The organism is Streptosporangium sp. NPDC020072, from assembly GCF_040631445.1.
Classification (GTDB): Bacteria; Actinomycetota; Actinomycetes; order Streptosporangiales; family Streptosporangiaceae; genus Streptosporangium.
In genome coordinates, this window is sequence record NZ_JBEYAB010000005.1 from 1 (window position 1) to 457,000 (window position 457,000).

Annotated in this window: 406 protein-coding genes, 11 tRNA genes, 2 pseudogenes and 2 riboswitches (1 of these 421 cut by a window edge); of the genes and pseudogenes, 182 read left to right on the plus strand and 237 right to left on the minus strand. The window is 71.0% G+C overall.

What is annotated here, in order from left to right; all coding sequences use genetic code 11:
* Positions 1-561: 561 nt before the first annotated feature.
* The 10 genes from tyrS to argC form a co-directional block, all read right to left on the minus strand.
* Positions 562-1,830 carry a tyrosine--tRNA ligase gene (tyrS, locus tag ABZ470_RS12430; RefSeq protein ID WP_352011719.1) on the minus strand — a complete coding sequence of 423 codons (1,269 nt, stop codon included), beginning with the start codon at positions 1,828-1,830 and terminating at the stop codon, positions 562-564.
* A 116-nt stretch (positions 1,831-1,946) separates the two neighbouring features.
* On the minus strand, positions 1,947-2,603 hold the full coding sequence (locus ABZ470_RS12435) for a DNA-3-methyladenine glycosylase (protein ID WP_352011718.1): 657 nt from the start codon (positions 2,601-2,603) through the stop codon (positions 1,947-1,949).
* Positions 2,585-4,003, minus strand: a complete 1,419-nt coding sequence (argH, locus tag ABZ470_RS12440; protein ID WP_352011717.1) for an argininosuccinate lyase — start codon at positions 4,001-4,003, stop codon at positions 2,585-2,587. The genes ABZ470_RS12435 and argH overlap by 19 nt, the downstream gene beginning before the upstream one ends.
* A 40-nt stretch (positions 4,004-4,043) precedes the next feature.
* Positions 4,044-5,243: an argininosuccinate synthase gene (locus tag ABZ470_RS12445; protein ID WP_352011716.1), complete on the minus strand. Its 1,200-nt coding sequence runs from the start codon at positions 5,241-5,243 to the stop codon at positions 4,044-4,046.
* Between the two features lie 65 nt (positions 5,244-5,308).
* Positions 5,309-5,803 (minus strand): arginine repressor, encoded by a 495-nt coding sequence (locus ABZ470_RS12450; RefSeq protein ID WP_184716701.1) that lies wholly within the window; start codon positions 5,801-5,803, stop codon positions 5,309-5,311.
* 8 nt (positions 5,804-5,811) lie between these two features.
* Positions 5,812-6,780: an ornithine carbamoyltransferase gene (argF, locus tag ABZ470_RS12455; RefSeq protein ID WP_352011715.1), complete on the minus strand. Its 969-nt coding sequence runs from the start codon at positions 6,778-6,780 to the stop codon at positions 5,812-5,814.
* Complete coding sequence (locus ABZ470_RS12460; protein ID WP_362775910.1) at positions 6,773-7,921, minus strand: acetylornithine transaminase; 1,149 nt, start codon at positions 7,919-7,921, stop codon at positions 6,773-6,775. Before ABZ470_RS12460 ends, argF begins: the two co-directional genes overlap by 8 nt.
* A gap of 44 nt (positions 7,922-7,965) precedes the next feature.
* Positions 7,966-8,919 (minus strand): acetylglutamate kinase, encoded by a 954-nt coding sequence (argB, locus tag ABZ470_RS12465; RefSeq protein ID WP_352011714.1) that lies wholly within the window; start codon positions 8,917-8,919, stop codon positions 7,966-7,968.
* Complete coding sequence (argJ, locus tag ABZ470_RS12470; RefSeq protein WP_352011713.1) at positions 8,916-10,070, minus strand: bifunctional glutamate N-acetyltransferase/amino-acid acetyltransferase ArgJ; 1,155 nt, start codon at positions 10,068-10,070, stop codon at positions 8,916-8,918. The genes argB and argJ overlap by 4 nt, the downstream gene beginning before the upstream one ends.
* A complete protein-coding gene (argC, locus tag ABZ470_RS12475; RefSeq protein ID WP_362911408.1) occupies positions 10,067-11,089 on the minus strand; it encodes an N-acetyl-gamma-glutamyl-phosphate reductase in 1,023 nt (340 codons plus the stop codon). Before argC ends, argJ begins: the two co-directional genes overlap by 4 nt.
* A gap of 212 nt (positions 11,090-11,301) precedes the next feature.
* Here argC and ABZ470_RS12480 point away from each other — a divergent pair, with 212 nt between their 5' ends.
* Together ABZ470_RS12480 and ABZ470_RS12485 are read left to right on the plus strand one after the other, a co-directional pair.
* Positions 11,302-12,963, plus strand: coding sequence for a class I adenylate-forming enzyme family protein (locus ABZ470_RS12480; RefSeq protein WP_362911409.1), 1,662 nt, complete (start codon positions 11,302-11,304; stop codon positions 12,961-12,963).
* A 115-nt stretch (positions 12,964-13,078) separates the two neighbouring features.
* The gene (locus tag ABZ470_RS12485; protein WP_362911410.1) at positions 13,079-14,332 is read left to right on the plus strand and encodes an MFS transporter; all 1,254 of its coding nucleotides are present in this window, start codon (positions 13,079-13,081) and stop codon (positions 14,330-14,332) included.
* On the opposite strand, the gene ABZ470_RS12490 is transcribed toward ABZ470_RS12485, so the two are convergent.
* The 8 genes from ABZ470_RS12490 to infC form a co-directional block, all read right to left on the minus strand.
* Positions 14,329-14,577 carry a hypothetical protein gene (locus ABZ470_RS12490; protein ID WP_362911411.1) on the minus strand — a complete coding sequence of 83 codons (249 nt, stop codon included), beginning with the start codon at positions 14,575-14,577 and terminating at the stop codon, positions 14,329-14,331. The genes ABZ470_RS12485 and ABZ470_RS12490 overlap by 4 nt on opposite strands.
* 70 nt (positions 14,578-14,647) lie before the next feature.
* Positions 14,648-17,164, minus strand: a complete 2,517-nt coding sequence (gene pheT, locus ABZ470_RS12495; RefSeq protein ID WP_362911412.1) for a phenylalanine--tRNA ligase subunit beta — start codon at positions 17,162-17,164, stop codon at positions 14,648-14,650.
* The gene (gene pheS / locus ABZ470_RS12500) at positions 17,164-18,204 is read right to left on the minus strand and encodes a phenylalanine--tRNA ligase subunit alpha (protein ID WP_362911693.1); all 1,041 of its coding nucleotides are present in this window, start codon (positions 18,202-18,204) and stop codon (positions 17,164-17,166) included. Before pheS ends, pheT begins: the two co-directional genes overlap by 1 nt.
* A gap of 130 nt (positions 18,205-18,334) precedes the next feature.
* Positions 18,335-19,417: a PAS domain-containing sensor histidine kinase gene (locus tag ABZ470_RS12505; protein ID WP_352011707.1), complete on the minus strand. Its 1,083-nt coding sequence runs from the start codon at positions 19,415-19,417 to the stop codon at positions 18,335-18,337.
* Between the two features lie 77 nt (positions 19,418-19,494).
* Positions 19,495-20,310, minus strand: a complete 816-nt coding sequence (locus ABZ470_RS12510; RefSeq protein WP_352011706.1) for an RNA methyltransferase — start codon at positions 20,308-20,310, stop codon at positions 19,495-19,497.
* An 84-nt stretch (positions 20,311-20,394) separates the two neighbouring features.
* A complete protein-coding gene (rplT, locus tag ABZ470_RS12515; protein ID WP_012892552.1) occupies positions 20,395-20,778 on the minus strand; it encodes a 50S ribosomal protein L20 in 384 nt (127 codons plus the stop codon).
* Between the two features lie 24 nt (positions 20,779-20,802).
* Positions 20,803-20,997 (minus strand): 50S ribosomal protein L35, encoded by a 195-nt coding sequence (gene rpmI / locus ABZ470_RS12520; RefSeq protein ID WP_184716514.1) that lies wholly within the window; start codon positions 20,995-20,997, stop codon positions 20,803-20,805.
* A gap of 130 nt (positions 20,998-21,127) precedes the next feature.
* Positions 21,128-21,739: a translation initiation factor IF-3 gene (infC, locus tag ABZ470_RS12525; protein ID WP_352011734.1), complete on the minus strand. Its 612-nt coding sequence runs from the start codon at positions 21,737-21,739 to the stop codon at positions 21,128-21,130.
* 365 nt (positions 21,740-22,104) lie between these two features.
* On the opposite strand from infC, the gene ABZ470_RS12530 reads away from it, so the two are divergent.
* On the plus strand, positions 22,105-22,452 hold the full coding sequence (locus tag ABZ470_RS12530; protein WP_352011705.1) for a helix-turn-helix transcriptional regulator: 348 nt from the start codon (positions 22,105-22,107) through the stop codon (positions 22,450-22,452).
* Positions 22,449-23,381, plus strand: a complete 933-nt coding sequence (locus ABZ470_RS12535) for a hypothetical protein (RefSeq protein ID WP_362911413.1) — start codon at positions 22,449-22,451, stop codon at positions 23,379-23,381. The genes ABZ470_RS12530 and ABZ470_RS12535 overlap by 4 nt, the downstream gene beginning before the upstream one ends.
* On the opposite strand, the gene ABZ470_RS12540 is transcribed toward ABZ470_RS12535, so the two are convergent.
* The 9 genes and pseudogenes from ABZ470_RS12540 to ABZ470_RS12580 all read right to left on the minus strand — a co-directional run bounded on the left by ABZ470_RS12540 (position 23,356) and on the right by ABZ470_RS12580 (position 32,741).
* A complete protein-coding gene (locus ABZ470_RS12540) occupies positions 23,356-24,183 on the minus strand; it encodes a shikimate dehydrogenase (protein ID WP_362911414.1) in 828 nt (275 codons plus the stop codon). The genes ABZ470_RS12535 and ABZ470_RS12540 overlap by 26 nt on opposite strands.
* The gene (mltG, locus tag ABZ470_RS12545) at positions 24,180-25,316 is read right to left on the minus strand and encodes an endolytic transglycosylase MltG (protein WP_362911415.1); all 1,137 of its coding nucleotides are present in this window, start codon (positions 25,314-25,316) and stop codon (positions 24,180-24,182) included. The genes ABZ470_RS12540 and mltG (ABZ470_RS12545) overlap by 4 nt, the downstream gene beginning before the upstream one ends.
* Before the next feature lie 178 nt (positions 25,317-25,494).
* Positions 25,495-26,526: an endolytic transglycosylase MltG gene (gene mltG, locus ABZ470_RS12550; RefSeq protein WP_362911416.1), complete on the minus strand. Its 1,032-nt coding sequence runs from the start codon at positions 26,524-26,526 to the stop codon at positions 25,495-25,497.
* A 113-nt stretch (positions 26,527-26,639) separates the two neighbouring features.
* A pseudogene (ruvX, locus tag ABZ470_RS12555) lies at positions 26,640-27,074 on the minus strand (Holliday junction resolvase RuvX); the annotation flags it as partial.
* A gap of 53 nt (positions 27,075-27,127) precedes the next feature.
* Positions 27,128-29,800: an alanine--tRNA ligase gene (gene alaS, locus ABZ470_RS12560; protein WP_352011700.1), complete on the minus strand. Its 2,673-nt coding sequence runs from the start codon at positions 29,798-29,800 to the stop codon at positions 27,128-27,130.
* A 1-nt stretch (position 29,801) separates the two neighbouring features.
* Positions 29,802-30,056, minus strand: a complete 255-nt coding sequence (locus ABZ470_RS12565) for a hypothetical protein (RefSeq protein ID WP_362911417.1) — start codon at positions 30,054-30,056, stop codon at positions 29,802-29,804.
* A complete protein-coding gene (locus ABZ470_RS12570) occupies positions 30,053-30,445 on the minus strand; it encodes a DUF948 domain-containing protein (protein ID WP_352011698.1) in 393 nt (130 codons plus the stop codon). Before ABZ470_RS12570 ends, ABZ470_RS12565 begins: the two co-directional genes overlap by 4 nt.
* Positions 30,415-31,830: an isoprenylcysteine carboxylmethyltransferase family protein gene (locus tag ABZ470_RS12575; protein WP_362911418.1), complete on the minus strand. Its 1,416-nt coding sequence runs from the start codon at positions 31,828-31,830 to the stop codon at positions 30,415-30,417. The genes ABZ470_RS12570 and ABZ470_RS12575 overlap by 31 nt, the downstream gene beginning before the upstream one ends.
* Positions 31,827-32,741, minus strand: a complete 915-nt coding sequence (locus tag ABZ470_RS12580) for a hypothetical protein (protein ID WP_362911419.1) — start codon at positions 32,739-32,741, stop codon at positions 31,827-31,829. Before ABZ470_RS12580 ends, ABZ470_RS12575 begins: the two co-directional genes overlap by 4 nt.
* An 83-nt stretch (positions 32,742-32,824) precedes the next feature.
* Between ABZ470_RS12580 and ABZ470_RS12585 the strand changes: the two genes are divergently transcribed.
* Positions 32,825-33,472, plus strand: coding sequence for a TetR/AcrR family transcriptional regulator (locus ABZ470_RS12585; RefSeq protein ID WP_362911420.1), 648 nt, complete (start codon positions 32,825-32,827; stop codon positions 33,470-33,472).
* Between the two features lie 4 nt (positions 33,473-33,476).
* On the opposite strand, the gene ABZ470_RS12590 is transcribed toward ABZ470_RS12585, so the two are convergent.
* Complete coding sequence (locus ABZ470_RS12590) at positions 33,477-34,790, minus strand: replication-associated recombination protein A (protein ID WP_352011694.1); 1,314 nt, start codon at positions 34,788-34,790, stop codon at positions 33,477-33,479.
* Positions 34,791-34,828: 38 nt separating this feature from the next.
* On the minus strand, positions 34,829-35,302 hold the full coding sequence (locus tag ABZ470_RS12595) for a hypothetical protein (protein WP_362911421.1): 474 nt from the start codon (positions 35,300-35,302) through the stop codon (positions 34,829-34,831).
* A gap of 197 nt (positions 35,303-35,499) precedes the next feature.
* Here ABZ470_RS12595 and ABZ470_RS12600 point away from each other — a divergent pair, with 197 nt between their 5' ends.
* A complete protein-coding gene (locus ABZ470_RS12600; RefSeq protein ID WP_362775865.1) occupies positions 35,500-36,402 on the plus strand; it encodes a peptidylprolyl isomerase in 903 nt (300 codons plus the stop codon).
* Positions 36,403-36,569: 167 nt separating this feature from the next.
* Positions 36,570-37,766, plus strand: coding sequence for a cytochrome P450 (locus tag ABZ470_RS12605; protein WP_352011691.1), 1,197 nt, complete (start codon positions 36,570-36,572; stop codon positions 37,764-37,766).
* Positions 37,767-37,856: 90 nt separating this feature from the next.
* Here ABZ470_RS12605 and aspS read toward each other — a convergent pair whose 3' ends face one another.
* The 3 genes from aspS to ABZ470_RS12620 are packed head-to-tail and all read right to left on the minus strand — an operon-like array spanning position 37,857 to position 41,554.
* Positions 37,857-39,593 carry an aspartate--tRNA ligase gene (gene aspS / locus ABZ470_RS12610; RefSeq protein WP_352011690.1) on the minus strand — a complete coding sequence of 579 codons (1,737 nt, stop codon included), beginning with the start codon at positions 39,591-39,593 and terminating at the stop codon, positions 37,857-37,859.
* Entirely contained in the window at positions 39,590-40,855 is a 1,266-nt protein-coding gene (gene hisS / locus ABZ470_RS12615) for a histidine--tRNA ligase (protein ID WP_362911422.1), read from the minus strand. Before hisS ends, aspS begins: the two co-directional genes overlap by 4 nt.
* A gap of 3 nt (positions 40,856-40,858) precedes the next feature.
* Entirely contained in the window at positions 40,859-41,554 is a 696-nt protein-coding gene (locus tag ABZ470_RS12620) for an MBL fold metallo-hydrolase (RefSeq protein ID WP_352011688.1), read from the minus strand.
* A gap of 148 nt (positions 41,555-41,702) precedes the next feature.
* On the opposite strand from ABZ470_RS12620, the gene ABZ470_RS12625 reads away from it, so the two are divergent.
* On the plus strand, positions 41,703-42,566 hold the full coding sequence (locus ABZ470_RS12625) for a peptidylprolyl isomerase (protein ID WP_352011687.1): 864 nt from the start codon (positions 41,703-41,705) through the stop codon (positions 42,564-42,566).
* A gap of 60 nt (positions 42,567-42,626) precedes the next feature.
* The gene (locus ABZ470_RS12630) at positions 42,627-43,856 is read left to right on the plus strand and encodes a DUF349 domain-containing protein (RefSeq protein WP_352011686.1); all 1,230 of its coding nucleotides are present in this window, start codon (positions 42,627-42,629) and stop codon (positions 43,854-43,856) included.
* Between the two features lie 82 nt (positions 43,857-43,938).
* Here the strand turns inward: ABZ470_RS12630 and ABZ470_RS12635 are convergent, their stop codons facing one another.
* The 20 genes from ABZ470_RS12635 to pgsA form a co-directional block, all read right to left on the minus strand.
* Positions 43,939-46,131, minus strand: a complete 2,193-nt coding sequence (locus ABZ470_RS12635; protein ID WP_352011685.1) for a bifunctional (p)ppGpp synthetase/guanosine-3',5'-bis(diphosphate) 3'-pyrophosphohydrolase — start codon at positions 46,129-46,131, stop codon at positions 43,939-43,941.
* Positions 46,132-46,370: 239 nt separating this feature from the next.
* Positions 46,371-46,889: an adenine phosphoribosyltransferase gene (locus ABZ470_RS12640; RefSeq protein ID WP_352011684.1), complete on the minus strand. Its 519-nt coding sequence runs from the start codon at positions 46,887-46,889 to the stop codon at positions 46,371-46,373.
* Between the two features lie 64 nt (positions 46,890-46,953).
* Positions 46,954-48,009, minus strand: a complete 1,056-nt coding sequence (secF, locus tag ABZ470_RS12645) for a protein translocase subunit SecF (protein ID WP_362911423.1) — start codon at positions 48,007-48,009, stop codon at positions 46,954-46,956.
* A complete protein-coding gene (secD, locus tag ABZ470_RS12650; protein ID WP_362911424.1) occupies positions 48,006-49,772 on the minus strand; it encodes a protein translocase subunit SecD in 1,767 nt (588 codons plus the stop codon). Before secD ends, secF begins: the two co-directional genes overlap by 4 nt.
* Positions 49,773-49,903: 131 nt before the next feature.
* A complete protein-coding gene (yajC, locus tag ABZ470_RS12655) occupies positions 49,904-50,272 on the minus strand; it encodes a preprotein translocase subunit YajC (RefSeq protein WP_352011681.1) in 369 nt (122 codons plus the stop codon).
* Between the two features lie 226 nt (positions 50,273-50,498).
* On the minus strand, positions 50,499-51,545 hold the full coding sequence (gene ruvB / locus ABZ470_RS12660; RefSeq protein WP_352011733.1) for a Holliday junction branch migration DNA helicase RuvB: 1,047 nt from the start codon (positions 51,543-51,545) through the stop codon (positions 50,499-50,501).
* 61 nt (positions 51,546-51,606) lie between these two features.
* Positions 51,607-52,227, minus strand: coding sequence for a Holliday junction branch migration protein RuvA (gene ruvA, locus ABZ470_RS12665; RefSeq protein ID WP_352011680.1), 621 nt, complete (start codon positions 52,225-52,227; stop codon positions 51,607-51,609).
* Positions 52,224-52,808, minus strand: coding sequence for a crossover junction endodeoxyribonuclease RuvC (gene ruvC / locus ABZ470_RS12670; protein WP_352011732.1), 585 nt, complete (start codon positions 52,806-52,808; stop codon positions 52,224-52,226). Before ruvC ends, ruvA begins: the two co-directional genes overlap by 4 nt.
* Positions 52,809-52,911: 103 nt before the next feature.
* On the minus strand, positions 52,912-54,069 hold the full coding sequence (locus tag ABZ470_RS12675) for a GNAT family N-acetyltransferase (RefSeq protein WP_362911425.1): 1,158 nt from the start codon (positions 54,067-54,069) through the stop codon (positions 52,912-52,914).
* Positions 54,070-54,137: 68 nt separating this feature from the next.
* Positions 54,138-54,890, minus strand: a complete 753-nt coding sequence (locus ABZ470_RS12680; RefSeq protein ID WP_352011678.1) for a YebC/PmpR family DNA-binding transcriptional regulator — start codon at positions 54,888-54,890, stop codon at positions 54,138-54,140.
* A gap of 3 nt (positions 54,891-54,893) precedes the next feature.
* The gene (gene pdxT, locus ABZ470_RS12685) at positions 54,894-55,484 is read right to left on the minus strand and encodes a pyridoxal 5'-phosphate synthase glutaminase subunit PdxT (RefSeq protein WP_352011677.1); all 591 of its coding nucleotides are present in this window, start codon (positions 55,482-55,484) and stop codon (positions 54,894-54,896) included.
* Positions 55,485-55,554: 70 nt separating this feature from the next.
* On the minus strand, positions 55,555-56,775 hold the full coding sequence (locus tag ABZ470_RS12690) for an MFS transporter (RefSeq protein ID WP_362775853.1): 1,221 nt from the start codon (positions 56,773-56,775) through the stop codon (positions 55,555-55,557).
* Between the two features lie 42 nt (positions 56,776-56,817).
* A complete protein-coding gene (locus ABZ470_RS12695) occupies positions 56,818-57,234 on the minus strand; it encodes a MarR family transcriptional regulator (protein ID WP_362911426.1) in 417 nt (138 codons plus the stop codon).
* 83 nt (positions 57,235-57,317) lie between these two features.
* Positions 57,318-58,988, minus strand: coding sequence for an alkaline phosphatase D family protein (locus ABZ470_RS12700; protein ID WP_362911427.1), 1,671 nt, complete (start codon positions 58,986-58,988; stop codon positions 57,318-57,320).
* 170 nt (positions 58,989-59,158) lie between these two features.
* Positions 59,159-60,073 (minus strand): pyridoxal 5'-phosphate synthase lyase subunit PdxS, encoded by a 915-nt coding sequence (gene pdxS / locus ABZ470_RS12705; protein ID WP_362911428.1) that lies wholly within the window; start codon positions 60,071-60,073, stop codon positions 59,159-59,161.
* A gap of 162 nt (positions 60,074-60,235) precedes the next feature.
* Complete coding sequence (locus tag ABZ470_RS12710; protein ID WP_352011672.1) at positions 60,236-61,252, minus strand: DUF3048 domain-containing protein; 1,017 nt, start codon at positions 61,250-61,252, stop codon at positions 60,236-60,238.
* A gap of 81 nt (positions 61,253-61,333) precedes the next feature.
* A complete protein-coding gene (locus ABZ470_RS12715; RefSeq protein ID WP_362775848.1) occupies positions 61,334-61,873 on the minus strand; it encodes a hypothetical protein in 540 nt (179 codons plus the stop codon).
* Entirely contained in the window at positions 61,870-62,997 is a 1,128-nt protein-coding gene (locus ABZ470_RS12720) for a glycosyltransferase family 4 protein (protein ID WP_352011670.1), read from the minus strand. Before ABZ470_RS12720 ends, ABZ470_RS12715 begins: the two co-directional genes overlap by 4 nt.
* A gap of 49 nt (positions 62,998-63,046) precedes the next feature.
* On the minus strand, positions 63,047-63,961 hold the full coding sequence (locus ABZ470_RS12725; RefSeq protein ID WP_352011669.1) for a phosphatidylinositol mannoside acyltransferase: 915 nt from the start codon (positions 63,959-63,961) through the stop codon (positions 63,047-63,049).
* 12 nt (positions 63,962-63,973) lie between these two features.
* The gene (gene pgsA / locus ABZ470_RS12730; protein ID WP_362775845.1) at positions 63,974-64,591 is read right to left on the minus strand and encodes a phosphatidylinositol phosphate synthase; all 618 of its coding nucleotides are present in this window, start codon (positions 64,589-64,591) and stop codon (positions 63,974-63,976) included.
* Positions 64,592-64,790: 199 nt separating this feature from the next.
* Here pgsA and ABZ470_RS12735 point away from each other — a divergent pair, with 199 nt between their 5' ends.
* The 3 genes from ABZ470_RS12735 (at position 64,791) to ABZ470_RS12745 (ending at position 70,935) form a co-directional block, all read left to right on the plus strand.
* Positions 64,791-66,923, plus strand: a complete 2,133-nt coding sequence (locus ABZ470_RS12735; protein WP_362911429.1) for an elongation factor G-like protein EF-G2 — start codon at positions 64,791-64,793, stop codon at positions 66,921-66,923.
* Between the two features lie 125 nt (positions 66,924-67,048).
* Entirely contained in the window at positions 67,049-68,686 is a 1,638-nt protein-coding gene (locus tag ABZ470_RS12740) for a family 10 glycosylhydrolase (RefSeq protein ID WP_362911430.1), read from the plus strand.
* A gap of 104 nt (positions 68,687-68,790) precedes the next feature.
* Positions 68,791-70,935: a hypothetical protein gene (locus ABZ470_RS12745; protein ID WP_362911431.1), complete on the plus strand. Its 2,145-nt coding sequence runs from the start codon at positions 68,791-68,793 to the stop codon at positions 70,933-70,935.
* Here the strand turns inward: ABZ470_RS12745 and ABZ470_RS12750 are convergent.
* On the minus strand, positions 70,878-71,432 hold the full coding sequence (locus tag ABZ470_RS12750) for an HIT domain-containing protein (RefSeq protein WP_352011664.1): 555 nt from the start codon (positions 71,430-71,432) through the stop codon (positions 70,878-70,880). The genes ABZ470_RS12745 and ABZ470_RS12750 overlap by 58 nt on opposite strands.
* 125 nt (positions 71,433-71,557) lie before the next feature.
* On the opposite strand from ABZ470_RS12750, the gene ABZ470_RS12755 reads away from it, so the two are divergent.
* Complete coding sequence (locus ABZ470_RS12755) at positions 71,558-72,091, plus strand: Asp23/Gls24 family envelope stress response protein (protein WP_362911432.1); 534 nt, start codon at positions 71,558-71,560, stop codon at positions 72,089-72,091.
* 56 nt (positions 72,092-72,147) lie between these two features.
* Here ABZ470_RS12755 and thrS read toward each other — a convergent pair whose 3' ends face one another.
* Positions 72,148-74,115 (minus strand): threonine--tRNA ligase, encoded by a 1,968-nt coding sequence (gene thrS / locus ABZ470_RS12760; protein ID WP_362911433.1) that lies wholly within the window; start codon positions 74,113-74,115, stop codon positions 72,148-72,150.
* 58 nt (positions 74,116-74,173) lie between these two features.
* On the minus strand, positions 74,174-74,812 hold the full coding sequence (locus tag ABZ470_RS12765) for a GH25 family lysozyme (protein ID WP_362911434.1): 639 nt from the start codon (positions 74,810-74,812) through the stop codon (positions 74,174-74,176).
* A gap of 93 nt (positions 74,813-74,905) precedes the next feature.
* On the opposite strand from ABZ470_RS12765, the gene dapD reads away from it, so the two are divergent.
* Both dapD and ABZ470_RS12775 read left to right on the plus strand, forming a co-directional pair.
* Entirely contained in the window at positions 74,906-75,883 is a 978-nt protein-coding gene (gene dapD, locus ABZ470_RS12770) for a 2,3,4,5-tetrahydropyridine-2,6-dicarboxylate N-succinyltransferase (RefSeq protein WP_352011660.1), read from the plus strand.
* 118 nt (positions 75,884-76,001) lie between these two features.
* Positions 76,002-76,598, plus strand: a complete 597-nt coding sequence (locus ABZ470_RS12775; protein ID WP_352011659.1) for a hypothetical protein — start codon at positions 76,002-76,004, stop codon at positions 76,596-76,598.
* Positions 76,599-76,624: 26 nt separating this feature from the next.
* Here ABZ470_RS12775 and ABZ470_RS12780 read toward each other — a convergent pair whose 3' ends face one another.
* Positions 76,625-77,521 (minus strand): TIGR03564 family F420-dependent LLM class oxidoreductase, encoded by an 897-nt coding sequence (locus ABZ470_RS12780; RefSeq protein WP_362911435.1) that lies wholly within the window; start codon positions 77,519-77,521, stop codon positions 76,625-76,627.
* A 79-nt stretch (positions 77,522-77,600) separates the two neighbouring features.
* The gene (locus ABZ470_RS12785; RefSeq protein WP_362911436.1) at positions 77,601-78,224 is read right to left on the minus strand and encodes a DUF4232 domain-containing protein; all 624 of its coding nucleotides are present in this window, start codon (positions 78,222-78,224) and stop codon (positions 77,601-77,603) included.
* A gap of 61 nt (positions 78,225-78,285) precedes the next feature.
* Here ABZ470_RS12785 and ABZ470_RS12790 point away from each other — a divergent pair, with 61 nt between their 5' ends.
* On the plus strand, positions 78,286-78,624 hold the full coding sequence (locus ABZ470_RS12790) for a hypothetical protein (protein ID WP_362911437.1): 339 nt from the start codon (positions 78,286-78,288) through the stop codon (positions 78,622-78,624).
* Positions 78,625-78,656: 32 nt separating this feature from the next.
* Here the strand turns inward: ABZ470_RS12790 and ABZ470_RS12795 are convergent.
* Positions 78,657-78,728: transfer RNA gene (locus ABZ470_RS12795), tRNA-Val, on the minus strand.
* 461 nt (positions 78,729-79,189) lie between these two features.
* Here ABZ470_RS12795 and ABZ470_RS12800 point away from each other — a divergent pair.
* Positions 79,190-79,606, plus strand: coding sequence for an SsgA family sporulation/cell division regulator (locus tag ABZ470_RS12800; RefSeq protein ID WP_089210725.1), 417 nt, complete (start codon positions 79,190-79,192; stop codon positions 79,604-79,606).
* 72 nt (positions 79,607-79,678) lie between these two features.
* Here the strand turns inward: ABZ470_RS12800 and ABZ470_RS12805 are convergent, their stop codons facing one another.
* Together ABZ470_RS12805 and ABZ470_RS12810 are read right to left on the minus strand one after the other, a co-directional pair.
* Positions 79,679-80,509: an aminotransferase class IV gene (locus ABZ470_RS12805; protein WP_362911438.1), complete on the minus strand. Its 831-nt coding sequence runs from the start codon at positions 80,507-80,509 to the stop codon at positions 79,679-79,681.
* A gap of 70 nt (positions 80,510-80,579) precedes the next feature.
* On the minus strand, positions 80,580-81,524 hold the full coding sequence (locus tag ABZ470_RS12810; RefSeq protein WP_362911439.1) for a LysR family transcriptional regulator: 945 nt from the start codon (positions 81,522-81,524) through the stop codon (positions 80,580-80,582).
* Between the two features lie 73 nt (positions 81,525-81,597).
* Between ABZ470_RS12810 and ABZ470_RS12815 the strand changes: the two genes are divergently transcribed.
* The gene (locus ABZ470_RS12815) at positions 81,598-82,812 is read left to right on the plus strand and encodes an NAD(P)-binding domain-containing protein (protein ID WP_362911440.1); all 1,215 of its coding nucleotides are present in this window, start codon (positions 81,598-81,600) and stop codon (positions 82,810-82,812) included.
* On the opposite strand, the gene hutH is transcribed toward ABZ470_RS12815, so the two are convergent.
* Complete coding sequence (gene hutH / locus ABZ470_RS12820) at positions 82,793-84,340, minus strand: histidine ammonia-lyase (RefSeq protein ID WP_352011652.1); 1,548 nt, start codon at positions 84,338-84,340, stop codon at positions 82,793-82,795. The two genes, ABZ470_RS12815 and hutH, sit on opposite strands and share 20 nt — an antisense overlap.
* A gap of 28 nt (positions 84,341-84,368) precedes the next feature.
* Positions 84,369-85,100, minus strand: coding sequence for a winged helix-turn-helix domain-containing protein (locus tag ABZ470_RS12825; protein WP_352011651.1), 732 nt, complete (start codon positions 85,098-85,100; stop codon positions 84,369-84,371).
* Positions 85,101-85,247: 147 nt separating this feature from the next.
* On the opposite strand from ABZ470_RS12825, the gene ABZ470_RS12830 reads away from it, so the two are divergent.
* The 3 genes from ABZ470_RS12830 to ABZ470_RS12840 all read left to right on the plus strand — a co-directional run bounded on the left by ABZ470_RS12830 (position 85,248) and on the right by ABZ470_RS12840 (position 85,504).
* Positions 85,248-85,319 (plus strand) — tRNA-Gly (locus ABZ470_RS12830).
* 24 nt (positions 85,320-85,343) lie between these two features.
* Positions 85,344-85,414, plus strand: a tRNA-Cys gene (locus tag ABZ470_RS12835).
* 15 nt (positions 85,415-85,429) lie between these two features.
* Positions 85,430-85,504: transfer RNA gene (locus ABZ470_RS12840), tRNA-Val, on the plus strand.
* Between the two features lie 39 nt (positions 85,505-85,543).
* Here ABZ470_RS12840 and ABZ470_RS12845 read toward each other — a convergent pair.
* The gene (locus tag ABZ470_RS12845) at positions 85,544-86,722 is read right to left on the minus strand and encodes an alpha/beta hydrolase-fold protein (protein WP_362911441.1); all 1,179 of its coding nucleotides are present in this window, start codon (positions 86,720-86,722) and stop codon (positions 85,544-85,546) included.
* A gap of 134 nt (positions 86,723-86,856) precedes the next feature.
* On the opposite strand from ABZ470_RS12845, the gene ABZ470_RS12850 reads away from it, so the two are divergent.
* The 5 genes from ABZ470_RS12850 (at position 86,857) to ABZ470_RS12870 (ending at position 94,095) form a co-directional block, all read left to right on the plus strand.
* Positions 86,857-88,632 carry a phosphatidylglycerol lysyltransferase domain-containing protein gene (locus tag ABZ470_RS12850; RefSeq protein ID WP_362911442.1) on the plus strand — a complete coding sequence of 592 codons (1,776 nt, stop codon included), beginning with the start codon at positions 86,857-86,859 and terminating at the stop codon, positions 88,630-88,632.
* Positions 88,633-89,533: 901 nt separating this feature from the next.
* Positions 89,534-91,387 carry a tetratricopeptide repeat protein gene (locus ABZ470_RS12855; RefSeq protein WP_352011648.1) on the plus strand — a complete coding sequence of 618 codons (1,854 nt, stop codon included), beginning with the start codon at positions 89,534-89,536 and terminating at the stop codon, positions 91,385-91,387.
* Positions 91,388-91,429: 42 nt separating this feature from the next.
* The gene (locus ABZ470_RS12860) at positions 91,430-92,722 is read left to right on the plus strand and encodes an MFS transporter (RefSeq protein ID WP_362775816.1); all 1,293 of its coding nucleotides are present in this window, start codon (positions 91,430-91,432) and stop codon (positions 92,720-92,722) included.
* Between the two features lie 53 nt (positions 92,723-92,775).
* Positions 92,776-92,904, plus strand: a complete 129-nt coding sequence (locus ABZ470_RS12865; RefSeq protein ID WP_352011646.1) for a hypothetical protein — start codon at positions 92,776-92,778, stop codon at positions 92,902-92,904.
* Between the two features lie 90 nt (positions 92,905-92,994).
* Positions 92,995-94,095, plus strand: a complete 1,101-nt coding sequence (locus ABZ470_RS12870; protein WP_352011645.1) for a HesA/MoeB/ThiF family protein — start codon at positions 92,995-92,997, stop codon at positions 94,093-94,095.
* On the opposite strand, the gene ABZ470_RS12875 is transcribed toward ABZ470_RS12870, so the two are convergent.
* From ABZ470_RS12875 to ABZ470_RS12885, 3 genes are read right to left on the minus strand one after another with little or no spacing between them, the layout of a single operon-like run.
* The gene (locus ABZ470_RS12875; RefSeq protein ID WP_362911443.1) at positions 94,074-95,075 is read right to left on the minus strand and encodes a phosphotransferase; all 1,002 of its coding nucleotides are present in this window, start codon (positions 95,073-95,075) and stop codon (positions 94,074-94,076) included. The genes ABZ470_RS12870 and ABZ470_RS12875 overlap by 22 nt on opposite strands.
* Before the next feature lie 4 nt (positions 95,076-95,079).
* Positions 95,080-95,727, minus strand: a complete 648-nt coding sequence (locus ABZ470_RS12880; RefSeq protein ID WP_352011643.1) for a response regulator transcription factor — start codon at positions 95,725-95,727, stop codon at positions 95,080-95,082.
* Entirely contained in the window at positions 95,718-96,965 is a 1,248-nt protein-coding gene (locus ABZ470_RS12885; protein ID WP_352011642.1) for a sensor domain-containing protein, read from the minus strand. Before ABZ470_RS12885 ends, ABZ470_RS12880 begins: the two co-directional genes overlap by 10 nt.
* Positions 96,966-97,161: 196 nt before the next feature.
* Between ABZ470_RS12885 and ABZ470_RS12890 the strand changes: the two genes are divergently transcribed.
* Together ABZ470_RS12890 and ABZ470_RS12895 are read left to right on the plus strand one after the other, a co-directional pair.
* Positions 97,162-98,463 carry an acyltransferase family protein gene (locus ABZ470_RS12890; protein WP_362911444.1) on the plus strand — a complete coding sequence of 434 codons (1,302 nt, stop codon included), beginning with the start codon at positions 97,162-97,164 and terminating at the stop codon, positions 98,461-98,463.
* Between the two features lie 72 nt (positions 98,464-98,535).
* The gene (locus ABZ470_RS12895) at positions 98,536-101,028 is read left to right on the plus strand and encodes a DUF3516 domain-containing protein (RefSeq protein ID WP_352011640.1); all 2,493 of its coding nucleotides are present in this window, start codon (positions 98,536-98,538) and stop codon (positions 101,026-101,028) included.
* Positions 101,029-101,036: 8 nt separating this feature from the next.
* On the opposite strand, the gene ABZ470_RS12900 is transcribed toward ABZ470_RS12895, so the two are convergent.
* Positions 101,037-101,414: an MmcQ/YjbR family DNA-binding protein gene (locus ABZ470_RS12900; RefSeq protein WP_352011639.1), complete on the minus strand. Its 378-nt coding sequence runs from the start codon at positions 101,412-101,414 to the stop codon at positions 101,037-101,039.
* 54 nt (positions 101,415-101,468) lie between these two features.
* Here ABZ470_RS12900 and ABZ470_RS12905 point away from each other — a divergent pair, with 54 nt between their 5' ends.
* On the plus strand, positions 101,469-101,993 hold the full coding sequence (locus ABZ470_RS12905; RefSeq protein WP_352011638.1) for a DUF2087 domain-containing protein: 525 nt from the start codon (positions 101,469-101,471) through the stop codon (positions 101,991-101,993).
* A gap of 24 nt (positions 101,994-102,017) precedes the next feature.
* Here ABZ470_RS12905 and dusB read toward each other — a convergent pair whose 3' ends face one another.
* A complete protein-coding gene (gene dusB, locus ABZ470_RS12910) occupies positions 102,018-103,133 on the minus strand; it encodes a tRNA dihydrouridine synthase DusB (RefSeq protein ID WP_362911445.1) in 1,116 nt (371 codons plus the stop codon).
* Between the two features lie 237 nt (positions 103,134-103,370).
* Here dusB and ABZ470_RS12915 point away from each other — a divergent pair.
* The 7 genes from ABZ470_RS12915 to ABZ470_RS12945 all read left to right on the plus strand — a co-directional run bounded on the left by ABZ470_RS12915 (position 103,371) and on the right by ABZ470_RS12945 (position 106,907).
* Positions 103,371-103,442 (plus strand) — tRNA-Gly (locus tag ABZ470_RS12915).
* 25 nt (positions 103,443-103,467) lie between these two features.
* Positions 103,468-103,538, plus strand: a tRNA-Cys gene (locus ABZ470_RS12920).
* A gap of 15 nt (positions 103,539-103,553) precedes the next feature.
* Positions 103,554-103,628 (plus strand) — tRNA-Val (locus ABZ470_RS12925).
* A gap of 112 nt (positions 103,629-103,740) precedes the next feature.
* Positions 103,741-104,685 (plus strand): hypothetical protein, encoded by a 945-nt coding sequence (locus tag ABZ470_RS12930; protein WP_362911446.1) that lies wholly within the window; start codon positions 103,741-103,743, stop codon positions 104,683-104,685.
* Between the two features lie 129 nt (positions 104,686-104,814).
* The gene (locus ABZ470_RS12935) at positions 104,815-105,357 is read left to right on the plus strand and encodes an RNA 2'-phosphotransferase (RefSeq protein WP_352011635.1); all 543 of its coding nucleotides are present in this window, start codon (positions 104,815-104,817) and stop codon (positions 105,355-105,357) included.
* Positions 105,354-106,022 (plus strand): hypothetical protein, encoded by a 669-nt coding sequence (locus ABZ470_RS12940; RefSeq protein WP_362911447.1) that lies wholly within the window; start codon positions 105,354-105,356, stop codon positions 106,020-106,022. Before ABZ470_RS12935 ends, ABZ470_RS12940 begins: the two co-directional genes overlap by 4 nt.
* Positions 106,023-106,142: 120 nt before the next feature.
* On the plus strand, positions 106,143-106,907 hold the full coding sequence (locus ABZ470_RS12945) for a VOC family protein (RefSeq protein WP_362911448.1): 765 nt from the start codon (positions 106,143-106,145) through the stop codon (positions 106,905-106,907).
* Positions 106,908-107,051: 144 nt separating this feature from the next.
* Here the strand turns inward: ABZ470_RS12945 and ABZ470_RS12950 are convergent.
* Positions 107,052-107,652 (minus strand): annotated as a pseudogene (locus ABZ470_RS12950) (transposase family protein); the annotation flags it as partial.
* A gap of 926 nt (positions 107,653-108,578) precedes the next feature.
* Between ABZ470_RS12950 and ABZ470_RS12955 the strand changes: the two are divergent.
* The 7 genes from ABZ470_RS12955 to ABZ470_RS12985 all read left to right on the plus strand — a co-directional run bounded on the left by ABZ470_RS12955 (position 108,579) and on the right by ABZ470_RS12985 (position 118,984).
* Entirely contained in the window at positions 108,579-109,577 is a 999-nt protein-coding gene (locus ABZ470_RS12955) for an LLM class flavin-dependent oxidoreductase (RefSeq protein WP_352011632.1), read from the plus strand.
* Positions 109,567-110,718 carry an LLM class flavin-dependent oxidoreductase gene (locus ABZ470_RS12960; RefSeq protein ID WP_362911449.1) on the plus strand — a complete coding sequence of 384 codons (1,152 nt, stop codon included), beginning with the start codon at positions 109,567-109,569 and terminating at the stop codon, positions 110,716-110,718. The genes ABZ470_RS12955 and ABZ470_RS12960 overlap by 11 nt, the downstream gene beginning before the upstream one ends.
* Positions 110,719-111,243: 525 nt before the next feature.
* The gene (locus ABZ470_RS12965; RefSeq protein WP_362911450.1) at positions 111,244-115,071 is read left to right on the plus strand and encodes a Pls/PosA family non-ribosomal peptide synthetase; all 3,828 of its coding nucleotides are present in this window, start codon (positions 111,244-111,246) and stop codon (positions 115,069-115,071) included.
* Positions 115,072-115,107: 36 nt separating this feature from the next.
* Complete coding sequence (locus tag ABZ470_RS12970) at positions 115,108-116,403, plus strand: M1 family metallopeptidase (protein WP_362911451.1); 1,296 nt, start codon at positions 115,108-115,110, stop codon at positions 116,401-116,403.
* Positions 116,404-116,456: 53 nt separating this feature from the next.
* Positions 116,457-117,713, plus strand: coding sequence for a sigma-70 family RNA polymerase sigma factor (locus ABZ470_RS12975; protein ID WP_362911452.1), 1,257 nt, complete (start codon positions 116,457-116,459; stop codon positions 117,711-117,713).
* Between the two features lie 21 nt (positions 117,714-117,734).
* Positions 117,735-118,142: a DUF2809 domain-containing protein gene (locus tag ABZ470_RS12980; protein ID WP_362775794.1), complete on the plus strand. Its 408-nt coding sequence runs from the start codon at positions 117,735-117,737 to the stop codon at positions 118,140-118,142.
* Between the two features lie 32 nt (positions 118,143-118,174).
* Positions 118,175-118,984, plus strand: coding sequence for a DNA-formamidopyrimidine glycosylase family protein (locus ABZ470_RS12985; RefSeq protein ID WP_362775792.1), 810 nt, complete (start codon positions 118,175-118,177; stop codon positions 118,982-118,984).
* A 12-nt stretch (positions 118,985-118,996) separates the two neighbouring features.
* Here ABZ470_RS12985 and ABZ470_RS12990 read toward each other — a convergent pair whose 3' ends face one another.
* Positions 118,997-119,869 carry a 4-hydroxy-tetrahydrodipicolinate synthase gene (locus ABZ470_RS12990; RefSeq protein ID WP_362911453.1) on the minus strand — a complete coding sequence of 291 codons (873 nt, stop codon included), beginning with the start codon at positions 119,867-119,869 and terminating at the stop codon, positions 118,997-118,999.
* Positions 119,870-119,940: 71 nt separating this feature from the next.
* On the opposite strand from ABZ470_RS12990, the gene ABZ470_RS12995 reads away from it, so the two are divergent.
* From ABZ470_RS12995 to ABZ470_RS13015, 5 genes are all read left to right on the plus strand, one after another.
* On the plus strand, positions 119,941-120,846 hold the full coding sequence (locus ABZ470_RS12995; RefSeq protein ID WP_352011624.1) for a LysR family transcriptional regulator: 906 nt from the start codon (positions 119,941-119,943) through the stop codon (positions 120,844-120,846).
* A gap of 191 nt (positions 120,847-121,037) precedes the next feature.
* Positions 121,038-121,472, plus strand: coding sequence for an Lrp/AsnC family transcriptional regulator (locus ABZ470_RS13000; protein WP_352011623.1), 435 nt, complete (start codon positions 121,038-121,040; stop codon positions 121,470-121,472).
* A gap of 93 nt (positions 121,473-121,565) precedes the next feature.
* Entirely contained in the window at positions 121,566-122,123 is a 558-nt protein-coding gene (locus ABZ470_RS13005) for a GNAT family protein (RefSeq protein WP_352011622.1), read from the plus strand.
* A gap of 54 nt (positions 122,124-122,177) precedes the next feature.
* The gene (locus ABZ470_RS13010) at positions 122,178-125,474 is read left to right on the plus strand and encodes a BTAD domain-containing putative transcriptional regulator (RefSeq protein ID WP_362911454.1); all 3,297 of its coding nucleotides are present in this window, start codon (positions 122,178-122,180) and stop codon (positions 125,472-125,474) included.
* 58 nt (positions 125,475-125,532) lie between these two features.
* Positions 125,533-126,348 carry a hypothetical protein gene (locus ABZ470_RS13015; RefSeq protein WP_362911455.1) on the plus strand — a complete coding sequence of 272 codons (816 nt, stop codon included), beginning with the start codon at positions 125,533-125,535 and terminating at the stop codon, positions 126,346-126,348.
* Between the two features lie 23 nt (positions 126,349-126,371).
* Here the strand turns inward: ABZ470_RS13015 and pgeF are convergent, their stop codons facing one another.
* Positions 126,372-127,058 (minus strand): peptidoglycan editing factor PgeF, encoded by a 687-nt coding sequence (gene pgeF, locus ABZ470_RS13020; RefSeq protein ID WP_352011731.1) that lies wholly within the window; start codon positions 127,056-127,058, stop codon positions 126,372-126,374.
* Between the two features lie 97 nt (positions 127,059-127,155).
* Between pgeF and ABZ470_RS13025 the strand changes: the two genes are divergently transcribed.
* Positions 127,156-127,524: a PH domain-containing protein gene (locus ABZ470_RS13025; RefSeq protein WP_362911456.1), complete on the plus strand. Its 369-nt coding sequence runs from the start codon at positions 127,156-127,158 to the stop codon at positions 127,522-127,524.
* Between the two features lie 19 nt (positions 127,525-127,543).
* Here ABZ470_RS13025 and glgA read toward each other — a convergent pair whose 3' ends face one another.
* Positions 127,544-128,728 carry a glycogen synthase gene (gene glgA / locus ABZ470_RS13030; protein ID WP_352011618.1) on the minus strand — a complete coding sequence of 395 codons (1,185 nt, stop codon included), beginning with the start codon at positions 128,726-128,728 and terminating at the stop codon, positions 127,544-127,546.
* A gap of 25 nt (positions 128,729-128,753) precedes the next feature.
* Here glgA and glgC point away from each other — a divergent pair, with 25 nt between their 5' ends.
* Positions 128,754-130,004, plus strand: a complete 1,251-nt coding sequence (gene glgC / locus ABZ470_RS13035; RefSeq protein ID WP_352011617.1) for a glucose-1-phosphate adenylyltransferase — start codon at positions 128,754-128,756, stop codon at positions 130,002-130,004.
* Positions 130,005-130,045: 41 nt separating this feature from the next.
* Here glgC and ABZ470_RS13040 read toward each other — a convergent pair whose 3' ends face one another.
* Complete coding sequence (locus ABZ470_RS13040) at positions 130,046-130,621, minus strand: hypothetical protein (RefSeq protein ID WP_362911457.1); 576 nt, start codon at positions 130,619-130,621, stop codon at positions 130,046-130,048.
* A gap of 248 nt (positions 130,622-130,869) precedes the next feature.
* Here ABZ470_RS13040 and ABZ470_RS13045 point away from each other — a divergent pair, with 248 nt between their 5' ends.
* On the plus strand, positions 130,870-131,499 hold the full coding sequence (locus tag ABZ470_RS13045) for a TetR/AcrR family transcriptional regulator (RefSeq protein WP_362911458.1): 630 nt from the start codon (positions 130,870-130,872) through the stop codon (positions 131,497-131,499).
* Positions 131,500-131,518: 19 nt separating this feature from the next.
* Complete coding sequence (locus ABZ470_RS13050) at positions 131,519-131,893, plus strand: VOC family protein (RefSeq protein WP_362911459.1); 375 nt, start codon at positions 131,519-131,521, stop codon at positions 131,891-131,893.
* A 7-nt stretch (positions 131,894-131,900) separates the two neighbouring features.
* On the opposite strand, the gene ABZ470_RS13055 is transcribed toward ABZ470_RS13050, so the two are convergent.
* Positions 131,901-132,668, minus strand: coding sequence for an enoyl-CoA hydratase-related protein (locus ABZ470_RS13055; protein ID WP_362911460.1), 768 nt, complete (start codon positions 132,666-132,668; stop codon positions 131,901-131,903).
* A gap of 62 nt (positions 132,669-132,730) precedes the next feature.
* On the opposite strand from ABZ470_RS13055, the gene ABZ470_RS13060 reads away from it, so the two are divergent.
* Positions 132,731-134,302, plus strand: a complete 1,572-nt coding sequence (locus ABZ470_RS13060; protein WP_362911461.1) for a hypothetical protein — start codon at positions 132,731-132,733, stop codon at positions 134,300-134,302.
* Between the two features lie 25 nt (positions 134,303-134,327).
* Here the strand turns inward: ABZ470_RS13060 and ABZ470_RS13065 are convergent, their stop codons facing one another.
* From ABZ470_RS13065 to ABZ470_RS13090, 6 genes are all read right to left on the minus strand, one after another.
* On the minus strand, positions 134,328-135,347 hold the full coding sequence (locus ABZ470_RS13065) for a mechanosensitive ion channel domain-containing protein (protein WP_352011611.1): 1,020 nt from the start codon (positions 135,345-135,347) through the stop codon (positions 134,328-134,330).
* Positions 135,348-135,407: 60 nt separating this feature from the next.
* Positions 135,408-136,403 carry a ribonucleotide-diphosphate reductase subunit beta gene (locus ABZ470_RS13070; protein WP_352011610.1) on the minus strand — a complete coding sequence of 332 codons (996 nt, stop codon included), beginning with the start codon at positions 136,401-136,403 and terminating at the stop codon, positions 135,408-135,410.
* A 34-nt stretch (positions 136,404-136,437) separates the two neighbouring features.
* Positions 136,438-138,669, minus strand: coding sequence for a ribonucleoside-diphosphate reductase subunit alpha (locus tag ABZ470_RS13075; protein WP_362911462.1), 2,232 nt, complete (start codon positions 138,667-138,669; stop codon positions 136,438-136,440).
* 150 nt (positions 138,670-138,819) lie between these two features.
* Positions 138,820-139,020: riboswitch (cobalamin riboswitch) on the minus strand.
* 4 nt (positions 139,021-139,024) lie between these two features.
* Positions 139,025-140,044 carry a tripartite tricarboxylate transporter substrate-binding protein gene (locus ABZ470_RS13080; protein ID WP_362911463.1) on the minus strand — a complete coding sequence of 340 codons (1,020 nt, stop codon included), beginning with the start codon at positions 140,042-140,044 and terminating at the stop codon, positions 139,025-139,027.
* A gap of 91 nt (positions 140,045-140,135) precedes the next feature.
* Positions 140,136-141,956, minus strand: coding sequence for a glutamine--fructose-6-phosphate transaminase (isomerizing) (gene glmS / locus ABZ470_RS13085; RefSeq protein ID WP_352011607.1), 1,821 nt, complete (start codon positions 141,954-141,956; stop codon positions 140,136-140,138).
* Between the two features lie 11 nt (positions 141,957-141,967).
* Complete coding sequence (locus ABZ470_RS13090; protein WP_352011606.1) at positions 141,968-142,243, minus strand: hypothetical protein; 276 nt, start codon at positions 142,241-142,243, stop codon at positions 141,968-141,970.
* Positions 142,244-142,396: 153 nt separating this feature from the next.
* Here ABZ470_RS13090 and ABZ470_RS13095 point away from each other — a divergent pair, with 153 nt between their 5' ends.
* From ABZ470_RS13095 to pcp, 8 genes are all read left to right on the plus strand, one after another.
* Entirely contained in the window at positions 142,397-144,301 is a 1,905-nt protein-coding gene (locus ABZ470_RS13095) for an N-acetylmuramoyl-L-alanine amidase (RefSeq protein ID WP_362911464.1), read from the plus strand.
* 90 nt (positions 144,302-144,391) lie between these two features.
* Positions 144,392-144,463 (plus strand) — tRNA-Gly (locus tag ABZ470_RS13100).
* Between the two features lie 25 nt (positions 144,464-144,488).
* Positions 144,489-144,559 (plus strand) — tRNA-Cys (locus tag ABZ470_RS13105).
* A 77-nt stretch (positions 144,560-144,636) separates the two neighbouring features.
* Positions 144,637-144,708, plus strand: a tRNA-Gly gene (locus ABZ470_RS13110).
* Positions 144,709-144,722: 14 nt separating this feature from the next.
* Positions 144,723-144,797 (plus strand) — tRNA-Val (locus tag ABZ470_RS13115).
* Between the two features lie 320 nt (positions 144,798-145,117).
* Entirely contained in the window at positions 145,118-146,005 is an 888-nt protein-coding gene (locus ABZ470_RS13120; RefSeq protein WP_352011604.1) for a hypothetical protein, read from the plus strand.
* Positions 146,006-146,049: 44 nt separating this feature from the next.
* Positions 146,050-146,427 carry a DUF393 domain-containing protein gene (locus ABZ470_RS13125; protein WP_362911465.1) on the plus strand — a complete coding sequence of 126 codons (378 nt, stop codon included), beginning with the start codon at positions 146,050-146,052 and terminating at the stop codon, positions 146,425-146,427.
* The gene (gene pcp, locus ABZ470_RS13130; RefSeq protein ID WP_362911466.1) at positions 146,424-147,062 is read left to right on the plus strand and encodes a pyroglutamyl-peptidase I; all 639 of its coding nucleotides are present in this window, start codon (positions 146,424-146,426) and stop codon (positions 147,060-147,062) included. Before ABZ470_RS13125 ends, pcp begins: the two co-directional genes overlap by 4 nt.
* Before the next feature lie 20 nt (positions 147,063-147,082).
* Here the strand turns inward: pcp and ABZ470_RS13135 are convergent, their stop codons facing one another.
* The 4 genes from ABZ470_RS13135 to ABZ470_RS13150 form a co-directional block, all read right to left on the minus strand.
* Positions 147,083-148,126 carry a hypothetical protein gene (locus ABZ470_RS13135; protein WP_362775769.1) on the minus strand — a complete coding sequence of 348 codons (1,044 nt, stop codon included), beginning with the start codon at positions 148,124-148,126 and terminating at the stop codon, positions 147,083-147,085.
* Positions 148,127-148,228: 102 nt separating this feature from the next.
* The gene (locus ABZ470_RS13140; protein WP_362911467.1) at positions 148,229-149,659 is read right to left on the minus strand and encodes a glutamate--cysteine ligase; all 1,431 of its coding nucleotides are present in this window, start codon (positions 149,657-149,659) and stop codon (positions 148,229-148,231) included.
* Between the two features lie 114 nt (positions 149,660-149,773).
* Entirely contained in the window at positions 149,774-150,712 is a 939-nt protein-coding gene (locus tag ABZ470_RS13145) for an MBL fold metallo-hydrolase (RefSeq protein ID WP_362911468.1), read from the minus strand.
* 35 nt (positions 150,713-150,747) lie between these two features.
* Positions 150,748-151,425: an MOSC domain-containing protein gene (locus ABZ470_RS13150; protein ID WP_362911469.1), complete on the minus strand. Its 678-nt coding sequence runs from the start codon at positions 151,423-151,425 to the stop codon at positions 150,748-150,750.
* Between the two features lie 338 nt (positions 151,426-151,763).
* Between ABZ470_RS13150 and ABZ470_RS13155 the strand changes: the two genes are divergently transcribed.
* From ABZ470_RS13155 to ABZ470_RS13190, 8 genes are all read left to right on the plus strand, one after another.
* Positions 151,764-152,420, plus strand: coding sequence for a hypothetical protein (locus ABZ470_RS13155; protein WP_362911470.1), 657 nt, complete (start codon positions 151,764-151,766; stop codon positions 152,418-152,420).
* A gap of 1,129 nt (positions 152,421-153,549) precedes the next feature.
* Positions 153,550-153,996 (plus strand): aegerolysin family protein, encoded by a 447-nt coding sequence (locus tag ABZ470_RS13160; protein ID WP_362911471.1) that lies wholly within the window; start codon positions 153,550-153,552, stop codon positions 153,994-153,996.
* Between the two features lie 227 nt (positions 153,997-154,223).
* Positions 154,224-154,856, plus strand: coding sequence for a DUF4142 domain-containing protein (locus ABZ470_RS13165; RefSeq protein WP_362911472.1), 633 nt, complete (start codon positions 154,224-154,226; stop codon positions 154,854-154,856).
* 9 nt (positions 154,857-154,865) lie between these two features.
* Positions 154,866-155,309, plus strand: a complete 444-nt coding sequence (locus ABZ470_RS13170; RefSeq protein ID WP_362911473.1) for a pyridoxamine 5'-phosphate oxidase family protein — start codon at positions 154,866-154,868, stop codon at positions 155,307-155,309.
* Positions 155,310-155,538: 229 nt separating this feature from the next.
* Entirely contained in the window at positions 155,539-156,924 is a 1,386-nt protein-coding gene (locus tag ABZ470_RS13175) for a phenylacetate--CoA ligase family protein (protein WP_362911474.1), read from the plus strand.
* 255 nt (positions 156,925-157,179) lie between these two features.
* On the plus strand, positions 157,180-157,614 hold the full coding sequence (locus ABZ470_RS13180) for a hypothetical protein (protein WP_362911475.1): 435 nt from the start codon (positions 157,180-157,182) through the stop codon (positions 157,612-157,614).
* A 24-nt stretch (positions 157,615-157,638) separates the two neighbouring features.
* Positions 157,639-159,321 (plus strand): DNA polymerase/3'-5' exonuclease PolX, encoded by a 1,683-nt coding sequence (gene polX / locus ABZ470_RS13185; RefSeq protein WP_352011591.1) that lies wholly within the window; start codon positions 157,639-157,641, stop codon positions 159,319-159,321.
* 179 nt (positions 159,322-159,500) lie between these two features.
* Complete coding sequence (locus ABZ470_RS13190) at positions 159,501-161,021, plus strand: wax ester/triacylglycerol synthase family O-acyltransferase (protein WP_362911476.1); 1,521 nt, start codon at positions 159,501-159,503, stop codon at positions 161,019-161,021.
* A gap of 6 nt (positions 161,022-161,027) precedes the next feature.
* Here the strand turns inward: ABZ470_RS13190 and ABZ470_RS13195 are convergent, their stop codons facing one another.
* Positions 161,028-161,603, minus strand: a complete 576-nt coding sequence (locus ABZ470_RS13195; RefSeq protein ID WP_352011589.1) for a TetR/AcrR family transcriptional regulator — start codon at positions 161,601-161,603, stop codon at positions 161,028-161,030.
* Positions 161,604-161,790: 187 nt separating this feature from the next.
* Here ABZ470_RS13195 and ABZ470_RS13200 point away from each other — a divergent pair, with 187 nt between their 5' ends.
* Complete coding sequence (locus ABZ470_RS13200) at positions 161,791-162,714, plus strand: aldo/keto reductase (protein ID WP_362911477.1); 924 nt, start codon at positions 161,791-161,793, stop codon at positions 162,712-162,714.
* A gap of 59 nt (positions 162,715-162,773) precedes the next feature.
* Here the strand turns inward: ABZ470_RS13200 and ABZ470_RS13205 are convergent, their stop codons facing one another.
* The 9 genes from ABZ470_RS13205 to ABZ470_RS13245 all read right to left on the minus strand — a co-directional run bounded on the left by ABZ470_RS13205 (position 162,774) and on the right by ABZ470_RS13245 (position 170,903).
* The gene (locus tag ABZ470_RS13205; RefSeq protein WP_352011587.1) at positions 162,774-164,384 is read right to left on the minus strand and encodes a cation acetate symporter; all 1,611 of its coding nucleotides are present in this window, start codon (positions 164,382-164,384) and stop codon (positions 162,774-162,776) included.
* Complete coding sequence (locus tag ABZ470_RS13210; RefSeq protein ID WP_352011586.1) at positions 164,381-164,716, minus strand: DUF485 domain-containing protein; 336 nt, start codon at positions 164,714-164,716, stop codon at positions 164,381-164,383. Before ABZ470_RS13210 ends, ABZ470_RS13205 begins: the two co-directional genes overlap by 4 nt.
* 169 nt (positions 164,717-164,885) lie before the next feature.
* Entirely contained in the window at positions 164,886-166,148 is a 1,263-nt protein-coding gene (locus ABZ470_RS13215; RefSeq protein WP_362911478.1) for a YcaO-like family protein, read from the minus strand.
* 5 nt (positions 166,149-166,153) lie between these two features.
* Positions 166,154-166,294, minus strand: coding sequence for a hypothetical protein (locus ABZ470_RS13220; RefSeq protein ID WP_352011584.1), 141 nt, complete (start codon positions 166,292-166,294; stop codon positions 166,154-166,156).
* Positions 166,295-166,372: 78 nt separating this feature from the next.
* Positions 166,373-167,872, minus strand: coding sequence for a cation acetate symporter (locus tag ABZ470_RS13225; RefSeq protein WP_362911479.1), 1,500 nt, complete (start codon positions 167,870-167,872; stop codon positions 166,373-166,375).
* Positions 167,869-168,276 (minus strand): hypothetical protein, encoded by a 408-nt coding sequence (locus ABZ470_RS13230; protein WP_362911480.1) that lies wholly within the window; start codon positions 168,274-168,276, stop codon positions 167,869-167,871. The genes ABZ470_RS13225 and ABZ470_RS13230 overlap by 4 nt, the downstream gene beginning before the upstream one ends.
* Positions 168,273-169,034, minus strand: coding sequence for a LytTR family DNA-binding domain-containing protein (locus ABZ470_RS13235; RefSeq protein ID WP_352011581.1), 762 nt, complete (start codon positions 169,032-169,034; stop codon positions 168,273-168,275). Before ABZ470_RS13235 ends, ABZ470_RS13230 begins: the two co-directional genes overlap by 4 nt.
* A 99-nt stretch (positions 169,035-169,133) precedes the next feature.
* The gene (locus ABZ470_RS13240) at positions 169,134-170,330 is read right to left on the minus strand and encodes a histidine kinase (RefSeq protein ID WP_352011580.1); all 1,197 of its coding nucleotides are present in this window, start codon (positions 170,328-170,330) and stop codon (positions 169,134-169,136) included.
* 126 nt (positions 170,331-170,456) lie between these two features.
* The gene (locus ABZ470_RS13245; RefSeq protein WP_362911481.1) at positions 170,457-170,903 is read right to left on the minus strand and encodes an HIT family protein; all 447 of its coding nucleotides are present in this window, start codon (positions 170,901-170,903) and stop codon (positions 170,457-170,459) included.
* 68 nt (positions 170,904-170,971) lie between these two features.
* Here ABZ470_RS13245 and ABZ470_RS13250 point away from each other — a divergent pair, with 68 nt between their 5' ends.
* Positions 170,972-171,709 (plus strand): TenA family protein, encoded by a 738-nt coding sequence (locus ABZ470_RS13250; protein ID WP_362911482.1) that lies wholly within the window; start codon positions 170,972-170,974, stop codon positions 171,707-171,709.
* A gap of 44 nt (positions 171,710-171,753) precedes the next feature.
* Here ABZ470_RS13250 and ABZ470_RS13255 read toward each other — a convergent pair whose 3' ends face one another.
* The 3 genes from ABZ470_RS13255 to ABZ470_RS13265 form a co-directional block, all read right to left on the minus strand.
* Positions 171,754-172,344: a hypothetical protein gene (locus ABZ470_RS13255; RefSeq protein ID WP_362911483.1), complete on the minus strand. Its 591-nt coding sequence runs from the start codon at positions 172,342-172,344 to the stop codon at positions 171,754-171,756.
* Between the two features lie 304 nt (positions 172,345-172,648).
* Positions 172,649-173,341, minus strand: coding sequence for a DUF3618 domain-containing protein (locus ABZ470_RS13260; protein WP_362911484.1), 693 nt, complete (start codon positions 173,339-173,341; stop codon positions 172,649-172,651).
* Entirely contained in the window at positions 173,338-173,739 is a 402-nt protein-coding gene (locus tag ABZ470_RS13265; protein ID WP_352011575.1) for a phage holin family protein, read from the minus strand. Before ABZ470_RS13265 ends, ABZ470_RS13260 begins: the two co-directional genes overlap by 4 nt.
* A 475-nt stretch (positions 173,740-174,214) precedes the next feature.
* Here ABZ470_RS13265 and ABZ470_RS13270 point away from each other — a divergent pair, with 475 nt between their 5' ends.
* Together ABZ470_RS13270 and ABZ470_RS13275 are read left to right on the plus strand one after the other, a co-directional pair.
* A complete protein-coding gene (locus tag ABZ470_RS13270; RefSeq protein WP_352011574.1) occupies positions 174,215-175,411 on the plus strand; it encodes a sensor histidine kinase in 1,197 nt (398 codons plus the stop codon).
* Positions 175,408-176,076, plus strand: a complete 669-nt coding sequence (locus ABZ470_RS13275; protein WP_352011573.1) for a response regulator transcription factor — start codon at positions 175,408-175,410, stop codon at positions 176,074-176,076. The genes ABZ470_RS13270 and ABZ470_RS13275 overlap by 4 nt, the downstream gene beginning before the upstream one ends.
* 22 nt (positions 176,077-176,098) lie before the next feature.
* On the opposite strand, the gene ABZ470_RS13280 is transcribed toward ABZ470_RS13275, so the two are convergent.
* Complete coding sequence (locus ABZ470_RS13280) at positions 176,099-176,635, minus strand: GNAT family N-acetyltransferase (protein WP_362911694.1); 537 nt, start codon at positions 176,633-176,635, stop codon at positions 176,099-176,101.
* 113 nt (positions 176,636-176,748) lie between these two features.
* On the opposite strand from ABZ470_RS13280, the gene ABZ470_RS13285 reads away from it, so the two are divergent.
* The gene (locus ABZ470_RS13285) at positions 176,749-178,164 is read left to right on the plus strand and encodes an NERD domain-containing protein kinase family protein (protein WP_352011572.1); all 1,416 of its coding nucleotides are present in this window, start codon (positions 176,749-176,751) and stop codon (positions 178,162-178,164) included.
* A gap of 26 nt (positions 178,165-178,190) precedes the next feature.
* Here the strand turns inward: ABZ470_RS13285 and ABZ470_RS13290 are convergent, their stop codons facing one another.
* The 3 genes from ABZ470_RS13290 to ctaD all read right to left on the minus strand — a co-directional run bounded on the left by ABZ470_RS13290 (position 178,191) and on the right by ctaD (position 184,081).
* Positions 178,191-179,129 carry a diacylglycerol kinase family protein gene (locus ABZ470_RS13290; protein ID WP_352011571.1) on the minus strand — a complete coding sequence of 313 codons (939 nt, stop codon included), beginning with the start codon at positions 179,127-179,129 and terminating at the stop codon, positions 178,191-178,193.
* A 178-nt stretch (positions 179,130-179,307) separates the two neighbouring features.
* Positions 179,308-182,040 (minus strand): immune inhibitor A domain-containing protein, encoded by a 2,733-nt coding sequence (locus ABZ470_RS13295; RefSeq protein ID WP_362911485.1) that lies wholly within the window; start codon positions 182,038-182,040, stop codon positions 179,308-179,310.
* A gap of 367 nt (positions 182,041-182,407) precedes the next feature.
* On the minus strand, positions 182,408-184,081 hold the full coding sequence (ctaD, locus tag ABZ470_RS13300; RefSeq protein WP_362911486.1) for a cytochrome c oxidase subunit I: 1,674 nt from the start codon (positions 184,079-184,081) through the stop codon (positions 182,408-182,410).
* 163 nt (positions 184,082-184,244) lie between these two features.
* Here ctaD and ABZ470_RS13305 point away from each other — a divergent pair, with 163 nt between their 5' ends.
* The 5 genes from ABZ470_RS13305 to ABZ470_RS13325 all read left to right on the plus strand — a co-directional run bounded on the left by ABZ470_RS13305 (position 184,245) and on the right by ABZ470_RS13325 (position 189,902).
* Positions 184,245-185,606: an FAD-linked oxidase C-terminal domain-containing protein gene (locus ABZ470_RS13305; RefSeq protein ID WP_362911487.1), complete on the plus strand. Its 1,362-nt coding sequence runs from the start codon at positions 184,245-184,247 to the stop codon at positions 185,604-185,606.
* 92 nt (positions 185,607-185,698) lie between these two features.
* Positions 185,699-187,435 carry a protein kinase gene (locus ABZ470_RS13310; RefSeq protein WP_362911488.1) on the plus strand — a complete coding sequence of 579 codons (1,737 nt, stop codon included), beginning with the start codon at positions 185,699-185,701 and terminating at the stop codon, positions 187,433-187,435.
* Between the two features lie 92 nt (positions 187,436-187,527).
* Positions 187,528-188,334 (plus strand): enoyl-CoA hydratase family protein, encoded by an 807-nt coding sequence (locus ABZ470_RS13315; protein ID WP_352011566.1) that lies wholly within the window; start codon positions 187,528-187,530, stop codon positions 188,332-188,334.
* Positions 188,335-188,722: 388 nt separating this feature from the next.
* Complete coding sequence (locus ABZ470_RS13320; RefSeq protein ID WP_362911489.1) at positions 188,723-189,574, plus strand: helix-turn-helix transcriptional regulator; 852 nt, start codon at positions 188,723-188,725, stop codon at positions 189,572-189,574.
* A 67-nt stretch (positions 189,575-189,641) separates the two neighbouring features.
* A complete protein-coding gene (locus tag ABZ470_RS13325) occupies positions 189,642-189,902 on the plus strand; it encodes a hypothetical protein (RefSeq protein WP_352011564.1) in 261 nt (86 codons plus the stop codon).
* 36 nt (positions 189,903-189,938) lie between these two features.
* Here ABZ470_RS13325 and ABZ470_RS13330 read toward each other — a convergent pair whose 3' ends face one another.
* Positions 189,939-190,280, minus strand: coding sequence for a hypothetical protein (locus tag ABZ470_RS13330; protein ID WP_362911490.1), 342 nt, complete (start codon positions 190,278-190,280; stop codon positions 189,939-189,941).
* A gap of 209 nt (positions 190,281-190,489) precedes the next feature.
* Between ABZ470_RS13330 and ABZ470_RS13335 the strand changes: the two genes are divergently transcribed.
* Positions 190,490-191,833 carry an FAD-binding oxidoreductase gene (locus ABZ470_RS13335; RefSeq protein ID WP_362911491.1) on the plus strand — a complete coding sequence of 448 codons (1,344 nt, stop codon included), beginning with the start codon at positions 190,490-190,492 and terminating at the stop codon, positions 191,831-191,833.
* 35 nt (positions 191,834-191,868) lie between these two features.
* Here ABZ470_RS13335 and ABZ470_RS13340 read toward each other — a convergent pair whose 3' ends face one another.
* From ABZ470_RS13340 to ABZ470_RS13375, 8 genes are all read right to left on the minus strand, one after another.
* The gene (locus ABZ470_RS13340; RefSeq protein ID WP_352011561.1) at positions 191,869-192,525 is read right to left on the minus strand and encodes a TetR family transcriptional regulator C-terminal domain-containing protein; all 657 of its coding nucleotides are present in this window, start codon (positions 192,523-192,525) and stop codon (positions 191,869-191,871) included.
* A gap of 80 nt (positions 192,526-192,605) precedes the next feature.
* Positions 192,606-194,711, minus strand: a complete 2,106-nt coding sequence (locus tag ABZ470_RS13345) for a glycosyltransferase family 39 protein (RefSeq protein ID WP_362911492.1) — start codon at positions 194,709-194,711, stop codon at positions 192,606-192,608.
* A complete protein-coding gene (locus ABZ470_RS13350) occupies positions 194,708-195,895 on the minus strand; it encodes a glycosyltransferase (protein ID WP_362911695.1) in 1,188 nt (395 codons plus the stop codon). The genes ABZ470_RS13345 and ABZ470_RS13350 overlap by 4 nt, the downstream gene beginning before the upstream one ends.
* Positions 195,896-196,126: 231 nt before the next feature.
* Complete coding sequence (locus ABZ470_RS13355; RefSeq protein WP_362911493.1) at positions 196,127-197,485, minus strand: HAMP domain-containing sensor histidine kinase; 1,359 nt, start codon at positions 197,483-197,485, stop codon at positions 196,127-196,129.
* Between the two features lie 3 nt (positions 197,486-197,488).
* Positions 197,489-198,223: a response regulator transcription factor gene (locus ABZ470_RS13360; protein ID WP_362911494.1), complete on the minus strand. Its 735-nt coding sequence runs from the start codon at positions 198,221-198,223 to the stop codon at positions 197,489-197,491.
* A gap of 18 nt (positions 198,224-198,241) precedes the next feature.
* On the minus strand, positions 198,242-198,448 hold the full coding sequence (locus tag ABZ470_RS13365) for a ferredoxin (protein ID WP_362911495.1): 207 nt from the start codon (positions 198,446-198,448) through the stop codon (positions 198,242-198,244).
* Positions 198,445-199,662 (minus strand): cytochrome P450, encoded by a 1,218-nt coding sequence (locus tag ABZ470_RS13370; protein ID WP_352011556.1) that lies wholly within the window; start codon positions 199,660-199,662, stop codon positions 198,445-198,447. The genes ABZ470_RS13365 and ABZ470_RS13370 overlap by 4 nt, the downstream gene beginning before the upstream one ends.
* Before the next feature lie 254 nt (positions 199,663-199,916).
* Positions 199,917-200,813: a LysR family transcriptional regulator gene (locus ABZ470_RS13375; protein WP_362911496.1), complete on the minus strand. Its 897-nt coding sequence runs from the start codon at positions 200,811-200,813 to the stop codon at positions 199,917-199,919.
* Positions 200,814-200,883: 70 nt separating this feature from the next.
* On the opposite strand from ABZ470_RS13375, the gene ABZ470_RS13380 reads away from it, so the two are divergent.
* The 4 genes from ABZ470_RS13380 (at position 200,884) to ABZ470_RS13395 (ending at position 205,688) form a co-directional block, all read left to right on the plus strand.
* On the plus strand, positions 200,884-201,948 hold the full coding sequence (locus ABZ470_RS13380; protein ID WP_362911497.1) for a putative sulfate exporter family transporter: 1,065 nt from the start codon (positions 200,884-200,886) through the stop codon (positions 201,946-201,948).
* 117 nt (positions 201,949-202,065) lie between these two features.
* Positions 202,066-203,004: a pseudouridine-5'-phosphate glycosidase gene (locus ABZ470_RS13385; RefSeq protein ID WP_362911498.1), complete on the plus strand. Its 939-nt coding sequence runs from the start codon at positions 202,066-202,068 to the stop codon at positions 203,002-203,004.
* Positions 203,005-203,011: 7 nt separating this feature from the next.
* Positions 203,012-203,962: a sugar kinase gene (locus ABZ470_RS13390; RefSeq protein ID WP_362775715.1), complete on the plus strand. Its 951-nt coding sequence runs from the start codon at positions 203,012-203,014 to the stop codon at positions 203,960-203,962.
* A 64-nt stretch (positions 203,963-204,026) separates the two neighbouring features.
* Entirely contained in the window at positions 204,027-205,688 is a 1,662-nt protein-coding gene (locus ABZ470_RS13395) for a hypothetical protein (protein ID WP_352011551.1), read from the plus strand.
* A gap of 37 nt (positions 205,689-205,725) precedes the next feature.
* On the opposite strand, the gene ABZ470_RS13400 is transcribed toward ABZ470_RS13395, so the two are convergent.
* Positions 205,726-206,613, minus strand: coding sequence for an SIR2 family protein (locus ABZ470_RS13400; RefSeq protein WP_352011728.1), 888 nt, complete (start codon positions 206,611-206,613; stop codon positions 205,726-205,728).
* A 790-nt stretch (positions 206,614-207,403) separates the two neighbouring features.
* Here ABZ470_RS13400 and ABZ470_RS13405 point away from each other — a divergent pair.
* Positions 207,404-208,633, plus strand: a complete 1,230-nt coding sequence (locus ABZ470_RS13405) for an FxsB family cyclophane-forming radical SAM/SPASM peptide maturase (protein WP_362911499.1) — start codon at positions 207,404-207,406, stop codon at positions 208,631-208,633.
* The gene (locus ABZ470_RS13410) at positions 208,630-209,976 is read left to right on the plus strand and encodes an HEXXH motif domain-containing protein (protein WP_362911500.1); all 1,347 of its coding nucleotides are present in this window, start codon (positions 208,630-208,632) and stop codon (positions 209,974-209,976) included. Before ABZ470_RS13405 ends, ABZ470_RS13410 begins: the two co-directional genes overlap by 4 nt.
* 1 nt (position 209,977) lies before the next feature.
* Here the strand turns inward: ABZ470_RS13410 and fxsT are convergent, their stop codons facing one another.
* Entirely contained in the window at positions 209,978-212,515 is a 2,538-nt protein-coding gene (gene fxsT, locus ABZ470_RS13415) for an FxSxx-COOH system tetratricopeptide repeat protein (protein ID WP_352011548.1), read from the minus strand.
* Positions 212,516-212,775: 260 nt separating this feature from the next.
* Between fxsT and fxsA the strand changes: the two genes are divergently transcribed.
* Positions 212,776-212,940: an FxSxx-COOH cyclophane-containing RiPP peptide gene (gene fxsA / locus ABZ470_RS13420; protein WP_352011547.1), complete on the plus strand. Its 165-nt coding sequence runs from the start codon at positions 212,776-212,778 to the stop codon at positions 212,938-212,940.
* Between the two features lie 252 nt (positions 212,941-213,192).
* Positions 213,193-215,169, plus strand: coding sequence for a tetratricopeptide repeat protein (locus ABZ470_RS13425; RefSeq protein ID WP_362911501.1), 1,977 nt, complete (start codon positions 213,193-213,195; stop codon positions 215,167-215,169).
* Here ABZ470_RS13425 and ABZ470_RS13430 read toward each other — a convergent pair.
* Positions 215,156-215,992 carry a hypothetical protein gene (locus ABZ470_RS13430; protein WP_362911502.1) on the minus strand — a complete coding sequence of 279 codons (837 nt, stop codon included), beginning with the start codon at positions 215,990-215,992 and terminating at the stop codon, positions 215,156-215,158. The two genes, ABZ470_RS13425 and ABZ470_RS13430, sit on opposite strands and share 14 nt — an antisense overlap.
* A 106-nt stretch (positions 215,993-216,098) precedes the next feature.
* Positions 216,099-216,527 (minus strand): DoxX family protein, encoded by a 429-nt coding sequence (locus ABZ470_RS13435; protein ID WP_352011544.1) that lies wholly within the window; start codon positions 216,525-216,527, stop codon positions 216,099-216,101.
* 81 nt (positions 216,528-216,608) lie between these two features.
* Here ABZ470_RS13435 and ABZ470_RS13440 point away from each other — a divergent pair, with 81 nt between their 5' ends.
* A complete protein-coding gene (locus tag ABZ470_RS13440) occupies positions 216,609-217,169 on the plus strand; it encodes a MarR family transcriptional regulator (RefSeq protein ID WP_362911503.1) in 561 nt (186 codons plus the stop codon).
* A gap of 121 nt (positions 217,170-217,290) precedes the next feature.
* On the opposite strand, the gene ABZ470_RS13445 is transcribed toward ABZ470_RS13440, so the two are convergent.
* The 5 genes from ABZ470_RS13445 to ABZ470_RS13465 form a co-directional block, all read right to left on the minus strand.
* Positions 217,291-217,476, minus strand: a complete 186-nt coding sequence (locus ABZ470_RS13445; RefSeq protein ID WP_362911504.1) for a hypothetical protein — start codon at positions 217,474-217,476, stop codon at positions 217,291-217,293.
* Positions 217,477-217,577: 101 nt separating this feature from the next.
* Positions 217,578-218,741 carry an acyl-CoA dehydrogenase family protein gene (locus tag ABZ470_RS13450; RefSeq protein WP_362911505.1) on the minus strand — a complete coding sequence of 388 codons (1,164 nt, stop codon included), beginning with the start codon at positions 218,739-218,741 and terminating at the stop codon, positions 217,578-217,580.
* Positions 218,738-219,685: a hydroxymethylglutaryl-CoA lyase gene (locus ABZ470_RS13455; protein WP_352011540.1), complete on the minus strand. Its 948-nt coding sequence runs from the start codon at positions 219,683-219,685 to the stop codon at positions 218,738-218,740. The genes ABZ470_RS13450 and ABZ470_RS13455 overlap by 4 nt, the downstream gene beginning before the upstream one ends.
* On the minus strand, positions 219,682-221,721 hold the full coding sequence (locus ABZ470_RS13460) for a biotin carboxylase N-terminal domain-containing protein (RefSeq protein WP_362911506.1): 2,040 nt from the start codon (positions 221,719-221,721) through the stop codon (positions 219,682-219,684). The genes ABZ470_RS13455 and ABZ470_RS13460 overlap by 4 nt, the downstream gene beginning before the upstream one ends.
* A 7-nt stretch (positions 221,722-221,728) precedes the next feature.
* Entirely contained in the window at positions 221,729-223,297 is a 1,569-nt protein-coding gene (locus tag ABZ470_RS13465; protein WP_362911507.1) for a carboxyl transferase domain-containing protein, read from the minus strand.
* Positions 223,298-223,397: 100 nt separating this feature from the next.
* On the opposite strand from ABZ470_RS13465, the gene ABZ470_RS13470 reads away from it, so the two are divergent.
* From ABZ470_RS13470 to ABZ470_RS13480, 3 genes are all read left to right on the plus strand, one after another.
* A complete protein-coding gene (locus ABZ470_RS13470; protein ID WP_352011537.1) occupies positions 223,398-224,006 on the plus strand; it encodes a TetR/AcrR family transcriptional regulator in 609 nt (202 codons plus the stop codon).
* Positions 224,007-224,293: 287 nt separating this feature from the next.
* Positions 224,294-226,504, plus strand: coding sequence for a thiamine pyrophosphate-dependent enzyme (locus tag ABZ470_RS13475; protein ID WP_362911508.1), 2,211 nt, complete (start codon positions 224,294-224,296; stop codon positions 226,502-226,504).
* 113 nt (positions 226,505-226,617) lie between these two features.
* Positions 226,618-227,010, plus strand: a complete 393-nt coding sequence (locus tag ABZ470_RS13480) for a DUF2730 family protein (protein ID WP_362911509.1) — start codon at positions 226,618-226,620, stop codon at positions 227,008-227,010.
* Between the two features lie 189 nt (positions 227,011-227,199).
* Here ABZ470_RS13480 and ABZ470_RS13485 read toward each other — a convergent pair whose 3' ends face one another.
* Positions 227,200-228,339: a magnesium and cobalt transport protein CorA gene (locus ABZ470_RS13485; RefSeq protein ID WP_362775690.1), complete on the minus strand. Its 1,140-nt coding sequence runs from the start codon at positions 228,337-228,339 to the stop codon at positions 227,200-227,202.
* Between the two features lie 19 nt (positions 228,340-228,358).
* On the minus strand, positions 228,359-228,835 hold the full coding sequence (locus tag ABZ470_RS13490; protein WP_352011533.1) for a nuclear transport factor 2 family protein: 477 nt from the start codon (positions 228,833-228,835) through the stop codon (positions 228,359-228,361).
* 279 nt (positions 228,836-229,114) lie between these two features.
* On the opposite strand from ABZ470_RS13490, the gene ABZ470_RS13495 reads away from it, so the two are divergent.
* The 9 genes from ABZ470_RS13495 to ABZ470_RS13535 all read left to right on the plus strand — a co-directional run bounded on the left by ABZ470_RS13495 (position 229,115) and on the right by ABZ470_RS13535 (position 239,623).
* Positions 229,115-229,831: a M50 family metallopeptidase gene (locus ABZ470_RS13495; RefSeq protein ID WP_352011532.1), complete on the plus strand. Its 717-nt coding sequence runs from the start codon at positions 229,115-229,117 to the stop codon at positions 229,829-229,831.
* 152 nt (positions 229,832-229,983) lie between these two features.
* On the plus strand, positions 229,984-230,754 hold the full coding sequence (locus ABZ470_RS13500; RefSeq protein ID WP_362911510.1) for a histidine kinase: 771 nt from the start codon (positions 229,984-229,986) through the stop codon (positions 230,752-230,754).
* A 151-nt stretch (positions 230,755-230,905) separates the two neighbouring features.
* Positions 230,906-233,500, plus strand: coding sequence for a class III lanthionine synthetase LanKC (lanKC, locus tag ABZ470_RS13505; protein ID WP_362911511.1), 2,595 nt, complete (start codon positions 230,906-230,908; stop codon positions 233,498-233,500).
* A 55-nt stretch (positions 233,501-233,555) separates the two neighbouring features.
* A complete protein-coding gene (locus tag ABZ470_RS13510) occupies positions 233,556-233,687 on the plus strand; it encodes a SapB/AmfS family lanthipeptide (RefSeq protein ID WP_352011529.1) in 132 nt (43 codons plus the stop codon).
* 40 nt (positions 233,688-233,727) lie between these two features.
* Positions 233,728-233,859: a SapB/AmfS family lanthipeptide gene (locus ABZ470_RS13515; protein ID WP_352011528.1), complete on the plus strand. Its 132-nt coding sequence runs from the start codon at positions 233,728-233,730 to the stop codon at positions 233,857-233,859.
* 65 nt (positions 233,860-233,924) lie between these two features.
* Positions 233,925-234,053 (plus strand): SapB/AmfS family lanthipeptide, encoded by a 129-nt coding sequence (locus tag ABZ470_RS13520; protein ID WP_352011527.1) that lies wholly within the window; start codon positions 233,925-233,927, stop codon positions 234,051-234,053.
* A gap of 136 nt (positions 234,054-234,189) precedes the next feature.
* Positions 234,190-235,896: an ABC transporter ATP-binding protein gene (locus ABZ470_RS13525; protein ID WP_362911512.1), complete on the plus strand. Its 1,707-nt coding sequence runs from the start codon at positions 234,190-234,192 to the stop codon at positions 235,894-235,896.
* Positions 235,893-237,605, plus strand: a complete 1,713-nt coding sequence (locus tag ABZ470_RS13530) for an ABC transporter ATP-binding protein (RefSeq protein WP_362911513.1) — start codon at positions 235,893-235,895, stop codon at positions 237,603-237,605. The genes ABZ470_RS13525 and ABZ470_RS13530 overlap by 4 nt, the downstream gene beginning before the upstream one ends.
* Positions 237,602-239,623 carry a prolyl oligopeptidase family serine peptidase gene (locus ABZ470_RS13535; protein ID WP_362911514.1) on the plus strand — a complete coding sequence of 674 codons (2,022 nt, stop codon included), beginning with the start codon at positions 237,602-237,604 and terminating at the stop codon, positions 239,621-239,623. Before ABZ470_RS13530 ends, ABZ470_RS13535 begins: the two co-directional genes overlap by 4 nt.
* Here the strand turns inward: ABZ470_RS13535 and ABZ470_RS13540 are convergent.
* A complete protein-coding gene (locus ABZ470_RS13540; protein ID WP_352011523.1) occupies positions 239,612-240,268 on the minus strand; it encodes a response regulator transcription factor in 657 nt (218 codons plus the stop codon). The genes ABZ470_RS13535 and ABZ470_RS13540 overlap by 12 nt on opposite strands.
* Positions 240,269-240,787: 519 nt before the next feature.
* Between ABZ470_RS13540 and ABZ470_RS13545 the strand changes: the two genes are divergently transcribed.
* The 4 genes from ABZ470_RS13545 to ABZ470_RS13560 all read left to right on the plus strand — a co-directional run bounded on the left by ABZ470_RS13545 (position 240,788) and on the right by ABZ470_RS13560 (position 247,756).
* Positions 240,788-242,005 (plus strand): hypothetical protein, encoded by a 1,218-nt coding sequence (locus tag ABZ470_RS13545; protein WP_352011522.1) that lies wholly within the window; start codon positions 240,788-240,790, stop codon positions 242,003-242,005.
* Positions 241,995-243,212, plus strand: coding sequence for a hypothetical protein (locus tag ABZ470_RS13550; RefSeq protein WP_362911515.1), 1,218 nt, complete (start codon positions 241,995-241,997; stop codon positions 243,210-243,212). The genes ABZ470_RS13545 and ABZ470_RS13550 overlap by 11 nt, the downstream gene beginning before the upstream one ends.
* Before the next feature lie 23 nt (positions 243,213-243,235).
* Positions 243,236-246,337 carry a chromosome partitioning protein ParA gene (locus ABZ470_RS13555; RefSeq protein WP_362911516.1) on the plus strand — a complete coding sequence of 1,034 codons (3,102 nt, stop codon included), beginning with the start codon at positions 243,236-243,238 and terminating at the stop codon, positions 246,335-246,337.
* A 72-nt stretch (positions 246,338-246,409) separates the two neighbouring features.
* Positions 246,410-247,756: a threonine/serine exporter family protein gene (locus tag ABZ470_RS13560; protein ID WP_352011519.1), complete on the plus strand. Its 1,347-nt coding sequence runs from the start codon at positions 246,410-246,412 to the stop codon at positions 247,754-247,756.
* On the opposite strand, the gene ABZ470_RS13565 is transcribed toward ABZ470_RS13560, so the two are convergent.
* The 3 genes from ABZ470_RS13565 to ABZ470_RS13575 all read right to left on the minus strand — a co-directional run bounded on the left by ABZ470_RS13565 (position 247,750) and on the right by ABZ470_RS13575 (position 253,368).
* Positions 247,750-248,313 (minus strand): helix-turn-helix domain-containing protein, encoded by a 564-nt coding sequence (locus tag ABZ470_RS13565; RefSeq protein ID WP_352011518.1) that lies wholly within the window; start codon positions 248,311-248,313, stop codon positions 247,750-247,752. The two genes, ABZ470_RS13560 and ABZ470_RS13565, sit on opposite strands and share 7 nt — an antisense overlap.
* Before the next feature lie 105 nt (positions 248,314-248,418).
* A complete protein-coding gene (locus ABZ470_RS13570) occupies positions 248,419-252,222 on the minus strand; it encodes an AAA family ATPase (RefSeq protein WP_362911517.1) in 3,804 nt (1,267 codons plus the stop codon).
* Entirely contained in the window at positions 252,223-253,368 is a 1,146-nt protein-coding gene (locus ABZ470_RS13575) for an exonuclease SbcCD subunit D (protein ID WP_362911518.1), read from the minus strand.
* A gap of 147 nt (positions 253,369-253,515) precedes the next feature.
* On the opposite strand from ABZ470_RS13575, the gene ABZ470_RS13580 reads away from it, so the two are divergent.
* Positions 253,516-255,003: a prolyl oligopeptidase family serine peptidase gene (locus ABZ470_RS13580; RefSeq protein ID WP_362911519.1), complete on the plus strand. Its 1,488-nt coding sequence runs from the start codon at positions 253,516-253,518 to the stop codon at positions 255,001-255,003.
* A gap of 223 nt (positions 255,004-255,226) precedes the next feature.
* Entirely contained in the window at positions 255,227-256,828 is a 1,602-nt protein-coding gene (locus ABZ470_RS13585; protein WP_362911520.1) for an LCP family protein, read from the plus strand.
* Between the two features lie 404 nt (positions 256,829-257,232).
* On the opposite strand, the gene ABZ470_RS13590 is transcribed toward ABZ470_RS13585, so the two are convergent.
* The 3 genes from ABZ470_RS13590 to ABZ470_RS13600 are packed head-to-tail and all read right to left on the minus strand — an operon-like array spanning position 257,233 to position 258,484.
* Positions 257,233-257,433, minus strand: a complete 201-nt coding sequence (locus tag ABZ470_RS13590) for a DUF397 domain-containing protein (protein ID WP_362911521.1) — start codon at positions 257,431-257,433, stop codon at positions 257,233-257,235.
* Positions 257,434-257,465: 32 nt separating this feature from the next.
* Positions 257,466-257,666, minus strand: a complete 201-nt coding sequence (locus tag ABZ470_RS13595; protein ID WP_362911522.1) for a DUF397 domain-containing protein — start codon at positions 257,664-257,666, stop codon at positions 257,466-257,468.
* Positions 257,657-258,484 (minus strand): helix-turn-helix transcriptional regulator, encoded by an 828-nt coding sequence (locus tag ABZ470_RS13600; protein WP_362911523.1) that lies wholly within the window; start codon positions 258,482-258,484, stop codon positions 257,657-257,659. The genes ABZ470_RS13595 and ABZ470_RS13600 overlap by 10 nt, the downstream gene beginning before the upstream one ends.
* 290 nt (positions 258,485-258,774) lie before the next feature.
* On the opposite strand from ABZ470_RS13600, the gene ABZ470_RS13605 reads away from it, so the two are divergent.
* The 3 genes from ABZ470_RS13605 to ABZ470_RS13615 all read left to right on the plus strand — a co-directional run bounded on the left by ABZ470_RS13605 (position 258,775) and on the right by ABZ470_RS13615 (position 260,069).
* Positions 258,775-259,059, plus strand: a complete 285-nt coding sequence (locus ABZ470_RS13605) for a hypothetical protein (protein ID WP_362911524.1) — start codon at positions 258,775-258,777, stop codon at positions 259,057-259,059.
* The gene (locus tag ABZ470_RS13610) at positions 259,056-259,505 is read left to right on the plus strand and encodes an ATP-binding protein (RefSeq protein WP_362911525.1); all 450 of its coding nucleotides are present in this window, start codon (positions 259,056-259,058) and stop codon (positions 259,503-259,505) included. The genes ABZ470_RS13605 and ABZ470_RS13610 overlap by 4 nt, the downstream gene beginning before the upstream one ends.
* Before the next feature lie 90 nt (positions 259,506-259,595).
* Positions 259,596-260,069 (plus strand): hypothetical protein, encoded by a 474-nt coding sequence (locus ABZ470_RS13615; protein WP_362911526.1) that lies wholly within the window; start codon positions 259,596-259,598, stop codon positions 260,067-260,069.
* 10 nt (positions 260,070-260,079) lie between these two features.
* Here ABZ470_RS13615 and ABZ470_RS13620 read toward each other — a convergent pair whose 3' ends face one another.
* Entirely contained in the window at positions 260,080-262,101 is a 2,022-nt protein-coding gene (locus ABZ470_RS13620; RefSeq protein ID WP_362911527.1) for a hypothetical protein, read from the minus strand.
* Between the two features lie 34 nt (positions 262,102-262,135).
* Positions 262,136-262,444 (minus strand): hypothetical protein, encoded by a 309-nt coding sequence (locus tag ABZ470_RS13625; protein ID WP_362911528.1) that lies wholly within the window; start codon positions 262,442-262,444, stop codon positions 262,136-262,138.
* Positions 262,445-262,605: 161 nt separating this feature from the next.
* On the opposite strand from ABZ470_RS13625, the gene ABZ470_RS13630 reads away from it, so the two are divergent.
* Together ABZ470_RS13630 and ABZ470_RS13635 are read left to right on the plus strand one after the other, a co-directional pair.
* Positions 262,606-263,052, plus strand: a complete 447-nt coding sequence (locus ABZ470_RS13630; RefSeq protein ID WP_362911529.1) for a helix-turn-helix domain-containing protein — start codon at positions 262,606-262,608, stop codon at positions 263,050-263,052.
* A 102-nt stretch (positions 263,053-263,154) separates the two neighbouring features.
* A complete protein-coding gene (locus ABZ470_RS13635) occupies positions 263,155-263,454 on the plus strand; it encodes a hypothetical protein (RefSeq protein WP_362911530.1) in 300 nt (99 codons plus the stop codon).
* Between the two features lie 73 nt (positions 263,455-263,527).
* Here ABZ470_RS13635 and ABZ470_RS13640 read toward each other — a convergent pair whose 3' ends face one another.
* Positions 263,528-264,532, minus strand: a complete 1,005-nt coding sequence (locus tag ABZ470_RS13640; protein WP_352011504.1) for an enolase C-terminal domain-like protein — start codon at positions 264,530-264,532, stop codon at positions 263,528-263,530.
* 381 nt (positions 264,533-264,913) lie between these two features.
* Positions 264,914-266,269: an MFS transporter gene (locus tag ABZ470_RS13645; RefSeq protein WP_362911531.1), complete on the minus strand. Its 1,356-nt coding sequence runs from the start codon at positions 266,267-266,269 to the stop codon at positions 264,914-264,916.
* A gap of 166 nt (positions 266,270-266,435) precedes the next feature.
* Between ABZ470_RS13645 and ABZ470_RS13650 the strand changes: the two genes are divergently transcribed.
* Positions 266,436-267,065 (plus strand): helix-turn-helix domain-containing protein, encoded by a 630-nt coding sequence (locus ABZ470_RS13650; RefSeq protein WP_352011502.1) that lies wholly within the window; start codon positions 266,436-266,438, stop codon positions 267,063-267,065.
* A 1-nt stretch (position 267,066) separates the two neighbouring features.
* The gene (locus ABZ470_RS13655; RefSeq protein WP_362775643.1) at positions 267,067-267,507 is read left to right on the plus strand and encodes a thioesterase family protein; all 441 of its coding nucleotides are present in this window, start codon (positions 267,067-267,069) and stop codon (positions 267,505-267,507) included.
* Positions 267,508-267,565: 58 nt separating this feature from the next.
* On the opposite strand, the gene ABZ470_RS13660 is transcribed toward ABZ470_RS13655, so the two are convergent.
* The 5 genes from ABZ470_RS13660 to ABZ470_RS13680 all read right to left on the minus strand — a co-directional run bounded on the left by ABZ470_RS13660 (position 267,566) and on the right by ABZ470_RS13680 (position 275,062).
* Positions 267,566-268,729, minus strand: coding sequence for a VWA domain-containing protein (locus ABZ470_RS13660; RefSeq protein WP_352011500.1), 1,164 nt, complete (start codon positions 268,727-268,729; stop codon positions 267,566-267,568).
* Positions 268,726-271,014 carry a DUF5682 family protein gene (locus ABZ470_RS13665; RefSeq protein WP_362911532.1) on the minus strand — a complete coding sequence of 763 codons (2,289 nt, stop codon included), beginning with the start codon at positions 271,012-271,014 and terminating at the stop codon, positions 268,726-268,728. Before ABZ470_RS13665 ends, ABZ470_RS13660 begins: the two co-directional genes overlap by 4 nt.
* A gap of 159 nt (positions 271,015-271,173) precedes the next feature.
* Positions 271,174-272,241: an AAA family ATPase gene (locus ABZ470_RS13670; protein ID WP_352011498.1), complete on the minus strand. Its 1,068-nt coding sequence runs from the start codon at positions 272,239-272,241 to the stop codon at positions 271,174-271,176.
* Complete coding sequence (locus ABZ470_RS13675; RefSeq protein WP_362911533.1) at positions 272,238-273,647, minus strand: DUF5691 domain-containing protein; 1,410 nt, start codon at positions 273,645-273,647, stop codon at positions 272,238-272,240. The genes ABZ470_RS13670 and ABZ470_RS13675 overlap by 4 nt, the downstream gene beginning before the upstream one ends.
* Positions 273,644-275,062: an SWIM zinc finger family protein gene (locus ABZ470_RS13680; protein WP_362911534.1), complete on the minus strand. Its 1,419-nt coding sequence runs from the start codon at positions 275,060-275,062 to the stop codon at positions 273,644-273,646. The genes ABZ470_RS13675 and ABZ470_RS13680 overlap by 4 nt, the downstream gene beginning before the upstream one ends.
* 54 nt (positions 275,063-275,116) lie before the next feature.
* Here ABZ470_RS13680 and ABZ470_RS13685 point away from each other — a divergent pair, with 54 nt between their 5' ends.
* Both ABZ470_RS13685 and ABZ470_RS13690 read left to right on the plus strand, forming a co-directional pair.
* The gene (locus tag ABZ470_RS13685) at positions 275,117-275,545 is read left to right on the plus strand and encodes a cupin domain-containing protein (protein ID WP_352011495.1); all 429 of its coding nucleotides are present in this window, start codon (positions 275,117-275,119) and stop codon (positions 275,543-275,545) included.
* Between the two features lie 75 nt (positions 275,546-275,620).
* Positions 275,621-277,162 (plus strand): aldehyde dehydrogenase family protein, encoded by a 1,542-nt coding sequence (locus ABZ470_RS13690; protein WP_362775638.1) that lies wholly within the window; start codon positions 275,621-275,623, stop codon positions 277,160-277,162.
* A gap of 584 nt (positions 277,163-277,746) precedes the next feature.
* Here the strand turns inward: ABZ470_RS13690 and ABZ470_RS13695 are convergent.
* Positions 277,747-278,214: a hypothetical protein gene (locus ABZ470_RS13695; protein ID WP_362911535.1), complete on the minus strand. Its 468-nt coding sequence runs from the start codon at positions 278,212-278,214 to the stop codon at positions 277,747-277,749.
* A gap of 173 nt (positions 278,215-278,387) precedes the next feature.
* On the opposite strand from ABZ470_RS13695, the gene ABZ470_RS13700 reads away from it, so the two are divergent.
* Complete coding sequence (locus ABZ470_RS13700; RefSeq protein WP_362775634.1) at positions 278,388-279,197, plus strand: class I SAM-dependent methyltransferase; 810 nt, start codon at positions 278,388-278,390, stop codon at positions 279,195-279,197.
* 24 nt (positions 279,198-279,221) lie between these two features.
* Here the strand turns inward: ABZ470_RS13700 and ABZ470_RS13705 are convergent, their stop codons facing one another.
* On the minus strand, positions 279,222-280,505 hold the full coding sequence (locus tag ABZ470_RS13705; protein ID WP_362911536.1) for a M14 family metallopeptidase: 1,284 nt from the start codon (positions 280,503-280,505) through the stop codon (positions 279,222-279,224).
* Between the two features lie 84 nt (positions 280,506-280,589).
* A complete protein-coding gene (locus ABZ470_RS13710) occupies positions 280,590-280,997 on the minus strand; it encodes an ATP-binding protein (protein WP_362775630.1) in 408 nt (135 codons plus the stop codon).
* 191 nt (positions 280,998-281,188) lie between these two features.
* Here ABZ470_RS13710 and ABZ470_RS13715 point away from each other — a divergent pair, with 191 nt between their 5' ends.
* The 3 genes from ABZ470_RS13715 (at position 281,189) to ABZ470_RS13725 (ending at position 283,890) form a co-directional block, all read left to right on the plus strand.
* Entirely contained in the window at positions 281,189-282,013 is an 825-nt protein-coding gene (locus tag ABZ470_RS13715; protein ID WP_362911537.1) for a helix-turn-helix transcriptional regulator, read from the plus strand.
* A gap of 22 nt (positions 282,014-282,035) precedes the next feature.
* A complete protein-coding gene (locus tag ABZ470_RS13720) occupies positions 282,036-282,266 on the plus strand; it encodes a DUF397 domain-containing protein (RefSeq protein ID WP_352011488.1) in 231 nt (76 codons plus the stop codon).
* Between the two features lie 544 nt (positions 282,267-282,810).
* Complete coding sequence (locus tag ABZ470_RS13725) at positions 282,811-283,890, plus strand: MraY family glycosyltransferase (protein WP_362911538.1); 1,080 nt, start codon at positions 282,811-282,813, stop codon at positions 283,888-283,890.
* Here the strand turns inward: ABZ470_RS13725 and ABZ470_RS13730 are convergent.
* Together ABZ470_RS13730 and ABZ470_RS13735 are read right to left on the minus strand one after the other, a co-directional pair.
* Entirely contained in the window at positions 283,862-284,149 is a 288-nt protein-coding gene (locus tag ABZ470_RS13730) for a hypothetical protein (RefSeq protein WP_352011486.1), read from the minus strand. The genes ABZ470_RS13725 and ABZ470_RS13730 overlap by 29 nt on opposite strands.
* A gap of 151 nt (positions 284,150-284,300) precedes the next feature.
* Positions 284,301-285,440 carry a PQQ-dependent sugar dehydrogenase gene (locus ABZ470_RS13735; protein WP_362911539.1) on the minus strand — a complete coding sequence of 380 codons (1,140 nt, stop codon included), beginning with the start codon at positions 285,438-285,440 and terminating at the stop codon, positions 284,301-284,303.
* A gap of 60 nt (positions 285,441-285,500) precedes the next feature.
* Here ABZ470_RS13735 and ABZ470_RS13740 point away from each other — a divergent pair, with 60 nt between their 5' ends.
* Positions 285,501-286,253 (plus strand): SDR family oxidoreductase, encoded by a 753-nt coding sequence (locus ABZ470_RS13740; RefSeq protein WP_352011484.1) that lies wholly within the window; start codon positions 285,501-285,503, stop codon positions 286,251-286,253.
* A 92-nt stretch (positions 286,254-286,345) separates the two neighbouring features.
* Here the strand turns inward: ABZ470_RS13740 and ugpC are convergent, their stop codons facing one another.
* Positions 286,346-287,566, minus strand: a complete 1,221-nt coding sequence (ugpC, locus tag ABZ470_RS13745; RefSeq protein ID WP_352011483.1) for a sn-glycerol-3-phosphate ABC transporter ATP-binding protein UgpC — start codon at positions 287,564-287,566, stop codon at positions 286,346-286,348.
* 176 nt (positions 287,567-287,742) lie between these two features.
* Here ugpC and ABZ470_RS13750 point away from each other — a divergent pair, with 176 nt between their 5' ends.
* Positions 287,743-288,741, plus strand: coding sequence for a LacI family DNA-binding transcriptional regulator (locus ABZ470_RS13750; RefSeq protein ID WP_352011482.1), 999 nt, complete (start codon positions 287,743-287,745; stop codon positions 288,739-288,741).
* Here the strand turns inward: ABZ470_RS13750 and ABZ470_RS13755 are convergent.
* Positions 288,713-289,198, minus strand: coding sequence for a glutathione peroxidase (locus ABZ470_RS13755; RefSeq protein WP_352011481.1), 486 nt, complete (start codon positions 289,196-289,198; stop codon positions 288,713-288,715). The two genes, ABZ470_RS13750 and ABZ470_RS13755, sit on opposite strands and share 29 nt — an antisense overlap.
* A 221-nt stretch (positions 289,199-289,419) precedes the next feature.
* Here ABZ470_RS13755 and ABZ470_RS13760 point away from each other — a divergent pair, with 221 nt between their 5' ends.
* Positions 289,420-289,830 (plus strand): transglycosylase SLT domain-containing protein, encoded by a 411-nt coding sequence (locus ABZ470_RS13760; RefSeq protein ID WP_352011480.1) that lies wholly within the window; start codon positions 289,420-289,422, stop codon positions 289,828-289,830.
* A gap of 323 nt (positions 289,831-290,153) precedes the next feature.
* A complete protein-coding gene (locus ABZ470_RS13765) occupies positions 290,154-290,738 on the plus strand; it encodes a lytic transglycosylase domain-containing protein (protein WP_362911540.1) in 585 nt (194 codons plus the stop codon).
* Positions 290,739-290,867: 129 nt separating this feature from the next.
* Here the strand turns inward: ABZ470_RS13765 and ABZ470_RS13770 are convergent, their stop codons facing one another.
* The 4 genes from ABZ470_RS13770 to ABZ470_RS13785 all read right to left on the minus strand — a co-directional run bounded on the left by ABZ470_RS13770 (position 290,868) and on the right by ABZ470_RS13785 (position 292,833).
* Entirely contained in the window at positions 290,868-291,590 is a 723-nt protein-coding gene (locus tag ABZ470_RS13770) for a hypothetical protein (RefSeq protein WP_362911541.1), read from the minus strand.
* 91 nt (positions 291,591-291,681) lie between these two features.
* Positions 291,682-292,005 (minus strand): DUF202 domain-containing protein, encoded by a 324-nt coding sequence (locus tag ABZ470_RS13775; RefSeq protein ID WP_352011477.1) that lies wholly within the window; start codon positions 292,003-292,005, stop codon positions 291,682-291,684.
* Entirely contained in the window at positions 292,002-292,343 is a 342-nt protein-coding gene (locus ABZ470_RS13780; protein WP_352011476.1) for a DUF202 domain-containing protein, read from the minus strand. The genes ABZ470_RS13775 and ABZ470_RS13780 overlap by 4 nt, the downstream gene beginning before the upstream one ends.
* Positions 292,344-292,431: 88 nt before the next feature.
* Positions 292,432-292,833, minus strand: coding sequence for a hypothetical protein (locus ABZ470_RS13785; protein WP_362911542.1), 402 nt, complete (start codon positions 292,831-292,833; stop codon positions 292,432-292,434).
* A gap of 231 nt (positions 292,834-293,064) precedes the next feature.
* Between ABZ470_RS13785 and ABZ470_RS13790 the strand changes: the two genes are divergently transcribed.
* Positions 293,065-293,322: a UBP-type zinc finger domain-containing protein gene (locus tag ABZ470_RS13790; protein ID WP_362911543.1), complete on the plus strand. Its 258-nt coding sequence runs from the start codon at positions 293,065-293,067 to the stop codon at positions 293,320-293,322.
* A gap of 9 nt (positions 293,323-293,331) precedes the next feature.
* Here the strand turns inward: ABZ470_RS13790 and ABZ470_RS13795 are convergent, their stop codons facing one another.
* Complete coding sequence (locus ABZ470_RS13795; RefSeq protein WP_362911544.1) at positions 293,332-294,915, minus strand: Na+/H+ antiporter; 1,584 nt, start codon at positions 294,913-294,915, stop codon at positions 293,332-293,334.
* Positions 294,916-294,975: 60 nt separating this feature from the next.
* Positions 294,976-296,271 carry a hypothetical protein gene (locus ABZ470_RS13800; RefSeq protein WP_362911545.1) on the minus strand — a complete coding sequence of 432 codons (1,296 nt, stop codon included), beginning with the start codon at positions 296,269-296,271 and terminating at the stop codon, positions 294,976-294,978.
* Positions 296,272-296,536: 265 nt separating this feature from the next.
* On the opposite strand from ABZ470_RS13800, the gene ABZ470_RS13805 reads away from it, so the two are divergent.
* Entirely contained in the window at positions 296,537-298,576 is a 2,040-nt protein-coding gene (locus tag ABZ470_RS13805) for an ATP-dependent DNA helicase (RefSeq protein ID WP_352011395.1), read from the plus strand.
* A gap of 48 nt (positions 298,577-298,624) precedes the next feature.
* On the opposite strand, the gene ABZ470_RS13810 is transcribed toward ABZ470_RS13805, so the two are convergent.
* The 12 genes from ABZ470_RS13810 to ABZ470_RS13865 all read right to left on the minus strand — a co-directional run bounded on the left by ABZ470_RS13810 (position 298,625) and on the right by ABZ470_RS13865 (position 310,894).
* Positions 298,625-299,404: an SGNH/GDSL hydrolase family protein gene (locus tag ABZ470_RS13810; RefSeq protein ID WP_362911546.1), complete on the minus strand. Its 780-nt coding sequence runs from the start codon at positions 299,402-299,404 to the stop codon at positions 298,625-298,627.
* Entirely contained in the window at positions 299,404-299,835 is a 432-nt protein-coding gene (gene aroQ, locus ABZ470_RS13815) for a type II 3-dehydroquinate dehydratase (protein WP_352011393.1), read from the minus strand. The genes ABZ470_RS13810 and aroQ overlap by 1 nt, the downstream gene beginning before the upstream one ends.
* A 4-nt stretch (positions 299,836-299,839) precedes the next feature.
* On the minus strand, positions 299,840-300,916 hold the full coding sequence (aroB, locus tag ABZ470_RS13820) for a 3-dehydroquinate synthase (protein ID WP_362911547.1): 1,077 nt from the start codon (positions 300,914-300,916) through the stop codon (positions 299,840-299,842).
* Entirely contained in the window at positions 300,913-301,416 is a 504-nt protein-coding gene (locus ABZ470_RS13825) for a shikimate kinase (protein WP_352011391.1), read from the minus strand. The genes aroB and ABZ470_RS13825 overlap by 4 nt, the downstream gene beginning before the upstream one ends.
* Positions 301,417-301,438: 22 nt before the next feature.
* Entirely contained in the window at positions 301,439-302,617 is a 1,179-nt protein-coding gene (gene aroC / locus ABZ470_RS13830) for a chorismate synthase (protein WP_352011390.1), read from the minus strand.
* Positions 302,618-302,685: 68 nt separating this feature from the next.
* Positions 302,686-303,426 (minus strand): A24 family peptidase, encoded by a 741-nt coding sequence (locus tag ABZ470_RS13835; protein WP_362911548.1) that lies wholly within the window; start codon positions 303,424-303,426, stop codon positions 302,686-302,688.
* 59 nt (positions 303,427-303,485) lie between these two features.
* A complete protein-coding gene (locus tag ABZ470_RS13840; protein WP_362911549.1) occupies positions 303,486-304,082 on the minus strand; it encodes an SseB family protein in 597 nt (198 codons plus the stop codon).
* 50 nt (positions 304,083-304,132) lie between these two features.
* Entirely contained in the window at positions 304,133-304,705 is a 573-nt protein-coding gene (locus ABZ470_RS13845; protein ID WP_362911550.1) for an OmpA family protein, read from the minus strand.
* Positions 304,689-305,315, minus strand: a complete 627-nt coding sequence (locus ABZ470_RS13850; protein WP_352011386.1) for a hypothetical protein — start codon at positions 305,313-305,315, stop codon at positions 304,689-304,691. The genes ABZ470_RS13845 and ABZ470_RS13850 overlap by 17 nt, the downstream gene beginning before the upstream one ends.
* 79 nt (positions 305,316-305,394) lie before the next feature.
* Positions 305,395-308,220 carry a BTAD domain-containing putative transcriptional regulator gene (locus tag ABZ470_RS13855; RefSeq protein ID WP_362911551.1) on the minus strand — a complete coding sequence of 942 codons (2,826 nt, stop codon included), beginning with the start codon at positions 308,218-308,220 and terminating at the stop codon, positions 305,395-305,397.
* A 4-nt stretch (positions 308,221-308,224) separates the two neighbouring features.
* Positions 308,225-309,751: a serine/threonine-protein kinase gene (locus ABZ470_RS13860; RefSeq protein ID WP_352011384.1), complete on the minus strand. Its 1,527-nt coding sequence runs from the start codon at positions 309,749-309,751 to the stop codon at positions 308,225-308,227.
* Positions 309,752-309,802: 51 nt separating this feature from the next.
* Positions 309,803-310,894 carry a ring-opening amidohydrolase gene (locus ABZ470_RS13865; protein WP_362911552.1) on the minus strand — a complete coding sequence of 364 codons (1,092 nt, stop codon included), beginning with the start codon at positions 310,892-310,894 and terminating at the stop codon, positions 309,803-309,805.
* 693 nt (positions 310,895-311,587) lie between these two features.
* Between ABZ470_RS13865 and ABZ470_RS13870 the strand changes: the two genes are divergently transcribed.
* The 3 genes from ABZ470_RS13870 (at position 311,588) to ABZ470_RS13880 (ending at position 315,994) form a co-directional block, all read left to right on the plus strand.
* The gene (locus tag ABZ470_RS13870; protein WP_352011382.1) at positions 311,588-312,967 is read left to right on the plus strand and encodes a glycosyltransferase; all 1,380 of its coding nucleotides are present in this window, start codon (positions 311,588-311,590) and stop codon (positions 312,965-312,967) included.
* A 100-nt stretch (positions 312,968-313,067) separates the two neighbouring features.
* Complete coding sequence (locus tag ABZ470_RS13875) at positions 313,068-315,107, plus strand: acyltransferase family protein (RefSeq protein WP_362911553.1); 2,040 nt, start codon at positions 313,068-313,070, stop codon at positions 315,105-315,107.
* Positions 315,104-315,994, plus strand: a complete 891-nt coding sequence (locus ABZ470_RS13880) for a glycoside hydrolase family 16 protein (protein ID WP_352011380.1) — start codon at positions 315,104-315,106, stop codon at positions 315,992-315,994. Before ABZ470_RS13875 ends, ABZ470_RS13880 begins: the two co-directional genes overlap by 4 nt.
* A gap of 221 nt (positions 315,995-316,215) precedes the next feature.
* On the opposite strand, the gene ABZ470_RS13885 is transcribed toward ABZ470_RS13880, so the two are convergent.
* Positions 316,216-316,941 (minus strand): alpha/beta fold hydrolase, encoded by a 726-nt coding sequence (locus ABZ470_RS13885; RefSeq protein WP_352011379.1) that lies wholly within the window; start codon positions 316,939-316,941, stop codon positions 316,216-316,218.
* Between the two features lie 290 nt (positions 316,942-317,231).
* Here ABZ470_RS13885 and ABZ470_RS13890 point away from each other — a divergent pair, with 290 nt between their 5' ends.
* Entirely contained in the window at positions 317,232-318,167 is a 936-nt protein-coding gene (locus tag ABZ470_RS13890; RefSeq protein ID WP_362911555.1) for a cation diffusion facilitator family transporter, read from the plus strand.
* Here the strand turns inward: ABZ470_RS13890 and ABZ470_RS13895 are convergent.
* Positions 318,159-318,728 carry a TetR family transcriptional regulator gene (locus ABZ470_RS13895; protein ID WP_362911557.1) on the minus strand — a complete coding sequence of 190 codons (570 nt, stop codon included), beginning with the start codon at positions 318,726-318,728 and terminating at the stop codon, positions 318,159-318,161. The genes ABZ470_RS13890 and ABZ470_RS13895 overlap by 9 nt on opposite strands.
* 81 nt (positions 318,729-318,809) lie before the next feature.
* Here ABZ470_RS13895 and ABZ470_RS13900 point away from each other — a divergent pair, with 81 nt between their 5' ends.
* Entirely contained in the window at positions 318,810-320,381 is a 1,572-nt protein-coding gene (locus ABZ470_RS13900) for an MDR family MFS transporter (RefSeq protein ID WP_362911558.1), read from the plus strand.
* A gap of 66 nt (positions 320,382-320,447) precedes the next feature.
* Here the strand turns inward: ABZ470_RS13900 and ABZ470_RS13905 are convergent, their stop codons facing one another.
* Together ABZ470_RS13905 and ABZ470_RS13910 are read right to left on the minus strand one after the other, a co-directional pair.
* Positions 320,448-320,984, minus strand: a complete 537-nt coding sequence (locus tag ABZ470_RS13905) for a carboxymuconolactone decarboxylase family protein (RefSeq protein ID WP_362911559.1) — start codon at positions 320,982-320,984, stop codon at positions 320,448-320,450.
* Positions 320,984-321,538 carry a peroxiredoxin gene (locus tag ABZ470_RS13910; protein ID WP_352011374.1) on the minus strand — a complete coding sequence of 185 codons (555 nt, stop codon included), beginning with the start codon at positions 321,536-321,538 and terminating at the stop codon, positions 320,984-320,986. The genes ABZ470_RS13905 and ABZ470_RS13910 overlap by 1 nt, the downstream gene beginning before the upstream one ends.
* Positions 321,539-321,634: 96 nt before the next feature.
* Here ABZ470_RS13910 and ABZ470_RS13915 point away from each other — a divergent pair, with 96 nt between their 5' ends.
* The gene (locus ABZ470_RS13915; RefSeq protein ID WP_352011373.1) at positions 321,635-322,579 is read left to right on the plus strand and encodes a LysR substrate-binding domain-containing protein; all 945 of its coding nucleotides are present in this window, start codon (positions 321,635-321,637) and stop codon (positions 322,577-322,579) included.
* A 9-nt stretch (positions 322,580-322,588) separates the two neighbouring features.
* On the opposite strand, the gene ABZ470_RS13920 is transcribed toward ABZ470_RS13915, so the two are convergent.
* The gene (locus tag ABZ470_RS13920; RefSeq protein ID WP_362911560.1) at positions 322,589-323,758 is read right to left on the minus strand and encodes a pyridoxal phosphate-dependent aminotransferase; all 1,170 of its coding nucleotides are present in this window, start codon (positions 323,756-323,758) and stop codon (positions 322,589-322,591) included.
* 112 nt (positions 323,759-323,870) lie between these two features.
* Between ABZ470_RS13920 and ABZ470_RS13925 the strand changes: the two genes are divergently transcribed.
* From ABZ470_RS13925 to ABZ470_RS13940, 4 genes are read left to right on the plus strand one after another with little or no spacing between them, the layout of a single operon-like run.
* Positions 323,871-324,857, plus strand: coding sequence for a DUF418 domain-containing protein (locus ABZ470_RS13925; protein ID WP_362911561.1), 987 nt, complete (start codon positions 323,871-323,873; stop codon positions 324,855-324,857).
* The gene (locus tag ABZ470_RS13930; protein WP_362911562.1) at positions 324,854-325,657 is read left to right on the plus strand and encodes a carbon-nitrogen hydrolase family protein; all 804 of its coding nucleotides are present in this window, start codon (positions 324,854-324,856) and stop codon (positions 325,655-325,657) included. Before ABZ470_RS13925 ends, ABZ470_RS13930 begins: the two co-directional genes overlap by 4 nt.
* 9 nt (positions 325,658-325,666) lie before the next feature.
* A complete protein-coding gene (locus ABZ470_RS13935; protein WP_352011369.1) occupies positions 325,667-326,128 on the plus strand; it encodes a hypothetical protein in 462 nt (153 codons plus the stop codon).
* Positions 326,125-326,556 (plus strand): hypothetical protein, encoded by a 432-nt coding sequence (locus tag ABZ470_RS13940; RefSeq protein ID WP_352011368.1) that lies wholly within the window; start codon positions 326,125-326,127, stop codon positions 326,554-326,556. Before ABZ470_RS13935 ends, ABZ470_RS13940 begins: the two co-directional genes overlap by 4 nt.
* A 10-nt stretch (positions 326,557-326,566) precedes the next feature.
* Here ABZ470_RS13940 and ABZ470_RS13945 read toward each other — a convergent pair whose 3' ends face one another.
* Together ABZ470_RS13945 and ABZ470_RS13950 are read right to left on the minus strand one after the other, a co-directional pair.
* Positions 326,567-328,075 carry a carboxyl transferase domain-containing protein gene (locus ABZ470_RS13945; protein ID WP_362911696.1) on the minus strand — a complete coding sequence of 503 codons (1,509 nt, stop codon included), beginning with the start codon at positions 328,073-328,075 and terminating at the stop codon, positions 326,567-326,569.
* Between the two features lie 49 nt (positions 328,076-328,124).
* Positions 328,125-329,282, minus strand: coding sequence for a CoA transferase (locus tag ABZ470_RS13950; RefSeq protein WP_362911563.1), 1,158 nt, complete (start codon positions 329,280-329,282; stop codon positions 328,125-328,127).
* Positions 329,283-329,438: 156 nt separating this feature from the next.
* On the opposite strand from ABZ470_RS13950, the gene ABZ470_RS13955 reads away from it, so the two are divergent.
* Positions 329,439-330,041, plus strand: coding sequence for an AAA family ATPase (locus tag ABZ470_RS13955; RefSeq protein WP_362911564.1), 603 nt, complete (start codon positions 329,439-329,441; stop codon positions 330,039-330,041).
* On the opposite strand, the gene ABZ470_RS13960 is transcribed toward ABZ470_RS13955, so the two are convergent.
* Together ABZ470_RS13960 and ABZ470_RS13965 are read right to left on the minus strand one after the other, a co-directional pair.
* Positions 330,026-332,152, minus strand: coding sequence for a hypothetical protein (locus ABZ470_RS13960; protein WP_362911565.1), 2,127 nt, complete (start codon positions 332,150-332,152; stop codon positions 330,026-330,028). The two genes, ABZ470_RS13955 and ABZ470_RS13960, sit on opposite strands and share 16 nt — an antisense overlap.
* Positions 332,153-332,250: 98 nt before the next feature.
* Entirely contained in the window at positions 332,251-332,904 is a 654-nt protein-coding gene (locus ABZ470_RS13965) for a histidine phosphatase family protein (protein WP_352011364.1), read from the minus strand.
* Positions 332,905-332,964: 60 nt separating this feature from the next.
* Here ABZ470_RS13965 and ABZ470_RS13970 point away from each other — a divergent pair, with 60 nt between their 5' ends.
* Positions 332,965-333,357: a signal peptidase I gene (locus tag ABZ470_RS13970; protein ID WP_352011363.1), complete on the plus strand. Its 393-nt coding sequence runs from the start codon at positions 332,965-332,967 to the stop codon at positions 333,355-333,357.
* A 20-nt stretch (positions 333,358-333,377) separates the two neighbouring features.
* Here ABZ470_RS13970 and ABZ470_RS13975 read toward each other — a convergent pair whose 3' ends face one another.
* Positions 333,378-333,836: a hypothetical protein gene (locus ABZ470_RS13975; protein WP_352011362.1), complete on the minus strand. Its 459-nt coding sequence runs from the start codon at positions 333,834-333,836 to the stop codon at positions 333,378-333,380.
* Between the two features lie 147 nt (positions 333,837-333,983).
* On the opposite strand from ABZ470_RS13975, the gene ABZ470_RS13980 reads away from it, so the two are divergent.
* Positions 333,984-334,613, plus strand: a complete 630-nt coding sequence (locus ABZ470_RS13980) for a thymidine kinase (RefSeq protein WP_352011361.1) — start codon at positions 333,984-333,986, stop codon at positions 334,611-334,613.
* A gap of 43 nt (positions 334,614-334,656) precedes the next feature.
* Here the strand turns inward: ABZ470_RS13980 and ABZ470_RS13985 are convergent, their stop codons facing one another.
* The 10 genes from ABZ470_RS13985 to ABZ470_RS14030 form a co-directional block, all read right to left on the minus strand.
* Positions 334,657-335,334 (minus strand): DsbA family oxidoreductase, encoded by a 678-nt coding sequence (locus ABZ470_RS13985; RefSeq protein WP_362911566.1) that lies wholly within the window; start codon positions 335,332-335,334, stop codon positions 334,657-334,659.
* Between the two features lie 46 nt (positions 335,335-335,380).
* On the minus strand, positions 335,381-336,283 hold the full coding sequence (locus tag ABZ470_RS13990; RefSeq protein ID WP_362775590.1) for a hypothetical protein: 903 nt from the start codon (positions 336,281-336,283) through the stop codon (positions 335,381-335,383).
* 53 nt (positions 336,284-336,336) lie between these two features.
* Positions 336,337-336,678, minus strand: a complete 342-nt coding sequence (mnhG, locus tag ABZ470_RS13995) for a monovalent cation/H(+) antiporter subunit G (RefSeq protein WP_362911567.1) — start codon at positions 336,676-336,678, stop codon at positions 336,337-336,339.
* Positions 336,675-336,935 carry a monovalent cation/H+ antiporter complex subunit F gene (locus tag ABZ470_RS14000; protein WP_352011357.1) on the minus strand — a complete coding sequence of 87 codons (261 nt, stop codon included), beginning with the start codon at positions 336,933-336,935 and terminating at the stop codon, positions 336,675-336,677. The genes mnhG and ABZ470_RS14000 overlap by 4 nt, the downstream gene beginning before the upstream one ends.
* Positions 336,932-337,456 carry a Na+/H+ antiporter subunit E gene (locus ABZ470_RS14005; RefSeq protein WP_362911568.1) on the minus strand — a complete coding sequence of 175 codons (525 nt, stop codon included), beginning with the start codon at positions 337,454-337,456 and terminating at the stop codon, positions 336,932-336,934. The genes ABZ470_RS14000 and ABZ470_RS14005 overlap by 4 nt, the downstream gene beginning before the upstream one ends.
* A gap of 23 nt (positions 337,457-337,479) precedes the next feature.
* Entirely contained in the window at positions 337,480-339,093 is a 1,614-nt protein-coding gene (locus ABZ470_RS14010; RefSeq protein ID WP_362911569.1) for a Na+/H+ antiporter subunit D, read from the minus strand.
* Positions 339,093-339,788, minus strand: a complete 696-nt coding sequence (locus ABZ470_RS14015; protein WP_352011354.1) for a Na(+)/H(+) antiporter subunit C — start codon at positions 339,786-339,788, stop codon at positions 339,093-339,095. Before ABZ470_RS14015 ends, ABZ470_RS14010 begins: the two co-directional genes overlap by 1 nt.
* Positions 339,785-342,568, minus strand: a complete 2,784-nt coding sequence (locus tag ABZ470_RS14020; protein ID WP_362911570.1) for a Na+/H+ antiporter subunit A — start codon at positions 342,566-342,568, stop codon at positions 339,785-339,787. The genes ABZ470_RS14015 and ABZ470_RS14020 overlap by 4 nt, the downstream gene beginning before the upstream one ends.
* 161 nt (positions 342,569-342,729) lie before the next feature.
* The gene (locus ABZ470_RS14025; RefSeq protein WP_362911571.1) at positions 342,730-343,392 is read right to left on the minus strand and encodes a carbon monoxide dehydrogenase subunit G; all 663 of its coding nucleotides are present in this window, start codon (positions 343,390-343,392) and stop codon (positions 342,730-342,732) included.
* A 17-nt stretch (positions 343,393-343,409) separates the two neighbouring features.
* Complete coding sequence (locus tag ABZ470_RS14030; protein WP_362911697.1) at positions 343,410-344,357, minus strand: acyl-CoA desaturase; 948 nt, start codon at positions 344,355-344,357, stop codon at positions 343,410-343,412.
* Between the two features lie 282 nt (positions 344,358-344,639).
* On the opposite strand from ABZ470_RS14030, the gene ABZ470_RS14035 reads away from it, so the two are divergent.
* The 3 genes from ABZ470_RS14035 (at position 344,640) to cydB (ending at position 348,376) form a co-directional block, all read left to right on the plus strand.
* Positions 344,640-345,515: a polysaccharide deacetylase family protein gene (locus tag ABZ470_RS14035; protein ID WP_362911572.1), complete on the plus strand. Its 876-nt coding sequence runs from the start codon at positions 344,640-344,642 to the stop codon at positions 345,513-345,515.
* Positions 345,516-345,982: 467 nt separating this feature from the next.
* Entirely contained in the window at positions 345,983-347,422 is a 1,440-nt protein-coding gene (locus tag ABZ470_RS14040) for a cytochrome ubiquinol oxidase subunit I (protein ID WP_362911573.1), read from the plus strand.
* A gap of 12 nt (positions 347,423-347,434) precedes the next feature.
* Positions 347,435-348,376: a cytochrome d ubiquinol oxidase subunit II gene (gene cydB / locus ABZ470_RS14045; protein ID WP_362911574.1), complete on the plus strand. Its 942-nt coding sequence runs from the start codon at positions 347,435-347,437 to the stop codon at positions 348,374-348,376.
* Here the strand turns inward: cydB and cutA are convergent.
* From cutA to ABZ470_RS14065, 4 genes are read right to left on the minus strand one after another with little or no spacing between them, the layout of a single operon-like run.
* A complete protein-coding gene (gene cutA / locus ABZ470_RS14050) occupies positions 348,334-350,778 on the minus strand; it encodes an aerobic carbon-monoxide dehydrogenase large subunit (RefSeq protein ID WP_362911575.1) in 2,445 nt (814 codons plus the stop codon). The genes cydB and cutA overlap by 43 nt on opposite strands.
* On the minus strand, positions 350,775-351,248 hold the full coding sequence (locus ABZ470_RS14055) for a (2Fe-2S)-binding protein (RefSeq protein ID WP_352011723.1): 474 nt from the start codon (positions 351,246-351,248) through the stop codon (positions 350,775-350,777). The genes cutA and ABZ470_RS14055 overlap by 4 nt, the downstream gene beginning before the upstream one ends.
* A gap of 5 nt (positions 351,249-351,253) precedes the next feature.
* Positions 351,254-352,147 carry an FAD binding domain-containing protein gene (locus ABZ470_RS14060; RefSeq protein WP_362911576.1) on the minus strand — a complete coding sequence of 298 codons (894 nt, stop codon included), beginning with the start codon at positions 352,145-352,147 and terminating at the stop codon, positions 351,254-351,256.
* A complete protein-coding gene (locus ABZ470_RS14065) occupies positions 352,144-353,541 on the minus strand; it encodes a solute carrier family 23 protein (RefSeq protein WP_362911577.1) in 1,398 nt (465 codons plus the stop codon). Before ABZ470_RS14065 ends, ABZ470_RS14060 begins: the two co-directional genes overlap by 4 nt.
* Before the next feature lie 284 nt (positions 353,542-353,825).
* Between ABZ470_RS14065 and ABZ470_RS14070 the strand changes: the two genes are divergently transcribed.
* Positions 353,826-356,216: a germacradienol/geosmin synthase gene (locus ABZ470_RS14070; RefSeq protein WP_362911578.1), complete on the plus strand. Its 2,391-nt coding sequence runs from the start codon at positions 353,826-353,828 to the stop codon at positions 356,214-356,216.
* Positions 356,217-356,219: 3 nt separating this feature from the next.
* On the opposite strand, the gene ABZ470_RS14075 is transcribed toward ABZ470_RS14070, so the two are convergent.
* Together ABZ470_RS14075 and ABZ470_RS14080 are read right to left on the minus strand one after the other, a co-directional pair.
* Positions 356,220-356,441 (minus strand): RNA-binding S4 domain-containing protein, encoded by a 222-nt coding sequence (locus ABZ470_RS14075; RefSeq protein ID WP_352011344.1) that lies wholly within the window; start codon positions 356,439-356,441, stop codon positions 356,220-356,222.
* Between the two features lie 10 nt (positions 356,442-356,451).
* Positions 356,452-358,020: a PucR family transcriptional regulator ligand-binding domain-containing protein gene (locus ABZ470_RS14080; RefSeq protein WP_362911579.1), complete on the minus strand. Its 1,569-nt coding sequence runs from the start codon at positions 358,018-358,020 to the stop codon at positions 356,452-356,454.
* Between the two features lie 226 nt (positions 358,021-358,246).
* On the opposite strand from ABZ470_RS14080, the gene ABZ470_RS14085 reads away from it, so the two are divergent.
* The 5 genes from ABZ470_RS14085 (at position 358,247) to ABZ470_RS14105 (ending at position 365,476) form a co-directional block, all read left to right on the plus strand.
* Positions 358,247-359,149, plus strand: a complete 903-nt coding sequence (locus ABZ470_RS14085) for a DUF2877 domain-containing protein (protein WP_362911580.1) — start codon at positions 358,247-358,249, stop codon at positions 359,147-359,149.
* Positions 359,146-360,597: an FdrA family protein gene (locus ABZ470_RS14090; RefSeq protein WP_362911581.1), complete on the plus strand. Its 1,452-nt coding sequence runs from the start codon at positions 359,146-359,148 to the stop codon at positions 360,595-360,597. Before ABZ470_RS14085 ends, ABZ470_RS14090 begins: the two co-directional genes overlap by 4 nt.
* A complete protein-coding gene (locus tag ABZ470_RS14095; RefSeq protein ID WP_362911582.1) occupies positions 360,594-362,060 on the plus strand; it encodes a DUF1116 domain-containing protein in 1,467 nt (488 codons plus the stop codon). The genes ABZ470_RS14090 and ABZ470_RS14095 overlap by 4 nt, the downstream gene beginning before the upstream one ends.
* 88 nt (positions 362,061-362,148) lie before the next feature.
* A complete protein-coding gene (locus tag ABZ470_RS14100) occupies positions 362,149-364,122 on the plus strand; it encodes a serine/threonine-protein kinase (protein ID WP_362911583.1) in 1,974 nt (657 codons plus the stop codon).
* A 115-nt stretch (positions 364,123-364,237) separates the two neighbouring features.
* Complete coding sequence (locus ABZ470_RS14105; RefSeq protein WP_362911584.1) at positions 364,238-365,476, plus strand: MFS transporter; 1,239 nt, start codon at positions 364,238-364,240, stop codon at positions 365,474-365,476.
* Here the strand turns inward: ABZ470_RS14105 and ABZ470_RS14110 are convergent.
* From ABZ470_RS14110 to ABZ470_RS14120, 3 genes are all read right to left on the minus strand, one after another.
* The gene (locus tag ABZ470_RS14110; RefSeq protein WP_362911585.1) at positions 365,458-367,065 is read right to left on the minus strand and encodes a bifunctional 3'-5' exonuclease/DNA polymerase; all 1,608 of its coding nucleotides are present in this window, start codon (positions 367,063-367,065) and stop codon (positions 365,458-365,460) included. The genes ABZ470_RS14105 and ABZ470_RS14110 overlap by 19 nt on opposite strands.
* 49 nt (positions 367,066-367,114) lie before the next feature.
* On the minus strand, positions 367,115-368,632 hold the full coding sequence (locus tag ABZ470_RS14115; protein WP_352011337.1) for a metallophosphoesterase: 1,518 nt from the start codon (positions 368,630-368,632) through the stop codon (positions 367,115-367,117).
* An 88-nt stretch (positions 368,633-368,720) separates the two neighbouring features.
* A complete protein-coding gene (locus ABZ470_RS14120; protein ID WP_362911698.1) occupies positions 368,721-370,295 on the minus strand; it encodes an FAD-binding oxidoreductase in 1,575 nt (524 codons plus the stop codon).
* 46 nt (positions 370,296-370,341) lie between these two features.
* Between ABZ470_RS14120 and ABZ470_RS14125 the strand changes: the two genes are divergently transcribed.
* The 4 genes from ABZ470_RS14125 to ABZ470_RS14140 all read left to right on the plus strand — a co-directional run bounded on the left by ABZ470_RS14125 (position 370,342) and on the right by ABZ470_RS14140 (position 374,166).
* Positions 370,342-370,917: a TetR/AcrR family transcriptional regulator gene (locus ABZ470_RS14125; RefSeq protein WP_352011336.1), complete on the plus strand. Its 576-nt coding sequence runs from the start codon at positions 370,342-370,344 to the stop codon at positions 370,915-370,917.
* A complete protein-coding gene (locus ABZ470_RS14130) occupies positions 370,914-372,407 on the plus strand; it encodes a glycerol-3-phosphate dehydrogenase/oxidase (protein ID WP_362911586.1) in 1,494 nt (497 codons plus the stop codon). Before ABZ470_RS14125 ends, ABZ470_RS14130 begins: the two co-directional genes overlap by 4 nt.
* Before the next feature lie 426 nt (positions 372,408-372,833).
* Complete coding sequence (locus ABZ470_RS14135) at positions 372,834-373,748, plus strand: sucrase ferredoxin (RefSeq protein WP_362775555.1); 915 nt, start codon at positions 372,834-372,836, stop codon at positions 373,746-373,748.
* 103 nt (positions 373,749-373,851) lie between these two features.
* Positions 373,852-374,166, plus strand: coding sequence for a WhiB family transcriptional regulator (locus ABZ470_RS14140; protein ID WP_012893126.1), 315 nt, complete (start codon positions 373,852-373,854; stop codon positions 374,164-374,166).
* 97 nt (positions 374,167-374,263) lie between these two features.
* Here ABZ470_RS14140 and ABZ470_RS14145 read toward each other — a convergent pair whose 3' ends face one another.
* From ABZ470_RS14145 to ABZ470_RS14170, 6 genes are all read right to left on the minus strand, one after another.
* Complete coding sequence (locus ABZ470_RS14145) at positions 374,264-374,509, minus strand: hypothetical protein (RefSeq protein WP_352011333.1); 246 nt, start codon at positions 374,507-374,509, stop codon at positions 374,264-374,266.
* A 51-nt stretch (positions 374,510-374,560) separates the two neighbouring features.
* Positions 374,561-374,929 (minus strand): hypothetical protein, encoded by a 369-nt coding sequence (locus tag ABZ470_RS14150; RefSeq protein WP_352011332.1) that lies wholly within the window; start codon positions 374,927-374,929, stop codon positions 374,561-374,563.
* A 179-nt stretch (positions 374,930-375,108) separates the two neighbouring features.
* The gene (gene rsgA / locus ABZ470_RS14155; RefSeq protein WP_362911587.1) at positions 375,109-376,227 is read right to left on the minus strand and encodes a ribosome small subunit-dependent GTPase A; all 1,119 of its coding nucleotides are present in this window, start codon (positions 376,225-376,227) and stop codon (positions 375,109-375,111) included.
* Between the two features lie 301 nt (positions 376,228-376,528).
* Positions 376,529-377,785 (minus strand): serine hydroxymethyltransferase, encoded by a 1,257-nt coding sequence (gene glyA, locus ABZ470_RS14160; RefSeq protein WP_352011330.1) that lies wholly within the window; start codon positions 377,783-377,785, stop codon positions 376,529-376,531.
* 33 nt (positions 377,786-377,818) lie between these two features.
* Positions 377,819-377,899, minus strand: a riboswitch (ZMP/ZTP riboswitch).
* An 18-nt stretch (positions 377,900-377,917) separates the two neighbouring features.
* Positions 377,918-378,883, minus strand: a complete 966-nt coding sequence (locus ABZ470_RS14165; protein ID WP_352011329.1) for a YihY/virulence factor BrkB family protein — start codon at positions 378,881-378,883, stop codon at positions 377,918-377,920.
* Between the two features lie 79 nt (positions 378,884-378,962).
* Positions 378,963-379,361, minus strand: a complete 399-nt coding sequence (locus ABZ470_RS14170; RefSeq protein WP_352011328.1) for a YccF domain-containing protein — start codon at positions 379,359-379,361, stop codon at positions 378,963-378,965.
* Between the two features lie 129 nt (positions 379,362-379,490).
* Between ABZ470_RS14170 and ABZ470_RS14175 the strand changes: the two genes are divergently transcribed.
* From ABZ470_RS14175 to ABZ470_RS14195, 5 genes are all read left to right on the plus strand, one after another.
* Positions 379,491-379,637: a hypothetical protein gene (locus ABZ470_RS14175; protein WP_352011327.1), complete on the plus strand. Its 147-nt coding sequence runs from the start codon at positions 379,491-379,493 to the stop codon at positions 379,635-379,637.
* A gap of 363 nt (positions 379,638-380,000) precedes the next feature.
* Complete coding sequence (locus ABZ470_RS14180) at positions 380,001-381,683, plus strand: nitrite/sulfite reductase (protein ID WP_362911588.1); 1,683 nt, start codon at positions 380,001-380,003, stop codon at positions 381,681-381,683.
* 28 nt (positions 381,684-381,711) lie between these two features.
* Positions 381,712-381,855, plus strand: a complete 144-nt coding sequence (locus ABZ470_RS14185) for an Insertion element protein (RefSeq protein ID WP_184616917.1) — start codon at positions 381,712-381,714, stop codon at positions 381,853-381,855.
* The gene (locus tag ABZ470_RS14190; RefSeq protein WP_352011325.1) at positions 381,852-382,580 is read left to right on the plus strand and encodes a phosphoadenylyl-sulfate reductase; all 729 of its coding nucleotides are present in this window, start codon (positions 381,852-381,854) and stop codon (positions 382,578-382,580) included. The genes ABZ470_RS14185 and ABZ470_RS14190 overlap by 4 nt, the downstream gene beginning before the upstream one ends.
* Positions 382,577-383,347 carry a sirohydrochlorin chelatase gene (locus tag ABZ470_RS14195; RefSeq protein ID WP_352011324.1) on the plus strand — a complete coding sequence of 257 codons (771 nt, stop codon included), beginning with the start codon at positions 382,577-382,579 and terminating at the stop codon, positions 383,345-383,347. The genes ABZ470_RS14190 and ABZ470_RS14195 overlap by 4 nt, the downstream gene beginning before the upstream one ends.
* Here the strand turns inward: ABZ470_RS14195 and ABZ470_RS14200 are convergent.
* From ABZ470_RS14200 to ABZ470_RS14210, 3 genes are all read right to left on the minus strand, one after another.
* Complete coding sequence (locus ABZ470_RS14200) at positions 383,333-384,160, minus strand: hypothetical protein (RefSeq protein WP_362911589.1); 828 nt, start codon at positions 384,158-384,160, stop codon at positions 383,333-383,335. The two genes, ABZ470_RS14195 and ABZ470_RS14200, sit on opposite strands and share 15 nt — an antisense overlap.
* Positions 384,157-384,660, minus strand: a complete 504-nt coding sequence (locus tag ABZ470_RS14205; protein WP_362911590.1) for a SigE family RNA polymerase sigma factor — start codon at positions 384,658-384,660, stop codon at positions 384,157-384,159. The genes ABZ470_RS14200 and ABZ470_RS14205 overlap by 4 nt, the downstream gene beginning before the upstream one ends.
* A gap of 92 nt (positions 384,661-384,752) precedes the next feature.
* Positions 384,753-385,469 (minus strand): DUF1707 domain-containing protein, encoded by a 717-nt coding sequence (locus ABZ470_RS14210; RefSeq protein ID WP_362911591.1) that lies wholly within the window; start codon positions 385,467-385,469, stop codon positions 384,753-384,755.
* Positions 385,470-385,565: 96 nt separating this feature from the next.
* Between ABZ470_RS14210 and ABZ470_RS14215 the strand changes: the two genes are divergently transcribed.
* Positions 385,566-387,014 (plus strand): ankyrin repeat domain-containing protein, encoded by a 1,449-nt coding sequence (locus tag ABZ470_RS14215; protein ID WP_362911592.1) that lies wholly within the window; start codon positions 385,566-385,568, stop codon positions 387,012-387,014.
* A 4-nt stretch (positions 387,015-387,018) separates the two neighbouring features.
* Positions 387,019-388,647 carry an isovaleryl-CoA dehydrogenase gene (locus tag ABZ470_RS14220; RefSeq protein ID WP_362911593.1) on the plus strand — a complete coding sequence of 543 codons (1,629 nt, stop codon included), beginning with the start codon at positions 387,019-387,021 and terminating at the stop codon, positions 388,645-388,647.
* Here the strand turns inward: ABZ470_RS14220 and ABZ470_RS14225 are convergent.
* Complete coding sequence (locus ABZ470_RS14225) at positions 388,640-389,239, minus strand: hypothetical protein (RefSeq protein WP_352011318.1); 600 nt, start codon at positions 389,237-389,239, stop codon at positions 388,640-388,642. The two genes, ABZ470_RS14220 and ABZ470_RS14225, sit on opposite strands and share 8 nt — an antisense overlap.
* A gap of 197 nt (positions 389,240-389,436) precedes the next feature.
* On the opposite strand from ABZ470_RS14225, the gene ABZ470_RS14230 reads away from it, so the two are divergent.
* Entirely contained in the window at positions 389,437-389,988 is a 552-nt protein-coding gene (locus tag ABZ470_RS14230) for a hypothetical protein (protein ID WP_362911594.1), read from the plus strand.
* 57 nt (positions 389,989-390,045) lie between these two features.
* Here ABZ470_RS14230 and ABZ470_RS14235 read toward each other — a convergent pair whose 3' ends face one another.
* Together ABZ470_RS14235 and ABZ470_RS14240 are read right to left on the minus strand one after the other, a co-directional pair.
* Complete coding sequence (locus ABZ470_RS14235) at positions 390,046-391,164, minus strand: hypothetical protein (protein ID WP_362911595.1); 1,119 nt, start codon at positions 391,162-391,164, stop codon at positions 390,046-390,048.
* On the minus strand, positions 391,161-391,691 hold the full coding sequence (locus tag ABZ470_RS14240) for a sigma-70 family RNA polymerase sigma factor (protein WP_362775535.1): 531 nt from the start codon (positions 391,689-391,691) through the stop codon (positions 391,161-391,163). Before ABZ470_RS14240 ends, ABZ470_RS14235 begins: the two co-directional genes overlap by 4 nt.
* Before the next feature lie 199 nt (positions 391,692-391,890).
* On the opposite strand from ABZ470_RS14240, the gene ABZ470_RS14245 reads away from it, so the two are divergent.
* Both ABZ470_RS14245 and glgX read left to right on the plus strand, forming a co-directional pair.
* Entirely contained in the window at positions 391,891-392,319 is a 429-nt protein-coding gene (locus ABZ470_RS14245; RefSeq protein WP_352011314.1) for an OsmC family protein, read from the plus strand.
* A 331-nt stretch (positions 392,320-392,650) separates the two neighbouring features.
* Positions 392,651-394,768, plus strand: a complete 2,118-nt coding sequence (gene glgX, locus ABZ470_RS14250; RefSeq protein ID WP_362911596.1) for a glycogen debranching protein GlgX — start codon at positions 392,651-392,653, stop codon at positions 394,766-394,768.
* Between the two features lie 10 nt (positions 394,769-394,778).
* Here glgX and ABZ470_RS14255 read toward each other — a convergent pair whose 3' ends face one another.
* Positions 394,779-395,168: a hypothetical protein gene (locus ABZ470_RS14255; RefSeq protein WP_362911597.1), complete on the minus strand. Its 390-nt coding sequence runs from the start codon at positions 395,166-395,168 to the stop codon at positions 394,779-394,781.
* Positions 395,169-395,294: 126 nt separating this feature from the next.
* On the opposite strand from ABZ470_RS14255, the gene ABZ470_RS14260 reads away from it, so the two are divergent.
* Positions 395,295-396,017 carry a dihydrofolate reductase family protein gene (locus ABZ470_RS14260; protein WP_352011311.1) on the plus strand — a complete coding sequence of 241 codons (723 nt, stop codon included), beginning with the start codon at positions 395,295-395,297 and terminating at the stop codon, positions 396,015-396,017.
* A gap of 41 nt (positions 396,018-396,058) precedes the next feature.
* Positions 396,059-397,096: an ATP-dependent DNA ligase gene (locus ABZ470_RS14265; RefSeq protein ID WP_362911598.1), complete on the plus strand. Its 1,038-nt coding sequence runs from the start codon at positions 396,059-396,061 to the stop codon at positions 397,094-397,096.
* 12 nt (positions 397,097-397,108) lie between these two features.
* Here the strand turns inward: ABZ470_RS14265 and ligD are convergent, their stop codons facing one another.
* On the minus strand, positions 397,109-398,104 hold the full coding sequence (gene ligD, locus ABZ470_RS14270; protein WP_352011309.1) for a non-homologous end-joining DNA ligase: 996 nt from the start codon (positions 398,102-398,104) through the stop codon (positions 397,109-397,111).
* Between the two features lie 370 nt (positions 398,105-398,474).
* On the opposite strand from ligD, the gene msrB reads away from it, so the two are divergent.
* Entirely contained in the window at positions 398,475-398,876 is a 402-nt protein-coding gene (gene msrB, locus ABZ470_RS14275; protein WP_352011308.1) for a peptide-methionine (R)-S-oxide reductase MsrB, read from the plus strand.
* Between the two features lie 227 nt (positions 398,877-399,103).
* Here msrB and ABZ470_RS14280 read toward each other — a convergent pair whose 3' ends face one another.
* From ABZ470_RS14280 to hemG, 3 genes are all read right to left on the minus strand, one after another.
* Positions 399,104-399,727: a hypothetical protein gene (locus tag ABZ470_RS14280; RefSeq protein ID WP_352011307.1), complete on the minus strand. Its 624-nt coding sequence runs from the start codon at positions 399,725-399,727 to the stop codon at positions 399,104-399,106.
* A gap of 63 nt (positions 399,728-399,790) precedes the next feature.
* Positions 399,791-400,498 carry a hydrogen peroxide-dependent heme synthase gene (gene hemQ, locus ABZ470_RS14285; RefSeq protein ID WP_352011306.1) on the minus strand — a complete coding sequence of 236 codons (708 nt, stop codon included), beginning with the start codon at positions 400,496-400,498 and terminating at the stop codon, positions 399,791-399,793.
* Complete coding sequence (gene hemG / locus ABZ470_RS14290; RefSeq protein WP_362911599.1) at positions 400,495-401,934, minus strand: protoporphyrinogen oxidase; 1,440 nt, start codon at positions 401,932-401,934, stop codon at positions 400,495-400,497. The genes hemQ and hemG overlap by 4 nt, the downstream gene beginning before the upstream one ends.
* A gap of 132 nt (positions 401,935-402,066) precedes the next feature.
* Here hemG and ABZ470_RS14295 point away from each other — a divergent pair, with 132 nt between their 5' ends.
* Positions 402,067-403,020, plus strand: coding sequence for a DUF4349 domain-containing protein (locus ABZ470_RS14295; RefSeq protein ID WP_362911600.1), 954 nt, complete (start codon positions 402,067-402,069; stop codon positions 403,018-403,020).
* A 5-nt stretch (positions 403,021-403,025) separates the two neighbouring features.
* On the opposite strand, the gene hemE is transcribed toward ABZ470_RS14295, so the two are convergent.
* The gene (gene hemE / locus ABZ470_RS14300; protein ID WP_362911601.1) at positions 403,026-404,063 is read right to left on the minus strand and encodes a uroporphyrinogen decarboxylase; all 1,038 of its coding nucleotides are present in this window, start codon (positions 404,061-404,063) and stop codon (positions 403,026-403,028) included.
* Between the two features lie 626 nt (positions 404,064-404,689).
* Here hemE and ABZ470_RS14305 point away from each other — a divergent pair.
* Together ABZ470_RS14305 and ABZ470_RS14310 are read left to right on the plus strand one after the other, a co-directional pair.
* On the plus strand, positions 404,690-405,286 hold the full coding sequence (locus ABZ470_RS14305; RefSeq protein WP_352011302.1) for a DUF3000 domain-containing protein: 597 nt from the start codon (positions 404,690-404,692) through the stop codon (positions 405,284-405,286).
* A complete protein-coding gene (locus ABZ470_RS14310) occupies positions 405,283-406,509 on the plus strand; it encodes a ribonuclease D (protein WP_362911602.1) in 1,227 nt (408 codons plus the stop codon). The genes ABZ470_RS14305 and ABZ470_RS14310 overlap by 4 nt, the downstream gene beginning before the upstream one ends.
* 72 nt (positions 406,510-406,581) lie before the next feature.
* Here ABZ470_RS14310 and ABZ470_RS14315 read toward each other — a convergent pair whose 3' ends face one another.
* Together ABZ470_RS14315 and ABZ470_RS14320 are read right to left on the minus strand one after the other, a co-directional pair.
* The gene (locus ABZ470_RS14315; RefSeq protein ID WP_352011720.1) at positions 406,582-406,923 is read right to left on the minus strand and encodes a YciI family protein; all 342 of its coding nucleotides are present in this window, start codon (positions 406,921-406,923) and stop codon (positions 406,582-406,584) included.
* A gap of 195 nt (positions 406,924-407,118) precedes the next feature.
* On the minus strand, positions 407,119-407,751 hold the full coding sequence (locus tag ABZ470_RS14320) for a DUF1524 domain-containing protein (protein ID WP_362775521.1): 633 nt from the start codon (positions 407,749-407,751) through the stop codon (positions 407,119-407,121).
* Between the two features lie 413 nt (positions 407,752-408,164).
* Here ABZ470_RS14320 and ABZ470_RS14325 point away from each other — a divergent pair, with 413 nt between their 5' ends.
* The 3 genes from ABZ470_RS14325 (at position 408,165) to ABZ470_RS14335 (ending at position 411,943) form a co-directional block, all read left to right on the plus strand.
* Positions 408,165-409,364: a thiolase family protein gene (locus tag ABZ470_RS14325; protein ID WP_362775519.1), complete on the plus strand. Its 1,200-nt coding sequence runs from the start codon at positions 408,165-408,167 to the stop codon at positions 409,362-409,364.
* Positions 409,361-411,445, plus strand: coding sequence for a 3-hydroxyacyl-CoA dehydrogenase NAD-binding domain-containing protein (locus ABZ470_RS14330; RefSeq protein WP_362911603.1), 2,085 nt, complete (start codon positions 409,361-409,363; stop codon positions 411,443-411,445). The genes ABZ470_RS14325 and ABZ470_RS14330 overlap by 4 nt, the downstream gene beginning before the upstream one ends.
* A gap of 108 nt (positions 411,446-411,553) precedes the next feature.
* On the plus strand, positions 411,554-411,943 hold the full coding sequence (locus ABZ470_RS14335; protein WP_362775515.1) for an SSI family serine proteinase inhibitor: 390 nt from the start codon (positions 411,554-411,556) through the stop codon (positions 411,941-411,943).
* Between the two features lie 4 nt (positions 411,944-411,947).
* Here ABZ470_RS14335 and ABZ470_RS14340 read toward each other — a convergent pair whose 3' ends face one another.
* Positions 411,948-413,435 carry an amino acid permease gene (locus ABZ470_RS14340; RefSeq protein ID WP_362911604.1) on the minus strand — a complete coding sequence of 496 codons (1,488 nt, stop codon included), beginning with the start codon at positions 413,433-413,435 and terminating at the stop codon, positions 411,948-411,950.
* Between the two features lie 142 nt (positions 413,436-413,577).
* Between ABZ470_RS14340 and ABZ470_RS14345 the strand changes: the two genes are divergently transcribed.
* On the plus strand, positions 413,578-414,258 hold the full coding sequence (locus ABZ470_RS14345) for a VTT domain-containing protein (protein WP_362911605.1): 681 nt from the start codon (positions 413,578-413,580) through the stop codon (positions 414,256-414,258).
* On the opposite strand, the gene dxs is transcribed toward ABZ470_RS14345, so the two are convergent.
* Positions 414,203-416,137, minus strand: a complete 1,935-nt coding sequence (gene dxs / locus ABZ470_RS14350; RefSeq protein ID WP_362775511.1) for a 1-deoxy-D-xylulose-5-phosphate synthase — start codon at positions 416,135-416,137, stop codon at positions 414,203-414,205. The genes ABZ470_RS14345 and dxs overlap by 56 nt on opposite strands.
* A gap of 119 nt (positions 416,138-416,256) precedes the next feature.
* Between dxs and ABZ470_RS14355 the strand changes: the two genes are divergently transcribed.
* Positions 416,257-417,213, plus strand: coding sequence for a neutral zinc metallopeptidase (locus ABZ470_RS14355; protein WP_362911606.1), 957 nt, complete (start codon positions 416,257-416,259; stop codon positions 417,211-417,213).
* Between the two features lie 190 nt (positions 417,214-417,403).
* Complete coding sequence (locus ABZ470_RS14360; RefSeq protein WP_362911607.1) at positions 417,404-418,174, plus strand: neutral zinc metallopeptidase; 771 nt, start codon at positions 417,404-417,406, stop codon at positions 418,172-418,174.
* Positions 418,175-418,527: 353 nt separating this feature from the next.
* Here the strand turns inward: ABZ470_RS14360 and ABZ470_RS14365 are convergent, their stop codons facing one another.
* The 5 genes from ABZ470_RS14365 to ABZ470_RS14385 all read right to left on the minus strand — a co-directional run bounded on the left by ABZ470_RS14365 (position 418,528) and on the right by ABZ470_RS14385 (position 428,337).
* Positions 418,528-418,662 (minus strand): hypothetical protein, encoded by a 135-nt coding sequence (locus ABZ470_RS14365; RefSeq protein WP_352011291.1) that lies wholly within the window; start codon positions 418,660-418,662, stop codon positions 418,528-418,530.
* 421 nt (positions 418,663-419,083) lie between these two features.
* Positions 419,084-419,503, minus strand: coding sequence for a hypothetical protein (locus ABZ470_RS14370; RefSeq protein ID WP_362911608.1), 420 nt, complete (start codon positions 419,501-419,503; stop codon positions 419,084-419,086).
* Positions 419,504-419,963: 460 nt separating this feature from the next.
* On the minus strand, positions 419,964-420,425 hold the full coding sequence (locus ABZ470_RS14375) for a hypothetical protein (RefSeq protein WP_362911609.1): 462 nt from the start codon (positions 420,423-420,425) through the stop codon (positions 419,964-419,966).
* Between the two features lie 438 nt (positions 420,426-420,863).
* On the minus strand, positions 420,864-421,256 hold the full coding sequence (locus ABZ470_RS14380; protein ID WP_362775500.1) for a hypothetical protein: 393 nt from the start codon (positions 421,254-421,256) through the stop codon (positions 420,864-420,866).
* An 82-nt stretch (positions 421,257-421,338) separates the two neighbouring features.
* Positions 421,339-428,337 (minus strand): LamG-like jellyroll fold domain-containing protein, encoded by a 6,999-nt coding sequence (locus ABZ470_RS14385; RefSeq protein WP_362911610.1) that lies wholly within the window; start codon positions 428,335-428,337, stop codon positions 421,339-421,341.
* On the opposite strand from ABZ470_RS14385, the gene ABZ470_RS14390 reads away from it, so the two are divergent.
* Positions 428,327-428,473, plus strand: a complete 147-nt coding sequence (locus ABZ470_RS14390; RefSeq protein ID WP_352016147.1) for a hypothetical protein — start codon at positions 428,327-428,329, stop codon at positions 428,471-428,473. The genes ABZ470_RS14385 and ABZ470_RS14390 overlap by 11 nt on opposite strands.
* Before the next feature lie 501 nt (positions 428,474-428,974).
* Here the strand turns inward: ABZ470_RS14390 and ABZ470_RS14395 are convergent.
* The 5 genes from ABZ470_RS14395 to ABZ470_RS14415 all read right to left on the minus strand — a co-directional run bounded on the left by ABZ470_RS14395 (position 428,975) and on the right by ABZ470_RS14415 (position 436,266).
* On the minus strand, positions 428,975-429,751 hold the full coding sequence (locus ABZ470_RS14395; RefSeq protein ID WP_362911611.1) for a M48 family metalloprotease: 777 nt from the start codon (positions 429,749-429,751) through the stop codon (positions 428,975-428,977).
* Positions 429,752-430,182: 431 nt separating this feature from the next.
* Complete coding sequence (gene acnA, locus ABZ470_RS14400) at positions 430,183-432,951, minus strand: aconitate hydratase AcnA (protein WP_352016149.1); 2,769 nt, start codon at positions 432,949-432,951, stop codon at positions 430,183-430,185.
* Between the two features lie 196 nt (positions 432,952-433,147).
* Positions 433,148-433,876: a metal-dependent hydrolase gene (locus ABZ470_RS14405; RefSeq protein ID WP_362911612.1), complete on the minus strand. Its 729-nt coding sequence runs from the start codon at positions 433,874-433,876 to the stop codon at positions 433,148-433,150.
* A gap of 298 nt (positions 433,877-434,174) precedes the next feature.
* Positions 434,175-434,732, minus strand: a complete 558-nt coding sequence (locus tag ABZ470_RS14410) for a hypothetical protein (RefSeq protein WP_362911613.1) — start codon at positions 434,730-434,732, stop codon at positions 434,175-434,177.
* A gap of 271 nt (positions 434,733-435,003) precedes the next feature.
* Positions 435,004-436,266 (minus strand): MFS transporter, encoded by a 1,263-nt coding sequence (locus ABZ470_RS14415; protein WP_362911614.1) that lies wholly within the window; start codon positions 436,264-436,266, stop codon positions 435,004-435,006.
* 149 nt (positions 436,267-436,415) lie between these two features.
* On the opposite strand from ABZ470_RS14415, the gene ABZ470_RS14420 reads away from it, so the two are divergent.
* Positions 436,416-437,222 carry a PadR family transcriptional regulator gene (locus ABZ470_RS14420; protein ID WP_362911615.1) on the plus strand — a complete coding sequence of 269 codons (807 nt, stop codon included), beginning with the start codon at positions 436,416-436,418 and terminating at the stop codon, positions 437,220-437,222.
* Between the two features lie 7 nt (positions 437,223-437,229).
* Complete coding sequence (locus tag ABZ470_RS14425; RefSeq protein WP_362911616.1) at positions 437,230-437,868, plus strand: DUF1707 domain-containing protein; 639 nt, start codon at positions 437,230-437,232, stop codon at positions 437,866-437,868.
* A gap of 35 nt (positions 437,869-437,903) precedes the next feature.
* Here ABZ470_RS14425 and mug read toward each other — a convergent pair whose 3' ends face one another.
* From mug to ABZ470_RS14445, 4 genes are all read right to left on the minus strand, one after another.
* The gene (mug, locus tag ABZ470_RS14430) at positions 437,904-438,482 is read right to left on the minus strand and encodes a G/U mismatch-specific DNA glycosylase (protein ID WP_362911617.1); all 579 of its coding nucleotides are present in this window, start codon (positions 438,480-438,482) and stop codon (positions 437,904-437,906) included.
* A gap of 9 nt (positions 438,483-438,491) precedes the next feature.
* Positions 438,492-439,901: a sugar porter family MFS transporter gene (locus ABZ470_RS14435; RefSeq protein ID WP_362911618.1), complete on the minus strand. Its 1,410-nt coding sequence runs from the start codon at positions 439,899-439,901 to the stop codon at positions 438,492-438,494.
* Between the two features lie 169 nt (positions 439,902-440,070).
* A complete protein-coding gene (locus tag ABZ470_RS14440) occupies positions 440,071-441,243 on the minus strand; it encodes a VLRF1 family aeRF1-type release factor (RefSeq protein ID WP_352016157.1) in 1,173 nt (390 codons plus the stop codon).
* 136 nt (positions 441,244-441,379) lie between these two features.
* Positions 441,380-442,306, minus strand: coding sequence for an LLM class F420-dependent oxidoreductase (locus tag ABZ470_RS14445; RefSeq protein WP_352016158.1), 927 nt, complete (start codon positions 442,304-442,306; stop codon positions 441,380-441,382).
* 146 nt (positions 442,307-442,452) lie between these two features.
* On the opposite strand from ABZ470_RS14445, the gene ABZ470_RS14450 reads away from it, so the two are divergent.
* The 3 genes from ABZ470_RS14450 (at position 442,453) to ABZ470_RS14460 (ending at position 446,570) form a co-directional block, all read left to right on the plus strand.
* Entirely contained in the window at positions 442,453-443,562 is a 1,110-nt protein-coding gene (locus ABZ470_RS14450; protein ID WP_362911619.1) for a hypothetical protein, read from the plus strand.
* A 61-nt stretch (positions 443,563-443,623) separates the two neighbouring features.
* Positions 443,624-444,376: a Clp protease N-terminal domain-containing protein gene (locus ABZ470_RS14455; protein WP_362911620.1), complete on the plus strand. Its 753-nt coding sequence runs from the start codon at positions 443,624-443,626 to the stop codon at positions 444,374-444,376.
* 64 nt (positions 444,377-444,440) lie between these two features.
* Positions 444,441-446,570: a hypothetical protein gene (locus ABZ470_RS14460; RefSeq protein ID WP_362911621.1), complete on the plus strand. Its 2,130-nt coding sequence runs from the start codon at positions 444,441-444,443 to the stop codon at positions 446,568-446,570.
* Positions 446,571-446,750: 180 nt separating this feature from the next.
* Here the strand turns inward: ABZ470_RS14460 and ABZ470_RS14465 are convergent, their stop codons facing one another.
* From ABZ470_RS14465 to ABZ470_RS14475, 3 genes are all read right to left on the minus strand, one after another.
* Positions 446,751-447,026, minus strand: coding sequence for a carbohydrate-binding protein (locus ABZ470_RS14465; RefSeq protein WP_362911622.1), 276 nt, complete (start codon positions 447,024-447,026; stop codon positions 446,751-446,753).
* Positions 447,027-447,283: 257 nt separating this feature from the next.
* Entirely contained in the window at positions 447,284-448,531 is a 1,248-nt protein-coding gene (locus ABZ470_RS14470) for a class I SAM-dependent RNA methyltransferase (RefSeq protein ID WP_352016163.1), read from the minus strand.
* Between the two features lie 62 nt (positions 448,532-448,593).
* Positions 448,594-450,636 (minus strand): APC family permease, encoded by a 2,043-nt coding sequence (locus ABZ470_RS14475; protein WP_362775473.1) that lies wholly within the window; start codon positions 450,634-450,636, stop codon positions 448,594-448,596.
* Positions 450,637-450,751: 115 nt separating this feature from the next.
* On the opposite strand from ABZ470_RS14475, the gene ABZ470_RS14480 reads away from it, so the two are divergent.
* Together ABZ470_RS14480 and ABZ470_RS14485 are read left to right on the plus strand one after the other, a co-directional pair.
* Entirely contained in the window at positions 450,752-451,417 is a 666-nt protein-coding gene (locus tag ABZ470_RS14480) for a TrkA family potassium uptake protein (protein ID WP_352016165.1), read from the plus strand.
* Positions 451,417-452,085 carry a TrkA family potassium uptake protein gene (locus ABZ470_RS14485; protein ID WP_352016166.1) on the plus strand — a complete coding sequence of 223 codons (669 nt, stop codon included), beginning with the start codon at positions 451,417-451,419 and terminating at the stop codon, positions 452,083-452,085. The genes ABZ470_RS14480 and ABZ470_RS14485 overlap by 1 nt, the downstream gene beginning before the upstream one ends.
* Before the next feature lie 66 nt (positions 452,086-452,151).
* On the opposite strand, the gene ABZ470_RS14490 is transcribed toward ABZ470_RS14485, so the two are convergent.
* The 7 genes from ABZ470_RS14490 to valS form a co-directional block, all read right to left on the minus strand.
* Positions 452,152-452,814 carry a DUF3159 domain-containing protein gene (locus ABZ470_RS14490; RefSeq protein WP_352016209.1) on the minus strand — a complete coding sequence of 221 codons (663 nt, stop codon included), beginning with the start codon at positions 452,812-452,814 and terminating at the stop codon, positions 452,152-452,154.
* A gap of 32 nt (positions 452,815-452,846) precedes the next feature.
* Positions 452,847-453,239, minus strand: a complete 393-nt coding sequence (locus ABZ470_RS14495) for an OB-fold nucleic acid binding domain-containing protein (protein WP_352016167.1) — start codon at positions 453,237-453,239, stop codon at positions 452,847-452,849.
* 48 nt (positions 453,240-453,287) lie between these two features.
* Positions 453,288-453,989: a DUF3710 domain-containing protein gene (locus tag ABZ470_RS14500; RefSeq protein ID WP_352016168.1), complete on the minus strand. Its 702-nt coding sequence runs from the start codon at positions 453,987-453,989 to the stop codon at positions 453,288-453,290.
* 48 nt (positions 453,990-454,037) lie between these two features.
* The gene (dut, locus tag ABZ470_RS14505) at positions 454,038-454,481 is read right to left on the minus strand and encodes a dUTP diphosphatase (protein ID WP_352016169.1); all 444 of its coding nucleotides are present in this window, start codon (positions 454,479-454,481) and stop codon (positions 454,038-454,040) included.
* Positions 454,478-454,735 carry a hypothetical protein gene (locus tag ABZ470_RS14510; protein ID WP_362911623.1) on the minus strand — a complete coding sequence of 86 codons (258 nt, stop codon included), beginning with the start codon at positions 454,733-454,735 and terminating at the stop codon, positions 454,478-454,480. Before ABZ470_RS14510 ends, dut begins: the two co-directional genes overlap by 4 nt.
* A gap of 11 nt (positions 454,736-454,746) precedes the next feature.
* Entirely contained in the window at positions 454,747-455,949 is a 1,203-nt protein-coding gene (locus tag ABZ470_RS14515; RefSeq protein WP_352016171.1) for an AI-2E family transporter, read from the minus strand.
* A 274-nt stretch (positions 455,950-456,223) separates the two neighbouring features.
* Positions 456,224-457,000: the 3' portion of a valine--tRNA ligase gene (gene valS / locus ABZ470_RS14520; protein ID WP_362911624.1), read on the minus strand. Its footprint extends 1,725 nt past the window's final position; the window shows 777 of its 2,502 coding nt (coding positions 1,726-2,502); the start codon falls outside the window, past its right edge — the gene reads right to left on this strand; its stop codon occupies positions 456,224-456,226.

Consider the following 457,000-nt stretch of genomic DNA (forward strand, 5'->3'; position numbering starts at 1 on the left):
GCGTTAGGACGGGTTTGTGCTTCATGCACTGGCTTTTAGCACACTGTTGAGTTCTCAAGAAACGGACGCGTTCACCGTCCGCCGCCACACCACCCGGTGCGACCACTTCAGGGGCACAAACTTCCGTATTCCCATCCTATCATTTCCGGCCGGTCCGTGTCAATCCGCCGCCTTCGCGGCCGCTCGACACCAACCCGCCAGACCCGCTAGGATCTCGCTCACCCCGTCTCCGGAGCAACCCTCCAAACTTACCGTGACATTCAGACCGTGTCAAAGTCCCTGTTTTCCAGAGGCCAGCGCAAAGCCCGAACACCGAAGTTCGTTGAGAGGGGTTCACCCCTGGGGCCCGTCCGCGCTTTGAGGCGTCCGGCTCGCTCCCGGGGCATTGAGAACTTTAGGCGGGCCCTCAAGGCCCGTCAAATCAGGCCCATCCTGAGAAACCGCAGGTCACCGTAGATCCGTACGAGAACCCGTGACCTTCGCTACCCAAACGTTACCGTTCTAAACGGCCAAGGCCCCGGTTTCGTCACCGGGGCCTTGGCCGTACAGCGGAGGAAGAGGTCAGGCGCCGAGCAGTTCGACGCCTCCGATGGAGCGCTTGCCACGCCGCAGCACCAGGAACCGCCCATGCAGCAGGTCCTCGGCCGAGGGCACGTACGCCTCATCGGTGATCTTCACGTTGTTGAGGTAGGCTCCGCCCTCCTTGACCGCCCTGCGCGCGGCGGACTTCGACTCCACCAGCCCGCTCTGGGCCAGCAGGTCGACATAGGAGGCTCCCAGCTCGGAGATCTCGGCGCGCGGCACCTCCGCCAGTGCCTCCCCCAGCGTCCGCGCGGGCAGTTCCTCCAGCGAACCCTGTCCGAACAGGGCGGCCGAGGCCGCGATCACGGCGGCGCACTCGTCCGCGCCGTGCACCAGCGTGGTGAACTCGGTGGCGAGCGCGCGCTGGGCCTCCCGGGCCGCGGGCCGTTCAACCGCCGCCTTCTCCAGCTCCTCGATCTCCTCGCGGGACTTGAAGCTGTAGATCTTGAGGAACTTCACGACATCGCGGTCGTCGGCGTTCAGCCAGAACTGGTAGAAGGCGTACGGCGAGGTCATCTCCGGGTTGAGCCACACCGCGCCGCCGGCTGTCTTGCCGAACTTGGTCCCGTCGGCCTTCGTGATCAGCGGCACGGTCAGCGCGTGCACGTGGCCGCCGGTCACCCTGCGGATCAGGTCGGTTCCCGCGGTGATGTTGCCCCACTGGTCGCTGCCGCCGATCTGCAGCGTGCAGCCGTGGCGCCTGTTCAGCTCCAGGTAGTCGTTGGCCTGCAGGATCTGGTAGCTGAACTCGGTGTAGCTGAGCCCGTCGCCGCCCAGACGCGCCGAGACCGACTCGCGGGCCAGCATGCGGTTGATCGGGAAGTGCTTGCCGACGTCGCGCAGGAAGTCGATCGCGGACATGCCCTCGGTCCAGTCGAGGTTGCTGACCAGGGTGCCGCCGCCCTCCTCGGAGAAGTCGAGGAACTTCTCCAGCTGGACCCGGATCCGCGCGACCCACTCGGCGACGATCTCGGAGGAGTTGAGCGAGCGTTCGGTGCTGCGGCCGCTCGGATCTCCGATGAGACCCGTCGCGCCGCCGACCAGACCGATGATCCGGTGGCCGGCCCGCTGCAGGCGGGTGAGGGTCAGCAGCGGGACCAGGTTGCCGACGTGCAGGGAGGGCGCGGTCGGGTCGAAGCCGCAATAGACCGTGATCGGACCCTCGGCCATCGCAGCCCGCAGGGCGTCGATGTCGGTGGACTGCGCGATCAGGCCGCGCCAGGCGAGGTCATCCAGAATCTCGGTCACGATCTTTGCTTTCCAATGCTCGAACGGTCAGTACGGCTTCGCCTACAGCCTGCCCGATCTCCGCACCACTTCGCCACTTGATAGACGCACGTTCCCGGTCAGACCAGGGTGAATCCCTACCTACGCCGCGGAACGTGCGGCCGGTACGGGGAAACCGTGCGGTCGCCGTCGATCCAGAAACGCCAGGGGGTCTCCCGTCCCGTCGAGACACCGGTACGCGGTCCCGAACGGATCAGGCCGGGGTCGGCGGGCTTCCCCTCAAGGACCGTGATCGGTCCCGGCGGGCAGGCGTCGAGCCCGTTGTGCTCCCGGGTGAACCCGAGCGCGACCGCCAGGCGCGCGGGCCCGCGAGCGAGGTCGCGCCCGGAGACCGTACGGCTCGCACCCGCCGATCTTCGAGCCGCCGCGGTCTCGATCCCGGCGACCACCTCACCGGCACGCATCAGCACACCCGAGCCGACTCCCTCAGGCAGGCAGACCAGGTTGGCGCAGAAGTGCATGCCGTAGGTGAAGTAGACGTACAGATGCCCCGGAGGCCCGAACATCACCGCGTTGCGCGTCGTCCTGCCGCGGAAGGTGTGGGAGGCGGGGTCCTGACCCGGCACGCCGTACGCCTCGACCTCGGTGAGACGGACCGCGACCGGGCCGTATGTGATCACACGGCCCAGAAGGTCGGGGGCGACCTCGGGTCCCGGCCTGTCGAAGAAGTCGCGGGTCAGCGGGATGTCCCCGGCGAGCGGACGCTCGCCGGGTGTCAGTTGCCGCTCGCCCACGCCGCCTGGCCGTCGACGGTCTCCCGCAGGTCGAGGAGCTGGTCGCGCACCCTGTCGGGGGCCGTGCCGCCGTGGGCCTTGCGGGCCGCGAGCGCGCCCGGCACCGAGAGCACCTCCCGGGAGTCGGGCGTGAAGTGCTCGGAGACCTTGAGCAGTTCCTCGTCGGTGAGCTGGTCGAAGTCCTTGTCGTTGACCTGGCACCAGACGACCAGGTGGCCGACCGCCTCGTGCGCCTCCCTGAAGGGGACGCCCCTGCGCACCAGCAGCTCGGCCAGGTCCGTGGCCAGGGCGAACCCGTCGGGGGCCGAGGACTCCAGCTTGGCGGTGTTGACGCGCATGGTGGAGACCAGGCCGGCCATCGCGGGCAGGACCAGCAGCAGGGTGTCGACGGAGTCGAAGACCGGCTCCTTGTCCTCCTGCAGGTCACGGTTGTAGGTCAGCGGCAGACCCTTGAGCGTCGTCAGCAGCGACATGAGGTTGCCGACGAGACGGCCGCTCTTGCCCCTGGCGAGCTCGGCGACGTCGGGGTTCTTCTTCTGCGGCATGATCGACGAGCCGGTGGAGTAGGCGTCGTCCATCTCGATCCAGCGGAACTCCTGCGAGGCCCACAGGACGATCTCCTCGCCGAGCCGTGACAGGTGCACACCGATCATCGCCGCGTCGAACAGGAACTCCGCCGCGAAGTCCCGGTCGGCCACGGCGTCCATCGAGTTGGGCGCGGCCGAGTCGAAGCCCAGCTCCCTGGCCACCGCCTGCGGGTCGAGCGGCAGGGAGGAGCCCGCCAGCGCGCCCGAGCCGAGCGGGGAGACGGCCGCCCGCCTGTCCCAGTCGCGCAGCCGTTCGATGTCGCGGGTGAAGGCGTGGACGTGGGCCAGGAGCTGGTGGCCGAAGGAGACCGGCTGCGCGTGCTGCAGGTGGGTCATGCCGGGAGCGGCCGTCTCGGCGTGCTGCTCGGCCTGGCTCATCAGCGCGGTCTCCAGCTCGACCAGCCGGGACACGATGTGCCGGACGTGGTCGCGGAGGTAGAGGCGAAGATCGGTGGCGATCTGGTCGTTGCGGCTGCGGCCCGCGCGGAGCTTTCCGCCGAGTGTGCCGAGGCGCTCCAGCAGACCGCGTTCGAGCGCGGTGTGGACGTCCTCATCCGCCACGGTCGGCCGGAACTCTCCGGCCTGGCAGGCCCGCTCAAGGTCGTCCAGGGCGCCGATCATGCGTCCCAGCTCGTCCTCGGTGAGCAGGCCCGCCCTCTGCAGCACCCGGGCGTGCGCGCGCGAGGCCAGCAGGTCGTACGGTACGAGCCGCCAGTCGAAGTGCACGCTCACCGAGAGCCGGGTCAGCGCGTCGGCCGGCCCTCCCTCGAACCGGCCGCCCCACAGCCGCATCGGCTTACCACCATCAGTCACCGTTGTTCTCCTCCCCATTCAATCCGCGACCTTAGCCCAATCAGGCCAGCCGAGCGTCCCGCGCCGCCGCGATCTTGGAAGGAAGGCTCCACAGCTCGACGAAGCCCTTGGCCAGGGACTGGTCGAAGGTGTCGCCGGTGTCGTAGGTGGCGAGGTTGAAGTCGTACAGCGAGGCCTCGGAGCGCCTGCCGGTGACGGTGGCCCGGCCGCCGTGCAGGACCATCCGGATCTCGCCGGTGACGTGCTCCTGGGCCTCGGCGATGAAGACGTCCAGGGCCTTCTTCAGCGGGGAGAACCACAGACCGTCGTAGACGAGCTCGCCCCAGCGCTGGTCGACGGACCTCTTGAACCTGGCCAGGTCACGCTCGACGGTGACGTTCTCCAGCTCCATGTGCGCGGTGATCAGCGCGATGGCGCCCGGCGCCTCGTAGACCTCACGGGACTTGATGCCGACGAGCCGGTCCTCGACCATGTCGAGCCTGCCGACGCCCTGGGCGCCCGCGCGCTGGTTCAGCTCGGAGATGATCTGGAACGGGGTCAGGTGACGCCCGTCGAGCGCGACCGGGACGCCCTTGACGAAGCTGATGATGACCTCGTCGGCCTCACGCGGCTGGGCCGGGTCGGAGGTGTAGGAGTAGACGTCCTCGATGGGGCCGTTCCAGATGTCCTCCAGGAAGCCGGTCTCCACGGCCCTGCCCCAGATGTTCTGGTCGATCGAGTAGGGGTTCTTCTTGCTGGTCTCGATCGGGAGGTTCTTCTCCTCGGCGTAGGCGATCGCCTTGTCCCTGGTCCACGCGTAGTCACGGGCGGGGGCGATGACCTTGAGCTCGGGGAAGAGCGCGGCCAGGCCGGCCTCGAAGCGGACCTGGTCGTTGCCCTTGCCGGTGCAGCCGTGGGCGACGTGGGTGCCGCCGAACTGCTTGGCCGCGGTGGCCAGGTGCTTGACGATCAGCGGCCGGGACAGCGCGGAGACCAGCGGGTAGCGGTCCATGTAGAGCGCGTTGGCCTGCAGGGCGGGCACGCAGAAGTCGGCGGCGAACTCCTCTCGGGCGTCGACGACGACGGACTCGGCGGCGCCGCAGTCGATGGCCCGCTTGCGGATGATCTCCATGTCCTCGCCGCCCTGGCCGACGTCGATGGCCACGGCGATCACCTCGGCTCCGGTCTTCTCCGCGAGGAACGGGATGGCAACGGAGGTGTCGAGGCCGCCTGAGAAGGCGAGTACGACCCGGTCAGTCATGATCAGTTTCTCCAAAGTCTTGTGCAGGTGTTTCTGGTTGAGCTGGGATGGCCCGCCGAAGCGGGCTACATACGTCGGTCGGCGTGCCTCAGCAGGGCCTCGGCGACCGCTTCCCCACCCATCGGGTCGCGGCTGATGACGAGGATCGTGTCGTCTCCGGCCACCGTGCCGAGGATGGACTTCCAGCCCGCGTGGTCGATGGCGGAGGCGAGGAACTGCGCGGCACCCGGCGGGGTGCGCACGATCACCAGGTTGGCGGACGCGTCCGCCGAGACGAGGAGTTCCTCGGCGATCCGGCTCAGCCGGGCGGCCGGAGTCTCACCGCCGCCGAGCCTGGCCGGCGGGATTCTTCCGCCGCCCTCGCCCGGCAGGGCGTAGACCAGGGAGCCGTCCTCGGCCCGCAGCTTGAGCGCGCCGAGTTCGTCCAGGTCGCGGGAGAGAGTGGCCTGGGTGACCTCCACCCCGCTCTCCAGCAGAAGCTTAGCCAGGTCAGGCTGGGAGCGGACCGGCTGCCGCGCCAGGAGCTCGGCGATTCGCGCCTGGCGGGCCACCTTGGTCATGGGAATCGTCACGGTGTCCGCCCTCCCTTCCCGGACTGCGAGACCAGCCAGTGCAGCAGGGCCTTCTGGGCGTGCAGGCGGTTCTCCGCCTGGTCCCACACCAGGCTCTGCGGGCCGTCGAGGACGTCGGCGGAGATCTCAAGCCCCCGGTAGGCGGGCAGGCAGTGCAGAACGATCGCACCTCTGGCGGCCCGGTCCATCAGCTCGGCGTTGACCTGGAAGGGCGTCAGGTCGGCGATCCGCTGCTCCTTGCCGTCCTGGCCCATCGAGACCCAGGTGTCGGTCGTGACGACGTCGGCGTCCGCCACGGCCGTCCCGGCGTCCGGCAGCACGGCGACCGAGCCGCCGGTGCCCACGGCGATCTCGCCCGCCTTGCGCAGGACCGCCGGGTCGGGCCGGTACCCGGCCGGGGCGGCGATCCGCACGTGCATGCCCGCCAGCGCCCCGCCGAGCAGGTAGGAGTGGGCCATGTTGTTGGCGCCGTCCCCGAGGTAGGTCAGGGTGAGCCCGGCCGTGGAGCCGAAGTGTTCCCTGACGGTCTGCAGGTCGGCGAGGATCTGGCAGGGGTGGAACTCGTCGGTCAGCGCGTTGACCACCGGCACGGAGGAGGCCGCGGCCATGGCCTCGACCCGCTCCTGTCCCGAGGTGCGCCACACGATGGCGCTCGTCTGGCGTTCCAGGACCCGGGCGGTGTCCTCGATGGACTCGCCCCGGCCCATCTGCGAGGACCCGGCGTCGAGGATGAGGGGCAGGCCGCCCAGTTCCCCGACGCCCACGGCGAAGGAGATCCTGGTGCGGGTCGACGGCTTGTCGAAGAGCACCGCGACCGTCTGCGGGCCCTCGAAGGGGCGGTAGCCGTACCGGTCCTTCTTCATGGCCGTGGCCAGGTCGAGCACCTCCGCCTGCTCGGCGGGCGAGAGGTCGTCGTCACGCAGGAAGTGCCTGGTCCCTGAAACGGTGGTGCCTTGCTCAGTCACTGGATGCCTCGTCGAGAAGTGCCGGAAGCGCGGTCACGAAGGTGGTGACCTGTTCCGCGGTGATCACGAGCGGGGGTGCGAGCCGTACGGCGTCCGGCTGGACGGCGTTGACCAGGAAGCCGGCGCGCTGGGCGGCCTCCTGGAATCGGCCCGCGCGCTCGGCGGTCAGGACGACGGCCAGCCACAGGCCCCGGCCTCTGACCCCCTTGAGCAGGGGGTGCTCGACCGCGGCGATTCCCTCGGACAGCAGTGTCCCGACGGTCTTGACGTGTTCGAGCAGGCCCTGGCTCTCGATGGTCTCCAGTACGGCCAGCGCCGCGGCGGCCGAGACGGGGTTGCCGCCGAAGGTCGAGCCGTGGTCTCCCTTGGCGAAGAGCGTTCCTGCGGCGCCGAGGCCGACGCAGGCGCCGATCGGCATGCCTCCGCCGAGGCCCTTGGCCAGGGTCAGCACGTCGGGCAGTACGCCTTCGTGCTGGTGGGCGAACCAGCGTCCGGTACGGCCGATGGCCGACTGGATCTCGTCGGCGACCAGCAGCGCGCCGGTCGTGTCGCAGATCTCCCTGACGGCCCTGAGGTAGCCGTCGGGCGGCGGGACGACTCCGGCCTCGCCCTGGGTGGGTTCGAGGAAGACCGCGGCGCACTCGTCGGTGACGGCGTTCTTCAGCGCGTCGGCGTCGCCGTAGGGGACGAAGCGGACATCAGCCGGGAAGGGCCCGAACTGGTCGCGGATGGCGCGCTTGCCGGTCAGCGAGAGAGCGCCCAGGCTACGGCCGTGGAAGCCGTTCTCCGTGGCCACGACGTAGGGGCGGCCGTTGGCCTTGCCGTACTTGATGGCGAGTTTGAGGGCGGCCTCGTTCGCCTCGGTGCCCGAGTTGGTGAGGAACACCCGGGCGGGGGCGCCGAGCAGGCCGATCAGCCGTTCGGCGAGCAGCACCTCGGGCTCGTTCAGGAACAGGTTGCTGGTGTGGGCGAGCGTGGCGACCTGCCGGGTGACGGCCTCGACGAGCGCGGGGTGCGCGTGGCCGAGCGAGCTGACCGCGATGCCGCCGATCAGGTCGAGGTACTCGGTGCCGTCGACGTCCCAGACCCGTGAGCCCTCGCCGCGCGCCAGCACCACCGGGGGCACGCCGTAGTTGGGCATGAAGGCGGCCTCGAAACGCCTGCTGAGCGCTTCCGACTGGTTGCTCACGTGTCACTCCCGTTCAGCTCGTTGGTGGTGCTCGCCCGCCGCCCGGCCGTGTCCGGCAGGACCATGGTGCCGACGCCCTCGTCGGTGAAGATCTCCAGCAGCACCGAGTGGGGCACCCTGCCGTCGAGCACGTGTGCCTGGGGCACGCCGCCGCGGACCGCGCTCAGGCAGGCCTCCATCTTGGGCACCATGCCGCTGGACAGGCCGGGCAGGAGCCCGGCGAGTTCGGTGGCCTTCAGGCGCCTGATGACCTCGTTCTCCCCGGCGGCCGCGTCGGGGCGCCAGTCGCGGTAGAGGCCTTCGACGTCGGTGAGGACGATCAGCTTGGAGGCGCCGAGCGCCACGGCCAGGGCGGCCGCCGCGGTGTCGGCGTTGACGTTGTAGACGGTGCCGTCCTCGCTGCGCGCGACCGAGGAGACGACGGGGATGCGCCCGTCGTCGAGCAGCGCCCGCACCGCTCCGGCCTCGACGTCGACGATGTCGCCGACCTGGCCGATGTCGACCTTGACGCCGTCGACGACGGCGTGCTTGCGGACCGCGGTGAACAGGTGGGCGTCCTCGCCGGACATGCCGATCGCGAGCGGGCCGTGCCGGTTGATCAGGCCGACGACGTCACGGTTGACCTGGCCGACCAGGACCATCCTGACGACCTGCATGGCCTCGGGGGTGGTGACCCGCAGGCCCGCGGTGAAGGTCGACTCGATGCCGAGCCGGTCGAGCTGGGCGTTGATCTGGGGGCCGCCGCCGTGCACGATCACCGGCTTGAGACCGGCGTAGCGCAGGAAGACGACGTCGTCGGCGAACTTCTCCCTCAGGTGCTCCTCGGTCATCGCGTTACCGCCGTACTTGATGACGACGGTCGCGCCCTGGAAGCGGGCGAGCCAGGGCAACGCCTCGATGAGCGTGTGCGCCTTGGCCAGGGCCGCCTGGGTCCTTGTGGGGACGCTCATGACGAGTAGGCCGAGTTCTCGTGGACGTAGGCCACGGTGAGGTCGGTGGTGTGGATCGTCGCGGCGTGCGGGCCCGCCGACAGGTCGACGGTGATCGTCACGTCGCGGGGGCGCAGGTCCACCTTGGAGCGGTCGTCCCCCGCGGCTCCGCCACGGCAGATCCACACGCCGTTGATGGCCACGTTGAGCCGGTCGGCCTCGAAGACGGCGTCGGTGGTGCCGACGGCGGACAGCACCCGGCCCCAGTTGGGGTCCTCGCCGTAGATGGCGCACTTGAGCAGGTTGGAGCGGGAGACGGCACGGCCGACGACGACGGCGTCCTCCTCGGAGGCGGCGCCGATGACCTCGATGGCGATCGCCTTGGTCGCGCCCTCGGCGTCGACCAGGAGCTGACGGGCCAGGTCGGCGCAGACGGCGCGGACGACCTGCCCGAACTCGGCGAGGTCGGGGCTGACACCGGAGGCGCCGCTGGCCAGCAACAGGACGGTGTCGTTGGTCGACATGCAGCCGTCGGAGTCGAGCCGGTCGAAGGTGACCCTGGTCGCCTCGCGCAGCGCGGTCTGGAGCTGCTCGGCGGGCACGTCGGCGTCGGTGGTGATCACGCAGAGCATGGTGGCCAGGCCGGGAGCGAGCATGCCCGCGCCCTTGGCCATGCCGCCGACCATGTAGCCGCCCTCGCCCTTGCGGAAGGAGATCTTGGAGACGGTGTCCGTGGTGCGGATGGCGTCGGCGGCGGCCAGGCCGCCGTCCCTGCTGGCCTGGGAGACCGCGGTGCCGATCCCGCCGAGCAGGGCGTCCATCGGCAGCCGTTCGCCGATCAGGCCGGTCGAGCAGACCGCGATCTCGCCCGCGGAGTCCTGGAGCTCCTCGGCGACGCGCTCGGCGGTCGCGTGGGTGTCCTGGAAGCCCGCGCTGCCGGTACAGGCGTTCGCGCCGCCCGAGTTGAGCACGACGGCCCTGACCCGGCCCCCGGCCAGCACCTGCTGGGACCACACGACCGGTGCGGCCTTGACACGGTTGCTCGTGAAGACACCGGCCGCGGCACGTGACGGGCCGTCGTTGACGACCAGCGCCAGGTCGCGGGCGTCACCGGACTTGATGCCTGCGGCGATGCCGGCTGCCCTGAATCCGAGGGGGGCGGTCACGCTCATGGGGCGACTCCGTTGAGAGGAAGGCCGAGTTCTTCTGACAGGCCGAGTGCGAGGTTGGCGCTCTGGATCGCGCCCCCCGCGGTGCCCTTGGTGAGGTTGTCGATGGCGACGACGGCGACGACGCGGCCGGCGCGCTCGTCCAGGGTGACCTGGAGGGCGGCGGTGTTGGCGCCGAGGGTCATCGAGGTCGTGGGCCACTGGCCCTCGGGCAGCAGCCGCAGGAACGGCTCGTCCTTCGTCGCGGCCTGATAGGCCTCGCGGAGCAGGGCGGCGGTGACGCCGGGTTTGGCGGGCGCCGTGCAGGTGGCGAGGATGCCGCGGCTCATGGGAGCGAGCAGCGGGGTGAAGGAGACCTTCACCGGGGCTCCGGCCAGCGGGGAGAGGTTCTGCTCCATCTCGGGGGTGTGCCGGTGGACGCCGCCCACACCGTAGGCGCCGACCGAACCCATGACCTCGCTGCCCAGCAGGTTCGGCTTGAGGGACTTGCCCGCCCCGCTCGTGCCGCTCGCGGCGACCACGACCACGTCGGGCTCGACGAGACCCGCGGCGAAGGCGGGGAACATGGCCAGCGTGACGGCGGTCGGGTAGCAGCCGGGGACGGCGATCCTGCGGGTGGCGCGGAGTTCCTCGCGCCGTCCGGGCAGCTCGGGCAGGCCGTACGGCCAGGAGCCCGCGTGGGCGCCGCCGTAGAAGTGCTCCCAGGCGGCGGGGTCGGTGAGGCGGAAGTCGGCGCCGCAGTCGACGACCAGCGTGTCCTGGCCGAGTTGCTCGGCGACCGCGGCCGACTGGCCGTGCGGCAGCGCGAGGAAGACCAGGTCGTGGCCCCCGAGGGTCTCGGCGGTCGTCTCCAGGAGTGTGCGATCGGCGAGCGGGGCCAGGTGGGGCTGGTGGGCGCCCAGGAGGGTGCCCGCGTTCGACCCGGCGGTCACCGCGCCGATCTCAATCTCCGGGTGTGACAGCAGCAGGCGCAGGATCTCGCCTCCGGCGTAACCGCTGGCACCCGCGATGGCCGCTTTCATCCGCCCCCCAAACACTGCATATTCATGCACGATTGCTCATGAACTTACTAGAAAGATTATGCACGCCGGGGGAACGTCATGCAAGCATCAGACAATCTACTCTTCCATCCACAAAGCATCACAAAACATGCATGTGATCATGCGGGGCCCGCCCCTGCCCCGCCCGGTATCGTGATGTCTCCCGCCCCTTCATCTCCGGGGAGTACGAACGCATGGCCGTCCCTCACGACCAGGTCCTGGCTCGGCTCACCGCCCCGGGGCAGCTCTTCGAGATGGAGGAGGTCCCGGGTTCCTGTGGCCCGGTGAGAACGTGGAAACACGCCCCTGTCCACTTCCGGACACTGCTTGAGGCCAGCAGGCGCCACGGCCCCAAGGTCTTCCTCGTCTACGAGGACGAGCGCGTCACCTACGAGGAGCACTACCTGCGCGCCGCGACGCTGGCCAGGCGTCTGGCCGGGGAGTACGGCGTGGCCAAGGGCGACCGGGTGGCCATCGCCATGCGCAACTACCCGGAATGGGTGATCGCCTTCTCCGCGGTGCTGGCCGCCGGGGCGGTCGCCGTACCGCTCAACGCGTGGTGGAGCGCCAAGGAGCTGGAGTTCGGCCTGTCCGACTCGGGGGCGCGGGTGCTGATCGCCGACGGCGAGCGCGCCGCGGCGCTCGCCGGGGCCGGGTGCCCGCTGATCGTGGCGCGCGGCGAGGTGCCCGCGGGCGCCCGTTCCTTCGCCGAGGTGCTGGGCGCCGTCGAGCCGGACGTGACGCCGCCGCCGGTCGACCTCTCCCCGCAGGATCCCGCGACCATCCTGTACACCTCCGGCACGACCGGCCGCCCGAAGGGCGCTCTCGGCAGCCATCGCAACCTGGGCCAGTCCCCGCTGACGGTGGCCTACGGCACGACGCGCAGCGCGGTCAGGGCGGGCAGGGATCCCGCGCGCAAGGCGGGAAGGCGCCGCGTCACCCTCCTGACCGTCCCCCTCTTCCACGCCACCGGCTGCTTCGCGGTGATGACCACCACGATGTTCGGCGGCGACGGCCTGGTGCTGATGCGCAGGTGGGACGCGGGACGCGCGCTCGAACTCATCGAACGGGAGCGGGTCACCAACCTCAGCGGCGTGCCGACCAACATCTGGCAACTGTTGTCCCACCCCGGCCTGGCCGAGGCCGACGTCTCAAGCCTCACCTCCCTCGGGTACGGCGGCGCCCCCGCCCCGCCGAGACTGCTCGAACGGCTCACCGAACTGCTGCCCAGCCGCTCCCCGACCAACGGGTACGGCATGACCGAGACGACCGCGCTGGCCATCGGCAACGGCGGCCCGGACTATCTCGCCAGACCCGACAGCGTCGGCCTTCCCGTGCCGGTGGTCGACGTGCGCGTCACCGGCCAGGGCGGTGAGGAGCTGCCGGTCGGCGAGGTCGGCGAACTGCGCCTGCGCGGCCCCAACGTGATCCTCGGCTACTGGAACCGGCCGGAGGAGACCGCGGAGGCCTTCGCGGACGGCTGGCTGCGCACCGGAGACCTGGCCAGGGTCGACGAGGAGGGCTTCGTCTACATCGTCGACCGGGCCAAGGACATGGTCATCCGGGGCGGGGAGAACGTCTACTGCGCCGAGGTCGAGGCCGCGCTCTTCGAGCATCCGGCGGTCGAGGACGCCGCGGTGATCGGCATCCCGCACGAGGAGCTCGGCGAGGAGGTCGGCGCGATCGTACGGCTCGCCTCCCCCGTGGGGGACGAGGAGCTGCGGGCCTTCCTCCGCGAGCGGATCGCCCCCTTCAAGGTCCCCGTCCGGTTCTGGATCCGCGAGAGCGAGTTGCCCCGCAACCCCGGCGGCAAGATCCTCAAGACGGTCCTGCGCCGGGAGGTCCTCGGCGCCTGACCTGCCGCCGGGGGGTGGAAAACCGTTTGCCCCGATGCGGAGCGATACCAAAAACTGTCTCCTTGTGCCGGAGAAATCTGATCGCTCCCTCGGGGGGCTGCTGCGCAGAGTCGGAATGGACCTTGGGCCGCTCCGCGACTCACGTGACTTCCGGCTGCTGTTCGCCTCCGGGGCGATCACGATGTTCGGCACCTTTCTCACCCTGGTCGCGCTGCCGCTGCAGATGAAGCAGCTCACCGACTCCTATGTGGCGGTCAGCCTGGTCAGCGCGGCCGAGTTCGTGCCGATGGTGCTGTGCGGGCTCTGGGGCGGCGCGATCGCGGACGCGCTCGACCGGCGCAAGATCATTCTCTACACCGAGGCCGGGCTCTGCCTCACGACGGTCGCCCTGACGGTCAACGCCCTGCTGCCCAGGCCGCAGATCTGGGTCCTGTACGTGGTCGGGGCGCTCAGCGCGGGACTGGGCAGCCTGCAGCGGCCCAGCCTGGAGGCGCTGCTCCCCCGGGTCGTCCGGCACGACCAGGTCGGCGCCGCCGCCGCGCTGTCCGGCTTCCGCTGGACCCTCGGTGCCATCGTCGGCCCCGCGCTCAGCGGCCTGATCGCCGCCGTGTTCGGCGTCGCGGCGGCCTACGGCGTCGACGTGGCCACCTTCCTGATCTCCATGGCCCTGCTCTGGATGGTCAGGATGCCCGCGCAGTCGAAGGACGCTCCCCCCGCCTCGATCGCGACGCTCGTCGAGGGGGTCCGCTACGCCGTGCGGCGTCCCGACCTGATGGGCACCTATCTGGTGGACATCGCGGCGATGGTCTTCGCCTCGTGCGCCGCGTTGTACCCCTTCCTGGCCGACGAGCTCGGTTCCCCGCAGGCGATCGGCCTGCTCTTCTCCGCCACCGCCGTCGGATCGCTGGTCGCCTCGGCCACCTCCGGCTGGACGGCCCGGGTCCACCGGCACGGCCTGGGTGTCATCGTCGCGGCGGCCGTCTGTGGGGTCGCGGTCGCGGCGGCGTCCGTCATGCCGACCGTCTGGGGCGTGTTCGCCTTCCTGGCGCTGGCCGGGGCGGCCGACATGATCAGCGGCATCTTCCGCTCGACCATCTGGAACCAGACCATCCCCGACGAGCTTCGGGGCCGTCTGGCCGGGATCGAACTGCTCTCCTACACCAGTGGCCCGATGCTGGGCAACGCGCGAGCGGGCATGATGGCCCAGCTCGGCGGCACCCGCTTCTCCATGGGCGTCGGCGGGCTGCTGTGCGTCGGCGCGGTCGCGGCGATGGCGGCGCTGCTGCCCGGCTTCGGGCGCTACGACGCCCGTACCGACGAGCACGCCGTACGGGAGCGTGCCCGCCGTACAGCCGTCACCGAGGCCTAGAGGTCCTGCTCGCGCCAGCCGTCGTGCTCCTCGGCGAGTTCCTCAAGCCGGGTCACGGCCTCGGCGGGCAGCGCGCCGCCGGGGTCCTCGACGACCACGAGCCACTGGGCGTCCTCGGCGTCGTCCTCCCCCGCGAGGGTCTCCCGCACCACCGAGGGCGTCTCCACCTGGGGGAACTCCTCTCCCACCAGGTCCGCGACCTCCTCGGCCTCCGTACGTTCGGCGAACACCAGCAGATGTCTCATTCATCCCCCACAGGCGAAGGCCCCGGCCGCCACGGGTCGTCCGTGGTGGCCGGGGCCGTACCGAATCCGATCAGACCCCGCGCAGCTGCGCTCCGGTCCGCTCGCCCGCCAGGGCGACCGCGGCGTCGCGGGCCGCGGTGGTCTCCTCGACGGTGAGCGTCCGGTCGGCCGCCCTGAACCACAGGGAGTAGGCCAGCGACTTGTTCCCCTCACCGATCTGGGCGCCGGTGTAGACGTCGAACAGCCGGATCGACTCCAGCAGTTCGCCCGCCCCCTCGCGCAGCGCCGCCTCGACCTCGGCAACCTGCGTCGCGGCGTCGACGACGAGCGCGACGTCCTGGGTGGCGATCGGGTAGGCGGAGATGGAGGAGACCTGCACCGGGCCCGGCATCAGCCCTTCGAGGTGGGTCAGCTCCAGCTCCATCGCGCTGGTGCGCGGCGGCAGGCCGTAGGCCTCGATGACGCGCGGGTGCAGCTCACCGGCGTGGCCGACGAGAACGTCCCCGACGTACAGCGCGGCGCAGCGGCCCGGGTGCCAGGGCTCGTGCCGGTCGGCGCGGACGTCGAGGACGACCCCCGCCTCGCGGGCCACCACGCGGGCGGCCTCGACGGCGTCGGCCCAGCCTGCCTGTCGGCCCTTGCCCCACCAGCCGGAGCGCTCGAACTCGCCCGCGAGCACCACTCCGGCCCGCAGCGGCTGGGCGGGCAGCGCCGCCTCGATCGAGGCGAGCTCCTCCGCCTCGGGCCTGCGGTCCACGCCGAGGACCGGCGCGGTCGCGGGCGCGCCCTCGGCGGGCCGGTAGACCAGGCCCGTCTCGAACAACGCCACGTCGCCGAAGCCCCTGCCCACGTTGCGGACCAGCGTCTTGAGCAGGCCGGGCAGCAGCGTGGTGCGCAGCAGCGGCTCGTCCTCGCTGAGCGGGTTGGCCAGCCGTACGGCCAGGCGACGGGCGTCACCGGCGGGCAGCTGCAGGTTGTCGAGGTCGCGCTCCCCGAAGAACGGGTAGGCCAGGATCTCGACGTAGCCGGAGGCCGCCAGCGCCCTTCCCGTACGGCGGCGCAGCCGCTGTCCCGGGGTCAGGCCCGCGCCCGCCGGAGCGCCCGGCAGGATCGAGGGCAGCCTGTCGTAGCCCTCAAGCCGGATGACCTCCTCGGCGAGGTCGTTGGGGTCGGTCAGGTCGGGCCGCCACGAGGGCGGGGTGACGGTCAGCATGTCGTCGCCGACCACGGCCAGCTTGGCGGCCAGTTCGTCCCCGGGCTCGACCGAGCCTTCCACGACCGTGCAGCCGACCTGCTCCAGGTTCCGGACCACCGTCTCGCGGTCGTAGACGACGCCCGCGACCCGGCCGGGGTAGCCGCTCGGGATGGAGATCTGGACGGGCTCGATCTCGATCGCCGCGTGGGTCACCCCGGGCTGGACCACGCCGCCGCCCAGTTCGGCCAGCAGGCTGACCGCACGCCAGGAGGCGTAGAGCGGAAGCTCCCGGTCCACACCCCGCTCGAAGCGCTTGGACGCCTCGCTGACCAGGTTGTGGCGGCGGGACATCCGCGCGATGCCGCTGGCGGAGAAGTGCGCGGCCTCGATCACGATGTCGGTCGAGGTGTCGGAGATCTCGGTGTTCAGGCCGCCCATGGTGCCCGCCATCGAGATGGCACCCGAGGCGTCGGTGATGAGGATGTCACCGGGGTCGAGCGTGCGCACGACGTGGTCGAGGGTCTCCAGCTTCTCGCCGGGCTCGGCGCGGCGCACGACGATCTCACCGTCAAGCCGGGTCGCGTCGAAGGCGTGCAGGGGCTGGCCGAGCTCCAGCATCACGTAGTTGGTGACGTCGACGGCCAGCGAGACCGGCCGCATACCCGCGCGCGACAGGCGCGTGCGCATCCACAGCGGGCTCGGCGCCGCCGGGTCGAAGCCCTGGACCTCCCGCAGCACGAAACGGTCGCACGCGCTCGCGTCGGCGATCGAGGCCGGGTAGGACGGGGCCGCCTCGGCGGGCGGGGAGACGTCGGCGGGGTCGAGGAAGGCAACCCCGAAGGCGGTGGCCACCTCCCTGGCCACACCGCGGATCGACAGCGCGTAGCCGATGTCCGGGGTGATCTCCAGCTCGATCACGTCGTCGCGCAGGCCGAGGAGCTCGGCCACGTCCGCGCCGATGGGCGTGCCCTCCGGCAGCACCATGATGCCGTTGTGCTCGTCGCTCAGCCCGAGCTCGCGCTCCGAGCAGATCATGCCCTCGGACATGCGTCCGTAGGTCTTGCGCGCGCCGACCTCGAAACCGCCGGGCAGCACGCCGCCGGGCAGCACGACCGGCACCCGGTCGCCGACGACGAAGTTGGTCGCGCCGCACACGATCTCCCGCGGGGCGGCCTCACCGACCTCGACCTGGCAGTGCCGGATCGGCTTCTTGAAGCCCTGCAGCTCCTCGATGGCGAGCACCTCGCCGACCACAACGCTCTTGACGTCATGACCGTAGGAGGTGACGGCCTCCAGCTTGAGACCGGCGGCGGTGAGCCTGTCGGCCACCTCGTGCGCGGTCGCTGCGGGGAGATCGACGTACTCCCGCAGCCATGAAAGCGGGACCTTCATCAGACCTCCATTCCGAACGGAAGCGTGAAACGCACGTCTCCCTCGACCATGTCACGCATGTCCTCGACGTTGTGGCGGAACATCAGCGTGCGCTCGATGCCCATACCGAAGGCGAACCCGCTGTAGCGGGACGGGTCGACGCCGCAGGCGATCAGCACCCGCGGGTTGACCATCCCGCAGCCGCCCCACTCGATCCAGCCCTCCGACTTGCACGTACGGCAGTGCGGGTTGCCCGGCACCGCGGAGGCGCCCCGGCACACGAAGCACCGCAGGTCCATCTCCGCCGAGGGCTCGGTGAACGGGAAGTAGTTCGGCCTGAACCTGGTGGTGATGCCCTCCCCGAACATGAGCTCGGCGAACCTGTCCAGGGTGCCCTTGAGGTGGGCCATGGTCAGGCCCTCGTCGACGGCCAGTCCCTCGACCTGGTGGAAGACCGGCGTGTGGGTGGCGTCGAGCTCGTCGGTGCGGAACACCTTGCCCGGCGAGATCACGTAGACCGGCAGCGGACGGCTCAGCAGCGCCCGGACCTGCACCGGGGAGGTCTGGGTGCGCAGCACCTTGCCCGAGTCGACGGACTCGACGAAGAAGGTGTCGTGCTCGGAGCGCGCCGGGTGGTCGGGCGAGATGTTCAGCGCGTCGAAGTTGAACCACTCGCCTTCCAGCTCCGGCCCCTCGGCGACCTCGTAGCCCATGCCGACGAAGGCGTCCGCGATGCGCTCCTGCAGGGTGGTCAGCGGGTGGCGGGCGCCGCGGGCCGTACGGTCCCAGGGCAGTGTGACGTCGACGGTCTCCTCAACGAGGACCCGCTCGTCGCGCTCGGCCTCCAGCTGTGCCTGACGCTCGGCGAAGGCGTCCGCGACGGCCTTGCGCGCGCCGCCGATGCGTTTGCCCGCCTCTGCCCGGGCCGCGGGCGGAAGCGCGCCGATCTCGCGGTTGGCCAGGGCGATCGGCGAGCGGTCGCCGGCGTGCGCGAGCCGTACCTGCTTGAGTTCGTCGAGGTTGCGCGCCGCCTTGACGGCGTCGAGCGCCTCCGCCTGCATGCGCGCCACCTCGTCGGCGTGCAGCGGGGTCACCTCGACCGGGTCGTAGTTAGACAAGAGAAAGCTCCGAATCCAGGGCTTGAGCGGCCATGAGTCTAGTCGGGGAAGCCCACCGGGCTGGCATCCGCGCTCAGGCGAAGTCAGGGGTGCCGGTGGGCACCATAAATCGAAACTCGGCCCCGCCCTCGGGCCCCCGCTGCACGGAGATGGTGCCGCCGTGGGCCTCGATGAGACCCTTGACGATGAAGAGACCGAGGCCGGTGCCACCGCGGCGGCGGGCGTTGCCCCGCCAGAACTGCCGGAACACGCGCGTGGCCAGCTCGGGCGGAATGCCCTCTCCCTGGTCACGGACGGACACGGTCACTCCCCATTGGTTCGGTTCGACGACTATTGTCACCGTACCGCGCCCGTGGCGCACGGCGTTTTCCATCAGGTTGGCCAGCACCTGGTCGATTTTGTCCTGATCGAGCCAGGTCTCGGGAAGTTCGCCCAGCACCCGGAGCAGGAAGCGCCCCTCGGGCTCCCCCGCTGCGACCCGCCCATCGATGATCTTCTGGACCCTCGCCGGGACGTCGACCACCTGACGATGGATCTCAAGGCGCCCCGACTCGATGCGGGACACGTCGAGCAGCTCGGTGATCAGCCGGGTCACCCGGTCGGCGTCGGCGTTGACCGTCTCCAGCATGACCAGCTTCTGGTCGTCGGTGAAGCGGGTCCATTTGGCGAGCAGGGTCGCGGTGAACCCCTTGACGCTGGTCAGCGGGGAGCGCAGCTCGTGGGCGACGGTCGAGACCAGGTCCGCGCGGCTGCGTTCGAGCCTGGCCCGCGCGCCCGCGTCACGCATCGTGATCACCACACGGGCGATCTCGCCACCCCGCTCGGGCCTGCGCACCAGCCGGGCCGCGACGAGCATCTCCTGACCGCCGGGAGTGCGCAGCGGCAGCTCAGGCTGGCGGGTGCGGGTCGGCAGGCCGCCGTAGGTGTCGAGCCACTTCCACCAGTCGCGCCCGTCGTGATCGCGGAAGGAGAACACGTCCCGCACGTGACGTCCGACGGCCTGGTCCCAGCCGATCCCGGTCAGCCGGGTCGCGGCCCGGTTGACGCTCAGCACGTGGCCGTCCCGATCGGTCACGACGAGGCCGTCGGGAAGGTCGTCGACGTCGATCACACAGGCGGAATCAGCGCTCCGCTCGTCGGTGTGTTCGCCGTGCACGACCCCGCCTCCTCGACGCTACAACGCCGACAATAGCGGGTTTCGCGTGTCCTCCGGCAGCCTCGGGACGGGGGGCCTCACCCGCTCAGGGGACGTACACGTTGAGACCGGGCAGAGGCATACAGACACACCGCGGCGGCCGTCGCGAGGTTGAGGCTCTCCGCCCCGCCGTAGATCGGCACCCTGACCACCTCGTCGGCAAGGTCGAGGATCTCCTTGGGCAGCCCCCAGGCCTCGTTGCCGAAGATCCAGGCCGCGGGCCCCGAGAGGTCGACGTCGTCGAGCGTCCGCGTTCCCGCGCCGTCAGCGGCGAACACCCGCAGGCCCGCCCCTTTGAGCCTGTCCACGGCCTGTGCCACCGGGGCACCGGTGACGACGGGCAGGTGGAAGAGGCTCCCGGCGCTGGCCCGAACGCACTTGCCGTTGTAGGGGTCGACGGAGGCGTCGGTGAAGACCACCGCGTCGGCCCCCGCGGCGTCCGCGGTGCGCAGCACGGTCCCGGCGTTGCCCGGGTCGCGGACGTGGGCGAGCACGGCGACGAGCCTCGCCTGGTCGGTGACCGCGCTCTCCAGGGGAACGTGCACGAACCGGCACACCGCCAGGAGGCCCTGCGGGGTGACGGTCTGGGCCAGTTCGGCCATCACCTCACCGCTGGCCCGGTGCACGGGCACCCCCGCGGAGACGGCGGCGGCGACGAGGTCGGCGTGGCGCGCCTCGGCCTCGACGGTGGTGAACAGCTCGGTCACGACGCCGTCGAGCGCCAGCGCCTCACGAACCGCCTGCGGTCCCTCCGCCAGGAAGGACCGGTCCCGGTCCCTGAAGGCTCGTTTGGTCAGCCGCCTGGCCGCCTTGACCCGCGGCGACTTGATGTTGGTCAGCTCAGATCCCGCCATGTCCGTTCCCCAGGAATGCGAATGCGGCCCACAGCGTGATCGCTGTGGGCCGCGTGTTCTTCAGCGCGTTCGTCGGCGCCGGATTCAGCCGGCGACCGGCGCGTTCACGTCGGCCGGAAGCGCCTTCTTGGCGGCTTCGACCAGGGTCGCGAACGTGGCGGCGTCGTTGACCGCGAGGTCAGCGAGGATCTTGCGGTCGACCTCGATGGAGGCCAGACGCAGCCCCTGGATGAGGCGGTTGTAGGTGATGCCGTTCTGACGGGCAGCGGCGTTGATGCGCTGAATCCACAGACGGCGGAAGGTGCCCTTGCGGTCCTTGCGGTCGCGGTAGGCGTAGGTCATCGAGTGGAGCATCTGCTCCTTGGCCTTGCGGTACAGCCTGGAGCGCTGCCCCCGGTAGCCCTTCGCCCGCTCGAGAACGACCTTGCGCTTCTTCTTGGCGTTGATCGCCCGCTTCACGCGTGCCATTTGTATCTATCTCCCCGGGGGCCGTTACTTAGCGAGCAGCTTCTTGATCTTCTTGGCGTCGGCGTCAGAGAGCACGACCTCGGGCTTGAGACGACGCGTCAGCTTGGAGGACTTCCACTCGTTGTAGTGGGCGCGGTTGGCGCGGCGGCGCTTGATCTTGCCTGAGCCGGTGAGCCGGAACCGCTTCTTCGCACCGCTGTGCGTCTTCATCTTCGGCATCTCAGCCGTCTCTCCCTCGATCGTGCCGATGTCCCGGGCCGGTAACCCGAGTCAAGGGCATGCCTGACTGTGAGACCGGACCCGGCCTCGGCTTCATCTCGCGACTGCCTGACGGTTCAGGCTATGCGAGTCACTCCTGCGGAGCGGGCACCTGCTCGTCCTGAGACCCGTCCGCGGCATCGTCGTCACGCCGCGCCTTGGCCGCCGCCTTCTCGGCCTTGGCCTCGGCCTTCTTCTTGTGCGGCCCGATAACCATGATCATGTTACGGCCATCCTGCTTGGGCTGGGACTCGACGAAGCCGAGCTCCGTGACGTCCTCGGCCAGCCGCTGCAGGAGCCGGAAGCCCAGCTCGGGCCGGGACTGCTCCCGACCGCGGAACATGATCGTTACCTTGACCTTGTCCCCCGCCTTGAGGAACCGCACCACGTGACCCTTCTTGGTCTCGTAGTCGTGCGGGTCGATCTTCGGGCGGAGTTTGATCTCCTTGATGATCGTGTACGCCTGGTTACGCCGCGCCTCGCGTGCCTTCATCGCGGACTCGTACTTGAACTTGCCGTAGTCCATGAGCTTGCACACGGGCGGGCGAGCCGTAGCCGCGACCTCGACGAGGTCGAGATCGGCTTCCTGAGCCAGCTTCAGAGCATCGCCGATGGAGACGATGCCAACCTGTTCGCCGTTCGGACCGACGAGGCGGACCTCGGGGACGCGAATACGGTCGTTGATGCGGGGCTCGGCGCTGATGAGGCCTCCTAGGTTGCGATCCGCCGCCGTCCTTGCAGGCGGCTTTGCACATACTCGATCGTGCCGGGAGGGTCGCGGAACACAGGCCGTTTCCAGGTCGAGAAGCGCGAATGCCCCGCACGTCGCGCATGCGGGGCCACATGAACTCGCCGATTCACACACCGCGAGCTCGGCCGGAGTCATCCGGCTGTGATCCTTGACCTGCCGACCTCTCGGTCGACCAGGTGGGAGGTGAACCTCCGCTTGCGCGTCCAGCAGGCATGCCGGACCGATCGAGTAGTTACTCTATCACACCCCCCGACACCCGCCGAATCATTCCCGATCCCACCTTCTCAATATGCCGATGGTCGATATATAAAGACCATATGAACCAGAGATCGATGCAGGAGCCGACGTTCCTGATCCTCACGGCCCTGGCCGCGGGACCCCAGCACGGTTACGGGGTGATCAGCGACGTCCAGGAGATCTCCGGCGGCCGGGTGCGCCTGCGGGCGGGAACCCTGTACGCCGCCCTCGACCGCCTCCAGTCCGAAAACCTGATCGCCACCGACCGCGAGGAGGTCGTGGAGGGCCGGATACGGCGCTACTACCGGCTGACCGCGGAGGGCGGCACCCGCCTGGCCACCGAGGCCGAACGGCTGCGCAGGCACGCCGAGGCGGCCTCGACCCGGCTGCGTGCCCTGGTCCCCGGCGTGGGCGGGGGTGTGGCGTGAGCACACTGGAGGAGCGTTACCGCAGGCTGCTGGCCCTCTACCCGGCCGAGCACAGGGCCAGGCACGGGGAGGAGATGCTCGGGGTGATGCTGGCGCAGGCCGGGCAGGGGTGGCGGTTCCCCGACCCGCGTGACGTGCTCGACCTGGTCAAGGGCGGGGTGCTGATCCGCCTGCGGCACGCCTTCGGCCCGGGCAGCGGCGGATCCTGGCGTGACGCGCTGAACATCGCCGCGATCGTCGCCCCGCTCCACCTGCTGGTCCTGGAGATGAGCACCTGGGGCACCATACTGTTGACCGTCGACGGCACCCAGCCTCTCCTCTACGCCCTGACGCCCGCCGTCTACGCGCTGCCGCGCCTGCTGATCGTCTGGCTCGCGCTGCGCGGCCCGCGCTGGGCGGCCGCGGCGTCGGCCTGGGTCTTGACGGCCGCCAGCACGACGATCCCGGCTGTGCTCAGCATGGGCATCGACCCGTTCACCCCCTTCGAGAGGGCGTTCTACGCACTGCCCGACCTCGCTGTCGCGCTTCTGCTGACGTTCGCCCCCAGCCCGACGGCGGGGGCGGCACTGGTCGGCCGCCGTTCGCTGCTGCGCTGGACCGCCGCGGCGATCCTGACGATGAACGTCGCCTCGGCTCTGGAGCACTTCCTCGCCCCCGAGTACTTCCTCGGTTCCCTGGCCATGACGACGATGGTCTGCATGGCCTGTGGAGCGGCCAGCCGCACCCCGGCGGGACGCCGGGCCGTCGTCCTCCTGGTGCCGCTGTTCCTGGTGCTCTACCGCGGCGTGCCGTGGTCCGGGATGTCGCACGACGAGTGGCTTCCCGGACTCGTCCAGGTCCTGGTGGGCGTCACCGCCTTCGTCGTGGCCAGGAGGGGCTTCCGGCCGTACGGCTCGGGGACCGTCAGCTCCCCGGAGCCGCTCGCCTGACGATCTCGGCCTTGCCCGCCGCGCGCATCGCCTCGACCGGGACGTCGGTCCGGCCGGTCATCATCTCGACCTGCCGGACCGCCTGGTGCAGCAGCATCGGGAAGCCGCCGACCACGGTGCCGCCCGCGGCCTCGACGGCCGAGGCCAGCCGGGTCGGCCACGGCGCGTAGACCACGTCGAAGAGCGCGGGCACCCCGGCCAGCAGGCCGGCGAAACCGTCCGCGGCGCCGGAGGGCAGGGTGGAGACGACCAGGTCGACGTCCAGGACACTCTCCAGCTCGTCGAAGGTGCGCACCGACAGGGTGGTGCCGAGCCGTTCGGCCACCTGTGCCGTCTCGCCCGCCCTGGCCGGGTCGCGGACCACCAGATTGGCCCGCGAGAGGCCCAGCTCGCGCAGGGCGGCCAGTGTCGAGGCGGCCGTCGCCCCGCCGCCGAGGACCGTGGCGCCGTGCGGCGGCTTGACCCCGGCCTCGGTGAGCGCCTGGACGATGCCGTACACGTCGGTGTTCTCCCCGTGGCGACCGCCCTCGGAGAAGATCACGGTGTTCGCCCCGCCGACCTCGACCGCCAGGTCGGAGACCGTGTCGAGCAGCGGGAGCACGGCGCGCTTGAGCGGCATCGTCAGCGACAGGCCCGCCCAGCCGGGGCCGAGCCCGTCGAGCAGGGCGGGCAGCCCCGCCTCGTCGCATTCGAAGGCCTCGTACTGCCAGTCGTACAGGCCGAGGGCCTCGTAGGCGGCCCGGTGCAGATGGGGCGAGAGCGAGTGGGCGATGGGCGAGCCCAGGACCGCCGCCCGCGTCATCCGCCGTTCCTGTTCTTCTCGAACTCCGCCTTCAACTGGAAGAACTCGGCCTCCGTCGAGGCGAACTTGGTGATGCCGCGCTTGGGGTCTGTGGTGACGAACCAGATCCAGTCGCCCTTGGCCGGGTCGAGCGCCGCCTGGATGGCGTGGTCACCCGGGTTGGCGATGGGGCCGGGCGGCAGGCCGAGCCGCTTGTAGGTGTTGTAGGGCGACTTGCTCTCCAGGTCGGCGTTGGTGGCGGAGATGCCGTACTTGTTCAGCCCGTACATCACCGTGCTGTCCATCTCCAGCTTGCGGTTGCCGTCCAGGCGGTTGTAGATGACCCGGGCCACCTTGGACATGTCCTCGACGCTGCCCGACTCGGCCTGGACGATGCTGGCGATCGTCATGATCTCGTGCGGGGTGTGCCCGAGGCTCTTGGCCGCCGAGACGAGCCCGTCCTTGTCGGCCGTCTGGTTGAAACGGTCGACCATCGCGGTGAGGATGTCCGCCGCGGTCATCTTGGGGGTGATGTCGTAGGTGGCGGGGAAGGCGTAGCCCTCCAGGCGCCCCTTGGCGTAGCCGGGCAGGCCGAGCGCCTTGACGTTCTTCGCGGCCTGCTGGAACTCCTTGAGCGGCTTGCCGGTCTCCTTGGCGAGCGTCGCCAGGGTGTCGGACAGGCGCAGGCCCTCCTTCAGCGTCACCCGCTCCAGCAGCCGCAGGGACGGGTCGAGCAGCTTGACGGCCGCCGCCGAGGACATCCGCTTGCGCATGCGGTACTCACCCGGTTGCAGGGAGGCGCTCTTGCCCGCGTCGGCGACGGCCCCGGTGAACGTCCTGGCGCTCTTGACGACGTCCTGCTTCTCCAGGGTCTGGGCGACGTCGGAGGCGGTCTGACCGTCCTTGATCTCGATGACGACCTCGCCGCTGCCCTCACCGGCGTAGTCCTGGGGAGTCGTCACCTCACGCAGCCAGGTGTAACCGTAGAAGCCCGCCGCGCCGAGACCGCCGATCAAGACGATGACCGCGAGCATCGGGGCGAGGAAGCCGCCCCTGTTGCGGCGACGCCTTCTGCGGCGGCCACGCCGTCCTGGAGACTGGCGAGAGCCACGCCGTGACCCGTCGTCGTCCTCGGCGCCGACCAGAAAGTCCATATCGAGCCCGTTCATAGATGCGCTGGCCAATCTCCCGGCAGGGACGGCGTGGCGTCAAGCGGGTCCGCCAAACCGAGGAGGAGCCCCGGACCGGACACCTCGGACCGCCGTTGGCCCTCGTTCGGACCGCCGGAGCGGATCGCCGCGCGCGGCGGAACGGGGGGTGTTCCGCCGGACATCAGTGCGTCCCGAGGTATCTGTTCAGCTGTTCCCGGTATCTCACAAACTCACTCTCTTTGTCAGTGAATTTCGTGATTCTATGCGCCGGATCCGTGGTGACGAACCAGAACCACCTTCCCCGGCCAGGCCGAAGCGCCGCTCTCAGCGCCTTCTCTCCGGGACTGGCGACGGGGCCCGGCGGCAGGCCGGGCCTCAGATAGGTGTTGTACGGCGAGCGCACCGTGGTGTCCTTCTCCGAGACCATGAGGCTTCTGCGCCTTTGCGCGTAGAGCACCGTGGTGTCGAGCTGGAGGGGGGAACCGGCCTTGATCCGGTTGTAGATCACTCTAGCGATCTTCGGATAGTCCGAGTATCTCCCACCTTCCGCCTGGACGATGCTGGCCACCGTGACGGCCTCAAGCGGGGTCAGGTCCCTCCTGGCGGCCCGCCGTTCCAGGTTCAGGTCGGCGGCGGCGTCCTTGAAACGTTCCACCATGGCCCCGAGCAGCTCGGCCGGGGTCGTGTCCGGCTCCACCTCGTAGGTCGCCGGGAACAGGAAGCCCTCGGGGCCCCTGGCGTAGCCGGGCAGGCCCAGCGCCCGGAGGTTCCTCGCCGCCCCGGCGAGGTCGGCCCTGCGCATCCCCGTGCCCTCCGCGAGCCGGTCGAGCAGCTCCGGCAGACGCAGCCCCTCGGGGACGACGACACGCCGCACCATCCGGGAGCGGGGCTCGGTCAGCAGGTCGAGTGCCGAGGTGGCCGACATGCCTTTGCGCATCCGGTAGTGCCCGGGGAACAGGCTGCCCGCCTTCCCGCGTTCCTCGGCCACCGCGACGAACGAGCCCGCGCTCGCCACGACCCCCGCCTCGGCCAGCGTCGCGGCGATCTCCCCCGCGCTCGCGCCCTGCGCGATCCGCACGGTGACCGCTCCCGTGCCGGGCCCCTCGAAGTCGGCGGGGGTGAGGTAGGGCCTGGCCAGGACATAACCCCCGGCTCCGAGCAGCGCGGCGCCCGCGCCGCAGGCCAGCAGCCATGTCAGCCGCCGCCCGCTCACCGTCCGGTCCCGCCGCTCGGCCTCTCCTCACCGGGCCGCCGGGCGCCCGGCGGCCCGGACGAAGAACCTCTCGGCGCCCCGGAGGACGGCCCTGCCGGTGGACCGGCCGCCACGCCCGGCGGCCTGCCGGTCGCCCGTTCGTTGTCCAGGGCCGCCTGGAGCAGCACGACCGCCGCCGCCTGGTCGACCACGCCGCGCTGCTCCCTGGCCCTGACGCCACTGGCGCGCAGCCCCTGCTGCGCGGTGACCGTGGTGAGCCGCTCGTCGAACAGCCTGACGGGGACGGGCGCCAGCCGCGAGGCGATCCTGCCCGCGAACTCGCGGGCCACCCCCGCCGCCTGCCCCTCACGGCCGGAGAGCGAGGTCGGCAGGCCGACGACGATCTCCACCGCCTCGTACTCGGCCGCGATCTCCGCGAGCCGGTCGAGGTCACCTCTGCCTCGCCGTACGGTCTCCACCGGCGTGGCCAGCAATCCGGACGGATCGCTGCGGGCCACGCCGATGCGGACCGAGCCGACGTCGACACCCAGCCGGATGCCACTTCTCATCATGTTCTCCGCCTCCGCCTCAGAGCCGCGCGCGGCTCACCGGCTTCGGCCGCTCAGGCGAGTGTCTGGGCGATCGCCTGTTCGACGGCGCCCAGCGCGTCGCCGATCGCCTCGGGCCGGGTCCCGCCGCCCTGGGCGACGTCGTCCTTGCCGCCGCCACCACCGCCGAGGGCCTTGGCCGCGACGCCGACGAGCCTGCCCGCCTTGAGGCCGCGCTCACGGCCCGCGTCGTTGACCGTGGCCACGACGACCGGCCGGTCGGCGGGAACCGCCGCGACGACGACGACCGCCGCGCGATCCCCTGGGAACCGTCCGCGCACGTCAAGGGCGAGTTTACGCAGATCATCCGCAGAGGTGCCATCAGGCGCGCGGTGTGTCACCACGGACACTCCGCCCAGATCACGTGCTCCGGCGGCCATCTCGCCCGCGAGCGCGAGGACCTGGGCGGAACGGAGCCTGTCCAGCTCCTTCTCCGCGGTGCGCAGCCGGGTGACGATGCCCTCGATCCGCTCGGGCAGCTCCTCCCTGCGGGCCTTGAGCTGCTCGGAGAGCTGGGCGACGAGCACGCTCTCACGGGCCAGGAAGCGGAAGGCGTCCAGGCCGACCAGGGCCTCGACCCGTCGCACTCCGGCGCCGATCGAGGCCTCGCCGAGCACCTTGACCAGGCCGAGCTGGCCCGAGCTCGCGACGTGGGTGCCGCCGCAGAGCTCACGGGAGTAGTCGCCGACCTCGACGATGCGGACGGTCTCGCCGTACTTCTCGCCGAACAGGGCCAGCGCGCCCATCGCCCTCGCCTCCGCCTGGGAGGTGTGGAAGGCGTTGACCTTCAGGTCGTTGATCAGGATGGCGTTGACCTCGTCCTCGACGTCACGGAGCACACTGGGCGGCACGGCGCCCGCCGCGGTGAAGTCGAAGCGGAAACGGCCGGGCGAGTTCTCCGAACCCGCCTGCGCGGCCGTCTCGCCGAGCGCGTTGCGGAAGCCCCTGTGCACCAGGTGCGTGGCGGTGTGGCTGCGGGAGATGGCGCGGCGCCGCTCGACGTCGATCTCGGCCTGGGCCTGGTCACCGACCCGGACCTCACCGGTCCTGACCTTGCCCCGGTGCACGATCACGCCCGAGACCGGGGACTGCACGTCGACGATCTCGACCTCGGCCCCGTCGGTGCGGATGATCCCCTGGTCGGCGAGCTGGCCGCCGCCCTCGGCGTAGAAGGGGGTACGGCTGAGCACGACCTCGACGGTGGTGCCCGCGCCTGCGGCGGGGACCGGGAGCCCGTCGACGAGCAGGCCGATGACCGCGGACTCGGCGGTCACGTTGTCGTAGCCGAGGAACTCGACCCTGCCGGTCTTCTCCAGGATCTGGCCGAAAACCGAGATGTCGGCGTTTCCGGTCTTCTTGGCGGCGGCGTCGGCCTTGGCGCGGTCGCGCTGCTCCTTCATCAGCCTGCGGAAGCCCTCCTCGTCGACCTTGAGGCCCTGCTCGGAGGCCATCTCCAGGGTCAGGTCGATCGGGAAGCCGTAGGTGTCGTGCAGTTGGAAGGCCTGGTCACCGCCGAGGGTGCCCCGTCCCTTGCGCTTGGTCTCCTCGACGGCCGCGTCGAAGATCGCGGTGCCGGTGCGCAGGGTGCCGAGGAAGGAGGCCTCCTCCGCGTCGATGACGCCGTGGATCTGCGGGGCGTCGGCCTTGAGGTCGGGATAGAGATCGCCCATCACGTCGATGGTCACCGCGGTCAGGTCGTGCATGTAGCGCTGCTCGCCCGCGCCCAGCAGGCGCAGGTTGCGGATCGCACGGCGCAGGATCCGCCGCAGCACGTAGCCCCGGCCCTCGTTGGAGGGCAGCACGCCGTCGGCGACGAGCATCACGCCGGTGCGGACGTGGTCGGCGACCACGCGCAGCGAGACGTCGGCGCGCTCGTCACGGCCGTAGCGGGTCCCGGTCAGCTCCGCGGCCCTGTCGAGGATCTTGTAGGTGGTGTCGATCTCGTAGATGTTGTCGACGCCCTGCAGGATCGCGGCCATCCGCTCCAGGCCCATGCCGGTGTCGACGCTCTTGGCGGGCAGTTCGCCCACGATGTCGAAGTCGGTCTTGCTGCGCACCGTACCGAGCTGGAACTGCATGAAGACGTTGTTCCAGACCTCCAGGTAACGGTTCTCGTCGGCGATCGGGCCGCCGTCCCTGCCGTACTCGGGGCCGCGGTCGTAGTAGATCTCGGTGCAGGGGCCGCCGGGGCCGGGCACGCCCATGTGCCAGTAGTTGTCGGCCAGGCCGCGGCGCTGGATGCGCTCCGCGGGGATGCCGACCTTGTGGTGCCAGATGTCGTAGGACTCGTCGTCGTCGTGGTAGACGGTGACCCAGAGCCGCTCCTCGGGGAAGCCGAAGCCGCCCTCGGACTCGGGCTTGGTCAGCAGCTCCCAGGCCAGCGGGATCGCCCGCTCCTTGAAGTAGTCGCCGAAGGAGAAGTTGCCGAGCATCTGGAAGAAGGTGGCGTGCCTGGTGGTCTTGCCGACCTCGTCGATGTCGGGGGTGCGCACGCACTTCTGGACGCTGGCCGCCCGGGGGTAGGGCGGCTTCTGCTGGCCCAGGAAGTAGGGCTTGAACGGCACCATGCCCGCGGGGACGAGAAGCAGCGTCGGGTCCTCGGCGATGAGGCTGGCCGAGGGCACGGCGGTGTGCCCACGCTCCTCGAAGAAGCGCAGGAAGCGGCGGGCGATCTCTGCCGACTCCATGTCAGCGGCCATCCTTTACGTGGTAGGTGTAGGTGTTCTCAACACTGTCGAGGCCGAATCGGGAGCGCAACTCGGTTTCCCGCTGCGCCGCGCCGTCCAGCGCCTCGGCCGCGAAGTCCCGGGCCTGGTCCAGGACCCCCGAGGCGCCGCGCACCGCACGGCGCGCCAGGTGGTTCGGATGCAGTGACTGCAGCTTACGCATCGCCCACACGGCGCCGAACGCGCCCAGGGAGATGTAGAAGATCCTGCGGATCATCGCCGCCGCCCTTCGAGGACCCGGGAGCCGGGCCTGCCGTTCCTGCGGGCCGACAGGGCGCGTCTGACGCCGTGGGTCAGCGCGGCGAGCTTGATCAACGGCCCGGTGACCAGGGTCTGGGTGACGTCGCTGATCTTGGCGGCGTGCCCGCTGACCTGCTTGACGTCCTTGGCGATGGCCTCGACGGCGACCAGCTGGCGGTTGGTCTCGCTGACGGTGACCGTGACGTCCTCCAGCAGCGGGACCACGCGTTCGCCCAGCTCGGAGACCATCTTGGTGGTCTCGGTCAGCAGCCGGGCCAGCTTGACCAGCGCCACGGCCAGGAAGCAGACCAGGATCGCCCAGGCCATCGCGACGATCAGTCCGGCGACCTCTCCTGCGGTAAGCATGCGCCGATCTCCTTAGTTGACCCGGCTGGAACAGGCAAGACCTTACCGCGTCCCGAACCGCTTCCCCGGCATACCGTGACACGACGCCCAGGCGGTCGGCCGTACCCGCCCGGCTTCCCCGCCGGCGACGGCCCGTTCCGTACGGCCAGGGTCCTGGGCGCGCCCCCGAAGGCGTCCATGCAGAGCTGGGCGAACCGGCCGACCCCCGGGATCATGAGTGTCCAGCCCGCCAGGGCCCAGCCGAGGTGGATGTGGGTCAGCACGTGGGCGATCGCCGCCACCCCCTGGGCACCGCGCCCGTCCGCCGACTCGTAGGTGATCCGGCGCAGCCCCGCGGGGTGGTCCTCCGCGGCGAGCACGCGCAGCCCGGCGGGACGGCGTGCGACGATCCACCCGCCGACCTGCGAGCAGATCCCGCAGGTGGTGGCCACGTACACGGACGCGACGGCCCCGGGGAAGGCGACGGGCCGCCACCTGGGCACCCACGCCCGTACGGCGCGCCGGTAGGCGGCCCACTCCCCGCCGAAGCGCGCGGTGAGCCCCTCCCCCTCGTGCCAGGCCGCCAGCCCCGCCCCGTAGGCGAAGGCGACCAGCGCCGCGGCCAGGAAAACCGGGTCGAGCAGGGCGAGCAGCAGGTAGCCGCCCGTCATCGCGGCCTGCATCGGGTTACGGACGTAGGCGTAGGGCCCGGTGACCACCAGCCGTTCCGGCGGGTCGTACGGCAGCGGCGTCCCCCGGCCGGCGAGCGCGAACTCCCGTACGGCGGCCAGCCCGAGCAGCGAGGGCACGGCCAGCGCCTGCGCCATGAGGCCGAGCACCCACGTGGGCTGCCGCCACACCCCGGTCAGCACGATGGGCAGCGCCATGCCCCCGGCGGCCGCGAGGACGATCTGGGCGGCGGCCCTGAGGGGCAGGCGGCGGCCTCCGGCCGTCCAGGAGGCCACCAGCAAACCGGGGAGCAGGGCGACGGCCATCGCGACCGCCTCCCCGGCGAGCCAGTGCTCGCCGAGCACGACGACGGGCTCGGCCAGGGGCATCACCGCCAGGTCCAGCCAGCCGAGGGACGCGGCGACCAGCGGGATCGGCGCCCGGCGTGCCACCAGGCCGGGCACCGCGCCCCAGAGCAGTGCCCAGCCCAGCAGCAGGTCGATCGGAACGCCCCGGTAGAGGGCCCCTACCGCGGTGAAGCGCCACCAGCCGAGGTCCTGGGCGAGGAGGTTCACCGCGATGAGCGCCTCCAGGTTCCACAGCGTGGCCAGGATCGCCGCGGCCGCGTCCCGTTCTCCGAGCCCCCGGCGGACCCGGCCTCTCCAGGTGGCCGCGAGCACCGCGGCGACCGGTACCGCGAGGGCCAGACCGCGCACCAGCACGGGGTCGCCCGTCATCGGGCGAAGGTCCCGGCCAGGTAGTCGGCGGCCTGGCCGACGGCGTAGCGCTGCAGGGGGCCGAAGTACCAGCCGGGGTCGAAGGTACGGCGGTAGCGCAGGGTCACCGCGAGCCTCCCGTTCCCCCAGGTGAACTCCGCCTCGCGGAGGTCGAGCCAGCGGGTCAGCGTGGTGTCGCGGACCACGGAGAAGGTCACCCGCCCCGGGCCGCGTTCCTTCACCCTGAGGGTCATCGAACGTGGTTCGGGAAGGGCGCCGATGCCGAGGGAGCGGCGCGGGTTGAAGGTGATCTCCCGCAGGGCGCCGACCTCAAGTCCGGTGCCGGTTGCCGCCAGCGGCCTGGGGAAGCCGATCTTCAGGAACGCCGACTCGAACGGGCCGAAGCGGGGGACGGCGGCCAGTGCCTGTTCCGTCCCGGTCCCCGGGGCCGCCCGCACCGCGGTGACCGCGTTGTCACGGGCCGGTCCGGCCACCTCCGCGCCCACGGCGACGAGCGTGAGCAACACCAGCGGGGCGGCGAGCGCGTGGGGTCCCCGCCGGTCGAAGTAGTCGATGACGGCCCCGATCAGCAGGCCGACGAGGTAGAAGAGCGGGGCCGCGAACAGCAGGCAGACGATCCCCTCGCCGAGCAACGGTCCCGCGAAGGCGAGGGCCACGGTGATCGTCGCCAGGATCGCGCCGGTCGCGGACCTCGGTTTGCTCGTCAGCACGACCGTGATGGCGATGACGGCGGGGAGGCCGACGTAGAAGAGCGTCGTCTCCTCCAGGTGGCCCGCGTGCAGCACCCGGTAGAGCAGGAGCGCGACGAACAGGGCCAGGAGCAGACCGGCGAGGTTCCAGCGTGCCCTGCGCTCGGTCCGGTCCTCGGGGAGCGGTTCCGAGTCCGGTGATTTTCCGGACGGGTCATCCATGGGGCCACCCTCTTCATCGGTCGGTTTAATCAGTCGATTAAACCGTATGATCGAAGAGATCGTCTTGGCAAGGGAGCGGTGAAGTGAACAAGCAGGCGGGCGCGGAGACCCGGGAGCGGCTGATCGAGGCCGCCGCCGAGACCGTGCGGACCGAGGGATACGCCGGGGCCAGCGCCCGTACCATCGCCAAGGCCGCCGGGGTCAACTCGGCGCTGGTCTTCTACCACTTCGGCGGGGTCGATCCGCTGCTGCTCGCCGCACTCGACCGCGCCTCCGAGCAGCGGATGACCGACTACCGCAGAGCCGTCGAGCGGGCCCGCACGCTGGAGGAGCTGGCCGAGATCGCCACCGCGATCTACCGGGCCGACCTGGAGGCGGGGCACATCACGCTCTTCTCCGAGCTCGTCGGCGCGAGCATCGCCAGGCCCGAGCTCAGGGCGGAGATCGTCAAGCGCTCCGACCCGTGGATCGACTTCGTCGAGCAGACGCTGGAGCGGGTCATCGGCGGCTCACCCCTGGCCAGGCTCATGCCGCCCCGCGACCTCGCCTACGCCGCGATCACCTTCTACCTGGGCGTCAACCTCTTCACCCACCTTGACGCCGACCGCTCCCGCACCGACGCCCTGTTCACGCTGGCCCGCCGGGTCGCCCCCCGCGCCAGGCTGCTGACCGTGCGCTTCCCCCGCCGCGGACCTCGCACCCGACGGCAGGACGGCGCGCCTCCCTCCTGAGGGGCTACTGGCCGCCGCGCAGGAAGGCGCGGATCCTGCTCCAGCGGTCGGCGAAGGCGGCCTCGGCCCCGTGCCGGGTCGGCCGGTAGTAGCGGCGGTCCCTGAGCTCGGCGGGGGCGTAGTCCTGGCGGACCAGGCCGTGCTCGAAGTCGTGCGGGTAGCGGTAGCCCTCACCGTGGCCGAGCCCCCGTGCCCCGGGGTAGTGCGCGTCGCGCAGGTGGGCGGGGACCTGGCCGATGTCGCCCCGCCGTACGTCCTGGGCGGCGGCGTCGATCGCGGTGATCACCGCGTTGGACTTGGGGGCGAGCGCGCAGTGGACGACCGCCTGGGCCAGGTTCAGGCGGCCCTCGGGCAGGCCGATGAACTCGACCGCCTGCGCCGCGGCCACCGCCACCTGCAGGCAGGTGGGATCGGCCATGCCGACGTCCTCCGAGGCGAAGATGACGATCCTTCGGGCAATGAACCTGGGGTCCTCCCCCGCCTCGACCATCCTGGCCAGATAGTGCAGCGCGGCGTCGGCGTCGGAGCCCCGCATGCTCTTGATGAAGGCGCTGACCACGTCGTAGTGCTGGTCGCCCTGGCGGTCGTAGCGCACGGCCGCCTTGTCGACCGCGCGCTCGACCACCTCGACGGTGATCTCGTCCTCGGCGATCAGCGCGGCCGCCTCCAGATAGGTGAGGGACCTGCGGGCGTCTCCCCCGGCCAGCCGTACCAGGTGCTCGACCGCCTCGGGCGCCAGCCGTACCCGACCGTCCAGGCCGCGCGGGTCGGCGGCGGCGCGTTCGAGCACGCCGCGGATGTCCTCCTCCGACAGCGACTCCAGGGTCAGCAGCAGCGAACGGGACAGCAGCGGCGAGATGACGGAGAAGAACGGGTTCTCCGTGGTCGCGCCGATGAAGGTGACCCAGCGGTTCTCGACGGCGGGCAGCAGGGCGTCCTGCTGGGCCTTGTTGAAGCGGTGCACCTCGTCGACGAACAGCACGGTCTGCCGCCCCGACATGCCCAGCTCGCGGCGGGCCTGCTCGATGGCGGCGCGGACCTCCTTGACCCCGGCGGAGACCGCGGAGACCTCGACGAAGCGGCGCTTGGTCACCCCCGCGACCACGTAGGCGAGGGTGGTCTTGCCCGTGCCCGGCGGCCCCCACAGGAACAGCGACATCGGGGCCTCGCCCTCGACGAGCCTGCGCAGCGGCGTGCCCGGCCCGAGCAGGTGACGCTGGCCGATCACCTCGTCCAGGCCACGGGGGCGCATCCGCACCGCCAGTGGCTCATGGCCGCGGTGGGCCTCCTCCGCCGCCGAGTCGAACAGGCTGTCCACGCTCAGACAGTACCGTCAGGGGGCGGGCTCCCGATCCCTCAGAAACCTCCCCAGACCGCGACGGCGCCGCTGTGGCCCGCCCTCACCACGTAGTAACCGGCCACCACGGCCAGGACCACCGTCAGCGCGCGCAGCGCCGTCCCGACCCCCTTGGGCGCGCTCTCCGAACGCCCGGGACGCGTGAGCCGGACGAGACCGAGTGAGACCACTCCGAGCGCCAGTACGGCCAGCAGCAACGGGGTCGCGAAGCTCTCGTGCTCGGCGACGCGCTGCCCGAGCTCCCCGCTCGCCGAGGAGAAACGTCCCCTTTTGAGCTCCTCACCGCTCTGCCTGGCCGCGAAGACCCCCACGGGCGAGATGACCGCGAGCCCGACGACCGCCCAGGTCAGCACCGCGCGCGTGCGTGCGGCCAGGGCGTAGACGGCGGCCAGCACCACCAGCAGGGGCGTCAGGACCACGGCGGCGTGGACGATCAGCGGGTGGGCGGGCAGGCCCAGAATCTCGTCGAACATAGGGGGGCTCCGGTCATCGGCGGCGTCTGTGCAGGTGGGATCCCACCGTGAACGCTACCTGGAACGCGGCACTTCACCCGCGTCTTCCTCTCCTACCCCATCTGACGGATTCTGTCACTTACATCCATCACACGCCGAGGCGGGTACGCTTTCGCCCAGTCAATAGTCATGGAACAGCAATTCTGGAGGACGAAGCGGTGAGCGGCGAAGACCGCCAGAGCCAGCTGGCGCGGGAGCACAAGGAGCGGCAGGCCCAGCGGGCCCAGCAGACCGCCCAGCAGTCGACCGCAAAGTCGAGGCGGAACACCTTCATCGGAGCCGGCGTCGCGGTCGTCGTCGTGGCCGGAGGCCTGTTCGCCGCGACGAACCTCCTCGGCGGCAACGACCCCAAGCGCCCCACCCCCTCGGAGAAGAGCGCGGCGGCCGACCCAAGTCAGGCCCCCGCCCTGCAGCCGTCGCCGACCCCCTCGGCGGAGCTGGCCAAGCTGACCTGCTCCTACCGCAAGGACACCAGCGGCAGCCCGGCCAAGTACGTGGGCATGCCCCCGGCCAAGCCCAACCTGAAGCTGAAGAACATGAAGATCACCACCAACCTCGGTGACATCGTGATCGAGCTCCAGACGGACCGGGCCCCCTGCGCGGTCAACTCCTTCGCCTTCCTGGCGAAGAAGAACTTCTTCGACAACACCAGGTGCCACCGCCTGGCCACGCCGGAGAACTCCGGGCTCGGCCTGCTGCAGTGCGGCGACCCGCAGGCCAAGGCCGACGGCAAGAACCCCACCGACGGCCAGGGCAGCTCGGGTTACGTCTTCAACGACGAGAACCTCGGCGGGCTGCCCTACACCAGGGGAACGGTCGCGCTGGCCCAGGCGGCCGAGGCGGCGAACCAGAACGGCAGCCAGTTCTGGATCTCCCTGTCGGACGAGACCGCCCAGCTGCAGCCCGACTACACGCCCCTCGGCACGGTCACGCAGGGCATGGACATCCTCGACAAGGTCTACAAGGGCGGCTGGATCGAGAACCCCAACGACATCACCGGCGACGGTGGCTCGAACGCCCCCAAGATCCCGGTGATCATCAAGGACGTTCAGCTCACCTAGGGCCACCTCGGAGGGCCTCGACGGGGGTGAGGCCCTTTCGTCGCAGGCTCGCTCGCACCGACATACCGGTCATCACGGCCACCATCTCGCACACGGCGGGCGAGCCGCGACCTCCCGGGCCAGACTGGAGGGGAACAGGATCCGATCCATCTCCCCGGGGGGCGCCGATGCCGGAGAAGTTACCTTTCGAGTTCATACTGAGCCCCGATCCGCACGCCGCCTGCGCCGCGCTCAGGGGGAAGGGCCCCGTCCATCCGGTCGACTTCCCTCCCGGCATGGGCGCCTTCCTGGTGCTCGACTACGAGCACGGCCGTCCCGCCCTCAACGACCCCCGCCTGGCCAAGAGCGTCTCCTGGGTGCCCGAGCCGTTCCGCGCGCGTTTCCACGCCGACAACCGGATCCTGGCCGGCAACATGCTCGACAGCGACCCTCCCGACCACACCCGGCTGCGCCGCCTGGTCTCCAAGGCCTTCACCCCCCGCAGGATCGAGGCCCTGCGCCCCCGCGTCCAGAAGATCGCCGACGACCTGGTCGACGCGATGCTCCCCAGGGGCGGGGCGGACCTGCTCGACGACTTCGCCTTCCCCCTGCCGATCACGGTGATCTGCGAACTGCTCGGCGTGCCCGTCGAGGACCAGGACGCCTTCCGCGACTGGTCCGGCACCCTCGTCGGCCCCGCGCTCAACGAGGAACAGGCCAGGCACCGCGGCGAGGTGAACCTCGCCGTCGGCGACTACTTCACCGCGATCATCGCCGAACGGCGGGCCGCCCCGCGTGACGACCTGGTCAGCGCGCTGGTCCTGGCCCGCGACGACGACGAACTGCTCGACGACCAGGAGCTCCTGGCGGGCCTGACGCTGCTGCTCATCGCCGGGCACGAGACCACGGTCAACCTGATCGGCAACGGCATGCTGGCCCTGCTGACCGCCCCCGAGCAGCTGAAGCTGTTACGGGAGCGGCCGGAACTGCTGCCGTCGGCGGTCGAGGAGTTCCTCCGGCACGACGGACCGGTCGAGCGTGCCACGTTCCGCTTCGCCACGGAGGATCTCGAACTGGCGGGAGTCCACATCCCGAAGGGCAGCGTGGTCCACATCCTGCTCGGCGCGGTCAACCGCGACCCCGAGGTCTTCCCCTGCCCCGACGTCCTGGACATCACCCGCGCGGACAACCGGCATGTGGCCTTCGGCCACGGCATCCACTTCTGCCTGGGCGCGCCGCTGGCCAGGCTTGAGGCGTCGATCGCCTTCGGGACGCTGCTGGAACGCCTGCCGGGCATCGAGCTGGACTGCGATCCCGCCGAGATCCGGTGGAACCTCAGCGGGTCACTCATCCGCGGCCTGCGTACGCTGCCCGTCCGCTTCTGACCCGCCGTGCCCGTACGGCCCGCAGCCGTACGAGCACGGCCCCGGGGCGTTGACCCCCGGAGCCGTGCCCCACCGGCCCTCAGGACCGTCTCAGGCGTCCGCCTTGGGCTTGGCGTCGACGCCCGCCTCCTTGCGCTGCTCGACCGTGATCGGGGTCGGCGCGCCCGTCAGCGGGTCGAAGCCGGAGGCCGTCTTCGGGAAGGCGATGACGTCACGGATCGAGTCGCCGCCGGAGAGCAGCATGCAGACCCGGTCCCAGCCGTAGGCGATGCCGCCGTGCGGCGGCGGGCCGTACTTGAACGCCTCGAGCAGGAAGCCGAACTTGCTCTCCGCCTCCTCCTTGGAGATGCCGAGCACGTCGAAGACGCGCTGCTGCATCTCGGCGCGGTGGATACGGATCGAGCCGCCGCCGATCTCCATGCCGTTGCAGACCATGTCGTAGGCGTAGGCGAGGGCCTCGCCCGGGTGGTCCTGGAAGTTGTCGGCCCACTCGGGCTTCGGACCGGTGAAGGGGTGGTGGACCGCGGTCCAGCCGCCCTCGCCGTCCTCCTCGAACATGGGCGCGTCGACGACCCACAGGAAGCTCCACGCCGACTCGTCGATCAGGCCGCAGCGGCGGCCGATCTCCAGCCGGGCCGCGCCGAGCAGGTCGCGGGAGGCGGCGGCCGTACCGGCGGCGAAGAAGATCGCGTCACCGGGCGCGGCGCCCGCCTTCGCGGCCAGGCCCGCGGTCTCGGTCTCCGACAGGTTCTTGGCCACCGGGCCGCCGAGCGTGCCGTCCTCGCCGACGAGGACGTAGGCCAGGCCCTTGGCGCCGCGCGACTTGGCCCACTCCTGCCAGCCGTCGAGCTCCTTACGGGTCTGCGAGGCACCGCCCGGCATCACCACGGCGCCGACGTAGGGCGCCTGGAAGACCCGGAAGGTCGTCTCGGCGAAGAACTCCGTCATCTCGACGAGTTCCTGGCCGAAGCGCAGGTCGGGCTTGTCCGAGCCGAAGCGGGACATGGCGTCGGCGTAGGTCATCCGGGGCAGTGGCGTCGGCAGCTCGTAGCCGATCGTCTCCTTCCAGACGCGGCCGATCAGCGCCTCGCCCAGCGCGATGACGTCGTCCTGGTCGACGAAGGACATCTCAACGTCGATCTGGGTGAACTCCGGCTGCCGGTCGGCGCGCAGGTCCTCGTCGCGGAAGCAGCGGGCGAGCTGGTAGTAGCGCTCCATGCCGCCGACCATGAGCAGCTGCTTGAACAGCTGGGGCGACTGCGGCAGGGCGTACCAGTTGCCCGGCTGGAGACGGACCGGCACCAGGAAGTCACGGGCGCCCTCGGGGGTCGACCGGGTGAGCGTGGGGGTCTCGATGTAGACGAACCCGTGCTCGTTCATCACCTCGTGGGCCAGGTAGGTGGCCTTGGAGCGCGCCCGCATGGCCTGGGCGACCTGCTGGCGGCGGATGTCGAGGTAGCGGTACTTCAGGCGGGCCTCCTCGGAGACCCCGGTGCCGCCCTCGATCGGGAAGGGCAGCGGCGCGGCCTCGCTGAGCACCTCGACCTCGGAGGCCACGACCTCGATCGCGCCGGTCGGCAGCTCGGGGTTCTCGTTGCCCTCGGGGCGGACCCGCACCTGCCCGACGACCTTGACGCAGTATTCGGCGCGCAGGCCGTGCGCATCGTCCTCCTCGCGGAAGACCACCTGACAGGAGCCTGAGGCGTCGCGCAGGTCGATGAAGACCACGCCGCCGTGGTCACGGCGGCGCGCCACCCAACCGGCCAGCGTCACCTGCTGCCCGGCGTGCTCCTTGCGCAGTGATCCCGCTTCGTGCGTGCGGATCATTTCTCCAGTCTCTCCTTCAGGGTCGTGACGATCTCGGCGAGCGGTACGGCGCTCTGGTCGCCGCTGACCAGGTCCTTGACCTGGGCGGTCCCGGCGGCGATGTCCCGCTCGCCGAGGATGACGGCATAGCCCGCGCCCGACCGGTCGGCACCCTTCATGGCGGCCTTGACGCCCTTGCCTCCGAACGACATGTCGGCGTCGAGGCCCGCCCGGCGCAGCTCGGTGATGAGCAGGAACATCCGGCGGCGTGCCTCCTCGCCCAGCGGCACACCGTACACCTGGACGTGCGGGCCGTCCGCCTCGTCGTCGAGCAGCCCCTCGGCCTCCATGGCCAGCAGCGTCCTGTCGACGCCGAGCGCCCAGCCGACGCTGGGCAGCGCCGGGCCGCCGAGCATCTCGCTCAGTCCGTCGTAACGCCCCCCGCCGCCGACCGCGGACTGCGAGCCAAGCCCGTCGTGGACGAACTCGAACGTGGTGCGCGTGTAGTAGTCAAGCCCGCGCACCAGCCGGGGATCGTCGGTGTAGGCGACCCCGGAGGCGGTCAGCAGCGTGCGGACCTCCTCGTGGTAGGCCTTGCACTCCTCGCACAGGTGGTCGACGACCAGCGGGGCGTCCGCGAGCTGGGCCTGCACCTCGGGACGTTTGTCGTCGAGCACCCGCAGCGGGTTGATCTCGATCCTGGCCCTGGTCGCCTCGTCGAGGTCGAGACCGCGCAGGAAGTCCTGCAGCGCGGCGCGGTAGGCGGGCCTGCAGACGCGGTCGCCCAGCGTGTTGAGCAGCAGCCTGACCCCGGTGAGGCCGAGCCCGGCGTAGCCCTCCGCGGCCAGCAGGATCAGCTCGGCGTCGAGGGCCGGGTCCTCCGCCCCCAGGGCCTCGGCCCCCACCTGCCAGAAGTGGCGGTAGCGGCCCTTCTGGGCGCGTTCGTAGCGGAACTGGCTGCCGGAGTACCAGAGCTTCACCGGGAGCCTGCCGTTGTGCAGGCCGTGCTGGAGGACCGCCCGCACGACCGACGCGGTGCCCTCGGGGCGCAGCGTGATCGAACGCCCGCCCTTGTCGGTGAAGGTGTACATCTCCTTGGAGACGATGTCGGTCGACTCGCCGACGCCGCGCACGAACAGCGCGGTGTCCTCGAAGACCGGCGTCTCGATGTAGCCGTACCCCGCCCGCCTGGCGGGGGCGGTCAGCGCCTCCCGGACGGCCAGCGCGCGCTCGGAGCGCGGCGGGAGCAGGTCGAAGGTGCCCTTGGGCGCCTGCAGAGTCATCTTCTAAAGTCCCCTGGTGGGACCGGCGTACGGCGCCGCCTCCGCCAAGTACGGATTGGTCGCGCGCTCGTGGCCGATCGTGGTCTGTGGTCCGTGTCCCGGCAGCACCACCGTCTCATCGGACAGCGGCAGGCACTTGGCCGCCAGGCTGCGCAGGATGGTCGGATAGTCCCCGCCGGGAAGGTCTGTGCGGCCTATGGAGCCGGCGAACAGCAGGTCTCCCGAGAACATCACCTCGGGGATCTCCCCGCTCCCGGGCAGCCTGAAAGCCACCGACCCCCTGGTATGGCCGGGGACGTGGTCGACCGTCAGCTCCATCCCGGCCAGGCTCAGCACCTCTCCGTCCGCCATCTCGCGCACGTCGTCGGGCTCGGAGAAGGTCAGCCCGCCGAACAGCTGCTGCCCGAAGGCCAGGGACATCCCCTTGATCGGGTCGGACAGCAGCTCCCGGTCCTCGGGGTGGATCCACGCGGGGATGTCACGCGCTCCGCAGACCGGGGCGACCGACCACATGTGATCGAGGTGGCCGTGGGTGAGCAGCACGGCGACCGGCTTCAGGCGATGCTCGCGCAGCAGGTCGTCCAGGTCACCCACGGCGTTCTGACCGGGGTCGACGACGACGCACTCCTCGCCCGCGGCGGGAGCCACGGCGTAACAGTTGGTCTGAAACGACCCTGCGGGAAAGCCGGCGATGAGCATCTGCCTCAGCTGATCTCGTCAAGAAAACGGATGGGAATGTAACCGAAGGGTACCGGTGCGGGTCGGCGGGCTGCGAACCATTACCCATTGGCCGATACGATTCGCCCACCTCAATAAGTGATACTCCGGCACTCGGGAGGGCGAAGTGGTGAGCGGCAAGGACCGCCAGAAGCAACTGGCCCGCGAGCACTACGAACGGCAGATGCAGCGGCGCGCCGAACGTGAGTCGCGTATGAAGCGCAATGCGATCATCGGCACGAGTGTGACCGTCGTGGTGCTCGTCGGCGGTGTGATCGCCGCGATGTCCCTGCTCGGAGGTGGTGGAACGTCCCCGGCGACCGCCGCCTCGGGCACCCCGTCCGCGCCTGCGAGCCCGGCTGAGACGGGCACCGGCGCCAAGCCGGCGGCCTTCGACCCCGCGGCGGGCACCTGTGGTTACGTCGCCGAGACCGAGGGCGGACCGGCCAAGAACGTCGGCCTGCCTCCGGCGAAGGTGGACACCACGCCGAAGACGATGACCCTGAAGACCAACCTGGGCGACATCGTCATCGCGGTCTCGGCGGAGAAGACCCCCTGCACGGTCAACTCCTTCGCGTTCCTGGCCGGGAAGAAGTACTTCAACGGCTCCAAGTGCCACCGTCTCGGTTCCGAGCAGTTCCCCGTGCTCCAGTGCGGCGACCCGCTGGCCAAGGCCGACGGCAAGAACCCGACCGACGGCCAGGGCGGCCCGGGGTACCGTTTCGTCAACGAGAACCTCGAAGGCGCGAAGTACACCCGCGGTGTCGTGGCCATGGCCAACAGCGGCCCGGACACCAACGGCAGCCAGTTCTTCATCGTCTACGGCGACGCCCAGCTGTCTCCGGACTACACCCCGTTCGGCACGGTCACCAAGGGCCTGGACATCCTCGACAAGGTGAACAAGGCGGGTGTCATCACCCCGGGCCCGGACGGCACCGGCGCCCCGAAGGAAACCGTGGAAATCAAAGACGTGACAATGTCCGACAAGAGCTGACGTAATACATCCAAGAGGCGGATAGCCTCGAAAGGCTGATGAAAGTTGCGGGAGGACACGGTGAGCACCGACCCGTGGGGCCGGGTAGACGACGACGGCACCGTCTACGTGCGTACGGCTGAGGGAGAACGGGCCGTCGGGTCCTGGCAGGCCGGCGAACCGGAAGAGGCCCTGGCCTACTTCCACCGCAAGTTCGACGAGCTGGCCGGGCAGGTCACGCTGCTTGAGCAGCGGGTCCGCGGCACGGATCTGCCGCCCGCCCAGGCGGAGGCGACGATCGTCAAGCTCCGCGAGGCGATCGTCGACGCGCACGCGGTCGGCGATCTCGACGGGCTGCTGGGCCGCCTCAACAGCCTCACGGAGCTGGTCTCCCAGCGCCGCGAGGAGGTCAAGGCCGCCCGCGACGTGGCTCGCGCCGAGGCCAGGGGCGTCAAGGAACGCATCGTCGCCGAGGCCGAGCGCATCGCCGACGACACCACCCACTGGAAGACCGGTGGGGAGCGGCTGCGCCAGCTCGTCGAGGAGTGGAAGGCCGCCGAGCGCATCGACCGGGTGACCGAGGCGGCGCTGTGGAAGCGCCTGTCCGCGGCCCGTACGGCCTTCGCCAAGCGGCGCAAGGCCTACTTCGCCGGGCTCGACGAGCAGCGCGAGGGCGTGCGTTCGGCCAAGGAACGCATCGTCGTCGAGGCGGAGGCGCTGGCCTCCTCGACCGACTGGGGCGCGACGGCCTCCGCCTACCGCGAGCTGATGCAGCAGTGGAAGGCGGCCGGCCGGGCCTCGCGTGAGGTCGAGGACGAGCTGTGGGGCCGTTTCAAGGGCGCCCAGGACCAGTTCTTCCAGGCCCGTTCGGCGGTCTTCGCCGAGCGTGACGCCTCGCTGGCGGCCAACGCCGAGGTCAAGGAGCAGCTGCTGGCCGAGGCCGAGAAGATCCTTCCGGTCTCCGACGCCCGCGTCGCCAGGAACGCCCTGCGTGGCCTCCTGGAGCGCTGGGAGGAGGCCGGCCCGGTCCCGCGCGAGCAGCGTGACCGGCTTGAGGGCGGTCTGCGCAAGATCGACGAGGCGGTCCGCAAGGCTGAGGAGGCCGAGTGGAAGCGGTCCAACCCCGAGGCCCGCGCCCGCGCGCAGAACACGGTCGACCAGCTGCGCAAGTCGATCGGGCAGCTTGAGGGCCGTCTGGCCAAGGCCCAGGCGGCCGGCAGGGACAAGGAGGCCAAGGACGCCGAGGAGGCCCTGACCGCCCGCCGTTCCTGGCTTGAGGAGGCCGAGCGCACGCTCGCCGAGTTCTCCTGACCCTCCGGCGCCAAAACGGGGGACGCTCCTTTCCGGAGCGTCCCCCGTTTCGCTGTATGGCCCGGGGCGGGCCTGAGAGGGCCTAGGAGGCGCCGCTCACCCGGTAGACGTCGTAGACGCCCTGGATGTTGCGTACGGCCTTCAGCACGTGCCCCAGGTGCTTGGGGTCGCCCATCTCGAAGGTGAACCTGCTGATCGCCACCCGGTCCTTCGAGGTCGTCACCGACGCCGACAGGATGTTGACATGCTGGTCGGACAGGGTCCGGGTGACGTCGGACAGCAGGCGCGGCCGGTCGAGCGCCTCGACCTGGAGCGCCACGAGGAACACCGAATCCTCCGCGGCCGACCAGGAGACCTCGACCAGGCGGTCGGGCTCTGACCTCAGCTGCTGCACGTTGGGACAGTTGGTGCGGTGCACCGAGACGCCGTGGCCACGGGTGACGAAGCCGATGATCTCGTCTCCGGGGACCGGGGTGCAGCAGCGCGACAGCCGTACCCAGACGTCGGAGTCGCCCGCGACGACCACGCCCGCGCCGCCCCTGCCGCGGGGACGGCCGCGCAGCTTCGTCGGCACCGAGACCTCGGCGATGTCCTCCTCGGCGCCCTCGACCCCTCCGAGGGAGTGCACGAGCTTCTGCACGACCGCCTGGGCGGCCACGTGGCCCTCTCCGACGGCCGCGTAGAGCGCCGAGACGTCCGCGTAGTGCAGGTCCCTGGCGAGCACCAGGAGGGACTCTCCGGACATCAGGCGCTGCAGCGGCAGGCCCTGCTTGCGCATCGCCCTGCCGATGGCCTCCTTGCCCGCCTCGATCGCGGTCTCGCGGCGCTCCTTGGAGAACCACTGCCGGATCTTGTTGCGGGCCCGGCCCGACTTGACGAACTTGAGCCAGTCACGGGAGGGACCGGCGTCCGGCGACTTGGAGGTGAAGATCTCCACGGTGTCGCCGTTGCCGAGCCGCGACTCCAGCGGCACGAGACGGCCGTTGACCCGGGCCCCGATGCAGCGGTGGCCGACCTCGGTGTGCACGGCGTAGGCGAAGTCGACCGGGGTCCCGCCCTCGGGAAGCGCGATCACCTGACCGCGGGGGGTGAAGACGTAGACCTCGGAGACCGACAGGTCGAACCTCAGCGACTCAAGGAACTCGCCCGGGTCGGCGGTCTCCTTCTGCCAGTCGAGGAGCTGCCTGAGCCAGGCCATGTCGCTGGCCGGCTTGAGCTTCGCCCCGGGCGGGCCCGAGGTGGTCATGTCCTCCTTGTACTTCCAGTGCGCCGCCACGCCGTACTCGGCCCTGTGGTGCATGCCGTGGGTGCGGATCTGCAGCTCGACGGGCTTGCCCTCGGGGCCGATGACCGTGGTGTGCAGCGACTGGTACATGTTGAACTTGGGCATCGCGATGTAGTCCTTGAACCGGCCGGGCACCGGGTTCCATCGCGCGTGAATCGTTCCCAGGGCGGCGTAGCAGTCGCGGACCGTGTCGACCAGCACCCGGATGCCGACCAGGTCGTAGATGTCGTCGAAGGCGACGTCCCTGGCGATCATCTTCTGGTAGACCGAGTAGTAGTGCTTCGGGCGCCCCTTGACCACCGCGCGGATCTTGGCCTCGCGCAGGTCTCCGGAGACCTTCTCGATGACCTCCTGCAGGAACAGGTCCCTGCGCGGGGCGCGCTCGGAGACCATGCGGGCGATCTCGTCGTAGCGCTTGGGGTAGAGCATGGCGAACGCGAGGTCCTCAAGCTCCCACTTGATGGTGTTCATGCCGAGGCGGTGGGCGAGCGGCGCGAAGATCTCCAGTGTCTCCCGGGACTTCTGCTGCCGCTTGTGCTCGGGCAGGTAGCGCATGGTGCGCATGTTGTGCAGCCGGTCGGCGAGCTTGATCACCAGCACCCGGATGTCGCGGGACATCGCCACGACCATCTTGCGGACGGTCTCGGCCTGGGCGGCGTCGCCGTACTTGACCTTGTCGAGCTTGGTGACGCCGTCGACCAGCAGGGCGATGTTGTCGCCGAAGTCCTTGCGCAGCTCGTCGAGGCCGTAGGCGGTGTCCTCGACGGTGTCGTGCAGCAGCGCGGCGCACAGCGTCTCGTCGTCGGTGCCCAGTTCGGCCAGGATCGTCGCGACCGCGAGCGGGTGGGTGATGTAGGGGTCACCGCTCTTACGCTTCTGATCACGGTGGTGGTAGGCGGCCACGTCGTAGGCGCGCTCGATGAGCCGCAGATCCGCCTTCGGATGCGTCGCGCGGACCGTCCGGAAGAGCGGCTCAAGCACCGGGTTCATGGCGCCACCCCATTGCCCCCCAAAACGCGCGAGCCTACGCCTTACCGCAGGCCTGTCCTCGGTGGCTCCGGACATGGCGGAACCGGCATCGCCTGCCGGGACGGCCGTCTCGGGACCGCCACCGTCGGCGGTCACGTCGGGGACGACCACATCACGGGGCACTCAGACTCCTCACGTTCGAGTCCAGATCCCCCCAGTGTATCCAGACTGGCCAGGATGCCTTCCCCGGCGGGGTGGGATCAGACAATCACCAGGGAATGCACCTCGACGCCGTCCAGCCGTTCCCGTCCTTTGAGGAAGGCCAGCTCCATGAGCACGGCGATGGCGACGACGTCGGCGCCCGCCCTGCGGACCAGCTCCACCGCCGCACGCGCCGTACCGCCGGTGGCGAGCACGTCGTCGATGATCAGGACGCGTTCCCCTGGGGTGAAGGCGTCTCGATGGACCTCGATGGTGGCGGAGCCGTACTCCAGATCGTAGGACGCCTCAAGGGTTTCCGCGGGCAGTTTGCCTTTCTTGCGCACCGGAACGAAGCCCGCGCCCGCCCGATAGGCCGCGGGAGCGGCCAGGATGAAGCCTCTGGCCTCGATCCCGACGACCTTGTCGACCTGGTGGAGCCCGGCGAAACCGTCGATCACGGCGGCCAGGGCCTCAGGATCGGCGAGCAACGGGGTGATGTCCTTGAAGAGGACGCCGGGCTGGGGGTAGTCGCGGATGTCCCGGACGTGGTCCAGGATCAGCCTGCTCAGGTCACTCATCGTCGCTCCCTCAAGGGAAAGCCTCCGTCCCCTCGGCGGGGACGGAGGCCTTGCTGACTTCCGGCTACTTCTTCTTGCGCTTGTCGCCCTCGGGCGCCGAGCCGTTGGCGGCCCCCGCGGGGACCGGCTGCTTGGCTCCCTTGACCGTCTGGCCGCCCTTGGCCCCGCCGCCCTGTGAGGAGAGCCTGCGGGCGATCGCCTGGTAACGCGGCTCGCGCTCCTTCAGGGTGACCAGCATCGGCGTGGCCACGCACAGGGACGAGTAGGTACCGACGATCATGCCGACGAACAGGGCGAGCGAGAGGTCCCTCAGCGTGCCCGCGCCGAACAGCGTGGTGCCGATGAACAGGATCGCGGCCACCGGCAGGATCGCCACCAGGGTGGTGTTCAGCGACCGGATCAGGGTGTGGTTCAGCGCGTTGTTCGCCGCCTGCGTGTAGGTCATCTTGGAGGTCGTGCCGAGCTTGGCGGTGACCTCCTTGATCATGTCGAACACGACGACCGCGTCGTACAGGGAGTATCCGAGGATCGTCAGGAAGCCCAGCAGGGTCGCCGGGGTGACCTCGAACTGGGTCCACGCGTAGACGCCCGCGGTGATCACCAGGTCGTGGAAGAGCGCCACGACCGCCGACAGCGCCATCTTCCACTCGAAGGCCACCGTGAGGTACAGGATGATCGCCAGCATGAAGACGATCAGACCGGTGACCGCCTTGTCGGCCACCTGACCGCCCCACGAGGCGCCGATCACCTGGAGGGTGACCTCGTTCTGCTGTATGCCGTACTTCTGGGCGACCGCCTTCTGGACCGTGGTCACCCGCTCGGGGGGCATGCTGTCGGTGGTGACCCGCCAGCCGTTGTTGGTCGTCTGGACGATGACCTGGTGGGCGCCCGCGCCGTTGAAGGTGTCGCGGACCTCTTCGATGTGGGCGCTGGGCGCCTTGAAGGAGAAGACCGAGCCGCCCCTGAACTCGACGCCCAGGTTGAGGCCTCCGTTGAAGAGCAGGCCCGCGATGGACACCAGCAGCAGCACGGCGGACAGGCCGTACCAGAGCTTCCTGCGTCCGACGAAGTCGACGTCGATCTCGCCGCGGTACAACCGACTCGCGATGCCGGACATCATGCCTCCTGCGGAACGGTCTTGGTACCGGCGACCGTCGTGCTGCTCATGCGCTCGGCGTCGAGACCGGAAAGCTTGTGTCCCTTGGCGAAGAACTTCAGCCTGGCCAGCAGCGTGACGAACGGCTTGGTGAACAGGAAGACCACGACGATGTCGATGAGCGTGGTCAGGCCCATCGCGAAGGCGAACCCGGCCACACCGCCGACGGCCAGGAAGTACAGCACGACGGCGGCGATGAACATGACCGCGTCGGCGATCAGGATCGTCCGGCGGGCGCGGGTCCAGGCGACCTCGACGGCCGTGCGCAGCGACCGGCGGCCCTCCTTCATCTCATCTCGTATTCGTTCGAAGTAGACGATGAAGGAGTCGGCGGTGATACCGATCGAGACGATGAGGCCGATGATGTGCGGCAGCGACAGGCGGAAGCCCGCGAAGGCACCGAGGATCACGACCGCCTGGTAGGTGAGGATCGAGGCGGCCAGCAGGCTCAGCACCGAGACGACGCCAAGGCCGCGGTAGTACAGCATGGAGTAGACGACCACCAGGGCCAGGCCGATGCCACCGGCGATCATGCCACCGCGCAGCTGGTCGGCGCCCAGGGTCGAGGAGACCTCGTCGATCGCGCTCTTCTCGAACTTCAGCGGCAGCGCGCCGAACTTCAGCTGGCCTGCCAGCTCGTTGGCCGTCACCTGGGTGAAGTTGCCGGAGATCTGCGCCCGGCCGCCGGTGATGGGCTCCTGGATGACCGGCGCGGAGATGATCACACCGTCCAGGACCATGGCGACCTGGTTGCGCGGCGGCTGGGAGTTGAACGCGGTGGTGGTCACCTTGGACCACTGGTCGGGGCCCTGCCCCTTGAAGGAGAGCTGGACGAGCCACTCACCGGTGGTCTGGTCGACGCCCGCGTTGGCGCTGGCGATCGCGCTTCCGGTGACGGCCGCCTTGTCGAGGACGTACTTGGCGCTGCCGTCCTGGCTGCAGCCGGCGTACTGCTTGTTGGGGTCGTCCTGGGCGCCCTGGCCCTTGTTCTTGGAGCAGTCGAGGGCCTCGAACTGCTTGAGCACCGCCGGGTCGATGCCGGTGGTGTCCACGTCGGCCAGCGGGTTGTCCGCGGGCGAGGAGGGCTGGGGCGAGGGGGAGCCGCTCTGGCCGGGCTTGGCCGAGGGGGAGGCCTCCGCCTTGTCGCCCTTCTTGCCGGTGTCCTGCTTGCTCTCCTGCTTGCCGGTGGCGGTCGGGGTCGCCTCCGGGCTGGGGTTGAGGAGCGCCGCCGACAGGGCGCGGCCCGCGGGCGAGGCGCTCGGGTTCGCGGCGGCCGTCGCGGTCGGCTCCGGCGTCTTCGTGCCCTGCTCGGCCGCGGGGGAGGCGGACGGGGCGGGGGACTTGTCGCCCTTCTTGCCGGGAGCCGTCGAGGAGGGGGAGGATGACGGCGTCGGCGCCTGGGTGGGCATCTGCCCCGGCGGCTGGGGTGCCCCTGCCGCGACCGCCATCACCTGACGGAAACGCAGTTCCGCGGTGGTGCCGACCAGCTTGACGACTTCCTCCTGGCCAACTCCGGGGACGGAGATGACGATGTTGTCACCGGATTTGGCGACCTCGGCGTCGGAGATACCGCTGCCGTTCACCCTGTTTCGGATGATGCCGACGGCGAGATCCAGGCTTTCCTCTGTGGGAGCCGTGCCGTTCGGGGTGACGGGCCGCAGTGTCACTGTCGTGCCACCGGCGAGGTCGAGGCCATATTCGGGGGTGTAAGCCCTGTTCAGGAGCATCACCCCACCCATGGCGAGAATAATCGCCAGTAGCAGTAGGAGCACGCGCCCCGGTCTGCTCTGGCCGCTGGTCGGTCGGGCCACTGGTCGTCAGTTCTTTCGGCTATAGGGAATGTTGGCGAGCCTACTTATCACTTCTTGGTCGTCGAGTCCTGGTCGTCACCGGGCGACTGCGCGGTTTCCACCACATTGTCATCCACGGTGTCGGTGTTCTCGGCGTCGCCCTGCGTGTCGTCGACCGGGCCCACCACACGCCCGATCGCGGCCTTGACCCAGCGGGTCTCGACGCCGGGGGCGATCTCCAGGATCACATCTTCGGCGTCGATCGCTACCACCGTCGCGAAAAGCCCGGTAGTGGTCATGATGCGGGTCCCCGGGGTGAGGGAGTTCTGCATCTGCGCCTGCTCCTGCTGCCGCTTACGCTGCGGCCTGATCAGCAGGAAGTAGAACACCACGACCATCAGCGCGATCATGATAAGGCTGGAGTAATTGCCGCCCATTGGGCCGCTCCTTCGGTTAAGGATGACCGGCCGGAGCCGGACGTCATGTGAGGCCACGCCGCGCTCAGCACGTCAGCCTACACAGCCAGCCAAGCCACGGAGTTTAGGCGAGCTGTTAGGAGCGCGGCAACGAGGTCACGTTCTGGCGCGCGGGGAAGTTCCCATTTTGATACGGTTGTCACCTTTTTGTGATCAACCCCGTGCGTTTTCTCACCGTAACTCAACGTCAGGACGCCGCGGGGTCATCCCCAAGATCATGCAGGTCAGGCCCCTGGCCGGGCATCGGCACCGCGCCGAAGGCTCCGGGAGGGGGCGTCAACCCCAGGTGGACCCAGGCCGCCGCGGTCGCGACGCGTCCGCGAGGGGTGCGGGCCAGCAGGCCCTGCCGTACCAGGAACGGCTCCGCGACCACCTCGACGGTCTCCGGTTCCTCCCCCACCGCGACCGCCAGTGTTGACAGACCGACGGGACCGCCACCGAACTTGCCGAGCAGGGCGCCCAGGACGGCGCGGTCGAGACGGTCGAGTCCCTCGGCGTCCACCTCGTAGAGGTTCAGCGCCGCGGCGGCGACGTCCCTGCTGATCACCCCGTCCGCCCGGACCTCGGCGAAGTCGCGCACCCGGCGCAGCAGCCGGTTGGCGATGCGGGGCGTGCCCCGGGAGCGCCCGGCGATCTCGTGTGCCGCGTCGCCCGGGAGACGCAGGCCGAGCAGCCGTGCCGAACGGTGCAACACCTGTTCGAGCTCGGCGGCCTCGTAGAAGTCCATGTGCGCGACGAAGCCGAACCTGTCACGCAGCGGTGCGGGCAGCAGGCCCGCCCTGGTGGTCGCCCCGACCAGGGTGAAGGGCGCCACCTCCAGCGGGATGGCGGTCGCGCCCGGCCCCTTGCCGACCACGATGTCGACGCGGAAGTCCTCCATCGCGAGGTAGAGCATCTCCTCGGCGGGACGGGCCATCCGGTGGATCTCGTCGATGAAGAGGACCTCTCCCTCGGAGAGGGTGGACAGGATCGCCGCGAGGTCACCCGCCCGTTCGAGGGCGGGCCCGGAGGTGAGCCTGAGCGGTGCGGAGAGCTCGGCCGCGATGATCATCGAGAGGGTCGTCTTGCCCAGACCGGGCGCGCCGCTCATCAGCACGTGGTCGGGGGGACGGTTGCGCCGCAACGCGCTGTGCAGCACCAGGGAGAGCTGCTCGCGCACCCGCGCCTGGCCGATGAACTCCTCAAGACGTTTGGGGCGCAGCGCGGCCTCGATCAGGCGCTCGTCACCCTCCATCTCGGGTGAGACCAGATCCCGTTCCGCGCTCACGTCGTCTCCGCCTTTCCTGTGCCCTGTCTCACCGGACGCTCAGCACGCGAAGCGCGGCCTTGAGCAGCACGGCGACCTGGGGAACCCTGCCCTGCGCGATCTCGGCGTCGGCCTGGACGGCCACCGTGGCGACCGCCTCGTCGGCGTCCCTGACCGAGTAGCCGAGACCGACCAGGCCCGAGTGCACCTGGTCGCGCCAGGGCGGGACTGCGGCGGTGCCGTCGAGCGCGGCGTTGACCGCCTCCTCCGGCGTGCCGAGCTTGTCCTTGAGGTCGACGATGATCCGCTGAGCACCTTTGGGGCCGACTCCGGGCACCCTGGTCAGCGCCTTGACGTCGGCGCTCGCCACCGCGATCCGCAGGGCGTTCGGCGTGTGCACGGCGAGCATGGCGAGGGCGACCTTGGGGCCGACCCCGTTGGCCGTCTGCAGCAGCTCGAAGACCAGACGCTCGTCGTCGGTGCCGAAGCCGAACAGTGTCAGGGAGTCCTCCCTGACCACGAGCGAGGTGGCCAGTCTGGCCTCCTCCCCCACCCGCAGCGCCGCCAGTGTGCCGGGTGTGCAGTGGACGAGCACGCCGATCCCGCCGACCTCGACCACCGCCCCCTCCGGCGCGATCGCGGCCACCCGTCCCCGCACCGAGGCGATCACTTCGTGCTTCCCTTCGAATATCCGGCCCTGCCCCCGCCGCGGAAGTAGGCGGCGGCGCTCGTGCCGGGAGCGGCGGCCTTCGCGACCGCCTCCGCGAGCCTGTTGCGCGCCCCGCCCCGCCACACGTGACAGATCGCGAGGGCGAGGGCGTCGGCGGCGTCGGCGGGCTTGGGCATCTCGTCCAGGCGCAGGAGCCTGGTCACCATCGTGCCGACCTGTCGTTTGTCGGCGGTGCCGCTGCCGGTGATCGCGGCCTTGACCTCGGAGGGCGTGTGCAACGCCACCGGCAGCCCCCGGCGGGAGGCGCACAGGATCGCCACCGCGGAGGCCTGCGCGGTGCCCATCACCGTCCTGAGGTTGTGCTGGGCGAAGACCCGCTCCACGGCGACCGCGTCCGGCTTGATCTCGTCGAGCCAGCTCTCGATGCCCGCCTCGATCGCCACGAGCCTCGCGCCGGTCTCGTCTTCCGCGGGGGTGCGCACGACCCCGACCTTGACCAGGGTCAGCGGCGCCCCCGGCCGTCCCTCGACCGCGCCGAGCCCGCACCGGGTCAGCCCGGGATCGACCCCCATCACCCGCAGTTCGGGCAACCGCACCGGCACGCCTCCACTCGCCGAACACCTGTTCGGTGCCAGACTCTACCGCCTGCGCGCACACGACGCACGGTTCCCGGGCAGGCACCCCTCAGAAGTGGTCCAGCATGTACGGCCTGGCGTGGAAGGCACCGTCCAGGGCGGCGTCGCCGTCCGCGGAACCGGTCAGTCCGCCGGTCCTGCGCAGGGTCGCGGCCGGAACCCCGCAGAACAGGGCGGAGAACGCCCCGGCCGTGAAGACGGGCAGAGCCGAGGGGAGGGTGCCCGCGGGCTCGGCCGTCGCCCGCCCTCCGGAGACGGACAGGTGCCAGGGCCCGGAGTTCTCCGGCCGCTGGGGGTCCTCGACCTGGATCACGGTGTCGAGGGTGACGCCGGGCGGGAAACCCCGCTCACGGATCGCCGCGGCCAGGTCGACGACGCGGAACATCCAGCGGGTCTGGCCCACCTCGTCCGTCGGGCGGTTCCCGATCAGCCAGAAGACGGGGTCGTCGGGGGCCACGACCGCGTGGACGGATCTGGCGATCGAGGCCGAGGAACCGACCAGGGACCACAGCGTCCGCGCGGTCGCCTCCGAGCCCGCGACCAGGACGGGAACCTCCAGGTCCTGGTCACGCCAGCGGTAGACGACGAGGCCGTCGTGCGCGAGATAGACGAAGTCGTCCCCCGTCGCCAGGCGCGCCCGCCAGACGTCGGCGTCCCAGCAGACGGGGCCGCAGGCGCGGGTGGCCAGGTGGACTCCCCGCAGGACCGAGACGACCCGCTCTGCGTCCTCCGGCCCGGCCCTGCGGACCTGGACCTGCTCGGTCCGCCTGATGGTCCGCAGCGCCTCGGCGGGCAGCACGGCGCGGTGCATGGCTCCGGCGTGCTCCCAGCCCAGCGATCGGTAGATGTGGGTGGTGGCCGGGTAGAGGGCGGAGACCGGGTGACCGAGGCCGGCGCAGCGCTCAAGGGTGGCCAGCATGATGGTCCGGCCTGCTCCCCCGCCCCTGTCCTCCGGGGCGACGGTCACCGAGGCGACGCCGCCGAGGGAGATCGGCCTGCCGTGCCAGTACTGGGTGAAGTCGTTGATCCGGCTCGTCGCGACCAGGCGGGCGCCGTCGAAGAGACCGAGATATCTCCCCGCTTCGAGTGCGGGGGTCACCATCCCGACCCACTGCCGCTGGACCGCCTCCGACACCGGTCCGAAGGCCCGCCTGCGATTGTCCGTCACCGCGTCGAGATCGTCCGCGGTCAGTTCACGTAGCTTCACAGCCACCCAACCTAGGCGGCGCGGTCCGGGCGGGGCGAATCGGTCGTCCCGCCCGGCACGACGGCCGTTCAGGCGTCGAGCTTCTCCAGGACGTCGTCGGAGACGTCGAAGTTGGCCCAGACGTTCTGGACGTCGTCGCTGTCCTCAAGGGCGTCGATCAGCCTGAAGACCTTGCGGGCGCCGTCCTCGTCGAGCGGGACGTTCATCGTCGGCACGAAGCTGGACTCGGCGGAGTCGTAGTCGATGCCGGACTCCTGCAGGGCCTTGCGGACCGGGACGAGGTCGGTGGCCTCGGAGACGACCTCGAACTGGTCGCCGAGGTCGTTGACCTCCTCGGCGCCGGCGTCGAGGACCGCGGTCAGCACGTCGTCCTCGCTCAGCGAGCCCTTGGGCACCAGCACGACGCCCTTGCGGTTGAACATGTAGGACACCGAACCCGGGTCGGCCAGCGAGCCGCCGTTGCGGGTCAGGGCGACGCGGACCTCGGAGGCGGCGCGGTTGCGGTTGTCGGTGAGGCACTCGATCAGCACCGCGACCCCACCGGGGGCGTAGCCCTCGTACATGATGGTCTGCCAGTCGGCGCCGCCCGCCTCAAGGCCGCCGCCACGCTTGCGCGCGCGCTCGATGTTGTCGATCGGGACCGAGCTCTTGCGCGCCTTGGTGATGGCGTCGTACAGCGTCGGGTTGCCGTCCGGGTCGGGGCCGCCGGTTCGGGCCGCGACCTCGATGTTCTTGATGAGCTTGGCGAACAGCTTGCCCCGCTTGGAGTCAAGCGCGGCCTTCTTGTGCTTCGTCGTCGCCCATTTGGAGTGGCCGGACATCGGCTAGAGCTCCCTCACCATGTCAACAAAATATGAATGCACACCGACATCCCCGGTAAGTTCCGGGTGGAAGGACGTGGCGAGCAGCGGTCCTTGGCGGACCGCGACGATCCTATCCCCAGCTTCGGCCCGAGCCAGCACTTCGACATCGGAACCGACAGATTCCACCCACGGGGCGCGAATGAAGATCGCCCGTATCGAGCCCCGGCCCGCGAAGTCGAGGTCCGCCTCGAAGGAGTCGACCTGCCGGCCGAAGGCGTTGCGGCGGACCACCATGTCGATGCCGCCGATGGTCTGCTGGCCCTCGATGCCGCCCTCGATCCGGTCGGCCAGCATGATCATGCCCGCGCACGAGCCGTAGGCGGGCATGCCGCCCTTGATCCTCATCCTGAGCGGTTCGAGGAGTTCGAAGGTCTCGGCGAGTTTCCACATCGTGGTCGACTCCCCGCCGGGGATGACCAGGCCGTCGACCGCCTCCAGTTCACCGGGGCGCCGTACGGCGACGGCCCTGGCACCCGCCGCCTCCAGTGCGCGCGTGTGCTCGCGCACGTCTCCCTGCAGGGCGAACACTCCGACGGTCGGGGCGATGCTCACAGTGGTCCTCTCCAAGGGCTCGGAACGCCCCTTCAGCGTATGGCCACTGTGCGCGTCGCCCCAAACCGGGTCAGGCCGGGGCAGAGGCATCCTGGAAGGTGTGGTCGACGTCGATCCGATCCAGGCTCCTCATGTGGTGGCGCCTGCCGTACAGGACGGCCATGCCCGCCAGGCAGCAGGCCGCGCCCAGGACGTACGGCACCGCGGGCCCGACCTCCTCGCCCAGCTTGGTGACGACGTAGGGCGCGAGCGCGCCGCCCATCCAGCGCACGAAGTTGTATCCGGCGGAGGCGACGGGCCTCGGCGCGTCGGAGACCTCCATGGCCGCCTCGGTGAACACGGTGTTGTTCAGGCCGATCGGCAGGCCGGACAGGATGACGAAGACGACGACGCCCGGGTGACTGCCCGCCTGCTGTGACAGGGCGATGCCCACCTGCAGCAGGGCGAGCGCCCCCAGCGAGAGGTGGAGCACGTTGACCGAGCCGATCCTGCGCTGCAGGGCGGGGGCGCCGAAGACCGAGGCCAGCGCGACGCAGACGCCCCACCCGAAGAAGACCGCGCCGATGCCGTACGGCGACATGCCGAGGATGAAGGGGGTGAAGGCCAGGACGGTGAAGAAGGCGAAGTTGTAGAAGAACGCGGTGAACGCCGTCGTCGACAGGCCGCCGTGGGCCAGGGCGCGCAGCGGGTCGGACAGGCGGGTGCGCGCGGCCGGTTCCGGCGTGGCCCTCAGCAGGGTCAGGACGAGGACGAACCCGACGGCCATGAGGGTCGCGGTGCCGAAGAAGGGGGCGCGCCAGTTCCAGTCGCCGAGGGCGGCGCCGACCAGTGGCCCCATGGAGATGCCCAGGCCCAGGGCCGCCTCGTACAGGACGATGGCCGCCTCCGCGCCTCCGCTGGCGGCGCCGACGATCACCGCGAGGGCGGTGGCGACGAACAGGGAGTTGCCCAGGCCCCACCCGGCGCGGAACCCGACGAGTTCGCCGACGCTGCCCGAGGTCCCGGACAGGGCGGCGAAGACGACCACCAGGGCCAGGCCGAGCAGCAGGGTGCGCTTGCCGCCGATCCTGCTGGAGACCCAGCCGGTGACGAGCATGGCCACCGCGGTGACCAGGAAGTAGCTGGTGAACAGCAGGGAGACCTGGCTCGGGCCCGCGTTCAGGCCCTTGGCGATGGAGGGCAGGATCGGATCGACCAGGCCGATGCCCATGAAGGCGACGACCGCGGCGAACGCGGTGGCCCAGACGGACATCGGCTGACGCAGGATTGCGCCGCCGCTCTGTGAGGACATGGAAGGCGCTCCTTGGGAGAAGGGGGACGGGTGGAGGGGCCGTCAGGGGCGGCCCAGTTTGGCCAGGGCGGGAAGCGCCGCGGCGACGGCCTCGCGTTCGGCCTGGGTGAGGGCGCCGAGCCGGTCGCTCAGGTAGGCGATCCTGGCGCGCCGTACGGCCACCAGTCGGGCGCGGCCCTCGTCGGTGAGCTCGACGGTGCGGACCCTGGCGTCGGCGGGGTCTGCGCCCCGCGCGACCAGTCCCGGCTCCTCAAGGCGGTTGATCTGCACGGTCATGGTCGGCAGCTGGACGCCGTGTTCCTCGGCCAGCTCGGTCATCCGGCGCGGGCCGTCCTGGAGTGAGCCGAGCACGGCGTACTGCTGGCTGGTGATCGGCTGCCCGGCCGCCGCGCGGCGCAGCAGCAGCACCAGGTGGCGCAGTTCCTTGGAGAGGTTCTCCGCGAGTTCATCCGTCGTCATAGTTAGTCAGTCTAACTTAGCCTGTCTAACTATTATTCCGGAAAAACGGGACGACGCCGGACATGCGTCGTCCCGTTGGGGGTTCAGGGGCGCCTGGTCTCCAGGTCGACGACCTTCTGGATGAGATCGGTCTCCGGTTCCGTGGGCATCCGGCTCGCCGCAGGCGCGGCCGGGCGCAGGTAGGTCTGCCGCACACCCGGCACCCGGTCCTCGACCACGAAGGTCGCCTTCACGTGAGCCTGCGCGCCGGCCTGCCGTACCTGCGGGAGCACCGTGAAGTCGGCGGTCAGCAGGTCGGGCTCGATCCGGGTGAGCACGTAACCTCGCTGGTTGTTGTAGAAGCGCAGGTGCGGGTTGATCCTGAGGAACGGCTGCGTCGCGGGGTCGGAGTCCGCGCCGTCGCCCCCGGTGGTGATGGAGGTCGTGACCAGCTCAGAGCCCACCGTGGGGGTGGTCGGGTCGTCGTAGTCGAGCTTGAGGTCGGCCGCCCAGTGCGCGTGCACGTCACCGGTGAGCACGACCGGGTTGCGCACCCCCGCGTCCACCCACCCCTGGGTGATCCGCCGCCGAGAGGCGACGTAGCCGTCCCAGGCGTCCTGACTGGTCACCTTGGCGGGCCCCGCGTCGCTGTCACGCTGGGCGAAGAAGACCTGCTGGCCGATGACGTCCCACCGCGCCCGCGAGCGGCGGAAGCCGTCGAGCAGCCAGCGTTCCTGGGTCTCCCCCGTGATCGAGCGCGCCGGGTCGGTCGCGGCCGGGCAGTCGCGGTAACCGTCTCCGCAGCCCTGGTCGTCGCGGTACTGCCGGGTGTCGAGCATGTGGAAGGTGGCCAGGGCGCCCCACCGGACACGCCGGTAGATCTGCATGTCGATCCCCCTGGGGATGGAGGTACGCCGCAGCGGCATGTTCTCATAGTAGGCGCGGAAGGCCGCGGCGCGCCGGGTGAGGAAACCCGGTTGCGGGATCTCCGGTTTCTCCGGCACCTCGTCGGCCCAGTTGTTGTCCAGTTCGTGGTCGTCCCAGACGACCAGCCAGGGCGCCGCCGCGTGCGCCGCCCGCAGGTCGGGATCGGTCTTGTACTGCGCGTGCCGCTGCCGGTAGTTCGCCAGCGTCTCGGTCTCCGGCCCCTCGTGGTCGCGGACGTTGCCGCCGGGGATGGTGTAGGTGTCGCGGGCGTACTCGTACTGGTAGTCGCCCAGGTGCAGGACGAGGTCGGGTTCCTCCTCGGCCAGGCGCCGGTAGGCGGTGAAGTGGCCGTGCTCGTACTGGGCGCACGAGACGAAGGCCATCGTCAGGCCCGTGCCGAGCGACAGGGGGTGCGGGGCGGTCCTGGCCCGTCCCATCGGCGACAGGTACGGCCCGGTCCTGAAGCGGTACCAGTACTCCCGGCCCGGCTCAAGGCCGTCCAGCTCGACGTGGACCGAGTGTCCCCACCGGCTGTCGGTGATCACCGTGCCCTGCCTGACCGTCCTGTGCCCGGCGTCGTCGCCGTAGACCTGCCACCGGACGGGGAAGGGCAGGTCGGGCATGCCGCCGAGGCCGTCCTCGGCCAGCGGCAGGGGGGCGAGCCTGGTCCAGATCACGAACCCGTCCGGGCTCGGATCGCCGGAGGCGACGCCGAGGGTGAAGGGGTCGGCGCGCGGCCTGCGGGCGGCGGGAACGGCCGCGGCGGCGGGGGCGGGGACGGGGACGTGCGCCGCCGCGAGGCCGGCGACGCCGGTGACGAGGAAGGAGCGTCGGCTGAGCCGGGACATGGGGCCCCTCGAAGGTCGTCGGACGTGGTCGCCCGCCAGCCTTACCGACGATCGTGACCTTCGAGTTAACGTTCCGGGTCATGAAAAAGGCGGCGTCCCGCAAAGACGCCGCCTTCTCGTGGTCCGCCGGGCGGTGCTCCAGCCGGCGGAACCGGTCCGGTCCTGATCGGCTACCAGCCGCGCTCCGCCAGGCGGTGCGGGACCGGGATGTCGTCGACGTTGATGCCGACCATCGCCTCGCCCAGGCCACGGGAGACCTTGGCGACGACGTCCGGGTCGTCGTAGAAGGTGGTGGCCTTGACGATCGCCGCGGCGCGCTGGGCCGGGTTGCCCGACTTGAAGATGCCGGAGCCGACGAACACGCCCTCCGCGCCGAGCTGCATCATCATCGCGGCGTCCGCCGGGGTGGCGATGCCGCCCGCGGTGAAGAGCACGACGGGCAGCTTGCCCGCCTTGGCGACCTCGACCACCAGCTCGTACGGCGCCTGCAGCTCCTTGGCGGCGACGTACAGCTCGTCCTCGGCCAGCGAGGACAGCCGCTTGATCTCACCGCGGATCTTGCGCATGTGCATGGTGGCGTTCGAGACGTCGCCGGTGCCCGCCTCACCCTTGGAGCGGATCATCGCCGCGCCCTCGGTGATGCGGCGCAGCGCCTCGCCCAGGTTGGTGGCGCCACAGACGAAGGGCACCGTGAAGCGCCACTTGTCGATGTGGTTGGCGTAGTCGGCCGGGGTCAGCACCTCCGACTCGTCGATGTAGTCGACGCCGAGCGACTGGAGCACCTGCGCCTCGACGAAGTGGCCGATGCGGGCCTTGGCCATGACCGGGATGGAGACGGCGGAGATGATGCCGTCGATCATGTCGGGGTCGCTCATCCGCGAGACGCCGCCCTGGGCGCGGATGTCGGCGGGGACCCGCTCAAGGGCCATGACCGCGACGGCACCGGCGTCCTCGGCGATCTTGGCTTGCTCAGGGGTGACGACGTCCATGATGACGCCGCCCTTGAGCATCTCTGCCATGCCGCGCTTCACCCGGGCGGTTCCGGTGACGGCGGTCTCGGTGACTTCGGGCGTGCTGCTGGACACGGTCTCTACCTCACGACGAGCGGGTTGCGGATCACGGTCCGCCTCCCTGGGCGGGTTTCCGGCGTTCTCTATCGTAGGCGCTGAGTGGCATGTGCCCTTACACACCATCTTGTCGCGCTTATGCGATCTTCTTGGACATGATGGTAAGGACCGTCATGGTTCTCAGGGAATGACAGGCTTGGGCGCCGCCAGCACGATCCACACCTGGCCCGGGGCGAAGTTCATCGGCTCGCCCGCCTCGGTGGTGAAGACCGTGCCGTCCTCCTCCGTCTTGCGCGACCAGGTGGCCTTGAACGCCTGGCCGTCCCTGAGCACGACCGCCCTGCCCTTGCCGACGCTGTGCACCAGGGGCGTGTAGCTCTGGTTCAGGTCGTGGAACTCCGAACGCTCGGTCTTGGCGTACTGCACGACGATCGTGGGGGCGCCGAGCTGGCCGCCCTCGGCGGCCATGTCCTTCTTGCCGTCCTGCCAGACCAGCCACCTGCCCGCCTCCTGCGACCAGGCGAAGGTGAAGCGCGCCGCCGGGTACCGGACCGTGAACGACTTCTTGGCCACGCCTCCCTCGGGGGCGTCGCCGAAGGTGAAGCCGATGTCCTTGGCCTTGGAGGCCCCCGGCGCCTTGGCCAGCAGCTGCTTGGTGTTCGCGAACAGGTTGTAGGGCGCGTAGCGGCCCGGCTGGCGGAAGTAGGCGCCGGGGGCCCTGCTGTCGGAGACGTCGACCAGGGACGCGGCCTGGACCTTGGGGATCATCTTGGTCTGCACGCCCGAGTAGGCCAGGGCGGGCTTGCCGAACTGCGGCAGGATGTGCAGGTCGGAGATTCTGGCGCTGCGGACCGGGCCGATCTTGGGCGGCAGCTTCGAGGAGAAGACGGCCATCAGGCGGGTCAGCCCCGCCTCGACCTGCTCCACGTAGACGATGTCGGCGCTCCTGAGCCCGAGCTGGGGCTTGCCCGCCGAGGTGTTCTCGATCTTCGCGGCGAGCACGGGCCTGCGCGCGGCGCCGGGAAGCCCGGTGAAGGGGTGGGTCGGCGGGGGCTCGGGGGTGGGCGTCTCCGACGGGGAGGGGTCGGCGGCCTGCGGACTGCCTCCGGCTGCGGGCTCGTTCGAGGAACAGGCCGCCACCGGCCCGAGAACAGCCACTCCCGCCAGCGCGACGGCGATCATCCGGGGCACCCGCACGGTTCATCTCCTCAAATCGGCCATGAAACGCCCAAGAGCTTACCCGTGCCCGACTTGCCGGATATCCGAGTTCCGCGTGTCCTATTCGATGGCGAGCGCCTTCGGAGGGGTGTCGTCGATCTCGAAGAAGGAGGGATATTCGGTGTGTCCGGCCAGCCTGAGGGTCCTGGCCAGCCATCGGCGCTGGGCGGTGCGCGTCACGCCGACCGCGTTGTTGTAGAAGCGGCGGGAGTAGATCACCTTGGCCACCGCGGCGCCGAGTTCGTCGAGCAGCTCGCCCCCCTCCGGGACGTCGGCCAGGCGCTCACGGAAGCGCTCCTGGTCCACCACCGCCCGCAACGCGCGTGACAGGTCGCTCTCTGCGTGCTCGCGTTCCTCGGGCCCCGCCGTACGGGCCTCGTGCGCCGCGGTGGCCAGCACCAGGCTGGTGGCCGGGTCGAGCAGCCGGGAGGCGGCCAGTTCGAGCGCCACGGCGGCCCGCCGTACCAGGGCGGCGTCCAGCGACTCCCTGGCCAGCTCAAGGCGGATGTGCAGGCGGTCGAGACGCCCGGCCCGCCAGGAGACGTAGACGGCGGTGAGCAGCACGATCGCGCCCACCACCAGGATCAGGGTGGTCGTCACCGGTTGTCGTCCTCCTCGACTCCCGCGGTGCTGGCGACGGTCTCGTAGACCCGCAGGACGTCGCGGGCGACCGTCGACCAGTCGTACTTCCACACGGCCCGGCTCGCCTCGGCGGACAGTTCGGCCCTGCGCCCGGGGTCGTCGAGCAGCGCGGCGGCCTCACGGGCGAGCGAGGCGGCGTCCCCGGTCTCGAACAGCGCCCCCGCCCTGCCGTCGTCGAGCACCCTGCGAAAGGCCGGGATGTCGCTGGCCAGGATGGCGGCGCCTGCGGACATCGCCTCGGTCAGCACGATGCCGAAGCTCTCCCCTCCCAGGTTCGGCGCGCAGAACACGTCCACCGAGTGGTAGGCACGCACCTTGTCCTCCTCGCTGACCATGCCGAGCAGGACGACACGGTCGCGGAAGGCGGCGGGAACCCTCGCCAGGGCCTCCTGCTCGTCTCCCGGACCGGCGACGAGCAGGCGCAGTCCCGGGCGGTGCGGGGCGAGCTCGGCGAAGGCGTCCAGCAGCACGGGCAGCCCCTTGCGCGGCTCGTCCATCCGCCCGAGGAAGCCGATCACCTCGCCCTCGTCCCAGCCGGGCAACGGCTCGGCGTGCGTGTAGCGGCCGACCGCGACCCCGTTGGGGATGAGCACCGCGTCGCCGCCGACGAACTCGACCAGGGTCTTCCTGGCGGCGTCGGAGACCGCGATCCGGCCGCTGATCTTCTCCAGCGCGCTCATGAGCACCGGCGTCGTGACCGACAGCGAGCGGTAGCGCTCGTGCGAGGTGTGGAAGGTGGCCACGATCGGCCCCTTGGCAACCCAGCAGGCCAGCAGCCCGACGGAGGGTACGGCGGGCTCGTGCACGTGCAGCACGTCGAAGCGGCCCTCACGCACCCAGCGCCGCACCCGGTTGGCCGACAGGAAGCCGAACGACAGTCTCGCGACCGAGCCGTTGAAGGGCACGGGGACCGCCCTGCCGACCGAGGTCACGTAGGCGGGCAGGGGGGCGTTCTCCGAGGCCGGGGCGATGACCGAGACCTGGTGGCCCTCCTCGATGAGGGCCTCGGCCAGGTCGCGGACGTGCGCCTGCACCCCGCCGGGCACGTCCCAGGTGTAGGGACAGACGATGCCGATCCTCACCTCCGGCCCACCCCTCGCGCGCCGTACCGGCCGTGTTCCGCCAAGGCGCTCATGTGCGGGGCTCCAGATCCTCCAGCCAGAGCCGCTGGAGCATGTGCCAGTCCTGCGGGTGCTCCGCGATGCCCTTCGCGAAGACGTCGGCCAGAGCCTGGGTGAGGATGGCGACCTTCTCCGCGCGGGTGCCCTCCTGCGGGACGGCGATCTCGTCGTGGAACTGCAGGCCCCAGTCGTCTCCCTCGAACCACAGGGTCGTCGGGACCAGCGCCGCCCCCGTGTGCACGGCCAGCAGGGCGGGCCCGGCGGGCATGCGCGTGGCCGAGCCGAAGAAGCCGACCTCGATCCCCTTGGCCGTGAGGTCCCGCTCCGCGGGCAGCGCGACCGCGCCCCCCGCCCTCAGCCGCTGCGACAGGGTGCCGAAGGTGTGCCCGTCCCCGCCGGTGAGCGGCAGCACCTCCATCCCCAGCCCCTGCCTGAAGGCGGTGTAGCGCAGGAACAGCGACTCCGGCCGCAGCCGTTCGGCGACGGTGGTGAACGGGTGCCCCGTCGCGCGGAACCAGGCGCCCGCCATGTCCCAATTGCCCATGTGCGGCAGCGCCATGACGACCCCCCGGCCCGCGGCGAGGTTGTCGTGGACCCGCTGGACGCCGACGGCGTGCATGCGGGAGAGGATCTCCGCCTTCGGCATGGAGGGCAGGCGGAAGACCTCGTGGAAGTAGCGGAGGTAGGAGCGCATGCCCGCACGGCTCAGCTCGCGGATCGCCGGGTCGTCCTTCGACGTGCCCTTGACCCGGGCGAGGTTGGCCTCAAGACGCAGGACGGAGGCGCCGCGACGCCTCCACAACCGGTCGGCGGCCGTCCTGAACGCCCAGGCCGTGAGGCGTTCCGGCAGGTGGGGGACGATCGCCCAGCCCGCGCCGAACCCCGCGGCGACGAGACGATCCTGGGGAGATGGCTTGCCTGTCATCGCTTTTTCCGATCAGCGGAGGGGGCGTGACGCCGAGGAGGAGGCCTGGCGGTAGACGTGCAGGAGACGCTGGACGACCGTGACCGCGCTTCCCACGGCCAGCAGCCAGAGCCCCCCCGACAGCACGTACGGCACGCCGAGCCCGCCGATCCCCGCGGCGACCAGGCCGACGACCAGCCGTTCCGGTCGTTCGACGAGACCGACGTCGCACGTCATGCCCAATCCCTCGGCCCTGGCCTTGACGTAGGACACCACGGCCCCGGCGACCAGGCAGAACAGGGCGACCATCGCCAGCGCCCGCTGTCCGTCCAGCATGAGCCAGATCACCAGCCCCGAGAAGATCCCGGCGTCGCCGACCCGGTCGAGGGTGGAGTCGAGGAAGGCGCCCCAGAGGCTTCCCGGGCCCGACATCCTGGCCATGACCCCGTCGAGCAGATCGGCCAGCACGAAAATAGTGATCACGACACTGCCGGGGAACAACTGCCCACGGGGATAGAAGAAGAGAGCCGCGGCCACGGTGCCGATTGTGCCGACCGCGGTGACCATGTTGGGGCTGATCCCCCGGCGGGCGAGCGCCCTGCCCAGGGGGGTCAGGATTCGGGTCACGGCGGGGCGCAGAAGTTTCAGCATCGCGCTCCGATCGTAGGCCACACAACCTGTGAGCGCGCATCCAACGCTCCGCGACCGGATCACCTCGGCCCTCTTGTGATATTCGCCACACGGGTATTTGGTGAACACACCGCGTCCTTGCGGTGTACGGACGCGGCGGCGGACCCCGGGGTGTGGCCGCACGCGGCCGCGCTCCTTCGGCAACGACGCAGGAGGCGACGTGGCAGAGAAGGCAACCGGCGGGACAGCGGGAGCCGCGGGTAGGGCGCCCGCGGCCGACCGGCCGGACATGATTCGCAATGTCGTACTGGTCGGCCATTCCGGCTCGGGCAAGACGACCCTCGTGGAGACGCTGCTGGCCGCGACGCGGACCGTGCAGCGCGCGGGCCGGGTCGAGGACGGCGGCACGGTCAGCGACTTCGACGAGGTCGAGGTGCGCCAGCAGCGATCGGTCAACCTGACCCTGGCCCCGCTGGTCCACAACGGCGTCAAGGTCAACCTGCTGGACACCCCCGGTTACGCCGACTTCGTGGGTGACCTGCGGGCCGGGCTGCGCGCGGCGGACGCGGCGCTCTTCGTCGTCTCCGCCTCCGAGGGGATCGACGGCCTCACCCGGATCCTCTGGGAGGAGTGCGCGGCCGTCGGGATGCCCCGCGCCGTGGTGATCACGAAGCTCGACCACCAGCGGGCCGAGTTCGACGAGGTGCTGACCGCCTGCCAGGACGCCTTCGGCGACGGCGTGGCACCGCTGTACCTTCCGGTCACCGAGGGGGGCGAGCTGAGGGGCCTGGTCGGACTGCTGACCCAGACCTTCCACGACTACACCGGCGGCAGGCGCACCGAGGGCGTCCCCGACGCCTCCCAGCGGGACAGGATCGACTTCTACCGCGCCTCCCTGATCGAGGGGATCATCCAGGAGAGCGAGGACGAGTCCCTGATGGACCGTTACCTCTCGGGTGGGGAGATCGGCACCGAGACCCTCATCGGCGACCTGGAGAAGGCCGTGGCCCGCGGGGGCTTCTATCCGGTGCTCGCCACCGGGGCGGGGGTCGGCGCCTTCGAGATCCTCGAACTCGTCACCCAGGGCTTCCCCTCCCCGCTTGAGCACCCGCTGCCCGAGATCACCACGATCGACGGCAAACCGGTCACCGACGTCACCTGCGACCCGGAGGGACCTCTCGTCGCCGAGGTCGTCAAGACCACCAGCGACCCCTATGTCGGCCGCATCAGCCTGGTCAGGGTGTTCTCCGGCACGCTGCGCCCCGACATGACCGTGCACGTCTCCGGCCACGGGCTGGCCGAGCGGGGGCACGAGGACCACGACGTGGACGAACGCATCGGCGCGCTCTCCTGCCCCCTGGGCAAGACCCAGCGCACGGTCGCCGCATGCGTGGCGGGCGACATCGCCGCGGTGGCGAAGCTGTCGCGCGCCGAGACCGGCGACACCCTGTCCGACAAGGAGCGGCCGCTGCTGATGACCGCCTGGAGCATGCCCGACCCGCTGCTGCCCGTGGCGATCCAGGCGAAGTCGAAGGCCGACGACGACAAGCTCGGGCAGGCCCTGCAGCGCCTGGTCGCCGAGGACCCCACGCTCAGGCTGGAGAACAACCCGGAGACCAGGCAGCTGGTGCTGTGGTGCATGGGCGAGGCCCACGCGGACGTCCTGCTCGACCGGCTGAGCAGGCGCCACGGCGTCGAGGTCGAGAAGATCGGGCTGCGGGTGCCGCTCAGGGAGACCTTCGGCGGCAGATGCCAGGCGCTGGGCCGCAACGTCAAGCAGACCGGCGGGCACGGCCAGTACGCCATCTGCCATCTGGAGATCGAGCCGCTGCCCTCCGGCGGGGGTTTCGAGTTCGTCGACAAGATCGTCGGCGGTGTGGTCCCGCGTCAGTTCATCCCCTCCGTCGAGAAGGGGGTGCGCACCCAGATGCAGCGCGGCGTGCTGGCCGGCTACCCGCTGGTCGACGTGCGGGTGACGCTGTACGACGGCAAGGCCCACTCGGTCGACTCCTCGGACATGGCCTTCCAGATCGCCGGGGCGCTGGCGCTGAAGGAGGCCGCCGCCAAGGTTCCCACGCTGCTGCTCGAACCGGTCGACGAGGTCACCGTGCTGGTTCCCGACGACCACGTCGGCTCGGTGATGTCGGACCTGTCCTCCCGCAGGGGACGCGTCCTGGGCACCGAGCCGGTCGGCACCGGCCGCACGCTCGTCCGCGCCGAGGTGCCCGAGCTTGAGATCACCCGTTACGCGATCGACCTGCGGTCCATGTCGCACGGCACGGGGACGTTCCACCGTGTCTTCCTGCGCTACGAGCCGCTGCCCGCCCACCTGGCGGACAAGGTCGCGAGCTGACCCGAGGGAGGCGTGGGCGTCGCCGCCCACGCCTCCCAAGGATTGACTACATAACAGTAGCGTCACGGAATGATTTCTTTTTTCAGGGCCAAAGTACCCCGGTCCCGATGACAGACTGATGAACCATGCGAACCGGACGTCCTTTGCTCGCCGCAACCGCCCTCGCTGTCCTCACGACCGGCGCGGCCTACACCTTCGGCCCGGACGCCCCTCCGGCGAAGCCGGCCAAGCACTCCAAGGCCTCCAAGACCACCAAGGCCGCCGAGTCCGCCACACAGACCGGGACCGAACCGGCTTCGGGCACACCGGCGGCGGACAGCGTGACGGCCGCCTGCGAGACGGACGCGAGATACCCCAAGCGGGAGATGCGCGGCATCTGGATCGCGACGGTGAAGAACATCGACTGGCCCTCGCGCACCGGGCTCTCGCCCGCCAAGCAGCGCGCCGAGTACGTCAAGATCCTCGACCAGGCGGTCAAACGCCGCTTCAACGCGGTGTTCTTCCAGGTCCGCCCGGCCTCGGACGCGCTGTACAAGTCATCTCTTGAGCCCTGGTCGGAGTATCTGACCGGCACGGCGGGCAAGGACCCCGGCTGGGACCCGCTGCCGTTCCTGATCGCCGAGGCCCACCGGCGCGGGCTTGAGTTCCACGCCTGGTTCAACCCCTACCGTGCCGCGTTCGAGGGGGGCGCGGAGGGGCTCCCCTCGGGCCACCCCGCCCGTGAGCACCCGGAGTGGATCGTCAAGCACGAGGGCAAGATCTACTACAACCCCGGCCTGCCCGCGGTCCGCGACCACGTCACCGCGGTCGTCAAGGACGTGGCCCAGCGCTACGACGTGGACGGCGTCCACTTCGACGACTACTTCTACCCCTATCCCGGCGCGGGCGCGCCGTTCGGCGACGACGCGGCCTTCAGGAAGTACGGCAAGGGCGCCAAGCGGGCCGACTGGCGGCGTGCCAACGTCAACGCGCTGATCTCCCAGGTCGACACGGCGGTTCACCAGGTGAAGCCGTACCTCAAGTTCGGCGTGAGCCCCTTCGGGATCTGGCGCAACAAGGCGCAGGACCCGACGGGCTCGGCCACCGGCGGCATGTCCGCCTACGACTCCATCTACGCCGACGCCCGCCACTGGATCAAGAAGGGCACGGTCGACTACGTCATCCCGCAGCTGTACTGGCCGCGCGGCTTCAAGGCGGCCGACTACGACGTGCTGGTGCCGTGGTGGGCCGCCCAGGTCAAGGGCACCGACGTCGACCTGTACATCGGGCAGGGCCTCTACCGGGTCGGGGCGACCGACACCCCGGCCTGGACCAAGGCGGGTGAGCTGGCCTCCCACCTGGCGGTGAACCGCAAGTACAAGGAGGTCAACGGCGACGTCTACTTCAGCGCCAAGCAGCTCCTGACCAACCCGCTCGGCGCGCTCGACCGGGTCGTCGCCAAGTACTACACCCGCCCCGCACTGCTGCCCCTGATCAAGGGTCTCGGCGGCAGGGCCCCGGCCACGCCCGCGGACCTGAGGGTCCAGGACGGCACGATCAGCTGGAACCCCTCCCCCGACGCCCGCTCCTACGCCGTCTACCGGGTCACCTCCGGTGAGGCCGGGGCGTGCGCGACCGCGGACGCCCGCAACCTTCTCGCCGTGGTGCCCGCCTCGGACCAGGCGCGGCAGAGTTTCACCGCGCGCGGGAGCGGGACCTACCTCGTCACCGCGCTCGACCGCCTGCAGAACGAGAGCCCAACTGCCAAGATCGTCCTACCTTGACCCGGTTGATACCGGTGATTCTCTCCTTCCGGTAGACCTCGGACGGGCTCTTCCCCTACCTTCCCGTACGGTGCCGACACTCGGCTGAGTCAGGGAGGTCTCCGGTGAGGCGAACGCTTGCCGTGTTCGCGCTGGTCCTGGGAGTGCTGTGGCCTGGGGCCGCGCACGCGGCGGCGCAACCGGCGGTCCGGGTCACGGCCCATGCGGACGGTCCCGCGCGGGTGGTGCTGATCGGGATCCCCGGTCTGCTGTGGAGCGACCTGACCCCCGAGGGCACGCCGAACCTGTGGGCCCTGGCGGGCCGGAGCGCGACCGGGTCGCTCTCGGTCCGCACGGTCGGCCGCGTGACCTGCCCCTACGACGGCTGGCTCACGGTCTCCGCCGGGATCAGGTCCGCCGTCGGGTACGGCTGCGGCCTGCCGCCCGAGCCCACCCCCGAGGGGCAGGGCGCCGTCATCCCCGGCTACGACTACCTGTACCGGGTCGCGGGGCAGCGCGGCACCGGCACGCTCGGCGACGCCGTGCACGCAGCGGGCGGCTGCACGCTCGCGGTGGGGCCCGGGGCGGCCCTCGCCCTGGCCGACCGGTCGGGGCGGGTCGACCGCTACGCCGCCTCCCCGGAACGGCTGACCCCCGGCGCGTTCGACGCGTGCCGGGTGGCCGCGGTCGACGTCGACGACCTGATCCGGCCCTACGTGACCGGCGGGCGGCTGCCCGAGGCCGAGGACGCCCTCACCCCGGAGCGGCGGGCGCAGGCGCTGCGGCTGGCGGACGCCAAGACGGGGGCGGCGCTGAACGCCCTCCCGCAGGACGCCGTCGTGCTGCTGGCGGGTCTGGGAGACCACGGGAGCGTCCCGCACCTGCGGGTGGCCATGATGCGCGCTCAGGACGCCTCGGGCCGTTTCCTCGGGGCGCCCTCGACCCACCGTGAGGACGTCTCCATCGTGCCCGACATCACGGCCACGATGCTCGGGATCACGGGCGTGGCCGTACCGCCCTCGGTGATCGGGGTGCCCTGGCGGGTGGCGGCGAGCCGTACGGACGGGGTCGAGGGGGCCAAGGCCGAACTGGTCGACGACGACGGGGCCGGCCAGGCGATCAGGGACATGGGCGGGATCTTCTTCACCTCGGTGGCCGCGCTGCAGGTGCTGTTCTACGTCGTCGCCTTCCTGCTGATGCGCCGCAGGCGCGGGCTCGGCGGGGTCAGGGTGGCCGCGGTCACGCTGGCGTGCCTGCCGGTCTCGACCTACCTGGTCAACCTTCTCGCCTGGGAGCACACGGGGACGCCGCTGGCCGCCGTGGTCGGCGGGATCGTCGTGATCACCCTGCTGCTGGCCGTGACCGCGCTGGCGGGCCCGTGGCGCCGTTCCCCGCTCGGGCCGCTGGTGTTCGTCACGGGGGTCACCGCGGCGGTCATCGCCGGTGATCTGGTGACCGGGACGAACCTGCAGTTCAACAGCGTCATGGGCTACACCGCCGTGGTCGGCGCCCGTTACTCGGGTCTGGGCAACATCCCGTTCGCGCTGTTCGCCACCTCGGTTCTGCTGGTGGTGACCTCGATCGCCCATCGGCTGGTGAGCGTGGGGCGTAAGAACGCGGCGGTAGGGATCGTGGCGACGCTGGGAGGAGTCGCGATGATCCTGGGCGGCTTCCCCGGGATCGGCAGTGACTTCGGCGGGGTGATCGCCTTCGTGCCCGGCATCGCCGTGACGGCGCTGCTGATCGCGGGCAAGCGGGTCTCGATCGTCAAGCTGGGCGCGTTCTGCGTGGCGGGCGGTGTCATCGTGATGACCATCGCCTATCTCGACCACCTGCGCCCGCCCGGCTCCCAGACCCACCTGGGCCGTTTCGTCGGCCAGATCTTCACCGGCGAGGCCTTCGAGGTGGTCAGCCGCAAGCTCGGCGCGATGCTGGGCACGCTGCTCAACCCGAACCTGATGCCGATCGTGATCGCCGCGTTCGCCTTCCTGGTCTACGCGCTGCTGCGGCCGGACGCGGCCAGCGCGGGGGTGCTGCCCGCGGCCTTCGAGTACTCCCCCACGCTGCGCGCCGGTCTGATCGGCACCCTGGTCAGCGGGGTCGTCGGCACCCTGGTCAACGACTCCGGCGCCGCCGTGCTGTCCATGGCCCTGGCGCTGGCCGTACCGCTGGTGCTCTCGGTCGGGGTCAGGGCCCTCGGCGAGAGCGGGTCCTACGCGGAGGCGGGCCAGGAGCCCGCGAGCAGTTCCCTGGTGTCGCGCAGCAGCTGAGGCAGCACCTTGGTGTGACCGACGACCGGCATGAAGTTGGTGTCCCCGCCCCAGCGGGGCACCACGTGCTGGTGCAGGTGGGCGGCGATGCCCGCTCCGGCGACGTCGCCGAGGTTCATACCCACGTTGAAGCCCTGCGCGCCGCTGGCCTTGCGCAGGGCGGTGAGCGCCCGTTTGGTGAAGTCGGCCAGCTCGGCGGTCTCCACCTCGTCGAGGTCGGCGTAGTCGGCCACGTGCCGGTAGGGGCAGACCATCAGGTGGCCGGAGTTGTACGGGTAGAGGTTGAGCAGGGCGAAGACCGCGGTTCCCCTGGCGACGATCAGGCCGTCCTCGTCGCTCAGTTCGGGGATCTCGCAGAAGGGACAGCCGTCGCCGGGGCCGGAGCCCGCCGGCTTGTTCTCCCCCTTGATGTAGGCCATCCGGTGCGGAGTCCACAGTCGCTGGAAGTTGTCAGGGACCCCAGCCCCCGCCTGCTCGATCGGCTCGCTCTCCTGCATGCATTGCAGCATAGGCCCACCGGTTTCGGGCGTCCCCAGCCGGTGCCGCCTGTATATGCGGACAAAGCGGCCTATTTTCCGGCAGAATCCTCGCGAGCATGACCACCGAAAGCCGAGGAGTACCCATGACCGACGTCTCCGTCGAAGAGATCACCGAGGAGACCGACTCTCCCGCTGAGACCCCGGCCGCCCGCCCGTTCCCGCTGAACCTCTCGGCTTCCCTCGCCACCGCTCCCGCGGTCTCCGAGAACCCGGGAACCGCCGGGGCCGCCGCGGTGGTGAAGGGCCGCATCAGGGTGGCCGACGAGGTGGTCGAGAAGGTGGCCGCCCTCGCGACCCTGGAGGTCGCCGGTGTCGTGGGGCTCGGCGAGGACCCCTCCGGCTTGCTTGAGGCGATCGGCGAGCGGGTGGCCCCCGGGGCCAGGAGGAGCGGGCGGGGTGTGAGCGCCCACGTCCAGGACCGCACGGTCGCGATCGACGTCTCGATCGTCGCGGAGTACGGCCACGTCGTGATGGACGTGGCCAACGAGGTCAAGAACAACGTGGCCCGCACGGTCAGCCGGATGCTGGGCATGCGGGTCGTCGAGGTCAACGTGGGCGTCGAGGACGTCCGCCTGCCCGGCGAGCCCGTCACCGGCCGTTCCGCCGAGGACGTCTGACCCGGTGAGCGGCCCGTGCTCCGCGTCGGAGGCACGGGCCGCGCCGGAGGCGGGGATCAGACCTGGACGCGCCGCTCGATCGCGTCGACGATCTCGTCGATCGCCTGGGCGACGGGGACGCCGTTCTTCTGCTCGCCGTTGCGGAACCTGAAGGAGACCGCGTCGTTGGCGATGTCCTCGTCACCGGCCAGGAGCATGAACGGCACCTTGGCCTTCTGCGCGTTGCGGATCTTCTTCTGCATGCGGTCGCCGGAGGCGTCGACCTCGATCCTGACGCCCCGCTCGCGGGCCTTCTTGGCCAGGTCCTGAAGGTAGGGGACGTGGGCGTCGCCGATCGGGATGCCGACGACCTGCACGGGGGCGAGCCAGGGAGGGAAGGCGCCCGCGTAGTGCTCGACCAGGACGCCGAAGAAGCGCTCGATCGAGCCGAACAGCGCCCGGTGGATCATGATGGGCTGCTGGCGCGTGCCGTCCGACGACTGGTACTCCAGCTCGAAGAGCTTCGGCAGGTTGAAGTCGAGCTGGATGGTCGACATCTGCCAGCTGCGCCCGATGGCGTCACGCGCCTGCACGGAGATCTTCGGCCCGTAGAAGGCGGCCCCGCCGGGGTCGAGGACGAGGTCGAGGTTCTCCGACTCGGCGACCTCGCGCAGTGTCGCGGTCGCCTCCTCCCAGTCCTCGTCGGAGCCGACGAACTTCTCCGGGTCCTTGGTGGACAACTCAAGGTAGAAGTCGTCGAGGCCGTAGTCGCGCAGCAGGTCGAGGACGAACCTCAGCAGCGACTTCAGCTCGTCGCGCATCTGGTCGCGGGTGCAGTAGATGTGCGCGTCGTCCTGGGTCAGGCCGCGCACCCGGGTCAGGCCGTGGACCACGCCCGACTTCTCGTAGCGGTAGACGGTGCCGAACTCGAACAGCCGCAGCGGCAGCTCACGGTAGGAACGCCCGCGCGACCTGAAGATCAGGTTGTGCATCGGGCAGTTCATCGGCTTGAGGTAGTAGCTGGCCCCCTCAAGCTCCATGGGCGGGAACATGCCGTCGGCGTACCAGTCGAGGTGACCGGAGATCTCGTAGAGGTGGCCCTTGGTGATGTGCGGGGTGTTGACGAAGGAGTAGTCCGCCTCCTCGTGCCTGCGCCGCGAGTAGTCTTCGAGCACCCTGCGGATCACGCCGCCCTTGGGGTGGAAGACCGGCAGCCCTGAGCCGAGCTCCTCGGGGAAGGAGAACAGGTCGAGTTCGGCGCCCAGCTTGCGGTGGTCGCGCTTCTCGGCCTCCTCCAGCATGTGGAGGTACTCGTCCTGCCGCTCCCTGGACTCCCACGCGGTGCCGTAGATGCGCTGCAGCTGCGGGTTCTTCTCGCTGCCCCGCCAGTAGGCGCCGCCGGTGCGCATCAGCTTGAACGCCGGGATGGAACGGGTGCTGGGCACGTGCGGGCCCCGGCACAGGTCCTTCCAGCACAGCTCGCCGGACTTGGGGTCGAGGTTGTCGTAGATGGTCAGCTCGGCGCCGCCCACCTCGACGCTCTCCTCGGCGTCGCCGCCGCCCTTGAGCCCGATCAGCTCCAGCTTGTACGGCTCGGCCGCCAGCTCCGCGCGCGCCTCCTCGTCGGAGACCCTCCTGCGGGAGAAGAGCTGCCCCTGCTTGACGATCTCCCGCATGCGCTTCTCGATGCGCTTGAGGTCGTCGGGGGTGAAGGGGTCCTTGACGTCGAAGTCGTAGTAGAAGCCGTTCTCGACCGGCGGGCCGATGCCGAGCCTGGCCTCGGGGAAGATCTCCTGCACCGCCTGGGCCATGACGTGGGCGGTCGAGTGGCGCACGATGGCCCGGCCGTCGGCGCTGGCCGCCTCGACGGGCTCGACCCGGTCGCCCTCGGACACCACGGCCGCGAGGTCCCTCAGCTCGCCGTTCACCCTGGCGGCGACTACCGAGCGGCCGTCCGCCCCGAGGGCGTCGCCGTACGTCGTGCCCCCCGCCACCACACGCTCGGCTCCGGCGAGGGTGATGCGCAGTTCTGACACGGCCGACACGGTTGCTCCTCGGTATGCGTGACGCTGGTTCTCGGGAAACCCGACTATGGATCCGATGCTACCGGTGTCCGCCACGCCTTTTTCCAGCGCGCCGCCGGGGCCGGTAGCCCAGTGAGGTGAGCTGCGCCCTGGTCCCCCGGAAGACGTTGCGGTCCAGCGGTTCGTGACAGTACTGGTGGATCGTCCATCTGTGCCACGGCTGCGGGATCTCCGGCCTGCCCGTCGGATGGTCGGGGGCGGCGATCCACAGCGGGTGGTCCTCAAGCCCGGCGCAGTTGCCCGCGTCGGCGAAGGCCAGAAAGGTGTAGATCACCGGCCTGACCCTCGCGCGGGCGGTGACGGCCTCGCACCAGGCGCGCGCGAAACGGGCCACCTTCCTGGGCGGCAGCCGGTCACCGGTCTCCAGGTCGAGGGCGATCAGGTCTCCGTGGCGCAGCCCGCCCGCCCGTTCGACCGTCCCGAGGAAGCGGCGCGCCTGGTCCTCCGGGTCGCCCGCGGGCCTGGCGAAGTGATAGGCGCCGCAGACGATCCAGTTCTCCCGCATGCCGGTCCAGTTGCGCTCGAACCACCGGTCGGTGAAGGTGCTCCCCTCGGTGGCCTTGGCGAAGGCGAAGGACACGCCGTTGTCGGCGTGCCCGCCCCAGTCGACCGCCCCCTGCCAGTTCGACACGTCGATGCCGTGCAACATGGGCAACATGGCGGCCAGGCTATTGACGGAGAGGCTTGCGCACACGCCGGCCACACCCTCGCCGTACGGCCGTTGCACCCGCTTTGACTAGGCTTGGTCGGCGTGAACGCAGCAGCTCAGACCTCCGGCGCCCACGGCGTCGGCATCGCCACCATCGCCTCAGACGGCACCGTGCTCGACACCTGGTTCCCCGACCCGCGCCTGGGTGACCCCGCCTCGCCGGGCACCAGGCGGCTGACCGCCCAGGAGGCCGCCGAGGCCCTCGGCCCCGAGGTCACCGCGCTTCTCGGACCGGACGATGCCAGGGGAGTCGAGGTGGTCGCGGTCTTCACCGGGATCACCAAGCTGTCGGAGGCCCCCGCCGACACCCACGACGTCTACCTCCGTCTCCACCTGCTCTCCGCCCGGCTCGTCCAGCCGCACGGGCAGAACCTGGACGGCATCTTCGGCCTGCTCGCCAACGTGGTGTGGACCAGCCACGGCCCGTGCCCCGTCGAGGGCTTCGAGGCCGTACGGCTGCGCCTGCGCGCGCGTGGTCCGGTGACCGTCCACGGCGTGGACAAGTTCCCCCGGATGGCCGACTACGTGATGCCCTCCGGAGTGCGGATCGCCGACGCCGACCGGGTCCGCCTCGGCGCCCACCTGGCCGCGGGCACGACCGTGATGCACGAGGGGTTCGTCAACTTCAACGCGGGCACGCTCGGCACGTCCATGGTCGAGGGCCGCATCTCGGCGGGCGTGGTGGTCGGCGACGGCTCCGACGTCGGCGGCGGCGCCTCGATCATGGGCACCCTGTCCGGCGGCGGCAAGCAGGTCATCTCCATCGGGAGCCGCTGCCTGCTCGGCGCCAACAGCGGCGTGGGCATCTCGCTGGGCGACGACTGCGTCGTCGAGGCGGGCCTGTACGTCACGGCCGGGACGAAGGTCGTCCTGCCCGACGGGAAGGTCGCCAAGGCCGCCGAGCTCTCCGGCTCGCCGGGCCTGCTGTTCCGCCGTAACTCCACCTCCGGGGCCGTCGAGGTCGTGCCGCGCTCCGGCACGGGCATCGAGCTCAACAGCGCCCTGCACGCCAACGACTGACCTCACACGCCCACCGCGCTCCGGCGGCCTGCGGGATGTCACCCCGGGGCCGCCCGCCTGCCAAGGTTATCCCGGCGGACCTGGCACAGGCGGGGAGGACGGCATGGACGGTCGGGAGATGGCACGCGATGAGCCGGGGACGGCGGCGGCCCGGCTGGTCACCGGCGTCTTCGCCCCGCAGGTGCTGGTCATCGCGCTGCCCCCGGTCGTCGGGCTGCTGGCCGACGGCTGGCCGGGCGTCCTGTGGGGCCTGGGGACCTCGGCGCTGTGCGGCGGGGTCCCCGCCGGGGTGATCGCGGCCGGGGTCCGCTCGGGGCGGCTCGACTCCCACCATCTGGTCGACCGCGCGAGCCGGACGAAGCCGCTGCTGGTCGCCGTCTGCGCGGTGCTGGCCGCGCTGGTGCTGCTGGTCCTGCTGCGGGCGCCCACGCTGCTGGTCTCCACGGTGACCGCGATGCTGGCCGCCCTCGCGGTGACGGTCCCGGTCACGCTCAGGTGGAAGATCTCCTTCCACGCCGCCGTGTCCGCGGGGAGCGTCGTCGTGCTCTCCAGGGTGCTGCCCGCCGTACCGACGCTGGCCGCGGGGGCGCTGGTCGTGGCCGTCGTCTGCTGGGCCAGGGTACGGCTGGGCCACCACACCCCGCCCCAGGTCGCCGTCGGGGCGCTGACCGGGCTCGGCACCGCGTGGGTGACGCTGACCGCGTTCGGCCTCTGACAGGAGGGCGGTCATGACGGCGGGCGTCACAGGAGGGTCTTGAGGAACTCCCGTGTCCTGCGGCCCTCGGCGAACACCGCGGCGGCGAAGTCGGTGACCCCGGCCTTGGCGAGCTCGCCGATCCTGGCGGAGACGCTCTCCTCGTCCCCGATGATCGCGACGTCCGCCGGGCCCGCGGCCCCCTCCCGGTCGAGGACCGCCCGGTAGGACGGCAGCTCACCGTAGAGCGCGAACAGCTCGGCGGCCTTCGCCCTCGCGGCCTCGGCGTCGTCGGTGACACAGACCGGCAGGACGCACACGATCCTGGGCGCGGGCCGTCCCGCCGCCCTCGCGGCCTCGGTCACGGCGGGCGCGATGTGCTCGGTCACGGTCTTGGGGCCGGTCATCCACAGCACGGTTCCGTCGGCCAGCTCTCCCGCCAGCTTGAGCATGCGTGGGGCCAGCGCGGCGACCAGCACGGGCAGGTTCCCGGCGCCGGGGGTGGTCAGCCCGATCCGCGCGGTGAGGGTCTCGCCCTCGAAGGCCACCTGCTCGCCGCGCAGGAGAGGCACCAGGACGGAGAGGTACTCCCGCATGTACCTGGCAGGCCGGTCGAAGCTGTAGCCGTACATGCCCTCGATGACGACCTTGTGCGACAGGCCGACGCCCAGGGCGAGCCTGCCGTCGAGGGCGGTGTTGACCGTGAGCGCCTGCTGGGCCAGAGCCGCCGGATGGCGCGGATAGGCGGGCACGACGGAGGTGCCCAGTTCGATCCCGGGCACCTGACCACCCGCGACGGCCAGCGCGGTCAGCGCGTCGAGGCCGAAGATGTTGGACAGCCAGGCGGAGGAGAAGCCGTCGTCGGCCGCCCTCTCGATCTGCCTGCGCAGGTTCACCAGTTCGCCGGGGCCCGCCGGCTCACCGAGTGACAGTCCGATCCGCACCACAGAACTCCGTTCTCGTGACTGCGGCCAGTTTAGGCACCTGTTGATCGTTTTTCGGAGAACGCGACTCCCGGCGCGTTCACAGCCTGGAGCCGGAGACCATCGGGGTGACGTCGAGCCTGCCGTCGCCGCAGACCACACCGGCGAAGGGGATCTCCAGGTGCGCCACCTCGTCCGGCGGAATGATCATCAGGCGTGCCGCGGACGGGCACGAGGTCTCGCGACCGCTCGGCACCGTGGTCCAGTGGAGTCTGGCGTGCGCCGAGGCCCCGGGGCGCAGTGTCACCCGGTGCGCCGGGACGTTCTCCCTGCGGACCCTGGTGCGCAGGGCGTCCCCCTTGGCGTCGAACATGACCAGGCCGACGAAGCCGTAGACCCAGCAGCTCCTCGCCGAGGTGTTGGTGAGCACCAGCGGCGCGTACCGCTGCCCCGCCCCCGCGTCCACCCGGCCGACGCCCGCCCTGAGCCCCTCGGTACGGCAGCGCCCGGCGGCCGCGGTGGACAGGCTCGCCCCCTCGAACACCGCCGTCCCGGTGCTCTGCTGTGTCCCCGTGCCCGCCGGGGGGCCGGTGGGTCGTGCCGGGACCGGTGCGGCGGCCGTCCCGGAGAGCGCGGGCGGGGCGCACGCGGTGACGGCGGCCAGCACCGCCGCCGTCACCAGGGAGGCCGCCGGGCCACGTCGTGTCCTGTTTCTCCATTCCATATTTTCTTGGACACACGGCGCCCGGGTTTTGTTGGCGTGCCTCGCCGGCCAGGCGTACCCCGTGGTCACGGCGGCCCGCCGGGTCGCCGTGACCGCGCGTGACGACACCGACCAGCAGGTCTCAAAGAAGCTCTACCTCACCACGAGCACGGTCGAACGGCGCCTCACGAAGACCTACCGCGAACTGGGCGCCGGAAGCCGCACCGATCCGTCCTTCGAACCGGAGTGCCTTCCCATGCCGAGCATGTCGTCCGGCGGGTACGGGCTCCCCGCAGGCCGGGAAGGAGGAGCCGCCGTCGACCATGGCGGAGAGCGGGTCGTGATCCTCGCCTTCGGCGGAGGGGGCCCTTCCATGTCTGCATCCGGGGCCGGACAGCAGCAGGCCCGGAGGTTCGGGTAAACCTCCGGGCCCATGTCTGCGTCTTACTCGCGTGGGCGATACTGGGATCGAACCAGTGACCTCTTCGGTGTGAACGAAGCGCTCTCCCGCTGAGCTAATCGCCCGCCCTGTCGGCGCCTGATGGTGTCGACGTGGAAAACCATACAGCAATCCGAGAGCACTGGCGAAGCGACGCGGGAGAGGAGACGATCTTGAAGGCGCGACACGGACGCGAACCAAAGGTCCGTGGATGCGTCCAGCAGGGGGCTACGGTGTCATAGCATCGTCCTGATCCGTAGAAGCACCGTACGACCCAGGCTCAACCTCTATGGCCCGAGACGCCCCGGCAGGGGGAGTCGACGGTGACCAAAACGATACGCAAAACCCTTGCAAATATGGCCCTGTTGGTGATGTTTAGCCAGGTAGAGACCCAAATGTCGCGCTGTGATGTGCGTTACAGAAGGGCCCGGAGGCGGAATCTTCCCTACAGGTTTCTTTGTTCCGCGTCATAGCTCGGGACGAAGAGTCCGCCAGAGCAGTGAAAGCCCCGCAGAGGGGACCGACGACGAAAAAGGTTTGGCTGACGATGAACAGCTCCACCGTCTCTGCCGAGCTGGGCCTTCGGCTTGTGGTCCCCGACCGTACCACCGTCCCCCTGCTCGCCGGACTCAGCTACACGGCCGATGATCCCTACGCGATCAGAATGGCCTTCCATGTGGGGAACGACGAACCGGTCGAGTGGATCTTCGCCCGTGAACTGCTGACCGTCGGCATCGTGCGACGGGTCGGCGACGGAGACGTCCAGGTGTGGCCCGCGCGCGCCGACGGCGAGCGGACACTGCACATCAGTCTCACCTCGCCCTTCGGGCAGGCTCTGTTCGAGGTGCCTCTCGCGCCTCTCACCGAGTTCCTGCACCGGACCTACGAGCTGGTCCCCGCGGGCCGTGAGACCGACTTCATGGACCTCGACGCCGAGCTCAGCAACATGCTCTGGAGCTCCTGAGGCTCCGTCCGGCGCCGCCCGCGGGCTTCAGGCCCGCGGGCGGCGTCGCGTTTGCGGCGTTCCCGTGACGGATCACGGGTCGACGTCGGCCGCGCTCCGTTCGGCGAAGACCCGCATCGCCTTGGCCGTCACCGGGCCGGGGGCGATGGGGAGCACGGTCTCTCCGACCGTCCTGATCGGCTGGATGTCGCGGGTCGTCGAGGTCAGGAAGGCCTCCTCGGCCTCGGCGAGCGCGGAGAGGGGAAGGTCCTCCTCCGCTCCCCCGCACCATTCGAGGGTGAGCGCGCGGGTGATCCCGGCCAGACAGCCCGAGGCGAGCGTGGGGGTGACGATCCGCCCGTCACGGACGACGAAGACGTTGCTGCCGGTGCCCTCGCACAGGTTTCCCGCCAGGTTCCCGAAGATCGCCTCGCCACCTCCCCTGGCCTTGGCGTAGGCCAGGGCCAGGACGTTCTCGCCGTAGGAGGTCGACTTGACCCCGGCCAGCGCGCCGTGCTCGTTGCGGGCCCACGGCACCACCGTGACGTCCGCGGTCGCGGGGAAGGGCTTCTGGTCCGCGACGATCACGACGACGGTGCCGTCCGTCCCGCCCCGGTCCGAGCCGAGAGGGCCGGGGCCGCTGGTGTAGCTGATGCGGATCCGGCCGAGCGGCCATGACGGCGCCTGTGCCAGGCAGGCGCGCACGCCCGCCGCGACGAACTCCACGTCCGGCTCCGCCATGCCCATCCGCGTCGCGGAGACCAGCAGCCGGTCGAGGTGCCGGGTGAGCGCGAAGGGGACGCCGCCGACGCACTTGACGGTCTCGAACACGCCGTCGCCGACCAGCAGGCCGTGGTCGAAGACCGAGACCGTCGCCTGCTCTGGCTCTACGAGCCGCCCGTTGACCCAGACGGGGACGTTCATCGGGCTCCTCCTGAAACTGCCGGATCTGATGGTGGAACAAGTGCCGTTCCTCACGGGACGCCGCCCCAGGTTATGCCCGCGCGGACGGCGGTGCCGATCCCGCCGGCGGAAACGCCGCCGTCCCCACGGCGTCGGCCAGGAACCCGGCCAGCGCGCGGGCCGCGGGCAGGACCGAGGGCGGGGTGGCGCGTGGCAGCGCGGCGTACACGGACCTGCGCGGGGCGAGGTCGCCCAGCGAGCGCAGGACGAGGTCGCGGGGTACGGCGTGCGCGGCGATGCCGGGAACCAGCGTGACGCCGAGCCCCGCGGCCACGAAGCCGAACTTCCCGGTCCACTCGGCGATCCTGAGCCTGGCGCGCGGGCTGAAGCCCGCCTTGGCACAGGCCGTGTCGAGCATGGTCGTCCCGCCGGGAGGGGCCGCCTCGATCCAGGTCTCCTCCCGCAGTTCCCGCAGGTCCACCTCCGGCCCCGCGGCGAGCCGATGGTCCCTGGGCAGCGCGACCAGCAGCTCGTCATCGACCAGTTCGACGGTCTCGACCTCCTCCTCGTACGGCAGGCCCGACGGGTAGTCGCTGATCACGGCGATGTCGAGGGCCCCCTCCCGCATACGGCGCAGCAGGCCCGCGCTCGGCCCCTCGACCACGGTGAGCGCGACTCCCGGGAACTCGCGGCCGAAGTCCCGCAGGGCCCTGGGGACCAGCGCGACGTTGGCGGTGGCGAAGGCGCCGACGCGCAGCCGTCCCCGGTAGCCGCCGTGGATGCCCGCCAGTTCCTCCTCGGCCATGGCGAGCCGGTTGAGCACGGCCAGCCCGTGCAGGTGGAGCGCCTGGCCCGCGGGCGTGAGCCGTACTCCTCTGGGGAGGCGTTCGAACAGCGGGCCGCCCGCCTGCTGTTCGAGGGAGGCGATGCGCCGGGAGACCGCGGACTGGGTGTAGTTGAGCAGGGCCGCGGCCCCGGTGAACGAGCCGGTCCTGACGACGGCGTCCATGAGGCGCAGGGCGTCGATGTCGAACACATTCCTCCTTCGCATGGGATGCATGAAATCTAGTCGCTGGTGGAATGTCTTGGCCCCTCATAGCGTGAACGGCATGATTTCCTTCCTGGGTTTGGGGCGTATGGGCGCCCCGATGGCACGACGGCTCGTGGCGGCGGGGCACGAGGTCACGGTCTGGAACCGCACTCCCCGTACGGTCGAGGGGGCCGTGAGCGCGGCGACGGCGGCCGAGGCCGTCGCGAAGGCGGACCTTGTGATCACGATGCTCACCGGCCCCGCGGCGGTGCGGGAGGTGCTCACCGCGGCGGCCCCGGAGCTGCGGCCGGGAGCCCTGGTCGTCGAGATGTCCACGATCGGCCCCGAGGCGGTCACCGGGCTCCGTGACCTGCTGCCCCCCGGGGTCGGGCTGGTGGACGCGCCGGTGCTCGGCAGTGTGGGACCCGCCGCGGACGGCACGCTGACGGTGCTGGCCGGCGGCGACGCCGGAGACCTGGCCCGCTGCCGCGAGGTGCTTGAGGTCTTCGGGCGGGTACGGGAGAGCGGCGGTCCCGGCTCCGGGGCGGCGCTGAAGCTCGCGGTGATGAGCGCGCTGGTCCCGGCGCAGGTGCTGCTCGCGGAGAACCTGGCCCACGCGGCGGCGGCCGGTGTGGACACCGGGACGCTGCTGGACGTGCTCGGCGGGACCCCGCTGGCCTCACTCGTCGAACGGGTGCGCCCCGTCGTCGAGAACGGGCCGCAACCGACCGCCTACTCCCTCGGGCTCGCCGCCAAGGACCTGGGACTGGCCGGACACGGGACGCGGACGCTGACGGCGGCGGCCGAGGAACTGCTGCTCGGGGCGGTCTCCGCCGGGCTCGGCGACCAGGACCTGACGGCCGTCTTCGGATACGTGACGGCGGGCCGTACGGGGAGCGCGGGGGTGCGCAAGGTGAACCCGGCCTCGGTGCCCGCGACCAACGGGTACTACTCCCACGCGACCAGGACCGGGGATCTGCTGTTCGTCTCCGGCCAGGTGGCGCTCGACGAGGAGGGCCGGGTGGTCGGCGAGGGGGACATGACCCGCCAGTCGGAGTACGTGATGGAGATGCTGGCGCGCATCCTCGCCGACCAGGGGTGCTCGTTCGACGACGTGACCCACATCCGGACCTTCCTCACCGACATGTCACGGCTGAGGGAGTACGGCGAGGTCCGGGGGCGTCACATCACCGGTGAGCCCCCGGCCAGCACGACCGTCGAGGTGTCCCGGCTGTTCATGCCGGGCCTGATGATCGAGGTCGAGGTGGTGGCGGCTATTCCAGCGGCCCGGTGACGGACTCGGCTGCGGCGACGACCGCGTTGCTCGCCACGAGCCTGGTCACCGCCTCGATCTCGGGGGCGAGGAAGCGGTCGGGGCCCGGGCCCGCGACCGTCTGGCGCAGCGCGGCGACAACGGCCCCGGTCGCGGGGGCGGGCCGGTGCGGCGCGCGGAGGTCCAGCGCCCTGGCCGCGGTGAGGATCTCCACCGCCAGCACCCGGGTCAGTCCGTCGACCGCGCGGCGCAGCTTGCGCGCGGCGGACCAGCCCATGGAGACGTGGTCCTCCTGCATGGCGGAGCTGGGGATGGAGTCGACGCTGGCGGGTGCCGCCAGACGCTTGAGTTCGGAGACGATCGCGGCCTGGGTGTACTGCGCGATCATGTGACCGGAGTCGACGCCGGGGTCGTCGGCCAGGAAGGCGGGCAGGCCGTGGCTGCGGGCCACGTCGAGCATCCGGTCGGTACGGCGCTCGGAGATGCTCGCCACGTCCGCGACCGCGATGGCGAGGAAGTCGAGCACGTAGCCGACGGGAGCCCCGTGGAAGTTGCCGTTCGACTCGACCCGTCCGTCGGCCAGGACCACCGGGTTGTCGACCGCGGAGGCCAGCTCACGTTCGGCGACGACGGCGGCGTGGGCGAGGGTGTCCCTGGCGGCTCCCGCCACCTGGGGGGCGCAGCGCAGGGAGTAGGCGTCCTGGACCCGGGTGCAGGTGCCGTCCCGGTGGGACTCCATGATCCCCGAGTCCTTGAGCAGTGCCCTGAGGTTGGCGGCGCTGGCCGCCTGGCCGGGGTGGGGACGCAGCGCCTGCAGGTCGGCGGCGAAGACGCGGTCGGTGCCGAGCAGCGCCTCGACGCTCATGGCGGCGGAGACGTCGGCCGTCCTGAACAGGCGGCCGAGGTCGTCCATGGCCAGGATGAGCATGCCCAGCATGCCGTCCGTGCCGTTGATCAGCGCCAGGCCCTCCTTGGCCGCCAGCTCGACGGGCTCGATGCCCGCCTGCTTGAGCGCCTCGGCGGCGTCACGCAGGTCTCCGGCCGCGTCGCGGACGACGCCCTCCCCCATGATCGTGAGGGCCACGTGGGAGAGCGGGGCGAGGTCGCCCGAGCAGCCCAGGCTGCCGTACTCGTGCACGACGGGGGTGATCGAGGCGTTGAGCAGGTCCTGCAGGACCTTGGCCGTCTTCGGGCGCACCCCGGTGTGGCCGGTCGCCAGGGTGTGCAGGCGCAGCAGCATCAGCGCCCTGACGACCTCCTTCTCCACCTCGGGGCCGGAGCCCGCGGCGTGCGAGCGGACGAGGGAACGCTGGAGCTGGGCGCGCAGCGAGGGGTCGATGTGCCGGGTGGCCAGCGCCCCGAAGCCGGTCGAGACGCCGTAGGCGGGGGTCGGGCTCTCCGCGAGCTCGTCCACGCGGATCCTGGCCGCGGCCATGGCCGCGACGGCGTCGTCGGTGAGGCGTACCTCGGCGCCGTGCCGGGCCACCATGGTCACCTCGTCGAAGCTCAGCGGTTCCGGCCCGACGTTCACGACCGCTCTGTCACCCATGGCGTCACTCTCTCGAACTCAACGCGTCTCAGCGCATCTCAGTAACTAGTGCATGCGATGTTAGCTCCTTACATGCATAGATCGCCGCTATGCCTTTTCTGCCCTTTTCTGTGACTTCGACCACTCTGCGGACCACCCCACGTCTGTACCATCCGCGCTCCATAAGAGCGCAGGTCACAGCCGCGCCGAGGGCTCCGCCGAGATGGAACCTGCGTTCCGTCCAGTCGAGGCACGCGGGGGCGAATCTGCGCCGCGTGTCCCTGACCGCGTCCACGTCCACGCCGAGGTCGCCGAGCTCCCGTCTGCCCCGGCCGGTCACCTCGAAGGCCTCCTCCCCGGCGAGGTACCCGGCGGCCTTGAGAGCCCCGAGCAGATCGACCCCCGCACGGCCCGCCAGGTGGTCGTAACAGGTCCGCGCCTCCCCCAGCAGCCGCGCCTGGCGGGACTGGCGCAGGGAGCGGACCTCGGGACGCGCCCCCACCCGCGCGAGGACCTCCAGCACCTCGGCGACCTCGGGGCCCGCAAGGCGGTAGTAGCGGTGTCTTCCCTGGGCGATGACCTCGACCATCCCGCCCTCCAGCAACCTGGCCAGGTGGGAGCTGGCGGTCGGCGGGCTCACCCCGGCGAGCCCGGCCAGCTCACCGGCGGCCAGCGCGCGGCCGTCCAGCAGCGCGGTCAGCATCGCGGCCCTCGCCGGATCGGCGATGAGCGCGGCGACGGGGGCGATGTCGGCATCGGCGGCGATGTGTTCGGCGACCATGACCTGACGTTACCTTTCACATCTTTCGCCCGGTATCGAAGTGTCCATGGGAGTCACGAACCCCCTGCGGCGGCGAGATCCGGTTTGGGGAGTCGGCGAGTATTCGCTAGAGTTCTGTCCGTGAGACCGGCTCGTCCGGGAACACACGCGGAAGTGGCTCAGTGGTAGAGCATCACCTTGCCAAGGTGAGGGTCGCGGGTTCGAATCCCGTCTTCCGCTCGAACAGGGGCCGCGGCCCCGCTCGGTGGAGTGGCCGAGAGGCGAGGCAACGGCCTGCAAAGCCGTGTACACGGGTTCAAATCCCGTCTCCACCTCTGGTTCTTCGACGAGGACGATTAGCTCAGCGGGAGAGCGCTTCCCTGACACGGAAGAGGTCACAGGTTCAATCCCTGTATCGTCCACCATCCCAGCGATCCCCCCGGGCCACGGCCCGGGGGGATCGTTCATTTCCGCCCCTGCCGTACGGCCCGGCCGCCCGCCTGGGCGGGGTGCTCCCCGGGAGCCGCCGGGGCGTGCAGCCGCTCGCCCAGCCAGGGCAGCGCCTGGGGGATCTCCCGGTTCCAGGTGTTGAAGTTGTGACCGCCGCTGGGCAGGATCAGCGACGCGGTCCGCATCGGGTCCCTCGCCAGCGCCAGGAACGCGCGGGTGTCGGCGTAGTCGCTCTCCCCCCTCTCGCTGCTGGTGACCAGCACCGAGACGGGCGGGACCGGCAGGTTCCGCAGCCGCCACATCAGGTCGTTCTCCTCGCGCAGCCTCGCGCTCCCGCCGAACAGGTCGCCCGTGGTCACATCGACGGCCGCGCGGAAGTAGCCGGACAGGGAGACCGCGGCCGAGAACGCCTCCGGATGGCGCATGGACATCTTCAGCGCGCAGTAGCCGCCGGTCGAACCGCCGAAGACGCCCCAGCTCCGCGCGTCGAGACCCGTCCGGTAGGAGGCGGCGACGGCCGCCCGCAGGTCCCTGGTGAAGTACGTCTCCACCTGGGGCCCGCCGGGCACGTCCACGCACTCGGTGTCGCGGGGCGGGACGACCGTCGGACGCATGAGCACCATGATCGTGGGAGGCATCCGCTTCCCGGCGACCGACTTCGCGGCCATGGCGGGAAGGTTCAGCCTGGTGATCAGGTTCCTGGCGTCTCCCGGGTAACCGGTCAGCGCGAGGATCACCGGGAAGCGCCGGCCGGCGTACTTCTTCTCGAAGTACTCGTGGGGCAGGTAGACGTATCCGGGAGAGGAGATCCCGCTCTCCCCGCCCGAGATGACGACCTGCTCCAGCCTGCCCGCCGTACCCGGGGGCAGGGCGACCTGGCCGACCTCGGTCACTCCCTGGCCGGGACGCCCCGAGGCGGCGGTCCGGCCGTCCCCGGCGACGATGGGCGGCGCCGCGTCGCCTTCGGTGCCGAGCAGGTCACCCCAGGAGCCGTAGAACCCGAAGTAGGCGTTCGCCACCAGGCCGAGCGCCACCAGGGTGAGAATCTGGTTTCCCGCGAGCACCCCGACCCGGCCGAGGACCGAACGCCAGGTCCTCCCGCTCAGCAGCGGCCAGGCCCAGACCGACGCCGCCAGCGCCGCGACGGCGAGCAGGCCGAAGAGAAGCCGCGTCTCGACTGCGGTGATTCCCATGCCGCCCCTCACCCGGTTACCGGGTCCCCGTTCGATCTGTGCGCCAAACTTACTCAGCGCGGGTAAGGCCGCAGTTAACGTCGTGTTGGCCGGGCTTGCGCGGAGCGACGACCGTCACCGCTTAGCCTCCTCTCATGAGGGAACGTCCACCCATCTCCCGCCCCTGGGTGCCCGCCGCGGCGGGTTACGCGTCGCTGACGATCGGGATTCTGGACATCGTCAAGGCCGTCGTCCCCCCGTTCAGGGGGACGCGGGTCAGTGAGATCGCGGGTTTCCTGCCGGGCACGGTCACCTCGATCGCCCAGGCGGCCTCTCTCGTCATGGGCATCCTGCTCGTCATGCTCGCCCACGCCCTCAAACGCAGGAAGGTGCGGGCGTGGCGGACCGTGGTCCTGCTGCTGCCGCTGAGCGCCCTCATCGAACTCGTGCACATGCACCGGATCATCGGCGCCGCGATCAGCATGCTGGTCTTCGCGGTGCTCGTCGTCAACCGCCGCGAGTTCCACGCCCTCTCCGACCCCAGGACGCGCTGGCGCGCGGTGTGGAACCTCCTGCTCATGTTCGTCCTGGACGTCGCCATCGGCTGGGTCGTGGTCAACACCCACCCGCACACCATCGTCGGGGACCCGAGTCTCAGCGACCGGCTCCAGCACGTGCTGCTGGGACTCGTCGGCCTGGAGGGACCGGTCGTCTACTCCTCCGGCAGGACCGCCGACCTGGTCTACTTCTCCCTCACCGGCCTCGGGCTGCTCACCGCGGTGACGACCGCCTACCTGGCGTTGCGCCCGGAGAAGCCGGCCGCCGAGCTCAGCGGGGAGCAGGAGGAGGCCGTGCGGGAGATGCTCGCCCGGCACGGCGCCCGCGACTCGCTGGGCTACTTCGCGCTGCGCCGCGACAAGAGCGTGATCTTCTCCCCCTCCGGCAAGGCCGCGATCGCCTACCGGGTCGTGGCCGGGGTCATGCTCGCCAGCGGCGACCCCGTCGGTGACATCGAGGCGTGGCCCGGCGCGATCAGGCGCTTCCTCGACGAGGCGACCCGGCATGCCTGGGTGCCCGCCGTGATCGGGTGCAGCGAGGCGGGCGGCGAGGTCTGGACGCGGGAGGGCGACCTGTCCGCCCTGGAGATCGGCGACGAGGCCGTCGTCGAGACGGCGGGCTTCACCCTCCAGGGCAGGGCGATGCGCAACGTCCGCCAGATGGTCAACCGCGTCGAACGCGCGGGCTACACCTGCCGGGTGCGGCGGGTCGGGACCCTCTCCGAGACCGAGAGGAGGCTCATCCGCGAGGCCGCGGACTCCTGGCGCGGGACGGAGACGGAACGGGGCTTCTCCATGGCGCTCGGCCGCTTCGGCGATCCCGCGGACGACGAGTGCGTCGTCGTCACCGCACACCGGTCCTGTGAGGACGGCGCCGCCCCGCCCGGCGAGGACGTCCGGGCCGTGCTGCACTTCGTGCCCTGGGGGCAGGACGGCATCTCCCTGGACCTGATGCGCCGTGACCGCGACGCCGATCCTGGGCTCAACGAACTGCTGATCGTCAAGGCCCTCCAGGCCGCCCCCGAACTCGGGGTGAGCAGGGTCTCGCTCAACTTCGCGATGTTCCGGGCGGTGCTGGCCAGGGGCGAACGGCTGGGAGCGGGCCCCGTGCTCCGCGCCTGGCACGCCGTGCTCGTCTTCCTGTCCCGGTGGTTCCAGATCGAGTCGCTGTACAGGTTCAACGCGAAGTTCCACCCGCTGTGGGTCCCCAGGTTCGTGGTCTACCCGGCCGCCCGCGACCTGCCGCGCATCGGCATCGCCGCCCTCCAGGCCGAGGCCTTCATCAACGTCGCCCTCCCCGGTGTCCCCCTCAGGCGCAGGCGCCGCTCCCGTCCCGGGGACGTCCCCGGGGAGCGGACGGCGCTGCCCGGCTGAGGCGCGCCGGAACCGGTCACGCTCCGGTACGGCGGGCCGCGGGCCGGACCGTCCCGTGGAGCGGTTTCCAGACCCCCTCCCCAATATCCAGGCTTTTCCAGAAAAGTCATCCCAACACTTGACTTTTCTACGAAATAAACCATGGGGACTTATCTCGATTTCTCCACCAGAAGAGGCGGATTTACCGTTGAGTCTCTCGTTCCCCAGAAGATGCTTTCCTCCCACGAGGCGCCCCGCCGTCCTCCGGGACCTCTTCTCGCACCCGTTCCCCCAGAGGCCCCCGCACTCCCGGCGCCGCACCGCCGGAGCGGATCGCCGGCACCCGGGAGGTCCCGCCAGGCGCGCGGCACACAGGGAGGTCAGGGGTCGTTTCCGGCACCCGCGCGGCTCCGCGCCGGAGCCCGTCGTACTCTGGGAGCGTGCCCACACCAGGTGACCCCGCCCCCGGCGCCCGCCTTCCGCCCCGCCCCACGGCGCGGAAGTGCCCTGCCGTACGAGCACACCGTGTGACCGTACGTGCCCGGCCCCGCCGGATCGGGCACGTACGGGCTCGGGCGACCCGTCATGCCGACTCCTCCGATCAGGCGCGTATGGGCTTTCGCTGGACACAGCCTCGCCAGAAATATGCCCCTTGAACCGGTTTGTCCATAGGCGTGTCCTGATTCGGCCAGTCTGAGGATATGCCTTGTCAATCCATATGACTGGTGCGAATACTTGCGATTTGTTCTTATTTATGGGAGAGGCAACGCAATGAAGCGAGTAATTGTTCACAAGCCCGGCACGATTACGCTCAGCGGAGCCGCCAGCCCCAAGCATGTCGGCTGACGTCGAGCCAACGGAACCGGCGCCCAGTGGTGGGCGCCGGCCCCTTACGAACACACAGGTGACTTAAAGGAGACCGGTGAGTCTGGGATCGTTCCCCCAGGAGGACCCGCCCCTCGCCCCGCTGCTCCTGCCCCCCGTGGACGCCGACCGGCGGTTGCGCGGGCCGTACACGGCCGCGAGCGCGATCGTCTCGGCTCTCGTGCCCGTCGCGCGGCCCGAGCTGGTGGCCCGCTACGACATAGAGCTGCGGGCGGTGGCGCCCGACGCGCACCACCTGATCCCGCTCAGGCGCCGGTCGCTGACCGGTCTGCTGCCGAAGGCGGAGCGGATCCTGGTCCACGCGCCCCGCCGTACCCTGCGTCTGTCGAACGGGTTCGCCGAGTTCCTCCGCGAGCATCTGGCCGAGACCGGGCCCAGGACGCTCGTCGTGGAGAACGTCCACGAGGCGGACCCGACCGACAGGGAACTGCTGGCGGTACTGCGCCGCCGGATCGACCCCGGGCTGCTGACCGTGGTGACCGGCGGCCAGGTCGTGCCGGAGAAGTCCCTCAGCCCCGAGGAGCACGACGCGCTCGCCGACGCGCTGGAGCGGGAGGGAACGATCGGGGCGCGGCTCGGCGCGATCCCGCACCACCGTGAGCACGGCACGCGGCCGCACAGCGCGGTCGAGGCGCTGCGCTTCGCCGTCGAGTGGTGTCTTGAGGCGGGTTGTCACGACGCGGCCGCCGAGCTGGGATCACGCGCGCTGGCCCTGGCCGGTCCCGCCGAGACCCGGGAGACTCCCGAGGAGACCTGGTGGCGGCTGGTGCACGACACCGCGACCGCGCTGGGCGCGCTCGGCCGCGAGCCCGAGGCCCTGGCCCTGTTCGACCGGGCCAGGAGAGAGAGCGTCTCCCCCGTCACGCACGCCTCCGCAGCCTACTCGACGGCCATGCTCAAGGTCCGCGACCATGATCCGGCCAGGCGCGACCCCGAGGCCGCGCTCGCCTGGGTGAACCAGGCCGTCGCCATCTCCGGGCTGCTTCCCGACCCCCGTGAACGGGCCTTCAGGCTGGGCTTCGACCTCAACGGCCGGGCACTGGTCGAACTGCGCCTCGGCCGTCCCGGCAGGGCCTTCGACCTCGTCCAGGAGGCGCTCGGCCTGGCGGAGCGGGACCTGCCGCCCGGCGAGCACCCGATCCACCGGATGGTGCTGCTGGCCAACAGGGCGCAGCTGGCCGTCGCGCTGGGCCGCCCCGAGGAGGCCCTGGAGAACCTGGACACCGTGATCGGGATCGATCCCGGCCATCCCGACTACTACATCGACCGGGGGAACCTGCTCCACCGGCTGGGCAGGAGCCAGGAGGCGGTCGCCGACTACGAGACGGCGATGCGGGTCGGGCCGCCCTTCCCCGAGCCGTACTACAACCGGGCCGAGATCCGCTTCTCGGCCGGTGACCACGAGGGGGCGCTCGCCGACCTGGACCACGCTCTCGAACTCGACCCGGAGTTCGTGGACGGGCTCGCCAACCGGGCGGGCCTGCTGGCCGCGCTCGGCGAGTACGGCAGGGCCAGGGCCGACGCGGAGGCGGGGCTGCGGATCGACCCGCTCAACCCGTACCTGCTGTGCGCACTCGGCCAGATCGAGATGGCGCAGGGCCGTACCGAACGGGCGAGGGCCGCCTTCGACAGGGCCATCGAGCTCTCCCCCTCGCTGATGGCGGCCTGGGCGAGCCGGGGGATGCTGGCGTTCGAGACCGGCGACCCCGAGGGAGCGGTCTCCGACTTCACCCGGGCTCTCGAACCCGGCGCCGACCCGGCGTTGCTGTTCAACCGGGCGATGGCGTTGCGCGCCGCCGGACGGGAGGAGGAGGCCGTGGCCGACCTCACCCGGGCGCTGGATCTCGCCCCTGACGACGATGAGATAAGAGAGGCGCTACAGCGTCCTTGACAACCTTGTTACCCACGGGGAAATAGCGCATCATTCACCAGCATGAGCGCCCTCCGAAGGCTTATCCCAAAGTGGCTCACCGGCTCGGTATTAGGAAATCGGGAATTCCGGACCCTTTGGATAAGCCTTATCGCTTCCGTGGCCGGAGACCAGGTGTTTCCCGTCGCGGTCGTCGTCTCACTGCTCGACGCGGGCGGCACCGCAACGGAGGTCGGGGCGGTGCTCGCCTCGCGCTGGGCCGCCCTGGTCCTGTTCGGGCTCTTCGGCGGCGTGTGGGCCGACCGGCTGCCCAGACGGCACGTCATGCTCGCCTCGCAGGCGTTCCTGTGCTGCGTGGTCATGGCCGGCCTGGCGGGCGTCACCTCGGCCTGGGTGCTCGGCGGGATGGTCTTCCTCGCCGGGGCGGCCGAAGCCTTCTTCCGCCCCGCCTTCCAGGCGTGCCTCGGGTCGGTGCTCACCCCGGAGCAGCGGCCCGCGGGGGCGGCCCTCAACGCCGTCTCCTGGCGTGTCGGCGCCATCGCCGGTCCCGGCCTCGGCGCCCTCCTGGTCTCGTCGGCCCCGGTCAGGGCGGCCTTCGTGGCGGCCCTGGGGGCCTTCGCGTTCAGCCTGTGCGCCCTGGTCCTCCTGCGGGAGCCCGTGGTCGTCCGTACGGCCAGGGCCTCGGCCTGGCGGGAGATCGCCGAGGGGGTGCGTGAGGTCTGGCTGAGGCGCTGGATCGGGACCGTCATCGTGGTGACCGCGCTGCAGTCGATGCTCACGATCGCCCCGGCGCAGGTCCTGCTCCCAGTCCTGGCCAGGGAGAGCTTCGGGGGCGACGCCTTCTACGGGACCGGTCTCGCCCTGCTCTCCGTCGGCGGCCTGGCGGGAGGGGTGTTCAGCATGCTCTGGAAGCCCCGGCGGCCGGGGCTCGCGGCGATCACGGGGCTGACGGCGTACGGGCTGGTGCCTCCGGCCCTGTGCTTCTCGCAGGCCCCGTGGATCGTCTACGTCTGTTTCGCCCTGGCCGGGTTCGGGATCGAGGTCTTCTCCGTGCAGTGGGTGGTCTCGCTCCAGCACGAGGTGCCCGCGGAGCGGCTGGCGCGCGTGGTCTCGCTCGACTGGATCGCCGCCTCCGCGCTCACTCCTCTCGGCCTGATTCTCACCGGCCCCGCCGAGGCGGCTCTGGGAAGCGCGCCGGTTCTTCTGATGGCCGGTTTCGCGGGTGTCGCTCTGCCATTGACGGCCTTCATGACTTCGGGAACGACATACTTCAGAAGTAAATACCGTCCAAATCCCACTAAAGCGAGAAAGAGGGTTGAAGTCGTTTCCGTCGCCTCCCATTATGATCATCAGTAAGGCGGGACAGCTCGAAGGAAAGACCAGCACGACCGATTCGGATGGAGTGCGTGATGGCCGGAAACGACAAGAGCCCGAGGCCCACCGCGGGTGCGGCACAGATCAAGAGAAGAATCCGCATCCGCAGGCTCGACAAGATCGAGATGGCCGGTAACGTCGCCAGCAACTCCAGTGGCAACTGACACCTAGGGTTCCGGCCGGTCCGGTGTCTCCCGAGTGACGCCGGACCGGCCCAGTGAGGTCCTCCGGGGGAGGCCGTGCGGTTACCGAGAGTGAAGAAGGAGCACACCGCCTACCGGCTGGCGGACGGCAGAATCCGGATCGGCGGCCAGGTCTACGGGGTGGCGGAGGAGATCGAGGATCCGGACGGCCTGGTGTGGGAGGCGCTGCGGGCGATGGACGGCACCCGGAGCCCCGCCGAGATCGCCGGGCTCCTGACCGGCCTGCCCGCCGCCGAGGCGGCCGAGCTGGTCGGCGAACTGATCCGCTCCGGTCACGTCGAGGACGCGGGGGCGAGCGCGCCCGAGGAACTGTCCCCCCGCGAAAGGGAGCGCTACAGCCGCAGCCACGCCTTCTTCCGCTGGGCCGACCTCACCCCGAGAGAGCACGGCTGGGAGGCTCAGCTGCGGCTGCGCCAGGCCCGGGTCCTCCTGATCGGCCTGGGCGGCACCGGGGCGACGGCCGCGCAGGCCCTGGTGGCCTCCGGCGTCGGGACCCTGCACTGCGTCGATCCCGACCTGGTCGAACTGTCGAACCTCAACCGGCAGGTCCTCTACTCCGAACGGGACGTGGGCAGGCCGAAGGCCGAGACCGCCCTGGAGCGGCTGCGCGCCCTCAACTCCGACGTGCGGATCACCGGCGAGCGGGCGCGGACCACCTCCCAGGAGGACCTGGCCCGGCTGATGGACGGCTACGACGTGGTGGCGCTGTGCGCCGACGAACCCGGCGGGCCCGGCGGGATCAGGGTGTGGACGAGCCGGGCGTGCGCGGCCGCCGGGCTGCCGTGGGTCGGCGGCGGCTACAACGGCCCCTTCGTGACGGTCGGCGTCTTCCTGCCCGGACACGGGCTCTGCTACGAGTGCGTCATCGAGGCGCAGGAACGGCACAGGAACCTCCAGACCCCGCTGCACGCCGACTCCCTTGGCCTGTCCGTCGACCTCGGCGGCCCCGGCGTCACGGCCGCCTCCGCCGGGATCTCCGGTCACCTGGTCGCCAACGCGGTCGTCAGGACCATCACCCGCGTCCCCGAGATCCACGCGAACTTCATCCACGGCGTCAACCTGATCGCGCCCGACCAGCTCGTCTTCCGCGAGTACGGCGAGGCCGGAAGGTGCGACAGCTGCCGCGGGCCTCACAGTCTCCCGGACAGGTAGCGCTCGGCCAGCTCGCAGGTTCCCTCGGTGTAGGCGGCGCCGAGTTCGGCTGCGGTCTCCACGCCGGTGTGCGTGCCGATCCAGGCGACCAGCAGCAGACGGCGGAACATGACGAACGTCCAGACCTCCGCCTCGTCCCGCGCGGGCAGGGGGGTGACGGCGCGATAGCCCCGCAGCCAGGCGTCGACCAGTTCGGGGACCCTGGGGTCGTGCTCGATGAAGCTGAGCGCCGCGGCCAGGTCGTAGAGGTACCACCCGAAACCGCAGTCGTCGAAGTCGATCACGCTGGGCTCCCCGCCACCGGTCACCAGCAGGTTGGCCAGGCGCAGATCCGCGTGGATCAGGCCGTAGCGCTCCGGGCCCCGGCCGAAGCGGCGCAGCCGTTCCCGCAGCCGCGCGTCGAGCCGCCCCAGTACGGCACGGGCCCGGTCGTCGACGCCCACCCCGTCCCGCCAGCGGCCCCAGCGCGACTCGACGCCCAGGGCCGCGTCGTGGTCCCAGTGGAAACGGGTGAACCAGGCGGGGGGCCGCCAGGCGCGCGCGTGCCGGTGCATCCGCGCGGTGAGCGCGCCCAGCCGCTCGAACCCGGCCACCAGGGCGTCGTCCTGGGGCGGTTCTGCGCCCGGCAGGAACTCGAACATCACGCAGTCGCGGGGCTGCGCGCCGGGAACGGTCAGCACCCGCCGTCCCCCGGGCGTGGGAATCACCTCGGGGGTCCTGACCCCGGCCTCACGTCTGAGCGCCTCCAGCCACGCCAGCTCCGACATGATGGCCGGGGCCGAGTGGTAGCCGAGCCGGTGCACCCGCAGGATCCGGCGTTCCCCGGTCTCCGGGTCGTCGATCCGGTAGGTGGCGTTCTCCGACACGTTGATCAGCGTGACCTCGGCGTCCGGCAGGCCGTACAGGCGGGCCGCCTCACGGGCGACGCCGTGCACCCGGGCCAGCACCGCCTCTCCGGCGGACAGGTCGTGGGCCCGCATGTTCCTAGGAGCGCAGGTAGGCCAGGACGGCCAGGACGCGGCGGTGCTGGTCGCCGTCCTCGGCGTAGAGGCCGAGCTTGGCGAAGATGCTGCGGATGTGCTTCTCGACCGCGCCGTCGCTGATCACCAGCTGGCGTCCGATGGCCGGGTTCGACCTGCCCTCCGCCATCAGGCCGAGCACCTCGCGCTCTCTCGGGGTGAGCTGGGCGAGCGGGTCGTCGCGGCGGCGCCGTACCATCAGCTGCGCCACCACCTGCGGGTCGAAGACGGTGCCCCCGGTCGCGACCGCGCGCAGGCCCGCCATGAAGTCGTCGACGTCGACGACCCGGTCCTTGAGCAGATAGCCGACCGCGCCCCTGGCGTCGGCGAGCAGGTCGTCGGCATAGGAGACCTCCACGTACTGGGACAGGATCAGCACCGGCGCGCCCGGCACCCGCCTGCGCGCCTCGACGGCCGCCCGCAGGCCCTCGTCGGTGAAGCTCGGAGGCATCCTGACGTCCACGACCGAGACGTCGGGCCTGTGCTCGGCGACGGCCTCGATCAGCCGGTCACCGTCGCCGACGGCCGCCACCACCTCGCATCCGAACTCCTCAAGCAGCCTGATCAGGCCCTCCCTGATCAGGACTGCGTCGTCGGCCACGACTACCCGCACGGAACCTCCGCCACGATCACCGTCGGCCCGCCCAGCGGTGAGTCGACCGCGAGTGTCCCGTCGACCGCCTTGAGACGGTCGGTCAGGCCGGACAGGCCATGTCCCTTGGCGGTGTGCGCACCGCCGACCCCATCATCCCCGATGGTCAGCATGAGGACGCCACCGGCCTTGCTCAGCGTCACCGTGCAGACGTTCGCGTGGCTGTGCTTGGCCACGTTGGTCAGGGACTCGGCGACCACGAAGTAGACGGTGTTCTCGATGGCGGCGGCGAAGCGGCCGGTGATCTGGATGTCGAGCTCGACCGGGATCGTGCAGCGGCCGGCCAGCGCGGCGAGGGCGGGGGCCAGTCCCCGGTCGGTGAGGATGGGGGGCGCGATGCCCCGGGAGAGGGCCCGCAGCTCGTCCAGGGTCTCCCTGGTCGAGGTGATGGCCTGGCTGAGCATCTCCTCGACCGCCTGCGGGTCGCGCTTGAGCTGGCGCTGGGCCCGGGACAGGTCCATGGCCAGGGAGACCAGGCGCTGCTGCGGCCCGTCGTGGATGTCGCGTTCGAGACGGCGCAGCGCGTTCGCCTCGGCGGAGACCGCGGCCGCCCGGCCCTGGGCCAGGTCGTCGATGCGCTCGTGCAGTTCGGCGACGCCGGTCAGCATGGCGCGGCCGAGGCCCGCCCGCACCAGCGCGGCGCCGTGCAGCATCAACGGCAGGGTGACGGCGAACAGCACCCCGATGGCGGTGTTGAACGCCACCTCGACCACGGCGCTGTCGCCGAACCCGAGCAGTTCGGCGAGTCCGTGGTTGTCCGGCATCCTGGCGATGGCCCATCCGTAGATCGGGTAGGTCAGCCCCAGGATCGTGCCCGCCCACCAGACGACCGCGACGACGAAGGTCAGGATGGCCAGCGGGAGGGACACGATGCCGTAGAGCAGGTCGAGCCACGACTGCCCGCTGGTCAGCGGGTTCACCATGCGGCGGAACGCTCCGGCGCGCTCCGGTGCCGGCCGGTAGCGCGGCCTGGGCACGGGACGGCCGAGTATCTCGGGCAGCATCCGCCGCTCCACATCGGCCATGCCACGCGCCATCATGAGCGTTCCCGCCAGAATCGGCAGACCGACCCAGACGACCACCGTTCCGACGCCCGCGGAGAAACCCACCACCGCCAGGACGAAGAAGACGAGGGAAAGCGGGAACCCGGCGATCAGATATCGGGTGTCGGAGCCGATGCGGCGCAAGACGGTTCTCATGCCGCCAACCGTATGAGCGCCGTAGCGGTCCTTCGACCCTGCGTGCCGGTGTCAAGGGGTGGGGTTTTCCCTACCCCGGACAGGGGGGTGACGGCGAGGTCAAGACGGATGCGTGCGTTACTGCGCCGGCACGGGGCCGCGCGGGAGGGTCGTCTCACCGGCCCCTCCCCGAGTTCTCCCGAGAATCGAGACCCCCGTGACCCTCATCGCCCCCCGTTCGACGGCCCGCTCCGCACCGCCTCCTCCGGGACGTGACCCTTTTCTGGACGTCCTGCGCGTGTTCGGCATGGCCCTGGTCGTGCTCCAGCACTGGAGCATGCCGGTGCTCTCGTTCGCCGAGGGCCGGATCACCACGGGGAACGCGCTGGCGACGGGCTGGGCGTGGGCGATCACCTGGATCAGCCAGGTGATGCCGCTGGTGTTCTTCGCCGGGGGCGCGGCCAACGCGATCAGCTGGCGCGCGGCCGTACGGCGTGGGGAGACGATCCCGGTCTGGCTGGCGGCGCGGCTGCGCAGGCTGGCCCTGCCCGTTGTGCCGCTGGCCGCGGTCTGGATCCCGCTGCCGCACCTGCTGCTCGCCCTGGGCGTTCCGCAGCAGCCGGTGGTCACGGCCGCGCGGCTGGCCGGGCAGTTGCTGTGGTTCCTGGCGGTCTACCTGGTCGTGGTCGCGCTGACCCCGCGGATGCTCAGGCTCAACATGGTGTACGGCTGGCGCGTGCCCGTGGCCCTGTCCGCCGGGGCCGTGGTGGTCGACGTCGCGCGTTTCACCAGCGGGCTTGAGGTGATCGGGTTCGTCAACGTCGGACTGGTCTGGCTGGCCGTGCACCAGCTCGGTTTCCTCTACGCCGACGGGCGCCTTGGCCGCCCCTGGCTGCTGGCACTCGCCGGGTACGGCACGGCGGCCGCCCTGGTGGCCTTCGGCCCGTACCCGGGCAGCATGATCGGGATGCCGGGGGCGGCCGTCTCGAACATGGCGCCGCCGACGATCGCGCTGCTGGCGGTCGGCGTCGGCCAGATCGGGCTCGCCGCCGCGCTGCGCCCGTGGATCACGGAGTTCGCGGGATGGCCGGGGGTCTCCAGGGCGCTGCGCTGGGCCGGTTCCAGGATGATGACCGTCTACCTGTGGCACATGAGCGCGTTGTTCGTGGTGGCCGCGGTGGTCGTGGTGGGTCTCGGTGTCTCGACGCCGGAGCCGGGGACGTCCGCGTGGCTGTCCGGATGGCCGCACTGGCTGCTCGTGCTCGTCCTGGCGCTGTGGCCGCTGCTGCGGGGGTTCGCCAGGTTCGAGGCGGCCGGCGCGGCCTCGCCGTACCGGGGCGGGACGGCCAGGATCGTGGTGGCCGGGGCGCTGACCGGGGCGGGGCTGCTGATCTTCACCGTGATGGGCTTCGTTCCCGGGCCGGTGCCGATGGTGGGGGCGGGCATGCTGGTGACGGGCTTGTTGCTCGGCCACTCCCCGGTTTCAACACCCCGTCAAATCCCGATTTATCGTGATTAAGTGGGGCGGTTCCGGCGCGTGGTGGCCGCCGGGCCGGTCCGACCACCTCCAGTTCTTCGGCAGTATTGAACCGTGAGCCTTGTAGATCGCCTGCCAGAAGAGATCGACGCCGACCCCGACACCATCTTCGACGCCTTCGTCGAGTGGAACGCCGAGCGTGGGCTCACCCTCTATCCCGCCCAGGAGGAGGCGCTGATAGAGGTCGTCTCGGGCAACAACCTGATCCTGTCGACCCCGACCGGCTCGGGAAAGAGCCTGGTCGCGGCCGGAGCGCACTTCGTCGCGCTCACCCGGGACGTGCGCACCTTCTACACCGCGCCGATCAAGGCCCTGGTCTCGGAGAAGTTCTTCGACCTGTGCGCGATCTTCGGCACCGAGAACGTCGGCATGATGACCGGGGACGCCAGCGTGAACCCCGGCGCCCCCGTCATCTGCTGCACCGCGGAGATCCTCGCCAACGTCGCGCTGCGCGACGGCGCCCAGGCCGACATCGGCCAGGTCGTGATGGACGAGTTCCACTTCTACGCCGAACCCGACCGGGGCTGGGCCTGGCAGGTGCCGCTGATCGAACTGCCGAACGTGCAGTTCATCCTGATGTCGGCGACGCTGGGCGACGTCACCAGGTTCGAGGCCGACCTCACCCGCCGCACCGGCAGGCCGACCGCGGTCGTCAAGCACGCCGAGCGCCCGGTGCCCCTGGTCTACTCCTACCGGCTCACCCCCCTCCACGAGACCCTGGAGGAGATGCTCACCACCAACCAGTACCCGGTCTACGTCGTCCACTTCACCCAGGCCGCGGCCATGGAGCGGGCACAGGCCCTGATGAGCATCAACATGTCGACCAAGGCGGAGAAGGAGGCCATCTCCGCCATGATCGGCAACTTCCGGTTCACCACGCGCTTCGGCCGCGCCCTGTCCCGTCTCGTACGGCACGGCATCGGCGTGCACCACGCGGGAATGCTGCCCAAGTACCGCAGACTGGTCGAACGGCTCGCCCAGGCGGGCCTGCTGAAGGTCATCTGCGGCACCGACACCCTCGGCGTCGGCGTCAACGTGCCGATCAGGACGGTGCTGTTCACCGCGCTGAGCAAATACGACGGCAACAAGGTACGGCGGCTGCGCGCCCGCGAGTTCCACCAGATCGCCGGACGCGCGGGCCGGGCGGGCTTCGACACCATCGGCTACGTCGCCTGCCAGGCCCCGGAACACGTCATCGAGAACGAACGGGCCCTGGCCAAGATCGGCGACGACCCCAAGCGGCGGCGCGGCTACTCCCGCAAGAAGCCGCCGGAGGGCTTCGTCGGCTGGAGCGAGGAGACCTTCGAGAAGCTGCAGACCGCCGAACCCGAACCGCTGACCTCCCGGTTCAAGGTCAGCAACGCGATGCTCCTGGCGGTGATCAACCGGCCGGGCGACTGCTACGCCGCGATGAAACACCTGCTCACCGACAACCACGAGGACCGCAAACTGCAGCGGCGGCACATCAGCCAGGCCATCGCGATCTACCGCTCCCTGCTGGCCGGCGGCGTGGTCGAGAAGCTTCCCGAGGCCGACGAACAGGGCAGGATGGCCCGGCTCACCGTCGACCTGCAGGAGGACTTCGCACTCAACCAGGCGCTGTCCACCTTCGCCCTCGCCAGCCTCGAACTGCTGGACATGGAGTCGCCCTCCTACGCCCTGGACATGGTCTCGATCATCGAGTCCATCCTCGACGACCCGAGGCAGATCCTGTCCGCCCAGCTCAACAAGGCCAGGGGGGAGGCCGTCGCGCAGATGAAGGCCGACGGCGTCGAGTACGAGGAGCGGATGGAGCTCCTCAACGAGGTCACCTACCCGATGCCGCTCGCCGACCTGCTGCTGGGCGCCTACGAGACCTACCGCCGCGGTCACCCCTGGGTCGGCGACTACACCGTCAGCCCGAAGTCGGTCGTCAGGGACATGTACGAACGGGCGATGACCTTCGCCGACTACGTCCAGTTCTACGAGCTGGCCAGGTCGGAGGGCACCGTACTGCGCTATCTCGCCGACGCCTACCGCACCCTGTCACGGACCATCCCCGAGCACCTCAAGACCGAGGACCTCATCGACCTCATCGAATGGCTCGGCGAACTGGTCCGGCAGGTCGACTCCAGTCTCCTGGACGAGTGGGAGCAGCTGCAGAACCCCTCCGGCGAGATCGAGGCGCCCTCCCTTGAGGAGAAGACCAAGCCCGTCACCGCCAACAGCCGCGCCTTCCGGGTGCTGGTGCGCAACGCGATGTTCCGGCTGGTCGAGCTGGCCGCCGTGGAGAGGGAGGAGGAACTGGCCGAGCTGGCCCCCGACGTCGACTGGGGAGCCGCGCTCGACGCCTACTACGACGACCACGACGAGATCGGCACCGGCCCCGACGCCCGTGGCCCCGGCCTGCTCCGCATCGAGGAGGAGAAGGAGTTCTGGCGGGTCCGCCAGGTCATCGCCGACCCGGCGGGCGACGGCGACTGGGGCATCGACGCCCAGGTCGACCTGGGCGCCTCCGACGAGGAGGGCCGCGCTGTCGTGCATGTGATCGGCCTGAATCGGTTGTAACGGGGTTTTCAGTCGTCCACCAGGTCCGGGGACAGGGGGACCAGGCCCAGGCGGCGCTCGTGGTCGGCGGCCAGGGAGCGGGGAGCGGTCAGGCACCAGGCCTCGGTGACCACCTCGGTCAGCTCCTCGGGGTCGGCCAGCGACAGGCGGATCTCGACCCAGCCGAACTGGCCGCTGGTCCACGACCGGCCGTAGACCTCCGGACTCTCGCCGACCATCGCCGCCTGCTCGGCCAGGGTCGCCTTGAGCTGCGCGCTCTGCTTGGCCTCCGACAGGTAGCCGAAGCCCTTGCCCCTCACCCTGAGCCCGACCCACTCCTCACTGTGCTGGACCAGCTCGACCTCCGGCAGCGAGGACGCGATCCGCAGGAACTCATCAGGGCTCACTCCGCGACTGTGCATGGTGCAGAACTACCAGAGGGGACCGACAAGAATGGGGGCATGAGCGACGAGGCGATCAGGCAGGTGCTCGGCCTGCTCTACCAGGAGGACACGCTGCGAGTGTTCTCCACCCTGGTCCTGGGAGGCGCCCCCGAGGAGGCCGGGCCCGACAGGCAGGTCGTGCGGCGGGCGCTGGACAGGCTGGAGCGTGGCGGGCTTGCCGTACGGGACGAGAAGGGGAACTGGGAGGCGCGGCGGGAACGGTTCCGTGAGCTGCTGCACGCCTCGGCCAAGCCCGCCGAGCCCGCGGTCTCGGCTGAGGAGAGGATTCTGCGGTCCTTCCTCGTCGAGGGACGGCTCAGGGCGATCCCCAGCAAACGGGACAAGCAGCTGGTCGTGCTGAACTACATCGTCCAGGTCTTCGAACCCGGGGTCCGCTACCCGGAGAAGGACGTGGACGTCACGCTGCGCGCCTTCCACGACGACTACGCGGCGCTGCGCCGCTATCTGGTGGACGAGGGGCTGCTGAGCCGGGAGAACAACGTCTACTGGCGCAGCGGCGGCCCGGTCGACACGGTCGGCTGACCGGGCCTGGGCCGTGGGCTCCGGTCAGCCGCCCGAGACCTCCAGCTCGGCGTCCGGGACGACGATCTCGTAGGGGTCGTCCAACCAGCCGGCGGGCAGGTGGACGCGCTCACGCGGATGGGTCTTGCCGCGCGGGGTGTCGGCGCCCTCGGGCCAGGACTGGCCGGGGTCCAACTCGGCCAGCCCTCGCCTGAGATCGTCCAGGGTCTCCGCGGTGGCCAGGCGGCGGCGCAGGTCGGCGCCGACCACGAAGCCCTTGAGGTACCAGCCGACGTGTTTGCGGAAGTCGGCGACGGCGTGCTGCTCGCTGCCGAAGCACTCGGCGAGCAGCGTCGCGTGCCGGTCCATCGTCGCGGCGACCTGTCCCAGCGTCGGCCTGGCCAGCTCGGCGCCACCGGCGCACGCCGCCGCCAGGTCGGCGAACAGCCAGGGGCGCCCCAGACAGCCCCGGCCGACGACGACACCGTCGCAGCCCGTCCGCGCCATCATCCGCATCGCGTCCTCGGCGCTCCAGATGTCGCCGTTGCCGAGCACCGGGATCTCGGTCACCGCCTCCTTCAGCCGCGCGATGGAGTCCCAGTCGGCCGTGCCGCCGTAGTGCTGCACCGCCGTACGGCCGTGCAGGGCGACCGCGGCGATCCCCTCCTCGACGGCGATGCGCCCGGCGTCCAGGTAGGTGAGGTGGTCGTCGTCGATGCCCTTGCGCATCTTCATCGTCACCGGCAGCGTCCCCGCGTTGCGCACGGCCTCACGCAGAATGGCCCGCAGCAGGTTCCGCTTGTACGGCAGCGCCGACCCGCCTCCTCGCCGGGTCACCTTGGGCACCGGGCAGCCGAAGTTGAGGTCGACGTGGTCGGCCAGGTCCTCCTCCGCGACCATGCGGACCGCCCTGCCCACGGTCGCCGGATCGACCCCGTAGAGCTGGAGGCTGCGCGGACTCTCGCCGGGGCCGAAGCGGATCATCTTGAGCGTCTTGGCGTTGCGCTCGACCAGCGCCCTGGTGGTGATCATCTCGCAGACGAACAGCCCCCCGCCCTGCTCCCGGCACAGCGTGCGGAACGGCGCGTTGGTGATGCCCGCCATGGGGGCGAGGACCACCGGAGGCCAGACCTCGAGCGACCCCAGTTTCAACGACTCCACCTGGTGTTTCTACCGCACTGAGCCCGATGGGACGAATCCCGCCTGGACAGGGCGGACCCACACCGACAGTGGCCGACGGTGGAGGACAGGACGCTCCTGCGGCCGCGGATCACCTGCCCGCCGTCGAACGTGGTTTCGCCGCGTCTCCGCGGCCCCGGCTGACCGCGGTTACGCAAGCACTCGGAAAACCCGCTAGAGTTCTCTCGTTGCCGCAGGGAAAACACCCGGCGAAAACACGCGGAAGTGGCTCAGTGGTAGAGCATCACCTTGCCAAGGTGAGGGTCGCGGGTTCGAATCCCGTCTTCCGCTCGAAGGGTCTTCGGGCTCTCACTCCGGTGGAGTGGCCGAGAGGCGAGGCAACGGCCTGCAAAGCCGTGTACACGGGTTCAAATCCCGTCTCCACCTCTGGTTCTTCAACGAGGACGATTAGCTCAGCGGGAGAGCGCTTCCCTGACACGGAAGAGGTCACAGGTTCAATCCCTGTATCGTCCACCAGAATTCACCGCCAGGCCCGGCCTGGTCGGCGGACAGACGAAGCTCCAGCTCACGGCACGTGCCGAGAGTTTGGGGCTTTTGTCGTTTCCGGTCGATCCCCTCGCCGGTGCCGATGTTCGTCCCGTCATCCGGCTCTCCTCCCACGAAGGACTGCGACGATCCGGAGATCAAGGCCTGGCTGCTGCGGTACGGCTTCCGCAACGACATCATGAACGAGTACCTGGCCCACCTCGCGGCCACGACCGGTGACCTGTACTCGGCACTCCTCGAAGCGGAGGTCGACGACGCCCTGCTCGACGGCGCGGGGGACATACTGACCGCCCTGGCACAGGGCGGGCCGGCCGAGGACATGGACGACTACCCCGACGCCCTGCCCGTCATCCGCCGCTTCGCCGAGCTCCTCGCCACCCGGCAGGCCACTCTCGGCAGGCTGAACGGCCTGCTCAGCGTCCTGGCCTTCCTCCGCACGTCTCCGGGCGACTCCCCCTGGGCCGCCTTGCTCCGCCGCTACGAGGAGCTCGCCGCCGAACCTCGGTGGAGCGACACGGTGCTGGCGCATCTGGGCGACCCGTACCGAGCCGACTTCGGCGACGCGCTGTGGGCGGCCGGACGGCTACGGCTGCCCGTCATCCCGCAGATCATCGACCACCTGGAGATCGAACCGCTGGACGAGTTCACCTGGTACCGGGCCGTCCGCCTCGCCTCCCCACCGCAGGCCGAACGGCTCAGCCGCCTGGCCGAACGGCTCCTCCCCCTGCCCGGCCTGGCGAACGGGCCCGGCGAACATCACGGGTTCGGTGACGAGTACGGGCCGGACCAGTCTCTGGAAGCCGTCGTGAGCGGGCTGGACGCCTTTCCCGGTACCGGGTTGCCGCTGATCGACGTGGCGCTGCGCAACCGGATCACCCGGATCCGGCGCTCCGCCCTGGCCGCCCTGTCCGCCTGGCCCGAGGAGGCCGTACCCGATCAGGCCCGGGACTGGGTACGGCAGGCCTCGGCCGTCGAGCCGGACGAGGGCACCCGCACCGAGATGCTCGCCTTCCTCCGGGACCGGTGACCGGACGAACGCCGGGGCGGGCGAGCGCGAAAACGTGTTGGCCCGCCCCGCGCGGACGCGTGAGAATCCATGGGAAACGGTGGAGGCCGCCCGCCCGGAGCACGGGTGCGGCGTCCTGGAAAGGCTGTGATGGACGAGCGGCGGACGGTGCGGATCTCCAAGTATCTCGCCAAGCACCTGCGGCACCGGCCCGAGCGGATCGGGATCACCCTCGACGCCGGTGGCTGGGTCGAGGTCGACACGCTCCTGACGGCCGCCGCCGCGCACGGCTTCCCCTTCTCCCCGGCCGAGCTGGAACAGGTCGTCGCCGACAACGACAAGCGGAGATACGTCATCGAGGACGGCCGCATCCGGGCCAACCAGGGCCACTCCGTCGCCGTCGACCTCGGCCTTCCCGTGGCGGAGCCGCCCGCGACCCTCTACCACGGCACGGTCGCGCGCAACCTGGCCGCGATCCGCGCCGAGGGGTTGCGGCCGATGAACCGCCACCACGTGCACCTCTCCCCCGACCGGGAGACCGCGACCCGGGTCGGATCCCGCAGGGGTGTCCCGGTCGTCCTCGTCGTGGACGCCGCGGCGATGCGGGCCGCGGGTCACGAGTTCCGGATCAGCGCCAACGGCGTCTGGCTCACCGACCACGTTCCCCCGTCGTTCCTGCGCCTTCCCGGATGACGCGCTCTTCCCGGGCGGGGCAGCGGATGCGGATCAGCCGGGTACGGCTCGGCCGCGACGAGTACCGGGTGCTGTGGCCCGACCGGCCACCACGACGGGCCTTCCTCTTCGACGACGGAGGCTGGACCCTGGCCATGTACGTGGACGGTGAGGCGGCGGCCGTACTGGCCGTGGCGTGGGGGCTGGCCGCGCGTTCCCGTCACTCGCTGGTCCACCTGCCCATGCGGGCCAACCTCCCGCCGGAGGAACCGGCTCCCGACTCCGGTGTGGAGCCCCTGGACCTGGTGCTCGTCCACCACTCCATGCGGTTCCCCCCGTCGCGCTGGCCCGCCGTACGGGCCAGGCTGGGGACGGGACGTCCGCACACCGTGTCGCTTCCCGGGGACGTCTTCCCCGACGCGGACATGATCGACCACGACCGGGTCGCCCACCGGGAGTATCACGACCACCTCCACTTCGCCGTGGCCGCCAGGACGCTTTTCGTCGTCGGCGGTCCAGAGGCGTTCCGGCGCACGGGCGCCACCATGATCCGTCCGCTGGTCACCGAGGCCCCCGCCCATCTGGCGGAGCGGCCGGACGGCCACTTCTGCGCGGAGATCGACTTCGGCCGGCGGAGACGTTCGGGCAGATTGCACGTCGAATATCGGCCGACCTGGGACCTCTGATCGCGCGCCGGGAATTGTCGGTCGCCTCTGCGATGCTGTGCGCGATCCGAAGGGGGCGCCTTCCCGCAGTGGTGGTCTCCGGAGGACACGTCCTTGATCCTCCTCCTCAGGAAGCACGCCATGATCACCACTGACCACGTCCCCGGCGCCCCCGGCTGGATCGACCTGGGTTCGCCCGACGTCGCGGCCTCGGCCGCCTTCTACGGCTCCCTGTTCGGCTGGAGTTTCCAGGCCGCCGGTCCCGAGGCCGGAGACTACGGTTTCCTCCAGCTCGACGGCAGGACCGTCGCCGCAGTCGGGCCGCTCGACGCGGGGGCGACCTCCGCCTGGACCCTCTACTTCGGCACCGACGACGCCGATGCCACGGCCAAGGCCGTCGAGCAGGCGGGCGGCACGGTGCGCTTCGGTCCCCACGACGTCTTCGGCGAGGGCCGGATGGCCGGTTTCACCGACCCCGAGGGGGCCGAGTTCGCCGTCTGGCAGCCCATCGCGACCACGGGTTTCGACCTGGCCACCGTCCCCGGCTCCCTGACCTGGACCGAACTGTACGTCCCGAACCCCGACGTCGCCCGCTCCTTCTACCAGGCGGTCTTCGGATGGCGGGCCCAGGAGACTCCGTTCGGCGACATGACCTACGTCGTGGTCTCCCCCGCCGAGGGGGAGAACGCCGACCAGGGCGGGCTCATGCCGCTTCAGGAGGGTGGCAGGCCGCACTGGCTGCCCTACTTCGAGGTCGCCTCCTGTGAGGCGACCGTGGCCCTGGCCGAGCAGCTCGGCGGGGCCGTCCACGTGCCCGCCTCGGACGTGCCCGGCGTCGGCTGCTTCGCCGTGCTCGCCGACCACCACGGCGCCCTGTTCGCCGTCATCACCAGCACCACCGCCTGAGGCCCCCGAACCGCCCGGCCGTTTCACCGGACGGCCGGGCTCCGGGCTGCTCTCGACCAGGACAGAGCCTTGGCACACAGCCGTTCGCCGGGGAGGGGGACGGCCCAATGACGGTCGGAGAAGAGGCCAGGAGCCAGACGAGGGCTCCGGCTTGTTCTTGCCCTTGTACGGGGTGATGACGGCGGTGCCCCTGATCCCTTGGTAACCCCTTGTCGGCCGGGGTGAGAATCCCCGCCTTCTCCGGTTCGCGCGGAATGTTCCATGCTCTGGCGGCGGTCAGGTCGTGGGTCTTGCCCGGCATCGCGCCGGACGTCCACAGGATCGTCCCATCCGGACCTGCGATGACCTGCACGTTCATCCCGTGCACCCGATGCCTGCCTGAGAAGTGGGGGCGGTCGGCCCGAACACGGTCGGTGGGGATGAGCGTCCCGTCCAGGATCACGTGGGTCGGCCCGGCCTTCTTCGCCTTCCGCAACGCCGGTGTGAGCTTGGGTGAGCGGGCTGACAGCAGCGTGACGGTCTCCTCCACGTACCGCCAGGCCGTCGTCGCCGGCACCCCGAAGCCGGCGCTGATCTCGGTGAACGTCTCGTCCTTGCGCGGATAGACCAGCACCAGCAGGGCCTGCCGGCCGGGGTTGAGCAGCCGCCACGTCGACCCGATCGCCTTGCGACGACGGCGGATCAGCCCGGCAACGTAGTTCAGCGTTGAACGCGACAAATCGACGGCAGCGCGATAGAACAGCACGCAGAGACCTCTGGTTCGGACGCGGCGATTGTGGTGATCAACCCGTCTAACAGGGGTTTCTCTATGTCACACGCCGAATCCGCAACTCGCGATCATGCTGTGACCAGCGGCCCAGCGCCAGAAGATGAAAAAGGCTCACTAAACCGATAGTTCATCTCACAAGCCTCATTATCCATCTCGGCGGAGATCTGGAAATCCCCAGACGTATACGACCGACGAGAAGAACGGATGGATTCGTTCGCGGCACCCCGCAGGTGGAATCGTCACCTTATTGACGTTCGCGGCCCGCCACGAGGGTCTCGAAGGCCCGCGTGAGCGCCAGGCCGTAGCCGTACTCGACAGCCGGGATCACCTCGGTCACGAGGGCCGGAGAGCGCGCTGGTCCCCCAGAGCCACGGAAGGGCGACCGGCGGGCCCGGTAGGACGCGGTGGAGAAAGTCGATTTCGCCCTGTCCGTAAAGCCTGCGGGACTTCGAGGACATCTGCCGCGGAGCGCGCCCCCGGAATAGCGGGGCCTGCCGCCGCGCCGTCGTCATGCCCCGCCGGGAGCCCGTGACGCGGACCGACGCCGTGGAGGTTCGCCCTGGCGGCGGCGCATGGCGGGTGACCCTGAAGGCTTCGGCAGCGAACAGGGGTGCCTGAAGCCTCACAACCGCCATCTTTTGTGGGAAATATCGGACTCTTCGTGGATTTTGTGAGTTTTTATCTTACGATCACTGTCTGGGGACCCCTGCCCGGCGGCGGGAAAAGTGAGCCCTCCTCGCCGGGCGCAGCACCGAAACACGTTTCCGCAGGACTGAAACCTGAAGTCCCTACGCAGAAAGGATTTCGATGACTGTTCGTTCCGGTATGCACCGGAGTGACGCACTTACGTCCCCTTTCGCCGCTCCGAGGTTTTCCGTGGCGATTCAGCAGGGGGCTCGCACGTGAGACCCGAGTTCCATCTGACCCTGCCCGCAGAGGACGGTACGAGCACCTTCCCCACGTTGCCGGGGTTCGTCACCGACGTACGGCCCAGCGCGGCGGGGCCGTACGAGCGGTTGGCCAGGATCGGCAGGGCGGCCGAGCTGGCCGGACTGGGCGGGGTACTGGCGCCCTTCGACCCCGCGGGACAGGACTCGCTGATCGTGGCCGGAGGGCTGCTGCGCGGTTCCCGGCACATGCGGGTCTCGGCGGAGTTCCACGCGGGAATCGCGACCCCGGTGTACGCGGCCAAACTGTCGGCGTCGCTGCAACGCTTCTCCGGCGACCGTCTCGACTGGCGGCTGGCCGTCGACCTCGACCCCCGGGTGGCCCGCTCCCAGGGCGACTTCGTCGAGGGCACGGAACGTTACGCCCGCGCCGAGGAGTTCCTCACCGTGGCCAGGGGGGTGTGGCACGAGGAGGACTACGGTTTCGCCGGGCGTTTCTACGAGGTGCTCGGCGGAGGCCTGCTGTTCCCCCTCTCCGGCCGGGAGTTCCCCCGCGTCCAGCTCTCCGGCACCTCCGCCGAGGCGATGTCACTGTCCGCCCGCCACGCCGACCTGCACGTCTTCGGCCCCGAGGACGACCTGGACCCCGCGATCGCCGAACTGCAGGCGCTCGCCGCCCAGTTCGGCCGCGACCTGGCGTACGGCCTGCGCCTGCCTGTGCTGGCCAGGGAGGACGACGACGAGGCGCGCAGGGACGCCCTGCGGCTGTGGCTCCTGCGCTCGGGAACACGGGAGACCTTCCCCGAGCCGGAACGCGGTACGAGACTGTGGCACGGCTTCGGGGGTGCCGGCCTGGTCGGGTCCTACGAGAACGTCGCCGCGGCGATCCGCGGCTACCTCGACAGGGGTGTCTCCGCGTTCTTCCTGGAGGTGGAACCGCACCTGGAGGAGACCTACCGGCTGGGAGAACACCTGCTCCCGCTGTTGGCTAAGGAGATCCATAATGCCGGTTGACTTCTACTGGCGAATGGCCATGGAGGGCGACCAGCCGTCGCTGCGCAGGAAGGGGACCGCGAGCCGGGGCGGTTTCGCCCCCGGCGCGGTCGGCGGGCTGGCGCCCGGCCTCAGGCACGGCAAGCCCGACGGCTACAGTCACGTCGACTATCTGGCGGAGGTGGCCAAGGCGACGGAGGCGTCCGGTTTCGTCGGGGCGTTGCTGCCCTCCTTCCCGCACACCGACGACCCGTGGGCCGCCGCGGCGGCGCTCGCCAGGGAGACCAGCACCTACCGGTTCATGATCGCCTTCCAGCCCGGGTTCCTGCACCCGGTTCAGGCGGCGCGGATGACGGCGAGCCTGCAACTGGCCACCGGTGGGCGGACGGTCTACAACGTCATCTCGGGCGGTGGCGGCCCGCAGCAGTTGTGGTGGGGGGACAAGGTCGAGCACGACGACCGCTACGCCCGCACCTCGGAGTTCCTCGACGTGCTCAGGGGGGTCTGGTACGCCGCCGACCACTCCTACGACCACGAGGGCCGCTTCTACCGGGTGCGGGGTGGCGGCCTGCCCCCGGCGCTGGCCGGGCAGCCGTTCCCCGAGGTCTTCTTCACCGGCTCGTCGAAGGCGGCGATCGCCGCGGCGGGCAGGCACGCCGACTACTACCTTTCCTGGCTGGAGCCCCCGGCCGCGCTGGCCGCCAAGTTCGAGCAGGTGCGCGAGCACAGTGTGGGCGTCGGCCGTGCCCCGAGGTTCGCCGTACGGCTCGACGTGCTGGCCAGGGAGACCGAGGAGGAGGCCTGGCAGGAGGTCGAGCGCGGCTGGTCGCGGCCCGGCCCCGCCGCGACCCCGGCCTACGTCGGGCTGGGCGACTCCGTCGGCTGGCAGCGGGGTCAGGACATGGGCTCCGGCGGGAACGGCGCGCGGGGCGGTTACCGCGCGCTTGAGATCTCACCCAACGTGTGGGGCGGGTTCCACGTGCTGCGCGCGGGCCCCGCCTTCGGGCTGGTCGGTGACTACCGGCAGGTGGCGGCGCGGCTCGACGAGCTGATCGGGCTCGGCGTCGAGGCGTTCGTCCTGGGCGGGGTGCCTCACCTTGAGGAGGCCTACCGGGTCGGGGCGCACGTCCTGCCGCTGCTGCGCGGCGCCGCCGTACGATAGCCCGGAAGGTGTGACCGGGGCGGGGGCCCTGGTCCTCCGGCGCCGGGGAAGATCCCAATCCCCTACGCCCGGAAATATCGGTTCGCCTCTCTCTTTAATTAACCCTGCCTTTCTAAAGTGTGAACAAATAATTGCCACGATGATCGACGGGGCATCGTGGGTCCACGAGGGCGGCGAGGCGCGGGAGTTTCTCGTCACACACAACGAGAAGAACGGCGGCCGACAATCGGGTTAACTTCCGGGAAAGCCTCCGGACCTGCGACAACGCCACTCGGCACACATCCTGGACCACGCACGGAAAGTGGCAGGAATCACACTCCCCGTACGGCCCCGCACCCCGTGATCGCTTTGACCTGGGGAAGTCGTGGTCCCCCATTGACCAGCCATAACGCCAAAAGACCGAAAATGTCTGAATAGCGGGTGTTCTAGGATCGTCGGATGGCGACGGCAACGAGTGGACTCACAGGGAGCCACATGCGGCGAGCGTGATCCGGCGCGCGCCTCGGTCGTCCGACTGGAGAGACCTTGCATCCGACCACGGTGGACATCGAGCACGCCCCGGCCCAGGCGACCCTCTCGGGAGGGCCCGCCGCGCCCGCCCGCACGCTGATCGACATCCTCGACGAGACCACGCGGCGCCACCCCGACGCCGCCGCCCTCGACGACGGGCGGACCAGGCTCGACTACGCCGGCCTGCGCGAGCGGGTGGACCGGATGGCCCGGGAACTGCGCGCGGCGGGCGTGGGACGCGGCGACCGGGTCGGCATCCGGGTGCCCTCCGGCACCGTCGATCTCTACGTCGCGATCCTGGCCACGCTGACGGCGGGCGCGGCCTACGTGCCGGTCGACGCGGACGACCCCGAGGAGCGCGCCGAGCTGGTCTTCGGCGAGGCCGCGGTGAGCGCCGTCGTGGGCGAGGGCGCGGCGATCACGATCTCCGGCCCCCTCGGCGGTTCCCTGAGCCGGGAGTCCGCCGCGCCTCCCGGCCCCGACGACGACGCGTGGATCATCTTCACCTCGGGTTCGACGGGCAAGCCGAAGGGCGTCGCGGTCTCCCACCGCAGCGCGGCGGCGTTCGTCGACGCCGAGGCCGGCCTGTTCCTGACCGACGAGCCGCTGGGGCCGGGAGACCGGGTGCTGGCCGGGCTCTCGGTCGCCTTCGACGCCTCCTGTGAGGAGATGTGGCTGGCCTGGCGGCACGGCGCCTGCCTGGTCCCCGCGCCCCGCGCGCTGGTGCGCACCGGCATGGACCTGGGCCCCTGGCTGACCGAGATGGGCATCACGGTGGTGTCCACGGTGCCGACGCTGGCCGCGCTCTGGCCGGTCGAGACGCTCGACGACGTCCGGCTGCTGATCTTCGGCGGGGAGGCGTGCCCGCCCGAGCTGGCCGAGCGGCTGGCCGTACCGGGGCGGGAGGTGTGGAACACCTACGGGCCCACGGAGGCGACCGTGGTGGCGTGCGCCGCCCCGCTGACCGGGGAGGGGCCGGTGCGGATCGGCCTGCCGCTGGCCGGGTGGGAGCTGGCCGTCGTCGACGCGGGCGGCGACCCGCTGCCCATGGGCGAGACCGGCGAGCTGGTCATCGGCGGCGTCGGCCTGGCCCGCTACCTGGACCAGGCCAAGGACGCCGAGCGGTACGCCCCGCTGGCCTCCCTCGGCTGGGAGCGCGCCTACCGCAGCGGTGACCTGGTGCGGGCCGAGCCCGAGGGACTGCTGTTCGTCGGCAGGGCGGACGAACAGGTCAAACTGGGCGGACGCCGGATCGAGCTGGGTGAGGTCGACTCCGCCCTGCAGGCGCTGCCCGGTGTCGCGGGGGCCGCGGCCGCGGTGCGCACCACCGGTGGCGGGCATCAGTTGCTCGTCGGCTACGTCGTGCCCGGCGAGGGGTTCGACCAGGCGGACGCCAGGAAGAGGCTGCTCGACGCGCTGCCCGCCGCGCTGGTCCCGCGTATCGCGCTGGTCGAGGAGTTGCCGACCCGCACCTCGGGCAAGATCGACCGTGACGCCCTGCCCTGGCCGCTGCCCCGGCAGGCGCAGCGGCAGGTGGACGTGGACCCGTGGGTGGCCGAGTGCTGGCAGAACGTCCTCGGCGGGACCGAGGGCGACTTCTTCGCCGAGGGCGGCACCAGTCTCGCCGCGGCCCGGCTGGTCTCCGCGCTGCGGGAGCGTCATCCCTCGGTGACCGTCGGGGACGTCTACGAGCACCCGACGCTGCGGCGGCTCGCCGCGCACCTGTCGGCCGGGGACTCCACGGAGACGGCGACCACGAAGCGGGTCGTCGCGCCGATGCCGCGCCGCGCCTCGCTCGTGCAGGCGGCGCTCACCGTGCCGTTGCTCACCGCGGGCGTGCTGCGCTGGCTGGTCGGCCTGGTCGCGCTGACCAACCTGATCGTGCCCGGCGCGCCCGTCGTCTCGTGGTGGTGGGTGCTGGCCGGGACGGTGCTCTTCGTCTCCCCCGCCGGACGGATCGCGCTGGCCGCGGGCGTGGCCAGGCTGCTGCTGCGCGGCCTGCGCCCCGGCTCCTACCCGCGGGGCGGCTCGACGCACCTGAGACTGTGGTTCGCCGAGCGGTTCGCCGAACGGCTCGGGGTCATGGAGCTGTCGGCCGCGCCCTTCCTGACCCACTACGCGCGGGCGCTCGGCGCCCAGGTGGGCGCGGACGCCGACCTGCACTCCGCCCCGCCCGTCACCGGCATGCTCAAGCTGGGCAGGAACGCCGCCGTCGAGCCCGAGGTCGATCTGAACGGCTACTGGATCGACGGCGACCGGGTGCGGGTCGGCGAGATCAAGATCGGCGCCTCCGCCACGATCGGTGCCCGCTCGACCCTGTTCCCCGGCGCGAGGGTCGGCAAGAACGCGCAGGTCGCTCCGGGCTCAGCGGTCGCGGGCGCCGTCCCGGCCGGGGAGCGCTGGGCCGGGGCTCCCGCGATCAGGATGGGCAAGGCTCGCCACGCCCCGGGAAGCAGGCCGCCGCGTTCCCCCCGCTGGGCCGCCGTCTACGGCCTGTCCGCGCCGCTGCTCGGCCTGGTTCCCGTCGTCGCCGCGCTGCCCGCGCTGGTCGTGCTGATGGGCGGGGCCCCGGCCTCGCCCGCCGAGCTGCTGTACCGGGTGCCGGTCGCCACCCTCGTGTGGATGGCCTGCACTGCCCTGTCGATCCTGGTCCTGGTACGGCTGCTCGCGATCGGCCTGCGGCCGGGCAGCCACCCGGTGCACAGCCGCCAGGCCTGGCAGGCGTGGGCGACGGGGCGGCTGATGTCGATGGCACGGGTCTGGCTGTTCCCGCTGTACGCCAGCATGGCGACCCCCGTCTGGCTGCGCGCCCTCGGCATGCGGGTCGGCCGGGACGCCGAGCTGTCCACGGTGCTGGCGCTTCCCTCGATGACCTCCGTCGGAGACGGCGCGTTCCTCGCCGACGACACGATGGTCGCGCCGTACGAGCTGGACGCCGGGCGGCTGCGGGTCGGCCAGGTGCGGATCGGCAAGCGCGCCTTCCTCGGCAACTCGGGGATGACCGCCCCCGGCCGCAAGGTGCCCAAGGACGGGCTGGTCGCGGTGCTGTCCGCCGCGCCGAAGAAGGCCAAGGCCGGTTCGTCCTACCTGGGCATGCCGCCGGTCGAGCTGCGCCGTACCGCCGAGGAGACCGACCGCAGCCGCACCTACGACCCGCCCGCCCGGCTGCGGGCCGCCCGTGCCGCGGTCGAACTGTGCCGTGTCGTGCCCGCGATGTGCACGGTCGCGCTCGCCGTGTTCGTGGCGCTGTGCCTGCTGTGGCTGACCCGTTCGTACGGCTTCGCGGTCGCGGCGCTGCTGGGCGGGGTGGTCCTGCTCGGCGCCGGGGTGCTGGCCGCCGCGGTCACCACCGTGGCCAAGTGGGTCCTGCTCGGCCGGATCACGGTGGGCGACCGGCCGCTGTGGAGCTCCTTCGTCTGGCGCAACGAGCTGGCGGACAACTTCACCGAGGTGCTGGCCGCGCCCTGGTTCGCCAGGATGTGGCTGGGCACCGCGCCGCTGAACCTGTGGCTGCGCTCGATGGGCGCGCGCGTCGGCCGGGGCGTGTGGTGTGAGACGTACTGGCTGCCGGAGATCGACCTGGTGACCCTGGGCGACGGGGTCTCGGTGAACCGGGGCTGCGTGTTGCAGACCCACCTGTTCCATGACCGGGTCATGAGCATCGATACTGTCGTTCTGCGGGACGGGGCGACGCTCGGCCCGCACGGGGTGGTGCTGCCCGCGGCGACGATCGGGGAGAACACCACGGTCGGACCGGCGTCCCTGGTGATGCGCGGCGAGTCGGTGCCTCGGGCGACCCGCTGGTTCGGCAACCCGATCGCGGCGTGGCACAAGCGCGCGTAGGCGTCCCCGCGTCGCAGGAAGGCACACAGGAAGTACGTGGTCGCGAACACCCCCCGTCCCCCCTACTTTCCCTCGCACGGTGACGACGCCTACCGGGTCGAGCACTACGACCTCTCCCTGGACTACCGGGTCGGCCCCAACAGGCTGGGCGGCGTGGCCAGGATCTCGGCGCGGGTGCTGCGGCCGCTCACCCGCCTGTCCCTGGATCTGGGGGCGTTGCGCGTCGACGGGGTGCTGCTCGACGGCAGGGCGGCGCGCTTCGCCCACCACGGCGGCAAGCTGCACCTCTCCCCGAAGGGACGGGAGCGGATCGAACCGGGTCCGCTCACCGTCGAGGTGCGCTACGCGGGCGCTCCCCGGCCCGTCGCCAGCCACTGGGGTGAGCTGGGCTGGGAGCAGCTCACCGACGGCGTCATCGTGGCCAGCCAGCCGATCGGGGCGCCCTCGTGGTTCCCGTGCAACGACCGGCCGGACGACAAGGCCTCCTACCGGATCTCGGTGACGACGGCCTCGCCGTACACGGTGATCGCCAACGGCGAGCTGACCGGCAGACGGCGGGCCGCCTCGGCGACCACGTGGGTCTACGAGCAGGCCGAACCGATGGCGACCTATCTGGCCAGCGTGCAGATCGGCCGCTACCAGCTGGCCGAGACGGGAGAGGGGGTACGCCTGGCCTTCCCGCAGGGGGCGGCGGCCAGGGCCCGCAACGACTTCGGCAGGCAGGAGCGGATGCTCGCGGTCTTCTCCGAGCGGTTCGGCCCGTACCCGTTCGGCTCCTACACCGCGGTCGTCGTCAACGACGAGCTGGAGATCCCGATCGAGGCCCAGGGCATGTCGATCTTCGGCCTCAACCACGTGGACGGCAGGCGCGGCGAGGAACGGCTGGTCGCCCACGAGCTGGCGCACCAGTGGTTCGGCAACAGCCTGACGGCCGCCGACTGGCGTGACATCTGGCTGCACGAGGGCTTCGCCTGCTACGCGGAGTGGATCTGGTCGGAGGCCTGCGGCGAGGAGAGCGCCGACGCTCACGCGGCGCGCTGGCACCGGCGCCTGTCCGCGCTTCCCCAGGACTTCGTACTCGCCGACCCCGGGGCGCGGCGGCTGTTCGACGACCGCGTCTACAAGCGCGGCGCACTCACCCTGCACGCGCTGCGGCGCATCCTGGGCGACCGGATGTTCTTCGCGCTGCTGCGCGAGTGGACCACGGCCAACCGGCACGGGAACGTCAGCACCGAGGCGTTCCTGGACCTGGCGCTGCAGTACACGACGCGCTCCTTCGACGGTGTCCTGTCCGCCTGGCTGTACGGCTCCCGCCTGCCCCCGCTGCCCTGAGACCGGCACACGCGGAGTCGACAGCCCCGCCCCGCGGCGGCGAGGGTGGAGAGGTGGTCACTGACGATCCCCGCCGGGATGTGAACGTCGAGGATCTGCTGCGCGAGCTGGCGCCGCGGGTCCTGGGCGCGCTCGTCCGCCGCCACGGGCACTTCGACGCGTGTGAGGACGCCGTTCAGGAGGCGCTGCTCGCCGCGGCCGTACGGTGGCCGAAGGAGGGGGTGCCGCAGAGCCCGAGGGGCTGGCTGGTCACGGTGGCCTCCCGCAGGCTCGCCGACGAGTGGCGCAGCGAGCGGGCGCGCAGGCGCAGGGAGGTCACGGCCGCCTTCCGCGCGCCCGCCGACGAGTCGGTCGTGCCGAGCCTGGAGCAGGAGCGGCATCCGGGCCGGGACGACACGCTCACCTTGCTGTTCCTGTGCTGCCATCCGGCGCTGAGCGCCTCCTCCCAGGTCGCGCTCACCCTGCGCGCCGTCGGAGGGCTGACCACGGCGCAGATCGCCCGGGCCTTCCTCATCCCCGAGGCGACCATGGCCCAGCGCATCAGCCGGGCCAAACAGCGCATCAGGTCGACCGGCATCCCCTTCGGCATGCCTCCGCGTGAGGAACGGGCCGAGCGGCTGCGGGCGGTCCTGCACGTGCTGTACCTGGTCTTCACCGAGGGGCACACCGCGACCTCAGGCCCCGACCTGCACAGCGGGGAGCTGACCGGGGAGGCGATCAGGCTGACCCGCGCCCTGCACCGGCTGCTGCCCGGCGACGGTGAGGTCGCCGGGCTGCTGGCGCTCATGCTGCTCACCGACGCGCGGCGGCCCGCGCGCACCGGCCGGGACGGCGCCCTGGTCCCGCTCACCGAACAGGACCGCGGCCTGTGGAACCGCGTCCGCATCGAGGAGGGCGTCGCTCTCGTCACGAACGCGCTGTCCCGCTCCGCGGTCGGCCCCTACCAGCTCCAGGCGGCGATCGCCGCGGTCCACACCGAGGCCGCGTGCCCGGAGGAGACCGACTGGCCGCAGATCCTCGCCCTGTACGAACTGCTCTCCCGGCTCTCACCCGGCCCCGTGGTCACACTCAACCACGCGGTCGCCGTGGCGATGGTCCGGGGGCCGAGGGCGGGGCTGACCCTGCTGGAGACGCTCGACTCCGACGGGCGGCTCTCCGGTCACCACCGGCTCGACGCGGTGCGCGCCCACCTGCTGGAGATGGCCGGGGAGCGGGAGGCCGCCAGGGAGCGCTACCGGACGGCGGCGCGCCGTACCACCAGCCTGCCCGAGCGGCGTTATCTGGAGACGCGGGCCGCCCGGCTGGGGTGAGCGGTTCACTAGGGTGGGCGGGTGCCAGTCCTCCCCGCCCGCCTGTCCCCCGCCACCCGTGTCCGGCTCGCCGCCGTGGCCGCGGCCGTCGTGACCGTCGCCGCCGGGCTCGCGGTCCGCGCGGTCACCGGCGGCTGGTTCGGCAAGTACGCCGGGGACGCCCTGTACACCGTGCTCGTCCACACGCTGGTGGTGGTCGTGGCGCCGCGCCTGCCGGCGGGCCGGGCCGCGTCGTGGGCCCTGGCCGTCAGCTGGGCGGTCGAGTTCGCCCAGCTGACCCCGGTGCCCGCCGCGCTGTCCGAGGCGAGCGTGCTGGCCAGGCTGGTCCTCGGCAGCACGTTCGGCGCCGCCGACCTGGTGGCCTACGCCGTCGGCGCCGCCCTGTCGTGGGCCGGTCACGCCCTCGTCCTGCGCCTGCGCCGTGGGTGAGCGGAGCGCCGGGGCCGTACCATGTGTGGACCATGCCTGAAGGACACACCATTCACCGGCTCGCCGGGCTGCACCGGCAGGTGTTCGCCGGCACGGTCGTCAGCGCGCTGAGCCCGCAGGGCAGGTTCGCCGCCGGAGCGGCGCAGATCGACGGCCGGGTGCTCAGAGAGACCGACGCCCACGGCAAGCACCTGCTGCTGGGCTTCGACGACGACCGGTGGGTCCACATCCACCTCGGCATCTACGGCAAGTACACCTTCGGTCAGGCGCCGCCGCCCGCCCCGACCGGCGTGGTACGGCTGCGCCTGAGCAACACCGCCGAGTACGCCGACCTGCGCGGCCCCAACACCTGTGAACTGATCGACCCGGTGGAGAAGAAGGCTCTGCACGCCAGGCTGGGTCCCGACCCGCTGCGCGCCGACGCCGACCCCGAGCTCGCCTGGCGGCGGATCGGGCGCAGCCGTACGGCCGTCGGGGTGCTGCTGATGGACCAGTCGGTCGTGGCGGGCGTGGGCAACATCTACCGCGCGGAGGCGCTGTTCCGGCAGGGGGTCGATCCCGCGCTGCCCGGGCGCGACCTCACCCGGGAGCTGTGGACGGCGATCTGGGACGACCTGGTGCTGCTGATGGCCGAGGGAGTGCGACTGGGGCACATCGACACGGTCAGGCCGGAGCACACCCCTGAGGCGATGGGCCGCCCGCCCCGCGTCGACGAGCACGGCGGCGAGGTCTACGTCTACCGGCGGGCGGGCATGCCGTGTTTCCTGTGCGGTTCCGAGGTCAGGACCGGGGTGCTCGCGGGACGCAACCTCTTCTGGTGCCCGGGCTGCCAGGGCGGCTGAGCCCGGGCGGCGTCAGAGCAGGCGCAGCACCGCCTCGACGGAGTCCTGGCCCGCCGGGACCAGCGGGAGGCGGACGGAGGCGGTCGGGATGCGTCCCTGGGCGTGCAGCACGCCCTTGATGACGGTGGGGTTGGGCTCGGTGAACACGCTCGCCGACAGGGCGGACAGGCGGTGGCCCAGGGTTCGCGCGTGGGCGACCTCTCCCGAGCGCCAGGCCTCGACCAGCTCGACGAACAGCCCGGTGCGCAGGTGGGCCGAGGCGAGGATGCCGCCGGAGCCGCCCAGGGCCAGCAGCGCCGACAGGTAGGGGTCGTCCCCGGCCAGTACGGCGAAGCCCTCCGGCGGGTCCGCCAGCAGCGAGAGGGTGTCCTGGTCGACGCCGCCGACGGCGTGCTTGACCCCGGCGACCATGGGCAGTTCCCCGATCCGCCGCAGGGTGGCGGCGCCGACGGACTGGCCGGTCCGGTAGGGGATGTTGTAGACGACGATCGGCACCGGCGTCTGCTCGGCCAGGGCGGTGAAGTGGGCCAGCACCCCGGCCTCGGAAGGGCGGACGAAGGAGGGCACGGTGACCAGCGCGCCGGTCACCTCGGGCCAGGTCTTCAGGGCGCGCAGCGCCTCGGCCGAACCCCGGGTGTCGCTCGAACCCGCGCCGACGATCAGTTCGGCGGACCGTTCCCGGCACACCTTCGCGCACACCTCGACGACCGCCCGCCGTTCCTCCTCGGCGAGCATGGCGACCTCGGCGGTGGTGCCGAGCGCGACCAGTCCCGCGGCGCCCTCCTCAAGGGCGGCGCGCGCCAGGTCCTCCAGGGCGTCCAGGGCGATCTCGCCGTTCCCGGCGAACGGGGTGATCAGGGGAAGGTAAACACCGCTGAGAGTCATGTCCCCAGCTTTCCGGCCGACGACCATACAGGTCCAGTTCCGTTTCCTTCAGAAACCGTTAAGCTGAACTGATGCTCGATGTGCGCCGCCTCCGCCTGCTCCGCGAACTCTCCCACCGGGGCACGATCGCCGCGGTGGCCGAGGCCCTGACGTTCACCCCCTCCGCGGTCTCCCAGCAGCTGGCCGCGCTGGAACGGGAGGCGGGTGTGGCGCTGCTCGAACGGACCGGCAGGCGGGTGGCGCTCACCCCCGCGGGAGCCGCCCTGGTACGGCACGCCGAGGCCGTGCTGGAGCGGCTCGAACAGGCGGCGGCGGAGCTGGCGACCGCCCGCACCGGACTGGCGGGAACGATCAGGATCGGCGCCTTCCCGGTCGCGACCCGCACGATCCTGCCCGCGGCCCTGGCCGCGCTCGGCCGCGACCATCCGCGTCTTGAGCCGATGGTCGACGAGATCGACCCCGCCGAGGTCGCCCCCCGGCTCAGGTCGGGCGACCTGGACGCCGCGCTGATCCACGAGTACGACCTCGTGCCCGCGGCGCCCGACCTGACGCTGGACACCGAGCCGCTGCTCGACGAGCCGATGTATCTGGCCTCCGACCGGGCGGGCGACTCGCTCGCCGAGCGGCACGACGCCCCGTGGATCGTGTCGAAGCCGGGGACGCTCTGCTACGAGATGACCATGCGGGCCTGCCAGACGGCCGGGTTCTCACCCAGGATCCGCCACCACATCGACGACTTCACCGCCGTGCTCGCGATGGTCTCCGCGGGGCAGGGGGTCGCGCTCGTGCCCGGGCTCGGGGCGGCCGACCCGCCGGGGAACGTCCGGCTCACCGAGCTGCCGACGCGTCGCCGTACCCGGATCGCCTTCCGGCGGGGGGCCTCGGCGCACCCGGCGCTGACGGCCCTCACCCTGGCGTTGCGCTCCTCGCTCCCCCGGGGGACGGCCGGCGGGCGGCAATGGGAATTCTCCAGGTAATCGACCGGTCACCTCATGTGATATGAAAGGTGAGGCACCGCCCCGCGCTTCCGGCGAGGGGCTTTTCTGAAGTGCACCACCATTGTCCAGCATCGGGATAATAAGGGAAGGCGGTCGACGTCCTCCGCCTTCCGATCAGAAGGTCACGAAGCCGATCGGTTAACGGATAACGGAGCGTGATAGTGGACGCGATGGACTGGACACTCCTGGCGGAGTTGCAGAGCGACGCGCGGCTGTCCTACAGCGAGCTGGCCCGGCGGGTGCACATGTCGGCCCCGGCCGTCGCCGAGCGGGTGCGGCGCCTTGAGGAGACGGGCGTGATCACCGGTTACCACGCGCGGGTCAATCCGGCGCTGGCCGGGCGGGGGGTGGCCGCGCTGATCAGGATGGCGTGCTACGGGCCGCGCTGCGTGCTCCGCGACGAGCAGGCGCTGGCCTGGCCGGAGATCCTGGAGGTGCACCGGGTGACCGGTGACACCTGCTGCCTGATCCGGGTCGCCGCGGCCTCCATGATCGCCTTCGAGGAGCTGATCGACAGGCTCGCGCCGTACGGTCACCCGTCGAGCATGATGGTCCTGTCCAGCCCGGTCCCCTGGCGTCCCCTCTCCCCCGCGAAGCACGACTGAGCCGGGCGTACGGCGACATTTGTTACCTATGGGATAGTTGCCGTGCGGAATGATCTCTGGCGGCGGACCTCGGAAAGGCGTTAGCGTCTGCGCATGCGCCACGTTGACATACCGGGCAGGCGGCTCAGGCTGCGAGAGGTCACCGTGGACGACGTGGACGCGCTGCACGCCGTCTACGGCGACCCCACGGCGACCGAGCACCTTCCCTTCGACCCCAGGACGCGCGAGGAGGTCGAGGAGATCGTCGCCGAGGCGATGCGGGCCGCGGAGACGGAACCACGCAGGCTGTACGTCCTGGCGGTGACCGACGTGGCCGAGGGCCGGACCATCGGCGTCGGAAGGCTGCACATCGAGCACGACCACCCGCACAGCGCCGAGATCGGCATGGGCCTGCGGCCCGACCACTGGGGCAGGGGCATCGGCACCGACCTGGTCCGGCTGCTGCTGGTCTTCGGCTTCCGGCACCTGGGCCTGCACCGCGTCTGGGGCGCCAGGTCTCCGGCGAACACCGCCGCCCAGCTCACCATGCTGATGGCCGGGATGGTCGAGGAGGGCAGGATCAGGCACCACGTGCGGGCCCGCGGCACCTGGCGCGACTCCGTCGTCCACTCGGCGATCGAGGACGAGTGGGAGGGCTACCGGGACGTCTGACCCCCCTCTGAGCGTAGGGTGTGGCGAACCACCACAGCCGACATACGAGGGCAAATGACAACAGGGCTGACCTTCCGCCTGTTCGGCACCCTGGAGGTCCGCGACGCCTCAGACCGGCCGCTCGGTCTGGGCACCCGTAAGGAACGCGCCGTACTGGCGATGCTGGCCCTCGACCCCGGCCGGGTGATCCCGCTCGACCGGCTGATCGACGAGCTGTGGGCCGGTGAGGCCCCCTCCGGGGCGACGGGCACGCTCCAGGCCTACATCTCGCACCTTCGCAAGGTCCTCGAACCCGGCCGCAGACCCCGCACCCCGCCCTCGGTGCTGCTCACCCGTGAGCCCGGCTACCTGCTGGCCGTCGCCCCCGGCCAGGTCGACCTGACACGCTTCACCGCCTGGGCGCAGGACGGCGCCCGCGCGCTCGCCCGGGGAGAACACACCGAGGCCCGCCAGACGCTCGACCGGGCACTCGCCCTGTGGCGGGGCGAACCGCTCGGGGAGTTCGCCGAACTGGCCTTCGCCAGGCCCTCGGTCACCCGGCTCACCGAGATCCGGGCCACGGCCGTCGAGGACCGCTTCGAGGCGCTGCTCGCCCTGGGCGAGGACGCCGCGCACGTACCGGCCCTGGAGGCGCTGACCGAGGAGTTCCCCTACCGGGAACGGTCGTGGAGGCTGCTCGCGCTCGCCCTGTACCGCGCGGACAGGCAGGCCGACGCGCTCGGCGCGCTGCGCAGGGCCAGACGGCGGCTCGCCGAGGACCTCGGCATCGACCCGGGCCCCCGGCTCAGGCGCCTTGAGGAGGCGGTGCTCGGGCACGCCCCCGAACTGGAGGCCCCCGCGCCGACCGTGACCGTGCGGACCGTCGCACCCGCCGCGGGCGAGGAGCTGGTCGCGCGCTCCGCCCAGCTCCGGTCCGTCGGGGAACGGCTGGCCTCGGTACGGCGCGGCACCGGCGGCGTGCTGCTGGTCACCGGGGAGGCCGGGATCGGCAAGACCAGGCTCGCCCAGGCCGCCGCCGAGGAGGCCGAGGCCCGGGGCTTCACGGTGGCCTGGGGACGCTGCCTGGACGGCGGTGCCCCCGCCTTCTGGCCCTGGCGGCAGGTGCTGCGGGAGTGCGGTGCCGGGTCCTGGCCGCCCGGCGGTCTCACGGGCGGGTCCGACCCCGACGCCGCGCTGTTCGAGCTGTACGAGTCGGTCGTCTCCGCGCTGACCGGAACCGGAGGCCCGCTGCTCGTGATCCTCGACGACCTGCACTGGGCCGACGTCTCCTCACTGCGGCTGCTCGGCTTCGTCGCGGGCGAGCTGGCCCGGCGCCCCGTGCTGGTGCTGGCCACGCTGCGCCCGGAACCCGGCGAGCATCCCAGGCAGCTGCGCGACACGCTCGGCGCGCTGGCCGGGCAGCCGGAGACGGAGCGGATCGAGCTGACGCCGTTCGGCGCGGAGGAGGTCTCGGCGTACCTGCGGCGGCACCGGGTCGAGGAGACCCCCGGCCTGGCCGCCGCGCTGCTGGAACGCAGCGGCGGCAACCCCTTCTACCTGGGTGAGCTGGTGCGCCTCAGGAGGAGCGAGCGAGGACTGTCCTCCGCCCTGCCGCCCGGGGCGCGCGACGTCATCGGCCGGCGCGTCGCCAGGCTCCCCGAACGGACGCGGGAGTTGCTCGGCGTCGCCGCGGTCGCCGGGCGCGACGTGGAGGCGGGCCTGCTCGAAGCCGTGACGGACGTCCCGGTCGAGGAGGTGATGTCCCTGCTCGAACCCGCGGTGGCGACCGGGCTGCTGGCCGAGGTGCCCGGCGGTCTCGACTACCGCTTCTCCCACGCCCTGGTGCGTGACGCGCTCTGCTCGGACCTGAGCCGCCTCGCGCTCGCCCGGCTGCACCTGAGGATCGGCCGCTGCCTCGAACGGACGCCGGGCGTCGAGCCGGTACGGCTGGCCCACCACTTCGCCGCCGCCTCCTCGGTCGGCGGGGCGGCCAGGGCCGTCGAACACGCGGGGCACGCGGCGCGGCAGGCCGTGGAGCGGCTCGCCTACGCCGAGGCCGTCGAGCTGTGGGAGCTGGCGCTGTCCTGTCTTCCCTCCGGTGACGAGGCGGGCCGGTGCGCGGTGCTGACCGAGCTCGGGCAGGCCCGCCGTACCGTGGGAGACGCCGAGGGCGCCTTCGGCGACCTGGAGGAGGCGATCGGCCTGGCCCTGCGCACCGGCGACCGCGCCGCGCTGGTCTCGGCGGTCACCGTCTTCGGCGGGCTCGCCGTGTGGAACTGGCGGCCGTACGGCGTGGTCGACGAGCGGATGATCGCCGTCCTGGAGGACCTGCTCGCCGGGCCGCTCACCGAGCACGACCGGGCCGCGCTGCTGGGCACACTGGGCATGGAGCTGTACTACGGGCCCCGGCGCGCCGAGGGCGAGCTGCACGCCACGCGGGCGGTGGAGATCGCCCGCTCCCTGGGCGGCCCCGGGCTGCTCGCCCGCACCCTGAACAACCACCTGCTGGTCAGCTGGGTCCCCGGGCGCAACGCCGAACGGCTCGCGGTGGCCGGGGAGATGCTGGCCGTACCGGGGCTGACCAGGGCGGCCGAGCTCGTGGCGCGGGTGCTGCGGATGGCCTGCCTGATGCGCGCGGGCGACCTGACGGCCTGGGACCGCGACCTGGCCCGTTGTGAGGAACTCCTCGACGAGGTGCGCCGCCCCGAGCTTGAGGCGATGGTGCGCATCGCCGAGACCGCCAGGTGCACCTTGGAGGGACGCTGGGCGGACGCCGAGGCGCTCATCGGCGCCTTCGACGACGTCCGGTACGGCTCCAGCCTGTGGCAGGGAGCCGAGTTCCGCAGGCTGCTGACGAGGTTCGTCTGCGAGAGCGGGCGGGGCCGGCCGCAGCTCGTGCTCGACGAGCTGGTCGAGGCGGCGGAGCGGGCGCCGATGGTCCCGTTGCGCCCGGTCGCCGTGCTGGCCGCGGTCGAGGCGGGCAGGCCGGACCTGGCGCGGGAGCTGGCCGAGCGCTGGGGTACCGAGGTCGGGCAGGACTGGATCGCCGACTTCCTGCTGCCCGTCTGGGGGGCCGTCTCCGCCGGGATCGGCGTGCCGGAGCCCGGGCCGCTCTACGAGGCGCTCCTGCCCTGGGCCGACCAGCTGGTCGTGGCGGGCACGGGCTGTGTCGCGTGGGGCTCGACCCACCATGTGCTGGCCGGGCTGGCCGCGCGGCTCGGCCGTACCGAGGCGGCGCGGGAACACGCCCGCGCGGCCGTCGCCACCCACCGTGCGCTCGGTCTGGCCCACTGGGCGGAACGCAGTCAGGCGCTGCTCAGCGAACTTGGAACGGTCGAACGGCGTGTTCCTCCATCCTCGGAAATGTCGTGACGGAATTGCCGCCTTTTTCGCTGACGGAAAGCGTGAAATGGGCCTAGAGTCCGCGCATGTGAGTGAGAGTTCCATCCTCCCCGTACGCGGGCGCGCCGTGCGGCCGTCAGGCAGGCACCGCAGACCCGTGCCCTCCCACCTTCCGCCGGAGGCACCCGCGCTGGTGCTGGCCACGCTCGGTGACGGCTCCGGTGTCGCCGCCGAACTGACCGCCCTGATCCGAGGGGACAACCCGCAGATCGAGGTCCGTCTCGTCGGTCTCGGCGAGGACGGCAAGGAGCTGGTCGCCGCGCTGGAGGACTCCGGCCGGGAACGGCCGCAGGACGGCACCGCCGCCGTCGTGGTTCCGCTGCTGACCGGCCCGCACCCGGTCGCCGACCCGCTGATCGCCGGGGCGGTCGCGGCCAGCGGGGTCACGGTCACGGTCACCGAGCCGCTGGGGCCGCACCCGCTGCTGGCGGAGGCACTGCACATCCGCCTCGCGGAGCGGGACCTCGCCAGGGCCGACCGGATGCGGCTGCTCAACGTGTCCAGCCCGGTCGACGCGGTCATCCTGGCCACGGTCGGCGGGGAGGCCGCGGCGGCCGAGGCGCAGCCCACCGCTGTGCTGCTGGCCTCCCGGCTGACGCTGCCCGTCCTGGTCGCCTCACTGGACAGCGCCCCCGACGCCGCCGACGCCGCGGCACGGCTGCGCGGGATCGGCGCGCAGCGGATCGCGCTGTCCCCCTGCCTCATCGGCCCCGAGGCCGGCGCGGACCTCGCAGGCGCCACCGCCGCGCGGATCGACGCCGAGTGTGCCGCCCCGCTGGGCGCGCACGGCCTCATCGCCGATCTGGCCGCCCGCGCCTACGGGAGCGTCCTGGCCGCGGGCTGACGCCGGGGCCCTCTCCCCTCGGGTCAGGGCTCCAGCCAGACATAGCCGGCGAAGCGGCCGGTCCTGCCGTCCCTGCGGTGGGAGAACAGGTCCTCGGTCTCGATGGTGCAGCGGGTGTCGTGGGTGACCTCACGCACCCCGGCCTTGCCCAGCTGGGAGTTGATCGCGGCGCGCAGGTCGAGGGCGGGGGTGTCGTCGCGTGTGATCGACCACGCCTCGGGCAGCACGGCCGCGACCTCGGCGCGCAGGGCCGCGGGCACCTCGTAGCAGCTGCCGCAGGCCATCGGGCCGATCAGAGCGGTCATCCGCGCCGGGTCGGCGCCCCGCCGGACCATCTCCTCGACCAGGGCCGGGACGACGCCGAGGACGGTGCCGACCCTGCCCGAGTGCGCGGCCCCGACCAGTCCCGCCACCGGGTCGGCCAGCAGGACGGGGGCGCAGTCCGCGCACAACGCCGCCAGGCCGAGGCCGGGAACGTCGGTGCACACGCCGTCCAGCGGCGGCGGATCGTCCCCGAAGGGCTCGGTCACGTGACGGACGTCGGCGCTGTGCACCTGCCGCATGAACACGACCCGTTCGAGGCCGAACTCCGCGGCCGTCGTGGCCCGGTTGGCGGCCACCGCCTCCGGGTCGTCGCCGCACAGGCCGCCGAGATTGCGGCCGTGGTACGGCTCCGCGCTGACACCGCCGTGGCGGTCGGTGATCCTCATCTGAAATTTCACGGCCCCGACCTTACCGACCGATGGAACCGCCCTCCCGGTCCCGTCCGTTTCTCCGGACGACGCATCCCCACGGAACGGGAGTCCGATGACGAAGATCGTCTATGACCGGAAGGAACAACTGCAGCAGATCGAGAGCGGCCTGCTGCCGGGGGAAAAGATCATCGCCGTCTACGACGCGATCGGCACCGGCACCGGTTTTCTCGGCCTGACCGACAAGCGGGTGATCGTGCAGGACAAGTCCTTCGTCGGCAAGCGGATGGCCCTCACCAGCATCCCCTACGCCAGGATCTCCGCGGTGAGCGTGGTGAGCAACCGGTCCTTCGCCGGATCGTTCTTCTCCTCCGGGGCCATCGCCGTCCATGTGGGAACCCACACCTACGAGGTCGAGTTCCGCGGCGACGAGAAGGCCCACCACGCGCACAACGTGATCCTGCACTTCATCACCGGGTCCTGAGGCCCCGGTGCGCCGGCGGTCAGGGACGGGTGAGCGAGCGGTACAGATCCATGGTCCGCTCGGCGATCCTGGGCCAGGAGAAGTGCTCGACGGCCCTGACCCGCCCGGCGGCCCCCAGCTCGGCGGCCAGCGCGGGGTCGGCGAGCAGCCGGTTGACCCGTTCGGCGAGGTCGGCGGCGAACCGCTCGGGGTCGTCGGGGGTGCCGTCGGCGGCCGACTGCGCGATCGGGACCAGCAGGCCGGTCGAACCGTCGGCGACCACCTCGGGGATGCCCCCGGTCGCGGTGGCGACGACGGCGGTCTCGCAGGCCATGGCCTCCAGGTTGACGATGCCCATCGGCTCGTAGACCGAGGGGCAGACGAAGACCGTGGCGTGGGTGAGGATCTGGATCACCTCGGGACGCGGCAGCATCTCCGAGATCCACACGACGCCCTCCCGCTCCTGTTCGAGCCCCCGCACCAGCCCGGCGACCTCCTCGGCGATCTCCGGGGTGTCCGGCGCGCCCGCGCACAGCACGAGCTGCGCCCCCGGGTCGAACTCCCTGGCCGCGTGGAGCAGGTGGACCAGTCCCTTCTGCCGGGTGATCCGCCCGACGAAGACCACGTACGGCCTGCCCGGGTCGATCCCGTGCCGGGCCAGCACGTCGACGCCGTGGTCCGGGGCGTACTCGCCGGTGTCGATCCCGTTGTGGATCACGCTGACCCGCTCCGGCGGGATCTCCGGGTAGCAGGCCAGCACGTCACGGCGCATCCCCTCGGAGACGGCGATGATCGCGTCCGCGGTCGCCAGCGCGCCGCGCTCGGCCCACGACGACAGCGTGTAGCCGCCGCCGAGCTGCTCCGCCTTCCACGGGCGCAGCGGCTCCAGGCTGTGCGTGGTGACCACGTGCGGCGTGCCGTACAGCATCTTGGCGACGTGACCGGCGAAGTTGGCGTACCACGTGTGGCTGTGCACCAGGTCGGCGCCCGCGCAGCCCGCCGCCATCTCCAGGTCGACGCCGAGCACCCGCAGCGCGGCGTTGGCCTCCTGGAGCCCCTCGGGAACCCGGTAACCCGTGACCCCCTCCTCGGGACGAGGCGGACCGAAACACCGGACGCGGACGTCCGCAAGCCGGCGCAGCTCACGGGCGAGGTACTCGACGTGAACCCCCGCCCCGCCGTACACCTCGGGCGGATACTCACGGCTCAGCAGATCAACGCGCATGCGATCACCCTAGTGTTTCATCCCAGTGCGTCAGGTTAGGGTCCTGCATATGAGAGTCCTCGCGATCGTGCTCGCCGGTGGTGAAGGTAAACGGCTGATGCCGCTGACGGCTGACCGGGCCAAGCCCGCAGTACCTTTCGGGGGGATATATCGGCTCGTCGACTTCGTCCTGTCGAACCTGGCCAACGGCAACTACCTGCAGATCGTGGTGCTGACGCAGTACAAGAACCACAGTCTCGACCGGCACATCTCCCAGACCTGGCGGCTGACGTCGATGCTGGGCAACTACGTGACCCCGGTGCCCGCCCAGCAGCGCCTCGGCCCGCACTGGTTCTCCGGTTCCGCCGACGCGCTGTTCCAGAACCTGAACCTGGTCTACGACGAGATGCCCGAGCACGTCATCGTGTTCGGCGCCGACCACATCTACCGGATGGACCCCCGCCAGATGGTGGCCCAGCACGTCGACTCCGGCGCGGAGGTGACGGTCGCCGCGATCAGGCAGCCCCTCTCACTGGCCGACCAGTTCGGCGTGATCGAGACGGACCCGGCGGGCCGGAAGATCGCCGCCTTCCGGGAGAAGCCCAAGGACGCCGTCGGCCTTCCCGACGCGCCCGACCAGGTGTACGCCTCGATGGGCAACTACGTCTTCAGAACCCAGGCGATGCTCGACGCGCTGCGGGAGGACGCGCTCGACCCCACCAGCAAACACGACCTGGGCGGGAACATCATCCCGATGATGGTGAAGTCGGGCAGCGCCGAGGTCTACGACTTCGCCGACAACGTCGTGCCCGGCTCGACCGACCGGGACAAGGGCTACTGGCGGGACGTGGGGACCCTGGACGCCTACTACGAGGCCCACATGGACCTCATCTCGGCGCACCCGGTCTTCAATCTCTACAACACCCAGTGGCCGATCTACACCGGCCACGATCCGCTGCCCCCGGCCAAGTTCGTGCACAACGACGGCGACCGGATCGGGCGGGCCGTGGACTCGCTCGTCTCCGCCGGTGTGATCGTCTCCGGCGGCCTGGCCGAGCGTTCCGTCCTGTCCCCCGGCGTGGTGATGCACTCCCACTCCAGGGTCGAGGACTCGGTGCTGATGGGCAACGTGAAGGTCGGGCGGGGCGCCGTCGTCCGCAGGGCCATCATCGACAAGAACGTGGTCATCCCGGACGGCGCCAGGATCGGCTTCGACCTCGAATACGACCGCAGCCGCTTCGCGGTGACCCAGAACGGCATCGTGGTCATCGGCAAGAACGAGGTCATCGAACGTTAGTGTCCGCGCGCCGTCGGACGGCGCGCGGGACGGTCCTTCGGTCAGGCCGGGGCGGGAAGCCGGTCGAGGATGGCCTGGAACATGGCGGCGCTGGTCACCGCCATCTCGTCCATCCGCTCCTCCAGCCGGTCGAAGCGCCGGTCCATCACATCAAGACGCCCGTCGAGCGCCTCGAACCTCTTGTCCATGGCCTCGAACCGCTCGTCGATCATCTCGAACCGCCGATCAATGGCCTCAAACCGCCGGTCCATGGCGTCGAAGCGCTCGTCAACGGCCTCGAACCTCCTGTCGATGGCGTCGAGGCGCCCGTCGACGGCCGCGAAACGCTCGTCGATCGCGGTGAAGCGCCGGTCGACGGCGTCGAAGCGCTCGCGCACCTCGTCGCGGAGCAGGTCCACCTTGGCGTTGACCTGCTCGACCCGCCGCTCGACCCGCCCGACCTGCTTGAGCCCGTCGGCCAGCAGGTCGACCCGGTCGGTCAGCACGTCGAGCTTCGTGTAGACGAGCGTCAGCGCCTCGTAGGCCCGCACCGAGGCCTGCTGTCCGCATCTGGTGCCGAGCACGATGCAATCCTCCTCCAGGCGGGTGACCCGGTCCTCGATGGTGGGGGTGAGCATGGGGGCTCCGTACGTCGTGGTCCAGCGTAGTCAGGCCACGCCGGCGAGAGGGGGAACGCGGGGGGTGAGTCCTCGCGGGTCTCAGCTTGGCCCCTCCTGAGGGCACTCCGCGGCCACTTCGCCAAAGAACCTTCCTCTTTTTTCCCAGCGTTCTGACCTGCGAAAATGACATATTTCAGGGCACCCGGTGCCAGGGATCTCAATATTTCCGTTGACGGAGTGAGTACTCACTCCGCATCATGAAAGGCATGAGACCCAAAGAGAACACGACACCCGACCCGGCCCGGCGGCGTGCTCCGGGCATGAGCCAGGAACGCCGCCGGGAGATGATCGTCATGGCCGCGCTCCCCCTCGTCGCGGAGTACGGCGCCGCCGTCACCACCGCGCAGATCGCCAGGGCGGCCGGAATCGGCGAGGCCACCGTCTTCAGGGCCTTCACCGACAAGGAGGAGTTGCTCGACGCCTGCGTCGTGGAGGTGCTGCGCCCCGACCACGTGCTCGAACAACTCGCCTCCGTCCCCCTCGACCAGCCGCTGACCGAGCGGCTGACCGAGGCGGCCGAGGCCATGCGGGCGCACATGGCGCGGATCGGCACGGTCCTGGGCGCCCTGCACGCCTCGGGGCGCCGCTCACGCGGATCCCGCACGCAGGAGGAGGGAGCCGGAGCCCCGTCCGACCGCGCCGCCTCGTTCAAGGCGACCCGCGACGCCCTGACCGAGCTGTTCGAACCCGAGGGCGACCGGCTGAGGCTGCCCCCGGAGCGGCTGGCGGCGCTCTTCCTCAGCCTGACGTTCGCCGGCGCCCGCGGTTCGGCCGCCGACGTCGAACCGAGCGTCGCCGAGATCGTGGACGTGTTCGTCCACGGAATCCTGAATTGACCGAGGCGAAAGGACAGTCATGACCGTCACCCTGAACCACACCATCGTCCCCGCCGCGGACAACGGACGGGCCGCCCGCTTCCTCGCCGACGTCATGGGGCTGGAGTGCCTGCCGCCCACGGGCTCGCGCGGCCACTTCGTCCCGGTGCGGGTCAACGACTCCCTCACCCTCGACTACATGACGGTCGAGGAGCCTCACGCGGTCCATCTCGCCTTCGAGGTGGACCCGGCGACCTTCGACGGCGTCCTGGCCCGGCTGCGCGCCGGAGGCGTGCCGTACGGCAGCCGCCCCGACGCCCCGGACAACGGCCGCGTCGACCATCCGCTCTGCCCTCGCGGGCTGTTCTTCAGGGACGAGAACGGTCACCTCTTCGAGGTCATGTCCCCCGAGTGAGCGGGAGTCACCGGCGCCACGGAAAGCGGGCGGGCCTTCCCTCCAGGAAGGCGGCGACCCCCTCGGCCCGTTCCGCGCCGGAACGCCGCTGCCAGTCGCGTACGCGTGTCTCGGCGTCGCCTCCCTCGACGATGTCGCCGATGATCTCCTTCGTGGCGGCCAGGGTGAGCTGGGAGCGTCCCGCGAAGGTACGTGCCAGGCCGTACACGCGTTCCCCGAGTTCGCGGGGCGGGTGGACCTCGTCGACCAGGCCGGTACGCAGCGCGGTCGCGGCGTCGACGAGGTCGGCCGAGTAGAGCAGGAGCTTGGCGGCCGAGGGACCGACGAGGCCGACCAGGCGGCGGGTCGCGCTCAGCGGGTAGACGACGCCGAGCCTGGCCGGGGTGATCCCGAAACGGGCGTCGTCGGCGGCCAGGCGCAGGTCGCAGGCCATGGCGAGCTGGCAGCCCCCGCCCACACAGAAGCCCTCGACCATCGCGATCGTCGGTTTGGGGAAGCCCGCCAGGGCCTCCTCGGCGACGACGGTCAGGCCGGTGTCGTCGCCCGCCTCGGCCAGCCCGGCGATCTCGGAGATGTCCGCCCCCGAGCAGAAGGTGCCGCCCGCGCCGGTGAGGACGAGGACGCGCACGGCCGGATCGGTGGCCGGCGAGGCCAGGATCGTGGGCAGCGTCCGCCACATCGCCGCGGTCATCGCGTTGCGCTTGGCGGGACGGTTGATCCGCAGGGTCGCGACATCGCCGTCGACGGACAATTCGAAACCATTAAAGATCTCCACGAGATAGATTCTTCCTGGACATTTCACACAGCGCCGAGGCACCCCCGAACCTGAGAGGCCGGATGCGGCTGAAGCCCCCCTTCCCGAGGATGAACTCCGCCGAGCGCCGCATCTGGGACGCCTACCCCTCGGGTTCCTGGGTCGATCTGCGCAGCGGGGACGACCAGGCCGACGACCCGGCCAACGGCCCCGGATGGGGACCGGAGCGGACGGTCAGGGCGGAGGTCGTCGCGGCGCTGCTGCGGGGCGCGCGGCCGCCGGAGTCGGGCAGGAGCGCCGGGCTGCGGCTGGCGGGCGCCCACGTCACCGGTGTGCTCGACCTCGCCGACGCCACGTTGACCGGCAAGCTGCACATGGTCAACTGCTACCTGCCCGGGGGCGTCTCCATGACCGACACGATCGCCGTCGGCGTACGGCTGCGCGGGTGCGAGATAGCGCGGATCCGGGCGGCCGGGTGCACGGTCAACGCCATGCTCGACTTCGACGGATCGACCGTCCACGGCGGTATCCGGCTGGACAACGCCCAGGTCAAGGGACAGGTCCGGTTCGCGGGGCTACGGGTGAGCGCCGAGGAGACCGCCGAGGCGTCCGACAACGCGGTCCGGGACGTGCGCAGGAGGATGTCGGAGGAGGAGCTCAGGGAGCGGGGTCACCGCCACGGGCAGTGGGCGCTGTGGGCGGGCGGCATGACCGTCGAGGGCGGGGCGTTCATGCGGGACATGCGGGTCAACGGCGGCCTGCGGATCATCGGCGCGAAGTTCCGGGGTGGCATCTACCTGCAGCGGTCGGTCATCACCGCGACGGGCCCCTACGCGATCCAGGCCGACTTCATGGAGGCGGGGGCCGCCGAGCTGAGCCGTGGTTTCCAGGCGACCGGCACGATCAGGATGCGCAACTCGCGCGTCAACGGCGTCCTGTCCTTCGACGGGTCGACGCTGCGGGCTCCCGGCCGGGTGCTGCACCTGAGTCACGCCCAGATGGACGAGCTGATCCTGCGGCCCGACTCCATCGAGGGCGAGGTCAACCTCGCCTACTCCCGTATCGGCGTGCTGCTCGACGCCCCGGCGGACTATCCGGGCGCGGTGTACCTCAACGGGCTCGTCTACGAGGCGCTGCGCGGCTCGGCCTGGAGCGTCAACGACCGCCTGGTCTGGGTGGACAAGGACTCCTACGGCTACCGTCCGCAGCCGTACGAGCAGCTGGCGGCGTGGTTCCGCCGGATCGGCCACGAGCAGGACGCCCGGCGGGTGCTGCTGGCCAAGCAACGGCGGCGCCGCCGTACGCTCAGGCCCGCGGGCCGGATCTGGGGCAGGCTGCTCGACCTCGTCGTCGGGTACGGCTACCGCCCCTGGCTCGCCGGGCTGTGGGTCGCGGTGCTGCTGGCCGCGGGCACCGGGGTCTTCGCCGCGGTCCCCCCGACGCAGATCGACCCGGAGGAGATCAGGGTCTTCCAGCCGTTCGTCTACACGCTGGACCTGCTGGCCCCGGTGAGCGTCTTCGAGCAGCGGGGGGCGTGGGACCCGACCGGCTGGACGCGGTGGCTGGCCTGGACGCTGATCGCCTCGGGCTGGATCCTGGCCACCGCCCTGATCGCGGGCACGGCCCGGGTGCTGCGTCCAGGCCCGTCGTCCTGAGCGGGCCGTCCTGAGCGCGCCGGGGTCAGGCCATGTCCACCCGGAGCCTGGGCAGCGCCTCCGGGTACTTCTCCCTGACGTATCTCACCAGGTGCTCGCGCATGTCGCACTTGAGGTCGAAGGCGCTCGGCGAGTCGGCGGCGCTCATCAGCGCCCGCACTTCGAGCAGCCCGTTCGGCAGGGTGTCGGTGACCTGGAGGGTCCAGTCCTTCTGGTCCCACAGCGGGTGCTCGCGCAGGGCCCGGTAGAGCTCGACGCGCAGTTCCTCGACGGGGACGGTCCAGTCGATCCTGAGCATCACCGCGCCGATCACCCGGCTGGTGTGCCTGGTCCAGTTCTCGAACGGGTTGGTGGTGAAGTAGGAGACCGGGAGCACCAGCCTGCGTTCGTCCCACAGGCGCAGCACCACGTAGGTGAGGCTGAGCTCCTCGATCCGCCCCCACTCCCCCTGCACGACCACCACGTCGTCGAGTCTGAGCGCGTCGCTGAAGACCAGTTGCAGGCCGGCCAGCAGGTTGCCCAGCATCGACTGGGCGGCGATGCCGACGACGACGCCCGCGATGCCCGCCGAGGCGAGCAGTCCGGCGCCGAGCGCGCGTACCTGCGGGAAGGTGAACAGCATGGCGCCCAGCGCCAGCAGGACGACCACCGCTGAGGCGACCCGGCGGACCAGGGAGATCTGGGTGCGGATCCTCCTGGCCCGCCGGTTACGCTCCCCCTCGACGCTGACCAGGCGGTCGAGGACCACGTCGGTGACCGCGTAGGCGGCCTGGATGGCCAGCCAGGTGACGCATCCGATCATGAAAAGGGTGATCGTCCGCTCGATCGCTTCGTCGACCGTCCCCTTGGCCATGCCGGGAAGGTAGAGCGTGTTGGCGGTCGCCACGACCGCCAGGGCGAAGGCGGGCCAGGTACAGCGGCGCACGAGCGGCCCGGCCAGGACCCACCGCTCGCCGATCAGCCTCCAGCGCAGTGCCCGCCGTACCATCTCCACGCAGGCGACGGCGGCCAGCATCGAGGCGATCAGGATGATCCATCTGGACACGGACGCTCTTCCCCCCTGACGGTCGCTTGCCGGGTGGATGCCCCGGGACGCGCGGCCTATTCAGAAGGCCTCGTCAAAAGCGACAGTTCCCTCAACTGCTATCTGATAGGCCGAAACTCTCCGCTCGAAGAAGTTCGCGAGTTCCTGGACGTCCTGCAGCTCCATGAACGCGAAGGGGTTGGCGGTGCCGTACCGGACGGGCAGCCCGAGCCGGGTCAGCCGCTGGTCGGCCACGTATTCGAGGTACTGCCGCATCTGGCCGGGGTCCATGCCGGACCGGCCCTCGCCGCACAGGTCCTCGGCGAAGGCCAGCTCCGCCGCGACCGCCTCCTCCAGCATCCGGGTGACCTGGGCGCCGAGCTCGTCGTCGAACAGCCCGGGTTCCTCGGCCCGTACGGTGTCCACCACGGAGAAGGCGAACTCCATGTGCATGGACTCGTCGCGGAAGACCCAGTTGGTCCCGGTGGCCAGGCCGCCGAGCAGGCCCCGCGAGCGGAACCAGTAGACGTAGGCGAAGGCCCCGTAGAAGAACAGGCCCTCGATGCACGCGGCGAAGCAGATCAGGTTGAGCAGGAACGCCCGCCGGTCGTCCCGCGTCCGCAGGCTGGTCAGCCCGCCGAGCGAGTCGATCCACCGGAAGCAGAACTCGGCCTTGTCCCTGATCGAGGGGATGTGCTCGATCGCGGCGAAGGCCCTGGCCCGCTCCTCGTGGTCGGGCAGGTAGGTGTCGAGCAGCGTCAGGTAGAACTGGACGTGCACCGCCTCCTCGTAGAGCTGCCTGCTGAGGTACAGGCGCGCCTCGGGGGCGTTGACGTGCTGGTAGAGGTTGAGCACCAGGTTGTTGGCCACGATCGAGTCACCGGTCGCGAAGAACGCGACGAGACGGTTGATCAGGTGGCGCTCCTCCGGCGTCATCCTGGCCAGGTCCGCCACGTCGGAGTTGAGGTCCACCTCCTCGACGGTCCAGGTGTTGCGGATGGCCGCCCGGTAGCGTTCGTAGAAGTCCGGGTAGCGCATGGGGCGCAGGGTGAGGTTCATACCGGGGTCGAGCAGCATTCGGAGAATGACCTTTCGGCTTGGGTCACGGGGCCTACTGGCAGGCGTCGCAGTACTCGGGGTTCTCCAGCGAGCAGGCGATCACGTCCTGCTCGGGGAGCGACTGTGCCGCGGTGGCCGGCACAGTGGCTGACACAGTGGCTGACACGGTGGTCTGCGCGATGCGGGTGGCCGGACGGGAGCGCAGGTAGTAGGTGGTCTTCAGGCCCGAGCGCCAGGCGTAGGCGTACATCGAGGAGAGCTTGCCGATGGTCGGGGTCGCCATGAACAGGTTGAGCGACTGCGACTGGTCGATGTACGGCGCGCGCGCCGCGGCCAGGTCGATCAGCGCCTTCTGCGGCAGCTCCCACGCGGTCCGGTAGAGCGTCCTGAGGTCGTCGGGGATGCCCGGGACGTCCTGGATTGAGCCGTCCGCCCGCTTGATCGCGTCCCTGATCTGCGGGGTCCACAGGCCCCGGGCCGTGAGGTCGGCGACCAGATAGCGGTTGACCTGGAGGAACTCCCCGGAGAGGGTCTCGCGCTTGAAGACGTTCGACACCTGGGGCTCGATGCACTCGTAGCAGCCCGCGATGGAGGCGATGGTGGCCGTGGGGGCGATCGCGATCATCAGCGAGTTGCGCAGGCCGGTCACGGCGATCCGCTCCCTGAGCGCCGTCCACTCCGCCGAACGGGCGGCCCCGTAGTGGTCGGGGTGCAGCACGCCGTCGGCGGCGCGGGTGTCCCCGTAGGAGGGGTGGCGCCCCCGCTCGGCGGCCAGGTCGCTGGAGGTGGCGTAGGCGGCCAGCGCGATCTCCTCGGCGATCCGGGTCGACAGCTCAAGCGCCCGCGGCGAGTCGAACGGCAGCCGCAGCGCGAAGAAGACGTCGGCCAGCCCCATCACGCCCAGCCCGACGGGCCGCCAGCGCTCGTTGGCCGCGCGGGCCTCGGGCGTCGGGTAGAAGCCCAGGTCGATGGTCCTGTCCAGGAACCTGACCGCGGTGCGAGCCGTACGGCGCAGCCGCTCCCAGTCCACACCGTCCGCGGTGAGGTGGGCCGCCAGGTTGATCGAGCCGAGGTTGCAGACGGCGGTCTCCGCGTCGCTGGTGACCTCCAGGATCTCGGTGCACAGGTTCGACAGGTGGATGACGTTGCCCGGACGGGCCGTCTGGTTCGAGGTCCGGTTCGAGGCGTCCTTGAAGGTCATCCAGCCGTTGCCGGTCTGGGCGAGCGTGCGCATCATGCGGCCGTACAGGGCACGGGCCGGGACCTGCCTGACGAACCCGCCCTCGGCCTCCGCCCTGCGGTAGGCCTCCTCGAACGCCTCGCCGTACAGGTCGGTGAGGTGCGGGACCTCCTTGGGGTCGAACAGCGACCACATCTCGTCGGCCTCGACCCGCCGCATGAACTCGTCGGGGATCCAGTTGGCGAGGTTCAGATTGTGCGTACGGCGCGCCTCCTCGCCGGTGTTGTCGCGCAGTTCGAGGAACTCCTCGATGTCGGCGTGCCAGGGCTCCAGGTAGACGCAGGCCGCGCCCTTGCGACGGCCGCCCTGGTTGACGGCGGCGACGCTGGAGTCGAGGGTGCGCAGCCACGGCACGATGCCGTTCGAGTGGCCGTTGGTGCCGCGGATCAGCGAGCCGCGCGAGCGGACCCGGGTCCAGGCGATGCCGATGCCCCCGGCGTACTTCGACAGGCGGGCGACCTGGCCGTAGCGCTGGTAGATGGCCTCTAGCTCGTCCCTCGGGGAGTCGAGCAGGAAGCAGGAGGACAGCTGGGGCCTGCGGGAACCGGAGTTGAACAGGGTGGGCGAACTGGGCAGGTAGGACAGGGTGGCCATGAGCCCGTACAGTTCGGCGGCCTCCTCGACCGTCTCCGACAGACCGCAGGCCACGCGCAGCAGGAAGTGCTGGGGGCGTTCGAGGACCTTGCGGGTGCTCGGGTGGCGCAGCAGGTAGCGGTCGTAGACGGTGCGCAGCCCGAAGTACTCGAACCTGTCGTCGGCGGCCGGGTCGACCAGCGCGTCGAGGGCGGCGGCGTTGGCGGCGACGAAGGCGGCCAGCCCGTCCTGCAGGAGCCCCGCGCCGTGGGTCGCGGCGATCGACTCGGAGAAGGTCGTGACGCCGTGCTCGGCGGCCTCCTCGGCGATCAGGCCGGTCAGCAGCCTGGCGGCGGCTCTGGAGTTCTCCGGGTCGGTGATCACCCGGGCCGCGGCCTCCTCGATCGCCCGCCTGCGATCGTCCGGCGAGTGCCCGGTCTTCTCCGCCTTCTCGGCCAAGGTCTGTGTCACGTGCCACCCCTCGTGCAGGTAATCCCCGTACGGCTCACGGAGCAGGGCGCGCGTCAACGGGCGGCTCCCGGGCACGCCGGACCGCCTCGTCCCGCGGCTCTCCCTCGAAGCCCTGGACAACTCTCGTGCCGAGCGGGGACCTGGTCGGTCCCCTCTCCACACACCGCGGGCAGGTCTTCGGACTCACGGGCGTGACGCGCGCTCCTACCGGCCGTCGCTTCCCGGGCGTGGTTCACCCAGTGCTCAGTTGACGGCTTTCGTTCCCGTTCACCGCTGCGGGGCAGTCCCGGTCTCTCACCGGGTTCCCTGTTGCCTCGCCCTCGTGGGCGAACCAGCGACGACCAGGATCCTACATCTAGTGCCGCCTGACGCAACCACCCCAACAGTTTGTGTCGGGGATGCTCAGCAACCCGAGCTCGTTGAGCACCGCGCGGGTACGGCGGGTCTCCGTGACCAGCCACCGGCGGAAGTCGTCACCGCTCAGGTACGCCCGGTGCCAGCCGTTGGCCGCGCACACGGCCTGCCATCGGGGCGAGGCGTCGATCCGGTCGCACAGGGCGACCGCCCCGTCCCGGTCGCCGGGGCTCATGGCCCGGGGACCGAGCACCCCGCACCAGTCGGCGTACTCCAGGCGCACCTCCCGCTCCATCAGCGTCGGCGCGTCGATGCCGTCGATCCGCTCCCCCGAGGAGACCGCGAGCGGCATCAGCCGGCCCGTGGCGATCTTCGGCAGGAGGGAGCCGGCCGAGCCGAGGAGCGCGGCCACCCGCCCCTCGTGCAGCGCCTCGACGGCCTCCGACTCGGTCGGGTAGCCCGCGTACTCCATCAGCCTGACGTCGACGCCGAGGCACTTGCCGATCATGCCGTAGAGCACGTGGTCGGAGCCGCCCTCGGCCCCTCCCCCGACCACCAGCCGCGCCGGGTCGCGGCGCAGCGCCGCGACGAAGTCCTCGAAGGTCCGCAGCAGGGAGTTCGGGGAGACGGCCAGGACGGACCAGTCTCCGGCCAGCCTGGCCAGCGGGGTCGAGGCCGCCAGCACGGAGTCCGCGTCGGCGGTCTCGCCGCCCGCCAGCATCGGCACGCCCGCCAGGAACACCCGGCCCTCGCGCGCGAAGGGACCCCCGACGGCGGCGAACGCGGTCAGGGCGGCCATCCCCTGGGCGCCCGCGCCGCTCACCTCGACCGCACCGGCCATCCTCTCGCCGGTCAGGATCGCGGCCAGCGCGTGGGCGGCCTGGTCCCAGCGCCGCCCGCGGACGACCGGCGCGACGATGGTCAGCCTGCGCGCCCACCCCGCACCGGGGCCTCCCATGTCACCGCAGCCCCCGGCGACCATGACCCCCAGCGCGAGCGCGAGGAATCGCCTACGGTGCATAAGCGTCCCTTCCGCCGAGATCCCCCAGATCTCTCGATACCCTACGTTGCAGATATGTCACTCTCTGCACCGCAATTGGGGCATCAGGCGCTCACTCCACGGTGACGCTCTTGGCGAGGTTGCGCGGCTTGTCCACGTCGCGGCCGAGCGCGACGGCCGCGTGGTAGGCGAACAGCTGCAGCGGGATCGACAGCAGGATCGGGTCGAGCTCGATCTCGTTCCTGGGCACCACCAGGCAGTCGTCGGCCAGCCGGGGATCGGCCTCGCGGTGCCCGACCATGAGCACCCGCCCACCGCGCGCGCGGATCTCCCCCAGCGTGGTGAGGTTCTTGTCCAGCAGCTCGTCGTCGGGGACGACCGCCACGGTCGGCATCTCCGGGCCGATCAGCGCCAGCGGCCCGTGCTTGAGCTCGCTGGCCGGGTAGGCCTCGGCGTGCACGTAGGAGACCTCCTTGAGCTTCTGCGCGCCCTCCCTGGCCACCGGGTATCCCCTGACCCTGCCGACGAACATCATGCTCGGCGAGCCGGCGTACTTGCCGGCCAGCTCCTTGATCCGGGGTTCGAGGGCGAGGATCTCCCCGATCTGGCCGGGCAGCGCGCGAAGGCCCTCCACGATGCGCCGGCCGTCGGCGGGCGACAGGTCGCGCACCCTTCCCAGGTGCAGGGCGAGCAGCGCGAAGGCGACCGCGGTCGAGGTGAAGGCCTTGGTGCTCGCCACCGAGACCTCGGGGCCCGCGTGCAGGTAGAGACCGCCGTCGACCTCCCTGGCGATGGCGCTGCCGACGGTGTTGACGATGCCGAGCACCCGGCCGCCCTTGCGCTTGAGCTCCTGGACGGCGGCCAGGGTGTCGTAGGTCTCCCCCGACTGGCTGATCGCCACGTAGAGGGTGTCCGGCTCGACGACCGGGCTGCGGTAGCGGAACTCGCTGGCGGGCTCGGCGTCCGACGGGATGCGCGCCAGCTCCTCGATGAGCTGGGCGCCGATCTGGCCCGAGTAGTAGGCCGAGCCGCATCCGATGATCTTCACCCGGCGGAAGGAGCGGCTCTCCCGCGCGTCCATGTTGAGCCCGCCCAGATGGGCGATGTGGAAGCGGTCGTCGAGGCGCCCGCGCAACGTCCTGGCGACCGTCTCCGGCTGCTCGGAGATCTCCTTGAGCAGGTAGTGCTCGTAGCCGCCGGTGTCGTAGTGCCCGGCCTCCCAGTCGACCGTCAGCGGCTCCTTGGCCGTCTCCCGCGCGTCGCTGGAGAAGGTGTTGAAGCCGTCGGCCTTCAGCACCGCGAGCTCGCCGTCCTCCAGGTGCACCACCTGGCGGGTGTAGCGGACCAGCGCGGCCACGTCCGAGGCGGCGAACATCTCCTTCTCGCCGATGCCCAGCACGATCGGGCTGCCGTTGCGCGCCACGACCACCTCGCCGGGGCGCCGGGCGTCGACCACCGCGACGCCGTAGGTGCCGACGACCCGCTTGAGCGCGGCGCGGACCGCCTCCGCCAGCGAGTCGGTGTCCTCGACGGTGCGGGCGATCAGGTGGGCGAGCACCTCGGTGTCGGTCTCCGACAGGAAGACCGCGCCGTCGGCCTCCAGCTTGGCCCGCAGCTCGTCGGCGTTCTCGATGATGCCGTTGTGCACGACGGCGACGCGCTCGTCGGCGGACAGGTGCGGGTGGGCGTTGACGTCGCTGGGCGCGCCGTGGGTCGCCCAGCGGGTGTGCCCGATGCCCAGGGTTCCCTTGAACCTGGCGGGCATTACGGCCGCCAGGTCGGCGACCCTGCCCTTGACCTTGCGCATCTTCAGGCCTCTGTTGGAGACCACCACGCCGGCCGAGTCGTAACCGCGGTACTCAAGGCGCTGCAGGCCCTCAAGCAGGATGGGGGCCGCGTCCTTCGGCCCCACGTAGGCCACGATTCCGCACATCTGACCGCTCCTTACCCGTAGACGATCCGGCGCAACTGGCGCAGGGACAGTTCCGGTGCGGCGACACGGCGGGAGCTCAGCTCGGCGGCGATCCTGGGAAAGATCGCGTCGTTGACCAGCCCCCTGGACTTGAGCTCGGCGTGACGCCGCCGGACGAACTCCTCGGTGGGCTCGGAGAAGTAGGCCAGCACGTCCGCCACCACCCTCGCGGCCTCTCCCGGACCGAGCGCGCTCGTCCGGGTCAGGTGGGCGATGAGGTCCTCGTGGGGATGCCATGCCGTCGACACAGAGGAGGACCATACGCAGCCATGTTGGCGTTTACCAAGTTTTCTGCCCGATTCCGGGCAGGAAAGATTGCCGTGGATCTCCCTCCGCCCGGCCATAAGACGGTCCGCGACCACCCATAACTCTGGGTAGTGATCACGCCGGAAGGGAACCTCATGCGCCGTCTGCCGGGGATATCGATCGTCGCCGCCCTCTCAGTGGCGGCTCCGGCACCCGCCTGGCAGCCCCCGCCGTACGGCTCCGCGTCCCCTGCCGCCCCCGCGAGCCTGCGGGAGGCCTTCACCCGGGCGGCCGGAGAGTACGGCGTGCCGGAGAACGTGCTGCTGGCCGTGTCCTACCTGGAGTCCCGCTGGGACGTCAACGGCCGGCTGCCCAGTGTCGCGGGCGGCTACGGCCCCATGCACCTGGTCGACGGCCGGGCCTTCACAGGAAGCGGCGTCCACCGGGACGCCGAGGGCGACCCCCGGGGCGACGAGAGCAGGCCGTACCGGGTCGGGACCCGGGACGTGGCGTCCGCGCCGCCCGAGGACACCCTGCGCCGGGCCGCCGAACTGACCGGGATCGACCCCGGCCTGCTGCGCGCGGACCCGGCCGCCAACATCCGGGCCGGGGCGGCGCTGCTCGCCGACCACCAGCGGCGCTCCGGAGGCAGGCCGGACGCCGGAGCGGCCGGTTGGTACGCCGCGGTCGCGCGGTACGCGGGACCCGGTGAGACCGGGGCAGGGCGGGCCTTCGCCGACGCGGTCTACGCGACGATGCGCGCCGGGGTCTCCCGCGTGACCGACAGCGGCGAGCGGATCGTCCTGCCGCCCGCGCCCGGCCTGGGACCGGCCGGGACGGGGACACCCGGGCTGCGCCGCGCGTCCGGCACCGTGACGCCCGACTGCCCCCCGGAGGTCTCCTGCGAGTGGGTTCCCGCCGCCTACCGGCGCACGAGGAACGGCGGGCACGGCAACCACGACCGCTACGACGGCCGTCGCCAGGTCGACTACATCGTCATCCACGACGGGGAGACCTCCTACGACGCGATGACCAGGCTCGTCAGGAACCCCGACTACCTGAGCTGGCACTACACCGTGCGCTCCGGCGACGGGCACATCGCCCAGCACCTGAGGCCCGACGACATCGGCTGGCACGCGGGCAACTGGTACTTCAACTCCCGCTCGATCGGCATCGAGCACGAGGGCTACCTCGCCAAGGGCGCCTGGTTCACCGAGGCGATGTACCAGGCCTCGGCCAGGCTGGTGGCCCATCTCGCCGGGCGTTACGACATCCCCCTCGACCGGGCGCACATCCTCGGCCACGACAACGTGCCGGGCACCACCCCGGAGACCGTCCGCGGCATGCACCAGGACCCCGGCCCCTACTGGGACTGGGCCCACTACTTCGAACTGCTCGGCCAGCCGCTGACCGCCTCCGGGGACCAGGACGCGCGCTCGGTGATGATCAAGCCCGACTACGTCCTCAACCAGCCCTACTTCACCGGCTGTCTCCCCTCCGGGGAGTGCATGCCCGCGAGCGCGGCCTCGGTCTGGCTGTACAGCGCCCCCTCCGATGAGGCGCCGCTGGTCAGGGACGTCGGCAGGCACCCCGGCGGCGACTCGACCTACAACGTCTACGACCACGCGGCCCGCGCCTCCACCGGTCAGCGCTACGCCCTGGCGGGCCGCGAGGGCGACTGGACGGCCATCTGGTATCTGGGCCAGAAGGCCTGGTTCCACGACCCCGCCGGCGAACCGGCCTCGGTGCCCGCCTCGGGAGGCCTGGTGACCCCGAAACCCGGCCGCTCCTCCGTCAGGCTGTACGGCAGGGCCTATCCCGAGCGCTCCGCCTATCCCAGGGGTGTGTCCGCGCAACGCCTCGTCCCGTTGCAGTACTCCCTGCCCGCCGGGCAGTTCTACAGTCTGGGGCTGACGACGAGGGGCTCCTACCTGCGTTCTTCCGCCACGGCCGCGGTTCGGCACCGGGTCGTCACGGGGGACGCGCGCTACCGGCAGATCCAGTTCGGCCACCGGGTGATGTTCGTCCGCGCCTCCGACGTCCAGGTGATCTCACCATGACGATCTTCCGCACACCGCCTCGGTTGCGCGCATCCGCCCGCCGGAGGCGCTAGAGTTTTCCCGTGCACCGGACATCGTTCCGGGCGACACGCGGAAGTGGCTCAGTGGTAGAGCATCACCTTGCCAAGGTGAGGGTCGCGGGTTCGAATCCCGTCTTCCGCTCCGGCAGGTCCGCGAGGGCCTGACTGGTGGAGTGGCCGAGAGGCGAGGCAACGGCCTGCAAAGCCGTGTACACGGGTTCAAATCCCGTCTCCACCTCAGTGCACCGACGTCGGGGGCTCCGGCATCCGATAAGGTAGCGCGAGTGCGGCCGAGGGGAGACCCGAGGCGGTTGTGCGGAAGTGGCTCAGTGGTAGAGCATCACCTTGCCAAGGTGAGGGTCGCGGGTTCGAATCCCGTCTTCCGCTCTGATGTTTCCCGAGGACGATTAGCTCAGCGGGAGAGCGCTTCCCTGACACGGAAGAGGTCACAGGTTCAATCCCTGTATCGTCCACCACGACAACGAAACCCCGGCCCGCCAAGGGTCCGGGGTTTTTCGTTTCCCATGTGCGCAGACTCACGGTCGTTCACGCGGCCGGGTACGGCGAGGCGGGCGACGACCCGGAACCTGGAACCCGAGGGCAGGTGCCCGGGGTCGTCTGAGCAGCCGGCGGCAGGGGTCTGCGGTGGTCCTGGAGGTCCCCGCCGCGTTGATCGAAAACTCAACGTCACGTTTCACACGCGGTTCTTACCGCTGAGGAGGCACCATAGAGGGACACATAATGCAAAAAACGGTTGATTGCCACGTTCGTCAGCCGTGGTGGAAGGGGCGAGCCTGTGCATCGCGTGGTGGTCGATCCGGAGGTACCGGCCGAAGTCGCCAGCCTCATGCGCCGGAACGGACGCCTGCTCTCCCGGTTCAGATCCGGCTGGAATCCCGAACCGGACGGCGCCGCACGCGTCCCGGCGGTGATCGTGGCCACCTTCGGTGCCACGATGCTGGCGGGGCTGGGCGGCACGCTGCTCGTCGGGGTCCCGCTGGCCTTCTCCATCACCGCCGCCGTCATCTGCCTGACCGTCCTGGGTGTCATCTACCTGGCGACGAAGCCCGCCCCCGCCGACTCGGTCGAGCGCGTCCTGTACCGGCACGCCCGGCACTACCGGGGGGGCTACCTGATCCTTGAGGACTTCGACTACGGCGCCAGGGAACTGCTCGGCCGGGCGCAGCGGGCGATCGACCACATCCTGCGCTCCCGGGTCAACGTCATGGGCATGCTCGACAGCGTGCGCAACGCGGTGATGCTCCCGGCGGAGGAGTGGCAGATCGCCCGGCTGCTGACCAAGCTGTCGGAGCTGCGGGCCAGGCACCGTCACATGGCCAGGGGCGGCAGGACCCCCGAGGTCGCCGCCGCCATGGCGCCGATGGAGCGGGCCCTCGCGGCCAGCGAGGCGGCCGTCGTCGCGCGGGTCGAGGCGCTCGAACGGTACGCCGCCCACGTGACGCAGGCCGACCACGCCCTCGTCTCCCAGGGGCAGATCGAGGTGCTGCGCGCGCAGCTTCCCGAGTACGAGCAACTGGTCGCCGAGACGGGCGCCGCCCGGTTCCTCGCCCCGGAGATCGGCAACCTCAGCGAGGACGCCGAGCAGTTGCGGCGTGCCCTGCGGGACAGTCTCCGCTCCGCCCACGAGGCGTTCCGTTACCTCGACGGCCCCCTCTCCCGTTGACCCTGAATCGGTATCCCCTCCCGCCGGATGGGTACCTTTTTCCCATGACGGGACAACCAGTGCTGTTGTATGACGGCGACTGCGGTTTCTGCGCCACCTGCATCGGCTTCGCCGAACGCAGGATCGGTCTGCGCGCGCGCCCGGTTCCCTGGCAGTTCGCGGACCTCGCCGAGTTCGGCACCACGCGGGAACGCGCGGAACACGAGGTCCTGTGGGCCGAGGACGGCCGTCTGTACGGCGGCGCGCAGGCCGTCGCCCGGCTGTTCCTGGCCGCCGGGAGGCCGTGGAGCCTGGCCGGGTACGCGTTGCGGGTCCCGCCGCTGTGCTGGGTGGCCCACTGGGGCTACCGGCTCGTGGCGGCCAACCGCCATCGCCTACCGGGCGGCACCCCCGCCTGTGCCCTGCCCGCGAAACGACGATGACCGTCCTGCTGACCGGCTTCGAGCCGTTCGACGGCTCCTCGGTCAATCCGTCCTGGGAGGCGGTCAGCCTCGTCCAGGGGGTGCGGGCCGTACGGTTGCCGTGCGTGTTCGGCGAGTCGCTGGAGCGGTTGCGGGCGGCGGTGGCCGAGCACGACCCGTCGGTGGTCGTCTGCGTCGGCCAGGCCGGGGGCAGACCGGACGTGACGGTCGAACGGGTGGCCGTCAACCTCGACGACGCCCGCATCCCGGACAACGCGGGACGGCAGCCGATCGACGAGCCCGTGGTGCGCGGCGGCCCCGCGGCCTACTTCGCCACGCTGCCGGTCAAGGCCTGCGTCGCGGCGGCCAGGGCGGCCTCGGTGCCCGCGAGCGTCTCGCAGAGCGCCGGGACGTTCGTCTGCAACCACCTCTTCTACGGCCTGATGCACCTGATCGCCACCGAGCGGCCCAGGATGCGCGGCGGGTTCGTGCACCTGCCGTTCACCCCGGAGCAGGCCCTGGGCCGCAGCGTGCCCACTGCGCCCTCGATGCCCTCGATGCCCTCGGCGACGGCGGCGACGGCGCTGACCGCCATCGTGACCGCCGCCGTCTCCGTGGGTGACGACCTGCGCCTGGTCGGCGGCTCCCTGCACTGAGCCCCGCCGCGGGGGCCGATCTACAGGGGGACGCCGAAGACCGCGCGGCGTCCCGCGAACTCGGTGACGCTCCACAGCGTGTTCCTGTCCCGGACGCAGGTGAGGTCCTCGGGACCGCTCGGGTAGGGCCGCCTGGCCACCGTCTCCCCCGCCACGAGCAGGGCGCCGTTCCTGGTGGAGCCCGCGCCCTGGCTGAGGTACCAGGTCCCGTTGCAGGAGAGTGCGCCCTGGATCTTCGGCTCGGGCAGGAGGTAGGCGTCCACGGCCCTGGCGACCCCGGCGTCGTCGGCCCGCAGGGAGCCGTCCTGGTCGAAGGCCCAGCGGGCGACCCTGCCTGCCTCCTGCCGGGTCTCCACGTACTCTCCGGAGACCAGCGTGCCGGGGGTGGTGCTCCGGTCCACGGCCGCGAAGGAGAACCGGGCCTCGCCCGTACGGCTCCAGGCGCCGGTCTGCGGCATCACGTAGCGGTAGCCGAAGGCGGTGTACACCCCGCCCCTCCTGCCGATCGTGGTCGTGCCGTCGCCGTTCACCTCGAAGATCTGCCGGGTGTCGAACACCCGCATGCCCCGCTCGGTGTCGGCGACGTACAGCAGGTCGCCGTACCAGGCGACGCCTCCGGCGTGGATGTTGATCGGGGAGATGCCGCCCGCGGTGTCGGCCACCACGAGCAGGACGTGCCGGTAGCGCAGCGTGGCCGGGTCGAGGAAGGACAGCCGGATGCCCCGTTCCGGCGCGGACTGGGGTTTGAAGTACCAGCTCACCACGAAGGCGTTCCTGGCCAGACCCGCGTCGGAGGAACAGGTCAGGCCCTGGGGGTACCAGTCGGTGACCTCGTTGTCCGCGGCGTCGAAGCAGTACCAGTCGACCGGTTTGGGGTTCATCGTACCGAACGCCCTGGTCCCGGCCGCTCCCTTCCTGATCGCCACCCGGTTCGCCTTGGTCAGCACGGTCTCCAGAGGGACCCGCTTGAGCCATCTCCCCAGTGCCCCGGCCCCGGCCGCCAGGTCGCCGTCGTCACGTCTCAGCTCGAACGGTTCAACCGCCGTGGCCGTCATCGCGCTCATAAGGGGATTCTCCTTCTCCGACGGCCGTCCTGGCAGGCGGTCGAGATGCGGAGTTCACGAGTATGCCGGTCTCAGGCCCCTTTTGTGATCATATCTGGAGGATCATTCCGGCCAGGTGTGCACGGGCGCGCCGGTCAGCGCCAGCTCCCGGTAGCGGGCCACCATCCTGGCCCGTGCCGCCGGGTCCCCGGCGAGGTCACCCAGCGCCTCCCGCTGCCAGACCGACCCGGTACGGCGCCGCCCGACCCGCTCCCGGATGATGTTCAGCGTCCACTCGGCCTCCTCGGGCAGCACACCGACCCGTTCGAGCCCGGCGGCGGCCACGGGGAGCAGGTCGAGCGCCAGCCGCGCCGCCGGAATCTCCCCCGGCCTGCCCGGCCAGGCCAGTGGCGCGTCCAGGCCGTGGATCGCGGCCCGGTAGAAGTTGCGGTAGGCGGCGGAGAAGGGGAACTCCTCGACCGGCTCGACCGCCAGGGCGGCGGTGAGTCCGAGCAGGAACGCGCTGTTGGCCGCCATGTCCAGTGGCGTCGGCCCCGCGGGCAGCGAACGCATCTCCACCCGCAGGTGACCGCCGTCCGCCGGGTCGTAGACGGGCCTGTTCCACTGCCACACCGTGCCCTGGTGCAGCCGCAGCTCGGCCAGTTCCGGCACCTCCTGCTCCTGGCTCTCCTTCCAGGTCATCGGCAGCACCGGCTCGTAGTCGCGGACGCACGCCTCAAAGATCTCCCCTGCCCCGGTCACCCACCCGGAGCCGAAGGCCACCCGCCTGTCCCTGCGGTCGCGCCGCTCCACGTCACGGTCGTCGGCGGCCTCCTCGAACAGCGCGATCCTGGTCTCCTCCCACAACCTCCTGCCCAGGAAGCCCGGCGAGTTGCCGCTCACCGCCAGGACCGGCCCGATGGCCAGCTGGGAGGCGTTGTAGACGCGGGCGAAGTCACCGGGAGGCGTTCGGAAGTGCACCTGCCAGGAGGTGTTCGCGCTCTCCAGGATCACCCCCTCGACTTCGAGCTCAAGCTGCTCGGCCCCCTCGATGCTCACCCGGAACGGTTCGGCGCGCAGCCGCCGCATCCCCCGGCTCAGCGCCCGGTAGCGGCTCTCGTCGCTGAGCGCCTCGTGGGTGAAGTCGAACTCGCTGAGCGAGGGCAGGATTCCGATCGCCACGACCCGGCCGCCCTGCGTCGCCGCCGCCGCGTCCGCCATGGCCATGGTCTCCTGCAGCTCGCGCACCAGCCCCGTGAACGGGCGCCCGGCGATCGGCAGCGGCGTCAGGTTGACCTCCAGGTTGAACCTGCCCAGCTCGGGCACGAGCCGCTCGTCGTCCGCCGCCTCGCGCACCTCGTGGTTGCGGGGAAGCGGCCTGCCCTCCGGGGTGACGAGGAAAAGCTCAAGCTCGGCCCCGATCGTCGCCGGTCCCGCGCCGAAGCCCGGCCTGGCGAGCAGCTCCCGAAGCTGGTCGAGCTGCTCCTCCAGCCGTTTCCCGAAGCGGGCGAACTCCGCCTCGGTGAAGCGGTCCTTGTCGACTTGCTGGCCCATCGGCACCATCCGATCAGTCGCTCCTGCTGTTGCCTCCTCCCTGTCCCGGCTGGACGGTTCTAATCAGCCCACCGAGCAAGTGCCGCCACGTACGGCGATGCGGCCAGGCCGGGGTCAGGCCAGGCAGGTCAGCGGCCTGCCGCCGTTGAACGCCAGCATGTCGGTGATCACGGTGGTCAGGTCGACCGGTCCGCCGAGGGCGGCTCCGTCCAGGTCGGCGTAGGCCCGGTGCAGGTTGCCGACGATCCGCTCGGGGTCGAGCAGCGCGCCGTACTCGCCGAGGTCGGTCTCCCTGGCGGTCTCCAGCGGCGAGAGGCCGGCCGCCCTGCCGCGCTCGGCGGTGTCCATCACGAACCGCAGGTATCCCCGCACCCGGCCGATGACCTCGGGGCCGCAGACGTCGCCGTGCCCGGGGACGATGGTCGTGGCGCCCAGCTCCTCGATCCGGTCGAGGGCTTCGAGCGACCCCAGGACCGACCCCATCAGCACGAACGGCGTGCCGCCGTTGAAGACCAGGTCTCCCGCGAACAGCAGCGACCGCTCCGGGATCCACACGATGGAGTCGTTGGTCGTGTGCGCGGGCACGCCGATGTGCCGGACCTCGCAGCGCAGCTCGTCCGAGTACACGGTCACGCCGTCGGTGTAGGTGAGGAACGGCGGGCAGGCCCGCAGGTCGCCCCAGTCGACCTCGGTCCAGGCGATCGTGCGGTAGGCGGGGATGCCCTCGGCGAGGATCGCCTCCCTGGTCCGTTCGTGGCCGACGATCGTCGCCTCGGGGAAGGCGAAGTTGCCGAAGGTGTGGTCGCCGTGGTGGTGGGTGTTGACCAGCGTCGTGATCGGGTTCGCGGTGACCGACCTGATCGCCTCGCGGTAGGCCAGCGTGCGGCGTTCGGTCGAGCAGGAGTCCACGCTGATCACCCCGCGCTCACCGACCAGGAAACCGGTGTTGTTGACCCACCAGCTCCCGTCGGGCTGAACGTAGGCGTAGACGCCGTCCGAGACCTCCTCGATCCGGGCGGGTGGCAGGGGATGGTCGTGTGGGGATGAGCTCATAACGGCATTGTCGGGCCTGAGCCGGCGACCCACGATCAGGAGGACACGCCGTTCATCCGTTCGAGCCGCCTGCGGATCCGCTCGGCGGACAACACGTTGAGCGCCTCACCCGCGGCGAGCGTGCGGGGCAGCAGCTCCGCCTGGGTGGTCAGGGCGCGGAAGAGGACCTCGACCGTCACGTCGTGCTCGGGACGCAGGACGACCTCGACCCGGTCTCCCGCCTCGATCCGCCCCGGTTCGATGACCCTGAGGTAGGCGCCGGGCCTGGCGACCTGGGTGAACCGCCGTACCCATCCCTTCTCCGCGAGCCAGCCCGCGAAGGTCCGGCAGGGAATGCGCGCGGAGGTGACCTCCAGCACCAGATCGGCCCCGATCCGCCAGCGTTCGCCGATCAGTGCCCCGTTGACGTCCAGGCCCGAGGTGGTGAGGTTCTCCCCGAAGACACCGTTGGACAGCTCACGCCCGAGCTCCGCCTGCCAGAGGTCGAGGTCCTCCCTGGCGTAGGCGTAGACCGCCTGGTCGTCGCCGCCGTGGTCGCGCAGGTCGCCGATCACGTCCCCGGCGACGCCGCTTCCGGCCGTGCCCGTCGGCCCGCCCGGCGCGGCCACGGCCACCGGCCCCGCCACGGGGCGCTTGTCGATTCCGGTGAGGGCGGCGTCGGTGTAGTCCGCCGGACGGCCACGCCCGGCGTTGACGGAGAGAAGCTGAGCCATGGAGGCAGCCTACAAAGCTCTCCGGAGAAGTACGCGCCTCCCCGGTACCGACCTCGAAGGAGCTCGGGAGGACCGCTGAGGACATGTCCGCCGGGCGGACACCTGCACCCTTTTGGGCGGGATTTTTGACGCTCTGTCACCCGACCGAAACTGAGAGAAAAGGGCGGCCGTCACACCACATGACCAGTTTGTCCTCGTCATGAAAGATCCTTATCCCGTTCATTACAGCGTCGATCCCCAGTTGTTGATCTTCAAATCACTCCGATGGAAGCCTGTGAACGCCGCGGAGGCAACGTGCCCCGCGCCGTCTCATCGCTGTTTCGAAAGGTGATCGACCCATGCGTTCCCTCGTCCTGTCCGCCGCCGTGGTCTCCACGGTCGCGGCCTTCGGCATGGCCCTCGCGCCCGCCGCGAGCGCCACGCCGTCCCCCTCCGAGTCTCCTTCCGCCTCCTCCAGCGGCGCCGGACAGACCGCACGAGGCGAGCAGCACTGCGTGATCCGGCCGAGCACCAGTAAGCGCCCCGTCAACATGAACTGCTACCGCACCTACACCGAGGCCGTCTCCGACGTCACCGGAGGGAGGGTCGCCGACGCCCCCGACCCCTCCATCATGACCAGCGCCGACCGCGCCGGCCTTGACCGCCGCATCGCCGCCGCCGGCCAGGCCGGCAAGCAGGCGGGCGTGCTGGCGGACGAGTACCCGGTCCGTGTCGCCACCGCGTGGGAGCACGAGAACTACCAGGGCTCCAGCATGATGTTCGCCAGCAAGCAGGGGTGCTACGGAAACTACAACGTCTACAAGTACGCGGAACTGGCATATGGCTGGAACGACATCATCTCCTCGATCCAAACCTTTGAAGGCTGCCGAGGCCTGCTCTACGAGCACACGTACTTCGGCGGCTCCTACACCTACCGGTTCAACAAGCTCTCATCCCTTGGCCGGATGAATGACCGGGCCTCTTCCGCCCAGATCGGTTACATGCCGAACGAGTAAGCGTTCGTCGCCCGGCTGAACCTCTCCGCCCCATCGACGGCGGGAGAGACGAACCGGTTGGTACGACCGAAACCACGAGCGGTCATCGAGCCGATGTCACCCGGACGCCGGCGAAGAACACACCGGTCATGGTGGAATCCCCGTTCCTGGGATCCCCCTCGGCGGCGGGCCTGTCGCCACACGTCGTGACAGGCCCGCCGGTGCCACCCTTGAACGTCAGCGGGCGGGAACGAACCGCACGCTGCCGAACTCGGCGGACTCCAGGGACTCACCCGAGGGGATGTAGCCCATGGGGCCGCCCTCGCAGCAGGGGCTCGCGTACAGCAACGCGAAACGGTTCGTCCCGTTGACGGCGTCCCCCTTGGCGTGGCCGACGGGGTAGCACCTGAAGTCATGCGGGTTGCCCAGGACATGCGTCCCGGCCCAGGCTCTCGTAGCCGAAGGTTCCCGCCCCGGCGAAAGCGGAGCCGGGCACGGCCCCGATAAGCGCGACACCGACGGCGAGAGCCCCAGAGCGGTGGGCATTGCACAGCGCAAAGCAATCACTTTTTGTCGCCGATCAACCACATAGGGCGACCCAGGGGACTCAACCCCGGGAAGAGGAAAGAAAAACGCGCGGACGCAGGCGGCGGAGAAACCCACCAAGAAAAACCGGGCAAAGACCATTATTGACGACGAAGCGAAATATGCATTGATGGGCAGTGAGCTCGCAAACCCGTGTGGGGCGGCCGGCGGCGGCGACACCTCTTTCGAGGCGCCGCCACCACACAGACCGGTGGGACCGGCCCTGCCGTAGCGAGTGATACCTCCACGCCGGATATATCCGGCCTTCATGGGCAGGCGGACCACAGCCGCCTTTTTGCGTTTCCCATCCGCGTGCAATGGCTCCGAGCGACCACTCGTCACCTCCGGGACCGCCCCGAATCGCCACTTATACGGATGAGGAAGGGCTGCCACGTTTTCGGTGACCAGGCACGGCGACCGGGGCCACTCCAATCCCGATGACGCCAGGTAATGGTTACCGGGAAACACAGATCCATTGCCTGACGGAATAACTCATTGCAGTAATACCCTTACCCTCGGTAATCGATTCGGCGCCACACCAAAGGCAATCGCAGAAAGGATCTCCATGAAACTCGTCACCTGGACCCTCGTCGGCATCGCCGCTGTCGCCCTGCTGACGCCGGTCACCGCCCACGCGTCCTCCTCCGACTCCGCGGCCAACGCCGCCCGCAGCACCAAGGTCGTCTTCCACAACGACACCGACTGCACACTGACCCAGATCGGCAAGGAGACCTACCACGGCATCTGGGTCATCGAGCCCAACTCCAGCATCGCCCCGCACAGCAGCGACTACTTCAAGACCGAGTCCGACGGCGTCCTCACCGGCACCGAGGCCGCGATCAAGTACCGCGCCGACAACTGCTCCCGCGCGGGCAAGCAAGTCCGCTTCCACTGGGACAACCCTTACTACGGCCGTAACAGCTACGACTTCGACGGCACCGACGGCGCCTTCACCACCCGCTACACCGGCGGAAACGGCGACAACGCCACCGTCGACGCGCACGTGAGCTGACCCCTCCCCGGCCTGACCGGTCCCGGCGGGACCGGTCAGGCCCCGGCGTCCACATGGACCCTCCCGCGATCGAGTGCTCCCGGCCCCGGGTCGCCATCCGCTGAGCGCACCGGAGCCGTCGGCGATCTTTCCCCGGGCTTGCCGCCCACGTGCCGGTCTCTAGATCGAAAGCCGCGTATAGCAGGGAGGTGACGTCTCCAAGCACGGACCATCGGGGAAAGGCCAGCATGATTCAGCAGATGATCGCCCTGTCAGCCGTCGCCGTCATGGCGCTGAGCGGTACGGCCGCGGGCGCGGTTGCGTCCACGGCGCCGCCGGACGCCAACGAGCAGGACAGGAGGTTCCTGGTCCAGGCCCACCAGGACAACCTGGCCGGGATCACGGCGGGCAGGGCCGCCGTTCGCAAGGGTCACGACCGGGACGTGCGGGCCCTGGGCAGGCGGCTGGTCACCGACCACACACGGTTGGACGCGGAGGTCAGGCAGGTGGCCCAGCGGCTCGCGGTGTCCCTGCCCGAGGAGGCGACCACGGCGCAGCGCATCCAGTACAACCGGATCTCCGCCAGGAACGGGGACGCCTTCGACTGGGCGTGGCTGTCCGTCGCGGCCGTCGACCGCCGTGCGGCGCTCGCCCGGGGGGCCAAGGAACTGGCCGACGGCTCCTCGGCGCAGGTCAAGCGGCTGGCCACCGACGCCAGGCCCGTCCTGCTGAGGCACCTCGAACTGCTGCGGCGCCACTCGGGCAGCGGTGCGACGGCCGGCGAGCCGGGCAGGCCGGGCCGGACCACGGCCGAGACCACCGCCGGGACCACCGGGACCACCGAGACCGTCGAGCCCTTCCTGATCCAGGAGGAGGGTTAGGGTCGGACGATGACCGATCTCACGGACCTCGCGCAGCTGGTCGGCGGAGACCACGGCCTGGCCGTCGTCTCGACCTTCCGCTCAGACGGGACGATCCGCTCATCCGTGGTCAACGCGGGGGTGCTCGACCACCCCGTCACGGGGCGGCCGATCGTCGGGTTCGTCGTCAGGGGTGACTCCCGCAAACTCGCCGACCTGCGGGCCAGGCCGTACGCCTCGGTGGTGCTGCGCGCGGGCTGGCGGTGGGCGTCTGCGGACGGGCCGGTCGAGCTGGCCGGGCCGGACGACCAGCTGCCCGGGATCGACGCCGAGGGGCTGCGGCTGCTGCTGCGGTTCGTCTTCGGCGCGGCGGGTGGGACCCACGACGACTGGGCGGCCTACGACCGGGTCATGGCCGAGGAGCGGCGGACGGTCGTCCTGCTGACCCCCGACCGTCAGGCGGGCAATCCCTGAGGTGGTTCCCGGCCGGGTGACCGCGGCTCCCGATCGACACCTTGACCCGGGGCCGCCGGCACCTGGCCGGTGCCCGTCCGAGGCCGCGGCCCGTCCGGCCGGCTGCCCGCCTCTGGCCGGTGCCCGTCTGAGGGGTACCGGCCCGTCCGGCGGGTGCCCGCCTGAGCGGGTGGCGGACCGTCCGGCCGGGTGCTCGCCCAGCCGGGGCGCCGGACCGTACAGTCGAGCGATGGACCCTCGTGACCGCGTGATCGAGTTGTTTCATCGGGTGGCGGCGTCGGTGCCCGCCTATGGCGCGTTCCTCAGGGAGCGGGACATCGATCCCGCCCTTATCAAGACATTTGATGATTTCGTACGGCTGCCGCTGACCAGCAAGGACACCTACACCCGCCGCTATCCCCTGCCCGAGCTGTGCCGGGACGGCGTGATCGGGGACATGATCTCGGTCTCGTCGGGGTCGACGGGGACGCCGTCGTTCTGGCCGCGTTCCGTCGCCGACGAGCAGGTGATCTCCGAACGCTTCGAGGAGGTCTTCAGGGACGCCTTCGGGGCGGCGGAGCGCCGTACGCTGGCGGTCGTCTGCTTCGCGCTCGGCACCTGGGTCGGCGGCCTGTTCACCCTGGCCTGCTGCCGTCACCTGGCCGCCAGGGGGTATCCGATCACCTGCGTCGCGCCCGGCAGCGACCGGCGGGAGATCCTGCGGGTGATCCCCGAACTGGCCCCGCACTTCGACCAGGTCGTGCTGCTCGGCTATCCCCCCTTCCTCAAGGACGTCATCGACGCCGGGGTCGCCGAGGGGGTGCCCTGGGCCGACTACTCGATCAAGCTGGTCACCGCCGGGGAGGTGTTCAGCGAGCAGTGGCGCACCCTGGTCGCCGAACGGGCGGGAATGACCGACCCCGCGCTCGACACCGCCTCCCTGTACGGCACCGCGGACGCCGGGGTGCTCGGCAACGAGACGCCGCTGTCCATCCGCATCCGCCGTTTCCTGGCCGAGCGCCCCGAGGTGGCCGAGGAGCTGTTCGGCCGGCAGCGGCTGCCGACCCTCCTGCAGTACGACCCGGCCGTGCGTTTCTTCGAGGAGCACGAGGGGACCCTGTTGTTCTCCGGCGACAACGGCGTCCCGCTCGTCCGCTACCACATCGCCGACGAGGGCGGCCTGGTCCCCCATGACCGGATGCTCGGGTTCCTGGCCGGGCACGGCTTCCGCCCGGCCTCGGCGGAGCCGCGTCTGCCGTTCGCCTACGTCTTCGGCCGCAGTCACTTCACGGTCTCCTACTACGGCGCGAACGTCTATCCGGAGAACATCTCGGCCGGACTCGAACAGCCGCAGGTCAGCTCCCTGGTGACGGGCAGGTTCGTCCTTGAGGTGACCGAGGACGCCGGGCACGACCGGCGGCTGGCGGTCGCGGTCGAGCTGGCCGCCGGGGTGCGCGGCTCGGCGGAGACGGAGCGCCTGGTCGGCGAGTCGATCCTGGCCCAGTTGCTGCGCCTCAACAGCGAGTTCGCCGCGTACGTGCCCCCGGCGCGGCGGCACCCGATCGTCTCCCTGAGGGAGAAGGGCGACCCGGAGTACTTCCCGCCGGGCGGAAAGCACCGTTACACCAGGGGGTGAAACCCTCGCCAGGAGAAGGATCATTTCCCTGCCTGGCCTTCCCAAAAATGATCGCGAATTCCTCGAAGAGGACGGCCCGGCCGATCGGAACCAATCGTCTCCCCAGTTCAACGGCCCACTCGCGAAAAACAGGGGCTTCGGTGATCGAATGGCGGCCGCACCCCGAGACCTACCGTAAAGAATGTCGTCGCGGCACCAAGAAAACACAAAGGCCCGGTTATGCTGGCACCCAGACGAAAGTGGAAAGGTTCTTTCATGAACAATGACGCCGTCTGGGTGCGGGGTGTCACCGGCGTCCAGATGCACCACACCACCGACCTGCAGGACGCGACCCGCTTCCTGGGCAACGCGGTGATGGCGCTGCGGGCCGCGCACGTGCGGACCGGCGACGAGCGCTACTCCGGTCTCGCCGAGCAGCTCAAGGCCGTGACCGCGCAGGCCCGGGGGCTGGAGAGCCAGGCCAGGGCGAGCATGGAGGACCTGCACGTGGCCGACCCCGAGCTGTTCCTGCGCTGCCGTGACGGCGAGGAGCCCTGGCCGGACGAGATCCAGGCGGGGTTCATCCCGCGCCACACCTGCCGGGACCGGTGCCTCTACCACGACCACGACGTCCTGGGCGCCATCACGCAGTGCACCTGCGGGCGGCCCCCGTGCCGGGCCTGCGCCATCGGCGGTGCGCCCGTGGCGTAGCCACGGGAGATCTAGGCTTCTGCCATGGCACGAGCTAACGACGCCGTGGCGGCGGCCCTTGAGGAGTACGCCGAGCTGTTCGCGATGGCGGGCGGCGACGCCTTCCGGGTGCGCAGCTACCAGAAGGCGGCCAAGGCGATCGCCGGGTTTCCCGAGGACATCGCGGCCACCCCGGTCAGGAACGTGCCCGGCGTCGGCGCGGCGATCGCGGGCAAGGTCGAGGAGTACCTCGAACGGGGCGGCTTCCGCCAGCTCGACGAGCTGCGGGCGCGGATTCCCGAGGGGGTGCGGCGGCTGACCCGGATCGCCTCCCTCGGCCCGAAGAAGGCGGTCTTCCTGTTCCAGGAGCTCGGGATCGACTCCCCGGAGGCGCTCGCCGAGGCCATCGGGCAGGGACGGCTCCGGGGGGTGCGGGGCTTCGGGCCCAAGACCGAGGAGAACCTCCTCAGGGGGATCGAGCAGCTTGAGGTGGCGAGCAGGCGGGTGCACATCGGCGTGGCCATGGAGCTGGCCGAGCGGATCATCGCCTCACTGCCCGCCGAGCGGATCGCCTACGCCGGGTCGCTGCGCCGGATGAGGGACACCGTCGGCGACGTGGACATCCTGGCGGTCGGGCCGGAGAGCCTCATGGAGGTCTTCAGGGCGCAGCCGTACGTGGCGGAGGTCATCGCCTCGGGCGAGAAGAAGACCTCGGTGCGCACCCACGAGGGGCTCCAGGTCGATCTGCGCCTGGTTCCCGCGGAGTCGTGGGGCGCGGCGATGCAGTACTTCACCGGCTCGAAGGAGCACAACGTGCACCTGCGCGAGATCGTGGTGAAGAGGGGCTGGAAGCTCTCCGAGTACGGCCTGTTCGACGGTGGCCGGGTGATCGCCGCCGAGCACGAGGAGGACGTCTACCGGGCGCTGGGCATGGCGTGGATTCCCCCGGTGCTGCGGGAGGACGGCGGTGAGATCGACGCCGCGCTCAGGGACGGGCTGCCCGTCCTGGTCACCGAGCGCGACCTGCGGGGCGACCTGCACACCCACACCGACCTGACCGACGGCATCGCCTCGCTTGAGGAGATGGTCGCCGCCGCCCACGCGCGCGGCCACTCCTACTACGCGGTGACCGACCACGCCCCCGACCTGGCGATGCAGCGGATGACCCTGGACAAGGCCCTGGAGCAGCGCGAGCGGCTGCGGCGGCTCCAGGAGGACTATCCGGACATGCGGCTGCTGCACGGCACCGAGCTCAACATCGCCCCGGACGGCTCGGTCGACTGGCCCGCCGAGGTGCTCGCGGGCTTCGACGTGTGCGTGGCGAGCGTGCACTCCCACTTCACCCAGTCGCGGGAGGAGATGACCAGGCGGTTCGTCACCGCCTGCGAGAACCCGCATGTCCACGTGATCGGCCATCCGACGACGCGCCGGATCGGCAGGCGCCCTCCCGTCGACGCCGACTGGGACGAGGTGTTCCGCGCCGCGGCCCGCACCGGGACCGTGATGGAGATCGACTCCTTCCCCGACCGTTCCGACCTGCCCTCGGACCTGGTACGGCTGGCGCGCCACCACGGGGTGCGCTTCTCGATCGACAGCGACGCCCACGCCGTGCCCCACCTGGACAACCAGCGTTTCGGGGTCGGCGTCGCGCAGCGCGCCTGGCTGACCGCCGAGGACGTGGTCAACACCTGGCCGGTCGAACGGCTGCTGGACCTTCTGCGTCCATGATCCGCGGCGCTTCATGCCGTTCGCGTGCGCAACCCTTACCTGACCGGGTGGGATGGAACGCCCTTCCTGTACGGCATGCGTATTTAGTGTGGTGAAGAGCGGGGGCGTCCTGAGGCCCCGGGGCGAAGCGGGGCGATGATGGACGTGAACAGTCTGTTTTCCGTGAGAAGGTCCGACCGATGCGCCAGCTGACCGCCCTCGACGCACAGTTCCTGCACGCCGAGACGCCGACGACCACGACCCATGTCGCCGGGCTGGCGATCCTCGACCCGGCGGGGTGCCCGGGGGGCACGCTGACCAGGGAGGCGCTGGTCGACCGGCTCAGGGAACGACTGCACCTGGCGCCCGTGCTGAGCCTGCGCCTGGCCGAGGTGCCCTTCGGCCTCGGCAGGCCGTACTGGGAGGAGGTCGCCGACCTCGACGTCGCCGGCCACGTCCGCGAGCTGACCCTCCCCGCGCCCGGGGACGACAGGCAGCTCGCCAGGAAGGTCGCCAGGCTCCACGAACGGCGCCTCGACCGCGGCCGCCCGCTGTGGGAGATGTGTCTCATCCACGGACTGGCCGGGGGGCGGGTCGCGCTCTACGCCAAGATCCACCACTGCGCCCTGGACGGGGTCACCGGCGCGGAGACCCTGGCGGCCATGCTCGACCTCACCCCCGAGGCCCCCGAAACCTCAAAGGCCCCCAAGGATCACGGGGCTCACGGGGCCTCCAGGAGCCCCGAGGCCGCCCCCGGTCAGGGGACGCTCGCCGTACCGGAGGGCGAGGAGGCGCTGGGGCCGCTGGCCATGCTCACCGCCGCGGCGGGCAGGTCGGTGACGTACCCGGGCAGGGCGCTGCGCGCGCTCGGCCGGATGATGACCGACCTCGACGCGATACCGGGGGTCTCGGCGCTGCCCGGCGCACGGGCGGTCGCGGAGACCGCCAGGACGATCGCCGGGAACCAGGCGGAACTGCCCGAGCTGCCGCCGCTGACCGCTCCCCGCACGCCGTTCAACGGCCCGATCAGCGCCAAGCGGCGTCTCGCCTACGGCTCGATCCCGCTCACCGAGGTCAGGCACGTCGCCAAGTCCTTCGGCCTCAGCGTCAACGACGTGGTCATGACGGTGTGCGCCTCGGCGCTGCGTTCCTGGCTGCGCGAGCACCACGCGCTGCCCGACCGGCCGCTGGTCGCCGCGGTCCCGGTCTCGGTCCGTACGGCCGCCGCGCGGGCCGGAGGCGTGGTCGGCAACCGGCTGTCCGTCATGGTCACCCAGCTGCCGACGGACGTGGCCGACCCGCTGGAGCGGCTGCGGGCCATGGGCGCGACGATGCGCGTGGCCAAGCGCCGGTTCGCCGAGTCACCGGCCACCTGGCTCGACGGGCTCTCCACGCTGCTGCCCACGGTCCTCACCTCGGTGGCGACCCCGGCGATCTCCCGGCTGGCCTCGGTCACGCTGCCGCCGATCAACCTGATCGTGTCAAACGTGCCCGGTCCCCAGCTGCCGCTCTATCTGTGCGGGGCCCGGCTGCTGGCCTATCATCCGGTCTCGGCGCTGAGCGACATGAGCGGCGGCCTCAACATCACCTGCTTCTCCTACGACGGGTCACTGGACTTCGGGGTCCTCGCCTGCCCGGATCGGGTGAAGGACGTGTGGCGGCTGATGGACCACCTGCGGGAGGCGATGGAGGAGCTGGCCGCGCTGGATCCGCGCTCCTGACCGTCCTCATCCCAGGGCGTGGGCGATCAGTTCGGCGACGGCGTCGGGGTCGATGTGGTGACCGGTGAGCTGGCAGAGGTTCTCCTGGTGCAGCAGCACGGCGGCGAAGGTGACCGCCGCGACCTCAAGCCGGGCCGCGTCGCCGCGCGGGGTGGGCAGCGCCAGCTCCAGGGCGAACCTGGCGCGCCTGACGATCTCCCCGTTCAGCCTGCCGAGCCGGTCGCGGACCGAGCCGTGGGTGTCGGCCTCGCGGAACAGGATGCGCCGCATCGCCGGGGAGGCCCGCAGCGGCAGGCGGCGGGCCAGCCGGGACAGGCTCTTGGCCGCGTCGCCGGGGACGGCCTCGACCTCGGGGGTCTCCTCGACGAGTGTGCGCTCGTCGACCAGTGCGACCAGCACGTCGATCTTCCTGGGGAAGTAGTGGAAGACGAGCCCCTTCGGCACCCGGGCCAGGCGGGCGATCGCCGCGGTCGGCGTGGCCTCGTAGCCGCCGCCCGCGAACAGTTTCTCCGCGGCGTCGAGGATGCGTGTGCGCGCGTCCGGGCCCGGGGCGTCGCCGGAGCGCGGTCTGAGGCTGCCCACAGCCAGACGATAACCGCCTGGTGGCGCGGTTTTCCATGCCGGTTTCCCGCTGGTTTCCCTACCGCGGGGAAAGCGACCCCTCATCGGTTCCCCGCTCACCCGCCGTCGCCCTTCGCGACCGTTTCCGGACCGTCGCCAAAGGGTGCCCGGTGCGGTCCGTGATCACCGGACGCCTACCCTGATCAGCATGACCTTCTCCGAACTGAGCCTCTTCCCCGTCTGTCTCGGCGGCAACGTCTTCGGCTGGACCGCGGACCGTGACGCCTCCTTCGCCGTCCTGGACGCCTACGCCGAGGCGGGCGGGAACTTCGTCGACACCGCCGACGTGTACTCCGAGTGGATCCCGGGTCATTCCGGGGGCGAGTCGGAGACCGTCCTGGGCGAGTGGCTTGAGTCCCGGGGCAACCGTGACCGGATGGTGATCGCGACGAAGGTCGGCGCGATGAGCGGCCGGGCCGGCCTGTCGGCGGCGAACATCCGCCTGGCCGTCGAGGACTCGCTGCGGCGGCTGCGGACCGACCACATCGACCTGTACTGGGCGCACGTCGACGACCAGGAGACGCCGCTTGAGGAGACCCTCGGCGCGTTCGACGCCCTGGTGCGCGAGGGCAAGGTTCGCGACATCGGGGCCTCGAACTACGGGGCCGAGCGGCTCACCGAGGCACTGGCGATCTCCGAGCGGGAGGGCCTTGCCCGTTATGTCGCCCTGCAGCAGCACTACAACCTGCTCGAACGCGACTACGAGGGCGGGCTGCGCGAGGCGGTCGCCGCCAACGGCCTGGTCAGCACGCCGTACTTCGGGCTGGCCAGGGGGTTCCTGACCGGGAAGTACCGTCCCGGTGTCGAGGTGCGCAGCGCCCGCGCGGGCGGGGCGACGCCGTACCTGGCCTCCGAGCGTGCCCTCAGGGTGCTGGACGCGCTGGACAGGGTGTCCGCGGAGCGTGGGGTGGCCCAGGCGACGGTGGCTCTGGCCTGGCTGGCCGCCCAGCCGACGGTCGCGGCCCCGATCGCCAGCGCCCGTACCGTGGAGCAGCTGGAGCAGCTGCTCGCCGTCGCCGATCTGAAGCTGGGCGAGGAGGAGCTGGCCCTGCTGGATGAGGCCTCACGCTGAGAATCCGGGCACCGACGGGCCCCCGCCCGCCGGTGCCCGGACGTTATCCGGTGCCGTTCCTAGTGCCGTACGGCCTGCTCGGCGCCGATGCCGGTGAGCGAGCGGACCTCGATCTCGGCGTACTTGCCCGGGTTGTACTCCTTGCTGAGCCGCGCGCCCACGTAGCCCGCCAGGAAGCCCAGGGGGATCGAGACGATGCCGGGGTTGCTCAGCGGGAACCAGGCGAAGTGGGCGCCGGGGAACAGCGAGGTGGCGCCTCCCGAGACGACCGGGGAGAAGATCACCAGGATCAGGGCCGACAGCAGGCCGCCGTAGATGGCCGAGACCGCCCCCGCGGTGTTGAAGCGCCGCCAGAACAGGCTGTAGAGGATGGCGGGCAGGTTGGCCGAGGCGGCGACCGCGAAGGCCAGCGAGACCAGGAAGGCCACGTTCTGCCCCTGGGCGAGGATGCCGAGCCCGATGGCGACCGCGCCGATGACGAAGGCCGAGATCCTGGCGACCAGGATCTCCTCCCCCTCGGTAACCTTGCCGCGCTTGAACACGTGGGCGTACAGGTCGTGGGCGAAGCTGGAGGAGGAGGCCAGCGTCAGACCGGCGACGACGGCCAGGATGGTCGCGAAGGCGACGGCGGCGATGACCGCGAGCAGGATCGTGCCGCCGACCTCGCCGAAGACGGCCCTGCCGACCGCCTCGGCGAGCTGTGGCGCCGCGGTGTTGCCCGCCTTGTCCTGCCCGGCGATCGCCTCGCCGCCGACCATCGCCGCCGCGCCGAAGCCGAGCACGAGGGTCAGCAGGTAGAAGACGCCGATGATGCCGATGCCCCACAGGACCGACTTGCGGGCCTCCTTGGCGGTGGGGACGGTGTAGAAGCGGATCAGGATGTGCGGCAGGCCGGCGGTGCCGAGCACCAGCGCCAGGCCGAGACTGATCAGGTCGATCTTCCCGGCCAGGCCCTGGGCGGCGGTGCCGTACTTCAGGCCGGGGATGAGGAAGGCGTCGCCCTTGCCGCTGCCCGTGGCGGCGGAGCCGAGCAGCCCGGAGATGTTGAAGCCGTACCGGCCGAGCACCAGCAGGGTGACCAGGGCCGCGCCGGTCATCAGCAGCACGGCCTTGACGATCTGCACCCAGGTGGTGCCCTTCATCCCGCCGACGACCACGTAGATGACCATCAGCAGGCCGACGCCGACGATCGTCAGCGCCTTGCCCGTCGAGGAGGTGATGCCGAGCAGCAGGCCGACCAGCGCGCCCGCGCCGACCATCTGGGCCAGCAGGTAGAAGATCGAGACGGTGATGGTCGACACGCCCGCGGCCGTGCGGACCGGGCGCGGGCTCATCCGGAAGGCCAGCACGTCGGCCATGGTGTACTTGCCGGAGTTGCGCATCAGCTCGGCGACCAGCAGCAGCGCGACCAGCCAGGCGACCAGGAAGCCGATCGAGTACAGGAAGCCGTCGTAGCCGGACAGGGCGATGATGCCCGCGATGCCGAGGAAGCTGGCGGCCGACATGTAGTCGCCGCCGATCGCCAGGCCGTTCTGCAGGCCGCTGAAGGAGCGCCCGCCCGCGTAGAAGTCGGCGGCGTCCTTGGTGTTGCGGCTGGCCCAGAAGGTGATGCCCAGCGTCGCCGCGACGAAGACCAGGAACAGTGCCGTGGAGAGCGTCTGGTGGCTCACGCCGCCTCCCTCTCGCGCTCGGCCTCACGGCGGAGTTCCTCGGCCAGCGGGTCCAGCCTGCGCTCGGCGTAGCGGGAGTAGGCCCAGGCGATCCAGAAGGTCGAGACGAACTGGAGCAGGCCGAGGATCAGTGCCACGTTGACGTTGCCGAAGAGTTTGACGCCCATGAAGTCACGCGCCCACCCGGACAGCACCACGTACAGCAGGTACCAGGCGAAGAAGGCCGCGGTCATCGGGAAGGCCCAGGACCGGAAGCGCCGTCTGAGCTCCTGGAAGCCCTCCTCACCCTCTATCCGTTCGTACACCGATGGTTCCTTACGCCCGGCGGTCATCGGACCTCCCGCATATGTGATGTGGATCACGGATAACGTAGGAGGGGACGGTACCCCGCGTGGAGTACCGCCGAGAGGCTCTTCGCCCAGGTGGCGTCGTGTCGCGGCAAGTTGGTGATGGTGTGCGGTGAAAGGTCCTTTCCGTGCGCCGAGCGGCCGGGGGAGCCCGTCAGCGGCGGCCCGCCAGGCGCCGCAGGGCCCTGCCGGTGGGCAGGACGGGCACCGCGCTGTGCACCATGGAGAACGCCTCAAGGCCGGGGACGATCACGGTGAGCACCGGGCACCTGTCGTGCTCCGGGTTCCACCGGAAGGAGTAGGCCCCGAACCCGGCGTGCCCGAGCGTCCGCAGGATCGCGGCGATCTGCTCGCCGACGCCCTGCCCGCCGTCCTCGGGGCCGGTCTCGGGGCCGGCCTCGGGCAGCTTCGCGTCGAAGACGACACGGTCGAGCAGCGGGGCGGGGTCGAGCCGGGCGCAGCGTTCGAGCAGCGGCCAGCGCCGCAGGCTCTCCAGCCTGCGGCCCAGGGTCAGGTCGACGCCGAGGGAGAGGTTGAACGACGACTGGACCACCTCGGTCAGCGCCCGCTCGACGGCGTACTCCGGGTCGAGGGAGGCGCCGGAGCCGATCACCCCCGGGTACGGCCCGGCCCGGGAGGGGAGCGCGCAGTAGACGGGGATGCCCAGGTCGGAGGTGATGTCGATGATGATGGGGAGCGCTCCCAGATAGGTCGCGGCCTCATCGTGCAGACGCCGCAGGTCGGGCGGGAGACTCTCCGGGTCGAGCGCGGACAGTCTCGACCTCCCGCCGAGGTACCAGTCGAGGAGCGCGTGTGACAGCGCGTCCCGTTCGACGACCTCCAGCAGGCCGTGCAGGAGGGCGTCCTGCTCGCTGACCCCGGCCGCGGTGCCGTTGTCGTAGGCGTAGCGCAGGTAGGGCTCGTAGCGCAGGTCGTCCCCGGGGATCGGGTGACTGCGGCAGGAGGGCGAGCGGGAGAAGGCCGGGTACCACACCGGGGACCGTCCCGGGCTCAGCGGCTCGGCGCGCAGGCAGGCGAGACCGGCGTCCGGGTAGTCGCGGGCCAGGCGCTGGATCATCTCCTCACCGCGCAGCTCCGGCTGGGAGACCACCGTCCCGACCGGGATGGCCCGCACCCGCCCGCTGTCGTGGGCGAGCGCCGCCTGCCCCTCCTCGTGCTGGAGGTGCTGCCAGGCCTCGAACAGCGCGCTGACCGTGCTCTGGGCGCCGGCTCCCTTGCCGAGGGAGGCGGTGACCGCGCGGCCCTCGGGGTCGCGCACGGTGCAGCGGTGCACGGGGAACTCCGCCGACCCCGCCGAGACCAGCTCGGCCGAGAGCCCACGGTCGGCGAGTACGGACTCGATGACGGCGAGCGCGCCGGTCAGGCCGGTGCCGCGCTCGCGCTGGGCGCGCGCCATCGTCGTCAGAGGGTTCCGGGAGCGAACCGGACGGTGAAGAACTCGTCGAGGAGCACCCTTTCGGACAGGGTCACCGAGAAGTTGTCCTCCAGCTGGAACCCGTCCGGTTTGAGAAGCGACTGGCCGTTGGAGTTGCTGTTGCCCATCGCACGCTCCTGTTGTCACTCGAATAACAGAAATGTCCTTATATTACAGGCCATTTCGACATAAGTCATAGATCATTGTCAAGTAGAGCGAGGGCGCCAGTCACCCCGGTCGAGATCCAGCGTCTCCGGCGTGTGCAGGCGGACCATCGTCCTGGCCACACCGGGCGGAATACGGCTTCTGGTCAGCAACGAGACCACGACCATGACGGTGAACGCGACCGGCACCGACCACGCCGCGGGCTGGGCCAGCAACGCCCCGGCGAGCCCGGTGTGCGGCCCCTCCCCGATCGTCAGCAGCACCGCCCCGCAGGCCAGGCCACCGCCGACGACCAGCCCCGCCATCGCCCCCGGCGGCGTCAGGCGCCGCCACCAGATGCCCAGCACCAGCAACGGGCAGAAGGAGGAGGCCGAGACCGCGAAGGCGAGCCCGACCACGTCGGCGACCGGCAGCGAACGCGCCGACGAGGCGAGCACCAGCGGTACGGCGACCGCGACCACCGCCGCGACGCGGAAGGAGCGGACCCCGCCTCGCAGGATGTCCTGTCCGATGACCCCCGCGACCGAGACGGTCAGCCCCGAGGAGGTGGACAGGAACGCCGCGAAGGCCCCCGCCGTCACCAGCGCGGTCAGCAGGTCGCCCGCGACGCCCCCGACGAGCCGCCCCGGCAGCGTCAGCACCACCATGTCACTGCCCCGCAGCCCCGGCAGGTAGACCCGGCCCAGCGCGCCGTAGAGGGCCGGCATCAGATAGAACAGGCCCAGCAACGACAGCACCGCCAGCGTCGTACGGCGCGCCGCCCGCCCGTCCGGGTTGGTGTAGAAGCGCACCAGCACGTGCGGCAGCCCCATGGTCCCCAGGAACGTGGCCAGGATCAGCGAGTAGGTCGAGTAGAGGCCGTACTCCCTGCCGCCGGACAGCGGCAGCGCCCAGGTGGCCACGTCCCGCGCGCTCAGGCCGGGCGCGCCGTCCGCCCGCCAGGCCAGCACCAGGAAGACCAGCGGCACGGCCAGCGCGGTGAGCTTGAGCCAGTACTGGAAGGCCTGCACGAACGTGATCGAACGCATACCGCCCGACAGCACGTTCACCCCGACCACGCACGCGACCACCAGCCCGCCCGCCCAGTCGGGCGCCCCGGTGACGGCCCGCAGCACCAGCCCCGCGCTCTGGAACTGCGGCATCAGGTACAGCCAGCCGATCAGCACGACCAGCACCCCGGCCATCCGCCGTACGGCCATCGACTCCAGACGCGCCTCGGCGAAGTCGGGCAGCGTGTAGGCACCGGAACGGCGCAGCGGCGCCGAGACCAGGACCAGCAGCACCAGGTAACCGCCGGTCCAGCCGACGGGCAGCCACAGCATGTCCGCGCCGTACAGCAGGATCAGCCCCGCGATGCCCAGGAAACTCGCCGCCGACAGATACTCCCCGCCGATCGCGGAGGCGTTCCACAGCGGGGAGACCGTGCGGGAGGCGACGTAGAAGTCGGAGGTCGTGCGGGACAGGCGGATGCCGAACGCCCCGATCAGCACCGTGGTGAGCATCACCAGCACGACCGCGGCCACACCGTAGACGACGTTCACCCCGCCCGGTCCACCAGGTCGGCGAAGTGGCGCTCGTTGCGCTCCGCCTGCCGTACGTACAGCCACGCGCCGATGACGAAGACCGGGTAGATCACGCCCGCCAGCACGACCCACGGCAGGGGGACACCCAGCACCAGGACCACGCGCAGCTCGGGCACGAGCAGGAACAGCAGCGGCAGGCCGCCGACCACGCAGGCCAGCACGGTGCACACGAACAGGGCGAGCCGGAACTGGGTGCGCACCAGCGAGCGCATGTAGACCTCGCCGAGGCTGGTCTGCTCGTCGATCTCCCTGGTCACCGGGTAACGGGGGTTGCGGGCGGCCGTGGTGCGCGGGCTGGTCACCACCTCGCGGCGCGGGCGGCCCTCGTCCCCGCGCGGGTGCTCCGCCCCCGCCCTGCTCACTCGGGCCTGCCCTTGCGCGCCCTGCGGACCAGCAGGTCGCGAAGCTCCCGCGTGTGCCTGCGGCTGACCGGGATCTCGGTCCCGCAGACGCGCACCACGCACCGCCCCGAGTCGATGTGCAGCTCGTCGATGTGCTTGACGGCCACCAGGTGGCTGCGGTGCACACGCACGAACCCCGCCGAGGACCACCGCTCCTCCAGGGTCGCCAGCGAGATGCGGACCAGGTGGCTGCCGCCCGCGGTGTGCAGGCGCGCGTAGTCGCCCTGCGCCTCGACGTAGCGCACCTCGGTGCTGGCCACGAAGCGGGTCACCCCGCCCAGCTCGACCGGGATCGTGCCCGGCCCCGCCCGGCTCGCCCCGTCCCCGTCCGGCAGCTCGGCCGACACGCACACCCGTCGCACGGCCTCGGCCAGCCGTTCGGGCCTGACGGGCTTGAGCAGGTAGTCCTCCGCCTTGATCTCGAAGGCGTCCACCGCGTGTTCCTCGTAGGCGGTCACGAACACCACCCGGGGTGGGTTGGCGAACTGCGACAGCAGCCTGCCCAGCACCACCCCGTCCAGGCCGCGCATCCGGATGTCGAGGAAGACGGCGTCGATCGGACGCCCGTCGGCGATCGCCCGGTCGAGCACGCGCAGCGCCGCGGCGCCGTCCCTCGCCTGCGCGACCTCTCCGATTCTCGGGTCGTCCCGCAGCAGGTAGGCCAGGTCCTCCAGGGCGGGAAGTTCGTCGTCGACGGCCAGGACTCGAAGACCGGTCACGGGCACTCCTCCGGATCGTCGAGGGGGAATCCCTAGAGGGTGATGAATCAGACATCACCTGTCAACAGTTCCTGACCTGCCGAATCCACAGAAAGGTGTTCAGTGGGCGGAGACACCCGGGTGGTACTTCGGCACACGGACGCTCACCTTGGTTCCCGCGCCCTTGCCGGTCTCGGCCACCAGGCCGTACTCGTCACCGTAGACCTGACGCAACCGCTCGTCCACGTTGGCCAGGCCGACCCCGCCCGTCCCCGAGCGCTCCTCCGCGTCCCCGGCCAGGATGCGGCGCAGCCGTTCGGGGTCCATGCCGACGCCGTCGTCCTCCACGCTGATCCGGCACTCGGCCCCGGCGTCCTCGGCGATGATCGAGATGCGGCCGATGCCCGGCTTGCTCTCCAGGCCGTGCCTGACCGCGTTCTCCACCAGCGGCTGCAGGCACAGGAACGGCACGGCGACCGCGAGCACCTCCGGGGCGATCCGCAGCGTCACCTGGAGCTGGTCGCCGAACCTGGCGCGTTCCAGGGTCAGGTAGCGGTCGATGGACCGCAGCTCCTCGGCCAGCGTGGTGAACTCCCCGTGCCGCCTGAAGGAGTAGCGGGTGAAGTCGGCGAAATCCAGCAGCAGCTCACGGGAGCGGTTGGGGTCGGAGCGCACGAAGCTGGCGATGGTCGTCAGCGAGTTGTAGATGAAGTGCGGGGAGATCTGCGCGCGCAGCGCGCGGACCTCGGCCTCCATCAGCCGCGTCCGCGAACGGTCGAGCTCGGCCAGCTCCAGCTGGGAGTCGACCCAGCTGGCCACCTCGTGGGTGGCCCTGACCAGGCCGGCCGAGGCGTGCCCGCCGTAGGCCGCCAGGGAGCCGACCACCCGGCCGTCCGTGGTGAGCGGCACCACGACGGCGTATCTGATCGGGCACTCCGGGATGTCGCACGAGACGACCTCGGGGCCGAGCACCTGGGTACGGCCCCCGCCGAGGGTCTTGGCCGCGTAGGCGAACGCCTCGGCGGCGTGGTGCTCCCCCTCGCCGTCGTAGACCAGAAGCCGCTGCCCGTCGGTGATGGCCAGCGCCGGGGAGCCCAGCAGCTCGCGCAGATGCCGCGAGGCCTTCTGGGTGCCCGCCTCGGTGAGCCCGGCCCGCAGCGGCGGCGCGGCCAGGGAGGCGGTGTGCAGGGTCTCGAAGGTGGCGCGCTCGGCCGGGCTGCTGCCCAGCTCGCGCCTGCCGCGCAGCACGCGCCACAGCACCAGGGCCGGGACGCCCACCAGGGCGGCTACGAGCAGCGCGGCGACGAGGGGTTCCACGTCCCGGACCCTATCCTCGCACGTGGGTCGGCGCCCCTCCGACGGAGATCAGATCCCCTCCCTATGCCTTTACGTTGTAGATCAAAGACATGCCGACCGGCCCGGACCCCTTCAGGAACACCACTTTCAGGACGTCCGCGCCGAGGGGCTGAAAGGCGTGAGGGCCTCACGGACACGCAGGGCGTACGACGCGGCCTCCCCGGGGCCGTCGTAGGCGGTCCGGGGCCAGAAGAAGCCGCGCAGGCCGTCCTTGCGGTTGCGGGGGACCACGTGGACGTGCAGGTGCGGCACGCTCTGACTGATCCGGTTGTTCATCGCGACGAACGTGCCGCCCGCGCCGAGCCCCCGCTCGACGGCGGCGGCGACCGCCTGGACCCGCTGGAAGAACGGGCCGACCGAGGCGGGAGGCAGGTCGGTGAGGGTCTCGGCGTGCGCGGCGGGGGCGACCAGGACGTGCCCCTTGAAGACGGGCCGGATGTCCAGGAAGGCGGTGGCCACCTCGTCGGAGAACACCACCTCTCCCGGCCGCTCCCCCGTCGTGATGGCGCAGAACAGGCATCCCTCGGCTGGCATCCCCCCAGGATAGAGGGGGCGCGACTAGCATTCACCCCGGTCGTGTTCCCGTCCGCGAGGAGAAACCCGTGTCCGCAGAGCCCCGTCAGACCCCCTGGAGCGACTCCTACGACGGGTGGCGGGCGGACGCCGCGGACCCGGCCTTCAGCGAGTGGCTGCGCTCCGGCTCCGAGCCGGAGTGGACGGCGGTCGTCACCCACCCGTTCGCCGCCTCCATCACCCGGGGGCTGACCTCTGAGGAGGCCATGCGCCGCTACCTGGTGCAGGACTTCCAGTTCGTCGACTCCTTCACCGCGCTGCTCGGCGCCGCCGTCGCCGCCGCGGACAACTTCGAGTCACGGGTGCCGTTCGGCCGCTTCCTCGGCGAGACCGCGACGACGGAGGAGAAGACCTACTTCCACCGGGCGCTGGCCGCCCTCGGCGCGAGTGAGGCCGAACTGACCGCTCCCCCGCTCGAACCGGTGACGGCCGACTTCCGCGCGCTGATGGACGAGGCCAGAAGGAGCCTGGACTACCCGGCCATCCTGGCGGTCCTGTGCGTGGCGGAGTGGAGCTACCTCGGCTGGGCGAGCCTGGCCGAGGAGCCGCTGCCCGGCGGTCCCGGCAGCCCGGGGAGCTTCGTGCACCGTGAGTGGATCGAGTTGCACGAGGGACCCGCGTTCCGCGCCTGGGTCGCCTTCCTGCGCGGCGAGCTCGACCGCCTCGGCCCCGCGCTCCCCGCGCGGGAGCAGGCCCGTGTGCTCGACGTCTTCCGCCGGGCCGTACGGCTTGAGCTGCGCTTCTTCGACATGGCCGCCGGTTCGTGAGAGCCGGCCGCCGGGGCTCCCACGGGCCCCGGCGGCGGCCGACGTCAGGAACGCACCTTCGTGACGACGGTCTTGGTGAAACGGAAGACGCAGAACCGGTCACGCGCGGCGGCGCGGCCGTAGTGCCGCTCGAAGTCCTTCTGGCCGAGGCCGTCGACGCTGTCGAAGCCCAGTCTGGCCACCGCCGTCCTGCCGCCGTGGCGGGCGAGGGTGGTGCTCAGGACGATCCTGCCCTTGTGCGGAACCGGCTTGGAGACGTCGCTGGGAACCTCGCACCACAGGCCGTCACGGTACTTGTGGCAGGGGAAGGTGGCCACCTTCCTGCCCGAGGGGTCCATGAGGGTCGCCGTGCGCGGGGCCTTCGCGCCCCTGGGGAGGGTGCCGCCGACCCAGAAGGAGGCCCAGTAGGGGGCGAAGGACTCCATCCAGGTCATGGAGTAGTCGAGGGTGTAGGTGACGCGCCCGCCCTGGTGGACGCGCGGGGTCCCCTTGGCCTTGAGCTTGATCTTGACGAGGGGTTCCCGTTCGCACTTCTCCACCGCGCTGACGCAGGTCGCCGCCTGCGCGGGGGCGATGGGTGACAGGGCGACCGCAACGAGGGCGAGACCCGTGGTGAGGCCGAGAGCTCGGCGCATGAGTCCTCCTGGGGGGATCGGCCGGAGAGGGGGTCGTACCCTGCGGCGATCCCCGCTCCGGACTCGGGAGGCGCCACATCGGGAGGCCGCGGCCACCTCACGGCGGACAAGACCTCCCGCACCGATCACTACGTACGGACGGCCGGAACGGTTCAGCGGGGAGTCACCGGTCCCCCGGATACCGGGCGGGCGGAAAGGAGGGGGTCCGCCGCCCACCCGGAAACGGCCAGATTACCCCGCCGCCCCCCGAATCCGCCCATCCCAAAACATCACCGGGTCACGGGTGGCGGGCCTGTGGAACGTTCTACCTCCTCCGGCCGCGCCTCAGCAGGCGGAACACGACCAGGCCGACGGCCGCCGTGACGGCCGCCACGGCCGCGGCCGCGACGGGACGCCTGGCCGCCCGCGTGGTGACCTCGTCTGCGGCCCGCCGCACGTCGGCCGGGGTGGTCCGCCTGACCCGCTCGGCGACCCCGGTCGCGGTGGCCGCGGTGGCCGCGCCCGCCCGGCGCAACTCGTCGCCGACCTGGGCGGCCGTCTCGTGCACACGCCCTCGCACGTCGGTCTTGCGCACCAGCGCCTCCACGGTCTCCCCCAGTTCGCGACGGTCCCGCTCGATGTCCCGCCGTACGGACTCCCGGCTCGTTCCCCCGGCCTCGCCCGTCTCCTTCCCGCGGGCCTTCTCCGGAGACCTCTCCGGAGCCCCTGTGGCCTTCCCTGTGGCTCCCTCTGCGGCCTTCCCGGGGGCCTTCCCGGGGGTCCGCCGGACGGCTGTGGGCTGTCCGGTACCCCCGTCCCCCTCGACGAGGCTGGGCGTGCCGTCGCCCCCCTCACCCGTGGGCGCCGAGGAGGGGCCCCCGCCCGGCTGTTTGGGCGGGACGTTCAGCGACATCCTCTCGTCGGGGGCCACCGGGGCGCCGACCCGCTGTCTGTGGGCGCCGACCGTGCCCGCGTCCCAGATCTCGTCCTTCGGAGTTCCGTTGTCGCTCTCGCTCATCGGTGCGCACTCTCCTTCACCATGCCGATGTCCTCCCTGAGGCTCTCGATGGTCAGCTCGGGAGCGGGCGGAACGGCCTCGGACACCTGCCGTTTGCCGAGGAGCCCCAGAACGGCGGCCACGGCCAGGAGCACGACGCCCACGACGGCGGCGGCGACCCAGGCGGGCATCACCAGGGCGAGAAGCAGGATCACCGCGGCCACCAGGCAGCCGCCGCCGTACAGGGCCACCACACCGGCCCCGCCGAACAGCCCCGCCCCGAGCCCGGCGTGTCTGCCCTTCTCCGCGAACTCCAGCTTCGCCAGGCGAAGCTCGTCCCTGACGAGGCGGGAGACCTCCTGTGACATCCGCCGGATCAGCTCGGCGGTCGACAGCGTGTCCTTGGGATTGCCGATCATGGCGTTCCTCCTCCCTACAGGAGAAGGCGCCTACCCTGTGGCGGGACGGCAAACCCCAGGTCACCGACGATTGATCGGGCCGTTGCCCGTCCTTTCCCCGCGGCCACGCGCCCTTTCCCCGCGCCTCACGGCGCGGGCCGCACCGGCCGCACCGGCCCGTGACCTCGAAAGCCGCCCCCGTGCACGCCTTCGAGGGCCCGTCCACGGCCGGCGCCCCGGGTGGAGAGCTCCGGGGCGCCGGCCGTGGACGCCGGAGCCGCCGGCGGAACCCACGTCAGACGGCCCCTGACAACGAGGCCGTCGTCCCACAGCGGACTCACCGTAAGCCGCGCGAGACCCGGTCCACATCGGCCCGCGGGCGGATACGGCCGTGACCCGCGCGGTAGGCGCGGCACGGCCGTACAACTTCCGCGGTACGGTCGCTCATCCACCGGCTCGATGAGAGGACGGTCCGCGCCTGGCTAGCATGCCGCGCATGCGGGCAACAGTGACGGCACTCGCGCGGCGGGTGGGTGAGGTCGACCCACGGATCGTCGACACCCTGCTGGCCGTCGCGCTCACCGGGATCACCCTGGTGTGGGCCGTCAAGGACCAGACCGGCACCTGGTTGCGTCCCGACACGGTCGCGATCCTGCTGACCTGCGCGGCCAACCTCCCCGTCGCCGTACGGCGGCACGCGCCCATGACCGCGCTCCTGCTGTGCGTCGCCGCGTCCCTGTGGCACCACAGTCTGGGCTACCAGCCGAACGTGAACAACTTCTCCGTCCTGCTGACGCTCTACACCGTGACCGTACGGCGCTCGCTCGCGGCCGGGGTCGCCGGGGTCCTGGCCGCGGCCTCGGTCTGGTGGTGGTCCTCACTCGCGGCGTCGAAGGACATGGCGGCGCTGAACCTGGCGCAGAGCGTGCTGATCGTCCTGACGGCCTGGACGCTCGGCCTGGGCACCCGAAGGCTCGCCGACCGCAACAGGCGCCTGGCCGACCTCTCCGAGCGGCTCGGATACGAGCAGGAGGCGCGGGCGAGGCGCGCGGTCACCGAGGAGCGGGTGCGCATCGCCAGGGAGCTGCACGACATCGTCGCCCACCACATGTCGGTGATCTCGGTGCAGGCGGGGCTGGCCCGTTACGTGTTCGCCAGCGACCCGGGGACGGCCAGGACCGCGCTGGCCACGGTCGCCGACACCAGCCACGAGGCCCTTGAGGAGATGCGGCGGCTGCTGGCGGTGCTCAGGGTCGACCGGCGGCCGGGCATCGACGGCGTCTACGACCCGACCCCCGGCCTGCCCCAGCTCGGTCAGCTCGTCGAGCGCGTCCGCGCCGCCGGGGTCGAGGTCGCCCTCGACGTGTCGGGCAAGGCGAGGCGGCTCAACCCCGGGGTCGAGCTGTGCGCCTACCGGGTGGTCCAGGAGAGCCTGACCAACGTCATCAAGCACGCGCTGCCCGCCCACGCCTCGGTACGGCTGCGCTACGACTGTGAGGAGCTGATCATCACGGTCACCGACGACGGCGCCGTCCCGCAGGGGGACGAGGGGGGCGGCCTCGGGTTGATCGGGATGCGCGAACGGGTCAGGCTCTACGGGGGCGAGATGCGCGCGGGACCGCTGCCGGGAGGCGGGTTCGAGGTCACGGTGACGTTGCCGCTCTCAGCCCCTCAGGAGCGAGGAGACCAATGATCAAGGTACTGGTCGTCGACGACCAGATCCTGGTGCGGGCCGGGTTCGCGGCGCTGATCCGGGCCACCCCCGACCTGGAGGTCGCCGGGGAGGCCTCCGGCGGGCAGGAGGCCGTCGCCATGGCGGGCTCGACCCGCCCGGACGTGATCCTGATGGACGTGCGGATGCCCGACCTGAACGGCATCGCGGCGACCGAGCGCATCCTGGCCACGACGGGCCCGGCCCAGCCGAAGGTGCTGATCCTGACGACCTTCGACCTCGACGAGTACGTCTACGACGCGCTGCGGGCCGGGGCGTCCGGCTTCCTGCTCAAGGACACCCCTCCCGAGCGGCTGATCGCGGCGGTCCGCACCATCGCCGCCGGGGACATGCTGTTCGCGCCGACCGTGACGCGCCGCCTGGTCGAGGCCTACACCAGGGAGAAGGACACCGCGCTCGTCTCGTGGACGGGGCTCGACACACTCACCGCCAGGGAGACGGAGGTGCTGCGCCTGGTCGGCAGGGCGCTGTCGAACGGGGAGATCGCCGACGAGCTGCAGGTGAGCGAGGCGACGGTCAAGACCCACCTGAACCGGACGATGACCAAGCTCGGGCTGTCGAGCCGCGCCCAGGTGGTCGCCCTGGCCTACGAGACCGGCCTGGTCAGCCCGCGGCACGGCCGCTGAGCGCCCCGCCGTACGGCCCGGGTCAGGGGGTGTCCCCGGGGGTCAGGGTGTGCAGGTGGAACTCCTCCGTCCCCTCCTCCTCGACCCACGAGGGCTCCGACAGGAGCCTGGTCAGGACGAACCCGCCCTTGACCGCGACCCGGCACGAGGCGGCGTTGCCCGTGGCGTGCCGCAGGTCGAGGCGGGAGAGGCCGAGGAAGCCGAACGCCCAGCGGCCGACGACGCCCAGCGCCCGGGTGGCCACGCCGAGGCCCCTGGCGGAGGGCAGCACCCAGTAGCCGACCTCCCCGTGGCCGCGGGCCGCACCGGTGCCGATCCTGACCCTGATGTGGCCGAGCACCTCGCCGGTCGTCGCGCCGGTGACGGCGAAGGAGGCCTCCGAGCCGTCGGACCAGCCGAGCGCGCGCTGGGCGAGCCAGGCCCGCTCGTCGGCTCCCTCGGGCAGGCCGGTCGCCCAGCGGCGGATCCGTGGATCCCGCAGGGCCAGCGCCGCCGCCACGGCGTCGGCCTCCGACAGGTTCCACGGACGCAGGTGCAACGCTCCGGCGGTGATCTCCATGGGTTCCACGTCCGCCGAGCCTACTTTCGCGGAGTGGCGAAAAGTAGTGACAGGCGAGATCATGAGACCCTTGCCCTACTTCAAGTACAGAGAAGAAGGGCGGCACGCTAGAGATGGCACAGATCGTCGGTGGCGGGCGCCCGGTCAACGACGCGGAGCGGCGGGTCATCGCGCATCTGCGGGACAGCGCGCCGGACGACTGGCTGCTGCTGCACAACATCGAGGTGCCCCGTGGCGACGACGCCTTCGAGGTGGACCTGATCGTCGTGACCGGCCACTCGCTCTGTGTCATCGACGTCAAGGGCACCCGGGGCAGGATCGAGGTGGCCGGGACGCGGTGGTTCCCCGCGCGGCGGGACGCCTTCGGCTCCCCCGTGGCCAAGCTGCGCGGCAACGGGCGGGCGCTGAAGGGCCTTCTCACCCAGAGCCACCGGGAGCTCGAACGGGTCTACGTCGACAGCGTCGTCGTGCTGACGGGCGCCGACGCCGAGCTCGTCGACCCGGCGGGCCGTGACGCGCGGCACGTCACCGACCTGGCGGGGCTGGTCGCCATGCTGAGCGACGTCTCCCGGGTCAGGCGGGGATACACCCCGGACGCCAGGCCGTACCGCACGGCGGTGATCGAGGCGCTGAACGGCAGCGTGCGGCGGTCGACCTCGCCGCCGCGCTTCGGCAACTGGGAGGTCGAGGAGCAGCTCGGCGGGGACAACCGGACCACCGAGTACCGGGCGATCAACGCGACGCTGCCGGGCAGCGAGACGGTCCTGCTGCGGGTCTACCGCGCCGACCCGCTGGCCGAGGAGGAGCCCAGGGCGGCCGAGCGGCGGCTGATCGCCAACGCCTACCAGTCGCTCACCCGCATCCCCCCGCACCCGTGCGTCGTGCGCTCGCGTGACTTCTTCGCCATCGACGACGAGAGCCGGTTCGTGCTGGTCCTGGACGACGTGCACGGCCAGGCGCTGCACCTGTACATGTCCCAGGCGGGCAGGCGGCCGTCGGTCGAGGCCGAGCTCGACGTGGTCGAGGACATGTTGCTCGGGCTGGCCCACGTCCACGCCAACAACGTCATCCACCGGGCGCTCAGTCCCGCCCGCGTCCTGGTCACCGAGGACGGCAGGGCCATGCTGACCGGGTTCGACTACGCCAAGCCCGGTCCGCGTCCGCACACGGTGGCCAACGAGCTGCCCAACGTGCTCGACACCCACTACGTCGCCCCCGAGTGCCAGGCCAGGCCGGAGCGGATGACCGCCGCCGCCGACGTGTACGCGGCGGGGGTGATCGCCTTCCAGCTGCTGACCGGCGGGCTGCCCGCGCCGGGGTCGGACGCCGTGGGCCAGGCGCGTCCCGGCGTGCCCGCCGAGGTGATGGAGCTGCTGCGCCGGATGCGCGACCCCTCCTCCGCCGGGCGCCCCTCGGCCGCCGAGGCCCTCGACGACCTGCGCAGGGCGCGGGAGGGGCTTGCCCCCGCGCGGGAGCCGATGCTGCTCGGCAGGCTGCGCAACCGCTTCCTGCGGTCCTCCCGCCGCTAGGTCCCGCCTCCGTACGGTCCCGCGTGTCAGGAGTCGACGAAGTCGTCCGTGACCATGACGCGCAGGCCGTTGGGAACGGTCCTGATCGTGATCGGGGTCATCAGGCGCACCTCGCCGTCGACGTCGGCCGCCAGCGGCGGGTCGGTCTCCAGGTACATCTCCTGACCGACGACGAAGGGACCGCCCGCGAGGCTGCGCCAGCGGCCGGTCGTCGCCCGTACCAGGGTCTCCACCAGCAGCCTCAGCCGTTTGCCCGAACCGAGCTGGTAGGCCACGAGCCTGCCGTTGTCGATGCTGATGTCCCTGGCCACCTGCCAGCCGCCGTGGAAACGGCCGTTGGCGATGTTGAGCTGGTGGGTGAGCAGCTCGTGGCGGCGGCCGTCTGCCGTGATGAAGGCGCGGAAGGGCCGGTGGCGGGGCAGGATCGTCAGCGCGGTGAGCGGGTAGGCGGCCCGTCCGAGCAGGCGTTTGAGCCAGGGCCTCACGGTGCCCGCGACCTCGACGGAGACACCGAAGCTGGCCAGGTTGGCGAACTCCCTGTCACCGGCGACGCCCAGGTCGACGTCGGCGACCTTGCCGGTGCGGAAGACCCTGATCGCGCCCGGCAGGTCGAGGGGCAGGCCGAGGCTGCGGGCGAAGTTGTTGGTCGTGCCGAGCGGCAGCACGCCCAGGGCCACGTCCCGGTGCGCGACGTGCTTGACGGCGGCGCTGAGCGTGCCGTCCCCGCCGCCGACGATGAGCAGGTCGGGCCGTTCGGCCAGGGCCGTGTCCAGGGTGGCGCGCAGACGGCGGGGGTCGACCACGGCGAAGGTGCGGATCGGCTCGAAGCCCTCGGCGCGCAGCGTGGCGACCACCCGGGGGTAGAGGCGGCGGCCCCTGCGCGAGTGGGTGTTGACCACCACGCAGACCCTGCGCCCGGTCCTGATGGCCTCGGTGTGCTCTGCCTTGCCTCGTAACTCGCCCACGCCGCCCCTTCCGGTCCACTGCCTTCCCGTCAGATCGTAGGGCCCGCCGGATCGTGGGGCTGCGCCCGCGGCCGGGTACGGCGGACGCCCGGCCGGAAAGGTCCGGCCGGGCGTCCTGGTGTCTCACCGTTCGCCGGGTCGTCCCCGCCCGGGTGGGCCCGGACGGGGACGCGCCGGGTCACTTCTTGGGCGGGGTCACCTGGAGGAGGACACCGAGGTTGCCGGGGAGCGGGGCGAGCAGCTTGAACTTCACGCCCAGGGCCTTGCCCTCGTCACCGGGGTTACCGCTGCCCAGGACGTTGCCGTTGCCCAGGTCGACGCCGTACACGTCGGTCGCGGGGGTGCCGTCGGGGTTGACCACCCGGGTGCTGTACTGCTGGTCGCCCTTGGAGGGGACGACCACCGAGGCGTCGAAGTCACGGTAGTACAGGCTGCCGTCACGCAGTTCGAACCCGGGGTACCAGGTCTTGGCGTCGGTGAACTCGCGCACACCGGGCAGCGCGGCGGTGTTGGTGCAGTACTCGCTGAAGGGCTCGTTCGGCCCCTCGATGCACTCCTTGAAGGGGTAGGTCTTGCCGAAGGTGAAGGCCGCGTTGGAGGTCTGCACGCGTCCCTGCATGTTCTTCAGGATGGTCGTGTCCTTGGTCGCGGCCACGCCGGTCCGCCGCAGCGGCTCGAAGTGGGAGTCGACCAGGAGCAGGCTGCCCTTGGAGCCGATGCTCGGCGACAGTTCGAGGTTGTTGCTCAGGACGTTGTTGGTGAAGGTCGAGTCGCGGTACCAGACGAGCAGGCCGGGGGCGTTGTACTTGACCTTCTCCACCTTCCACGAGCCGTCACGCGAGTAGTCGGTGGTGTAGGTGTACTGCAGGCCCTTGTCGAAGCCGTCGAAGTTACGCCACTCGGCGAGGTAGAACCGGGAGACCTCACGGAAGCCGTCGTTGATGCCCCAGCCCTGGCCGTGGGTGTTGGTGTAGGTGCCACCGCTGGCCGTCCAGCCCTGGTTGCCACCCTCGACGTCGTCGCTCCAGACGGTCTGGGCGCCGTTGGTCAGCGAGAAGTCGTCGGCGTGCCAGCTGCGCGGGGTGAAGGCGGCGTCGGTGTTGTAGACGAGCCTGAGCTTGACCGTCTTGCCCGCGTAGGGGGCCAGGTCGACGTAGTCGTGCCGCCAGCCGTTGGTGTTGCCGGTGAGGGCGTACTTCCTGTTGTTGAACTTGGAGAGGTTCTTGTTCGGGTCCGGGTAGTCGTCACCGGTGGAGACCAGGGCTCCGCCCTCGGTGTAGACCTTCTGCTGGCTCCAGGTGGCGCCGTTGTCCGTGGAGACCTCGATGAAGCCGAAGTCCCAGTCCTCCTCGATCTCGTAGTTGTTCCAGAGCCAGAACTTCACGTCCGTGCCGGCGGGCACCTGGACGTCGCGGGTGAGCTTGACGTCGGCCCACTCCTGGTCGAGGTTGGACCACCACATCTTGGTGCCGCTGTGCGGCTCGACCATCTTCAGCGGCGCGCTGTCCAGGTTCACCCGGACGCCGTCCTCGGTGAACTTGGGCGTGCGCGAGGACTGACCGACGGTCACGACGCGGCTGCGGTCACCGGGGTTGAAGACCTTGGGGTTGGCCCAGCCGAGGATCCACTTGTCCCACAGACCCATGTGGGTCGGCATCGACTGGAAGATCGGGCCGCTGTGGGAGCCGGCCGACATGAGGTCCCAGAAGTCGACGGCCGAGGAGGCGCTGCCCGTGGTGTCGTAGAGGTCGGGCAGACCGAGGTCGTGACCGTACTCGTGGGCGAAGACGCCGACGCCGGAGTCCTCGGGCTGAACGATGTAGTTGGAGATCTTCACGTCCTTGCCGGGGACCTTGTAGCCACCCGCGACGGCGCTGGAGTGCGCCCAGATCGCGTAGGTGCCCTCGGCGCCGCCGTCGGAGGACTTGTCCTTGCCCGCGTGGACCAGAACGAGGTGGTCGACCACGCCGTCGGGCTCGGCGAAGTTGCCGTCACCGTCGGAGTCGGCGACGTCCTCGACGTCGTAGTCCGCCCACGGGAAGTTCGGGTTGGCGGCGGCCAGGGTGTCGACCGCGTCGATCGCGAGCTGGCCGGGGCCGAGCGGGTTGCTCGGGTGGCCGCTCATGTCCTGCGCTTCCTTGCCACAGGCGCGGGCGCCGTAGTAGGCCTCGGAGTGCGGGACCTTGACCCACGGGGTGGCCTCTCCGGTGACCGTGTAGGCGCCCTTGGACAGCTCCTCGTACATGTTCCGCATCGTGGAGCCGGCGATGTTGATGCCCTTGCGACCGTCCCGGGGGTCGGTCAGGTCGGTACGGACCCTCTTGGTGATGCCTTCCTTGCTGTAAAGCATCTTGTTGAAGTGGTCCGGGCTGAAATCAGGCACCCAGAAACTGTTGTTGTCCTTGTGTGCCAAGGACGCGGGGTCGGGAATCTTGTTATGCAGCGGGCCGTTGAGCAGGGTGCCCGGCGGCTCGGTGACGCAGTTCGCCGGGTCGTCGTCGTTGACGTTCGGCGGGCGCTTGAAGCCCGAGAAGTCGTCGTTGGCCTTGTCGTTGAACTCCACCAGGACGGTGAGGAGTTTGGCCTGCTTGGCGACCTTGGCCTTCTTGAACAGGAAGTCGGCGGGGTTGATGCCGGTCCTGATCGCCTCCGCCTCGCGCGCGGCCAGAACGCGTGCCGCGGCGGGGTTACCCTCGGAATACTTGTGGGCGATCTGCCTTGACGGGCTGATCCGGCGCTCCTTGGAGTTCGGCGCGGCCGGGTCCTGCACCTCGGGCTCGTCCCTGGGTGTGGCGTAGTTGATGTAGTAGTCGGCTGCGGTCGGCTGGTACCTCGCGACCGTGGTGTCCACCGTGGTGTCCGCCTGAGCCGACACTCCTCCCGCCGCCAGTCCCGCAGCGGCCAGGCCCACGACGGGCACTATCGCGAGCAGGCGCCTTCGAGCACCCCTGCCTTTGCTGGACAACGCTTACCCTCCCTGCCCGGGTTCGCCGGGCGCGAACGTCCCAGATGCGCCTTATGTACGCACCGAGCGGGACGTTAGACGAGAAGGTAAAGCAGGAGTAAAGCCGCTGAATGATGTTGTAAAACTGTAATGAATCATCACTTCACAGGAAATGGTGATGATTTCCACTATTTTTCTGTTGACAGCGCTTTCACAGCAGGTCAGCGCGGTGAAAGCCGGAAGGCGGGCCTCGGGGAACCGCTCCCACGGCTCCCCGGGCCCGCCGACGACCCCGAGTAGGGAATCCGGTGGCTCGCTCTCCGGCGACCCCGGTTCAGACCTCCTCGCCGGGGGCGGTCGGATCGAGCTGGCGCGGCTGCGCCTCGACCCTGGGGTACTTGAGGTCGAACGCGGGACGCTCGGACCTGATGCGCGGCAGCGAGGTGAAGTTGTGCCGCGGCGGCGGGCAGGAGGTCGTCCACTCCAGCGAGTTGCCGAACCCCCAGGGGTCGTCCACGGTCACCTTCGGCGCGTTCCTGGCGGTCCACCAGACGTTGTAGAGGAACGGCAGCGTGGAGACACCCAGGATGAAAGCGCCGACCGAGGAGACCAGGTTCAGGAAGGTGAAGCCGTCGGCCGGGCTGTAGTCGGCGTAGCGGCGCGGGAAGCCCGCCGCGCCGAGCCAGTGCTGCACCAGGAAGGTCGCGTGGAAGCCGATGAACAACAGCCAGAAGTGGATCTTCCCCAGCGTGTCGTTGAGCATCTTGCCCGTCATCTTGGGCCACCAGAAGTAGAAGCCCGCGAACATCGCGAAGACCACGGTGCCGAAGACGACGTAGTGGAAGTGGGCCACCACGAAGTAGGAGTCGGTGACCTGGAAGTCCAGCGGCGGGGAGGCCAGGATGATGCCGGTCAGGCCGCCCAGGAGGAACGTCACCAGGAAGCCGACCGAGAACAGCATGGGTGACTCGAAGGTCAGGTGCCCCCGCCACATCGTGCCCACCCAGTTGAAGAACTTCACCCCGGTCGGGACCGCGATGAGGAACGTCATGAAGGAGAAGAACGGCAGCAGCACCCGGCCGGTGGCGAACATGTGGTGCGCCCAGACCGTGACGGACAGCCCCGCGATGGCGATGGTCGCGCCGACCAGGCCGATGTAGCCGAACAGCGGCTTGCGGCTGAAGACCGGGATCACCTCGGTGACGATGCCGAAGAACGGCAGCGCGATGATGTACACCTCGGGATGGCCGAAGAACCAGAACAGGTGCTGCCAGATCAGCGGCCCGCCGGTCGCGGCGTCGTAGACGTGCGCGCCGAGCTTGCGGTCGGCCTCCAGCGCCAGCAGCGCGGCGGCCAGCACCGGGAAGGCGATCAGCACCAGCAGTCCGGTGAGCAGCACGTTCCAGGTGAACAGCGGCATGCGGAACATCGTCATGCCGGGAGCGCGCATGCAGATGATCGTGGTGATGAAGTTGACGGAGCCGAGAATCGTCCCCAGGCCCGACAACACCAGGCCGACGATCCACAGGTCACCGCCCACCTGCCCGGAGAAGGTCGCGACCGACAGGGGGGTGTAGCCCGTCCAGCCGAAGTCGGCCGCTCCGCCGTTGGTGGCGAACCCGCCGAGCGCGATGATCCCGCCGAACAGGAACAGCCAGTAGCTGACCATGTTGAGCCTGGGAAAGGCCACGTCCGGCGCGCCGATCTGCAACGGCATGATCACGTTCGCGAACCCGGCGAACAGCGGGGTGGCGAAGAACAGCAGCATCAGCGTGCCGTGCATGGTGAACAGCGCGTTGTACTGGACGGTGTTGACGAGCTGCAACCCGGGATGCGCCAGTTCGGCCCGGATGACCAGGGCCATCACGCCGCCGATCAGGAAGAACACGAACGCGGTGATGATGTAGAGGTCTCCGATGACCTTGTGGTCCGTCGACGTCAGCCATGAGACGACCACCCTCCCCGCGCGGACGGGCTCGGCCGCGGCCCGCTGTTGCACAGTCGTCACAGCGAGGCTCCCTTCGGTTGGGCGACAGCCGTACGAATCGAGACTTCTCCTCACCTGGCCGTCACGTCACCACATTTGGCAGAACCCTCACCGAGCCTCGCCCGCATCATCACGTGACATCCCGTGTGATCCCCCCTCGGACCGGGCCCCGTACAGTCCCCCTGTGAGCGTTATCTCCGAACTCGTCGCCGCCCTCTCGCCGGAGAAGGTCCTGACGGACCCTGACGTCACCGACTCCTACGCGCGGGACAGGACCTTCCTCGAACCGGGCAGGCCGCTGGCCGTCGTGCCGGCCGAGACCAGGCAGGACGTGGTGGCCACGCTCAGGTGGGCGACGGAGCACCGGGTGCCCGTCGTGCCCAGGGGCGCGGGCAGCGGCCTGGCGGGCGGGGCGACGTCGGTCGAGGGCTGCGTCGTCCTGACGCTGCACAGGATGACGGCGATCAGGGAGCTCTCGCCCGCCGACGAGGTCGCCGTGGTCGAGCCCGGCGTGATCACCGCGGACCTGGACAGGGCCGCCAGGGCGCACGGGCTGATGTACGCGCCCGACCCCTCCTCCCACGAGATCTCCACGATCGGCGGCAACCTGGCCACGAACGCGGGCGGCCTGCGGTGCGTGAAGTACGGCGTGACCCGCGACTCGGCGCTCGGCCTGGAGGTCGTCCTGGCGGACGGGCGGGTCCTGGAGACGGGCAGGCGCACGGTCAAGGGGGTGACGGGCTACGACCTGACCGGCCTGTTCATCGGCTCCGAGGGGACGCTCGGCGTGATCACCTCGGCCACCCTGCGGCTGCGCCGGGCTCCGGCCGTCTGTCCGGCGACGATCGCGGCCGAGTTCACCTCGCTCAGGGACGCCGCCGCCGCGGTCGCGGCGATCATCGCGGCGGGGTGCCAGCCCTCCCTGCTTGAGATGCTCGACCGCACGACGCTCAAGGCCATCGACGACTGGCGCAACATCGGGCTTGAGGCCGGCACCCAGGCGATGCTGATCGCGCAGTCGGACGCCGCGGACGGCCCCGTGGTCGCCGAGCGGATGGCCAGGCTGTGCGCGGAGAACGGCTCGCCCTTCGTCGCGGTCTCCTCCTCCGAGCAGGAGGCCGAGGAACTGGTCGGGGTCAGGAGGCTCGCCTACCAGGCCAAGGAACGGCTCGGCAAGTGCCTGGTCGAGGACGTGTGCGTGCCCCGCTCCGCGCTGCCGTACATGATCGAGAGGATCGAGGCCATCGCGGCCAGGCACGGGGTGCTGATCGCCACGGTCGCGCACGCGGGCGACGGCAACCTGCACCCGGTCTTCGTCTTCGACCGCGGCCTGGCGGAACCGCCGCCCCAGGTGTGGGCGGCGGCCGACGAGGTCTTCAGGGAGGCGCTCGGGATGGGCGGCACACTGACCGGCGAGCACGGGGTCGGGCTGCTGAAACGGCGCTGGCTCGCCCTGGAGGCGGGACCCGTGACCGAGGAGGTCCACCACGGGATCAAGCGGGTCTTCGACCCGCTCGGCATCCTCAACCCCGGCAAGGCCATCTGAGGGGCGTCTCCGGCGCACCATCCGGACCACGGCTCACGCTGGTAGCGTTCTGCACCACATAACCCAATTCGTAGGTTTTGTCGGGGGGCATCGTGGTACAGCCGCTCACGTCGGGGGATCCTCCGCGGCTCGGGCCGTTCGAGCTGACCGGCAGGCTCGGCGAAGGAGGCCAGGGCGTCGTCTACCTGGGCAGGGGGCCCGCGGGCGAGCAGGTGGCCGTCAAGCTTCTCCACCACGGGCTCGCCACCGATCCCGAGGCCAGGACGCGCTTCCTGCGCGAGGTCTCCGTCGCCCGGCGGGTGGCGAGGTTCTGCACCGCCCCGGTGCTCCACGCCGACCTCGCGGGCAGCCAGCCGTACATCGTGAGCGAGTACGTGCCCGGCCCCTCCCTGCGTCAGCTCGTCGACCGGGAGGGCCCGAGGAGGGGCGCGGCGCTCGAACGCCTGGCGGTCAGCACCGCCACCGCCCTTTCGGCCATCCACCGGGCGGGCATCCTGCACCGGGACTTCAAGCCCGCCAACGTGCTGATGGGGCCCGAGGGGCCCGTGGTGATCGACTTCGGCATCGCCAGGGCACTTGACTCGCCGGGGACCACCGCGACGGGGACGACGATGGGGACGCCCTCCTACCTCGCTCCCGAGCAGCTCGGCGGAGGTGAGGTGACGGCGGCGGCCGACGTGTTCGCCTGGGGCGTCACGATGGTCTTCGCCGCGACCGGGCGGCCCGCGTTCGGCGCCGACTCCATCGCCGTGGTGATGAACCGCATCCTGACCGTCGAACCCGACCTGGGCGGTCTTGAGGGGCATCTGCGCGAGCTGGTCGCCGCCTCCCTGTCGAAGGACCCGGCGTCACGCCCGACCGCCGAGGAGCTGGTCAGCCATCTGATGGGGGCCACGGTCCCCTCTCCCGTCAGGAACGCCGCGCCCGCCGCCCCGGCACCGGCACCCGCCCCCGTGGCTCCACGGGTACGGCGACGCCCCTCCGGGATGCTGCTCGCCGGAACCGCCGCGATCGTCGTCTTCGGCGCGACGGCGGGCGCCGTCGTGGTGCTGCAGGGCGACTGGGGGGCCGCCAGCACGCGGGCCGCGGTCTCCCCGCCCGTCACGGTGCGGTCGCCGTCGCCGGACCCCGTGCTCTCCCCCGCCGACCCGCCCTCCGCCTGGACGTCCGCGACGCCCCGCCCGCGGCAGCGCAGGAGCACCGAGCCCGTCGGCCGTCTCACCGCAGAGCCCGGCACGGCCCGGCCCCGGCAGCCGTCCGGCCCGCCTCGGGCGACCCGTGAGCCCAGCGCGAAACCGACCCAGGATCCCACGCCCAAGCCCACGCAGAAGCCCACGGTCAAGCCCACCGTCGCCCCCACCGTGAAGCCCACCACGAAGCCCACCGTGAAGCCCACTGCGAAGCCCACCGTGAAGCCCACGGTGCAGCCGACGCCCAAGCCGACGGTGAAACCCACGGTCAAGCCGACGCCGAAACCCACTCCGAAGCCGACGCCCAAGCCGACCCCGAACATCTACACCGCGACCGGTGTCTGCGGCTCCGGCTACAAGGTGATCGACTCAAGGGGGATCGGCGCCGCGACCGTCTACCTGCTCTACAACTCTGCGGCGGGCAAGAACTGCGTCGTCACCATGTCGAGGTACATGGTCCCCGGGAAGATCAAGATGAACGCGATCCTCCAGGTGAAGGGGGGCGCCTCCGGCTCGAACCCGGGCAGTTTCACCGCCTACGCGGGCCCGGTGCGGATCGCCGCCGTCAAGAAGTGCGTCATCTGGGGCGGCACGTACGGCACGGCGACCTGGAAGAGCGGCTGGAGCCACTGCGGCTGACAGGAGTCCCGCCCGCCTCGCCCCGGGCCGCGCCGGGTACCGTTCTGCGCGTCGGCGCCGAACCCGGGGCCGGGAGCGACCAAGGAGCGTGGATGAACACCGACACGGACCGGCCAGTGGAGCGCCTGGTGCGCAAGGAGGTGTCCGGCGGGATCGCCACGATCACCCTGGACTCCCCGCGCAACCGGAACGCGCTGTCCGTGCGGCTCCTCGGCGACCTGGAGGACCTGCTCACCCAGGCGCTCGCCGACGAGGAGGTGCGTGTCGTCGTGCTCACCGGGACGGGGCCGGTCTTCTGCGCGGGCGCGGACCTGAAGGAGCAGCGGACCGAGCCCGGCGGCGCGCCCGGGGCCCCGGTGACCGCCTCGTTCCCGGAGATCATGCGCCTGATCTGGGAGAGCCCGAAACCGGTCGTCTGCCGGTTGAACGGCACCGCCCGCGCCGGGGGTCTCGGCCTGGTCGCGGCCTGCGACTTCGCGATCGCCCCCGACACGGCGTCGTTCGCGTTCACCGAGGTACGGCTCGGCGTGGTCCCGGCGATGATCTCGGTGACCGTGCTGCGCAGGCTCGACCCCAGGGCCGCGGCCGAGTACTTCCTGACGGGTGAGACCTTCGACGCGGCCAGGGCGCAGGAGATAGGCCTGCTGACCAGGGCGGTACCCGGGGAACTGCTCGACGAGACGGTCGCCCACTACGCCGGGATGCTGCTGCGCGGCGGCCCTGAGGCGCTGGCGCTCACCAAGCGGCTGGTGCGCGAGGTGCCCGCGCTGTCCTTCGAGGAGGGGACGCGGCGCATGGCCGAGCTGTCGGCGCAGCGGTTCACCTCCGCCGAGGGGCAGGAGGGGATCACGGCCTTCATGCAGAAGCGCGCCCCCTCCTGGGTGCCCGAGCGATCCTGAGCCGTACGGCGGCCGCGCGCCAAAAGTCCTATTAATCCCATATTTCACGAAATATGGGCATTTCGAGATTTGAAACCCTCATGCAACCTTCCGAAGTCTAGGATTGCGCGCAATTGTCCGAAGATGCTGGATTGGGGAAGGAATCAGTCATGCGTTCGCGCTTTCCGACCCCCTCCGGCCCGCGCCGCACCCCGGGAGACGGAACCAGGAGGCCGCTCGCCGGACGTTCCCACACATATTGATCACGATTGGGGAGACGGCTATGGCACGATCCGCGCGCTCGGTCTACCCTCGTGCGAACCATGCGGGAGATTCGACGGGCGCGCGGAACGGGCGAGCCGGTGGGCGCGCGGGCGCCCCGCCCCCCGCGATCCGCGGAGGAGATCGGGTGAGCGAGTTCCAGCAGGTCCGCACCGAGCTGGGCGCCCGGCTCAGGCAGCTGCGCGAGGCCGCGCAGCTGTCCGGCAAGGAGCTGGCAGAACGGCTGAGGTGGCAGCCGTCCAAGGTCTCCCGCATCGAGAACGCGCGGCAGACCGCCACCGAGGACGACGTCACCCTCTGGGGCCAGGCCGTCGAGGCCACCCCCGAGGTCGTCGAGGAGCTGATCGAGCAGGCCTGCGTCCTGCTGGAACGTCAGGACTCCTGGCGGCAGCGGCACCGTACCGGCCTGGCCACGCTCCAGGAGGACATCCGCGACCTGGAGTCGCGGACCCAGACGTTCCGGGTGGTCGAGCCCGGCGTGATCATCGGCCTGCTGCAGACGACCGAGTACGCCCGCAGCGTCTTCACCAGGATCAAACGCCTGTACAACGCGCCCGACGAGGTCGACGCCGCCATCAGGGTGCGGATGCGGCGCCAGGAGATCCTCTACGACCCGAGCAGGACGTTCCGGTTCCTCATGTCCGAGGCCGCGCTGCGTTACCGCCTGGCGCCGCCGGAGGTGATGTGCGGCCAGCTCGACCGGCTGCTCGCGGTCACCGCGCTGCCGAACGTGGAGTTCGGCGTCCTGCCCTTCGAGGCCCCGCTGCCCGCGGCCCCGATCAACGGCTTCTGGATCTACGACAGGGGGCAGGTGGCGGTGCCGACCAGGACCCGTGACCTGATCCTGCGCGACCCGGAGGACATCGCGTTCTACGAGCACAGCTTCGAGGAGTTCCATCAGGTCGCGGCCTTCAGGGAGGACGCCAGAGCGGTGATCGTCAAGGTATTGGAGGATTTCACACGACAATCTCGGGTTTAGTATCCGCAATTGCTTGATTAACCTCCCAAGATCGTGCAATTCTCTGTCGAGACGGAGGTGATGCACGATGCTGGACACGCTGTCTTGCCTTGAGAAGTTCGCCGCCGCGGCGCGGCAGCACGCCGATCTGGCCGTGCAGCGGGTCTCCTTCGACGACCCCGCCTACGTCTCGGTGCGCAACCGTTTCAGCAGCACCCTGACCGAGACCGTGACCTGCTCCCAGGACGGCGGGTTCATCACCTCGTGGGGCTACCGGCTCGGCAGCGCCGACAACATCGAGGACGCCGCCGCCCGGCTCGCCTTCCTGCTCGCCGCGCTGCCCGCCTGACCCCTCACCCGGTCTCCGGCCCCCGCCGACGCCCCGTCAGCAGGGTCCCGGCGCCCTGGCGCCCCTGTTCCTGATCCAGCGTTCGAGGTTGCCCTCGCGCCCGCCGAGGATTCCCACGAGGTCCGTCCGGCCCTGTGGTCGCGCGTACAGGCACCATCTGTCGCCGGTGATGTCGCCGATCGTCCACGGCCGGTGACCCGCGGGCCCGGGGGTCACGGCGGACGGTACGGCGGGCGCCCGGAGACACAGGGTCCACGGCTCGCAGGAACGCCCGTCCGCCCGGGTGTCGGCCGCGGTCGCGGTCGCGGTGGCCCCCGCGGCCAGGATCACCAGCGCCGACAGCGTTCCCCTGATCCGCAGCCTCCGCAGGGCGTCCACTCCCGCCTCCCCTTCGAGATCGTCCCGGCGGGGCCGTCCCGACCGGCGGCACAAGCATGGCCCACCCCCCGCCTTCCCGGCGTCACGCCACGGAACTGTCCGTAACCGGCCAAATGGCGAACTCCCATTTGTGGTCGACCTCAAACCAACCCCAAGTCGTCTCCAAATCGGTCACGCCAGAGTCGGGGCATCGACCGAAGGGATAGATCATGACAATCGGGAACGACCTGCGGCGCGCGGTCAGGGGACAGGTGCTCGCCTCGGGTGAGGAGGGCTTCGACCGGGCCAGGGCCGCCTGGAACCTGGCCGTTGACCAGCCCGTCCTGGCCGTGGTCGAGGCGCGGGACGCCGCCGACGTGGCCGCCCTGGTCCGCTACGCCCGGCTGGCCGGGCTCTCGGTCTCCGCCCAGCCGAGCGGCCACGGCGCGACCGGCGACGTCGAGGGGGTGATCCTGCTGCGCACCGGCGCGCTCGGCGGTGTCGAGGTGCGGCCCGAGGAGCGGCTGGCCCGGGTCGGGGCGGGCGTACGGTGGGCCGAGGCGCTCTCCGCCGTGAGCCCGTACGGCCTGACCGGTCTCGCGGGCAGTTCCACGGCGCCCAGCGTGGTCGGCTACACCCTGGGCGGCGGGCTGAGCTGGTTCAGCCGCCGTCACGGGCACGCTGCCGACTCCGTCCGTGCCCTCGACGTCGTGGACGCCGAAGGGGAGGCGTTCCGGGTGGACGCGGACTCCGACCCCGAGCTGTTCTGGGCCCTGCGCGGCGGCGGCGGTGACTTCGCGCTGGTGACGGCCGTCGAGTTCGACCTGCACCCCGCTCCCCACCTGTACGGCGGGCGCCTGATGTGGCCCGCCGAGCGGGCGGGCGAGGTGCTCGCCGCCTTCCGCGAGGTCACCGCCTCGGCCCCCGAGGAGCTCGCGGTCTGGTTCACGCTGCTGAACTTCCCCCCGTTCGACTTCCTGCCCGATCACCTGCGCGGCAGGTCGATGGTGACGATCGACACCACCTTCCTGGGGGAGGCGGCCGAGGGGCGCGACCTGCTGCGCCGTTTCGAGGCGATCGGCGGGACGGTCTCCGACACGCGGGGGCCGCTGCCCGTCGCCGCCCTGGGGGACGTCTGCGCCGAGCCGTCCGACCCGGCGCCCGCCCTCGGGCACGCGGAGCTGCTGACCGGCCTGGACGACGCGGTGGCCGGGGCGCTGCTGTCGGAGCCCATCGCCCCGCTGGTCAGCCTTCAGGTCCGGCACCTGGGCGGCGCGCTCGCCCGTCCGGTGCCCGGCGGCGGCGCCTGCGGCCATCTGACGGAGCCCTACTCGCTCTACATGTTCGGCGTCACCCCGGGCCCCGAGGCCACGGCCGCCGTGGAGACCCGGCTCAAGGAGATCGCCGGGAAGTTCGTGCCGCACACCAGCGGGCGCAAGCCGTACACCTTCCTGGGGGTCGGGGAGCGCGCGGCGGCGGCCTTCCCCGGCGACGTCCTGGCCCGGCTGCGTGACGTCAAGCGGGCCCGTGACCCCCGTGGCGTGCTGCGCGCCAACTACCCGGTCCTCGGCTGATCCCCCGCTGAGGCGACGGTGAGGGAGGTGAGGGGTCAGTCCTCGGGGGCGGGGGACTGCTCCTCGAAGACGGCGGGGCTCAGGCCGACCTCGCGGGCCGCGGCGACCCTGGCGTGGTGCAGCAGCCTGCTGCGGGACATGCCGCCCGCGTGCAGGGTGTAACGGACCACCAGGCCGTCGAGCATCCCGTCGATCCGCTCGGCCGCCCCCTGGGGGTCGTCGCAGGTGAACTCGCCCGTCTCGGCCCCCTGTGAGATCACCTCGGCGAGGATCTCGATCCAGGCGCCCTCAAGCTCCAGCAGGATGGTCCTGACGTGCGCCTCGCGCACCCCGACGGCCCAGGCGTCGAGCCAGAGGATCCAGCTCTGGTCGGAGCGGGAGGCCGGGATGTAGAAACGCAGGACCCGGTCGAGCCGCTCGACGGCGCCGCCCCGCTCCGCCGCGATCTCCCTCAGCCGCTGGATCTCCGACTCGCTGGTGCTGCGGAGCATCTCGGTGATGAGGTCGTCCTTGGTGGCGAAGTGATAGTGGATCAGCCCGCCGCTCACGTTGGTGGCCTTGGCGATGTCCGCGACACGGGTGCTGGCGAGCCCGCGCTCCAGCACCACCCGCCGGGCGGCCTCAAGAAGCTCGGCCCGGCGCTGGTCGGCCTGGTCCGCGCGGCTGCCGCGCGCCCCTCCTCCGCTCTGCACTGCGCAAGACTACAGCAGCGGGCACCGGGGCCTCGTACTACTTGACTGGCCGCCCAGTCAAGGGGCCCCGGCCCCGGTCGTCAGTCTCCGCAGCGGTAGAGCGACCGGCCGTCCCGGGTGCCTCCGCCGTACTCGGCGCCGTACTCAGCGGGGGCCACGACGGCGCAGTTGGCGCTCACCCACGCGGTGACCTCGGAGCCTCCCGAGTCGGGACCGCCCCGGCCGCCGCCGGGGATGACGTAGCGCAGTTCCCCCGAGGCGACCAGCGCCGTGAGCCGCTCGACCGTCATGGCGGGGTCGCCTCCGACGAAGCCGCCCATGGCGATGACCGGCAGGCCGGTGGACAGGATGGCCGAGGAGGCGCCCTGCGCGCTGCTCACCGCGACCAGCCAGGTCGCGCCGCCCATGTTCTTCCTCAGGTAGGCGATCGTCTTCTCGCTCATGCCGCCTCCCGGCCCGCCGGGGAAACCACCGGGAAGGCCCTCGAGAGAACCCTCGGGAGGATCCTTGGGCAACCCCTCGGGGAGGCCCTCCGGACGGTCTCCCCGGCCGCCGCCGGGGAACCCTCCCGGAAAACCACCTCGCATCCCGCCGAACCCGCCGGTCTGCGGCCCCGCGGTGGGGTTGGTGCCGTTGACCGCGGAGCCGAGCGGGGTCAGCGCGTACGCCGCGGGACCCGCCAGCCCGGTGAACAGCGCCGCGACCACGCCCGACGCCGCCAGAAGCCGGGCGCGGCCCCGCGGGGATCCCGGCCTCAGCCCGGACGACGTCCCGGACGACGTTCCGGACAGCGCTCCGGACAGCGCCGTGGCCGTCACCGCGACCACCGTCACCCCGGCGACCGCCCAGGCCAGCCAGGGCACGAAGTCCGGTGTACGGCGCAGCACCGTGAACGCCCACGCCCCGGTGACGGCCAGGGCGGCGGGCAGCACCCAGGCCCAGGAGCGCCGGGTCCGGCCCGCGTGCCACGACAGCACCCCGCCCAGCCCGGTCAGCGCCGCGACCGCCGGAGCCATGGCGGTGGAGTAGTACGGGTGGAAGGTGCCGCTGGAGAAACTGAACACCGCGTAGTGGACCGCGAGCCAGCCGCCCCACAGCAGCAGCGCCACCCGGGCGGGGCGCAGGCGGGCACGGGCGGTGAACACCAGCCCGGCGGCCAGGGCGACGGCGGCGAAGGGCAGCAGCCAGGAGATCTGCCCGGCCATGACGTCGTTGAACAGCCGTCCCGCCCCGGACGCGCCGCCGAAGCCCGCTCCCCCGAAGCCACCGCCCCCCGGACCGCCCCCGGCGAAGTCCTGCCCGAGGATCCGGCCGAGGCCGTTGTAGCCGACGACCAGGTCCCGGACGGAGTTGTCCGTGCTGCCGCCGATGTAGGGACGATCTTCGGCGGGCCACAGGTCCACGACCACCATCCACCAGGCGCTGGAGACCACCAGCGCGGCGCCCGCGGCGAGCAGGCGGCCGAGGCGGCGCGGCACCGTTCCGGGAGCCGTGGCGAGGTGGACGAGGGTGAAGGCGGGCAGCACCAGGTAGGCCTGGAGCATCTTGGTGTTGAAGGCCAGGCCGACGAGCACGGCCGACAGGACGAGGGTGCGGGTACGGCCGGTGCGGATCGCCTCCTGGCAGCACCAGGCCGCCAGCACCAGCAGCAGCACCAGGACGGTGTCGGGGTTGTTGTCCCGGTTGATCGCCACGGTGATCGGGGTCAGCGTCATCACCAGCGCCGCGATCAGCGCGGCCGCGTGACCCGCCGTACCGGGCAGGGCGCGCCGTACGGCCGAGTGCGTCACGCCGACGGCGGCCACGCCCGCGACGGCCTGGGGCAGCAGCAGGCTCCAGGTCCCGAACCCGAGGACCCGCGCGGAGATCCCCATCACCCACAGCGCCAGGGGCGGCTTGTCCACGGTGATGAACGACCCGGCGTCCAGTGCCCCGAAGAAGAAGGCCTTCCAGCTGCGGGTGCCGGACAGCACGGCCGCCGAGTAGTAGGAGTTGGCGTAGCCGTTGCGGCCGAGCGCCCACAGGTGCAGTACGGCGGCCAGCGCCAGGACCGCCCACAGGGCGGGACGCGCCCACCGGGGGTCGCCGGGGGCGCCGAGGAGGATCCGGCGCGGCCTTCCGACCTTGGCCGGGGGCTGCGTGACGGGGTCGTCGATGACGGGTGAGTCGTTCCCCGTGGTGGTCATCGGCCCGGCCTCCTCGTGCGGCGCGGGCTGAAGACCCAGGTGCGCAGCAGCAGGAAACGGATCAGGGTGGCCAGGGCGTTGGCCACGACGACGGCGGTGATCTCCGCCGCGGCCGGGGCGCCCGGTGCCAGGCGGTGCAGCAGGGCCAGGCCGCCGGTGCTCAGCAGCAGACCGGCCAGGAAGGCGAGGCCGCCCTCGAACTGGTGGCGCAGCGCGCCGGCGCGGCCGGTGACGCCGAAGGTGAAGCGGCGGTTGGCCGCGGTGTTGGCCACGGCGGTGACGAGCAGGGCGACGGCGTTGGCCGCGACCGCGGGCATCACCAGCCGCAGCAGGACGAACAGCCCGAGGTGGGCCAGGGTGCTGACCGCGCCGATCACCGCGAAGCTGGGCAGCTGCCCGGCCATGCCGATGGGCAGCCGGGCCCGCTGGACCCTCGGCGGCACCGGGATCCCGGCCGCGCCGGACAGGGTCTTGCGGGTGACCCTGGCCATCCCCCTGAGGTCGTCCAGGACGGTCCTGAGGATGTCCACCCGGCTGTCGGGGTCGTCGGTCCAGTCGACGGGCACCTCGTGGATGCGCAGGCCGTGCCGTTCGGCCAGCAGGAGCAACTCGGTGTCGAAGAACCACTCCTCGTCCTCGACGGCGGGCAGCAACGCCTGGACGACCTCGGTGCGGGCTGCCTTGAAGCCGCACTGGGCGTCGGAGAAGCGGGCTCCCATGGCCGAGCGCAGCAGCAGGTTGTAGGTCCGCGAGATGATCTCCCGCTTGGGACCCCTGACGACGTTGGCGCCCCGGGACAGCCGGGTTCCGATGGCCAGGTCGCTGTGCCCGGACAGCAGCGGGGCGACCAGTGGCGGGAAGGCGTCCAGACCGGTCGAGAGGTCGACGTCCATGTACGCGACCACGTCGGCGTCACTGGCCGACCACACCCTGCGCAGCGCCCGCCCGCGTCCCTTGGCGTCCAGGTGCACGGCGTGCACGTGGGGCAGCTCCCTGCCCAGGCCGACGGCGATCTCCCAGGTGGCGTCGGTGCTGGCGTTGTCCGCGATCGTGACGCGGAAGCCGTAGGGGAGGTTTCCCGACAGGTAGTCGTGCAGGCGGCGCACGCTCTCGGCGAGCACCCGCTGTTCGTTGTGCACGGGGACGACGACCTCGACCAGCCGGGTGCGCACGGGCGCGGACATCTGCTTCACGCTGCCTCCCATGGGTGACGACTCGGATCTCTCATGTCCCCAGGCTCATCGGGGGACCTTGGGCGATCCTGAGCCGATCGTTAACGACCGGTGAGAAAACCGGCGGACCCACGGGCGAGGCGGGACACCCCGAGACAACCGGGAAGCCGTCCCCGCGAACCAGGCCCCTTTCTCGGGACTTTTCAGGAAATTTCGGGACAAGTGGTGGGTCGAATGCCCGGGTCAGGCCGATCCCGGGAAGCCGGGAAGCCGTACCCTGGCCAGGACACCGCCGTCCTCCGCGTTCTCCAGGACGACCTCTCCCCCGGCGTCCCGTACGGCCTGCGCCACGATGGCCAGTCCCAGCCCGGAGCCCGGCATGCTCCTGGCCGACGAGGAGCGCCAGAACCGGTCGAAGACGTAGGGCAGGTCCTCCCCCGCTATGCCGGGGCCGTGGTCCCTGACGGACAGCTCCCCCGCCGCGAGCCGCACCAGGACCGGGCCCTTGGAGAACTTCACCGCGTTGTCGAGCAGGTTGACCACGGCGCGTTCCAGGGCGGCCCGCTCTCCCCGCACGTACCACGGTTCGAGCTCGACCCGGATCGGGCTCTCCTGGGCCCGCAGCCTGGCCCTGCGCACGGCGGTCTCGACCACCTCGTGGAAGGCGACCTCGACGTGCGGTTCGTGCTCGCTCTCCGAGCGCGACAGCTGCAACAGGTCTCCGACCAGCGTGGACATCTCCTCGAACTGGGCCTTGAGACCGGCCAGCAGCCTGCCTTTCGGGGCGGCCCCGAGCGGGCGGCCGGTGTTCTCGCTGCGCAGCAGCAGGTCGATGTTGGTGCGCAGGCTGGTGAGCGGCGTGCGCAGCTCGTGCCCGGCGTCGGCGACCAGCCTGCGCTGGCGCTCGCGGGAGGCGGCCAGGGCGGTGGTCATCGCGTTGAAGGAGGCGCCGAGGCGGGCGATCTCGTCGGTTCCCTCGACCGGGAGGCGGGTCTGCAGGTCCTCGGTCCTGGCGACGTGCTCGACGGCCTCCGCGAGGCGGCCGACCGGGCGCAGCGCCGTACGGGAGACGAACAGACCGGCCGAGGCCGCGCCGACCACGCCGAGCGCGGCGACCCCGGCCAGTATCCAGGCGAGCGTGGTGAGGGTCGACTGGAACTCCGCCAGCGGCCGGGACTCCATCACCGCCAGCCCCGAGCCGACGCTCCTGACGAGCACCAGGACCGGGGCGCCCTCGTCCGTCACGCCGTCGCGGAAGTGCTGCGTCCCCTCCGGCGCCTTCGCCACGGCCTGGTCGCCCGGCACGAGCCGGACCCCGGTGTAGCCGATGACGCACCTGACGCCGCCGGTGTCGATCGCCTGCAGGAGCTGGAAGCGGGGGAAGGGCGGCTGGTGCTCGGGAGGAGGGCTCGCGCAGCTGCGTTCGATCCACTCGTTGCCCTGGGGGCCCTTGGGCGCGTTCAGGGAGCGTTCCATCTGGTCGAGCAGCTCGGACCTGACGATGAACCAGCAGACGGCCGCGCACACCGCGATCGCGACCGCGACCGCCGTCGCGACCAGCAGGGTGAGCCTGGAGCGCAGGGAGCGGCGTTTCCCTCTCACGGCTCAGGAGGCCCGTAGCACGTAGCCGACGCCGCGGACGGTGTGGATCACGCGGGGCAGCCCGGAGCTCTCGGTCTTGCGGCGCAGGTACATGACGTAGACGTCGAGGGAGTTGGAGGAGGGTTCGAAGTCGAAGCCCCAGACCTGGCTGAGGATCTGGTCACGGGTGAGCACCTGGCGGGGGTGGAGCATGAACAGTTCGAGCAGGAGGTACTCGGTCCTGGTCAGTTCGAGCGCTTCGCCCGCCCTGGACACCTCCCGGCTGGCGGTGTCCATCCGCAGGTCGCCGTAGCCGAGCACGGCGTCGCCGTCGCCGTGCGCGGCGGAGACGGCCAGCGCCCCGCGTCGCAGCAGCGCCCTGACCCTGGCCAGCAGCTCGTCCAGTTCGAACGGCTTGACCAGGTAGTCGTCGGCCCCCGCGTCCAGCCCGGAGACCCGGTCCCCGACGGCGTCGCGGGCGGTGAGCATGAGCACCGGCACGTGGTTGCCCGCCGCCCTGAGCCTGCGGCAGGCGGTCAGCCCGTCCAGTCTCGGCATCATCACGTCGAGCAGGACCAGCTCGTACGGCTCCCGCCGCAGGACGTCGAGTGCGGCCTGACCGTCCTGGGCCAGGCCGACCCGGTAACCCTCGAACTCCAGGCTGCTCTGCAGCGCCTCCCGCAGCGCGGGCTCGTCGTCAACGACCAGCACCCGCGCCGTCTCACCGTCGCCCATGCCCCAACGGTAGACCGCTCTCATGAGAGAAGGATGAGGACCTCAGCCGTCCTCACGCAGGCTGAGCGCCCTGGCCGGGCAGAGCCGTACCGCGTGACGGATGCCGTCGGCGACGGCGGTACCGGTCTCGGTGTCGCCCACCACCCTGACCAGACCGTCGTCACCGGAGTCGAAGACCTCCGGCGCGGCGAGCACGCACTGCCCCGCGCCGACACAGCGCTCCCTGTCGACGACGATCCTCGCGTTCACCACGCCACCGGCAGCTCACGGACGCCGAAGATCGCACCGGCGTACTTGAACGGCAGGTCGTCATCGGCGCCCACCACGCGCAGGCCGGGAATCCGTTCGAAGAGGGTGCGGTAGGCGATCTCCAGCTCGGCGCGGACGAGGTTCTGCCCGAGGCACTGGTGCACGCCGTACCCGAACGCCATGTGGTTGCGCGCGCCGCGCCGGAGGTCCAGGTCGTCGGGCCGGTCGAAGACGCGGGCGTCCCGGTTGGCCGAGGCGCCCAGGACGAACAGGCCCTCACCCGCCCTGACGACCTGGCCGCCGATCTCCACGTCCTCGGTCGCGACCCGGTCGAAGCCCACCCAGTCCACGATCGAGAGATAGCGCAGCAGTTCCTCCACCGCCGTCGGCCAGCCCGCCGGGTCGTCGCGCAGCGCGGCGAGGTGACCGGGGTTGCGCAGCAGCGTCAGAACGCCGAGCGAGATCATGTTGGCCGTGGTCTCGTGCCCCGCCACGAGCAGCTGGATCGTCATGCCGACCAGGGCGTCGTGGGAGATCTCCTCGCTCTGCGCGGCGGCCGTCACGAGCCGCCCGACGAGGTTGTCGCCCGGCTCCCGCTCGGCCTTGGTGACCAGGACGTCGAGATACTCCCAGACCTCCGCGGCCGCCGTGACGGCCTCCTGCGTCGAGCTGCTGCCGACGGCGATCATCGTGTTCATCCGGTCGCGGAAGAAGTCGCCGCCCGCCTCGGGCAGCCCGAGCATCCTGCAGATCGTCAGCGACGGCACGGCCAGCGCGAACGCCTCGACGAGGTCGGCGGAGGAGCCCTGCTTGAGCATGTCGTCGATGAGCCGGTCGACGTCCTCCTGAATGCCGGGACGCATCTCCTTGACCTGCCGGACGGTGAACTCGGGGATCAGCAACCGCCGGTAGAGAGTGTGCCCGGGCGGATCCATATCACCGAAATGTCCCTGCTGATACTTTTCCCGAAAGCGCAGTTCCTCCTCGGAAGGGGATTCGATCACCAGGGCGGCCATCGGATGTCCCGGATTGGTTGGATTAGTGCTGATTCGGGGGTCGATGAGAACCTGCTGCGCCTCACTGTGCCGGGTCACAAGCCAGACCTGGCCGCCGGGAAGTTCCGCCCTGACCAGCGGACCCTCCTCCCGGAGGCGCGCGTACTCGGGCGGCGGGGCGTACGGGCAGGTACGGGGAACGGGGAAACTCTGGGTCATAAGGCTTACTCCTCACGGACCGAGCCACTCCACTTACCACATGAAAGTAGGGACGAGGACAATGGCCGTCAAGGTATGACATAAACCAGAAAGTGCATAATGGCAATAAATGTCCGGCGAATCTATATAAGAAGGCTAATTCAGCAGGTAGATGGTTTTGTTCGCCGAGTGGAGCGGCCGACTCGCCCACGGCGCTCCGGCGCCCATACCAGGGCCGGGCACCCTTCCCGGAGCCGCACGGCGAAGGGAACGCCTCACTCCCGTGCGGTCGCCAGGCTGATCCTCAGCAGCGTCGCCGCCGGTCCCGTCGGCGTACGGCCCCGCCGCCAGATCGCGCGCAACCGGCGTTCGAGGTCGATGCCCTTCGTCACGACCTCGATCAGGCGTCCGGTGACCAGCTCGCCCTCGACGGCGTAGCCGCTGAGCACCGCCGGGGCGGCCCCCTCGCCTGCCGCCCCCTTGACCGCGGCGTTGGAGCCGAGTTCGAGCCGGGGCGCGGCCACCTCGTGCCCGGCCAGCGCGCGGTCCAGGGTCTCCCTGGTCCCCGAGCCCCGCTCGCGGACGACCAGCGGCGTCGCCGCGAGCTCGGCCGCCAGCAGCGCCGTACGGCGGCGCGCCCACGGATGGCCGGGCGCGACCACGACGACGAGCCGGTCGGTCGCGACCACCCTGGAGGCCAGTCCCTGCGGGACCGAGGGACCCTCGACGAAGCCCAGCTCGATGCCCGCGCCGACCAGCCTGGCGACCTCCGCCGAGTTCTGCACGTCCAGCCCGACCTGCACCTGGGGCTCGCGGGTCTGCAGCTCCCCGAGCCAGCGCGGCAGGAGGTACTCGGCCACGGTCATGCTCGCCGCGATGTGCAGGTGGGCCTCCCTGCCGTGCCGTACGGCCCGCGCGCCGCGCATGAGCTCCTCCGCGGCGGCCAGCACCTGCGACGCCCAGGCCGCGATCATCACGCCCTGCGGGGTGAGGGTCGAGCCGCGCGGGGTGCGTTCGAGCAGGGGCAGCCCGAGGCGGCGCTCAAGCAGCATGATCCGCTTGCTCGCCGACGGCTGGGCGATGCCCACCGCCCTCGCCGCCTGACCGAGACTTCCCAGGCGTTCGACGTCGACGAGCAGCCGCAGGGACTCCAGGTCGGGCAGGTCACTCATAGCCCTAGGCTATGACCTTCCAGGTAGAGCGCGGCTACCGGCCACCCCTGTCCGGTTTGAGACTCGGAACATGTCCCTCTTCCCGCTCTCCGCCTCCCCTCGCCACCGGCCCCCTGCCGGACTCCTCGCGGGCCCGCCCCAGGTCGTGGCGGTCCTGCGTCTCCTGCCCGGCCTGGCCCTGACGGCGTGCGCCGTGGCCGTCGCCCAGTGGGCGGGCCGCGCGCTGCCCGGGGTGAGCCCGGCCGTGGTCGCGGTGGTGCTCGGGGTCGCGCTGGGCAGCCTCACCACACCGCCCGCCGTGTTCGGCGCGGGCCTGCGCTTCGCCTCCCGCAGGCTGCTCCGCCTGGCGATCGTGGTGCTCGGACTGCAGGTCGCGCTGCCCGAGGTGCTGGCGCTCGGCTGGCGGCCCCTGGCGCTGGTCGCCGTCTCGACGGTCTGCACGTTCACCCTCACCCGGTGGATCGGCCCGCGAATGGGGGTGAGCCCGCGCAGGTCGCTGCTCATCGCCACCGGCGTCTCGGTCTGCGGCGCCGCGGCGGTCGCCGCCATGCATGAGGTGGCCGACGGAGACGACGACGACGTGGCAGGCGCGGTCGGCGTCGTCGTCCTGTACGGCAGCGCCGCCCTCGTCGTCCTGCCCGTGGTCGCGCGGCTCGCCGGGCTCTCGCCGTACGGGCTCGGCCTGTGGGCGGGCGCCTCGGTGCACGAGGTCGCCCAGGTCGCGGCCATAGGCGCGACCGCCGGGACGGGAGTGCTCGCCTGCGCTGTCATGGTCAAGCTGGCCAGGGTCGCGCTGCTCGCCCCGCTCGTCGCCTTCACCTCCCTCACCCTGCGCCGCCCGGCCTGTGACCGCAGCCGTGACCGGAGTGGGGTACGGCGCCCGCCGCTGGTGCCGCTGTTCGTGCTGGGTTTCCTGGCGGCGGTCGCGGTCAGGAGCCTGGGAGTCGTACCCGGCGGGGTCGTCGAGATCGTCCCCCAGGTGACCGCGCTGTCGCTGGCGGCGGCGCTCTTCGCGCTGGGGACCGGAGTGGATCTCAGGACGCTGGCGCGCGGTGGCCGTTCCCTGGCCCTCGGCGGGCTGGCGACCGCTGTCATCGGCGCTATCTCACTGATCGGCGTCCTCGCCATCGGCTGATGTCCCGGTAGACGCCATCCGATATCCCCCGTAACGTGCTCTTTCTGGAACAAGCAGCTTCTTTACCCGGTTCCACTGAGCAGCCATCCAGGCAGGACGAGGAGACAGAACCCGCTCATGCGTACCACCGAGCAGCCCATCGACAGCGTGCTCCGCCCATCCGACGAGGTGGCCGAGGCACTGGCGCAGGGCGCCCCGGTCGTGGCGCTGGAGTCCACGATCATCTCGCACGGCCTGCCCCAGCCCCGCAACCTGGAGGTCGCGCGGGAACTTGAGGGGCTCGTCCGCGAGGCCGGGGCCGTACCCGCGACGATCGCGGTGCTCGACGGCGTGGCGCGGATCGGCCTGGACAAGGACGGCCTCGAACGGATCGCCACCGAGCCCGGCCTGCGCAAGCTCGGCTTCCGCGACCTGGCGGTCGCTGCCGCGCTCAGCTCAAGCGGCGCCACGACGGTCTCGGCGACCTCCTTCCTGGCCGCCAGGGCGGGCATCCGCGTCTTCGCCACCGGCGGGCTCGGCGGAGTGCACCGTGAGTGGACCGAGACCCAGGACGAGTCCGCCGACCTCGACACGCTGAGCCGTACGCGGATCACCGTCGTCTGCGCGGGCGTGAAGTCGATCCTGGACGTGCCGGCGACCCTGCAGCGCCTGGAGACCCGGGGCGTCGGCGTCGCGGGCTTCCGCACCGGTGAATTCCCCGGTTTCTACCTGCACACCTCCGGCCGGCCCGTCGACTGGCGCATCGAGACGCCCGAGCAGGCCGCGGAGATCATGCGGGCCCAGGACGCGCTCGACGGGCCCGAGTCCGCGCTGATCGTGGCCAACCCGGTCCCGGTGGACGAGCAGCTCGACCCGGCCCTGCACGACCGGGTCCTGGCCGAGGCGCTCGCGCAGGCGCGGCATCGCGGGGTGAGCGGCCAGGCCATCACCCCGTTCCTGCTGGAGTACCTGGTCAAGGGGACGGACGGCGCCTCGCTTGAGGCGAACCTGGCCGCGGTGCGCGGCAACGTCCGCCTCGCGGGACGGATCGCGGTGGCCTGGAGCCGGGGAAACTGAGGCGATCGTGGCCGGATCGGGTCTGCTCGTCATAGGTGACGTCGTCACCGACGTCGTCGCGCTGCACGAGGGTCCGGCGCTCTCCGGACTGGCCGTCGGCACGGACACCGCCGCCGACATCGTGCTGCGCCCGGGGGGCTCGGGGGCCAACACCGCCTCCTGGGCCGCCCATCTGGGCGCGGACGCGCGGATCCTGACCAGGGTCGGGTACGACACCGGGGAGTGGCACGCCGCGGAACTGCGCCGCGGCGGGGTCAGGACGCACCTGCGCGTCGATCCCGAGCGCCCGACCGCCGTGGTCATCGCCATGGTCGATCCGACGGGTGAGCGGTCCATGCTCACCAACCGGGGCGCCGGCGGGCACATCTGCGCCGACGACTGGGAGGAGGACCTGCTCGACGGGGTCGGCCACCTGCACCTGTCCGGCTACACCCTGTTCGCCGAACCGGGCCTGCAGCTGTCCAGGCTCGCCCTGGAGCAGGCCGTGCGGAACGGCGTGTCGATCAGCGTGGACCCGGCCTCCACCGGTTTCCTGCGCTCCTTCGGCCCCGAGCGGTTCATCAGGGAGACCTCGGCCGCCCAGCTGGTCATCCCGAACCTGGACGAGGCCCTGCTGCTGACCGGCGCGGACGACCCGGAGAGCGCCGCGGGCCGGCTGAGCCTGCGCTACGGCGCCGCGGCGGTCAAGCTGGGCCCCGGCGGGGCGTTGCTGGCGCGGAAAGGAAAGTTGACCGCACGGCTTCCCGGACTCACCGCGGAAGTGGTTGACTCGACGGGAGCGGGTGACGCGTTCGCCGCCGGTCTGCTGACCGCCCTCCTGAGAGGGGACGACGACGAGGCCGCGCTGGACGCGGGACGCCGCGCCGGAGCCGAGGCCGTGACAGCGGTCGGCGGTCGGCCGCGTATTCTCACGTCTGGTTTGGCGTCCACCGGCTTTACCCACTCTCATGCTAATTGATAGCTTGCGGCGTAGGCTGCACCATTAGCCACATGTGTCACTTTGGGGAGGTTGCGGTCCGCCGATGGATGCCGAGTCATCGATCTGCCTGAGCGATCTGGTCCCGGCCCTGCGCTGGAGCAGAGCACAGCAGGTCGCCGAAGCCCTGGCCGATCCCCGCCTGCCCGCGGGATGGTGGTCCTCGGTCACCCTGCCCAAGGCCCTGAACTCGGCCGGACTCGACTGGGTCTGCGACCGGCTGGCCCGTCTCTCGATGTCCAGATGGGACCACCTTCCCCTGAGCGACGTCCTGCCGGCCCTGCACGTGCACACCGTCGATCCCACGCTGCCCGGCTGGCCGGAACCCGCCCGCGCGGCGATCACCGGCCTCGGCGGCTGGTCGAGGCTGCGCCGCCTGACCGCGGGAGACCTGGGCGGCTCCTCCCTGCCCACCACCCCGGAGACCGTGATGACCGCGGTCTTCCGTGAGGTGCTCAGCCAGATCCCCGGGATCGCCGTCCCCCCGGCCGCCGAGTCGTCCGCGCAGGCGGAACGGCCCACCGCGGAGGCACCCGCAGCGACACCCGCAGAGGCGTCGGCAGGGGCACCCGCGCAGGCCGAGCAGCAGGAGCCGCAGGCACCCGCCGTACCCCAGCAGGCCCCCGCGCCCGAGCCGCAGGTCAGGCTCAGCGACTACCCGCTGGTCGGCCTGGTGGACAACATGTTCCGCGACTGGGGCCCCCTCGAACGCGCGGTCGCCGTCGACCGCCTGTTCGCCGTCGACCCGATCAGCCTGCGTGCCCTCGCCCACAAGCTCAACGCCGACCTCGGCGCGCTGTCGGTCGCCCAGCGCGCCGCCGAGGAACGCATCCTGCTGTGGCTGCGCTCCTCGGAGTCGGCCCCGCTCACCGGCCACATGTTCGGGCTCACCGAGTGGCTCGGCGCCGCCGCCACCCAGGAGCAGCTCATCGGCGCCGACCCGGCCCACCCCATCGAGGTGCCCACACTGCGCACCCCGCTGTGGCGGGTGCTGGTCACCCTCATGCCCGACCGGCGGCTCCAGGACGGCTGGCTCGTCGTCGGCGACCTGGGCGGCCTGCGGGACCGCACCCGGCAGCTCATGGGCGGCAAACCGGCCGACTCCGAGACGGTCTCGCTGATGGAGCAGCGGCTCGGCATCCGCACCCACTCCGCGCAGGCCTGGCTCGACGCCCTGGCCGCCAGCGCGGAGCGGGGCTCGGCCGTCCCCGACGCCGCCGCGGAGCCCGGCAACAGGCAGCTGCCCCGCCGTACCCCCGGGGCCAACGGGCACCACCACCACCGGGGCGGCCAGCCCATCCCGCAGGTGAACGCCAACGCCATCGACCCCCGTGCCGCCCTGGCCACGCTGTCGGCCCTGTCCGGCAACACCAGGCCCCACCTCATCACCAGCCAGCGCGCCCCGCTCCACCCGCCGACCAGCCCGGCCACCGACCCGAGCCGCTGGCAGCGGATAGAGGTGACCAGCGAGCACCTGCGCGGCGCCCCGGTCGCGGTGCCCGAGGGGTACGCCACCCAGCTCGGCATGCGTCCGGGCACCCTGCTCTCGGTCACCGGTCCCGGCGACAACGCGGTGGTGCTGGTGTGGCGGGACCACCCCGTCTTCGACTCCCTGCAGCCGGTGCTGATGCGCCTGAACGCGCGCCCCGGGGACCAGGTGTACGTCACGGTCGACGGCTACCGCCTGGACGCCCAGCTGCCGTCCTGACGGGCGGACGGTGGGCGGCGGCCGCCGCCCACCGGGTTCACGGGACCGGCCCCATCCGCCGTCGCAGCTCGCGGCAGAAATCCCTGGCCGTCCCCCAGAAGATGGATATCCGCCAGTCCTCGTAGTAACGGGCCACGTCCCGCTGGATCTGCAGGATGTCGGCCCTCGCGCCGGCGGGGGACGGCGCGAGCTGCACGCTCACGTGCCTGCGGCGGTTGATGCCGGGCACCGCCTTCACCAGGCTGTGGAACAGGAAGCGGAAGGTCCAGTCCTGCAGGCTGTACCCCATGAAGAGGATGGGCCTCCTGGTCAGTGCCTCCAGGATCGAGGTGGGCAGCATCCGCTGCCCGTCGGCCGCGCTGTCCAGCGCCAGGTTGGCGACGAACTCCAGGTAGTCGTCCTCGGCCAGCACGATCGAGGCCGGGTCCCCCAGCCTGCCGTGCAGGTGGTAGACGAGCGGCCTGTCAGGACGGGGGCCGCTCCCGTCCCCGGCGAAGAGGTCCTTGGCGTAGGCGAGCCCGTCGTTCCAGGCGCACACCGCGACGTCGGGGCTTTTCCCCGCCGCCTCAAGCGACCGGAAGATGAAGTCGTCGTAGTTGGTCGTCAGATAAACCGGCAGCGGAAAACTCGCCAGCAGGCTGTGCGGTTCCAGCGGATCGAGGAAATCGGGGACCGCCCCGGCGTCCAGTTCCTGGCAGACCAGCCGTTTGACGTACACGGGGTCGCCGTAACGCATGGCCGCGAACTGCGCGACCCGGGGAAGGTCGTAGTCGTTGTCGAATGGATAATCCCACCGGCGTGCCATGTTCCGGCTGAGCGCCGTCCCCGTGGGAAGGACACCGGCGCAGGCGCCCGACCCGAGAAACGGTGTGCAGTCCCCGTGTTTCAACTGGTCGAGCAGTCGTTCCCACTCGGCCTCCCCCATGTCGTGCACCTAGGGCACCACCTCGAAGACCGGGATTCCAGCGGAAACGGCTCCCCGGCGGCGCGTTTGCGCCGGTACGGCACCCCTCCGCCCGTGGAGCGCGCCGCCTTGCCGTACGGCAGGGGCGGAACGCGGCCGCGCCCGTCCTCTCGACCGTCGTGAACGTCCGGGGGTGCGGGAGGGGTTCACCTCACGCCTCTTCCCCGTATCGCGGTCCCGGCGTTTTCGAGTTTTTCCCGGCGTTCGGTCAACGAGACGCGGGACCTGGGGAGCGATCGGCCTCTTCTCGACGCCGTGAATATATGATCTTCACGCCCCATCGCGCCTCACATTCAGGTTTCGGTCAACCAAAAGCACACCACGACGCTATTCAAGGGAGCCTGCACCTTTTAGTGGCTTACGCGATTCTGTAATACCCCATCCCGTAAATCAACCTTCGGCGTCGGCGGCGCTTTCCTCGGGGAGGAGGACACCTCACCGCGGGGAGAGGGATCCACTTCCTTGGCCTCGCGGCTCGCGGGGCCCACTTCCCTGGAACGGGTCCAGGCGCCCGGAAATCACTCTATTTTACGAAATATCCTGTATACCCGTACAACATACTTACCGATGCCAACTCCACCCCCACCGGGAACTTCATCCCGAACAGCGGCTCACGTCCCGATCGGAGCGCCGCGAATTTCCGCACAGGCGTTCGGCCCGCCTCTCCTCAATGCCCCCGGACACTTTCCCCTATGCTGTAATCCTCCTGAGGCGTCACACGACCTGGTCTCGAAGCGGAGGCTGATCAGCGGTGCGCGAGTGGCCTTCGAATCTGGATGTCGAGGGTCTGACGGCCGGAGGCTGGCAGCCGACTCCGTTCCGCCAGTTCGTAGTCAAGATTCACAGCCGTTGTGATTTGGCGTGCAAGTACTGTTATGTGTACGAAATGGCGGATTCAAGCTGGCGTGACCGTCCCAAAGTCATGTCAGCCGAGATCCTCGCCGCCACGGCGGCGAGAATCGGCGAGCACGTCCGCGCCCACGACCTCGACGCCGTCGAACTCGTCCTGCACGGCGGCGAACCACTGCTCGCCGGTACGGAGCCGATCCGCGAGATCGTGACCCGCGTCCGCTCGGAGACGGCTCCCGGCACCCACCTGAAGGTCAGCCTCCAGTCCAACGCCACCCTGCTCGACCTTCGCTACCTCAGGCTCTTCGACGAGCTGGGGGTCCGGGTCGGGGTGAGCCTCGACGGCGACGAGGCGATGCACGACCGCAGCCGCCGCCGCGCCAACGGCCAGGGCAGCCACGCGGCGGTCATGACGGCCCTCGGGCTGCTGACCTCGCCGGACTTCCGGCATCTCTTCGGCGGCCTGCTGTGCACCGTCGACCTCAGAAACGACCCGGTCGGCGCCTACGAGGCCCTCGCCGCCTTCGATCCGCCCGCCGTCGACTTCCTGCTTCCGCACGGCAACTGGTCGGCGCCCCCGCCCGGCCGGGAGGCGGGCGCCTCCGGCACACCGTACGCCGACTGGCTGATCCGGGTGTTCGACCACTGGTACGGTACGCCGCGCCGGCGCACGGACGTCCGGCTGTTCGGCGAGATCATCCACCTGCTTCTCGGCGGCTCCTCCGCGAGCGAGCAGGTCGGGCTGTCCCCGGTCGCGATGGTGGTCGTGGAGACCGACGGTGGCGTCGAACAGTCCGACCTGCTCAAGTCGGCCTACCAGGGCGCTCCCGAGACGGGCCTGCACGTGACCCGCGACCCCTTCGACGCCGCTCTCGCACTGCCCGCGATCGCCGCCCGCCAGATCGGCGCCCTCGCGCTGGCCGCCGAATGCCGTCAATGCCCGGTGGGCGGGGTGTGCGGAGGCGGACTCTACGCGCACCGTTACCGCGCGGGCAGCGGCTTCGCCAACCCGTCGGTCTACTGCCCGGACCTGCTCCGCCTCGTCGGGCACGTCAGGAAGACCGTGGAGAAGGACCTGGCGGCCCGGGTGGGAGCCGCAGCCGAGAGAGCGCGAGACGAAGGAGCACGATGAACCTGCGTGAACACCGGATTCCGGAGGAGATGTTCGCCGAGCTCGCCCGGGGCGGCGGCGGGACCGCGGCCGTCACGTGCCTGGCCGCGGCCCAGCACAGCAAGCACGTCCTCCTCGTGCGCGGGGTGCTGGAGGCGGCGCGGGCGTGCGGTCATCCCGAGGCCGCCGCCACCCGCCGTGCCTACGACCTGCTGGCCACGATCCAGCGCGCGCACCCCGGCGTCGTCAACGCCGTCGTCCGCCACCCGGCCGTGGGCGCCTGGGCACGGCGTACGATCAAGGCCCTTGAGTCCGGGGATCCGGAGGCCGCCCCCGCCCGGCTCGCCGCGCTCGCCGCGGTCGCCGCGATCCGTTCCGGCACGACCTGCGACATCGACGTCCCCGCGGTCGAGGGGGTGGTCACCCTGCCGTCCCTGGGACAGGCCGTCCTGTCGCCGACCGTCTCCTGCGTGACGGTCCAGTGCGATCCGGAGTGCGCCGAGGTCGCGGCAGAGGGGGTGATCGTCCGCATTCCCGCCGACCCCCGGCAGGACGCCCCCGGCTGGCGGGGGATGCGGGAGCTGTCCGCGGAGACGGACGGCACCCCGATCAACGTCGTCATCGACGACATCGACCCCTACCGCATGCCGGAGACCACGAACATGGGCGAGCGCCTCACCCAGGCCGAGGCGAGGCGCTGGCAGGCGACGCTGCACAGGGCGTGGGGCCTGCTGGTCCGCCACCATCGGACCACCGCGGAGGAGGTGGCCGCGGCCATAACGGTGCTGACCCCTCTGCGGCCCCCGGCTCTGGGACAGTCGAGCTCGACCTCCAGGGAGACCTTCGGCTGCGTCGCGCTGTCGACCCCGCCCGACGCCTCGACCCTGGCCGTCACCCTGGCGCACGAGACCCAGCACGCCAAGCTCTCGGCCCTTCTCGACCTCGTCCCGCTGACCATGCCCGACGACGGGTCGCGTTACTACGCCCCCTGGCGTGAGGATCCCCGCCCGGTTCCCGGTCTTCTCCAGGGCGCCTACGCCTATCTGGGGGTGACCGACTTCTGGCGGCGTCAGCGGCACCTGGAGACGGGCCAGGCCCGGGTGCACGCGGACGCCGAGTTCTCCCGGTGGCGTGAGGCCGCCTCCATGGTGGCGCGGACCCTCATCGACAGCGGAAGGCTGACCGCCCCGGGCAGGACCTTCGTCACCGAGATGGCGCGCCGGCTCGACGGCTGGGCGGGCGAACCGGTCCCCGCGGGCGCACGGGCGATCGGTGAGGAGCGCGCGAGCCGCCACCGCGCGCGCTGGCTCAGGAACAACGGGCGGGCGGACATCTCCCCCGTGCCCCCTCCGGCGGGCACGTGAGTCACAGCGCGGGCGGGTCGAAGTCGAAGTCGAGCCGCTCACCGCGCATCGCCACCTTCACGTCCGGATGCTCGTTGGTCAGCACACGCTGGTAGCGCTCGAAGGTGTCGACCGCCAGGATGTCGGCCCATTCCTGCTCGCCCTCTGCGCGCAGGTCCGCGATCAGGTTGATGGCGCAGGCCAGGGTCAGCGGATGGTCGGTGCCCAGCAGCGCCCGCAGCTGCTCCAGCGTCCGTCCGCCCAGCTCTCTGGCGGTGTGCGTGTCGCCCTGGGCGGCCAGGTCGCTGGCCAGGTTGATGGCGCAGGTGAGCGAGTAGTGGTGCTCCCTGCCGAGTCTCACGTCGAAGCCCGCCAGTGATCTGCGGTCGAGTTCCGCGGCCTCGTCGACGTCCCCGTTGACGCGTATCAGCAGCGCGAGGTTCATGTCGCAGCCGTACTTGAAGGGATGGTCGCCGCCGTAGATGCGGGGGTAGCGGTCTGCGGTGTCCCGCAGCAGTTCGAGCGCCGCGGTGACCTCCCCCGTCGCGCGCTGCGCGTTGGCCAGGCACAGCGCCGCCGCGAGGGTGTCGGGATGGTCCCTGCCGAAGGTGCGCTCCTCGCGCTCGAAGGTCCGCTGGGCGATCTCCAGGGCCTCGTCGGTGAGCCCCGCCCTGCGTTTGGCGATGGACAGGTCCTTGGCCGTCCGCAGGGTCCAGGGGTGGTCGCCGCCCAGTTCCTGGACGCCGAACTCGTAGGCGTCCTGACCGAGGTCGCAGGCCTCCGAGTAGTTCCCGCTGAGCCTGACGACACGGGCGAGGCCGTTCCAGGAGGCCAGCACGTTGGAGGTGCTGGCGTCCGAGTTGGCCAGGCTCTGCAGTCTGTAGGCGTTCTCCTGGAGTTTGCGCGCCTCGACGTAGTTGCCCAGCAGGAGATAGTCGATGGAGAGGTTGTTCATCGCCCGCAGGGTCCGGCGGTGGCGAGGACCGAAGACGATCTCGTGCTGGCGCCAGGACTCCTCATCGTGCCTGAGCGCGGCGGCGAAGTCTCCCCGGGTCCGCAGGTCGCCGCCGTGGCTGTTGGTGAGCAGGAGAGTCTCCTCGTGCTGCTCGCCGAGGATCGTCCGCATGCGGTCGAGGGTCCTGCGGTTGAGCTCGTAGGAGGCGCGGTAGTCACCGAGCTCGCGCAGGACGATGCCGAAGTGCCGCTGCGCGGAGAGCACGTACTGGTCGTCGGGACCGCTGTCGGCCCGCCACCTCTCGATGAGACGGCCGACCAGGTCACTGGCCGACTGGTAGCTCCCCGAGGAGTACAGGTAGCGCACCATGTCGAGGGCGAACCCACGGATGCCGGGCTTGCTGCTGCTCTCCACGTCCGCGGGCGTCACGTGCCCCAGCAGCTGGGAGTATCCCTGCCACAGGGCGTTGTCGTCGGGAAGACCCGGCGCCGCCGCCGCCAGAAGCAGGTGCGCCTCGTCGCGGTAGGCGGGGTGCTCCCGGGGGTCGAGGCCGTCGCGCAGCAGCGCCTGGACCAGCCGGTGGACCTGGATGGTCCTCGCGTCCGAGTCGATGCGCGCCAGGGCGTAGCGGCCGAGTTCCCTGATCGCCTTGCTCAGCAGGATCGGGTTGGCCAGGAGCGCGCCGAGCTTGGAGTCGGAGGCGAGGTCCTCGGGCAGTCCCTTGAACACGTCCCTGGGGATGGGCTCGGGACCGAAGAAGGCGCAGCATCGCAGCAGTTCGACCGCCTCGGGCAGCTTCGCCTGGAGCTGCGAGACCGACAGCGACCACGCCGCCGTCATGGACAGCGGGTAGTCCGAGGGTTTGTTGGCGTCGAGCAACTGGGTCGTCTGCTCACGCAGCAGCCGGAAGTACTCCTCGACCGACATCCCGGTCTCCGCCTGCAACGCCCCCGCCTGTTCGAGGGCCAGCGGCAGGTCTCCCAGTTCCTCGGCCAGCCGCTCCGTCTCCTCGGCGCCGACCTTCCCCGGCAGCCGCTTGCCGAGGAACTCGACGCTCTCCTGCCTGCTGAACACGTCGACGGGCAGGGTCTCGACCACGCTCCCCCACGAGTGGTTGCGCGAGGTGATCAGCACGTGCCCCGGCCCTCGGGGCACGATCTCGTTGATCTCCTCCGGCTGCTCGGCGTTGTCGAAGATGAGCAGCCACTTGGAGTACGGCCTGCCCCTGCGCAGCGCGTCGAGCACGGCGGTGAACGCGTCCTCGATCCCGGTCGTGGTCAGGGACGGCAGGCCGAGGTGCGGCGCGAGACCGGCCAGTGAGGAGCGCACCAGTATGGGTTGGTCCGCCGGAATCCACCAGACCACGTCGTACTCGTGGCGGAAGCGCCAGGCGTACTCGATGGCCACGTGTGTCTTGCCCACTCCGCCGAAACCGTGCAGGGCGTGGGGGACGACCGCGGTGACGTCGGACGTGACCGACTCGTGCAGTCTTTCGAGCAGGCTCTCCCGGCCGGTGAAGTTCTTGTTCTGCTGCGGCACCTTGCCCCAGACCTGGGGCTGGCGTCCCGGTGTCCGGGAACCCTCCGACGATTGTGCAACGGACACGCGACCGCCTCCACTCGCCCGATCCGAGATGAGTTTAGACTTCCGAACACGGCGCGCACCCATACAAAGAGGCCAGACTCCCGTTTCAATGCCACTAAATATGTTTTAGGGAGCAAATCGCCCGACTTCTTTGGTGAGCGCGGGTCGCCGGTCCCCCGATGTTAGGAGCCCCCGGCCGGACATGGAAGGATGACCGGGTAAGCCGAGCGGGCGGAAAACGGCACGGACGCCGGCCTCGCCTCCAAGCGCCAGGAGTCCAGATGAGCGAAAAGGCCACAGATTTCAGCAACGGCCTGATTGACGTCACCTCTTTGAACCTCGCCGACCTCGACCGGGTCGACGACTCTCGCCTCAGCCAGGCCTTGCGGCGCCTGCTCGACACCGAGGAAACCGGTCCGGTCGCCGGTTTCCAGTCGGCCATATAACGCCGTTCCATCCGGCCGGGAAACGCGCCCGGCGGCTGTGGGACCGGGTTTTCCGAACCCGGCCGACGGCGATCGCCCCTCCCTCCGGCGAAGGAGACCGGAACCGATCCCCCCGGCGACTGGCCCGTCCTTCTCCTCCGCCTTATCGTGCGAAAAGCCGCTCCATCCCGAACGACCGTACGGCTCGATCTTCCTGGCCACCGCGCCGGAGCTCCCCAACGGCCCCGGCGGAGACAAGAACGGACGGGCGCCATGACGGACCCGGCGCAGGTGAGAGGTGAACCCGTCCAGCCCTACGTGGGGCTGCGTCCCTATCTGCGGGCCGACCACGCGCGTTTCTTCGCACGCGAACGGGAGACCCGTGAGGTCGCGACCATCTGGCAGGCCGCCGGGCTGACCGTGCTGTTCGGAGCGTCGGGGGTCGGCAAGACCTCCCTGCTGCACGCCGGGGTGCTGTCCCGCATCGAGACCGAGCGGGCGGACGTGCTGCCCATCGCCCGGGTCTCCCCGCGCGGGTTCTCCACCAGGGGGACGGCCAACCCGTACGTCCTGGCGCTGCTGTCGGCGTGGGCGCCGGACGAACCGTTGTCGGTGCTCGCCGGGCTGACGGTCTCCGAGTTCCTCGCCGGGCGCCCCGAGCGGACCGACCGGTACGGTGACCCCGTGCCGACCCTGGCGGCCGTCGACCAGGCCGAAGAGCTGTTCGGCGGCCCGCTTCGCGGGGAGGAGGACCGCGGCGCCCTGCTCGCCCAGCTGGTCCAGGCCGTGGACGAGCATCCGGGGCTCCACCTGCTGCTGTCGCTGCGCGAGGAGCACCTGGCCGCCGTGCTTCCGTACGAACGCCCGCTGGGCCGGGGGTCGCGGGCGCGTTTCCACCTGCTGCCCTTCACCCCCGCCGCGGCCCTGGACGCCGTGACCAAGCCGGTCGAGGGCACGGGACGGTTCTTCGCCAGGGGCGCCGCCGAACTGCTGGTCAACGACCTCCAGACGACCGTGATCGCCAACGACGAGGGGGACCGGACCATACTGACCCTGAAGTCCATAGAGCCGGTCCAGCTTCAGGTCGTCTGCTCGGCGCTGTGGGAGTCCCTGCCCCCCTCCCTGCGCGAGATCACCTCCGAGCACGTGAACCTGCACGTGAACGTCGACCGGTTCCTCACCGGGTTCTGCAGGACGGCTCTCCACGCCGTCGCCGCCGAGCACGACGTGCCCCCCGCGGAGCTCGGATACTGGCTGCGCAACGCCTTCGTCACCGAGCACGGCACCCGCAACACGGTCTACGAGGGCCTTCAGGAGACCGCGGGCATGCCCAACGCCGTCGCCAGGGCCCTGGAGGACCGTCATGTCCTGAAGGCCGAGCACCGGCTGGGAATCCGCTGGTACGAGCTGCAGCACGATCGCCTCATCAGCTCCGTCCGCGGACCGGAACGCCCCGCCTCCTACCTCAGGGACGCACGGGAGCTGCTGGCCAGGCAGAGCTGGGAGAGCGCGGGAAGGCTCGCCGAGGAGGCGGCTCGTGTCGCGGAGTTCGACGAGGTGTGGGTGCGGGCCGAGGTGAAGGCCATCCTGGGGGAGGTCGCCGCCGCCCGGGGCGAGGTGGAGACCGCCCGCGCGCACCTCAGGGAGGCCGCTGAGACGTTCGCGGTGCTCCAGCGCTTCGACGGGGTGGCGCGGGCGCTGACCGCCGACGGGCGGCTCAGACTGGCGCAGGGTGAGTACGCCGAGGCCGTCGACGTGCTCAAGTCCGCCCTGTCGTGGGCCCCGAACGACATGTTCGTCCAGTCGGCGCTGGGGCAGGCCCTGTGGTGGCTCGGGCAGCCGCTCGCCGCCCTCGCGATGCTCAACGGAGCGGTGAACCTCGCCGGGGAGCCGCCGGTCGAGGCGCTGGCGTTGCGCGGTGAGATCCTCGCCGATCTGGGCAGGTCCGATGAGGCGTTGCGTGACCTGAACCGGGTGCGGCACCACCAGCGGGCCGGCACGGTCGCGGCCAGGGCGCTGGCCCTCGCCCAGGCGCAGCGGCTCGACGCCGCCGAGCAGGAGATCCTGGACGCCACGGGCGCGGAACCGGGCAACGGGCCGGTGCTGCTTCGGGCCGCACGGGTCAACGCGCTGCTCGGCAGGACGGGGGTCTCGGCGGATCTGGCCGCCCGCGCGCTGGAGGCGGGCGATCCCGGACTGCCGCCGCACCTGCGCGGGCAGGCGGGACAGCTCCTGCTCAGGTCCGCCTGACGCCCGGCGCCGGGTTCTGCAGGGTTCGCTCCCCGGCCTCCGCCGCGTCGGCGGGGAGAACGGGTGCCGGGGGGACGTCGTGCCGGGCGGCGTTCCAGATGTGGTCGAACTGCTCGACCCAGTATCCGTACCAGCGCTCGTCACGCCCGCGGGTCAGTTCCAGGTGCATGCGGGAGGAGGTCGAGAGGTTGTGGAAGCCGTGGATCTCCACGATCACCCGGCCCGCCGGGGTGTCCGGGTCGAGGAGCACGAGGCTGAAACCGGGGCTGTAGGACAGCAGGCGGTAGTCGAAGGCGCCCGGGGTCTTCCATCGGCTCATCAGCCGCAGCCGTTCCATCGTGGTCTCCAGCGCGGCGGGCAGCCGCTGGACGGGGAACTCGACCGACTCGTCGAGCTGCCTTGACGCCTGTCTGACCGACGCCTCCTCGCGGGGGTCGAGGATGACGATCCTGACCCTGCCGTTCTCGCGCCGCAGCACGCTGTTGCGCAGGATCTCGCAGGTCTGCGCCGACAGCAGGTTGACGGCCGAGGGGGCGAAGACCCGGACGTCACGCACCCCGGCGAACAACGACGCCGCCGGGACCGTGTCGTAGACCGACCGGTCGTACAGGACGCCCTCGGCCATCTCGGGGGTCTCATCGGGAAGCGAGCGGTAGATCAGCAGGCCGAGCCCCGACAGCAGCACCGCCCATCTGAAGTCGTCGTCCAGCCTGTCGCTGAAGAGCGAAACCAGGGCGTAGAGGACTGCGACGACGGTCAGGGCGTGGGCGTCGATGTTCCGCCGCTTCCTGAGGTCGCCGACGACCCGCCGCAGCCATCCCACTTCGCCCCCCCGGCTCCTTGGTCGTCCCCGGTCGTGGTGCCGATTGTCGCCCGCACCGGACCGGCGATCCATGGAGCCGGAGGTGACATCCAGGTTCGGCGGGCCGTCAGGAGACGCCGGCCGTACGGCGCCGCTGCCAGAGGTCGTCGAGGGCGAGAGCGCCACCACCGCTGAAGGCGATGGCGAGCAGGGCGCAGATCAGGGCCAGGACGAACTCGTAGCCCCCCTTGGCCGCGTCGAAGCCGTTGGCGCCGTGGACGAAGACGATCGCCCCGAGCATGTCCAGGACGAGCAGGATCGCGGCGATCGGCAGGGCGGCGCCGAGAATGAGCGCGATGCCGCCGACCAGCTCGATCACGGCGACCGCCGGTGCCGCCAGGCCCGGCAGCGGTACGCCGATCTGCTCGAAGAAGGCCGTCGTGCCGCTCAGGCCCATGGTGGCGAACTTCTGCCAGCCGTGGACGACGAAGATCACTCCGACGCCGATCCGTGCCAGCAGCAGCGCGATCGGCCTCGCACGCTCAAGCCAAAACATGAGGACTCCCCATGGTCGTTCGAATTTGAACCACCACCTTAACTCCCTGGTTCAAATTCGAACAACCCATACACTGGAAAAGTGGCGGACACGAGATGGTTGAGTGAAGGTGAACTGGATGCCTGGATGGCCTACCTCAGGGCGACGCACCTGCTGGAGCGGCGCATCGAGGAGCAACTGAAGGCCGACTCTGGACTTACCCATCCCCACTACGAGATTCTCGCCAAGCTCTCGATCGCGCCGCAGCGGCGGCTGCGCATGAGCGACCTCGCCCGCAGGCTGGTCGTCTCGAAGAGCGGGCTGACCTACCAGATAGGGCAGCTTGAGAAACGAGGGCTGGTCGAGCGGATGGACTGCCCCTCCGACGAACGGGGCGTGCTCGCGGTGCTCACCGACGAGGGAGTGCGCTGCCTTGAGAAGACCGCGCCCGGCCATGTGGCCGTCGTCCGCGCCTTCCTGATCGACCAGCTGACCCCCGAGGAGCTGGCGACCATGGCGCGCATCATGTCGAAGGCCGCCGCGGCGATGTCCCCGAACGGCTCGCACGGCTCGCACGGTTCACCGCCCGGCTCCCCAGGCGAGTCGCAGGGCGGCTCCCCGAACGGAGACCGGCCGAGCCCGTCACAGGCCGACCCCGTCTGAGGGACCTCACCCCCGCCTCGCACGCCGTACGGCGAGGGCGATCAGCCGCGTCTGCACGGCCGGCGGCGGCGGGGTCAGCGGCGCCGCGGCAAGAAGGGCCTCCAGCATGCCCGCAGACCCCTCACACTCCATGGACCCCCGGTAGCCGGGTGCAGGAGCCGTGGTCGAGGAGCCAGGCGAGCAGCGTCCGGTCGGCGAGGGCGATCACCGGCGGTGCCGCGACCGCGACCAGGACGGCGCACCCCGCCCTGTCACGGGCCGTGTCCGTCCTGACCGCAACGGGCTGAAGACGCCCGGGGACCTCCATGAGGTCAGCCCGGCACGGAAACGTGCGGATTCCGTGCGGGAAACGTGGAGATCACGCACGAACCCCGGCGCCGCCGTCCTGGCGGCGCCGGGGACGGGGTCTCACAGGCTGGACAGGCCCAGCTCACGGGCGATGAGCATGCGCTGCACCTCGCTGGTGCCCTCGCCGATCTCCAGGATCTTGGCGTCGCGGTAGAAACGGCCCACCGGGTACTCGTTCATGAAGCCGTAGCCGCCGAAGATCTGGGTGGCGTCGCGGGCGTTGTCCATGGCCGCGTTGCTGGAGACCAGCTTGGCGATGGCCGCCTCCTTCTTGAACGGCTCGCCCGCCAGCATCCGCTCCGCCGCGTGGTGGTAGGCCAGGCGGGCGGTGTGGGTGCGGACCTCCATGTCCGCGATCTTGAACTGGATGGCCTGGTAGTGGCCGATCGGGTGGCCGAAGGCCCGGCGCTCGTGGACGTAGCGCAGGCACTCGTCGACACAGCCCTGGGCCAGGCCGACGGACAGGGCCGCGATCGCGATACGGCCCTCGTCGAGGGTCTGCAGGAACTGCGCGTAGCCCCGCCCCCGCTGGCCGAGGAGGTTGGCCGCCGGGACCCGGCAGTCGGTGAAGGACAGCTCACGGGTGTCGGAGCAGTTCCAGCCGACCTTGGAGTACTTCTTCGAGACGGTGAAGCCAGGCGTTCCCGAAGGGACCAGGATGGTCGAGATTTCTTTCTTGCCGTTCTCCCGCTCCCCGGTGATGGCGGCCACGCCGACGACGCCGGTGATGTCGGTGCCGGAGTTGGTGATGAACGCCTTGGAGCCGTTGATCACCCACTCGTCCCCGTCGAGCACGGCCGTGGTCCGCATGCCGCCGGGCACGTCCGAACCGCCGCCGGGCTCGGTCAGGCCGAAGGCGCCCAGCATCTCGCCCGAGGCCAGGCGGGGAAGCCACGTGGCGCGCTGCTCGTCCGTACCGAAGCGGTAGATCGGCATGGCGCCCAGCGAGACCGCGGCCTCAAGGGTGATGGAGACGCTGGAGTCGACCCTGGCCAGTTCCTCAAGAGCCAGGCAGAGCGCGAAGTAGTCGCCGCCCATGCCGCCGTGCTCCTCCGGGATCGGCAGGCCGAACAGGCCCATCGCGCCCATCTGCCGCACGATGTCGTAGGGGAACTCCTCGCGTTCGTACAGGTCCCCGATCACCGGGGCCACCACGTCGCGGGCGAACTCCTCGACGGTCTTTCGCAGGTCCTCGTATTCCTCAGCGAGCTTGGGCATCGTCACTCCTTGACGTCCGGGGCCGTTCCCAGGGCCTGTACGACCCGGGAGGGGCTGGGGCGGCCGAGCCGCTCAGCCAGCCAGGTGCTGGTCTGCACCAGCGAGGGCAGGTCGAGCCCGGTCTCCACGCCGAGACCGTGCAGCATCCACACCAGGTCCTCGGTCGCGAGGTTGCCGGTCGCGCTCTCGGCGTACGGGCAGCCCCCGATGCCGCCGGTCGAGGCGTCGACCACGGTCACGCCCTCACGCAGGGCGGTGAGGGTGTTGGCCAGGGCCTGGCCGTAGGTGTCGTGGAAGTGCACCGCGAGCCGCTCCGGACCGCCGAGGTCCCCGGCCAGGGCCCCGATGAGGGCGGCCACGTGCCCGGGGGTGCCCACTCCCACGGTGTCGCCCAGCGAGAGCTCGTAGCAGCCGAGGTCCAGGAGCCTGCGCCCGACGGAGACCACCTGGGCCACGGGGGTCGGCCCCTCCCACGGATCGCCGAAGCACATCGAGACGTACGCCCTGACGCGCAGGCCGTTGCCGAGCGCCCGCGCGACCACCGGCTCGAACATCTCGAACTGCGACTCAAGCGTCCGGTTCAGGTTCCTGTTCGCGAACGTCTCGGTGGCGCTGGCGAAGATCGCGATCTCCTCGACGCCGTGTTCGAGCGCCCGGTCGAGCCCCCGCTCGTTGGGCACGAGCACCGGGTAGCGCACACCGGGCACCCGTTCCACCCGTTCCAGCAGTTCGGCGGCGTCGGCGAGCTGGGGAACCCACTTCGGGTGCACGAAGCTGGTCGTCTCGATCACCCGGTGGCCCGCGGCGGCGAGCCTGGCGACGAACTCCGCCTTGACCTCGACCGGGACCGTGACCGCCTCGTTCTGCAGCCCGTCGCGCGGGCCGACCTCGTAGACGGTGACCCGCTCGGGCAGCCCCCGTGCCTCGATCCTGTACGGCTCACGCATCATGCCCGGTCCTCCCCGCCCTCGCCGGAAGCCTCCGCGACGTCGACGACCGCGAGCACGGCGTCCATGTCGACCGCCTGCCCGGCCCTGACCCGCAGCTCCGTGACCGTCCCCGCGGCCGGGGCGGTCACGGTGTGCTCCATCTTCATGGCCTCGACGACGAGCAGCGGCTGGTCCCGCTCGACCCGCTCCCCGACCACGGCCTTGACCAGCAGTACCGTTCCCGGCATGGGGCTGCGGACGACTCCGTCGCCTCCCGAGCCGGCTCCCGCCCGGTCTCCCGGGTCGCCCAGGTGGTGGCGGGTCAGCGCCCAGGCGTCCCCGTCACGCCCCAGCCAGAGCGTGTCCTCGGCCCCCTGGGCCCAGCCGTAGCGCCTGCCGACCCCGTCCAGCGTGACCAGCAGGTCGCCCCCGTTCAGGGCGAGGCTCGCCCGCGCGGTCCTCCCGCCGGGCAGCCGGACCTCGGCGCCGCGCGCGGGCAGCCCGCGCACCCCGACCTCGACGACCTCGCCCCGGTTCTCCAGCCGCCAGACGGTCCAGGCGGCTCCGCCGAGACGCCAGCCGTCCGGCACCTCCCAGGGGTCGGCGACCGCCGGTACGGCGGGCGTCCGCCCGTGGTGCAGCAGCAGCGCCGCGGCGACCGGCACGTCCTCGGGCAGGCCCCCCTCGGGCAGGAGGTCGTCCAGGTTGCGTTCGACCAGGCCGGTGTCGAGGTCTCCGGCGACAACCTCGGGGTGGGTGACCAGCGCCCGCAGGAACGCGACGTTGGTCGGCACACCGAGCACCGCGGTGGCGGCGAGCGCCCCGTCGAGGCGCCGCAGCGCGCTGTCCCTGTCCGGTCCCCAGGCGACGATCTTCGACAGCATCGGGTCGTAGCCGCTGCCGACGACCCCGCCCTCGGCCAGGCCCGAGTCGACCCTGACCCCCTCGACGACTCCCTCGGGCTCGCGCAGCGCCAGCACCCGGCCTCCGGTCGGCAGGAAGCCCCTGGAGGGGTCCTCCGCGTAGACGCGGGCCTCGACGGCGTGGCCGCGCAGCCGTACCTGGTCCTGGGTGAGCGGCAGGGGTTCACCCGCCGCCACTCTGAGCTGCAGTTCGACCAGGTCGAGGCCGGTGACCAGCTCGGTGACGGGGTGCTCGACCTGGAGCCTGGTGTTCATCTCCATGAAGTAGTAGTCGCCGGTCGTGCCCTGCACGATGAACTCGACCGTCCCGGCGCCGGTGTAGCCGACGGCCCTGGCCGCCTCGACGGCCGCCGCGCCCATCCGCGCCCTGGACTCCTCGTCGAGCAGCGGGGAGGGCGCCTCCTCGATGATCTTCTGGTGGCGGCGCTGGAGGCTGCACTCGCGCTCGCCCAGGTGGACGACGTTGCCGTGGGCGTCGGCCATCACCTGGATCTCGATGTGCCGCGGCCCCTCGACGAACCGTTCGATCAGCAGGGTCGCGTCGCCGAACGCCGCCGCGGCCGTACGGCGGGCCGACTCCAGGGCCTCGGGCAGTTCGGCGGCCGAGCGCACCAGCACCATGCCCTTGCCGCCGCCACCCGCCGAGGGCTTGATCAGCGCCGGGAAGCCGACGCGGCCCGCGGCCTCGGCGAGGTCGTCGTCCGGTTCTGCGCCGCCGGGCACGACGGGCACGCCCGCCGCGGAGACGGTCGCCTTGGCGCGGATCTTGTCGCCCATGGCCTCGATGGCCTCCGGCGGCGGCCCGACGAACACCAGGCCCGCCCGCGCGCACTCGCGGGCGAAGGCGGGGTTCTCGGCCAGGAAGCCGTATCCGGGGTGCACGGCCTGGGCTCCGGTCGCCGCCGCGGCGGCCAGGATCCCGTCGATGTCGAGGTAGCCTCCGCCGAGCCGTACCGCGACGTCGGCCTCCCTGACGTGACGGGCGTCGGCGTCGGCGTCGCTGAAGACCGCGACGGAGCGGACGCCGAGCCTGGAGAGGGTGCGGATGACGCGCAGGGCGATCTCACCGCGGTTGGCGACCAGGACGGTGCCGAACATGCCGCGCGGGGCGGGTGCCTGGGTCACAGGTGTCATGAGGTGATCACATCCGGAAGACGCCGTAGCCGACGGGGTCGAGGGGGGCGTTGGCCGCGGCCGACAGGGCCAGGCCGAGGACCGTTCTGGTGTCGAGGGGGTCGATGACGCCGTCGTCCCACAGGCGGGCGGTCGAGTAGTAGGGGTTGCCCTGCTCCTCGTACTGCCTGCGGATGGCCTCGGGGTCGGCGCCGCCGACCGTGGAGAGCACGTTGGCGGCCTGCTCACCGCCCATGACCGAGATGCGGGCGTTCGGCCACATCCACAGGAACCTGGGCAAGTAGGCGCGGCCCGCCATCGCGTAGTTGCCCGCCCCGAAGGAGCCTCCGACGACCACGGTGAACTTCGGCACCCTGGCGCAGGCGACGGCGGTGACCATCTTCGCGCCGTGCTTGGCGATGCCGCCCGCCTCGTAGGCCCTGCCGACCATGAAGCCGCTGATGTTCTGCAGGAAGACCAGCGGGACGCCCCTGCGGTCGCACAGCTCGATGAAGTGGGCGCCCTTGAGCGCGGACTCGGCGAACAGGATGCCGTTGTTGGCGACGACGCCGACGGGGTGGCCGTGGATGTGGGCGAAACCGGTGACGAGCGTGGAGCCGTACTCGGCCTTGAACTCCAGGAAGCGGCTGCCGTCCACGACCCGGGCGATGATCTCCCGCACGTCGTACGGCGTGCGGGTGTCGGCCGGGACGATGCCGTACAGGTCGCGGGGGTCGTGCGCGGGTTCCTCGACGGGGACGCGCTCCCAGGGGGCGGGGGACCGTGGGCCCAGGGTGGCCACGATGTCGCGGACGATCCGCAGCGCGTGCGCGTCGTCCTCGGCCAGGTGGTCGGTGACGCCGCTGACCCTGGCGTGCAGGTCGCCGCCGCCGAGCTCCTCCGCGGTGACCTCCTCCCCCGTGGCGGCCTTGACCAGCGGCGGGCCGCCCAGGAAGATCGTGCCCTGGTTGCGGACGATCACCGCCTCGTCGCTCATCGCCGGGACGTAGGCGCCGCCTGCCGTGCAGGAGCCGAGGACCGCGGCGATCTGCGGGATGCCGCGCGCCGACATGGTCGCCTGGTTGTAGAAGATGCGGCCGAAGTGCTCCCGGTCGGGGAAGACCTCGTCCTGTTTGGGGAGGAACGCGCCTCCCGAGTCGACGAGGTACAGGCACGGCAGGTTGTTGTGGAGGGCGACCTCCTGGGCCCGCAGGTGCTTCTTGACCGTCACGGGGTAGTAGGTGCCGCCCTTGACGGTGGCGTCGTTGGCGACGACCACGCACTCGCGCCCGGAGACCCGGCCGACGCCGGTGATGATCCCGGCCGCGGGGGCCTCGTCACCGTACATTCCGGTCGCGGCGAGCTGGGAGAGCTCAAGGAAGCGCGAGCCCGGGTCGAGCAGGGTGCCGACGCGGTCGCGGGGCAGCAGCTTGCCCCGGGCGACGTGCCTGGCGCGTGAACGCTCAGGACCGCCCTCCCCCGCGGCGGCGACGCGCTCGGCCAGGTCGGAGACGAGCCGCTCGTTGGTCTCCGCGTTGCCCTTGAACCCCTCACCGCCAGGATCGCAGGCGCTTCGCAGCACCGGCCAGCCACTCATGCGAGCCCCCTTGTCCGGGCCGTCCCCGACTCCGTCGTCGCGGGTTAACGGTCGCTAACGTCACCGCCGATGTTAGTCATCATTAACGTCAGCGTCTACCATGCGAGATGTGACAACCGCTCGGACCCCTGCCCGCAACCGAGGGACGCGACGCGTGGAGATCCTGGACGCCGCGGCCCAGCTGTTCGCGGCGCGGGGCTTCCACGGTGTCTCCATCGAGGACATCGGCGGCGCGGTCGGCGTCTCCGGCCCCGCCCTCTACCGGCACTTCAGTGGCAAGGAGGCGCTGCTCGCCGAGATGCTGCTCGACGTGAGCGAGCGCCTGCACGCCTCGGCCGCGGACCGGGTGACGACCGCCCCCGGCCCGGAGGCCGCGCTGGACGCCCTGCTCAGCGGCCAGATCGAGTTCGCCCTCAGCCATCCTTCGCTGATCACCGTGCACGACCGCGAGCTGGGCAACGTCCCCGAGCCCGCCCGGCGCCAGATCCGCAGACTCCAGCGCCTCTACGTCGAGGAGTGGGTCACGGTGCTGAGCGAGCTGCACCCCGCGTGCCCGCCCGCCCGCCTGCGCGCCGCGACGCACGCCGTCTTCGGCCTGCTCAACTCGACCCCGCACAGCGCGGGCGAGCTGCCGGGGGAGGCGATGGCGCGCCTGCTGCTCGGCATGGCCCGTACGGCCCTCGCCACCCTGAACGACGACGAAAGTTAGCGTTCGTTAACAGTGGGGCGAACGGGGCCGTACGTCCCGGACGTCCGGGAAGGAATGCGTCTTCTTTCGGCCCCTCACTCTTCCATTGATACGCCCAGCCGAAACCTAAGCATCATTAGGTCTAATAGACACACAAGTCGGTCTATTAGTTGATAAATCCGGCAGATGGTGTGAGTTTTCACCGACGACACCTCCCATCAGGCACGACGCCGCAAAACGGGCGGGGCGTGACGCCAAAGACCTCAAGGTGCCGGTGCGGCACTCTCCGATGGGGACATAATCGGGCTGTGGCGCGCGACGCAGTTGAGACCAATTTCACCGAGGCGGTGGCCGCCCTGTCCCCGGGGGCCCCGCGTGATCCCGGCCTTCCCGTGCGTGAGGGCACGAGCCTGACCGGGGCCCGTTGCCGGGAGTTGTTCGAGTTCCAGCTCGGCAGCAGGCTCCTGGACGTGGCCGCCCGCTGGCTGCGCGCCCAGGGGGAGGGCTTCTACACCATCGGTTCCTCGGGGCACGAGGGCAACGCCGCGGTCGCGGCCGCGCTGCGCGTCACCGACCCCGCGCTCCTGCACTACCGTTCGGGGGCCTTCTACCTGACCAGGTCCGCGATGGCCGGACGGCTGCCCGAGCAGGGGTTGCGCGACGTGCTGCTCGGCCTGACCGCCTCGGCGGAGGAGCCCATCGCGGGCGGCCGCCACAAGGTCTTCGGACACCCCGACCTGGCGGTGATCCCGCAGACCTCGACGGTCGCCAGCCACATGCCGCGCGCTGTCGGAGTCGCCTTCGCCGTCGAACGCGCCCGAGCGCTCGGCCTGCGCTCGGCCTGGCCGGACGACGCGATCACGGTGTGCAGCTTCGGCGACGCTTCGGTCAACCACGCCAGCGCGCTGTCGGCCCTCAACACCGCGGGCTACGTCTCCTACCAGGGGGTGGCGCTGCCCCTGCTGCTCGTCTGCGAGGACAACGGCCTGGGCATCAGCGTGCGGACTCCGCAGGGCTGGGTCGAGGCGGCACGCCATCCTCGGCTGACCTACTTCGCCGCCGACGGCTGCGACCTGGCCGACGTCCACGACGTGGCCCTCGCCGCCGCCCGGCACGTCCGCGAGCGCCGCTCCCCCGCCCTGCTGCACGTCCGGACCGTCCGGCTGATGGGGCACGCGGGCTCGGACGTCGAGCTGTCCTACCGGACGAAGCGGGAGATCAACGCCGACCTGGAGCGCGACCCTCTCGTCGCCACGGCCAGGCTGCTCGTCGAGGCGGGCCTGGCCACGCCGGATGAACTGCTGCTGCACTACGAGACGACGCGTGAGCATCTGCTCAAGATGGCCCTGGAGAGTTCGCGCCGCCCGCGTCTGACCTCGGCCGCCGACGTCATGGAGCCGCTGGCGCCCCGGACCCCACGCACCGTCGCCCCGGCCAGCGCGGTCTCCTCCGGTTCCAGGGAGAAGGCCTTCGCGGGCAGGCTGCCCGAGCAGGAGGGCCCGCTCACCCTCTCCCAGGCGATCAACCGGGCTCTGGCCGACCAGCTCGCCGCCCACCCCGACGTGCTGGTCTTCGGTGAGGACGTGGCCCGCAAGGGCGGCGTCTACGGGGTCACCCGGGGGCTGCAGAAGCGCTTCGGCGCCGGGCGGGTCTTCGACACCCTCCTCGACGAGCAGGCCGTGCTCGGCCTCGCGCTCGGCTCCGGCGTCTCCGGCCTGCTGCCGGTGCCCGAGATCCAGTACCTCGCCTACCTGCACAACGCGCTCGACCAGATCAGGGGTGAGGCGGCGACGCTGTCGTTCTTCTCCCAGGGCGCCTTCCGCAATCCGATGGTCGTACGGGTGGCCGCCTACGCCTACCAGAAGGGCTTCGGCGGTCACTTCCACAACGACAACTCCGTGGCCGCCCTCCGCGACATCCCCGGTCTCGTGGTCGCCTCCCCCGCCAGGCCCGACGACGCCGCCTCCATGCTGCGCACCTGCGTGGCCGCCGCCAGAACCGACGGCAGTGTGTGCGTCTTTCTTGAGCCGATCGCCCTGTACAACACCCGTGACCTGTTCGAGGAGGGCGACAACGGCTGGCTCTCGCCGTATGTGCCGCCCTCGCGCTGGGCCGAGACGCACGTCCCGATCGGCAGGGCCCGCAGCTACGGCGACGGCCGCGACCTGACCATCGTGACCTTCGGCAACGGCCTGCGCATGAGCCTGCGCGCCGCGGTCAGGCTCACCGCCGAGGGGTACGGCTGCCGCGTCCTCGACCTGCGCTGGCTGTCCCCGCTGCCGGTCGAGGACCTGCTGCGCGCGGCGGAGCTGACCGGCCGGGTGCTGATCGCCGACGAGACCCGTCGCTCGGGCGGCGTCTCGGAGAGCGTGGTGGCCGAACTGCTCGACGCCGGGTTCACCGGCCGGATCGCCCGGGTGACCTCCTCCGACAGCTTCGTCCCGCTGGGGGAGGCGGCCAGGCACGTGCTGCTCTCCGAGGCCGAGATCGAAGACGCCGCCCGCAAACTGCTGGGCTGACCGCGCGAAACCGCCCCCGCCCCGTCGTCGGCGGTGTTCGATTGGCCACGCACTGTGACGACTCCGTCGCCCGGCCCGCCGTTCGACGGAGGCTTCCCCGACCAGGAGACAGCATGACCGACGTGGCGACGACGAGCACCTGCCGGCGAGTGGCGGCGCTCGAATCCTGGGCCTTCAGGACGGGCTCGGATCTCGCCGGCATCAAGGGGACGCTGGGCAACCTGCCCGTGATCATCCGGGAGGAGATCATGACGTACACCTCCTCCGTGCTCGAAGAGATCATGAACAGGATGGCCACCGGGGACGACCTGGTCGCGCTCACCGCGCGGGTGGACGGCCTGGAGACCGAGGTCAGGAACCTGGGCGTCCGGGTGGGCGGCCTGGAGACCAAGGTGGACAGCCTGGAGGCCGAGGTGAGAGGCCTGGGCGGCCGGATGGACGCCATGGAGAAACGGATGGACTCCATGGACGACAAGCTCGACCTGATCCTGGCCAAGCTCGGCTGAGCGGCCCCGCAACCTCCCTGTGGCCCCGGCCGTGCGCCGGGGCCCCGTCGTGTCCCCGGGTTTCACAGAAACGTCGACAAATTCATTTACCCGATCCGGTGAGAACACCGTCCGCCCGGCGGCGGCGCCGTACGGGAAAGGCGTTTCACAGCGGGCGGAAAACACGGAAAACGCGGACGGCCGGTTCGGTCACAACCAGTCACGGCGTTTGAAGACGATGTAGAGGGTCACGCAGACGGCCGCCATCAGGAGCACCGCGAACGGGTAGCCGAACCACCAGTGGATCTCCGGCATGACCTCGAAGTTCATGCCGTAGATGGTGCCGACGAGGGTCGGGGCGAAGAGGATCGCGGCCCAGGCGGAGATCTTCTTGACCTCCTCGTTCTGGGCGTTGCTGACCTCGGTGAGGTTGGTCATGTGCTCGTTCTGGGCCTGGGCCACCATGGTCGAGTTGACCACGAGGATGTCGTGGAGCATCTGCCGGAAGCCGCTGACCCGCTCGGCCACGGTGATCGCGTGGTCGGCGACGTCGCGCAGGTGCCGTTGCACCTCCTCGTCCATCCCGTACTTGGGCGCCCCGGCGATGAGCCCCTCGACCATCCCGAGCAGCGGCTGGGTGGCGCGCTGGAACTCGATCACCTCGCGGGACAGCTCGTAGATGCGGCGGGAGACGCCCGGCTTGTTGCTGAAGACCTCGACCTCGATCTCGTCGATGTCGTTCTGCAGCCCAGCGACCACCGGCGCGTAGCCGTCGACGACCGCGTCCAGGATGGCGTAGAACACCGCCTGCGGCCCCTTGGCGAGCAGTTCGGGGTCGCTCTCCATCCTCCTGCGGACCTGGGACAGGTCCGGGGTCTCGCTGTGCCGTACGGTGATCACGAAGTTCTGGCCGACGAAGACGTGCAGTTCGCCGAAGTCGACCTCCTCGGCCTCGTCGAGGTATCTCGCGGGGCGCAGCACCACGAACAGCGTGTCGCCGTAGCGGTCGGCCTTGGGCCGCTGGTGGGCGACGATGGCGTCCTCGACGGCCAGTTCGTGCAGGTCGAACTCCTCGGCCACGTTGACGATGACCGAGTCCTCCGGCCGGTAGAAGCCGATCCAGGCCATGCTGCCCGGCGTCCTCTTCAGGAACTCGAAGGCCTCGGGCAGGGACTCGGGGGTCACGTCCCTGAGACCGTTCACGTAGATCGCGCTGTCGATGACGTGTGAGCGAGGCGGGGGCAGCTGATCGTCCGCCCGGGGGTCCATGGAACGCTCGGGAGAGTCACGCTCTCCTCCGGAACGCCCGCGTACCAGGCTCAGTATGCTGCGCATCTGCCGATCGGCCACGCCTGTCTCCTCATCCGGCTCATCCGGCCCTCATGAAGTCCTCCAGTGACCGCATCGCCCTGCCCCGGATCGTGTCCCGGAACACCGATGTCCAGCCGAACGGCAGGCCGGTCGGCTTGCCCAGCGCCATCCTGGACCAGCGCCTGAAGTCGAACTCGTCGTGGTGCCGGACGATCAGGCCGTCCTCGAACCTGAACAGGGCGTCGATCTCGTTGATCACCGGCCTGCCGGTCCTGCCGAAGACGTAGCGGGCGGTCCAGTGCGCCGCGCCGTCGTAACGCCTGGCGGTGACGTCCCTGACGGACACGGCGACGCCGCCCTCACCGCTCAGCAGCATCCGCCACATGCCCATCACCCTGCTCCTGCCTTCGAGCTCCAGAAAGACGGGGTCGCCGAAGGTGACCTCCGGGTGGTAGCACCGTTCCATGGAGTCGAGGTCTGCGCGGGCGAAGGCCGCGTAGAAGCTCTTGATGAGCCCGGCATTCTGATCGTTCACGTGATTTCCCCCGATCACGGATGTTCCGCTGACCGAGTTTAGGCGGGGACCGGGCCTGGTGACAGCCCTGAAAGTGAGATTGGGAACCCCAGGTTCGGGGGTGAAGGTGACCGCCGAGGGACACCCGGGAGTACGGCGGGCGAACCGGCCGGGACCGTCCTGTCACGGCTTTATCGCCAGCACACCGGATGTCGTGGGACGCTTTGCTCCGGCACCGCGAAAGGCCTGAGGGAGTCAGGGAACTCGAAGGGTTCGGAAGATTCTAAGGAGAGATGGTCGTTGTCGGAGGTCTGGAGGGCCCTGACCAGGGTCCAGACGGAGCCGCCCGGATGGGCCGTGCTGCTGTCCGCGCTGGTGGCCCTGGCCGTGGTGACCTGGCCCACCTCGTGGCAGCTGTCCCGTGGCCTGGTCACGATCGCGCACGAGGGCGGGCACGCGCTGATGGCGCTGCTGACCCGGCGCAAGCTGCAGGGCATCCGGTTGCACTCCGACACCTCGGGCGTGACCCTGACCCGGGGCAGGCCGACGGGGCCGGGGATGATCCTGACCGCCGCCGCCGGATACGTCGCCCCCTCCCTGCTCGGGCTCGGCGGGGCGTGGCTGGTCTCCGCGGGACACGTGACGGCGCTGATCACGATCGTGCTGGGCCTGCTGCTGTGCATGCTGCTGCTGATCCGCAACCTCTTCGGCGTGGTGAGCCTGCTGGCGACCGGTGGGGCGATCTTCGCCCTGACGTGGTACTCCCCGCCCGCCGTCGACGCCGTCCTGGCCCAGCTCGCCGTGTGGTTCCTGCTGTTCGGCGGGGTCAGGCCGATCCTGGAGCTGCGCCGCAAGCGCCGCCACAGCCGTACTCCCGACTCCGACGCCGACCAGCTCGCCCGGCTGACCGTCCTGCCCGCCGGGTTCTGGATCTTCCTCTTCCTGCTGGTCGCGATCGTCTGCCTGGCCTTCGGCGCCTGGCTGCTGAGCCCGCTGCCTGCCTGGCCGTCGCGCTGACCCTCACGTCCCGCCGGTGAAGGCGGGGAAAAGGGCACGGCCCGCGTCGCCGTTTCACGCCGTTCCCCGCCGAATGACGTTCTCATTCATTGACAGTTAAACGGTTTTTTGCCTTTATTGCCGTATATGCACCTGCCGCACAAGGGTCGTTGATGCCGCACCAGCTGTACGCCGTCACGGCGGTCGCGGTGGGGGCCCTGCTGGTCTCGCTGGGCGTCACGATCGCCCTGGCGCTCAGGGTCGGACGGTTGCGCGCCGAGCGGGACAGAGCCGTACGGCATGCCCGGGAGGAACTGGCCCGCGACATCCATGACCTCGCCGGGCACTGGCTCTGGCTGGCCTCGATCAAGAGTGAGCTGGCCTACCGGCACGCGGCGGACGACGAACGGCTGCGCGAGGAACTGGCCGAGACGCTCCAGGCGGTACGGCGCGCCGCACACGCCGTACGTCACGTCTCCCGGGGGAGCCGGCGGCTGTCGCTGCGGGGGGAGAGCACCCGGGCTCAGGCCCTGCTGACGGGCTTCGGGATCGACTGCTCGGTCAGCCTCGGACGGCCGGGACTGCCGGAGGACGTCAGCGCGGTGCTGGGGACCGTGGTCCGCGAGGCGGTCACGAACATGCTCAGGCACAGCGACCCGGGCAGATGTGTGATCGAGCTGACCGGACGGGACGGCCTGCTGCGGCTGAGCGTGGCCAACGACGGGGCGCCCTACGAAGCGCCGCGCAGTGCACCGCGCAGTGCACCGCACGGGGCGCCGGACGGGACACCACCTGGGGAGTGGCCGGGCGGAGAGGAGACCGCGGGGAACGGGCTGGGCAACCTGCGGCACCGGGTCACCGGGATCGGCGGCACGCTGCGGGCGACGGCCGGTGAGGACGGCTGGTTCCGGCTCGTCGCCGAGGTACCGGAAAAGTTTTTCTGAATAATTTTCACTTATACCCTAAATGCCCAGGTAGCACCCAATCTCGCGATTAAACCTGTGAATTTTACATATGCGACCCATGGAGTTTGTAACTAGTCATTTCTCTGGTTATCCGGAATTCTTCCTTCTGGAAGACAGCAGGGAGAATGCCGTGAATGCCCAGTATGAGGTTTACTGTCTCGCTGACCGGATCTTTTACGACACCCTCGACGGTTCCCGGGGAGAGCACACCGACTTCCCCCAGGCGACCCGGGAGGTGCCGCCGGGCTGGAGGCACCAGGCCGGCGACACCTGGATGCACTACGCGCCCGCCGACGGCAGGACGCCCGCCCAGGGGTGGAAGATCCACGTCTCGGCGTGCGTCGAGGACGCCGAGCGCGCCCTTGAGGTCGTGTGGGACTACTGCGTGCCCCGGGGTGTGGCGTTCAAGTTCCTGCGCAGCCTGCCGATCATGGCCATGCTGAACTCCAAGGCCGCCGCCCGTGGGTCGAGTGGCAAGCTCGTGACGATCTATCCCGTCGACGAGGCCCAGCTCGAACTGGTCCTGAAGGAGCTCGACGAGCTGCTGCGCGGCGTCAGGGGCCCCTACGTGCTCAGCGACCTGCGCTACGGCGACGGCCCGCTGTTCGTGCGCTACGGGGGTTTCGTGCCCAGGCACTGCGTGGCCGACAACGGCGAGCTGGTGCTGGCCGTCGAGGACGACGCGGGGCGTCTCGTGCCCGACGTCCGCGGCCCCGCCTTCAGTCTCCCCTCCTGGGTACGGCTGCCCGCCTTCCTCGAATCCCACCTCGCCGCCCGCAACGCGGTCACCACCGGCGGCCTGCCGTACGAGATCGAGAGTGTGCTGCAGTTCTCCAACGGCGGGGGTGTCTACCTGGGACGGGACCGGGGCACCGGGCGACGGGTCGTGCTGAAGGAGGGGCGCCCGCACGCCGGGCTCGACGCCGCGGGACGGGACGCGGTCGCACGACTGGCACACGAACGCGACATGCTGCGCAGGCTGGCCGGTCTCGACGCGGTGCCCGAACTGCTCGACTACTTCACACTGGGCGAGCACCACTTCCTGGTGCAGGAGTTCGTCGACGGCAACCCCCTGCAGCGGCACCTGGTGAAGCGCTACCCCCTGACCAGGGCGGTCCGCGACGAGGAGGCCGTCGCCGGCTACACCGCCTGGGCGCTGGAGATGCTTCCCAAGGTCAGGCAGGCGGTCCGGGCGCTGCACGAGCGCGGCGTCGTCTTCGGCGACCTGCACCCGAACAACATCCTCCTCACCGAGGAGGGACGCCTCGTCCTGATCGACTACGAGGTGGCGACGCTCGCCGAGGACAACGCCCGCGCCAGTCTCGGCCACCCGGCCTTCGGGGCGCCGCGCGACCGCAACGGCGTCGAGATCGACGAATACGCCCTGGCCTGTCTGTGCCTCGGGCTGTTCGCGCCGCAGCTGACCATCATGCTCCCGCTCGACCGGGCCAAGGTCCTGCACCTGGGCGAGCTCGTCACCCGGACCTTCCCGGTGCCGCCCGAGGTGGTCGAGGAGGCCGTCACGACCATCCTCGGCGCGACGGAGACGACCCCCACCCGAATCCCCCGGCCGGAGAGCGACGGCTGGCCGGAGGTCAGGGAGTCGCTGGCCAGGGCCATCCTGGCCAGTGCGACCCCCGGGCGGAAGGACCGTCTCTTCCCCGGCGACATCGCCCAGTTCCGTCCCGGCGGCGGTCTCGGCGTCGCCCACGGCGCGGCCGGCGTGCTCTACGCCCTGGAACGGGCGGGTTGCGGCCGTTTCCCCGAGTATGAGGAGTGGCTGCGGCGCGGGGCGCTCGACCCCGAACCGGGCACCGGCCTCGGTTTCTACGACGGCCTGCACGGGGTGGCGTACGTGCTCGACCTGCTCGGACACCGCCAGGACGCGCTCGACATCGTCGAACGGTGCATGCGGGAGAAGTGGGAGGCCCTGGACCTGGGCCTGTTCGGCGGCCTGTCCGGCATCGGGCTCACCCTCTTCCACCTGGGCGAGACGACCGGCGAGACGGGCCTGACCGAGCTGGCCCACCGGATCGCCCGTGTCTGCGCCGACCGGCTCGGCGGCCCCGGCGACGTGCCCGAGATCAGCGGCGGGAGCAACCCCCGCGCGGGACTGATGTACGGCTCAAGCGGCCCGGCCCTGCTCCTCACCCACGCCTACGAGCGTGGCGGCGACCCCTCGATGCTCGACGGCGCGGCCGTCGCGCTCCGCCAGGACCTGCGGCGGTGCACCACGAGCGAGGACGGTTCCCTCCAGGTCACCCAGGGCTGGCGCGTCCTGCCCTATCTCGACGAGGGGTCGGTGGGTATCGCCCTGGCGCTGGGCCGCTATCTGGCCCACCGCGACGACGCGGACCTCAGGACCGCCCTCGACGGCTGCGAGCGTGTCACCGGGGCCGGCTTCTACGTCCAGCCGGGCCTGTTCACCGGCCGCGCCGGCATGATCGTGGCCCTGGGCGCCGGACGGGCCAGGACCGGAGGCTCAACGGCCCTGAACGACCTCGTGTCCGCGCAGCTGAGCGGGCTCGGCTGGCACGCCCTGCCGTACGCGGGCGGCCTGGCCTTCCCCGGTGACCAGCTGATGCGGCTCTCCATGGACTTCGCGACCGGCACGGCCGGAGTCCTCTTCGCGATGAGCACCGTGCTGCGCGACGAGCCGGTGTTCCTCCCCTTTACCGGGCCGCCCGGCGGCGCAGGCTCCCTGACCAAGGCAACGCCTGCGTGACCGCCGAGCGACCTCGACTCCCACGAACACCAAGATCGAAGGAGGTGTAGATCACATGGTACTTCTCGACCTGCAGAGCCTGGAAGCCCCCGGGGGCGGCCACGGCGGCGGTGGCGGCAGCACGCTGACCGTCCTGGGCTGCGAGTCCCACACCCCGAGCAACCTCAGCCTGTTGCTCTGCCACTGACCCCCTCACCCTTCCAGCTCACCAGAAGTGGAGTCACACCATGGTTCTTCTCGACCTGCAGACCCTGGAGACCCCCGGCGGCGGCAGCGGCGGTGGCGGCGGCAGCACGCTGACCGTTCTCGGCTGCGAGTCCCACACCCCCAGCAACCTCAGCCTGCTGCTCTGCCACTGAGCCTCCCCCGAGGTTCTTCGCGTATCCCCCGGTAAGCGCTTTTCCCCCAGAAGTGGAGTTACACCATGGTTCTTCTCGACCTGCAGACCCTGGAGACCCCCGGCGGCCACGGTGGCGGCGGCGGCAGCACGCTGACCGTCCTGGGCTGCGAGTCCCACACGCCGAGCAACCTCAGCCTGCTGCTCTGCCACTAGTCAAGCGGATGCCCGGGACGGCCGGCGACGGCAGCCGTCCCGGGCATCGCCCTTTCCAGGAAATACCAAGAAATCTCAGGAAATACCGGGAAATACAAGGAAGCCCTCCACGAGAACCCGCGGCGAAGGAGGAACGGTGCGGACGGCGGATCGGCTGGTCACGCGGACGCTGAGGCACAGCGGTCCCTGGCTGTACGTGCTGGTGTTCACCTCCCTGGCGGGCGCGCTCGGCGAGCTCGCGCTCCCCTACGTCCTGGGCAGGACCGTCGACACGCTCGTGGCGGCCGGGCCCGCGAGCCGTACCTGGCTGGTGACCTGCGGGTCCGTGGTGGTTCTGATCGCGGCCTGCGACGTGCTGGGCGTCTGGGCGGCCGGGGGCGGCGGCGCGCGGGCCACCCGGTGGCTGCGACTGCGGATCCTGCGGCACGTGCTCGGGGCCGGTCCCGCGATGACCCGCCGTTTCCCCGAGGGGGACCTGGTCACCCGGATGGGCGTCAACGCCGACGAGACCGGGCGTGCGCCCGAGTCGATCGTCACCGGGGCCGCGCTGCTCGTCCCCACCGCGGGCGGCCTGGTCGCCCTCGTCCTCATCGACGTCTGGCTCGCCCTGACCCTGGTCGCCGGTCTGGTGCTCATCGCGTTCGTCCTGCGGGCCTTCCTCAGCACGACCACCTCCCTCGCCGGTGACTACCAGCGAACGCAGGCCGACATCGCCGCGCGCCTGGTCGACGCCCTCTCCGGGGCGCGCACGATCGCCGCGGCCGGCACCGAGGAGCGGGAACGGGCCCGGGTGCTCGCCCCCCTGCCCCGGCTGCGCGCGCACGCCATGGACATGTGGCGGGCCAACGCCCAGGCGGGGGTGAGGGCGGGGGCCGTGGTGCCGCTGCTCGAAGTGGCCGTGCTCGGCGTCGGCGGGCTACGGCTGGCCGGGGGCGACCTCACCGCCGGGGAGCTGTACGCCGCCGCCCGCTACGTCGTGCTCGGCGCCGGACTCGGTGCGGCGCTCGGCCACGTCGGCCGTCTGGCCAGGGCACGGGCCGCCGCGGGCCGCCTGGCGGAGCTGACCGAGGAGCCCGTGATCGCCTACGGAGGCCTGTCCCTGCCGGAGGGCCCCGGCACCCTGGAGCTGCGCGGTGTCGGCGCGGGCGTGCTCAGCGGGATCGACCTGGTCGTCCCCGGCGGCTCCTCGGTCGCCGTCGTCGGCAGGTCCGGCTCGGGCAAGTCCCACCTCGCCGCCCTCTCGGGACGGCTGGCCGACCCGGAGACCGGGCAGGTCCGCCTGGACGGCGTGCCGCTGCCCGACCTGTCCGCGGAGGCGCTCGGCGCGGCCGTCGGCTACGCCTTCGAGCGCCCGGTCCTGGCCGGTGGGACGATCTCCGGCGCCGTCGGCCTCGGCGTCGCCGAGACGGACGGCCGTGAGGCGGCCGTACACGCCGCCGCCCGTGCCGCGTGCGCCGACGGCTTCGTACGCAGGCTCCCCCTCGGGTACGGCACGCCGCTGCGCGAGGCCCCCATGTCCGGCGGGGAACGGCAGCGGCTCGGCCTGGCCAGGGCCTTCGCGCACGGCCGTCGCCTGCTCGTCCTCGACGACGCCACCTCCAGCCTGGACACCGTCACCGAGCGTCAGGTCAGCCGGGCGCTGGCGGGCGAGCTGGGAGGCCGTACCCGGATGATCGTGGCGCACCGGGCCGCGACCGCCGCCTCCGCCGACCTGGTGGTCTGGCTGGAGGAGGGGCGGGTGCGCGCCTGCGACACGCACACCAGGCTGTGGCGGGACCCCGCCTACCGGGCCGTCTTCCAGCCTCTACCGAGCCCTACGGTCACCGGGGCGGGTGCGTCGTGAGGGCGGCCGTACCGGGCGGTCCCGTCCGCCGGGCGTTGCTGCGCGAACCCCGCCTGCTGCTGAGGCTGGGCGCCTGGTCGGTCGCCGAGACCGCGCCCGCCCTCGTGGTCGGCCTGGCCGTGGCCAGGGCCATCGACGACGGTTTCGCCGCGGGCCGGGCCGGGATCGGCTTCGCCTGGCTCGCCGTGCTGGGCGGCGCCTGGCTGGTGGCGGCGGTGGGCGCGCGCCAGGTCGTGCTGACCGTCGGCGCCGTCGTCGAGCCCTTCCGCGAGGAGTTGCTCGACCACGTCGTCGGCGGCGCGCTGCGCCGTTCGGCCACGGCGGGGAACGGCCCAGGAACCGCCTCCGTCGCCCGGGCCAACCTCCAGGTCGAGCTGGCCAGGGACGCCCTGGCCTCGGTCATCACGGTCGTCAGGTCCTTCGCCTTCACCGTGGTGAGCGTCGTGCTCGGTCTGGGCGCCCTCGCCCCCGGTGTGCTCGTGCTGGTCCTGCCGCCGTTCGCCGCGGGCCTGTGCCTGTTCCTGCTCTCGCTGCCCGCGCTCGCCCGGCGGCAGCGGGAGTTCATCCTCGCCGACGAGCGCACCGCCGAGTCGCTCGCCGACATGGCGGGCGCGCTGCGTGACATCACCGCCTGCCGCGCCGGGTCGCGGGTGGCCGACGACCTCGGCCGTCAGGTGCGGCTGCAGGAACGGGCCGGGCGCGCCCTGGCCGGGGTGACCGCGCTGCGCACCGCCTCGCTCGCCGTCGGGGGCTGGCTTCCTGTGCTGCTTATCCTGGCCGACACCCCCTGGCTGGTACGCGGCGGGGCCGGGGCCGGGGTGATCCTCGGCGCCCTGGTCTACGTCACCCAGTCGCTCGCCCCCGCGCTGGGCAACCTCGTGCAGGGCCTCGGGATGAGCGGCGTCCGGCTGCGGGTCTCGCTCGAACGCGTCCTGCGCCACGGCGCCCCGCCCCGCCCCGAGGTGGAACGGCGCGCCCCCGGGGACGGCGGGGTACGGCTGCGCGACGTGTGGTTCGCCTACGGCCCGCACGCCGAGCCGGTGATCTCCGGCCTCGGCCTGTCGATCCCGGACGGCGACCACGTCGCGGTCGTCGGCCCCAGCGGCATCGGCAAGTCGACGCTGGCCGCGCTCGTCACCGGGGTGCTGCCGCCGGACGCGGGGGAGGTCCTGGTCGGCGGCGTTTCCGCGGGCCTGCTCGATCCGGCGAGCCGGGTGCTGATCCCCCAGGAGGCCTACGTCTTCCGGGGAACGCTGCTGGAGAACCTGACCTACCTGGCCGCCGCGGGAACGCCGGTCGAGGCCGTCGAGGAGGCGGTGGACGCGGTCGGGCTGACCGCCCTGGTCGCCAGGCTCGGCGGCCACTCGGCCGAGGTCGATCCTGGCCTGCTCTCCCCCGCCGAACGTCAGCTCGTCGCCCTGGCCCGCGCCTACCTGAGCCCCGCCCGCCTGGTGGTCCTCGACGAGGCGACCTGCCACCTGGACCCGGTCGCCGAGGCCGTCGCGGAGGAGGCCTTCGCCCGCAGGGGCGGCACGCTGCTGGTCGTCGCCCACCGGCTGACCTCCGCGAGAAGGGCCCGGCGGATCCTCGTCATGGACGGCGTCGACGTCCGGCTGGGGACCCACGACGAACTGCTCGCCTCGTGCCCGCCGTACGCGGAACTGGCCGGGCACTGGAACCCCGCCGAGAACCAGGAGCTTGTCCCATGATCTATCCGCCCGCCGAGCGGGAACCGGTCGTCGACCTTCTGGGCGGGCGGGCCGTACCCGATCCGTACCGGTGGCTTGAGGACGGGGACGACCCGAGGACGCGTGACTGGCTCGCCGCCCAGGACGAGCTGTGGCGTGCCCACGCCGCCACGCTGCCCGGCCGTGACGGGTGGCACGCCAGGGTGGCCGCGCTCACCGAGGCGGGGACCGCGGGGACGCCGATGTGGCGGGGCGGGCGCCGCTTCTTCCTGCGCCGTACGGCCGGGCAGGAGCACGCCGTGCTGTACACCGCCGCAGAGGGGGAGAACGTCAGGGCGCTCGTCGATCCGGGGGTGCTCGACCCCGGCGGCCTGGTCACGCTCGACCACTGGCAGCCGGACGCCGAGGGCCGTCTGCTGGCCTTCCAGCTGTCCAGGAGCGGGGACGAGCACTCGCGTCTGTACGTCGCGGACGTCGTGACCGGCGAGGTCGTGGACGGGCCGGTCGACCGTTGCCGCTACTCGCCGGTCGCGTGGCTGCCCGGCGGGAAGGCCTTCTTCTACGTGCGGGGACGCAGGGTCTGCCTGCACCGGCTCGGCACCCCCGCCGACGACGACGTCGTGGTCCGCGCCGAGGAACGCTCCTACGGCCTGGGGATCAGCGGAGACGGACGCTGGCTCACGGTCTCCGCGGGCCGTCCCGGCGGCAACGACCTGTGGCTGGCCGACCTGGTCGCCTCCTCCCCCGAACGGCCCGCGCTGCGGACGGTCCAGGAGGGGACGGACGCGGTGACGGTCGCCGCCGTCGGTCCCGACGGCCGCCTGTACCTGCTGACCACCCGGGACGCGCCCCGAGGCCGGCTGTGCGTCGCCGACCCGGAGCACCCCTCACCCGAGGGCTGGAGCGAACTGGTCGGCCCCGACCCGGAGGCCGTGATCGGGGACTTCGCGATCGCGGAGGGAACCGGAGGACCGGTGCTGCTGGTCGGCCGGACCCGGCACGCGACCGGCGAGATCGGCGTCCACGACCCGGTGACCGGGGAACGGCTCGGCCTGGTCCCCCTGCCCGGCCTCGGCTCCGTCGGGCACATGTCCACCCGTCCTGAGGGGGGACACGAGGTCTGGTTCACCTACACCGACGGCGTCACCCCGGTCGGTGTCCACCGCTACGACGCGCGCACCGGGCGGACAACGCTCTGGGAGGCGGCGCCCGGCGCCGTCGAGGTGCCCGAGGTCGAGTCGCACCGGTTCGTCTGCGTCTCGGCCGACGGCACCCCGGTGCGGGTGGTCGTCCTGGCCCGCCCGGGCGCGGGTCCCCGGCCCGCCGTCCTGTACGGCTACGGCGGATTCGGGCGCCCGCTGGCCCCGTCGTACTCCGGCTATGTGCTGCCCTGGGTCGAGGCGGGCGGGATCTTCGCGTTCGCCCAGGTGCGGGGCGGCGGCGAGGAGGGGGCCGACTGGCACAGGGCGGGCACACTCGGCCGCAAGCAGAACACCTTCGACGACTTCGTCGCGGTGGCCGAACACCTCGTCGCGGAGGGCTGGACCACCCCGGACCGGCTGGGCGTGTGCGGCGAGTCGAACGGCGGCCTGCTGGCGGGCGCGGTGCTGACGCAGCGTCCCGATCTGTTCGCCGCCGTGGTCTGCTCGGCCCCGCTGCTTGACATGGTCCGCTACGAGCGCTCCGGCCTCGGCCCCTCCTGGCGGGGTGAGTACGGCTCGGCCGACGACCCCGAGCAGTTGGGCTGGCTGCTCGGCTACTCCCCCTACCACCGGGTCGAGAAGGGCACGGACTATCCGGCGACGCTGCTGACCACCTTCGGCGGCGACTCCCGGGTCGACCCCCTCCACGCCCGCAAGATGTGCGCGGCCCTGCAGTGGGCGACCTCGGGAGACAGGCCCGTCGTGCTGCGCCACGAGGACGGCGTGGGACACGGGGCCAGGTCGGTCAGCCGGTCGGTCGGCCTGGCCGCGGACATGCTGGCCTTCCTCGCCCGGCACACCGGTCTCGAACCGGGAGCGCCTGGATCAGGCCCGTGAGCGGTAGCGGATCAGGCCGATCCGCCTGACGTCCTCGGGCCACAGCCAGCCCGACTCCTGGGCGATGGTGACCGCCTCGACCCTGGTTCTGGCCCCCATCTTGGCGAGGATCCGCGACAGGTAGTTTCGGACCGTTCCGCCGGAGAGGAAGAGCCGTTTGGCGATCTCGTTGACCGGCTCCCCCTCGGCCGCGACCTGGAGCACCTCAAGCTCGCGGGCGGTGAGCGGGTTCTCCCGCGCGTGGAGGGCGGCGACGGCCAGCTCCGCGTCGATGACCCGCTCGCCCGCGGCGACCCTGCGCACGCACTCGGCGAGTTCTCCCGCCGGGGCGTCCTTGACGACGAAGCCTCGCGCCCCGGCGTCGAGCGCGCGCCGCAGGGCGGCGGGGGTGGCCAGGCCCGTCAGCATGACGTTCTTGCAGGAGGGCAGCACCCTGGCCAGTTCGCAGGCCGCCGACAGGCCGTCGGTGCCGGGCAGCCCGATGTCGAGGAGGGCGACGTCCGGCCTGGCCCGCAGGCAGGAGGGCACCACGTCGTCGCCGTGACCGACCTCCTCGACCACCTTGATGTCATGCTCGACGGAGAGCAACGCGGCCATCGCTCCGCGAACGAGGTGCATGTCCTCGGCGATCAGGACGCTTATCACGGGTCGTGTCCCCTTTTCGGCGGGAAGCTTATGTGTTAATTGCTCCGGATGTCACCCGCGGAAATCATTGTGCTACCCGCCGGAACCGTTCGCCACCCGGATAGGCCAGACGAGTACCCACCCCCCGCGAATTACGCCTCCCCAGGGGCGCGAATCCGAACAATCGGATATCCGGAACGGCCCTTCCGCCCCCAGACCAGGTGAAATCCATCCTGCCCCGGCCTGCGTCCACGGTCCAGTCCACGACCACTCCCGCCCTGCCCACGATCGCAAAATGGACCTCCAACGCAAACATTCAAGGACTGCCACAATTCGTTAAACACGGCAGGTATCGGGAAATATCACGCATGGTCGGGAATTCGCCCTGATCCATTATCCTTTGTGAGCCGGCCGGAACCCCCGTCCCCTTTCCCGCCGATCATCTTCGCGCGCCTCACGTGCCGTACGGCCCCACCGCGGGCGCGGTGCCGTACGGCGTCAGGGCAGTGATTGTCGGGCCCAAGCCTTACGGTAGGGCGCGTGCCAGAGACGAACCACGAGATCACGCTCGACTCGGCCCTCTCCGAGGAGGCCGTGCTCGCCACCTACCGCCGCATGTTCGCCGCGCTCGCGCGCGACAGCGGCGCCGTGGTCGACGACCCCGTGCTGGTCGACATCGCCGAGACGCTGTTCGCGGCGTTCGCCGAGGCGGGCGAGGAGTGGCTGACCCACGAGCAGATGCGGCACGTCTGCCGGGCCTACCCCCTTGAGCTGTTCGAGAACCGTCTGCGGGTGCTCAGGGGTCTCGGCGCGATCCGTGAGGTCTTCCCCAAACCGAACCAGCTCCGCTACCGGGCGTCGTTCACCAGCGTGGTCGGGCTGATGTTCGTCCGGCGGATGATGGACGACGGCGGTCAGTCGGAGATGCACCGGCTGCTCGCCCTGGAGGACCTCAACGTCGCCGACCCCCGCACGACCATGGAGGAGGCGCGGCTCAGCGCGCAGAACCTGTCGCGGGCCTTCAGGCTGTGGGCGCTGGAGCTGATCACGCTGACCGGCGGCACCATCGAGGAGCTGCGTGAGCAGGCGCCCAAGCTCTGGGGCACCGAGGAGATCGCCCGCAGGGCGCAGAGCCTGCACGCCACGATCCTCACCCGCTGGCCCGACCTGGACCGCACCTGCACCGAGCTGCGCGCCTCGATCTACTCCTACAGCGACGCCTCCCGCCGGGCCGCGGGCCGTCTGGCCGACTCCGCGGGCACGACCAGGAACCTCACCCTGCTGCCCGCCGAGACCTGGCGGACGTTCGCCCAGACCGCGCCCAGGGAGCGGCTCGCCGCCGTGCTCGACGGGTTCGTCTTCGACGTCCCCGCGCCGTGGCACGATCCTGCGGCGATCGTCAGGGCCGTTGACGAGAGTCCCCGGCCCGCCCCCGCGCAGCCGACGCCGCCGCGTTCCGCGCTGCCCGATCCCGGTCCCGCCGACTCCCACGAGCCCGGTGGCGGCGGGCTCGACCACCTCACCGCCGTCGCCGAGGCGGCCCTCGCCGGGCGGCCGAGCGCCCGGCTTGAGGAGCTTCTCACCGCGGACGGCGAGTGGGTCTCCGCGCGCAGACTGCTGGCCGACCTCGTCTCGGCCGACCTTCGTCCCGAGTCCCCCTACCGGCTGCGCTGGTCGGACGCCCTCACCGCGGACCCGGACGGGGAGCCGTCATGGCTCTCGCACGGGCTCCTGGAGAGGACGGGCCATGACGCCTGAGCTGGCGCACGCGCGGGCCAGGGCGACCGGCCCCCTCACGCTCGGCGCGGGTGAACCCGCTCCTCCGGGGATGACCCGGCTCGGCAACCCCGACGGGACCGGTACGGCGCTGCCCGCCTGGCCCGACGGGGCGACGCCGTCCCTCCTCGACGAGTACCAGGTCGCGCCGGTGAACGTGGAGCGGGCCGGAGAGACGAGGCGGGTGCTGGCCGCGGCGCTGAAGTGCTGCTGGAACGACCTGTCCGCCGATCCGTGGCCCGGCTCCCCCGCGCCGGTCGAGGACGTGCTGTCCGCCTACCGGGCGCTGATCGGCCGCGGTGACGACCTCATGCGCAACTGGGCGATCGGCGCGCTGCGCCGCCTGCACGACTCGGCCTGGCTTGAGGTCGACGCCGGTCTCGTACGGCTCGGCCCCCGCTGCGCCGGCTGGCCCGCCGCCTCCCACGCCCAGCTCAGGGAGTTGCTGCGGCGTCTCCCCTCGGGAGAGGACGGTTCCGCCGGACTCGACGTCCTGCCCGCCCCTGACAGGCCACAGGACAGGACCGGGCGGCAGGCCGCCGAGGAGACCGGGGCGGGCGCGACCGCGAGCGTCTCCGAGCCCGACGGGGTCGACGAGGACCTGCTCGCCCCCTTCGACGAGCGGCGCAGGGCCGAGATCGTGGCCGCCTTCATGGCGGTCGAGCACGCGGCCGAGCCGGTCGGCGAGGCGCGTTTCCCCGCGCTGCGCGATCCGGCGCCGCGCCGTACGGTCGCGGAGATGCTGCGGCGGCGGGGCCGCGTCCTGGTCCAGGACCGTGAGCGGTGGACCTCCGGCTACGAGGACGGGACGGCCGCGCTGGCCGGGTCCTCCCTCGGGGAGGCCGAGCGCGCGGTGCTGGTGCTGGTGCTGGTCCACTCGGTGGCCATCCCCCGCGCCGACGGGCTGTTGCCCGCCGACAGCTGGCTGTCTCCGTTCCCCGCCCAGGTCGACGAGCTGCGCAGGCACACCAGGCTGCCGGTCGGCGAGCTGGACGCGGCGCTGCGGACGTTGCGCCACGCGGGCCTGGTCACGCAGGTCAAGGCGGGAGAGGAAGCCGGAGGATACGTCCCCGGGCCGCAGTTCCACCGGTTGACCCCGCAGGCCAGGCGCCGTCTGCAGGAAGAGCTGATCCTCGCCGCGGGGCCGCACACCCCGCTGGCCGCGGCCGTGAGGGCCAACCGCCGATGAGACAGAAGAAGGGAACGACAGGGGTGACCGAGCAGCCGGACCCGTCAGCCGGGGACTCGCCGGACAACGCAGGCGGGCGAGCGGGGCAGGCCAGTCTGGTGCCCGTCGAGGCCAGGGTGGCGGCGCCGGGTGAGAACGTGGTCGGCGACCGGGTGCTGATCGCCGTGCAGGCGGTCAACATCTCCCGGCTGTCCACCCACCCGGTGCCGACGGTGCCGGGGACGCTGATCGTGGTCGCCGGGGCGGGCCCGAAGGACTCCAACGGCGCGGGCAAGTCCTCGTTCATCGCGATGATCACCGCGTTGCTCGGCGACGAGCAGTGGCGCTTCGCCTCCGGGGCGAAGGCGGTCTCCGAGCTGCTGTTCAACGCCGAGCTCGCCGCGGGCGGGGGCGGAAGGACGTGGGCGAGCGCCGACCACGGCTACATCGTGGGCGTCTTCGCGAACGCCGGCGACGGGCGGGCGGGCACCGGCGGGCTGGACGACGCGCTGACGGTGTGGCTGCGGGTCAACCAGGAGGCCCCGCACCTGGAGATCCGCTGGACCCCCGGGGTGTGCGTGGCCACGGCCTCCTCGGAGGCCGAGCGGGTGACGCGGGCCGACCACCTGTGGGCGACGCTGCCCCGCTCGGCGGGCCGCAGGGACGTCGTCGCCCGTGACCTGACCAGGTTCCTGTACGGCGACCGGGTCAGGTGCGTGTCGTTCCTGTCCACCTCGGTGCGCAGCAAGGTCGCGACGAACCTGCTGTCCCAGCCGCTCAACGAGATCTCCCCCGAGCGGGTCTTCGAGGCCATCGCCGCGCTGACCGGCCTGGACACCGAGCTGGACCAGGAACGCGACGCCCGGCGCGACGAGCACGCCAAACGGGTGCGGGCGGCGCGGGCCGCCGAGTTGCTCAGGGAGTTCGAGGACGAGTCGCGGGCGCTGCTTGAGACCTTCGACCGGCGTGACCGGGCCAGGATACGGCTGGCCGAGGGGATGCGCGGCTGGCGTGGGCGGCTGGCGCGCAGGCTGGCCGACACCGCGCGGCGGGACGAGGCTCTCGCCGCCGACCTGGAGCGGGCGACGGCGGAGGGTGAGCGGGCGGCCGAGGCCGTCGCCGAGGTCCGGGCGGAGATCGCGACCCTGAAGGACGACACGCTCGACCGCGGCCTGGCCGAGGCCCGCAGGGAGCTGACCGCCCTGCAGGCGCGGACGGCCAAGCTGGACGCCGACCGCGCGGTCGCGGAGAACGCGGTCGACGAGCTGCGCGGGCAGATCCCCGGCCTTGAGGAACAGCGGCGGCTGGCCGACGGCCGTGACGTGCGGACCGCCGAGGACGAACTCGGGCAGGCCAGGCTCAGGCTCAACGAGGCGCTGAAGGCCCTGGGTGTCGCCGACCGCGAGGCCGAGGGGGCCAAGGCCGCGCTCGACGACGCCGAGGGCGGCCCGGCCGCGGCACAGCTCAACGCGCTCGCCGCGGCGGGGGTCGAGGCGAGCGGCCTGCTCGACGCGCTCGACGTCGCCGAGCACGCCAGGGACGACACGGGCGGCCTTGCGGGGCGGGCGGTCGCCGCGGCTCTCGGCGCCCGTGGCTGGCCGAGGGAGCACGCCGTGGTCGTGGACGCCGCCGACCTGGCGTCCGCGGCGCGGGCGCTGGCCGCGCTGCCCGGCTCCGTGCTGGTCAGCGCGGCGGGCGTCACCGTCGTCGGGGCGTTCGAGGCGGTCACGACCGGCAGGGAGGCCCGCATCAAGGCCGCCGAGCTGCGACTGCACCGGGCGCGTGACGCGCAGGAGGTGGCCGCGGAGACGGTGCGCGCCGCCGAGGACGGCGTCGCGGAGGCCGGGCGGCGGCTGGAGGGGGCCAGGGCCGCCGTACGGCTCGCCGACGTCGAGCGGCGGCTGGCCGAACGGCGGGCCGCGCTCACCGGTCTCACCGAGGCGCTGGCCGAGGCCGGGCCGAAGGTGGGTGAGGCGGAGCGACGGGCAGGCGCCCTCGACTTCCGTGCCAGGACCAGGAACATGGAGATCGAGCGCCTTGAGGGGCGAAGGGCCGGGCACGAGGCGGAGCGCGACCGGGCGGCCGAGCGGGCGGCCGCGATCACGGCGGAGCGGCAGGCACTCGGCATCGAGACGCTGGCCGCCGAGTGGGGCGGCACCGCGCAGAGCGCCCGCGAGTGGCTGGAGGCGCTGGGCGAGCAGGAGTCCCCGCTGACGGCCGAGGAGTGGTGGCGGGCCGCGGAACGCCGCCTCGACGAGGCGCTGCGCGACACCTTCCCCGGCGAGGACGACGAGATGCCCGAGGAACTCGCCTTCCTGGTACGGCGGCGCACCGAGCCCGGCGCCGGGCGCACCGCGCGTGAGCAGACGACCTTCCCCGGCGTCTGCGCCGCCCTGGCGTCCTACCTGCGCGGCCAGGAGGAGTACGAACGTCACCAGCGCCGTCAGATCGAGTCCCAGCTCGCCACCAGGCAGCGTGACCTCGCCGCCGCGGCGAAGGGCGCCGAGGAGGCCGCGCAGTCGACCGCCGTGCACCGGGCGGCGTTGAGCGCGGCGATCAAGGCGCGCCTCACCCGGGTCGCCGAGGAGTTCGACCGGCTGGACACCTCCTACGGCGGCTACGGCGCGACGCTGGAGTTTCCCGTGCCGCCCGCGCCCGCCGACCCCGAGCAGCGCTGGGCGTGGCGGGTCACCCCCAGGTGGCGCAGGGGCGAGGGTCAGGGCTTCGTGCCGTACAACCGGCGGGCCAACACGGCGTTGATGGACGAGAAGGCGGTCAAGCTGGTCTGCGCCGCGGCGATCGCCTCCTCCGGCGGCGGCCACCTGTGCCTCGTCCTCGACGAGCTGGGCCGCAACCTGGGCAAGGAGCACCGCAGGGAGGCCGTGGCGCTGTTCCGCAAGATCGGCGAGACCTACGGCATCACCGTGATCGGCGCGCTCCAGGACGACATGGAGCCCTACGCGGTCGACGCCTGCGGGCAGTACATCAAGCTGCGCCGCTCCTCCGACGCCATGCCGTACAACGAGCCGCCGGTGATCGTCGGTCATGACGCCCACGCGGAGCGGGTGCGGGCGCTGGCCGCCGCGGTGGGCAGGCGGACACCGGAGACGGACGGTGCGGAACAGGTGATGAGGGACGAACGGTGAGAGAGGGGCGGCGAACCAGATAATCTCGCATGAGGTGCGGCCGGTGACGGCCGGGAGGGTCAGGGAGGATCGGTGTCGGCGTCGCCGCTGGATCGGACACCCCAGAAACACGACCTCTACCGGGCGATGGCGCTGGCGCTGCGGGTCGGTGAGCTGCTGCTCGGCAGCGGCGAGAGCACCGAGACGGTCTCCGGTGCCATGCGCAGGATCACCAACGCCTACGGCGTGCCGCACTGCGAGGCGGACGTCAACCTGTCGGCCATCACGCTCTCGCACGTCCCCTCCGACGGGAGCGTCCCGGTCACCGCGGAACGCCGGGTACGGCGCCGCCTGCCCGACTACGACCGGTTGATCGCGGTCCACGAGATGATCAGGGAGACCGCGGGCGGATCCATGCCGCTTGAGGAGGCCGAGTCCCGGCTGCGGAAGGTCACCCGCCGGGTCCGGGTCTACCCCGACTGGTTCCTGGTCACGGCGCTCGCGCTGATCGCGGCCTCGGCGAGCATCCTGGTCGGCGGCGGAGCGCTGGTCGCGACGGCGGCGTTCGCGGCGACCGTGCTCGGCGACCGGGCGAGCGCCTGGCTGGCCAGACGCGGGGTCGCGGAGTTCTTCCAGCTCACGGTCGCGGCGATGCTCGGCTCGCTGGTCGCGGTGCTGATGCTCGCGATCGGCGCGCCGGTGCGGGCGGAGGCCGTCGTGGTCGGCGCGGTCGTCGCGCTGCTGCCCGGACGGCCGATGGTCGCCTGCGTGCAGGACGGCATCGCGGGCGAGTACGTCACGGCGACCGGGCGGCTGTTCGAAATCTTCTTCATCCTGACCGCGATCGTGTCGGGCATCGGCATCACGCTGTACGCCGCCGTCCGTCTCGGGGTGCCGCTGACGGTGGAGAACGTGCCGTCCGCGCCGCTGCTGATCAGGCCTGAGCAGCTGCTCGGGGCCGTGGGGGTGACGCTGTCGTTCGCGGTTGCGCTGCTCGTGCCGCCCCGCCATCTGTTCGCGGCGGCGCTCGGCGGCGCGATGGTCTGGGTGGTCTTCGTGCAGCTGCACGTCTGGCAGGTGCCGGTCGTCCTGGCCACCGCCGTCGCCGCGGCGGTCGTCGGGCTGTTCGGCGGCGCCTACGCCCTGCGTGCCCGGGTCCCCTCGATGGTGATCACGATCCCGGCGATCGGCTCGCTGCTGCCGGGGACCGCGCTCTACCGGGGCATGCTTGAGGTCAACCTGGGCCACGGGGGCGCGGGGCAGGAGAGCCTGCTCCAGGCCCTGTCGACCGCGCTCGCCCTGGGCGCGGGCGTCATCCTCGGCGGAGAGGTCGTGCGCGCGGTCACCGGTTCCGACCTGACCAGGAGGGTCAGGCGACGGGGTGGCCGTACCCGCGCGTTCATCAGCCGTCCCGCCGCCCGCCGTACGCGGGGCTACTGAGCCCGAAGGCCGTCCATCACCAGGCCGAGGAGGCGTTCTGAGGTGTCGTCGCCGCAGTGCTCGCCGATCCAGGCGACCGCGTTGACGAGGCGCATCAGGTCGGTCCCGGTGACGTCGTCGCGTACGGTGCCGGTCCGCTGGGCGGCGGCCAGCAGCGCCGACCCGCCCGCGCGGGTCTGCTGGCAGGCGCCGTACAGCTCGGAGGCCGGGTCGTTGAGGCTGCTCATCAGTGTCGCGGCCAGTCCCCGGTAGACGGTGGCGTGGGCCATCAGGTGGCGCGTCCACTCAAGGAGCGCCTCCTGCGGGGAGTCCGAACCGAGCAGTTCGCGGGCCTGTGTGTCGAGGGTGACCAGACCGTCGTGGAGCACGGCCTCCAGCAGCGCCCTGCGGGTGGGGAAGTGCCGGTAGAGGGTGCCGATGCCGACCCCGGCGGCCCTCGCGATCTCCTCCAGGGACGCCTCGGTGCCCTGCTCGGCGAAGGCCACCCGCGCGGCGGCCAGCAGTCGTTCGTAGTTGCGCCGCGCGTCGGCCCGCATGGGGCGCTGGGTGGTCGCCACCTTGACTCCTCACTTTCCCGGCGTTCTCCACACATCTACTCGGAGACCGCCTCCGCATACCCTACCGCCCGGCCTGTGCCGCCGGTCAGGGCTCGTCAGGGCTCGTCAGGGCACGGTGACCTCGACGGTCGAGCCCTTGCGGCCCTTGCTGACGCGTAGCTGCGCCGGGACGCGGGAGCGCAGTTCGGTGACGTGGCTGACGATGCCGACGGCCCTGCCGCCGTCGCGCAGGCCGTCGAGGATGTCCAGCACCCCGTCGAGGGTCTCCTCGTCGAGGGTGCCGAACCCCTCGTCGATGAACAGCGCCCCGATCTCGACTCCCCCGGCCTCGGCGCTGACCACGTCGGCCAGGCCGAGGGCGAGCGCCAGCGAGGTGATGAAGCTCTCACCGCCGGACAGGGTCGCCGGGTCGCGGTCCCTGCCGGTCCAGCCGTCCACGATCCGCAGGCCGAGCCCGCCTCCCGACCTGCTGCGGTCGCCCGCCGTACGGCCGAGGCCGTGTTCGAGGAGATAACGGCCGCCCGACATGCGGTCGAGGCGCTCGTTGGCCGAGTCGACCACCTGCCGCAGGCGCTCGCCGAGCACGAAGGCGGAAAGGCGCATCTTCCAGCGGTTGTCGCCCGAGGTCCCGCCGGTCAGGGCCGCCAGCCCCTCTGCGACGTGGTGGCGCCGCCGCGCGGGCCCCCAGCGGTCCAGGCATCCCGCCAGCTCGGCGCCGAGCGTGACGAGCCTGGCGAGCCGGGCCCGCGCCTGGTTCGCCGCGGACAGCAGCCTCGCCTGGGCGGCCTCCGCGGCGTCACGCGCGGCGCGCAGCCCGTCGAGGTCGGGTTCGGGCTCCGCGGCGGCGGCGACCAGTTCGGGGTCGGCCAGCAGGGCGGTGACCGCGACGCGTTCCCTTTCGAGCTCGCGCAGCCGTTCGGCCTTCTCCTCCCGCTCGGCCGACGGGCGGAAGGCCGCGAGCGCGTCCTCGACACCGGAGAAGCCCGCCTCGACGGCCGCGGCCGTGGCCGTGACACGGGCCGCCGCCAGCTCCGCCGTGGCCGTCCGCTCCAGCCGGGTCGCCTCGACGGCCTCCGTGAGCAGCTCCGCCTCCTCCGCCAGCCGGTCCAGCCTGGCGGCCAGTGTCGGGTCGTCGCCCCGTGCCTCGTCCAGTCGCGCGGTCAGCCGCTCGATGTCCGCGTCCAGCCTCTCCCGCCGCGTACGGCGGGCGGCCAGCGTGACCGCGAGTTCGCGCGAGAGCTCCTCAAGCCTGACCTGTTCGTCCGCGGTCCGCGCGGCCTCCTCGGCCAGCGCGGGTTCGGCCCGCGCCGACTCGGTGAGCCCGGCCAGCGCCTCCTGCGCCCGCGCGAGTTCCCGCGCGGCCTGCTCGGCCGGGACGTCCGTCTCCTCGGACGCCTCCCGGTGCGCCGCCGCCAGTTCCGCGGCGCGACCGGCCGCCTCCGCCGCCGCGGCGAACAGGGCCGCCTCCCGCGTCAGGCGCTCCCTGCGGGCCTGGACGGTCGGGTCGGCGCCGCGTGCCTCGTCGAGCCGGGCGGTCAGCCTGTCCTGTTCCGCCCGCCACTCCTCCTGGCGGGTACGGCCTCCGGCGAGCAGCCGCGCGGCGTCGGCCGCCCCGGTCCGCGCCTCGTCGAGTTCGGCCGTCAGACGCTCCGCCTTCTCGGCGAGGGCGCTCTCCGTCTCCGCGACCGCCGTCAGGGCGGCCAGCGCGCGCCGTACCTCGTCGAGGGCCTCCCGCGCCTGCTCCACGGGCGTGTCCCCGGCCACGGCGAGGGCCTCTTCGAGGCGTGAGGTGAGGGCGGCGACCGCGGTCTCGGCGTTCCTGCGCCGTTCCACGGCGGCGTCGTGGTCGGTCTGGGCGGCGCGCTCGTCCTCGGGGGTCGGGGCCCGCCCCGACCTGGCCGCCGGGTGAGGGTGTTCGGGAGAGCCGCAGACGGCGCAGGGTTCGCCGGGAACGAGTTCGGCCGCCAGTTCCGCGGCCATGCCGTCGATCCTGGCCTGCCGGAGGTCCTGGAGGCGGTCGCGAAGCCGCTGGGCGAGGTCGACGGCCTCGGCCTGGAGCGTCCTGGCGGCGTCGAGTTCGGCGCGCAGGCCGTCGCGGCGTCCGGCCGCGTCGAGTCCGGCCGCGGCGGCGGCGGCACGTGCCCGCGTCTCGGGGATCTCCGCCGCCCTGGTCCTGACCTCGGTGAGCTCCGCGGTGACCTCGGCGAGCCCGGCCGGGAGTTCCGCGCACCGCGCGCCAAGGGCCGTCTCCCGCTCCTGCGCCTCGGCGAGTTCGGCGTCGAGCACGGCCAGCGGCCCGGCCAGTTCGGTGAGCCTGGCCTCGTCGCCGCGCAACCCCTCAAGCCCGGCGAGCAGCCGCCCGTGCTCCCGTTCCCGTACGGCCAGCAGCTCGCGGGTGCGCGCCTCGTCCCCCGGACGGTGCTCCACCGGATCGGGCAGCCTGCCCAGCACCGTGGCCAGGTGTCCTCGCGCCTCCTCCAGGGCGACGGCCAGGCCGTCCCGCCGCTCCACGGCCTTCAACCGGGCCAGCGCGGCGTCACGCGCCGACTCCGCGGCCGGGACCCGCGCGGCGTCCAGGCGGGCGGCGGAAAGCCTTGCCTCCGCCTCGCATCTGAGGCCGGGCAGAACCCCAAGACGGCTGTCGGTCTCCTTCTGGCGGGCTTCCAGCTCCGCGATCTCCCGGGTGAGCGTCGCACGCTCCAGGAGGTCCTTCGACAGCAGCGGTTCCTGCGTGCGCAGTTCCTCCAGCCTGGTGATCTCCTCCCGCCGGTCGAGCGCCATCGCGGCCAGCCGTTCGACGCCGGCCGCGTTCTCGCCCGCTGCCCCGGCTGCCGGCCCGATCAGGGGCAGGGCTCGGGCGACGGCGTCGGCGGCCATCCGGTGCGCCTTGGTCGCGGTCTCCTCCCGCTGCTCGGCGGCCCGGATCACGGGCAGCACCCGGTCGGCCCTGGCCGCCTCGTCGAGCACGTCCTCCAGATCGGCCCGTTCCTGCGCGCTCTCCCCGAGGGCGCGTTCGCGCGCCACCGCCTCGGCGTGGCGGCGGCGCCGGTCGGCGAGCGCGTTTCCCTGCTCAAGGGCGGCCCGCGCCAGCCGTACGGTCTCCAGGACACCGTCGTTGTCGCGGCCCGCGCCGGCCTCGGCGTCGGCGGCGAGCGCCTCGATCGCGGCGGCCCAGGCGAGCGGGTCCTCCTCACTGGAGGAGTCCCCGGCGTTCTCGGCGAGAAGGGCGAGCAGTTCGGGGCCCGCCGCCTCCTCGATGCGTTTGACGGCGAAGTCGACCTCGGTGCGCAGGCTCTGCTGCTCGCGGAAGGCCTCGGTGCGCCGGTCGGCGAGCCACGCCTCGGCGCCGGCGTAGACCCTCACGGAGAACAGCCGTTCGAGCACCCTGCGGCGGTCCTCGCCGTCGGCGCGCAGGAACCTGGCGAAGTCCCCCTGCGGGAGCATCGCCACCTGGAAGAACTGGTCGGCGTTCATGCCCAGCAGGGTGCCGATCAGCTCGCCCGCCTCGTCGACCCGCGTGGTCAGCCCGGTCCACTCTCCCGCAGGGGTGAACTCCTGGACGAGTGCCTTCTCCTTCTCCCCGGTCATGCCCTCTCCCCTGAGCTTGGGGCGCTGCCAGGCCGGGGAACGGGTGATCTTCAGCCGCCGCCCCCTGAGGGTGACCTCCAGGGCGACCGAGGGCCCCCTGCCGGGTGGGGCGTGGTCGCAGCGCAGGCTCTTGGCGTTGTCGCGCCTGCCGGGCACCCTGCCGTACAGGGCGTAGCAGAGCGCGTCCAGCACGGTGGTCTTGCCCGCGCCGGTCGGGCCGTGGATCAGGAACAGCCCCGCCTCGGCGAGGGCGTCGAAGTCGATCTCCTCCTCACCCGGGAAGGAGCCGAACGCGGTGATCCACAGACGGTGCGGGCGCATCTACGCCATCGCCTCCCTGATTCGGCAGTTCTCAATGGCCTCGCGGAGCAGCGTGGTCTCCTCGGGGTCGGCCTCCTCGCCCCGGACCTCACGGACGAAGTCGAGCGCCACCTCGATCTCCGGTTTTCCGGCGAGCCTCGGCCGTACCGCGCCCTGCTGGGTGCCGCCCTCGGGCTCGAAGGAGAGGCTGAGGGTGTGCGGGAAGCGGGTCCTGAGGCGTTCCATGGCCTCCTTCGGCCTGACCGGGTCGGTCAGCGTGACCTGGAGCCAGTGGTCCTCGTAACCCGCGTGGTCCGCCGAGGTCAGCAGGTCGTCGAGACGTCCCCTGCGCGTGGCGATCGGCCGGGGGACGGGGGCCTCGGCGAACTCCGCGCTCACCCGCCCCCGCGCGTCGACCTCCACCAGCCACGAGCCCTTCACCTGACGCTCCTCGGAGAAGGAGTAGGCGACCGGGGAGCCCGAGTACCGTACGGTCTCGCTCATCCGCTGGCGGCCGTGCAGGTGGCCGAGCGCCACGTAGTCGACGCCGTCGAAGACGGAGAGCGGGACGTGCTCGACCCCGCCGACGCTGATGTCGCGCTCGCTGTCACTGGCCCGCCCGCCGGTGACGAAGGCGTGGGCGAGCACGACCGAGCGGGTCCCCCGGCGGGCCAGGTCCGCGCGGACCAGGGACATGGCGTGCCCGAGCGCCGCGGTGTGGGTGCGTTCGGGCAGCTCCCACGGTTCGCGCACCAGCTCGGGTTCCAGGTAGGGGATGCCGTAGAAGGCCACCTGCCCGTCGCCCGAGGGGTCCTCGACGAGGACCGGCTCGCCCGCCCGCGCGGGGTCGGTGCGCAGGTGGACGCCCGCCGCGTCGATCAGGTCCGCGCCGAAGCCGAGCCTGCGGGCGGAGTCGTGGTTGCCGCTGATCAGCACGGTGCGCACCCGTTCGCCGACCAGCCGCCGCAGGGCCTGGTTGCACAGGTCGACCGCGTCGACCGAGGGCAGCGCCCTGTCGTAGACGTCGCCGGAGACGACGACCACGTCGATCCGTTCGCTCCTGATCGTCTCGATCAGGTGGTCGACGAAGGCGCCCTGGGCGTTCAGGAGGCTCTCGCGGTGGAAGGAGCGGCCCAGGTGCCAGTCGGAGGTGTGGAGCACGCGCATGTCACGTGAAGCTAACAGGCCTCGAACGCACACGAGACCACTGTGACCACTCTGCTCCCATTCGTCCTGTCGGGTGTGACCGGCCGTGGGTACGCTGAAGATCGTACGTTTCTCCCGGAGGCGAACAACGACCAGGGAGCGATCGGCATGCGAGCTGGCCGAGGCGTGGTGAGCGTGGCCGCGGGTGTGGTCCTGCTGGCCCTGGCGACGGTCGGCTACACCCTGCCGCCTCCCTTCGATCCACCGCCGCTGAACGTGGACCCGATCTTCCAGAACCTCCCCGCCCAGCCCGCCGCGGAGACCAGGCCGGTCTCGGCGAACGGGCGTTTCTCCGTTGAGGACATCACCGTCGACGCCGGGGACACGACGCTCGACGCGACGATCCGCGCGCCGCTGTCCCCCGGCAGGCATCCCGCCCTGGTCTTCGTCCAGGGGGCGGGTCCCGGGGTGCGTGACGAGTTCACCGACCAGGCCGAGTGGCTGGCCGGGGCGGGGATCGTCACGCTCGTCTACGACAAGCGGACCGTCCGCTACGACTTCCGCAACCGCGACTTCGAACTGCTGGCCGAGGACGCCCTGCGCCTGCTGGCCAGGCTGCGGCTGCGCGCCGACGTCGACCCCGCCAGGACCGGCCTGTGGGGGGTGAGCGAGGGCAGCTGGGTGGCGCCGATCGCCGCGGCCAGGAGCCGGGACGTCGGGTTCACCGTGCTGGTCTCCGCGCCGAACGTCTCACCGTTACGCCAGGTCACCTGGGCGCTCGGCGAGCAGCTCGACCGGCTGCACGCCCCCGCGGGGACCAGGGAGCTGCTGGTCAGGGCGATGAGCGCGGTGCACATGAACTTCCTGCGCCACGACGGCATGCCCGCGCTGCGCAGGGTGCGCGCCCCCGTCCTGGCCCTGTACGGCACGAGCGACCCGTCGATCCCGTTCGTCGAGAGCAGCAAGGCCCTGACCGGCGCGCTCGCCGAGGGAGGCAACCCCGACTACACGATCCGCTACCTGAAGGGTGCCGACCACGGCATGCGCCTGCACGGCGGTCCCTTCGCGCCCGGGTATCTGGAGACGCTGGCCAACTGGGTCACGGGACTGCCGGGAACCGCCAGACCCGCCGCGCACATCGCGGGCGCGACACCCGTACAGCGCTACGAGGCCAGCGAGGTCCCCGCGGCGCCGTGGTACGCGGGCGGGGCGGTCCTGGGGATGACGCTGTGCCTGACCGCGGTCGGCTACGTGGTCGGACCGGTGACCGAGATGGTGCTACGGCTGCGCGGGCGGCCGTCCGGCGAGACCGGCGCCAGGGTCTGGCCACCGGTCAGGCGCAGGTTCCGGCGGATGGCGTGGACCGGAGCCGGGCTGCTGGTCTCGGTGGTCGCGCTCATCACCCTGCTGGTGCTGTTCTCGGTCAACCAGGCGGGGGCCTGGCCCGCGGTGCTCGCCGGGTGGCTGGTCATCAGGATGCTGGCCGTACTCATGCTGTTGCAGGAGGTCACGGCCGGCGCGGCGGTCGTCTCCGGGCTGCGGGAGGGCTGGCGGCCGAGCCGCCCGCAGTGGGCCGCGATCATCGGGGTGCTCGGCGGGACCGGCCTGCTGCTGGTCGCCGCGGCCTACTACGACCTGTTCTCCTTCCCCTGGTAGAGGTTCCCCTGGTAGAGGCCCTCCGGAAAGGTCTGGTTCGCCGGAGCGCATGGTCACCTCCGGACCGGGTTTCGGCCAAGAAAGTCACAGCCTTAGGAAATATGTCAGGATAAAGGCGGATTTCTTTTCCAAGGTGTTCATCCGTACGTCGCCCCTCGGCCTCGGCGCCCGCCCTACCATCTCCCCTGCGGCGCTCAAGCGCGTGGGGAGATCGGGGAAGCGGGTGCAGGACGGATCAAGGCGACCGGGACCACGGGGGCCGCGAAGGCTCGGCGCGGTCGTCGGCTGGACGGCCCTGTCGGCGATACTGCCCGGCGCGGGGCACCTACGGGCGGGATGGCGCAGGACCGGGATCGCCCTGCTGTCGGTCTACGCCCTGCTGCTGCTCGGCGTGCTGTGGGTGCTGCTCACCACCGACCTCGGAGACCTGGCCGGGCTGCTGGTCACCTCGACCTGGCTGTCCGCCATCACGATCGGCGCCCCGGTCCTCGGCCTGGCCTGGTTCGTCCTGGTCGTGCACTCCTTCACGGTGCTTCGGCCCGGCATGCTCCGCGGCCCCGCACAGGCGGTCGCGGGGGTGATCGCGGGCCTGCTCGCCATCACGGTCGTGCTGCCGTTCGGCCTGGCCGGGCAGTACGCCACGGTCTCGCAGTCGGCGCTCGACCGGATCTTCAGCGCCCCGCCGGCCACCCCCGCCCCCCGGGCCAGTTCCTCCCAGGAGAGCGATCCGTGGGAGGGCAGGACCCGGGTGAACATCCTGCTGCTCGGCGGTGACGCCGACACCCACCGGATCGGCGTACGGACCGACAGCATCAACCTGGCCAGCATCGACGTCAGAACCGGCAACACCGTACTGCTCGGCCTGCCGCGCAACCTGGAGAACATCCGGTTCGTCCCCGGCTCCCCGATGGCCAAGCGCTTTCCCAACGGCTTCCGGCTGCCCGCCAACCCGGACGGCTCCCGCGAGGACCTGCTGTTCTCGGTCTGGGAGTACGCCGACTCCCACCCGGAGCTCTTCGGCGGACGCAAGAACCAGGGTGCCAGGACCCTCATGGAGACGGTCGGATACACATTCGGCCTGCGGGTCGACTGGTACGCCCTGGTGAACATGTGGGGCCTGGCCCGGTTGATCGACGCCATCGGCGGCCTGCGGCTGACCGTGCCGCAGGACATCGTCTTCGGCAAGTACAACGAGGGCCTGGTCAAGGCGGGGACCCGCAGGCTCGGCGGGGCGGACACCATGTGGTTCGCCCGCTCGCGCACCTTCAGCGACGACTACACCCGGATGGGCCGCCAGCGCTGCGTGCTGAGCGCCCTGCTCCAGCAGGCCGACCCGGCGACCGTACTCTCCCGGTTCAACCGGATCGCGCTGGCCACCAGGGAACTCCTCCAGACCGACATCCCACGGCCGATGCTGGAGCACCTGGTGCCGCTGGCCCTGAAGGTGAAGAGCGCCGAGGTGACCAGCGTCCAGTTCGTCCCGCCGCTGATCAGCACCGGCTACCCCGACTGGGCCAAGATCCGCTCCCTCACCGCCAAGGCCGTCCACACCTCATCCACCGCTTCGGCGTCCCGGGAACGACTCGCCGCCCCCGCGACTCCCACCTCAGGCACCACCGCCACGCCAGGGGTCACCTCTTCTCCGGGCGCCACCGCCTCTTCGGGCGCCACCGCTTCTCCGAGCGCCACTACTTCTCCGAGCGCTACTGCTTCTTCGGGTGCCACCGCCGGCCCGAGCGGCGCGCGGGACACAGGAACCGCCTCCAAGTCGGGCAAGCCGACGGAACCGGCCCCGGTCAAGGAGATCAACGAAGGCTGCGCCTGACCTCGGAGCACGGCTGAGTACGGCGCACGCCCAGCGCGCCCTCCCACACTCTGGAGCATCGGCGCCCAACCTCTGAACACGGCGGTGTACGGCGCACGCTTCGCCCCTCCCGTCCACGCCGGTCGATGCCATCGCGCCTGCGGACGACCTCGGCGAGGAGGGTTCCTGGCGAGGATTGTGGGCACGACGGCCTCAGTGAGGAGGCTCCCGGATGACCTCTGTGGGGCTCGCGGACGACCTCAGTGAGGGGGAACGGCCACACCTCACCGCCTTGGTGAAGCCTTCTTCAGCGACGGCCTGTCCCGCCCGAGAGGCTTTTTCTCAAGGAAAGCGACCGGCGAAGGAGGGTGGCGTCGCCCGTCGCCGATCCCGGCGGTCGGCTACTCTCGATCATCCGGACCACATCAGTGGTCGAACACGCCGTTCTTCACCCCTCCGACGAAGGCGTTCCATCCGGCGGGAGCGAAAAGAAGTTTGGGACCGTCCGGGTCTTTGCTGTCACGAACGGCGACCGCCCCGGGAAGGTTCACGGCCACCTCCACACACTGACCGCCGTTGTCTCCGGAACGTGACGACTTTCGCCATGCAGCGGCGCTCAAGTCCATGCCCCTCCCTTTCTCCGATCGCCCGAACCAGGTCAGCGGTCGAACTCACCGGTCTTGACTTCACCAACGAAGGACCTCCACGCATGAGGGGCAAAGAACAGCTTGGGACCGTCCGAGTCCTTGCTGTCACGAACGATGACCATCTCGGGAAGGTTCACGGCTACCTCCACACACTGACCGCCGTTCCCTGAAGACAGCGATGATTTCCGCCACACGGCGGCGCTCAGGTCCACTCGCGTCTCGCTTTCTCGATCATCTTGAGGGATGCGCGTTCAGGATAAGCCCACAGACGTATCGCCTCATATCGCTCCTGAATCAGGGTCACGAGTTCGCAGTCAGCCGTGACATGCCCCTGGGCTGGTGAGTCCGCATGGACGGTGACCGGGTTCCCATCAGGAAGCTCGGCAATCATAAAGGCCCCCGCCAAACCTGGAAGACAGTCCGGGTCGACAACCTGAATGGAGACCGCAGGACGCTCAACGATCTTCAGAAGACAGTCCAATTGCTCACGCATCACCTTGGCATCGCCGACCTTGCGATGCAGTACACCGGCGTCGACGAGCACGAGGACAAGTGGAGGGCTGTCACGATCGAGGATTCGCTGTCGCCGCATTCGCGCTTCGACCTGATTCTGAACCACTTCGGCAGTGGCCCTGGGCTCCAAGCCGAAAAGGTGCCGGGCATAGGCCTCCGTCTGGAGGAGTCCAGGAATCAGGAGGGGGTCCCAGGATCGTAGGACGCGGGCGGTGGGCTCGATCTCCTCGGCCCAGCTCCGGAACCAGACCGGGCCGCCGGGTTGGGCGGTGATGCGCTCGTAGAGCCGGACGAAGGAGACGCCGCTCTCGGCGCCGAAGAGCCGGTCCAGTCGTTCGGCGTCGGACTTCGACGGGCTCCGGGTGGCCTTCTCCAGGCGACTCACCTGGGTCTGGGTGCAGCCAAGACGGGAGGCCACGGCGGCCTGTGAGAGCTGGGCGCCCTCCCGCAGACGGCGCAGTTCGACACCGAACCGCACACGCGGAGACGCGGGATCGAGCGCCGGCACCACTTCCATCGCATTCCCTCCCGAATTATAAAAAACAGACCTATTACCCGGCCAGTGATACCGAATTCAGTCCCGGACAGACCAACGGCTGTCATCATCCACCCTGCTCTGGACTGCGGAACAGATACCCGACCAGGCATCAGGGGAGCATCATAAACGCACTCCCCTATCGCCGGGAGGAGCGAAGAAGAAAGCAATCAATCACCTCTGCACCGGGAAGGAAGCAACCCTCCAATGAATACGCCGATGAAATTCGGTCTTCCGGCCGGGCACGCCGGAAAGCATTCCGGAGCCCGGCCGTGACGCCTGGCGAGCAGCGCGAGAGATTCGACCACCTGGTCCGGCTCGGCCGGACGATGCACACCCTCGGCGCCTGCGTCGTCCTGGTCCTTCCCACAGCGGGTGAACCGGTTCTGGAAGTGCGGTCAGCGTCCGGCACCCTGGCCCGCGTCATCGTCATATGGCGTTCCGGCTGGGCCTTCACCTGGCGTCCGTGGTGGGCTCGAATGTGGCCGGGAGGCAAATGGGTGGCGGCCCACGCCGACAACGCCGCCGACGTCATCATGGCGGAGGTGGGCGCATGAGAGGCAACAATCCGATCGGCCATTACGGCGACACCCGGCCGAAGGCGCCTCACGACACCTGGCAGTGGAACTTCCCGGGAAAGGAGATATCCATTCCCATCGCCCGAAAATGGGCACGCGATCTCCTGGCCGGGCAAATCGCCGGTCCGGTTCTCGACGATGTGCTACTCCTGCTGAGTGAGGTGGCCACCAACGCGGTCACCCACTCGAACTCGGGACGCACGCCGGGCGGGCAGGTGACCGTACGAATGACGTACGCTCCCGGCGACGTCCACGTGCAGGTGACCGACGACGACTCGTCCACCAGTGCGCCAATCGTCCGGACACCCGGTCTCGAAGAGGACGGCGGACGCGGCCTTTGGCTGGTGAATCTGCTCGCGACCACATGGGGGACGCACCGCGGTGAGACCACCCGATCGGTCTGGTTCCGAATCTCCGGCTTCTGACACCGAATACGGTCAAGAACGTGGCGGAGGCGATCCGACTAGGCGAAGATCGGTATGTCTCAGCATCAACCGCACTTTCGGAGGTAAGGCATGCGCGTCGTCCGGTCACTGGCCATCGGCTTGACGCTGATAATCGCGGCCTCGGGATGCACCACCTCCGAACCCTCCCTGAAGGAAGCCACCGCAGAACTCCAGAAGGACACCCACCTCCTGCAGGAAGCCTTCAAAAATCCACTTAACAAACTTCGTATCCTGCAGGGAGCGGACAAGGACATCCCTTGCGACAAAGATAAGTTCAAACGAGTGATGCGCGCCACAGCGGACTACGAACGCACCAACGAACCGCTGGCCAACCACCTGGAACGAGCTCAAACTCTGATGGAAAACAGACTGGCCCGAGAGCTGGGATACAAGCTGGAATTCGACTCAAGTCAGAACGAAACCGAAGACGGGAGATTCATCTATGGAACCAAAGAAAACCTGGGTATCAAGGTTACGGTGTACGTGGCTCCCGAGTCCCCTACCTGGCGACTTCACGCAACAACCCCATGCCTGTCTCGGTGAACAGAAACCCTTACCCCCAGACCCTCAGGTCTTCCTTGGCTCTTTCACCGATCTGGAAGTCGGACGCGTCCTCAATCTTTTTGTCGAGGAGATCATTACCATCCAGCCAGTGCTCATAAGGCGCCAGCTTCTTCCGAAGCGCCCCTTCCCATTTGTTACCCTCCCCAGCCTCCTTCTTTGCCTCACTTAGAAGCTCGTCGTAGGTCTTAAGCTTCCCCGACTCTTTACTGATGAGCTCCGAAGGTGGATCACTCGCCGGATATTCCGCTTCATAGAGAAAGTACGCCATGTCATACTTCTGCCGAAGGATGAAATCCGACCGAGCCCCGGTGGCAGCCTCAACTCTCGTCTCAAAGCTCCCGGCCCAATCATCAAGAAGCCCGCTGACATAGTAGGTCTTGGTCAAACCCCAGCTTTCGTTGATGAAGTTAATCGCCTTCTCGGAGAGCTTCTCAGAGAACTTATCAGTGAGAAAACCCGCAACGGGGATCTTGTCGACCCCAAGAGAGAAGGTGTTCTTGGTGATCTCCCGAATCAAGTCGTCAGTCGCGTCTCTTTCCCCCCGCGTGTCCAAGGTCGCCTTGAACTCCATCCCAGCTAAACCGCCGAACATTCTCGCTGTGTCCTCGAAGTTTCGAGTCTTATCACGCTTATCCAATTTGGCCGCTTCTACCAGCGCGCCGTAGCGGAATTGAGCCGCAGTCGCGTCGAAGCGAGCTGTGAGTCCCTCAACTCCGGTGAAGGTTTTCATGAAGCGATAGGTGTCCCCGACGCTGAGGTAGAACGCCGGGGTCACACCGGGAAGGGGAGCCCAATTCTCCGGCATTTTGAGCCCGGAAGCCCGATCCACGGCCTTGTCGAAGCGGGCGCCCGAGGCGAGTTCGTGGATGTAGGACGTGGCGAGGGTGACCATGAACTCCCGGGCAGGCTCAGGGATGGAGTCTCCCAACGGCCCGGTGGCCAGCATCGCGTCCATGGCGAAGACGGCGGCGGCCTGGCTGTGCTGTCCCGGCTTCTCCGTCGCAACCTCGGCGCCCGACTCCACCACCCGGCCGAAGGCGGCGGCCACCTCGTCCCCGGTACCCGCGTGGTCGGCGTAGTCGAGGAAGCGCTTCATCTTCTCGACCTGGCTGAGCTTGACGTCCGGCCCTCCCATCGTGGCGAACGCCTCCCGTGCCGCCGCCCCGTCCCCGGCGAGGACCTCCAGTCCCAGCGCGACCAGGTCAGTGGGCAGGCCGTACGTCCTCGCCTCGACGGATCCGGCACGCCAGTCCTGTTTGGGGTTCTTCATGAAGTCGTCCAGCACCAGCGCGCGGGCCGCCGCACTACGCACCTTGGCGGGGGCATTCGCCCCCTTGAGCAGCGCGAGACGGTTCCACGCGACGATCTTGCTACCGGCCGGCTTCGTCAGGTCCTCTCCGACCTTGGCGAAGGCGGGAACCAAAACAGGGGCGTTCAGGGCCGCACCCAGAGCCTTGCCGAAGGCGGCCAGGTCTGCCTTGGCGGTCTTGCTGCCGGTGGCCGCGATGATGTTGGGCAGACTGTCACGAGCCTTCGCTGGCAACAGGGCGAAGAAGGCGGCAGCGGCCTGCGGATTGTCGGCCAGTTGAGCGATCTCGTCGGCGTGCTCATGAATGAGCGTGGCCTGGACCTCACCGCCGTAGTTGACGAGGATGTCGTTTCCGTACATCCTGGCCAGCCCCTGGGCACGTTCCATCGACTCCAGGTCGTCGGGCAGGTGAACAAGCCCCTGACCGCCCGTCATCGCGACGGCACCTCCCAGTTCGGGGGCACCGTCACCCAGGTTTCTGATCAGATCGGCCCGTCCCAAGAGCATGGAGCACTGGCTCTTGCCCCACTCGGCGATGGTGGTGATCTCCCGCAACGCGGGAACATCGACTTTCTCCTGCTGGAGCCTCACCTCAAGCTCATGGCAGAACCTGGTCAGCCGCGCGGCGGCGCCGTCCAGGGAGACGGCCAACCGCCCCATCTCATCAGGGTCGATACCGCAGAACTCACCGGTGGACGCCATGGGACGCTCTCCTTCGCGGTCGCAACGGTCATGATTACTCGGAGAAGTCCCAGCGTCGGCTCTCGCCTGTCGCCTCGGACTCGGTCACCAGAGGAGGCTGCCTGCGCAGTTCCTCCTCGATCGCCTCCACGACCCGCCGGGCGAGCTGTCCCAGCCGCTGGTGCCGTTCCTCCAGCTCGGCGCCCCACTTGACGGCCGTCGGCCCTGTCCAGACCTTTCCCGACTGCATCGCTCCAACGGCGCGCTGATAGGCCTGCCGAACTTCCTGGGAACCGTACTCGGCCTCTCTCAGGAGTTGTTTCAGCCGTTCGTGCCGAGGGTTGGGCACCATCCGCTCGGTCACGTCACCCCGTCTCCCCCAGCTCACCGTGGATGGAAAAGCTGGATATCACACTAAACGCCGGATATTTACGGCGGCAGGGTCGACCCCCGTCAGTGCCGCGCCGCCGCCGTTTCGATTGCTTCGCCTGTTTCAGATAGTGCGATTACGAGGGGAAGATAGACGTGCCCGGCATTCACGTCAAGTTCTCGGTCAATCCAGGATCGATGGACACCCGAAAAGCGGCCGACGCCGCCGGGCGGCTCGAAGAGATTCTCAGGCGACATCCCGGCGAGAGCGGCGTCCGGTTCACCGCCGACCCAGGTGACGAAAATCCGTTGGTTCTCCCACGCGAGGCCCTCCTCCTGCTCGCCCACGTTCTGACGCAGGTCGCACGAGGCCGGGGCGTTTCGGTCATCCCCTCGGGGGCCGAACTGACCACCCAGCAGGCGGCCGACGTGCTGCGCGTGTCGCGCCCCTACCTGATCAGCCTGCTGGAGGCCGGCCTGATCCCTTACCGGCTGGTGGGCAGGCACCGTCGCGTCGTCACCGAGGATCTCATGGAGTATGCGCACGGGCTGTGGCCGGAAGGCAATCGCCCATCACCCGGAAACGGCACAGAAAGACCGTAATCCATCCCCGGGAACTCCACCCGCCGTCAAAACCGTTCCCATCCCGCCGCGACCCCGCGAACCCGAAAGCAGGCCACTCCCCCACGAGGAGAGCGTTAACGAATGTCGTTCTTCGACAGAAACATCGACGCGATAGACAACGCCGCAAAAATCGTATTCTTCGGAAGTCTCGCGATTCTCGCCCTGATATTCGTCACCGGCCCGGTCGGCCTGTTCACCCTCGTCGTGCTGGCCACGCTCATCGGCTCCGGGCTCGTCCTGAACGAGGTCGCGGACACCCAGGCGCGCATGGACCAGGAGGCCGCCGAACGGGGGACACAGTGGCACGAGCGGCTGCGTGCGAACCGTGAGCGTGAGCTGCACCGCGAGATCCAGAGGCTACGACGGGAACGCGAACGTTGACCGTCCAGGCTCGTGAGTCGTGCCCGACCGACCGAGCGCTCCGTGGCGCGGTGACCATGAACTGAGCCACCGCTCAGACGGCGTAGGTCTCCTTGGCCAGGCGGCGGACGCGGTTCACGTCGACCGTGTGGCCCAGGCCCGGCTGGGTGAGCGGTACGGCGATCACGCCGTCCGAGGCACCCACCGGCGGTGTGACGATCTGCGCGCTGCGCGGGGGTTCGGCCACGTCGCAGGGCAGCCCGCAGCCGGGCAGGCTGGCCGCGGCGACCGTCGCCGCCCTGGCCAGGCCGGTGCCCTGGCCTCCCGAGCAGGCGATCTCCCATCCGGCCGCGGCGGCGATGTCGTGCATCCGCCGTACCTCACGCAGGGAGCCGATGGCCGAGGGGCGCAGCAGCAGCGCCCGGCCTGCGCGCGTGACCACCGCCTCGTCGAGCTCGGCGGCCGAGGAGACCTCGGCCAGCACCGGGGCGGCGACGCGTTCCTGCAGGTCGGCGTGGCCCGCGAGACCGGTGAAGGGGCGCTCGATGGACGAGAGCGTGTAGGCGTCCATCGCCTCAAGGGCCTTGGCGTCGGTGTAGCCCCCACGCGCGTCGACGCCGATGCCGAGGGCTGGGTAGGCCTGACGCACCGCGCGCAGCGGCTCGACGTCCCAGCCGGGGTGGACGTCCAGGGTGACGTGGGCGTATCCGGCGCAGACGTGCCGGTTGACCCGTGCGACCAGGCTTTCCAGGTTGCGTTCCGCGCCGATCCTGACGGTGGCCATCAGCGAGGTACGGCTACCGCCGAGCGCGTGGGAGAGCGGCACGCCACGCATCCTCGCCCACAGGTCCCAGCAGGCCATGTCGGCGGCCGGTCCGCCGGGAACGTCGCCCAGTTCGTCGGGATGCTCCCAGTCGAGGCCGATCAGCGCGCCGCTCAGCTCTTCCTGCAGGAGCCTCCAGGTCTTGGGGCCCGGGTCGACGATCTCCCCCCACCCGGTCATGCCCCCATAGTCGGTGAGCCGGACGAGGACCGCCTCGGGACGCCTGCCGTAGGGCAGAACCAGCCGGAACACCTCAAGCTCACGTACGCGCGGCATGGACCCCCTCGATTCCGTACAGATCGGGAAAACGCCTTGGGAGACGTCTCGGAAACACAATGAGTCCCGCTCTGGGGCGGGACTCCTTCTCCCAACACGAAAGGCGCTCGGCGTCTTCCCCATGGTGCCACGGCCACGGACCTCCCCGTCCGGCCATGCCTCACGCTCAGGGCCCCGACCGTCCCCGCCCCGACCCACGTTCGGCCCCGAACCGGCCCCGGTCCAGGCCCCGCCCCGACCACGCCCCACGCTCAAACCCCGAACCGCTCCCGCCCCGAACCGGCCGGGCCTCCACCCCCGGCGCGACCTGCGCCCGGCTTCCGAACCTCCCCCGACCGTGTCCCGCCCAGCCCTCAAACCGTCCCCGGCCATGGTCCCCGCTCAGGTCCTGAAGCGGCCCCCGGCGAAGGTGCCCGTGGCGGCCACGAGCGCCGTCAGCGCGAAGCAGGCCAGGTACACCGGCCCGGACGCGCCGAAGGCCGCGACGATCGCCCCGACGACCGCGACCAGGACGACCGTGAAGACCGACTCGCCGATGCCCATCGAGGCGCTGTTCTCCCCCTCCTCCCCAGGCTTCGACAGTTCCAGGACGAGCACGGACAACGTGGGGTAGACGCTTCCGATGCCGAGTCCCACGATCGTCTCTCCGGCGACGGCCAGCGCGACCGGGACCTCGGGGAAGATCGTCAGAGCCATCAGCGCGATGCCCAGGGCGATCATGACGGGTCCCGCCCGCAGGATCAGCACTCTGCCGATCCAGCCCCGTCCGACGACCCACGAGGCGAACGCCCAGGCCAGCGCACCCGCGGTGAGCACCATCCCGGCCGCGGCCGGTGACAGTCCCCGTTCCCCGGTGAGCATGAGCGGCAGGAAGACCTCAGCGCCGAGGGCGGTGCCGGCGACGACGCCGCGCAGCGCGATCACCGACGGCAGGCCCCGCGCGGCCCTGAGGGTGCCCGGCGGCAGCAGCCTGGGCAGTGACAGGGCCAGTACGGCCAGCCCGGCGGCCAGCAGGACGAGCCCGACGCCGCGGGCCGCTCCGCCGTACTGCATGAGGGCCGCGCCGACGGCCGTCAGCGCGGCCCAGCCGAGACGCCTGGCGATGGGGGTGCGCTTGCCCGTCTCCTCTTCACGCTCCCCTTCGGGGACGACGGCCAGGCCCCGCCAGAGCAGCAGCGCGGCGGGCAGGACGAACATCGGCACGCCGAGGAAGACCCAGCGCCAGCCGAGATGTTCGACCACGACGCCCGCGACCAGCGGCCCGGCCATGGACGGCACGACCCAGCCCGCGGCCAGGGCCGAGAACACCCTGGGGTGCATCTGTGCCGGATAGACCCGGGAGACCAGCACGTACAGCGCCACCTGGAAGATCCCGCCGCCGAATCCCTGGATGAACCGGCCGAGGACGAACACGTCCATGGTCGGCGCGATCCCGGCCACGACCAGTCCGGCGGCGAAGGCCCCGATTCCGGTCCAGAGCGGGGCCACCGGCCCGCGCAGGTCTCCCCAGCGCCCGCCGAGCACGGTCGCGACCATCCCGGCGGCCAGCGCCCCGCTGAAGGCCAGGGCGTAGAGCGCGATCCCGTCGAGTTCGCGGCCCACGACCGGCATCGCGGTGGCGACCGCGAGCGCCTCGAAGGCGACCAGAACGATCAATGCGACCATACCGACCGTCAGTGCGCGATAACGTTCGGCGAACATCCCCTCCTGGGGGGCTTCGACCACGGTGGAAGTCATGCACTGGACGGTACGGTCGCCGCCCCGCCCCGGCATCGGTCCCGTGAGTCGGCCCTTGGTCGTAGGACCACGCGCCGTAGAACCACGCCCCGCGGAACCGTGTGCCGTGGGCCGTGCGTGAAAATATGTGCGACCGATCGGTCATATTGTTTGCTAGGGTGGGCGCGTGATCGACGGACGGCTTCTGCGTGGCGAGCGAACTCGCGGGACGGTGCTCGACGCCGCCGTCCGCCTGGCCTCGGTCGAGGGTCTCGAAGGCCTCTCGCTCGCCCGGCTCGCCCAGACGCTCGGCGTCAGCAAGTCCGGGCTCTTCGCGCACTGGCCCGACAAGCGGTCCCTGCAGCTCGCGATCGTGGAGCACGCCCGGCGGCAGTGGATCGAGCAGATCGTCGAGCCCGCCCTGGGCGCGCCACGGGGGCTGCCCAGGTTGCTGGCCCTGCACGAGCTCCGCCTGGACTTCTACGCCTCGGAGCGGCTGCCCGGCGGCTGTTTCTTCCAGGCCGTCGGCAGTGAGTTCGACGACCGGCCCGGGCCGGTGCGTGACGCCGTCGCCGCCGCGATCGACGACTGGATGGACCTGCTGGCCGGGCTCGCCGGGCGGGCCGTCGCCCTGGGTCAGCTCCGGCCCGAGACCGACCCCCGGCAGCTGGCCTTCGAGATCGAGGCACTCGGCGCGGTGGTGGTCGTCCACACCCGCCTGCTCCAGCACGAACGGAGCCGTGAGCACGCCCGCCGGGCCGTGCTCGACCGGCTCCGCACCCTGGCGACCGACCCCAGCATCCTCCCGGAGGCCTGACATGACGACCGCCCTGCTACCCGGGCACGTCCACCCCGTCCAGATCCACTTCGAGGACCTCGACGCCATGGGCGTCGTGCACAACGCCCGGTATGTCCTGCTGCTCGAACGGGCCCTTTCGGGCTACTGGGCCGCGCGGGGCTGGGCCTTCGACCCCTCGGAGCCGCACTTCGCCGACCTGTTCTTCGTGGTGCGCGAGTTCTCCGTCACCTACCACGCCCCCATCTCCAAGGTGGGCGAGGCGTCCGTGCACTTCTGGGTCGAGCACCTCGGCACGACCAGCCTCGTGTACGGCTTCCGCGTGCTGTCGGCCGACATGTCGGTCGTGCACGCCGAAGGCCGCCGGGTCCAGGTGAAGCTCGACCCGGCCACCCTCCGCCCCTCCCCCATCTCCCCCGATCTGCGTGAGGCCGTCGGCCCCCTGCTCTGCCCCGCGCCCTGATCGTTCCCGTCGCCCTTCGGCGGGGCCGGGCCTCCGTACCGCCCCCGCCGGGACCGGGTCAGGTGGCCGCGACCCCCAGCTCCCGCTCGGCCCACACCCCGACGTCACGGCGCTCGATGGCCGCGGCCATGAGGCCGGGGAAGGCGTCGGGGGTGCAGGCGAAGGCGGGCACGCCGAGAGCGGCGAGGGCCGCGGCGTTCTCGTGGTCGTAGAAGGGCGCGCCCTCGTCGGACAACGCCAGCAGCACGATCACCTGGACGCCCGCCGCGGTCATCTGGGCCACCCTGCGGAGCATCTCCTGCCTGACGCCTCCCTCGTAGAGGTCGCTGATCAGGACGAAGATCGAGTCGGTGGGCCGGGTGATGAGCCCCTGGCAGTAGGCGATGGCCCGGTTGATGTCGGTGCCACCGCCGAGCTGCGTGCCGAACAGCAGCTCGACCGGGTCGTGGAGCTGCTCGGTCAGGTCGACGATCGAGGTGTCGAAGACCACCAGCGAGGTCTTCAGCGAGCGCATCGAGGCGAGGACCGCGCCGAACACGCTCGAATAGACGACCGAGGCCGCCATGGACCCGCTCTGGTCGATGCAGAGCACGACCTCCCGCTGGACCGCGCGCTGGCGCCTGCCGTACCCGACGAGCCTTGAGGGCACGACGGTGCCGCGTTCGGGCAGGTAGTTGTGCAGGTTGGCCCTGATCGTGCGGTCCCAGTCGATGTCGGCGACCCGGCGGGGCCGGTTGGTCTTGGCGGCGCGGTCGAGCGCCCCCGTCACCGCCGCCTTCGTCTTCTGGGTGAGCCGGCGCTCCAGGTCGGCCACCACCTTCGCGACCAGCGCCCTGGCCGACTCGCGTGCCTTCTCCGGCATCACCCGGTTGAGGGACAGCAGGGTGCCGACCAGATGGACGTCCGGTTCCACCGCCTCGAGCATCTCCGGTTCGAGCAGCAGCCGGGTGAGGTTCAGCCGTTCGACCGCGTCCTTCTGCATGACCTGCACGACGGTCGAGGGGAAGTAGGAGCGGATGTCCCCCAGCCAGCGCGCCACCCTGGGTGCGGAGCCGCCGAGGCCCGCGCTCCGCTCACCGCCCTCCCTGCCGCCTTCCCCACCGCCGTAGAGCGCCGCCAGGGCGCCGTCCATCTGCGCGTCCACCCCGCCGAGCGCGCATCCGGTGCCGTCCGCGTCGCCGCCGAGCACGAGCCGCCAGCGGCGCAGCCTCTCGTCCGTCACGCGATCTCCGTCCTTCCCAGAAGTGCCAGCACGGTGCGTGTGGCCGCCGCCGCGCGTTCCTCGTCGATCTCCTCGGCGTCCCCGGTCGGGGCGGGGCCCTCCCCGGCGCCCAGTGACCTGACCCGGGAGCCGATCGAGCGCCGCTCGGGTGCGGCGAAGGCGCCGAACGTACGGCGCAGCAGCGGTAGCACGTCGACGAACGTCTCCGGCGCCAGCCCGGTCAGCCACTCGTCGATCAGCGCCAGCAGCCGGGAGTCGTGGACCAGCAGCAGGCCGCCCCCGGACAGGAAGCCCTCGACCCAGGCGGCGGCACGGGCCGGGGGGTGCCCGGCGGACATGGCCCTGGCCATGACGGCGCCCACCTGGCCCGCTTCGAGGTCCCCGGCGTCCAGCAGGAGCCTGGTGAGGCGTCCTTCGATCACCCCGGGCAGGCCGGAACGTCCCGAGACCCCGCGCAGCGCGCCCAGCCAGCGCGCCGCCGGTGACTCCTCCCCCTCGGGCACCGGGGCGTCTTGGAGCAGGGTCACGGCCGCGTGCACCGCGTCGACGTGTTTCAGCAGGTCGCGGGCGGCGTCCTCGTCGAGCCCGGCGGCGGCGCCGCCGAACCCGAGGCAGATCCTGGTGAGCATGGCGTCGGCGACGGCCGCCAGCCCCTCCGCGGGGGTCGCGCGCACGTCGCCGTAGCGCTGGGCGCGCACCATCGCGGGGAAGGCGGCCATCAGGTGCGTGACGTCGCCGTCCAGGGCGGCCTGTTCGGACAGGACCTCGATCACGTACGGCAGCGCGTCCGGCAGGTCGGCCAGCAGGCACTGCTCGACCAGGCCGGTGAGGACGGCCAGCGGGACCTCCCGCTTCTCCTGCCCGCCGCGTGCCAGGTCATGGACCCGGGCGACGGCGGCCGCGGGGACGGTCGTGCCCCACACGCCCGCCTCGATCAGGTCGATGTCGAACTCGGGCCGCCAGGCGAGTGTCCACGACTCACGGAAGGTGCCCTTGCCCCGGCTCTCCTTCGGCGTCCCCCAGCCGACGCCGAGCAGGCGCAGCCGGTGCAGCAGCCTGCTGCGCTCCAGGTCGAGGGGTTTGCGCAGGTCGAGGTCGTGCTCGCGGTCCAGGGCCTCCGGCTTGAGCCGTACCCGGCGCTGCTCCTGACGCAGGTGGTGCTGCAGCGGGACCATCGGGGTCGAGTCGGGGACCGTGCCCAGCCGCTCTCCCACGACCATGCGCCGCTGGACCAGTTCGACCGGCAGGTCGTCACCCTCGCAGAGCACCGCCCTGACCGCCTCGGTCGCCTCGGCGAGCCCGGCCAGCGGTCTTCCCCTGAGCGTGGCCAGGCTCCTGGCGAGCCGTACCGCCTCGATGACGTGGGCGGATGAGACGGGCAGGTCCTCGGCGCGCAGTGTGCCCGCCGCCTCGGTCAGCCAGCGCTCGACCGGACGGTCGGGCGCGGTGAACAGGTGGTGGTACCAGCCGGGCGAGGTCACCCCGGCGCCGTATCCGCTCCAGGCGGCCAGTCGCCCGTACGTCCACGGCACCCACGTCGTCTCGACCTTGACCTTCGGCAGGCCGCGCAGCAGCGCGTCGTCGGCCTTGGCCGTCGGCAGCCCGGCCCCCCAGGCACCGCCGTGGGACCCGGCGTCCGGCGGCCCGGCCAGCGCGGGCACGTGCCAGGCGCCGCAGACGACGACGATCCGCTCGTGGCCGTCCCTGATCGCCGTACGGATCGCACGCCGCATGAAGGCCTCCCGCCGGGCCTCCTCCTCGCCGGGGACGTGCCCCTCCCGGACCGCGGCCATCGCCTCGGCGATCACCTGGAACGGTGTGTCCCCCCGGTGCTCGACCGCGTCCTCCCACCAGCGTTCCGGATCGTCGTATCCGGCGGCGTGGGCGAGCGCGCCGATCGGATCTGCCCGTACGGCGGGAGCCCGGTCGTCCTCCTCGTTCCCTTCCTCGTCCCGCTCCTCGGAGGCCGGGGCGAGGCTGTGCGCGGCGGGCATGTCGCAGAAACGGACCGGGACGTCCGCCTCGACCGCGTGCCGGATCGCCTGCCACTCGGGGGAGAACACCGCGAACGGCCAGAACGCGGCCTTGGACGACTCACCGGGGACGTGGGCCAGCAGCGCGACCGGAGGTTGAAGCTCGGGATCCTTGGCCAGCCCGACCAGGTCGTCGGCCTCCGGCGGCCCCTCGATGAGCACGATGTCGGGCTTGAGGCGCGTCAGCTCCTCCCGTAGGGAGCGCGCCGAGCCGGGACCGTGGTGCCGGACCCCCAGCACGGAGACGCTCACCGGCGCCTCCCGACGGTCGGCTCCCGCGTGCCGGCGGGCACCGCCCCGGCCCGAGCCGTCTCAGCCCGCGCTCCGGCGGTCCGCGCTCCGGCGGTCCGCGCTCCGGCGGCCCGTGCCACAGCGCCCCGCACCCCGGCGGTCCGCGTCACGGTGGTCCTCTCAGCCCGCGTCACGGCAGGCCCGGTAGAAGTCGCGCCAGTCCTGGCGTTCGCGGACGACGGTCTCCAGGTATTCGCGCCAGACCACCCGGTCGGAGACCGGGTCCTGCACCACGGCGCCGACGATCCCGGCGGCCACGTCGGCGGGGCGCAGCACACCGTCGCCGAAGTGGGCGGCCAGCGCGATGCCGTTGGTGAGGACCGAGATGGCCTCGGCGGTGCTGAGCGTGCCGCTGGGGGACTTGACCTTGGCGCGACCGTCCTCGGTGACCCCCGAGCGCAGCTCACGGAAGACCGTGACGACGCGGCGGATCTCCTCAAGGCCGGTCAGCGCGGGCGGCAGCTCCAGTGAACGGCCGAGCTGCTCGACGCGGCGGGAGACGATGTCCACCTCCTCCTCCGCGGTCGCCGGGACCGGCAGCACGACCGTGTTGAACCTGCGGCGCAGCGCGCTGGACAGCTCGTTGACGCCCCGGTCGCGGTCGTTGGCGGTGGCGATGACGTTGAACCCCCGGGTGGCCTGCACCTCCTCGTTCAGCTCGGGGATGGGCAGGGTCTTCTCCGACAGCACGGTGATCAGCGCGTCCTGGACGTCGGAGGGCATGCGGGTCAGCTCCTCGACCCTGGCGACGCGCCCCTCGGACATGGCGCGCATCACCGGGCTCGGGGTGAGTGCCTGCCGTGACGGCCCCTCGGCGAGCAGCCTGGCGTAGTTCCAGCCGTAGCGGACGGCCTCCTCAGCCGTGCCTGCGGTGCCCTGGACGAGCAGGGTCGAGTCACCGCTGACCGCCGCCGCCAGGTGCTCCGACAGCCAGGTCTTCGCGGTGCCGGGGACGCCGAGCAGCAGCAGCGCCCGGTCGGTGGCCAGGGTCGCGACCGCCACCTCGACGATGCGCCTCGGACCGATGTACTTGGGGGTGATGCGGTCGCCGTCGCCCAGGATGTAGGTGGTCACCGCCCAGGGGGACAGCTTCCAGCCCGGAGGGCGGGGCCGGTCGTCGTCCTTGGCCAGGATCGCCAGTTCGTCGGCGTACTGGTCTTCGGCGTGGGCCCGCAGGACCGTCGTCACTGAAGCTCCTTCAACATGTCGTCACGGAAACGCAGGAGGGCGGCGACCTCCTGGATGGGGGGTTCGGGTGAGAGGCGTTCGGCCATGCCGTACAGGGCGGGGTCGATGCGCTCGCCCGCGAGCCTGCTCAGCTCGCTGAGGTTCCACGGCTGGGTGCCGGAGACCTGGAGGATCTTCTCCAGCACCGCCAGCGCGAGGTCGGGGCCCCAGGGCGCCGCGGCGCCACCGAGAACCATGATCAATTGTCCGTCGAGGCCGTGCCTGCGGACGAACCCGGCCGCCACGTCCTCCCGGTCCTTCCTGGGCAGCACGGCCAGCAGGTCGGCGAGTGGGTCCCAGGCGAACAGGACGCGGGCCCACTCGGGGTCGCCCTGGAGCACGGTCGCCCTGACCCAGCCCGCCATGACCTCGCGCCCCCAGTCGGGGATCTTCATCCGGACCAGCTCTCCGGGCGGGCGGCCGAACAGCCTGGGCCAGATCTCAAGGGGTGCCCTGGCCACGATCTGCTGGAGCCACCAGCTTCGCTCGCCGGTCCCCCTGGGGGGTTTGGCCCTGACGCCGTCACGCTCCATCGCGGCGTCGCAGGCCAGGGGCGGGGCGATGTGGAGCTCACCGTTCTCCGTGTGCAGGCAGGCGGCGGCCCGCTCGGCCATGCGCAGCGCGAGGCGGGAACCGGGCAACCGGGTGAGCAGGTCGGCCGCCTCGTGACGGACCTCCCGGCGACGGTCGTCGAGCGCGTTCTCCAGGAACGGCTCGTCGTCGAGGGACAGCCGGTCGGCCAGGATCTCAAGGAAGGCGGCGCGGTCCTGCGGGGTCTCCTTCTCCCAGGTCTCCTCAAGCAGGTGCCTGGCCCGTGCGGGGTCGGCCGCCCGCACCGCGCCGAGGTGGGCCTTACGGTCACCCGAGGTGCCCAGCTCCCACGTCTCGTGCGCGGCTCCCGGCGCGGTGACCTCTTCGAGCAGGAAGCCCCAGGCGGGGTTGAGCCCGGCCAGCCAGCGGCCCCTGGCTCCCGCGAGGACGCCCAGGTGAGGACGGATCGACCGGTCCCTGGCCGCCTGGTCGAGCAGCTCGGGCAGCAGGTGCGGGCTGAGCCGGTGACCGCGCGCGGCGGCGGCCTGCAGCCACTCGGTGAGCAGTCTCGGCCGTTCACCGCCCAGGATGCGGGCGAGCCTGTCACCGGCCGCCCGTGAGACCTCCGGCTGCCGTTCCTGCGGGGCGGCCTCAAGCGGGCGGCCCTCGCGCGGCGTCTGACCGGCGCGCGCCCTGACGGTCAGCAGCGCGGCGTGGTCGAGCAGCTCGGCCTCCGGGGTGGCCGCCCCCGAGGGGAGGGGACGGCGGTCGGTGCCGACGAGCGCGGCCGAGACGAGGTCCTCCCAGCCGTGCGTGGGGTTCCACGAGGAGTTCACAGCACGATCACCCTTCCCTGGTCGTCCCAGGTCGTCAGGGGAAGCAGCCCCCGCGGGGTCCACTCCGCGGCGACGGTCAGCGGGCGCCCGCCGGAGACCGCGACGAGCCGCCACGGTGTGCCCGCCGACGGGTGCAGCGGCAGGCCACGGTTCAGACCAGCGCCCGGACCGCCTTTCGGATCACTGTCCGGGCCACCGTCCGGGCCACTGTCCGGGCCGCCGAGCAGCCAGGACCCGGTCTTCCCCTGAGCCGTCATGGGGGTCACCTCCCCCAGCACGACGGGCCATGAGTCGAGCCAGGGATCTCCCGCCAGCGCGCGGGCCACCTCCTCCAGCGCCTCCCCCGGGGTGCGTCCCGCAGGAGGGAGCACGGGGACGGCGCCGTCGTGACGGGCCGCGACCAGGGCGCGCAGCGGCGCGGAGCCGGGGTAGAAGGCCAGCTCGGCGTCGAGGGAGACACCGGTGACCAGGGAGGCGTCGAGCGCCTGCCCCACGGGGGCGTGGGAGAGCACGAGGGCGGCCCGGCCCGTGTTCCTGCCGCGCAGCCAGACCCGGCGGGTGATCAACCTGTCCTGCTCGGAGTCGCGGCGCCCCAGCACGTCCCACACGTCGCGGACCGCGGGCTCGGCGAGCACCTCCTCCTTCGCGACGGGAAAGCCGATCCGGTCACGGACCGTGCGGACCAGCCCTCCGCCGTCGCCCTCCCCACCACCGTGGCCGGCGCCGTACGGCTGCGTGGCGGCCATGCGGCGGTGCGCCACCGAGAGCAGGTGCAGCAGGGAGTATTCGCCGAGGAGACGGGCGGGCCAGTCCTCCCCCGCCAGCACGTCACCGAGGCGGGAGACGGTGCCCGCGACACCGGGGGCCTGGGCGTCGACGAGACGTTTGACGAGGTCGTCCCAGTGGTCGTGCCGCCGTGACCCGGCGATGCCCTGCCTGACCTGGTCGGCGAGCCAGAGTTCGAGCTCGGCCAGGCCCGCGCTCACACGCTGCTCACGCTGCTCGGCCCTGCGGGGGTCGGGGGTGGCCTTCCCCTTACCGCCCTCGGCGGCCGAGGTGGCGGCGGTCGCGGCCTTCTCCGCCCGCGTCCGGCGCTGGTCGAGCCACTCGCCCACCCAGTCGGCGGGCTCCTCGGCGGCGGGGACGGCGTCGGCCGACCACAGCAGCAACAGGCCCAGGGCGTGCTTGCAGGGGAACTTCCTGCTGGGGCAACTGCACCGGTAGGCGGGCTCCGACAGGTCGACGCACGCGCGGTACGGCTTGGAGCCGCTGCCCGCGCACTCGCCCCACACCGCCTCGGCCGTGGCGCCCGCACCCGACCACTTGCCAGGTGAGGAGACCCCCTGGGCCGCCTTTCTCGACGGGGCGTCAGGCGCGAGCGCGAGCACCTGATCCCGGTTCCACCGTTCGATCACACGCCGAACGCTAGCCAACGTCGCCGACAAAAAGAGCGGCCTAGGATCGGTGCAATGACGACAACGCGTCCCGCGCTCGCCGAAGCCCTGGATCTGCTGCCCCACCCCGAGGGAGGCTGGTACCGGGAGACCTGGAGAACCTCCGTCGCTCTCACCCCGGCCGGCTACGACGGCCCTCGCGCCACGGCGACCGGCATCTACTTCCTGCTCGAACCGGGGCAGGAGTCCCGTCCGCACGTGGTCCGCTCGGACGAGGTGTGGCTCTGGCACAGGGGCGGCCCGCTGGCCCTGACCCTCGGCGGCCACGAGGGTCAGCCCGCCGAGACGATCGTGCTCGGCCCGCTGGTCGAGCAGGGCCAGGTTCCGCAGGCGCTGGTTCCCGCGGGAACCTGGCAGGCCGCCCGGCCCACGGGGGAGGAGGGCGTGCTGGTGAGCTGCGTGGTCTCCCCCGGCTTCGACTTCGCCGACTTCCGTATGGTCTGACGCGGGTCGCGTGGGCGTGACGGCCCCGTTCCCCGGGGGAAGAATTGCGATCACAACGATACGAGGAGGTCAACGGTGACCGATGAGATCATCTCCGTCATCGGGGGGAAGCAGACGTCAGGAACGCCCGGCGACGTCTACGAGTCGGTCAATCCCGCCCATCTGGACGAGGTGGTCGCACGGGTCGGACTCGCGGACGCGGAGACGTTCGCCGCCGCCTGCCGTACGGCCGCCGCCGCGCAGACCGAGTGGGCCGCGGTCCCCGCGCCCGTCAGGGGCAGGGTGATCGCCTCGATCGGACGGCTGGTCGAGGCGAACGCCGAGACGCTCGCCCGGCTCGTCACCCGGGAGATCGGCAAGCCGTACGCGGAGGCACTGGGCGAGGTCCGCGAGATCGTCGACACGTGCGACTTCTTCCTCGGCGAGGGAAGGCGGCTCTACGGGCAGACCGTCCCCTCGGAGATGCCCGACAAGAGCCTGTTCACCTTCCGGGTCCCGGTCGGGGTCGCCGCGGTGATCACGGCGGGCAACTTCCCGGTCGCGGTGCCCTCGTGGTACCTGGTCCCGGCGCTACTGGCGGGCAACGCCGTCGTGTGGAAGCCCGCCGAGTACGCCGCCGCCTCGGCGCACGCGCTCCACCGGCTGTTCACGGCGGCCGGGCTGCCCGACGGTGTGCTGAACCTGGTCCTCACCGACGGGGCCACCGCCTACCGGGGGCTGGAGACCGCGCTGGGCGAGGGCACCGTGCACAAGGTCGGCTTCACCGGCTCGACCGAGGTCGGCCGCAGGATCGGCGAACTGTGCGGACGGCACCTGCAGTCGCCCTGCCTCGAACTCGGCGGCAAGAACCCGATGGTGGTCATGCCCGACGCCGACCTGGACCTGGCGGTCGAGGGAGCCCTGTTCGCCGGATTCGGCACGGCCGGGCAGCGGTGCACCTCGCTCGGCACCGTGATCGTCCACGAGAGCGTCCGCGAGGAGTTCCTCACCCGTTACACGCGCGCCGTCGCCGACGCCGTGATCGGCGACCCCTCGGGGGACGTGCTGTGCGGGCCGCTGCTCGACGAGAGGTTCGCCGCCCGTTTCGAGGAGTATCTCGGCTGGATCGGACCGCACCACAGCGTCGTCTCCGGGCCGGTCGGCAGGATCACCCCGGACAACCCCCGGAGGAACTTCACCGGCGAGGGCGGCCTGTACTACCACCCCGTCGTCGTGGACGGCGTGCGGCCCGACGACCGGCTGTTCCTTGAGGAGACGTTCGGCCCGATCGTGGGCGTGACCGGCTTCACCACCCTGGAGGAGGCGATCGGACTCGCCAACCGGCCCGGCTACGGGCTCTCCTCCTCCATCTACACCACCGACCCGAAGGCCGCCTTCCGGTTCCGTTCGGGCATCGGCGCGGGCATGGTCAGCGTCAACAACTCCACCTCGGGCGCCGAGGCGCACCTGCCCTTCGGCGGAAACGGCAAGTCCGGCAACGGCAGCCGCCAGTCGGGAGTGTGGGTGCTCGACCAGTTCACCCGCTGGCAGGCCCTGAACTGGGACTACTCCGGCAGGCTGCAGAAGGCCCAGATGGACGTCGCCGAAATCATCCCCGATCTGGACTTCAGGCTCTGACTTTGCCCATCCGGGAGGTTCTCCCCATCATGATCGCGGGATGTCTTCCGGTGAGACGGGCGGACGCCCCCGGCGGCCTGCGGGTCCCGGCAGGCGAGTGACCTCCCCGCGTGGCCCCGCCACGCGGGTGACGGCGCCGGCCCGTCCCCCATGCGGCGGCGTGCCCGCCGTACCGGAACCCTCCGGTACGGCGGGGCGCGACGTCACCCGCCTGGAAGGGCCGCAGCCCTGCCGGGGGCACACGAGGGGCCGCGTGCTGCGGCGCGGCCCCTGTGTCTCTTTGCGGTGCCTTCGGCACCGCGGGGGTTGTGTTTCTTTGCGCCGCCTTCGGCGTCGCGGGCTTGGGCGCTTTCGAGTCGGTGTCTTCCCTCGTCGTTCGTCCGCTGCGCTCCCTCACTCCTCAGTCCAGACACCGACGCGCCCAAGCCGAAACCCCTCACGCCTGGGGCCGGGAAAGCACAAACCGACACCCCTCACGCTTGGGGCCGGGAAAGCACAAGGCCACACCTTCCCCGGATGTTGAGATCGGGGTCCCTGTGTCGGGCCTGCGAAGTCGCGGCCGGTTGGGTCACCGGTTGCGGGGATCAGTGGTGGATCGCCACTCGTTCCACCAGTTCGAAGCCTGTGACCAGGAGGAACACGATCCCCAGCAGGGCGTACAGCAGTGCGGGCTGCCGGGTCAGGCCGGGGACCCGGATGCCTCCCCGCCGTCGGCCGCCCGTGCGGTCGTGCGCCGGGGCGGGGAGCGGAGCCGGGGCGGGTTCCACGGCGACGGGCTGGACGGCCACGGCGGCGGGTTCCGCCACCGGGATAGGGCGGCTTCCCGGCGGGAAGGCCGCCACGCGGCTGTGCCCGCAGCCGGGACAGCTCGTTCCCGACCAGGGCGGCTGGACCGGCGTTCCCCCGCGCAGCCACACGACGACGTCGTGGCCGTGCGCGTCGGTCAGATGACGGACGACGTACTTCTCCTGCCAGACGTGCCAGCAACGCAGGCACTCCATCGGCCAGGTCTCACTTGTGCTGAACTCCTCGGTCACAAGGACCACCCCCACGGCGACACCGGTACCGGAACGCCGGTACCGGACCCGAGTGTGAGCGCGCCCCACTGTGACAGCAAGTGTCCGAATGATGCGAAATCTGTAACGACCACATATTGAGACAATCTCTCTTGGAATATGAGATAGATGCTACGGTTCGGATAGATCGACCGAAGGAGTGATCCGCCATGACGTTCAAGAACGCCGTCTACACCCACGGGCACCACGAGTCGGTGCTGCGCTCGCATCGCTGGCGCACGGTGGAGAACTCCGCTGCCTACCTCCTGCCGCACCTGCGCCCCGGGATGTCCCTGCTGGACGTGGGATGCGGGCCGGGGACCATCACCGCGGAGCTGGCCGCCCTGGTCGCGCCGGGGACGGTCACCGCGGTCGAGGTCACCGAGGACGCGCTGTCCCTGGCCAGGGCCGAGGCCGAGCGCCGAGGGCTGTCCAACGTCGAGTTCGCCGTCGCCGACGTGCACGCCCTCGACCTGCCCGACGACGCCTTCGACGTCGTCCACGCCCACCAGGTGCTGCAGCACGTGGGCGACCCCGTCCAGGCGTTGCGGGAGATGCGCCGGGTCTGCGCGCCCGGTGGGGTCGTCGCCGTCCGCGACAGCGACTACGCCGCCTTCACCTGGTTCCCCAGGCCCCCGGAGCTCGACGAGTGGCTGAGCCTCTACCAGCGGGTGGCCAGGGCCAACGGCGGCGAGCCGGACGCGGGACGGCGGCTGCTCTCCTGGGCGCACCAGGCCGGGTTCTCCGACGTCACCGCCTCCGCCTCCGCCTGGTGCTTCGCGACGCCCGAGGACCGCGACTGGTGGGGCGGCATGTGGGCCGAACGCATCCTGAAGTCCGACATGGCCGGTCAGGCCCTCGCCTCGGGCGTCGCGACCGAGGACGACCTGCGCCGCATCTCCCGTGGCTGGCTGGCCTGGGCCGCCGAGCGGGACGGCTGGCTGTCCATCCTCCACGGCGAGCTGATCTGCCGCCCCTGATCCCGCCCCGCCGTACGGCCCGCGTCAGGTCTGCCGGGCGCCGCAGTACCGGGACTGTTTGCCGATGATCCGGTAGACGCAGTCGGCGTACTCCAGCAGGCGGAGCACGGCCTCCCTGTTGCGGGTCGTCTGCGGGCGGATCTGCTCGTCGGGCGGGTAGAAGCCCGGCGGGGAGTCGGCCGGATACATCTCGAAGGTGTAGCTGAAGATCTTGTAGGTGCCCCACAGCCAGTCGTCGATCGCTCCGTCGACGATGTAGAGGTCGCTGGACTGCATGGCCTCGTAGCCGTTGGTTGAGGCCATGTTCGCGCCGAGGGTGGCGAGGGCGTCGTGTTCGTCCCGCGTCATGCCGGGGGCGATCTCGTCGTAGGTGAAGCCGTACGGCCACAGGACCAGTTCGCTGTAGCTGTGCCAGTCGATGTTCGCCTTGATCTGCTGCACGCCGCCGACGACCCTGCCGCGCACCCAGTCGGCGACCGCCCTGACCTCGGGCGCGGACTCGGGTGCCGGGCCCCGGTAGGACTCGCTCGACGGTGAACGCGACGAGCCGCCACAGCAGCCCCACCGGTAGGCCCAGTTGCGGTTCAGGTCGGTCCCCACGTACGACGAGCCCGCGTTGGGCTGGCGGTTCTTACGCCAGAGCCGGTAGGAGCCGCTGGAGATGTCGTACTCGCCGCCGTCCGGGTTGAGGTCCGGCATGACCCAGATCTCCCGTGAGTTCACCAGGGAGGTGATCCTGGAGTCGGCGCCGTAGCCGTCGGTGAGCAGGTGGAGGATGTACAGCGCCATCTCCACGGTCAGGTGCTCCCTGGCGTGCTGGTGGTGGGTGAACAACACCTCGGGTTCGTTCTCGTCCGTTCCCGCGTTGTCACTGATCTTCACCGCGATCAGGTCGCGTCCCTGGACGGAGGTGCCGTAGCTGCTTCTGCGCGCGATCGAGGGGTGGGCGGCGACGATCCGGTCGATCTCGGCGGTCATCTCGGCGTAGTTGTGGTAGCCGGAGTCCGCGGCGGGAAAGTCGAACGGCCTCGCCTCGCGGGAGGGGGGTCCCTGAATCCTCGTGACCGTGTAGCCCAGCCTTCTGATCGCCTCGACCTCGGCGTCCCCCGCGGTGATCACGACCGAGGACTCCTCGACGTGGTCGATCACCGCTCCGGTGGCCGCGACGGCGCTGCGCCGGCGCGGATCATCGGGTCCCTGGACGCGGTACCGGCCGCTCGGCGGCGGGTCTCCGGACGCGCCCGCGGTGGTGACGCCCAGACACGACAGCGCCAGGACCACGAGCACCATGATCGAACGGTGTCTCACCTGATCTCCTCCCCCGGCGCGTCTCGGAGTCCACGCACCTCAACCGAGAGTCAGGCATCGACTCCGCAGAGTAAAGCACCCCGGTCAGAAGCCGATCTCGAACCAGACCGTCCGCCGCCCGCCCCGGCGGTCGTCCTTGACGCCCCACCGGTTCGCGAGCAGGTCGACGAGGAACATCCCCCGGCCGTTCTCGGCCTGCGGGTCGTTGCGCACGTGCGGCGCGGACGCGCCCGATCCGGCGTCGGACACCTCGACCAGCACGCTCTGCGCGCCGAGTTCGACGGTCATCGCGACCTGCCCGCCCGTGCCGGAGGCGGAGTGGACCACCGAGTTCGTCACCACCTCGCTGACCAGGAGGACGACGTCCTCCGACACGGGGTGCCCCTCACCGAGAAAGCCCCTGACCCGGTCCCTCGCCTCGGAGACGGCCTCCGGCACGCCCCGCAGGAACATCGTTGACCGCAGCGGCTGGATCCGTTGCACGACCGCCATGATTGGCCTCGCTCCCCGACACACACATTCCCATGCGCGTCGCGCTCTGAGATGGCACACTCACTCACGGTGAACTGTTCTATCAGGGACTTCAATAGCTCATATTGAGATTCCTCAGTTTCGTTGTCATTGGAACGGAGGTATGCACCATGGCTCCCCGGCGTAGTCCAACGGCGCGGCACCGCCGTCTGATGGCTGAACTGAGCCGTCTGCGAGAGAACAGTGGACTGACGCGGGTGGAGGTGGCTGAACGGATCGGCTCCACCGACACCACTCTCTGGAGATACGAGACGGGTTTGACCCGTCCGAAACCCTCAGACGTGTCGGTCCTCACCGATGTGTACGGCGTGACCGGGGAGGCCCGCGCCTCCCTGATCCAGATGGCCAGGGAGGCCCGCCAGCGGGGTTGGTGGCACCGGCACCGGCAGGCGCTGAAACCCGGCTTCGACTCCTACATCGGGCTTGAGGCGGAGGCGTCGGTGGTGCGCACCTACGAACCGCTCGTCGTGCCCGGCCTGATGCAGACCGAGCCGTACGCACGAGCCGTCATCGAGGCGACCGCCATGACCCAGGCTCCCTCCGAGGTCGATGAGAAGGTCTCCGTGCGCATCTCGCGGCAGCAGTTGCTGCACGGCCCCGGTGACCCGATCCAGCTCGTCGCTTTACTCGACGAGGCAGTACTCCGGCGTCAGATCGGCGGGCGCGCGGTGATGCGCGAGCAGCTTGAACACCTCGTCGAGCTCGGCAGGCTGCCGAACGTGGAGATCCGGGTCATCCCCTTCTCCTCGGGGGCGCACGCCGCGATGGACGGCAAGTTCTGCCTGCTCAGCTTCCCCGAGCCCGAAGACCCCGATCTGGTCTACCTAGAGCAGGCCACGAGCGGGCTCATGCCCGAGGACCCGGAGGAGGTGCGCCGTTACACCCTCATGTTCGGCAGCCTGTCGGCACTGGCTCTCGGCGCGGAGGCGTCGGCCACCTTCATCGCCCAGATGGCGAGGCGATGTTCCAGTCCATAGAAAGAGAGTGCGAGGACCATCGATGGATCTGTCCAGCGTCGTATGGCGCAAGAGCAGCCGCAGCACCAACGGAGGAGACTGCGTGGAGGTCGCGGTCGTCCCCGGTGACCCGGCCCTGGCGGCGCACAAGGCCGACGCCGACGCGCTCTACCTCGTCCGTGACTCCAAGGACCCCGGCGGCCCGGCGCTGGCCTTCACTCAGGGTGAGTGGGACGCCTTCGTCGGCGGCGTGAAGGACGGCGAGTTCGGCTGAGTCACCCTCGGGGGAACCGGGCATCCGGTTCCCCCGGAAAGCACCCCGGCGGCAGCCCGATCACACGGCCCCCCTGCGTTTCCCACTGTGCCTCCCGCTGTGCCCTCCTCCGCATCTCCCGCCATGCCCCGGCCATGCGTCGGCAGGGGATGGGAAAACATCTCCCCGCCATCGCCATAGCCGCGAAGGAGCGGGCGGACTCCCGGCTAACTTCTCCAGCACGTCCGTGATCCGTCGGTGAGGGACACCGGACGGGCCCGTCGGTGAAAGGCACCCGGTGCGGGACGCCGGGTGGGTTTACGGCCGGACACGTCACCGTCCCGGACCGGCACGAGAACGGCACCTGCGAGGGGGCCGGGGAACGTGTCCGTCGTGCGCACGGCCGCCGAGCTAGCGAGAGGTGACTGACCGTGAAGATCGTTGCGACCGGCGCAACCGGGGCCGCCCGTGCGAAGCCGTATGTGAGACCGCGGCGTTGTGGTGTCTCCGTGGGGAACGTGCCCCGCGGGACGATCCGCCGGGTGCCGGGTGCCGGGAGCGCCCGGTGATCTCCGCGGTGGTCTCCGGGGAGTCCCTCACCGTCATCGCGTCGGCGGGCGCGGCGGCGTTCGTCCTGGTGGCCGTGTTCACCGAGTTCACCCGGCGGTTCGCCCTGCGGCTGAAGATCGTCGATCGTCCCGGGGCGTACCGGCCGCACCGGCGCCCGACGCCCCGGCTCGGCGGACCGGCCGTCGCGGCGGGAACGTTGCTGCCCACGACGGCACTGGCCGGCGAGTGGAACCTCCAGCTCATCATGATCATGATGAGCGGCGTCCTCGTCGCCCTGCTCGGGGTGATCCACGACTGCAGGCGGCTGCGGCCCGCGTGGCGGCTGGCCGTCGAGAGCGTCGCCGCGACCCTGGTCGTGGCATCCGGGGTGCGCGTCGAGATCTTCGGCGCCTGGATCGACATGGCGGGCACGCTGCTGTGGATCGTGTTCGTCGCCAACGCGTTCGCCATGATCGACAACACCGACGGCGTGCTCGGAGGCGTCGGCGCCGTGGGCGCGGGCATCCTGGCCGTCACCGCGCTCGCCTCGGGCCAGCCCGCCTTCGCCCTGCTCCTGTTCTCGCTGGCCTGTGGCTGCGTGGGCTTCGCCGCACACGGCTGGAGCCCCGCCCGCATTCGCATGGGCAAGGCGGGCCCGCTGTTCGTCGGCTTCACCCTGGCGGCGAGCGCGGTCGCGGTCTCCGGCCAGGCGGAGCCGGTCACGGTCGTCCCGGCGCTGCTGCTCTTCGCCTTCGTCCCGGTGCTCGACACCTGCCTGGCGGTCGCCGCCCGTCAGCGGGCCGGCCGCCCCTGGCTGCTGGCGGGCCCGGACCACCTGGCGCACCGCTGCGTCGCCGCGGGACTCACCGCACGGCAGGTCGCCCTGGTCATGAGCGCCGCGGCCACCACGGCGGGCCTGCTCGGCATGTACGTGATGCTCGGCCGGGTGCCGGGGGCCGTCGCGCTCCCCGGCGTCGTCTGCGCCGGTGCCGGGCTTCTGGCGTTCCTGGTGCGGATGCCGGGACGCTACCCCGTCGCCCCGCTCCGGGCCCGCCGCCTGGGAAGGGTCACGGCTTCCGCGGAGGGGAGAGGGTGAACCCGCCGGGCTGCTGCCTGCCGGAGCGCTTCCTCAGGTAGGCGGCGAACTTCCTGGAGAGCTTGCGGTCGGCGAAGTGGCGGCCGGTGAACTCGCGTTCCGCGAGGTTCTGGCCGTCATCGCCCAGCCGGGGCGACGGCTGGGCGTGCGCGGTCGGTTCGGGGACGGGTTCCGCGCCCGCCCCGGTCGCCGTGAACATCGGCCCGGCCGCGACCAGGGCCATGCCGAGAAGGATGGGCGTCACACGTCTTGCGGTCATCTCGAACTCCCCCGCCGGTGGTGAACTTCAGGGGAGACACGGGTGGGGCCTCCCCGCAGTCCGTGGTACCGGCCGCGGCCGGGGGCGGCCCGCACGACCCGCGAGATGCTTGCCGAAGGATCGCGGACTGTTCTCCGGGCGTTGACGCCGGTCAGCCGGTCGCCGCCTCGATCCGGTAGAGGGGGCCGGACAGGCTCAGGGCGTACAGCTCGCCGTCGTGGTCCTCACCGAAGGAGGACAGCTGTTCGATCCTGCCCACCTCCTCACCGGCCCCGGGCCGGTCGGCGGGGGTCGTCCTGACCCAGCCCGCGCAGAAGTCGCCGTAGAGGAAGCGCCCGGACAGGGCGGGGACGCGCGTTCCCCGGTAGACGTGCCCGGCGATGACCGAGCAGTTCCCGCCCTCGTGCAGGGGATACTCGATGACCGGTTCGGCCGTTCCCGTGGCCTGGCCGCCTCGGAAGTCGTGTTTGCCCTCCCTGCGGTTCCAGCCGTAGTTCACGCCACCCTTGCCCTTCGGGGCGAAGTCGACCTCCTCCCAGGAGTCCTGGCCGACGTCCCCGATCCACATGTCGCCCGTCTTCCTGTCGAAGGAGAACCGCCAGGGGTTCCGCAGGCCGTACGCCCATATTTCGGGTTTCGCCCCCTGGGTGGCCGTGAAGGGGTTGTCCTCCGGCACCCGGTACGGCGTGCCACGCGGGTCGATCCTGAGGATCTTGCCCAGCCAGGTCCCGGTGTTCTGGCCGTTTCCCTGCGGGTCTCCCCCGCTGCCCCCGTCGCCGAGGGCGATGTAGAGGTAGCCGTCCGGCCCGAAGGCGAGCTGCCCCCCGTTGTGGTTGGCGTACGGCTGCCGCTGGAAGAGCACGTCCCTGCGGTTCGTGGCCCTGACGCCGTCGAAGGCCCACTCGGTGACGTGGGTGTGCCCCTCGGCGTCGGTCCAGTCGAGGTAGAGGTGACCGCCGTCCGGATGGAAGGCGACGCCCAGCAGGCCCTGCTCGTTTCCTCCGCTCACCTCGGCGGAGAGGTCCACGACGGGTTCCGGCGCGACCTTGCCGTCCTTCACCGCGCGCAGCCGCCCGGTCTGCTCGGCGACGTAGAGCGTCTGGTCGCCCTTGCGTACGGCCATCGCCACCGGCATGTCGAGCCGCGCCAGCTCGGTGAACCGTACGGGCGAGGCGGCGGCCGGGGCCGCGGCGGGGGTGGGGGTGGAGCAGGCCGAGACGGAGACCAACAGGGCCGCGCATAACGCGGCCGCTCCCGGCCCGGTCCCACGGGAGATCGACACATTCCTCATGTCCCAATCATGCGTCGTGGGCCCGCGAGCGTTTCCGATCACAGGAACTAGACTGCGGACATGCCTTCAGCACTGATCACGGGCGCGACGGCCGGCATCGGTGCCGCCTTCGCGCGACGGCTCGCCGCCGACGGGTTCTCCCTCGTCCTGGTCGCCCGCGACGAGGAACGGCTGAGCGCCGCCGCCGAGTCCCTGCGCCTGCGGTACGGGGTCGAGGCCGAGGTGCTCGCCGCCGACCTGGCGACCGACGAGGGGTTGGAGCGGGTCGAGGCGCGGCTGCGCCAGGGGGTCGACCTGCTGGTCAACAACGCGGGCTTCGGCCATCCCGGCTCGTTCCTCGACGTCCCGGTCCCCGACGAGCTGCGGATGCTGAAGGTGCACTGCGAGGCGGTGCTGCGGCTGACGATGGCCGCGCTGCCCGGCATGCGCAAGCGGAACCGGGGCGCGGTGATCAACGTGGCGTCGGTCGCGGCCTTCCTCAACCGCGGCACCTACAGCGCCTCCAAGGCCTGGGTCGTCAACTACAGCGAGTCGATGGCCGCCGAGCTGGTGGGGACGCGCGTGCGGGTGATGGCGCTGTGCCCGGGGTTCGTCAGGACCGAGTTCCACGAGCGCGCCTCGATGGACACCTCGGGCATCCCCGGTTTCCTGTGGCTGTCGGCCGACGACGTGGTGAACGAGTCCATGCGCGACCTGGCGCTCGGCAAGCGGGTGAGCGTGCCCGACCTGCGCTACAAGGTCATCGTCGGGGTGAGCAGGCTGGTGCCCCGCGGTCTCGCGGCCGGTGTCTCCCGGCGTCTCGGCCGGAGATGACCGGAGACAGCCGGGAGGAACGGAAACGGAGAAGGAAGGGCCCGCGCGGCAGGAGGGGGTTGCGGCGCGGGCCCTTCCGGTACTCGGATCGGTCAGACGTGCAGGTTGGCCGGGTGGCCGATCGACAGACCGGAGACCGGGTCGAAGAAGTGCAGGTTGTGGGTGTCGACGACCAGCTCGACGTTCTGGCCGGGACGGACGTGGCTGCGGGAGTTGACGCGGGCGGTCCACAGCGACTTGTCGCCGACCAGCGGCAGCGTCGTCTCCTCGTCCTCACCGGCGTCCGCGGCGGCGACGGTGTCCTGGTGCTGGACCGGCGGGGCGTCGATCAGGAACAGGACGTTGATCTCGGAGCCGAGCTCCTCGGTGACCTCGGCGCGCACCTGCAGGCGGCTCCAGTGGCCCGGAGCGCCGCTGGCGGCGGCCGCGTCGTCGAAGTCGGAGGGCCGGACGCCCAGGATGACCTTCTTGCCGAGCCACTGGTCGAGACCGGGCTTGTCGGTGAAGCTCTGGTTGGGCACCGGGAGCTTGATGCCGGCGAACGAGACGAAGGCGCCGCCGTCGCCGCGGACGAGCTCGGCGTTGACGAGGTTCATCGACGGTGAGCCCATGAAGCCCGCGACGAAGAGGTTGACCGGGCTGTCGAAGAGGTTCTGCGGGGTGTCGACCTGCTGGAGCAGGCCGTCGCGCAGCACGCAGACCCGGTCGCCGAGGGTCATGGCCTCGACCTGGTCGTGGGTGACGTAGACGGTGGTGACGCCGAGGCGGTCGTGCAGCGTGTTGAGGGAGGCGCGCATGGAGACACGGAGCTTGGCGTCCAGGTTGGACAGCGGCTCGTCCATGAGGAAGGCCTGCGGCTCACGCACGATGGCGCGGCCCATCGCGACACGCTGACGCTGACCACCGGACAGGGCGGCGGGCTTGCGCTTGAGGTACTGCTCAAGGCCGAGCATCTTGGCGGCCTCGTTGACCCTCTTGGAGATCTCCGCCTTGGGCATCTTGCGGAGCTTGAGGCCGAAGGCGAGGTTCTCCTCGACCGTCATGTGCGGGTAGAGCGCGTAGTTCTGGAAGACCATGGCGATGTCGCGGTCCTTCGGCGGCAGGTGGTTGACCACCCGGCCCCCGATGGAGATCTCGCCGCCGCTGATGTCCTCAAGGCCGGCGATCATGCGCAGAGCGGTGGACTTGCCGCAGCCGGACGGGCCGACCAGCACCATGAACTCGCCGTCCTTGATCTCAAGGTCAAGGCCGTTCACGGCTTTGACACCGCCTGCGTAGATCTTGTCGACTTTGCTGAGAACGATGGATGCCATGGAAGTCCTTAGCGCCTCGGGCCAAACCCGCGTTCACCCGATGTGGATACGTTTTCATGCATCTCACCGGAAACGAAGATCCCTGTCAACCCCTCAGCCGGTACTACCTTGTCAACGGCGCTTCCGTTATCTCTCCGCACTGGATCGAATACTGAAAACATGATGGAATCGTTTCCATGAGCATGCGTCGTACGACCATCAAGGACGTCGCGGAGGCGGCGGGGGTCGGGGTGGCAACGGTCTCGCGGGTTCTGTCCGGGGGGTCGGCCAGCCCCGAGACCAGGGAGCGGGTGCTGACCGTCGCGGCCCAGCTCGACTACCGGCCGAGCGCGCTCGGCCGTAACCTGCGCCAGCAGCGCTCGGGCGGGATCGGGCTGCTGTTGCCCGACATCACCGACACCTTCTACGGCCGGCTGGCCGACGGCGTGCTCGCCTGCGCCCGTTCGGCGGGCGAGCCGGTGATCCTGGGCGCCACGGGCGACGACGAGGAGCGCGAGGGCGAGCTGATCGGCATGCTGGTCGAACAGGGCGTCGACCGGGTGATCGCGGTGCCCTCGGGCGAGGGCGAGATCTGGGCTCCGACGCTGCGGGCCGGGCTCACCACGGTGTTCGCGCACCGGAGCGCGGGCGGGCGCGACGAGGTGCCCTCGGTGCTGGCCGACGACCGCGCGGGCGTGCGGACCGCGATCGACTATCTGACGGGCCTGGGCCATCGACGCATCGCCTACCTCGGCGGCCCCGGGCAGTCCCAGCGCCTGACCGCCTTCCGCCAGGCGCTGGGCCCCCTGGTCGACGAGGAGCTGATCGTGCTGGCGCGCGGCACCAGGGACTCCGCCTACGCCGCGGCGGCCGGGCTGTTCCAGCACCGGCCCGACCTGACCGCCGTGCTCGCCGGGGGCAACCTGCTGGGCGAGGCCGCCGTGCTCGCCGCGAGGGAGCTGGACGTACGGGTGCCCAGGGACCTGTCACTGATCATGTTCGACGACGTTCCCTGGGCCGAGCTGTGCTCTCCCCCGCTGACGGTGATCGCCCAGCCCGCGCGGGACATCGGCTACCGGGCGGCCGAACTCGTGCTCCGCGCGGGCGGCAGGCGCCCGCGCGGTGTGCTTCTGCCGACCGAGCTGATCGTGAGGGGAAGCTGCGGACCTAGAGGGTCTTCTCGATCGCCGCGATGACGGCCGGGTCGCCGGGCTCGACGCCCGGCCGGAACCTGGCCAGCACCTCGCCCTCACGCGAGACCAGGAACTTCTCGAAGTTCCACTGGACGTCCCCGGCCGTCCCCTCGGCGTCCGGGGTCTCGGTGAGCGAGGCGTACAGCGGGTGCCGCCCCTCACCGTTGACATCGGTCTTGGCCAGCAGCGGGAAGTCCACGCCGTAGGTGGTCGAGCAGAACTCCTGGATCTCCTCGGGGCTGCCGGGCTCCTGCCCCATGAACTGGTTGCAGGGGACCCCGACGACGGTGAGACCCGCCCCGCCGTAGGTCCGCTGGAGTTCGACGAGCCCGGAGTACTGCGGGGTGAGGCCGCAGCGGGAGGCGACGTTCACGACGAGGGCGGCGCCGTCCCCGGCCAGCTCGGCGAGGGTCGTCGGCGCGTCGGCGAGAGTGCGCAGAGGAATATCACGAATGCTCATGATCTGCACCCTAAACCCGCTGTCACATCCAAGAGTTATGACACCCGGGAAAGGAAATGTGACGGACGCCACAGGTGATTCGACGGCCCCCTGAGCAGGCACTTGATCCTTTTCTAACCGATCTTTGACAGAAGGCTTGACAAAGCCTGTCGGCTGGCCCGCTGGAAATCACTGGGGCATCGTGACGGCGTCCCCCGAAACCGGCGAAAGGTCACTTTCCTATGCCGACGCCACGCCGTACCAGCCTGTCGCTGGGCCTCATGGCGCTCGCCGTCAGCACCACCGCCACGGTCGTCGACGTCTCCCCCGCGGCGGCCTCGTCGTCCGCGTTGCGGGGCAACCAGGCCCTCGCGGCGCCCATGGTGGCCGCCAGGGGCTGGAGCCGCGCCAACTTCGACTGTCTCCGGCGACTCTGGACAAGGGAGAGCAACTGGAACCACAGGGCGCACAACCGCTCCTCCGGCGCGTACGGAATCCCCCAGGCACTGCCCGGGAAGAAGATGGCCGACGCGGGCCGGGACTGGCGGACCAACCCCAGAACACAGATCAGATGGGGCCTCGGCTACATCCGGCAACGCTACGGCTCGCCGTGCGGAGCATGGGCGCACTTCCGCTCCCACGGCTGGTACTAGATCCAAACCCCAAGGCGGGGTGATTTTCGTCTCCCGCCGGTCTCCAGGCAGATCACCGCCGGTCAGGTGATCACCGCCGAACCACCCGCATGCCGCGAAGATCGGGCAAACACCTTCCCCGCACGTGTCCCAGGCGCCCGTCGCCGCTCCTCCGGCGTACTAGAAAGCCGCCTAGGAAACACGTCGCGGTGTCTCATGCCGGAAACGGGCCGGCGAGACCACGCGGGCGTCCCCGCCCGAGCCACGGGTGCCGGATCGTCGAGCGCGCGGGGGACTCCGGTTCCACGCGCCTTCCCGCACGCGGCCAGCGGACAAGGATAAAAGTGGACAGAAACCGTGTTCTGCGCAACACCGTTCTGAGCATGATCGCCGCCTCGACCGTGGTCGGTTCGGCGTCCATCGGACGGGCCGACGACATCGCGACGACCACGAACGCCGGTACCACCGAGGCGACCGGCACCGCCGGCGGCCCCGCGGCGTCCGAGGAGGCCGCCCGGACCGGGAGGGCCGCGGCCGTGGCCGTGAGTCCTCAGGTCAGGAGGGTCCACCGGGCCGTCTGGGTCACCAGGACCGTGCCCAAGGTCAGAACGGCCGCCAGAACATCGAAAAGCAGGAACAAGGCGATCGCGTTCCGCCTCGTCGCGCGCCGTTCGTGGTCTCGCGACCAGTTCCAGTGCCTGGACAGTCTCTGGACCAGGGAGAGCAACTGGAACCACCAGGCGCACAACCCCTCTTCGGGTGCCTACGGCATCCCCCAGGCCCTGCCTGGTTCGAAGATGAGGGGCGTCGGCGGGGACTGGCGGTCGAATCCGGTCACGCAGATCCACTGGGGTCTGCGCTACATCAAGAGCCGCTACGGGTCACCGTGCGGCGCGTGGGGTCATTTCCGGTCAAGAAACTGGTACTGACCTGGGGAGTGTCCAGGGGAAGGGAACACTCCCCCGGCGTCCGGGGCCCACAGGTCCCGGACGCCACCCCGTTCACCTCCCCCTACGGCCCGGACCGTATCCAGTGGCCAGCAGGTGCCCGGGCAGCTCCTAGTGACCGAGGGCGCTCAGGCCCAGCAGGAGTGACTGCCGTTCTGCGGTGGTCAGGACCTCGTACGGCACGGCGGCCCTGCGGTTCGTGTCCTCCTCGATGCGTTCGCGGGAGGGGCCGGAGGACAGGCCGACGATCTGGGTGGCGGTGAGACCGGCCTCCTCCCACGCGGCGGCGTGGGCGTCGGCCCGGTGGTAACGCAGCGCGGCCAGCCGGTTGAACAGCAGCACCCCCTCTGAGGTCCCCTCCGGTTCGTACGGCGGCGCCGCCTGGGCGAAGGCCTCGCCACCGCTGTCCGCCGAGGCCTCGACGAGCCGCCCGGCGAGACCGGCCAGCTCGGGCAGCCGTTCGGCGTGCCCGGCCCACATCTCCCCGGTCACCGTCGTGTGCAGGCCGTACAGCTCCGTGATGAAGGCCAGCGCCCTGGGGGTGGCGCGCAGGGCGCCGTCGTGGTCGGTGACGAGGGTCCCCTGGGTGAGCTGGACCCCGATCTCGTTGTCGTCGAACGGGTTGTACCGGTAGAGCGCGGCCAGCCCTCGCCGGGTGAGCGGGCGGGCGGGGAGCACGTACCGGAGATCGACCAGCAGGTCCGCCTGCAGTCCTGACCGTTCGACGAGTTCCCGGCCGAGCGGCCTGCCCGCGATGAGGACGCCGAGGTGGACGGCGTCGATCAGCGGGGCGATCGACGCGGCGTAGCCAGGCAGATCATCGAACCGTGACATGCTGCGCTATCCTGCCGTATTTTCCTTGAAGCAGGAGTACTTAGGCGGCGGAAACAGCCGACCGGCCGGATATTCGCGCCGAACGCCGTGGCTATCTGACGACGACGAAGACGGCGGCCCCGAGAGCGGCGGCCATCGTGCCGAGCCAGGCGACGAGGGCGTCCACCCGGACGTCGAGGGGACTGCCCTCGTGCAGGGCGCGCTGCACGCGCCGGTAGCGGACGCCGGTGCGGGCCAGCAGGAGGGCGCCCGCGGCCGCGGAGAGGAAGAAGGGGGTCACGGCCGCCGGGGGCACCCCGGCGCGCAACGCGACACCGCCCGCCCCCAGGCCGCCGACCGCCTGCACCGCGGCGGTGCGAACCCAGGCCAGCCGGGTCCGCTCGTTCTGCAGCCCCTCGTCCCAGATGGGGATCATCGGCCCAGGAGGATGAGAACCATGGCGAGCACGGCCACGGCCGCGACGCCGTACCCCAGGAGCGGGGCGATGGCGGGTTCGGGCAGCGGCGCCGCCTGACGCAGGGCACGCTGCACCCTGCGCCAGCGCGGGTAGGCCATCGCGGCGCACAGGGCCGAGAGCGAGACCAAGGTGACCGCCAGTACGGTCCTCATCCACGGGACGAAGACGTCGGCGGAGACGGCGGCCATGGCGACGCCGCCCGCGCTCAGGGCGAGCGACGTGCTGAGCCAGGTGAGGAACGTGCGTTCGTTCGCGAGGGTGAATCGGGGGTCCGGTTCGTCCCTGGATAGGTCCATATTGACGACGCTAGTTCAACCATATTTCCCATAGAGAACCCGGGAATGCGGGAGGCCTTCCCCTTTTCTCCGGCAGGAAAAGCGCCTCTCAGCTGCAGGCTTCGGTCAACTTCCTGATCCAGGCCACCGAGTCGCTGCCCGCCTTCTGCACGGCGTCGACGGCGCTCTGCGCGTCGGTGACGTTCAGGTTCTTCAGGCTCTCGGAGACGTCGTCCGCGGCCTGCTTGAGCGTGGTGTTGGACGCCTTGTCCGCCAGCTCTCCCAGCTTCGCGGCCCCGTCGTTCAGCGCCTTCTCCGCCGCGCCGGGGTCGTCGGCCAGGGTGGCGAGCTTCTTCACCGTGTCGGTGACGATGCCCGCGGCCTGCACGCACTGCTGGGCCTTGTCGACGCCGTCCGAGACCTGCTGGATCTCCGCGCAGCCGGAGAGAAGGAGGACGGCGGCCAGCCCGGAGGCGGCGATGGCGGGAATTCGTCGCGGAAGGGGTCGCATGCCCCGACCCTACCCAAGTGCCCGGCCGGGCAGGCGCCGCCGTATCGGCCTTGTCACCCCATGGAGACTCCCCATGCCCGGTCCCCGCGCCCTTGGGGGTGTCCTGGGGGTAAGTAGAGTGGACTGGCCCGCCACGGTGCCGTCCGTGGATCTCGCAGGGGCGGGTTCGCGGGCCGGGCCGCGCGACGGCTCCGGCCGTACGGCCGGCACGACGATCCACCGAGAGGAACCATGTCCACCTGCGACCACCTCACCCAGGCCCAGAACCCGGCTCCCCGCACTCCCGAGGGGTGCGAGGAGTGCCTCGCGATCGGAAGCCGCTGGGTCCACCTGCGCAGATGCCTGTCGTGTGGGCACATCGGCTGCTGCGACTCCTCGCCGAACAAGCACGCCAGCGCCCACTTCGCCCAGGAGGGGCACCCGGTCGTCGCCTCCTTCGAGCCCGGCGAGAGCTGGCGGTGGTGCTACGTCGACGACATCCTCGGCTGAGGGGAACCCTCAGTCCCGCTCCAGGGTCGCCTCCTCGAAGTCAAGTTCGTGCATGACCCTGTTGAGCACCTCGTCGTCGAGACGCCCCTCGTCGCGCAGGCGCACGAACACCTCGCGGCCCGCGGCGAGCATCTCCCTGCGCAGCCGCCGGTAGACGGTGCTCGGCGTCTCCTCACCCCTCGGCCCCGTGCCGCCGCCGAGGCGCTCCCAGGCGGTGAGGGCGCGGCGCTCGGCCCGCGACCTGAGCTGGTCGACGACCTCCCGGTGCACCTCGTCGATCCCCTCGGCGACCAACTCGTCGAGGCGGGCCAGCTCGGCCGCGGCGGCCGCCTGCTGGGCCGCGGCCTCGGTGAGGTTGTCGTTGAAGACCTCCTCCTCGTTGGAGATCCGCAGCCGCCTGATCAGCGCGGGGAACGTCAACCCCTGGATCAGCAGGGTGCCGATCACCACGACGAAGGTGAGGAAGAGCAGCGTCGGCCGCCCGGGGAAGTCCGGCGGGATGGCGAAGGCGGCGGCGAGTGAGACGACGCCGCGCATTCCCGCCCAGCTGACGACGACCGTGTTGCGCCACGACGGCGCGTTCGGCTCGTTCCTGCGCACCCCCGCCGACAACACCCGGGGGAGGTAGATGCTGGGCACGACCCAGACGGCTCTGGAGAGCACCGCCGCGGCGAAGACCGCGACCGCCATGCCGGTGAGCAGCCAGGGGTCGGCGTCCCTCAGCTCCGTCATGATCGGCCACAGCTGCAGGCCGATCAGGGCGAAGACGATCGTCTCCAGGAAGAAGTCGACGACCCGCCAGACGGCGCCGGACAGCAGGCGGGTGCCGAAGCCCGCGCGGGGCATGCGATGACCGACGTAGAGGCCGACGATCACCACCGCGATCACACCGGAGACGTGTACGGCCTCCGCGGCGAGGTAGACGCCGAACGGGATGAGCAGCATGACGGTGTTCTCGACCAGGGCGTCCCGCAGCATCAGCAGGATCCTGGCCAGGCACCAGGCGAGCACCAGCCCGACGACCACGCCTCCGGCGGCCGCGTAGAGGAACCGTCCCACGGCGTCCAGCCAGCTGATCCCCTCCCCGAGCGCGGCGGCGACGGCCACCCGGTAGGCGGTCAGCGCGGTCGCGTCGTTGAAGAGGCTCTCCCCCACCAGGATGGTGACCACCTTGCGGGGCAGCCCGAGCCTGCGGGCGACCGCGACGGCGGCCACCGCGTCCGGCGGCGCCACGATCGCGCCGAGCGCGAAGGCGGCGGCCAGCGGCAGCGACGGCATGAGCAGGTGGACGACCCAGCCGATGACGAGCGTGGTGAACAGCACCAGCCCGATCGAGAGCAGCGCGACCGGGCGTCGTACCGCCTTGAGCCGCATGTAGGAGCTGTCGATGGCCGCGGAGTAGAGCAGGGGCGGCAGGAAGACCAGCAGGACCAGCTCGGGGTCCAGCTGGTAGCCGGGCACGAACGGCGACAGCACCAGCCCGGCGAACACCAGCAGCAGCGGCGACGGCCACCCCCTGCGCCTGGCCACGGCCGCCACCGCGATCGCGATGATCGGAACGACCAGAAGCTGTACGGCGGACGCCTGGTTCATCCCACTCCTCACCCGTTCGGGTGATCAGACTACGGGATGGCCCTTCGGTGATCCGTCAGGTCACCAGTCGCGGCGTTCCTCGTGCTCGGGACGCAGCCGCTCACCGGTCGAGTGCGGCGACTCCTGGGAGCGTGAGCGCGAGCGCCTGTCCTGCTGCTGGCCTCCGAAGATGCCCAGCGGGTCGGACGGGTCGACGTCTTGCTGGTAGGCGGGCGGCTCCTGGTAGGAGGTCTGCTGCTCCTGGTAAACCGGCTGTTCCTGGTAGCCCTGCGGGCCGTACAGGTCTCTCAGGTCCGCCGGATGGCCCGCCTGCCTGGCGCCGAAGGCGTAGGGGTCGGGCTGCGCCGGGGCCGGATAACCGTAGGGGTCGGGCTGCGCCTGAGGGTAGGAGTGGGCCGGGAAGCCCGAGGGGTCGGTCGTGCCCGCCTGGACGTAGGGGTCGGCGGGACGCTGTCCGGAGCGCTGTCCTGGGCCCTGGGACGCGTAGGGGTCGGCGGGCAGCGGGGCGGGGGCCGTGACACCGTACGGGTCGGGGCGGTTCTGCGGCGCGAACGGGTCGGGCTGCTGGGCGAACGGGTCGGGCTGCTGAACGGGAGCGGCGGCGTAGGGATCGGCCTGCTGGGCCGGGCCACCGTAGGGGTCGGGCTGGTGGGCGGGGGCCGTGGCGTAGGGATCGGGCTGCCTGGCCGCGCCGTACGGGTCCTGGGGCTGCGCGCCGTACCCCTGCGGGGCCGCTCCGCCGTAGGGGGCGGCGGGCTGCTGGGGCGGATAGAGGTCGCCCGGCATCTGGTAGACCGGCTCCGCCTGGCCGTGCCCGGCCTGCTCGGCGGGCTGACCGTAGGACAGGCTGTCGTTGACGATCATGTTCTCCCGGGGCACCACGCCGTCGGGACCGTATCCCGCGGGCGGGCGCTCGACGGGCGGGACGGCGCCTCTGGCGACGAGCACGTCGGTCGGGCTGAGCGCGGCGGGACGCGGCTCCTCGGCGGCGGGGACCACCTGGGTGGCCGCGGGGTCGGTGTACTGCTGCGGCGGGCTCGCGTAGTCCTCAGGCGCCGGCCTGGCGTACTGCCCGGTCCCGGGGAACCCGTTGGGGTCCTGGTAGCCGCCCTGCCCCGTCGTCTCGCCGACCTCGTCGGGGTACTGTCCCCCGGCCTCGACGAACCCCTCGTCGAGGGTGTCGACCAGGCGCCCGACATCGTTCATGGGCATGCGAAAACTGGCGGTGCACATCTCGCCGCGCCACAGGCTCAGCACCAGGGTGCCTTCGTGCCAGGTGACCCGGAGCACCCGCTCCTGGCCACGCTCGTCGAAGAACACCTCACCGAACGACGGCAAGGGGACAACTTCCGACATAGAGGACATAGTGCTTTAACCAGCCTTTATTCGTCCACTCAACCCCGGAAAACCCTACCGAACCGGTCTTTCCACCCCCATCCTCCATCCCGGTGAGCCGAAACGGGCGATCTTCTTTGACCGTACGAGGGCGGTGATCCGGATTGATCCAGCCAAGTCTGCCACGCGCCGCGAGCCTCGCGTCCCGGAATGCCGGGATGCGCACAGGGGGTGACTCACCGGAGCCAGCCGCGTCTGTCGGGGGAAGCCGGTACGGTTGGCTGTCGTGCCGACCGACTCGATCACCTCCGCCGAAGACGCCCCCACGGCGGTCCCCGCGACCGCGCCTGACCTGCCCCAGGTCGAGGAGTTGCTGAGCGCCGCCGTCGAGGCGGTCGGCGGGGTCGAACGCCCCGGCCAGATCGAGATGGTGCGGGCGGTCCAGCGGGCGATCTCCTCCGGCGACCACCTCGCCGTCCAGGCGGGCACCGGCACCGGCAAGTCCCTGGCCTATCTGATCCCCTCCATCCGGCACGCGATGTCATCGAAAGGCGCGGTGATCGTCTCCACGGCGACCATCGCGCTGCAGCGTCAGCTCGTCGACCGCGACCTGCCCAGGCTCTCCGAGGCCCTCGCCCCCCGGCTGCCGCACCAGCCGACCTTCGCCATCCTCAAGGGCCGCCGCAACTACCTGTGCCGCTACAAGGCCGCGGCCGGCTGGCCCGAGGAGGAGCAGGACCAGCTCTTCGACCCACGCGAGGTCAACGCGACCGGCCGGATGGTCCAGCGCATCCAGGAGTGGGCCCAGGAGACCGAGACCGGCGACCGCGACGAGCTGGTGCCGGGCGTCAACGAGCAGGCCTGGCGGCAGTTCTCCGTGAGCTCACGCGAGTGCCTGGGCGCCACCCGCTGCCCCAGCGGCGCCGAGTGCTTCGCCGAGCTGGCCAGGGCCCGCGCGGGCGAGTCCGACGTCGTCGTCACCAACCACGCGCTGCTGGCCATCGACGCCATGGAGGACTTCTCCCTGCTGCCCGAGCACGAGGTGGTCGTGGTCGACGAGGCGCACGAGCTGGTCGACCGGGTCACCTCGGTGGTCAGCGGCGAGCTGTCGGAGGCCATGGTCTCGGTGACGGTCCGCCGGGTCGGGCGGCTGATCGAGCAGGCGATCTCCGACCGGCTCATGGAGGCGGGCGAGCAGCTCAAGGACCTGCTCGCCGTCGCCCCCGCCGGGCGCCTCGACGAGCTGCCCCCGGTGCTCGGGATGACCCTGGCCCTGGTGCGCGACGCGGCCTGGGCCTGCATCACCGCGCTCGGACCCAGGTCCGGCGGCGACAAGGACGACCCGGAGGGCGCGGGCCTGCGCAAGGCGGCCTTCACCGCCCTCGACGAGATCCACGACACCGCGCAGCGGATGCTGGACGCCTTCGGTCACGCGGAGGAGGTCGACCGGGCCGAGGTGGTCTGGCTGGAGGCGGCGACCGACCGGCGACCGCCCCTGCTGCGGATCGCCCCGCTCACCGTGGCCGGGATGCTCCGCGACAAGCTCTTCGGCGACCGTACGGTGGTCCTCACCTCGGCGACGCTGGCGCTCGGCGGCGCCTTCGACGGCCTGGCCCGCCAGTGGGGTCTCGGCTCAGGGGACGGCAAGGGCGCCAAGGACGGCTGGCGGGGTCTGGACGTCGGCTCCCCCTTCGACCACGCGCGCAGCGGCATCCTCTACGTCGCCAAGCACCTGCCCCAGCCGGGCCGTGACGGCCTTCCCGAGGCCTACCTCGAGGAGATCACCGAGCTGATCGAGGCCGCGGGGGGCCGCACCCTGGGCCTGTTCTCCTCGATGCGGGCCGCCAAGGCCGCCACGGAGGCGCTGCGGGAGCGGCTGAGCGTGCCGTTGCTCTGCCAGGGCGACGACTCAACGATGCTGCTGGTCAAGCAGTTCGCCGAGGACGAGCCGACCTGCCTGTTCGGCACCCTGACCCTGTGGCAGGGGGTGGACGTGCCCGGCCCCTCCCTGCGGCTGGTCATCATCGACCGCATCCCGTTCCCGCGCCCCGACGACCCGCTGAGCTCCGCCAGGCAGCGCCACGTGACCGCCAGGGGCGGCAACGGCTTCATGTCGGTCGCCGCGACCCACGCGGCCCTGCTGCTCGCCCAGGGGGCGGGCCGCCTGCTGCGCAGCCAGCACGACAAGGGGGTGGTCGCGGTCCTCGACCCCCGCCTCGCCACCGCCCGCTACGCCGGTTTCCTGCGCGACTCGCTGCCGCCCTTCTGGCCGACCAACGACCCGGGAAAGGTCCGCGACGCGCTCAGGCGCCTCGGGAAGGGCTGAAGCCCGTTTCGCGGATCCTCGCCGTGGCGAGGGTCCGCGAAACAGGCCCTAGAGATCGAGAAGGCCCAGGTCGGGGCGCTTGGGGTCGAGGCCGTCGCCTGAGGAGCGTCCGCGTAGCCTGCGGACGACCCAGGGGCCCAGGTGCTCTCTGACCCACCGGACGTCCTCGCGCCGCCGCTCACCGGGGGTGACCCGCTCACGCGGCGGCCACCGCTTGCGCCACTCGTCCGCGCACTCGACCCCCAGGACGTCGCACACCTTGGCGGCCACCAGCCGGTGCCCCTCGGCGTTCATGTGCAGCCGGTCCTCGCTCCAGGCGCGCCAGTCGCGCAGGCCCTGCATCGACCACTGGTCGACCAGGCGGCAGCCGTACAGGTCGGCGATGGATCTGACGTGCATGTAGAAGATCGCGAAGGTGCCGCGGGCACGGCGCATGATCGGGGTGTCACGCGGGTCGACACCGGTGAACAGCAGCACCTCCGCGCCGGTCGCCCGCAGATCCCGTACGGCTCCCGCCAGCAGCCGGGCCATCGCGTCCGGGTCACAGCCGGGGCGCAGCAGGTCGTTTCCCCCCGCGCAGAGGCTGACCAGGTCGGGCCGCATCTCGACCGCCCTGGGGACCTGCTGCTCGACGACCTGGCCGAGCAGCCTGCCCCGCACGGCGAGGTTGGCGTAGCGGAACTCCGGTTCGAGCGCGGCCAGCCGTTCCGCGACCCGGTCGGCCCAGCCCCTGAAGGGTCCGCCCTCGCCGCCGGGGCCGGGGTCGTTCAGTCCCTCGGTGAAGCTGTCGCCCAGCGCGGCGAAGGAGGCGAAGGTACGGTGGCCCACTACACGAGCTCCGCCACGGCCTGCAGCGCCAGCACGTAGGACCTCAGCCCGAAGCCCGCGATCGTGCCGGTCGCCACGCCCGCGACCACCGAGTTGTGCCGGAACTCCTCACGGGCGGCCGGGTTGGAGATGTGCACCTCGACCAGGGGCGCGGTCCGCTGGGCGATGGCGTCGCGCAGCGCGTAGGAGTAGTGGGTGAACGCCGCGGGGTTCAGCACCACCGGGATCCGGCCGTCGGCCGCCTCGTGCAGCCAGGAGATCATCTCGGCCTCGTCGTCGGTCTGCCTGACGTCCACGGACAGGCCCAGCCCCCGGCCCGTCTCCCGGCACAGCGCCGCCAGGTCGGCCAGGGTCTCCGCGCCGTAGACGTCGGGCTCCCTGGTGCCCAGCCGCGACAGGTTGGGGCCGCTGAGCACGTAGACGGGTCTCATCCGATCACCTGGCGATCTCCTCGTAGGCGGCTTCGAGCAGCTCCTCCGGCGGGTCCTCAAGCGGGGACACCTTCGCCAGGTCGTCGAGGACGACGAAGCGCAGCCTGGCGCCGCGGCTCTTCTTGTCAAGGCGCATGTGTTCGCGCAGACCGGGCCAGGCGTCGCGGCGGTAGGCCGTGGGCAGCCCGACGGAGGTCAGGATGGACCGGGTGCGCTCGACGACGGCGGCGCCGATCCGGCCGTCCAGGCGGGACAGCTCGGCGGCGTAGACCATGCCGATGGCGACGGCCTCTCCGTGGCGGATCCGGTACCCCTCGGCCCGTTCGATGGCGTGGGCCAGGGTGTGGCCGTAGTTGAGGATCTCCCGCAGGCCGCCCTCACGCAGGTCGGCGCCGACCACGTCGGCCTTGATCTGCACCTTGCGCTCGATGAGCTCGCGGGTGTGCCGGCCCTCGGGGTGCCTGGCCTCCTGTGGGGCCTCCTCGATGAGGTCGAGGATCACCGGGTCGGCGATGAAGCCGCCCTTGATGACCTCGGCCAGGCCGCCGACGTAGTCGTCGCGGGGCACCGAGACCAGCGTGGCCAGGTCGCACAGCACGCCCGCCGGAGGGTGGAAGGAGCCGACCAGGTTCTTGCCCTCGGGGGTGTTGATCCCGGTCTTGCCGCCGACCGCCGCGTCGACCATGCCCAGCAGCGTGGTCGGCACCTGCACGACCTTGACGCCGCGCAGCCAGGTGGCGGCGGCGAAGCCCGCCAGGTCGGTGGTCGCCCCTCCTCCGACGCCGACGACCGCGTCGGAGCGTGTGACACCGTGCGCGCCGAAGGCCGACCAGAGCCCGGCGGCCACCTCGACCGTCTTGGCCTGCTCGGCGTCGGGCACCGGCAGCGCGACGACCTGGTAACCGGCCGCCTCGATCGCCCCGCACACGGGCCTGGCGATCTCCGGCAGGCTCGCCGGGTGGACCACCGCGACGGTGCGGACCGCGGGACCGAGCAGGGCGGGAAGCTCGCTGAGCACCCCGGTGCCGATCACCACGTCGTAGGGGGACTCTCCGGACACCTTGATCCTGGAGGTCGTCATGATCCGAGTCCCTTCACGATCTCGTCGACGACCTGTTCCGGGTCGCGCTCGTCGGTGGCCACGGTGAGGACGGCCAGACCCTCGTAGATCGGGCGGCGGTCCTCCATGAGCTTCTTGAGCCGGCTGCGCGGGTTGAGCACCAGCAGTGGCCGGGCCGAGGCCAGACCGACCCGCTGCACCGCCTGCGCCAGGCCGACCTCCAGGTAGACCACGGGGTGACCGGCGAGCAGTTCCCGCGTCGCCTCGGCCAGCACCGCGCCGCCGCCCAGGGACAGCACGCCGTCGTGTTCGTCGAGCGCCAGCCGTACGGCCCGCGCCTCAAGCTCTCTGAAGTGCTCCTCGCCGTCCTCGACGAAGATGTCACTGACCGGTTTGCCCGCCGTGGCCTCGACGTCGGCGTCGGTGTCGCGGAAGGCGACCCCCAGCCGTTCGGCGAGCAGGTGGCCTACGGTCGACTTGCCCGCGCCGGGGGCGCCGACCAGGACTACGCGGGGACTCACCGTTCCTCCTCGGTTCGCACGCTCACTTGATCACCATCGAGGAGAGGTAGCCGGACAGGTTCCTGGCGACCTCCTCGACGGAGTCACCGCCGAACTTCTCCACCGCGGCGTCGGCGAGGACCAGCGCGACCATCGCCTCGGCGACGATCGCGGCGGCGGGCACGGCGCACACGTCGGAACGCTCGTGGTGGGCCTTGGCGGCCTCACCGGTCAGCACGTCGATGGTGGCCAGTGCCCTGGGCACGGTGGAGATCGGCTTCATGGCGGCGCTGACCCGCAGCGGCTCGCCGTTGGTCATGCCGCCCTCGACGCCGCCCGCGCGGTTGGTGATGCGGCGCACGCCGTCCGAGGTGTTCTCGATCTCGTCGTGGGCCCGGGAACCGGGACGGCGGGCGGTCTCGAAGCCGTCGCCGACGGCGACGCCCTTGATGGCCTGGATGCCCATCAGCGCGGCGGCCAGGCGGGCGTCGAGACGGCGGTCCCAGTGGGTGTAGCTGCCCAGGCCCGGCGGCAGGCCGTAGGCGACGACCTCGACGACCCCGCCGAGGGTGTCGCCGTCCTTGTGGGCCTTGTCGATCTCGGCGACCATCGCGGCGCTGCCCTCGGGGTCGGCGCAGCGCACCGGGTCGGCGTCGACGGCGGCCATGTCCTCGGGGCCGGGCAGGACGCCCGGCGTCGCCTGCGCCCCTCCGATGGAGACGACGTGGCTGACGATGTCGACGCCCAGGGCCTGCTTGAGGAAGGCGCGGGCGACCTGGCCCAAGGCGACCCTGGCGGCGGTCTCGCGGGCGCTGGCCCGGTCGAGCACGGGGCGGGCGTCGTCGAAGCCGTACTTCTGCATGCCCGCCAGGTCGGCGTGGCCCGGCCGGGGGCGTGAGCGCGGCGCGTTGCGCGCCTGCCCCTCCAGCAGCGCGGGATCGACCGGGTCGGCCGCCATGACGGTCTCCCACTTGGGCCATTCGGTGTTGCCGACGCGGATGGCGACCGGGCTGCCGAGCGTGCGGCCGTGCCGTACGCCGCCCACGATGTTCACCACGTCCTGCTCGAACTTCATCCGGGCGCCGCGGCCGTAACCGAGGCGGCGTCTGGCCAGTGCCCCGTCGATGTCGGCCGTGGTCACCTCCACCCCTGCGGGCAGGCCCTCAAGGATCGCGACGAGCTCGGGGCCGTGGGATTCTCCGGCGGTCAACCAGCGCAACATGGTGACAAGTCTTCCATGTGCCGCCCACTGGAATGGCCGAGGCTCACTGGTTGAGACGCTCCGGCATGTCAGCGGATTCCCTGGGCCGTGAGGATGACCGCGAAGGCACCGGCGGCCATGAAGGGACCGAAGGGGATCTCACTGCCGCGTCCCGCCCGGCGCGCGGCCACCAGGGCGCCGCCGTACAGGCCTCCGGCGAGGAAGCCGAGGAAGGCGCCGGTGACCAGGGCGTCCCAGCCGAGCCGGCCGAGCGCCACGCCCAGCGCCGCCGCGAACTTGACGTCGCCGAGCCCCATGCCCTCCGGGTTGACCAGGAAGAGCAGGAGGTACAGGCCGGTCAGGACCAGGCCGCCGAGCAGCGCCCTGGCCAGGTCCGGGGCGCCGTCCCGTGTCAGGGCCGCGACCGTCAGCGGCGCCGCCGTGCCCAGGAAGGCGGCGGCGGTGAGCCGGTCGGGCAGCCGGTGGACGGCGACGTCCACGGCGACCAGGGCGACCGTGACGGCCGTGAGCCACCCGTAGGCGGCCAGCTCGGGCCATGGGTACCGCGACGCGAGGGCGGCCAGCGTCACCGCGGTGAGGACCTCGGCCACCAGCGGCGGCGGCCCGATCCGTGCCCGGCACCCCGGGCAGCGCCCGGCCGCGAGTCTCAGGGACGCGACCGGGCCGCCGCCGACCGCCGTGGCGCAGCGCGGGCAGGCGTGCCCGAGGAGGGCCTCCTCCCCGACCGAGTGGCGGATGGCCAGGTCTCTCGCCCAGAAGCCGAGCGGCAGCCCGGCCAGGGCTGCGGCGAGGAGCAGGAGGTGGTTCACCGCGCCCCCGGGGAAGGTCGGCCGTGTTCGTCCACGGCCCGAACCCTAACGCGGGAAGGTCAGTCCCGGCCGCGTGACGACCTGCCGACCAGCGGCCAGCCGAGGCGGCGGCGCCGGGGGACGGCCGTCTCGGCTCCGGCCTCCGTGCGGGCCTCCATTCGGGCCACGGTGACCCCCGGGGTCTCGGAGCCGAGCCGGTCGAGGGTGCCGGCCCCGACCGCGGCGAACGCCTGCAGCACGGCTCCCTCGATCACGAACGGCACCGGGCCCGCGACGTCGATCACCACGGCCGCGGCGTCCTCGTGCGCCGCCGCCTGGCAGACCTGCGGGGTCGTCGCCTGGATGGGGCGGGCGTCGGGACGCCACAGCTTCAGCGGACCGGTCCCGGTGAAGGCGAGCACCGCCTGCCTGCCGTCCTTGCCGACGAGCTTCGGCAGGGCCATCTCGCTCTCCTTCTCCTGCCGCAGCCCGTGCTCGCCGACCTCGGACTCCGTCAGCAGGGCCACGACCGGGACGAGCAGCCGCGCCCCGCCGAGGGCGGCGATCACCGCGCCCACGTCGGCCGTGCCCGCGGAGAAGGCGGCGAGCGCGGACGAGACGGCGGCGTCGGCTGAGCCGTCGTCGCCGGGGACCAGTGGCTGGGGAATGCTCGGCACGACCCCGAAGCCTACCCTCGGTGACCGGCGGGTCCTCGGCCGAGGGAGGGTCACCGGGCGGCGTCGAAGACGATCTCGACCCGCCGGTTCCTCGCTCGGTTCGCCTCGACGGGAGCGCCGTCGACGATGTTGGGCACCTTGGGCCTGGACTCGCCGAACCCCCTGGCCAGCAGGGTCGTCCCGGTGCCGGCGAGGGCGGCCCGCAGGACCTGCCCCACGGCCCGTGCCCGTCTGAGCGAGAGCGCGTCGTTGTAGGCGTCGCTCCCCTGGTCGTCGGTGTGCCCCTCGATCCTGACCTCGCCGCCCGCGGACTCGGCGCGGACGCGCTCGGCGATCCGCCGCAGGCGCAGCCTCGCCCCGGTGGTCAGCACGGCCCTGTCGAGGGCGAACAGCACGTCGCTGGTGAGCGCGACGGTGATCTGTTCCCCGCGTTTCGACTCGCTCTCCGCGCCGTCGAGCGACTCGACCTCGGCGACGACGTCCTCGACACGGGCGACGATCTCCTCGACCCCGGCCGTGGCCGCCGCAGGGTCGGCGGGGTCGGCCCACGCGGCCGCCGGATGTCCCACCGCCAGGACGAGTGTGAGCGTCAGGGCCGTGAGATGTTCAGGAGATCGGGACATCGGCGAACACGCCCAGCACCTTGAGGTCCACGTTGATCTTCGTGACGTCCGGCGGCGGGGCGGCGAACGCCGCGTGCAGCGGCAGCACCTCGTCCGGCTCGGTGAACACGTCGTAGCTGGAGCACAGGCAGGTGACCTTGGGATAGGCGCCGGTGCGCGCGACGGTGTAGCGCTTGCCGTTGACCGGGTCGACCAGGCTGATCCCCCCGACGGTCAGCCCGAGACCGCCCGGGGTGTCCCCCATGTCGTTGCTCATCTGCCATCTGGCGTCGCCCGTGTTGGTGACCGTCCAGGTCAGCGTGGCCAGCCTGCCCTGCCGCCTGAGGCCGGTGATCCGTACGACCAGGTCGGCGCCGCCCGCCTTGACCTTCCTGGCGGCGATCACCTTCTCCTGTTCGACGTCCTGCTCGACGGGCACGTCCCGCTGCTCCGAGGGCTGTTCCGAAGACCTCTCCGCGGGTTGCCCGGCGGCCCCGGTCGTGGCCGCGGAGGCGGGGAGCGGCTGCCTCTCCTCACCGCCGCCGCCCCGCTGCCCGGGGAGCGCCCCGCATCCGCTCAGCACGGCCGCCAGTACGGCGGCGGCCAGCGCCGGCGTGATCCCTCTTCCCATCGTGCTTCCACCTCTTGCCCGTCGTGGTTCGCGTCGGTCCCGACCGTAGGCGGGCCACCTTCAGGACGCGTATAGCGCGCTATACGCGCAGGCCACGGCGGCGTCGTACCTCGTCGGCGAGCTCTTCCGCCGCGGCGCGGCCTCGCCGGTCACCGAGAGCGTCGAACTCTCCCATAACTCGCATTACTCCATCAAACGCCTCATCAATCTCATCAAGCCCGAGCAACGCCTCCGCCAGGGTGAGCGTCGCCCGCGCGGCACCGGCGCGGTCCCCGTGCTCGCGGAAGGTCTCCAGCGCCTCCCGCGCGTTCTGCCCGGCGACGTCCGCCCTGCCCTCCGCCAGGGCGATCCCGGCCAGGACCGTCAGCGCCGCGGCCTCGGGCAGCCGGTCCCCCAGCCGCCTGGCCAGGCCGAGGCCGTGTTCCGCCCGTTCGTTCGCCTCCCGAAGCCGCCGCGCGTCCAGGAGAAGCCCGGCGAGGTCGAGCGAGACCGCCGCCTCACCCCGTGGGTCGCCCAGCTCACGGTAGGCCTCCAGACTCCTTGAGAGCAGGTCCCGATCCCGGCGCAGTCCGCCGAGGGCGCGCAGCGCGTCGGCCCTGCCCCGCCGGTCGCCCGCCGCGGAGAAGGCGGCCAGGCACGCCACGAAACACGCCTGCGCCTCGGACGGCCGTTCCCCGGCGAGGTGGACCAGGCCGAGCCGGTACCGGACGCGGGCCGCCTCCCCCGGCTCCGCGAGCCCGAGCGCCCGCCGCAGTGCCTCGGCCGCCTCGGGCAGCCTGCCCTCCACACGGTGCAGGTCGGCCAGGGATCTGAGCAGCAGCGCCTCACCGTTGCGGTGCCCCGCGCGCCGTACGGCCCGCAGCCCCTCCTCCACGGCCGAGCGCCAGTCCTCGCGGTGCGCGCCCAGCTCGAAGAAGGGCGTCAGGTAGAAGGCCAGCCGCCAGGCCATCTCGTCCAGGCCCGCCCGCCGCGCGTCGGCGACGGTCGCGACCAGGAACCTCCGTTCCGCGGCCAGCCAGCGGGCCGACTCCCGAAGGAGCGCGGTCTCCGCGGCCGCGGCCTGCTCGGCCGTACGGGCCAGGGTCAGGCCCGAGCCCGGCTCCGCGGGCAGGAGCAGCGCCCTGGCCCGCCGGGCGCGGTCGAGGATCTCCGGGGCCGCGGCGGCCAGGACCCCGGCGGGCGGACCCTCCTCCGCGGCCAGGCGCTCGGCCGCGTAGAGCCTGGTCAGGTCGTGCCAGCCGTACCTCTCCTGACCTGCCGGGTCGAGACCCCGCGCCTGCAGCAGGCCCGCCCCGGCCAGCGCCTCAAGCGTCTCCTCGGCGGGCGCGCCGAGGACGGCCGAGGCCGCCCAGGGGGCGAAGTCGGGGGCCGACAGCGCGCCGAGACGGCGCAGCAGCAGGCGTTCCCTGTCGGAGAGGGCGCGGTAGCCCAGCGCCAGGCTGCCGCGCACGGCCAGGTCACCCGCGCTGAGCTCGTCCAGGCGTCCGCGTTCGTCCTCAAGACGTCCCGCCAGGTGTTCCAGGGTCCAGCCGGGACGCCTGGCCAGCCTGGACCCGGCGATTCTGAGGGCCAGCGGCAGCCCGCCGCACAACTCGGCGATCCGCGCCGCCGCCCGTGGCTCCGCCTCGACGCGACGCCGCCCGGCCACCCCGGCCAGCATCGCCACGGACTCGTCCCGGTCGAACACGCCGAGTTCGCGGGCGCGCGCCGCCTCCAGGCCGTGCAGCGGCGAGCGGCTGGTCACCAGCGTCAGGCAGCCGGGCCCGGTGGGCAGCAGCGGGCGTACCTGGGCCTCCCGCTCCGCGTCGTCGAGCACCACCAGCAGGCGCCGTCCGCTCACCGTGCTGCGGTAGAGACGGACGCGCCCGTCCAGGCCTGCGGGGATCGCCGTCTCCTGGCAGCCGAGCGAGCGCAGCAGGTCCTCAAGCACCGCCTCCGGCGTCCTGCCGCCGAGCGAGGCGTGCAGCCGCCCGCCGGGGAAGTCGAGCGCGGTGGCCGCGTGGACCGCGACCGCGGACTTGCCCACCCCCGCCGGGCCGTGCAGCACCAGGTGGACGGGCGCGCCCGCGGCGTCGGGCACCGACCGGCGAATCCAGTCCAGCACGTGTTCACGCCCGGTGAAGTCGGCGATGTCCGGCGGTGTCTCGTTCGGTGTCTCGTTCGGCACCTGTCCGGCCCGGGTCGAGGTGCCCGCGAGCACGCGTTCGTGCGCCTCGCGCAGCGCCTCCCCCGGTTCGAGGCCGAGTTCCCCGACCAGCAGCCGCCGTGCCTCCTGGTAGGCGCCCAGCGCCTCCGACCTGCGTCCCGCCTGGCCGAGGGCCGTGACGAGCTGCCCCCACGCCCGTTCCCGCAGCGGGTAGGCCGCCACGAGCGCGCGCAGTTCCCCGGTCACCCGCGCGCCCCGGCCGAGTGCCAGGTCCAGTTCGACCCGCTCCTCGACCGTGGTCAGCCGCAGTTCCTCAAGCCGTACGGCGTGCGCGCGCCGCAGCGTGTCCGACTCGACGTCGGCCAGCGCGGGCCCCCGCCAGAGTGCGAGGGCCGCGCGCAGCCCCTCTGCCGCCTCGGCCCGCCCGCCCGCCTCCCCGGCTCGCGTGGCCTCCGCCACCAGCCGCTCGAACCGGTGCGCGTCCACCCGGTCGGGGTCGACGTCGAGGAGGTATCCGCCGGGCACGGTGCGAATCCCCTCCACCACCTTGCGCAGGGCGCTGACGTAGACCCGCAGCACCGCCTCCGCCGAGGCCGGCGGCCGTCCGTCCCACACCTCGTCGACCAGCCGGTCGACGGCCACCGGCCGCGCGGACCGCAGCAGCAGGGCGGCCAGCAGCGCGCGGTGTTTCGCGGGCCCGGGGGTCAGGTCGCGATCACCGTCGAGGACCAGCAGCGGCCCCAGCACGCCGAACCGCACCGTCTCAGCCCTTCGGCCCGCTGAGGTCGAACGAGCGGAACCTGACCCGGACCGGGGCGCCGGTGTCCGGCGCCGCGTGGACTCCGGCCGCGCCGGGGCCGTACGGATCGCGTGTGTCGACGGCCTCGGCGACCAGGACGTCGTCGACCCACATGCTCAGGGCGGTTGCCGTACCCCGTTGACCGCACCGGGCCACGACACGGCTGTCCGCCGTTCCCCGTACCCGGACCGGCCCGTCCAGGACGACGCCCCGCCCCGCGCGCCGTTTGACGATGGAGGCGTCTCCGGAACCCGCGACCGTGAACTCGTACCGGTCGCCGGTGCCCAGGTCGCCACGGCACCACACGCCGAACTCCCCCGACCCCGCTTCGAGCCGGGCCGAGGAGCTGACCACGACGTCCTGCGCGCGTTCGCCGGGGAAGGGGGCCGACTTCCACAGCCGCCACCCGGGGTTGGCGGTCAGCAGGTAGGCGGCGCCGTCCCGCTCGCTCCGGCCGCCCTCTGTCACGCCGACCTCCCAGGAGTCGGCGAAGTCCGCGTGGTAGGGCAGAGCGGGCGCGGCGCCGAAACCGGCCTGGACGGCCACGCCTGCGGTGACGGCCGTGGCGAGCGCGACCGCGCCCAGAGCCCACGGCCACCGGCGCCGGGCCCTCTTCCCCGGCTCGGCGACGGCGGGCCCGTCAGGGACGGCGGGCTCCTCCTGAGCGGTGACCGTCCAGGAGCGTTCTACGGCCTGGGTGGCGGTCGCCGGGGTCGGGCTGCCGCCGATCAGCTCGCCCAGCAGCCGCCCGGCGCTCGGCCTGCGCGCGGGGTCCTTGGCCATGGCCCGTTCGACGACCGCGCGCATCCGGTCTTCGAGGCCGTCGAGGTTCGGCCCCTCGTTGACGATCCGGTACAGGACCTCGGGCGGGGAGCCTCCGCCGAACGGCAGGCGGCCCGTGCCCGCGAACGCGATCACCCCGCCCCACGCGTAGACGTCGGCGGCGGGGGTCGGCGGCTCACCGCGCACCTGCTCGGGCGCCATGAACGCGGGCGTGCCCAGGATCGCCTGGCTGGCCAGGCTCTCCTCGTCGGCGAGCCGTGCGATGCCGAAGTCGATCACCCGCGGGCCGAGCGGGGACAGCAGCACGTTCGACGGCTTGAGGTCGCGGTGGATCACCCCGGCCTCGTGGATGGCGTGGAGCGCGGTGGCGATCCCGGCCGCGAGCGCCTCCAGATTGGCGCCGGTCAGCGGCCCCTGCTCCCGTACGGCCTGCGCCAGGCTTGGGCCCTTGACGTACTCGGTGACGAGGTAGGCGACGTCCCCGTCGATCCCGGCGTCCAGGACGGGGGCGGTGCAGAACCTGGCCACCCTGCGGGCCGCGGCCACCTCGCGCTCGAAGCGCCGGACGAAGGCCGGATCGTCGGTGAGCCGGGGATGGATCACCTTCACCGCGGCCAGGCCGCCGGTCGGGGTGGTGGCGAGGTGCACCACGCCCATGCCGCCCCGGCCAAGCTCACGCCTGAGCACGTATCCGCCGATCACGTTCACCGGAGTCACCTTACGATCAAACACCGACACCAGGGACAAAAGCCCCGGCACTCAGCCCAGGTCGGCGATGGCGGCGACCGGGCCGCCCCCGCTGGGGCCCTGGTGGACGGCGGCGACCGAGACGAAGACGGCGGGGTCGCCGGTGACGCTGGCCGCGACACCGCCGACGGTCGCCTTGATCTGGCGGTGCCAGTGCACGTCGGAGTCGTCGAGCATGATGTTGCGCCTGCCCCTGACCCTGCCCGACGGGTCCGCCTCGCACTTCATGAACACGTTGACCAGCCTGCCGTCCAGGTCGGAGGGGTGCGGGCGCTCCGGCAGGTCGATCCCGCTCGACCGGATGGCCGCCCAGATGCCGTCGGCGTCCAGCGCGTCCCGCATGACGGAGTGGCCGATCCGGTAGCGCCCGCCGATGCCCCTGACGTTGCCGACGACGACGATCTGCGCCCTGTCCAGCTCGACCCCCGAGGAGCAGGAGGCGACGGAGGAGTACAGCGACAGGTCCCGGTGGATCTGCCCGGCCGTGGGCGTCCCGATCTCGCCGAGCGCGACCGCGACGCCGAGGGCGGTGGTCGAGTTGGAGATGTCCATCGAGGGCCCGGTGTCCTCGACGACCACGTCCTGGCCCCGGGACCTGGCGTCGTTGATGGTGGCGAGGGTGAGCAGGGGCGTCTTGGTCTGGACGTAGTGGACGTCGGCGGGGTCGTCGATCCCGGCGGTCTCCATGGCCTTCCTGACGCCCGCGGCGACCTTCTCGACCATCGCGGGGCGGCCGATGTCCTCGGGCAGGATGACCTCGCTCATCGCGACGCCGACGCTCAGGCGAGGTTCCTGGCTCGGTTCGGCGTCCGCCGTGGTCGCGAAGATCGTCGCGTGCGGGCTGAGCACGCCGTCGGTGCCGCCGGACCAGACCAGCGGGACGTCCTGGGGCGCCGGATGCCCCCGCTCGGCGAGCACCTCACGGAAGGCGCGGTCGGCCAGGATGCGGGTGTAGTCGTTCACCCCGCCGTTCCCCTCGGTCTTGCCGATCACCGCGAGGACCCGGTGCGCCTCGATCACCCCGTCGTCGATGAGCCGGGACAACCCGGAGGCGTCGGTCACGCTCTCGATCGCCACCTTGCGCACTTCAATCGGTTCCGGCATCCCTGTCACCTCTCGGTCCCGCTGCTTCCCTGTGGGTTCCCTGTGGCCTCACTGTGGCCTCGCTGTGGCCTCGCTGTGGCCTCACTGCGGCCTCGCGACCCCCGGCCCGGACCGGCCCCGGGGTCGCGACACCCGTTGCGATACCCACCGCGCGGGGCGGGCACCGGCGCGGGGAGCGGTTTCCCCGTCCGGGGACGGGCACCCGTGAGGAGGGCGCCTGGGGGCTCCTTGATCGGTAATCGTTCTCCCGGGGCGGTCCGCGCACCCGGCCCCCGCACGGTACGGCCCCGCCCGCGGGCCGCTTCAAACCTGTGATCTGCGACACATCCAAACATCCGATGATTTTGGACATATCGCCACTTCTCACAACATCGACGGATATTTCACAGCACCGAATGACGTTCAGTTAACGTCACGTTTCCCGCTAGATCATCTGCCCGCGCACGCGACACCAATAACTTTGTTTACAGTTGATCCAGCGGTGGAAAACGAGCCGCTCCACGCAGCTGAGAAAACGGGGTTCTCCGCATGCTTGCATTACTTGACGCGCCTCCTGACAAGGCCGATCAATATCTTCCACAGCCTCCGTCCGACGACGAGCTGAAACTGTATTTCGGGCCACAAAAGCGCTGGGTGCTTCTGTCCGTGCCCCTTTCCCTGACATTAACCGCAGGGACTCTTTTCCTATTCTCCATGCGCCATCCCGCGTTGTGGCCGTTTTTCGTGGCCCTGCTGCTGAACCTCAGTGGATGGACGATGTCGTTCGTCGACGGGCAGCGTCAGCGGCTGACCACCTGGGAGTCCCACGAGCTGCTCGTGCGTTCCTGGCGGCCCGCCCGCCTGCCCTCCGTGGACGTCTTCCTGCCGACCAGGGGCGAACCCATGGAGATCCTGCGCAACACCTTCCGCCACGTGGGAGCACTCCGGTGGAACGGTCCAGTCACGGTCTGGGTGCTCGACGACGCCGCCCGCGACGAGGTGGAGGAGCTAGCCGTACGGCACGGCTTCCGGTACAGCGCGCGGCCCGACCAGGGGTACCTGAAGAAGGCCGGCAACCTCAACCACGGCCTGTCGATCAGCTCGGGCGAGGTCGTCGCGGTCTTCGACGCCGACTTCTGCCCAAGGCCCGACTTCCTGTCCCACCTGGTCCCCTATCTGGAGGACCCGAGGATCGCCGTGGCCCAGTCGCCGCAGTACTTCGACACCACGCAGGAGATGCCCTGGCTGCAGCGTACGGCCGGGGCCGCCCAGGAGATGTTCTACCGGTGGCTGCAACCGTCGCGGGACGCCGACGGCGGAGCCATCTGCGTGGGCACGAACGTGGTCTACCGGCGCGCGACGCTTGAGGAGATCGGGGGCTTCCCCAAGATCGACCACAGCGAGGACATCTACACCAGCGTCGAGCTGATGAAGCACGGCTACCGCACCAAGTACGTCCCGGTGCTGCTGGCCAAGGGCCTGTCCCCCGACAACGTCGCCTCCTACATCGCCCAGCAGTACCGGTGGGCGATGGGCTGCATGAGCCTGCTGTTCGACCGTGACTTCCACCGCACGCCGATGTCGTGGCGGGTACGGCTGTCCTACTACAGCGGTTTCCTGAGCTACTTCGTCTCCGCCGCCAACATCGCGGCCGTCCCGCTGCCCGGGCTCGTCATGCTCGCCTTCTATCCGGACGAGGTCAGGGCGTGGCACATGATCCCGTTCGTGGGGCCCCTCTGGGTGGCGCTGGTGCTGCTGCCCGCGGTCTCGGTGAGCCGCTGGCGCTTCGAGGTGACCCGCGCCCAGACCCTGTACGCCTACTGTCATCTGATCTCCATCGTGCACGCGGTGCGCAACCAGGCCGCGGCGTGGGTGCCCAGCGGCGCCGCCGCGGGCAAGAGCACGCTCGTCTCGACCGTCGCCCGCATGGCCTTCGTCTGGCTGACCGTCACCACGGCCGCCACCTGGATCGGCATCGCGCTGCGCGCGTCCGTCTACGGGTGGGGTGAGTACTGGGCGCTGACCCTGTTCGCCGTCGGCACCACCTACATCGCCCTCCCCCTCATTCGTGATCTGTGGAGGATTCTCCGTTGAACCACCGTCTGCGCTGGCCAGAGGCCCTGGCCATCACCGTCCTGTTACTGCTCGGCGTGCTGCTCGCCTCCGGCCTCGCCGTACTGCCCCCGCTGCTGCCGTGACGCCGCGCTACCGTCTCGGCTTCAGGCCGGACATCGAGGGGCTCCGGGCGGTCGCCGTCCTGGCCGTGCTCGCCTTCCACGCGACCGTGCCCGGCATGGCCGGGGGGTTCGCCGGGGTGGACGTGTTCTTCGTCATCTCCGGGTTCCTGATCACCGGTCTGCTGCTGCGCGACATCTCGGCCGAGGGCCGTTTCTCACTGGCGGACTTCTACGCCAGGAGGGCCAGGCGCATCCTGCCCGCCGCCGGGGTCGTGCTGCTCGCCACGACGGCCGGGGCCTGGCTGCTGCTGCCGCCGCTGCGCGGCACCGACGTCGCCGGTGACGTGGTCGCCGCCGCCCTGTATCTCGCCAACTGGCGGTTCGTCGCGGGCCAGACCGACTACCTGGCCGCCGCGCGGGACCCGAGTCCTCTGCTGCACTACTGGTCACTGGCCGTCGAGGAGCAGTTCTACCTCCTGTGGGCGCCGCTGCTGCTGGTGCTCGTGCTGGTGGCGCGCCGCCTCGGCCGCAGTCCCCTGCCCGCGATCGCGGTGGCCGTCGTGGCGCTGACCGGTGTCTCGTTCGCGCTCGCGCTGTGGTGGACGGGCACCAGCGCCCCGCTCGCCTACCTGTCCTCCCCCTCCCGTGCCTGGCAGTTCGGCGTGGGTGCCCTGGCCGCCCTGCTCACGCCGTACGGCGGGCGTCTCGGCGCGCGTCCCGGAGGCGGCGAGGGCCACCGGGACGTCCCGCGCTTCTCCCTGCGGGTCGTCTCCGGGGCGCTCGGCCTGGCCGGGGCGGCCGCGGTCGCCTGGTCGATCGTGGCGCTCGGCCCGCAGACGCCGTACCCGGGGACGGCCGCGCTGGTCCCCACGCTCGGCACGGCGGCGGTCATCGTGTTCCGCTCGCCGGTCTCAGCCGCGCTGTCCTGGGCACCGGTCCGGCTGGCGGGGCGGCTGTCGTTCTCCTGGTACCTGTGGCACTGGCCGGTCCTGGTCCTCACCGAGGCCGCGCTCGGCGAGCAGTCGTGGCCGGTACGGCTGGCGCTGGTGCTGGCCTGCGCGCTTCCCGCGGCCCTGACGCTGAGGCTGGTCGAACAGCCGCTGCGGACGTCACGGGTCGTGGCGGCGCTGCCCCGGCGCGGCCTGGCCCTGGGCACCAGCGCGATGGCCGTGCCCGTCGCCGCCGCGCTCCTGCTCAACGGCGGGATCGTGCAGGGCGCCACGACCACCACGGTCACCGTGGCGCAGTCGGCCGAGACACCGGACACCCCCGGTACGGCGCTGCGCCCGCCACCCGCGCAGGCCAGGAACGACTTCCCCAAGTCCCAGGGCTGCGAGATCGCGCTGACCGCGACGACGAGCCCGCCGTGCCTGTTCGGCGACACCTCCTCCAAGGACAGGGTCGTCCTCATCGGCGACTCCCACGCGGGCCAGTGGTTCGCCGCGGCCGAGCGCATCGCCGTACGGAGAGGGTGGGCCCTGGAGGTCCTCACCAAGCCCGGCTGCCCGCTGCCCCGGCTCACGGTCGTCGACCCCCGGCTGGGTCGGGAGTACCGCGAGTGCGACGCCTGGCGGGAGTACGCGATGAAACGGCTGGCGAGCGAGGCTCCGCCCCGGCTGATCCTGCTGGCCTCGCTCAACGCGTACACCACCGACAGGGCCGCGCTGACCCGCGCCTGGGACTCGACCCTCACCCCGCTGTCACGGCTCGGCGCCTCGCTGGTCTACCTGCGTGACACGCCGCTGCCCGGCAAGGACGTGCCCGCCTGTCTTTCCGGGGGTCCCGTTTCCGGCTGCGCGTTCCCGCGCGCCGCCGGGCTGCGCCCCGACCCGCTGGCCGAGCAGATCACCGCAGGGGGACGTCCGGGGGTCCGCCTGCTGGACGTGACGCCGCTGCTGTGCCCGGAGGACTCCGCTTCGGCCACCTGTCCCGCGGCGCTCGACGGCATCGTGCTCTACCGCGACGACGCGCACATCACCGACACCCTCGCGGTACGGCTCGCTCCCCGGATCGAGCAGGACCTTGAGGACCTCGACCTGATCCCCACGGTGCTGTGAGGCCCGCCACCCGGGTGGTCCTCGCCCTTGTCGTCCTCCTGGCCGGGTGCTCGGGGCCCGGCCGGGAGGCCCGGGAGGCACGCTGGACCGAGATCTTCCGTGACGACTTCTCCGGGGCCGCCGGATCCCCGCTTCCCCAGGGGTGGCTGCACGACCTCGGTACCTGCTATCCCGGCTGCCCCGCCCCCCGGTGGGGCACCGGGGAGATCGAGACCATGACCGACTCGACGGAGAACGTCTCCCTCGACGGTGCGGGGAACCTGGCCATCACCCCGCTGCTGCGCGAGGGGGCCTGGACGTCGGGCCGGGTGGAGACCGCCCGCTCCGACTTCAGGCCCCCGCCGGGAGGCGTGCTGCGTGTGGAGGCCAGGATCCGGCTTCCGGCGGTGACCCCGGCGGACGGCGCGGGCTACTGGCCCGCGTTCTGGATGCTGGGCGCCCCGCTGCGCGACGGTTACACCGGCTGGCCCGCCATCGGCGAGATCGACGTGATGGAGGCGGTCAACGGCCGTCCCTCGGTCATGGCCGCCATGCACTGCGGTGTGATGCCCGGCGGGCCGTGCGGCGAGCCTTCGGGCATCGGCTCCGGCGAGCGTCCCTGCCCGTCCTGTCACGGGAGCTTCCACCGCTACACCGTGGAGATCGACGAGAAGGAGATCCGCTGGTATCTCGACGACGCCCCCGTCCTGACCGTCGCCGCCACCCGGATGGACCCGCAGACCTGGGGCAGGGCGACGGCGCACGGCTTCTTCCTGATCCTGAACGTCGCCGTGGGCGGCGGCCTCCCCAACGCCTTCGGCGGCGGCCCCACCCCCGCCACCGTCCCCGGCCGCCCCATGCTCATCGACTACGTCTCGGTGAAGACCAAACCCGCCCCCAAGGCATGAGCACCCCCAAATGCGAGAAGTTTCGTCTCATGCTTTCCCGGTGCCACGTGTGAGGGGTTTCGGCTTGGGCGCGTCGGTGCTTGGACTGAGGAACGCAGGAGCGAAGCGACGCAGTGACGAGGGAAAGCACCGACTCAGAGCGCCCAAGCCCGCGACGCCGCAGGCGGAGCAAGGAGGCACAACCCGCGACGCCGCCAGGCGTCGCAAAGAGACACAACCCCCTACCCCATCCTCCGTAGGATCTCGGCCACCACGGCGGCGCGTTGGGGCTGGAGGTAGAAGTGGCCGCCGGGCAGGATCGTCAGGGAGAAGCCGGACTCCGTGCGGGCCTGCCACTCCTTGGCCTGCAGCGGGGTGACCACCGGGTCGGTGTCGCCGACGATGACGGAGATGGGGGTGCGCAGCGCGGGCCCGGGGGTGTGGCGGTACTCCTCGACCAGGCGGAAGTCGGCCCTGATGTAGGGGAAGACGACCTCTCTCATCGCCGGGTGGGAGAGGATCTCAAGCTCGGTCCCACCGAGTTTGGTCATCTCGGCCAGAAAGGCCTCGTCGTCGTAGGAGGAGATCTCCCGCCTGCGTCTGGGCTCGTGCGGGGCGGCGCTTCCCGAGACGAACAGCCGGACAGGGCCGTCCCCCCCGGCTTCGAGTGCCCTGGTGGTCTCGTAGGCGACGATCGCGCCCATGCTGTGCCCGAACAGCACGACGTCCCGGTCCATCAGGGGCCGGATCTCCTCGACGACGGGGCCGACGATCTCGTGGATGTCGGCGGGCATGGGGTCGCCGAACCGGTCCGCCCTGCCCGGCAGCTGCACGCCGTACGGCTCGACCGATCCGGGGAGCAGGTCGGGCCAGTCGCGGTAGGCGGTGACCGAGCCGCCCGCGTGTGCGAAGCAGATCAGCCGCGTGGTGGCCCTCGGCCTGGGCTTGAGGGTACGCAGCCAGGTCATGTTGGTTCCTTCCGTGCTGTGGACTGGGGCGGCGCGGCGGCCGTCCCTCCATGATCGCCCCCCGGGTGCGGACGGCGCGAGGGGGACGGCCACTTGGGCCGTTTCGGAGATGACCGGCACCGGACAGTGCGGGGTGCGGGGATTCCCGGGTGACGGGTGGGGAACCAGTGTTGTGCGGGTCGCGCATTTCCTGTCCTGCCGGTGCCTCCGCGCTTCAGATCTTGTTCTGTTAGGCTTACCTTTCTTAACGTCTGAGCAACTGTTCAAGTGTTGATGAGGCGGGTCTCGGGATGGGTCACGGCCACGGACATGGGCACAGCCACGGGCACGGCCACGGCCACGGGGCGAACTCCGACCGTCGCTACCTGGTCGCGGCACTCGTTCTGCTGACGGTCTTCATGGCGGCCGAGGTCGTGGTCGGCGTCATCGCCAACTCCATCGCTCTGGTCTCGGACGCGGGACACATGCTCACCGACGCGGCCTCCATCGCCCTGGCCCTGGTGGCGATGAGCATGGCGGCCCGTCCCGCCAGCGGCGCCTACACCTTCGGCTGGAAACGCGCCGAGATCCTCTCGGCCGCGATCAACGGGCTGACGTTCGTGGCGCTCGTCGTCTACTTCGTCTACGAGGGCGTCCGGCGGCTCCTGCAGCCTCCGGAGGTGACGGGGGCGCTGGTCCTCGGCACGGCACTGGTCGGCATCGGGGTCAACGCCGCCGCGGCCTGGCTCATCGCCAGGGCCGACCGCGGCAGCCTCAACGTCGAGGGCGCCTTCCAGCACATCCTCAACGACATGTACGCCTTCGTGGCGACCGCGGTCGCGGGGGCGGTCGTCTGGCTCACCGGCTGGGGCAGGGCGGACGCGATCGCCGCCCTGGTCGTGGCGGCCCTGATGGGCAAGGCCGCCTACGGCCTGCTGCGCGAGGCCGGGCGCATCCTGTTCGAGGCGGCGCCCCCCGGCGCGCCCCCGGCTGAGGTGAGCGCGGCCATCGCCGCCCACACCGAGGTCACCGGGGTCGACGACCTGCACGTGTGGACCGTGACCAGCGGGCTGTCCGCGCTGTCGGCGCACGTGACCGTCGCGCCGGGCGGTGACTGCCACCGGGTCCGCCGCGAGCTGGCCGACCTGCTGCACGAGCGCTTCCACATCGACCACAGCACGCTGCAGGTCGACCACGTCCCGGGTGCCGCCTGCCGGATCGCCGCGGGCCGCGACAGGTCAGCCTGACGCCTCCCCGAGGCAGGCCTCGAAGACCTTCGTGAACCGCGCGACCACGGCCTCCCTGCCCTCCTCGTCGAACGCGCCCGGCCCGAAGAGCTGGCGCAGCGTGCCCGCGCCCGCCACGAGCGCGGTGGCGGCGGTCGCCCCGAGGAGGGCCTCCCGGGCGGGCAGGCACGCGGCCAGCGGCTCCAGGATCGCCGAGCGGACCCGGTCCCTGACGATCTCGTGGATCTCCGGGCAGACCGTCGAACGGCTGAGCGTCGCCAGCACCGGCCCCTCCTCCCGCGAGCCGAGCAGGTCGGCGACGTACTCGGCCAGGCGCCGGGGCAGCTGCTCACGCGGGACGTCCAGCACCCCGGGAAAGCGTCCCCGTACGGCCAGCACCTCGGCGAACAGTTCCCGCTTCGTGCCGAAGTAGCGGTTGATCAGGGCGATGTTGACCCCCGCCTCGGCGGAGATGAGCCGCATCGTCACCTGGTCGTAGCCGAGTTCGGCGAACAGACGGCGGGCGGTGTCCAGGATGCGGCACCTTGTGCCCTCCCTGTCGCGACGCCGTATCTCGTCCACTTTCCCATTCCTTCCAGATTTGACGGGTAAACAAGCGTCTACTAACTTCATGTGTATCGTACATACATTGGGGGATGGTCCATGCTGACCGAACAACAGGTCCAGACCGAGGCGGCCCCGAGGTTCACCCACAGACAGGTGCTGGAGATCCTGGCCGGCCTGATGCTCGCCATGCTGACGTCGATGATCTCGACGTCCGTGGTGGGGACCGCGCTCCCGACGATCGTGGGCACGCTCGGCGGTCAGGACCAGCTCGCCTGGGTCGCCAGCGCGACGTTGCTGACCATGACCGCCTCGACGCCGCTGTGGGGCAAGCTGTCGGACCTGTACGGCCGCAAGTTCATGTTCCAGGCCGCCCTGCTGGTCTTCGTGCTCTCCTCGGTCGCCGCGGGCTTCTCCCAGGACATGGGCCAGCTCATCGCGGCCAGGGCCGTACAGGGGATCGGCGCGGGCGGCCTGGCGGCACTGCCGCAGATCATCCTCGGCGACGTGGTCGAGCCGAGGGAGCGGGGGCGCTACTCCGGCTACATCGGCGCGGTCTTCGGCGTCTCCACCGTCGCGGGACCGCTCCTCGGCGGCTTCGTCGTGGACAACATGTCCTGGCGCTGGACGTTCTGGATCTGTGTGCCGCTGGCCGTGGTCGCCTTCTTCGTCATCCAGCGGGTGCTCAACCTGCCGCCGTCCCACCGCGCGGCCAAGGTCGACTGGTGGGGCGCGACCTTCATCACCGGCGGCACGACCGCGCTGATGCTGCTGCTGTCACTCGGCGGCAAGGAGTTCGCCTGGAGCTCCGGCTGGACCTACGGGCTCGGCGCGCTGAGCATGGTGCTGTTCGGCCTGGCCGTCCTCGCCGAGCGCCGGGCGGCCGACCCGATCCTGCCCCCGCACCTGTTCCGCAACCACACCTTCGTGCTCACCTGCCTGGCCTCGCTGCTGGTCGGCGCCGCGATGTTCGGTGCGCTGATGTTCCTGCCGCAGTACCTGCAGATCGTCAAGAACATGAGCCCGACCGCCTCCGGCCTGATGACGCTGCCCATGGTGCTCGGCCTGCTCGCCTCCTCCATCGCCGTCGGCCGCTTCGTCACCAGGACCGGCCGCTGGAAGGCCTTCCCCGTCGTGGGCATGCTGCTGGTCGGCCTCGGGCTGTTCCTGCTCTCCCGGCTGCACGTCGACAGCTCACTGGTGAGCGTCGGCGTCGACATCACGGTGCTCGGCGTCGGGCTCGGCGCCTCCATGCAGATCCTGATCCTGGCCGCGCAGAACGCCGTCACCCGCGCCGACATGGCCTCGACCACCTCCGGCGTGACGTTCTTCCGCTCCCTTGGCGGCGCGGTCGGCGTGGCCGCCTTCGGCGCGATCCTGTCCAACCGGCTCACCTCCGAGCTGGTCTCCCTCGCCAAGGCCGCCCATCTGCCCCTGACCGGTGGCACGGCGCCCAGCCTCGGCTCCCCCGCCGCGATTCACCGTCTGCCGGCGCCGGTGCTCGAAGTGATCCTTGAGGCCTTCACCCGGGCCATCCACACGGTCTTCCTGGTCGGCGTGCCGATCGCCGTACTGGCCGCGCTGGCGGCGCTGATGCTCAAGGAACTCCCGCTGCGCTCGGCGCGGGGCGCGGCGCCCGCGACGCAGGCCGACCTCGCTGACGCGAGCTGACGCCAGACACGAAGAAGGGCAGGCACAAAGAAGGGGCGGGTGCACACCCGCCCCTTCTTCGCTGTCTCAGACCGTGGCCAGAGCGGCCTCCGACTCCAGCACCGCCGCGACGGCGTTGACGACCGCGGCGATCCGGATGGCCTCCTGGATCTGCTCGCGGGGCAGCCCCGCCTTGCGCAGCACCTGCTCGTGGGACTCCAGGCAGCGGCCGCAGCCGCCGATCGCGGAGACCGCGAGCGACCAGAGCTCGAAGTCGACCTTGTCCACGCCCGGGTTCCCGATGATGGTCATACGGAGCTTGGCGGGCATGGTCGCGTAGGTCTCGTCACCGATCAGGTGCATCGACCGGTAGTAGACGTTGTTCATCGCCATGATCGCGGCGGCGCCCTTGGCCGCCCTGAACGCCTCGGCGGACAGGACGTCGGCCGCCTCGGCCGCGATCTCGGCGATCACGCGCTGGGACCTCGTCGCCGCCGCGCAGGCGAGCAGCGTCCCCCAGAGCTGCTGCTCGCCGAGCGAGGAGGTCGTGACGAGCGAGCCCAGGTTGAGCTTGACGTCCTTGGCGTAGTCAGGAAGGGCGCCCTTGAGGTTGTCGACGGACATCAGACGCCGGCCAGCAGCTGCTTCGCGTCCAGACCGGCCTCGCCCTTGTTCCAGTTGCAGGGGCACAGCTCGTCGGACTGGAGGGCGTCGAGGACCCGCAGGACCTCCTTGACGTTGCGGCCGACCGAACCGGCGGTCACCATGACGAACTGGATCTCGTTGTTCTGGTCGACGATGAAGGTGGCGCGCTGGGCGACACCGTCGGAGCCGAGGATGCCCAGCGCCGACGACAGCTCCCGCTTGATGTCGGACAGCATGGGGAAGGGCAGGTCACGCAGGTCGGGGTGGTCCTTGCGCCAGGCGTGGTGGACGAACTCGGAGTCGACCGAGAAACCCAGGACCTGGGCGTCGCGGTCGGCGAACTCGCCTTCGAGACGGCCGAACTCGGCGATCTCGGTCGGACAGACGAAGGTGAAGTCCTTGGGCCACGCGAAGTAGACCTTCCACTTGCCCTCGTAGGACTTGTGGTCGATCTGGGCGAACGCGCTGTCCGCGTCCAGGGAGACACAGGCGGTCAGCTCGAACTCAGGGAAGCGGTCACCGATGGTGAGCAAGTCCGGTTCTCCTTCACAGGGGACGTCGTTGTCGGAGCCCAGACTGCCGCACCTAGCATTGATTCGAGAAATCGAGCAGTCGAACGAATCTGACAGGTGATCCTTATCAGTGAGCCAACCCCCACCCTCGCTCAACTGCGGGCATTCCTCGCGGTCGCCGATCATCTGCACTTCCGGGAGGCGGCCTCCGCGCTGCGGATGAGCCAGCCCGCGCTGTCGAGCGCGGTCTCCGCCCTTGAGGAGACCCTGCACACCCGGTTACTCGAACGGACCACCAGGAAGGTCCTGCTGACCCCCTCGGGCGAGCGGGTCGCGGTGCACGCGGCGCGGGTGCTCAAGGCGGTCGAGGACCTCATGGGTGAGGTCGCCCAGAACCGGGAGCCGTTCAACGGCCCCGCGCACCTGGGGGTGATCCCCACGGTCGCCCCCTACGTGCTGCCCGCGTTGCTGCCGATGTTCTCGCGGCGCTTCCCCAGGCTCAAGCTGACCGTGCACGAGGCCAAGACCGAGACCATCCTGGAGGAGGTGCGTGAGGGCCGTCTCGACATGGTGATGCTCGCGCTGCCGACCGAGGTGACCGGGCTGGTCGAGGAGCCCCTCTACGAGGAGGACTTCCTGCTCGCCTTCTCCCCCGACCATCCCATGGCCGGGGATGACACGCCGCTGGACCGCGAGGCGCTCAAGGGGCTGGACATCGTGCTGCTCAACCAGGGCCACTGCCTGCGCGAACAGGCCATCGACGTGTGCCGTGAGGTCGGCGCGCGGGCGACGGCGGCCACCTACGCCACCAGCCTGCCGACCCTGGTCCAGCTCGTCGCGGGCGGTCTCGGGGTGACGCTGCTGCCCGAGTCGGCGGTCCCGGTCGAGACGGGCAAGCGGGTACGGCTGGCGCTGCGCCGCTTCGCCGACCCCGCCCCCGGCAGGACCATCGGCCTGGCCTACCGCGCCAGCTCGGCCAGGTCCGCCGAGTACGGCCTGCTCGCCAGGGCCGTTCGCTCGGCGCTGCGCGCCAGACGCCTGCCGGTCAGGATCGTCGGCTGAACGGCGCGCTCACCGGCCCGCCAGACGGCCGAGGCGGGCGACGGCCTCGTCGATGACCTCCTCCTTCTTGCAGAAGGCGAAGCGGACGAAGTGGCTGCCGCGTCCGGGGTCGGCGTAGAAGACTTGGGTGGGAATGGCCACCACGCCCGCCAGGTCCGGCAGCTCACGGGCCAGGGTGAGGCCGTCGGTGAAGCCGAGGGGGCGGATGTCGGTCTGCACGAAGTAGGTGCCCGAGGGGCGGTAGACCTCGAAGCCCGCCGCGGACAGCCCGGCCGTCAGGCGGTCGCGCTTGGCCTGCAGGGCCGCGCGCTGCCCGGAGACCCACTCCATCTCGTGGCGCAGGGCGTGGGCGACGGCCAGCTGCCAGGGGGCCGAGGCGGTGAAGGTGAGGAACTGCTTGACGGTCTGCACGGCGCGCACGAGCGGGGACGGCCCGCACACCCAGCCCGTCTTCCAGCCGGTGACCGAGAAGGTCTTGCCCGCCGAGGAGATCATCACGGTGCGCTCGCGCATGCCGGGCAGGGTGGCCGGCGGGATGTGCTCGACGCCGTCGAAGGTGAGGTGCTCGTAGACCTCGTCGGTGACGGCCACCAGGTCATGCTCCCTGCACAGCAGGGCGATCTCCTCAAGCTCGGCGCGGGTGAGGACGGTCCCCGTCGGGTTGTGCGGTGAGTTGACCAGGATCGCCCTGGTACGCGGGCCGACGGCGGCGCGCAGTTCCGCCAGGTCGAAGGTGAAGCGTCCCTCGACCGGGCGCAGGGTGACCGGGCGCAGCACGGCCCCGGCCAGGGCGATGGCGGCGGCGTAGGAGTCGTAGTAGGGCTCGAAGGCGATCACCTCGTCTCCCGGCTCGCACAGCGCCAGGATCGAGGCCGCGATCGCCTCGGTCGCGCCGACGGTGACCAGGATCTCGCCGTCGGGGTCGTAGTCGAGGCCGTAGCAGGCCTTGCGGTGCTCGGAGACGGCCTGGCGCAGGTCGGGGACGCCGGGGCCGGGAGGGTACTGGTTGGCCCCCTCCCTGATCGCCGCCGCCGCGCGTTCCAGCATCGCGGCGGGCCCGTCGGTGTCGGGAAAGCCCTGTCCCAGATTGATCGAACCGGTCCGTACGGCGAGCGCCGACATCTCGGAGAAGATCGTCGTGCCGAACGCGCGCATCCGCGCCACCAGGGGATCGTTCACACGGCAACAGTAGACCGGGGCGCGTGACAGATCGAGTGCCAGCCCGACGACCTAGATTTGTATGGGCTTGTCGTCTTATGACAGAGGTCGTCTAGGCGAGATGGATTGCGCGGTGATACGTCTGTTTCCTGTGACCCATACGGCTCCCGCATCCGGAAGGCTCCACGAGCTGGACGCGCTACGCGGGTTCGCGGTGTGCGGGATCATGCTGGTCAACACCTGGCAGCACCTTCGTGAGCGCGCGCCCGGCGCCGAGCGCGGTGCCGTCGACTGGGTCGTGGAGAATCTCGGACAGAGCCGTTTCTATCCAATCTTCTCCGTGCTTTTCGGGATGAGCCTTGTGCTGTTCCTCGATTCGGCCGCCGCGCGCACCGGCCGTCCCAGGCTCGTGCTGCTGCGCCGCCTGGCCGTGCTCGGGATGCTCGGCCTGCTCCACCAGACGGTGAACCCGGGCGAGGTGCTCCTGCCGTACGCGATCTTCGGGGCGCTGGTGCTGCTGCCCGCCTCGTTCCTGCCGCGCCGGGGGGTGCTGCTGCTCGGGATCGTCGTGACGGTGTGGGGGGTGCGCGAGGGCGGCGGCGTCATCCTCATCCCCGGTCTGTTCCTGCTGGGCATGGCGGCGATGGAGTACGGGCCGCCGCGGTGGCCGGTGGGGCCCGTCTTCGTGGCCGGTACGGCGCTGGCCGTCGTCCTCGGCTACCTGTGGGTCAGGGCGACGGCCGGGGACCGCACGTTCTACTTCCGTGGCCTCTACCCCACGGCCGGGCTCGCCGCCGCGACGGCCTACTGCACGGGGCTGCTGCTGCTCCTGCGAACCCGGGCGCGCGGGCCGCTGCTGGCGGTCCTGGCGCCGCTCGGCCGGATGGCGCTGACGAACTATCTGACGAGCACCCTGGTCATCCTGGCGGCGCTGCCGTTGCTGGCCGCGGACCCGACCAGGATCACGGTGGTCGCGCTGACGGTCACCGTACTGGCCGCGCAGGTGTTCCTCAGCAGGGCGTGGCTGCGGGGGCACCGCTACGGCCCGCTGGAGTGGGGATGGCGATGCCTGACGTGGCTGGAACGGGTGCCCAACCGCCGGATAGGGTCGAGGACGTGACGCGCATCGCACTGTGCCAGATCCCGGTCTCCGAGGACCCCGCCGTCAACCTGTCCCGCGCCCGCGAGGCCCTGCGCTCCGCCGCCGAGGACGGCGCCGAGCTGGCGATCCTCCCCGAGGCCACCCTCACCCGGTACGGCAGGCGGATCACCGGCTTGGCCGAGCCCCTGGACGGGCCGTTCGTCACCGGGCTCGCCGAGGCCGCCAAGGAGTCCGGCCTCGCGGTCGTCGCCGGGGTGTTCGAGACCGGAGAGGCCGGGCGGGGCCGGGTGTACAACACCGCCGTCGCCCTCGACGAGACGGGCGCGCTCCTGGCCGCCTACCGGAAGATCCACCTGTTCGACTCCTTCGGCGCCAAGGAGTCGGAGCTGGTCGTCCCCGGTGAGGAGCCGGTGGTCGTCGAGCTGGCCGGGCTGCGGGTCGGCCTGGTCACCTGCTACGACGTCCGCTTCCCCGAGCTGGGCAGGGCGCTGGCCGACCGGGGGGCCGACCTGTTCGCGGTGATCGCCGCCTGGGGGTCGGGCCCGATGAAGGAGGAGCACTGGGCGACCCTGGTGCGGGCCCGCGCGATCGAGAACACCACCTGGGTCGCGGCCGTCGGGCAGGCGCCGAACCCCGAGGCCGCCGACGGTTTCGGGATCGGCAGGAGCATGCTCGTCGACCCGATGGGCGTCGTCCACACCGACCTGGGGCCCGCGCCCGCGGTGCGGACGTGCGTGCTCGACCCCCAGGTCACGATTGCCACCCGGAATGCCCTGCCCTGCTTGGAACACCGGCGGCTTCAGGTCGGCAGATCGTAAAATGCGACCGTGAGTGAGCCACCTGGGCGTAGAACGCAGATGCAGAAGGTCATCCCGCCCCGACTGCTCGTGCCCTATCTCGCGGGCAGGCGCAGCGTCATATCGGGATATGTCTACCGCGTGCAGGACTGCGCCCGCCTGACAACGCCCGCCCAGCTCTTCGCGGGCCTCGACCTGGGCTTCGAGGGCTCCGAGCTGACCACGGCCGTCCCGGAGCTGTACCTCATGCGCTGGTTCGCCCGTGACGTCGACGCCTACGCCGTCCCCTACGGCCCGCACATGGGGGGCGACTGGAACGACGTCCCCCCGTTCGCGGGCAACGGCTTCACCACCTCGCGTGAGCACGTCGTGCCGCAGTTCCACACCACACCCGTGCCGATCCCAGCGGGAGCCGAGATCATCCACGTGACACCCGGCGAAGAGCGCCTGTTCGGCCGTTACGACGGCCTCGCCTGGCGGCGGGCCTCGTGAGCGACGTGATCGAACCGGTGGCATCCGGTTTCCTGGCGCGCTACGGCGAGCGGACCCACGTCGCGGCGCTGGGCCCCGGTGACTCCGAGGTCGTGCTGTTCGCCAAGGAGGCCCGGCAGGGCTTCGAACGTCTCTCCGGCTACTGGCGGGCCGTGGTGCCCCGCGAGGAGCTGGAGTGGCTGGTGCTGGTGCGCACGGTCGGGGCGTTCGGCGGCGAGCCGTGCCTGGTCCTCGACGTCTCCGAGGAGAACGGCGAGGAGAGCCTGCACATCGCCTACACCGGTCACAGCGGGCTGAAGGCCGAGGCGCTCGGCTACTGGATGGTCGACCACGGCGCCTACGAGGTCGTCGTCCCCCGTGACGAGGTCTTCTCCATCCGCGTCGAGCGCGTCCCCCTGTCCCTCACCCCGGCCGAGCCGGAGTCGTGACGTCCCGGCCTCAGGCCGGGTCCGCCCGCCCGCCGAGCGCCCGGTAGCGCGCCAGGCGGGCGGTGAGCCGGTCGGCCGGGGCCGGCCGCAGCAGTCCGGCGATCTCGTGTTCCAGGGCGTGCGCGACCCTGCGGGAGAAGGCCTCCGGCTCGTAGGCGGCGTCGGGCAGCTCCGGGATGATCCGGTCGACGATGCCGTCGCGCCGCAGGTCGGTCGACTTCACCCGTTGCGCGGCGGCGGTCTCCGGGGCGAAGTCGACGCTCCGGTACAGCAGCGCCGAGGCGCCCTCCGGCGGCAACGGGGACAGCCAGGCGTGCTGGGCGCACAACACGCGGTCGGCGGGCAGCAGCGCCAGGGCGGCGCCGCCGGCGCCCTCACCGAGCAGCAGGCAGACCGTCGGTGCCCCGAGCGTGACCAGGTCGGCCAGGCAGCGGGCGATCTCCGCGGCCAGGCCGCCCTCCTCGGCCGCCTTGGACAGCGCGGCCCCCGGGGTGTCGACCACCGTGACCAGCGGCAGGCCCAGTTCCGCGGCCAGGCGCATCCCCCGCCGGGCGACCCGGAGCCCGGCGGGACCGAAGGGGGCCGTGACCCTTCTGCGGCCCCGGTCCTGGCCGAGCACGACGGCCGGGGCCTCACCGAACCTGGCCAGCGCGATGAGCAGGCCGGGGTCCGCCTCCCCCTCGCCGCTGCCGTTGAGCGGGGTGACGTCGCGGGCGCCGTACCCGAGCAGCTCACGCACACCGGGGCGGTCGTCCCTGCGGGAACGGGTGACGGCGTCCCACGCCTGGACCGGGGGGACGTGCTCGTCCGGCTCCCGCCCTGCGGGCCGTACCTCACGCGGGGCGCACAGCACGGACAGGGCCCGGACGGCGAGCCGCCTGGCCTCAGGGGCGGGCACGACCGCGTCGAGCAGGCCGTGGGCCAGGAGATTCTCCGCGACCTGGACGCCCTCGGGAAAGGGGTAGCCGTGTAGCGACTCGAAGATCCTGGGGCCCAGGAACCCGATCAGGGCGCCGGGCTCGGCCATGGTGACGTGCCCGAGCGACCCCCACGAGGCGAAGACCCCGCCCGTGGTCGGGTGCCGCAGATAGACCAGGTACGGCAGGCCCGCGGCGCGGTGGGCGGCGACCGCGGCGGTGATCTTCACCATCTGCACGAAGGCCGGGGCGCCCTCCTGCATCCGGGTGCCGCCCGAGGCCGGGGCGGCCAGCAGCGGGAGCCGTTCCGCGGTCGCCCGCTCGATCGCGGCGGTGAGCCGTTCGGCGGCGGCGAACCCGATCGATCCGGCGAGGAAGGAGAACTCGCTGGCGGCGAAGGCCACCCTGCGGCCGTCGAGCAGCCCCTCCCCGGTGACGACCGACTCGTCGTAGCCGCTCCTGGCGCGGGCCTGGGCCAGTTCCTCCGCGTAGCCGGAACCCTCGGGTGCGGGGTCGGCGGGCGTCCGGTCCCACGACCGCCATGTCCCGGGGTCGAGGAAGGCGTCGATCAGCGCGCGGGCGTCGGGACGCACGAGGTTCATACCCCGGCTCTCCGGCCCGCGCGGCAGGGTGGGTACGAGGAAGAGGTCGTCATCCTTCACGTTCCTCCAGCCACGCGAGGACCTCGTCGTTGTGCTCGCCGAGCGCGGGCGGGGCGGTGTGCCGCATGGGCGGATCGCCGTCGAAGCGCAGCGGCGGCCCGGGAAGCTCGATCGTGCCCAGGACCGGGTGGTCGACCTCGACGACCAGGCCCTGGGAGCGTGTCTGCTCCCAGGCGTAGACCTCGTCGATCGTCCTGATCGCCCCGGCGGGCACCCCGATCCCGGCGAACGCCGCCAGCCAGTGGGCGCGGCCGTGCCCGGCCAGGGCTCGTTCGATGTCGGCGATCAGGCGGGAGCGGTGCGCGAAGCGTTCCCTGTTCGTCGCGTACTCCGGGGTCAGCGGGTCGATGCCGAGCAGGCCGGCGACCTTGCGCCACTGGGCGTCGTTGGCCACCGCGATCTGGAGCATGCCGTCGGCGCAGCGGAAGGCGCCGTAGGGGGCGATGGAGGCGTGGTGGTTGCCGCCCGCGCCGGGCACCCGCCCCCCGACCGTCCAGGCCGTGCCGTGGTAGGAGTGCACGCCGGTCACCGCGGCCAGCAGCGAGGTCCGCACGACCTTGCCCCGCCCGGTCCGCTCCCGCTCGTAGAGCGCGGCGACCACGCCGTAGGCGCCGTGGATGCCGCCGAGCAGGTCGGCGATGGAGGCCCCCACCCGGTACGGCTCCGCGGGCGAGGGGCCGGTCAGGCTCATCAGTCCCGCCTCGCCCTGGGCGATCTGGTCGTAGCCCGGCCTGCCGCCCTCGGGGCCGTCGTGCCCGAACCCGGTGATCGACAACACGACGAGACGGGGGTTGAGTTCGTGCAGCCGCTCGACGCCGAACCCGAGGCGGTCCAGGACGCCGGTGCGGAAGTTCTCGACCAGGACGTCGCTCTGCCGCACCAGGCGTTCGATGAGGGTCCTGCCCTCGGCGGACTTCATGTCCACGGTGATGGAGCGCTTGTTGCGGTTGGCCGCGAGGAAGTAGGTGGAGATGTCGTGGCCGGGGCCGACGAAGGGCGGTCCCCAGCTCCGGGACTCGTCGCCCGCCTCCGGCTGTTCCACCTTGATCACCCGGGCTCCGAGGTCACCGAGCATCTGTGCCGCGTGCGGTCCCGCCAGGGCGCGGGAGAGGTCGAGTACGACGATGTCGCCGAGGGCTCCGTGCAAGATCAACCTCCATTGGTGGTCGCCGAGCCTAGCCGAATCGGGACGGGAAAGGGGTGTCCCCCGCCACCGGCCGCCCCGCCCATCGAAGATCTTCCCAGCCCTCCGTCCGGCCCCTCCATCCGGCCTGGGACCGCCTTGGGGGGCCATCATGGAGGAATGGACGAGATCGTCTCCTTCGAGCGGCTCGCGGACACGGTCCTGCGGCTTCCCCCGTCGTGCGGCCCCGTCCGGCTCGTCACGGTCGACGGCCCCGCCGGGTCGGGCAAGACGACCTTCGCGCGGCGTCTCGGCGCGGCGCTCGGGGCGCAGGTCGTCTCCAGCGACGACTTCCCCGTGCCGTGGGACGAGGTGCCCAGGGAGTGGTTCCGGCTGGTCGAGGAGCAGGTGCTCGGCCCGCTCGCCGCGGGTGAGCCGGGGGGCTACCGGCGCTTCGACTGGGCCGGTGGCGGTTACGCGGAGCGGGTCGAGGTGCCCGTCGCGCCCGCGCTGGTCCTCGAAGGGGTGAGCACGGCCCGCCGTACGGCCCCGGCCGCCCTCGCGGTGTGGGTGTGCGCGTCCGCCGAGGTCCGCCGGGCCCGGGTGCTGGCCAGGGACGGCGCGCATCTGGCCGAGCAGTGGCGGCGCTGGTGGCGGGCCGAGGAGACGTGGTTCGCCGCCGACGACACCCGAGCCAGGGCGGACCTGCTGGTCGACGGGGCCCGGGTCCCCGGGGAGTTCGTCAGGGTGCCCCGCGACCGGGTCCGTCAGGGCCTCGCGTGAACCGTCCCCGGCGTCTCCCCCGAAGCCGTGACGGGGAGGGCGTCCGGGGCCGCGGAGACGGGTTCCGCCGTGCAGGGGGCGCCGCCGCAGACGTCGACGACCACACCCTCTCGCAGGAAGTGGGCCTTCTGCACGCGGGCCTCCGGGGAGTTGCGCGGGTCATGGTGCGGGTCCCTGCCGTAGGCGGTGCCCAGCGGCGGCGTGTTGGTCCGCGGCGGGGTGACGGCCCCGCTGTCCCAGACGATGAGCGCCGACCCGGCGTACGGGCGGGGCGGCAGCGCCCTGATCCCCCAGTAGGGGGCGACGTCGGGGTCGCGGCCCGCGGCGACGGCGGGCTGGTGGACACGGGCGCCGATCGTGCGCGCCTCGACCTGTGCGGTCACGGTGGAGACCTGGTGGTCGCCGTAGGCGACGTGCAGCAGCACCCGGTGCCTGGGTGAGCCGGGCAGCGGGTCGTCGGTCAGGTGCTGGGCGTAGCCGTTGGTCTCCCCCCGGTCCCAGAGCATCTGCATGAGCGCGAAGCAGACCTGCTGGGTCAGCCGGTCGGGGTAGGCCTCGTCCATGATCCGCTGGAACGGCTGGAAGGCGGTGCTGCGGTTGAGCAGGGTGCTGTAGTTCATACCCGTCACCCCGAGCACGGCGTTGCGCACGTCGGGGGAGACCGCGACCAGTGCGCCGCCCGAGATGCCGCCCTGGCTGTTGCCGTCGTAGGCGAGCCCGGCCCGCCGGTCGAACAGTGGCCTGCCCTGTTCGTCCCTGAACGCCCGGTGGCCGGTGAACCCGTCCCTGCCGACCATGGCGCGGCCGAGGAGGACGAAGTTCAGCAGGCTCTGCTGCAGCCGGTCGGGGACGGTGCCGAACGCGGACAGGTCGTGGAACACGCCCGCCACATGCTGGACGTCCTCCTCCGACATTCCGATCCACGCGGTGGCGCAGAAGACGAAGCCCTGCTGCCCGGCCATCTCCCGCACGTCACGGGAGCGCACCTCGGCGGCCCTGCCGAGCAGGCCGTGGCCGTACAGGGCGGGGGTCGCGGGTCTGGTGAAGGCCGAGCGCGGGATCACGCACTGGTAGCGCGTCCGCAGCGTGTCGCCGAGCGGGCGCGGCCTGCCGTCCTGGTCCCGGTTGAGGCGCGCCCCCGGCGGCGCGCCGGGCTTGTCGAGGTAGTTCGGGACCTGGATCTCCCCGGTGACCTCGCGGGCGATGTCGGAGTCCTGGGCCTCGGTGAGGTCGGTCACCGACTCCACGGTGAAGCGCGGCGCGGCCCCCCTGAGCGCGCGCAGCGCCTCATCGCGCATGCTCAGCACGGGACCGGCCAGGCCCCGCCCGCTGGCCACGGTGAAGTCCCAGGCGAGGTGGAGCCCCCGCCTGTCGACCCCGGCCGTCGCGAGGTCGGCGAGGGTCCTGCGCAGCGCGCGCTGCCGTACGGCGAGCGGGTCCCCCAGGGGGAGGTCGGCGCCGGTGAGCCTGGTGAAGGTCTCCGGGGCCCGCAGGGGGACGCCCGAGGCGTCCTTCAGGCCGCGCAGCGCGACGGCGTAGCGGTGGCCCTCGATGAGGTTCCTCGCGGGTCTGACGATCAGCGCCCGCCGGGCCGGGTCGGTCGCCCCCGCGTCGAGCTCCGCCCAGTACGGCCAGCGCTCCCCGGTCACGGTGTCCACGATCACGATGGGGGCGTCGCGCCGCAGGGACCACCCGATGTCGGTGACGGGCGCCGCCCCCGTCCTGGCGAGGTCGAGGCCCGGCACGTGGGCCAGCAGCATGGACCCCGGGGAGAAGCCGTCGGCGGTGTTCCACGACGCCGGGTCGACGGGGGTGCCCTCCTCGTTGCGGGGCATGGCACCGGCGGACAACTCGACCCGCAGGCCGGTCGCGGTGCGCGCGTTCACGGTGAACCAGTCGTTGGGGAAGGGCAGCAGGCACTCGTGGCCCGCGATCGGGTCGCAGCCCGCGTCCTTCGCCCCGGGAACGGCGACCGGCGGCACGGACGTCGAGGAGGCGGCCGGGACCGAGTCGGAGGGCGGGGCGGGGGCCAGGACGGGCAGCACGGGCCTGGGGCCCATCGCCGAGACCACGGCCAGCACGAGACTCGCCACCATCGCGCGCGGACGCATGCCTGTGCCTCCCTGAGCCTCGCCGGTGCCGGACACCCGTGACTAGCGCAGCAGACCGCAGGAAAGACCGTCCGTCAATGGGTGATCGACGAATGGGTTCAGAGTGATATGTCCCTCAGATGCCCGTCGTCGTTGAAGATCTCGGCCCGCGAGCCACGCCAGACCGAGACCGAGGCGTTCGTGACCGGCGCGAACGCGGCGACCGAGTCCAGCGCGACTCCCTCGATCACGTGTTTGAGCATCAGCACCACCGCGTCGTGCGCGACGACCAGCACCCGCCGCCCGGCGTACCCGGCGCGCATGTCACCGACCACCGCGCGCACCCGGTCCGCGACGTCGGAGAAACACTCCCCGCCGGGAGGGCGGTAGCCGTACTCGGCCCGCAGCAGTGACCGCGCCTCCTCGGGGAAGCGCCGCATGATGGCGGCCAGGTTCATCCCCGCGAGCTCGCCCATCAGGCGGTCGCCGAGCCTGGCGTCGAACCGTACCTCGGGGACGGCGCTCAGCTCGGCCGCGGCCAGCTCCCAGGTCTGCACGGCCCGCCGGTACGGCGAGCACCACACCACGTCGGGCCCCCGCTCCCGCGCCAGGCGCCTGCCGAGGGCGCTCGCCTGCCGTCTGCCGAGCGGGGTGAGCGGGACGTCCTCGTCGGCGCCGGTCAGGACGACGGCCGTCCCGCTCGCCTGCGCCCTGGCGTAGGCCACGTTGGACTCGCTCTGGCCGTGGCGTACCGCGGTGATCATCGAGGGCATGTCCTCAGCCAACCTCGCCGTGAACGTCCGCGCAAGACCCGGCTGCTAACGTCCGGTCACATGGACGACGGCGTTTACGTGGGCAACGCGGGCGAGGACGCGGCACTGGACCGGGGATGGATCCTGGGGCACTTCAAGGAGGCCGGGGACCCGCGGCACAGCGAGGACGTGGAGATCAAGTGGGGGGTCCACCCGCCCGGCGACCGGCGGGCCCGGTGGGTGCGGGGTGAGGAGCGCACGGCGCTCCTGGTGCTCGTCAGCGGCCGTTTCCGCGTGGAGCTGCCCGGCCGCAGCGTCCTGCTCGAACGCCAGGGTGACTACGTCGTGTGGGGCAGGGGCGTCGACCACTCCTGGGTCGCCGAGGAGGAGTCGGTCGTGCTGACGGTCAGGTGGCCGTCCGTGCCCGGCTACGCGGTCGCCCCGGTGGAGCGCCCGCCGCTCGTCCAGAGCTGACACCGGGCACGGACCCGGGTTCAGCGGCGGCGGGGGCCCATGGTCGAGCCGATCACCGAGTCCGCGTCGTGGGCGTGCACCTTGGCCGCGAGCCGGATGGCCATCTCGCTCGTACGGCGCAGCTCGGCCTCGACCCTGTCCTTGCCCGACTGGCCGACCTGGACGCCGAAGTAGGCGCCGATGATCGCGCCGGAGACGCCGACGAGCCCGGCGAACGGGGCGGTCGAGTCGCCGCCGCGCATGGCGATCACCACGAAGGCGACCAGGATGACGACAAGGCCCGTCACCACGACGTAGAACCCGTAGCGCCAGCGGGCCGCCTCGGCCTTGGCGGCCACGGCCTCGTCCTCGGTCATCATCGCCGCGAGCGCGACGGGGATCTCGACGGTCTCGCCCGTCGGGGCCGTCGGGGGGACCGCGGAGGTGTTCACCGCGGGTGACTTGATGACGGGCGGAGCGGAGTTCTTGGTGGTCGTCACAGGTTCTCCCACTTCTCGTTAGAGCCTCAACGAGGCTCCCACGCTTTACACGAACAAGCCAATCGAAAGGTGTCGCGCGGGACCTGACTCCCTTACCGGTGTACCGCGCCCCAAACCCCCGTCGAAGAACCACTAGGCTGGCCGCCTGTGACCGAACCGTCCGCGCTCTCCGCCGTCCCCACCGGAACCAGGGACGGCGTGCTCCGCTTCTACTTCGGCCCGATGGACTGCGGCAAGTCCACACTGGCCCTGCAGATGAACTACAACCATCGGCGTCAGGGCAGGCACGGTCTGGTGCTGACCAAGCACGACCGTTCCGGCGACGCCAGGGTGACCAGCAGGATCGGCCTGGGCAGCGAGGCCGTCGAGGTGGTCGACGGCCTCGACCTGGTCGAGCTGGTGCGCGGGCAGCGGCGCGTCGACTACGTGATCTGCGACGAGGCGTGCTTCTACACGGTGGAGCAGATCGAGCAGCTGGCCGACCTCACCGACGACTTCGGCATCGACGTCTACGCCTTCGGCCTGGCCTCGGACTTCCGGTCGCAGATGTTCCCCGCCGCCCAGCGCCTGTTCGAGCTGGCCGACGAGATCAACCGGCTGCAGGTCGAGGTGCTGTGCTGGTGCGGCAGGCCCGGCAGGCTGAACGCCCGCGTGGTCGGGGGCAGGCTGGTGCGCACCGGGGAACAGGTCGTCATCGGCGACACGGGTGAGGCGCCGATCCGCTACCAGGTGCTCTGCCGCCGCCACTACCGCGCGGGCGATCTCGGCGACGCCTGACGTCCGCCCGGGGCCCGGCCGGACGTCAGGCGAGGGCGGGGCGTCAGATCGCGCAGTGGCCGTCGTCGCAGGCCTCGCCGGTCTCCGCCGTCCCGGGGGCCTGCCCGGTCCGCTCGGCGACCTCCTCAAGGGCGGCGAGCAGCGTGTCCTCAGGCTGGGCGCCGGAGACCGCGAACTGGCCCTCGAACAGGAACAGCGGGACGGAGGAGACGCCCAGGGAGCGGGCCCTGGACAGCTCCTGGCGGACCTGCTCCGTCCCGCCGGGGCCGTCGAGGTCGGCCTTGACGTCCAGGTCCGTGGCGATCGTGGCCAGGACCTCGCGGGAGCCGACGTCGAGGCCGTCGGTGAAGTGGGCGGCGAACAGGCGGTACAGCGCCTCCTCCCCCCTGCCCTGCTCGTCGGCGATCTGGATGAGCCGGTGCGCGTCGAGGGTGTTGGCGTGGACGGCGCGGTCGAAGCGCATCTCAAGGCCGTCCTGGGCGGCGACCTGGGTCACGTGGGCGAACATCTGCCGCGCGCGTTCCTGGCCGCCGAACTTGGCCGCGGCCCAGGTGAGCAGGGGTGACCCGGTGGACTCGGCGTCCGGTGCGAGCTGGAAGGGCCGTAGCCCGATCTCGACCTCGCCGCCGGTGGCCCGGTAGCGCTCGACGGCGCGGGCGAAGCGGGTGTGACCGATGTAGCACCAGGGACAGACCACGTCCGAGTAGATTTCAACCTTCACAGAAGGCTGCAACCAGGGCGAAGCCCCACTGATTCCGGAAACGAGGTCAGATGGCCGAGGCGATGTCCTCAAGCCGGGCGGCGAGACGTTCCCTGTCTCCCTCGGCCAGCGCGGCGGCGGCGCGCCACCAGCCGAACCACTCTCCGCTGCGCCACATCCAGTCAGCCCGCTCGATCGCGGCGACGACGTCGCCCCTGTCCCGCCAGGCCTCGCCGACGTCCTCGGTGTGCGCCCCGTGGCGCAGCGCCCAGGCGCGCAGGATCTCGGCGGCGGCGGGGTCGACCGGCTGCGCGTAGGGGTCGGGGTCCTCACCGGCGAGCCGGTGCGGGCCGAGCCCCGCGGCGACGCCCCAGCTCCACTGCGCCTCGGCCGGACGGGAGTAGCGCAGCGAGTGGAAGTCCAGGTTGGAGCCGAGGGTGTCGTCCGCGCGGGCGACCACGACCGCGTCGAGCCTGCCGCCGACGTCGAAGGAGACCAGGACCCGTTCGCCGGGCCGTACGTTCCCCGGCAGGTCGATCCGGTCCTCCGCCTGCCAGGAGTTCAGGTCGGTCGCCGCCAGGGGGCTCCCCCACTGCTCGTCCGCGGCGTCGTCGGCGATCCAGGCGGCGAGCATCTCCAGCACGGTCAGGTCGGTCCACGGGTCGATCGCGGTCGCGGTGCGCAGCACCTCGTCCGGGGAGGGCAGCTTCTCCCCCCTGGACCGCGACCACCACTCCTCGCCGAGGTCCCGGGTGCCGACCAGCAGCGCGGCGAGCGCCGCCAGCTCGGCCGACCTGCGGGTGAGCGCGACCCCCCTGACGAGGTCCGCGCAGAGTGTGGCCCGTTCGGCGCCGAGCACGGCCCGCGCCTCGCCGAGCAGCGTCACGGCGTCGGGTTGTCCTGCTCCGAAAAGGTCACGAACCAGTCTTCTGGCCTCGGTTCGGGCGTCCTCCGCACGTTCCTCGCGCATACGCGTCAGATTACGCCGGGAGCCAACCTCGCGCGAGGGTTGCGCGCCGTCGCTCACCGGCCGGCGTCCTCTCCGGGGATGGCCGTACCGTCGTCGCCGTCGCCGCCGGCCGAGGAGGCGTTCCTGTGGGCCGCGCGGCCGACCATGTAGGCGGCGACGGTCGCGGTGATCACCTGGAACACCCCGGTCAGCAGCAGCGTCCCCGCGACGGTCCAGGTGGGGTGGCGCAGCCACATGGCCAGCAGGACCAGCTGCAGGCCGAGCACCTGGGGCTTGGTCGCCGGATGCATGCGCGACAGGGTTCCGTGGAACCGGAACATCCCCACCCCGGCGGCCAGGGCGAAGGCGGCGCCGAGCAGCACGCACACCGCCGCGGCCACCTCAAGCGGGGTCACCGGACCCGCCCGGAGAAGAACCTGGCCAGCGAGACCGACCCGACGAACCCGACGAGGGACAGCACCAGCAGCACCGGCAGCGCGGAGTAGGCGCCCAGGGCCGTCGCCCCCGCCGCGATCCCGCACATCACCACGGCGGTGAGCACGTCGAGCGCGACCGCCCTGTCCAGCATGGACGGGCCGCGCACCAGCCTGGTGAGCGTCAGCGCCGCCGCGCAGCCGAGCAACGCGAGCGCCGTCAGGTACACCGCCGTCACCGAAGTTCCTCCCTGTCCTGTGAGGTGCCGAAGGCCGCGACGATGGCGCCCTCCAGACGGGTCACGTCGGCCTGGACCGTGGCGGGGACGTCCCCCTCGACCCCGAGCACGTGCAGGACCAGTCGCCTGTCCGCGAAGCGCGCCTCAAGGACCAGGCTGCCGGGAAGCGCCGACAGGGCGATCGTGACCAGCACGGTCATCACCTCCGACGAGGTGCGCAGCCGTACGGTGACCACCTCGACGGGCGGCTGGACGCCCAGGCGCAGCGCCCAGAGGGCGACCCTGAAGCTGGACATCACCAGGTCGCCCGCGAAGCGGGCCAGGAAGACGGCCGCCGCGACCGGGTGGATCCTGACGCCGGAGTCGAGTACGGGCAGCGGCAGCGCCCAGACGATGACCGTGGAGGCCAGCAGGCCGCCGAGCACGTTGCCCACGCTCGGATCGCCCCACAGCAGCAGCCAGACCACGGTCAGCCAGACCACCTCGCCCGGCGGGACCGGCCTGCCCAGCAGACGCGGCACCCGCCCTGCCCCGCCCGTCGCCCTCACCGCGCGCTTCCCAGGACCGCCGAGATGTACGGCTCGCGGGCGAGCAGTTCCGCGGCCGTCCGGCTGGTCAGGGCCGACAGCGGCCCGGCGAGGACGGTGTAGGAGAGCCCGAGCGCCACCAGGGCCGTGGTCGCGCCCAGCATCGGCGCGGGCATGGTGGCGCTGGTGACGATCTCCCGCCCGGTGATCCCCTCGGTGCCGGGCGCCCTGGTGAGCGTGGTCTCCTCGCTCTCCAGCACGGTTCCCGGCCGGTCGGCCGCACCCGGGGCCGGAGCCCGCCAGAACGCCTTGCTCCAGGCCGTGGACATGGCGTACAGGGTCAGCAGGCTCGTCACCAGGCCGCCCGCCACGAGGATGAGCGGCAGGGCTCCCCCGGCGGCGATCCCGGCCTGGACGAGGTTGAGTTTGCCCAGGAAGCCGGACATCGGGGGGATGCCGGCCAGGTTCATCGCGGGGACGAAGAAGAGGACCGCGATGACCGGAGCCAGCCGCATCAGGCCGCCGAGGTCGTCCAGGGAGGTGGTGCCCGCGCGCCGCTCGATCAGCCCGGTCACCAGGAACAGGCTGGTCTGCACGGTGATGTGGTGGACGACGTAGAAGACCGCGCCCGACATGCCCGCGGCGGTCGAGAGCCCGACCCCGAAGACCATGTAGCCGATGTGGCTGACCAGCGTGAAGGAGAGCATCCGTTTGATGTCGGTCTGGGCGACGGCGCCGAAGATCCCGACCAGCATCGTCAGCAGCGCCGCCCACATCAGCAGGACGCTGACCGGGCCGCCGGGAAACAGCAGCGCCTCCAGCCTGATGACGGAGTAGATGCCGACCTTGGTGAGCAGCCCGGCGAACAGGGCCGTGGCGGGGGCGGGCGCGGTCGGGTAGGAGTCGGGCAGCCACGCCGACATCGGGAAGATCGCGGCCTTGACCACGAAGACCAGCAGGAGCGTCAGCTCGACCAGCAGCTTGAGGTAGTCGGGCAGCACCTGGAACCGTTCGGCGAGCTGGGCCATCGACACGGTGCCCGTCGCTCCGTAGGAGACCGCGATCCCGACCAGGAACAGCAGTGAGGAGGCCAGGCCGATCACCACGTAGGTGGCGCCCGCGCGGATGCGGGACTCGGTCCCGCCGAAGGTGAGCAGCACGTAGGAGCCGCTGAGCAGCATCTCGAAGGCGACGAAGAGGTTGAACAGGTCACCGGAGAGGAAGGCGTCGGAGACACCCGCCACCATGATCAGGTAGGCCGGGTGGAAGATCGCCAGTGGGGCGGCGTACTCCTGGTCGGCGTAGGCCTGCGCCAGCGAGTAGACCATCACGCACAGCGTCACCGCCGAGGAGACCACCAGCATCAGCGAGGAGAGGCGGTCGGCGACCAGGGCGATGCCGACCGGGGCGGCCCAGCCGCCGAGGTGCGTGGCCAGCGGCCCGCCGCCGTCGGCCGCGGCCAGCAGGAGCACCGAGACCACGAGCACCGCGGTGAGCGTGACCACACTGATGAGCGCCTGGAGCCTGCGCGACCTGCCGCCGATGGCGAGCTTGAGCCCGGCCGCGAACAGCGGCAGCAGCACCGGCACCGCGACCAGTTCCCGTGCCACCCCCTCCACCGCCTGCGCCATCAGTCGTCCCCCTCCAACTCCGGGTCCTGCGCCCTGGCCTGCCGTTCCCTGTCCTGCCTGATCGCCTCCCGCATCTCGGCGCGCGCCTGGCGGCGCCGTTCGCGCAGCCTCCTGCGGATCCTGCGCTCCCGCGCGGCCTGCTCCCGCTCCCTGCGGGCGAACTCGGCGCGCAGCCTGGCGGCCCGCTCGCCGCCGCCCTCCTTCGAGGCCTCCTCTGCGTCACGGCGTTCGCGTTCGCGCCTGGCCTCGTCGAGGCGGGCCAGCTCGGCCCGCTGCTGCCTGACCAGGCGCCGGTAGGCCTCGCGCCTGGCGAGCACGGACCTGGCAAGCTCCCCTCTGCGGGCGCGCAGCCGTACCCTGCGGTCCTCGGTGTCGTCCTGCACCTCGTCGCCGCCGGTGAGCTGCCAGGAGCGGTGGACCATGGCCAGCAGGAACGCGGTGACGCCCAGGGTGATCACCAGTGAGGTGAGGACCATGGCCTGCGGCAGCGGGTCGGCCATCCGCTCGACGGGGGAGACGCCGAGGATCGGCGGCTCACCCGCGGGGCCGCCCGTCAGGACGATCAGCAGGTTGACGCCGTTGCCGAGCAGGATGACGCCCACGAGCAGGCGCACCAGGCTGCGTTCGAGCAGCAGCGCCACCCCGGCCGCGACCATCGTGCCCGAGGCGGCGAACGGCACCAGCGAGACGGTCACCGGCCCTCCTCCTCGATCTGCCGGTCGAGTTCGCCGCCCAGGCTGCGCAGGAAGTCCTGGACCATGCCGACGACCGCGGCGTAGACGCCGACGTCGAACAGCAGCACGGTCGACAGGTGGAGCGTGCCGACCAGCGGGACCTGCACGTCGGCCGCGAGCATGGTCAGCGGGGTCCCGGAGAACAGCAGCCCGACGAGGGCGGTGACCGTCGAGAGCAGCAGGCCGAAGCCGATCAGCACCCCGGCGTGCGCGGGCACCGCCAGGGCCAGTTCGTAGCGTCCACCCGCGAGGTAGCGGACCACCAGCGCCAGCCCGGCCACGATGCCGCCCGCGAACCCGCCCCCGACCGCGCTGTGCCCGGTGAACAGCAGGAAGACCGAGATGAGCAGCACGGTGTGGAAGATCAGCCGGGCCACGATCTCCAGGACGGCGGCCCGCTCCCCCTTCGGCAGGGTCGCCGCCAGCCAGTGCGGTCCCCGCTCGGGGCCGGGTTCCCCCGACGGGCGTTCCAGCGTGTAGGTGCGACGGCGCAGGAAGACCAGGCTGGTGACGCCGAGGGTGAGGACGACGAGCACGGAGCTCTCCCCCATGGTGTCCCAGGCCCGGATGTCCACCAGAAGGGCGCTGACGGCGTTGGAGGCCCCGGCCCTGCGGGTGGCCTCGGGGATCAGCGCCCCGACAGGGGGCGCCTGGCGGGCGGAGACGGCCAGCATCCCGGCGACGGTCACGACGACGCCGCTGACCGCGCCGAGGCCGAGCCGTACGCCGAGGGGCACCCTGGGCCTGCCCTCCCTGGGGCCGAGCGGGAGCCTGCGCAGCACGAGCACGAAGACCACCAGGCTCAGCGTCTCGGTGAGGAACTGGGTGAGCGCCAGGTCGGGTGAGCCGTGGACGAGGAACAGCAGGGCCGTGCCGTACCCGGTCAGGCCCGCGACCAGGGCGAGCACGATGTGCGTGCGGATCCGCGGGGCGAGGGCGGCGCCCGCCACCAGCAGCGCCCCGACCAGGGGTTGTTCCGGGCGGGTCCAGGAGGCGACGTCGAGGTGGACGTCCGGCGTGGGGCCGTACAGCGCGGCGAAGACCCCGATGCCCGCGACGGAGACGAACGCGATGATGAGGTAGTCGGTCAGCGAGCCCCGCTGGGTGACCCCGGTCAGCTGCAGGGAGAAGCGTTCCAGGCCCCGCATCAGCGCCCAGTAGACCCGTCCCGAGTCCACGAGCCGCAGCACCCGTCCCACCCGTTCGACGAGCCCGCCCGCCGCGAACAGCAGCGCCCCGCCGCACAGGGCCGCGGCCGACAGCAGCAGCGGCGTGAGCGCCCCGGTCCACAGCGCGAGGTGGACGTGGCCGGTGCCGGGAAAGGTGCCGGTGTAGCCCTCCATCGCCCGGCCGTACCAGGAGGCCAGGGGGGCGAGCACCACGCCCAGTACGGCCAGCAGCGCGGGCGGGGTGAAGGTCGCCGCGGCGGCGGGGCTCGCCGGGGTCGGCGCGAGGCCGCGTCCGCCGCCGAAGGTCCCCCACAGGAACCTGGCGCTGTAGGCGACGGTGAGCATGGAACCGGCGACGACGACCGCGAGCGCCACGGTGTCGGCGGGCCGCCCGGTCAGCAGCGACTCGAAGGCCGCCTCCTTGCCGACGAACCCCAGCGTCGGCGGTATCCCGGCCATCGAGACCGTCGCGGCCGTCGCCACCGCGCACAGCCACGGCGCCGAACGCCACAGGCCGTTCAGCTCGCGCAGGTCACGGGTGCCGGTGGCGTGGTCGACGACGCCGACGACCAGGAACAGCGACGCCTTGAACAGGGCGTGCCCGAGCAGCACGGCCACGCCCGCGAGCGCGGTGTCCCGGGTCCCGGCGCCGAACAGCGCCGTCATGAAGCCGAGCTGGCTGACCGTGCCGCAGGCGAGCAGTCGTTTGATGTCGTACTCGCGCAGCGCCCGCCACCCGGCCAGCAGCATGGTGAGCAGACCGAGGGGTACGGCGACCGCCCGCCAGACGGGCAGTGCGCCGAAGGCGGGGCCGAACCTGGCCAGCAGGTAGACGCCGGCCTTGACCATCGCGGCGGCGTGCAGGTAGGCGGAGACCGGGGTCGGGGCCGCCATCGCGGCGGGCAGCCACATGCTGAACGGGAAGATCGCCGATTTCGACAGGGCCCCGGCCAGGAGCAGGACGACCGCCGCCGGGACCAGGGCGCCGGAGGGCGGGTCCGCGACGATCCGCGAGATCCGGTAGGTGCCCGCGCTCTCGCCGAGGATGACCATCCCGGCCAGCATGGCCAGTCCTCCGGCGGCGGTGACGGTCAGCGCCTGGGTGGCGGCCCTGCGGGCCTGCCTGCTGCGCGGGTCCTGGCCGATCAGCAGGTAGGAGAAGACCGTGGTCAGCTCCCAGAACACGTACAGCAGCAGCAGGTTGTCGGCGACGACCAGGCCGAGCATCGCCCCGGCGAAGGCGACGAGGACCCCGCCGAACCGGCCGAGCCCCTCCTCGCCCGCCTCGAAGTAGCGCGCGCAGTAGACCAGCACCAGCGCGCCGACCCCGGTGACCAGCGCCATCATGAGCACGCCGAGCGCGTCGGCGCGGAAGTCCAGGTCGAGTCCGAGGGCGGGCGCCCAGGTGTGGCTCGACCCGGCGGGGACGCCCGTCAGGGCGATCCACAGCGTGTAGGCGAACCCGCAGGCGGGCGCGACGGCGAGCACGGGGAAGGCGCCGCGCCCGAGACAACGGGCCAGCGCCGGGGCGCACATCGCCGCGACGGCGTGCAGGATCAGCAGCGACTCCATGTTCCCCCGGGCACCGTCGTGGTCGGCACAGCGTCGGCACCGTGTCGGCACAGCCCAAAGTCCCAGAAGCCGGATGTTTCCTCGCCTGGCGCACCGGCGCCTTGACCCGAAAAGCGCCCCCTCTTCACCGCTCCCTGATCAATCCCCGGCCCGCCCCGGGGTCAGCGCCCTCTGCCGGTCCGGCCGAGCAGCCAGCCGATCACGGCGCTGCCGAGCGCGACCCCCGCCCCCATGCCGAACGCCGCCAGGACCGGCCAGGCGGGGCCGTTCTCACGGTGCCGTACGGCGGGCCGCTCGAAGACCCGGGCGGGTTCCCCGGTCGCGGCCTCGTGGACCTCCTCGGGCGCGGCCCCAAGGGCGGGGACGGCCTCAGGGGCGGGGACGGGGGTGCCGGACAGGTGGGTCTCGACGGCGGAGAAGAAATCACCGGCCGTCCTCTTCGCCACCGAGCCGAGCACCCGCTGGCCGACGCCGCCGATCATGCCGCCCACCACGGCCTCCGCGTCGTAGTCGACCCGGGTGCCGTCCTCGACCTCGCTGAGCCGTACCTCGACGGTCGCCTCCACGGTGCCCGGAGCGCCCTGGCCCCTGGCCCTGAGCACGAACCGGTGCGGGGCCTGCGGGTCGAGCAGGGCCACCTCCCCCCGGTAGACCCCCTTGACGGAGGCCACCCCGGCGGTGACCGTCATCCGATAGACCCCGGGCCCCGTCTCCTCAAGGCGCTCGCAGCCGGGGATCGTCCGCACGAGCACGGCCGGGTTCTGCAGCGCGGACCACACGCGTTCTCTGTCGATGCCGAGTACGGCACTGCCTGCGACCTTCACTCCAGCACGATAGGCCGTCAGGCCCTCCGCGTCCGCAACGGCTCACCCGCCTCGTGCAGGTGCCGCAGGGCCTGGCCGTACGACTCGATCAGGCCGCACTCCAGGTAGGGGATGCCCAGTTCCGCGCAGTACCTCCTGACGATGGGCTGGGCGTGACGCAGGTTGGGGGCCGGCATGCCGGGGAACAGGTGGTGCTCGATCTGGTAGTTCAGCCCGCCGAGCAGGACGTCGACCACCCGGCCGCCGCGTACGTTGCGCGAGGTCAGCACCTGCTTCCTGAGGAAGTCGAGCCCGTCCTCGTCGGTCGGCATCGGCATCCCCTTGTGGTTGGGGGCGAAGGTGCAGCCCAGGTAGACGCCGAAGACCGCCTGGTGCACGAGCAGGAAGGCCACCGCCCTGCCCGGCGAGAGCACGGCGAACAGCGCGCCGAGATAGGCCACGACGTGTACGGCCAGCAGCGCCGCCTCAAGCCCCCTGCGCCGCAGGCTGGGGCGGGCCAGCGCCCTGAAGCTCGAAACGTGCAGGTTGAACCCCTCCAGGGTGAGCAGCGGGAAGAACAGGTAGGCCTGCCACCCGCCGATGAGCCTGGCCAGTCCCCGGCTCTCGACCGCCTGCTCCCTCGACCAGACCAGGGCGTCCGGGGCGACGTCGGGGTCGTGGTCGGCGTGGTTGGGGTTGGCGTGGTGGCGGGTGTGCTTGTCCATCCACCAGCCGTAACTCATACCGATCGCCAGGTTGCCCGCGACCAGACCGGCGGCCTCCGCGGCGCTTCTGGCGCGCAGGACCTGCCGGTGGGCCAGGTCGTGGGCGACCAGCGCGACCTGGGCGAACGCCACGGCGAGGAAGACCGCGACGAGGATCTGGTACCAGGAGTCGCCGACCGTGAGGAAGGCCGCCCAGCCCGCGACGTAGAGACCGCCGACGATCCCCAGGCGCAGGACGTAGTGACCCGGCCGTGGATTCATCAGCCCCGCCTCCGTGACGCGACGCGACAGGCGCGCGAAGTCGCTGCCCCTGGCGCTCCTGAGCATGGTCGTTTCGGTCACACTTCCCCCTATATCCGTGGAGTGCCGGGGTGGCACCCGCCACAGGATCGCGGCAGCGGCCGGGGGCGCGGACCCCCGCCGCCACCCCGGATCGTGGTAGTGCTGGCCCCACCCCTGATGCACCGGTTATGAGGGGTTTCGCAGGGAGATCAGGGGTTTACCAGCCAATTGAGGCTTCTGTTACTGGCAGGATGGTGCCCCATGACTTCGGGGACGTCGTGGGCGATCAGGACGGCGGCCGTGTTCACGGCTCTGGCGGCGAGCGCGGGGTGCGCGGCGGGGACCGGCGGCGACGCGAGGCCGGGCACGGGCGGGCGGGCCGCCGGGGAGCCCTCCGCGAGGACGACCCCCACCACGGCCCCTGCCCGCCCGCAGGGACCGCCCGGCGCGCTGCCCAGGCCCGGGGAGGTCGGCAGGGTCCCCCGGCCCGCCGACGGGCTGCCGCCGGTGATCAGCTCGATCCCGACGACCAGGAAGGTGGTCTTCCTCACCATCGACGACGGCTGGGAGCAGGACCCCGGCTTCCTCGCGCGGGTCCGCGACCGGCGGATCCCGATCACGGCCTTCGTCACCCGCGACGCCGTCGAGGCCAGGGGCGCGACCGACCCGACCGCCCAGGGCGGCAGGTTCCTCGGCGCGGGCAAGTGGGGCTACATGCGCGACCTGCGCGACGCGGGGGCGCCGATCGAGAACCACACCCTGACCCACCCGAACCTGCCCACGCTGAGCTACGCGGGACAACGGGCCGAGATCTGCGGCGCCTCCACGGTGATCCGCAGGCAGACCGGCAGGAGGCCCACGCTCCTGCGCCCGCCGTTCGGCAACCAGAACTCCCTGACCCGTAAGGCCGCCAAGTCCTGCGGCGTCGACGCCCTGCTGCTGTGGACCGCGACCGTGCAGCCCGGCGGGAAGATCGCCTACCAGGTGCCGGACAAGAAGCTGCGCCCGGGAGACGTCCTGCTGATGCACTTCAGGCCCAACCTGTCGCGGGACTTCCGCATCCTGGTCGACAAGATCGAACGCAGGGGCTTCGAGCTCGGCAACCTGGACGCCTACCTGAAGGCGGCGCTGCGTTAGGGCCTGTTCCGCGGACCTTCACGCCCACCGCGGCCGCCCGGCCGACGACCCGCGGAACAGGTCCCGGTCATCCGCGCGGGGAGGATCGTCCCGGTCTCGGTGAGGAGGCGGGTCCGCCGCCCGGCGTACGCCGGAGTCATTCCGGCGGCTGACGACCCGTGGGGGTCACGTGACCGACGATGGTCGTGTGCTCGCGGGACCTGGTGACCCGCGAGCCCTCCCCGGCGGGTGGGGCGCGCACCTCGCCCGCCGGGACGACCGGGGCCCGGAGCCCCGGTGGCACGGGGAAAGCAGGCGCCGCGAGCCGGAGGGGACGATCTTGGTCCGGAGGAGATGTGCGGTCTCCCACCGGCCATGTGACAGAGATCGCATGTGCTCGCGGCGCCAACCCCTCTCAATGCTCTACGCCTTGTAGTACTACTAGTAGTAGAACTACGAGTTGTAGAGCTCCAGCCCGCGAGGGGAAGATGGACGCACTAGACCTGGCACGGTGGCAGTTCGGGGTCACCACCGTTTATCACTTTCTTTTCGTACCTCTGACGATCGGCCTCGGCGTCTTCGTGGCCGGGTTGCAGACCGCCTGGCACCGTACCGGCAAGGAGCACTACCTGAGGTTGACGAAGTTCTTCGGGAAGTTGTTCCTGATCAACTTCGCGATGGGCGTGGTCACCGGCATCGTGCAGGAGTTCCAGTTCGGGATGAACTGGAGCGAGTACTCGGTCTTCGTCGGAGACGTCTTCGGCGCGCCGCTCGCCCTTGAGGCGCTGCTCGCCTTCTTCCTTGAGTCGACCTTCCTCGGCCTGTGGATCTTCGGCTGGGACCGGCTCCCCAAGCGGGTCCACCTGGCGACCATCTGGGCCGCGGTGATCGGCTCCAACCTGTCGGCCTACTTCATCCTCGCCGCGAACGCCTGGATGAAGCACCCGGTCGGCTACGAGGTCGTCGACGGCAAGGCCCGCATGACGGACCTGTGGGCGGTGCTGACCAACCCGACCGCGACCGCCCAGGTGCCCCACGTGGTGGCGGCGTCGTTCGTGGTGGCGGGCGGTTTCGTGCTGGCCGTGTGCGGATACCGCATCCTGCGGGAACGGCGCGACCCCGACCGCACCAGGCCCGTACGGCGTGGCGCGGACATGTGGCGGACCCCGGTGCGGGCGGCCCTGGTCATGACGGCGATCGCGGGAGCCGTCGTCGCGGTCAGCGGCGACACCTCCGCCAAGCTGATGTACGAGCAGCAGCCGATGAAGCTCGCCGCCGCCGAGGGGCTCAGGCACGACACCGCCGGGGCGCCCTTCTCCCCGGTGCCCGGCGTCGAGGTGCCCATGCTGCTCAGCTTCCTGGCGACCAACGACCCGCAGGCCGTGGTGCAGGGCACCGAGGACCTGCAGAAGCGCTTCACCGAGCGGTTCGGCCCGGCCGACTACCGCCCCAACCTGCCGGTGGTCTTCTGGTCCTTCCGCGTGATGATCGTCTTCGGGATGACCACGGTCGGCCTGGCCGTACTCGGCCTGTGGCTGACCCGGGGGCGCCGCCGCGGACGCCGCGGGGAGGGTCCGCCGCGTGCGGTGCCCTCGTGGCTGGCCCGCGCGTTCCTGCTCGCCCTGCCGCTGCCGACCCTCGCGATCATCGCGGGCTGGCTGCTCAGCGAGATCGGCCGCCAGCCGTGGACCGTCCAGGGTGAGCTGCTCACCGCCGCCAGCGTCTCCCCCGGCGTCGGGCTCGGCCAGGTCGCCGTCTCCCTCGCCCTGTTCACCGCCCTGTACGGCGCGCTCGCGCTGGCCGAGGCCGTACTGATCGTCCGGCACGTCAAGGCGGGTCCCGAACCCGTCCCCGCGCGCCGGCCGGACGTGCCCTCCGGTGTGGGCGGGAACGCGGCCGCCGAACTCCAGCCGACCCTGATGTACTGAGGCGTCAAGATCATGGAACTCACCACCTTCTGGTTCGCGATCATCGCGTTCCTGTGGACCGGCTACTTCGTCCTTGAGGGGTTCGACTTCGGAGTCGGGCTGCTCGCCCCGGTGCTCTCCAGGAACGAGGCGGAGCGCAAGCAGGTGCTCGGCACGATCGGCCCCGTCTGGGACGGCAACGAGGTCTGGCTGATCACCGCGGTCGGCGCGATGTTCGCCGCCTTCCCCGCCTGGTACGCCGGGATGCTCAGCACGTTCTACCTGCCGCTCACGCTGATCCTGGCGGGGCTCATCGTGCGCGGTGTCGGCCTTGAGTGGCGGGGCAAGGTCCAGCACGCCTCCGACCGCGCCTGGTGCGACCTGGGCGTCATGGTCGGCAGCGGGCTGACCGCCTTCCTGTGGGGCGCCGTCTTCGCCGACCTGCTGCACGGCAGCGCCCTGGCGGCGCTGGTCGGCGGGGTGTTCTCGCTGTCGGTCTGCGCGCTGCACGGCGCGGTCTTCGTCGCCCTCAAGACGACCGGAGCCGTACGGGCCAGGGCCCGCCGTACCGCGATGGCGGTCTCCGCGGTCGCGGTGCCCGCCGCGGTCGTCGCCCTGTCCGGCATCCCCGCGGCCCGTACGGCCGTGGCCGACTGGACCGCCGCGCCGTGGCTGTGGGCCTGCGCGCTGACCGCGACGGCGGCCCTGGCCGCCGGGGTCGCGCTGGTCTGGCGGGGCAGGGAGGGCTGGGCGTTCACCGCGACCGCCTCCTCGCTCGCGCTGGGCGGCGTCGCCCTGTTCGGCGCCCTGTGGCCCGCCCCGCTGCCCGGCCTCACCGTCGCCGGGGCGGCCTCCGGGCCGTACACGCTGGGCATGCTGACCTGGATCGGCCTGGCCGCGCTGCCCTTCGTGCTCGGCTACCAGGCCTGGTCCTACTGGGTGTTCCGCAAGAGGCTGGTCGCCGAGCCGGTCTGACCGGTCCGCCGGTCAGGGGAGGCCGAGCGGCGCAGGTCGAACAGCTCCGACGGGGAGATGGGCATCCGGTCGATCATGATGCCCTCCGCGTCCTCGACGGCGGAGGCGATCACCGCGGAGACCGGGATGACCCCCGCCTCCCCCGCCCCCTTGACGCCGAGCGGGTTCAACGGCGACGGCGTCCGCAGGTGGGCGGTCTCCACGTGGGGGACCTCGGTCGCGTACGGCATCAGGAAGTCCATGAACGAGGCGTTCAGCAACTGGCCGTGCTCGTCGTAGACCATCCGCTCGTACAGCGCGCCGCCGACGCCCTGGGCGACCCCGCCGTGGATCTGCCCCTCGACGATCATCGGGTTGATCAGGTTGCCGCAGTCGTGGACGACGGCGTAGCGCAGGATGCGGATCTCCGCGGTCAGCGGGTCGGTCTCCACGATCGCCGCGTGCATGCCGGAGGCGAAGGTCGAGCGGATCGGCGAGTAGTAGCCACGGCCCTCAAGCCCCGGCTCGTCCCCCTCGGCGACCGGCGGCCTGTCCGGGGACGGGGTGCCCGCGAACTGGGTCGCCCGGCCCGCCTCCGCGTCGAAGGCGTAGCGCAGCGGATTGGACAGCACCGCGACCGTGGCCAGCGGCAGGCCCGTGCCCGGCGAGCCGACGACCCGCACCATCCCGTCGACGATCTCCAGGTCGCCGGGGTCGGCCTCCAGGGCGTCCGAGGCGATCCGCAGCGCCTTCTCCCTGACCTTCCCGCAGGCCAGGGCGATGGCGTTGCCGCTCATCACCGCCGCCCGCGAGGCGAACGTGCCGACCGCGTAGCCGAACCTGCGGGTGTCGCCGGTGACCACGCTGACCCGTTCGATCGGCACGCCGAGCTCGGAGGCGGCGATCTGGGCGAACACCGTCTCGTGGCCCTGGCCCTGGGAGGTGAGGCCGGTCGAGACGTGCACCCGGCCGTCGGAGGTGATCTGGACGTGACCCCCCTCGTACGGCCCGACCCCGGTGCCCTCCACGTAGCAGCCGATGCCGATGCCGAGCCTGCGTCCCTGTCCCGCGGCCCGTTCCCTCAGCGCGGGGAAGTCGTCCCAGCCGACGAGTTCCTTGAGCATGCGCAGCGACGCCGGGTAGTCGCCGCTGTCGTAGATCAGCGGACGGCCGTCCTGGAAGGTCAGGCCCTGGTCGTAGGGGAACTCCTCCGGCTGGATGAAGTTGGCCTCGCGCACCGCCGTACGGTCCAGGCCCAGGTGCCGGGCGATGCGGTCCATCGTCCGTTCCATGCAGAAGACCGCCTGCGGGCGCCCCGCCCCCCGGTACGGCGTGACCTGCACGGTGTTGGTGTAGAGGGAGGAGAACTCCACCCGGTAGGCGCCCAGCTTGTAGGGGCCGGGAAGCTGGGTCGAGGTGATGATCGGCACGATGATCCCGTACGGCGTGTAGGCGCCGTGGTCGTGCAGGATCGTCACGTCGAGCCCGAGCACCCGTCCCCGGTCGTCGAAGCCGACCCGGACGTGGTGCGCCTGGGCGCGCTCGTGCGCCGAGGAGACGAAGTGCTCACGCCTGTCCTCGGTCCACCTGACCTCGTGGCCGAGCAGCATGGCGGCCCACGGGACGAGCACCTCCTCCGGCCAGGGGTGCACGATCTTGACGCCGAACCCGCCGCCCACGTCCGGGGCGACGACCTCGACCTGGGGCAGCGGCAGGCCGAGCTTGGCGGCGATCGCCATCCTGACGCTGGTGGAGGTCTGGGTGCTCGAATGCACCCGCAGCGACCGGTCCCCGGCGTCCCAGCGGGCGTGCACCCCGCGCCCCTCAAGGGGCGTGGCGGCGCTGCGCTCGATGTCCAGGCCGAACTCCAGCCGGTACGGCGCCGCCTCGATCGCCTCCCTGGCGCCCAGTCCGGTCGCCGAGCGCACCTCCTGGACCAGGTGGGCGCCGACGTTGCCCGGCACGTCCCGGTGGACCAGCGTCTCGGCGCGCCGCGCCCGCTCGATGCCGACGACCGGCGTGAGCGGCTCGTAGTCGACCTCGATCAGCGCGCAGACGTCCTCGGCGAGGTAGCGGTCGCGGGCGACGACCATCACGACGGGCTCGCCGACGTGCCTGACGACGTCCCGCGCCAGCGGGTGGGCGGTACGGCCGTGGGTCAGCGCCGGATGCGGGATCAGCAGCGGCAGCGGCTCGGCCAGCCGGGCGGGCAGGTCCTCCCAGGTGTAGACCGCCACCAGCCCCTCGACGTCGATCGCCGCCGAGACGTCTATGTCGCGGATCACGGCGTGCGCGTGCGGGGACCTGACGAACGCCGCCTCGAAGGCGCCCTCGCCGATGTCGTCCAGGTAGCGGCCCCCGCCGGTCAGCAGCCTGGGGTCCTCCCTGCGCCGTACCGGCTCCCCGAACAGCCGTGTCGTCACCGCTCCTCCGCCAGGATCTCGGCGGCCCGGTGGACCGCTCTGACGATGTTCTGGTAGCCGGTGCACCGGCACAGGTTGCCGGAGAGCCCCTCGACGACCTCCTCCTCACCCGGCGCCGGGTTGTCGCGCAGCAGGGCGGTGACCGTGCACAGGAACCCCGGCGTGCAGAACCCGCACTGCAGGCCGTGGCACTCGGCGAAGGCCCGCTGCACCGGGGAGAGCGTGCCGTCCGGCTCCGCGAGCCCCTCCACGGTCGTCACCTCGTGCCCGTCCGCGCTCGCCGCGAACATCAGGCACGAGCGCACCGGCCGCCCGTCGAACAGCACCGTGCAGCACCCGCAGACGCCGTGCTCGCACCCGACGTGTGTGCCGGTCAGCCCGAGGTCGTGCCGCAGGCAGTCCGACAGCAGCCGCCGCCCCGGCACCGTGACCCGCCGTACGACCCCGTTGACCGTCAGGGTGATCGCGATGTCCCTCACCCGCGCGCCGCCTTCCGCTCCACTTCCTGCGCCGCCTGCCGGGCCGCCTCTGTCAGCGCCCGTTCGGCCAGCACCCCCAGCAGGTGCCGCCGGTAGTCCGCGCTCGCGTGGATGTCGGCCTCCGGTTCCGTCCCGTCCCGTACGGCCGCCGCCGCGCCCCGCCAGTCGGCCGACCCCCACGGGTGGTGGCCGCAGGCCCCGGAGACGTCCACGACCACCGGGACCGGCCCGGCGCTCACGCACGCCGCCCTGGCCGTGACGACCCGCAGGTCCTCGTCCAGGACGACCAGCGCGGCCACCCCGGCCACCGCGTAGTCGCCGTGCCGCCTGGCCACCTCGTGGAAGGCCGTGCCCGAACGCGGCGCCAGGGCGGGGAACAGCGCCGAGACGGCCAGTTCTCCCGGCCGCAGCGCCGATTCGAGGGGACCGGTGAAGAAGGCGCCCGCGGGGACCTCCCTCGTCGCGCCCGCGCTCGCCAGCCGTACCGAACCGCCGAGCAGGGCCAGCACGGCGGGCAGTTCGGCGGCGGGGTCGGCGTGCGCCAGGCTGCCGACCACGGTGCCCCGGTTGCGGATCACCGGGTGGGCGACCAGCCTGAGCGCCCTGCGCAGCAGGGGCTGTACGGCGGCGACCGGCTCGGAGTGTTCGACCTGGGCGTGCCTGGCCAGCGCGCCGACCAGGACGCCGCCGGGCCCGGCCTCCACGGTGGCCAGTTCGGTGAGCCCGTTGACGTCCACGATGTGCCGGGGATGCGTCAGGCGCATGTTCAGCATCGGGATCAGGCTCTGTCCCCCGGCGAGGACCTTGCCCTCCCGTCCGGCGGCGGCGAGGATCTCCAGCGCCTCGCCGAGGGAACGGGGGGCGTGGTAGTCGAACGGGGGAGGCTTCACCCGGCCGCCCTTCCCTCGCCCGTTCCTCCGCTGTCCTGGCCGCCTGCCGCTCCCCCGCCCTCCCGCTCTCCGCGTCGCAGCGCCCGCAGCAGGTGGTAGCCGCCGACGACCACGACGGTGCCCAGCGCGATGCCCTCAAGGGTGAAGGCCGAGCCGAAGGTGTGCCTGACCGGGCCGATGGCGAGGATGATCCCCGCCCCGATCGGCACCATGTTGACCGGGTCGGAGAAGTCGACGCGGTTCTCCACCCAGATCTTCGCGCCGAGCAGGCCGATCATGCCGTAGAGGATCACCGTGATGCCGCCGAGCACACCGCCCGGGGTCGCCGCGACCAGCGCGCCGAACTTGGGGCACAGACCGAACAGGATCGCGATGAGGGCCGCGATGTAGTACGCGGCCGTCGAGTAGACCCTGGTCGCGGCCATGACGCCGATGTTCTCCGCGTAGGTGGTCGTCGGGGAGCCGCCGAAGGCGCTGGCGACGGCGGTGGCCAGGCCGTCCGCCGCGATGGCCCTGCCCAGGTAGGGGTCCACGTCGGTGCGGGTCATCTCACCGACGGCCTTGACGTGGCCGACGTTCTCCGCGACGAGCGCGATCACCGCGGGCAGCACCAGCAGCACGGCGGAGACCCTGATGTCCGGCAGGTGCGTGTCCGGCCACCCGACCCAGGCGGCGTCGGCGACCGCGGAGAGGTCCACCCTGGGATGGGTGTCGATCCGCTGGGTCACCGCGTTGTAGGCGGTGACGTCCCCGAGGACCCGGTCGGCCGCCCAGGACAGCGCGAAGCCGAGGACCAGGCCGAGCAGGATGGCGATCCGGCCGGCGAACCCCCGCAGGACCACGAGGAACAGGAAGGTCGCGGTCATCGTGACCAGCGCGATCCACTGGTCCTGCGGCCAGTAGACGTCGGCGACCACGTAGGCCAGCCCGAAGCCGATCAGCATGACGACCGCACCGGTGACGACCGGCGGGAAGACCCGGTTGATGACCTGCACGCCCAGCCGATGTACGGCGAGGCCGACCAGGGCCAGCACCAGCCCGACGACGAGGACGGCGCCGGTGACGACCGCGTCGGCCGCGGGCGTGTCCCCGCCGTACAGGGACCTGATGGCGAGCACTCCGCCGACGAAGGAGGCGCTGGTACCGAGGTAGCTGGGGATCCTGCCGTTCACGACGAGCAGGAACATGATCGTCGCGACGCCGGAGAACATGATGGCGATGTTGGGGTCGAGACCCATGACCAGCGGGAAGACGAACGTCGCGCCGAACATCGCCACGACGTGCTGCGCGCCGAAACCGACCATGCGCGGCCAGGACATCCGCTCGTCCGGTTTGACGACCTCACCGGGCGCGAGGGTCCTGCCGTCCCCGTGTTTGGCCCACCCCGCAACCATCACGCCCCACCTCTCACCGGGCCGTCGGTCGGCGGCCGCCCCGCAGGCTTCCCTCCGGCGAACTCCCATGCCGTCGTCGCGGCCCGCGCCACGGACGGGCGAGGGTCTACGGAGGGTTTCCCGTAGGCACCACGTGCGAAACCCAGCTGTGTGATCATGGGGAGGTTGGAGAGATTGGTCAGAGAACTCCCGGTACGACCATGTGATGCAGTACGGTGAGTGGCGCTTTCGCGACTTTGAGTGAACCGTCCTGATCGGCCCCAGAGAAGAGTAGGCGCGCCCCCATGCAGGCTTTCACGCTGCCCGGCTTCTACATCCCGCACCCCGCCAGGCTCAATCCGCATCTGGAACGTGCCCGCGCGCACAGCAACGCCTGGGCCCGCGAGATGGGCATGCTCGACTCCCCCAAGCCCGGTGGCGGTCTTGTCTGGGACGAGCAGGCGCTGGCGAAGATGGACTACGCGCTGATGTGCGCCTACACCCACCCCGACTGCGACGGCCCCGCCCTGGACCTGATCACCGACTGGTACGTCTGGGTGTTCTTCTTCGACGACCACTTCCTTGAGCACTTCAAGCACTCGCGTGACCTGCGCGGCGCCAAGGCGCACCTCGACCGGCTCGAACTGTTCATGACCGTGGACGGCCAGGAGCCGCCCGAGCCGGAGAACCCCGCGGAGGCCGGGCTGAAGGACCTGTGGAGGCGGACGATCCCCTCGATGTCGGCCGGGTGGCGGCGGCGGTTCATCACCAGCACGCACAACCTGATGATCGAGTCGATGTGGGAGCTGCACAACATCGACCAGGGCAGGATCGCCAACCCCATCGAGTACATCCAGATGCGGCGCAGGGTCGGCGGGGCACCCTGGTCGGCCAACCTCGTCGAGTACGCCGTCGGCGCCGAGATCCCCGACGTCCTGGCCGGGACCAGGCCGCTGCACGTGCTGTGCGACACCTTCTCCGACGCCGTGCACCTGCGCAACGACCTGTTCTCCTACCAGCGCGAGGTCCGCGAGGAGGGGGAGAACTCCAACGCGGTCCTGGTCTTCGAGCGCTTCCTCGACTGCCCGACCCAGGAGGCCGCCGAACTGGTCAACGAACTGCTGACCTCACGGCTGCTGCAGTTCGAGGACACCGCGCTCGCCGAGATCCCGGCGCTGCTGGCCGAGCACGCCCTGCCCCCGGACGAGCAGGTCGCGGTCGGCCTGTACGTCAAGGGCCTGCAGGACTGGCAGTCGGGCGGCCACGAGTGGCACGCCAGGTCGAGCCGCTACATGAACGAGGGGGCCGTCACCTCCCCCGGCGTCTCCAGGGGGCCGCTCGGCCTGGGCACCTCGGCCGCGCGGCTGCCGACCGCGGCGCTGACGCCGGGCCTGGCCCGCAGGACGCGCCAGCAGTCCCACCGGCCCTTCGAGCCGGTCGGTCACCTGCCGCTGCCCGACTTCCACATGCCCTATCCCGTCCGCATCAGCCCCCACCTGGACGCCGCCCGCCGCGACTCGGTCGGCTGGGCGCGCCGGGTCGGCCTGTTCGACGCGATCCCCGGAGTCGAGGCCGGCGGCGTCTGGGACGAGCGGCGTTTCCTGCTCTTCGACCTGGCGCACTGCGCCTCGATGATCCACGCCGACGCGAGTCTCGAACAGCTCAACCTGTCGTCCGACTGGCTGTCCTGGGGCACCTACGGCGACGACTACTACCCCGTGGTCTTCGGCGCCTCCCGCGACCTGGCCGCGGCCAAGCTCTGCGACGAGCGGCTCGGCCTGTTCATGCCGATCGACCTGGGCGCGGTCCCCGAGCCGCTCAACCCGCTCGAACGGGGCCTGGCCGACCTGTGGCACCGTACGGCCGCGCCGATGAACGAGGCCGCCAGGCGTGACTTCCGCGCGGCGATCGAGGCGATGACCAGCAGCTGGCTGTGGGAGCTGGGCAACCAGACGGGCAACCGGGTCCCCGACCCCGTCGACTACGTCGAGATGCGCCGCGACACGTTCGGCTCCGGCCTGACGATGAGCCTGGCCAAGCTCGCGCACTACGACCTGGTGCCCGCCGAGCTGTACCACACCAGGGTGATGCGTGAGCTGGACACCGCCGCCCAGGACTACGCGACCTTCACCAACGACCTGTTCTCCTACCAGAAGGAGGTCGAGTTCGAGGGTGAGGTCCACAACATGGTGCTGGTCGTGGAGAACTTCCTCCAGGTGGACCGGCTGACCGCCAGGGACGTCGTGGCGGACCTGATGACGGCGCGGATGCGGCAGTTCCAGCACATCGTCGAGGAGGACCTGCCCGCGATGTTCGAGGAGTTCGGCCTCGGCGACGAGGTTCGCGGCGTCCTCACCCGGCACGCCGACGGCCTCAAGGAGTGGATGTCGGGAATCCTGGAGTGGCACCGCAGGTGCGCGCGGTACACCGAGGCCGAGCTGCGCCGCCACCACCACGGCTCCGTGTCCGCGGTGGTGCCCGCGACGGTGGTCTCCCGGTTCCTGCCCTCGGGGCCGGGCACCTCGGCGCTGCGCCTGCGCCCCGCCGCCGCGCGCGACGTGCCCTCCTCCCCCGCACCGGCTCCGGCGGCCCCGGCGGGGGTCGCCGCGTTCAGGAGGCCCTCCGGGCTCGGCACGTCCGCGGCCAGGCTCTCCCCGGTCTCCGTGCCGTCCCCCTCGGGGAGCGGCCCGGCGTGACGGTCAGCCGCCGGGGGCGACCACGTGGATCTCGAAGCCGTCCCCGGCGACGACCTGTCCGGCGCGGATCTTGCAGGTCTTGCGGAGCTCGACCCGCCCGTCGACCGTCACGTTGCCCTCGGCGATGAAGTGCTTGGCCTGGCCGCCCGTGTCGGTCACGGCGCAGTACTTCAGCAGGTCGCACAACGGGATGTAGTCGGTTTCCAGCTCAAAGGTCTCGTCCACGCCCGTGAGTCTAGATGCCCCGCATCCGCAGGACGTGCAGGGCCAGGGTCAGGTTCAGCCGCAGATGGGCGTCCTCGGTGAAGTCGCCCAGCATCCGTTCCAGCTTGCCGATCCGGTAGCGCAGGGTGTTGTAGTGGAAGTGCAGCCGCCTGGCCGTCTCCGCGACGTTGAGGTTGGTCTCCAGCAGCACCTGCAGGGTCCTGCGCAGGTCGCCGTTGTCGGCGTCGGTGTCGGAGGCGAGCGGGCCGAGGGTCTCACGGACGAAGGCGTGCAGTTCCTCGGTGTCGCTGACCAGGGAGAGCAGCCGGTAGACCCCCAGCTGGTCGAAGTGGGCGACCGCGCCGGGGCCGTGGAGCTGGCGGCCGACCCTGGCGGCCTTCACGGCCTGGCCGTACGCCTCCGGCAGGACCTCGATCCCGGCGGCCGTACGGCTCGCGCCGGTCGAGAAGGTCGCGGGCAGGCACTCGGCGAACGCGGCGACGGCGTCCCTGGCCAGGCGGGTGGTGTCCACGGCGGCGTCCACGACCGCGACGACCTCGTGGGAGAAGCCCGCGACCGCGCCGTGCCCGTCGTGACGGCGCATCGCGCTGGTCCAGCAGGTGACCAGCCTGTCCTGGGCGACGCGTTCGTCGCCGTCCGGATCGAGTTCGGCGACCAGGACGGTCACCGGGCGCCGCAGGTCCCAGCCGAAGGCCCTGGCCCGCGCGGCGACCCGTTCGGCGCTGCCCGCCCTGCCGGTGAGCACGTCGCGCAGGAAGTCGGCGCGGTACTTGCTCTCGACGGCGTTCACCGCCTCCTGCCTGGTGATCACGAGCGCGGCCACGGTGGCCGCGCGCTCCAGGATGCCGATGTCGTTCTCCCCCGGCCTCGGCGGGGCGCAGGCGACGATCCGCCCGTGGTGGTGGCCGCCCGCGACGACGGGGACGAAAAGGTGTTCCCCCCGGTCCCGCGCTCCCGACGCGCGCAGCCCGGCCACCTGCTCGGCGGGCCCCGCCGCGGCCAGCACCTGCCCCGCCCCGTCCAGTACGGCGACGGCGGCGCCGAGCAGCCCGGCCACCTCCTCGGTCACCTCGCCCAGCCCGCCGCCCGCGAGCACGACCTGGACCAGCGCCCGGTGCGCCTCCTCCGCCCTGGCCAGCGCCGCGGCCTGCCGGTTGAGGATGTCGGTGAGGACCTGGTTGAGGATGTCGTCGAAGCCGACGTCCTCGGGGAGCTGGATGAGCGGGAACCCGAGCCGGTCGGCCTGTTCGACCATCTCCTCGGGCAGCCGGTCCAGATAGCGGCCGAGTTTGATGCCCAGCGCGGCCAGGCCGCGTTCGTCCAGGTCGCTGACCAGCCGGTCGAGTGACTGCGGGGTGTTGCGCAGCGGATAGCCGGTGGTGAGCAGCAACTCGTTCGGCTTCACCCAGGCGAGGATGTCGGGAACCTCCATGACGTTGAGCCGCTGCACGATCCTGCCGAGGCCGCGTCCTCCGGCCAGCAGCCTGGCCCCGGCGAGTGTCGAGGCGCCCAGTACCTCGCCTACGGCCACGCCGTGGGTGATGGTTCCGGTGCTCGCCAGCCGTACAGGAGGTTCCATGACGTGATTGTCACCGATAAGGCCGTCTGTCAGGAAGAACCAACCTTTGGGGTTTCTGTTGGCACCTTTCTCCGTACGGCGAGCTCGCCGGGCGTTCTACCGTCGGCTCAGTGGAACGGGGGCGTCCTGGCCGGTCACAGCCGCGCGACACGGTGACGACACGACCGCGGCACAAGCACGGCACAGCACGGCACAGCACGGCACGGTGAAAGGCAGGCGAGGGCTCATGACCGTCGGAGCGCGTCCGAGGGCCCGGCGGAGCCGGGGCGTCCAGCCAGGACATGTACGGGCGCACGCGACGGGCGCGGCCGGCACGGCCCTGCGCGCGCTGCTGGAGTCGCCCCGCCGCCCCGCGCGGGTGCTCGCGGCCTTCCCCGCCGGGATCTACCTTGAGATCCGCACAGAGCTGGAACCCCACGTGGTCGCGGTGCTCTCGGGGGACGCGGTCCGGCTGCCCAACGCGATGGTGATCAACGGCCCGATGCCCCGGGTCGCCGTGGGCGAGGAGGCGTGGGTCGGTGACGGTTCCATCGAGCTCGGCGGCCTCGGCCTGCGGGCGCACCGCTGGTGGGACGCGGCGCCGCCGCTCGGTCCCGTCGAGCCCGCGCTGCTGGCCTCCTGGCTGCCGGTGCTTTCCGGACTGTGCGAGCGTTCGCCGAGACGTCCCGGGCTTGAGGGCAACGACGCCGCCGTACGGCTCGCGCTCGGGTGCGCGGAGGGTTCGCTGCTGCGCGGCGTCACGGCCGCCGAGCAGCTCGTGGGTCTCGGCCCCGGCCTCACCCCGAGCGGTGACGACATGATCGCCGGGCTGCTGGTCGCGCTGCGCCATCTCGGCACCGCCTCGGGCGTCGGCCGGGCCGTGTGGCTGGCCGACTGGCTGGCCGCGGCGGTCACCTTCGAAGCCCGTGAGCGGACGACGCCCATCTCCGCGGCGCTGCTGCACTGCGCCGCCAGAGGTGAGGCGTGCGGGGAGGTGCTGGCCGTACTGCGGGGCCTGGCCGGGCGGCAGGCGCTCGAACCCGCGCTGCACCGGCTGTTCCAGATCGGCCACACCTCGGGAGCCGACCTGGCGTGGGGGGTGCGCGCCGGTCTCGCCGCGGTGGCCGGGCTTGCGGGAGCGGGCCGTTGAGCGCCGACCTGGTCCGGGTGCGCCCCGGGGTCTACCACGACTCGGTGAGCCTCATGCGGGTCAGCGGGGCCCTGTCGGCGCTGCCCGGGATCGAGGTGGCGGTGGTGGCGATGGCCACCGAACTGAACCTCGGCCTCGCCGCCGGGCTGGGTTTCGCGCTGCCCGAGGCGGGACAGGGCGACCTGCTGGTCGCGCTGCGCGGCGCGGGCCCCGATGACCTGGAGACGGCGCGCGCCGAGCTGGACCGGCTGCTCACGGGCCTCACCGTACGAACCGTTCAGGGAGGCGGCGGGGAACGGCCCGCGCGCACCGTGCGCTCGGCGGCGCTGCGCGGGGCCGGTGAGAGCGGTGAAGGCGCTGCCACGCTGGCGCTGGTCTCGGTGCCGGGGCCCTACGCGTTCGCCGAGGCGATGGACGCGATCGAGGCAGGTCTCTCGGTGATGATCTTCAGCGACAACGTCCCCGTCGAGCAGGAGGTGCTGCTCAAGAGGCGCGCGGCCGAGCTGGGCCCGCTGGTCATGGGGCCGGACTGCGGCACCGCGGTGGTCTGCGGCGCGGGTCTCGGTTTCGCGAACGTGCTGCGGCCCGGTCCCGTCGGCGTCGTCGCCGCCTCGGGGACGGGTGCCCAGCAGGTGACCTGTCTGCTGGACCTGGCCGGTGTCGGGGTCAGCCACGTGCTCGGCGTCGGCGGCAGGGACCTGTCCGCCGAGGTCGCCGGGCTGTCCACACTGCGTGCCCTGGCGGCGCTCGACGCCGACCCCGCGACCGAGCTGATCGTGCTGGTCTCCAAACCACCCGCCCCCGAGACCGGCCTGGCCGTACGACGGGCCGCGCGGGCGCTGTCCACCCCGGTCGTGACGGCGCTGCTCGGGTCCGGCTGTGACCTCGACTGTGACCTCGACGGCGGCTCCGGGGGCGGACCCGGCGACCTGACCCACGCGGCGGAGGCCGTACTGCGGGCCCTGGGTGTCCCGGTCCCGGTGTGGCCCTCGTGGCCTGCACCCGTGAGCCCGCGGGCGGGCCCCGCCGGGACGCTGCGCGGCGTCTACTCGGGGGGCACGCTGTGCGCGGAGGCGAGGACGGTCGCCGGGACCGGGGAGTTCACCGACTTCGGCGACGACGTCTACACCCGGGGCAGGGCGCACCCGATGATCGACCCCTCCCTGCGCCTTGAGGCCCTCGCACGGGTGCCTGCGGGGGACGTCGCGCTGCTCGACGTGGTCCTCGGACACGCCGCCGACCCCGACCCGGCCGCCGGGCTCGCCTCCGGGATCGCCTCGGCCGTGGCCCGGGGCGTGCCGGTCGTGGTGGCGCTGGTCGGCTCGCGTGACGACCCGCAGGGGCTGACCGCCCAGGCGGAGGCGCTGCGGGCGGCGGGCGCCTCGGTCTTCGTCTCCAACGCCCACGCGGCCGGGTACACGGTGGCCCTTCTGGCGGGTGCGCGGTGACTCCGGCGACTCCGGCGACTCCGGCTTTGCTGCCCGCCCTCTACGGGGAGCCCAGGGTGGTCACGGCCGGGGCCGAGGTGTTCGGGGAGGCTCTGGACGCGCAGGCCGTACCGAGGATGGCCGTCGACTGGCGTCCGCCGCTGCCGGGCACCGGGGACGACGTCGCACGGGTGCTGGCCGACCCCCGCAGGTCCCGCGCGAACGCGACGGCGCTCGGCCGCATGACGTCGGCCAGGCCCCACCTCGTGGGGGTACGGCGGGCGGGTGAGGCCCTCGGCCTGCCGCCGGGCACGTTCCTGCACGCGGGCCCGCCGATCCGCTGGGAACGCGCCTCGGGACCGCTGCGCGGCGCGCTCACCGGGGCGGTGCTGCTCGAAGGACTGGCCGGGGACCCCGAGGAGGCGCTGCGGCTGCTCGAACAGGGGCGTGTCCGCCTTGAGCCCTGCCACGGGTGGGGCGCGGTCGGGCCGATGGCGGGCGTGGTCAGCCCGTCCATGTGGATGTTCGAGGTGCGTGACGAGGAGAACGGCGGCACCGCCTGCTGCTCGCTCAACGAGGGCCTGGGCAGGGTGCTGCGCTACGGCGCCTACGACGACGGGGTGCTGCGGCGGCTGCGCTGGATGGGCGAGGTGCTCGGCCCCGCGCTGCGCGAGACGCTGCGGGCGTCCGGGCCGCTCGACCTCGGGGCGCTGATGGCGCAGGCCCTGCAGATGGGCGACGAGCTGCACAACCGCAACCGCGCCGCCACCTCGCTGCTGGTGCGGGAGCTGGCCTGCGGCCTGGTCGAGACGGCTCCCCTGCACGCGGCTGAGGTGCTGCGCTTCGTCGGCGGCAACGACCACTTCTTCCTCAACGCGGCCATGGCGGCGTGCAAGGTGAGCGCGGACGCCGCCAGGGACGTCCCCGGCTCCAGCCTCGTCGTGGCGATGGCCCGCAACGGCACCGACTTCGGCGTGCAGGTCTCCGGGCTTGGCGAGCGCTGGTTCACCGGCCCCGCCGCCGTGCCCGACGGTCTCTACCTCGGCGCGTACGGCCCGCGGGACGCCAACCCCGACATCGGTGACTCCACGATCACCGAGACGGCGGGCCTGGGCGGCTTCGCGATGGCGGCTGCCCCGGCGATCGTCCGGTTCGTCGGCGGGGAGGTGGCCGCCGCGACGGAGGCGACCCTCTCCATGTACGAGATCACCCTCGCCGAACACCCGGTCTACCGGATCCCCGGGCTCGGTTTCCGCGGCACCCCGGTCGGCGTGGACGTGACGCTGGTCGCCAGGACCGGCCTGCTGCCGGTCGTCAACACCGGCATCGCGGGCAGGGTCGCGGGCACGGGACAGGTCGGCGCGGGCCTGGTGACCCCGCCCGTCTCGGCCTTCACCTCCGCGCTGGCCGCGCTGGCCGCGCTCGCCGAGGTCGCCGTCACCGAGGTCGCTGCCACCGGCGGGCCGCCGACTTCCGTTGCCTGACACGATCCCGATATCGTGTCCAACCTTGCGCATAGGGTTGGTTGCGGGGACGAGGCAGGACGACCGATCGTCTGCCGGGAGGGCCCCCATGGGTTCGGAGGGCGACACCATCGGCACGACCGAGGCGGAGGCGCAGGGCAGGCTGGTCGGCAGGCGTTACCGCCTGATCTCACCGGTCGGCCGGGGCGGTATGGGTGTGGTGTGGCACGCGCACGACGTGCTGCTCGACCGTGACGTGGCGGTCAAGGAGTTGATCCTCCCGCCCGGTCTCGACGAGGAGGGCATGCACGCCGCGCACCGGCGCATGCTGCGCGAGGCACGCTCGGCCGCCCGGCTCAGCCATCCGGGGATCATCACGGTCCACGACGTGGTCGAGGAGGACGGCCGTCCCTGGATCGTGATGGAGCTGGTCCGCGCCTGGTCCCTTGAGCAGGCCGTACGGCGCAACGGTCCGCTGCCGGTCGTGCAGGCCGCCGAGATCGCCGTCCGGGTGCTCGACGCGCTGCGGCACGCGCACGGCGCCGGGGTGCTGCACCGTGACATCAAACCGGGCAACGTGCTGCTCACCTCGGACCGGGTGGTGCTCACCGACTTCGGCATCGCCGCGATAGAGGGCGACGTCTCGGTCACCCAGACGGGCCTGCTGATGGGTTCGCCCGCCTACATCCCGCCGGAGCGCCTGTCCGGCAAGCCGATCACCCAGGCCGCCGACCTGTGGTCCTTCGGCGCGACGCTGTACACGGCGGTCGAGGGGCGGCCGCCGTACGAGGGGCCGGACGCGGTGGCCGTGCTCGGTGCGATCCTCACCCAGGAGCCCAACCGGCCGCAGCGGGCCGGGGCGCTGATCGCCGTCATCGAGGGCCTGCTCCGCAAGGACCCGGCGGACAGGATGACCGCCGGACAGGTCTCCGAGTTGCTGGGCCGGGTGCTGCGCAGCCACGGTTCCGCGGCCCACGACCAGCTGCCCACCGTGCCGCCCGCGCCCGAGGTCCTCACCCCGGTGCGGCCCGCGGCCCCGCAGCCCGCCCAGTTCTCACCGTTCTCCCAGACCTCGTTCACGCAGTCCGCGCCCGCCCAGCCGCCGGGACCGCCGGGACCTTCGGGGCCGACGGGACCGCTGCCCTCGCGGATCATCGAGACTCCCTCCGGGCCTGTCCGGGTGCCCTACGACGCGCCCGGGCTCGTCTCCGGGGCCTCCGCCGTCCACCCCAACGGCCGTCCCGCCACCCGCCCCGACGGTCAGGAGACGGGGCACGGCCGCGGGTACGACGCGTTACGCAGCCCGGCCTCCGGTCTCGGGCGTGGCTCCTTCGTCGACCTGCCCGAGGCTCCTCCCGCCTCGGCGCGGCGTTCGGCGCGCGGACGTGACGAGGAGGACACCCTGGCCGGGACACGGCCTCCCGCCGCGGGCGGCCGCAGGAGCGCGCGGCGCAGGGCCGTGAACGAGGGCCCCTGGATGCGCGGGGGCCGTCCGGCTCCCCTGCTGATCGCCGTCTGCGCGGTCGCGGCGCTGGCCGCGGTCGCCGCCGTACTGTTCCTGCTGTTCCTCCCCGGTTCGGCCACCCCGCAGGCGGCTCCCTCCCCGGCCGCTCCGGCCCCCTCCTCGGCCGCGCCGTCGCCGTCCCGGGCCGAGATCCCCGGCGGTTACCGGACCCTGGGCGCCGGGGGTGTCTCGGCGGCGCTGCCCGGGGGCTGGACGGTGCGTGAGGCCGACGGGGTCGTGACCTTCCACGGGCCGAGGAACAGCGGGCAGAGCGTCGTCGTCTCCCAGACAGCGGTGACCGACCCGGTCGCGGCGCTCGACGGGATCACCAAGGACGACCTGGACGAGTACACCGAGGTCGGGGTTGAGACGGTGCCGTACGGCTCGTGGCGGGCGGCCGACTGGGAGTACACCTACGTCAGGTCTCCCGGGGCCGTCCCCATGCATGGTTTGACGCGCTATGTCGCGGTGGACGGGCAGAGCGCCTACCTGATCTCGTTCACCGCCCAGGATCTCGACTGGGACCGGGGCACCCAGGCACGGCGGGTCTTCTTCTCCACGTTCCAGCCGAACGCCTGAGCGACCCCCACCATCCCACCCGATAAAGCGTTATAAGTGATGACAAAATTCATTTGTGACCGCAACCCCCACAAATAGCGCCATTTCCTATAAAGAAACACGGAAAGCAGCCGTGGTGCAGCGGCGAACGCTCGTCGTACTGTCCGTAGCGCAGATCGCCAGCGGGATCGGCACCGCCGTCGGCTTCACCCTGAGCTCCCTGGTCGTCGCACAGCTGTCGGGCTCGAAGACGATCAGCGGGCTCGCCGGGACCGCGACCGTCCTCGGCGCCGCCCTGCTCGCGCTCCCGACCGCCAGGACCTCCGGCAAGGGCGGACGGCGGGCCGGGCTGGCCCTCGCCTACGGCTGCGCCCTGGTGGGATGCGTGATCATCCTCGCGGCCGTCACCGTGCGGTCGTGGCCGCTGCTGCTCGGCGGGCTCGTGCTGTTCGGCAGCGCCGGCGCGGGCAGCCTGGCCTCCCGCTACTCGGCGACCGACCTGTCCCCGCCCGGGCACACCGCCCGGCACCTGGCGTGGGTGGTGTGGGCCGCGACGATCGGCTCCGTCGCTGGCCCCAACCTGGCCGAACCCGTGGAACGCCTCGGCCGCTCCCTCGGCCTGGCGCCGGACACCGGCCCCTTCGCGCTCTCCCTGATCGCCTTCGCCGTCGCCCTGGTCGTCATCCTGGCCGGTCTGCGCCCCGACCCGTTGCTCCTGGCCCGCTCCCTGGCCCCCGCGGAGAACCCGGCGGCCCCGGAAAAGGGAGGCCCCAGGCGGGGCGGCACCCCGCGCACCGCCTGGCGGACCCTGCGCCGGGAGCCGGGCGCCTCCCGGGCGCTGGCCGCGATCGCGGTGAGCCACACGGCGATGGTGTCGATCATGTCCATGACGCCGGTCCACCTGGGCCACGGCGGCGCGGCCTACTCGGTCATCGGCATCGTGCTCAGCCTGCACATCGCGGGCATGTACATCCTGTCCCCGGTGGTCGGCTGGCTCTCCGACCGGATCGGCCGGGTCAGAGTGCTCGTGCTCGGCATGGGGTTCCTGCTGGCCGCCGCGGTCCTGGCGGGCGGGGCCGGACCCCACGACGTCGCCCGGGTGGCGGCGGGGCTCACGCTGCTCGGCCTCGGCTGGTCCTGCGGGCTGATCTCCGGCTCCGCGATGCTCAGCGAGGCCGTACGGCTCGAAGACCGCCCCGCCGTACAGGGCGTGTCGGACCTGCTGATGAACGTCTGCGGCGCGGTGGGCGCGGCGCTCGCCGGGGTGGTCGTCGGCACCCTGTCCTACGGGGTGCTCGGGACGGCCGTCGCGGTCATGGTGACCGTCACCGGCGCCTGGCTGGTCCTGCGGCCCGTTCACTTGGCGTCGGCGTAACAGCGCACGGCGACGGCGTGCATCGGGAAACGCACCGGCGTGTCCCCGAACAGCAGCCCGGTCGCCTCCTCCGCGGCCCTGCCGACCGCCTCGACCACCTCCTGGCCCAGCTCGGCGGGACAGTGCACCATCACCTCGTCGTGCTGGAAGAACACCAGCGCCGCCGGAGGGGGCAGCAGGCCACGCAGGACGGCCATGAACGCCAGCGCCCACTCCGCCGCGGTCGCCTGGACCACGAAGTTGCGGGTGAAGCGCCCCCAGTCACGCGCCGCCCTGGCCCCCTCCGGCCCCGAGACCAGCTCCCGCCAGCGTGCCGAGGGCGGCGGCGAGGTACGGCCCAGCCAGGACCGGACCAGCCTGCCCTCCTCCCCCGCCCTGGCGGCGTCCTCGACGAACCGGTAGGCCCTGGGGAAGCGCTGGCGCATCACCGCCAGCAGCTTGGGCGCGTCGCCGCTGGTCCCGCCGTACATCGCCGACAGCAGGGCGATCTTGGCGTGGTCGCGTTCACCGCCGAACGCCCGGGCCAGCGCCTGGTAGAGGTCGATCTGCCCGGCCGCCGCCGCCAGGCCCCGGTCACCCGCCATCGCGGCCAGCACCCGGGGTTCCAGCTGGGCGGCGTCGGCGACGACCAGCGTCCAGCCCTCGTCGGCGACCACGACCCTGCGCATCACCTTGGGGATCTGCAACGCCCCTCCGCCGTTGGTCGCCCAGCGCCCCGAGACCACCCCGGCCACGACGTACTCGGGCCTGAAGCGGTTCTCCCGCACCCACTGGTCGGCCCAGGTCCAGCCGTGGAAGCTGTGGATCCTGGCCAGCTCCTTGTAGGCGAGCAGGGGCGCGACCCCGGGATGGTCGACCTCCTTGATCTCCCGCGCCCTGGTCGAGGTCACCGACAGACCGGCGGACTTGAACGCCTTGACGATCTGCTGCGGGGAGTCGGGGTTGAACGGGCCGCCGAAGGCCCGCGCGAGCTCGTCGGCCAGAGCCTGGAGCTTGGCCGGGCGCATGCCGTGCACGGGACGCGGCCCCAGCAGGTCGGTCAGCAGCTCGTCGTGCGCGTCACGACGCCACGGCATGCCCTCGTGGGCCATCTCGGCGGCCACCAGCGCCCCCGCCGACTCCGCGGCGACCAGCAGCCGGAACCGTCCCGGCTCGGGAAGGGCCTCGATCCGCCTGAGCTGGTCGGCGTGGACCTCGGCCACCAGGTCCGCGTCCGGCGGGGGCGCCTCCTCGTCGAACAACGTCGCCTGCCTGGCCTGCGGCCCGGGGTGCTCCTCGGGCACCGGCAGGCCGTGCAGCCTGGCGTGCGCGGCCCGCGCCGAACGGGGCTCGCCGTGGCGCCCCTCGTAGCCCAGCAGCAGCCCCTCGGCGAGGGCCAGGTCGTGACAGCGCCCCAGCCGCACCCCCTCACGCAACAGCGCCGGGTAGACCTCCCGCGTGTCGGCCCAGACCCAGCGGGGCGTCGCCGTCCCCGCCCCCGTCTCAAGCTCCCGTACGGCCGCCGCCAGATCGGCGACCGTCCGGGACCCCTGCCCTTCGGGGCGCAGCACCCCCGAGGTGCCGGGCCCCGCGGCGACTGCCACGTTCATCCGGCCAGCCTGTCACGCGGGACCGACACTTCCGGTCAGGCGCCTCCCGTCAGGTGAGCGGGATCTCGACCTCGTCCTCAAGCGGCGGCTCCATCTCCTGCGGCAGGCAGCCGGTCGCGGCGAAGCAGCGGATCCGCAGACTGGCCGGGGTCACCGACACGTGCAGGAAGCTTTTGAAGAACGGCGGGGTGTCCCAGTCGGACAGCTCCGACAGGTAGCGGTGGAAGGTCTTGCCGACGGGCAGCCGCAACGGCATGGGCCAGCCGCCCAGGATCCGCGCCGCCCAGCGCATCCTGCGCGTGATGGGGACCGGCCCGATGTCCCTCGGCGGGGTGTTGCCGATCTGCCGCGACATCAGCGCCACCCCCTCCTCCGGGGTGAGGTAGAGCCAGCGCATGCGCAGCCGTTCGCTGTAGAGCTTGCTGTAGAACGACAGCGAGTCTCCGCGCAGCGGGTAGCACCGGTAGTCGTCCTCGTTCACCCCGCCGACGGTGATCCTGGGGGTGGTGTGGGTGGCGTGCATGAAGGCCCCGGAACCGCCCGCCACGATGTACTGGATCGTCCGGTCGCCGACCCTGACCGGGAAGCGCTGGTAGTTGTGCACGTCACCGCCGATGGCCGCGACGTAGTTGTTGGCCGGGTCGGTGACGACGTCGTCGATCGTCCCGCCGCCCTCGATCCCGGACGGCTTGTAGTCGTTGCGGACGTAGATCGGCTTGCCGGTGATCAGGATCTTGGGCCGTGGGTCCCGGGAGACCTCGCGCAGCCAGCGTCCCTGCTCCCGGTCCAGGCCGCCGTGGATGCCGGTGTCGACGCCGACGATCAGCAGGCTCGGCGTCTCCATCGCCCAGTACGGCCCCGGCTGCGCGGGCTGGGCCGTACCCTGCTCGGGGCGGGCCCTGAGTTTGCGCGCGCCGGTCAGGCGGACCTCGTCGATCGCCTCCGGCTCACGCCACAGCGTGCCGCGCAGCCCCGAGCGCGACATCCTGAACCCGCGCCGCTCCTGTTCGAGCGCGGGCGCGTCGCAGAAGACCCGCATGAAGCCGCCGAGCCCGTCGTACCAGTCGTGGTTGCCGGGGACCGCGTAGATCGGCGCCCGATAGTCCTGGTAGGGGCGGAAGAACTTGTCCTCGTACTCGTCGCCCGCGCCCGCCGGATAGATCACGTCGCTGGCGATGACCGCGAAGGCCGTGTCCGCCCCGATCTTGAGCATGCCGGGGACGACGGCGTACTGCGACAGGTCGCCCTCCCCGGTGTCCCCGAGGAGGAGGAAGGAGAACTCGGGCCCGACGTCCATCGGGACGCGGAGGGAGGGGTCAACCCCCCGTTCGAGCTGCGCGGCGACCCAGCGCGCCCTGGCCTGTCCCGAGGGATCGCCGAACAGGCCCGCGAGCACCTGGTTCCTCGACTTCCACAGCACGCGCGGGCTGAGCCAGCTGAAGGTCTTCCTGTCGGGCACCAGGGCCCTGAAGGTGCCCATCTGGGCGCAGGACCAGCCCGCGCCCTCCTCTGAGACCCGCGAGGAGACCTCACGCCCGCGCCTGGCGGCCCGCCCGACATCGACCATGGTCATATCTTGGCGTTGATCTTACGGAGACGCATCCGTTTCGTGGTGAAACCGCCCATCGCGACGGCCCGGCTCTTTACGTTGTAGATCAAGAACTGGGGATCAGCGCCCCGGGGTTGAGAACCCCCTCCGGGTCGAGCCGTTCCTTGATCCCGCGCAGGATCTCCCCGCCCAGCTCGCCGATCTCCACCGCGTAGGCCTCCCGATGGTCGCGTCCCACCCCGTGGTGGTGCGAGATCGTCCCGCCCTCCGCCACGATCACCTCGCTCACCACGCGTTTGGCCCGTTCCCACTGCGCCACCGGGTCCTCCTCCTGCGCCGTGACGACCGTGAAGTAGAGCGAGGCCCCGGTGGCGTACACGTGGGAGATGTGGCACATCACCAGCGGCGCGCCGAGTGAGGCGGTCAGCGCCGCGCGCACCGCCTCGTAGAGCCGGGGCAGAACGGCCCAGAAGCCCGCCGTCTCCAGCGTCTCCACGGTCGCCCCCTCCGCCAGCAACGCGTCCCGCAGGTACGGCGCCGCGTAGCGGCCGCGCGCCCACGCCTGTCCCGGCTCGGTTCCCAGACAGGTTCCGCCGAGTTCGGACAGCACCGCGGCGGCCCGCTCCCGCGTGTCGGCGACCTCCAGGGGCCCGCCCTCGTAGCCCGCGACGACCAGGCAGCCCGCCCCGGCCACCGGTTCGCCGATCTCCTCCGGCCTGGCCAGCCCGATCATCGTCTCGGTCTCGTCGGAGAGCCTGAGCACGGCCGGCAGCGGCCCGTCCTGGGCCAGCCGCCGCAGCGCCGCGGCGCCCTCGGAGAAGGAGGCGAAGCGCCATCCCTCGTAGTGGCGCTCCGCGGGCGAACGCCGTACCCGGAGCCGGAGCGAGGTGATCACGCCGAAGGCGCCCTCCGAGCCGAGGATCACCTGGCGCAGGTCGGGACCCGCCGCCGACCTGGGCGCGCGGCCGAGGTCGAGGGTGCCGCGCGGGGTCGCGACCGTCATGCCGACCACCATGTCGCCGAACCCGCCGTAGCCCGCCGAGGCCTGACCGCTCGACCTCGCCGCGGCGAAGCCGCCGAGTGTGGCGTACTCGAACGACTGGGGGAAGTGCCCGAGGGTGAGCCCGCGCTCGCCCAGGAGCCGTTCGGCCTCGGCCCCCCGCAGCCCCGGCCCCAGCTCGGCGACCATCGACTCGGTGTCGAGGGAGACGAGCCGGTCGAGCCTGCCCACGTCCAGCGCGACGACCCCGGCGAAGCCGTGCCCGTCAGCGCTCAGGCCGCCGACGACCGAGGTGCCCCCGCCGAACGGGACGACCGCGACCCGGTGGCCGGAGCACACCCGCAGCACCCGGAGCACCTCGTCGTGGGAGCCGGGCAGCACCACGGCGTCCGGTGCCCGTGAGGCGTCCCCGGCGCGCAGGCGGATCAGGTCGGGGGTCGACTTACCCCGGGTGTGCCGGATCCGGCTCTCGTCGTCGGAGCGGACGTGCCCGGCGCCGACGACCGCGCGCAGCTCGTCGAGGACGGACGGCGCGAGCACGACCTCGGGCGGCCTCACCTCTTCGAGCCCGACGGCGGGGGTGCTCGGCGCGCGCACCCCCAGCAGGTCGCGCAGCAGCGACCGTACGGCCTCGGGCAGCTCGACGGCCCCGGCGGGGTCGCCCCATCCGGACCAGAGCATGGGCTCGGCTGTTTTCTTGGGAGTGTCCACCTCTACACTGTGACATATGGCGTCCATTCGTCACAATGACCCCGTAGAGGGCGGAACACCCGCCGACCCGGTGCTCGACGCGGCCAGGGAGGTGGTGCTCGCGGTCGGTGTCAGGCGGACCACGCTCACCGACGTGGCCCGCAGGGCCGGGCTGTCCCGCATGACGATCTACCGGCGCTGGCCCGACGTGCACGCCCTGGTCGCCGACCTGATGACCCGCGAGTGGCTGCGCGTCGCAGGCCGCTTCGCCACCGAGGACCCGGTGACCGCCGCGGTCGCGACCGTCGGCGCGCTGCGCGGCCACCCGCTCTGGCGCAAGATCGTCGAGGTGGACCCCGAACTGCTCCTGCCGTACCTGCTGTGGCGCAGGGGCGCCAGCCACGAGGTGATGCTGTCGCTGGTCGGCTCGGCCGTCGCCAGGGGCCAGGAGCGGGGCACCGTACGGCCCGGCGACCCGGCGCGGCTGGCCGGGACGGTCGTGCTCACCGCCCAGTCGTTCCTGCTGTCCGGCCCCGTACTGCTGGCCCCGCTCACCGGGGACGCCCTCGACGCCGAGCTGACCGAACTCCTGGAAAGGTACCTGCGGCCGTGAACTCCTCCCTCAACGCGGCGCGGCGGGCCCGCGAGCTGGCCGGACTCCCCGGCCTCGTGGTCGACGTGCTGGTCGTCGGACTCGGCGTCACCGGGACGGGCGCCGCGCTCGACGCGGCCTCGCGGGGTCTGTCCGTCGCGGCGATCGACGCGGGGGACCTGGCCTCCGGCACCTCACGGTGGAGTTCGAAGATGGTCCACGGCGGCCTGCGCTACCTGGCCAGAGGACAGGTCGGGGTGGCGCGGGAGAGCGCCGTCGAACGCGGCGTCCTGCTCACCCGCACCGCCCCCCATCTGGTACGGGCCCAGCCGTACCTGCTGCCGCTCACCCCGTCCGTCTCCCGGGGCCGGGCGGCGACGGTGATGACCGGCTACCGGCTCGGAGACGGGCTGCGGATCGCCGCGCGCACGCCCAGGCGCCTGCTGCCCGGCCCCTCAAGGGTTTCCGCGGGGACGGCGCTGCGCCTGGTGCCCGGCCTGGAGTCCCGGGGCCTGCGCGGCGCGCTGCTGTCCTGGGACGGGCGGCTGACCGACGACGCCAGACTCGTCGTCGCGCTGGCCAGGACGGCCGCCGCGCACGGCGCCAGGATCCTGACCCGGTGCCGGGCGCTCGAACTGACGGGGGACGGGGCGCTGGTCCGCGACGAGCTGACCGGGCAGGTCCTGACGGTCCGGGCCAGGGCGGTCGTCAACGCGACCGGCGTCTGGGCGGGCACACTGGTCCCCGAGGTCCGGATGCGGCCCTCACGCGGCAGCCATCTGGTGCTGCGCCCCGAGACCCTGCCGGGCCTGTCCGCCGGGCTGCACGTGCCGATCCCGGGCGAGGCCAACCGGTTCGTCCTGGTGCTCCCCCAGGCCGACGGCAGGGTTCACGTGGGGCTCACCGACGAGCCGGTCGAAGGCCCGGTGCCGGACGTGCCCTCGGTCCCGGAGGAGGACGTGACGTTCCTGCTCGGCGTGCTCAACTCGGTGCTCGGAACGGCGGTCGGCAGGCGGGAGGTGGCCGGGGCCTACGCCGGGCTGCGCCCGCTGCTCGACGCCGAGGGACGCACCGCGGACCTGTCGAGGAGGCACGCGCTCTCGGTCTCCCGCGACGGGGTCGTGACGGTCGCCGGGGGCAAGCTGACCACCTACCGGCGGATGGCGCAGGACGCGGTCGACCTGGTGGTACGGCTGCGCGACCTGCCGGCGGGCGGCAGCCGTACGGCCCGCCTGCCCCTGGTCGGCGCGACCGGGGGAAGCGGGACACCCGGACGTCTGGCCGAGCGTTACGGGAGTGAGGCGGCGGCGGTACAGGCACTGACACGGGAGGACCCGGCACTGGCCGAACCGCTGCCGACCGGGGTGACCCGGGCCGAGCTGGTCTGGGCCGTCAGGCACGAAGGCGCCCTCGACGTCGACGACCTGCTCGACCGCCGCACCCGTATCGGGCTGGTCGCCGAGGACAGGGCCGTGGCCCTGCCCGCGGCGCGGGCGGCGCTCGACCGCTGAACGGCGGCGCCGTATGACGACTTCCGTGCGCCCATGCGGGGGTCACCTGGGATCACGGAAAGGGGCACAGAAAAGATCACGGAAGAACAGGGAAGAGACTGGGGGAGGTTCAGGGCACCGGGCCCCTCCCGGCGGACCTGGAGCGGTGGCCCACCACCACCCCATGACCGCCGGCTCGGGACGGCGGACGACCGCCCGCCGGTGTGAGCCCGTTGACAGCGCCCATTGAAGCAGGGGTGTGGGCGCCCGCACGGGGGAACGGCTTTATTCGGCGGTTCCATTGACAGCGGGACACCGCAGGATTTAGTGAACGTCCGATTCACCCAGGGATCGCCCCGCTCCTCCTCCGTCACGTTCGCAACACCCTTAGGTTAGTCTTACCTAAGTATGCATTGGGAAGACGTCACCGGGGGGAGCGTTCCGGATATGACACTCAGGGGTTGCGCGCATCCCGAGGGCTGCCATACCGGCGACCTGCCCGTTCTGGCGAGCGCCACCGTCGGGGCCCGCTTCTGGCTACTGGTCGAGCACCCCGGCCCCTGGGCCTCCCACCTGGAGGAATGCCGCCTGCCCTCCGGAGTGCGCGCCCTCGTCGACAGGGCCGTCGCCGCCGGTGTCCGGCCCCAGCTCATCCGCCGTCCCGGACGCCGCAGACCCGTGACAGGCGGCATCCACGTCATGGTCGCCGACTCGACCGCCGCCGAGCCCTGGCTCGCCGAGGGCGTCGTCGCAGGTCCAGACGATCTTGACATGGACGCCTTGATGGCCGGAGTGGTCCCGGAGTCCTGCATACTTGTGAGTGAGCCGGTTTTTCTGGTCTGCACGCATGCCAAACGCAACGCGTGCTGCGCCCGCATTGGACTTCCCCTAGCTCGTTCCCTGGCGAAGGTTTTGCCGGACAGAGTATGGGAAACATCACATGTTGGCGGCGATCGCTACGCCGCCAACCTTGTGTGCTTGCCACACGGCCTCTACTACGGCAGCATGTCTCAGGCTGCTGCGATCGCGGCAGCCGATGCGTACCGGTCCGGCGAGATCACTCTCGACCGTTTCCGGGGACGTTCAGGCATCCCTGAGCCACTGCAGGCCGCCGAGCATTTCGTCCGCGCCCACACGGGCGAGCTCTCGGTTGGCGGAGTGGCCGTGGAGTCCTCCAGGTCGGACGGCGCCACCACCGAGGCATTTGTGCGCGGTAGTGGCGTTCGTTTTCGGGTAGTGGTTGAACCCATGACGTTGACGACGCCATGTGGTACGGCTTGCGCCGAGGAGATCACTACCTATCGGCTGGTCGCGCTGGACAGGCTCACCCCTGTGCGGTACGCCACGCCCGCCCTGACCTGACCTGGGGAACATCACGGCCTATCCAGGCGTTGGACCCAAGGACGCCGGAAACGTCCAATGCGGCATCAACCCGAAATACCTCTCACTAAAAGGTGGTTTTCTCATGTCTCAGGTACGTCGGCAGACCGCCCGGCCCCGGCCCAGCTGGGGCTGGCAGGATGACGCCGCGTGCCGGGGTGAGGACCTCGTGCTCTTCTTCGGTCCTGACGGGGAGCGTCAGCCTGAGCGTGACATCCGCGAGCGGAAGGCCAAGGCGATCTGCGCCCAGTGCCCGGTCCGCGCGGAGTGCCTGGACTACGCGCTGTCCCGTCCGGAGAAGTACGGCACCTGGGGCGGTCTGAACGAGGACGAGCGCGCCTCCGAGCGTCGCCGTCGCATGCGCCGCGCCGCCAGCGCCGGCATCAGCGCCGTCGCCTGAGCAAGTACCTCCACCCGGCTTCCCCCTGACGTGTGATCTCGCTGCTTCCCCTGCGAGATCACACGTTGTCGTGTAAGGGATGGATGCGTGCGGGCGGTCAGTTCCGCGGTGGGATCTTCGGTGTGTCCCGGTGCCCGCGCGAGGGCAGCGGTTTGACGTGGGACGCCGAGCATTCGGGGCAACTCTGGTCGACCCACGGCGGAGTGGTGACGATCCCCCTCCTGCGCCACACCACCGGACGCCCGTCGTCGGCGTGGCAGGTCTCGTAGAGGTCTCCCCAGACGTGCTGGCAGCGCAGGCACTGGAAGTCCCAGGCCTCGGCGACAGTGTCGATCTCTCGCATGTGCTCTCTTCTCGCATGGATTCCGTACCGGCCTGTGGGCAGGACGTCGGCCTATATGCGAGACACACCGATCATGATCAGCCTGCCGGCTCCGGTGGGCAGGGCGGCGGGAAGGTCCTCCCTGTTCCCGCTCCGCTCCGGCCCCCGTCCCTGCGGCGCCCGCGCGTCCCCGGCGGGGCGCGGTGCGGGCAGGTGCGATTCACGTCCCCGCCCGGCGTCGTGCGCCAGGGGTGAGACGGGCGTCTCGTCGACCGGGTGCGGAGCCTCCTCCACCCGTTCGACGCACTGGCGTTCGGCCACCAGGCCCACCAGTCCACCCGGCTGCCAGCCGAGACAGAGCCCGAGGCAGACGGCGAGCAGGACCCACGGCACCGTCCAGCGGCGCCGCGAGGGCGCTCCCGAACACGAACCGGCGATCACACCTACAAGGTTTGCCTACTCTGGGTCAACGAAACACGACCCACGGTGACCGGCATGGCGCCCGGAGGAACGCGACCCTCCCCCGGTCCGCTGAAACACACGGCGCCGTGCCGGACCCGGGGCGGAATCTCCCGCCCCGGGTCTTTCCCGTTCTCCACGGCCTGTGGCGGCCCGGGGCATCAGGGACGGCTGCGCCCCGGCTTACGCATCTCCTTGTGGATGGTCTTCCACCGGTTCTGCATCTCCTTGCGAAGGCGCGCGTCGGTCCGCGACGCCATCCACAGGGCCTCGCGCTGGAGCTTGTTCCAGCTCTCCAGCCGCCGCTCGGGAAGCGTGCCGTCCTCGATGGCGGCGATCACCGCGCAGCCCGGCTCGCTGTCGTGCCCGCAGTCGGCGAAGCGGCACCGCTCGGCCAGTTCCTCGATGTCGGAGAAGACCATGTCGACGCCCTCCCCCATGTCGTACAGGCCTATACGGCGGATACCGGGGGTGTCGATGATGAGCCCGCCGTCGCGCAACGGGATGAGCTCGCGGTGGACCGTGGTGTGACGGCCCCTGCCGTCGGCGGCCCTGACCTGCTGGGTCTCCATGACCTCCGCCCCGGCCAGCGCGTTGACCAGGGTGGATTTGCCCGCGCCCGAGGCACCGAGCACGACGGCGGTGCGCGTCCCGCCCAGGTGCCCGCGCACGATGTCCACCCCTTCTCCGGTGATGGAGGAGATCGCGTGCGCCTCGACGCCGGGCGCCGCCGCGGCGACCTCCTCCATCAGGAAGGCCAGGCTCGCCCCCGCGAGGTCGGACTTGGTGACGAGCACGACGGGCTGGGCACCACTCTCCCAGGCCAGGGCGAGCAGCCGCTCGATCCGGCCGAGGTCGGCGGTGTCCGTGGCGTGCAGGGCGGGTTCGGCGACGAAGACGACGTCGACGTTGGCCGCGAGCACCTGCCCCCTGGAGTCGCCCGACAGGCCGCCGCGCGAGAGCCTGGCGACACCGCCGCGCACGAACGCCGTACGGCGGGGCAGCAGTGCCTCAAGCTCGTAACGGCCCTCGGCGAGTTTCCTGAGCCCGGCCCAGTCCCCGACACAGGGCAGGGCGACGGGGTCGGCCGCTGCGGCCCGCCGTACGGCGGCGCCGTAGTGAGCCTGGAAGTGGCCTTCGGCGCACAGGATCTCGGCGGCTCCCCGGTCGACGCGCGCGACCCTGGCGGGAATCAGCCCGTCGGGCAGCGAGGTGGCGTGGGAGTCGTCCCAGCCGAGCGAGGACAGGTCGGAGGAGACGGGAAAACGTGAAGCTGACAACGTGGGTACACCCTTTTCGAGGAAGGTCGGGTGCCCGGTGAAGGAAGTCGGCTAGACGGGCACCCGGAGGACGGCTGAAGGCATGCCAAGGAAGAAGACCCGCATGTCCTCACCTCCTCATCTCTCGGCCACCGCTCGCGGCGGTGGCGTCGCCCACGGGCGCGACAACGCCCACCCGCAGAACATTAGCGCGATCTCCCCCATCACGCGCAAACCTTTTTCCCGGCGAGCCGGGGAAGCAGGGTCGTACGGCGTGCGAAAGCCCCGGAACCACGGGCTCCGGGGCTTTCTCTCGTGCGGGTTACAGGCCGGGAGCCGGGAAGTGGCTCGTCAGCTCACGGACCTCGCCGTGCACCCGGGTGATGACGTGCTTTGCCTCGTCCTCGTCCTTGGCCAGGGCGCTGACCACCTGGTCGATCCAGGCGCCGATCTGCCGCATCTCGGTGACGCCCATGCCTCGGCTGGTCACGCCCGCGGTGCCGATGCGGATGCCGGACGGGTCGAAGGGCTTGCGCGTGTCGAAGGGCACGGTGTTGTAGTTGGTCTCAAGCCCGGCCTTGTCCAGGGCCTGCGCGGCGGGCTTGCCACCGATGCCCTTGGGGGTCAGGTCGAACAGGATGAGGTGGTTGTCCGTGCCGCCGGACACCAGGTCGAAGCCGCGGCTCTTGAGCTCCTCGGCCAGCGCCTGGGCGTTCAGGACGACCTGACGCGCGTAGTCCTTGAAGTCGTCGGTCGCCGCCTCCTTCAGCGCGACCGCGATGGCCGCGGTGGTGTGGTTGTGCGGACCGCCCTGCAGGCCGGGGAAGACGGCCTTGTTGAGCGCGGTGGCGTGCTCGTCGGAGCTTGCCATGAGCATCGCGCCACGGGGACCGCGCAGGGTCTTGTGGGTCGTGGTCGAGATGACGTCGGCGTGGCCGACCGGCGACGGGTGGGCGCCACCGGCGACCAGGCCCGCGATGTGGGCGATGTCGGCGGCCAGCACGGCGCCGACCTCACGGGCGATCTCCGCGAAGGCGGGGAAGTCGATGGTGCGCGGGATGGCGGTGCCGCCGCAGAAGATCAGCTTGGGGCGCTCGCGGAGGGCGATCTCACGGACCTCGTCCATGTCCACGCGGCCGGTGTCCTTGCGGACGCCGTAGCGGACCGGGTTGAACCACTTGCCGGTCGCCGAGACCGACCAGCCGTGGGTCAGGTGGCCGCCGAACGGCAGGCCCATGCCCATGACGGTGTCGCCGGGCTGCAGGAAGGCCAGGTAGATGGCGAGGTTGGCGGGCGAGCCCGAGTAGGGCTGGACGTTGGCGTGCTCCACACCGAACAGGGACTTGGCGCGGTCGACGGCGAGGGTCTCGATCTGGTCGATGACCTGCTGGCCCTCGTAGTAGCGCTTGCCCGCGTACCCCTCGGAGTACTTGTTGGTGAGGACGGTGCCGGTGGCCTCAAGGACCGCCTTGGAGACGTAGTTCTCCGAGGCGATCAGCTTCACCGTGTCGGCCTGGCGGCGCTCCTCGGCCTTGATGAGCTCGGCGATCTGCGGATCGACGTCGGATAGAGAACCCATGGCGCCTTCACTCCCCTGTCATCGTTGACAACCTGCGAAGACCCAGGCGTACGGCCTCCGCTTTTCGCTCCCCGGTGGTCGCTCCCACCCAATGCGCCAGTCGCGCTTTAGACGATAGCGGACCCTTCGTGCTCACCCCGCACGCGCTGCGCGGCCCGCGCCGTCGACCGGCCAGAGCCTGTCGACCTCCGCGTTGAGCGTCGCGCCGATGAGCACGGCCAGGGCGGTGATGTACAGCCACAGCAGGACCGCGATGGGGGCGGCGAGGGAGCCGTAGATGGAGACGGGGGAGAACCAGGCGGCCAGCACCGCGCGCAGCACGGCGGCGCAGGCGATCCAGATGATCAGCGCGAGCACGGCCCCCGGTGTCTCCCGCCACCAGCGGGTGCGCACCGGGACGCTCACGTGGTACAGGAGGGTGAGGAAGAACACCGAGCCCGCGACGACGACCGGCCAGTACAGACCGGTGACCAGGCCCGCGTAGTCGGGGGGCAGCGCGCTGCGCAGCGCGACCGGGCCGAGGACGAGGACCGGCATGACCAGCAGCCCGATCAGCAGGCCCGCCAGGTAGAGCCCGAAGGACATCAGGCGGGTGCGGATGATGCCGCGTTCCTCCCCGAGGCCGTACGCCAGGGAGATCAGGTCCACGTAGACGAACAGCGCCCGGGAGCCCGACCACAGGGCCAGCAGGAAACCCAGGGAGATGAGGGAGACCTGGTTCTCCGGTTTCAGCACGTCGTCGATGAGCGGGGAGACGACCTTGTCGACGGCGTTGTCGGTGAACAGCAGATGCGCCTGCGTCTCGATCCAGTCGCTGACGTCCTTGACCGTCTCGGGGCCGAAGACACGGGTGAACCGGCCGAGCACGCCGATCAGGCCGAGCATGAACGGCGGCAGCGACAGCAGGGCGAAGAAGGCGGCCTCCCCCGCCAGCCCGGTGACACGGTAGGCGACGCCCGCGCCGGTGGTCGCCCGCGCCAGGGCCCAGGCGTCCGTTCCCCGCACCCAGGACAGGCCCGCGCGCAGCCGTGCCCTGGCCGCGCCCGGCTCACGCCTGCGTGGCCCTCGCCTGCGCGCCGGCGCGTCGGTGGAGGTCATGGCACACCACGGTATGCGCAGCGCCCCTGTGATCACGAGCTCACGCGGCAAACGATCGAGTCTCGGGTCGGTCGCGTCGTCACCTGCGGTAAAACGCCTCCGCGTCGTCCACGTCGACGATCCGGGCGCCCAGCGGCAGCAGGGAGACGGGGATCAGCTTGATGTTCGCGACGGCCAGCGGAATGCCGACGATCGACAGGAACAGCGGGATCGAGGTGAGCACATGGCCGATGGCCAGCCAGATCCCGGCGACGACGCACCAGATGACGTTCCCGACGGTCGACAGGCAACCCGCCTCGGGGTCGCGCACCACGGTCCGCCCGAAGGGCCACAACGCGTAGGCGGCGATCCTGAAGGAGGCGATGCCGAACGGGATCGTGATGATCAGGACACAGCAGATGACGCCCGCGACGACATAACCGAGGGCCAGCCAGATCCCCGCGAACACCAGCCAGATGACGTTCAACAACGTGCGCATGTTCCGATCATCTCAATGAGCGGACAGACAACTCCATCGGGCACAGCCCTGGCGAAACCCTGGAAAGCCCCTGATCCGGACGGAGTGCCGCTCCACGGGGTACGCCCCACGCCGCCGCACAATGGAGGGGTGATCTGCGCGAGCTGCAAGGAACGCAGGCACGGCGAGTGCAGGGGTGGCTCGTGGTGCGACTGCCAGCACCAGCCGGAGACCCGCCGGGACCGGGAGGAGGAACCTCCCGCGGAGCCCGCGACGAACTGGCTGAGACAGGGGTGATCTCCGGCCGTTCCCGCCCGGTGGACCCGGCCGCGCCAGGGCTGGGCGGACGGCGCCAGGGAAGGATGCGGAAAGTCCAGATTCCGGACCCCGCATTGGACATCTCGGGCCGCCAAGGTATCGTCATGGACATGCCAGCGGACCCATTGCTCGTCGTGCGACGCCACGTCGACCTGCTTCGTGTCCGCAGCGCCATCTGTCGTGACGTCCGTTGACCGTCGCCCTCCGCTGATTTCATCCAGCTCGGGCGCGTGACAGACGTCATCGCTCTGTGAGCGCCACTCCCCCGCACTCAACGAAGAGGCGGCGGCAACGTCTGCGCGTGTCCGGAAATCACTCCACCGATTTACAAAGGACGCGCACATGACGACCCCGGCCAGGCCGGCTAACCGCCACCACAAGCGCCCGCGAGGCGAAGGTCAGTGGGCTCTCGGTTACCGCGAACCGCTCAACAAGAACGAAGAGCTCAAGAAGAACGACGACGGGCTCAACGTCCGCCAGCGCATCATCGACATCTACTCCAAGCAGGGCTTCGACTCCATCGACCCGGCAGACCTGCGGGGCCGGATGCGCTGGTACGGGATCTACACCCAGCGCAGGCCCGGGATCGACGGCGGCAAGACCGCGATCCTGGAGCCGGAGGAGCTCGACGACCGCTACTTCATGATGCGGGTCCGGATCGACGGCGGCAGGCTCAGCCTGGCGCAGCTGCGCACCATCGCCGACATCGCCAACCTCTACGGCCGGGGCACCGCGGACGTCACCGACCGGCAGAACATCCAGCTCCACTGGATCGAGATCGAGTCCGTCCCCGACATCTGGGAGCGCCTGGAAGCCGTCGGCCTGTCCACGACCGAGGCCTGTGGCGACACCCCGCGCGCCTTCCTGGGCTGCCCGCTGGCCGGGATCGACACCGAGGAGGTCCTGGACGGCACCCCGACGGTCCTGGAGATCCGCGACAAGTACATCGGCGACCCCGCCTACTCCAACCTGCCCCGCAAGTTCAAGACCGCGGTGAGCGGCTGCCCGGCGCACTGCACGGTGCACGAGATCAACGACGTGGCCTTCGTCGGCGTGGTCAACGACAAGGGTGAGGCGGGCTACGACCTGTGGGTCGGCGGCGGCCTGTCGACCAACCCGATGCTGGCCAAGCGCCTGGGCGTCTTCGTCACCCCCGAGCAGGCCAGCGCGGTCTGGGCCGGCGTGATCGGCATCTTCCGTGACTACGGCTACCGTCGCCTGCGGCACAGGGCGCGGCTGAAGTTCCTGGTCAGCGACTGGGGCACGGAGAAGTTCCGGCAGGTCCTGGAGACCGAGTACCTCGGCCACGCGCTTCCCGACGGCCCCGCGCCCGAGCCGCCCCGCAACGGGCGCAGGGACCACGTGGGCGTCTTCCCGCAGAAGGACGGCAACTTCTACGTCGGCTTCGCCCCCAAGGTCGGCCGTCTCAGCGGTGACACGCTGCACCTGATCGCCGACATCGCCGAGCGGCACGGCTCGGGCCGGGTGCACACCACGGCCGAGCAGAAGATGGTCATCCTCGACGTCGCCCCCGACCAGGTCGACAGCATCGTGGCCGAGCTGGAGGCGAACGACCTGCGGGTCAACCCCTCCACCTTCCGCCGCCAGACCATGGCGTGCACGGGCATCGAGTTCTGCAAGCTGGCGATCGTCGAGACCAAGGGCGCGGGCGCCAACCTGATCGACGAGCTCGAAAGGCGCCTTCCCGACTTCAAGCAGCCGCTGACGATCAACCTCAACGGCTGCCCGAACTCCTGCGCGCGCGTCCAGGTCGCCGACATCGGCCTCAAGGGCCAGCTCATCGTCAACGACGAGGGCGAGCAGGTCGAGGGCTACCAGATCCACCTGGGCGGCTCGCTGGGCGTCAGCTCGGGCTTCGGCCGCAAGGTCCGCGGCCTGAAGACGACGGCCACGGAGCTTCCCGACTACGTCGAGCGCGTGGTGCGCAACTTCGACAAGCAGCGAAACGAGGGCGAGACCTTCTCCGAGTGGGTCCAGCGGGCCGACGAGGCGGACCTCAAGTGACCGGCCTGCCGTACGGGGAGGGCCAAAGATGAGCGAGCGGGCCGTCCCCTTCCACTGCCCCTACTGCGGCGAAGAGGACCTCGAACCCTACGAGGGCGACGGCGGCTGGTACTGCCGTTCGTGCGCCCGCGCCTTCAAGCTGAAGTTTCTCGGAATCGGAGTGCGGTCATGAGCCTGGTGGACATCGAAGTCGGATTACGGCAGCAGCGCGGCACGCTGGACCTGCAGGACATCGTCGAGTCGGCGGCCCGTTTCCTTGAGGACGCCTCCGCGCTTGAGATCATCCGCTGGGCGGCGGCCACCTTCGGCGACCGGCTGTGCCTCACCTCCTCCATGAGTGACGCCCTGCTGATCGACCTGGTGAGCCGGGTCAAGCCCGGGATCGACGTGTTGTTCATCGACACCGGTTACCACTTCGCCGAGACGATCGGCACCCGTGACGCGGTGCGGCAGGTCTACGACGTGAACGTGATCGACGTCAAGCCGTCCAGGACGGTGGCCGAGCAGGAGCGCGACCTCGGTCCCCGCCTGTTCGGGCGCAATCCCGACCTGTGCTGCTACCTGCGCAAGGTCGAGCCGCTCAACCGCGCCCTTGAGCCGTACCTCGCCTGGATCTCCGGCATCCGCCGTGACGAGGCCAGCACCCGCGCCGGGGTCAAGGTCGTCGAGTGGGACGCCAAGCGCCAGATGGTGAAGATCAACCCGATCGCCCGCTGGACGCAGGAGGACGTCGACAACTACATGGCCGACAACGGCGTGCTGATCAACCCGCTGCACTACGACAACTACCCCTCGATCGGCTGCGCGCCCTGCACCCGTCAGGTGGCGCCCGGCGAGGACCCGCGCAGCGGCCGCTGGGCGGGGATGGGCAAGACGGAATGCGGGCTGCATCTATGACGTCCGTGACGTGGCGCCCGCGTGGCGTGACGTCGGCACCGCCCCTGATCGCGGTGGCGCACGGGTCCCGCGACCCGCGCGCCGCCGCGACGGTCGAGGAACTTCTCGACCTCGTACGGCGCGCCCGTCCCGAGATCCCGGTGCGCACCGCCTACCTCGACCACGCCCCGCCGACGCTCGCCATGGCGCTCTCGGGGCTGGGCGAGGCGGCGGTGCTGCCGCTGCTGCTCACCGAGGCCTACCACAGCCGGGTCGACATCCCCGGCGCGCTGGCCGAGGCCACGGCCCGTAACCCCAGGCTGCGTGTGCACAGGGGCGCGACGCTCGGCCCGCACCCGCTGCTGGTCACCGCCCTTGAGCGGCGTCTGGCCGAGGCGGGGGTCGAGGCGGGGGACCCCTCGACCGCGGTCGTGCTGGTCTCGGCCGGGTCGAGCAGCCGCAGCGCCAACGCGACGGTCGCCGGGGTGGCCGCCCAGTGGGGACGGCGCCGGGGCTGGTGGTCGGTGACCGCCGCCTACGCCACGGCCGCGGAGCCGACGCCGCAGGAGGAGGTCCTACGGCTGCTGCGCGCGGGGGCCCCTCGGGTGGTCGTGGCCCCCTACCTGCTGGCCCCCGGCCACTTCGCCGACAAGATCCGCCGTGACACGACGGCCGTGGGCGCCGAGGTCGTCGCGGACGTCCTCGGCGCCGCCCCCGAGCTGGCCACCGTGTTAATCGAACGTTACGAGCAGGCCCTGGGCGGGCTGGAGCGCTCAGCCACCGCCTGACCCCGTTCCACCGGTGGTGGGATGGACGGGGGTGATGGTGATCGTGATGGTGACGGAGGGCGAGGGCTTGGGAGGGCTGGGAGTGACGGTCACGGTCACCGTGGGCTCAGGGGTGCTCCCGTCCACGAAGGTGCAGTCGGGTCCGTTCTCGCAGGGTTCGATCCACGTGTCGGTGACCCTGAACCGCATGTCGGCCCGCCCCCCGTCCGCGAGGTCGAGCACCCGGCGCGCGTCCTCCCCGGTGACGAGTGTCCTGCCCAGCTGGGCGACGGAACCCGCCGGGAGCACGGCGACCTCGAAGCGCGAGCCCCGTCGCACGGTCAGGTTGACGCCGTCTCTGAACTTCTTGTCGGTGCCGGGCAGCCATTCGGCGCATGACAGGGCGTTGCGGTAGACGCCGTCCTCCCAGTAGAGCAGTTCCGCCCCGCGCGGGCAGGAGATCATCGCCGTCGCGTTGCCCCGGTCCGTCTTTCTGGGGATGTCGAAGGCGACGCGCTCGCCCATCTTGGTGAACCGCTTGTCGAGGACGACCTTGCTCCTGGAGGCGACGCCGTAGCCGGGTGAGGAGACCGCGGACATGACGCCGTTCCAGGTGTCGTCCGTGCTCTCCGGGGCCCCGGTGGCCGGCAGGATCAGGGTGGCGGCGACGGCGAGCCCCACCCCGGCGGCACCGCCGAGCAGGCCGATCCTGCGCCGTCTGATCCCGCGGACGCGCTCGTGGACCCGGGCGACGGTGACGCCGCCCCCGGCGCCCTCCCACCGCTCGGCGTCCTGTCGCAGCAGGTCGCGCAGCTCGGATTCGATGTTCGTCATGTCAGCTCCCCGAGGGTGGCCGCGGCCCTGGCCGCGGGATCGACGCGCAGCTTGGCCAGCGCCCTGGCGGCCTGGCTGCGTACGGTGACCGCCGAGCAGCCGAGGATCTCGGCGATCTGCCCGTCCGGCAGGTCCGCGTAGTAACGCAGCACCAGCACCGCCCGCTGCTTGGCGGGCAGGGCGGCCAGTGCCGTACGGAGTTCCTCGCGGACGCCGAATCCGTCCAAGGGGTCCTCCAGGACGTTCTCCGGCAGGCTCCCTGTCGGGATCTCCGACCGCCATCTCCTGCGCCACCAGCTCGCGTGGGTGTTGGCCAGGATCCGGTACACATACGGGTCGGGGTCGTCGCGCACCCTGCGCCAGGCGAGCCACGCCTTGGCCAGCGCCGTCTGCGTCAGGTCCTCCGCCTGCCCCCAGTCGCGGCAGAGCAGATAGGCGGTGCGCAGCAGACGGGCCGAGCGTTGCGCGACGTAGCCTTCGAAGTCGGCCCGGTCTCGCATCCGATGGTCCTCACTGATCGGTGATGTTCACCGATCACTACCGTCCGGACCCCCGGGAACGTTGCACGGCCGTACGGGACGGCGGGGGGAGGCTAGCGCCGGTCGTCGCGGCGGTCGGAGCCGTGCCAGCCGTGTGAGCCGGGACCGTGCTGTTCCCCCGTGAGCTCTCCGCGCATTTCCCGCCACTGCTCCCGCCAGGCGGCCCACTGCTTCTTCAGGGGCTTGGTCCTGGAGTCGCCGATCACCTTGAGTTCGCCCATGAGCACGTACGCCTTGACCCGGATCAGCGGCGCGTTCACGCCGGGCGGCGCCTCGTTGACCTTGACCTTCTTCTCCCCCATGATCGCGATGCCGTCCAGCTCGACGTCCACGCCGTCCGGCACGATGATCTTCACCTCGCCCATGACCGCGGTGACGACGATGTCGACCACGTCGGTGCGGACCTCGGCCTCGCGCAGGTCGAGGACGACCCCGCCCATCACGGCGACCGCGCCGAGCCCCTGGTCGATGCGCCACTTGCCGCGGCGCTTCGACTCGCTCATCACCGCGACGAACCACTTCCGCACCCTTCCCGGGGGCCGCCCCTGCGGCTCGTAGGCGGGGGCGGGAGCCGGGGCTGAGCGTCCTGCGCCGGGCAGGTCCGAGGTGATGACGGCCAGCTCGGCCTGGGTGACGGCGGTGTAGGCCGCCTCGGTGCGCTCGGTCAGCTCCCCGAGCGTCAGCCGCCCCTCGACGGAGGCGACACGCAGCCACTCGACGGTGGCCTCCCGCTCGGCGTCCGAGATTCGCATCGCACCGGGATCGCTCATAACTCACAACATATCGCGAGTTGTCCGGTCAACGGCTCCTCCCTGAGGAGGACATGACCGCCCCTGAGGAGGGCGGGAACAGGTTAGGGTCCCCTCATGTACCAAGAACTTCTTGAGGCGGTCGCCCGCGGTGACGTCGAGCGCGTCGAGCGCCTGCTCCGGGACGGCCTCGGCGCCGACCCCGAGGCGGCCGGGCACAGCACGGCGCTGTACGCCGCCGCCGCGGGCGGCAGGACGGCGATCGTCGAGGCGTTGCTGGCGCACGGGGCCGACCCCGGCAGGATCAGCGGCGGCGAGGAGGAGGGCCTGCCCCTGTGCGCGGCCGCCGCCCTGGGCCGTGTCGAGACCGTGGAGGCGCTGCTCCGCGCCGGGGCCGACCCCTCGGCCAGGGAGGAGGACGGCTGGACCGCGCTGCTCTGGGCCGCCTCGAACGGCCGGGAGGAGGCCCTCACGGCGCTGCTGGACGCCGGGGCCGACCCGGAGGAGGCCAACGAGAGCGGCGAGACCGCGCTCACCCTGGCCGCCAGGCGCGGGGCGCTCGGCGCGACGCGGGTGCTCCTGGAGCGCGGGGCCGAGGCCGACAGGCCCGACGGCGAGGGCGACACCCCGCTGGCCATCGCCTACGACTGGCTGGGCACCCAGCTGGAGAGCGCGCTGCTCGAACAGCTCACCGAGCAGGTCCCCGAGGACTCCCAGTTCGTCGTCGGCCGCAGCCGGGCCTCCGACGGCACCGACCTGGTGACCGTCGCCGCCGTGAGCCAGGACGGGGAACGGCTGGCCGAGCTGCGCTGCCAGCGCGGCCACGCGGCCGTCGCGACCCTCCTGGAGGAGGCGACCGGTCAGCTTCCCGGCGTCGAGACGCTGGTCGAGCGGGCGCTGCCGTACCGGGACGTCGACGAGGAGGCGGAGACCTGGTGGACGATCGCGGGCGCGCTGAGCAAGCGCGCGGACGAGGAGACGTTCGAGGCCGCGGCGCGGTTGTGCGTCAGTGAGGACCCGCGCAGGCGGGAGTTCGGCGTCGACGTGCTCGCCGAGTTCGGCTTCACCGACGACGAGCGGCCCTTCCTCGACCGGACCCTGCCGATCCTGCGGCGGATGGCGGCCACCGAGGGCGACGAGCGGGTGCTGCGCTCGGTGCTCGGCGCGCTCGGCCACCACGCCGACCCCCGCTCCCTGCCCGAGGTGCTGGAGATCGTCACCGCCCCGGGCTGGACCCGCACCCAGGCCGACCCGGCCGCGCTGGCCGCCGTGCTGCCGCCCGGCCACGCCGAGGGGCTCGCGCTGCTCCTCTCGATGAGCGAGGACCCCGACGAGGAGGTGCGCGAGTGGGCGACCATGGGCCTGGCCGGGCTGTCCGAGGACGGCGAGCCGATCCGTGACGCGCTGGCGGCGCGACTCGGCGACGAGGAGCTGGGCACGGTGGCCGAGGCGACGCGCGGCCTGCTGGTGCGCGGCGACCCGCGGGCCAAGCGGGGGGTCGAGCGGGTCCTCGCCGAGAGCGACGAGGACGACGACTACCTGCGCGACCTGGTCAAGGAGGCCTGACTGGATGACCCACGACGTCTTCAACCAGGTTCCGCCGCTCGTCGGGCACGACGTGTCCGACGACGCCGCCCTCCTGGCCGGCGTCGAGCGTGAGGGGGCGGGCTGGGCCACGGGGGAGGTGCGGGCGCTGGGCGTGCTCGCGGGCTCAGAACGGGCCGCCGAGTGGGGGCGCCTGGCCAACGAGCATCCGCCGGTCCTGCGCACCCACGACGCCCGTGGCCACCGGATCGACGAGGTCGAGTTCCATCCCGCCTGGCACGAGCTGATGGCCGTCGCGGTCGGCGAGGGGCTGCACGCCGCGCCCTGGGCCGATGCCAGGCCCGGCGCGCACGTGGCCCGCGCGGCCGGGTTCTACCTCTGGAGCCAGGTCGAGGCGGGGCACGGCTGCCCGATCTCGATGACCTACGCCTCGGTCGCCGCGCTGCGTCACGCCCCCGCCCTCGCCGCCGAATGGGAGCCGCTGCTGACGTCCAGGAGCTACGACTTCGGGCTCCGGCCGCCGCTGGGCAAGCGCGGGGTGCTCGCCGGGATGGCGATGACCGAGAAGCAGGGCGGCTCAGACGTCCGCGCGGGCACCACGAGGGCCGAGCCCCTCGCCGGCGGCGGCTACGCGCTGACCGGCCACAAGTGGTTCAACTCCGCCCCGATGTGCGACGCGTTCCTGGTGCTCGCCCAGGCGCCGGGAGGCCTGTCGTGCTTCCTGCTGCCCCGCGTCCTGCCGGACGGCACCCGCAACGCCATGCGCCTGGTGCGGTTGAAGGACAAGCTGGGCAACCGGTCGAACGCCAGCGCCGAGGTGGAGTACGAGGGGGCGTTCGCCTGGCCGGTCGGTGAGGAGGGCCGGGGCGTGCGGACCATCCTGGAGATGGTGAACATGACCCGGCTCGACTGCGTGATCGGCTCGGCCGCCGGGATGAGGTACGGCGCGGTCAGGGCCGTCCACCACGCCACGCACCGCGCCGCCTTCGGCAGGAGGCTGGCCGACCAGCCGCTGATGCGCAACGTCCTGGCCGATCTCGTCCTGGAGTCGGAGGCGGCGACCACGCTGATGACCCGGCTCGCCGGGGCCACCGACCGGGCCGTCGCCGGGGACCGGTCCGAGGCGGCGCTGCGCCGTACCGCGCTGGCGGTCGCGAAGTACTGGGTGTGCAAGCGCGCCCCCGCCCACGCGGCCGAGGCGATGGAGTGCCTGGGCGGCAACGGCTACGTCGAGGACTCCCAGATGCCCAGGCTGCTGCGCGAGTCACCGCTCAACGGCATCTGGGAGGGCTCGGGAAACGTCGCGGCGCTGGACGTGCTGCGTGCTCTGGGGCGTGAGCCGGAGGCCGTCGAGGCGTTCCTCGCGGAGATCGCGCTCGCCAGGGGGGCCGACCGGCGTCTCGACGCGGCGGTCGTGCGGCTGCGTGCCCTGCTGGGCGCGCTCGGCGATCTCGCCGCCGCCGAGGCGAACGCCCGCCGGATCGCCGAGGACATGGCCCTGGTCCTGCAGGGTTCCCTGCTCGTACGGCTGGCGCCCGCGGCCGTCGCCGACGCCTTCTGCGCCTCCCGGCTGGCCGGTGAGGGGGGCCGTGCCTTCGGCACCCTGCCGCCCGGCCTCGACCTGGAGGCCGTGATCGGCCGGGCCGTCATCTGACCCATCCCTGGCGTCTCTGGTGGTAGGCGGCGACGGCCGCCGCGCTCTGGACGTCGTCGGCGAGCAGTCTGGTCAGCCGGTCGAGCCGGTTGGCGGCGCACAGCGCGTAGCTCTCCGCCCACCACTCGGCCGGGCAGTCGCGGTAGCGGTCGAGAACCAGCAGGGGGCGGCAGAAGCGCATGATCCGGCGCCACTCAGGGGTCTGGTCCATCTCGTCCATCTGGCACAGGGCGTGACCGATCATGTGGTGGACCAGCGAGCCCGACGAGTGGGCCCCTCCGGTGACGACGATCGTGCGCCCCATATGGATGCCCGCCGACTCCGCGGCGACCCGCGCGTCGCAGGAGTCGTCCGGCTCCGGCGGCTCGGGCAGCAGGTCGGCGCCGAGCCAGATCCCGTCGAGGTCCTCGGACAGCCGGGTCGCCAGGTGGACCGGCAAGCTCGCCAGTTCGTCGATCGCGGCGACGAGCTCCCTGCGCGGTGTCCCCGTCCAACGCCGGTGGATCACCCGTTCCAGCACGCCGCAGTCCCGGCTGCCGTCCCTCGGCAGCGGATCGCGGTGGCCCGTGCGGGCCGGTCCGGGGGTCCTCATCCGAAGCGCTCCGTCCTGACAAAGAATTGCTCTCCGGTGGTAAACGTCCGTCGCAGCGGAGTTCATTACGAGCGGCGGCCGGATATTCATTGATCCGCGAGGGCGCGAGAGCGGCCCCTCCCCGGCGGACGCGTCGTTTCCGGCCCGTCCCCGCCCTCGGAAGACGGCCGGTTTCACCCCCACCAAAAGGATCGAACATGACGACCAGCCTGAAAGCCCTGGGAGCGGTGTGCGGCGCGCTTTCCTGCCTGCTCACCGGTCCCCCGGCCACGCCGGTGCCGCCCTCCGTCGAACGTCCCTCCCCGTGTCAGGCCGACGTCGCGCGGGCGGTGGCCGGACAGCTCGCGAAGGCACCCGACGGGCGTTTCGTCCCGCCGGACACGGTCTCCTACGACGACGGCGCCGAGGTGATCACCTTCCGGCCCCCGTCGTGCGGCCCGGCCAGGCGTGGCGCCGAGCACGACTGCGACGAGGACGGCGTTCCCGGCAACGCGGTCTGCCTCTACGACCGCAGGGCCTACGAGGGATCGCGGCAGGCCATCAAGGTGCCGGGCACGAGGAGGATCGACGGGATCGGCCTCTTCATGTCCCTCAGGAACGACCGCCCCTTCGTCTTCCTCGTCAAGAGGAACCGGGACGAGGAGGGGACCTGTTTCCCCGGCGGGTCGGGATACGGCAATCTCCGGGGTGTCGCCGACCGGCGCTGGGTCAACGCCCATCCCAGCCTGCGTGAGTGCCCCGGCCGATGAGAGGGCGACGGCGCCGTACGGTTTGGGCGGGATCGCACCGTACGGCGCCGCCGCCGGTCATGAGGTCAGGCCGGGACCGGCGACCCACCGGGCGGTGAGGTAGGTCCGGTACTCCTCGACGGCCGGGCGCGGTTCCCCCGGGCCTGTGAGCCTGATCAGCTCGGTCGCCAGCAGCCCACCGGTCGCCGAGCTGACGACGAACACCCCGAGCAGCGGCCCGTCCTCGAACCCGAAGGCCCGCCCTGGCCTGCCGTTGCGGTCCCTGACCTGCCCGATGTCCCGCAGGTCGTCCTGGGCGGCGAGCGTCCGCCACAGAGCCGCGCGGAGGTCGGGCTCGACCACGTCGTGGGAGTGCAGGTCCTCGACGGCCCTGACCAGGCGGTGCGTGCGCGTCATGCCCGCCTGCGGCTCCCCGTCGAGCAGCTGGTCGCGCAGCTCCTCCTCGGAGCGCGACAGAGCGGCCGCCCTGGGGCCGAGGTCCGCCGCGGCGCCGGTCTCACTGTTCTCACCGCCCTCGGTGGCCGTCGCCTGGTCGGCCCCTGGCGTGATACCGGCCCAGCCGCCGCTCCCGAACGGCCTTCCGTGCCTGCGCGTCCTGTGGTAGGTGCCCCGATCGTCCTGCGGCGTCCAGCGGCTGACGACCCACGGTGTCATCCGCGAGGTCGTGCCGTCCCGGGTGACGCTGGTGGCCAGCAGCCACTCCTCGGTCTCGACGTAGCTCCACGGCCCCTCCTGCCTGCCCGGGCGGGAACCGGCGAGCCGGGCCAGGCCGAGCAGTCCTGCCGAGGCCCGGGGGAAGGACGACATCGGGAGCGGATGGCCGCGCAGCGGCTCGACCGCCGACAGGTGAACGATCCGTGCCAGGTCCGCGGTGATGGGCGGGCCGGTGCGCGAGGCGGCGGCGCCCGGCGGCGGGCCCTCCCCCGCCCCCTGCCGGTCTCCCGGCTGTCCCCGCTGCACGACCCTCGGCAGGACCGCCACCGCGACGGCGGTCGCCAGCAGGGCCACCACCAGGACCGACCCCCTGCCCCGCGCCCGCCGGGGGGTGCTCTCGCTCATGATCCGCCGTAGGACCTCCTCCTGCCCGTCGCCCATCCTCCGCCGCGCCTCGTGCGGGGGCACGGGGTTGCAGCGGACCATGAGCTCGCGGAACCGGTCTCGTCCCCGCGCCCTCACCGGCCCGCCTCCTCGCACCACAGGCACATGCCCCGCAGCAGGTCCGCCAGCCTCATGCGGGCCCGGCACAGCCGTACCCTGACCGCGTTCGGCGTCAGACCGAGAACCCCGCCGATCTCATCGATCGCGAGGTCCTCCCAGTAGTGCAGGCGGAGGACCTCTCCGTCCTTGGGGCGCAGGCGCGCCATGGCCGTCTCCATCGCGGTCCTGACCTCTTCCTCGTCGTGTGTCCCGTCACCGGACAGCTCCGGTGGCAGCTGTCTCAGCAGCGCCATGAGGCGCTGTCTGCGCCCCTCGCCGCGGGTGGCGTTGCGCACGTGCCCCCAGGCGACGCGGTACAGCCAGGCGACGACGGCGCGGTCGTCGTCCCTGGGAATCCTGTTCCTCTTGCGCCAGGCCGTCTGGAAGGTGCACGAGGCGACGTCGTCGGCCCCGGTGAAGCCGACCCGGCGCGCCGCGTAGGCCCAGACGGGCTCGTAGAAGGCGCGGAACATCTCCTCGAACCACTTCTCCTCGTCCTCCGGCACGGTCGCCCCTTCCCCACCTGGCGTCATGTTTCTTACGTCCACCACCAAGGGATCGATTACAGATTCCATTCGTAAGGTAACGCCGGGTAATCGAATCGCCTCGGGAACGGGGGCGACGGGCGGCTCCGGGGACAAGCCTCGTGATCTCGGCGAGTAGGGTCGTTCCTGGTTAACGCTTCGTGATCGAAAGGACATCGCCATGGCGACGACACGTACCGCGACGACCCAGTGGAAGGGCTCGCTCCTCGACGGATCGGGCACCGTCTCGCTGGACTCGTCCAAGGTGGGCACCTTCGACGTGTCCTGGCCCTCCAGGGCCGAGCAGGCCAACGGCAAGACCTCGCCCGAGGAGCTCATCGCGGCGGCGCACTCCTCCTGCTTCTCGATGGCCCTGTCCCACGGCCTGGCCCAGGCGGGCACCCCGCCGCAGTCCCTGGAGACCAAGGCCGAGGTGACCTTCCAGCCGGGCGAGGGCATCACGGGGATCGTCATCTCCGTCCGCGGCCAGGTCGAGGGCCTGTCCGCGGAGGAGTTCCAGAAGGCCGCCGAGACGGCCAAGGCCAACTGCCCGGTGAGCAAGGCCCTCTCCGGCACCACGATCAGCCTCAACGCCGAACTGGTCGGCTGATCGAGCGTGTCTTCCGGCCGTGCCCGCCTCGGCGGCGCGGCCGGGAGACCTGCGTCCCATCCCCGCGAGGCGGGAAAAGCGCAGGTTAAAGCCTTGCGGCCAGGCGTTCCACCCGGTGACCCCGGGCGCGTACACTCAGGCGACCCCCATTCAGCCGGGCGGGCCGTCCCTCTTTCACGGCCACCGTCCGGCCGAGACCGCCGAGACCGTCAGAGGAAAGTCCGCACACCTTGTGAGCTCCCGCCCCCTCGTTTCGTGTCCCCCGGACCAGGGTGAGGAGGGCGACGGCACCTGTGCGCACGAGGGCTAGCTGAGGGAGATTGAGGGCCGCATGCGCGAGATCTGGCCGGGAGAGCCTTACCCCCTGGGCGGCACGTGGGACGGCGCGGGCACCGGCTTCTCGGTGTTCTCCGAGGTCGCCGAACGCGTCGAGCTGTGCCTGTTCGACGACGACGGCCGTGAGGAGCGCGTCGACCTGCCCGAGGTGGATGGTTTCGTCTGGCACGGCTACTTCCCCGGGGTCGCCCCCGGCCAGCGGTACGGCTACCGCGTGCACGGCCCCCACGACCCCTCGCGCGGCCACCGCTGCAACCCCGCCAAGCTGCTGCTTGACCCCTACGCCAAGGCGGTCGAGGGCGAACTGAGGTGGAACGAGTCGCTGTTCTCCTACCCCTTCACCGACCCGGCCAGCAGGAACGACGACGACAGCGCCCCCTTCATGCCGAAGAACGTGGTGGTCAACCCGTTCTTCGACTGGGGGAACGACCGGCCGCCGCGCACGCCGTACCACCAGACCGTGATCTACGAGGCGCATGTGCGGGGGCTCACCATGCGCCACCCCGCGGTGCCGCCCGAGCAGCGCGGCACCTACGCGGGGCTGGCGCACCCGGCGGTCATCGACCACCTGCTGACCCTGGGCGTCACCGCGGTCGAGCTGATGCCGGTGCACCAGTTCGTGCCCGAGCACGCGATGGTCGCCCGCGGGCTGACGAACTACTGGGGCTACAACACGATCGCCTACCTGGCCCCGCACGCCGCCTATTCGAGCTCGGGGCAGCGCGGCGAGCAGGTGCTGGAGTTCAAGGCGATGGTGCGGGCGCTGCACGACGCCGGGATCGAGGTCATCCTCGACGTGGTCTACAACCACACGGCCGAGGGCGACCACATGGGGCCGACGCTGGGTTTCCGCGGCATCGACAACGCGGCCTACTACCGGCTGCACGACGGAGACCGGCGCTACTACCTCGACTACACCGGCTGCGGCAACTCCCTCAACGTCCGCTCCCCGCACGCGCTGCAGCTCATCATGGACTCGCTGCGCTACTGGGTCCTGGAGATGCACGTGGACGGCTTCCGGTTCGACCTGGCCTCCGCCCTGGCCCGTGAGCTGCACGACGTGGACCGGCTGAGCGCCTTCTTCGACCTGATCCAGCAGGACCCGGTCATCTCCCAGGCGAAGCTGATCGCCGAGCCGTGGGACGTGGGGCCCGGCGGCTACCAGGTCGGCAACTTCCCGCCGCTGTGGACCGAGTGGAACGGCAAGTACCGCGACAGCGTGCGCGACTTCTGGCGCGGCAACGGCTCGGCGCTGCCTGAGCTGGCCTCGCGGCTGACCGGTTCGGCCGACCTGTACGCCACCTCGGGGCGCCGTCCCGTCGCCTCCATCAACTTCGTCACCTGCCACGACGGGTTCCCCCTCACCGACCTGGTCTCCTACGACCGCAAGCACAACGAGGCCAACGGGGAGGACAACCGGGACGGCACCGACGACAACCGCTCGTGGAACTGCGGCGCCGAGGGACCGGTCGACGACCCGGAGATCACCTCCCTGCGCCGCCGCCAGCGCCGCAACCTGCTGACCACCCTGTTCGTCTCGCAGGGTGTGCCGATGTTGCTGGCCGGCGACGAGTTCGGCAGGAGCCAGGGCGGCAACAACAACGCCTACTGCCAGGACAACGAGATCTCCTGGATCGACTGGTCCCCGGCCGGGACCGACAAGGAGCTGCTGGACTTCGTCAGGGGGCTGTCCGAGCTGCGGCGCGAGCACCCCGTCTTCCGGCGGCGCCGGTTCTTCCACGGCCGCAAGGCCGAGGACGGCACCCGCGACATCGTCTGGCTGACCCCCTCGGGCGAGGAGATGTCGGCCGCCGACTGGCACACCGGCTACGCCAAGTCGCTGGCGGTCTTCCTGAACGGCGCGGCCATCACCGAACCCGGCCCGCGTGGCGAGCCGATCGTGGACGACTCGTTCCTGCTGCTGATCAACGGCCACCACGAGGACCTGACCTTCACCGTCCCCGGCGCCAGGTACGGCGCGCGCTGGCTGTCCGTGCTGGACACCGCGCGGGAGGGCGGCGACGAGACCGCCCACGAGGGGCCCTGGCCCGCCGACGCCCACGTCCCGGTGACCTCCCGCTCGATCAGGATCCTGCGCTGCCGACGCCCCTGACGGCGCCTCGCTAGGGCCTGGTCAGCAGGATGAGGACGAAGGTGGTCAGCCCGGCGAGAAGGTGCAGCAGGATCGTGAGGACCGGCGGGCGCTGGCCGGCGCCGCGCGCGTGACGGCCGCCGCCGAGCCAGCGGGTGGACATGGTGAAGCCGAGCAGGGCCGTCAGCGCGAGCGCCCCGAACGCCAGCCAGGCCAGCACCCGGCGGTCGGTGACCAGGTAGGCGCTCCAGCAGCTCAGGGCCGACATGGCGAGCATCGGGTGGGCGAAGAGCAGCGCGGCGGGGAAGCGGGTGACCTTCGCCGCCTGGCTGCGTGGCCCGCCGTGGAGCAGCCACAGCCGCAACAGGCGGACGCCGAACATCGCGGTGATCAACCACGTCACGATCGCGGCCAGCCCCACACTGCCTCCCCGTCTCTTTTGCCGCATCATGTAACGCCACTCGCCCCGATTTCACCGGAAGTGTCGAATCCGTTACCGAACGTTCTCGCGGGAGGGCCGTACGGTCTCCTGTGCCAAGGTAGGAGGATGCGTCTCATCCACCCGGCCGCCTCCGACGAGGTCGATCTCGCCCGGCTCTACGCCTACCCCCGCGAACGGTGCGTCCGGCTCAACATGGTGGCCAGCGCCGACGGGGCCGCCTGGCTCGACGGGCTGTCCGGCGGATTGTCGGGCCGTGGCGACCGGCGGATCTTCGGGGTGCTGCGCGGGCAGGCCGACGTCGTCCTGGCCGGCGCCACGACGGTCAGGGCCGAGGGGTACGGCCCCGCCAGGCCCCGGGAGTCGTGGCGTCACCTGCGTGCGGGGCGTCCTGCGGCGCCGCCGGTGGCCGTGCTCACCCGGCTGCTCGACCTGGACCTCGAAAGCCCGCTGTTCACCGAGGCCGAGCCGTACGCCAGGACGATCGTGGTCACCTGTGAGGCGGCTCCCGCGCGGCGGCGTGCGGAGACGGCCGAGGTGGCCGAGGTGATCGTGGCCGGTGGCGACCGGATCGACCTGGCCGCGGCGCTGGCCGAGCTGGCCTCACGCGGCCTGGGGCGGGTGCTGTGCGAGGGCGGCCCCAAGGTCAACGCCCAGCTCGCCGAGGCCGACCTGGTCGACGAGCTGTGCCTGACGGTGAGCCCGATGCTGACCGGCGGCCCCGCGGCGCGCATCCTCAACGGCCTTCCGGCGTCGGTCCGGCTGGACCTGGCCCATGTCCTGGAGGAGGACGGTTTCCTGTTCACCAGGTATGTCCGTCCTCTCCGGTAGAAAGGTCAGGCTAGCCCGACGAACGGACGACGAGGAGTGACATGAACCTGCCGCTGCGGCCCCCGGTCGCACCGATGCTGGCCAAGGCCGTCAAGTCCCTGCCGCCGCAGGACGGCACCATGCTCTACGAGCCGAAGTGGGACGGCTACCGGTGCGTCGTCTTCCGCGACGGCGACGAGGTCTACCTCGGCAGCCGCAACGAACGGCCGTTCACGCGCTACTTCCCCGAGCTGGTGGAGGCGGTGCGGGCGGAGCTGCCCGAGCGGGTGGTGGTGGACGGGGAGATCGTCATCCGCGGCGGCCAGGCGCTCGACTTCGAGGCCCTGCAGCAGCGCATCCACCCCGCGGCCTCCCGGGTGAGACTGCTGGCCGAGCAGACGCCCGCCTCGTTCGTCGCCTTCGACCTGCTTGCCCTCGGCGACGAGTCCCTCATGGAGGTCCCCTTCGCCGAGCGCAGGGCACGCCTTGAGTCGATCTTCGGCGACGCGGGCCGGAGCATACGGCTGACACCGGTGACCACCTCGCAGGAGCGGGCGGCCGAGTGGTTCGAGACGTTCGAGGGCGCCGGGCTCGACGGCATCGTGGCCAAGCCCGGCGGCCTGCCGTACCAGCCGGACAAGAGGGCGATGTTCAAGGTCAGGCACGAGCGCACGGCGGACGCCGTGGTCGCGGGCTACCGCGAGCACAAGTCGGGGCCGGTGGTCGGCTCCCTGCTGCTCGGCCTCTACGACGCCGAGGGCGCCCTGAGGCACGTCGGCGTCGCGGCCTCCTTCCCGATGAAGCGCAGGGCGGAGCTGGTCGAGGAGCTGGCGCCGTATGTGAGCCAGGACGGTCACCCGTGGAGCGCCGAGTCCCTGCCCGGGGCGATCTCCAAGTGGAGCGCGGCCAAGGACCTGTCGTTCGTGCCGCTGCGGCCCGAGCTGGTGATCGAGGTCGCCTACGACCACATGGAGGGCACGCGCTTCCGGCACACCGCCCACTTCCGCCGCTGGCGCCCCGACCGGACCCCGGAGTCGTGCACGTTCGAGCAGCTCGAACAGCCTGTCTCCTACGACCTGGACGACATCCTGGCCCGCTGAGGGGCCGGTGGATCAGTCTCGCGCCTTGCTCGGCTGCACCCGCTTCGGCTCGCCGGGCATCTTGGGGTAGTTGGGGGGATAGGGCAGGTCCTGCGCGCCGTCGCGTTCGTACCATTCGAGCAGTGGCTCGATCGAGAAGGCCTGGTCGTCGATCGCGGCGTGCACGTCGCCCAGCTTGGCGAAGCGGGCCGGAACCGTACGGATGTCGAAGTCGCGCGGGTCTGCGTCGGCCAGCTCCTCCCAGGTGAGCGGGGCCGAGACCGGGGCGTTCGGCCTGGCCCGCACCGAGTAGGCGGCGGCCAGGGTCCGGTCGCGGGCGTTCTGGTTGTAGTCGATGAAGATCCGCTCGCCCCGCTCCTCCTTCCACCAGGCGGTGGTGGCCAGGTGGGGCACCCGGCGCTCGACCTCGCGGGCGAGGGCGATGCCGGCGTGACGCACCTGGACGAAGTCCCAGCGCGGCTCGATGCGCACGGCCACGTGGACGCCCCGGCCGCCCGAGGTCTTGGCGAAGCCGGTCACGCCGAGCTCCTGGAGGATGTCGCGGACCGTGAAGGCCACCTGCCGCGCCTGCGCGAAGCCCGTTCCCGGTTGCGGGTCGACGTCGACGCGCAGTTCGTCGGGGTGCTCGGTGTCACCGGAGCGCACCTGCCAGGGGTGGAAGTCGATGGTGCCCAGGTTGGCGCAGTAGGCCAGGGAGGCGACCTCGGTCACGCACAACGCGTCGGCGGTGCGCCCGCTGGGGAAGCGGACCGTGGCCGTGCGCACCCAGTCGGGCCGTTTGACGGGCATCCGCTTCTGGTAGATCTCCTCTCCCTCGACCCCGTCCGGGTAGCGCCTGAGGTGGGTGGGACGGTCGCGGAGGGCGCGCAGCGCCCCCTCGCCCACGCTCACGTAGTACTCGACGAGCTCCCGCTTGGTCACCCCGATCTCGGGGAAGTAGACCTTGTCGGGATTGGTGACCTTGATCACCCTGTCTTCGACAGTGAGTTCGATGTACGGCGACGGCATACGTCCGACCGTACCCCTTGTGAGCCCTCAGGGGCCCGCTCCCACACGACGGGCCGCAGGGCGGGTCCGTCCCGGAGCCGCCGCGGCGGCGGGACCGCGTACTCGACGGGACGGACCACGTGACCGTCCGCCTGCTCTCCGGTCCGAGCGCTGGCGCGTCACCCGGCCGGCGGCGTTCTTCGGCCGTCCTGTTGATCCTCGGACGACCGGGCGGACGGTCTCACCCTTCAGCAGGAAGGCGAAATACCCCCCACATCTCTAAAGACGCCAAAACCGGCATAAATGGATGCTTCGCCTCCAAGATTTTTTCCTCCCGGGTGTACGGCGGGAACCACCCGGGGACACCGCCGGGAGCGCATAGGCTTGAGGGATGGAAAAGGTGGTCAAGAGCGACGCCGAATGGCGCGTCCAGCTCTCTCCCGAGGAGTTCCACGTGCTCCGCCAGGCGGGCACCGAGCGCCCCTTCACCGGTGAGTACGTCGACACCAAGACCGAGGGCGTCTACAGCTGCCGGGCCTGCGGGGCCGAGTTGTTCCGCTCGGACACCAAGTTCGACAGCCACTGCGGCTGGCCCAGCTTCTACGAGCCGTCGCAGTCGGAGGCGGTGACCCTGATCGAGGACCGCTCGCTGGGCATGGTCCGGGTCGAGGTCCGGTGCGCGACCTGCGACTCCCACCTCGGTCACGTCTTCCACGGCGAGGGCTACGGCACCCCGACCGACGACCGTTACTGCATCAACTCCGTGTCCCTGCGGCTCGAACCCGCCGAATAACCGGCGCCCGGCGCCCCGCGACGCGATCCCCCATGGGGAGCGCGGGAGCCCGGCACGGCACGGCGCCATAACTCAAAGTACGCTACCGCCTCCGCAACGTGTTCTTGCTCAGGGAGCAACCGTGCACCTCCGGCACAGGTGGGAGATCGTCGAGACCATTGGCCGGGTGATCACCCAGCGCTGCAGGATCTGCGGCAGGACCAGGGTCCGGGTGAGATGACCCGTCGTCACTTCGGCTCGGGGTAGGTGAGGCGGCAGTCACGGTCCTTGGAGCCGATGATGTTCGCCAGGACGGGGTTGCCGTTCTCGCCGAACCTCGCCTGGACGAAGACCACCGGGTTCGGATCGCCGACCTCCCCGACGAGATAGTCACGACCCGTCTCGCAGAGCTTGAGGGCCTGCTTGGAGTTGCTCGCGGAGTCGGGAAGGTCGGTGTAGATGCGCAGGTAGCCGCCGACGATCCGGATGTCCTTCAGACGCTTGGTCGCCTTGTGCTCGACGAAGTAGGCCAGCGCCTGCTTGTCGGTGTGCTTGGACAGCCCCCCGGCCTTGGCCTCCTGCCCCTTCTTCGCCTTACGCGGCTTGTCGGCCGTGGCCTTCTCCGCGGCCTTCCCGGTGGCCTTCCCAGGGTCCTTCGCCGGATCCTCCGTCTCGGCGGGCGCCGCCACGGGGGCGGTCACCAGCGCCCGCCCCATCTCCTGCTCCTGCGTGCGCGCGCCCGGCCGCAGCAGCGAGCCGCCGAGCACCAGCAGCGCCGCGACCAATGCGGCCGCCCCGACCAGCGCCCGGAGCGTCCCCGGGAGACGGGACCGGCTCCGGCTCCTCCTGCGGCGGTTCCCGCCCGTTTCCATCCTCGGCCTCACAGACGGCGTCGTTCTCCCCGGGCCTCCCCCGGGGGCGGTGTCATGGCGCCGCTACGGCAGCGCGGCGATCAGCTCTCCGGCCGGCTTGCGGACGCCCGTGTAGAAGGGGATCTCCTCCCGGGTGTGCAGCCGTGCCCGCGCGCCCCGCAGGGTTCGCATGAGGTCGACGATGCGGTGCAGTTCGTCGGCCTCGAAGGCGAGCATCCACTCGTAGTCGTTCAGCGCGAAACAGGCGACGGTGTTGGCCCTGACGTCGGGGTACTCCCGGGCCATCTTGCCGTGCTCGGCCAGCATCGCACGGCGCTCGGCGTCCTCCAGGAGGTACCACTCCAGGGAGCGGACGAACGGGTAGACGCAGACGTATCCGCGTGGCTCCTCCTCGGCGAGGAAGGCCGGGATGTGCGACTTGTTGAACTCGGCGGGCCGGTGCAGCGCCATGACCGACCAGACGGGCTCGGCCAGCCGCCCCAGCTCGGTGCGGCGGAACCTGGAGTAGGTCTCCTGCAGGTCGTCGGCGGACGGCGCGTGCCACCAGAACATGAAGTCGGCGTCCGCGCGGAACCCGGCGACGTCGTACAGACCCCGGGTGACCACGTCCTTCTCCGCCACCTGGGCCAGGAGGTCCTCGACCTCGTCGGCCATGCCCTCGCGGTTGGCCGGGCAGCGCTCGCGCAGCCGGAAGACCGACCACATGGTGTAGCGGATCACCTGGTTCAGGTCGCGTGCCTTCGGCCGCGGGTTCCCGTCCGTCGTCCTCACCCCTTCGTCAGCGAATCAGCTTTCCCATGCCATTGTCCCGCCGGATCCAGGTGGTCCAGAATCCGGGCCGCCGCGGTACGGGCGGTCGCGACGCAGGCGGGGACGCCGAGGCCGTCGTAGGCGGCGCCGCACACGGCCAGGCCGGGCTGCGAGGCGACGGCCGCGCGGATGCGGGCCACCCGGTCGAGGTGGCCGACGTCGTACTGCGGCAGGGAGCCGCCCCAGCGGGTCACCCTGGAGTCGCGGGGCAGCCCGCGCGCCCCGGCGACCTCGGCCATCTCCTCCACCGCCAGGGCGACCAGGTCGGCGTCGTCGCGCTGGAGCAGCGCCTCCTCGCCCAGGCGGCCGACGGAGCAGCGCAGCATGACCAGATCGGGGTCTGCCTCGGCCAGGTGCGGCCACTTGACCGAGCTGAACGTGGCGGCCTTGACCGCGCGCCGCTCGACGGGCGGGACCAGGTAACCGCTGCCGGTCGGCGGTACGGGGAAGGCCGCCCTGGGGTAGGCGAGCGTGACGACGGCCATGCTGGCGTACTCGATCCTGGCCAGCTCGGCCGCGGCCCCGGGCACCTCGGCCGCGAGCAGGCGACCGGCCGCCGGAGCAGGCACCGCGACGACCACGGCGTCCGCCTCGATCACCTCGGGCTCGGGCACCGGCCCCGCGACGAGACGCCAGCCGCTCTCGGTACGGCGCAGCTCCCTGACCGTGACACCGGTCCTGATCTCCGCGCCGGAGGCCTCGGCGACGGCCGCGGGCAGGGAGCCCATGCCCCGGTGCAGCGTGGTGAAGACCGGCCCTTCCTTCCGCGCCCCGGTGACGATCTCGCGGGCGGCGGTGAGCAGTGACCGCTCCGACCTGGCCGCTGCGGCGATCCCGGGCATCGTCGCCTCAAGCGACAGGCGCTCGGCCCGGCCCGCGTAGACGCCGCCGAGCATCGGCTCGACCAGCCGCTCGACGACCTCCTCGCCCATCCTGGCCCTGATGTAGGAGGCGACGGAGACGTCGGTCGTGACGAGGGTGGCGGGCAGGACGCGATCCAGTGGGACACGCGCGAGACCGGCGGGGCTCAGCACCCCCGACCTGACCAGCGCGGCCAGGTCCGAGGGGACGCCCATGACCTGCCCCGCGGGCATGGCGCGCAGCGCGCCCCTGCTGAGGATGGCCGCCTGGGTCGTCGCGGGGTCGCGTAGCTCCCCGCCGAGGCCGACGTCCTCGGCCAGTGCCCTGCCCTCGGGGCGCCGCGCGAGCATGGCCTCCGCTCCGGCGTCCACCTGGACACCCGCAACCTCGGCGGCGAACAGCTTGCCGCCGATCCGCCGGGCGCCGTCGAGCACGGTCACCCGGACGCCCTCACCGCCCTGCCTGAGGTACCACGCGGCCGCCAGACCCGCGATCCCCCCGCCGACGACCACCACATGGCACCGGTTGCCTTCCATGACTCCTGACCGTACCTCCCGCCATGGCCGCCCGCGTGTCTCCCCCCGTCCCGTGGCGGGCCGTACCGGAACGTGATGCCATCGTGATCCCCCCGGCAAAACCACGCCGCCGCCGGGGCCGTCTCCAGGGGCATGAGAAAACTCGCGTACGGCGTGTGCGTGACGGCCATCGCGCTGTCCCTGTCCTCCTGCGCCGGACAGAGCATGCGATCGATCCCGGACTCGGGTGGCTCCGCCGAGAACCAGGCCGCACCGGCGATGGCCGAGTCGTCCCCCCGGCCGAGGAAAGAGGCCGCACCCAAGCGGGACGAACAGGTGAAGCTGGTCGCGCAGGATCGGGCGATCATCTACACGGCCGAGCTGACCGTCCGCGCCAAGGACGTCGTCGCCGCGGCCGACACGGCGCGGCGGATCGTCACCACGGCGGGCGGCTACCTGTCCACGGAGAAGTCGGACACCGGCTACGGTGACCGCGCCTCGACCAGCCTGACCTTCAAGGTCCCGCCCTCGGCCTACCCGGGGGTACTGCAGCGCCTGGGCGGGGAGCTGGGCAGACGGGAGTCCCTGCAGCAGAACACCGAGGACGTCACCGAGCAGGTCGCCGACGTGGAGAGCCGGCTGCGGTCGTCGCAGGCCGCGCTCGACTCGCTGCGCTCCCTCATGAAGAAGGCCAAGACGATCGGTGAGGTGCTGGACGTCGAGCGGGAGGTCTCGGCGCGCGAGGCCGACCTCGAATCCCTCCAGGCCCGGCAGAAGACGCTCGCCTCGCAGACGAGCATGGCGACGCTGACGCTGAACCTGATCGGTCCTGAGGTCACCGTCGAGGAACCGGAGGAGGAGTCCCCCGGTTTCCTCGGCGGTCTGCGCTCCGGCTGGCGGTCCCTCGTCTCGGCCGTCGGGATCGGCCTCGTCGTGCTGGGCGCGCTGCTGCCCTGGCTGGCCGTACTGGGCCTGGTCGGGCTGGCCGTGGTCCTCCTGCGGCGCCTGTTCAGGGGCGGGTCCGCGCCCGCCGCACCGGATCGGGAGCCGGTCGAGCCCGCCGAGCCCGCCGGGGTCTCCGGGCCGGCTGAGACCGAGGAGACCTGACGGCCTCAGCGGGTCGAGGCCTCGTGGACGAAGTCCGTCAGGCGGGCGAGCTGGTCGGGATCGGTCGAGGGCAGCACGCCGTGGCCGAGGTTGAAGACGTGCCCCTCGGCCTTGGCGCCGCGCGCCAGGATGTCGGCGGCCCTGCGTTCGACGACCTCCCACGGGGCCAGCAGGATCGCCGGGTCGAGGTTGCCCTGCAGCGCCCTGCCCGGCCCGACGCGCCTGGCGGCCTCGTCGAGCGGGACCCGCCAGTCGACGCCGACCACGTCCGCCCCGGCCTCGCCGAGCAGCCCGAGCAGCTCGCCGGTGCCGACGCCGAAGTGGATGCGCGGGATGCCCAGGTCGGCCAGTTCCTCGAAGATCCGGGTGGTGTAGGGCATGACGAACTCGCGGTAGTCGTCGGGCGCCACGGCGCCGACCCAGGAGTCGAAGAGCTGTACGGCCGAGGCCCCGGCGTCCGCCTGGACGCGCAGGAAGCCGACGGTGATGCCGGTCAGCCGCTCCATCAGGGCGTGCCACAGGTCGGGCCTGCCGTACATCATGGCCTTGGTGTGGTCGTGGTTCTTGGAGGGGCCGCCCTCGATGAGGTACGAGGCCAGGGTGAACGGCGCGCCCGCGAAGCCGATGAGGGGGGTCGAGCCCAGCTCGACGGTCAGGGCGCCGACGGCCTCGGTGACGTAGGAGACGTCTCCGGGTTCGAGCGGGCGGAGCCTGCCGATCCCCGCGGCGTCCCTGATCGGCTCCGCGACGACCGGGCCGACGCCGGGCTTGATGTCGAGGTCGATCCCGATCGCCCTGAGCGGCACCACGATGTCACTGAAGAAGATCGCCGCGTCGACGCCGTAGCGGCGCACGGGTTGCATGGTGATCTCCACGATCAGATCCGGGGTCGCGCAGGCGGTGAGCATGGGCACCTCACCGCGCACCGCCCGGTACTCGGGCAGCGAACGACCGGCCTGCCGCATGAACCACACGGGAGTGCGGGAGACGGGCTGGCGGCGGCATGCGCGCAGGAACGGAGAGTCGGCGAGCTCGGGAGTCACCCCACCAGGGTGCCATGCCGGTGACACGGTCCGTTCTTCACGGCTGCTGAGCGTCGTTCTGGGTATGAAATCACCGGTTATTAAATGAGATCACACCTAACAACACCCAGACAGCTTCAAGTCATGATGACGATAGGGTTCTACCCGTTTCGAGCGCTTCGTCCGCCGCCCCACCGGCTGGAATCCTGGAGCGGAGCGCCCCGGGAGGCTCCGGGCCGCGCGAAGCGATCATGTTTCCGGGTACAGTTCCTCCCATTGACGAACCTGACCCAGCCCTCGGCTGAGCCAAATGTTCGCCAAGTCACCGCGCGGCATCATTCCGGCACCACTTTCGGGACACGCCGAGCACGTTGCGCGGAAATGTCGGCGCGACGTGCCAACGTCGGACCACGACCCGACGAAAGGCCTGTGCGATGTCCACGATGTGGAGTTCACCTGAGCACCGCGGTGAGCACTGCGCTTCCTGTGCCGACGAGCGGGTGTCCGGGCAGCCCCCCCATGCCTTCCCCCACTACGCGGACGTGCCCGCCCCCCACCGGGCGGCGGCAGTGGCTTGATCGGTCCCGATGGCTCCTACACACACCCCAGTGGTCCCCATGCGTTCAGTTCCGACCTACGCTTCCGGTATGACCGCCGGTGACGCGCCGCCCGCTCCCGCCGCCTTCACGCGCGCGGCAGCCAGCATGCGCCCCACCGAGGTCAGACCGGAGATCGAGCTGGAGGACATCCCGGCGCCACAGCGCCTCGCCCCCTACTCGGCCGCCATCGGCGCGTCGGTCTACCGCGACGACGACGAACTCGCGGTCGGCCGTCTCATCATGCTCTTCGACCCGGACGGCCAGCGCGGCTGGGACGGCCAGTTCCGGCTGGTCGCCTACGTCCGGGCCGACATGGAGCCCGAGATCACCGAGGATCCGTTGCTCGGCCCCGTCGCGTGGAGCTGGCTCACCGAGTCACTCGACGCGCACGGCGTCGCCTACGCCGCCGCCGGAGGCACCGTCACCAAGGCGGTTTCCGAGGGCTTCGGCAACAAGGACGGAGATCCGGTGACCACGGAACTGGAGCTGCGCGCCTCCTGGTCTCCGCTGGAGGAGGACCTCTCCGGCCATGTCGCCGCCTGGTGCGATCTGATGTGCCTGGCGGCCGGTATACCACCCCTGCCACCCGACGTGGCGAGCCTGCCGCCACGCCGTCGCGAAGATCCGGAGTCCTTCCGAACGTGACCGACGAGACAACCATCGTTCCGCTGCTGGAGCCGCGAGAGGGAATCCCACCCGTCATCGAGGACGAAGCCGACCTCGCACGTGTCGTGCGCGCCTTCGCCGAGGGCACCGGGCCGGTCGCCGTCGACGCCGAACGCGCCTCGGGATACCGCTACAGCGGACGTGCGTATCTGGTACAGCTGCGCCGCGCCGGTGCGGGCAGCGCGCTGATCGACCCGACCCACTGCCCCGACCTGTCCGGGCTCGACGAGGCGCTCGCCGACGCCGAGATCGTGCTGCACGCCGCCTCCCAGGACCTGCCGTGCCTGGCCGAGCTGAACTTCCATCCCCGGGAGCTGTTCGACACCGAGCTGGCCGGGCGGCTGCTCGGCTACGAACGGGTCGGCCTGGGGATGATGGTGGAGAACGTCCTCGGCCTGAGGCTGGAGAAGGGTCACTCGGCCGCCGACTGGTCGACCCGGCCGCTGCCCGAGGACTGGCTGCGTTACGCGGCGCTCGACGTCGAGGTCCTGGTCGAGTTGCGTGACGTCCTCTACCAGGAACTCGACGCCAGCGGGAAGCTGTCCTGGGCCCAGGAGGAGTTCTCCGCGGTGCTGGCGCACAAGTCCCCCGCGCCCCGCTCCGACCCGTGGCGGCGCACCTCGGGCATCCACAAGGTCCGCTCGCTGCGCGGGCTCGCCGTGGTCAGGGAGCTGTGGACGCTCCGCGACCGGCTGGCCAGGGACTCCGACCTCGCACCCGGCCGGGTCCTGCCCGACGCGGCGATCGTCACCGCGGCCCTGGAACAGCCCCGCACCACCAAGGCGCTCACCGAGATCCCCCCGTTCACCGGCCGTAGCGCCCGCAGGCACCTGCGTGACTGGCTGGCCGCGATCGGCAGGGCGCGCGCGCTGCCCGAGGCTCAGCTCCCGCAGCCGAGCGCGCCGGGTGACGGACCGCCGCCCGCCAACCGGTGGATGGACCGTGACCCGGCCGCCGCGCGACGCCTGGCCGCCGCGCGGACCGTGGTGGCCGCGCTCGCCGACGAGCACCACATGCCGACGGAGAACCTCGTCCAGCCGGACGCCGTCCGCCGCCTGACCTGGGAGCCTCCGGCCGTCATCGACGACGAGACCGTCGCGGCCCGGCTGCGTGAGCTGGGCGCGCGGGAGTGGCAGATCGGGCTGACCGCCCACCCGATGGCCAAGGCGCTGCGCCGCCTTGAGACCAAGGGCGAGGCCTGATCCAGGCCGTTCGCACGGCTGTGCCCCTCGGGGCCGTTTTCGGCTGAGGCCGTCACGGCCCGAGGGGCGCCGTCATTTCGGGGGTTCGATCGGCCGGATCTCCACCGCGCAGATCCTCGCGTCGGGCCAGCGGGCGGCGATCTCCAGGGCGCGTTCCTCGGTGGCGCAGTCGATCACGCAGTAACCCGCCAGATGTTCCTTCGCCTCGATGAACGGCCCGTCGGTGATCATCGGGCCCCCGTCCCGCACCCGGACGGTCCTGCCCCGTGACCTGTCGGCCAGGGCGTCCCCGCCGGCCCACTCCCCCGAGGCGGTCAGTTCCGCCGCCAGTTTTCTGGCCTCGTCCATCAGGCCGTCCTGTTCCGCGTTCGACAGGACTTCCCAGGTTTCGGGATTGTTGTAGATCATCAGCATGTACTTCACGCGTGCGTTCCTCGCTGTCACGGCACCTGGAACGGGCATCTGTTCACAGGGTTGTCGAAGCGGTGGACGGTAGCAAGGCCCGCTTTTCCGGCGAAAGTGAAACGGCACTCCGGAAACGCCCGATTTCACCGTCTCCCTCGGTACGGCCGTCGCCCGTCGTGGGGCGGCGGCCGTACCCGGAGAGGGTCAGCAGGAGGAGAGCATGTCCTGCAGGGCGGCCTTCTCCGAGCTCTGCAGGGTCAGGTCGTAGGCCCACTTCACCTGGATCCAGGCCGAGGCGTAGGTGCAGCGGAAGCCGGGCAGGGAGGGCTGCCAGGTCGAGGGGTCCTGGTCGCTCTTCTGCTGGTTGACGTTGTCGGTGACCGCCCACAGCTGGGGACCGTCCAGGTCGTTGGCGAAGGCCTGCCGCTGGGCGGTGGTCCACGCCCAGGCCCCCGACCGCCACGCCTCGGCGAGCGGAACCATGTGGTCGATGTCGATGTCACTCGCGGCGGTCCAGGTGGCGCCGTCGTAGGGGGAGTACCAGCTTCCCGAGACCGCCGCGCAGCTGGAGTTGACGACCACACCGGAGCCGTCCCGCTTGAGCACGGTCTCTCTGGTGTTGCACGTGCCGCTGATGGTGATCCAGTGCGGGAAGAGGGTGCGGCTGTAGGTGTCCTGGTGCGACTCGCTCTCCACGGTGAGCGTGTCGAGCCTGGCGGCGGCGGTGGACGGCGAGGGGATGCCGGGCGGGACGGCCCATGCCGTACCGGTGGTGAGGGTGGAGGTGAGGAGAACGGCGGTGAGGGCGGCGAGAGCCGCGGTGACGACTCGTCTCACGAGTGGCCCCTTCTGTCTCCCGCCCCGGCCAGTGGGAGGTCTGGGCTTCACGAGGCGGGAACAGACGGAACTTCTCAAGCGAGAATAACCACACAAATATCAGTGTTTGACGATGATATGGATATCGATTAGGCGGATAATGCCGCCAACCATCCAAAAAGGAACCTCTACCTGCGGCGACACCCGAAAAGGTCGTCGGACGGATGCCTTTTATCACCCCAAACAGGGAGCGAATTTCCGGTTAATCGATATTTCCGAGAAATACCCTCAATCGTCATCTCAATTTGAAATCCGATATATCAGCATCCGCTCGATGTCCGCCGCGACAGGGACGTGGCGCGCCCGGTCGTGCCAGGGGTTGTTACCGACGAGTAGCATGGACGGGTAGCCACCCAGCAACGAGGAGCGAACCCGTGCCTTCGTCTCGTGACGTCGTATTCGTCGACGGTGTGCGCACGCCCTTCGGCAAGGCGGGCCCCAAGGGTCTGTACGCCGAGACACGCGCAGACGACCTGGTGATCCGTGTCATCCGCGAACTGATGCGGCGCAACCCGAACCTGCCGCCCGAGCGCGTCGACGAGGTGGCGATCGCGGCCACCACGCAGATCGGCGACCAGGGCCTGACCATCGGCCGTTCGGCCGCCGTTCTGGCCGGGCTGCCCAAGACGGTGCCCGGTTACGCGATCGACCGGATGTGCGCGGGCGCCATGACCGCGGTGACCTCGGTCGCCGGGGGCATCGCCTTCGGCGCCTACGACGTGGCCATCGCCGGGGGCGTCGAGCACATGGGCCGCCACCCGATGGGCGAGGGTGTCGACCCCAACCCCCGCTTCCTCGCCGAGCGGCTCGTGGACGGCTCCGCCCTGGTCATGGGCATGACCGCGGAGAACCTGCACGACCGTTACCCGTCGATCACCAAGGAACGCGCGGACGCCTTCGCCGTCGCCTCCCAGGAGAAGGCCGCCAAGGCCTACGCCGACGGCCGCATCCAGCCCGACCTCGTCCCCGTGGCGACCCGCTCGGCAGAACGGGGCTGGGGGCTGGCCACCGCCGACGAGGCTCCCCGCCCCGGTACCACCCTCGACGGGCTGGCCCCGCTCAAGACCCCCTTCCGCCCGCACGGCCGGGTCACCGCGGGCAACGCCTCCGGCGTCAACGACGGAGCGACCGGCTGCATCGTGGCCGCCGCCGACGTCGCCGAGGAGCTGGGCCTGACGGCCAGGATGCGCCTGGTCTCCTACGCCTTCGCCGGTGTCGATCCGGAGGTCATGGGGATCGGCCCCATCCCCTCGACGGAGCGCGCGCTGCGCCTGGCCGGGCTCTCGGTCTCCGACATCGGCCTGTTCGAGATCAACGAGGCCTTCGCCGTGCAGGTTCTGGCCTTCCTCGAACACTTCGGCATCGCCGACGACGACCCCAGGGTCAACCCGTACGGCGGCGCCATCGCCTACGGCCACCCGCTGGCCTCCTCGGGGGTGCGGCTGATGACGCAGCTGGCCCGTCAGTTCGGTGAGCGCCCCGCCGTACGGTACGGCGTGACCACGATGTGCGTCGGCATGGGCATGGGCGGAACGGTCGTCTGGGAGAACCTCGCCTGGGAGGGCACGAAGTGACCGACAACGGAAGCAACCTCGAAGAACTGTTCCCCGACGAGGTCGTCACGAAGGCGATCGTCCACGACGTCGAGCTGCCCTACGGCGCCGGCCTCATGGCGCTGATCACCCTGGACAACGGCTTCGACCACACCAAGCCGTCCACCTTCGGCCCGGCGGGGCTCGCGTCGCTGGGCGAGGCGCTCGACGCGGTCGCGGCCAGGAACGACCTTGCGGCCGTCGGCGTCGTCGGCAAGCCGTTCATCTTCGCGGTCGGCGCTGACCTCAAGGGCCTCCCGGTGATCACCGGCCGGGAGCAGGCGTTGCGGATCGGCGAGCTCGGCCACCGGGTGTTCCGCCGCCTCGGCGAGCTGGACGTGCCGTCGTTCGCGTTCGTCAACGGCGCGGCCATGGGCGGCGGCCTGGAGATCGCCCTGCACTGCACCTACCGGACCGTCTCCTCCGGCGTGACGGCCGTCGCTCTGCCCGAGTGCTTCCTCGGCCTGGTACCCGGCTGGGGCGGCACCCAGCTGCTTGCCCGCCTCGTCGGCCCGACCGCCGCGATCAGGCTGATCATCGAGAACCCGCTCTCCCAGAACCGCATGATCAAGGGCCGGGAGGCCTTCGAGGCGGGCGTCGCCGACGCGATGTTCGAGCCCGCCGACTTCCTTGAGGAGTCGCTGCGCTGGGCGGCCCGGGTGCTGCGCGGCGAGGTGACCGTCTCCCGGACCGACCACACCGCCGATGACTGGTCCAAGACCCTCGCCGACGCCCGCTTCCTGGTCGACATGAAGCTGCGCGGCTCCTCCCCCGCCCCCTACCGCGCCCTCGACCTGATCGAACTGGCCCGTACCGCCTCCCGCGACGAGGGTTTCGCCGCCGAGGACCGGGCCCTGGCCGACCTCCTCATGGGCGACGAGCTGCGCGCGGGCCTGTACTCCTTCGACCTGGTGCAGCGCAGGGCCAAGCGGCCCGCCGGGGCCCCGGACCGGGAGCTGGCCCGCAAGGTCACCAAGGTCGGCGTCGTCGGCGCGGGCCTGATGGCCTCCCAGATGGCGCTGCTGTTCGCCCGCCGTCTTGAGGTTCCGGTCGTGCTGACCGACCTGGACCAGGACAGGCTGGAGCGGGGCGTCGGCCACGTGCACGCCGAGATCGACAAGCTGCTCGGCAAGGGCCGGTTGTCCGCCGACCAGGCCAACCGGCTCAAGGGCCTGGTGACCGGCTCGCTGACCAAGGACGCCTTCGCCGACGCCGACTTCGTGATCGAGGCGGTCTTCGAGGACCTCGGGGTCAAGAGGAAGGTGTTCGCCGAGGTCGAGGAGGTCGTCTCCGCCGAGTGCGTGCTGGCGACCAACACCTCCTCCCTGTCGGTGACCGAGATGGCCGCGGGCCTGCGGCACCCGGAGCGGGTCGTCGGGTTCCACTTCTTCAACCCGGTCGCCATGATGCCGCTGCTGGAGATCGTCCGGGGCGCGGAGACCGACGACGCCGCCCTGGCCACGGCCTTCACCGTCGGCAGGACGCTGAAGAAGTCGTCGGTGCTGGTCAAGGACGCGCCCGCCTTCGTGGTCAACCGGCTGCTCACCCGGTTCATGGGCGAGGTCATCGCCGCCGTCGACGAGGGCACCCCGCTTGAGGTCGCCGACCACGCGCTCGACGGGCTCGGCCTGCCGATGACCCCGTTCACGCTGCTCCAGCTCGTCGGTCCCGCCGTCGCGCTGCACGTCGCCGAGACCCTGCACGCCGCCTTCCCGTCCCGCTACGGCGTCTCGGAGAACCTCGCCCGGCTGGTGGCCGAGGGCAGGCCGGGGGTCTACGCCCCCGACCTGTCGCTGGACCCGCAGGCCACGGCCCTCTTCTCCGGCGGGTCCTCCCCCTCGACCGCCGAGGAGGTACGGCTTCGCGCCCTGCGCGCGCTGGCCGAGGAGATCCGTCTCATGCTCGACGAGGGCGTGGTCGCCGCGGCCCAGGACATCGACCTGTGCATGATCCTCGGCGCGGGCTGGCCGTTCCACCTGGGTGGCGTCACCCCTTATCTCGACCGTACGGGCGTCGCCGAGCCCCGTTTCCTTCCTCCCGGCGTCGCCTCCGTCCCGGCGTGACGCCTACGGTGGCCGCCCCGCACGGGGCGGCCACCGCCGGGTGATCCTTGGGACGATCCGGTTGCGATCTTTGCCCGGGGGCGGGAGTGACCGGGAACAACGGATGGCATGAGAACCGTCAAGATCGTGTCCGCCGTCCTGACGTTCGCCGCCGCGGCCGCGCCGTCCGCGCTCTCCGGCGCGGTCTCCGGGGCGCTCCCCGCCTCGGCGGTCGTGCTGAGCCTGTCGGTCGGCGGCGGTCCCGCCAGGAGCGTCCTGCTGCGCTGTGGCCGGGCCGAGTCCCGCCCCTCCTTCACCACCGCCTGCGGCATGCTCGGGAGGTTCGGGGGCGACCTGGCGAGGATGACCTACGACGTCGACAGGATCTGCGGCCGGAAGCACGTGGCGCACGCCGTGAGCGCCTCAGGGACATGGGAGGGCAGGCCGGTGCGGTTCGAGCACACCTATGACAACCGGTGTGAGATGACGGCCCTCACCGGCCCGGTGTTCTCCTTCTGACCTGCTACGAGCCGGTCTCGGCCGAATGGGCGACGCGGCTGTGGCGGTAGCCGTACAGGGCGTAGATGACGACTCCGATGATCATCCACACCACGAACCTGAGCCAGGTCTCCACCGGCAGGTTGAGCATCAGATAGAGGCAGGCCAGCACCGACAGGATCGGCACCAGCGGTACCAGCGGCGTACGGAACGAACGCGGCAGATCCGGACGGGTCCGGCGCAGGATGACCACCGCGATCGAGACGACCACGAACGCGAAGAGCGTGCCGATGTTGACCAGCTCGGCGATCGTGGACAGCGGGACCAGCCCCGCCAGCACGGCCACGACGACGCCCATGATGATCGTGATCCTGGCCGGGGTGCCGAACCTGGGGTGGACCCTGGCCAGGCTCCGCGGCAGCAGGTTGTCGCGGGACATCGCGAACAGCACCCGCGACTGGCCGAGCATGAGGATCATCACGACGGTGGTGAGACCGGCCAGCGCGCCGACGCTGATGAGCGTGGCCGCCCAGGTCTGGCCGACGGCCTTGAAGGCGTCCGCGAGCGGCGCGGCCTCACTGAGTTTGGAGTACGGCTGCATGCCGACGACGACCAGGGAGACCGCGACGTACAGGACCGTGCAGATGGCCAGTGAGGCGATGATGCCGATCGGCAGGTCGCGCTGCGGGCGGCGGGTCTCCTCCGCGGCGGTCGCGACGATGTCGAAGCCGATGTAGGCGAAGAACACGATCGCCGCCGCGCCGAAGATGCCGAAGACACCGAAGGCGACCGGTGTGACCCCGAACAACACCTGGATCAGCGGCGCGGCCAGGCCCTCGACCGCGGGCGTCTGCTGCGCCGGCGGGACGAACGGCGTGTAGTTCTCCGCGTTGAGGAAGAACAGCCCCGCGACGATGACCAGCAGCACCACGGCGACCTTGATCGCGACGATGATCAGATTCACCCGGGACGACAGCTTGACCCCGGCGACCAGGACCGCGGTGAGGATCAGCACGATCAACGCGGCCGGCAGGTTGAAGGCCGCCCCCTCCCCCGCGATCGCATCGGGCAGATGTATCCCGTAGGAGCTCAGCAACGACGTCAGGTAGCCCGACCAGCCGACCGCGACGACCGCGGCCGCCAGGGCCATCTCCAGCGTCAGGTCCCACCCGATGATCCAGGCGGGGAACTCGCCGAGTGTGGCGAAGGAGAAGGTGTAGGCCGAACCGGCGACGGGCACGGTCGAGGCGAACTCTGCGTAGCAGAGCGCGGCCAGCGCGCAGACGACTCCGGCCACCACGAACGACAACGCGACCGCGGGTCCCGCCAGGTCTCTGGCGACCCGCCCGGTGAGCACGAAGATTCCGGTGCCGACGATGACGCCGATCCCGAAGACCGTCAGGTCGAGCGCGGAGAGATCCTTGCGAAGCCGGTGCTCGGGGGCCTCGGTGTCCCTGATCGACTGCTCGACCGACTTTACGCGTAATACTCCTCTGGCACGTTGCGCACCCATGGGGTCCTCCTTGACCATCCACAGTCGCCCACCTTTATGGAGCAAGTCATGCCCAACCGATCAGTCGCTGAACGGTGATACTCGGGGTTCTTTAGGGGAAAATCCCGATGTCCGCCTGCCCGTCCAGAGGAAGCATGGGGTCATGCTCTTGGACACGCTGGGCCAGCTGGACCCATTCCTGGTCGGCGCGGTGCTGCTGGCGCTGCTCACGCTGGACGGTTCCCTGCTGATCGGGACCGTGGTCCCCGGGGACGCCGCGATCGTCGTGGCGGGAACCGCGCTGACCGGCCCCGCCGAGATCGCGGTCGCGGCGCTGGCCGGGGTCGTGGGCTGTTTCCTCGGCTCGACCGGCGGCTGGCTGATCGGCCGCCGGTACGGCTCGCGCGTGCGTCACAGCAGAGCGGGCCGGTGGATCGGCGAACGCCGCTGGAGCAGGGCCGAGCGGGTGGCCATGAGTGAGGGAGGCGGCCCCGCCCTGGCCGCCTCCTACTTCCTGCCGCTGGTCAACGGGCTGACCCCGGTCCTGGCGGGGAGCCTCGGCGTGCCGTACAGGAGGTTCATCCGCTGGGCGGTTCCCGGCAGCGCCCTGTGGGTGACGACCTATCTGACGCTCGGCTCCGTGGCGGGCACCTTCGCCCGTGAGCACCAGCACCTGCTGGTGCCGATCGCCGCCTGCGCCGCCGTACTGGCCGTCGGCCTGTTCGTGATCGTACGGCGCAGCCGCGCCGCCAGGGCGGCCGTCTCACCGGCCGCCGAGGCGACGGCGGTCAGCGGGCCGGCTGGTTCTCCAGAGCCGGAGAGCGCCGCGCGACCGCCTCGGTGATCTGGCGGGCGATGTCCTGCGCGGTCAGCCCGATGTCGCCGAGGATCTTCGCCCGCTTCGCGTGGTCGAGGAAGCGCTGCGGGATGCCGTGGGTGCGGACCGGAACGTCCACGTCGGCGTCGCGCAGCACCCTGGCCACCGCGTCGCCGACGCCGCCGACCCGGCCGTTGTCCTCGACGACCACGACCAGCTTGTGCGCGCAGGCGGCCTTGACCAGGGCCTCCTCGTCGAGAGGCTTGACCCAGCGCGGGTCGACCACGGTCGCCGAGATGCCCTGGGCGTCGAGCAGCGCGGCCGCCTCGACGCACAGCTCGGCCATCGGGCCGACGCAGACCAGCAGCACGTCGGAGTCGCCGCCCTGCCGCCCCTGGCGCAGCACGTCCATCTCGCCGAGCCGTCCGACCGCCTCGATCTCCGTGGACACCGGCCCCTTGGGGTAGCGGACCACGCTCGGGCCGTCCTCGATCGCGACCGCCTCGGCCAGCAGCTCGCGCAGGCGCGGCTCGTCACGCGGCACGGCGATCGACAGGCCGGGGACGACCTGCAGGATCGACAGGTCCCACATGCCGTTGTGGCTGGCACCGTCGTCACCGGTCACACCCGCCCTGTCGAGCACGACGGTGACCGGCAGGCGGTGCAGGGCGACGTCCATGAGCAGCTGGTCGAAGGCCCGGTTGAGGAAGGTCGAGTAGAGCGCGACGACCGGGTGCAGCCCGCCGAGGGCCAGGCCCGCCGCGCTGGTCAGCGCGTGCTGCTCGGCGATGCCGACGTCGTAGAGACGCTCGGGGTAGGCCTCGGAGAACGGGATCAGGCCGACCGGGCCGAGCATCGCGGCGGTGATGGCCACGATGTCCTGGCGTTCTGCGGCCAGCCGTACGATCTCCTCGCTGAAGACGTTGGTCCAGCCGTGCGGCTTGGGCTTCTCCTCGCCGGTCAGCGGGTCGAAGGCGCTGGGCGAGTGGAAGCGGTCCTCGTCGTGGTTCTCCGCGAAGGAGTAGCCGAAGCCCTTCTTGGTCAGGACGTGCACGATGACCGGGCGGCGGAAGTCGCGGGCCTTGCGCAGCGCGGCCTCGACGGCCTGCTCGTCGTGGCCGTCGACCAGGCCGATGTACTTCAGGCCGAGGTCCTCGAACATCACCTGCGGGGCCAGGACGTCCTTGATGCCCTTCTTCACGCCGTGCAGCGCGTCGTAGACCGGGGAGCCGACCACGGGAACCTTCGCCAGGTTGTCCTTGACGAACTCCAGCATGTCCTCGTAGCGCTGGGTGGCGCGCAGCGAGGCCAGGTGCGAGGCGAGACCGCCGATGGTCGGCGAGTAGGAGCGGCCGTTGTCGTTGACCACGATGATCAGCGGCAGGTCCTTGTGGGCCGCGATGTTGTTGAGCGCCTCCCAGGCCATGCCGCCGGTGAGCGCTCCATCGCCGATCACCGCGACGACCGTGCGGTCGTTCTCGCGGCGCAGCCGGTGGGCCTTGGCCAGGCCGTCGGCGTAGGACAGCGCGGTCGAGGCGTGCGAGTTCTCGATGACGTCGTGCTCGGACTCGGCCTGGCTGGGGTAGCCGGACAGGCCGCCCTCCTGCCGGAGCCGGTCGAAGTCCGCCGCCCTGCCCGTGAGCATCTTGTGGACGTAGGCCTGGTGGCCGGTGTCCCACAGGATGCGGTCGCGCGGGGAGTCGAAGACCCGGTGCAGCGCGATCGTCAGCTCGACCACACCGAGGTTGGGGCCCAGGTGACCGCCGCCACGCGCCGTCGAACTGATCAGCAGATCCCGGATCTCCGCGGCGAGCCGGGGCAACTCGTCCGCCCCCAGCGCCTTCAGGTCCCGTGGTCCCTTGACCGAATCCAGCAGACTGCCAGGCCGTCCGGTCCGCTCGCTCACGGAATCATCCCCTCTGTCGGTCAGCGTCAGAGCCGAGTCTAGTTCGCATGACGGACACCTCCCCCGGGGACGGCGATTCTGCACACTTTATCCACACTTGCAATACCCTTTGCCTCACCATGCGCACTTCCCCCTCCGGGCAACAACCATCACTCACCACCGCGATCACGGCATCTCTCCTGCTCGTGGTCGTCGGCGCCGTGAGTGCGTGCGCTCCCATCGGTCCCTTCACCGGCCCCCTCGGTGGCGCCAAGCCCGCCACGGCCGCCTCGGCCACCACGAACCTCAGCACCCCCGCGGCCGACTCACCGGCGGCCAAGCCGTCTCCCCAGCCCTCCCGGCTCTCCGGGGGCGCGCAGCGGGAGGCGCCCACCGGGCGCGCCGCCGCCACGACCAGCCCCCTCTACCGGGTGCGTGGCGTCTCCTCGTCCTCACGGTGCCTGGCGGGGGGAATCCGCGAGGGAAGCGCCTCCTCGTACCGGACGTTCATGACCCGCATCACCCGCTGTCTCGACCGGGTGTGGAGGGCGCGGCTCACCGCCGCCAGCCTGCCCTTCTCCCGCCCGGCCCTGCGCTTCACCACCACGACCAAGGTGACCAGCCCGTGCGGGCGGTGGCCGGCCAAGGCCGCGGGGTTCTACTGCTCGACCAACCGCACGATCTACATCGGTGTGCTCCGCGAGGCGCTGAGCAACCCCTACCCGATCAACCACGCCCAGTTCATGGCCCACGAGTACGGCCACCACGTGCAGAAGCTCATGGGCGTCATGGACTACTACGGCAGGAGCGTCTGGAACGCCAGGCTCTCGACCAAGCTCGCCTTCTCCCGCCGCCTCGAACTGCAGGCCGACTGCCTGGGCTCGGCCTTCCTCCGCCAGGTCTCCGCCGACCTGTCCGTCGAGCAGGCCGACTGGGACTCGATCATCGAGTGGGTCACGGCCAACGGCCACAAGAACTGGATCAGGAACGACCACGGGAAGGGTCGCAGCCAGGCCTACTGGATGCAGCGCGGCTTCGAGGTGGGTTCCCCGTCGGCGTGCAACACCTGGTCCGCCTCCGCGAGCACGGTCTCCTGACCTCTTCCGTCGTTTTCCGGATTTTTCGCGTTATCTCTTCGGATGCCTCTTATCTCAGCTTTCGGTCGTCTTTAAACCGCCCTCGGTCCGCCTATCAGGCTTAACATCCGATATCCCCCGTTTCGTCGACCATACCCACCAGGGGCATTTCGCTTTACCCCCCTCTTTACCTCCATTAAGGTTCGGGATCATGCGTATCCCCGCCATCTCCCTTGTTTCCGGTGTGCTGGCGAGCCTGCTGTTCGCCGGTACGGCCGGCGCGGCCCCCTTCGCGCAGGCGTCCGTGAGCAAGGACCCCACGAAGAGCAACCCGATCTACGACAGCGGGCGGTTCAGGATCAAGTCGTGCGACGAGCAGCCGACCCAGCCCGACGACCTCGACGCTGCCCGGGTCGATCTGGAGTTCCTGCTCGACTGCCTGAACACCGGCTGGGGAGACCATCTGACCGAGGCGAATTTCTCGTTCTCCAAGCCCAAGCTCGTCACGACCACCCGGACGGACCTGCAGACCGGCTGCGGCAAATACCCCAAGACCGCCCAGGCCGTCTACTGCCCGAACAACCAGAGGATCACCTTCCGGCTCGACCGGGACATCCTCTCCAAGCAGACAGAGCTGCTCCTGTTCGCGACGATCGCCCACGAGTACGGTCACCACGTGCAGCAGCTCACCGGGATCATGACGTCGTATCTCAACCGCAAGTACAGGAACAAGGCGGCGGAACTCGACGCGACCCGCAGAATGGAGCTCCAGGCCGAGTGCTTCGGCGGCGCCTTCATCGGAAGCGTCTGGATGTCCCTCGGCCGCCACAAGAGGGACCTGGACTACATGATCAAGGTCGCCATCGGCAACGCCACCCACGGCAAACACGCCAACATCGCCTACTGGATCCGCCGAGGCTTCGCCGCCGACTCCCCCGACGCCTGCAACACCTTCACCGCCCCGGCCTCCAAGGTCGCCTGACTCCGTTCATCTTCGAGGGGCGTCGTCCAGCCGGGTTCTGCCCCTCAGAACGGGGCTGTTCGATCGGCATGCGCGGTCCTGCCTCTTGGCCTGGGCACACGGATCAGGCCGGCCATGAAGGACGGAAGAACGGTCAGACTTGTCCTTCTGGTCTGTCAGGTGGTCCAGGCCTCTTATCCACGTACTGTGCTCTTCGGCCGTGACACCGCTGACGGCGTTTCCGGGGTTCGACATCGTGACGAACTTCGGCTCTCCAGGATCAAGCGCCAGCTCCTGGGCCAGCCGGACGTCACCTGGCTGATCCAGACGCCCCGCCCCGGAGGGAGACGGCAGGAAGGTCCCGTCACGGTCGATCACCCGGTCCGGCGCGCGACGTTCTCCCACTGCCGGTTGACCTCCCCGAGGTGATCCTCGCTTTCCTCGTCCACGGCCGCAGGGGGCTCGACCCCGGTTGAAATCACAAGCCTCCACGCGTCCTCCGGCCGCATCAGGCCTCCCGACGCCGTACGCCCAGCACGACAAGACCGGCTTTCTCAAGCCGAGAGTCACGCTCTGGAGGGTTGGCCGTTTCCGTCCATGAGTACCGCCGTGATGCCGAGCAGGAGAACAACGTCCTCTTCACCGCGGTTTCAAGAGCTCGAAGGTTCGATCCTCACTCTCAAGACCGTTGGAGGGCGTGCTCACGAACACGACCCGGCCACCGAGAAGGCGGTTCATTTGGCGACGACCCACCGGACCACCCGCAAACAGTCGATTCAATGTGTCGGCCCACGCTGTATTGCACCTTTTCAGTGGCCAGCCGGATCACCTGAAAAAATCACGTCCGCCGCGGTCACAATGTCGATCCCGTGAGGGCACCAGGCCTTCAGCTGAGTCGTCTCCGGCCTTCAGGACCGGAGACCATGACCCTCAAAGACAGCGGAGATCCCAGAAGCCGCCGTCGTGATGGTTGTCCTGAAGTTCGACGATGATCCGCCGACGACCGCCGTTCTCCTTCGGATCGTCCATAGGAGAAGCAGGGGGACCGAAAGGTTCCCAGACGTTGACCGCCAAGTCACCCTCTCCGAGAGGGGTGATTTTCGCGGTCCGATAGTACGTCAGCACCTCTTCGGCCGAGGCTTCCGTCTCGATCTCAAAACGAACGTGATAGTTGCACAGATCGGCGCCTGGTCTCACTTCGCTCTGTGGCTCGTAGTCCCCGAGATCGCTCCCCTTCGGCAGGGGGTAGCCCAGAGCCCGGTCAACCAGACCGGCCAACTGATGGTCGTGCATCCACGCCGGTGTCATGACGACCACGTAAAGCAGCAGAACCGGCGCGAGCACCCACACTGCACGACGAGGCCATCGCTTCCACGGACCCGACTCGCTTCGTTTCCCTTCCGAAGAGGCAACCAACGTCCCACCGCCCTTCCACGAGTACCCTCTTCCTCCTCATCTTCCCGCATCCTATGACTTTTTCAAAGCCCTAACAGAATGAATCATCCAATAACGACCGGCGAATCACGCGGGCACGACAGGCACATGCCAATCAAGAATTTTCTCGCACGGTCACCGAATTGCACGCAACGGAAACCATGACCAACAGCTCATCATCAATCCTCAAGAAGGATGACCTACTCAAGCCCAAATACAGCTCCGCCCATCGGCCTCTTCACGAAGAAACCGACGGGCGGAGCTCACCTCACCTTAGGCACCTATGGACCACAGCAATCAGAATCCAGCTAAGGCATGAAGCGCGTTTCATCTTCTTGTTTAAGTGCAACCCAGTGAACGGGAAACTGAATTATCGTCAGGTCTGATCCAGGCTCACGATCAGAAGCGTCTCCGGCCTGGTCGACGCCTTGATCGCTTTGCTGATCCCGTCTGGATAGGTCCGGCGTTCCTCGGAGTAGAGCGGCTGGAAATCCAGATATACGCCTTTCCATGCGTTCGACCTCATCTCAACCCCTTCGGGAGCCACCTCCCTGACAACCACCCATTTGCGGTCACTCAAGAGATCACGGGCCTTGCGGGACGCATCAGGGCCGTTCACGCCCCCGACATCGATGACGAGCAGATTCGTGACTTCGATTCCCGCTCCATAGTCCCCTTCGTCGGTGTCCTCTCCCAGCACCTTGCCGATACCACGCACCTCGTCGAGGACAGCCGGATCGACTTGAGTCTTCCCAGAGAACACCCCGCACCCCGACGTAAGGAGGCATGCGCCAAGGAAAACCACAGCCACGCCGAGGAGCCGACCTGTTCGTCGCACGCTCCCACCTATGATCAAGAACATTTCCTTGCAGACACCGCCTCATATCATCTACGACCCAGAGCGCGATCCAGGGCTCTTTGGGTAGCCCTTCCGGAAACGTATCTCTCCGTCTCCGCCCCGTCTCGTTATCCCCGCTGGTGAGCTGCATCCCTTCATCATCCTTTCGAAACCGATGAGCCTTTCCATCCTCCTCACCAGGCATCTTCAGAACGGTCGGCTCAGGGCTGCCCGGCCAAACTGGAGCGTCCTGCGAACTACTCAGTGCTTGCCTGCGGGTTCAGGATGAAAAGCTCATTATTCAGCACAAGTAGCGCACCAAATCAAACCTTGCAAAAATTCAAAGCACAGCCCGTTCTCCATTAAATCCATGGGCTGGTGAGGCCGAAGTTTCGGCCCCACCAGCCCATGGAACAACCTCAACCGTGAAGTCACGGATTACCGGTAAGAGATCTCTATTTCAAGGACGGGGCTCTTTGGCCTATCCAAAAGAGATACCTGGACATATCTTTCGTCCACGACCTTGCCAGCTTGTGCCACACAGGCCGAGCACTCGCCTTCCGACTTTTCGTCCATCTCCCACCCGTCTTTCTTAAACCTCCCAAGGATATCTCCTACCGACATTGAACGGTCAGCCTCGAAAGACAGATAAACCCCGCTGACACCCGAATCGCAGCTATTGTTTTCTGAGATCGTTTCTGCAATATCTGGCGCCAGTAGCGCCAAAGTTGCGTCTTTCAGACTATTGGCATCCTTCTCAGCCTGAGCAACGCACCTCTTCTCGCGAGCGATGACATTGCGACCATCATCAGCACATCCGACAGCTAGCACGAATGCCAGAGCAACACAGATTGATACAGAGATAATTCTCGATGGCAAGGCTTACACCATCCTAAGAGATTACAGATTCCGATTACCAGAGCGTACCATCCTTATAGAGGCTTCTGGCAACATCGAAGAGCGACTGAGCGAAGAAGTAGTTCACCCCTCTTGGGGTTTGAACTCGTGCTACAAGTTCATCTTTATGCGCCTTCCCATACCTCCTCCCTACCTCATTGTTGTGAGGATCCCTCACTGAATCGCAGCGCCCATACCTACCTTTTCCTCCACAACCATCTGCAGGCCAGTGAGTCTCTTCGTGGATTTGACCGAACTCTGCGGCCTTTTTCTCTCCGATTACTATGGCCAGCACCGCCTGCCATATGAAGTGACGTACCGCATTCCTCTCCCCAGTCTCCTTTTTTATTCGGCTGTGAACATAGTTCCAGACTGTCTGAGTGATGTCTTTGGTAGCCTTGCAGATGTTGAAGTTCTTAAAGCACCAATCTTTTTCTTTTGGCGTTGGATCAAGTCCGTTCTGCCCCCCTGAAGGGTCATCCAGCTTAGAGGAGGAAGAAACAAGAACTATTGAACTGATCGATAGTTTCCCATGCTGTTTTGCCGGATAAAGATTCAGCAATGCTGACCAGAGCCGCTCAAGTTCGGTTTTGTTCCAGTCGGCTATCTCATAGAGGAGCATGTAAGCTTTCCGCGCTTCCTCGGTTGCATTCCAGAAGCGTTCTGGCGCCGGCCTACCGTTCTCTGTAAAGCCTGCCCTCTCCCCTTCTTCCGCCGAGAAGAGCGGCGGTATCCAGCCCAGCCCATCGTTCTCCACATTGACACGTCCGCCCGGAGTGGTGGGTTCCGGAGCATATCCGGGAATGATCGATATAGATCCAGACTGCGGAGAGTAAGCATCCGGGTAAACTACACGGTCGGGTATCCCGGAGATGCCCCATGAAGACGATGTATCCCGCGAGACGTGTCCGGTGGGATCAACGTTGCTCAGGGGAGCGGCATTACCGTAGGTGTAACGGTTGCCCTGGACCGATGGGTCCGGGTTGAGGGTGGCGGTGTCGCGGGAGGTGAAGGCGCCGGTGCCGGGCTGGTACCAGCGGGCGTTCATGTTGACCTTGCCGGTGTCCGGGTCGGTGTACTCGCCCTGATAGCCCAGCCCACGGGTGGCGCCGGTACGCTGGATGACCTGCCCGAACGGGTCGTAGGCCGTCGAGTCGGTCAGCGCGGTGCCGGAGAAGGTCCCCACCAGGTCGCCGTGCAGGTCGGTCATGGCGCCCACGGCGGTGGTGCCGCCCTCCTGCAGGCCAAGCAGTCCGCCGAACGGGTCGCGGCCGTACTTGGCCTGGACGGCTCCGACGCCGTCGGTGACGGCGGCGATGTCGTTGGTCAGGCCGGAGTAGACGTAGCGCTGCTGGTCGGTGCCCTTGCTGCGGGAGACAACCCGGCCTAGGGCGTCGTAGCCGTAGCTGACGTCACCGTCGGAGACGAGCCGGTCGAAGGCGTCGAAGGCCAGGTTGCGGGTGGTGCCCGCCTTGGTCTCGGTCGCCGTCGTGCCGCGGGGGGTGTAGGTGTAGTCGGTACCGTCCCCAGACAGGAGGCGGTTGCGTTCGTCGTAGGTGTAGGTCGTGGACCCGGCCTTGGTGCGGTTGCCCGCGTCGTCCCACTCGTAGCCGGTGACGGCGCCGCCGGGGGCGGTCCAGGAGGTTAGCCTGCCGGAGCGGTCGTAGGTGTAGGTGTTGGCGCCCGCCCCTGCGGTGCCGACGGTGGTCTTGCCGGTGAGGTTGTCGTCCTTGTCCCACCCGTAGGTGATCTTCGCCAGCTGGGTGCCGGAGCTGTTCTTCAAGGTGTGGGTGGCGACACGGTCGACGGCGTCGTAGGTGTAGGCCTGGCTGTTGACCGTCCCCGCAGAGGTCTGGCTGGTCAGCCGGTCGGCGTTGTCGTAGCCGTAGGTCCAGGTCCGCCCGGTCACCGGGTCGGAGGCGGTGGCCAGCCGGTTGGCGTTGTCCCAGGTGAAGCTCGCCGTACCGGTCGGGTCCACCCGCTGGGTGGGGTTGCCCAGGTTGTCGTAGGCATAGGTGGCGACCTGGTTGCCCGCCTTGGAGACCTTGGTCAGCAGGCCGCGGTCGTTGTACTCCAGGGTGTAGTCACCGAGCGTGGTGACCCGGCCCGCCTGGTCGTAGACGGCGTCACGGTCGGGGGTGGTGACCGAGGCTCCGCTGCCGGCCTGCTTGGTGACCTGGTTCAGCGGGTCGAAGGTGCGGTCGATGCGCACCCCGCCCGGCTGGATGGTGGACACCGCGTTGCCGCTCGCGTCGTAGGCGGTGGTCCAGGTGCGGTCAGCGGCATTGGGGTGGGCGGTGGTGGACGGCTCGATCACCGACTCGGCCAGGCCCAGGCTGTTGTAGGTGGTCCAGGTGGCGTTGCCCCGCCCATCGGTGACGCGGGTACGGGCGCCCGCGGCGTCGTAGCCGAACGTGGTGGTGATCGTCTTGGTGGCGGAGACCGGCTCGACCAGCGAGGTCAACCTGCCCGCCGCGTCGAAGGCGCGGGTGGTGACATGTCCTTCGCCGGAGGTCGTGCTGGTCGCGTTACCGGCCGGGTCGTAACCGGCGCTGACGGTGCGCACGGTGGCGCCGGTGCCGTCCAGGTCCTTCACGTCGGTCTTGCGGCCGGCCAGGTCGTAGACGGCCTCGGTGGCGTTGCCCAGCGGGTCGGTGACCTTGGTCTGGCGGCCCTGGATGTCGTAGGCGAACGTCGTGGAGTGACTCAACGGGTCGGAACTCGCGGTGACCTCTCCGGCGGCGTTGACCGTGAAGGTGGTGGTCTTGTTGCCCGGCGCCACGGATTTGGTGAGGTTACCGGCGTTGTCGTAGGTCAGCTTGGTGGTGTAGGACGCGGTGGTCGGGACACGCTCGATCTGCGTCTGGGTGATCTTCCGCCCCAGGTCGTCGTAGGTGGCCTCGCCCCGCGCCCCGGTCGGGCTCACCGTGGCGAGTTGCTCGCCCAGCAGGTCGAACTCCGACACCCACACCCCGCCCGGCCCGGACGGTCCCGGGTCGGTCTGGCGCACCGGGCGTCCCAGCGCGTCATAGTCGGTCTTGGTGACATACCCTCGTGGATCGGTCGCCTGGGTACGGCGGCCCGCCGCGTCGTAGACGAAACTCACCGTCGGGGTGACCGCGCTGCCGCCCGGCGGGGTGTAGGACGGCGAGGTCACCGAGGTCAGGCGGCCCGCCTTGTCGAAGGCCGAGGTGATGGTACGGCCCTCGGCGTCCACACTGTGGGTGACCTCGCCCGCGGTGTTGTAGCCGGACGTGGTCGTCGGCCTGCCGTTGACGGCGGCCGCGCCGTTCTTCTCGATCGCCACCTGCGGCGCCTTGGTCTCCACCAGTTGCCCGACGATGTCGTAGCGCATCGTGGTGGTGAAGTCCGCCGCGGTGGCCCCGGAGACGTTACCCCGCGGATCGGTCTGCGACGTCAGCAGACCACGGTCGTCGTAGGTGCTGGTGGTGACCAGGTCGTCGGCGCCGTTCTCCACCGTCTGCCGGGTCACCTGGTTCAGGGTGTTGTAGACGTAGTCGGTGGACTCGGTGCGGGTGGTCCCGGCGCCGGTGAAGGTCTCGTTCGTGACGTTGCCGGCCGCGTCATAGGTGAAGGCGGTCTTGCGCTTGAGGGAGGCCGGGTCAAGCGTGGTGGAGGTCGTACGGCCCGCGGCGTCGTAGACGGTCTCGACGGTGGTCTTGCCGCCTCCGGTGATCTTCTTGGTGAGGTTTCCCGCCGCGTCGTAGGTGTTGTCCTCCAGCACCACGTCCACGGGGGTCGTGGAGCCGTTCAACCGCACGTCGTCGGCGGTCACCTGCGACAGGCGGTTGTCGGTGAAGTAGGTGTAGGAGGTCTTGCGGCCCATCGCGTCGACCTTGGCGCCCAGCCGCCCGGCCGGGTCGTAGGTGTAGGACTCCAGCACCTTGTCCTGCGGGGCCTGCGGGCTGACCGGGCTTCCGGTCCAGTTCTTCAGCGTCTTCGTGGCCAGTTCACCGCGGTTGGTGTAGCCGAACGTGGTCACCGTGCCCATCGGATCGGTCGCCGAGATGCGTGCTCCGATGTTGTCCCAGGTCGATTGGGTGACGCCGCCTTCGGGGTCGGTGACCGTCTTCAGACGGCCGTTCGTGTCGTAGGTGTAGGTGGTGGTGCGCGCCGCATCCCCACCGGTCACATCCGACAGGGTCTCGGTGAGCTTGTTGCCGTCGGCGTCGTAGGTGAAGGTCACCTTGGCGGTATGGGTGACGTCGGTGACCTCGTTCTTCACCCCGGCCCCGGTCTGGGTGAGCACCCGGCCGAGCCCGTCGTAGGTGAACGTCGTGGTCACTCCGGCCGGGTTCGCCGTGGAGATCTCCTTACGGGAGGTCACCCTGCCGACCGCGTCATAGGTGAACGCGACGACCAGGCCGGACGGGCTGGTCGTCTCGGCCAGGTCCCCGGCCGCGGTGTAGCGGTAGGTCGTCTCGTTGTTCCTGGCGTCCTTGCCCGACTTCACCAGTCCCGCCGGGGTGAGACCTCCGCCGACCGCCGCCTCGGTGCCGTCGGTGTAGGTGTAGGTCACCGACCGGCCACTGGAGAAGTCCGGCGTCGCCGGGGTGGTCACTTTCGCCAGTTCACCGTAGGTGGTGTATTCGGAGGTGGTGGCGTAGGTGTTGTCGGTGGCGCTGGTCGAGCGGGCGTCCCGGCCTGCGGTCACCTGGTCGTTGCGCGGGTCGAACTCGTCACTCGTGTTGCGGTAGTAGGAGCGGTAGGTGGTCTGGCAGTTTCCCGCTGCCCGGCAGGTCGTCGCCGCGGTGATGTTACCCCGGGCGTCGTTGACCTGTTTGACGGTGTTGCCGTTGGGATCGGTGATCTTGGCCAGGAACCCGCCGGTGTCGTAGGTATAGGAGGTGATCTTGCCGAGCTGGTCCTTCCGGCTCACCAGACGGTCGCCACGCCAGGCGTCGTGAGTGTACTCAAGAGAGTTGTTCTTGGGGTCGGTCACGATGACCGTCGCCTTGCCGATGTTGGCGTTGTAGGTCTTGGCGCCGAGCTTCCACAGGCCGCCGTTCTGATCGGTGTGGGTCTTGAGCCGGTCGGTCGCCGCGTCATAGGTGTTGGTGACCCAGACCCGCCCCGACGCCTGGGTGATCTTCGTCAGCTCGTACGGCACCGCCGCCCGCGCCGCGTAGTGCGCCTGCACCTCCTGCAGGGTCAGCGGCCGATCGTACAGCGCGACCTCGTCGATCGATCCGGTGTACGGCAGTCCGCCCGTGGCCGGAGCCGCCGGCCAGGTGCCGGAGTAGTCACCGGAGCCGACGATGGCGTAGTTGACCTGCTCGGAGGTCGGCACACCGGTCAGCACCCCGACCTGCTGGCCGTCGAGGTACATGCGCTGTTCGGTCTCGCTCAGCGTGAGCACCACGTGGTGCCAGGCGTTGTCGTTGACCGTTCCGGAGGAGGTGATCGGGGAGATCGGCGTGCTGCCCTTCAGCTTCCTGAACTGACCACGCAGCTTGCCGTCGCTGCCCACATACAGCAGCCCCTTCTCGTAGAACTCCACGTCGTAGTTGTAGCGTCCCAACGCCATCACGATGCCTGAGCCGCTGGTCTTGAACCAGGTCTCGAACGAGGCCGTGCCCCGCAGCCGGTTGATGCTGGTGTCAGGCAGATCCATGCTGGCCGTACCGTTGAAGGAGGCGGCGGTGTCGGTGGTGCCCGCCAGCGCGCCGGGCTGTCCCAGCGTCACACCGCCGTAGCTTCCCTTCCCTGCTCCCTGCCCCGAGTCGGCCGCGTCCGTGCCGGTCGTCTCGTTCAGCCGCCAGTAACCCAGCGGGTTGGAGTTGAGCACGTTGCTGCGGTACAGCGATCCGGTGGCGTACTCGATCGTGGTGCAGTTCGGTGCCGCGACCGGTGCGCACACCTGGGTCAGCTGGTCCCCACTGTAGGTGTAGGTCCAGGTCAGGGCGGTGCCGTCGACCGGCGGGGTGGACACCGAGGCCACGCGGTCACCGCTGTAGGTGAAGGTCAGGAACCGTCCGCCCGGCGCGGTGACCTGGGTCAGCTTGCCGCCGGTGTCACGTTCCAGGTCCAGGGCGCGGTTACGGGCGTCGGTGATCTTCGTCAGGCGGCCCTGGGCGTCGAACAGGTAGGAGGTGGAGGACTTGTCCATCAACCGCCACCCGCCGCCGCTCACTTCGCCGAGGGTGGCGTACATGCCGGGCGGCGGCTGGAAGGTCCCGTCCCCGTTGGGGGCGAACCGTACCTGTCGTCCGTCGGGGTAGGTCACCAGCAGCGTGTCCACCGCGCCGCCCGTCTCGGGCTGGATCTTCATGTCGAAGCGGGTCGACCAGCCGGCCCCGAACAGGCCGTCACGGCGGGGGTCCATGCTGTTGTAGGAGCGCACGATCGACAGCGACGGCCCCGCGCCGGCCACCGTCGCGTCGGTGGCCGAGGTGGTGTAGTTCCCCGACAGCTGCTGGAACTCCTGGCCGTTGACGCCCCGGGTGGCCAGCTGCGAGGTGATGGCGGGCTGACGCACCCCGGTGGTGAAGGTCCAGGTGCTGCTGAAGGTGGTGAGACCGTTGTGTGCGTCCTTGATCTTCGCCTCCCACCAGTACTGCTTGCTCCAGGCCAGCTTCTTGGTTGTGGGCACCCGCCAGGTCGTCACACCTTCGGCCAGTTCCCCCGAGGACTGGCAGCCGCTGCCGGACAGGTTCTCGTTGTCACAGACCTTGAAGGTGAACTGGACCGGGTAGTTGCCGTCGTTGCTGTGCCCGTCGGCCACCAGCAACGGGGTACGGGAGTCCACCAGCATCTGGTCGGTCGGGAACAACTGCGTCACCGACGGCGACTGCGCCGGAGGGTCGGGATCCACGGGAGGCGGGCACACCCCGTCGTCCGTCCAGTAGCCGCCGAATCCACCGCCGGGCGTCTGACCCACCGACTCCAGACGCGCGTGCCAGATGTGGCCGTTGTAGGCGACCACCGACCCCGCTGGATACAACGTCGTGGAGTTGTAGTACGGATACAACGAGCAGTAATCAGTGAAGGTCATACTGCGTGCCTCGACCGGCAACGCCCCCTTCGGCAGCGCCGCCTTCCTCGCGACCGACGCCGCCACCTTGACCGAGGTGGCCGTCGCCTTCTCGGAGACCAACGAGGGCAACCCGGCCGCCGAACCAGACAACTGATCCGGGGTATCAGGTAATCCTCCGGAAATGGTTACTTCCACGGCAGCCACGGGTAAGGCGCCGATCGGCACCAGGCCGGGAAGAACCGTAAATAAGATGAGAAGAATCCAGCGGGCTGATTTCCGCCATGACGGATTACGGCGCAAGGGCGCACCTTCCAAACTAATCAGCACGAAGTCCGATACCTCTGCGTCAGCGCATGGCGCAGCAGACCCATCCGGGGCCTAGGGAACATTCGGGGATGCTTCGCGCAAACGATCAAAATGTACACATCGATCACCCGTGCACACAAGATCTACATAAAGGGTAAATAAAGTGATCATTTTGGCGCTATCCGGCAACGCCGGATCTCGCATGAGCCATCACTCGCGGTAGCTTTCAACCGCCCAACGGGGGCGCCGACAACAGCGACGCGAAATCGACACCGCCGTTACCCGATTTCTCGAAAACAAAACACTTTTTTGGTGAATCCTGTGTTTCACGACCGCGAATCCCAGGCCGTCACTCACGGGCCAGGGACTTCAGACCGTTCACCCGCTGGATCAACATGGAATGAGCCGGCCCGGAAGACACCAGGCCGAGGGCGGGGAGCCGGAGGGCCCGCGGCCTCGGGGTCGTGTGGACCTTCACGAGCATGGAGGCGAGCAGGGCGGGGCGGCCCAGTTGTACGGCGGCGCCCCGGTCGGCCGCCAGTTCCCGGTAACGGCTGAGCGGTCGCAGCGGAAGCCGGGCCAGGGCGATGAGGACACCGGCCACCGCGATGGGCAGCCCCGTCTCGAACAGTTCACCGAGGCCGCGGCCGGCCCAGGCCAGTGCGATGGCGAACGAGCCGGCCAGGGTCGTCACCGCGACGTCGCGGTGACGGATGTGCGCGATCTCGTGGGCCAGCGCCGCGGCGAGTTCGTCGGGTTCCAGGACGCGCAGCAGCCCACTGGTGACGATCAGGGTGGTGTGCCTGCGGGAGCGGCCGACGGTGAAGGCGTTGGGGACGGGGTCGAGGCTGACGGCGACACGGGGTTTGGGCAGTCCGCTGAGCGCACAGAGCCGGTCGAGCGCCGCGTGTAGTTCGGGCTCGCGCTCGGCGTCGACGAACCTGGCCCCCGCGACCCGCCGGGCGAGCCGCTCCGTGCCGAACCACTGCAGCGCGACGGTCAGCGCGGTCAGTACGGCGACGACGGGCGAGGGAACCCCGCACCGCAGGGCGACGGCCACCGGGATCGCGTAGAGCGCACCGAGCAACGCCAGCGAGACGAACATCCGGATGTACAGGCCGCGCATGCCTCTCCTTCCAGCCACGTCGACGTAGCCGGAAGGTCTCCCCTGGTCCGCGCGACCCTGCCTGACCGGGCGTTGGCCGTACTGACGACCAGGCAGCGTGAGGGTACTCCCCTTCCCCGTTCAGAAGATTGTCCCGACAATCCGCCTTCGAGACAACTCCTTCCGTGAACGACCTCGCTTTTCGAGAGCAGGCCCTGCCCTTTGAGAAACCCTGGAAAGCCCTACGGGGAACCGCTCAGGGAAAATTCCTTCGGAACCGCCTCTTGAAACAGCCGAATGCTTCCGGAACAGCCAGAGCCCTTAGTGAGCACCCCATCACCCTCAGAAACGGTCTCCCCTTGGCGAGAAACGTGCCCGGCGGGAACAATCCTGAAGAACGAAGAAAGGGCGGGCGAGACCCGTGAAGGTCTCACCCGCCCTTTCCGCAGGTGTTACTTGGCGATCAGGGAGCGCAGGACGTACTGCATGATGCCGCCGTGGCGGTAGTAGTCGGCCTCTCCGGGCGTGTCGATGCGCACGACCGCCTGGAACTCCTTGCCGTCCGCCCTGACCGTCACGGTCCGCGGGATTCCGCCGCCGTTGAGCTCCTCGACACCGACGATGTCGAAGGTCTCCTCACCGGTCAGGCCCAGCGAGTCGACCGTCTCGCCCTCGGGGAACTGCAGCGGAAGCACACCCATGCCGATGAGGTTGGAGCGGTGGATGCGCTCGTAGGACTCGGCGATGACGGCGCGGACGCCGAGCAGCGCGGTGCCCTTGGCCGCCCAGTCACGCGAGGAGCCCGAGCCGTACTCCTTGCCCGCCAGGACGACGAGCGGGACGCCGGCGGCCTGGTAGTTGACCGAGGCGTCGTAGATGAAGGACTGCGGGCCGCCCTCGACGGTGAAGTCGCGGGTGTAGCCGCCCTCGACGCCGTTCAGCAGCAGGTTCTTCAGCCGGATGTTGGCGAAGGTGCCGCGGATCATCACCTCGTGGTTGCCGCGGCGGGAGCCGTAGGAGTTGAAGTCCTTGACCTCGACGCCGTTGGCCTTGAGGTAGTCGGCGGCCGGGGTGCCGACCTTGATGGAGCCCGCCGGGGAGATGTGGTCGGTGGTGACCGAGTCGCCCAGCTTGGCCAGGACCTTGGCGCCCGTGATGTCGGTGACGGGGTCCGGCTCCTGCGGCATGCCGTCGAAGTAGGGGGCCTTGCGGACGTAGGTCGAGGCCGGGTCCCACTCGAAGGTGTCGCCGGTCGGGATCGGCAGCGACTGCCAGGCCTCGTCGCCCTTGAACACGTCGGCGTAGTCACGCAGGAACATGTCCTGGTCGATGGAGGAGGCCACGACCGCGGAGACGTCCTCGGGCGAGGGCCAGATGTCGGCGAGGAAGACGGGCTCGCCGTCCACGCCGGTGCCCAGCGGCTCGTTGTTCAGGTCGATGTCCATGGTGCCCGCGAGGGCGTAGGCGACGACCAGCGGCGGCGAGGCCAGGTAGTTCATCTTGACGTCGGGGTTGATGCGACCCTCGAAGTTGCGGTTGCCGGACAGCACCGCGGTGACCGCCAGGTCGTTGGCCTGGATGGCGGCGGAGATCTCCTCCTGCAGGGGGCCGGAGTTGCCGATACAGGTGGTGCACCCGTAGCCGACCAGGTTGAACCCGATCTTGTCGAGGTACGGCTGCAGCCCGGAGCGCTCGAAGTAGCCGGTCACGACCTGGGAGCCGGGGGCCAGGGAGGTCTTCACCCACGGCTTGCGGGTCAGGCCCTTGTCCACCGCGTTCTTCGCCAGCAGGGCGGCGCCCATCATGACGTACGGGTTGGAGGTGTTGGTGCAGCTGGTGATGGCCGCGATCGTGACGACGCCGTGGTCGATCTCGAAGCTCGTGCCGTCGGACAGGGTGACCTCGACGGGCCGGTGCGGACGCTCACCGTTGAGCCCGGCGGCGTGCGGCTTGTCGCCGTTGCCGTCGTGGCCGATCGCCGGGGAGTCGGAGGCGGGGAAGGACTCGGCGGAGGCCTCGTCGACCGGCCCCTGGATGCTGGGGGCGTAGTCCTTGACGGCCGCCCGCCAGGCCCGCTTGGCGTCGGACAGCGCGATGCGGTCCTGCGGGCGCTTGGGACCGGCGATCGACGGGACGACCGTGGCCAGGTCGAGCTCGATGTACTCGGAGAAGACCGGCTCGGGGGCGGACGGGTCGAGCCACAGGCCCTGGGCCTTGGCGTAGGCCTCGACCAGCGCGACCTGCTCCTCGGAGCGGCCGGTGAGCCGCAGGTAGCTGACCGTCTCGCCGTCGATCGGGAAGATGGCGCAGGTCGAGCCGAACTCGGGGCTCATGTTGCCGATGGTGGCGCGGTTGGCCAGCGGCACGCTGGAGACGCCCTCGCCGTAGAACTCGACGAACTTGCCGACGACGCCGTGCTTGCGCAGCATCTCGGTGATCGTGAGGACCAGGTCGGTCGCGGTGGCGCCCGCGGGGAGCTTGCCGGTGAGCTTGAAGCCGACCACGCGCGGGATGAGCATGGAGATCGGCTGGCCGAGCATCGCGGCCTCGGCCTCGATGCCGCCGACGCCCCAGCCGAGAACGCCGATGCCGTTCTCCATGGTGGTGTGGGAGTCGGTGCCGACGCAGGTGTCCGGGTAGGCCTTGCCGTCGCGGATCATCACGACGCGGGCGAGGTGCTCGATGTTCACCTGGTGCACGATGCCGGTGCCCGGCGGGACGACCTTGAACTCGTCGAAGGCGGTCTGGCCCCAGCGCAGGAACTGGTAACGCTCGCGGTTGCGCTCGTACTCCCGGTCCACGTTGCGCTGGAAGGAGTCGGGGCCGCCGAAGAAGTCGACGATCACGGAGTGGTCGATGACCATCTCCGCGGGGGCCAGCGGGTTGATCCTGGCGGCGTCGCCGCCGAGCTCGCGCACGGCCTCGCGCATGGTGGCCAGGTCCACGACGCAGGGCACACCGGTGAAGTCCTGCATGATCACGCGGGCCGGGGTGAACTGGATCTCCACGCTGGGCGCGGCGGACGGGTCCCACTGGCCGAGGGCCTGGATGTGGTCGGCGGTGATGTTGGCGCCGTCCTCGGTGCGGAGCAGGTTCTCCAAGAGGATCTTCAGGCTGTACGGGAGGCGCCCCGACCCCTCGACGGCGTCCAGCCGGTAGATCTCGTATTCCGCGTCTCCGACGCGGAGCGTGTCACGGCTGCCGAAGCTGTTCGCGGACACGGTTCGCCTCCCTTGTCACCCTGTGTTGTCTGAAGCACCCACACGAAAAGGGCGCAACTGAATCCTGCCGCACCGCCGGATCGCCTCATTCGGTTAGGTATGCCTAACCAGCAGAACGTCCATCAGGTTGCAGCGGTTGTCTCGATATCAAGATATATGGGCATGTATCTCGATATCAAGTTACTCACGGGTATGGTCAGGGTTGGACAAGGCGGAAGTAGAGCAGGCCCAGGACGACCACCGAGAGCACCGGGGCGAGGAACTTCTGCTCGAAGGCGCGGCCCGTCTTGATGCCTATCTTCCAGGGCAGCAGCCAGCGCTGACGTAACGGCCACAGCACCGGGCAGCCCTTTTCCGTGCAGCAGTCTCCCACGACGTGCACCAGGCAGCCGACCGCGACCGCCACCCCCAGCCAGGCGTACCCCACGTTCTCATTGCGGAAGACCACGAACAGCCCGAAGGTCAGGCCGATGTTGACCATCGCGGAGGCGACCTTCTTGCCCGGGACGCCGATGCCGATGGCCCGCAACGCCAGGCCGATGAGCAGCACGACGAGGATGTCCCTGCCGATCGGATAGGTGTTGGCCAGGTAGTGCGCCCCGAACCCGACGGCGACCGCGAACAGCAGCGAGTGGGTGGCGTGCCGGTGCCCCCCGCTCAGCCACGAGACGGCCTTGCTCAGCCCCCAGGTGACCGGGCCGAAGGTCTGGGCGATCGTCGCGCTCGGGTGGTCCAGGTCCGGCAGCATCGCGGCCCCGGCGCAGACCAGCGTCCCGGCGACGAACTCCGCCGGGGTGAGCGCGTGCACCATGACCCCGGTCTCGATGAACCTGGAGGACTCGGTGAGCAGCGGCAGGGCCGCCAGCGTCGGCGCCACTCCCAGCCACGCCACCGCCCCCGTCAGCGCGTGCGTGTGCCCCATCATCGGCCAAACACTCCCATCAAGATCACTTTGATCGACTGTACGGCAAAGCCCGCCCAAACAGAGGATCAAGTCATTCTTCATCGTCGGCGTGTCGGCCGTAAGTGCTCGATGGGAAACATACGCGCGACCGGAGCAGGGCGGAGCGGCTTCGAACCACTCCCCCGGATCCGTCCGCATGAGGGCCGTACCGGCCACGCGCGCCGGCAGGTCCTCCAGGGGCCTCCTCGCCGCCCCTGATCCCGGACCCACGAAGGGGCGCCCCTACCCGAGGGGACGCCCGCGGTGATCGCCCGGAGCCTCAGCCGAGGGGGCGCCCGCCGTTCCGGTCGTCGGCCCTGTCATACCCGCCGTGACTTCTCCGGCCGGACCGGTCACCGCTCCATGACCGATCGCCGCCTCTGGAGCGGTCGTATCCACGGTCGGCGAACCGTCCGGTACCCCGGCCGCCGCGCCGCGCGCCCGTCCGGCCGCCGGAGCCCTCGAACGTCCATCTCCTGGAGCGCGTTCCTCCGTGTGGCCCGCCCCTGGCGTGCGTCCCGTCGAGTTCACCGGCCCGCCGGGTGTTCCGCCCCGCCCGGTGCTTCCTCGACCATCCGGCCTGCCACTCGTCGGCCCACTCGGTGCCCGCGGAACGCCTGTTCCCCCGGTCGTGTCCCCATCGCCAGCCGCGTCGGCCGGCTCCCGGGTTCGTCCGTCCGGTGGCCCGCCTTCCGGCGTGCTCACCGGCCGGGGGCCCCTGCCGTCCGACCGTCCAGCCGGTGGAGCTGTCGTGCCCCGGTTTCGAGTGCTGCTGCGTGGCTCCCACGGCCGCGATCCCCACGAGTACGGCCAGCAGTCCGGCGCGCATCATGTCCATTGGTTTCTCCCCCTGGTCCGTCCGATCTTCAGGGGGCAGATCTCCACAGACGTTCTACCCGGGGGCCGGGAACGGCTAACGGACGCGAGAAGGGGCGCGAGGCCACGCATGAGAAGGGCGACCCGGGGGAAGATCTCCCTCAGGCCGCCCGTTTCTCCACAAACGACAGACGGGACCGTTCCGTGCCGAAAGCACCCCCCAGCCCTTCCGGCGCGGAACGAATCCCGTCTATGTCCTTTGTAACGTGCAGGTCTCAGGAGTTGTTCCAATTTCAGCCGGGAATTACGTGATCTATCTCACTTTCTCGTCTCGCAGCCGAGAGTTCGCCCTCCGTGACGGTCCGCAGGAAGGGCACGACCGGCACGACGGCCAGTACGGCGAAGCCCGCGAAGGCGGCTCTCACCCCCGACAGTTCGGCGAGCAGCCCGGCCAGTCCGGCACCGACGGGCAGGGTTCCCCAGCTCAGCAGGCGTGAGGCGGCCGAGTAGCGTCCCAGCAGGTGGTCGGGGACGATCAGCTGCGCCAGGGTGCGGCTGTTGACCGTCCAGAGCGTGCCTCCCATGCCGCCCAGGAACGCGGCCGCGCCCACCGCCCAGGCCTGGGGAAGGGCCGCGGGGACGACCATCATCAGGATCGTGCCGACGAGGTCGAGGAACAGCGCCCACCGCACACCGAGCAGGCGGTTGACCGGGCCGGTGAGCACCGCGCCGGCCAAGCCGCCGACGCCGATCGAACCGAGCAGCAGGCCGTACGCGGCGGGGTCGAGGCCGAGGGTCCGCACGGCGTAGGAGGGCAGCAGGGCCAGCCAGGCGCTCCAGCAGGCCACGAGCACCGCGATGGTCAGTGACATCGTGCGCAGCAGGCGGTGCCGCCACAGGAAGGCGAGCCCCTCGGCCATCTCCCCCCGCACCCCGCTGGGTCGCGTGGCCGTACCGGCCGGGCGGGCGACGCGGAAGCGGCCCGCGAGCAGGGCGAGCAGTACGGCTCCGAGCGCGAAGGCCCCGGCGGAGGAGCCGAGTGCGAAGGCGGCGCCGACACCGGTCAGCAGGCCGCCGACGGCCGGTCCGGCGAACTCGTTCGCCACGGTCTCCGCGCCCGCGATCCAGGCGTTGGCCCGGCCGAGCCGTTGCCTGGGCACCGCGGCGGGGACCAGGGCGCCGACCGCGGAGTTCGCGACGACCTCGGCCAGGCCGATCAGGACTCCCGACAGGTAGAGCAGTGGCAGGGTCAGCGCCTCCGTCGTGACCGCGGCCAGCAGGGCGAGCGCGACCGCGAGCCTGACCAGGTTGGCCAGGGCGGCCAGGCGTCTGCGGTCGCCCCGGTCGACGAGCACGCCCACGTGGAGGGAGGCCAGCAGCCACGGCAGCGTCAGGGTCAGCCCGACCCCGGCGACCAGGCCGGGCGAGTCGGTCAGCTCGACGGCGAGTAGGGGGAGCGCGATCTTGGCCACCCCGTCGGCGAGGTTGGTCGCGACGGTGAAACCGATGAGCACCGTCTCGTTGCGCCGCGGCGCCCGTTCCGCGTAATTCGTCATCAGCTAACCCCCAAAACACTTTAGAAGGTTACAGGGTAGCCCTGAAGCCCGAGATGCGAAATCAGGGGTTGTTCTTAGAACGCTCTCGATATATCTTTGACACATCAAGAGCGGTCGGAGGACGATCGCCGAGAACAGGGGGTACCGACATGTCGGCGGAAGCGATGGGAGGCTGGGCCTCGGGGGCCGTGCCGCACGAGATCAGGCGCGAGATGAGGCGCGCCGCCAGGGAGGTCTTCAGGGGCATGGCCACCGCCTGGCACCACGACGGCCCGGGCCCGCGCGAGCACGGCCCGCACGCCTTCGGGCCGCACGAGCACCACCACAGGGAGCACAGGGAGCACAGGGAGCACGGAGAGCGCCGGGAGCACAGGGAGCGCGGTGGCCGCCGCGGCGGGCCGTTCCCCGGTGGCCCCTTCCCCTGGGACTTCGGCAGGGGCGGTCCGTTCGGGCGAGGGGGCCCGTTCGGCGGGGGCGGCCCCTTCGGGCGGGGGCGCAAGGCGAAGCGGGGCGACGTCCGCGCCGCGATCCTCGCGCTACTCTCCGAGGAGCCGCGCAACGGCTACCAGATCATCCAGGAGATCGCCAAGCGCAGCCAGGGGGGCTGGAAGCCCAGTCCCGGCGCGGTCTACCCGGCGCTCCAGCAGCTCACCGACGAGGGCCTCGTCCTGTCCGAGGAGACCGACGGGCGCAAGTCCTTCCAGCTCACCGAGGCGGGCAGAGCCTATGTCGCCGAGCATCAGGAGGAGCTGCGCGCGCCGTGGGAGGAGATGACCCCCGATCTCGGGGAGAGTTCCTGGGAACTGATGGATCTGGCCCGCCAGTCAGCCGTCGCTCTCTTCCAGGTCTTGCAGAATGGCAGTGAGGCGCAGATCCGCCAGGCCCGGCAGATCATGATCGACACGCGCCGCAAGCTCTACCAGATCCTGGCAGACGGCGAACCCGGCGAGGAGTGATCCCACGATGACGTTTCCCGACGATCTCCGCATCGGAGACGCCGAACGCGACGCCGCCACGGAGTCCCTGCGTGAGCACTACGCGCAGGGCAGGCTGAACCACGAGGAGTTCGAGGAACGCCTCGACGTGATCATGACGGCGCGTACAGGTCGTGATCTGGCCCGCGCGGGCGCCGACCTGCCCGACCTGCCCGGCATGTACGGCTTCGGCACCACCGAGAACGGCGGCCACGGCGCCGTCGCGGAGGGTGGCGGGGAGCGGTGGGACCATCACTCATGGGACCAGCGGGAGTGGCGCAGGCAGTGGCGCGATCAGTGGCGTGAGGCCCGCAGGCTCCACCGGCACGCCCATCACGGCTGGTCCCACTCCGGCCAGTGGCAGCAGCAGTGGAACGAGCAGTGGCGGAACCAGGCGGCACTGCAGCGGCTGACCGCCCAGCGGTGGGCCGCGGCCCGGCATCACCGGCCGGGGCACCACCGGGGCGGGGGCGCGTTCGTGCCGGTGCTGATCGGGGTGGTCGCCCTGACGGCGATCATGGGGTTCGGTGTCTTCAAGATCCTGTTCCTGGCCTGGATCGTGATGGCCGTGGCGGGCGTGTTGCACCGCAAGCACTGGCACCACCGGATGGGCCACGGCCGCAGGTGAATCCCCTGGCCCGGCCCCTTCCGCCCAGGGAGGGGTCAGGCCAGAGACTCCCTCAGCAACCGCAGCTCTCCGGCTATCCGGTCCAGCGTCCAGTGGGCGTTCAGCCCGCTGGGGTTGGGCAGTACCCACACGGTCGTCTCGCCGATGCGTCTGTCCTGCGGCCCGATCACCGCGCCGCGCTCGGCGAAGGCCGTCCGGTAGGCGGTGATGCCCAGGACGGCCAGCACCTTCGGCCTGACCTCGGCGACCAGCCCGGCCAGCCGTACCCCTCCCTCACGGAACTCCTCGGCGGACAGCTCCGCCGCCTGGGCCGTGGCCCGCGCGACCACGTTGGTGATCCCGAGGCCGTAGGAGGGCAGTTCCCACTGCTGAGCGGGGGCCAGCAGCCTGGGGGTGAAGCCCGACAGGTGCAGCGCCGGCCAGAAGCGGTTGCCGGGCCTGGCGAAGTGGTGACCGGTCACCGCGGAGTACAGACCGGGGTTGATGCCGCAGAACAGCACCTCGATCGAGGGGCCGAGCACGTCGTCGACGGTCAGGTCGGCCGCGGCGGCCAGCTCGGCCTTCGTCGGCCTCGGCGGCTTCGCCGATGGCGGGGTTTCCGGGACCGGGGGCACGGGACGAACCTAACCCATCTCCTCCAGTTTCCTGCCCTTGGTCTCACGCACCTTGAACAGCACGAAGAAGAAGGAGAGCACGGCGAAGAAGGCGTATCCCACGTAGGCGCCCGCGAGACTCCACTCGGCCAGGGACGGGAACGAGACGGTGATCAGCCAGTTGGCCACCCACTGGGCGGCGGCGGCCACGGACAGCGCGGCCGCCCTGATCCTGTTGGGGAACATCTCTCCCAGCAACACCCAGACCACGACACCCCACGACAGCGCGAAGAACAGCACGAACACGTGCGCGGCGACCAGGGCGACGGTGCCCTGCGCCGACGGCAGCCGTACGGTGTCGCCGATGTGGACGCCCGCGCTGAAGGCCCACGCGGCGACGGCGAGGGCGACCGCCATGCCCGCGGAGCCGATCAGCAGCAGCGGCCTGCGGCCGATCCGGTCGACCAGCGCGATGGCGATGAACGTGCCGACGATGTTGATGATCGAGGTGGAGAAGCTGATCAGCAGCGAGTCGCTCTGGTTGATGCCGACCGACTGCCACAACGACGCCGAGTAGTAGAAGATGACGTTGATTCCGACGAACTGCTGGAACACCGAGAGCAGGATGCCGATCCAGACGATCGGCAGCAGGCCGAGCGCCGGGCCGCGCAGGTCGCTGAGCCGGGGCCGGTGCTCCAGGCGCAGTGAGGCCTGGATCTCCTTGAGCCGTTCCTCAAGGTCGGTCCTTTCCCCCTCGACCTCCTTGAGCACCCGGCGCGCCATCTCCGTCCTGCCGATGGCGACGAGGAACCTCGGAGACTCGGGGATGATCGTCGAGAAGAGCAGATAGAGCAGGGCGGGCACCAGGCAGGCGCCCAGCATCCACTGCCAGGCCTGCAGGCCGAGCAGCCTGTTGTTGACGTCTCCCCCGGCGAGTTGCGCGATCGCGAAGTTGACCAGCTGGGAGACCGCGATGCCCAGCACGATCGCGAGCTGCTGGAAGGAACCCAGACGCCCCCGGTAGGCGGGCGGCGCGACCTCGGCGATGTAGGCGGGGCCGATCACCGAGGCCATGCCGATGCCGACGCCGGCGAGCACCCGCCACAGGGCCAGGTCCCAGATCGCGAACGGCAGCGCCTGGCCGAGGGAGCTGACCGCGAACAACAGCGCGGCCACCTGCATCGTCCTGGTGCGTCCCCAGCGGTCGGCGATGCGCCCGGCGATCCACGCGCCCAGCGCCGAGCCGAGCAGCGCGATCGCGACGACGAACCCGATCTGGACGGGGCCGACCTGGAAGTGCTTCTGGATGCCGGTCACGGCACCGTTGATGACCGCGCTGTCGTAGCCGAAGAGGAACCCGCCGATGGCGGCCGCGGCGGTGATGAAGACGACGTGCCCGAGGTTCTCTTTGGGGGTGCCCGAAGGGGTGGTACCGACCATGACAGTCCTTTCCCCGAAACCCATGTGCCTAACGGGCCGCCCCGCGATGCCCCCTCGCCTTCTGAACCTGCCCTGAACTGCGGAAACATCCCTGTCCTGAGTCTCTCACGCCGCCCTCGCACGCCGGCGGCGCGACTCACCCGGCCCCCTCACGGCCCGCCCGTACGGCTCACCAGCGCAGGATCGCGGCCACCCCGCCGGACTCGGCGAGGTCCTGTGCGGCTTCTCCGTCCAGCACGATCACCTCGGCGTCGATGTCGAGGGCGCGTTCGATCATGCGTTCCCCCATCGTGGGGTCGGGCACGACCTCCTCCCCCGGTTCGCCCCGCGGGACGTCTCCCCGGGCGTAGAGCCGCCCGTCCTCCGTACGGCCGCCGTCCCACTCGCCGGACTCGTTCAGCAGCAGCTGTGCCACCCGGCTGTCGTTCAGCGCGCCGAGCGTCGCCTCAAGGCCCAGGGCGCCGGGACCGCCGGACAGGGCGGCATCCCTGGCCCGCTCGGTCAGCTCGACGCCGTGCCGGGTGCGGGCGGCCCTCAGCTGCGGCTCGACGTACTCGGCGAGCTTGGCCGGGGGCAGCGAGTCGACGACCGCGTCGACCTGGAGAACGTCCCCGCCGACCAGGGGCGCGACGATCTCGGTCAGCTGGACGTCGCCGAGGAGAACGACCGTCTGCCAGCCGCGCCGCCTGGCCTCCTCGGCCACTCCCGGAGCCGCGGCGCGCAGCTGCCGGGTGAGGTTCTCCTCGACGCGGCGTTCGAACTTGTCGCGGTGCGTCGCGGCCGACCTGGCGAGTTCCGCGGTGGCCGGGCCGCGCATCTGCTTCCACTCCTCCACGGGGATCTCGAAGGAGGTACCGCCCAGGTCCTCGGTCAGGCCGTACCGGTAGTCGATCATCTTCAGGCCGTCCCTGGAGAGCACGACGAGACCCGCGGGAGGCGCGGCCTCGACCGCGTTGACCAGCGGGCGCACGTACGCCGTCGACTCCATGACGATCTGGTCGGCGACCGGCACCTGGAAGGAGAACGACCGCGCCCGGCCGTCGCCGACCGGTGCGAACATGACGCGTCCCAGGCCTGACTCCGTCGGGTCGAGCAGCTGCTCGAAGTCCGTCTCCAGTTCGTCGAGCCGGTTCAGCAGGGCCGTCCGCCGTTCTCTGTCCCTGACGGCCGTCATCTGCTCCCGCAGCTCCGACAGCTCGTTGCCGAAGCGGATCCGCCAGGCGGGTTTGACCGCCGCCTCCTCCTGCGGGGAGGCGGTCACGTAGAACGACAGCACCCCCAGCTCGTCGTGCATGGAGACGACCTCCCGCAGAGCTGCACGGCCGAATCGCTCGAATTCCACGGCGCCTCCCCTGATGGTCGGGTTCTCACCACAGTAAGGAGAGATACGGGAGGGATATGGGACACATCGTGGAATATGCCCTTCCGCTGCGCGTGTCTTTACCCGGGCGCCGGACGCCCGGCGTCCGGCGCCCGGTCTACACCCCGGGCAGGACCTCGGCGGCGATCAGTTCGAGCTGGTCGAGGTCTGACAGGTCCATGACCTGCAGGTAGACCCGCTCGACGCCCAGCTCGGCGAACTCCCCGATCTTGGCGACCACCTCGGCCGGGGTACCCGCCAGGCCACTGGCCCGCAGCGCGTCCAGCTCCTGGCCCGCGGCCCGGGCGCGGCGCGCGATCTCGGCCTCGCCGGTGCCGACGGCCACGGTCTGCGCGACGGAGAAGACGATCGGCCGGTCGCGTCCCTCCTCCTCACAGGCCTTCCTGACCCGGCCGAAGGCGGCGGCGCTGTCCTGCGGGGTGTGGAAGGGGACGTTGTACTCGTCGGCGAACCGCGCGGCCAGGAGCGGGGTGCGCCTGGCGCCGAACCCGCCGATGATGATCGGCGGCCTGGGGGTCTGCTCGGGTTTGGGCAGCGCGGGTGAGTCCGCGAGCCGGTAGTGGGCCCCCTCGAAGGAGAACGTCTCCCCGACCGGCGTGCCCCAGAGCCCGGTCAGGATCTCCAGCTGCTCCTCGAAACGGGCGAAGCGCTCGCCGAGCGGCGGGAAGGGGATCCCGTACGCGACGTGCTCGGCGTCGAACCAGCCGGTGCCCAGGCCCAGCTCGACCCGGCCGCCGCTCATCCGGTCCACCTGGGCCACGCTGATCGCCAGCGCGCCGGGGTACCTGAAGGTGGCGGGGGTGACCAGGGTGCCGAGCCTGATCGTGGAGGTCTCCCTGGCCAGGCCCGCGAGGGTCACCCAGGCGTCGGTCGAGCCGGGGCCGGGGTCGCCGGGGCCGATCCGCTGGTAGTGGTCGGAACGGAAGAAGGCGTCGAAGCCCAGTCGCTCCGCGGTCCGCGCGACCGTCAGGAGCTCGTCGTATGTGGCGCCCTGCTGCGGTTCGGTGAAGATCCTCAACTTCATGAACATCATTATCCGGGCACTACGGACGCCGTCCATGGAAACACAACGGCGTGGCGGAACACTTGCTACCGTTCATTCTTCGGTGCGCAAAGTGACCGTACAGGCACCCATCGCAACCGTTCTGTGCCGTCGAGGAGGGAGATCCCATGCCGGTGGCGACAGAGTCGGCGACCGGGCCGGAGGCAGGTCCGAAGCCCGGAGCCACCACCCGCCGCGTCCGCGAACCCGGCACTCCGCCGCGTTCCCTCGTCGCGCTCGCCTCCCTGGCCCTCGCCGCGGGGACGGGCGCCGCCCTCTGGGTGCTGCCCGGCGGGGCCGTACGGCCCGCGCGGGCCCAGCGACCGGTCGCTCCCCCGCCCGTCCCGGTCCCCGCCCCGCTCGCCTCGGCCCCCGTCCCGTCTCCCGCCGGGCGGCCCGGTCCCGTCGCACGCCCCTCGGGGTTCGTGACGTTCGTCGACGCCGCCAGAAACCCGTCGTTCACGGCGCCGTTCACGCCCCCGGGGCCGTCCGCGCCCGGCCGGGTGCACTGGTTCACCCTGGGACACCTCACCGCGGGCGAGGACGGCTGCACCCCCGAGTGGAACGGGCGGGACCCGGGTCTGTCACCCGCCGGACGCCTGGCGCGCCTGCGGGCCTCCGGTGGGGAGGCGGGACTCGTCTTCGGCGGTCCCGGAGGCAGGGAACTGGCCGCCACCTGCGCCGACCTCGGGCGCCTCACCGACGCCTACCGGCGCGCGGTGAACGCCTCAGGCGCGGGCTACGTCGACTTCGAACTCGGCGGAGGCGACAACGAGGCGACCGTCCTGCGCCGCGCGGCGGCCATCGCGTCCCTGCAGCGTGAGGCCGCCGCGGCGGGCGGGACCCTCACGGTGAGCTTCACCCTGCCCGCGGACGGCGACGGTCTCAGCCTCGCCGACCAGCGGATGCTCAGGGTCACCCGGGAGCACGGGGCCGAGATCTCCGCGGTCAACCTCCTGGTCCCGATCCGGAGCGGTCCCGGGCGTCGCTCCCGGCTGCGGCCGATCGCCGAGGCCGTACGGGCGGCCCATCCCCAGGTCGTCAGGTCCCTGGGCAGGACGGGCACGGGGCACCGGATCGCCCTGTCCCCGTTCCTGAGCGGCGCGAAGGACCTGACCTCCGCCGACGCCCGCAAACTGGTCGCCTTCAGCGCCCGCGAGGGGATGGCCTGGCTGTCCACCAGGGGAGCCGCCCCCTCCTGGCGCGTGTCCCGCCTGCTGGCGGGCCTGGCCCACTAGACAGACACCCCACATGGGGTTATACATGCGCCGCAGTCCTCGTCGAACCCACAGGGGAGACATGCCGAAGATCAACGTGTATCTGCCCGACGAACTGGCCGAGGCGGTCAAGGCTGCGGGGGTCCCGGTCTCCGCCGTCTGCCAGCGTGCCCTGGAGCAGGCCGTACGGCGTATCACCGCCATCAGGGAGACCGGGCTCGGCTCTCCGGGACTCGACGGCTCCGGCGCCCGCTTCGCGAGTTTCACCCCCCGAGCCCGTACGGCGGTGAGCCTCGCGCTTGAGGAGGCACGCGCGGGCGGGGCCGCCGAGGTCGGCACCGAGCACCTGCTGGGCGGCCTGCTCGCCGAGGGCACCAACCTGGCCCTGCACGTCCTGCGCGCCGTGGAGGTCGATCCCGGGCAGGTACGGCGTGAGCTGGACGCCCTCGGCGGGAACGGCACCGTGTCCGCCACCCCGGCGCGATTCAGCGGGCCCGCGGCCGCAGCCCTCGAACTGACCGTCTCCGACGCCATCGCCCTGGGACACAACTACGTCGGGTGCGAGCACCTGCTCCTCGGCCTGGTCGCGGAGCCGGAGGGAACGGCGGGACGCGTCCTGCGGAGGCTCGGCGCCGAACCGAGGCTGACCCGCCGCGCCGTCACCGCCGCGCTGGCGGGCTACGTCCACCTCAGGGCGCAGGACCAGGCCGCGGCCGAACGGCCGCCGAGGTCTTCGCCGGAATCCCTGTCCGAGGCCGTCCGCCGGGAGCTGCGGCCCATCGTCCAGCGCCTGGAACGGCTTGAGGAACGGCTCGGCCGGCCCGCGGAGGGGTGAGGGCACCCAGACTGTCCCGAAAAATCCCCTGAAGCCGGACATGTAACGGCTATAGGGTTCGCCCGTGGACAATCTTGAAAGCCTCGTCATCACGAGACGGCTTCGGGTCCCCGTCGACACCCCGCACGAGGCCGCGCCAGGGTGGGGGGAGGTGGCCGCCCGCCAGCTCGACGCCGCGTTGCTGAGCGTCGGCTTCACCTGCTCGGCCGCGCTGCTCGAACGCCTGTCGAGCCTGCCCGGCGAGGAGGTTATCGATCTCGGCGCACGGGTCGTGTCCGTCGTCCGCGGCCTGGTCGGCGACCACGTCCAGCACAACGCCTACTTCGTCGACTTCCCGAGGAACGTGCCGGACACCCTGGAGTTCTGGGCCGGCATGCTCCACGAGGCCCTGCTCGACCCGGCCGCCGCGGACCGCCTCCGGGGCCCCGCGCTCAACCTGCTCGAACTGCCCGACTACGGCCGTTACCAGCACACCTACGCGGACCTGCTCGCCGCCCACGCCGAGCTCGTCCCGCTCGCCGGAGACCGGGTGACCGTGCTCGACCTGGGCGGAAGCCTGCAGGACGAGGCCCGGGAGCTGTACTTCTCGCTGGCGGGCTCCGAGGTGCCGCCGGCCGTCGAGGACCTGGCCGCGCTGCGCGCCCTGGCCGCCTTCTGCGTCGCCTCCGGGACCGATCACCCCGAGCGTGTTCCCGTGCGGGAGAACCGCGCGGTCCTCAACGAGGTACGGCTGGCCGCCGACCTGCCCCTCCTCGTCGACACGGTGACCGACGTGCTCAGGCTCGCCTGCGGCCTGTCCGGAGGCGACGTCACGCTGGCCGTGCCCACGAGGTTCCGTTCGTTCCGCCGCGCCGAGCGCCGGGCCCTGCTGCGGGCCCTGGACTCGGTGGCCACCCCGGCCGGGCTCGGCGACGTGTCACGTCTCCGGGAGCGGTGGAAGCGGCTCGGGGAACGGCTGCACCCCCACGAGCACCCCGGCTTCCCACGCGCCGCCCGGGTCTTCGAGGTGGCCAGGGGCGACCTGCGGGTCGCGGGAACCGGCAGCCGGGTCGAGGCGGCCCTGGCCGCGGGCCGTACGGCCGAGGCCGTCGAGCTGCTGGAGAACGCGCCCGGGGCGCTGTTGCGCCGCCTCGACCACCTGCTGCGGACCGGGTCCGACGAGCGTGCGGTGTTCGAGGCCGTGGAGAGGGCGGTCACCGGCGCCTCCGGCCGTGTCCTGCTGTCCCTGCGCGAGCACATGCAGAACCGGCTCGTCCCCGCCGCCGGGCGTGTCTTCGTCAACCGGCACGCCAGGGCGTGGACGGCCCCCGACCTCCGTCCGCCGCTCGCCGGGGAGGTCCTGACGCGGGTGCTGGCCGTACTGGACGCCGAGATCGTCCGGCGGCTCCCGGACCCCGGTGAGCTGGTCGTCGATCCCGACGCGCTGGACGTCGCCCTGCCGCTGTCCGCCAAGGCCGTCTCCCCCGGGCTCGGCATGCTGCCCCGCGGCTCGCTCTCAGCGGTCGACGGCGAGCTGCTCAGGTTCTTCGTGCACTGGCGCGAGGCCAGGCGGCGCACCGACTACGACCTGTCGGCGCTCATGCTCGACGCCTCCTACGGCTCCCCTGAGCACGTCTCGTGGACGAACCTCGCCAACGGCTTCGCCCGGTACTCCGGTGACCTCACCGAGGCTCCCGCGCCGCACGGCGCCTCGGAGTTCATCGACATCCGGCTCGCCGAGTCGACCCGTCCGATCGTCATCCCCCAGGTCAACGTCTTCTCCGGGGAGTCGTTCGACGAGGCGGCCGAGGCGTTCTTCGGCTACATGACGAGAGACGCCGCGCAGGAGGGCATGCCCTTCGAGCCGCGTACCGTGCGGATGAAGTCGGACCTGCGCGGGTCGGGGCAGATCGCCCTGCCGCTCGTCTTCCTGCGCGGCGACGACGGCCACTGGCGGGTGAAGTGGCTGCACCTCTACCTGAGGGGCTATCCCCAGTTCAACCGGGTCGAGGACAACCGGCTCACCGCCTCACTGCTGGTGCGCTCGATCGTGGAGCGCGACTACCTACGGGTGCGTCACCTGGTCGAGCTGTGGCGCGCGAAGGGGCCCTCCACCGGGCGGCACGTCACCTACATCGGGTTTGAGGCGTCGGCGGCGCCGCCGGGTGCCCGGGTCCACACTCCGGCGACGCTGCACGAGGTGATCCCCGCCTGATAGGGTGTGGCCGCGAGGCCATGAGGGGACTTCCTTCTCACCATTTCCCGGTAGTCTCCCCGCTCTCCTCGCGGTCCGGTCGTGAGGCCATTCGAGGGCTTCCTTCTTCCTGGTTCGATTCCAGGTAGGCCCCATGGGCCTACTGGCGCTCAGCCCCCGAGCCTTCCTCATGACCGGTTTCTACATCTGCTGCCACAGAGGGGGCGTCGTGTCCGGCTCCCATTCGGGCAGCGAGGTGTGCGCCTGCAGGCAACGGTAGGTGGCGCCGTGATAGGCGACTATTTCTCCCACCTCGTACGGGAAATAGGTCCTCCACACGATGCTGGTGAAAGAGTTGTCGGCTTGGGCGACAGTCGGCCCGCCGGGAACGTCGGCGGCGGCGGGCGGGACGACGGCCAGGACGCCTGCGGCCAGTGCCGCCGCGAGCACGACGGCATGGGGTCTTCGGAGGTTCACCACGGTCTCCTCATGAGATCCATCGGGACACCTCAATGTGACTACCGGCCTCCCCGGGCGAGAAGCTCGCATTTCTCCATATTTCGGGCGAATGGTCGCCCCGCCCACGCCCTTCCGGACAGCCGCGCGTCCACGTCGTGGAATGCCGGCAGGGCCTCCACGGGGAGAGAGCCGGCCACGCCCGCGTGCGGCGCTTCCCGGTTCAAGGACATGACGGCGCCCCCGCCCTGAAGGCGGGGGCGGTTCCCCGCCGGAGGCTAGGTCGGGTCGCCGACCAGCAGGGCGACGCACTCCACGTGGTGGGTCATCGGGAACGCGTCGAAGGCTCGCAGGTCGGCGAGGCGGTAGGAACGGTCGCCGAACCAGGCCAGGTCACGGGCCATCGTCGCCGGGTCGCAGGAGACGTAGACGATCCTGGTGGCCCCGAGGGCGGCGAGCTGCTCGACGACCTCGCGGCCGAGACCGGCGCGGGGCGGGTCCACGACGACCAGGTCGGCGCGCTCGATGCCGAAGCGGTCGAGGGCGTTCTCCACCCGGCCCCTGGCGAAGCGGGCCTGGGGCAGGTCGCGCAGGTTGCGCTCGGCGTCCCGTACGGCCACCGACTCCGACTCGACGCCGAAGACCGCGCCCTCCGGGCCGACCGCCTCGGCCAGGCCCGCGGCGAACAGGCCGACACCGCAGTACAGGTCGAGGGCCCACTCCCCGGGACGTGGGGCGGCGAACTCCATGACCGCGCCGAGCAGGGTCTCCGCGGCGCCGGGGTGGACCTGCCAGAAGCCGCTGCCCGTGACCTGGAAGTCGCGTTCGCCGACCCGCTCGACGAGATGGTTGCGGCCGTGGACGACACGGCTTCTGCCCCCGCCCTCGTCCACGAAGACGGCCACGCTCGCGTCGATGTCGGGCACCGCGACCGTACGGCGCGGCCTGGGGGCGATCACGACGGCCTGGTCGCCGGTGTTCGAGGCGATGACCTCGACCGAGGAGGCGTTGCGCCAGTTCATGACCTCCGCCCCGACGTTCTCCACCTCCGGGTGGGCGATCAGGCAGGCGTCGATCGGCTCGATGTCGTGGGAGCGGTGGCGCCGCAGGCCGAGGACGCCGTCGCGGTCGACGGCGAACTGAACCCGGGTGCGCCAGCCGAGCCCGTCGGGGGCGCCGGGCACCTCCTCGACGACGCCCTTCCACTCGATCCCGGCGAGCCTGCCCAGCTGTTCGGCGACCACGGCGGTCTTCAGCAGGCGCTGGGCGTCGAGGGAGGCGTGCTGCCAGTCGCAGCCCCCGCAACGGCCGGGACCCGCGAACGGGCACGGCGGGGTCACCCGGTCCGGGGAGGGGTCGAGGATCTCGACCGCGTCGGCCCGCAGGAACCGGGTGGTCTCCTCGGTGATCTCGGCCAGGACGCGCTCACCGGGGAGCGCGTGCCGTACGAAGACCACCCTGCCGTCATGGCGCGCGACGCACCAGCCACCGTGCGCGACGGGTCCCACCGTCAGTTCGATCGCCATCGTCACGCCCCCAGGTCTTTCGTCGGTCCGGCCTCCTCGTGATCACGAGTGCATACGAAAGGTTATGCCTTCGCGCCCTGGTCCCGAGCCATCTCGTGCCGGGGGCGCCTCACCGCGCCGGGGGCGGCGGGCTCGGGACGGCCCTTGAGCCGGTCGGAGGAGTGCAGCTGCCAGGGGACGCTGGTGACCATCACGCCCGGCTGGAAGAGCAGGCGCCCCTTGAGCCGCAGCGCGCTCTGGTTGTGCAGCAGGTGCTCCCACCAGCGGCCCACGACGTACTCCGGGATGTACACGGTCACCACGTCGCGAGGCGAACGGCGCCGCAGCGACTTGACGTACTCCAGGATCGGCCGGGTGATCTCCCGGTAGGGCGAGTCCAGCATCTTCAGCGGGACCGGGATGCCCCTGCGCTCCCACTCCTCCTGCAGGGCCCGCGCGTCCTCGCCTTCGACGCCGACGGTGACGGCCTCAAGCGTCGAGGGCCGGGTCGCCCTGGCGTAGCTGAGCGCGCGCAACGTGGGCTTGTGGATCTTGGAGACCAGGACGATGGCGTGGTTGCGGGCGGGCAGCATCGACTCGTCCACCTGGAGATCCTCGTCGACCGCGAGTTCGGCGGCCACGTTCTCGTAGTGGCGGTGGATGCCCTTCATGATCAGGAACAGCGTCGGCATGGCGACGCAGACGATCCAGGCGCCGTGGGTGAACTTGGTCAGCAGCACGACCACCAGCACCACACCGGTCATGACGGCGCCGAAGAAGTTGATGACCCGCGAGCGCTTCATCTGCGCCCTGGTCTTCGGCGCGGTCTCGGTCTTCAGGTGCCTGGTCCAGTGCCTGACCATGCCGATCTGGCTCAGCGTGAAAGAGACGAAGACGCCGACGATGTAGAGGTTGAGCAGGCGGCTGACGTCCGCCTGGAACCCCCACAGCAGCAGGCAGGCGCCCGCGGCCAGGATGACGATACCGTTGGAGAAGGCCAGCCGGTCTCCCCTGGTGTGCAGCTGACGGGGCAGGTAGCGGTCCTGGGCCAGGATGGAGCCGAGCACCGGGAAGCCGTTGAAGGCCGTGTTGGCCGCCAGGAACAGGATGAGGGCCGTCACCGCGGAGATCACGATGAAGAACAGCGAGCCGTTGCCGAAGACCGCGTCCGCGACCTGGGCGATGATCGGCTGCTGGTAGTAGTCCGGGCCCGCGGGCTTGCCGTTGATGAGCACGTCGCGGGCGGCGGTGGCCGGGTCGGCGAGCTTGACGCCGGAGGCCAGGCCGAGCGCGATGATGCCGACGAACATCGTGACCGCGATCAGGCCCATCATCAGCAGGGTCGTCGCGGCGTTCTTGCTCTTCGGTTTGCGGAAGGCGGGCACGCCGTTGCTGATCGCCTCGACACCGGTCAGCGCCGCACAGCCGGAGGAGAAGGCCCGCAGGATCAGGAACGCCGCGGCCAGCGAGGTCAGGTCGGTCTGTTCGGCGACGATCTGGTACCCGGCGGTCGGCGCGCGCAGTTCCTCGCCCATGACCAGCAGCCGGAACCCTCCCCACAGGACCAGGCCGATGACCGAGACCATGAAGGCGTAGGTGGGGACCGCGAACGCCACACCGGACTCGCGGATGCCACGCAGATTGACCAGTGTGAGCAGCACGACGATGGTGATGGCGACCAGCGGCTTGTGCTCGGCGACATAGGGGATCGTCGCGCCGACGTAGTCGACCCCGTTGGCCACGGAGACCGCGACCGTCAGCACGTAGTCGACCATGAGGGCGCTGGCGACGGTCAGACCGGCGTTGGGCCCCAGGTTGACCGTGGCGACCTCGTAGTCCCCGCCTCCGCTGGGGTAGGCGTGCACGTTCTGCCGGTAGGACGCCACCACCGTGAGCATCACCAGGACGACCGCGATGGCCACCCAGGGAGCGAAGTGATAGAACGATAGTCCGGCGATGGAGAGGATTACGAGAATCTCCTGCGGCGCGTAGGCGACCGAGGAGAGCGCGTCACTCGCGAAAACCGGCAGCGCGATGCGCTTGGGGAGCAATTGCTCGTGTAACTGCGTGCTGCGCAGCGCGCGCCCGATGAACAGGCGCTTGACGAGGTCCGTCACCTTTGACACGTCTGCCGATGCTAGTCCCCATCCATACGCCCCGCTGACGCGGCACTCCCGAAGCGGGCCATACTGACTAGGTACATACGAACAAGATCCGCCTCAATGTGAGCGGCGGGGGAGCATGCATATCGTGATCATGGGATGTGGCCGGGTCGGATCGACTCTGGCGCACATCCTTGAGGACAGCGGCCACTCGGTCGCGATCATCGACCGTGACCCACAGGCCTTCCGCAGGCTGCGAGCCGGTTTCCGGGGACGCCGGGTGACCGGCATCGGCTTCGACCGGGACGTGCTGGAGGAGGCGGGCATCGGAACCGCCAGCGCCTACGTCGCGGTCAGCAGCGGCGACAACTCCAACATCATCTCCGCCAGGGTCGCCCGCGAGACCTTCGGCGTGGACAACGTGGTCGCCCGGATCTACGACCCCCGGCGCGCCGAGGTCTACCAGCGTCTCGGCATCCCCACCGTCGCCACGGTGCGCTGGACCGCCGACCAGATCCTGCGGCGTGTCCTGCCCGAGGGGACCGAACCCCTCTGGCGCGACCCCACCGGCTCCGTCGTGCTGGCCGAGGTGGCCTACCACCCCGCCTGGATCGGCACCAGGAGCAAGGACCTGGAGGAGGCCGCGGGCACCCGTGTCGCGTTCATCAACCGGATGGGCGAGACCCTGCTGCCCAAGAACGACTCCGTGGTGCAGGAAGGCGACATCCTGCACGTCATGGCGGCCGAGAACGACATGGAGCGCATCAACAAGGTGCTCTCCGGCCCTCCCGAGGGGAGCCACTGATGCGCGTCACCATCGCGGGCGCCGGAGCCGTCGGACGGTCCATCGCCGCCGAACTCCTGGAGAACGGCCACGAGGTCCTGCTCATCGACATCGACCCCAAGGCCATCAAGATCGACACCGTGCCGAGGGCGGAGTGGCTGCTCGCCGACGCCTGCGAGATCTCCTCCCTGGACGAGGCGGGCCTGGCCGACTGTCACGTGGTCGTGGCCGCCAGCGGTGACGACAAGGTCAACCTCGTCGTCTCCCTTCTCGCCAAGACCGAGTACGGCGTGCCGCGCGTGGTGGCCAGGATCAACCACCCCAAGAACGAGTGGCTGTTCAACGAGTCGTGGGGCGTCGACGTGGCCGTCTCGACCCCGAGGCTGCTGAGCGCGCTGGTCGAGGAGGCGGTGAGCGTCGGCGACCTGGTCCGCCTGATGACCTTCCGCCAGGGACAGGCCAACCTGGTCGAGCTCACCCTGCCCGAGGACGCCCCGGTCGTCGGCCACCGGGCGGGCTCGGTGCCCTGGCCCGCAGACACCGCGCTGGTGGCGATCCTGCGCGAGGGCCGGGTGCTGGTGCCCAGCGCCGACGACCCCCTTGAGGCGGGCGACGAGCTGATGTTCGTGGCCAGCCAGGAGGTCGAGGAGGAACTGGGCAGGTTGCTGTCCCCGCACCGCTCCGCCTGACCCCCTCACACGCGAAACGGTCCCGTACGGCTTGGCCGTACGGGACCGTTCTTCGTCACAGGGTCGTCACGGGGAGGCGGGCGTGGCCGGGGTCCTGCCTCTGGCCAGCAGCCAGACCATCGCGCCCAGGGCCGCGACCTGCAACGGCCAGCCCATCACGATCTTCAGGATGCCGAGTTCGGCGACCGCGTCGTTCCCGCCGATGAGGTAGACGGGCAACTGCACGGCCACCCGCACCACACAGGGGATCATCAGCAGCCAGGTGAGCCTGGAGCACAGGCGCACCACGGCCGGGTCGGCGCGCCAGGCGGTCGGATCACCGGTGACCGACCCGATCAGGAAGCCGACCACCGGCCAGCGGACGACGATCGACAACAGCATCGCCACCGCGTAGCCCGCGTTGTAGAGGATGCCGGGCAGGAACACGTCCTTCGCCTCACCCGTCCGGGAGGCGAAGAACGCGCCGATGGCGATGCCGAACAGGCTGTTGAGCACGAACTGCGGCGTCGAGCGCTGCAGCACGCGCGCCAGCAGCAGGACGACCGAGGTGGAGACGCTGACGATCAACGACGTCCTCAGGTCGGATGTGGTGATCCACATCAGCGTGAAGACGATCGTGGGCACGGCGGCCTCGATGGTCCCCCGTACGCCGCCGAAGGCCTTGGCGAGCTGCCCGCGCATCGCCGCCTCGACGGTCACGTACGCCGCGTTCTCCTCGGTGGTGCTCATCTTCTCGCTCACCGCTCCGTGGTCGTCTTCACTCACGCACCGCCCGCCGGGCGCAGCTCGTACTTGGGGTTGAACATCACCTTGCGCCCGTCCTGAAGGCTGACCAGCCCCTCGGCGAGCACCATCCTGCCCGGCTCGATCCCCGCGATCTTCCTACGTCCGAGCCAGACCAGGTCGATCACGTCGGAACCGTCGTAGAGCTCCGCCTCAAGGGCGGGCGCGCCGCCACGGGGGCGCAACGTGACCGTACGTAGCGTACCGGTTACGCAGAATCTGCGTCGCCCGCCACAGGAGACGATCGGCGTCGCGCCGTGACGATCGAGGTCCTGCTGGAGCTCGTCGGCCTCCAGTTCCGCCTGGCTCGTCGTCAGCCGACGGAGGAAGCCTCGAAATCCGCCCTGTTTATGCGGTTCCTGAGAACCCACGACCTCTCCTTCGCATACGTGTTGAATCAGCGTACGCGATCCCTCACGTCAGCGGATCTCGGCGATCTCAGGACCGCGTTCGAAGGGGTTGAGGTCGGGCACCTCCTGCTCGGCGGCCTGTTGTTCCGCGGCCTGCCTGGCCTCGGGAGGAAGCCGAAGCTCGATCGACTCCTTCGGGGCCATCGGCTCGTCGCCGCGGACCACGACGATGTCGCCGACCACCCCTTCCAGGACCGCGGCGACCTCCTCGTCCACGACCGCGCGGCCGCTGACCACCGCGCGCAGGAACCAGCGCGGACCGTCCACGCCGATATAGCGCACCGGCTGGGGCTCCTGCGCCCCCTCGGCGGGGATGCGCGCGAACAGTTCGACCCCGAACGGGCCCTCGCGCTCCTCGACCGTGCCGCCCGCGGCGCGCACCCCCTCGGCGAGGTCGGTACGGACCTCGTCCCAGATCCCGCTGCGCCTGGGCGCGGCGAACGCGTGCACCTGCAGGGCGCTGTCCTCGACCATGACGACCGCGCCGACGATGCGGTCGCCGGACAGGTTCAGCTGCACCTCGAAGCCGGAGTCGATGGGCAGGCGCAGCCCGCCGAGATCGACGCGTTCCCGCTCCGGATACGACTCACCCGAGTCCCACGGCCCCGAGGGGCGGCTGCGAGGCTCCTCGACGGCCTTCTCGCTCTGCGCGGCCTTCTCCGCGGTGGCCGGGGGCTCCTCGCGACGGCGCCGTTTGAACACTTTCCTCACGCTCCTTGAGAGTTCACTGGAGGCTCGCCACCCGGGCCCTGCCCCGCATCAGCGTCCGGTGGACCCGAACCCGCCGGCGCCCCGCGCCGAGCCGGGCAGCCGGTCCACCTCGTAGAACACCGCCTTCTCCACCCGCTGGACGACGAGCTGCGCGATGCGGTCTCCCCTGCGCAGCCGTACGGCCTCCTTGGTGTCGGTGTTGATCAGCGTCACCCTGATCTCGCCCCGGTAGCCCGCGTCCACGGTGCCGGGCGCGTTCACGAGTGTCACCCCGTGCCGGGCGGCCAGGCCCGAACGCGGATGGACGAACGCGGCGTATCCGTCGGGCAGGGCGATCGCCACACCGGTGCCGACCGTGACCCGCTCGCCCGGAAGCAGCTCGACGTCCTCGACGGCGCGCAGATCGGCTCCCGCGTCACCGGGATGGGCGTACGACGGCATGGGCAGGTCGGTGTCGAGCCGGTGGATCAACACCTCGACTTTGCCGGTCACGGGTTCCCCTCGTCATCGTGGTGCTCGTCGGTGACCGCCCGGCCGTCGGCGCGGGCGGAGCGCTCCCCGTCCACGCCGGCGCGCTCGCCGATGCGGAACGCGACGACGCGTGTGGCGGCCGGGCCGTACGGACCGCCGCGACGTCCCTCAGCCTCACGGTACGCCTTCCGGCCCGCGCCGGAGGCACACCTGTCACGCGTGGACGGCGACGGGCCGCCGTGTGCGAAAGCGGAGCACGAGGTGGAACGGGTCACGGAGGAGAACGTTACCCGTTGTGCTGGGCGGACTCCTCATTCACGGCGGAGTCCGGCCCCGGAGTCACCGTCTCGGCGCCCGTCGGCTCGTCTCCCCGCTCCTCCCCCGGCTCGTCCGCCGGTGGCGGGTGCTCCGGCGCGGCGGGCAGGGCGATCGGCGGGTCGGCCATGAGTTCGGGGATCGCCCGGTAGATGACGGCGGCGACCGGGACCGCGACCGCCGCCCCGGCGATGCCCGCCAGGATGCCGCCGACGGCCAGCACCAGGATGATCGCCAACGGGTGGAAGCTCAGCGCCCTGCCGACGATCAGCGGCTGCAGGACGTGGTTCTCCAGCTGCTGCTCGACGATCAGGATGCCGAGGAAGATCAGAGCGTAGATCGGGCCCTTCGCCCCCAGGGTGACCAGGGTCGCGACGCCTCCGGCGAAGAAGATGCCGACGATCGGGATGAAGCTGGCCAGGAAGATCATCACCGCGAGCGGAGCCCAGAGCGGCACGCCCATCCCGGCGAGCACGATGCCCATGACCACGCCGTGCACGGCGGCAACCGCCACGGTGCCCTGCACGTAGTGCGACAGGGTCACCCAGGCCGTACGGCCCGCCTTGTCCACCCGGGGCGCCGCCGAGCCGAAGCCCTTCAGGAACCAGCTCCAGATGCGGTCGCCGTCCTTCAGCAGGAAGAAGGTGACGAACATCAGCAGCACGATGGAGGCGAGCACCTCGAAGGCGACCGTCGCGCCGGTGAGCACGGTCTGGGTGATCTGGTTGCGTTGCGCGGTGATCTGGGTGGTGATCTCGTCGATCCAGGAGGTCAGCTGGTTGGGCTGCAGGTGCAGGGGGCCGGTGTAGAGCCACTGCTCGACGGTCTTCGAGGTGGCGCGCACCTGGTCGACCAGGCCGGGGAACTCGTCGTTGGCCCGCAGGCCGATGAACCAGCCCGTGCCGCCCAGCACCCCGAAGGCCACCAGCATCGTGATCCAGGTGGCGTATATGGGGCGGACGCCGACCGCCCTGAGTCTGCGGGTCACCGGGAACAGCAGCGCGGTCAGCAGCAGCGCGATGGCCACCGGCAGGACCACGATGTGCAGTGTCGCGATGAACTGCGCGAAGTAGAAGACCGCCCAGCCGATGACGATCAGGCAGAGGCACCAGACCGCCACTCGCAGCAAGGTGCGCGGCACGAGGTTCGTCAGGCGTTCCCGATCGGAGATCACCCTTCCAGACTGTCATGCCACGGCCTGTGACGCGCATGGTTATCGGCCCAACACGCAAAGCCGCGGCACCGGACCGTAAGAAGGCCGTGGGGCCCGGCGGGCCCCACGGCGGGTGGATCAACGCTCTCCCGGCGGCCGGGTGATCACCCTGTCGTCGAGGTAACAGTCACAGTTGCCGCAACCCGGGATCATGTCCTCCTCCTCACCTGCTCGTGTCTCGACCGTACGGCAGGAGCCCGGGACGGCAAGGGAAGATTCGCGTGCGGCCGGGGACTCAGACGAGGGTGACCTCGACAAGCAGGTCGCCGTCGCCCTCGGTGAGCACAAACTCCTCGACGACGCCCGCGCCGCACAGGTCGTCCTGCGCCTGGCGCACCAGGCCCGCGGGACCTCCGGTGACGGTCAGCCGGGTGACCTCGGCGCGCATCGACAGTTTGGCGTCCGACTTGGCCTTGCGGACGTGGTGGAGGACCCCGGCCACCGCGGGGAGCAGCCCCCTGTCCCCCTCCCTCTCGGCCAGGCCGTACGCCTGGGGCCAGGCGGCGCGGTGCACCGAGCCCTCACGCCACCAGGACCAGACCTCCTCGGTGACGAAGGGCAGGAACGGGGCGAACAGCCTGAGCATGACGTCCAGCGCCCGGCGCAGCGCGGCGTGCGCCGACCCGGCCGCCGGGTCGTCCCCGTAGGCCCTGAGCTTGACCAGTTCCAGGTAGTCGTCGCAGAACTCCCAGAAGAACCGTTCGGTCCTTTCGAGCGCGCGGGCGTAGTCGTAGGCCTCGAAGGCCCTCGTCGTCTCCTCGACCACCTCGGCGAGCCTGGCCAGCATCGACAGGTCGATCGGCTCGGTGACCTCGCCGCCGTCCTCCCCAAGCCCCAGCACGAACCTGGAGGCGTTCAGGATCTTGATCGCCAGCCTGCGGCCGATCTTGATCTGGCCGGTGTCGAAGGTGGTGTCCGTACCGGGCCGCCCGCAGGCCGCCCAGTAGCGGACCGCGTCGGAGCCGTGCTGTTCGAGCAGCCCGAGCGGGGTGACCACGTTTCCCGCCGACTT

What these genes read in the sequence shown, in the direction of transcription:
- aroC (WP_352011390.1), bottom strand. Translation starts at nt 302,617, where the DNA reads ATGTTGCGCTGGTTGACCGCCGGAGAATCCCACGGCCCCGAGCTCGTC.
- ABZ470_RS13345 (WP_362911492.1), bottom strand. Translation starts at nt 194,711, where the DNA reads ATGACCACCACGGGGAACGACTCACCCGTCATCGACGACCCCGTCACG.
- cydB (WP_362911574.1), top strand. Translation starts at nt 347,435, where the DNA reads ATGGAACTCACCACCTTCTGGTTCGCGATCATCGCGTTCCTGTGGACC.
- ABZ470_RS12985 (WP_362775792.1), top strand. Translation starts at nt 118,175, where the DNA reads ATGCCTGAAGGACACACCATTCACCGGCTCGCCGGGCTGCACCGGCAG.
- ABZ470_RS14085 (WP_362911580.1), top strand. Translation starts at nt 358,247, where the DNA reads ATGACCGTCGGAGCGCGTCCGAGGGCCCGGCGGAGCCGGGGCGTCCAG.
- ABZ470_RS13770 (WP_362911541.1), bottom strand. Translation starts at nt 291,590, where the DNA reads ATGTCACGGTTCGATGATCTGCCTGGCTACGCCGCGTCGATCGCCCCG.
- ABZ470_RS13470 (WP_352011537.1), top strand. Translation starts at nt 223,398, where the DNA reads ATGCGAGATGTGACAACCGCTCGGACCCCTGCCCGCAACCGAGGGACG.
- ABZ470_RS13045 (WP_362911458.1), top strand. Translation starts at nt 130,870, where the DNA reads ATGAGACCCAAAGAGAACACGACACCCGACCCGGCCCGGCGGCGTGCT.
- ABZ470_RS12785 (WP_362911436.1), bottom strand. Translation starts at nt 78,224, where the DNA reads ATGGAATGGAGAAACAGGACACGACGTGGCCCGGCGGCCTCCCTGGTG.
- ABZ470_RS14115 (WP_352011337.1), bottom strand. Translation starts at nt 368,632, where the DNA reads ATGGTCGATGTCGGGCGGGCCGCCAGGCGCGGGCGTGAGGTCTCCTCG.
- glgA (WP_352011618.1), bottom strand. Translation starts at nt 128,728, where the DNA reads ATGCGCGTTGATCTGCTGAGCCGTGAGTATCCGCCCGAGGTGTACGGC.
- ABZ470_RS14030 (WP_362911697.1), bottom strand. Translation starts at nt 344,357, where the DNA reads ATGAATCCACGGCCGGGTCACTACGTCCTGCGCCTGGGGATCGTCGGC.
- ABZ470_RS14260 (WP_352011311.1), top strand. Translation starts at nt 395,295, where the DNA reads ATGCGTCTCATCCACCCGGCCGCCTCCGACGAGGTCGATCTCGCCCGG.
- ABZ470_RS12700 (WP_362911427.1), bottom strand. Translation starts at nt 58,988, where the DNA reads ATGTCCCGGCTCAGCCGACGCTCCTTCCTCGTCACCGGCGTCGCCGGC.
- ABZ470_RS14190 (WP_352011325.1), top strand. Translation starts at nt 381,852, where the DNA reads ATGAGCCTGGTGGACATCGAAGTCGGATTACGGCAGCAGCGCGGCACG.
- ABZ470_RS12490 (WP_362911411.1), bottom strand. Translation starts at nt 14,577, where the DNA reads ATGAGACATCTGCTGGTGTTCGCCGAACGTACGGAGGCCGAGGAGGTC.
- ABZ470_RS14345 (WP_362911605.1), top strand. Translation starts at nt 413,578, where the DNA reads ATGCTCTTGGACACGCTGGGCCAGCTGGACCCATTCCTGGTCGGCGCG.
- ABZ470_RS13590 (WP_362911521.1), bottom strand. Translation starts at nt 257,433, where the DNA reads ATGGACTTGAGCGCCGCTGCATGGCGAAAGTCGTCACGTTCCGGAGAC.
- ABZ470_RS13040 (WP_362911457.1), bottom strand. Translation starts at nt 130,621, where the DNA reads ATGCTCACCCCCACCATCGAGGACCGGGTCACCCGCCTGGAGGAGGAT.
- hutH (WP_352011652.1), bottom strand. Translation starts at nt 84,340, where the DNA reads ATGGGTGACAGAGCGGTCGTGAACGTCGGGCCGGAACCGCTGAGCTTC.
- ABZ470_RS12935 (WP_352011635.1), top strand. Translation starts at nt 104,815, where the DNA reads ATGGACGAGCGGCGGACGGTGCGGATCTCCAAGTATCTCGCCAAGCAC.
- ABZ470_RS13905 (WP_362911559.1), bottom strand. Translation starts at nt 320,984, where the DNA reads ATGTCCGTCGACAACCTCAAGGGCGCCCTTCCTGACTACGCCAAGGAC.
- ABZ470_RS13160 (WP_362911471.1), top strand. Translation starts at nt 153,550, where the DNA reads ATGAAACTCGTCACCTGGACCCTCGTCGGCATCGCCGCTGTCGCCCTG.
- ABZ470_RS14245 (WP_352011314.1), top strand. Translation starts at nt 391,891, where the DNA reads ATGGCGACGACACGTACCGCGACGACCCAGTGGAAGGGCTCGCTCCTC.
- aroQ (WP_352011393.1), bottom strand. Translation starts at nt 299,835, where the DNA reads ATGAGACCCGTCTACGTGCTCAGCGGCCCCAACCTGTCGCGGCTGGGC.
- ABZ470_RS12570 (WP_352011698.1), bottom strand. Translation starts at nt 30,445, where the DNA reads ATGCTTACCGCAGGAGAGGTCGCCGGACTGATCGTCGCGATGGCCTGG.
- ABZ470_RS13520 (WP_352011527.1), top strand. Translation starts at nt 233,925, where the DNA reads ATGGTTCTTCTCGACCTGCAGACCCTGGAGACCCCCGGCGGCCACGGT.
- ABZ470_RS13655 (WP_362775643.1), top strand. Translation starts at nt 267,067, where the DNA reads ATGACGACCGCCCTGCTACCCGGGCACGTCCACCCCGTCCAGATCCAC.
- ABZ470_RS12960 (WP_362911449.1), top strand. Translation starts at nt 109,567, where the DNA reads ATGCCGGTTGACTTCTACTGGCGAATGGCCATGGAGGGCGACCAGCCG.
- ABZ470_RS14200 (WP_362911589.1), bottom strand. Translation starts at nt 384,160, where the DNA reads ATGACGAACATCGAATCCGAGCTGCGCGACCTGCTGCGACAGGACGCC.
- ABZ470_RS12775 (WP_352011659.1), top strand. Translation starts at nt 76,002, where the DNA reads ATGGCACGCGATGAGCCGGGGACGGCGGCGGCCCGGCTGGTCACCGGC.
- ABZ470_RS13375 (WP_362911496.1), bottom strand. Translation starts at nt 200,813, where the DNA reads ATGAGTGACCTGCCCGACCTGGAGTCCCTGCGGCTGCTCGTCGACGTC.
- ABZ470_RS13870 (WP_352011382.1), top strand. Translation starts at nt 311,588, where the DNA reads ATGCGCCATCCCGCGTTGTGGCCGTTTTTCGTGGCCCTGCTGCTGAAC.
- ABZ470_RS12825 (WP_352011651.1), bottom strand. Translation starts at nt 85,100, where the DNA reads ATGGTCGCCGAACACATCGCCGCCGATGCCGACATCGCCCCCGTCGCC.
- ABZ470_RS14335 (WP_362775515.1), top strand. Translation starts at nt 411,554, where the DNA reads ATGAGAACCGTCAAGATCGTGTCCGCCGTCCTGACGTTCGCCGCCGCG.
- ABZ470_RS12725 (WP_352011669.1), bottom strand. Translation starts at nt 63,961, where the DNA reads ATGACAGGCAAGCCATCTCCCCAGGATCGTCTCGTCGCCGCGGGGTTC.
- ABZ470_RS13960 (WP_362911565.1), bottom strand. Translation starts at nt 332,152, where the DNA reads ATGCGTCCGCGCGCGATGGTGGCGAGTCTCGTGCTGGCCGTGGTCTCG.
- ABZ470_RS12690 (WP_362775853.1), bottom strand. Translation starts at nt 56,775, where the DNA reads ATGTCCTCACAGAGCGGCGGCGCAATCCTGCGTCAGCCGATGTCCGTC.
- ABZ470_RS12800 (WP_089210725.1), top strand. Translation starts at nt 79,190, where the DNA reads ATGAACAGCTCCACCGTCTCTGCCGAGCTGGGCCTTCGGCTTGTGGTC.
- ABZ470_RS13315 (WP_352011566.1), top strand. Translation starts at nt 187,528, where the DNA reads ATGAACACCGACACGGACCGGCCAGTGGAGCGCCTGGTGCGCAAGGAG.
- pheT (WP_362911412.1), bottom strand. Translation starts at nt 17,164, where the DNA reads ATGAAGGTCCCGCTTTCATGGCTGCGGGAGTACGTCGATCTCCCCGCA.
- ABZ470_RS12680 (WP_352011678.1), bottom strand. Translation starts at nt 54,890, where the DNA reads ATGTCCGGCCACTCCAAATGGGCGACGACGAAGCACAAGAAGGCCGCG.
- ABZ470_RS13900 (WP_362911558.1), top strand. Translation starts at nt 318,810, where the DNA reads ATGCTGACCGAACAACAGGTCCAGACCGAGGCGGCCCCGAGGTTCACC.
- ABZ470_RS14360 (WP_362911607.1), top strand. Translation starts at nt 417,404, where the DNA reads ATGCGTATCCCCGCCATCTCCCTTGTTTCCGGTGTGCTGGCGAGCCTG.
- ABZ470_RS12750 (WP_352011664.1), bottom strand. Translation starts at nt 71,432, where the DNA reads ATGCAGGAGAGCGAGCCGATCGAGCAGGCGGGGGCTGGGGTCCCTGAC.
- ABZ470_RS13165 (WP_362911472.1), top strand. Translation starts at nt 154,224, where the DNA reads ATGATTCAGCAGATGATCGCCCTGTCAGCCGTCGCCGTCATGGCGCTG.
- ABZ470_RS14070 (WP_362911578.1), top strand. Translation starts at nt 353,826, where the DNA reads ATGCAGGCTTTCACGCTGCCCGGCTTCTACATCCCGCACCCCGCCAGG.
- ABZ470_RS13720 (WP_352011488.1), top strand. Translation starts at nt 282,036, where the DNA reads ATGGATCTGTCCAGCGTCGTATGGCGCAAGAGCAGCCGCAGCACCAAC.
- ABZ470_RS14340 (WP_362911604.1), bottom strand. Translation starts at nt 413,435, where the DNA reads ATGGGTGCGCAACGTGCCAGAGGAGTATTACGCGTAAAGTCGGTCGAG.
- ABZ470_RS13400 (WP_352011728.1), bottom strand. Translation starts at nt 206,613, where the DNA reads ATGGGGGAGGCCGAGTGGGAACGACTGCTCGACCAGTTGAAACACGGG.
- ABZ470_RS13385 (WP_362911498.1), top strand. Translation starts at nt 202,066, where the DNA reads ATGCGTACCACCGAGCAGCCCATCGACAGCGTGCTCCGCCCATCCGAC.
- ABZ470_RS13135 (WP_362775769.1), bottom strand. Translation starts at nt 148,126, where the DNA reads ATGAGCGCGATGACGGCCACGGCGGTTGAACCGTTCGAGCTGAGACGT.
- ABZ470_RS14225 (WP_352011318.1), bottom strand. Translation starts at nt 389,239, where the DNA reads ATGAGGACCCCCGGACCGGCCCGCACGGGCCACCGCGATCCGCTGCCG.
- ABZ470_RS13685 (WP_352011495.1), top strand. Translation starts at nt 275,117, where the DNA reads ATGACGACAACGCGTCCCGCGCTCGCCGAAGCCCTGGATCTGCTGCCC.
- ABZ470_RS14125 (WP_352011336.1), top strand. Translation starts at nt 370,342, where the DNA reads ATGGCGTCCATTCGTCACAATGACCCCGTAGAGGGCGGAACACCCGCC.
- fxsA (WP_352011547.1), top strand. Translation starts at nt 212,776, where the DNA reads ATGAGCGAAAAGGCCACAGATTTCAGCAACGGCCTGATTGACGTCACC.
- ABZ470_RS12875 (WP_362911443.1), bottom strand. Translation starts at nt 95,075, where the DNA reads ATGCGGGCCCACGACCTGTCCGCCGGAGAGGCGGTGCTGGCCCGGGTG.
- ABZ470_RS13645 (WP_362911531.1), bottom strand. Translation starts at nt 266,269, where the DNA reads ATGACTTCCACCGTGGTCGAAGCCCCCCAGGAGGGGATGTTCGCCGAA.
- ABZ470_RS12595 (WP_362911421.1), bottom strand. Translation starts at nt 35,302, where the DNA reads ATGTTCGACGAGATTCTGGGCCTGCCCGCCCACCCGCTGATCGTCCAC.
- ABZ470_RS13715 (WP_362911537.1), top strand. Translation starts at nt 281,189, where the DNA reads ATGGCTGAACTGAGCCGTCTGCGAGAGAACAGTGGACTGACGCGGGTG.
- ABZ470_RS14210 (WP_362911591.1), bottom strand. Translation starts at nt 385,469, where the DNA reads ATGAGCGATCCCGGTGCGATGCGAATCTCGGACGCCGAGCGGGAGGCC.
- ABZ470_RS14230 (WP_362911594.1), top strand. Translation starts at nt 389,437, where the DNA reads ATGACGACCAGCCTGAAAGCCCTGGGAGCGGTGTGCGGCGCGCTTTCC.
- ABZ470_RS13140 (WP_362911467.1), bottom strand. Translation starts at nt 149,659, where the DNA reads ATGGGCCAGCAAGTCGACAAGGACCGCTTCACCGAGGCGGAGTTCGCC.
- ABZ470_RS13700 (WP_362775634.1), top strand. Translation starts at nt 278,388, where the DNA reads ATGACGTTCAAGAACGCCGTCTACACCCACGGGCACCACGAGTCGGTG.
- ABZ470_RS13460 (WP_362911506.1), bottom strand. Translation starts at nt 221,721, where the DNA reads ATGACACCTGTGACCCAGGCACCCGCCCCGCGCGGCATGTTCGGCACC.
- ABZ470_RS12885 (WP_352011642.1), bottom strand. Translation starts at nt 96,965, where the DNA reads ATGAGAACCGTCTTGCGCCGCATCGGCTCCGACACCCGATATCTGATC.
- ABZ470_RS12695 (WP_362911426.1), bottom strand. Translation starts at nt 57,234, where the DNA reads ATGACGACGGATGAACTCGCGGAGAACCTCTCCAAGGAACTGCGCCAC.
- ABZ470_RS13435 (WP_352011544.1), bottom strand. Translation starts at nt 216,527, where the DNA reads ATGTTTTGGCTTGAGCGTGCGAGGCCGATCGCGCTGCTGCTGGCACGG.
- ABZ470_RS13050 (WP_362911459.1), top strand. Translation starts at nt 131,519, where the DNA reads ATGACCGTCACCCTGAACCACACCATCGTCCCCGCCGCGGACAACGGA.
- ABZ470_RS13945 (WP_362911696.1), bottom strand. Translation starts at nt 328,075, where the DNA reads ATGAACCTCGTGCGTCCCGACGCCCGCGCGCTGATCGACGCCTTCCTC.
- ABZ470_RS14035 (WP_362911572.1), top strand. Translation starts at nt 344,640, where the DNA reads ATGACTTCGGGGACGTCGTGGGCGATCAGGACGGCGGCCGTGTTCACG.
- ABZ470_RS13550 (WP_362911515.1), top strand. Translation starts at nt 241,995, where the DNA reads ATGACGCCTGAGCTGGCGCACGCGCGGGCCAGGGCGACCGGCCCCCTC.
- glgX (WP_362911596.1), top strand. Translation starts at nt 392,651, where the DNA reads ATGCGCGAGATCTGGCCGGGAGAGCCTTACCCCCTGGGCGGCACGTGG.
- ABZ470_RS13845 (WP_362911550.1), bottom strand. Translation starts at nt 304,705, where the DNA reads ATGTCCCGATCTCCTGAACATCTCACGGCCCTGACGCTCACACTCGTC.
- ABZ470_RS13200 (WP_362911477.1), top strand. Translation starts at nt 161,791, where the DNA reads ATGACCTTCTCCGAACTGAGCCTCTTCCCCGTCTGTCTCGGCGGCAAC.
- ABZ470_RS13735 (WP_362911539.1), bottom strand. Translation starts at nt 285,440, where the DNA reads ATGAGGAATGTGTCGATCTCCCGTGGGACCGGGCCGGGAGCGGCCGCG.
- msrB (WP_352011308.1), top strand. Translation starts at nt 398,475, where the DNA reads ATGGAAAAGGTGGTCAAGAGCGACGCCGAATGGCGCGTCCAGCTCTCT.
- ABZ470_RS13080 (WP_362911463.1), bottom strand. Translation starts at nt 140,044, where the DNA reads ATGCACCGTAGGCGATTCCTCGCGCTCGCGCTGGGGGTCATGGTCGCC.
- ABZ470_RS13025 (WP_362911456.1), top strand. Translation starts at nt 127,156, where the DNA reads ATGACGAAGATCGTCTATGACCGGAAGGAACAACTGCAGCAGATCGAG.
- ABZ470_RS13155 (WP_362911470.1), top strand. Translation starts at nt 151,764, where the DNA reads ATGCGTTCCCTCGTCCTGTCCGCCGCCGTGGTCTCCACGGTCGCGGCC.
- ABZ470_RS13270 (WP_352011574.1), top strand. Translation starts at nt 174,215, where the DNA reads ATGCGGGCAACAGTGACGGCACTCGCGCGGCGGGTGGGTGAGGTCGAC.
- ABZ470_RS12995 (WP_352011624.1), top strand. Translation starts at nt 119,941, where the DNA reads ATGCTCGATGTGCGCCGCCTCCGCCTGCTCCGCGAACTCTCCCACCGG.
- ABZ470_RS13640 (WP_352011504.1), bottom strand. Translation starts at nt 264,532, where the DNA reads ATGCCGCGCGTACGTGAGCTTGAGGTGTTCCGGCTGGTTCTGCCCTAC.
- ABZ470_RS14195 (WP_352011324.1), top strand. Translation starts at nt 382,577, where the DNA reads ATGACGTCCGTGACGTGGCGCCCGCGTGGCGTGACGTCGGCACCGCCC.
- pheS (WP_362911693.1), bottom strand. Translation starts at nt 18,204, where the DNA reads ATGCAGGCGGAGGCGCTCGACGCCGTCAAGGCGGCGCGCAACCTCGAC.
- ABZ470_RS13785 (WP_362911542.1), bottom strand. Translation starts at nt 292,833, where the DNA reads ATGCGACCCCTTCCGCGACGAATTCCCGCCATCGCCGCCTCCGGGCTG.
- ABZ470_RS14450 (WP_362911619.1), top strand. Translation starts at nt 442,453, where the DNA reads ATGCCGGTGGCGACAGAGTCGGCGACCGGGCCGGAGGCAGGTCCGAAG.
- ABZ470_RS14445 (WP_352016158.1), bottom strand. Translation starts at nt 442,306, where the DNA reads ATGAAGTTGAGGATCTTCACCGAACCGCAGCAGGGCGCCACATACGAC.
- ABZ470_RS13255 (WP_362911483.1), bottom strand. Translation starts at nt 172,344, where the DNA reads ATGCGCCGAGCTCTCGGCCTCACCACGGGTCTCGCCCTCGTTGCGGTC.
- ABZ470_RS13750 (WP_352011482.1), top strand. Translation starts at nt 287,743, where the DNA reads ATGAGCATGCGTCGTACGACCATCAAGGACGTCGCGGAGGCGGCGGGG.
- ABZ470_RS14100 (WP_362911583.1), top strand. Translation starts at nt 362,149, where the DNA reads ATGGGTTCGGAGGGCGACACCATCGGCACGACCGAGGCGGAGGCGCAG.
- ABZ470_RS12640 (WP_352011684.1), bottom strand. Translation starts at nt 46,889, where the DNA reads ATGAGTGACCTGAGCAGGCTGATCCTGGACCACGTCCGGGACATCCGC.
- ABZ470_RS12865 (WP_352011646.1), top strand. Translation starts at nt 92,776, where the DNA reads ATGGCCGGAAACGACAAGAGCCCGAGGCCCACCGCGGGTGCGGCACAG.
- alaS (WP_352011700.1), bottom strand. Translation starts at nt 29,800, where the DNA reads ATGGAGTCGGCAGAGATCGCCCGCCGCTTCCTGCGCTTCTTCGAGGAG.
- polX (WP_352011591.1), top strand. Translation starts at nt 157,639, where the DNA reads ATGGCACGAGCTAACGACGCCGTGGCGGCGGCCCTTGAGGAGTACGCC.
- ABZ470_RS12850 (WP_362911442.1), top strand. Translation starts at nt 86,857, where the DNA reads ATGAGGGAACGTCCACCCATCTCCCGCCCCTGGGTGCCCGCCGCGGCG.
- ABZ470_RS12450 (WP_184716701.1), bottom strand. Translation starts at nt 5,803, where the DNA reads ATGACCAAGGTGGCCCGCCAGGCGCGAATCGCCGAGCTCCTGGCGCGG.
- ABZ470_RS14455 (WP_362911620.1), top strand. Translation starts at nt 443,624, where the DNA reads ATGCCGAAGATCAACGTGTATCTGCCCGACGAACTGGCCGAGGCGGTC.
- ABZ470_RS13245 (WP_362911481.1), bottom strand. Translation starts at nt 170,903, where the DNA reads ATGCCAGCCGAGGGATGCCTGTTCTGCGCCATCACGACGGGGGAGCGG.
- ABZ470_RS13145 (WP_362911468.1), bottom strand. Translation starts at nt 150,712, where the DNA reads ATGAGCTCATCCCCACACGACCATCCCCTGCCACCCGCCCGGATCGAG.
- ABZ470_RS13425 (WP_362911501.1), top strand. Translation starts at nt 213,193, where the DNA reads ATGACGGACCCGGCGCAGGTGAGAGGTGAACCCGTCCAGCCCTACGTG.
- ABZ470_RS12445 (WP_352011716.1), bottom strand. Translation starts at nt 5,243, where the DNA reads ATGACTGACCGGGTCGTACTCGCCTTCTCAGGCGGCCTCGACACCTCC.
- ABZ470_RS14385 (WP_362911610.1), bottom strand. Translation starts at nt 428,337, where the DNA reads ATGACCTTCACTGATTACTGCTCGTTGTATCCGTACTACAACTCCACG.
- ABZ470_RS14145 (WP_352011333.1), bottom strand. Translation starts at nt 374,509, where the DNA reads ATGCGAGAGATCGACACTGTCGCCGAGGCCTGGGACTTCCAGTGCCTG.
- ABZ470_RS13965 (WP_352011364.1), bottom strand. Translation starts at nt 332,904, where the DNA reads ATGCCCTCGATGATCACCGCGGTACGCCACGGCCAGAGCGAGTCCAAC.
- pgsA (WP_362775845.1), bottom strand. Translation starts at nt 64,591, where the DNA reads ATGCTGAAACTTCTGCGCCCCGCCGTGACCCGAATCCTGACCCCCCTG.
- ABZ470_RS13060 (WP_362911461.1), top strand. Translation starts at nt 132,731, where the DNA reads ATGCGGCTGAAGCCCCCCTTCCCGAGGATGAACTCCGCCGAGCGCCGC.
- ABZ470_RS14040 (WP_362911573.1), top strand. Translation starts at nt 345,983, where the DNA reads ATGGACGCACTAGACCTGGCACGGTGGCAGTTCGGGGTCACCACCGTT.
- ABZ470_RS13885 (WP_352011379.1), bottom strand. Translation starts at nt 316,941, where the DNA reads ATGACCTGGCTGCGTACCCTCAAGCCCAGGCCGAGGGCCACCACGCGG.
- ABZ470_RS14185 (WP_184616917.1), top strand. Translation starts at nt 381,712, where the DNA reads ATGAGCGAGCGGGCCGTCCCCTTCCACTGCCCCTACTGCGGCGAAGAG.
- ABZ470_RS13395 (WP_352011551.1), top strand. Translation starts at nt 204,027, where the DNA reads ATGGATGCCGAGTCATCGATCTGCCTGAGCGATCTGGTCCCGGCCCTG.
- secD (WP_362911424.1), bottom strand. Translation starts at nt 49,772, where the DNA reads ATGCTCCTGAACAGGGCTTACACCCCCGAATATGGCCTCGACCTCGCC.
- ABZ470_RS12460 (WP_362775910.1), bottom strand. Translation starts at nt 7,921, where the DNA reads ATGCCCAACTACGGCGTGCCCCCGGTGGTGCTGGCGCGCGGCGAGGGC.
- rplT (WP_012892552.1), bottom strand. Translation starts at nt 20,778, where the DNA reads ATGGCACGCGTGAAGCGGGCGATCAACGCCAAGAAGAAGCGCAAGGTC.
- ugpC (WP_352011483.1), bottom strand. Translation starts at nt 287,566, where the DNA reads ATGGCATCCATCGTTCTCAGCAAAGTCGACAAGATCTACGCAGGCGGT.
- ABZ470_RS12990 (WP_362911453.1), bottom strand. Translation starts at nt 119,869, where the DNA reads ATGACTCTCAGCGGTGTTTACCTTCCCCTGATCACCCCGTTCGCCGGG.
- ABZ470_RS13620 (WP_362911527.1), bottom strand. Translation starts at nt 262,101, where the DNA reads ATGGCGTCCACCGGTGAGTTCTGCGGTATCGACCCTGATGAGATGGGG.
- ABZ470_RS14425 (WP_362911616.1), top strand. Translation starts at nt 437,230, where the DNA reads ATGACGTTTCCCGACGATCTCCGCATCGGAGACGCCGAACGCGACGCC.
- ABZ470_RS12540 (WP_362911414.1), bottom strand. Translation starts at nt 24,183, where the DNA reads ATGACGCGGGCGGCGGTCCTGGGCTCGCCCATCGCCCACTCGCTCTCG.
- aspS (WP_352011690.1), bottom strand. Translation starts at nt 39,593, where the DNA reads ATGATCCGCACGCACGAAGCGGGATCACTGCGCAAGGAGCACGCCGGG.
- ABZ470_RS13070 (WP_352011610.1), bottom strand. Translation starts at nt 136,403, where the DNA reads ATGCTGCTCGACCCCGGTATGAACCTCACCCTGCGCCCCATGCGCTAC.
- ABZ470_RS12580 (WP_362911419.1), bottom strand. Translation starts at nt 32,741, where the DNA reads ATGGATGACCCGTCCGGAAAATCACCGGACTCGGAACCGCTCCCCGAG.
- ABZ470_RS13755 (WP_352011481.1), bottom strand. Translation starts at nt 289,198, where the DNA reads ATGAGCATTCGTGATATTCCTCTGCGCACTCTCGCCGACGCGCCGACG.
- ABZ470_RS12740 (WP_362911430.1), top strand. Translation starts at nt 67,049, where the DNA reads ATGCGAACCGGACGTCCTTTGCTCGCCGCAACCGCCCTCGCTGTCCTC.
- ABZ470_RS13170 (WP_362911473.1), top strand. Translation starts at nt 154,866, where the DNA reads ATGACCGATCTCACGGACCTCGCGCAGCTGGTCGGCGGAGACCACGGC.
- ABZ470_RS13865 (WP_362911552.1), bottom strand. Translation starts at nt 310,894, where the DNA reads ATGCCGGAACCGATTGAAGTGCGCAAGGTGGCGATCGAGAGCGTGACC.
- mltG (WP_362911415.1), bottom strand. Translation starts at nt 25,316, where the DNA reads ATGGACTTTCTGGTCGGCGCCGAGGACGACGACGGGTCACGGCGTGGC.
- ABZ470_RS14065 (WP_362911577.1), bottom strand. Translation starts at nt 353,541, where the DNA reads ATGGTTGCGGGGTGGGCCAAACACGGGGACGGCAGGACCCTCGCGCCC.
- ABZ470_RS12530 (WP_352011705.1), top strand. Translation starts at nt 22,105, where the DNA reads ATGAACCAGAGATCGATGCAGGAGCCGACGTTCCTGATCCTCACGGCC.
- ABZ470_RS14435 (WP_362911618.1), bottom strand. Translation starts at nt 439,901, where the DNA reads ATGGTCGGTACCACCCCTTCGGGCACCCCCAAAGAGAACCTCGGGCAC.
- ABZ470_RS14405 (WP_362911612.1), bottom strand. Translation starts at nt 433,876, where the DNA reads ATGATGGGGCACACGCACGCGCTGACGGGGGCGGTGGCGTGGCTGGGA.
- ABZ470_RS12565 (WP_362911417.1), bottom strand. Translation starts at nt 30,056, where the DNA reads ATGATCCGCAGGATCTTCTACATCTCCCTGGGCGCGTTCGGCGCCGTG.
- pgeF (WP_352011731.1), bottom strand. Translation starts at nt 127,058, where the DNA reads ATGAGGATCACCGACCGCCACGGCGGTGTCAGCGCGGAGCCGTACCAC.
- ABZ470_RS13370 (WP_352011556.1), bottom strand. Translation starts at nt 199,662, where the DNA reads ATGACCCAGAGTTTCCCCGTTCCCCGTACCTGCCCGTACGCCCCGCCG.
- ABZ470_RS13760 (WP_352011480.1), top strand. Translation starts at nt 289,420, where the DNA reads ATGCCGACGCCACGCCGTACCAGCCTGTCGCTGGGCCTCATGGCGCTC.
- ABZ470_RS13180 (WP_362911475.1), top strand. Translation starts at nt 157,180, where the DNA reads ATGAACAATGACGCCGTCTGGGTGCGGGGTGTCACCGGCGTCCAGATG.
- ABZ470_RS12930 (WP_362911446.1), top strand. Translation starts at nt 103,741, where the DNA reads ATGTTCGTCCCGTCATCCGGCTCTCCTCCCACGAAGGACTGCGACGAT.
- ABZ470_RS13740 (WP_352011484.1), top strand. Translation starts at nt 285,501, where the DNA reads ATGCCTTCAGCACTGATCACGGGCGCGACGGCCGGCATCGGTGCCGCC.
- ABZ470_RS13010 (WP_362911454.1), top strand. Translation starts at nt 122,178, where the DNA reads ATGACAACAGGGCTGACCTTCCGCCTGTTCGGCACCCTGGAGGTCCGC.
- ABZ470_RS14395 (WP_362911611.1), bottom strand. Translation starts at nt 429,751, where the DNA reads ATGCGCGGCCTGTACATCCGGATGTTCGTCTCGCTGGCGTTGCTCGGT.
- ABZ470_RS14265 (WP_362911598.1), top strand. Translation starts at nt 396,059, where the DNA reads ATGAACCTGCCGCTGCGGCCCCCGGTCGCACCGATGCTGGCCAAGGCC.
- ABZ470_RS13215 (WP_362911478.1), bottom strand. Translation starts at nt 166,148, where the DNA reads ATGGCGCGCGCCCAGCGCGAGCGCGGCACCGGCCTGACCGGCGCGCTC.
- pcp (WP_362911466.1), top strand. Translation starts at nt 146,424, where the DNA reads ATGACCGTCCTGCTGACCGGCTTCGAGCCGTTCGACGGCTCCTCGGTC.
- ABZ470_RS13500 (WP_362911510.1), top strand. Translation starts at nt 229,984, where the DNA reads ATGCCGCACCAGCTGTACGCCGTCACGGCGGTCGCGGTGGGGGCCCTG.
- ABZ470_RS13615 (WP_362911526.1), top strand. Translation starts at nt 259,596, where the DNA reads ATGCGCGTCGTCCGGTCACTGGCCATCGGCTTGACGCTGATAATCGCG.
- ABZ470_RS14305 (WP_352011302.1), top strand. Translation starts at nt 404,690, where the DNA reads ATGACCGCCGGTGACGCGCCGCCCGCTCCCGCCGCCTTCACGCGCGCG.
- ABZ470_RS13280 (WP_362911694.1), bottom strand. Translation starts at nt 176,635, where the DNA reads ATGGAGATCACCGCCGGAGCGTTGCACCTGCGTCCGTGGAACCTGTCG.
- ABZ470_RS13260 (WP_362911484.1), bottom strand. Translation starts at nt 173,341, where the DNA reads ATGAGCGAGAGCGACAACGGAACTCCGAAGGACGAGATCTGGGACGCG.
- ABZ470_RS14020 (WP_362911570.1), bottom strand. Translation starts at nt 342,568, where the DNA reads ATGGAGTCGCTGCTGATCCTGCACGCCGTCGCGGCGATGTGCGCCCCG.
- ABZ470_RS13175 (WP_362911474.1), top strand. Translation starts at nt 155,539, where the DNA reads ATGGACCCTCGTGACCGCGTGATCGAGTTGTTTCATCGGGTGGCGGCG.
- ABZ470_RS14170 (WP_352011328.1), bottom strand. Translation starts at nt 379,361, where the DNA reads ATGCGCACGTTGTTGAACGTCATCTGGCTGGTGTTCGCGGGGATCTGG.
- ABZ470_RS13780 (WP_352011476.1), bottom strand. Translation starts at nt 292,343, where the DNA reads ATGGACCTATCCAGGGACGAACCGGACCCCCGATTCACCCTCGCGAAC.
- ABZ470_RS14140 (WP_012893126.1), top strand. Translation starts at nt 373,852, where the DNA reads ATGTCTCAGGTACGTCGGCAGACCGCCCGGCCCCGGCCCAGCTGGGGC.
- ABZ470_RS14080 (WP_362911579.1), bottom strand. Translation starts at nt 358,020, where the DNA reads ATGGAACCTCCTGTACGGCTGGCGAGCACCGGAACCATCACCCACGGC.
- ABZ470_RS14410 (WP_362911613.1), bottom strand. Translation starts at nt 434,732, where the DNA reads ATGGACATGATGCGCGCCGGACTGCTGGCCGTACTCGTGGGGATCGCG.
- ABZ470_RS12860 (WP_362775816.1), top strand. Translation starts at nt 91,430, where the DNA reads ATGAGCGCCCTCCGAAGGCTTATCCCAAAGTGGCTCACCGGCTCGGTA.
- ABZ470_RS13380 (WP_362911497.1), top strand. Translation starts at nt 200,884, where the DNA reads ATGTCCCTCTTCCCGCTCTCCGCCTCCCCTCGCCACCGGCCCCCTGCC.
- ABZ470_RS14110 (WP_362911585.1), bottom strand. Translation starts at nt 367,065, where the DNA reads ATGAACGTGGCAGTCGCCGCGGGGCCCGGCACCTCGGGGGTGCTGCGC.
- ABZ470_RS14180 (WP_362911588.1), top strand. Translation starts at nt 380,001, where the DNA reads ATGACGACCCCGGCCAGGCCGGCTAACCGCCACCACAAGCGCCCGCGA.
- ABZ470_RS13150 (WP_362911469.1), bottom strand. Translation starts at nt 151,425, where the DNA reads ATGGCTCAGCTTCTCTCCGTCAACGCCGGGCGTGGCCGTCCGGCGGAC.
- ABZ470_RS13265 (WP_352011575.1), bottom strand. Translation starts at nt 173,739, where the DNA reads ATGATCGGCAATCCCAAGGACACGCTGTCGACCGCCGAGCTGATCCGG.
- ABZ470_RS13455 (WP_352011540.1), bottom strand. Translation starts at nt 219,685, where the DNA reads ATGATGCGTGAGCCGTACAGGATCGAGGCACGGGGGCTGCCCGAGCGG.
- ABZ470_RS14280 (WP_352011307.1), bottom strand. Translation starts at nt 399,727, where the DNA reads ATGGAAACGGGCGGGAACCGCCGCAGGAGGAGCCGGAGCCGGTCCCGT.
- argJ (WP_352011713.1), bottom strand. Translation starts at nt 10,070, where the DNA reads ATGAGCGTGACCGCCCCCCTCGGATTCAGGGCAGCCGGCATCGCCGCA.
- ruvB (WP_352011733.1), bottom strand. Translation starts at nt 51,545, where the DNA reads ATGGAGGGTGACGAGCGCCTGATCGAGGCCGCGCTGCGCCCCAAACGT.
- ABZ470_RS12805 (WP_362911438.1), bottom strand. Translation starts at nt 80,509, where the DNA reads ATGAACGTCCCCGTCTGGGTCAACGGGCGGCTCGTAGAGCCAGAGCAG.
- hisS (WP_362911422.1), bottom strand. Translation starts at nt 40,855, where the DNA reads ATGACTCTGCAGGCGCCCAAGGGCACCTTCGACCTGCTCCCGCCGCGC.
- ABZ470_RS12485 (WP_362911410.1), top strand. Translation starts at nt 13,079, where the DNA reads ATGGACCTTGGGCCGCTCCGCGACTCACGTGACTTCCGGCTGCTGTTC.
- ABZ470_RS13790 (WP_362911543.1), top strand. Translation starts at nt 293,065, where the DNA reads ATGTCCACCTGCGACCACCTCACCCAGGCCCAGAACCCGGCTCCCCGC.
- ABZ470_RS13575 (WP_362911518.1), bottom strand. Translation starts at nt 253,368, where the DNA reads ATGCGCGTGCTCCACACCTCCGACTGGCACCTGGGCCGCTCCTTCCAC.
- ABZ470_RS12605 (WP_352011691.1), top strand. Translation starts at nt 36,570, where the DNA reads ATGCCGGAGAAGTTACCTTTCGAGTTCATACTGAGCCCCGATCCGCAC.
- ABZ470_RS12635 (WP_352011685.1), bottom strand. Translation starts at nt 46,131, where the DNA reads ATGAACCCGGTGCTTGAGCCGCTCTTCCGGACGGTCCGCGCGACGCAT.
- ABZ470_RS14010 (WP_362911569.1), bottom strand. Translation starts at nt 339,093, where the DNA reads ATGGCGCAGGCGGTGGAGGGGGTGGCACGGGAACTGGTCGCGGTGCCG.
- ABZ470_RS14480 (WP_352016165.1), top strand. Translation starts at nt 450,752, where the DNA reads ATGCATATCGTGATCATGGGATGTGGCCGGGTCGGATCGACTCTGGCG.
- ABZ470_RS12480 (WP_362911409.1), top strand. Translation starts at nt 11,302, where the DNA reads ATGGCCGTCCCTCACGACCAGGTCCTGGCTCGGCTCACCGCCCCGGGG.
- ABZ470_RS12845 (WP_362911441.1), bottom strand. Translation starts at nt 86,722, where the DNA reads ATGGGAATCACCGCAGTCGAGACGCGGCTTCTCTTCGGCCTGCTCGCC.
- ABZ470_RS13480 (WP_362911509.1), top strand. Translation starts at nt 226,618, where the DNA reads ATGACCGACGTGGCGACGACGAGCACCTGCCGGCGAGTGGCGGCGCTC.
- ABZ470_RS13005 (WP_352011622.1), top strand. Translation starts at nt 121,566, where the DNA reads ATGCGCCACGTTGACATACCGGGCAGGCGGCTCAGGCTGCGAGAGGTC.
- ABZ470_RS12945 (WP_362911448.1), top strand. Translation starts at nt 106,143, where the DNA reads ATGATCACCACTGACCACGTCCCCGGCGCCCCCGGCTGGATCGACCTG.
- ABZ470_RS12620 (WP_352011688.1), bottom strand. Translation starts at nt 41,554, where the DNA reads ATGCTCATCGCCGGCTTTCCCGCAGGGTCGTTTCAGACCAACTGTTAC.
- ABZ470_RS13515 (WP_352011528.1), top strand. Translation starts at nt 233,728, where the DNA reads ATGGTTCTTCTCGACCTGCAGACCCTGGAGACCCCCGGCGGCGGCAGC.
- ABZ470_RS13600 (WP_362911523.1), bottom strand. Translation starts at nt 258,484, where the DNA reads ATGGAAGTGGTGCCGGCGCTCGATCCCGCGTCTCCGCGTGTGCGGTTC.
- ABZ470_RS14315 (WP_352011720.1), bottom strand. Translation starts at nt 406,923, where the DNA reads ATGCTGATGATCTACAACAATCCCGAAACCTGGGAAGTCCTGTCGAAC.
- ABZ470_RS13800 (WP_362911545.1), bottom strand. Translation starts at nt 296,271, where the DNA reads ATGTCGGAAGTTGTCCCCTTGCCGTCGTTCGGTGAGGTGTTCTTCGAC.
- ABZ470_RS13210 (WP_352011586.1), bottom strand. Translation starts at nt 164,716, where the DNA reads ATGACCGCCGGGCGTAAGGAACCATCGGTGTACGAACGGATAGAGGGT.
- rpmI (WP_184716514.1), bottom strand. Translation starts at nt 20,997, where the DNA reads ATGCCGAAGATGAAGACGCACAGCGGTGCGAAGAAGCGGTTCCGGCTC.
- ABZ470_RS14485 (WP_352016166.1), top strand. Translation starts at nt 451,417, where the DNA reads ATGCGCGTCACCATCGCGGGCGCCGGAGCCGTCGGACGGTCCATCGCC.
- ABZ470_RS13730 (WP_352011486.1), bottom strand. Translation starts at nt 284,149, where the DNA reads ATGACCGCAAGACGTGTGACGCCCATCCTTCTCGGCATGGCCCTGGTC.
- ABZ470_RS13125 (WP_362911465.1), top strand. Translation starts at nt 146,050, where the DNA reads ATGACGGGACAACCAGTGCTGTTGTATGACGGCGACTGCGGTTTCTGC.
- ABZ470_RS14120 (WP_362911698.1), bottom strand. Translation starts at nt 370,295, where the DNA reads ATGCTCTGGTCCGGATGGGGCGACCCCGCCGGGGCCGTCGAGCTGCCC.
- ABZ470_RS14365 (WP_352011291.1), bottom strand. Translation starts at nt 418,662, where the DNA reads ATGCGGCCGGAGGACGCGTGGAGGCTTGTGATTTCAACCGGGGTCGAG.
- ABZ470_RS13955 (WP_362911564.1), top strand. Translation starts at nt 329,439, where the DNA reads ATGGACGAGATCGTCTCCTTCGAGCGGCTCGCGGACACGGTCCTGCGG.
- argB (WP_352011714.1), bottom strand. Translation starts at nt 8,919, where the DNA reads ATGAGCGTCCCCACAAGGACCCAGGCGGCCCTGGCCAAGGCGCACACG.
- ABZ470_RS14355 (WP_362911606.1), top strand. Translation starts at nt 416,257, where the DNA reads ATGCGCACTTCCCCCTCCGGGCAACAACCATCACTCACCACCGCGATC.
- ABZ470_RS13610 (WP_362911525.1), top strand. Translation starts at nt 259,056, where the DNA reads ATGAGAGGCAACAATCCGATCGGCCATTACGGCGACACCCGGCCGAAG.
- ABZ470_RS13850 (WP_352011386.1), bottom strand. Translation starts at nt 305,315, where the DNA reads ATGGGAAGAGGGATCACGCCGGCGCTGGCCGCCGCCGTACTGGCGGCC.
- ABZ470_RS13465 (WP_362911507.1), bottom strand. Translation starts at nt 223,297, where the DNA reads ATGAGTGGCTGGCCGGTGCTGCGAAGCGCCTGCGATCCTGGCGGTGAG.
- ABZ470_RS13350 (WP_362911695.1), bottom strand. Translation starts at nt 195,895, where the DNA reads ATGTCCGCGCCCGTGCGCACCCGGCTGGTCGAGGTCGTCGTCCCCGTG.
- ABZ470_RS13535 (WP_362911514.1), top strand. Translation starts at nt 237,602, where the DNA reads ATGATCTATCCGCCCGCCGAGCGGGAACCGGTCGTCGACCTTCTGGGC.
- ABZ470_RS14205 (WP_362911590.1), bottom strand. Translation starts at nt 384,660, where the DNA reads ATGCGAGACCGGGCCGACTTCGAAGGCTACGTCGCGCAACGCTCGGCC.
- ABZ470_RS12575 (WP_362911418.1), bottom strand. Translation starts at nt 31,830, where the DNA reads ATGACGGGCGACCCCGTGCTGGTGCGCGGTCTGGCCCTCGCGGTACCG.
- ABZ470_RS14415 (WP_362911614.1), bottom strand. Translation starts at nt 436,266, where the DNA reads ATGACGAATTACGCGGAACGGGCGCCGCGGCGCAACGAGACGGTGCTC.
- ABZ470_RS12510 (WP_352011706.1), bottom strand. Translation starts at nt 20,310, where the DNA reads ATGGCGGGATCTGAGCTGACCAACATCAAGTCGCCGCGGGTCAAGGCG.
- ABZ470_RS13710 (WP_362775630.1), bottom strand. Translation starts at nt 280,997, where the DNA reads ATGGCGGTCGTGCAACGGATCCAGCCGCTGCGGTCAACGATGTTCCTG.
- ABZ470_RS12815 (WP_362911440.1), top strand. Translation starts at nt 81,598, where the DNA reads ATGATTTCCTTCCTGGGTTTGGGGCGTATGGGCGCCCCGATGGCACGA.
- secF (WP_362911423.1), bottom strand. Translation starts at nt 48,009, where the DNA reads ATGATGTCCGGCATCGCGAGTCGGTTGTACCGCGGCGAGATCGACGTC.
- ABZ470_RS13510 (WP_352011529.1), top strand. Translation starts at nt 233,556, where the DNA reads ATGGTACTTCTCGACCTGCAGAGCCTGGAAGCCCCCGGGGGCGGCCAC.
- argC (WP_362911408.1), bottom strand. Translation starts at nt 11,089, where the DNA reads ATGAAAGCGGCCATCGCGGGTGCCAGCGGTTACGCCGGAGGCGAGATC.
- ABZ470_RS13285 (WP_352011572.1), top strand. Translation starts at nt 176,749, where the DNA reads ATGGCACAGATCGTCGGTGGCGGGCGCCCGGTCAACGACGCGGAGCGG.
- ABZ470_RS14490 (WP_352016209.1), bottom strand. Translation starts at nt 452,814, where the DNA reads ATGAGCACCACCGAGGAGAACGCGGCGTACGTGACCGTCGAGGCGGCG.
- ABZ470_RS13325 (WP_352011564.1), top strand. Translation starts at nt 189,642, where the DNA reads ATGCTGGACACGCTGTCTTGCCTTGAGAAGTTCGCCGCCGCGGCGCGG.
- ABZ470_RS12905 (WP_352011638.1), top strand. Translation starts at nt 101,469, where the DNA reads ATGAGCGACGAGGCGATCAGGCAGGTGCTCGGCCTGCTCTACCAGGAG.
- ABZ470_RS13445 (WP_362911504.1), bottom strand. Translation starts at nt 217,476, where the DNA reads ATGGAGGTCCCCGGGCGTCTTCAGCCCGTTGCGGTCAGGACGGACACG.
- ABZ470_RS12940 (WP_362911447.1), top strand. Translation starts at nt 105,354, where the DNA reads ATGACGCGCTCTTCCCGGGCGGGGCAGCGGATGCGGATCAGCCGGGTA.
- ABZ470_RS13190 (WP_362911476.1), top strand. Translation starts at nt 159,501, where the DNA reads ATGCGCCAGCTGACCGCCCTCGACGCACAGTTCCTGCACGCCGAGACG.
- ABZ470_RS14470 (WP_352016163.1), bottom strand. Translation starts at nt 448,531, where the DNA reads ATGGCGATCGAACTGACGGTGGGACCCGTCGCGCACGGTGGCTGGTGC.
- ABZ470_RS13360 (WP_362911494.1), bottom strand. Translation starts at nt 198,223, where the DNA reads ATGAGAGCGGTCTACCGTTGGGGCATGGGCGACGGTGAGACGGCGCGG.
- aroB (WP_362911547.1), bottom strand. Translation starts at nt 300,916, where the DNA reads ATGACGACCTCCAGGATCAAGGTGTCCGGAGAGTCCCCCTACGACGTG.
- ABZ470_RS13990 (WP_362775590.1), bottom strand. Translation starts at nt 336,283, where the DNA reads ATGCGCGAGGAACGTGCGGAGGACGCCCGAACCGAGGCCAGAAGACTG.
- ABZ470_RS13635 (WP_362911530.1), top strand. Translation starts at nt 263,155, where the DNA reads ATGTCGTTCTTCGACAGAAACATCGACGCGATAGACAACGCCGCAAAA.
- ABZ470_RS14420 (WP_362911615.1), top strand. Translation starts at nt 436,416, where the DNA reads ATGTCGGCGGAAGCGATGGGAGGCTGGGCCTCGGGGGCCGTGCCGCAC.
- yajC (WP_352011681.1), bottom strand. Translation starts at nt 50,272, where the DNA reads ATGGGCGGCAATTACTCCAGCCTTATCATGATCGCGCTGATGGTCGTG.
- ABZ470_RS14295 (WP_362911600.1), top strand. Translation starts at nt 402,067, where the DNA reads ATGAGAAAACTCGCGTACGGCGTGTGCGTGACGGCCATCGCGCTGTCC.
- ABZ470_RS13220 (WP_352011584.1), bottom strand. Translation starts at nt 166,294, where the DNA reads ATGGGCAACAGCAACTCCAACGGCCAGTCGCTTCTCAAACCGGACGGG.
- glyA (WP_352011330.1), bottom strand. Translation starts at nt 377,785, where the DNA reads ATGGGTTCTCTATCCGACGTCGATCCGCAGATCGCCGAGCTCATCAAG.
- ABZ470_RS13095 (WP_362911464.1), top strand. Translation starts at nt 142,397, where the DNA reads ATGCGCCGTCTGCCGGGGATATCGATCGTCGCCGCCCTCTCAGTGGCG.
- ABZ470_RS13410 (WP_362911500.1), top strand. Translation starts at nt 208,630, where the DNA reads ATGAACCTGCGTGAACACCGGATTCCGGAGGAGATGTTCGCCGAGCTC.
- ABZ470_RS12755 (WP_362911432.1), top strand. Translation starts at nt 71,558, where the DNA reads ATGACCGACGTCTCCGTCGAAGAGATCACCGAGGAGACCGACTCTCCC.
- ABZ470_RS14215 (WP_362911592.1), top strand. Translation starts at nt 385,566, where the DNA reads ATGTACCAAGAACTTCTTGAGGCGGTCGCCCGCGGTGACGTCGAGCGC.
- ABZ470_RS14135 (WP_362775555.1), top strand. Translation starts at nt 372,834, where the DNA reads ATGACACTCAGGGGTTGCGCGCATCCCGAGGGCTGCCATACCGGCGAC.
- ABZ470_RS14220 (WP_362911593.1), top strand. Translation starts at nt 387,019, where the DNA reads ATGACCCACGACGTCTTCAACCAGGTTCCGCCGCTCGTCGGGCACGAC.
- ABZ470_RS13275 (WP_352011573.1), top strand. Translation starts at nt 175,408, where the DNA reads ATGATCAAGGTACTGGTCGTCGACGACCAGATCCTGGTGCGGGCCGGG.
- ABZ470_RS12765 (WP_362911434.1), bottom strand. Translation starts at nt 74,812, where the DNA reads ATGTTGCCCATGTTGCACGGCATCGACGTGTCGAACTGGCAGGGGGCG.
- ABZ470_RS13000 (WP_352011623.1), top strand. Translation starts at nt 121,038, where the DNA reads ATGGACTGGACACTCCTGGCGGAGTTGCAGAGCGACGCGCGGCTGTCC.
- ABZ470_RS13775 (WP_352011477.1), bottom strand. Translation starts at nt 292,005, where the DNA reads ATGATCCCCATCTGGGACGAGGGGCTGCAGAACGAGCGGACCCGGCTG.
- ABZ470_RS13890 (WP_362911555.1), top strand. Translation starts at nt 317,232, where the DNA reads ATGGGTCACGGCCACGGACATGGGCACAGCCACGGGCACGGCCACGGC.
- ABZ470_RS13580 (WP_362911519.1), top strand. Translation starts at nt 253,516, where the DNA reads ATGCGAGCTGGCCGAGGCGTGGTGAGCGTGGCCGCGGGTGTGGTCCTG.
- ABZ470_RS13970 (WP_352011363.1), top strand. Translation starts at nt 332,965, where the DNA reads ATGGACGACGGCGTTTACGTGGGCAACGCGGGCGAGGACGCGGCACTG.
- hemG (WP_362911599.1), bottom strand. Translation starts at nt 401,934, where the DNA reads ATGGAAGGCAACCGGTGCCATGTGGTGGTCGTCGGCGGGGGGATCGCG.
- ABZ470_RS13335 (WP_362911491.1), top strand. Translation starts at nt 190,490, where the DNA reads ATGACAATCGGGAACGACCTGCGGCGCGCGGTCAGGGGACAGGTGCTC.
- ABZ470_RS13570 (WP_362911517.1), bottom strand. Translation starts at nt 252,222, where the DNA reads ATGCGCCCGCACCGTCTGTGGATCACCGCGTTCGGCTCCTTCCCGGGT.
- glmS (WP_352011607.1), bottom strand. Translation starts at nt 141,956, where the DNA reads ATGTGCGGAATCGTGGCCTACGTGGGGCCGAAGGACGCGGCCCCCATC.
- ABZ470_RS14165 (WP_352011329.1), bottom strand. Translation starts at nt 378,883, where the DNA reads ATGACCTCCACCGACGCGCCGGCGCGCAGGCGAGGGCCACGCAGGCGT.
- ABZ470_RS13795 (WP_362911544.1), bottom strand. Translation starts at nt 294,915, where the DNA reads ATGAACCAGGCGTCCGCCGTACAGCTTCTGGTCGTTCCGATCATCGCG.
- ligD (WP_352011309.1), bottom strand. Translation starts at nt 398,104, where the DNA reads ATGCCGTCGCCGTACATCGAACTCACTGTCGAAGACAGGGTGATCAAG.